Here is a 461,373-nt window from a genome sequence, read left to right on the forward strand (position 1 = left end):
GGGGTCATCGCCGCGAGCCGCGTCGCCGGGGTGATCTCGCGCCGGGTCCAGGTGAAGAGGTGCTGCGCATCGAAGGACGGCGAGCATGTCGCGCACGATGTCGCCCGCGTCGCCTTGCGATGCCGGTACGCGACGTGCCCTGCCGGGCACACGCCCACCCAGGGTGCGAGTTCGGTCGCGGTCTCGCCGTGATGGGTGACGCCCCCCGTGTAGCCGAGGGCCCGGGCCGTCCGCTTCCACGCCGGACCGTGCGCGGCCCGCGCCCCCGCGAGGGCGTGAGCGATCTCGTGGAGGAGCGTCTGGTGGTTGGTCTCGTCGTCGTACCGCGCCGAGAGGTAGCGCGAGACGGTGATGCGCTTGCGGGTGTAGTCGCACGCGCCGGCGCGGCGCTTCGCGTTGTCGAAACCGAAGCTCCACGACGCATCGAGGTGCTGCGCGATGAGGCCCTCCGCTTCGAGGCGGAGGCGCTGGAGGTCAGACATGCCGACCTCCCTGCAGGGGGTGTCGTTCGTTCATGACGAGAACGTTAGAACAGAGGTACGACACTCAGCTCGCGACCTGCGCCCCCGAACGGCGGCGCTCGGCGGCGTCGATCGCGAGGAGCGTCGATTCCAGCTGGTCTTCGGGCGCACCCGCCTCCTGCCGCAGGAACAGCGTGCGCTTGAAGTCGGCGCGTGCGTTCACGAAGTCGCCCATGTCGTAGAAGACCTTGCCGCGGTGCTGCAGGCCGAACGCGGCGATCGCCGACCAGCCCTGTCCCTCGGCCTCTTCGGCGCAGGTCGTGAGCTCCTGCAGAGCCGCGGCGTACGCGCCCCGGAACTGCAGGACGCTCGCGTGCAGCATCCGCGCGCGCAGCAGGTCTTTGCGCGGTCCGCCCATGCGTGCGACCCGCACGGACTCCTCCGACACCGCGAGTGCTTCGTCCAGGTCGCCGGTGACCTTCAGCAGCCACACCCGCTCCAGGAGAGCCGGCAGCGACCGCTGATCGCCGAGCTCGTCGAGTCGCGCACGGCACGCCTGGACGTCGACGATCTCACGGAGGGTCTGCGGGTCGTATCCCTGGATGTAGCTCACCGGCATCCCCCTTCGCGCGCGTGCGGTTCGCCTCACCAGTGTCCCCCGACCTCCCGAGCATCGGCTGAGCGGGGGCGGCGTGCCGCCCAGACGGAATGGGCTCAGCGTTCGATCAGCGCTCGAAGAGGGATGCCGCGGGCTTCGGCGACGCGGTGGCGTCGGCATCCGTGGCCGGCGTCGCTCCGCGCGCGAACTCGTCGAGCTCCGCCCCTTGCGCGACCTTCGCGGGGTGAGGACCGGCCGCCATCAGACGCGGCAGCCACTGGACGGGAAGCGGGGCGGCGGATGCCGCGATGACGAGGTTCCCGAAGCGCCGCCCCTTCAGCGTCTGGACCTCCGCGAGCACGATCGCCTCCGGGAGCACCGCCCGCACCGTGGCGACCTGGCGCCGTGCGAAGGCGAGCCCCGCGCCGTCGGCGACGTTGACGAGGAGCACGCCATCCGGGGCGAGGAGCCCCGCCAGGATGCGGTAGTACTCGACGGTCGTCAGGTGGGCCGGGGTCTGCGCGCCCGCGAAGACGTCCGAGACGACGAGGTCGGCCGCGCCCTGGAGCCCCGGCGGCAGCTTCGCCGCGACCTCGCGGGCGTCGCCGATGCGCACCCGCACCTGCGCGCCTCGGGGGAGCGGCAGTTCGGCGCGGACCAGGTCGATGAGGGGCTGTTCGAGCTCGATCACCTGCTGGCGAGAGCCGGGGCGCGTGTGGGCCACGTAGCGGGGCAGGGTCAGCGCGCCGCCGCCCAGGTGGATCGCGGTGAGCGGCTGCCCCGGCATCCGCAGTCGGTCGATCACCGCCCCCATGCGGGCGACGTACTCGAAGTGGAGGTGCGTCGGGTCGTCGAGGTCGACGTGCGACTGCGGAGTACCGGCGACCTCCAGCTCCCACCCGCCCGCGAACCGGCTCGGTACGACGCGCGCGAGCGAGCCGTCCGACAGGCGCACCTGCGGCGGCTCCTCGACGTGCGCTCGGGCCATGCCCCCACGCTATCGGCCCCTCGCACACCTCGCCCGGCGCTCACGAAACAGGATCGAGACAAAGGTGTAACCGTCGCTCAGCATCTTCACAGGTAGGTTCGTACCCACTCCCCGACGATCGCGCACGGGAGCGCGTCTGCAGTCGGAACCCTCACGGAAGGTGCACAGCAATGCTCTCCACGACCAACAAGCGGGCCCTCGCCGGCGTCGCGGCCCTCGCGATCGGCGGCCTGCTGCTGACCGCCTGCGGCAGCCAGCGCGGCGAGTCGGGCGACACCGCAGCTCCGAGCGACGTCGACTCGACGTTCGTCTTCGGCGCCTCGGGCGACCCATCGAGCCTCGACCCGGCCTTCGCGAGCGACGGCGAATCGTTCCGCGTCTCGCGGCAGATCTTCGAGGGTCTCGTCGGGGTGAAGCCCGGCACGGCCGACCCCGCCCCGCTCCTCGCCGAGTCGTGGGAGGTCTCCGACGACGGCCTCGACTACACCTTCCAGCTGAAGACGGGCGTCACCTTCCACGACGGCACCGACTTCGACGCGGATGCCGTCTGCTTCAACTTCGACCGCCAGAACAACTTCACGGGCGTTGCGCAGTCGGCGAGCCTCTCCTATTACTGGGGCGCCCTGATGCGCGGGTACGCCGACACCGGCACCTCGATCTACGGTGGCTGCGAGGCCGACGGCGCCGACAAGGTCACGATCAGCCTCACCCAGCCCTTCGCGGGCTTCATTCCGGCCCTCTCGCTCCCCGCGTTCGCGATCCAGAGCCCGACGGCGCTCGAGAAGTACAAGGCCGACGAGGTCGGCGGAACCTCCGAGGCGCCGACCCTCAGCGAGTACGCGCAGGGTCACCCGACCGGGACCGGCCCCTTCGCGTTCGACTCGTGGGAGCCGGGCTCCGAGACGACCCTCTCGGCGTACGGCGACTACTGGGGCGAGCAGGGACAGGTCCAGAAGGTCGTCTTCAAGGTCATCGGCGACACGACCGCTCGCCGTCAGGCGCTCGAGTCGGGCTCGATCGACGGCTACGATCTCGTCGCCCCCGCCGACCTCGGCGCGCTCGAGAAGGACTACACGCTCATCAACCGTGACCCGTTCAACGTCCTCTACCTCGCCTTCAACCAGAAGTTCCCGGGGCTCGACGACATCAAGGTCCGCCAAGCGCTGACCCAGGCGATCGATCGCGACGCGCTCATCTCGCAGGTGCTCCCGGAGGGCACCGTCGCGGCGACGCAGTTCATGCCCGACAGCGTCATCGGTTGGAACGCCGATGTCACCGAGTTCCCGTACGACCCGGATGCCGCCAAGAAACTCCTCGCCGAGGCGGGCTACGACGAGTCGAACCCGCTCGAGCTGATGTTCAACTACCCCGTCAACATCTCGCGCCCCTACATGCCGAACCCTGAGCAGATCTTCACCAACCTGCAGAGCCAGCTCGAGGCCGTCGGGGTCAAGATCACGCCCGAGTCGAACGAGTGGGGCGAGTACATCGACCGCATGCAGGGCGGTTCGGACCACGGCATCCACCTGCTCGGATGGACCGGCGACTACAACGACCCCGACAACTTCGTCGGCGTCTTCTTCGGTGCGGCCTCGAACGAGTGGGGGTTCGACAACCCCGAGCTCTTCAGCGCGCTGACCGAGGCCCGCGGCCTCAAGACGGCCGATGAGCAGGAGCCTGCCTACAAGAAGATCAACGAGCAGATCGCCGAGTTCATCCCCGGCGTCCCGCTGGCCCACCCCGTGCCGACGCTCGCGTTCGACAAGCGCGTCACGTCGTACCCGGCCAGTCCCGTGCAGGACGAGGTCTACAACATGATCGAGCTCAGCGAGTAGTCGCTTCCTGAGCAGATCGGCGGATGCCGCGGCGCGCTCCCTCTCGAGAGAATCGTCTTCCGAGTGCCCGCGTCGCGGCATCCGCGCCCCGTCCCCACCCCTGGAGTTCCCCCTCGTGCTACGCACCATCGGTCGGCGCCTGCTGCTGCTGATCCCGACCCTGCTCGGCCTCACGATCCTGCTGTTCTTCTGGGTGCGCGCCCTGCCGGGCGGCCCCGCCGTCGCGCTCCTCGGTGAGAAGGCGACCCCCGAGGAGGTCGCCCGGATCAACGAGCTGTACGGCTTCGACCGGCCCCTCTACGAGCAGTACGTCACCTGGCTGAGCCGGCTCCTGCAGGGAGACTTCGGCAACTCGATCCAGACCGGCCGGCCCGTGCTCGAGGAGTTCGCGCGCCGCTTTCCGGCGACCGTCGAGCTGTCGATCGCGGCGATGATCATCGCCGTCGGCATCGGCGTGCCGCTCGGCTACTGGGCCGCCCGCCGCCACAACACGTGGGGCGACCACACGGCCGTGACCCTGAGCCTCGTCGGCATCACGATCCCGGTGTTCTTCCTCGCGTTCATCCTGAAGTACGTCTTCGCAGTGCAGCTCGGCTGGCTGCCCTCCGATGGGCGACAGAATCCGCGTATCGACGCGACCCACTACACGAACTTCTACGTCCTCGACGGGCTCATGACCGGGGAGTTCGACGCGGCATGGGATGCCATCGTGCACCTCATCCTGCCCGCGATCGCGCTCGGCACGATCCCCCTCGCCATCATCGTGCGCATCACCCGCGCATCGGTCCTCGAGGTGCAGAACGCCGACTACGTCCGCACCGGCATGGCGAAGGGCATCTCGACCGGAACTCTCCGCAACCGCTTCATCATGCGGAACTCGCTCCTCCCCGTCATCACGACGATCGGCCTGCAGACGGGCCTGCTCATCTCGGGCGCCGTCCTCACCGAGACTGTCTTCGCCTTCCCGGGGATCGGCGCGTTCCTCGCGCGGGCGATCTTCACACGCGACTTCCCCGTACTCCAGGGCTTCATCCTCTTCATCGCGGTGCTTTACGCGCTGATCAACCTGCTCGTCGACGTCTCGTACGGCATCATCGACCCGAGAGTGAGGGTCCAGTGACTTCCGCCATCCTTCCCCCCGCCCCCGGCGGGGCGGCCGACGGACAGCCCGGCGCGGGCGTCGATGCCCCCGACCGCGGCACGCTCGCCGCGCAGACCCGCGGCGGATTCTGGCGCGACGTGTTCGCGCGCCTGCGCCGGAGCCCCACCGCCTGGGTCGGCGCGATCATCGTGCTGCTGTTCCTGCTCGTCGCGCTCTTGGCCCCGGTGCTCGCGCCCTACGGGGCGACCGAGCTGCCGGGGCAGCGCTACATCACGCCGACCCACATCCCGGGCCCCGGCGAGCTGCCCCAGTTCCCGCTCGGCCTCGACCGGTTCGGCGGAGACGTGCTGTCGAAGCTGATCTGGGGAGCCCAGGCATCCCTTCTCATCGGTGTCGTCTCGACCGCGCTCGGCCTTCTCGGCGGCATGCTGCTGGGCCTGCTCTGCGGCATGTTCGGCGGCTGGGTGGACAACGTCATCATGCGTTTCGTCGACATCCTGCTCTCGGTGCCGAACCTGCTGCTCGCGGTCTCGATCGCCGCGATCCTCGGACAGTCGCAGCTGGCCGTCATGATCGCGATCGGCGCGTCGCAGGTGCCCGTGTTCGCGCGGCTGCTGCGCGCCTCGATGCTGCAGCAGCGCTCGTCGGACTACGTGCTCTCGGCGCAGACCCTCGGCCTGGGCCGCGGCCGCATCACGATGAGCCACGTGCTGCCGAACTCCGTCGGCCCCGTCATCGTGCAGGGCACCCTCTCGCTCGCGACCGCCGTCATCGACGCGGCCGCGCTGTCGTTCCTCGGTCTCGGCGGCGGGCTGCCCCAGACGGCGGAGTGGGGGCGCATGCTCACCTACGCGCAGGCGGAGCTCGCGATCGCCCCGTGGCTCGCGTTCCTCCCCGGCATCTGCATCTCGGTGACGGCCCTCGGGTTCACGCTGCTGGGCGAGTCCTTGCGTGAGGCGATGGATCCGCGCACCCGCGCACGCTGACCCGGGCGGGGTTCGCGGCGGGCCGCGCCTCAGACGGCGATGTCGAGCTCGTTGCCGGGGATCGAGGCGAGTAACCGCCGCGTGTACGGGTCGCGGGGGTTGGTGAAGATCTCCTCGCTCGAGGCGGCCTCGACGAGGTGCCCGTCCTTCATGACGCACACGTAGTCGCTGATGAGACGGACGACGGCGAGGTCGTGCGAGATGAAGAGGTAGCTCAGGCCGTACTCGCCCTGCAGGTCGCGAAGAAGGGTCAGGATCTGGTCCTGCACGAGCACGTCGAGCGCCGAGACGGGCTCGTCGCACACGATGAGGTCGGGATTGAGGGCCAGCGCGCGGGCGATCGCGACGCGCTGACGCTGCCCGCCGGAGAGTTCTGACGGGTACCGCCGCAGCATCGACTGCGGCAGGGCGACGTCATCGAGGAGCTTCCGCACCCGGGCATCCCGCTCCTTCGCCGATCCACGCCGGTAGAAGTCGAGCGGTTCGGAGATGATGCGATCGATCGTGAACATCGGGTTGAGCGACGAGTAGGGGTCCTGGAAGATCGGCTGCACCTTCTGGCGGAACTCCTTCAGGTCCTTGCCTGAGAGGCTCGCGACGTCCTGACCGTCGAAGGTCATGGTGCCCGATGTCGGCTCGACGACCTTGAGGAGCATCCGGGCCGTCGTCGTCTTGCCCGACCCCGACTCCCCGACGATCGCGACGGTCTCGCCCCGCGGGATCGCGAACGACACCTCCTGCACGGCGGCGAAGTCCTCCTTCTTGCCGCGGATCTTGTAGATCTTCGTCAGGTTCTCGACCTCGACGATGTTGTCGGCGCGGGTCGCTGCCTCAGTGGTGTCAGGCGTGTCGGCAGGAACGTCGACGGATGCCGGGGGTGCCGCATCGACCGACGCCGAGGGCGCCGCGGCATCCGACGTCGCGGTCGTCTCGTCGCCGTCCGCGGCCGGAACGGCGACGGGTCCGGTGGGCTTCGCGTAGACCTCGGGCCGTAGGCGTGCGACGGCGACCGAGGGTGCCGCCTTCACGAGCGCCTGGGTGTAGGGCTGCTGCGGGTCTTCGAGGATCTGGCGGGCGGGCCCCTGCTCGACGATGCGGCCGCGGTGCATGACGATGACGCGCGCGGCGCGCTCCGCGGCGAGGCCGAGGTCGTGGGTGATGAGGAGCACCGACGTTCCGAGCTCTGTCGTCATGCGGTCGAGCTGGTCGAGGATCGTCTTCTGCACCGTGACGTCGAGGGCGCTCGTCGGCTCGTCGGCGATGAGCAGGCGCGGGTTGCAGGCCAGGCCGATCGCGATGAGCGCGCGCTGGCGCATGCCGCCGGAGAACTCGTGCGGGTACTGCTTCGCGCGCTCCGCGGCATCCGGAAGCCCGGCGGCGGCGAGGGTCTCGATCACCTTCTGGTCGACGTCCTTCGAGGTCGCGAGCCCGTGGGCGAGGAGAGTCTCGGCGACCTGCGTGCCGATCTTCGACACCGGGTTGAGGTTCGACATCGGGTCTTGGGGGACGAGCCCGATCTGTGCGCCGCGGACCTTCCGCATGACGCTCTCGGGCGCGCCGACGAGGTCCGCGCCATCGAGGCGGATGCTGCCGCGCACGACCTTGCCGTTGCCGGGCAGCAGGCCGATGACCGCCATCGCGGTGGTGGACTTTCCCGATCCCGACTCGCCGACGATCGCGAGGGTCTCGCCTGCCGCGAGGTCGAAGTCGACGCCCTCGACCGCGTGCACGTCGCCCGCGACGGTGCGGAAGTCGACGGCCATGTCGCGCACCTCGAGGAGCGGGGTGCCGGCCGCGGCCGATCCGGGGGCGCCGGAGCCGGAGGCGGCGGAGCCGGACGCGGCCGATCCGGAGTTCGCGGTGGGGGAGTGGGGCATGCGACCATCCTGCCGTGACGCCTCCCCGCGCGGGGGCCGGCGGCTGGGGTCTTTACCCACTCGTAACGCGCGACGGGCCGCACGCGCAGGTCGGTGATGGCGTGTGGGTGACCAACCGTCGGATCGTTGGGGCTGGTGTCGTCTCGTGGGGCGCAGGCGTCGCCACCTGCCCCACCGATCCGACGCAGGGAACCCCGCCTCTCTCCTCTATCGGCTCGCCGCCTTCGGCGAACGCACCGGTAGCGTGGCCCCATGGATGCCGGGCGCACCGCGATCGATCTCAATGCCGACCTCGGCGAGACCGTCGACGGTGTGCCGACGGCGGATGACGCCGCCCTGTTCCCGCTCATCTCGAGCGCGAACGTCGCCGCAGGCGGGCACGCGGGCGACGAGGCATCCATGCGCGAGGCCGTCGCCCTCGCGGAGCGGTACGGAGTCGCGGTCGGCGCGCACCCGTCCTATCCCGACCGGACGGGATTCGGGCGCGTGCGGCTGTCGCTGCCGGTCGGCGAGCTGCGCGCGAGCGTCGCCGCGCAGCTGCGGGCGCTCGTCGGCGCCGGCGCGGATCTCCGCTACGTCAAGCCCCACGGCGCGCTCTACCACGCCGTGCGCGACGACCCCGCGCAGGCGAAGGCCGTCGCCGCGGCGATCGCCGACGTCTCGGCCGACGTCGGGCGCGCGCTGCCGATCCTCGGCCTCGAGGGTGAGATCACCCACGCCGCCGCCGGCGCGGGTCTGCCCTTCGTCACGGAGGCGTTCCTCGACCGCGGCTACCTCGCGTCGGGGGCGCTCGTGCCGCGGTCCGAGCCAGGCGCTCTTCTCCACGACCCGGACGAGGTCGCGGCACGAGCCGTCCGACTCGTCGCCGAGGGCGTCGTCGAGGCGGTCGACGGCACCCTCGTATCGGTGGATGCCGCCTCGCTCTGCGTCCACGGAGACTCGCCCGGCGCCGTGGCGATGGCCGCGGCCGTCCGCGAGGCGCTTGAGGCGGCGGGCATCGAGGTGCGGGCGCCGTGGTGAGCGAGCCAGGGGTGCGCGCCCGGTCGGCGCAGGGTCGGTGGGCGCCGGGACTTCCGATGCCGGGCGAGGCGGTGCTCAGTCGTCGGACTGATGCGGCGTGCGGTACCTCACCCGTCACACCGGTTCACTTCCGCACCACCGTCCATACGACTCAACAAGTCCATTCGACGCAGCCGCTTCCCACCGCGCGGATCGCGCGATGACCTCCCCGCGCGTGCTGCCGTTCGGTGACCGCGGCCTCCTCGTTGAGGTCGACAACCTCGCCGACGTCCTCGCCCTTCACGCGCGCCTCGCCGCGACGCGCCCCGCCGGCGTCATCGACCTCGTCCCGGCTGCGCGGACGGTCCTCGTCCACGTCGCCCCCGAGCGGGTGAGCCTCGCCGCAGCGCGTGCCTGGATCGAGCACGCCGCCGCCGCGCCGCCGCCCGAGGCCGCCTCCGCCCCGCTCGTCGAGATCCCGATCGTCTACGACGGGCCGGACCTCGACGACCTCGCGCACTCCCTGGGCCTCACGCCCGAAGCGCTCGCCGCCCGGCACGCCGCTGGCACCTGGACGGTCGCGTTCACGGGGTTCGCCCCGGGGTTCGGCTACCTCGTGAGCGAGGCCTGGCCCTACGACGTGCCCCGCCGCGCGACCCCGCGCACGCGGGTCCCGGCGGGCGCGGTCGGGCTCGCCGGCGCGTTCAGCGGCGTGTACCCGCGCGAGACGCCGGGCGGGTGGCAGCTGATCGGCACGACGACCGCACCCCTCTTCGATGCGGATGCCGGGACCGCTCTCCTCGCGCCGGGCGCGCGCGTCCGCTTCGTCCCGGCAACCGCCAGTCCCGCGACACCCGCGTCCGCGCGCCCCACAATCGCGCCCGCGCCCGCCACCCCGAAAACCACAACCCCCACAACCCCCGCCCCCGCGTTCCGGGTCCTCGAGCCGGGCCTGCTCGCGACGCTCCAAGATCAGGGGCGACCTGGCCACGCGTCCGAGGGCATCGCGCCGGCGGGCGCGGCCGATCGCGCCGCCCTCCGCACCGCGAACCGGCTCGTCGGGACCCGCGAAGACGCCGCCGGCGTCGAGGTCACGATGGGCGGCTTCCGCGCCGTCGCAGAGCGGGATCTCTGGGCGGTCGTCACGGGGGCTTGGGGCGACATCGCGCTCGACGGCCGCCCGCTCGACCCCTACGACGTGTTCGCGTGGCCGCGCGGCGCGGAACTGCGCGTCGACTGGTTCCGTGCCGGCGCCCGCGCCTACCTCGTCGTCCGCGGCGGCCTCGCCGCGAACGGGCACCCCGCCCTCGTCGCTGGCTCCCGCGCGACCGACACGCTCGCCGGGCTCGGCCCGGCGCCCCTGCGCACCGGCGACGTGCTCGCCCTCGCCGACCCGCGCCCCACCGCCGCGATCCCCGCCGACGACCTCCGGCCGTGGGCGCCGCCGCCCGACACGATCGACGTCGAGCTCGCCCCCGGCCCGCGCGCGGACTGGTTCACGGATGCCGCGGCCCTCTTCGACACCTCGTGGACGGTCTCACCTCGAGCCGACCGCGTCGGCATCCGCCTCGAGGGAACCCCCCTCGAGCGCGCGCGCACGGATGAGCTTCCGAGCGAGGGCATGCTCCCCGGGGCCATCCAGGTGCCCCCGGACGGGATGCCGGTGATCCTCGGTCCCGACGGCCCCGTCACCGGCGGCTATCCCGTGATCGCCGTGGTGACGGATGCCTTTCGCGATGCCCTCGCGCAGGCGCGCCCCGGGACTCTCCTCCGGTTCCGGCACGCGCGCTGACGCGGGCGGCGGGGTCGAAACGACGGGATGCCGCGCGGTTATACCGCAGCATCCGAAAGTCGTCAAGGATTCCGCTTTACATGGCGCGTCGTGAAGCGTATAGTGGGTAGTTGCGCTCCCTCCCCCCATGCCCTCATATGGTGGTCGGCTTGCGCCTGCAGATCCCGCTTCCCGCATCATGCGGCGGCGCGTGGCAGGCGGCGGGGACGGAGCACTCCACCTGACGACAAGGAAACCAGCCCCTGCCCGGGCTCATGGAGGTACTCCCTTGGCTGCTGCGCGCAACGCAACCAACCCCACCACCACCCCCAAGAACGGCCGAGGCGCATCGCGCCTCTCGTTCGCCAAGATCACCGACACGCTCGAGGTCCCCGACCTTCTCGCGCTGCAGACGGAGTCTTTCGACTGGCTCGTCGCGAACGACGCCTGGAAGGCCCGTGTCGCGCAGGCGAAGGCGGACGGCCGCACCGACGTGCCGGAGATCAGCGGCCTCGAGGAGATCTTCGAGGAGATCTCGCCCATCGAGGATCTCGGCGAGACGATGCAGCTGAGCTTCACGAACCCGTACCTCGAGCCCGAGAAGTACTCGATCGAAGAGTGCAAGGAGCGCGGCAAGACCTACGCCGCCCCCCTCTACGTCGAGGCCGAGTTCATGAACCACCTCACGGGTGAGATCAAGACGCAGACGGTCTTCATGGGCGACTTCCCGCTCCAGACCGACAAGGGCACGTTCATCATCAACGGCACCGAGCGTGTCGTCGTCTCGCAGCTCGTCCGCTCGCCCGGCGTCTACTTCGACAAGACCCCCGACAAGACGTCCGACAAGGACATCGTGTCGGCGCGCGTCATCCCGAGCCGCGGTGCGTGGCTCGAGTTCGAGATCGACAAGCGCGACCAGGTCGGCGTCCGCATCGACCGCAAGCGCAAGCAGTCGGTCACCGTCTTCCTCAAGGCCCTGGGCCTGTCGAGCGAGGACATCCTCAACGAGTTCGCCGGCTACGACTCGATCGCCGACACGCTCTCGAAGGACACGATCCTCACCAAGGAGGACGCGCTCCGCGACATCTACCGTAAGCTCCGTCCGGGCGAGCAGGTCGCCGCCGAGGCCGCCCGCGCGCTCCTCGACAACTTCTACTTCAACCCGAAGCGCTACGACCTCGCGAAGGTCGGCCGCTACAAGATCAATCAGAAGCTCGGGCTCGACAAGTCGCTGAGCGACTCGGTGCTCACCGTCGACGACATCGTCGCGACGATCAAGTACCTCGTCGCCCTGCACCGCGGCGACGAGTCGATCCCCGGTGTCCGCGGCGGTGAGGCGGCCGAGATCCGTCTCGACGTCGACGACATCGACAACTTCGGCAACCGTCGCATCCGCGCCGTCGGCGAGCTCATCCAGAACCAGGTCCGCACGGGTCTGTCGCGCATGGAGCGCGTCGTCCGCGAGCGCATGACCACGCAGGACATCGAGGCCATCACGCCGCAGACCCTGATCAACGTGCGCCCCGTCGTCGCCGCGATCAAGGAGTTCTTCGGAACCTCGCAGCTGTCGCAGTTCATGGATCAGAACAACCCGCTCGCGGGTCTGACCCACAAGCGCCGCCTCTCGGCGCTCGGCCCCGGTGGTCTGTCGCGTGAGCGCGCGGGCGTCGAGGTCCGTGACGTTCACCCCTCGCACTACGGCCGCATGTGCCCGATCGAGACCCCGGAAGGCCCGAACATCGGCCTCATCGGCTCGCTCGCGTCCTTCGCGCGCATCAACGCGTTCGGGTTCATCGAGACCCCGTACCGCCGCGTCGAAGACGGCAAGGTCACCGACAAGATCGACTACCTGACGGCCTCCGAGGAGGTCGACTACATCGTCGCCCAGGCCGGTGCCGAGCTCGATAAGGACGGCAAGTTCGTCCTCGACCGCGTCCTCGCCCGTCGCGGCCAGGGCGGCGAGGTCGACCTGTTCCCCGTCGACGAGATCGGCTACATGGATGTCTCCCCGCGCCAGATGGTGTCGGTGGGTACCTCTCTCATCCCCTTCCTCGAGCACGACGACGCGAACCGCGCCCTCATGGGTGCAAACATGCAGCGTCAGGCGGTGCCGCTGCTGCGCAGCGACTCGCCGTTCGTCGGCACGGGCATGGAGGGCTACGCGGCCATCGACGCCGGTGACGTGGTCACCGCCGACAAGGCGGGCGTCGTCGTTGAGGTCTCAGCCGACGTCGTCACCGTGCAGCTCGACGAAGGCGGCACGAAGGACTACTTCCTCCGCAAGTTCGACCGCTCCAACCAGGGCAACTCCTACAACCAGCGCGTCACCGTCTCGGGGGGCGATCGGGTCGAGGTCGGCGAGGTCATCGCCGACGGCCCCGCCACCGAGAACGGCGAGCTCGCGATCGGCAAGAACCTGCTCGTCGCGTTCATGACGTGGGAGGGTCACAACTTCGAGGACGCCATCATCCTCAGCCAGGACCTCGTCAAGAACGACACGCTCTCCTCGATCCACATCGAGGAGTACGAGGTGGATGCCCGTGACACCAAGCTCGGCAAGGAGGAGATCACCCGTGACCTCCCCAACGTCAGCCCCGACCTCCTGAAGGACCTCGACGAGCGCGGCATCGTCCGCATCGGCGCCGAGGTCCGCCCCGGCGACATCCTCGTCGGCAAGGTCACCCCGAAGGGCGAGACGGAGCTCTCGGCCGAGGAGCGCCTGCTCCGCGCGATCTTCAACGAGAAGAGCCGCGAGGTCCGCGACACGTCGCTGAAGGTCCCCCACGGCGAGCAGGGCACCGTCATCGCGGTCAAGGAGTTCAACGCTGAGGACGGCGACGACGAGCTCGGCTCGGGCGTCAACCGCCGGGTCGTGGTCTACATCGCCCAGAAGCGCAAGATCACCGAGGGCGACAAGCTCGCCGGCCGCCACGGCAACAAGGGCGTCATCGCGAAGATCCTCCCCGTCGAAGACATGCCCTTCCTCGCCGACGGCACGCCCGTCGACGTGGTGCTGAACCCGCTCGGCATCCCCGGCCGCATGAACTTCGGCCAGGTGCTCGAGACCCACCTCGGGTGGATCTCGAAGCAGGGCTGGAAGGTCGAGGGCAACCCGGAGTGGGCCGCGCACCTGCCCGAGGCGGCCCGCGAGGCCGCGCCCGGCACGAAGGTCGCGACTCCGGTGTTCGACGGCGCCTACGAGGCGGAGATCGCGGGTCTTCTCGACTCGACGCTGCCCAACCGCGACGGCGAGCGCCTCATCGACTCGTCGGGCAAGACGCAGCTGTTCGACGGCCGCTCCGGCGAGCCGTTCCCGGCGCCCATCTCGGTCGGCTACATGTACATCCTGAAGCTGCACCACCTCGTGGACGACAAGATCCACGCGCGCTCCACCGGCCCGTACTCGATGATCACCCAGCAGCCGCTCGGTGGTAAGGCGCAGTTCGGCGGTCAGCGCTTCGGTGAGATGGAGGTGTGGGCCCTCGAGGCCTACGGCGCCGCGTACGCGCTGCAGGAGCTCCTCACGATCAAGTCCGACGACATCGTGGGCCGCGTCAAGGTCTACGAGGCGATCGTCAAGGGCGAGAACATCCAGGAGCCCGGCATCCCCGAGTCCTTCAAGGTGCTCATGAAGGAGATGCAGTCGCTCTGCCTGAACGTCGAGGTCCTCTCGGCCGACGGCACGGCGGTCAACCTCCGTGACACCGACGACGAGGCCTTCCGCGCAGCGGAGGAGCTCGGCATCAACATCTCCACGCGGTTCGAGTCGTCGTCCATCGACGAGATCTGACCACTGGTTTCGATACGCCGCTGATGCGGCTACTCAACCACCGATTTTGAGAAGTTTCTGAGACACAGGAGAACCAGTGCTCGAGTCCACCACTTTCGATCAGCTTCGCATCGGCCTCGCGACCGCCGACGACATCCGTCGTTGGTCCTACGGCGAGGTCAAGAAGCCCGAGACCATCAACTACCGCACCCTCAAGCCCGAGAAGGACGGTCTGTTCGGCGAGCAGATCTTCGGCCCCTCGCGCGACTGGGAGTGCGCCTGCGGCAAGTACAAGCGCGTCCGCTTCAAGGGCATCGTCTGCGAGCGCTGCGGCGTCGAGGTCACCAAGTCCTCGGTCCGCCGCGAGCGCATGGGCCACATCGAGCTCGCCGCGCCCGTCACTCACATCTGGTACTTCAAGGGCGTGCCCTCGCGCCTCGGGTACCTGCTCGACATGGCGCCGAAGGACCTCGAGAAGGTCATCTACTTCGCCGCCTACATGGTGATCTCCGTCGACGAGGAGGCGCGTCACCGCGACCTCCCGACGCACGAGGCCAACCTGCGCCTCGAGATCAAGAACCTCGCCGACCGTCGTGACGCCCGCGTCGCGGCGCGCCTGGCGAAGCTGGAGGAGGAGCTCGCCGCCCTGGAGGCGGAGGGCGCCAAGGCCGACCAGAAGAAGAAGGTCAAGGATGCCGCCGAGAAGGAGATGGCATCCATCCGCAAGAACGCGGACGACCAGGTCGCCAAGCTCGAGCGCATGTGGGAGGAGTTCCGGGGCCTCGCCGTCGGTCAGCTCAAGCAGGAGGACGACGTCTTCCACGAGCTGCAGGACCGCTTCGGTCAGTACTTCGAGGCCTACATGGGTGCCGAGTCGATCCAGCGTCGCCTTCAGGCGTTCGACCTGCAGGCCGAGGCCGACAGCCTCCACCTGCAGATCTCCGAGGGCAAGGGCCAGCGCAAGATCCGTGCGATCAAGCGTCTGAAGGTCGTCAACTCGTTCCTGCAGACCGGCATGTCCCCGGCATCCATGGTCCTCGACGTCGTCCCGGTGATCCCGCCGGAGCTGCGCCCGATGGTCCAGCTCGACGGTGGCCGCTTCGCCACGAGCGACCTGAACGACCTGTACCGTCGCGTGATCAACCGCAACAACCGCCTCCGTCGCCTGATCGACCTCGGCGCCCCCGAGATCATCGTCAACAACGAGAAGCGCATGCTGCAGGAGGCCGTCGACGCGCTGTTCGACAACGGCCGCCGTGGTCGCCCGGTCACCGGTACCGGCAACCGTGCGCTCAAGTCGCTGTCCGACATGCTCAAGGGCAAGCAGGGCCGCTTCCGTCAGAACCTGCTCGGAAAGCGCGTCGACTACTCGGGCCGTTCGGTCATCATCGTCGGCCCCCAGCTGAAGCTGCACCAGTGCGGTCTGCCCAAGCAGATGGCCCTCGAGCTCTTCAAGCCGTTCGTGATCAAGCGCCTCATCGACCTCGGTCACGCGCAGAACATCAAGGCGGCCAAGCGTCAGGTCGAGCGCATGCACGCGCAGGTCTGGGACGTGCTCGAGGAGATCATCCGCGAGCGCCCCGTGCTGCTCAACCGTGCGCCCACGCTCCACCGCCTCGGCATCCAGGCGTTCGAGCCGCAGCTCGTCGAGGGCAAGGCCATCCAGCTCCACCCGCTCGTCTGCGCGGCGTTCAACGCCGACTTCGACGGCGACCAGATGGCCGTGCACCTGCCGCTGTCGGTCGAGGCCCAGGCTGAGGCCCGCGTGCTGATGCTCGCGTCGAACAACATCCTGAAGCCGTCCGACGGCCGCCCGGTCACCCTGCCCTCGCAGGACATGATCATCGGCCTGCACCACCTGACCACGGTCAAGGAGGGCGCTGCCGGTGAGGGCCGCGTGTTCGGCTCGGTCGGCGAGGCGATCCTCGCGAAGGACGAGGGCACCCTCGACCTGCAGGCGAAGGTCCGCATCCGCATTCCGGGTCTGACCTTCCTCGAGGGCGAGGCTCCCGAGGGCTACGAGCGCCACGGCCTGGTGGACGCGTCGCTCGGTCAGGCGATCTTCAACGACACGCTCCCCAAGGGGTACCCGTTCGTGCGCGAGCAGGCCGACAAGGGCAAGCTGTCGCAGATCGTCAACAAGCTCGCCGAGGAGTACCCGAAGGTGGAGGTCGCGGCCTCGCTCGACCGCATCAAGGACGCCGGCTTCTACTGGGCGACCCGCTCGGGTGTCACCGTCGCGCTCTCCGATGTCCTCACGCCCCCGAACAAGGGCGAGATCATCGCCGAGTACGAGAAGCGTGCGCAGAAGGTGCAGTCGCAGTTCGAGAAGGGTCTCGTCACCGACGCGGAGCGCCGCCAGGAGCAGATCAAGATCTGGACCGAGGCGACCGACGAGGTGCAGGCGGCCATGAAGGCCAACTTCCCCGCCGACAACACCATCAACCGCATGGTGTCCTCGGGTGCCCGTGGTAACTGGCTGCAGATCCGGAACATCGCCGGCATCCGAGGCCTGGTCAACAACACCAAGGGTGAGATCATGCCGCGTCCGATCATCTCCTCGTACCGCGAGGGGCTGTCGGTGGCGGAGTACTTCACCGCGACGCACGGTGCCCGTAAGGGTCTGGCCGACACGGCCCTCCGCACGGCCGACTCGGGCTACCTGACCCGACGCCTGGTCGACGTCTCGCAGGATGTCATCATCCGCGAGGACGACTGCGGCACGACGAAGGGCCTCGAGTTCACGATCGCCGCTCCCGGCGCGGACGGCACGCTCGTCCGCGACGCGAACGTCGAGAACTCGGTGTTCGCCCGTACGCTCGCCGCCGACGTCGTCTCGCCCTCGGGCGAGGTCGTCGCCTCGGCCGGTGAGGACGTCGGCGACGTGCTGATCGACAAGCTGGTGGATGCCGGTGTCGAGACCATCAAGGTCCGCTCCGTCCTCACCTGCGACTCGGCGGTCGGCGTCTGCGCGCGCTGCTACGGCCGTTCGCTCGCGACCGGCAAGCTCGTCGACATCGGCGAGGCGGTCGGCATCATCGCCGCCCAGTCGATCGGTGAGCCCGGCACGCAGCTGACGATGCGTACGTTCCACACGGGTGGTTCGGCCTCCGCCGACGACATCACCCAGGGTCTGCCGCGCGTCCAGGAGCTGTTCGAGGCGCGTACCCCGAAGGGTGCGTCCCCGATCGCCGAGGCCGACGGTCGCATCACGATCGACGAGACCGACAAGGCCAAGAAGGTCATCCTGACCCCCGACAACGGCGACGAGCCGCACGTCTACCCCGTGCTCAAGCGCGCGACGCTGCTGGTCGAGGACGGCCAGCACGTCACGGTCGGCCAGCCGCTGCAGGTCGGCACGCTCGACCCCAAGGAGGTCATGCGTGTCATGGGTGCCCGCGAGGTGCAGAAGTACCTCGTCGGCGGCGTGCAGGGCGTCTACCGTTCGCAGGGTGTGCCGATCCACGACAAGCACATCGAGGTCATCGTCCGTCAGATGCTCCGTAAGGTCACGGTCGTCGACCACGGCGAGACGGACCTCCTGCCCGGTGAGCTGGTGGACTTCAAGCGCTACCAGCAGATGAACCGCGAGGCCGTCGCGCAGGGCAAGCGCCCCGCGTCCGGTCGCCCGGAGCTCATGGGTATCACGAAGGCGTCGCTTGCGACCGAGTCGTGGCTGTCCGCGGCATCCTTCCAGGAGACGACCCGCGTCCTCACGCAGGCCGCCATGGAGGGCAAGAGCGACCCGCTGGTCGGCCTCAAGGAGAACGTCATCATCGGAAAGCTCATCCCCGCCGGAACCGGACTTGCGAAGTACCGCAACGTCACGGTCGAGGCGACGGAGGAGGCCAAGAGCGAGCGGTACCCCAACCGCATCTTCGCCTCGGACGGCGCCTACAGCGACGCCGACCTGAGCTACGTCGACTTCGACAGCTTCACGACCGACGGGTTCTCGACCGAGTACAACTGAGCCTGACGCGTCGAAAGGGCGGTCCCGCATCCGCGGGGCCGCCCTTTCGCGTCCCCGGCATCCGTTTCGCTCTGCTCGCGAATCACCGCCCGCTTCCCGAGTCACCGCCCGATTCGCGCGCATCCGGCGGTGATTCGCGACAGCGGCGGTGATTCGCGAGCGGGGAGCGGGCGGCCCGGCGCTTAGGGTGGGGAGCATGGCTCGAGTGGGGGGACGGAACGCGTTCATCGCGTGGGTCGTCGGCCTTGGATGCCTCGCCACCGTGGGGGTGCTCGCGTACCTCGCGTTGCCGATGCTCCCGGCATCCATCGCCTGGCTCGGCACGGCCGGACGCGACGACGCGACGACCGCCCCGGCCGCATCCGGCGAGGGGAAGGATGCCGGAGGGCCCCCGACCGAGTGCTCCCAGCTCTACGACGACGCACTGTGGGCGACGCTCCGCACCGCGGACGGCTCGAACCTCACGCCCTCGACGGACCCGCCCGTCACGACCGCGACGGCGCTGGTCACGGCGCTCCAGCCCCAGGTGACCCTCACCTGCACGTGGCACGCCGATGCGGGGACCGTGTCGACGACGTTCGCGAGCGTGCCCCCGGATGCCGGGGCGATCGCCGCCGCGGCGCTCCCCGGCGCCGGCTTCGGCTGCGAGACGACCGAGACGCGGACGACCTGCACCCGCAGCGACGGCGACCTCATCGAGACGATCGAAGCCGGCGGCGGACTGTGGCTGTCGACGAGCGAGTCGGGCTGGCATCCGAGCGAATACGTCGACCGCACGGGGAAGCGCGTCTGGGGCTGACCCGGCGACCCGGCTGACCCGGCGACCCGGCGCCTCGCCGGTGTCAGGAATCGCGCACCGCTTGGCCCGCGTCAGGGCGTTGGCGCGGGCGTCGCTGCCCCGGGGAGCGCGACCGGCCACAGCGCGTCGATGATCGCGTCGGTGTACCCGCGCGGCGCGAGGTTCGAGTACTGCGTGTCGATGATCACGCCGTCGCGGTAGAAGAGCGTCCGGCCGTTCTCGACGGGGAGGTCGGGGTTGTCCCAGGTCTTCTCGCAGCGGATGCCGCCACGCGGCTCGTAGCAGGTGAATCCGTCGCTGGAGAGGCCGTACAGTGCGTCGCGGGCCTCGCGCTCGGGGGAGTAGCCGATCACCGTCGTGAGGCGCGTCGCCGCGGCGCCCGGCTCGCCCCAGACGCACACGCGCGAGCTGTCGGGACGGATGCCGCCGGCCATCCCCTCGGCGTTCAGCGGGACGTCTTCGAGTTGGGCGAGCACGGCGTCGTTGAGGATGTCTCGGCAGCCCTGCGGAAGGTCGTCGGGGAGCGGCGTGGTCGACACCGAAGACCCCATCGGGAACGGCGTCACGCTCGCCGACGGAGTGGGCCGGGCGGATGCCGACGGGGCGGGGCCGGCGGAGGTCGAGCCCTCGGGTGCCGGCGTGCCCGCGCACGCGGCGAGGAGGAGCACCGCGCCGGCGACGGCGATCGCTGAGGTCGGACGGGCGCGAACGGGTCGAGGCATCCCTCCACGATAGGCATCCGCTCGGGGAGCCCCGCGCACTCGCCCGGCGCGCCCTCCACGCCGCCCCGCCCCGCTCTCCCGCGCTCCTCGCTCGGCGAAGCGAGGGTGGAGTGAGGGGTGGAGGGGGGGGGGGGGGAGCGTGCGCGCGAAACGGCGGCACGCCTCCGCGGCGCGGCGCGCACCCCGCGTTACGCTCACTGTGCGAGGCACCTGTCCCGCGTGAGGAGCACACGCCATGAGCGACCCCAAGTACGGCGAGCCGGTCGAAGAGAACACCGCGAACGACGCCCCGACGTCGGCCGACGCGGCGGTGGCGAGCGCCCACGAAGGCCTCGCCGATGCGGAAGCGGCACGGCAGGCAGCTGCGCAGGAGGATGCCGAGGCCCGCGCCGAAGCGGTGGATGACCTCGACGCCGCACGCGCCGACGGCCGGCTCTCCGCGCAGGCGACGTCCGACGAGGTGCCCGTCGTCGCGGCATCCGACACGCCCGCGAAGGACCGCCACCCGCACCTGCCGCACCACGGCGACCGCGCGAAGCACGAGCTCGACGACGCGACGCGCGCCGACGCGACCAAGGTTCCCGCCGCGGGCAGCTCGTACGACGACGACCCGGTCGACGAGGAGTACGTCCCGGGCGCCTATTCGACGTCTGTGACCGAGACGCGCACCGTCACCGAGACGCCCGAGCGCTCCGACGCGGACGACACGCCGACCCAGGCCGTCGCGCCGACCGTCGTCGCGACGCCGCAGCCCATCTTCGTGCAGGCGCCCGAGGCGCCCCGCCCCCGCGGCAACCGCGCCGCCGCCGGCGCGATCGGCCTCATCGCCGCCGTCGCCTTCGGCATCCTCTACCTCGCCGCAGCGCTGGGCCTGCGCGCCCTGAACGGCGAGATCTCCGGTGCGGACATCGGCACCGAGGCGCTCGCGGCGCTCACCACCTGGTGGTTCTGGGTGCCGGTCGTCGTCTTCTACCTCGCGTTCTGGCTGCTCGGAGCGATCATCAACCGCAGCGGCTGGGTGCACTGGGTGTTCTGGGGTCTCCTCGTCGGCGTCGCCGCCTACGGAGGTCACATCCTGGGGCAGCTCTTCCAGGCGCCGTTCTGGCAGCTCACGGCGAGCCAGGGCGAAGACCTCGTCCGCAGCCAGGTGCTCGCCCCGCTCGCGATCGTCGCGTTCGTCCTCGGACGCGAGCTGACGATCTGGTTCGGCAAGTGGGTGGCCGCGCGCGGCAAGCGCATGACCGAGCTCAACGTCGAGGCGCAGCGCGAGTACGAGCGCACGCTCGAGGCGGGCCCGCGCATCCAGCAGGGCTGATGCCCGAGCCGCAGCGCGGCCTGTCGCCGCAGCTCGCGGTCGCCTTCACGACGATCGGGTTCTTCGCGCTGGTCGTCGCCGCGTTCGGCATGCTGAGCCTCCTGACGGATGCCGATGTCCTCGCCGTCCCCGGCCTCGGTCAGGTGCCGGGCGCCGTGGCGGTGGGTGCGGCGACCCTCACGTTCGCGGTCGTGACCTGGGTCGTCGTGCGCCGCCCGCAGCCCACGTACGGCGGCGCCGCGATCGTGCTGGTCGCGACCTTCCTCGCCTACCTCGGGGGTCTGCTGCTCGGCGGGATGGGCGCAGGAGTGGACCCCGCCCGGGCTGCGGCGGCGGTCGGGGGTTTCGCGACCTCCTGGTTCGCGGTGGTCCTGGCATCCGCCGCCTTCATCTCCGCGTGGATCGCCGTGGCACTCGTCCGCACCCGCGCGACGCGCCCCCGCTGGCCGTGGGAGCGCGACGACGACGAGATCTGAGGCCGTGCCCGAGGCCCGCGCCGCCGCGCCTCGAGGTGAAATCCCCCGTCCGTGCACGAAACCCGCGACAATGGATGCCGTGGAGCGGTCGATCGAGACCCAGGTGAGCCAGGCGGTGGATGCCTGGCTGCGCTGGCTGCCCCGGTGGGAGCCAGCGACCCACCGCGGACGCGTCGCACCGTGTCGGCGGTGCCTCGGCTCGCCCGTGCTCTCGGCCGCCGGCCTCGGGTCGGATGTGCCGCACGGCGTGCAGCACGGGCTCTCGACCCGTATCAAGACGATCATCGACCACGCGGTCGCCGAATACACGTCGCGGAACCTGCCGATGCTCCAGGCCGAGCTCGACATGCAGGCCGCCCGCAACCGCGCCCGCAGCTACCGCCCGACCGAGGGGCTCGAGCCCGAGTTCGAGGGCCTGCCGCTCGACCCCGACCCCACCCCGGGCGCGCCGTTCCTGTTCACGATCGGCGGACTCGCCGACGAGGTCGACGCGGCCGTCCCCGCCCTCCCGCCTCTGAGCGAGGAGGCGAAGGCCGCGCTCCGGCAGGAGGTCGGCCTCGCCGACGACTACGCGAACCTCATCGGGCGCGAGGTGTGCACCGTGCTGCTGCACCACCGGCTGCGCATCCAGGCGGCCGTGGGTCAGTACGTCGAGCCGCAGATCACCGCGATGCTCGAGGAGCTCACCCGCTCGCTCGACGCGCCGTTCGACCCGAACGGTGACGCGGGACTCCCCGAACTCTGACCTCGAACCCTGACCCCGGGCTCTGACCTCGGGCTCCCTGCGACCGACGCCGGGCGACGTGTGGTCGGGGGAGGGTGCGCGCCCTTGTTATCATGGCGTGGTTTCCGCACGGGCGGGACGGGGACGACTAAGGGGTGTCATGACGCGCAGGCTGCCGTCCGCGCCGCCCCTGCTCCCCGGACTCGACTACGTCCGCCCGCTCGGATCCGGCGGGTTCGCCGACGTGTTCCTTTATCAGCAGGACATGCCCCGTCGTCAGGTGGCCGTCAAGGTCCTGCCCGCCGACGAGCACGACCCCGACCTGCTGCGTATGTTCAACGCCGAGGCCGACGTCCTCGCACACCTGTCCGCCCACCCCGCGATCGTCACGGTGTACCAGGCGGGCATTTCGGCAGACGGCCGTCCCTACATCGTGATGGAGTACTGCCCGGGGTCGCTCTCGCAGCGGTACCGCATCGAGCGCATGCCCGTCGACGAGGTCATGGCGATCGCGGTGCGGCTCGCCGGCGCGCTCGAGTCGGCCCACCGCGCCGGCCTCATCCACCGTGACATCAAACCGAGCAACATCCTGATCACCAGCTTCGGCTCGGCCGTCCTCGCCGACTTCGGCATCTCCTCGTCGCTCATCCGGTCGACGGATGCCGAGGTGCTCGCCATGTCGATCCCGTGGAGCGCGCCCGAGGTGGTGGCTGAGCAGACCGGCGGCACGATCGCGAGCGAAGTCTGGGGCTTGGGGGCGACGGTGTACTCGCTGCTCGCCGGCCACAGCCCGTTCGAGCGGCGCGAACGCGGTCAGAACACGCGTGAGCTGATGCGTCGGCGCATCGCGAGGGCGACGTTCGTGCCGGTACCCCGCCCCGACGTGCCCGACGCGCTGCAGCAGGTGCTGGCCACAGCGATGGCGCGCGACCCCGATCAGCGCTACCGGTCGGCGGAGGAGTTCGGCAACGCGGTGCGAGCGGTACAGGTGAGCGAACAGATCGCCCCGACGCCGCTCGAGGTCCCCGCGACCGAGTGGGTGCCGGCGCTCGAGGCGATCGACTTCTCCGACGGCTCGGCGCGCGGGCCGGTGCGCTCGCGCGTCGCCGCGGAGGGGCGCCGGTCGGGCGTGCCGTCGGCGGCGACGATGCGCCGTCGCGATGAGGACACCGACGTCACGACACCTCCCGAGCGCGCGCATCGTGTGTGGCCGTGGGTGCTCGTGGGCATCGGAGCGACCGTCGCCGCGCTCGTCGGTGTCGTCGCTCTCTGGGTGGGGCTCACCTGATGCGCCGCTCGACGATCATCGGCGTCGCGGCGACCGCGGCTGTCGCAGCCCTCGTCGCGGGCGTCAGTATCGCCTGGCCGGGGCTCGACGCCCAGCGCACGCCGCCGCGCGATACGACGGCGTGGGTGCTGCAGGCCGACGGGCTGCGGTACGCGCGCGTCAACACCGCGATCGACGAGCTCGACACCGTGCGTGCCGTGAGCAACCCGAGCCGCATCGTGCAGGCATCCACCGGCTCGTACGTGTTCACCGACAGTGACGCGAAGGTCGTCCGGATCGACGAGGCCGTGCCGGTCGACCTCGACGCGGAGAGCCTCCGCACGGCGACCTCCGCGCCCGCGGGCACGGAGGAGGTCGACACGGCGGGCGACTTCGTCGCGTACCGCACCGATGTCGGCGCCGTCTTCGTCGGCACGCTGTCGTCGGGTGCGGTGACGCGGGTGAATCCGGGCGGCGCCGACCGCACGGCATCCGACTCCGACGACGACACGCCGCCCTACACCTCCGATGCGATCGCGGTGACCTCCGACGGCGTGCTCTTCAGCTACTCCGCCGCAGCGCACTCGGTCATCCGCGTCGACATCGCCTCGACCGAGGTCCGGGCGACCGATGCGGTGCGCGGGGACGCAGAGCTCGCGACGCCCGCGCTCACGGCGGCGGGCGAGGACTGGGTGCTCGTCGACACGGCATCCGGCACCTATTGGACCGCAGCGCGCGACGCCGCCTCGGTCGACACGACCGGCGCTGTCGCGCTCTCCCGCGCCGACCCGGACGGAAGCGCCGTCTACCTCGCCGACGAGACCGGCCTCGTGCGGATCCCGACCGGCGACGCGGGACCCGAGCGGGTCTTCGGCGATCGGACCACGTCGCGCGGCACACCGGCGCGACCGGTCGTGCAGGGCGGCACGGTGCACGCCGCGTGGCTGCCGGAGGGCGCCGGCCCCGGGACGCTCTGGGACTCGGCGAACGGCGACGTGCCGCTCGACTACGCCGGCTTGACGCTGCCGAACCAGCGCCGCCCGGTCTTCGTCTCCGCCGGCACCGATCTCGTGCTCAACGACGCGCGCTCGGGGTGGGTCTGGACCGTGCCGGAGGGGCGCCTCGTGCCCTCCAGCCAGAACTGGGATCTCGACGAGCCGATCGAGACCGCCCAGGAGACGAACGCCGAAGAGCCTCCCGCCATCATCGACCCGCGCCCGCCGGTCGCCGTCGACGACGCCTTCGGTGTGCGGCCCGGGGCGCTCGTGTCGCTGCCGGTGCTCCTCAACGACCACGATCCCAACGAGGACGTGCTGGCGATCGACCCCGCCTCGGTGCAGGGGCTCGACCCCGCCTTCGGCACCCTCACCCTGACCGACGACCGTCAGCGCCTCGCCGTGCGCGTCGCCCCCGACGCGTCGGGCACGGCATCCTTCACCTATGCCGTGTCGGACGGCACGGCGGAGGCCGGGCTCATGTCGGAGCCGGCGACGGTGTCGCTGCGCGTCGCCGCCCCCGAGGAGAATTCGGCCCCGGTGTGGTGCGGGGTGGACGGATGCCAGCAGGAGTGGCCCCAGCCCGAGGTCGTCCCGGGTGGCACCGTGACGCTGCCGGTGCTCGGGGACTGGGTCGACCCCGAGGGCGACCCCATCATCCTGCTGTCGGCCGTCGACGAATCCGGCAGCGGACAGGTCGCGGCGACCCCCGAGGGCACGGTCTTCTACCAGCACGCGAACAGCGGCGGGGGCGGCGACCAGATCGCGCCGCTGAGCCTCACGGTCGGCGACGCCCGCGGCGCGACGACGACGAAGGCGCTGCCGGTGCGCGTGCGGGAGGGCGCGCAGCCGCGCGTGCAGTCCTTCTCCGTGGTCGACACGGCCGGCTCGCGCCTCACGATCGACGTCGCTCCGCACGTGACGGGGACCGCCGGGCAGCAGACCCTCACCTCGGCGCGGGTGCTCGACGACGCGGCCGCGACCGCGACGGTCGTCGGCGGGACGACCCAGTTCGACTTCGCCGCGTCGAACCCCGGCACCTACCGGGTCGCGCTCACGGTCTCGGCCGGAGGGCTCGAAGCGACCGGCACGGCGCGCGTCACGCTCCTGCCGTCCGACGCTCCCGCGCAGCTCGCGACCTCGCCCGTCGTCGCGTTCGTCCGCCCGCAGGCCGACGCGACGGTCGACGTCCTCGCCGCGGTCTCGAATCCGACCGGCCGCGTCCTCCTCCTCAGCGACGTCATCGTCCGGGCGGTCCCGGGGTCGTCGCTCACGGCGGATGCCGTCGGCCAGAGCCAGCTGCGCGTGTCCGGGTCGACGGCGACCGGCGAGCCGGGTCTGCTCGGCACGGTCTCGTACCGCGTGAGCGACGGCACGACCGACGCCGGCGCCGAGGTCGTCGGCGAGGCGACCGTGTACCTGCTGCCGCCGCCGCCCGACGCGGCGCCGATCACGGTCGATGACGGCGTCGTCGTGCGCGCCGGCGAGCAGATCGACATCCCGGTGCTCGACAACGACGTGTCGGCCGCGGGCGGGCGCCCCCGCCTCGACCCCGAGTCGATCACGTCGTCGACGCCCGACGCGCTCGCCTTCGCCTCGGGCGAGGTCATCCGCTATCTCGCGCCCACCGAGGCGGGGCAGTACACGATCGAGTACCGCGCCTTCACGACGGGCTCGCCCGCCCTCGGCGACATCGCGACGGTGCACGTGCGGGTCGTCTCCGACGACGAGAACCGCGACCCGCTTCCCGCGCGCCTGTCCGGGCGGGTCGGCAGCGGTCTGTCGACGACCATCCCGTTCGACGGGTTCGGCATGGATCCCGACGGCGACGTCGTGCGCCTCGACAGCATCGTCACCCAGCCCGCGCACGGATCGGCGGCGATCACGCCTGACGGCACCGGCATCGTCTACACGAGCACGGTCGGCACGAGCGGGCAGGACACCTTCACGTACCGGGTGATCGACGCGTTCGGCGCCGCCGGCGAGGGCAGTGTCCGCATCGGCGTGCTGAGCGGGGAGGTGAACCCGAGCCCCATCACCTACACCGACTACGTGCACGTGCAGGCGGGGGAGAAGAGCGTCATCCGCGTGCACCCGCTCGCGAACGACCTCGACCCCACGCAGGGCAAGCTCTCGCTCGTGGCCGTCCGCCCCGACGTGCCCGAACTCACGCTCGACGGCTCGACGAGCGAGGAGTTCGCCCGCCTGAACGGACGCATCCAGTCGGTCACCGACGACACCGTGACGATCGCGGCCGGCACCGACCCGGGCACCATGGCCTTCCTCTACGACGTGCAGTCGTCGTCGGGCAATACCGCCCGGGGCCTGCTCGTCGTGCGCGTCGTGTCGCAGCGGGTGCCCGATTTCCCCGTCGTCGCCGACACCGTCCTCACCGCCGCCGACCGCGACGACCTGGCGACCGGCATCGACGTGCTGAGCGGCAAGGTGCTGTGGTCGGGAGGCGACGCGTCCGACCTCGAGCTCGGCCTGTGGAATCCTGACGGCGACGACGCCCGCGGCGTGAGCGTGTCGGGCGCGAAGGTCCGCGCGACGCCGACCGACGACGCGCGCATCATCCCGTTCTCCGTCACCGGCGAGACCGCCGACGGCCCGATCACGACGTACGCGTTCCTCCGGGTCCCCTCCGCCACCGACGGGTCGTTGGCGCTCCGCTCCGGCATCCCTCCGATCACGGTCGCAGAGAACGAGCAGGCGGATGCCGACGTCGCGACCCTCGTCGCGCTGCCGCGCGGGCGTGCCGTGGAGATCGACCCGGACGGCGTCCGCGCGTCGGGCGCCCGGGAAGCCGCGACGTGCACAGCGACCACGGGCACCGGCATCCGGTACACGGCGGGCGCCGGCGCCCCGTGGTCCGACTCCTGCCTCGTCCCCGCGCGCCTCGTCGGCGGTACGGCGTGGACGGTGCTCACGATTCCCGTCTCGGTGACGCCCACCGATCCGCAGCCGACACTCGCGCCGGCGGCGCTGGAGGTCGCGCCCGGTTCGACGCAGACCCTCGACCTCACCGGGATCACGACCTGGCAGGGGCGCGAGGAGCCGATCACGTACCGCATCGGCGGAACGCCGGGCGGGTTCGTCCTCACGCTTGAGGGCTCGATCCTCACCGTACGCGCCCGCGACGACGCCCCGTCGGGCAGTGTCGAGACCGTCGCGATCGAGGTGACCAGCCACGCGAACGTCGCGCCCGCGCGTCTGACGCTCCGGGTCGGCGCGGCACCCTCCACCCTCCCGCAGGGCGGCCAGGTGACTCAGCAGTGCAGCCAGGCCGGCGGATCGTCGTGCACGATCGAGGTCGTCGGCACGCCCGGCGAGGTCAATCCCCTTCCCGGCACCCCCCTGCAGCTCGTCGCGGTCGCGCCGACGAGCACGTGCGCGGGGGTCTCGTTCGTGGTCTCCTCGCCGACCCGCGTCACCGTCAGCTGGAGCGACGACAGCCCCGGGGCGACGTGCGGCGCCCGTTTCACCGTGCGCGACGCGCAGGGTCGGCAGACCGCCGCGGGCCGTGACGGCTCGGTCACCGTCGACCTGCAGGGCTTCCCGCGGGCGCCGACCTCGGTCGCCCAGTCGGCGTACGCCGACGGCTCGCTGACGCTCCGCGTCGACCCCGGCGCCGCACAGACGTCGTACCCCGCCGTCACCGGCTTCGAGGTGCGCTCGGGCGGCCAGAGCGTCGGCACCTGCACGCCGCAGGGTGTGTGTGCGCCGATTGCGTCCGCGAACGGTGAGCAGCGGCAGTTCGAGGTCGTGGCGGTCAACCCGGTCGGCCCCTCGCGGCAGTCGGTGCGGACGACCGCGTGGGCCTACGATCCGCCGGCCGCCCCGACCGGAGGCACCGCCACCCCGGTGCCGGCAGGCCCCGACGGCGGGGTCGCCTCGATCGTGCTGACGGGGGTGGATGCCGCCGACGCACGCGCCCTGCAGCTGACGAGCCCCGCCGGAGAGTCGGTGACCGTCGCGGTGCCGCTCGGCGAGACGACGATCACGGTGCCCTCCTTCCGGGTCGGCTCGAACGTGACGACTTCCGTCACCGTGACACCCGTCTCGCGCTTCGAGGCGCCGCCGGGGCTTCCGTCGTCGAGCGTGGGTTCCATGACGGTCCTCGCCAACGGCGTCGGGGCGCCGAGTTCGCTCAACCTGCAGCTCACCCCCGTCAATGTCGGCGGCGGCACCGTCGACATCACCGCGATCGGCACGGCTGCCGCCGGGGGCGACAACTCCGAACTCCGGTACGGGATCGTGCCGCAAGGTCAGCCGTGCGTCACATCGCCCGGCGGCGACCGCGCCGTCTTCCGTGGTCTCCCCGACGGGCGGCTGTACACCTTCACGATGTGCGTCGAGTCGCGCGTCGGCGCCACTGTCTTCGCGACCGCCACCACGCAGGCCGAGGTCCGTGCGATCCAGCGCGGCGACGCGCCGAAGAACTACACGTTCATCGTCGGGCGCACGCCCGTCGTCGCCGGCGACCGTGCCGAGTGGCGGATCACCGAGACGCCGACATCGCCCGAACCGGTTCCGAACGACAACACCGTCACCTTCGACGGCCTCCCGAGCGGCCGGTTCGGCGAGGACCCCGGCATCCGGGTGCGCTACGACCACGACTTCGGATGGTGGAGCAGCGCGTGGGGGGCGGTGACCCCGGCATCCGGTCACGCGCCCTATCAGGTGCAGGCGCGCGCCTCGATCACGACGTGCGACGGCGGCAAGCGCATCGGCACGTCGCAGAGCTCCACGGGCAACCTCGCGAAGATCACTTTCGACCCGGCGTCGATCCAGTACTTCGACGCGTCGGGCGCGCAGCTGACCCCCGGCACCGACCCGCTGGTCGCGCCCGCGACCGCGACGCTCGTGAAGGGCACCGCGACCGTCGACTGGTCGGCGCGCTCGTGGCAGCTCGATGGCGCGAGCATCCCCGTGTCCGCGACCTGCACGCCCGTCCCTCCCGCTCCCGACCCCGCCGATCCCCCCGCATCCGAGGACACCCCATGACGATCTCCCCCGACCAGGCGACGTGGTTCGCGCAGACCTTCGCGGCGCTCGCCGACAACGTGGAGCGCGCCGTGCTCGGCAAGCGCCACGTCGTCGACCTCGTGCTGACCGCGATGCTGAGCGAGGGCCACGTACTGCTCGAAGACGTCCCCGGTACCGGCAAGACCTCGCTCGCCCGCGCCGTCGCGCAGTCGGTGCAGGGAACGACGACGCGCATCCAGTTCACGCCCGACCTGCTTCCGGGCGACATCACGGGCATCACGGTGTACGACCAGAAGTCGGGGGAGTTCTCCTTCCACGAAGGCCCCGTCTTCGCGAACATCGTGCTCGCCGACGAGATCAACCGTGCGAGCCCGAAGACGCAGGCGGCCCTGCTGGAGGTCATGGAGGAGGGACACGTCACGATCGACGGGGTAACCCGCTCGGTCGGCAAGCCGTTCCTCGTGCTCGCGACGCAGAACCCCGTCGAGCAGGCCGGCACGTATCGGCTGCCCGAGGCGCAGCTCGACCGGTTCCTCCTCCGCACCTCGCTCGGCTACCCCGACCACGCCGCCACGGTCCGCATCCTCGATCGCGGCGCCACGCCCATCGGCGAGCTCGCGCCGATCATCACGCCCGGGGCGCTCGTCGGCATGTCCGAGCTCGCGGGGGAGGTGTACGTCGATGCGCTGGTCCTCGACTACATCGCGCGCATCGTCGACGCGACCCGGTCGGCCGACGAGGTGCGCCTCGGCGTCAGCATCCGCGGCGCCCTCGCCTTGACCCGCGCGACGCGCACCGCCGCCGCCGCGCAGGGCCGCACCTACGCGACGCCCGACGACGTGAAGCGCCTCGCCGTGCCCGTGCTCGCGCACCGCCTCATCCTCCACCCCGAGGCCGAGTTCGACGGCGTCACCGCCGAGGCCGTCATCGGTCAGGTCCTCCTCGACGTCACGCCGCCCACGCGCCGGGAGGGTGCGTGAGCCCACGCGACCTCAGCCTCACCGAGTCCCGGCTGACCCGCACGTCGGCGGCCTCTCTCACGGGCGAGCGGACCGAGATGACCGCCGCCGTCACCTCGGCGCGCGGCCGCGCCCTCGTCGGTGCGGCGGTCCGGGCCTCGCGGGCATGGACGGCGACCGGCCAGGCCCTCGCGACGGGGTGGCGCTGGCTCCGCCGCACGGTGCGCCCGGCGGGCGTGCTCGCGCTCGTCGCCGCGACGGCGGGCCTCATCGCCGGGTTCGCGTTCGGATGGGTCGAAGCCCTCGTCGCGGGGGTCGCCGCGCTCGTGCTGCTGGTCCTCAGCATCCCGTTCCTGTTCCAGACCCGCACCTACGAGGTCGACCTGTCGCTCGGGCATGAGCGGATCGTCGCCGGCACGGGCGTCCGCGCGACGGTGGCCGTGCGCAACTCGGGCCGTCGGGTCGCGCTTCCGGGGCGCATCGACGTGCCGGTCGGCGCCGGGCTCGTGGAGTTCGGCGTGCCGCTCCTGCGTGCCGGGGCCACATCGGAGGAGCAGCTCGAGCTGCCGCCCCAGCCCCGCGGCATCGTGCGGATCGGCCCTGCCACGACCGTCCGCTCCGACCCCATCGGGCTCCTCCGCCGCGAGCACGCCTTCGACGACGCCCACGACCTGTACGTGCACCCGCGCACCGTGCCCGTGCCGTCCTCGAGCGCGGGCCTCATCCGCGACCTCGACGGCAGCCCGACGACGCGGCTCGTCGACGCGGACATGTCCTTCCACGCGATCCGCGAATACGTGCCCGGCGATTCGCGCCGTCAGGTGCACTGGAAGTCGACCGCGAAGACCGGCCGCCTCATGGTGCGCCAGTACGAGGAGTCGCGCCGCTCGCGCATGGCGGTCGTGCTCGGTCTCGCCGCCGACGAGTTCGCCACGGATGCCGAATTCGAGCTCGCCGTGAGCGCCGCGGCATCCCTGTCCGTCCGTGCCGTACACGACGCGCGCGACCTCGACATCGTCGTGGGTGCCGAGATCCCGCGCGTCGTCCGCGGCCGGCTCCGCGCCATCCGTCACATCCCGACGGCGGCCCCCCGGGCGGTGCTCGACGGGTTCAGCGGCGTCGACCGCCTCGCGAACACGATGGCGTTGGCCGACGTCTGCCGACTCTCCGCCGAAGCCAATGAGGCCCTCTCCATCGCCGTGATGGTCGCCGGGTCTCAGGTCGGCGTCGCGAAGCTCCGTCAGGCGGCGCTCGCCTTCCCCGCCGACGCGGCCACCCTGGCGATCGTCTGCGACGAGCGCGCGCACCCGCGCACCCAGGTGCTCGGAGCGCTCACCGTCGTCACCGTGGGCACCCTCGAGGACCTCGCGGGGCTCCTGCTGCGGGGGGCCTCGTCATGAGGCGGATCGTCGCGGGGTCCCTGTATGTCGGCATCGTCGTCGTGCTCGCCGCGATCGCGGCGTGGCCGATCTACCGCTCCGGTGAGTTCCTCCTGCTGGTCGCGGTGTCCACCGTGCTCGCCGCGGCGATCGCCGCCTTCGTCCGCTGGCGGAACCTGAGCGGGTGGGTCGCGGTCGGTCTCATCGCGCTCGCCGTGCTGGTCGCCGGCGTTCCGCTCGCCGTCCCCGCCCGCACCGCCGACGCGCCCTCGTTCATCCGCGGCCTCGGCGAACTGGGCGCGGGCCTCGTGGTCGGCTGGAAGGACCTGCTGACCGTCGAACTGCCCGTCGGCGCGTACCGCAACCTGCTCGTTCCCGCTCTCGTCGTCTTCCTCGTCGGCACGACGTTCGCTCTCCTCCTGTCGTGGCGCGACGACGCGCTTGCGGTCGCCGCCGTCCCCGTGGGCATCGCGATGACCGGCTTCGGCCTGCTGTTCGGGCGCACCGACGTGAGCGCCCCCCTCCGCCTCGGCCCGATCACGCTGAACGCGCCGGTCGAGACCGCGGTCGGCCTCGGCACGCTCGCGGCGGGCGTGCTGTGGCTCTCGTGGCGCAGTCGCGACGAGCGGGTGCGCGCTCTCCGCCGCGGCGCGGCGGAGAGCGGGGTGCGCCTGCGTCGCGTCGCCGGTGCCGACGCGCGGCGCCTGGGCCTCGGGGCCGCGATGATCGCCGTCGCGACGGCGGCGGCGCTCGTCGTGCCGGCCGCCGCAGCGTCGGCCGACCGCACGGTGCTGCGCGAGGCGACCGGACCGCGCCTGGAGATCTCCCGGGCGGTGAGCCCGCTCGCCGCGTATCGCGCGCTGTTCGCCGACGATACGATCGAGCAGCGCCAGTTCTCCGTCGCCGGATCGCAGCTGCCCGATCGCGTCCGCCTCGCCGTCCTCGACGACTACGACGGCGCCGTGTACCGCACGGGGACGGGTCCCGACTCGTCGAGCTTCGTGCGCCTTCCGTCTGCGCGGAGCGCGGGGGAGGGCGCACGGGTGGAGATGACCGTCGACATCGGCGACCTCTCCGGCATCTGGATGCCGACGGCCGGCGCTCTGTCGGAGGTCCGCTTCTCGGGCTCGCGCGCCGCGGCGCTCGCCGACGGCTTCTACGTCAACGACGCGCTCTCGGCCGCGGTCCAGACCACCCCGTGGGTATCCGGCGACCGCTACCGCGTCGACGGGTCCGAAGCCTCGCCGTCGGCGCTCGGCTCGGCCGTCTCTCCGGGCGACGCGGGCGAGGGCCCGGAGGCCCCCGCGAGCCTGCGCACGTGGATGGAGGCGCACGTCTCGGGGACCGGCGGCTCCGCGCTCGAGGGGCTCGTCACGCTCCTGCGCGAACGCGGGTACCTGAGCCACGCCCTCACCGATGCCGACAGCGAATGGCTCACGGTCACGGGCGTCGAGACCTTCGTGCCGAGCGCCGCCGGTCACTCGCTCGCGCGCATCGATCAGCTCTTCACGGCGCTGCTCGAGCGCGAGCAGGATCCGCGCGCTGCGGCATCCGACAACTACGTCGCCGCCATCGGCGACGACGAGCAGTTCGCCGTCGCCGTCTCGCTGCTCGCGCGCGAGCTCGGGTTCCCCGCGCGCGTGGTGGTCGGGGCGCGCCTCGCCTCCGACGACCCGGCGCTCAGTGTCTGCACGGACGGCGAATGCCGGTCGGCCGATCTGTCCGCATGGGTCGAGGTGCGCAACGCCGACGGCGCGTGGATCCCGGTCGACGTGACTCCACAGCACACGCAGGCGCCGAGCCTGGAGGTCACCGCACAGCCCGACCCCACCATCGGGACCGAGGTCCGCCCCGACACGGTCGACGAGGTGCAGCCGCCCAAGCCCGCGCAGGAGGATGCCGCAGCCAGCCCCGAACGCCCCGACGAGGTCGACCTGGCGTGGCTGTGGACGACGCTGCGCATCGCCGGCATCAGCCTGGGCGCGCTCCTGATCGTCGCCGCGCCCTTCCTCCTCGTCCTCATCGCGAAGGCGGTCCGTCGACGCGGCCGGCGCCGCGCCGATGCCGCGGCCGACCGCATCGCAGGCGGCTGGGAGGAGTACCTCGACGCCGCCGCCGACGCCGGCAGACGCGGCCCCGCGAAGGCCACGCGCACCGAGATCGCGGCGGCGCTCGACGCGCCCGCGGCGGAGACCCTCGCCCGCGACGCCGATGCGGCGGTCTTCTCCACCGAGGTCGTGACCGACGACGACGCAACCCGATTCTGGGAGATCGTCGACGCCGAGCGCGGCGGTTTCGCGAAAACACGCTGGCAGCGCGTGCGCGCGGCCCTATCGTTGAGATCGTTCGTCCCCGAGGGCCGCCGCCGGTCCTCGTCGCACACCGAGAGGGGGCGCCGCGCGCGGACCGCGCCGCGGCACACCGCATGAACCCACCCGTCGACAATTCGCTCGTCGCCCTCCTGGCGCTGCTGTCGGTCGTCATCTCCATCGCGCTGTACGTCTGGGGTGCGCTCGCCTTCGCCGCGATGTTCCGCAAGATGGGTGAGGATGCCTGGAAGGGCTGGGTTCCCGTCCTCAACCTCGCGGTGATCCTCAAGTGGGGCGGATTCAGTCCCTGGCTCGTCCTCCTCAGCTTCCTGCCGATCGCCAACGTCGTCGTATTCGTCCTGATCGTGATCAGCGCGCACCGCATCAACTCGGGCTTCGGGTACGGCACGGGTATGACGGTCGTCGCCGCACTCGCGCTCGTGATCTGGGCCAGCATCCTCGGCTTCGGCCCCGCCCGCTGGCTGGGCGCGCGCCCCGCCGGCGTCGCCCCGGCCACGCCGCGCCCGTCGTCGGGGCGCGGTGCGGGTGCCGCGGGGAACTCGCCGTCTGCGAAGCACCAGGCCGGGAACCCCCCGGCGCGCAAACCCCAGGCCGGGGCGCCGCAGGCGCGGGTGATCTCGCCCGACGGATCCGCACCTGCGTACGGCGCCGGGCCGGCTCCGACCTCCGCCCCTGCCGGTTGGGGTGGAAGCGCAGTGCCGCCTGTCCCGCCCCTGCCCTCGGACGCCCCGGCGGCGGCGGCGCCCGCGTACGCCCCGTTCGCGCCGCCGCCCGCGTCGAACTCGGGATGGACACCTCCGGAGACGTCCCCGCGCACCCCCGCCCCGGGCTCGGCGTCGACGGGCCCCGCGCCGACGGGCTACCCCGCGGCCGGAGCCGCAGCGCCCAGTGCCGCGCCGACGAGTCCTGCGCCGACGATCCCCGCCCCGCCGAGCCGCGCGGCCGCCGCGGCTCCCGCCCCGACGAGTCCCGCCCCGACCACCCCTGCGCCGCCCACCTCCGCTGCGCCGCCCACGTCCGCGGCGCCGCCCACGTCCGCGGCGCCGCCCACGTCTGCCGCAGCGCCCACGTCTGCCGCAGCGCCCACGTCTGCCGCAGCGCCCACCTCCGCTGCGCCCGGGGTGCCGGCGTCGGATTCCGGCGCCGAGGGGACCTTCGTCGACGGCGACTGGCCCTCCGAGGTCGATGACGTGTCGGCGATCTACCCGTCACCCTTCCCGCCGAGCTCCGCGGGTGGCCGCCCGTTCGTCGCCCCGCCCGTCGGTCGCGACCCCGGGCCGATCGCCTTCGTGCCCGGCATCCGCGCCGGCAACGACGCACCGCCCCCGCCCGCTCCCGTCACCCGCGTGCCCGCCTCGCGGACGGTCGACCGCGGCGGTGCCGACGACGTCTCCGGGCGGGTCGTGGCCCCGTTCCCCGGTGAGCAGGGTGCCGCGGCCGAGGACGACGCGGCGCCCTCCTACCCGCTGCGCAGTCGGCGCGCGCAGGTCGAGGACGACGCCGATGGCTTCCCCGAGCTCTCCGGTGAGGTCTCTGCGGTCGCCGGCTCGCCGACGGCGGGGGCTCCGCGCTCGGCCGCCGGCGCCGTGTCGGCCCAGCACCGGCTCGCCGACGAAGACGACCTCACGACCCGCGTCGGTGCGCGCGACGATGCCGACGACGACATCGACGAGACGGTCCTCGCCCGCCGCGCGGTGCGCGCGACGTGGGAACTCGTCCCCGCCACCGGGTCGCCCGTGCCGCTCACGGCATCCGTCGTCATCCTCGGGCGTCGCCCCGCCGGTGACGCCGCCTTCCCGACGGCGCAGCTGGTCGCCGTGCAGGACGATGCGCGCACGGTCTCCAAGACCCACGCGCGCATCGAGCAGCGCGGCGACGCCTGGATCGTGACCGATCTCGGATCGACGAACGGCGTCCTCGTGCGCACCCTCATGGGCGACGAGGTCGAGGTGGAGCCCGGCGGGCAGCTCGACGCGGGGGAGCGGTTCTTCCTCGGCGACGAGGAGTTCCACCTGCGCCGCATCACCCACTGACCCCGCGTCCCCCGTCTCGTCGGCGCGTATCGCTGCAGCGGGTGATTTCGTCGGCGCAGGTCGCTGCCATGGAAGCGGGAAGCGACGATATGCGACGACGGAAACCGCCGATCCTGTGTGCGCATGACGTCGGCATGGCGACTCCATGCCCGGCACGCGACCCCGCGAACCCCGACATCCCGGCGCCGTTTGCCCGGTTCCGTCATACGGCGTAGTATTGGACGGTGTGCGCTCACGCGTGCCTTGCGCTGTGCCCCGGCACGGATACCGAGTGCGACGAGCGACACGAAGGGATCGGTCTGCGAACAGGCCGCCCCCACGGCATATCCACCACACCAAAGCACGACGCGATCGCGGCGCGCCGGTGGATCTGTGGTGAAACCACGACCGCTGTCACCGTGCAGCACCCGGGCCGATCGAGAGAGAAGCCCGGACCGACAAGGAGAGAACGTGCCAACCATTCAGCAGTTGGTTCGCAAGGGTCGCTCGCCCAAGGTCTCGAAGACCAAGGCCCCCGCCCTGAAGTCGAACCCCCAGCAGGCGGGTGTCTGCACCCGCGTGTACACCACCACGCCCAAGAAGCCGAACTCGGCGATGCGCAAGGTCGCCCGTGTGAAGCTCCGCAACGGCACCGAGGTCACCGCCTACATCCCCGGCGAGGGCCACAACCTGCAGGAGCACTCCCTCGTGCTCGTCCGTGGAGGCCGTGTCAAGGACCTCCCCGGTGTCCGTTACAAGATCGTTCGCGGCGCCCTGGACACCCAGGCCGTCAAGAACCGCAAGCAGGCCCGTAGCCGCTACGGCGCCAAGAAGGGCTGAGTGAGATGCCTCGCAAGGGACCCGCACCCCGCCGCGTCGTCGTCAACGACCCGGTCTACGGTGCTCCGATCGTCACCCAGCTGGTGAACAAGATCCTCGTCGACGGCAAGAAGTCCATCGCCGAGGCCATCGTCTACAACGCGCTCAAGGGCGTGGAGGCGAAGAACGGCCAGGATGCCGTCGCGACGCTCAAGAAGGCGCTCGACAACGTCCGCCCCACCCTCGAGGTCAAGAGCCGCCGCGTCGGTGGCTCGACCTACCAGGTTCCGGTCGAGGTCAAGCCGCACCGCGCCAACACGCTCGCGCTGCGCTGGCTCGTCTCTTACGCGAAGGGTCGTCGTGAGAAGACGATGACCGAGCGTCTGCAGAACGAGATCCTCGACGCCTCGAACGGCCTGGGTGCCGCGGTCAAGCGCCGTGAAGACACCCACAAGATGGCCGAGTCGAACCGCGCCTTCGCGCACTACCGCTGGTAATCGTCAGCGTCTCGGTGGCCGGTCGGGTGCTCCCCGACCGGCCACCCCACGACATCCGTCACACCACAAGTAAGGACACCCCGTGGCACAAGAAGTGCTCACCGACCTCAACAAGGTCCGCAACATCGGCATCATGGCGCACATCGATGCCGGCAAGACGACGACGACCGAGCGCATCCTCTTCTACACGGGTGTCAACCACAAGCTCGGTGAGACGCACGACGGTGCGTCGACGACCGACTGGATGGAGCAGGAGAAGGAGCGCGGCATCACGATCACGTCGGCCGCCGTCACCTGCTTCTGGAACAAGCACCAGATCAACATCATCGACACCCCCGGCCACGTGGACTTCACGGTCGAGGTCGAGCGGTCGCTGCGCGTCCTCGACGGCGCCGTGGCCGTCTTCGACGGCAAGGAGGGCGTCGAGCCCCAGTCCGAGACCGTCTGGCGTCAGGCCGACAAGTACGACGTCCCCCGCATCTGCTTCGTCAACAAGATGGACAAGCTGGGCGCCGACTTCTACTTCACCGTCGACACCATCGTGAACCGCCTCGGCGCCAAGCCCCTCGTGCTGCAGCTGCCGATCGGTGCCGAGAACGACTTCATCGGCGTCATCGACCTCGTCGAGATGCGGGCCCTCGTGTGGCCCGGCGACGCCAAGGGTGATGTCACCATGGGCGCCAAGTACGAGGTCCAGGAGATCCCCGAGTACCTGCAGACGCGTGCCGAGGAGTACCGCGAGAAGCTGCTCGAGACGGTCGCCGAGTCTGACGAGGCCCTGCTCGAGAAGTACTTCGGCGGCGAGGAGCTCTCTGTCGCCGAGATCAAGGGCGCCATCCGCAAGCTGACCGTGGCCGGCGAGCTCTACCCCGTGCTCTGCGGTTCGGCATTCAAGAACCGCGGCGTGCAGCCGATGCTCGACGCGGTCGTCGACTACCTCCCGTCGCCCCTCGACGTGCCCGCCATCGAGGCGCACGACCCGAAGGACGAGGAGATCATCATCGAGCGTCACCCCGACGCCAACGACCCGTTCGCGGCGCTCGCATTCAAGGTCGCAGTGCACCCGTTCTTCGGTCGCCTCACCTACATCCGCGTCTACTCGGGTCACCTCGAGTCGGGTGCGCAGGTCATCAACTCGACCAAGGGCAAGAAGGAGCGCATCGGGAAGATCTTCCAGATGCACGCCAACAAGGAGAACCCGGTCGACTCGGTCACCGCGGGCAACATCTACGCCGTCATCGGCCTGAAGGACACCACCACCGGTGACACCCTGGCCGCGGTCGACGCGCCCGTCGTCCTCGAGTCGATGACGTTCCCCGAGCCCGTCATCGAGGTCGCCATCGAGCCGAAGACCAAGGCCGACCAGGAGAAGCTGGGCACGGCGATCCAGAAGCTCGCCGAAGAGGACCCGACCTTCCGCACCGAGCTCAATCCCGAGACCGGCCAGACGGTCATCAAGGGCATGGGCGAGCTGCACCTCGACATCCTCGTCGACCGCATGAAGCGCGAGTTCCGCGTCGAGGCCAACGTCGGCAAGCCGCAGGTGGCGTACCGCGAGACGATCAAGAAGGCCGTCGAGCGTCACGACTACACGCACAAGAAGCAGACCGGTGGTTCGGGTCAGTTCGCCAAGATCCAGTTCGCGCTGGAGCCCCTCGAGGTCACGGCGGACAAGACGTACGAGTTCGAGAACAAGGTCACCGGTGGCCGCATCCCGCGCGAGTACATCGAGCCCACCAACCAGGGCTTCCAGGACGCGATGAACGTGGGCGCGCTCGCCGGCTACCCCATGGTCGGCGTCAAGGCGATCCTGCTCGACGGCGCCAGCCACGATGTCGACTCGTCCGAGATGGCGTTCAAGATCGCGGGTTCGATGGGCTTCAAGGAGGCCGTCCGCAAGGCGAACCCGGTCATCCTCGAGCCGCTCATGGCCGTCGAGGTGCGTACCCCTGAGGAGTACATGGGCGACGTCATCGGCGACCTGAACTCGCGTCGTGGCCAGATCCAGTCGATGGAGGACGGCTCGGGCATCAAGATCGTCCGCGCCCTCGTGCCGCTATCGGAGATGTTCGGCTACATCGGCGACCTGCGCTCGAAGACCTCGGGCCGCGCCGTGTACTCGATGGAGTTCGACTCGTACGCCGAGGTCCCCAAGGCCGTCGCCGACGAGATCGTCCAGAAGAACAAGGGCGAGTGACCCTTCGGATGCCGGGACACCGCGTTCCCGGCATCCGCCCAAACTGAATACAGACCCAGTCGATTAGACTGACACCATCCCCGTAGAAGACCGGTCGCAATCCAGCGCCCGGACCCTCTACACGAATGTCCTGAGGAGGACCCAGTGGCCAAGGCCAAGTTCGAGCGGACCAAGCCGCACGTCAACATCGGAACCATCGGGCACGTCGACCACGGTAAGACGACGCTCACCGCCGCGATCTCGAAGGTGCTCGCCGACAAGTACCCGTCGGCCACCAACGTGCAGCGTGACTTCGCGTCGATCGACTCGGCTCCCGAAGAGCGCCAGCGTGGTATCACGATCAACATCTCGCACGTCGAGTACGAGACGCCGAAGCGCCACTACGCGCACGTCGACGCTCCCGGCCACGCCGACTACATCAAGAACATGATCACCGGTGCCGCCCAGATGGACGGCGCGATCCTCGTGGTCGCCGCGACCGACGGTCCCATGGCGCAGACGCGTGAGCACGTGCTGCTCGCCAAGCAGGTCGGTGTTCCCTACCTGCTCGTCGCGCTGAACAAGAGCGACATGGTCGACGACGAGGAGATCCTGGAGCTCGTCGAGCTCGAGGTGCGCGAGCTCCTCTCCTCGCAGGACTTCGACGGCGACAACGCCCCCGTCGTCCGCGTCTCGGGTCTGAAGGCTCTCGAGGGCGACGAGAAGTGGGTCGAGTCGATCGTCGAGCTCATGGAGGCCGTCGACGAGTCCATCCCCGACCCGGTGCGTGACAAGGACAAGCCGTTCCTCATGCCCATCGAGGACGTCTTCACCATCACCGGTCGTGGCACGGTCGTCACGGGCCGCGCCGAGCGCGGTACCCTCGCGATCAACTCCGAGGTCGAGATCGTCGGCATCCGCCCGACGCAGAAGACCACGGTCACGGGTATCGAGATGTTCCACAAGCAGCTCGACGAGGCCTGGGCCGGCGAGAACTGTGGTCTGCTCCTGCGCGGCACCAAGCGTGACGACGTCGAGCGCGGCCAGGTCGTCGTCAAGCCCGGTTCGGTCACCCCGCACACCGAGTTCGAGGGCACGGCCTACATCCTCTCCAAGGAGGAGGGTGGCCGTCACAACCCGTTCTTCACGAACTACCGCCCGCAGTTCTACTTCCGTACCACCGACGTCACCGGCGTCATCACGCTGCCCGAGGGCACCGAGATGGTCATGCCCGGCGACACCACGGAGATGAAGGTCGACCTCATCCAGCCCATCGCGATGGAAGAGGGCCTCGGCTTCGCCATCCGTGAGGGTGGACGCACGGTCGGTGCCGGTACCGTCACCAAGATCATCAAGTAATCTCGCTTGATCCGAAGGCCCCCGGGGAAACCCGGGGGCCTTCGTCGCTGGCGGGAGAGGGCTGTCGAAGGCCGGGCGCACGAGTGGCACAAGATTCGCTCAAGCTGTCGCGACGCAGCGATATATACGTGAGAATAATCTCATCTGCGCGCCCCCGAAGCGCGCTGATCTATCTCTGCCACGGTCCCCCCGGCCGGTGGCCTCCTGGGGGAGACCATGCCTTCTGTTTCTTCGCGCGCGCGCGTCGCGCTGTCTGCCGCGTGTGTTGCTCTCGCGATGGGTGCTGCGGCTCTGGTGCCGCTTCCTGCTTCGGCCACTGAGTCGCCGGTCGCGCCTTCGCCCGCGGCATCGACAACCGAGTCCACAGCTACGTCTGCCTCCGTGGCACCTGGTGCGGCGGACGTGGCGGCGGCGCCCCTGGTCATGCCGCTCGCCGCCGCGGCCGATGAATCTGCGGCGGGGTGCGGCTACGCGGCCCCGGGAACCGGCGCCTACGCCGAGACGCTCTGCTGGTTGGACTTCTCCGTCGGAGGCGCTCCCCTGACGACTGAGTACCGTTCGACCGGCAACAACACCTACGCGAGCGTGCTGGGCGCCGCCTACGGCAGCGTCACCTCCGCTTCGCAGCTCACGTCCGCGAACGGGAAGCTCTACGGCAACGTCAGCAACTATCCGCTTACCGTCACGCTGTCCGGAGGCTATGAGCTGACAGCGAACCTCTCGATCACCGGGAGTAACGCCGCGGGGCGCGTCGTCAGCGGTCACAGCTTCCCGACCTGGGGCGGCGCCTTCCTCGGCAACGCGGGATTCTATTCGGGCGTCGCCGGCAACCCTGCCTTGTACCAGAGCGGCAATGGCGGCCAGACGACCGTCACCCTCTCGCAGATCACCCTCACGAGCGCCGGCGTCGCAACAAAGGGATACTCGATGGTCGTCGCGGACTCGGAGACGACTGACAGCGGGGAAGAGATCTCGTGGTCGCGTCAGGGCGGTACGAACTTCGCCTGGCTGCCCAACACACCGGGCGCGACGACGCAGGCGGGGACGATGGGCAACGCGTGCCCGGCGGCTTTCACCCCCGCGATCAATGGCACGGCCACGACGGCCTCGTGCGCGGCGAATACGAGCTCGACCAAGACCGGTACGCCCATGCTTCAGGTATCTCCCTCGGCGACGGGGAGCACGCCGTTCAGCATCACGACGACGATGAAGGGGAGCGGCCTGCAGGGAACAGCTTTCGGAATCATCATCGCGCGCGCGCAAGCCACGGTCGCGGTCGCAGATCGCATCGTGGGGACCGACGGGACCACGCCGGACAGCACAGACTTCGGCGTCACGATGACGTCGGCGCCCGCGGTCTGGACCGGTGCAGTATCGACGTCGGCGACGAACGGAGGCGTCCCTCTGCTCGTGCAGGCGGGGGGAACACCGGTGACGTTCGGCACATCCACGTCGTCCGGGGGCCTCTCGGGCTCATACACCGCGGCCTGGCAGTGCTACAAGACGGACCCGAACAGCAGCAGCCGCATCTGGTGGCCGAGCGCGACGACGACGAGCGCCACACCGCCCCCCAGCACGTCGAATGGCTTCTCTCGTGTCTCCGCGGGGCAGTTCCTCCAGTGCACTGTCACGTACACACCGCCCTACATCACACTCGTCAAGACCGTGGTCAACGGATCTACCGGCGCAACCTCAGTGCCGGCCGACTGGACGCTCACCGGCGCGGGGTCATCGTCGGTGGCTGTCGGCACCGGGCAGGGGAAGAAGACACCGGTGGCAGTCGGCGCGTATGCACTGTCCGAGGCCGGTCCGGCGAACCCGTGGGTGCACGGATACGCCTGGACCGGACTCACCTGCACTGCCGACGCCGGCTCGACGAGCGGCTGGTCGCTGACGACCACGGCGGGCACTTCCGCCGGAACGATCAGCGCCGGCAGGCTCACGCTCGCCAAGGGCAACTCCGTGACCTGCACGTACACGAACACCGCATACCCCAAAACGACGCTGACGCTCATCGCGGAGTCGCAAGGTTCAGCGCCCGCCACCTCCTGGACGCTGAGCGCGACAGGTGCCGCCGGCAGCCTGCCTGGCCCCGTCGGCGTCAGCGGCGCGCCGGGAGCGACCGCAATCGCCGTGACCCCCGCGTCCGCATATCAGCTGGCGGCGGGCGCCGGCCCTGCGCAGTACACCCCGTCGACCTGGACGTGCGTGGATCAGAACAACGCATCCATCACGGTGGGGACGGCCGGTGCGGTGACGCTCACGCGCGGAACGCAGGCAACCTGTCGAATCGTCTACTCGACGGCACGGATCACCTTGCTCAAGCACGTCGTCTCGTCGGGACTCACCCCGGGTGACTGGACGATCACCGCGACCCCGCAGAGCTTCCCCGGGCTGACATCCGTCTCCGCCGTCGGCGCCGAAAGCGCTGCGCCTGCCAACACATTCGAAGTGCGGCCGGGACACGTGTACACGCTCGCAGAAGCGTTGACCGACCCGCAGTCCGCGCTCGCCTATCGCCAGCGGTCGCTGCAGCGATACGAGAACGGAACGTGGGTGACGCTGTCGAGCTCTCAGATCACCGCGCCGGCGGCGGGCGCTTCGGCGACCTACCGCTTCGTCAATGACCGCCCTCCGGCGATCACGCTCCCCCTCACGGGAGGAGCGAGCGCAGACGCCTTCACGATCGTCGGGGCAGGGGCGCTCGCGCTCGCGCTCCTCGCCTCGACGTGGGTGTGGCTCCGGCGTCGTCGCGCAGCCTGACCCCCCGTCACATCATCACCCCGCTCACCCGAGCACCCGACCCCCGGAGAGAAGAAGGAAAACCATGCAGAAGACATCACGGCGCGGTACAACGCGTCGAACGATCGTGGCCGTCGCCGCGGCGGCGCTCGCGATGGTGGGCGTCCTCGCCGCCGCGGCGCCCGCCTCGGCCGCTCCCGGCAACATGCCGACTGGCAACGGAACACTCACCATCCACAAGTTCGAGCAGCCCGCGACCTCGGGCGCGGCCAACGACTCGGGGGCGCCCCTGAGCAGCGCGACGACGAGCTCCTGGGTCGCCCTGTCGGGTGTGACATTCACGGTCCAGCGGATCACCTCCGTCGATCTGCAGACGAACGCGGGATGGGATGCCGCGTCAGGATACGCAGCGTCGCCGTCCACGATCCCGGCCGGCAGCCTGGGCGCCGCGTCGAGCGTCACCACGGGCACATCGGGTGCGGTGTCCAGCACGCTCCCGATCGGCGCCTACCTGGTGACGGAGGTCGCGAGCCCCGCCGCGAAGCTCCCCGACGGGAGTCCGGCCCACATCACGATGACCGCGGCCCCGTTCGTGGTCACGGTCCCGATCCCCACCACCGCGGGCACCTGGAACACCGACGTGCACGTGTACCCGAAGAACTCGCTGTCGGCCGTCGCCAAGTCGGTCGCGGCGCCGTCCGGCCTCGGGCTCGGCGCGACGCTGACATGGACCATCGACGTGAAAATCCCGTTCCTCACCGCCGGCGACTCGTTCTCCGACTTCGATGTCACCGACGTGCTCGATGCCAAGCTGCAGTACGTCGCAGGATCGGCGACGGCATCGGTCGCGGGAACCGCCGTGGCCGTCACGGACACGACGTCGGGGCAGAACGTCGCCCTGTCGCCGGCTCTCAGCGCCCTTGCCGCGCACCAGGGCAAGACGATCTCGTTCAGCTTCTCGACGAAGGTCGTCGCCGCGGGCGCTGTCGTGAACCAGGCATCCGCCTTCATCAACGACCCCAACCACACGAACGGGATCACCTCGAACCAGGCGACGACCTATTGGGGGAGCATCCTCATCACCAAGCACACCGAGGGCGATGCGGCCAAGACGCTCGAAGGCGCCGTCTTCGGCGTCTACACCTCGGAGGCCGACGCACTCGCCGACACCAACCGCGTCTCGGTGAACGGCGCGGACGAGTTCCGCACGGGCGCCGATGGAACGGTCCGCATCCCCGGCCTGTTCGTGTCGAACACCCCGGGGCAGACGAAGGTGTACTACGTGCACGAGCTCACCGCGCCCGCCGGCTACGACCTGAACGAGACCGCGTTCGCGGTGACGCTCACGGCGGACGGGCAGGTCGCGACCCCCGTCGCTCAGAGCGTCGCTGACCCGCAGAAGCCGGCGTTCGAGCTCCCGATCACCGGCGGTGATGGAGCGCGCACGCTGCTCTTCCTCGGCGGCGGTCTGCTCCTCGTCGCTCTCGGCGTAGCGATCGTGGCGATGCGTCGCCGGTCGGCTCAGCGCTGACCTCCCGTCCTCGGGTGACGAAGCGGCCCTCGTTTCGTCACCCGAGGCATTCTCCCGAGCCCGTGAGACCGCCCCGATGATGACATCTCCCCCCGCGAGGTCCGACGCTGCCGACCCGACCGCCTCGCGCGACGAGCCGTCCCGCACGGGGTGGCGGGTTTCGTGGCTTGCGGTGCTCGTCGCCGTCATCGCACTGTGCGGCACCGCGACTCTCCTATACCCGACGGTGGCGGCGTGGTTCCACCAGAAGACGCAGTCGGAAGTCATCGAGAGGCTGAGCGCCGAGATCGACCAGGAACCGCCGACCGGGCTCGGTGCGGCACTCGTGCAGGCACGCCGCTACAACGCCTTCCTCGAGGGGGGAGCCGCGTCTCTGGCCGCTTTCTCGAACGTCCCGGAGGGTGAGGGCTCGGCGACGTCCGGACCCGCCTACGAGGACACGCTCCGGGCCGACACGACGGGCCTCATGGCCCGGCTGAAGATCCCCTCCATCGGCGTCGACTTGCCCATTTACCACGGCACGAGCGACGCGACGCTGCTGCGCGGTGTCGGCCACCTCGAGGGGACCGCTCTCCCGGTCGGCGGCGAGGGTACCCACTCCGTCCTCACCGGACATCGCGGATTGGCGGATGCCGAGCTGTTCACACATCTGGACCGGGTTGCGAAGGGCGACACCTTCACCATCGAGGTGTTCGGGGAGGTGCTCACGTACCGGGTCACGGAGATCGAGGTCGTCGAACCCTCCGACACCGAGACGTTGTATCCCGTGCGCGGTGCGGATCTCGTGACGTTGGTGACGTGTACTCCGCTCGGCATCAACAGCCAGCGCATTCTCGTGACGGGGGAGCGGGTGACCCCGACCCCGATCGAGGATGTGCAGGCGGCGGGCGCGCATCCTGACGTCCCGGGATTTCCCTGGTGGGCCGTGATCGGGGCTGCGGTGCTCGCGGCGCTCGCGCTCTACGTCTGGCTGATGGGGCGCGCGCCGCGCCGGTCGCCGCGGGTGCTGCGCAACGCGGGAGAGTAGCCGCGCCCGTATCCGTAGGATGGGGCGCGTGCCCGGCATCCTGATCCATGAGTGGCTTTCACGCCACGGTGGTTCGGAGAATGTGTTCGAGGTCTTGTCGCAGACGTTTCCGGATGCCGAGCGATTCTGCCTGTGGAACGACAGTGACGGTCGGTTTCACGGGGTGCGGGAGACGGTGCTCGCTCGCACGCCGCTACGCCGGAACAAGGCCGCCGCTGTGCCGTTCATGCCGGCGGCGTGGCACCTGTTGCCGCGCAGGGATGCCGATTGGGTGCTCGCCAGCAGTCATCTCTTCGCGCACCAGTCCCTGCACGGCGCGCGAAGATCGACCGTCGAACGCGAGGCCTTCACTGGGATCGGACGGCGAGCAGGAGTACGAGTGCGCACACGAGAGCCACGCGCTCGCCGCTCCCCGCTGAAGGTCCCCTTGCGTCGGGGAGCGCGAGACTGGCCCGAGCGATACGCGAGTTGGCTCGTTTACAGCGACCTCGCCGTCCTCGTCCTGATCTTCGTCGTCTTCCGGCTCGTGGCAATCCCGCTCGAATACACCACCGTCTCGTGGGCGGACGGACCCGACGTGCCGTATTGGGCCGTCATCGTCGCCGTCGATGTTCTGTGGCTGATCGCCCTCAGCATCTTCGATACGCGCGACCGGCACATCGTGGGTAACGGCACGCAGGAGTATGCGCGGATAGCCAACGCCGGCGTCGCGCTATTCGCCGTGCTCGTCTCGGTGGCATTCTTCCTCCGAATCGACGTCTCCCGCGCGCTGCTCATCGGGGTGATCCCGCTCGGCACGCTCGCACTGATCGTGTCGCGATGGGTCTGGCGACAATGGCTCAGAGCGCAGCAGAGCGCGAAAAAGTACGTCTATCGCGCCATCGTGCTGGGCGAGCCCAAGAAGTCCGCGCACATCGTCTCGGCGATCCGACGCGCCTCGGGAACGGGTTTCGACATCGTGGGTGTCGTGACGAACTCGTCACGGTCGGGCGTCGTCGAAGGCGTACCCGTCGTCGGTACCTTCGCGACAGCGATCGCGGCGCTCGACGCCGTCGACGCCGACACCGTCATCCTCGTGGGCGCGGACGAGATCGATCCTGTGGTGATCCGCCGACTGGGAGGGGCGCTCGCGGACCGCGACGCGAACCTCGTCGTCGCCCCGCAGCTGACCGATGTCGCAGGTCCCCGCATCCACACACGACCCGCGGCGGGTCTGCCGCTCGTGCACGTCGAGTATCCGGCGCTGGTGGGCTACCGGCGTTTCATCAAGCGCGTGTTCGACATCGTCGCCGCCTCGCTTCTCATCGTGCTCACGTCGCCGGTCATGGCCGTCGCCGCGATCGCGGTTCGGAGCGACAGCAAGGGGCCGGTGCTGTACCGACAGACGCGGGTCGGCCGCCAGGGAAAGCCCTTCGGCATGCTCAAGTTCCGTTCGATGATCGCCGATGCCGACGATCAGCTGGCCAGCCTGCTCGACCTGCAGGGGATGACGACACGACCTCTGCAGAAGGTCGTGGACGATCCGAGGGTCACCCGCGTGGGTCGCGTGATTCGTAAGCACTCGATCGACGAACTGCCCCAGCTGTTCAACGTCCTGGCGGGCACGATGAGCCTTGTCGGCCCCCGCCCGCAACGAGAAGGCGAGGTCGCGCTGTACGACGACGCGGCGAAGCGCAGGCTTCTGGTCAAGCCGGGTATGAGCGGCCTGTGGCAGGTCAGCGGGCGATCGATGCTCTCCTGGGACGACGCGCTCCGACTCGATCTCTACTACGTGGAGAACTGGTCCTTCATGCAGGATGTCGTGATCCTCTTCCGCACGGTGCGCGCGGTCATGATGCCGGGCCAGGGAGCGCACTGACCATCGCGGGCTCCCGCGATGCACGGGCTCGACGCACCCGACGCAGATCGGCGTGGATCATCGCCGTGCTCTACGGCATCCTTCTGCTCACCGTCGCATTCTGGCCGACACCCGTGGATCGGCCCTTCGAGCGCATCATCGCCAGGATCATCGTCGAGCTCCACGAACGCGGCGTCCCGGCGTTCGTGGGTTACGGCTTGATCGAATTCTCCGCGAACATCGCCTTGTTCGTCCCCGCGGGTCTGATGTTCGGGCTCCTGCTGCCGTTGCGCTGGTGGCCGGTGATGTTCCTTACCGGGCCAGTGCTCTCGCTTGTCGTCGAAATCGCCCAGGCGCTGTTCCTGTCGGCCCGGTACGCGACCGCGTCGGACGTCCTGGCGAACTCCATGGGTGCCGCGCTCGGCGTCGCGATCGCGCTCGCCGCCCGATGGCGCGCTGCGCGACGCCGGGCTCGGTCGAGCGCGGAAAGCGACCCTGGAGTCCGACCTTCCGCTTGACCACAATGAAGACGCGGCCCGCGCTGGTCCGCTCAGACGAAGGGGGAGACCATGGCAGCAGAGAACACCGTCAACACGGGCAAGGATGCCGTCGACGGCGCCGTCGAGAAGACGAAAGAGGCCTACGAGCGGATCACCGAATCCGTCGGGGGAGCGCTGAACTCGGAGCAGGCCGAGCAGATCAGCGACACCATTCTGGACACCGTGACAGGGTTCGCGAAGAAGATCCTCCCTGACTCGGCCGACTCACAGATCGACGAGGTCCGCCGAAAGGTGGACGAGCAGATCGGCACCGAGAAGTAGGCCGAGCGAGGAGTTCGGTATCGTCCGTCAGGACGACGCGAGAGGGGGTGGATGCCGCGGCATCCACCCCCTCCCTGTACGTGCCGCGCTTCGTGCGGGGCGTCGTATCTCGGTGACTTGACGAAACCTGAAAGATCCCTTAGCGTCGGGAATGGTCGTGCTGATGCCGGGGGGTGTCGCCGACTGGACGGGCTGTGGGGGCTCGTTCACTTCGGGGGGACGAGGGCTGTTCCTCCGATCAGTGACAGGTCGTGGGGAACATGGGCACTGCTCGTGACGGTTTTGGGGTTTCTTCGTCGCGAAAGACACAGCGTGCTGTGCGGGCGCGCGCGCGGCGTGATGACCGGCTGGTGCTCCGACACCGCTGGTACGCGGGGGGCATTTCGGCCTTGCTCGCGGGCGCCCTCGTGTTCGCGGGAATGACGCCGGCGATCGCCGACGAGGCGCCGACTCCGGCGCCGAGCGACACGGCGACGTCGCAGGACGAGACGACCCCGGCGCCGGAACCGACGACGCCGGCTGAGCCGACGACGCCGCCCGCGCCGGAGAAGCCGACCGCGCCGGAGACGACACCGCCGTCGCCTGACGTTCCGAGCCCCGCCCCCAGCACGAACGCCGCGACGCCGACGCCGTCGACCTCGCCGACATCGCCCGAAGCGCGGTCGCTCGTCGCCCCGCCGGCGGCACCGCTCGCTGCAGCGACGGCGACGATCAAGATCAACGTGGGTGGTACGCGCACCGCGAACTCCTCCACCGCAATCTCGCCGCTTGCGGGATCGGGCTTCCAGGCGAAGCCGGTCGGCGGAGGGGCGACCCTCACCTGTACGAGCGACGCGGCAGGCGTCTGCACGATTTCGGACGCCGTCGTGGGCACCCGGTACGACATCACGCAGACCGGTGCTCCGGCCGGCTGGTACATGAACGCGAACCTCGACTACGGCGGCTCGGCGTCGGGAACCTCTACTCCGTACTCGTTCCGCACCGCATCCCTTCCCGCAGGTGTGACGACGGTGCCGGGCACGACCATCGGTGGCAGCTACGACGGCGACTCCGACGGAGACCCGTTCCTCAACCCGTGGGCGACGTCGCTGAACAACAACAGCATGCCGAACGTCTGCGGTCTCAACATCGCGATGATCATGGACCGTTCCGGGTCGATGTCGGGCGCGAAGCTCGCCAACCTGAAGTCCGCCGCGAACAACGTGGTCACCTCGCTCATCGGATCGGGGTCGACCCCGGCGACATCGACCAAGATCGCCCTCTACTCCTTCGCCAGTGACGCGACGAAGATCACCGGACTCACGTCCAGCTACTCGGCGCTGACGTCGGGTATCAACTCCCTGTCCGCCAGCGGCGGTACCAACTGGGATCAGGGTCTCTACCAGGCGGTCACCAACCGAGGTTCGGATGCCTACGACCTCGTCGTCGTGCTCACCGACGGAAACCCGACCTACGACCGCAGCGGGAACGGCAACCAGAGCCGCACACGTTTCGACAACATCTCGAACGGCATCTTCTCGGCGAACGCCATCAAGTCGATGGACAACGGACGCGGTGGTAAGACCCGTATCGTCACGATCGGCATCGGGGTCGACGGGGGCGCCGAGAACATCCGTGCGATCTCGGGCACGGCACTGAACTCCGACTATTACCTCGCCAGCTCGAGCAACTTCGGCGACGCGCTGTACGCCACGCTGCTGGCGAACTGTTCGCTGACGGTGACCAAGCAGGTGCAGGGCGCAAACGGCTCCACCACGCCGGCCAGCGGATGGAACATCAAGGCCACCGTCGGAAGCGCCGCGGCGAGCACGAAGGCGACCGACTCCAACGGCAAGGCGATCTTCGGCCCCCTGAGCCCCGGCGCACAGACGTTCACCGTCGTCGAGCAGCAGAAGCCGGGCTTCGCGGTCGTGCCGAGCAACGGGAAGAACCTCGTCTGCACGCAGGGCGGCAACACCCTCACCGTGACGAACACCGGCACGAGCGAGCCGGGAGGCACATTCACCGGAGACATCAGTGCCGGCGGCATCTCGTGCACGATCACGAACACCTCGGTCTCGACACTCACGCTGACCAAGGCCTGGACGGGCGGCTCGCCGGGTGACGCGGTCTCACTCACCGCCACCAACAAGACGAACGGGGCGGCCCTCACCACCGTGGGGACGAGCGTCAACGGCGGCGCGACCACAGCGGCATCCGTGCGCGTGAACCCGGGCGACCAGGTCGAGCTGAAGGAGACGTTCACCACCGGGTCCGCGGCAGACTACAACACCACTCTCGTTTGCAACGGAGCGAGCGTCACCCTCACCGGCGGCGTCGGAACCTTCACGGTGCCGGCGGGGACCGCGGCAGGAACCACACTCACCTGCACGTTCACCAACGTGTCGAACATGGCCAAGCTCACCCTCAAGAAGCAGGTCGTCAGCGCCGGCGGCGCCGTGGACCCGGCCACCGCCTGGACACTCACGGTCGGCGGTGCCGCGGGCTGGGTGTCGACGACCACGGCAATCGGAACCGATGGCACGCTCGCGGCGACCGCGAAGCAGTCTGTGAAGTCGGGCACGCCCTTCACGCTCAACGAGGTCGGTCCGACCGCCGGCTACACGGCAGGCGCGTGGACATGCGACTCGGGAGTGAAGGTCGGGACCGGATCGACGGTGACCCTCGCCGCCGGCGCCGACGTCACCTGCACGATCGTGAACACGCAGAAGCCGGCTAAGCTCACCGTCCTCAAGAAGGGCCTGACCGGAGACACGCTCCTCGACGGCGCCAAGTTCCAGCTCTCCCGCGACACCGGTTCGGGCAATTGGCAGAACATCGGCACCCCGGTGACCGCCGCCGGCGGTTCCTACACCTGGAACGCGCTCGGCTGGGGCACCTACAAGATCGAAGAGGTCCAAGCACCCGACGGATACGACATCTCCACCCCGAACGCGCAGGTCGTGACGATCGGCGCGGCGGAGACGGCGACGACGAAGGTCATCGAGTTCCGGAACCCGCGCTCGGTGGGGTCGCTGCAGATCACGAAGACGATCGGCGGAGCGGGTGGTGTCGCGCCCGGCACGACCTTCTCAGGTACCTACGACTGCGGCGTGGGCTTCGCCGGGCCCTTCGCTGCGCTCTCGCCGACGACCCCTGTGGTGATCTCGGGCATCCCCGTCGGAAGCAGCTGCACCGTCACCGAGAAGGCGCCCGTCGGCGGCCTCGTCGATGACTCCTACGCCTGGGACGTCACGGGTACCGTGAACCCGGCCTCGGTGACGATCGTCAAGAACCAGACCGCGACGCTGAACATCAAGAACACCACCAAGCGTGTGTACGGCTCGCTGGATGTCACGAAGGCCCTGAAGGGGATGCCGACCGGCTTCACCGGCACCGCGACCTTCTCCGGGACCTGGACCTGTGATTACCCGACCGGCACCGCCGACGACACCTCCGGCACCTGGAGCGTCACCTTCGTCGGCCTCGTCCCCGGCACGGTCTCGTACACCGGCCCGCGGACGCAGATCCCGCTCACGTCGACGTGTTCGATCACCGAGAACTCGCCGTCGAACGGTGTCTTCGGTGACCCGTCGTACACGTGGAAGGCGCCCGTCGTCTCGCCGGCGACCGTCAAGGTGACGAGCGACGCGAAGACCGCCTCGTTCACCGTGACCAATGAGGCGCAGCGCGCCTCGCTGACCCTCATCAAGGTCGTGAAGTCGCCCAACGGGGGCACGGCCGTCGCAGCGGACTGGAACCAGCTCCTGCAGGCGAAGCCCGCAGCAGGCGGCGCGGTGCTGTTCGACTCGGGTCAGACGAAGTACGTCGCCCCCAAGGCCTACGCCCTGACGGAGCTCGCCGGCGGCCCGGCGGGTTATGCGCTCACTGGCATCGAGTGCTCGGTGAACGGCGGCACCTATGCGCCGGTGACCTCCGACGTCACGGTGCCCGAGGGCGGCGCCGTCGTCTGCCAGTTCACCAACACCGACACGGCACCGAAGCTCACCCTGGTCAAGAACGTCGACAACAAGGGCGGCGTCGGATCCGCCAACGCGAGCGCGTGGACGCTGTCGGCGACCAGCACGGGAAACCCCTCGGTGACCGGCGTCAGCCTCCCGGCGACCGGCACGACCGCCTCCATCAGCGGCGCGGTCAAGGGGAACGCGGTCTACACCCTCGATGAGACGGGCGGACCCTCGGGCTACACCCCGGGAACATGGGCCTGCTACAAGACCGGCACGAAGCTCCCGTTCGAGATGCAGACCGCCAACACGGTGAAGGCGCTCGTCGGCACCGACATCACGTGTGAGATCACCAACACGGCCATCCCCGCGACCGCGACGGTCGTCAAGAACGTCAAGGCCGGCTGGCCGAAGCAGCAGGCCGACGGCTCCTGGGAGATCGCCTACGACATCGTCGTGACGAACACGTCGGCGACATCGACCTACTTCTACTCGCTGAGCGACAAGCTCTCCTTCGGCGCCGGCATCACGCCGACCGCCGCCGCGTGGACGGGTCCGACCAATGGGACGTTCTCGACGCTGACCGGTAGCCAGGTGCTGAACCCGGCGGGTTCGCTCGCGCCGAACACGAGCACGACCTACACGGTGACAGTCAAGGCCACGGTCTCCGCGACCGCCGCCGACGCGGGCACGAGCGTGTGCACGTCGACGTCGCCGACGCGGGCGTTCCGCAACACGACGACGCTGACCTCCGGTGGCGACTCCACGACGGTGGACGACTGCGCCCAGCCCTGGTTCCCGATGGTCACGAAGACGGCGAGCGCGCCCACGCAGAACGCGGACGGCTCGTGGAACGTCGCCTACACGGTAACGGCCACCAACCCCGGCGCGGGTCCGCTCCAGGTGACGCTGAAGGATGCCTTCCCGGCGGCACCGTCGGGTTGGAGCTACGCTCCGGCCTCGTGGGCGGTCGCGGCGGTCGGGACGGCGCCGGCGCCGGCGGCATCCAGCTTCGCGCCGGGGACAACCGGCACGATCTACACCGGTGCGGTGCCGGCGACCACCTCCTACGCCTACACGGTGAGCGCGACGCTCGTGCCGAGCTCCGCCGCGACGCCCCTCGGCGACTGCGCCGCGGAGGGAGGTCTGCGCAACAAGGCCTCGGTCGTCTCTGGTGAGGTGACCCGTGACGCCACGGCTTGTGTGACGGTCACGACGCCGCCGGTGACGGTGGCGAAGACAGCCGCGGCGACGCAGCAGCTCGCGGACGGCACCTGGCAGATCGACTACACGATCGCAGTGACGAACACGAGCCCGACGGTGGCGACGGTCTACACGCTCACCGATGTGCCGCAGCTGGGTACGGGCTTCACCGTGGTCAGCGGCGCATGGGGTACCGCACCGATCGCGAACACGCCGATCGCCGGCGGTGCGACGCAGAACTACACCTACCGGATCATCGCGTCGTTCGATGCGACCGTGAAGGATCCGCAGCTCACGTGCACCCCGGCCGAGACGGGAGCCTTCTCGAACAAGGCGGTCGTCACCTTCCCGGGCGGTACGGCGAGCGACCTCGGTTGTAGCCAGCCCGGCACGCCGACCGTCACCAAGACGGCGCAGGCGACCACCCAGGTCTCGGCCACGCAGTGGAAGATCTCGTACACGGTGACGGTCGCGAACACCTCCGGAAAGACGCTGGCGTACACGCTTTCGGACACCCCGGCGGCGCTCCCGGCCAACGTCACCGGCGCCGGCTGGACGGCCACGGGCCCGACGATCGCCGGCGGCGGTTCGGGTTCGCTCACCGCAGGCTGGACCGGCGGAACCGGCAGCACGCAACTGGCGACCGGGCTGATCCCGACGGGCGCGACGCACGTGTACACGGTGTCGAACCTCGTCACGGTGGGCGCGAACGCGAACCCCGCCGACCTCGCCTGCTCGCCGACCGCCCCGACGAAGGGCTTCTGGAACAACGCGACCGTCACCAACGGCGTCGGAGGCGACTCCTCCGACGCGTGCACCTCGGTCGTTCCTCCGAAGGTCGGCATCGTCAAGTCCGACGCGACCGTCGCGCAGCTCGCCGACGGCACGTGGGACCTCAGCTACGAGGTCACGGTGACGAACCAGAGCTCGACCGCCGAAGCGGCCTACACGCTCGCCGACACTCCGCAGTTCGACGCCGTCTTCACCCCGGTCGTGGGCCCGACGCCCTGGACGGCGGAGGGGTCGACGACATCCGTCGCGACTGCCGAGGGCACCCTCGCGGCGGGCGCCAGCACGACGTGGACCTACCGCGTGAGTGCCACGGCGGATGCCTCCGACGCGACGCCGAGTGAGCTCGAAGGGGCCCTCCGCTGCACCACCGAGGGGGAGACGCCCGGCGGCGGGTTCTACAACGTCGCCACGGTCACCTTCCCCGGTGGCACCGCCTCCGACGCCGGCTGCGGTGTGCCCGCGACCCCGACGGTGACCAAGACCGCCGCCGCCGCGACCTACAGCGCGGCCGGATGGCAGATCAGCTACACGGTCACGGTCACCAACGGCTCCGGCATCCCGCTCGCCTACACGGCGACGGACGATCCGCCGACGACGCTCCCGACGGGCGTGACGGCCACCGCTTGGGCGGTGAGCGGACCCGCCGATCTGGAGGGCGGTACCGCGACGCTCGACCCCGCGTGGAGCGGCGCAACCGGCGGCGTCTTCGCCACCGGCACCCTTCCCGCCGGCGCGAGCCACGCGTACACGGTGACGGCGACGCTGGCGATCGCGCCGACGACCGATCTCGATCAGCTGACCTGCTCGAGCGAGGGCACGCGGACCGGGATCTGGAACGAGGCATCCGTCACGAACGGACTCGGCAGCACGGATGACGAGGCGTGCACGACGTTCACCTTCTCTCCCGTCTCGGTCGCCAAGAGCACCAGCACGGTGCAGCAGCTCACCGACGGCAACTGGCAGATCGATTACCTCATCACCGTCACCAACGAGGGCACGTCTGCCGCTCCCTACACCCTGACCGAGACCCCGAAGCCCGACGCGAGCTTCGAGATCGTCTCGCAGGAGTGGGTCGGCGGCACGCCTGGCGCCGAGATCGCCCCGGTCGGCACTCCGGTGAACTGGACGTACCGCGTCGTGGTGAAGGCCAAGACGGGCGACGCCTTCAACGAGAAGACGGCGACTGTCTGCACCGAGGCCGAGGATGGCAAGAGCGGTTCGGGCGGCTTCTACAACACGGTCGCCGTGACCTACCTCGGCGGCAGCGACCACGCAGACGCGTGCGGCGTGCCGATCAAGCCGAGCGTCGTCAAGACGGGCGCCGCCGTGCAGGACCCGGCCACCGGCAATTGGACGGTGACCTACACCGTGAAGGTGCAGAACAACGACCCGAAGAAGATCGCTCTCGCCTACACGCTGAGCGACGTCGCCGCGGACCTCCCGGCCGGGGCCACGAAGGTCACCGGCTGGACGATCGCGGACCCGCAGATCACCGGCGGCGGAAGCTCCGACACGGCGGTCGCGAACACGGCATGGGCGGGTTCGCGATCGCTCGGGAGCGGGTTCATCGGCGCCGGCGCGCAGCACACCTACACGGTGAGCGCCACATATGCGCTCGCCGCGACGGCCGACCCGGCAGACCTCGCCTGCCAGGAGGACGGCACCGGCGGGTTCCAGAACGCCGCAACCGTCACGAACGGCATCGGCTCCTCGACGGACGACGCCTGCGTGAGCGTGACGGTTCCGACCGTCACCCTCAGCAAGACGGTGACCTCCACCGCCCTGCAGGCCGACGGGCGCTGGAAGATCACCTACGACGTCGTCGTGACCGGCGACGACGAGCTGACCGCGACCTACTCGCTCAGCGACACCCTGACCTTCGGCGGCGACATCGTCGTCGACACGGCGGCGTCGGGCTGGACCGGTCCGACGACCGGGTCCTTCGGCTCCTCGACCACGGCGCAGTTGGCCACCGACCGGGCGATCGCGAAGAACGCCGTCGACACCTACACGGTGACGGCGTACGCCACGATCGACCAGGCGGCCTTCACCGGCGAGACGCTCACCTGCGACGACGGACGCGTGCCGGAGGCCGGCGGCTTCCTCAACGTCGCCACCGTCACCGCGGCCGGAGAGACGACCTCGGCGCACGACTGCTCCGAGCCGTCCTTCCCGAAGATCGTGAAGCAGGCGCAGAGCGTGGTGCAGGCGGCCGACCCCGACCAGTACGACGTGACCTACCTGCTGACCGTCACGGGAGGATCGACGCCGGGGTACTACGACCTGAGCGACACGCCCGCGTTCGCTCCGGGCCTCACCCTGATCAGCGGCACGGCCACGGCGGTCACTCCGACGCCGGGCGCACCGGTGAGCGTCACGAGCGGCGTGCCGTTCGCGACGGACGTGGCGATCGGTGCGAACGAGGTGCAGACCTGGACGATGACGTGGCGCGTCGAGCGGACGAGCGATTTCGATCCTGCGAACACCGCATGCACCGAAGAGCCCGGTCACGGCCTCTTCAACACGGCCTCGGTCACCTTCGGCAGCGTCGTGCAGGACGACGCGGACTGCGTGCCGCTCCTGCCGCGGTACTACCCGACGGTCGCGAAGACCGTGACGAGCGTCACGCAGGATGCCGGAAGCGGCATCTGGACGATCACGTACGACGTCGTCGCATCCCTCGCGGCGAACGCCGAGAACCAGAAGGCGAAGTACGACCTGACCGACACGCTGGAGTTCGGTGACGGGATCACCGTGACCTCGGCATCCTTCTCCGGCCACAAGTCGGGAACGTTCACCGACGGGAGCGCAACGCTCGCGACGGGGGAGACGATCGCTCCGGCCACGAGCCACACCTACACGGTCACCGTGAAGGCGACGGTCTCGGCGGGGGCGATCGAAGAGGGCACGCTGAGCTGCCTGCGCGGCGAGGGCGGTCCCGAAGCCGGCGGCTTCCTGAACACGGCGCTGCTCACCTCCGGTGGGCGTGAGGCGAAGGCGTTCGATTGCGCCGAGCCGCAGGTGCCGACCGTCGTGAAGTCCGCGGCGACGACCACCGACAACCCCGACGGCTCGCAGCGTGTGAGCTACCTCGTGACGGTGACGGCACCCGCTCCGGTCGACGGCGACCCCGTGTCGAACCTCGGCTACAGCCTGACCGAAGACCCGCAGCCGCTGGCGTCGGGCCTGGAGCGCGTCGGTGACTGGCACGCCGAAGCGGTGAGCCCGTCCGATCTGACGATCGACGAGCCCACGTTCGACGGGACCGGCGAGTGGAAGCTCGTCAGCGGCGCTGAATTCACCGCGGACGAGCGAGAGGCCGGAACCGTCACCCACACCTACCGGGTGTGGGCCGACATCGAGGTCACCGAGCTGCCGAGCGAGTTCGAATCGTGCGGCGAGGGCGACACCGGCATCGCCGTCTGGAACCGTGTGGCGCTGACCATCGGCGACTACACGACCGATGACCGGGCGTGCGGATCGGTCGATTGGGACGAGGTGACGATCGAGAAGGATGCCGATCTCCCGGGCGACCAGACGACCGTCCAGCCGGGCGACACATTCGACTACGTCCTGACCGTGCGCAACAACGGCACGCGCGCCGCGACCGGCGTGCACGTCACCGACTCCGACATCAACGACCGCCTGGAGATCCAGGGGCTGACGGTGTCGGGCGGCGTGACCTGGACCGCACCCGGCTACACGGGCAACGACGTCGATCTCACCATCGCGTCGCTCGCCGTCGGCCAGTCGGTGGAGGTCCGGATCACGGTGGAGTTCCTGCCGGCGCCGACCACGGTGGAAGACATCGTCGGTGATGCCGCGGCGCCCACGCCCGCGGCGCCGATCGACGAGCTCACGAACACGGCCTGCGTCGATTCCGACCAGGACGGCACGCTCGACTGCGACGACAACACGATCACGACGCGCGATATCACCGCGACGGTGTACACGCGCTGCGTGGCCGATGCGCCGCTCCTGGGCTGGACGGTGCAGAAGTCGGCGTCGCTCGCCTCGCTGCCGATCGACTTCCTCTGGACGCCGAACAGCGGCACTCCGACGACGACGCCGGCGGACGTGTCGCTGCAGGCGCCGCCGTCGGTGACGACCTGGACGAACGAGATCCGCTGGCCGGGTTCGGCGTTCACGCCGTCGGGCATCTCGATCGACGACCCGGGATGGCGGCCGCTGCGCGCAGCCGACTACGCGCCCGGCGGAGGGTTCTTCCTGCCGGGGACGTCGACGGTGATGACGCCCGCGCAGCAGGCGGAGTACGTGTTCAACGGGTTGATCCTCGACCCGAGCGAACTCGACTTCGCGTGGCGCGGTGAGTCCACCGTGACGCTGTCGGTCAACCCGGAGCTCCAGTTCGAGGTGGCCTACCCGCCCGCGACGCCCGAGTGCATCGTGCCCCGCCACACCAAGGTGGAGATCGAGAAGACCGCGTCGACGCAGAAGGCGATGCCGGGCGATCCGTTCAGCTACACGATCGACGTCCGCAACGTCAGCGACGACAGCGCCGCCGACGGAGTCGTCGTGACCGACGCGATCCCCGCGACGATCAAGGTGACGAACGTCACCTGGGCCGGCAAGGGCGACGACAGCGTGTTCCCGAACTGGAAGACCTGTGCGGTGACGGGCCAGAGCTCCTCGGGCTACGGAGGCACCCTGACCTGTGAGCTGTTCGGTCCGCTGCAGGTGGCGGGGCGTGACGGTGACACCGCACCGCAGATCACCTTGGCCTCCGAGGTGAGCAAGACCGCACCGACAGGAGCGATCACCAACGTCGCGATCGTCGATTACCACACATTCGGAGACCCGACGGATGCGGGCCGGGACAGCGATGACGCCGTCATCCTCGTCTCGCTCCTGCCGGCGACCGGTGGCACGACGCCCATCTGGATCCTCTGGGGCGCCCTGGCGGCGATCGTGACGGGGACCGGTGCGGTGCTGGTGATCCGTCGCCGCCGACGCGAAGCGGGCACGCTGTAAGGCGCGCCTCAGGCGCGGGAGGGGCGGGGTTCCCCCAAGACCCGCCCCTCCCGCCCCCACGTCCGGGTGCGTGTGCGTTCGATCGCGTGCACAGGGCCTACACCCGCGCGACACGCCCGGGTTTGCGACACGCCCGGGCGACGCGTAGACTAGTCAGGTTCCACATTCCTGCGTGCGCAGATCCGACAAGGTCGCGCGTGGCGGGATCACTGCCAGGGCAGTGCATAGGCCGGCCGGAGTCCGAGAGGATCCGGCGAGAGCCTAGGCCGCGGGCAGCAGAACGACACAATCCGACGTCACCCGGTAACGGGGTCCGTGCGCGTGCGCGCGGGGTCGGGACTGACATCAGAACAGTGGTGCGCCTCGAGAGAGTAGTGCCCGGCGCCACAAGCGCCCCGTGCGTCCAATGCCCGCGAGGTATGACGCGAGAAAGAGAGTGAGCAGACAATGGCGGGACAGAAGATCCGCATTCGCCTGAAGTCGTACGACCACGAGGTCATCGACACGTCGGCACGCAAGATCGTCGACACCGTGACCCGTGCGGGCGCGACCGTCGTCGGCCCCGTGCCGCTTCCGACCGAGAAGAACGTCGTGTGCGTCATCCGGTCGCCCCACAAGTACAAGGACAGCCGCGAGCACTTCGAGATGCGCACCCACAAGCGTCTGATCGACATCATCGACCCGACCCCCAAGGCGGTCGACTCCCTGATGCGTCTCGACCTGCCGGCCGACGTCAACATCGAGATCAAGCTCTGAGGTTCGACATGGCTGACATCAACACCAAGGTTTCCAAGGGCCTGCTCGGCACCAAGCTCGGCATGACCCAGGTCTGGGACGAGAACGGCAAGCTCGTTCCCGTCACCGTCATCGAGGTCGCCCCCAACGTGGTGACCCAGGTTCGCACCCCCGAGCGCGACGGTTACAACGCCGTGCAGATCGGCTACGGCCAGATCGACCCGCGCAAGGTCAACAAGCCCCTCACGGCCCACTTCGAGGCCGCGGGCGTCACCCCTCGCCGCCACCTCACCGAGGTGCGCACGGCGGATGCCTCCGACTACTCACTCGGTCAGGAGCTCACCGTCGACGCCACCTTCGAGGCCGGCCAGCTGGTCGACGTCGTCGGCACCAGCAAGGGCAAGGGCACCGCGGGTGTCATGAAGCGCCACAACTTCAAGGGTGTCTCCGCTTCGCACGGTGCGCACCGCAACCACCGCAAGCCCGGTTCGATCGGCGCCTCGTCGACCCCGAGCCGCGTCTTCAAGGGCATGCGCATGGCCGGCCGTATGGGTGGCGAGCGCGTGACCGTCCTCAACCTCACGGTGCACGCCGTCGACGCCGAGAAGGGTCTGCTGCTCGTCAAGGGCGCCGTCCCCGGCGCGCGCGGCCGCATCGTCTACGTCCGCAACGCAGTGAAGGGTGCCTGATCATGGCTGACTCGACTCTCGCGCTCGACGTCGTGAACTCTGACGGCAAGAAGGCCGGCTCCGTCGAGCTGCCCGCCGCCGTGTTCGACGTCAAGACGAACATCCCCCTCATCCACCAGGTCGTCGTCGCGCAGCTCGCGGCGGCTCGCCAGGGCACCCACTCGACCAAGCGTCGCGGTGAGGTCTCCGGTGCCGGCCGCAAGCCCTTCAAGCAGAAGGGCACGGGTAACGCCCGCCAGGGCTCGATCCGCGCGCCGCACATGACCGGTGGTGGCATCGTCCACGGCCCGAAGCCGCGCGACTACTCGCAGCGCACCCCCAAGAAGATGATCGCCGCCGCGCTCCTCGGAGCGCTCAGCGACCGCGCCCGGGGTGGCCGCCTGCACATCGTCGACTCCTTCGGCATCGAGGGCGCCCCGTCGACGAAGGCCGCCGCGGCGGTCCTCGCGCAGCTCGCGCCCACCAAGAACGTCCTGGTCGTCATCGAGCGCGATGACGAGCTGACGGTCAAGAGCGTCCGCAACCTCGCGTACGTCCACGTCCTGACGTTCGACCAGCTCAACGCCTACGACGTGCTCGTCTCCGACGACATCGTCTTCACCAAGGCCGCCTACGACGCGTTCGTCACGTCGAAGGCCGGCGCGACCGAGGAGGTCTCGGCATGACCACCGCGAACGTCTCCCTGAACAAGGACCCGCGCGACATCATCCTGAAGCCCGTCGTCTCTGAGAAGAGCTACGGCCTGATCGACGAGGGCAAGTACACCTTCCTCGTGGACCCGCGCGCCTCGAAGACCGAGATCAAGCTCGCCATCGAGAAGATCTTCGGCGTCAAGGTCGCCTCGGTCAACACGCTCAACCGCGTCGGCAAGGCCCGTCGCACCCGCTTCGGCACCGGCAAGCGCAAGGACACCAAGCGCGCCATCGTCACGCTGAAGTCGGGCACCATCGACATCTTCACGGCCGTCGGCTGACAGCTGGGATAGAGGACAACACACCATGGCTATTCGCAAGTACAAGCCCACGACCCCGGGTCGCCGCGGTTCGTCGGTGGCCGACTTCGCCGAGATCACCCGGTCGACGCCCGAGAAGTCGCTGCTGCGCCCGCTGTCCAAGACCGGCGGTCGCAACAACCAGGGCCGCATCACGACCCGTCACATCGGTGGTGGCCACAAGCGCCAGTACCGCGTCATCGACTTCCGTCGCAATGACAAGGACGGCGTGAACGCCAAGGTCGCTCACATCGAGTACGACCCCAACCGCACCGCGCGCATCGCGCTCCTGCACTACTTCGACGGCGAGAAGCGCTACATCCTCGCGCCGAACAAGCTCCAGCAGGGCGACATCGTCGAGTCGGGTCCCTCGGCCGACATCAAGCCGGGCAACAACCTGCCGCTGAAGAACATCCCCACCGGTACCGTCATCCACGCCATCGAGCTCCGCCCCGGCGGCGGCGCGAAGATGGCCCGCTCGGCCGGCGCCGCGGTGCGCCTGGTCGCCAAGGACGGCCCGTACGCGCAGCTCCGTCTGCCCTCGGGTGAGATCCGCAACGTCGATGCGCGCTGCCGCGCGACCATCGGCGAGGTCGGCAACGCCGAGCAGTCGAACATCAACTGGGGCAAGGCCGGCCGCAAGCGTTGGAAGGGCGTCCGCCCGACCGTCCGCGGTGTCGCCATGAACCCGGTCGACCACCCGCACGGTGGTGGTGAGGGTAAGACCTCTGGTGGTCGTCACCCCGTCACTCCTTGGGGCCAGGCTGAGGGTCGCACCCGCCACGCCAACAAGGAAAGCGACAAGTACATCGTCCGTCGTCGCAACGCCGGCAAGAAGCGCAAGTAGGAGTAGAGGAAGATGCCTCGCAGCCTGAAGAAGGGCCCCTTCGTCGACGAGCACCTGCTCCGCAAGGTCGCCTCGCAGAACGAAGCCGGTACCAAGAACGTCATCAAGACCTGGTCGCGCCGTTCGATGATCATCCCGGCCATGCTGGGTCACACCATCGCCGTGCACGACGGACGCAAGCACATCCCCGTGTTCGTGTCCGAGACCATGGTCGGCCACAAGCTGGGCGAGTTCGCGCCCACCCGCACCTTCCGCGGCCACGAGAAGGACGACAAGAAGGGCCGCCGCCGCTGACGCGGTGGTGTTCCAGAGAGGACTAGAGGAGGAGAGACATGGTGGATTCCATCGCACGCGTCAAGCACATTCGCGTGACCCCTCAGAAGGCTCGTCGTGTCGTCGCGCTCATCAAGGGCAAGCAGGCTCAGGAGGCTCTTGCCATCCTGAAGTTCGCCCCGCAGAGCGCCAGCGAGCCGATCTACAAGCTCGTCGAGTCGGCGGTCGCCAACGCCCGTGTGAAGGCTGACCGCGACGGCGAGTACCTGGACGAGCAGGACCTGTACGTGCGCAACGCGTACGTCGACGAGGGCACGACGCTCAAGCGTTTCCAGCCCCGCGCCCAGGGCCGCGCGTTCCAGATCAAGAAGCGCACGAGCCACATCACCGTCGAGCTCGCGACCCCCGAGGTCGAGGGCGCTGCGGCATCCGGCACCAAGACCAAGAAGGCGAGCAAGTAATGGGACAGAAGGTCAACCCGTACGGCTTCCGCCTCGGCATCACCACCGACCACGTGTCGCGTTGGTTCTCCGACTCGACGAAGCCCGGACAGCGCTACGCCGACTACGTGGCCGAGGACATCAAGATCCGCAACCTGCTGAAGACGCAGCTCGACCGTGCCGGTGTCTCCAGCATCGAGATCGAGCGCACGCGTGACCGCGTCCGCGTCGACATCCACACCGCCCGCCCGGGCATCGTGATCGGTCGCCGCGGCGCTGAGGCCGAACGCATCCGCGCCGACCTCGAGAAGCTCACCGGCAAGCAGATCCAGCTGAACATCCTCGAGGTGAAGAACCCCGAGGCCGACGCTCAGCTCGTCGCGCAGGGCATCGCCGAGCAGCTCTCCGCACGCGTGGCGTTCCGCCGCGCGATGCGCAAGGGTCTGCAGGGCGCGCAGCGCGCCGGCGCCAAGGGCATCCGCATCCAGGTCTCCGGCCGCCTCGGCGGCGCAGAGATGAGCCGGTCGGAGTTCTACCGCGAAGGCCGTGTGCCCCTGCACACGCTCCGCGCGAACATCGACTACGGCTTCTACGAGGCGAAGACCACCTTCGGCCGCATCGGCGTGAAGGTCTGGATCTACAAGGGCGACCTCACCAACAAGGAGCTCGCGCGCGAGCAGGCCAACGCGCCCAAGCAGTCCCGCGGTCGCGACGACCGTGGCGACCGCCGTCGCGGCCCCCGCAGCGAGGCACCCGTCGCAGAAGGAGCATCGGCATAATGCTTATTCCCCGCAAGGTCAAGTACCGCAAGCAGCACCACCCCGGCCGTTCCGGCCAGGCGACCGGCGGCACGAAGGTCTCCTTCGGCGAGTTCGGCATCCAGGCGCTGACCCCCGCGTACGTGACGAACCGTCAGATCGAATCCGCTCGTATCGCGATGACCCGTCACATCAAGCGTGGTGGAAAGGTCTGGATCAACATCTACCCCGACCGTCCGCTCACGAAGAAGCCGGCCGAAACCCGCATGGGTTCCGGTAAGGGTTCCCCCGAGTGGTGGGTCGCCAACGTCAAGCCCGGCCGCGTCCTCTTCGAGGTCGCCGGTGTCAACGAGGAACTCGCCCGCGAGGCCCTCACCCGGGCAATCCACAAGCTGCCTCTCAAGGCACGCATCATCAAGCGCGAGGAGGGCGACGCGTAATGGCCGTCGGTACCAAGACGCTCGCACCCAGCGAGCTCGACACGTTCGAGGACCAGCGCCTCGTCGAGGAGCTGCGCAAGGCCAAGGAGGAGCTGTTCAACCTGCGCTTCCAGTCGGCCACCGGCCAGCTCGACAGCCACGGCCGCATCCGTGCGGTCAAGCGCGACATCGCGCGGCTCTACACCGTGATCCGTGAGCGCGAGCTCGGCATCCGTGCCACGCCCGCCCCCGTCGAGGTCGCGACCAAGGCGAAGAAGACGAAGGCCAAGAAGGCGGATGCCGCCGACGAGGCTGCGAAGGAAGAGGCCGAGTGATGGCTGAGACCACTGAGAAGAAGGCCCCGGCCAAGAAGCCGGCCGCGAAGAAGGCCCCCGAGGCCGTCGTCGAGGCACCCGTCGAGGCGGGTCACGAGCACTCCGCGCACGACGTGCGCGAAGAGGGCGCCCGTGGCTACCGCAAGTCGCGTCGCGGCTACGTCGTCAGCGACAAGATGGACAAGACCATCGTCGTCGAGGTCGAAGACCGCGTGAAGCACCCCCTCTACGGCAAGGTCATCCGCCGCACCTCGAAGGTGAAGGCCCACGACGAGCAGAACACCGCCGGCATCGGCGACCTGGTCGTCATCGACGAGACCCGTCCGCTCAGCGCCACCAAGCGCTGGCGCCTGGTCGAGATCCTCGAGAAGGCCAAGTAAGGCCTCGGCCTTCTTGGAACCCAAGGAGTAGGAAATGATTCAGACTGAGTCTCGCCTCAAGGTCGCCGACAACACCGGCGCCAAGGAGCTGCTCACGATCCGCGTGCTCGGTGGCTCGAACCGCCGTTACGCCGGTCTCGGCGACATCATCGTCGCGACCGTCAAGGACGCGATCCCCGGCGGCAACGTCAAGAAGGGCGACGTCGTCAAGGCGGTCGTCGTCCGCACCGTCAAGCAGACCCGTCGTCCCGACGGCTCGTACATCAAGTTCGACGAGAACGCCGCCGTCATCCTGAAGAGCGACGGGGAGCCCCGCGGCACCCGCATCTTCGGCCCGGTCGGTCGTGAGCTTCGCGACAAGAAGTTCATGAAGATCGTCTCGCTCGCACCGGAGGTGATCTGACCCTCATGGCCAAGATCAAGAAGGGTGACCTCGTTCAGGTCATCACTGGCAAGAAGCAGGACAAGGGCGGCGACCGCGGCAAGCAGGGCAAGGTTCTCGACGTTCTCGTCGACCAGAACCGCGTCATCGTCGAGGGCGTCAACTACGTCACCAAGCACACCCGCGTGGGCCAGTCCCAGCGCGGAACCAAGACGGGCGGCATCGAGACGATGGAAGCCCCGATCCACATCTCCAACGTCGCCCTCGTCGACCCCTCGAGCAAGAAGCCGACCAAGGTCGGTCACCGCGTCGAGGAGCAGACGAAGGACGGCGTGAAGCGCACCGTCCGCGTGCGCTACGCGAAGAAGAGCGGTAAGGACCTCTGATGAGCACCACCACTGCCGTGGAGGCTGGCAAGATCCAGCCCCGCCTGAAGCAGAAGTACCAGAGCGAGATCAAGAAGGCTCTGCAGGACGAGTTCGGCTACGAGAACGTCATGCAGATCCCCGGCCTCGTCAAGGTCGTCGTCAACACCGGTGTCGGTGAGGCTGCGCGCGACTCCAAGGTGATCGATGGTGCGGTCGACGACCTCACCAAGATCACCGGCCAGAAGCCGGTCGTCACCAAGGCCCGCAAGTCCATCGCGCAGTTCAAGCTGCGCGAGGGTCAGGCCATCGGCGCGCACGTCACCCTTCGCGGTGACCGCGCGTGGGAGTTCCTCGACCGTCTCGTGACGCTCGCCCTTCCCCGCATCCGTGACTTCCGCGGCCTCTCGCCCAAGCAGTTCGACGGCCACGGCAACTACACGTTCGGTCTCCAGGAGCAGTCCGTGTTCCACGAGATCAACCAGGACAAGATCGACCGCGTGCGCGGCTTCGACATCACGATCGTCACCACGGCGAAGACGGATGCCGAGGGCCGTTCGCTCCTGCGCCAGATCGGGTTCCCGTTCCAGGTGGACGAGACCAAGTAAGACCCCATCAAGAAGGTCGGCTGTCGTGTAACGGCATCCGAAACCGCTGAACAAAGGAAACAAGAAATGACGATGACAGACCCGGTCGCAGACATGCTGACCCGTCTGCGCAACGCGAATTCGGCGCACCACGACACCGTGTCGCTGCCGAGCTCGAAGCTCAAGACCAACATCGCCGAGATCCTCAAGCAGGAGGGCTACATCTCCTCCTGGGAGGTCTCGGACGCCCGCGTCGGCCAGACGCTCACCCTGACGCTGAAGTACGGCCCGAACCGCGAGCGGTCGATCGCCGGCATCAAGCGCGTCTCGAAGCCGGGTCTGCGTGTCTACGCGCGCTCGACCGAGATCCCCACCGTCCTCGGTGGCCTCGGCGTCGCGATCCTGTCCACCTCCTCCGGTCTTCTCACCGACCGTCAGGCCGAGCAGAAGGGCGTGGGTGGGGAAGTCCTCGCCTACGTGTGGTGATCTGACATGTCGCGTATCGGACGTCTCCCCATCACCATCCCCTCGGGCGTCACCGTGTCGGTCGACGGCCAGGACGTCGCCGTGAAGGGCCCCAAGGGCGAGCTTGCGCTCACCGTGGCCAAGCCCATCGAGGTGAAGGTCGAAGAGGGCCAGGTGCTCGTCTCCCGTCCCGACGACGAGCGCGAGTCGCGGTCGCTTCACGGCCTGACCCGCACGCTCATCAACAACAACATCATCGGCGTCACCGAGGGCTACACCAAGGGCCTCGAGGTCGTCGGCACCGGCTACCGCGTCGTGCAGAAGGGTGCGGCCGTCGAGTTCGCGCTCGGCTTCTCGCACCCGGTGCTCGTCGAGCCCCCGGCCGGCATCACGCTGACCGTCGAGGGCAACAACAAGGTCACCGTCGCCGGCATCTCGAAGCAGGCCGTCGGTGAGGCTGCGGCCAACATCCGCAAGATCCGCAAGCCCGAGCCGTACAAGGGCAAGGGTGTGCGCTACGCGGGCGAGGTCGTTCGCCGCAAGGCCGGAAAGGCTGGTAAGTAATCATGGCTGTGAAGTCGAAGTCCGACGCGCGTTCGCGCCGTCACGCCCGCCTTCGCAAGAAGATCGTCGGCACCGAGGCGCGTCCGCGCCTGGTCGTCACGCGCTCCGCCCGCCACGTCTTCGTCCAGCTGGTCGACGACGCGAAGGGTCACACCGTGGCCTCCGCCTCGACGCTCGAGAACGACCTGCGCACCTTCGACGGTGACAAGACCGCCAAGGCCCGCAAGGTCGGCGAGCTCGTCGCTGAGCGTGCGAAGGCCGCCGGCGTCTCCGACGTCGTGTTCGACCGCGGTGGCAACCGCTACGCGGGCCGAGTCGCTGCGATCGCCGAAGGCGCTCGCGAGGGAGGTCTGAACCTGTGAGCGACGCAACTACTCAGAATGTGGAGAACGAAGTGACCGCAGAGGCCACTGAGCAGACGGCGCCTGCCGAGCAGCGCGAGCGTGAGCCGCGTCGCGGCGGCCGCGAGCGCAGCCAGACCCGCGGCGACCGGGGTGCCCGTGACGCGGACAAGAGCCAGTTCCTGGAGCGCGTCGTCACGATCAACCGCGTGTCGAAGGTCGTCAAGGGCGGCCGCCGCTTCAGCTTCACGGCGCTCGTCGTCGTGGGCGACGGCAACGGTCTCGTCGGCGTCGGCTACGGCAAGGCGCGTGAGGTCCCCCTCGCCATCTCGAAGGGTGTCGAAGAGGCCAAGCGCAACTTCTTCCGCGTGCCGCGTGCCGGGTCCACCATCCCCCACCCCGTCCAGGGTGAGGCCGCGGCCGGTGTGGTGCTCCTGCGCCCCGCCGCCGCCGGTACCGGTGTTATCGCCGGTGGTCCCGTGCGCGCCGTGCTCGAGTGCGCCGGCATCCACGACGTGCTCTCCAAGTCGCTCGGCTCGTCGAACACGATCAACATCGTGCACGCGACGGTCGAGGCGCTCAAGCAGCTCGAAGAGCCCCGTGCGGTGGCCGCTCGTCGTGGTCTCGACTTCGACCAGGTGGCGCCCGCCCGTCTGATCCGCGCCGAGGCCGAGGCCGTCGCCGCTGCAAAGGGAGGTGCCTGATGGCTGCGCGCCTCAAGGTGACCCAGGTCAAGTCCAAGGTGAGCGAGAAGCAGAACCAGCGTGACACGCTGCGTTCGCTGGGTCTGAAGCGGATCGGCGATTCCGTCGTCCGTCCCGACGACGCGCAGACGCGCGGTTACGTCAAGACCGTCGCCCACCTCGTGAAGGTTGAGGAGATCGACTGATGGCCGAGAAGGCTGAGAAGGCGACCGAAGAGGTCGTCGAGAAGAAGGCGCCCGCCAAGAAGCCGGCTGCCAAGAAATCCGAGACGGCTGCCAAGGCTTCGGCTTCGGCATCCGCCGACAAGGCTGAGAAGGCCGAGAAGGCTCCTGCGAAGAAGCCTGCCGCGAAGAAGGCTCCCGCGAAGAAGGATGCCGAGGCCGCGCGCCCCGGCGTGCTGAAGGTCCACCACCTGCGTCCCGTCCCCGGCGCCAACACCGCGAAGACCCGTGTCGGTCGCGGTGAGGGCTCGAAGGGTAAGACGGCTGGCCGTGGTACCAAGGGAACCAAGGCCCGCTACCAGGTCAAGGTCGGCTTCGAGGGTGGGCAGATGCCCCTCCACATGCGTACGCCGAAGCTGCGCGGGTTCAAGAACCCGTTCCGCGTCGAGTACCAGGTGGTCAACCTCGACAAGCTCGCAGAGCTCTACCCGACCGGTGGCGACGTCACCGTCAGCGACCTCGTCGCCAAGGGTGCGGTCCGCAAGAACGAGAAGGTCAAGGTGCTCGGCACCGGCGACATCTCGGTCAAGCTGACCGTCGACGTCGACAAGGTCTCGGGTTCGGCCGAGCAGAAGATCGTCGCCGCCGGCGGCTCGATCAAGTAAGCAGTCCGCGACAGGGGTCGACCCGGCGTCTCGACGAGCTCGAGAACCGGTGTCGGCCCCTGTTGCCGTACTCTGGTAGACGGTGTGTCTGCTCCGGCCGCCGCACCTGTCAGCCCACTGGAGGAAATCCCCTTGTTCAGCGCCATCGCGCGGGTCTTCCGCACACCGGATCTTCGGCGGAAGATCGGCTTCACCCTGGCCATCATCGCGATCTACCGCTTCGGCGCGCACGTGCCCGCGCCGTTCGTGAGCTACCCGAACGTGCAGGACTGCCTGCGTCAGACCGGATCGGGCAGCGAGGGCCTCCTCTCGCTCGTCAACCTGTTCTCCGGCGGCGCGCTCCTGCAGCTGTCGATCTTCGCGCTGGGCGTCATGCCCTACATCACTGCGACGATCATCGTGCAGCTGTTGCGCGTCGTCATCCCGCACTTCGAGGCCCTGTACAAGGAGGGCCAGGCCGGACAGGCGAAGCTCACGCAGTACACCCGCTACCTCACGATCGCGCTGGCGCTCCTGCAGTCGACTACCCTCGTGACGGTCGCCCGCTCGGGCCAGCTCTTCGGCAACACGGGCATCGCCTCCTGCAACAACCTGCTGACCAACGACGCCTGGTGGGCGCAGCTGCTCACCGTCATCACGCTGACTGCCGGCACCGGCCTCATCATGTGGTTCGCCGAGCTCGTCACCGAGCGCGGCATCGGCAACGGCATGTCCATCCTCATCTTCACCTCCATCGCCGCGACCTTCCCGGCCGCGATGTGGGCGATCGCGCAGGCCCGCAGCTTCGAGGTCTTCCTCCTCGTCATCGCGGTCGGCATCGTCGTCGTCGCCCTCGTCGTCTTCGTCGAGCAGTCGCAGCGACGCATCCCCGTGCAGTACGCCAAGCGCATGGTCGGGCGGCGCACGCTCGGCGGCACCAACACGTACATCCCGATCAAGGTCAACATGGCCGGCGTCGTGCCCGTCATCTTCGCCTCGTCGCTGCTGTACATCCCGGCGCTCATCGCGCAGTTCAACCAGACGCCGGATGCCGACGGCAACATCCCCGGCTGGGTCACGTGGATCAACAACTACCTGACCAAGGGCGACCACCCGCTGTACATGCTCCTGTACTTCCTCCTCATCGTCGGGTTCACCTACTTCTACGTCGCGATCACCTTCAACCCGGTCGAGGTCGCCGACAACATGAAGAAGTACGGCGGGTTCATCCCCGGCATCCGTGCAGGCCGTCCCACGGCGGAGTACCTCGACTACGTGCTCACCCGCATCACCCTGCCGGGCGCGATCTACCTCGGTCTCATCGCGCTCCTGCCCCTCGTGGCGCTCGCGACGGTCGGGGCGAATCAGAACTTCCCGTTCGGCGGTGCGTCGATCCTCATCATCGTCGGTGTGGGTCTCGAGACCGTGAAGCAGATCGACGCGCAACTCCAGCAGCGTCACTACGAAGGGCTCCTGCGATGACCACTCCGCGTCTCCTCATCATCGGCCCGCAGGGCTCGGGCAAGGGCACCCAGGGCGAGCGGATCGCGAAGGCCTACGGCATCCCCGCCGTTTCCACCGGCGACGTCTTCCGCGCGAACGTCAAGGAGGGCACGCCCCTCGGGCTGCAGGTCAAGGCGATCATCGACGCCGGAGACCTCGTGCCCGACGCGCTGACCGGCGAGATCGTGCGCGACCGGCTCGCCCAGGACGACGCGGCCGCTGGGTTCCTGCTCGACGGATACCCGCGCAACATCGGTCAGGTCGGCGACCTCGACGCCTTCCTCGACGAGCGCGACGAGCCGCTCACGGCGGTCGTCGAGCTCTCGGTGCCGCGCGAAGAGTCCATCACCCGCATCGCCAAGCGCGCGAGCGAGCAGGGGCGCGCCGACGACAACGACGAGTCGATCGCGAAGCGCCTGGCGATCTACGAGTCCGAGACCGCGCCGGTCCTCGACGTGTACCGCGAGCGCGGCATCGTCGATGCGATCGACGGCGTCGGCACGCTCGACGAGGTCTTCGAGCGCATCATCGTCGCCCTCACCGCGCGCGGGATCGTTCCGGCCACCTGAGACGCTCCGCCGTGTTCCGTCGTTCGCTCTACAAGACACCTGCGCAGCTGCGCGGCATGCTCGAGCCCGGACGCATCACGGCCGACGCGCTCGCGGCGGTCCGCGCCCTCGTCGCGCCGGGTGTCACGACCGCCGAGCTGGATGCCGCGGCATCCGCCCTCATCACGGGGCGCGGCGCGGAGTCGAACTTCCAGCTCGTGCGCGGCTACCGTCACACGACGTGCATCTCGGTGAACGACGAGGTGGTGCACGGCATCCCCTCCGCGCGTCCGCTCGAACCGGGCGACATCGTCTCGATCGACTGCGGCGCGCAGTACCAGGGCTGGAACGGCGACTCGGCGATCACGATCGTGGTGCCGGATGCCGAGCGCCCTGACCTCGTCGCGGCGCGCACGCGGCTGTCGGAGGTGACGCGCGGCTCGCTCTGGGCCGGCATCGCGGCGCTGGCCTCGGCGTCGCGCGTGGGCGAGATCGGCGACGCTGTGCAGGGCTACATCGAGCGCGCGGGCGCGGCCGACGGGGTAGAGTACGGCATCCTGCGCGACTACGTCGGGCACGGCATCGGACGCAAGATGCACGAGGCTCCGACGGTGTTCAACTACCGCGTCGCCGACCTCGGTGCCGAGGTGCGGCCCGGGCTCTGCCTCGCGATCGAGCCGATGGTGACGTCGGGGTCGGAGGACACGCTCGTCGAGGACGACGACTGGACCGTCACGACCGTCGACGGCTCGGACGGCGCGCACTGGGAACACAGCGTCGCGGTGCACGAGGACGGCATCTGGGTGCTGACGGCGCTCGACGGCGGCGCCGCGGACCTCGCCCCCTTCGGCGTGGTACCCGCGCCCCTCGCGTAGAGCCTCGTGGCTGGGCCCCGGGTGTGCCCCCGCCCGCCGCGGCCCCGTGAGACGGCACGTTTCTGCTGATACGCCACGTCTTACGCGCCGTCTCAACAGGGTGATCCCGTCTCACGCGGTGACCGCGACGCGCGACAGCGCGCGCGGGTGGGAGCGGAGGGTCGCGAGCAGGGCGTGGTTCGGCGCGAAGACGGGGCGGAGTCCGGCTCCGCCGAGCGCGCGGCAGAGTGGATCGACGCGGAAGGCGTCGGCGGGTTCCCAACGACCGAACGGGTGACCGTTCCTGCGGAGCCGGTCCTCGCGTCGCTTCTCGTTCTGCAGGTGCTGGGCGGCGCGGACAGGGTCATCGAGCTCGTACTTGCCCCAACCATCCGCCTCGCACAGCGCGCGGTTGGAGCGGAACCCGAAGTCCGTGCGATCGAGGTGCCCCTCGTAGCGGAACTCGGGTTGCTGGACGGGTTCCTCGTATCCGCACCACTCAATGACCGCGCGGCTCACGCTCTCGGCCGGCGATTCGGCGAGTCCGTTCGCGCGCGCCAGCACCCAGCGCGCGCGGGTGCGGCCACGCCTCGACTGCAACTCGCTCGCGCGTTCGGCGAGGTCGTCGAGGCGCAGCGCGCCTCCCTGAGCGGGCGAGATGACGGCATCCGCCACTGTCAGGCCTTGCGCGGGCGGCAGTAGGCGCGCGAGATCGATCGCCGTGTCGAGTGCGGTCGTCGCGAGCGTGCCGTGGATCGTGGTCACCGTGCGCTCGTCGACACTGGCGTGCACGACGACGTCGCCGAACCGCGTCGTCTTCGTCGCGGACATATCGTAGACGTGGAGGTCACGCGTTTCGCCGAATAGTGGGATGCCGTGGACGACGGCGGCCGACTCGAGGCAGAGCACCGCGTCGGGTCTCGTTCGCAGGAGCGCGTGGACGCGCGTGGCGTATCGCTCCCAGGGAGCGAGAGTGCTCCACCGATGGCGCGATGCGTAGACGCCCCGGCGCACGCGGTGGAGGGTGCGGTCTTCCGCGGGACGGATGCCCGCGAGGGCGGCGTCGGACGACGTGATGAGTGGGACGGGTGCGTCGAGGACGGCGCGGTCGGAGAGGAGCAGCGGCATGGTCGAAGTGTGGGCGTCGCGCGCCCGCTCGTGGAGCGCGAACCCTCGATCTGTGGACGGTTCCCGATACTCGCGCCCTGTGGAGGAGCCGACGCGTGACCCCACCCGGCCTGCACCCGGCCCGTGAGACGGCACTTTCATGGTGACGCGGCGCGCGGCACGTGCCGCGTCGACGAGACGGTGCCGTCTCACGAGTGGGGGCGGGGCGCCGCCGCGACCGGCTCACGGAGAATGCATCGGGGGGAGTGCGCCAAGATAGAGAGGGTGCGGCGGATGCCGCGGCAAGAGAGGCACGGATCATGGCGCAGGCGACGGCGAGTAAGACCAACTGGTTCGCGATCTGGGTGAGTGTGGCCATCGTGGTCATCATCGCCCTCGTGATCGCGCTCGTGGTGTGGATGAACAGCGCCGCGAAGGACCCCGGCACCCCGCCGAGCGGCTCGGGCATCAACCAGGAGACGGGCGCTGTCGTCGTCGGCGACGGCGACCAGACCCTCGACCTCTATCTCGACTTCATGTGCCCGATCTGCAACCAGTTCGAGACGACCTACGGCGAAGAGATCCAGGACCTCGTGAACGACGGCACGATCACCCTCAACATCCACCCGATCGCGATCCTCGACCGCTACTCGCAGGGCACGAACTACTCGACCCGCTCGGCCAACGCGATGTACTGCGTCGTCGAGACCGACCCCGACGCGGCCGTGCCCTTCATGCAGGCGATGTTCACGAATCAGCCCGAAGAGAACTCCCCGGGACTCACCGATGCGCAGATCCTCGACATCGCGAAGGGCGTGGGAGTGACCGGCATCGATTCGTGCGTCGGCGACGGCACCTACTCCAAGTTCGTGGGGGCGATGACGGAGAAGACCCCGATCCAGCCGGGTTCGCAGGGCATCGGCACGCCGACGCTCGCGGTGAACGGCGAGGTCATCGCGAACAACACGATCCCCGCCGTGGGGCAGTTCAAGACGCTCTTCGACTGAGCGAACGGGTCAGCGACCCCTGTCGACCCCGCGCTTCACGGCTGGACTCACCTACACTGGTGCGTGGGGATGGTCAGACCACGGATGCCCCGACCGGGGTGAGCCGGAGGTGAGTGCGCCGGTGACCATCACGGCGGATTCCGCGCAGACGCCGCTGGAAGGTCGCGACGGGCGTGACCTCGGTTCCGATGACCGTGCCGGTCGGCAGCACCTGCGTGGTGTCCGAGGCGACTCCGTCGGCACCGACCGGGGGCGCATGGGGCACGCCGCAGATCTCTCCGGCATCCTTCACCGTGACCGCGGCGGGAACGACGATCGCGGTGACGGTCACCAACACCCTGCGCTCGGAGCTGCCCGCGACGGGCGGGTCGGTGCCGTGGTGGGCGATCGCCCTGGGCGGCGGGCTCGTGCTCGTCGGCGCGGTGTCGTTGATCGTCGCGTCGCGGCGACGCAAGACCGGCGCGTAGCCGTCCTCACCGGCAAACCGACCGCACACGTCGGTTTGCCGGTGAGGGACATATCACGTACACTGAATCTTTGGTGCCTTGCGCCTTCCTTGGCGTGTCGCCGCGAAGCATATCGCAACGGAGACAGCAAGCTCGCACCGAAACCCATCACCCACCGCAGACCGGCCGGTCTGCACAAGCGTCAGCGAGGCTATGGCTAAGAAAGACGGTGTCATCGAAATCGAGGGCGTCGTGTCCGAGGCGCTGCCCAACGCGATGTTCCGCGTCGAGCTCACCAACGGACACAAGGTTCTCGCAACGATCTCCGGAAAGATGCGGCAGAACTACATCCGCATCATCCCCGAGGACCGCGTCGTCGTGGAGCTTTCGCCCTACGACCTCACGCGCGGCCGCATCGTCTACCGCTACCGCTAGACCGGTCGAGAAGTAACGAGCGCCGGAATGCTTCGGCATCCGGCGACTCGAAGACAGCGAATCAGGAAAGTCATGAAGGTCAACCCCTCCGTCAAGCCCATCTGCGACCACTGCAAGGTCATCCGTCGTCACGGTCGCGTCATGGTCATCTGCAAGTCGAACCCGCGTCACAAGCAGCGCCAGGGCTGAATGGATGCCGCGAGCGCGCGGCGTCCCGGACAGCACCTACAACTCAATACACATCAGGCAGATCAGAACCCACGGACGTGGGGGACACCCCGGGTGGAGGCCCGGGCACCGATCCTGCTCCACACCTCCACCTACTCCCAGGAGAAACCGCATGGCACGTCTTGCCGGCGTTGACATCCCGCGCGACAAGCGCGTGGTGATCGCCCTCACGTACATCTACGGCATCGGCCGTACCCGCTCGGTCGAGATCCTTCAGGCCACCGAGATCGACGAGTCGATCCGCGTCAAGGACCTCACCGACGACCAGCTGGTCGCGCTCCGCGACTACATCGAAGGCAACTACAAGGTGGAGGGTGACCTGCGCCGCGAGGTCGCCGCCGATATCCGCCGCAAGGTCGAGATCGGCTCCTACGAGGGTCTGCGTCACCGCCGCGGCCTTCCCGTGCGCGGTCAGCGTACGAAGACCAACGCGCGTACCCGCAAGGGCCCCAAGCGCACCGTCGCCGGCAAGAAGAAGGCGCGCTAAGCGCCGCCCAGGGTTTAGGAGAACACCGCAATGGCACAGGCCAAGACCGCCGCGCGCAAGCCGCGCCGCAAGGAGAAGAAGAACATCGCGCTGGGCCACGCCCACATCAAGTCGACGTTCAACAACACGATCGTCTCGATCACCGACCCCTCGGGCGCCGTCATCAGCTGGGCATCGTCGGGCGGCGTGGGCTTCAAGGGCTCGCGCAAGTCGACCCCGTACGCGGCCGGGATGGCCGCCGAGTCGGCTGCCCGCCAGGCCGCCGAGCACGGCGTCAAGAAGGTCGACGTGTTCGTCAAGGGTCCGGGCTCCGGCCGCGAGACCGCGATCCGCTCGCTGCAGGCCGCCGGCCTCGAGGTCGGTTCGATCAACGACGTGACGCCGCAGGCCCACAACGGTTGCCGTCCGCCCAAGCGTCGCCGCGTCTGACCCTTTCGGGGCCGGGGCGTCGCTCCCGCTGATCTCCACGAACCGGCTCCGCGAGCCGGCACTCGATCACCGAGTGCGGAGAGATCTCCCGGAACGCGCGCCCCGGCATCCCTCGACTTTTACAACTCAAGACCTCATGCAATCGCACGTGTCATATAGCGGGCACGTGACGGAAAGGAACACATAGTGCTCATCGCACAGCGTCCCACTCTGACCGAGGAGAAGATCGGCGAGTTCCGCAGCCGGTTCGTGATCGAGCCGCTCGAGCCCGGCTTCGGTTACACCATCGGCAACGCGCTGCGTCGCAGCCTGCTCTCGTCGATCCCCGGTGCGGCCGTGACCAGCATCCGCATCGACGGCGTGCTGCACGAGTTCAGCACCATCCCCGGTGTGAAGGAGGATGTCACCGAGATCATCCTCAACATCAAGCAGCTCGTGGTCTCGTCGGAGCGCGACGAGCCCATCACGGCGTACCTGCGCAAGACGGGCGCCGGTGAGGTCACCGCCGCCGACATCTCCGCTCCCGCCGGTGTCGAGGTGCACAACCCTGAGCTCGTCATCGCGACGCTCAACGACTCGGCCAAGTTCGAGCTCGAGCTCACGATCGAGCGCGGCCGCGGCTACGTCTCGGCGACGCAGAACCGCAACGAGTACGCCGAGGCCGGACAGATCCCGATCGACTCGATCTACTCGCCCGTCCTGAAGGTCTCGTACCGCGTCGACGCCACCCGTGCCGGTGAGCGCACCGACTTCGACAAGCTCGTGCTGGACGTCGAGGCCAAGCCCTCGATCTCGCCCCGCGACGCCGTCGCGTCGGCCGGCCGCACCCTCACCGAGCTGTTCGGTCTCGCGCGCGAGCTGAACGTCGAGGCCGAGGGCATCGAGATCGGCCCCGCGCCGGTCGCCGAGGTGCTCACCAACGAGCTGTCGATGCCGATCGAGGACCTCGATCTGTCGGTGCGTTCGTACAACTGCCTGAAGCGCGAGGGCATCAACACGGTGTCCGAGCTCGTCGCCCTCTCGGAGACGCAGCTCATGAACATCCGCAACTTCGGTCAGAAGTCGGTCGACGAGGTGCGCGACAAGCTCGTCTCGCTCGGCCTGTCGCTGAAGGACTCGGTCCCCGGGTTCGACGGCGCGCACTTCTACGGCGGCTACGACGACGACACCATCTGATCGACGCCCGATCGATCGCTGACACTTTCCACCTGGAGTAACTGACATGCCCAAGCCCACCAAGGGTCCCCGCCTCGGAGGCGGTCCCGCCCACGAGCGCCTGCTGCTTGCGAACCTCGCCGCGGCCCTCTACACGCACGGCGCCATCACGACGACCGAGACGAAGGCCAAGCGCCTGCGTCCCCTCGCCGAGCGCCTCATCACCTTCGCCAAGCGCGGAGACCTCCACGCCCGTCGCCGGGTGCTGTCGGTCATCGGTGACAAGGAAGTCGTGCACGTCCTGTTCGCCGAGATCGCGCCGCAGCTGGCCGACCGTGAGGGCGGCTACACCCGCATCACGAAGATCGGCAACCGCAAGGGTGACAACGCGCCCATGGCCCGCATCGAGCTGGTCCTCGAGCCCGTGAACCCGAAGCCGAAGTCGGCGAAGAAGTCGGCCGCCGCGGCGCCCGTCGCCGCGGAGCCTGCGGAGGAGGTCGCCGTCGAGGAGACCCCCGCCGAGATCGAGGTCGAAGAGGCCGCCGCGGACGCCGGCGCCGAGTCGCAGGCCGAGGGCGAGGCCGCTGAGGCTGCCGCCGAGGAGGCCGTGGAGGCTCCCGCCGAGAAGTAAGCGCCCACGACGCTGTCACGAGGCCCGCACCCTGCACAGGGGGCGGGCCTCGTTTCGTGCCCGGACCGCTGGCGCGCCCTCGCGATAGTGTGGCTGGGTGAGTGAGCACACCCTGATCGAGCGGATCGACGCACTCCGGAGCGCGACCCCCACGAGTCCGCCCGCGCCTCCCGACATCACCGTGTGGCGGGCGCCGACCGAGGCTGACATCGACGGCATCCACGCGGTCGCGGCCGCGGCGGACGCGGTCGACCACCCCACCTGGATCACCCCGCGCGAGGACATCGCCGACACCTTCGACCTGCCGTTCATCGACCACTCCCGCGACTCGCTCGTGGCGGTGGATGCCGACGGCCGCATCGTCGGGTTCGCCTCCGCGTTCCTGCACCCTTCCCGCGCCGGGCAGCTCACCGTCAACCTCGGTGGGACGGTGCACCCGGACCACCGGCGCCGCGGCATCGGAACCGTGCTGCTCGCGTGGCAGCGCGCTCGCGCTCTGGAACACCTCGCCGCGGTCGTTCCGACGCTCGCGCCGGCGGAGTCGCTCGATCCCCCCGTCCAGGCGTGGACGGCCGACCTCAAGGTCTACGCCGAGGAGTCGAACGCCGATCAGCAGGCGATCGCGGCGCGCGCAGGGTTCCGGCCCGAGCGCTGGTTCACCACGATGGAGCGCGACATGACGCTTCCGGTACCCGAACTCTCCGCTCCTGAATTCGAGGCGCCCGCCGGTGTGAGCGTCGTGCCGTTCACACACGACCGCGACGACGACGCGCGCCTCGCACGCAACGACGCGTTCCGGGACCACTGGGGGAGCCTCCCCTCGCAGCCCGAGACCTGGCAGAAGTTCGTCGGCGGTCCGTTCTTCCGCCCCGACTTGTCCCGCCTCGCGGTGGATGCCGACGGGCAGATCGTCGGGTTCTGCCTGGCATCCGTCAACGAGGACGACTGGGCGGCGCTCGGGGCCAGCAACTCCTACATCGACCTCATCGGCGTCGTGCGGGCGCACCGCCGCCGGGGCATCGCGCCGCTCGTGATCGCGGGGACGCTGCGCGCGATCCGCGACGCGGGGCTCGAGCGCGCCGTGCTCGATGTCGACACGGCGAGCCCGACCGGCGCCAACACCCTGTACGAAGGCCTCGGCTTCCACGCAACATCGCAGGAGGTTGCTCTCGTCGAGCGGGTGTGACGCACGTGCGACCCGTCACCCGGCGGGGGTCAGCCCGCGTCCCGTCAGCCAGCGGATGAGTGCGACCTCGTGCGCCGCCTCGGAGCGCTGGCTCTCGACGGCATCGACCGCGTCCGCGATGGTCGCGGCGTAGACCTCTCCGCCGGCCTCGCCGGGGTGGATCTGGTCGCCCGCGAGCAGGTCGGCGTGAGGGGCGATCGCGCTCGACCAGTCCGCGACGACCGTGCGGGGGTGTGAGGCAGCGAAGCCCGCGAGCTCGGTGTTCACACCCGCGATCCAGTCGCGCGGGGCGAAGGCGTTCACGAGCACGAGCGTGCGGTCGGGGCCGATCGCGTCGCGGATCTGCTGCAGCGCTCCCGGGTCGACCGGTCCGTTCGTGCCGAGCCCCACGACCACGTAGTCGCGCAGCGCGCCGCCGGCGGCGAGGTCGGCGACGATGTCGTCGCCCGCCCACATCGAGCGTGACACGGCTGCATCGATCTGGATGCCGGGAAGCCGGTCGAGCAGCCCGCCGGCGGACGCGAGCATGACCGAGTCGCCGATCGCGGTCACCCGGTCGCCGGTGACGCTCGCGGGGGCCGGGGGCAGCGGTTCGCCGTCGGGGCCGACGGTCGGCGTGGGAGTCGGCACGGCGGTAGGCGCGGGATCCGGTGCGGCGGCATCCGGTGGAACAGGAGTAGGGGCGGCGGACGCCTCGCGGAGCGCGTCGACCCCCGCCTGCACGGATGCCTCGCTGGAGGTGACCTCCGGCGCTGCCGCGACGGCGGCGGTGGTGCCGCCGACGACGAGCGCACCGGCCGCGACGGCCGCGACCGCACCGAACCGTCGCGTGGGCGTCGAGGCGAGCCGGCCGCGAAGGGCCCGCAGCGCGCCGCCGAAGCCGAGTCGGCGCACGGGCTGCTCGATGAACCGGTACGACAGCGCGGACGCCACGAGCGTCACAAGGAGCGCCGCGACGGCGACGCGGACCGGGATCGCAGTGTCGATGAACGCGCCGGTCACGGCGCTCGAAAGGAGCACCACAACGGGCCAATGCCAGAGGTAGATGCCATACGAGCGCTCACCGACCCAGCGGAGCGGAGCGACGTCGAGGGCGCGCCCGAGCGGCGAGCCGAGCGCGCAGGCGATGACGACCGCTGTGAGGGCGGATGCCGCGAGCGGGACCGTCGGGTAGAGCGCCGCTCCTCCCTGCCACGATGCGACGGCGATGAGCGCGAGAAGGGCGACGATGCCGAGTCCGGCGACGAGGGCGGTGCGTGCGCGCGGCGTCGCTCGCGCTCCGGCATCCGACATCTGCCGCTCCGCGCGCGCCTGCCGCGCCGCCCGCTCCTGCCACGCCGCGAGCGCGAAGGCGAGCGCGACGCCGATGAGCAGTCCGAACGCGTGCGCGTCGGTGCCGTAGTAGGCGCGGGTCAGCCCCGCGCCCGCCACGAGCGACGCCCCCCAGAGCGCCGACCCGCCGGCAAGGGCGAGTGCGATCGCGACGCGGGCGACAGGGCGTCGCACGAGGAGAAGCGCGGGCAGCAGGAGGGGCCACAGCACGTAGAACTGCTCTTCGACGGCGAGGGACCAGAGGTTCCGGAAGAGCTCGGGTTCCGCCGCGCTGAAGTACGACGCGCCGCCGGCGATCGACACCCAGTTGTAGGAGAACGTCGCCGCGCCGAAGACTTGGCGGCCGACTCCGACGAGGACGTCGCCGCCGATGAGCCACGCCGCCGTGGCACTGACGGTCACGACCAGCGCGAGAGCGGGGAGGAGGCGGCGTGTGCGCCGTGTCCAGAACCCGCGCAGACCGATGCGCCCCGTCGCCGCGCGCTCGCGCAGCAGGAGCGAGGTGATGAGGAAGCCCGAGATCACGAAGAAGACGTCGACGCCGACGAAGCCGCTGTGCAGGAGCCAGGCGGGGAAGAGGTGGTAGACGACGACGAGGAGCACCGCGACGGCGCGCAGGCCGTCGAAGCCGGCGAAGCGGGGCGTGAGAGAGGAGGGCATGACGAAGAGACCGGGCGAGCGGGAGGGTGTGCGGGAACCATCCAGTCTACGGAAGTGTCGCCGGATGTGGAGTCGGAACGCGCGCCGGCGCGCGGATAGGCTGAGGGCGTGCGCCTGCGTCTCGACCTCGCCTACGACGGCACCGCGTTCCGGGGGTGGGCGCGGCAGCCGGGCCTCCGGACGGTGCAGGGGACGCTCGAGGCGGCGATCGCGCGTGTGCTCGGCGGCGACCCGCAACTCGTCGTCGCGGGGCGGACGGATGCCGGAGTACACGCCGCGGGGCAGGTCGCCCACCTCGACCTCACCGACGCGCAGCACGCGCGTCTCGCGAAGGGACGGAACCCCGCGCCCGAAGCGCTCGCCGCCCGCATCACCGGGGTGCTCGGGCCCTACCCCGACGTCGCCGTGCACCGCACCGCCGAAGCCGCGCCCGGGTTCGATGCGCGCTTCTCCGCCGTGTGGCGGCGCTACTCCTATCGCATCGCGGATCTCGAGACCCCGTACGACCCGCTCGAGCGTGCGCGGACGACGACCGTGAAGGCGCGCCTCGACGTCGCCGCGATGGATGCCGCAGCTCGTTCGCTCATCGGCCTGCACGACTTCGCGGCGTACTGCAAGGCGCGCGAGGAGGCGACGACGATCCGCACGCTGCTCGAATTCGGATGGTCGCGGGGCGCCGACGGCATCCTTCTGGCGAACGTGAAAGCCGACGCCTTCTGCCACAGCATGGTGCGCGCTCTCGTGGGCGCGTGCGCGGCCGTCGGTGAGGGGAAGATGACGGTCGCGGACGTCACGCGCATCCGCGACGGGGGCGTCCGCACGAGCGAGAGCAAGGTGCTCGCGGCGCGCGGGCTGACGCTCACCGAGGTCGGCTACCCGGCCGACGACCTGCTTGCGGCGCGCGCCGACCAGACCCGCGCGCGTCGGTCGCTCGACACCGACTGAACACCTTCTCGACGCCCGGCGAATCCATCGCAAACGTGGTGTCAAGACGGAGCGGATTCGCGGCCCGGCGCCCTATGCTGGCGACACGATGAAGGTCATCTCGTACAACCTCAACAAGCACAAGGCGTTCGGCGAGCTCGAGGAGCTCGTCGAGTCGACGGGCGCCGACATCCTGTGTCTGCAGGAGGCGGTCTCGGGGGAGCTCCCCGGCGACATCGCGGGGCTGCAGCTCGTCGACGCGACGGCGCGGAACCGGCTCGGCCTCGCGGTGTACCTGCGCCGCAATACCTTCACGGCGCTCGAGGTGCGCTCGCTGGCGCTCAAGAAGTCGCTCCACGACCGGGTGCTCAAGCCCGCCGAGGAGCGGATGCTCGCGGTGCGCCTGCGCGATATCGATCACGGGCGCGAGTTCATCGTCGCGAGTTTCCACGCGGCGCCGCTCACCGCGCTCAACTCCTTGCGGCGCAAGCAGATCTCGGCGGCCCTCGGCGAGCTCGCGAGTCTCGGCGACGACCTGCCGATCTTGATGGTGGGGGACTACAACTATCCGGTCTTCAAGGAGAATCTTGGCCAGAAGGTGCGTGAGGCGGGCTACGATCTGAGCCTCAGCGACGCGCGCACCTACACGCGGTACAAGTTCTTCCGCGGGCACTACGACTTCGCGACGAGCGTCGGCTTCGACATCGACACGATCACGACGCTCCCGCAGGGTAAGAGCGATCACCTGCCGATCCTGATCACCGCCGCGCCGAAGGCGGCGTCGCGGGTCTGAGCCGCGGGTCTGAGGGGTGCGCGGCAGACGGCATGGAGTCCAGCCGGGTGTGTCGTCGTGAAGAGGTCAGCCGCGCGAGGAATCCACGGGAAGGATGGCACGGTACCCAACCGCGCGCAACGTCTCGATGTAGCGGGGCTCGGTAGCGCTGTCGCCGAGCTTTCTCCGGAGGTTCGTCATGTGGGTCTCGATCGCTCGCTCGTCCGCTTCTGACACGCGGCCTGCCCGGCCCGGTGGCCGCAGGGCCGCCACGAGATCTGCCTTGCTCCGGACCTCAGGAGCCACCTCGACGAGGATCGCGAGCAGCTCGAACTCGGTGCGTGTGAGCACGACGGGGCGCTGCTCGATGGTGACGCTGTGGGTGGATCGGTTCACGAGCAGGCCAGAGGCGCCGACGAGAGGCGCAGACGTCGCGCTCGCCGCTTCCGACGAGGGTGGCGGATGCGCCTCGGACCGACGACGAAGCGCCGCCACGACTCTCGCCCGCAGTTCGCGGGGGCGGAAGGGCTTGGTGACGACGTCGTCCGCGCCGACGCTGAAACCGAGGATCGCGTCAGCCTCCTCGGTGAGCGCAGTGATGAGCAGAATATAGGTGTCGCTGTGTTCGCGAATGCGCCGTGCCGTTTCGAAACCGTCGATGCCGGGCATATTGACATCGAGTGTCGTGATCGTGGGACGGTGAGTGACGACGGCGTTCACCCCGTCGAGACCGTTGTCCACCGCGACGGCCGTGAATCCGGCGCTGGAGAACACCTGCACGAGCAGATCGCGGACGTCCGGGTCGTCGTCGATGACGACGGCGGTGGGGCCGGCGTTCTCGCTCATCTGGGCTCCTTTTCATGCATGCGAAGCTCATTGTGCCACGCCCGTGCGGGCCGGTCCGCGTGGCTCAACGCCCACTCAAGACCAGCTGTGCCGCCGCCGGGCGAGGATGACGCCACTGGTCTTTCCCGGGCGGGCCGTGGATAGGATGTGGGACTGCGCCCATGTGGCCGACAGTGACACGGAGGTGGGCGGGATGCGCACGCGATGGACACTCATCGGCCTCGGCGCGGTGGCGATCGCCCTGGCACTCAGCGCGTGCGACCCCGCGCCGTGGTCGGGAGGAGCGACGGACGAGCCGAGCCCGTCGTCGACATCGACCGCGATCCCGACGCCGGTCCCCAACGATTTGTCGTCGGGGTCGACGCAGCGCACGCTCACCGCCGGAGCGGTCACGGCGACCGTCGACTATTGGTCGGAGCTGTCGATGGAGAAGTGGACGGCAACGGCTCTGAAACCCGTCAAGCTCTCGCTCGTCACGAGCGTGACCCCGGCCGACGGGCAGAAGGTCTACCTGCAGAAGGCGACGATGACCGCCGTTCCGGCGAACTCTGCGGGCTCGTTCGACCCGCTCGCCCCGCAGGTCGACCAGGCGACGACCGCCCCCGGCTACCTCGTGCTCGACCCCTACAGCTATTCGCAGCAGTTCACGGTCGGCGCGGTGCCTGCGGACGCGACGTTCGTGACGCTGGAATTCACCTACGACTTCCTCGTGCAGACCACGCCGACCTCGACCGAGTACGCCAAGCAAACGGCGACCGACAGCCTCACCGTCGCGATCGCGCGCTGACGCCGCGGGCGCGATACCCGGCTCACGCCACGGCGCGCTCCCACCGGTCGCCGCCCGCCGCGGCAGCACGCTCGGCCGCCGAGCGCGCTGCGTCCAGCAGCGCGTCGAGGTCGTACCCGCACTCGGCGACACCGGCCCAACCGATGGATGCCGAGGTGACGGCCCGCACTGCGTCGTGGGGCTGGGCGACCGTCCGCAGGAGGGTGCGCACGCGTTCGCGGATGACGGTCGAGGGAAGGGCGAGGAGCACCGCGAAGGATGCCTGCCCGAGCCGTCCGATGTCGGCTTCGGTCGGGAAGGTCTCGGCGATATCGTCGCCCAGGCGTCCGACGATCGCGGTGAAGCCGGCGTCGCCCGTCGCGGCCCGCACGTCCGATGCGTCGTCGAGCTGGATGTGCACGAGCGCCCAGGAGCGCTCTCCGGCGCGCTCCGCGCGGCGGAGGCGGTCGGCGGCGACCTCCTGGAACGCGGAGCGGCGCGGCGACGTGCTGTCGTCGCGGGCGAGGAAGAGGAGCGTTACGAGCGCGCACACGACGTACGCGAGCATTCCCACCGAGTTGATCGTGCGCAGGAACAGCAACGACTCTTCGGGGTCGCCGGGGGCGACCAGCCCCGCGGCGACGCTCACGACACCCGCGATGACGACGAGGAGAGAGAAGGCCGCGAGCGGCATCGACGTGCTGCCCGCTCGTTCGGGGCGGCGCAGCAGCTCGACGATCGTCAGTCCGGCGAACACCGCGGTCAGACCGAACCCCAGTCGGAATCCCCAGATGTAGGCCTCGGTGCCGTTCAGCGCCACGAGCGCTCCGGAAGACGCGAAAGCGACGATCAGCGCGAGCCACGACAGCGAGGTCGCGCCGCGCAGTGCCCGCAAGCCCGACCAGATGAGGACCGGGGCGGCCAGAAGCACGCCGGTCGCGACGAGGATCAGGCGCGGGAAGCCCGACGCCGTCGCCACGAGCGTCCCGCCGCAGGCGAGCATCACGACGACGAACGTCAGCGACCAGAGTGCCGTCGCCCTGCTCGGACGGTAGAGGAACCCGAGTCCGATCATGCAGACCATCGCGACGGCGGCGACGATGACCTGGGCGAGCTGGATGTCGATCATGCCGGGCCTTCTCCTTCGTCGAGGGGGATGCGGATCGTCGCCGTCGTCCCCGCGCCCGGGTGACTCGTGAGCTCCAGGGTGCCTCCGTGCTCTTCGACGATCGTGCGCGAGATGCCCATGCCGAGCCCGGTGCCCGGCAACCCCGCGTCGCGCGCCGTCTCGGCGCGGAAGTAGTCGTCGAAGACGTGGGGCAGATCATGTGCGCCGATGCCGATGCCGGTGTCGGTCACGCGGATCACGGCATCCCCACCCACCGCCGCGACGGTCACCTCCACCGATCCGGACCGGGGCGTGTACTTGACGGCGTTGCTGACGAGGTTGTCGAACACCTGCCGCAAGCGGAAGGCGTCCGCGTCGATCGGCGCCTCGGGCCCTTCGCGGAGTTCGAGGGACACATCGCCCGCTGCCGCCGCGGGCAGGAACGATTCGACCGTCGCCGCCATGAGAGCCCGCGCGTCGAGGCGGCGGCGCGGGTCGAGGCCGGCCTCGCGGCCGCCCGCGCGCAGGACCTCCGAGATGAGCCGCTCCATGCGCGTGCCCGCCGCCTCGATGAGCTCGAGACGCTCGCGGCTGCGCGGGGGGAGGTCGTCTTCGAGGAGAAGATCGGTGTATCCGACGATCGCCGTGAGCGGGTTGGCGAGCTCGTGCGTGACCGTCGTGGCGAGAGTGCGGCGGGCGTTCTCCGCCTCGACGGCCTCGGTGATGTCGCGGATGACGAGAAGAGTCGTCTCCGATTCGGCCGGGCCGTGGACGAGCTCGCGAGTGGATGCCGACACGATGTGCCACCGGCCCTCGGCGTCGAACAGCCACAGTCGCTCGTCGGAGAACAGTTCGCCGCGTGCCGCGCGTGCCGCGGGGCGGTCGGCCTCGCGGAGTGCCGTGCCGCCGCGCTCGTCGTACTCCACCGAGGTGGGCGGGCGGGACGTGTCGCGCGGATCGATGCCGTAGAGCGCGAGATACGCCTCGTTGATGCCGAGCAGGCGCCCCTCGCGATCGACGCGGGCGACCGCCGAGTCGAGGCCGTTGAGCATCTGGTTGACCCGCCGCTCCTGCGCGCGCACGCGCTCGAGCGTCGCTTCGAGCCGATCGGCCTGTCGGCGCAGCAGGCGATTGAACGCGCGCGTGCGTCGGGCGCTGTTGTAGATCGTGATCGAGATGAACGTCAGCGAGAGGAGGACGACCAGGAAGCGCAGAGTGCTGGTCTCGTCGGCGGTGTGCGTCAAGGCATCCAGCACGACGACGGTTGCGACGAGGCTGAGGCCGGCCACGACCCACGGCACGCGGAAGTGGCTCGCCAGCCAGGCGAGGGGGAACACCCAGAGGAACCCGAATCTCAGTTCGCTACCCCAGGCGAGCAGGCCGATGGCGAGGATGTCGGCGAGCGGCAGCGTCGCGACCGCGCTGCGCCCCGCGCGGTGCCATGGGAGGACGAGCGTCATCATGGTGAGCGCGAGGATCATCACGATGCCGCCCGCGGTCGGTGCCGACGCGAGCACGGCGGGTGCGAGCAGGAGCACGGCGACCGCCACGACGACGACGACGACGGCGAGGGAGAGTTGCCACAGCCAGATCGAGCGCGTGCGCGCGTCGGCCCGGAAGGACACCTGGCGCACGGGCACGGTGTCGTCGGGGGCCATGGTGTAGAGCCTATCCGGGGGAGATCTTGCGGAAACCTTGCGCTCCTCTCCGACGTTCGGAGGGGGTTCGTTGCGGCGGCCCGGGGAGGGTGGAGGACATGACCCTCCCCGGTAGCGACATCGTGCTGGCATCCGACCATCACTTCCCCGACGACTTCGCGTCGGTGCTCGACGACACGTCGACGCATCGCTCGACGATCGGCTGCGTCATTCCCGCGTACAACGAGGAGGAGTCGATCGCCGGCGTCATCGAGGGTCTTCTGGGCCAGACGCGCGTGCCCGACGTCATCCACGTCGTCGTCAACAACACGACGGATGCCACGGTCAAGATCGCCTCGCGCTACGCCGGCCCTCACGAACTCGAGACCGAACTCGGGCCTCAGTTCACCGAGGTCTTCGTCCACGACATCGGGAACAACCCCGACAAGAAGGTCGGCGCGCTCAACTACGGGTACGCCCTCGTCGAGGGCTATGAGTATCTCCTCGGCGTCGACGGTGACACGGTCGCTGACCCGCGCGCGGTCGAGTACTTGGAGTCGGAGGCGGTCTCGGACACCCGCATAGGCGGGATCTCGGCCGTGTACACGATCGACGACAGGCCGATCAGGGGCGGCATCGCGAAGTTCCTGATCGCCGGGCAGCGCTCGCAGTTCGCGGCGTTCAACATGCAGAACCTGCTGCGCGGGCGGAACATGGCCGTCCTCGGCGGGCAGCTGTCGATCTTCGCGACGAAGGCGCTGCGCGACGTCATGCGCGAGAACCGTCAGTCGACGCCGTGGGTGAAAGACAGCGAGGTCGAGGATTCGCTGCTGTCGCTGCAGATCAAGAGCGCCGGCTACCTGACGAAGATCAACCCGCTCGCCCGCGCCTACGTCGGCGGCATGACGACGCTCCGCGGCCTCGACGCGCAGCAGGTGAAGTGGACCTATGGGGCCATCGAGCTGATGTGGCCGGGCCAGCGCGGCGACACGAAGGGGCAGCCCTTCCACCCGAACCTGCGTCTGCGGTGGCTCGAGAACTTCTCGATGCTGACGAACTTCTTCGTGCGCGTCGCGTTCCTGACGCTCCTCGCCGGGTCGCTGTCGATCGGCGCGTTCGTCTTCTCGGCGTGGTGGCTCCTTCCGCCGGTGGTCGCGGTGCTCCTCAACATCCGCATCGCGATGACGATGAAGGAGCGCGACGGGCGTGACATCGCGTTCGCGGCGCTCGTGGTTCCCGCCGAGTTGTACATGTGGGTGCGCATCAGCCACTTCCTGCGGTCGTGGACGCGGTTCCTCTCGCGCAAGAAGGTCGACAACTGGGCGCTGCAGGCCAAGGCCGAGAGCGGCGGCGGGCTCGGGCACTGGGTGCCGCTGGCCGTCGTGGTCGCGGTCGCGGCCGCGGTGACGGTCGTCTGGTGGATGCTGCCGGTGATGGTGCAGTCGACGATCCTGTGGGTTGGCTGGCCGATCGTCGGGGTGATCACCGTCATCCAGACCCTGTCGATGTTCCTCAAGCTCATCCGTCGCCAGCACGGATACAAGGTCTGACGCTTTCGGGGGGAAGCGTCAGTCCCGGCCGCTCCCGGCGTGGCGTATGCCCCGGGGGCGGCCGGATTCTTCGGGGTGGGTCGGCTGCGGCGCGGGCTCAGGGCCGGCTCGCGAATCACCGCCCGATGCGCGAGTCACCGCTCGATTCGCGCGCATCCGGCGGTGATTCGAGAAAGGGACGGTGATTCGCGAGCCAGCTGGGGGTTCAGCGGCGCGGGAGGATCTGGAAGGTTCGCAGGCGCCGCTCGAGGAGCGGAAGCGTCAGGTGCTCGGTCCCCCACCGCCCGAACTTTCGGTGCGTCGTCCCGCGGATCCAGTCCTCGCGCGTCTTCTCGTTGAGAATCGCCTCCTCGAGGGTGAGCGCGCCGCCGCGGATCTGCGGGTCGAGGTACTTCGAGGTCCCGTCGTATTCGCCCCAGGCATCCACCTCATCGAGTCCGAAGTCGACGAAGTACGGGCGTCCGTCCGGTCCGGCCACGGGCACTTGCAGCTGTGGCGGCGCGAATCCCAACTGGATCAGGAGCATGCGGCTCGCACTCTCGCCCGGGCTCTCGGAGCGGCCGTCGGCGAGATCGAGCACCCAGCGCGCGGTCTTGGCGCCCCGCGATCCGGGCCGGATCTTGCTCGCGATGATCAGCCGAAACTCTTCGGCGAGGGACGCGTTGTAGGTGCGCGTCCGGGGGTTCCACGCGACGGAGCGCAGTGCTGCGTCGGCGGCGGCGAGGCCGGCGACCGGGTCGAGATAACGCAGCAGGTCGGCCACCGTCCGCGCGAGCGAGGTGCAGAGGATGCCGGAGATGCGCACGGTGTCGGCATCCTTCACCCGCCATCGGTGATGGGCGACGTCGGGCGAATCGCGGAGCTGACCGTTGAACGTGGGCGCTGCCAGATGGACATGCGTGGGAGTGTGGCGCCACAGGGGCAACTGGTGGAGAACTGCGGCGGACGTGAGGACGGCGGCGGCGTCGGTGCGGGACCGTTCGGTCGCGGCGAGCACCGCGAGAAGGTGCCGGTCCTCGGCGAAGAGCCGGCTCCAGAATTCGGACGTGACGTAACGGCCGGTGGCGACGCGGACAGCTGAGCCGTCGGCGATGAGGCGATCGAGCGCGCGGGCGCGAACGCCGAGCGTCGCGAGCTGGGCGCGGTCGCGGAGCGCCGCGTAACCTTCGTCGGGTGTCATGGGGACAGGGTGCGCGTTGCGCCGCAGGCGTGGGGCGCGGATCGGGCGATCTGTGCACAGTTCGCACGTCGCGCCGATTGTGGAGGAATCGATGGGATGCGCCTCGGCTCCGCCCCTCTCGCTCGCGAATCACCGCCCAATGCGCCAGTCACCGCTCGATTCGCGCGAATCCGGAGGTGATTCGCGAAAGGAGCGGTGATTCGCGAGCCAGGGGCGGGGCGGGAGCCAGGGGTGGGTGCGGGGCGGGGCGCGTCAGAGCTCGGAGGTGAGGCGGTAGCCGACGCCGCGCACGGTCTCGATGTAGCGGGGGTTCGAGGGGTCGTCGCCGAGCTTGCGGCGGAGGTTGGTCATGTGCGCCTCGATCGCGCGCCTGTCGGCATCCCCCACGAAGTACGTCGTGACGTACGACTCGCCGCGCAGCACGAGCGCGAGGTCGGCCTTGCTGCGCACGCGGCGCTTGGACTCGAGCAGCGCCGCGAGCAGATCGAACTCGGTGCGGGTCAGGTCGAGCTCGCGATCACCGATCCGCGCGATGCGCGAGTCGGGTTCGAGCTCGAGGTCGCGGTGCGTGAGCCAGGTCTCGGGGTCGGATGCCGGCCGCACCGGCCCCGAGATGACCACGAGCTCGTCGGGGCCTCCGGCCTCTAGCGCCTGCGCCGCCGCAGCGGCGATGGCGTTCACCGTTACGGACTCGGGGGAGACGGACCGCGTCGGGAACGACGGCCCGACCTTGTCCTGCTGCGGGATCGCCCCGGTGCCCGTCCCGTACGCGCCGCCCGCGCCGCCACCCGCGCCGCCACCACTGACCCCGCGGGGCCGCCGCAGCATCGCCTCGATGCGGGCGCGCAGCTCGCGCGGGCGGAACGGCTTCGTGACGAAGTCGTCGGCGCCGGCCGAGAGGCCCATGACGACGTCGGCCTCGTCGATCTGGCCGGTGAGCATGATGATGTACGTGTCGCTGCGCGCCCGGATGCGCCGCGCCGCCTCGAACCCGTCGATGCCCGGGAGGTTCAGGTCGAGCGTCGTGATGAGGGGCTGGTAGGTCTCGACGGCGCGGACCCCGTCGATGCCGTTGCCGACCGAGATCGTCGAGAACCCCGCCGCTTCGAGCACGTCGGCGAGCATGTGCCGCACTTCGGGGTCGTCCTCGATGACAACCGCCGTCTTGGCGTTGCCGCTCTCCGTCACGTCGTCTCCCGTCCGCCCGTATGCGCCATGCTACCGACGCGCCTGATGCGTCAGCTCGATGGCGGCGGCGGGCCACCACTCTCCGGCGGCGGGTCCCCCGTTGCAGGGGCCGTCGCTCTCGCCGGGAGGTTTGATCCAGAGGTTCGTGTCGACGACGTCATCGCCGATGGTGCCGGATGCCTGCCCCACCAGCCGTCCGGGTGGGTTGCACCACTCGCCGTTCGATCCGGCGCCGTTCCGCGACGTGTCGATGAAGGCGTGCGCGGGCGCATCGAGGTTGCGGGCAACGGCATGGGCGTAGGAGACCTCGGCATCCGTCGCGTTGAAGTTCGAGACGTTGAGGCTGAACCCGCGGACCCCGCCCAGGCCGACCGCCGTGAGCAGGCGCGCCTGTTCGGCGGCGGGGTGCCAGTTCGAGTGTCCGCCGTCGAGGTAGATCCAGGTGTTCTCGCGCTGTAGCGCGGCGACGGCGGCGCGCAGCTGGGCGACCCGGTCGTCGAGATTGCCGCACTCGGTGGCGAGCGAGAGGCTGTCGGGCTCGAGGATCACGACCGCGCGCACCTCGGATGCCTGGACGAGCGCGCCGGCGATCTCGTCGATCCAGGTGGGATAGTCGGTGGGCGAGAGTCCGCCGGCGGAGTGGTTTCCACAGTCGCGTTCGGGCAGCCCGTAGACGACGAGGGCGAGGGTCGCGTCCTGGGTGCGCGCCTCTCCGGCGAGGGCCGTGACGCGCGCCGCGACGGCGCCGATCGGGTCGCGTTCGGGCGTCAGCCAGTACGCGGTGGGCTGGGCGGCGAGGAAGTCCGCGGCATCCTTCGCCTCGCCCGCGTCCGCGGTCGTGTCGGTGCCGGATGCCTGTGCCGCCGCCTGCGCCGCCGCCGATTCGGCGGCGACCACGAACCGGGTGCCCGGGCCGGGTGGTGTCGGTCCGAGCGCGCCGAACCACCCCGTCGCCGCGCCGACGCCCACCGTCGCCGCCACCGCGACGACGACCACCGCCGCGGTGGCGAAGAGCCAGGCGGCGCGTCGCCTTCGAGCGGGGCGGGTGGTGCGGCGGGTGCGCGTCACGCGAACGACTCTAGTTGCGGTGGTGTTGCGGTGGCGCCGATCGAGTTACGGCCAGAGGCGCACGGCCTCCATTCGCAGGGCGCGACCGGTGGTGCCGATCGTGATGTGCTCGCCGGGAGCGCTCGAGCGGCGTACTCCCTGCCAGCCGACGCTCTGCACGTGGGCTTCGGCCCAGATGGCGGCGCCCGGGCTCCACAGCTCGAGGGCCTCCATGCGGAGGGCGCGACCGGTGGTGCCGAGGGTGATCGATGTGCCGGTGCCGGAGGTGCAGGAGATGCTCATCCATCCGACGGTCTGGACATGGGCGCGTGCGCATATGACCAGATCCGTCCGCTGTGTGAGGGTGAGGGCTTCGAGGCGAAGACCGCGACCGGTGGTGCCGTACCCGTCCATCCATCCGATGCTCTGCACGTGTGCCTTCACCGCGAACGCGTCGGCAGGGTTGGCGGGAGTGGTCGGCGTGGGTGCGGGCTTCGGCGCCCCCGTCGGTGTTGCAACGGGTAGCGCGGTCGGCGTCACCGATGCCGACGCGGTGGATGCCGGCGAGACGCCGAAGGCGTTGGTCGAGGTCACGGTGAATGTGTACGCCGTACCCGGGGTCAGCCCGGCGACCTGGATCGATCGTGCGCTTCCCGAGGCTGTCGCTGTGATGCCGCCCGGGTTCGCCGTGACGGTGAAGCCGGTCAGCGTCTGCGTGCCGGTGTAGGTGAGCGTGCTCCAGCTGACGGTGGCGGATTCCTGCCCGGCGGCGGCCTTCACGCCTTGGGGTGCCGCGGCGGTGCCCGGCGTGCGGGTGTACGCGCCGAAGTTCTGTGTGTAATAGGGGCGACCGGCCGCGCTGCAGCCGATGCCGATGCCGATGTGCGTGTAGGCGGCGTTCAGGATGTTGGCGCGGTGACCGGAGCTGTTCATCCACGCGGTGGTCACGTTCGCGACCGTCTGTCCCGTCGCGACGTTCTCCGCGGCGCGCGACCAGCCGGGCGGGATCTCCGTCGAATAGTTCGGGTTGTGCGACATGGATGCCGCTTTCGCCTGCTTCTGCGACCACTTCGTTGCAACCGCGGACAGGGGAGGATTCTCGGTCAGGGGCGCTACGCCGGCCGCCGTGCGGGCGGCGTTGACGTCGGTGAGAATGCGCGCCTGCGCCTGAGCGAGGGTCAGCGACGTGCAGGAGGAGCCTGCGGGGGCGGCGGCTGCCGCGGACGAACTGATGCCGGACAGCAGCAGGACGCACGCGGTGATCGCCGTCCCGGCGACGCCGAAGCGCCGCCTGAAGCGGGTGGACATGTTGTGATCCTCCGGGGGGAAGGAATTGTGGGTGTGTCCTGATTACCAGGTTTCACACCCGCCACGCCAGACGCAGGCGCCATGTGATGCAGCCGTCTCCCGCCTCAGCCGGACGAGCCGACGTCCTCGCCGGTCAGCGACTCGAGCATCACGACCGCGTCTTCCCAGTAGCGGGCGTAATGGTCGGGGTTGCGATTGATCTGAGTCAGGTGGGCAACGGTGGTCGGCGCCCGTTGGTCGCGGTCGGGAACCCGGGCCGTCATCGCGCGATAGAAAAGGGTCGCCGCGGCGTAGGGGTCGAGCCGCTGGTCGCGGGTGCCCCAGGCATCCTGCTGCTGGAAGAGTCCGATGGATGTCGTGCGGGAGCCGTCGGGATTGGTGACGCCGCTCGTCTCCCAGTCGCCGTAGTCGATATTGCGCAGCGACGACTCGCCCATCGCGGTCATGACGGCGATGGCCTGGTCCCGCGGGGACAGCCCGAGGTCGCGGCCCGCGGCGATGATGAGGGCGGCGTTGGCGCGCTGCTGGTCGTCCCACTTCTCGATCGCGGGCGGGGCGGTGGTCGTTGCTATGTAGGCGTTGACGGCGATGAGTGTGACGGCGAGGATCGGCATGACCGCGATCGCGAGCGCGGCGGCGACGATGCGGCGTCGGCGCTGTCGCTGGCTCGGGCGGTGACGGGTGCGGGTGCGGGTGCCTGCGCGGGTGTGGGAGCGCGCGCGGGCGGAAGTGGATGCCGCGCGCGCCATGGAGGGAGTCTCGCATGGGCGCCTGGGAGTGGGCAGGGGATCGCTACCTCACGCGGGGAGTGTGTGTCGGCGTCGCGCACCGGGCCGTGGGGAGCGTTCTCTGTCGATCCATGTGGTGGGATGAACCACGCCGGCGCGTCGACTCCGGTGCCGCCGATGCGGACGCTCCACCCGTCGTCGTGAACGCGACGGGGCTCTACAGCGGGCGCTCCCACCGTCGCGTTCGGCGAGGGCGAGCTTCTGTGCTCGGTTGAACCCTCGCGACCTGCACAATCCTGATCGCCTCGCCCCGCTCGACCGGTGGCCGCCTGGATGAACACGGCGGGTGTGCGGAAGCCTTCTTCGCGAGCGAGTCTTTGCCGAGTTCGGCGTGCGATTGGCGGGCGATCTCGGCGGCAACAGGGGTGAACGCAGCCTCGACGTGGCGCTTCAGAGCGCCGAACGTGTGATGCACGGCGACGAGCTCGCCGGGCGTGAGCGGTTCGGGCGCATGCTCACCGCCGACATTCGCACGTGCCGCGAGGGCCTCGGCGATGCCGGCGAGTGAGTCGTTGTCCATTCTTCGTGAATAGAACAGAACTGCTACACTAGATGACTGTCCACGTCGATATGCGGGAACAAAAGAGGCAGTCCGGGTCACTTCGTCTGCGAGAGGTCATAGGCGAGAAGAAGCGATTTGACCATCTCATCGACGCCGGCCGCCGAAGAGATCTCCACCACGATCGGGTATCCGGTGGGCTTGTAGCGCACTCTCACCTTCCCCGATGATTCGCGGGCACTCTCGCTGAGCAAGTTGTAGTGGTCGTTCCATCTGCCGGCGGGGGCGGGTTGCGCGTCGGTGGAGATGCGTTGCGGGTCGCGCCGACCGTAGTTGGCGCGGACGTGTTTCGGGTGGTAGCTGAGGCTGGCGATCCGCGGGCGCGCTGCCGGGCCGAGGCTGGCAACGGCCACGGCGTCGTCTGCGGCATAAAGGACGATGTAGCGCAACGCAGGTTGAATCAGCCAGGCCAGCGGCTTGCCTTGCTCCGCGAGAGTCGCTTGCACCGTGGCCACGGTGCGTCGAACGATCTCCCCAACCGTCTTTCCGGCGGCGGTCTCGACCATGGCGTACATCTCATCGAGATCGCAGACGCGCAAAGCGTTCACCGATGACCCTCCTGCTGAACCATGGGCGTCGACGGCGGTCGCTTGCGTGAGGCGGACTGCCTCATTGAGCAATTCGAGGTCGGGTTCGTCCGTGCCTCCGAAGAAGTCTGAGAGCGACGCGAGCAGGCGAGTGACCACCGCCATCTCAGCCGCTTCGATCTCGTTCTGCTCGACGAGTCGTTCGAGTTCGCCGTGGACGGTCGTGTCAGCCTGGCTGAGGAGATTCTTGATCGGGTCGCCTTCGCCACGTCGCGTGGCCGGCGCATAGACGCTGGTCGCGATGAGTTCGTGCACCGCGGGGAATGCCGTTTGGATGCATATCATCGCAACCATCGCCCGTTGGAGCTCGAGCGAGAGCTCGGTGCGTGCCACCAAGCAGAGCAACTCGAAGGAGTTCGACATCCGCTTGATGGCACGCGGGTTAGTCCCAACGGCTGCCCGGACAAGCGAGACCAGGGAATCGGTCTTGTCGAGGTGGAGCTTGAAGTGGGCGGAGAGCATCTGGTGCACGTCATACGACGCGACCGGCATGGCGAAGGGGACTTGGATGATCTTGTCGAAGAACTGGCGCGCCTTGCGGGCCGGCATCTCACCGTATTTTTCGGTCGTACCGCGCACGACGACGTCGAGGTCGATCGCCAGGATGAACACGCAGTTCGGTACCTCGAAGAATAGCTTGAGGCTCTCGAGAATGTCGATCGCGCGACGCGGTTGCACGCGGTCGAGGTTGTCAATGACGATCACCACACGGTCGATTCTCTTGCTCTTGCAGAACTCATCGACGGTGGCGGCGAATTGCTCTCGCATCTTCTTCAGGTGCCCGACGACGTCGGAAGGACGATTTGCCTGGGCTTCGCGATAGGCGGACACTCCCGCTTTCGTCGCCCCCACGGCGGCGTCGGCCGCCGCTGACCATCCGGTGATCGTGCCAAGGAAGAGTGCTCCCTTGGCAACAGCATGTGCTCCGAACGCGACGAATGACTTGAGCAGTGCCTTGCCCTGCTCGGAGTCGCCGGCCAGAGGAACGATGATTTCTCGCGCGAGGGAGAAGATCAGCTCGTCACCGAGGTCGAACTGTGAGTAGAGCCAGGTGTCGAAGGTGATGACTTCGGTGCGCAGCGGCGGCGTTGATGTGCTCACAGACCCAGCGTCCTCGGCGGAACCACCCGCAGTCTCGTCGGGGTGTTCGAGGCGATGCTGGATGAAGTTCAGCGCGGTGGTCTTGCCGCTGCCCCAGTCTCCCTGCACCGCGATCGTCATCGGCGTGTGGCAGTCGCGGACGAAGGTGGCCAAGCCGTCGTAGTAGTGGCTTATGCCGAGTCGATCGAGGTCGCCGATCTCGGATTCGCTGCCCGGCCGTGCGGGGTCGAGGGCGATGTCGGTGTAGCCGATGAGGTTTCTGCCTGTGGTAACGGACGTCACAGGGGAACACTATCGATCAGGAGTTTGGAGCCGAGCAGCGCTACCTGCTTAGCGCGCGTCAGGAGATGATGAACCCCGGCGCCGGGCGTAGGGTGCGGTCAGCGACGCGGTGATGCGCACGGCGTCGACCCAGGCGGTCGCCTTAGCTGGGACAGGGCTGGTCGTCATGGCCGGCGTGCCCTAGGCGAAGAGGATGACGGGTGCCGCCCACGCGGATCCCTTCAGGACGATGCGGCAGCCGATGGGCGTGATGGCCGGCATGGAACTCCCCGAAGCGCGGCGCGCGTCTCGCGCGCGCGTGCGCGTGCGATGACGAGACTCCGGGCGGTCTCGTCGAGCCCGATCATGGGAGGCCGGCGAGCGGCGATGTGGCGCGGATGTCGGAACTCAGCCGATCTCGCATCGATCTTGTGCGGCGTCGACGCCCGCGCCGGCTATGACTGGTCACGGGCGCCCCATCCCGTAGTAGTCCCACCCGCCGTTGCGCCAGGCGGCCGCGTCGAGGCCGTTGCGCCCGTCGACGATGACGCGCCCGGGGGTGAGGGCCGAGGCGTGGTCTGGGCTGAGCTCGCGGCGGTATTCGTCCCACTCGGTGACGAGGACGACGGCATCCGCGTCACGGATAGCTTCGTCTCGAGATGCCTCGTAGGTGAGTTGCGGGTGGAGGCGCCGGGCGTTGTCGATGGCTTCGGGGTCGGTGACGACGACGTTCGCGCCGAGGCCGTGCAGGCGTACGGCGACATCGAGCGCGGGGGAGTCGCGGATGTCGTCGCTGTGCGGTTTGAACGCGGCTCCGAGGACGGCGATCTTCTTCTCGAACACCGATCCGCCGAGGCCTTCGATGACGAGTTGGACGGCGCGGTCGCGGCGGCGGAGGTTGATCTCGTCGACTTCGCGGAGGAACGCGACCGATTCGCCGCGACCGAGTTCCTCGGCGCGGGCCGAGAAAGCGCGGATGTCTTTGGGGAGGCACCCGCCGCCGAAGCCGATGCCGGCGCCGAGGAATCGGCGTCCGATGCGGACGTCGTGTCCGATCGCGTCGGCGAGTTGGGTGACGTCGGCGCCGGTGACTTCGGCGATCTCGGCCATCGCGTTGATGAAGCTGATCTTGGTGGCCAGGAACGCGTTCGCGGCGACCTTGACGAGCTCGGCGGTGGCGAGGTCGGTGACGAGGTACGGGGTGCCCTTCGCCACCGCCGGCGCGTACACCTCGCGGAGGATGTCGGCGGAGGTGTCATCGCCTGGCCCCACCCCGACGACGAGCCGGTCGGGGTCGACCGTGTCCTTCACGGCGAACCCTTCGCGCAGGAACTCCGGGTTCCACACGAGGGTCGCGCCGGTCGCCGCGACTCGGGGCGAAAGCTCGGCGGCGGTCCCCACGGGCACGGTGGACTTCCCCGCGACAACGTCGCCGGGAGACAAGTACGGCAGGAGCCCGCCGACCGCGGCGTTGACATAGGTGAGGTCGGCGGCGTACCCGTCCTTCTGCTGCGGCGTGCCGACACCGACGAAATGCACCTTCGCTCCGGATGCCTGGGACATGTCCGTCGTGAACGTCAGCCGACCAGACGCGAGACCTTCGGCGAGGATCTCGGGCAGGCCCGGCTCGTAGAAAGGGGCCTCGCCCCGCGAGAGCGCGTCGATCTTGCGCGCGTCGACGTCGATGCCGACGACCTCATGCCCGATCGAGGCCATCGCCGCCGCGTGCACAGCACCCAGATACCCGCAACCGATGACCGAGAGCTTCATGGCCGGCTTCCTCCTTCTGCCCAGACGACCGTGAGCGCGACGTCCGCGCACACCGATTCGGTGCTGACCCAAGCCGATCGGCGGTGGGCGGGAAGATCTGCGGAATCCACCGCACGCAGATCGAGCGAGAGGCCCCGTCCGCGCGACTTCACGTAGGCCTCCTTCACTGTCCACAGTCGCGTCAGCCACCGCCTGCGCTCCAACGGACGCATCGACGCCGCACGGGCGAGCTCTCCCGGTGTGCACATGCGGCGCTGCAGCGAGGGACTGTCGAAGACGGCATCCGTCCGTTCGATGTCGATCCCGACCTCGACACCCGACGCGACCGCGACCGCGACGTGCGCTCCGCAGTGCGTGATGGAGACGCTCCGCGACGAGTCCCGCAGCCGCGGTGGCCCGGTCTGGCCCTTGTGCTGGAACCCGTGCCACGCGTCGCCGAGCTCGTTGACGACGATGTCGCGGATCAGGGAGCGACTCTTCAGGTACTGCTCCCGCCGCGCGGCCGACATGTCGCGGCAGGCCGTAATGTCGTCACCGAGCAATTCGTCCGCGTCCTGGACCGACCACGCGCGCCGCCCGGAAAGCGAGCTCTGGCGCACGATGATGTGTCCGGGCACCGTGAGGCCCGTCACTTCGCCGCGAGGTCGGCGATGCCACCGGCGAGCTCACGAATCGTCGGATAGTCCCACACGATGGTCGGATCGACCTCGAGCCCGTACTCGTCTTCGATGTCGCCGCAGAGCGTCAACGCGTAGACGGAGTCAAGGCCGAGCTCGCTGAGCGGGGTGTCCACGGTGAAGGTGTCCGCCGCGACCTTCCCGTAGGCGACGACGCGCGAAGCCAGCCACCTCTCGATGTCCTCTGTGGCGATCGTGGTCATTTCGGGTCCTCCTGTGTCTCGGTTCGGTCGGTGTGAGGCCGGGGGGACGGCGCCGCGGCATCCTGAGCCAGCCGTACCGGATCGACGCCCATCGACGATGACGCGGCGACGCAACGCTCTCCGTGCGCGACCAGTCTGTCGATGATGGCATCGGGCAGCGGGTCGGGAGCGTTCTCCCGTCGGGAGAGTAGGCGCCGGAGGCATCCCTCCACGATCACAGGATCGGCGAGCGGCCCTCCTGTCGACCGGCACGCCGCCCACGTTCCTACGACGGCGCCGGCGGCGAGGCATTGGGTGATCGCGACGGCGATGTCGAAGACTTCGGGCGCCGCGTCGACGGTGAATGCGTCGGGAGGAAGCACCGACGTCAGAGCGCGCTGCGCGTCGAGATGTCGGGCGGCAGCCTCCACGAGAGGCACGAGAGCAGGTGCCTCGATGGAGAGAAGAGCGAGGATGTCGGGATCGGTCAGCGCCGCGCCGAGCGGGTCGGATGACCCGGCACCGAGACCCAGCGCGGCGAAATCGAGCGGTCCGAGTGCCTCGGTGTCGAACAGATCTCGACGCGTCTGCGCCGTCGACGACGACCGTCGCGACCACGCCGCGAGATGCGACACCATCGTCGACAGGCAGGCCATGCTCCCCGCATGTCCGATGGGCACGACCGCGATGTCGCGCAGGATCTTCTCGACGATGCCGAACGGATCCACGCGCGCGTAGAACGTCGAGCCGGCCAGGACCGAGAGGTTCTGCATCGCATCGTTGAGAAGCTGCGGCGTGAGGTACTTCGACGCGGCGGTGAGGAAGAAGCTCTCCCGCGGAGTGAGGTGGAGCCCACGCACCACCGCTCGGCTCAGCGCGTCGGCCGCGAGCGTGTCGGCCAGCGCATCGGCGAACAGCGATCGTGCATGCGGGATGTCGAGCACGCGGCCACCGTAGAGCGTACGCTCGCGTGCGTACCGGATCGATTCGTCCAGCGCCGCCTCGACGGACCCGACGGCGAGCGCCGGAATCACAGCGCGGGTGACTTGGAACGCCTTCAGCGTCGTTTCGAGCGCCGTCCCCTCGGCGCCGATCACGTGCGTGCTCGGGATGGGGAGCGCGTCGAACTGCGCCGCCCCGATCATGCACCCCCGCATCCCCGCCGTACGCACGCGGGCGGCTGTGTCCGCGTGCGGAAGCGATGCCGGCGTCTTGTTCCACATCAGGAGCGAGAACTGACGGGCCGCGGGCCCGTCGATGCGCGTGCGAGCCATGATGACCACCGACTGCGCGCGGTCGACGTTGTTGATCACGGATTTGGTGCCCGACACGGTCCAGCCGCCGGGAGCGGGGATGGCGCGGCACTCATTGTGCAGCAAGTCGTTACCGTGCGATATCTCATGGAACCCCACGGCGATGCGCTCGCCGCGCAACAGCCGCGCCGCCGTCGCCGCCTTCTGATCGTCGCTGCCCGCGACCCACACGGTGACGGCGGCCATCAAGGTGGTGAGACCGTATCCCAGCCCGACGGACGGATCGCGTCGGAAGACGGGTCGTAGGCGCGTGACGAGATCGTCCGTGGCGATCCAGCGTCCGCCCCATCGCGCGGGGGTGAACTCCGCGCCCGCGCCCCAGTCGGTGAGCACGGTCTCGGCGAACGCGTTGAGGCGTCGCGCGTCGTCGTCTTCGAGGATCGACGCGTAATCGAAGGGCCCCGGAACGTGTGGGTCTCCGAGGAGGAGCTCGAGGTCGGGTGTGGTCGCCCCGGGGGTCACGCCGACCACCCCCGCAGGAGGGAGACGACACCCGTCTCGTGCGCGGCGACGGCGGCGTCGAGAAGGGTATCGGTGGCGCCGCGCGAGAGCGGCTGCGCGCCGAGGCGCTGGGCGATCCGCTGGAGCACGCCGGAGAGCCATGCGCCGTCGGCGAAGTGATCCGCGACGACGTCGCGTCGGGCGAGATAGACCGCCATCGCGCACGCCCCGCCGAAGACGACAGCGAGTCGCTCGGCGACCCGGAACGCCCGCGGGTGAGGTTGCCCCTGGCGGGGGAGTGCCGCGGCATCCTCCACCATTGATCGGTAGGCGTCAGCGATCGTCTGCGCCGCCGCCGCCACCTCCGCTCCGCCCCGGCCCGTCACCGCCGCGACGAGCTCCGGCACCGCCCGGAGGAGTGAGGATCCGCGCCGGGTCACCAGCCGAAGCGACTGGGCCGGCAGTCCGCTCGTCCGCCAGGAGAGCGCGAGCGGAGCGAGGAGCGCCGCGAGGTCCGGGGGGTCCGCCGGCCGCAGCTGCCCCGGGAGCTCGTTGATGAGCACGTTGAGGTTGACGATCGAATTGCCGTCGAAGATGCCCACGACCCGGTTGTCGCGCGCCGCCTTCTGGAACGCGCCTGCTCCGGCGAACCCCACGAGCTGCGAGCGTGCCCCGAGGAAGGATGTCAGGTTCCGGAACATCGCGTCGACCGTGTCGGGGGCGAGAAACTTCACGAGGGCACTGACGATCGCCATCTCGTCGGGAGCGCTGTGGATGGTGCGGGCACCGACGAGCATCACGCACTCCGCGATGAGGGTGTCGGCAGCCGCCTCGGCGAGCGTGCGCCGCGCGGCGGGAAGGCCGATGAGGAGGCTGCCGTAGAGGCGGCGCGATCGGGCGAACGACAGCGCGATCGACAGCCCCTGGTCGGCAGCGCCGAGGGACAGCGCGGTCGTGAGCGGCCGCGTGAGCTGCAGGCTCTTCAGGACGAGCTCGAGCCCGTGGCCTTCCTGTCCCACGAGCCGTTCGGGTGCGGTCCTCGTCGCCGAGAAGCGGATGCCGCTGATGTCGGCTCCGCGAATGCCGTGTGTGGCGACCTTCGGCTCGTAGGAGAGCGTCCCGGGATCGACCTCGGCCTTGTCGAGGAAGACGAGAGACAGCGACCGCGGGCCGCCGGCATCGCTCGTGCGGGCCAGCACGGTCACGGCGCGACCCCGCGTCGCGTTGTTGATAGGCCACTTCGTGCCGTCGAGGAGGATCTCACGCGCCTCGACGCGGGCGGTCGTCGACGACTGCGACAGGTCGGACCCGCGTCCCTTCTCGGTCAGACCCCACGAGATGGGCTCTCCGCGCAGCGCGATGTCCGCAGTGGTCTCGGCGATCTCTCCGCCCGCCACCCACGAGCACACCGAGCCGAGGAAGGTCTTGCCGTGGGCGACGGCCGCGGTGACGTCCCGCCCGGCGAGGTGGCGGATCATGAGGACGGGGTCGAGGGTGTCGACGAGCCGGCCCCCGTGCTTCTCCGGGACGTACCATCGCTGCAGCCCCCATGCGTCGATCGCGGCGATCTCTTCGGTCGGGAAGGCGGATGCCTCGTCGAGGTCGATCGCGCGGACGGCATCCACCACACCACCGGCGAGGTCTCGCCGACCGAGGAACGCGTCGAAGGCGCGCGCCGCAGACAGTGGCGCGGTGTCGCGGCGCAGTGCGGGCGCGGCGTCGCGCGTCGCCGTGCCACTCATGCGTCGACCGTTCTCGGCACCTCGATGCCATCGGCATGCAGGACGGGCATGCGGTTCGCGGTCAGCAACGACCGCGTGAGCGAGCGCTGGACCTTGCCGCTCGTCGTTCGTGGGAGCGAGCCCTTCCGAATGAGCACGACGCCCGCGCCAGGCAGCCCGAACTCGTCGCGCACGCGGCGTCGGATCAGCGCGACGATCTCGGCAGCGTCGTCGGTGTCGCCGAGATCCGCTTCCACGACGATCGCCGCCTCTTGCGCGGTGTCGGGCAGTTCGAACGCCGCGGCGACGGCTCCTCGTGGGAACGCCGACGCGGCGAGTTGCTCGAGGTCCTGCGGGTAGATGTTGCGACCACGGATGATGATCAGATCCTTGAGTCGACCGGTGATCACAACCTCACCGTCGATCATCGTGCCGAGATCGCCCGTGCGGAAGAACGGGCGGTCGTCGCCCATCATCGTCGCTCCAAACTCTTCGAGCGTCGCGTCCGGGCGGTTCCAGTAGCCCTGCGCGACGCTGGCGCCGCGCACCCAGATCTCGCCGACCGCACCGATGCCGACCGGCACGCGCCGATCGGGATCGACCATCACGATCTCGGTGTCTCGTGCCGGCGCGCCGCAGAGGACGAGATCGACCGGCCTCTCCTCCTCGGTGGGAGGGCGCACCTCGCCGAGTTCGAGGCCGACGGCGGAGACGGTGACCGCAGTCGGCGGCGTGGCGGATCGGTGAGCGCTCACGAGGAGCGTGGTCTCGGCCATGCCGAAAGCGGGCACAAACGCTTCGCCTCTGAAACCTGCCGCGGAGAAGCGTTCGGTGAACTGGTCGAGCGTCGTGATCCGTACGGGCTCGGCGCCCGTGATCACCGTTTCGAGCGCGGAGAGATCGAGGTCGGTGATCTGTTCATCCGTCGCGAGCCGGGTACACAGAGCGAACGCGAAATCCGGGCCGACCGTATGCGTCGCGCGGTTGCGGCTCAACAGCGTCAACCACAGCAGAGGGCGCCGCAGGAACTGCGAGGGCGATGTCAGGATCAATTGCGCGCCGTGGTAGAGCGGCTGCAGGATCAGGCCGATGAGTCCCATGTCGTGGTAGTGCGGCAACCAGCCCACGCAGACGCTCGTGGCCGACATCTGCGAGACGTCGTGCATCGCGAGTTGGTTGGCGAGCAGGTTACCGTACGAGATCATCACGCCCTTGGGTGATCCCGTCGACCCTGACGTGTACTGGAGGATCGCGAGGTCGCTCTCGGCCCTCTCCGGCGGCTCCCACGCGTCGGGGTCACCGTCGGCGGGCCCGTCGACGATGATCAAGGGGATGCCCAGGGGGCCGCCGTCGTCCTCGACGCCGAGCGCGCGGAGCGCGCCGGCGTTGGCGAGGACCGCCGACGCCCCGCTGTCGTGGATGATCGCATCGAGACGAGTGAGCGCCGCCTCGGGACTGCGGGTCGCGGTGATCGGTGTGGGGGCCGCCGTGACACCGGCGTAGAGGCATGCGACGAGGGCGCGGATGAAAGGCAACCCGGGTTCGAAGGCGAGCACGGCGATGTCGCCGGGGCGAAGGCCCTCCGCGCGCCACGCCGCGGCTCGTGCGCGAGCGTCGGCGTCGAGGTCTGAGTACGAGAGTTGCTCGGCATCATCGGGCGACGTGTGGAACGTCACGCCCCGCCCCGCTGCCGATGCTGCAGCCCCGCGTAGCCGGGCGATGATCGCCGGCCCCTTGTCTGTGCTCACTGCCGTCCCCCTTCGCGGCACCGAATTCCCGGGCGGCGCAGCCACCCAAGCGGAAGTGCGTCCCCTTCGCCTTCCGTGGAATCAGGGTGGCGGATGCAGACGTCCAACCTGTTACGCGGGCGTAAACTCTGCCGCACTCGCGTGAGTTGGCCGGATCGGCGTAATAGCCTGCCCGAGAGGCAGCGGGGATACGGGTTGCCGGGGGTGTCGGGAATCGGGGGCTCGTGCACGTACTGGATGTCTTCATCGGTTTGCAGCGAGCGCGAGACTCTGTCTTTAGCAGGCTCGCCGCTTCGGCCTTCCACAGCTTCGGAGGGGGCTCGCGCATCCTGCTACCCACCCGCATCGCCGGCGCGGAGAAGATCGCGGTGGGCGAGAACGTGCTGATCGCCGCGGGCAGTTGGCTCATGGTTCCCTCTCGTGAATCGCCCGGACCGGTACTCGTGATCCACGATCGAGTGCGGATGCGCGGAACCTCGATCTCCGCCGTCCACAGCGTCGTGATCGAGGAAGCGGTGGGAATCGCGTCCGGGGTGTACATCTCCGATCACTCTCATTCCTTCTCGCGCACCGACGTCCCGATCCGCGATCAGGGGATGACGGCGCCGCGCGCGGTGCGCATCGGACGGGGCAGCTGGATCGGGCAGAACGCGGTCATTCTCCCGGGTGTGACGATCGGAGAGCAGTCGGTCATCGGGGCGAACTCGGTCGTCGCCGGTGACGTTCCCCCGCGCTCGGTCGCCGTGGGCGCTCCAGCCAGGGTCGTGCGAGAGCTGCCGGTCTCGTGAGCGCGGCGGACTCGCGTGCGGGCGATCGCACGGTCGCGCCCCCGACGCCGGGCGACGCCGACGACGTTGTCTTCACGTTCTCGTTCGAGACATACACCGATGCCGTACGTCGCGGGATGATGCGTCCTCCGGATCGCATCGCCGCCAGTCTCATAGCGAGCCCTCAGGTGCGGCGGTTGCTCATCGCCAACCCCTTTCGATGGGCGCCGCGCGTGATGGCCGGCCCGCTTCTCGATCGCGACGCCCGCTTTCCGTCGCTGACGGACCGCTGGCTCCTGTCGCCGATGCGACTGCGCCGTGTCGACCGTCCGGAGGTCGCGGCCGTCGAGTGCGACTACGCCGCGTACGACGGCGCCCTCGCCCGCGCGGTGGCGCGGCGTGGGCTGCGTGACCCGCTGGTGCTCACGACGAATCCTCTCGTGGCGGGGTACGCCGCGCTCGACTGGGCGCGAAGCGCGACCTATTTCGCGCGCGATGACTGGCTGAGCTCGCCTGGACGCGAAGAGTATTGGGATGCGTTCCGTGTGGCGTATGCGCGCATCGCAGTCTCGGGTCGTGCGGTCACCGCCGTGTCGCAGCAGATCATCGATCGCATCGCTCCGACGGGACCGCACGAGGTCGTGCCGAACGGTGTCGAGCCTGCAGAATGGTCAGGCGCACGGCCCGAGGCGCCGCGGTGGTTTGCGGACATCCCCGGTCCGCGCGCGGTCTACGTCGGCACGCTCGATTCGCGACTGGATGTTCCCGGAATCGTGGCCCTGGCGCGAGCGCGGCCGCAGTTGCAGATCGTCTTGCTCGGCCCCCTGCCGGATCGCTCGTATGTGGCGGATGCCGCGGCGCTCGCGAACGTGCACGTGCACCTGAGCGTCGGGCGCGCCGAGCTGGTCGCGACGCTCCGCAACGCGGAGCTCTGCCTGGTCGCGCATCGGCGGACGCCGCTGACGGAGGCTATGAGCCCCCTGAAGCTGTACGAGTACCTGGCGGCGGGGTGCCCGGTGCTATCGATCGATCTGCCTCCGGTGCGCGGGATCGACGATCGTGTCTATCTCGTCGACTCGGTGGCCGACTTCGTCGATGTCATCGACGAAGCACTCGAGCGCGGTCGAGCGACTGAGGACGAGCGGATGAGATTCGTCGATCAGAACTCCTGGGCCGCGCGGCACGAGACGATCTTCGCCATCGCTCGGCGCGCGGCGTAGTCGGCGTCTGCGGCGTCCGAGACACTGCCCTTCCCGCGCGTCCGAGTGGCTGTTCGGCCGCAGTGTTAACGGAGTGTCACGCGGCGCCGAAACTTGTGTAACGAACGTCTTGAAGGGGTGGAGCGAGCTCGCCGGAGCGGGCATGCTTGGACCCCAAGCACCACGCGATCTGTTAGTGATCGTGGAGCGAGCAGCTGGCTCTACGCGAGAGTGTCGGAGGCGTCCGGGGGGACGCTGAGAAGGCCTGGGGGGGCCGATGGCCGCGGAATCGACTATTGCAGCACCTGTTCGTTCGCTTGCCCTGCCGGCGGCGACGCTCACTCCGATCATCTCGGCGGGTGCCGAGATCGCGAGACAGCCGCGTCGCCTCGGCTGGCGGCGGCGCCTCGTCATCGGTCTCGTGGCGACGGACCTGGCCACCGTCGTGCTGGCCGTCGCGCTGGCCCAATTCTTGAGATTCGGCGAACCGGGAGGGTCGCGCACCGACCTCGCGTACCTTCTCCTCGGCGGCGGTGTTGTCCTTATCTGGATGGTCGCGCTGTCGGCGTTCCGCACCCGCGTGCATCGCAACATCGGCACTGGCATGGTCGAGTATCAACGGGTGCTGCAGGCGACGTTCGGTACTTTCGGTGTTCTTGCGATCGTCGCGTTCCTGCTGCAGGTCGACATCGCGCGCGGCTATCTCGCAGTGGCGCTGCCGGTGGGTCTCGTGATGCTCGTGGTCTCACGCGGCGTCTGGCGCACCTGCCTCCATTCGCTGCGTCGTCGTGGTCGGTGCATGACGGGGACGGTCATTGTGGGCTCGGAAGAGGACGTCCTTCGGGTCGTTCGCGACCTGCGGCGGAACTATCGGGTGGGGTACCGCGCGATCGCGGTGAGCATGCCCTCGCTTCCTCTGTCGAGCCCCGATCGCGGATCGGCCCCCGTCGATGGCTACGACCTCGCGTTCATCGAGCTCGCCAAGGTAGCGGAGGTCTCCAAGCGCAGTCGAGCGCGCGCGGTGATGGTGGCGGGCAGCCTGCCGGGTGGCAACGAGGCGATCCGGCGTCTGGGCTGGGAGTTCGAGAACTCCAATGTGGAGCTGATCCTGATGTCGCGTCTCACGGACGTCGCCGGCCCCCGCATTCATATGCGACCGATCAACGGGCTGCCAATGGTGCATGTCGATCTGCCGCGGTACTCGGGCACGGCGCACATCGCCAAGCGCGCGTTCGATGTTGCGCTCGGCACACTCGCCCTGGTGATCCTGTCGCCGCTCCTCATCGCGATCGCGGTCGCGATCCGCGCGAGTGACGGCGGGCCGGTGATCTTCCGTCAGGGGCGGGTCGGCGCGAACGGTTCGCGATTCGAGATGCTGAAGTTCCGGTCGATGGTGGTGGATGCCGAGGCGCGCCTGGCGGCGCTCCGCGACGCCGATCAGGGCAACGGCGTGCTGTTCAAGATGGCCGATGACCCGAGGATCACGCGTGCAGGGCGGTTCCTCCGCAAGTACTCGCTCGACGAGCTGCCGCAGTTGTGGAATGTCGTCCGCGGTGACATGAGCCTCGTCGGTCCGCGACCTCCGCTGCCGAGCGAGGTGGAGCAGTACGAGTCCCACGTCAGTCGGCGCTTGCTCACACGGCCCGGGGTCACGGGGCTCTGGCAGGTGAGCGGCCGCTCGAATCTGACGTGGGAGGAGAGCGTCAAGATCGACCTCTACTACGTCGAGAACTGGTCCCTCTCGGGCGACATCGTGATCCTCGCCAAGACAGTGCGGGCCGTCGTGAAGGGCGACGGAGCGTATTGAGGAACGCGCGCCGGGGGTGCGTACGTGCAGCACACGGATGGGGGCGGACATGACAGGTCTGATCGTGCAGGAGTGGATCGAACGGTCGGGTGGGGCTGAGCAGGTCCTCGACGCCCTGCGCATCGCGTTGCCCGACTCTCGGTTGTTCGCGCTGTGGTGCGACGACGATGAAAGGTTCGCCCCCGACACGGTGGCGGAGTCGTGGATGGCGAGGACGACGCTGCGTCGTCACAAAGCGCTCGCGTTGCCGCTCATGTCGTCGACCTGGAAGCGGGCGCGGGTGGATTTCGAGCCGGACTGGGTGCTCACGAGCACGTATGTCTTCGCCCACCACTGCCGATTCGGCGCCGTGGACGGCTCCACGCCCAAGTTCTCGTATGTGCACACGCCGGCCCGCTACCTGTGGGAGCCGTCGTTGGACGGTCGCGGAGCGGGGGCGCTGATGTCGGCCCCGCGTTCGGTGCTGCGCGCGGTCGACCGCGCAGCGGCGCGCGACGCGGGCGATCTCGCGGCGAACAGCGAGTTCGTCCGCCGGCGGATCATCCGCGCCTGGGAGCGGGACGCGCGGGTGATCTACCCTCCCGTGGATGCCGCGGGGATCGTCGAGGGCGGCGAGTGGCGCGACAGGCTCACGGAGCAGGAGCAGGACATTCTGGAGTCGTTGCCCGAGCGCGGCTTCCTCATGGCGGCCTCTCGTCTCGTGCCCTACAAGAGGCACGACGCGGTGATCGGAATGGGACGACGCATCGGTGTACCGGTCGTGCTGGCGGGCACCGGCCCCGAAGCGGCCAGGCTCCAGGCCCTCGCCGCGGAGTCGACGGTCCCGGTGCACATGCTCGGGTTCGTCTCGGATGCGATGATGCGAGCACTCTTCCAACGGGCGCTGGTGTTCGTGTTCCCTCCCGTGGAGGACTTCGGGATCATCCCGGTCGAGGCGATGGCGGCAGGATGCCCCGTGATCGTCAACCGGATCGGCGGCGCGGCCGAGTCGGTGCTCGACGGCGTGACGGGCTTCCACGTCGACATCGACGACCCTGTCGCTGTGGCGTCGGCGGTGGATCGTGCGGGGTCGCTCGATGCGGGCGACGCGCGTCGTCGGGCGCTCAGCTTCGATACGGCACGTTTCCTCGAGGACGTGAGTCGATGGATCCTCGGACCGGCTGAAGCGGGCCGGGCGGCCGCTGCTCAGGCCGGCGCGACGCTCACGTCGTCCGCCCGCGACGAGTCGCCGAAGATCGCGGCGCGGGCGGCGGGGTAGCCCGGTGCCCAGTCGCGGCGACCTCGCCAGACCGCGCCCCAGGGTCGGTGCCCCCGCAGCGTAGCCATCTCCAACGCCGCGCGTGCGGCGACACCGGTGTGCAGAAGTGCTCGCCCGACGGCGGCGCGGCGCGGCGACCAGGTCTTGTTGAGGTAGGTCACCTTGCCCGCCATGACCATCGCCCCCTTGGTCGTGCTCGTGGACGATCCGCCGACGGTGTGGACGATCGTCGCCGGCGGGTACACGATGCAGGTCATGCCATGGGCGCGCGCGCGCATGCTGAGTTCGGCATCCTCTCCGTAGAGGAAGAAGTCTTCGTCCATTCCGCCGATGGCCCGGAAATCGTTCAGGGCCATGAGAAGAAGGCATCCCGTGATGATCGGCACTTCGCGGATCGTGTCGCGTGGCCAGGTCCCGAGGGACTCCGGGTCGAAGAGGCGCGATTGCCGGAACAGTGTCGACAGCAGCAGGGCGAACGCGGTCAGCGACCACAGGCTCGGCGCGCCCCAGCACGATGACGGCTCGACGCCGCCGTCGGGCCGCACGGTGCGGCCTCCGAAGACCCCATACTGCGGGTTGGCGCGTGCGAAGCGCACGAGGGCGGGAAGGCTCCCCTCGAGCATGGTCGTGTCGGGATTGAGCAGCAGCACATAGTCGCCTCGCGCCCGCTCCACGCCGACGTTGACCGCTCGGGCGAACCCGAGATTCTCGCCCGCGTCGACGATGTCGATGACAGAGGGGTCGGGGAGTGTGCTGCGCAGATCCTCGAGACCTTCGACCGACCCGTCTTCGCTGCCGTTGTCGACGACGATGATCTGCGCTGACACGTCGCCCCGCTCGCGCAGGACCGACTTCACGGCGTCGACGGTCTGGTCGCGCGTGTTGTAGTTCACCATCACGATGCTGACATCGGTCGACATGGTCGGTGCGCGCTCCTTCAGAGAGTGACGGCGGCGAGGTCGGTGCTGCGCACGGCGCGGTGCCGGCGGGCGAGTTCGAGCGTCTCGCGCGAAAGTTCCTCGGGGTCGCAGACGATCGCGAGGCCGCGTTCGGCGAGGAAGTCGGCGAGGTCCCGCTGATGCGCATCGACGTGTTCGCCGTGCTCAACGGATCGAGGAGAGAGGATGGGGATCTTCCCGGCCTGCAGCGCAGCGAGTGCTGTTCCGGTGCCGGCGTGGCCGATGACGACGTCGGCGGCCACGAGCGCGTCGGCCAGGTCTGCGGACGGCACCGACTTCACGGTCTCGAACAGGAGGCCGGTCGGGTCGGTCGAGCCGATCTGCCACAGCACGTCGGCGTCTGAGGGAATGGCGGCCGCGGCGGCGTCGACCAGACGGCGGAACCCGAAGTCGCCGTTCCCGCCGACGGTCACGACGACGCGACAGATCTCACTGTCGGCGGCGGGTGCGTCTTCGGCGCGGAATCCGTCGAAGACCGACAGTGCATACGCCCAGCGGTCGTTCACGGCGTGCGGGTACTGCACGAACCGCCGCACCCACGGCACGCGCTCCATGATCTTGCCGGTCGTGGAGATGCCCGTCACGCGCGTCGCGCTCTCGATGTAGGTGAACGGGATGCGCCGGGGGGATGCCGGCAGCAGCGCGGACAGGGCGATCTGGGCACCGGTGCTGATGACGGCATGGATGTCGTGATCGCGGAGGATCCTAGAGGCGACGTGGGTGTCACGAAGCACGCCGGCATAGTCCCGCGGTGGTCGCGTGGGCACGTGGTAGACCCGTTCTCCGTCGAGAAGCGATCGGCTCTGCGCCGTGTCGTTGGTCAACCAGACGACGTCGTCGTCGACGATGCGCCCGGAGAGCATCTTCAATTGCGTGAGGTGGCCTCCGGAGATCGCCACGAGCAGAGTGGTCATGGTGCTGCCTCCTCGAGTGCGGTCCAGGCCATCTGAGCGATCGCCTTCTGACCGAGCGCGGACGGGTGGAAGTAGTCCACGGACGAGATCTCGTCGCGTTCGAACGGGTACGTGTAGAGCGCCCCGCCGTCGGTCGTGCACGAGAGCTCCGAAGTGCACACGTCGGCGATGACGCTGTTGAGCTCCTGATTGCGCATCGTCACGGCCGCGCGACGCTCCTCGGCGGCGGGGCTCATGTCGTTGGCATCGCCGAGGAGGTTGCGGCACGAGGGGCTCGAGTTCCACACGTCGCGCGCCTTCGGATCTTCGTGGCCGATCTCCCACAGCCGATGCAGGTCGGGGATGGAGAGCGCGAGGATCCGTGCATCGGGTGCGCCGTCGTGCACCCGGGCCACCAGCTCGCTGTACTCCGCACGGAATGTGTCGACCGGCGTCATCGAGTCGAGATCACCCTTGCACACGTCGTTGCCGCCGAGGAGCACGAGCACGAGGTCGGGCTGGGACCCGATGACTTCATCGACGCGGACGTCGAGCGCGTCTGCGACCGTCCCGCCGTCTTTGGCACGGTTGTTGACCTTCGGAGCGTCGCCGGTCACGGAGGCGACGCGCAGCGCGACGGAGGCGACCGACGGGTCGTCGCCCGACGCCCAAGACGCCGCGCCGCAGCGGCCCACCTCGCCGCAGGCGTTTACCCCGAGCGAGACGGAGTCGCCGAGCACGCCGATCACGTCGATGTCGTCGGCGCCGGCGCTCGGCATGCCCGACAGGTCGACGGAGGAGCGCGGCGCCGGTGCGGACGTGCACCCGCCGAGCGCTGCGGCGAGCACGATCGCGGTGGCGATCGTGACTCGCGGCGACGTGCGGAGGGTCATGCCGTTACCCGTGACGTCTCGTCGCGGTTCCACGCCTGGCGGTCCCCGCGTGCCATCGTGCGGGCGGCGATGATGTTCGGCGCCGTCCAGGTCACGCAGTAGACGAGGAAGGCCGGCCAAAGCCAGGGACGAGCGCCCACACGAAGCAGCAGTGACCCGCGACCCGCAGCGCGCGCGGGTGGTGCGGTGTGAAGCTCGGCGGCAAGCTCGCGGTTGCCGCGCGCGATGCGGACGGAACGGCGCAGGTGAGCGCGGATGCTTCTCGCGCTGCGGACGGTGAAGGCGTGGTCTTCGAGGGTCAGGCGTTCATCGGGAGAGAAGAGCTGCTGCACGAAGCGGTCATCGGCGATGACATCCGGCCAGTGCCCGAAGCGGGCGCGACCGTCCTGCGAGAGCGCGTAGACACCCGACCCGATGTGTCCCCGCAGCCGGTAGTCGGTGAGCTCCCACACCCGATAGTGCTGGCGCACAGCCCACGATGCCCGGCTCGTGTCGACGATCAGTCGCGGTGAGGCGACATCGACGCCGTCGCCGAGCAGCGCATCGCACAGCGCGAGCAGAGTGTCGACGTCGATCGACACATCGGCGTCGAGGTAGACGCGGGGAAACGCGACGGCGGTCGCGTCCCCGGCTTCGAGAGCGGCGATCTTCGATGCGGTCTCGATCTCCACGACCGTGACCCCGTTGTGCTGACGCGCCCGCGAAGCGGTGTCGTCACGGCATCCGTTCGCCACGACGACGACCTCGAGAAGTGCGCTGCGGACGTCGCCGGAGAGCACGTCGAGAAGGCGGTCGATGACGGCCCCCTCATCGTGTGCGGGGATGACGACCGATCCGCGGAGGGTCATGACGCTCCCGCTGTCGTCGGCGCCACGGTCGCCGTAGCTTCAACCGTGCGCGTGCTGGCCGTACGCCGGGGCGTCTCCGTGAGCACCCACCCGCCGACCGCGAGCAGCATCATGTGCATGAGGAACGACTGGAAGAAGCCGAACGCGTCGAAGAAGAACAGCGAGGCCGAATAGCCGGCGATCGCGACGGCGACCGCGACCGCGAGCATCGCGTGGCGCCGCTCGGCCGCGCGGCGGAGGGCGAAGAAGAGCAGCATGACGACCGGCGCCAGCATGAACACCGCGAACCCGGCGACTCCCAGTGCGCCGGCCTCCATCAGGACGCCGAGCACTTGGTTGTCGAGGATGAACGAGTTCGCATCGTCGCCGGTGACGATGCGACTGCCGAACCCCAGGCCGAAGAACGGATTCTGGGCGACTTCCGCCATGGCGGGTTCGAGGTCGGCGAGTCGGCCAGCGCCGCGCATGCCTGCCGAGGTGTACTGCGAGGCCACGAGCTCGTCGACGTTCAGGAACGACAAGAGCATCGAGTCGAGCTGCGCCGGCACGACCGCGCCTGCGAGGACGAGCAGGGGCACCGCCGCAACGAGAGAGGTGAGAGCGACGCGCGGGACGAAGATGAGCCCGAGCAGGAACATCACGCCGAGAACGACGACGGCGGTGCGTGAGATGGCTGCCACGATTCCGCCGAAGACGAGGATCGTGCCGACGGTGTAGACGATGCGCCGATTCATCGGGTTGCGCGGGTAGAGCGCGTATTTGGCGAGGTAGATCAGGATCGGGATGAACATGCACAGCAGCACCGCGAGGGCGATGGGATGCTGCGCCGAACCGTAGGCACGGTTGACGCCGGCCCGCGTCGCCTCGCCCCCGTCGCGCAGCATCATGAGCGGCAGGAACTCCGACAGACGCCAGAACACGTTCACCCGTGTCACGCGCTCGATGACGGCGAAGAACGCGACGATCATCGCGCACCACGACAGGAGCGTGAGGAAGGTGATCGTCGTGCGCTCGGAGGTGAGCAGTTGGCGCACCGTGAACCACACGCTCACGAGCGTGCCGAGCTGGACGAAGGCGGAAAGCGACGTGGTGGCGAGACCCGCCTCGACCAGTCGTGTCCCGTTCGCGATGAACGAAACGACCAGCGTCGCGACGAAGATGCCGAGGGGCCACCCGAAGGCCACCGGCCTCCAACGGCGCCGCGGGTTGACGAGGAAAGCGCCGGCCAGGCAGATGATCGCGATGAAGATCATGACGCGGTAGGGCTCGAGCGCGAAGCCGATGTTGATCGGCAACGCGTAGCGCCGCGCCGGGATGAACATGATGCTGACCGCGAGCAGGAAGAGGAGAGCGGGCCAGGTGAAGAGGATGCGGCGGCTGAGGAACACCGCCGAGAGCCCCAGGAGCAGTGCACCCGGAATGAGCGGAGGCAGGAAGATGACCGCGACGAGGACGAGGGCGGCGAGGAGGAGAGCGGCGGCGATGATCCAGCCGCGTCGTGGCGGCGCGGGTTGTCCGCCGTTCTTCGTCGTCGCGCGCTCGTCCCGACGCGGGACGGTGGCGTCGATGGTCATGTCCGTGGCCTGGTCGGCTCGACCGGGGCTTCAGTTCTCGTCGTGGGTACCGGCGGTGACGAGTTCTCCGCGCTCGCGCCGCGTCGACCGGGTGCGCTCGCCACCGGGCTCTTCGTCGGTCGCGGCGTCGTCCGTCGGTACGTCCTCGACGGCGTCGATCGACGTGCCGGTGGTGTCGGTTTCGCCTGCCGCACCGGCGGTGTCGTCGGCAGCCCGTCGCTTGCGGGCGCCCGAACGGATCCCCGCGACGACGAATGCCAGGACGACGAAGGCGAGGAAGACGCCGAAAAAGGTCACGACGACCGGGATGGCGGGGTTCGAGCCGTCGCCTTCGACCGCCTTGCCCTCGGCGAGCGGCTCGACCGAGGTTCGCTGGTTCTCCGCGATCTGCTGCGAGTCCTGTTGCTCGACGAGGTAGGACTGGAACGCGGTCGCGGCGGCGCGAGAGATCTCCTCCGCGCGTTCGGGCGTTGCGGCGATGCCGACGGCCTCGAGCACCGGGAGCTCGTAACGACCCGGGAACCGCTCGTCACCGGCGGGCTGCGTGGTCCGGCGGAGCGCGGTGATCGACTCGGTGTCCTCGTCGAGAGGCCCGACGGACGCCTCGACCTCGCTGCGGATCTCGTCGCCGGTGATCATGTAGGCGTAGAGCAGTGCCGACTGGGCGAGGTCGGCGTTCACCGGTGGTGTGCCGCCTTCGGGGACGGTCTCCGCCTGGGTCTCCGATTGATACATCGACTGGGTCGGACTGGTGACGAGCATCGTCGTCGCGGCCGAGTAGGTCTTCGCAGTGCGAGAGACCACCTGCCCGTCTTGGATCTGGAAGCCGGCGAAGAACGCAGCCGCCGCGGCGACGACGGCGCCGAAGAGGAGCAGCCACTTGTAGGCCCAGAGAGTCTGAAGGTACTTCGGTGTTTCCATGGTGCAGTTCCCCTTGCTGCTCGATCCGCGATGAATCACGCGGACTCTGCCCACACACCGTCGGGCGGATGAACGGCGCTCCATCCCCCGATGAAGAACCGTCTGAACATCGTCGCGTCGCAGTATTAACGGCGCATCCTTCGAATGTTGCGCTCGTGTAAAGAGTCGGCGACATTCGCGGCATCCGGTTGTGTCGTCTCACGCGCGACCCGCACAGTGGTGACCAGAGTCAACAGGGAGCAGCCCATGACCGTCATTCCTTCTGGGGAGGGGGGTGAGAGTCTGACTATCGCGTACAGCTTCCCGCACGTCTTGGGGGCACCCGGCATCGGGTGGACGGCGTGGAACCAGATCACGGAGCTCATCGCCGGCGGGCACCGCGTGCACGTCATCGCGGCGAGCACGGCGCGCCCCGTCCCGGGGGCGGCGTCGGTGACGACGACGCTCACCGTGCGCGGTCGCCGCATTCCTCATCGTGTCTTCGGTCGAGATCGTGCGCTCGCTCTGCACGACGCGCGTACCGCGCGGTGGCTCACGCGTCGCGCCGTGCGCGAGTCCGTCGATGTCGTCCACGCGTGGCCGCTCGCCGCCGAGCGGACGTTCGCGGCGGCGCACCGTGCCGGGCTGGCCGCCGTGCGCGAAGTGCCCAACACGCATACGGCCCACGCGTACGATGTTGTGGCTCGCGAGTACGCCGCGCTCGGGATGGAGATGCCCGAAAGCGACAGTCACACGGCGAACGGCCGTCGGCTGCGCCGGGAAGAGCGCGAGTGGGCGAGCGCGACCGGGCTACTCGTGCCGTCCGAAGCCGTCGCCGACACGTTCCGTGCGCGGGGGTTCGACGATGCCCGGCTGCTGCGCCACCGCTACGGGTCAAATGCCGCACCGCACCGGCGGGAAGATGCGGAGCGACCTTTCACCGTCGTCTTCCTGGGTCGCGTCCAGCCGCGCAAGGGACTTCATCACGCGCTGCGGGCCTGGCAGGCGTCATCGGCCAGTAGGCACGGGCGCCTGCTCGTCTACGGGCGCATGGATGGGCGCTACCGTGACGCACTGGGGTCGCTTCTCGATCTGCCGGGGGTCGAGGTGCGCGGAAGCACCGACGACTCGATGCAGGTTCTCGCCGAGGCCGACGCGTTGGTGCTGCCCTCAGTGGAAGAGGGTAGTGCGCTCGTGACCTACGAGGCACAGGTCGCCGGGTGCATCCCACTGGTGTCGACCGCCGCGGGCGCGGTCATCAGCGAGGGTCGTACCGGTTTGTCACACGAGGCGGGCGACGTCGCCACGCTCACCGCGCACCTCGACCTCCTCGCGGGCGACCCGGCTTTGCGTGCTCGAATGCGGGCGGCTGTGCTGGATGCCGCGAGCGAGCTCACCTGGGCGGCCGCCGCGCGCGAACTCGTCCACGCGTACCGGCTCGCGATCGCCCGTTCGGGTGCGGCGGCGGCTCGGTGTGAGGATGGGCCGTGATCCGCGGTGAGGACGTGACATTGATCGTCTGCACGCGCGAGAGGCCTGAGATGCTGCGCGATGCGCTCGCCTCGTTCTTGGAGCATTCTCCCGAAGGGCTGGAGATTCTGGTCGTCGATTCTGCATCGACGACGTCGAAGACGCTGGAGGTCGCCGACGAGGCGGGTGTCCGGGCGGTGCGCACCGACATCAAGGGCCTCTCGATCGCTCGCAACGTCGGGCTCGCGACGGCTCGCCGGCCGATCGTGGTCTACAGCGACGATGATTGTCGTGCGCTCCCGGGCTGGCTCGATGCGGCCCTGGCGCACTTCGACGACGAGCGGGTCGCCGCGGTGACGGGTGCCATGCTCCACGAGGCGTCGGACACCGCAGCGCGACAGGTGCGTTCGCCCAAGCGCTACACGAAAACCCTCGAGGGGCTCGACGCCGGTCACGGAGCGGTCATGGCGTTTCGTCGCGATGTGGTCGAGGGGCTCGGCGGCTTCGATCCGGTGATGGGGGCGGGACGATACCTGGCCGGGGCGGAGGACCTTGACATCTTCTGCCGCATTCTCGACGACGGAAGGGCGATCGTCTACGACGCCGAGTTCGCGATCGACCATGCCCACACGCGTGAAGACGACGCGTACACGGTCCTGCACCGCGGTTACGGCCTGGGGCTGGGAGCGTTGGCCGACAAGTGGCTGCGACTTCGGCCCACGGTGGGTCTGATGATGTCGGCCGTCATCGTGAAGCGGACCGTCGTACGGGCGGTGCGCAACCGGAGCAACGTGCGTCGTCGCGACGCCGACCTCGCTCTGCTGGGGGGTTTCTGGTCGGGACTCTTCGCCACTGCGGGAATGCGCCGCGCAGGGCGGGTCTTCGTCGACGCTCGGCCGCCGCAGCCCATCACGCTCGACTCGCCCCCGCCTTCCGCCGAGATCGTGGACGATCCCATCAGGGGAGGTCTCGCGGCGTCGGCGAAGGCGGAGCTGATCAGCTCGCTCGACGAGAAGTACCTCGTCAACGACGTGGTCTTCGCAGCGATGTGCGCTGCGGGGACGATGATCGTCGACGGGGCGTCGCTGCGCGGTGCGGACGGCGGGCTGGATCGAACAGCGATCCGTCGTCTGTTCGAGGGCGCGAGCTGGTTCGCGCCCGCGCTCCGTCAGCGGCTCGTGTCGACGCCGCTGGGGGTGACGACGCCGGCGTGGGTGCCGGTGTCACATCTCGACATGAGCCGTCATGTGCGTTTCGCGGACGGCATCGTCGCCGACGATCCCGAACTGGTCGATGCGCTGACGGGACGTTCCTCGCCTCCCCTCGACCGTTCGCGACCGCTCTGGGACGCGGAGTTCGTGGAGCTCGACTCGGGGCGTGTCGCGATCGTCTTCCGGTACCACCACGTCGTCGGCGATGCGTTGTTCGGCTTGCGGATCGGCGACGTGCTCGCCGGCCCCACTCCCCTGGGGGAGCCGCTGGTTCCCGGGCCCGAGGAGCTCCGCGTGCTGGGAGTGCCGCCGCGCGGAGGCATCCATGTGCTGTGGCTCGCCTTCGCGTCGTGGCGGGCGCTGCACCCCTCGCTCCCGGAGATGGGGGCGGCGTACTGGCGGAAGTCCTTCCGCATGCGGCTCCGGCGGTGGGCGGGACGCGCGATCCGGCCGGTGAAGAACGCCCGTATCCGTCGATCCGACGCGGTCGCGCGTGCGATGACGGGGCGCTCGTCGCAGTATGCGGTGGTCGACTTCGCCGCCGCGACAAAACGCGCGTTCCGCCTCGGTGGCACGGTGAACGATCTCACCGTCGCGGCGACACTGCACGGGGTGGCGGCGCAGCGCGTCGGGCCGACGACGGTGTCGCTGCTCGTGCCGATCTCGCGACGGCGAGCCGGCGACACGACGACCCGCAACGACATCAGCGTCGTCAAGGTCACGGTCCCCGCCGACGCTTCGCTGGAAGAAATGGTGCCGCTCGTGAGGGTGCAGGTGCAGGAGGCGGTGGATGCCGGGGGGTCGATCGTGGTGGGCGAGGCGGATTGGGTCGGATACGCGACGTACGTGACGTGGGGGCGCGATCAGCGCTTCGTCGGCACAGCCTCCGTCGAAACAGTGACGGGATGGCCCGCGGGTGACCCGAAGGATGAGGTCGCGGTGCTTGCGTGCTCGTATCGCCGAGACCTCGTGGTGAGCGTGACGGTGGGCGAGGGTCTGGATCGGCGCCTGCTGATGTCGTCGATCGTCGACGCGTTCGCGGGGCAGCCGATTCTGAGGGATGCCTGATGGGCGCTGTCGGTGTGCTCCGGAGCATCCTCGATCCGAGGACCGTGCTGCACGGCATCCGGCTGGCGCACTTCTCGTTCTATTCGTTTGTGGGACAGGTTCCGCGGCTGACACGGGGTGCGAACGTCTCGATGGCGCCGAACGTGTCGTTCCGCAATGCGGATCGCATCAGTATCGGCGCGGGCACGCATATCGGCGAGTTCAGCGTGATCTGGGCGGGCAACTCCACCGGTCGAGTGATCATCGGCGACCACTGCCTGTTCGCGCCGCATGTGACGCTGACGGCGTCGAACTACGGCATCGTCCGGTCGGCAACGCCGATCATGGATCAGCCGAAGGTCGAGCGCGACATCGTTATCGGTGACGGGGCATGGCTGGGGGCGAATGTTGTCGTGCTGGCGGGAGTGACCGTGGGCGAGGGGGCGGTGATCGCCGCGGGGGCGGTGGTCACGAAGGACGTACCGGCGTTCGCGATCGCGGGCGGTGTGCCTGCGCGGGTGATCGGGGAGAGACCCGAGCAGTAGTCATGCGGTGTGCGCGGGGGCGCGCAACGCGGAAGTGTCCGTCGGGGGTCGACGGCGAAGTACACCATCTCTGAGGGGACGTTTATGGGTGTGAAGGTTCGGCGACGTCAGATCGCCGGTATGGTCGCGTGCACTGCGGTGGTCGCGATGTTTTTGGGGGCAGGTGCCGCGTCGGCGGCCACGCAACCGCAGCAGCTGATCGCTCCGGTGCGCACGGTGGAGGCTGACCTTCCTCCCTCGTCGGTGCTGCAAGCGGGGGCATGGGGCGGGCCCGCCGTCGCGATCATCGACTCGGGCGTGAGCCTGCACGATGATCTCAACGTCGCCGGTCAGGTCAACTGCACCGCGTCGGGCGACGGGCAGGATCCGAACGGCCACGGCACGGCGGTCGCCGGGCAGATGGCCGCGATCAACGACGACAACGGGATCGTGGGCATCGCGCCCGGGGCGCCGATCTACTCGATCCGCGTGTTCGACGCCAAGCTCAACGGCAGCGTCTCGAACATCTCGTGCGCGTTGCAGTGGGTGCTCGACAATCACGCCCGGTACGACATCAAGGTCGTGAACATGAGCATGCAGTACGAGCAGGCCGATGACGGCAACTGCGGCATCTCCAACAACGACGTGGTGCACCAAAAGATCTGCGCGATCGTCGCGCGGGGCGTGACGGTCGTCGCGGCCGCGGGCAACTCGCGCACCGACATGGCCGGCTTCGCGCCGGGAACATACGACGAGGTGCTGTCGGCGACGAACTTCGCCGACTTCGACGGTGCTCCCGGCGGGCGCGGGTCGCCGACATGCTCGGAGTCGGGGATGCCTGCGGACGACAGCTACAACCCGCGCAGTAACTACGCGGTCTCCGCGGCCGACATCGCCCACACGGTGGCGGCGCCAGGCACCTGTCCGGTCACGACGAAGAAGGGCAATCGCTATGGTCTGGTGGCTTCGGGCACGAGCCTGTCGGCGGCGGTGACGAGCGGAGTCGTGTTGCAGTGCTACCGGGTGGGAACGTGCGCGGGCAAGACGCCGGCGGAGGTGATCGCGATCATCCGCGATCAGGCCGAGTCGGCGGCGCAGTTGCGTGGCAAGACGTTTGCTGGTGACCCGACGCGGCCCGTCGCAGGACGGTTCTATGGCTACGGGGTGTCGACGGTACCCACGACTCCAACTCCCACGCCCACGCCGACTCTCACGCCCACGCCGACTCCGACTCCGACTCTCACGCCGACGCCGTTACCCACCCCGGACACCGTGCCGCCGTCGGTCTCCTTCGTGAACCTCGTCGACGGTCAGAAGGTCTCGGGAAGCATGGTCGTGCGGGTGGTCGCGACCGACGACGTCGGAGTGAAGGGTGTGACGCTGTGGTCGGGAACGGCGAAGCTCGCGACGATGAAGCTCTCGGGCTCCGAGTGGACGGCGACGCTCAACTCGCGCTCGTTCGCCAACGGCGTCTATCCGATCGAGGCTCGGGCGACGGACGCGGCCGGTAACACCGGTCGCAGCACGATCGTGAACGTGACGGTCGCCAACTGAGTCAGTCGACGTCGCTGCCGACGCGGGGCCCGGGGACGATCTCCGGGCCCTTCGTCGGTGGTTTGCGCATCTGACGCACGAAGCCGAAGATCGTCTGGAAGTCGCGGCGGTAGGCGGGGATGAGCAGCAGCGGCAGGATCGTGGCCGCGCCGGCGGCGCCGCCGATGAGCAACTCGAGGATGTCGGGCAGTCCGCTCCAGAACCGGGTCGCGGCAAAGGCGGCCCCGAACGCGAGGAGCGCGAAGACGAACGGTCGCAACACCGGGTAGATGATGTCGCTCGGGCGCACGAACGTGCCCCGGATGGCGAACGCGAAACCGGGGATCAGCAGTAGTGCCGAGAGCACGCCGTAGACGAGCGCAAGGCCGTAGATGCCGTTCCACTGGACGCCGATGAAGAAGCCGACCACGACGAGCGGGCGGGCGACGAGGTCGTAGACGAGCTGCTGGTGCGACCGGCCCATGGTGATGAACAGCCAGCCACGGACCTTCCCGATTCCCTGGGCGATACCCGCGATCGACAGGATGCTGAAGATCACGGCGGCCTGGTCCCACCCCTTGCCGAGGAGGAGGGCGAACAGCGGCTGAGCGACGGTCGCGAGGATCGCGTAGGTGGGGAGAGTCAGGTATCCGATGACTAGGAGTGCGCCGCGGATGTATCGGCGGTACCGATCTGCGTCGTCTTGCAGTTTACTCAGCACCGGCAGGGCGACACGGCCGATGGGTCCGTTGAGTTGCTGAAGCGGCATGAGGAACATCGCATAGGCGCGGGAGTACTGACCCAGGGTGGCGGCGCCGAGCTGCTGGCCGACGATGACGGTGTCCGCGTTGCGCTCGATGTAATTGAGGAGTTCGGCGCCGAAGATGCTCCCGCCCCGCCCGACGAGGGGCAGGACCTCGCGGTCGATGCGGGGCCACCCCGGCCGGGGGTGTACAGCGGCCCAGAGCATGACGAATCGGACGACGAGGCCGGTGCCGACCATCGCGATGAGCGCCCAGTATCCCCAACCGAGCAGGCCCGCGACGATCGCGACGACGACGCTGACCACCATCGATACGACATCGACGCGGGCGAGGAGACCGAAGCGGAGCTCTCGTGTCGCGCGGGCCTGGAGGGGCATGGTGAGACCGTTGACGATGAGGCTCGGCGCGATGACGAGGGTGATCAGCACGAGGCGGGGTTCGTCGTACATCGCCGCGATGAGCGGGGCGCAGGCGGCGAGGATGCCGCCGAGGGCGATGCCGAGCGCCAAGGCCAGCCAGAACAGACTCCGCCAGGCGCGTTCGCTGATCTCACGCGCTTGGATGATCGCCCCGGTGAGGCCGAAGTCGCGGACGAGATCGAGGATGCCGGAGATCGCGGTGACCATCGCCACGAGGCCGAAGTCATCGGGGGTGAGCAGGCGCCCGAGCAGCATGATCGCCGCCATCTGAATGATGGTCTTCGACCACATGCCGCCCATAGTGACGGCGATGCCCCGCGAGGCGCGGTGCGCGAGGCTGGGAGGTGAAGTCTGGTGTTCCGTGGTCACGTCATTTCCAGATCGCGGCGAGGTACGCATCCGTGGGTGTGGGCGTGAGCCGGTCGAACTCCGCCGCCGCCCAACGCGACATTGCGGGATCATAGATCCACCCGTCGCCGGTGGTCGTGTTCCGTTCGAGCGCCCCAGAGCTCGACACGCGGGTGTTCGTGACTTGTCCCCATTCTGAGCGGTAGAGCGAGCCGAACAGGTACGAGTCGGTCGCGAAGAGCTGGCCCGGCTCACCGACGCCGTTGATCGCCTGGTCCATCGTCGGTGTCTGAGCGCCGTCGGGAACGGGGTAGCGGGCACGGATCGCGGTGGCCTGCGAGGTGATGATGCTGTGGTCGATGGTGAGGAAGGGCGTGCCGGTGTTCGGGTCGTCGTCGCGTGCGCCGCCGATCTGGAGGGCGCAGTTGAGGGATCCGAAGAACGTGGTGTCGCGGATGGTGAGCCCGCGGTACCAGCCGGTGCCGTACATCTGGAGGGTGTCGACGTGGTCGGTCGCGCCGTCGGGCCGGAAGACGGGGGCGGAGTAGCACCCCTCCCAGATGCAGTCGATGATGGTGCTTCCTCGGCCTGCCGCATAGCCGAGGGGATCAGAGATGTCGGCTTTGGCGTCGGACATGACGATCTCATAGGCACCGCACTCGCGCACCTCGGATTCGTAGGACGCGGCCATGCGCAGGCCCTTGGCCATCTTGGATTGTGCCCAGGCTGTGCGCGAGCAGTTGGTGAGGAGGATGTCGTCGCCGTCGATGCGCGCGAAGGTGACGCCTGTGACGTCGCGCAGGCGTGCCGGTCCGTCGATGGTCACCGTTCCCCAGCCGTCGCGAGGGGAGACGAGGATGTTGCGTGTCGCGTTCGTCGGCCCGACCTTTTCCAGGACGGCGGGCGAGCCCGACGACGAGCCGCGGCCAGAGAGCGTTCCGGGCTTGATCCGGATGTGCACGCCGGAATCGGCTTGCGCCGCGTTGACGGCGGCGATTGCGCGCTGAATCTGGGTCCAATCGCAGGCGACGTCAACGGTACGCACCGAGCGATCGCCGATCCAGCGCGTGTGTGCGGGCCAGTGCGTGCCGTTGGGCCCGTAGGACGCGACGCGCGCCCTCGTCGTCGATGCCGCGGTGCCCGTCGAGACTGGGGCTGGGGTTCGTGGCTCGGTGGTCGGCGGCGGGGCGCCCCTGGTTGGGGTGGGGGAACAGAACGTGAGGATGCTGGCGGGTGCGACCACGGCGGCGAGGGAAAGGAAATTGCGACGAGTGGTGACCGCGGAGGTGATGCGTTTGTCGGTCATGGCTGCTCCCTTCGGGGCCTGCCCTTTCAGGATGCCGCGCACGAGTGGCTCTCATGCCCTTTTCCGGCTGAATGCAACACACTGTTCACAGGGTGGCAATAACCGGCCGCAGGGCGGCGTCAGCCGGAAATCGCGGCGTGGCGCGTCGCAAACCTCTTCGGAGATCGCGGCGATGTCGCGTCGCTCCTCGTTTCTTGACGCGGCCGGTGTCTGATTCGGGATAGTGTGAAGATATCGCGCTACCCGAGCGTGATGTCCGAGCGTCGTCCCCGATCACCCCCCTGGTCACCCGGCGCTCGATGACCCCCGGTCGTGTCCCCACACGCCGGCTCGGTGCCCGCCGACCCCCCGCGTGCGGGCACCTGCCGAGGGGCCGAACCCGATTCGGCCCCTCGGTCTTCTTCCTCCGCCGCGACGCTGCGGACGGTGGCGCGGATGCCGGACGGTTTGGCCGAGGCATCCGACTGCGGTAGGCTTGCTCTTTGGTGTGCGGCTCTGCTGATCCGGCACCACGAACGTGAGCCCTCCACTGGCGTGTTCGCGTGATATCGATACACCGCCGACGGCGGCACTCGATCACCGATACCGCGAACCACCCCGGAGTGGGATTCACGAACCTCTCCGTTCGATTCAAGAAAGCAGCACTACTGTGACGCGCACCTACACCCCCAAGGCCGGTGAAGTGACCCGTGAGTGGGTCGTCATCGACGCGACCGACGTCGTCCTCGGACGCCTCGCCTCGCACGCCGCCCGCATCCTCCGCGGCAAGAACAAGCCCACCTTCGCGAACCACATCGACACCGGTGACTTCGTGATCGTCATCAACGCCGAGAAGGTGGCCCTCACGGGCCAGAAGCTCCAGAAGAAGATGGCCTACCGCCACTCGGGCTACCCGGGCGGCCTCACGGCGACCTCCTACGCCGAGCTCCTCGAGAAGAACCCGGTCCGCGCCGTCGAGAAGGCGATCCGCGGCATGCTCCCCAAGAACAGCCTGGGTCGCCAGCAGCTGTCGAAGCTGAAGGTCTACGTCGGTGCCGAGCACCCGCACGCTGCCCAGCAGCCCACCCCCTACACCTTCGACCAGGTCGCCCAGTAAGCGCCGCCGACCACAAGGAAACGAACATGGCTGACCCCATCGACCAGGCTCCCGAGTCCTACACCACCGAGAGCGCGCCCGTCGAAGCCGCCGCGACGCCCCGCGCCGTGCTGTCCGTCCCCGGCTCCGCCGTCGGTCGCCGTAAGCAGGCCATCGCCCGCGTGCGTCTCGTCCCCGGCACCGGCACCATCACCGTCAACGGTCGTGAGTTCGAGGACTACTTCCCGAACAAGCTGCACCAGCAGCTCATCACCGACCCCTTCACCCTCCTCGAGCTCACCGGCGCGTACGACGTGATCGTCCGCATCTCCGGCGGTGGCCCCTCGGGCCAGGCCGGCGCGCTGCGCCTCGGCATCGCCCGTGCGCTCAACGAGATCGACGCCGAGAACAACCGCCCGGCGCTCAAGAAGGCCGGCTTCCTCTCGCGTGACGCGCGCGTCATCGAGCGCAAGAAGGCCGGTCTCAAGAAGGCCCGCAAGGCTCCGCAGTACTCGAAGCGCTAAAGCTTCATGGCGCTGTTCGGAACGGACGGTGTGCGGGGCCTCGCAAACGGCCCCCTCACCGCCGATCTGGCGCTCTCCCTGGCCCAGGCGACTGCCGTCGTCCTGGGCCAGGGGCGTATCGCCGAAGCACGCAAAGCCGCCGGCAAGCGGCTCACCGCCGTCGTTGCGCGCGATCCGCGTGTCTCGGGCGAGTTCCTCACCGCCGCCGTCGCGGCAGGTCTGGCATCCTCCGGCGTCGACGTGATGGATGCCGGTGTCATTCCCACGCCCGCTGCGGCGTTCCTGATCTCCGACATCGACGCCGACTTCGGCGTCATGATCTCGGCATCCCACAACCCCGCCCCCGACAACGGCATCAAGATCTTCGCGCGCGGCGGGGTGAAGCTGCCCGACGTCGTCGAGGAGCGCATCGAAGCGGCCCTCGCCTGGCCGAAGCTGCAGCCGACCGGCGCCGAGGTGGGACGCATCCGCCGGTTCTCGGATGCCGAAGACCGCTACGCGATCCACCTGCTCGCCTCCCTCCCGCATCGCCTCGACGGCCTGCACGTCGTGCTCGACTGTGCCCACGGTGCCGCGTCGGGCGTCTCCCCGCAGACGTTCAGCGATGCGGGCGCCAAGGTCACGGTCATCGGGGCCGATCCCGACGGCATCAACATCAACGACGGCGTGGGCTCGACCCACCTCGACAAGCTCGCCGCGGAGGTCGTGCGCACCGGTGCCGACGTCGGCATCGCGCACGACGGCGACGCCGATCGCTGCCTCGCGGTCGACGCGAACGGCGCCGTCGTTGACGGTGACCAGATCATGGCGATCCTCGCGGTCGCGATGAAGGAGCGCGGAGCGCTCCGCAGCGACACGCTGGTCGCGACCGTGATGAGCAACCTGGGGCTGCACCGCGCGATGGCCGCGCAGGGCATCGCGATCGAGACGACGTCGGTCGGCGACCGCTACGTGCTGGAGCGCATGAACGAGGGCCGGTTCTCGCTCGGCGGCGAGCAGAGCGGCCACGTGATCATGAGCGAGTTCGCGACCACGGGTGACGGTGTGCTCACGGGCCTGCACCTGGTCGCCGAGATGGCCCGCACCGGCAAGACGCTCGCCGAACTGGCATCCGTCATGACCGTCTTCCCGCAGGTGCTCGTCAACGTCCGCGGTGTGGAACGCTCGCGCGCCGGCGACCCCGACGTGGTCGCGGCCGTGGAGGTGGCCTCCGCCGCGCTGGGCGACACCGGGCGCGTGCTGCTGCGCCCCTCGGGCACCGAGCAGATGGTGCGCGTCATGGTCGAGGCCGAATCGTCCGAGACCGCCGAGCGCATCGCCGGCGAACTCGCCGACGTCGTGCGCGGCTGACCGCGGGAGGGGCTGCGCGGCGGGGGGCGGTTGCGCGACCTGCGGCGCGGCTTCCGCTCGCGAATCACCGCCGCTTTCGCGAATCACCGGTGGTTGCGCGCTAATCCGGCGGTGACTCGCGCATCGAGCGGTGATTCGCGAGCCTGAGGGCGGGCGGCGGCGGCGCGAGCGGGTCAGGCGGGTTCGGACCAGCTCAGCGACTCGATGTAGCGCAGCAGCACGCCTTCGCGCAGCGCCCAGGGGCTCACCTCGAGCTCGTCGATGTCGAGCGCCGTCATCGCGGTGTGCAAGACGACGGCGGCCGCGACGATCTGGAAGGTTCGGTCCGCCGTGATGCCCGGCAGTTCCTGACGGGCGGATGCCGGAAGGCGCGCGAGCCGGGGAATCCACGAGCCGAGCGCGGCGCGGGGGAGGAGCATCCGCTCGCTTCCCGACCACCCGGGCACGGGGTACCCCGCGAGTTTCGCGAGCGACCGGATCGCCTTCGACGATCCGACGACATGGTTCGGTCGCGGTTGATCGGCCATGAGGGCGACGACGGGAGCCAGGGTCGCGCGCGCATGCTCGCGGAGCACCTCTACGGCATCCTCGCCCGGCGGATCGTCCGGCAGGAACTCGATCGTGGTGCGTCCCGCCCCGAGCGGCACGGATGCCGCGACGTCGGGCAGCTCGTCGGAACCCGCCGCGATCTCGAGCGACCCGCCGCCGATGTCGAAGAGGAGGATCTGCCCCGCCGACCAGCCGAACCAGCGCCGGACCGCGAGGAACGTGAATCGCGCCTCCGTCTCGCCGCCGAGCACCTGGAGGTCCTGGCCGAGGGCTTCCTCGATGCGGGCGATGACCTCGGGCCCGTTCGTCGCCTCGCGGACGGCGCTCGTCGCCGTCGCGAGGAGCTCGACGACGTTCTCGGACTGGGCGACCTCGCGCGCTTCGCGCACGGCATCCACGAGCGCGCGGATGCCGGCCTCGCTGATCGCCCCATCGGGCTCGAGGTAGCGCATGAGGCGCAGCACGGTGCGCTGGCTCGTCGTCGCGAGCGGGCGACCGCCCGGGTGGACATCGGCGACGAGCAGGTGCACGGTGTTGGAACCGATGTCGAGGACCCCGAGGCGCATGGAGCCAGGCTATCTAGCGGCCTCGGCATCCATGCGCGCGCTTCTCCCTGCTGCTCCCTCCTCTCATCCGTCCGGCTCGCGAATCACCGCCGCTTTCGCGAATCACCACCGGATGCACGCGAATCCACCGGTGACTCGCGATTCTGACGGTGATTCGCGGGCCAGAGGCGGGCCAGGGGCGAGTCAGGGGTGCGGGGGAGAGGGCGGGGCGGGAGACGGATAGACTCGGCGCGATGTCCACCGATGAACAGGCCGAGCCGGCAACCGACATCGCCTCGCTGTACCGCGAGGTCGATCGCGCGGAGTGGGCCGCCCTCGCCCCGGGTGTGCCGAACCCGCTCACCGAGACCGAGGTCGTGCAGCTGCGCGGCATCGGAGACCGCCTCGACCTCACCGAGGTGCGCGAGGTCTACGTGCCGCTCAGCCGGCTGCTGTCGGCGTACGCCGAGAACACGAAGCGGCTCGGCGCCGAGGTCTCGGCGTTCCTGCGCGAACCCGACACGACCACGCCGTTCGTCGTCGGCGTCGCGGGATCGGTCGCCGTCGGCAAGTCGACGGTCGCGCGCCTGCTACGCGAGCTCATGAGCCGCTGGCCGGGCACGCCCCGCGTCGAACTCGTCACGACCGACGGCTTCCTCTACCCGAACGCCGAACTCGAGCGCCGCGGCCTCATGGGGCGCAAGGGCTTCCCCGAGTCGTACGACCGTCGCGCGCTCGTCCGCTTCCTCACCGACGTCAAGTCCGGTGCCGACGAGGTGCGCGCCCCGTTCTACTCGCACGTGCGCTACGACATCGTCCCCGACGCGCACGTCACCGTCCGCCGCCCCGACGTCGTCATCGTCGAGGGCCTCAACGTGCTCTCCCCGCCCCCCACACCCAACGACCTCGCGGTGAGCGACTTCTTCGACTTCTCGATATACGTGGATGCCGATGAGAACGACATCCAGCAGTGGTTCGTCTCGCGCTTCCTCGCCCTCCGCGAAGGCGCGTTCACCAACCCGAGCTCGTTCTTCAACGTGTTCGCGTCGCTCTCCGACGACGAGGCGATCGCAATGGCGACGGGAATCTGGAACGAGATCAACCTCCCGAACCTCCGCGAGAACGTCGAGCCGACCAAGCATCGCGCCACCCTCGTGCTGAAGAAGGCCGCCGACCACGCGGTGGAGACGGTGCTCCTGCGGAAGCTCTGACCGGTGCGCGCGCGGTTTGTCAGGATGCCGCGCAAATCCGCGACATTACCCTTGAGCACATGTGTGGAATCGTCGGATACGTGGGCCCGCGTGACAGCCAGGCCATCCTCCTCTCGGGGCTCGCCCGGCTCGAGTACCGGGGCTACGACTCCGCCGGCATCGCGGTGATCGACGCCGAGGGCGACCTCGACATGCGCAAGCGCGCCGGCAAGCTCCAGGTGCTGCGCGACGATCTGTCGGCCCACCCGATGCCCGACGGCACCACGGGCATCGGCCACACCCGCTGGGCGACGCACGGCGGACCGACGGATGCCAACGCGCACCCGCACCTCGCCGACGAAGACAAGCTCGCCGTCATCCACAACGGCATCATCGAGAACTTCGCCGAGCTCAAGGCCGAGCTCCTCTCCCTCGGCTACACCTTCCGCTCCGAGACCGACACCGAGGTCGCCGCCGTCCTCCTGGGGCACGAGTACCAGGCATCCCGCGATCTCGTCGCGGCCTTCCGCTCGGTCGTGTCGCGCCTCGAGGGGGCCTTCACGCTCCTCGCGATGCACCAGGACGAGCCGGGTCTCGTCGTGGGCGCGCGCCGCAACTCGCCCCTCGTGATCGGGCTCGGCGAGGGCGAGAACTTCCTCGGATCCGACGTCGCGGCCTTCGTCGAGCACACCCGCAGCGCCCTCGCGATCGGGCAGGACGAGATCGTCGCGATCACCCCCGCCGGTGTCACGGTCACCGACTTCGCCGGCGCCCCGGTCGAGGTCGAGCCTTTCGAGGTCGTGTGGGACGCGTCGGCGGCCGAGAAGGGCGGCTGGTCGTCGTTCATGGCGAAGGAGGTCTCCGAAGAGCCCGAGGCCGTCGCCAACACGATCCGCGGCCGGGTGCAGGACGGCCAGGTCGTGATCCCGGAGCTCGACGGATTCGACGACCTGCTCACCGGCATCCGCCGCATCATCGTCATCGCCTGCGGAACCGCCGCCTACGCCGGGCAGACCGGCGCGTACGCGATCGAGCAGTGGACCCGCGTGCCGGTGTCGGTCGAGCTCGCGCACGAGTTCCGCTACCGCGACCCCGTGCTCGATGACGGCACGCTCGTCGTGTCGATCTCGCAGTCCGGCGAGACGATGGACACGCTCATGGCGGTCAAGTACGCGCGCGAGCGGGGCGCGAAGACGCTGTCGATCTGCAACACGCAGGGCGCGACGATCCCCCGCGAATCGGATGCCGTCATCTACACGCACGCCGGCCCCGAGGTCGCCGTCGCCTCGACGAAGGCGTTCGTCGCGCAGATCACGGCGCTCTACCTGCTGGCGCTGCACGTCGGGCGTGTCCGCGGGGTGCTGGATGCCGTGGAGGCGGCCGACCACGTCCGTGAGCTCGAGGCGGTGCCGGCGAAGATCCAGCGGATCCTCGATGAGGAGCAGACCCACATCGAGCAGTTCTCGCGGTGGATGGCCGACACCCAGTCGGTGCTCTTCCTCGGACGTCACGTCGGGTATCCGATCGCGCTCGAGGGGGCGCTGAAGCTCAAGGAGATCTCCTACATCCACGCCGAGGGCTTCGCCGCCGGCGAGCTCAAGCACGGCCCGATCGCGCTCATCGAGCCGGGGCAACCGGTGTTCGTGCTCGTGCCCTCGCCGCGCGCGTCGGCCGAGCTGCACAAGAAGGTCGTCTCGAACATCCAGGAGATCCGCGCGCGCGGCGCCCGCGTCATCGCCGTCGCCGAAGAGGGGGATGCCGCGGTCATGCCGTTCGCCGACGAGCTGCTGCGCATCCCGCTCGCCGGCCCCTTCTTCGAGCCGCTGCTCGCCGTCGTGCCGCTGCACATCTTCGCGATGGGCCTCGCGACGGCGAAGGGCCTCGACGTCGACCAGCCCCGCAACCTCGCGAAGTCCGTCACGGTCGAGTGATCGCGCGAGGCCGGGCCTTGACCACATAAGTCGTGGCTTATATAGTCTCGTTATGCATGAGTTCGAGGTCCTGGCGGATGCCGTGAGGCGCAAGCTCCTCGCGGTGCTCGCGGTCGGCGAGCAGCCCGCGGGAACGCTCGTCGACATCGCGCGGAGCGAGTTCGGGATCTCGCAGCCCGCGGTGTCGCAGCATCTGCGCGTGCTGCGCGACAACGGGTTCGCGACCGCCCGCGCCGAGGGCGCGCGCCGCGTCTACGCGCTCGACCCGGCGGGGCTCGACGCCGCCGAGGCGGAGCTCTCGCGGTTGCGCGACCCGCTCGGCCAGCGCCTCGACGCTCTGCACACCGAGATCGCGCGCGGCCGGCGGGCGGCGCGCACGGGCGAAACGGCGACCACCGAGGAGGCATCATGAACGCGACCATCGAGAAGTCCGGCGACCGCTACCGGCTCGTCTACGACGAGGTCTACGCCACCGACGCGGACGACCTCTGGCAGGCGATCACCGATCGCGCGCGGCTCGCGCGCTGGATGGCCGACTATTCCGGCGACCTCCGCCTCGGCGGGTCGTGGGAGGTCGCGAGCGACGACGATCCGGGCACGTCATGGGGCCGTGGCACGGTGACGGCCTGCGACGCGCCGCGCTCTTTCACGACGACCTGGCACGCGACCGGCGAGGACGAGACCGAACTCGTCGTGCGCCTCGAACCGGCCGAGGGCGGCACGCGGCTCGTGCTCGAACACTCCGGCATCCAGTCGATCTTCTACGGTGCCGGCTGGCAGACGTACCTCGAGCGACTCGCCGACGACCTCGCCGGCCGCGCCGTCGGGGGAGAGGATGCCTGGCAGGCGCGCTTCACCGAGCTGTCCCCCGCCTGGTCCGAGCGCTTCACCGCACTCTGACCCACCGCCCCTCCCGCTCTCTTTCTCTGCCTGCCCGCCCGCCCCCCGCTCTGGCCGCGAGAGTGCATCTCCGCCTCGACACTGCGGTCAGTGGCCGCTGTCTCGCCCCGCAGATGCAGTCTCGCGGTCGAGGATGGGTGGGGCCGAGGAGGGGGGGGCACGGGGGTGGGGTGGGTAGGCTGGCGGAGGCGGACGAGGAGCTCGATCAAGAGGGGGATGCCGTGATCATCGGAATCGGCGTCGACCTCGTCGACATCCCGCGTTTCGAGCGCGCGCTCGCGCGCACCCCGCGCCTCGCCGAGCGGCTGTTCGCCCCCGCCGAGCGCACTTTCAAACCCCACTCGCTCGCCGCACGCTACGCCGCGAAAGAGGCGCTCATCAAGGCGCTCGGCGGCTCGGACGGCGTCCACTGGACCGACATCGAAGTCGCCTCCGAGCCGAGCGGGCGCCCCGTCTTCGCGCTGAGCGGCGAGACCGCGGCAACCGTCGACGGGCGCGGCATACGGGCGTTACACCTCTCGCTCAGTCACGACGCGGGACTTGCGACGGCGTACGTCGTCGCGGAAGGGCCAGCGGGTGCGGCGGCCGCGGGCGAAGGGCCCGGCAGCGGCGCCGCGGCCGCAGGCGAAGGGCCCGGCGGCGCCGCGGGCGCAGGCGAAGGGCCCGGCGGCGCCGCGACGGAAGGGGCCACCGCCGCAGGCGAGCGGCCGGCGGGAGCCGCCACGTGAGCCGGATGCCGGAGGGCGTCCTCCGCGAAGCCGCCATCGACACCTCGGCCATCACCGCGAACGTGCGGCAACTTCGCCGACTCACCGACTCCGAGATCATCGCCGTCGTCAAGGCCGAGGGCTACGGCCACGGCGCCGTGCGCTCCGCCGCGGCGGCGCTCGCGGGAGGCGCGTCCCGCGTCGGGGTCGCCGACATCGCCGAAGCCCTCCACCTGCGCCGCGGCGGCATCGACGCGCCGATCCTCGCGTGGCTGCACGCGCCCGGCGCCTCGTTCGCCGAGGCGGCGGCGCAGCGGCTCGAGCTCGGCATCTCGAGCTTCGACCAGCTGCAGGCTGCGGCATCCGTCGCCGCGCCGGGGCGCCCCGTCGTCGTACACCTGAAGGTCGATACGGGGCTCGGACGCAACGGCATCGCGCCCGCCGACTACGGCATCGTGTTCGCCGAGGCCGCGCGGCTCGAGCGCATCGGCAAGATCGAGGTCGTCGGCCTCTTCAGCCACCTCTCCAACACGAGCGCCGACGACGACCGCGTCGCGCTCTCGCGCTTCACCGTCGCGACGGCGGCCGCCGCGGCGCAGGGCCTCGCCCCGCGGGTGCGCCACATCGCGGCATCCCACGCCGCCCTCTCCCTCCCCGAGTCGCGCCTCGGCTGCGTGCGCCTGGGCATCTCGATCTACGGGCTCTCACCGTTCCAGGACCGCACGTCGGCCGACATGGGCCTGCGCCCCGCGATGACCCTGCACGCGCCCGTCGCGGCCGTCCGACGCGTGCCGGCGGGGCAGGGCGTGTCGTACGGCTACACGCATCGGACGGCTGCCGAATCGACACTCGCGCTCATCCCGATCGGCTACGCCGACGGGGTTCCGCGGAACGCGTCGGGCGCCGGCGCCGTTCGCATCGGCGCGCGCACCTACCCGGTCGCGGGGCGCATCGCGATGGACCAGTTCGTCCTCGACGTCGGCGATGACCCGGTGTCTGTCGGCGACGAGGCGGTGCTCTTCGGCGACCCGACGATCGGCGACCCGCCGGTGGAGGCGTGGGCGGACGCCGCCGGCACCATCAACTACGAGATCGTCACGCGCATCGGCCCGCGCGTGCCGCGGCGGGAGGTGCGCGGATGAGTGACCTTCTCCGGGCGGTGCGTTCGGTTCGCAGGACATTCAGGTCGGCTGCGGCCGCCGACCCGCGGAATTCTAGGGCGCGCCGTGGTCGGCTGTGCGATTTCTCCTGCGAACCGAACGGCGCGCGGCGGTGAGCGGCCTCGACGCCTTTCTCGGCGACCGCGAGATCACGTCGCCCGCCGAGATGGAAGCCCTCGGTCGCCAGTTCGGCGAGGCGCTGCGGGCGGGCGACCTGGTCGTCCTGACGGGGGCGCTCGGCGCCGGCAAGACGACGCTGACGCGGGGGATCGCCGAGGCGCTCGACGTCCGCGGCCGCATCCAGAGCCCGACGTTCGTCATCGCCCGCACCCACCCGTCGCTCGGCGACGGGCCGGCCCTCGTGCACGTGGATGCCTACCGCCTCGGCACCGACGGCGAGCTCGACGACCTCGACATCGACTTCGCCCACTCGATCGTCGTCGCCGAGTGGGCGGCGCCGTTCGCCGCCGCCGTCGCCGACCACTGGTGGGAAGTCGAGATCGACAGAGAGTGGAACGGCCGCGGCGTCGACAGCGCCTGCGGCACGTTCGGACACGGCGAAGATCTCGACGCCGAGACGCCGCGGCTCGTGCGGGTGAGCCGCCGTCCCTGAGGCGCCGACCCTGAGCCGCCGACCCTGAGCCGCCGTCCCTGAGCCGCCGTCCCTGAGCCGCCGTCCCTGAGGCGCCGACCCGAAACGCCCCACGTTCCGAGGGTCGCGCCGGCCCACGGCATCCGCCGACGTGACAGGCTGGAGACATGACGGTTCCGCAGATCACTCTCAACGACGGCCACACCATCCCGCAGCTCGGCTACGGCGTCTTCAAGGTCGACCCCGAGGAGACCGAGCGTCTCGTCTCGCTCGCCCTCGAGACCGGCTACCGGCACATCGACACCGCCGCGGTCTACGGCAACGAGGAGGGCGTGGGCCGCGCGATCGCGTCGAGCGGCATCCCGCGCGACGAGCTCTTCATCACGACGAAGCTCTGGAACAGCGAGCAGGGATCCGCGCGTGCGCGCGCCGCCATCGAGACGAGCCTCGAGAAGCTCGGCCTCGACCGCGTCGACCTGTACCTCATCCACTGGCCGCGCCCCGACCTCGACCTCTACGTCGAGACCTGGCGGCAGCTCGAGACCTTCCGCGACGAGGGCCTCGCGACCTCCATCGGCGTCTCCAACTTCCACCGCCCGCACCTCGAGCGGCTTCTCGCCGAGACCGAGACGGTCCCCGCGGTCGACCAGGTCGAGCTCCACCCCGCGTTCGCGCAAACGGAGCTCCGCACGTATCTCGATGACCACGGCATCCGCACCGAGGCGTGGGGTCCGCTCGGTCAGGGAAAGTACGACCTCTTCGGCGAGCCGGCGGTCTCAGACGCCGCGGCGGCGCACGGCGTCACGCCCGCGCAGGTCGTGATCCGCTGGCACCTCGACCACGGCACGATCCTCTTCCCGAAGTCGTCGACGCCCGAGCGCATCGCGCAGAACTTCGACGTCTTCGGCTTCGACCTCACCGCCGACGAGGTCGCCGCGATCGACGCGCTCGACCGCGGCCAGCGCGTGGGCTCCGACCCCGACACCGCGACCTTCTGACGCGCGGGGCAGGGCGTCGGCCGAGGGCGCGTGTATGACCGCGTGCCCGGCCGGCGCCCGCCCAGCCCGCACCCGGAACGGCCCGGTACCCTGGAGGGTGTGATCCTCGGCATCGACACCTCGCTCGGCACGGCCGTCGCCGTCGTCGAGAGCGACGGGGTCGTGCGGGCCGAGGCATCCAGCGACAACCCTCTCGCCCACGCCGAGGTCATCGGTACGCTCCTGCAGAACGTGCTGGCGGATGCCGCGCACGGCGCGATCGGGCAGACGGGCGCCCCCGAGCCCGTGAGGTTGACACATGTCGCTTCCGGCATGGGTCCCGGACCGTTCACCGGACTGCGGGTCGGCATCGCCGCGGCGCGCGCCTTCGCCCTCGGGCGCGGGCTTCCCGTCGTCGCGGTGCCGAGCCACGACGCGGCGGCGCTCGCCGTCTTCCTCGGGGAGGCGCTCGCCGACCCGTTCGCCGACGTGCCTCGCTTCGCGATCGTGACCGATGCGCGCCGCCGCGAGTTCGCCTACTCGGTCTACGACGGCATCGACGACGACGGCATCCCGGTGCGTGTGGCCGGCCCCGCTCTGACGCCGCGTGACACGATCGACGACGTCCTCGAAGGGCTGGGCGCGGCGCGCCGCGACACCCACGCGATCTCCGCCGCGATGCTCGCCACCCTCGCCGGCCGCGCCGTCGCCGCCGGCCGTGTCCTGTCCGGGTCCGAGCCGCTCTACCTCCGCGCGCCCGACGTGACGCTCCCGGGCGCCGGCAAGCGGGTGAGCGCATGAGCACGCTCCGCTCCGCCACCGCCGCCGACCTCGACGCCATCATGGCGATCGAGCGGGCGTCGTTCGCGTCGGATGCCTGGAGCGACGCCGTGATGGCCGCCGAGCTCGCCTCGCCGCACAACCACTACCTCGTCGCCGAGCGTGCCGGGCGCATCGAAGGCTACGCCGGCCTGCGCGCCCCGGCAGGAGCGAACGACGGCGACATCCAGACCATCGCGCTGGCGGCATCCGCGCGCGGCCGCGGCACGGGACGCGCGATCCTCGAGGCGCTGATCGAACTGGCATCCGTGCGGGGGGTCCGGAACGTCTTCCTCGACGTCCGCGACGACAACACGGTCGCGCAGCGGCTGTACGCGTCGGAGGGATTCCGCGAGATCGGCCGCCGCGCCAACTACTACCCCTCCGACGGTGTCGATGCGATCGTCATGCAGCTCGACGTGCGCGCGTGGTCCGCCGCGCGCGCCGTCGACCCGGCCGATGCGGGGGCGTGCACATGAGCGGAACGGGCAGGGCGATCATGCGCGAAAAGCAGGGCGGACCGCGCATGGGGTCGCCCGTGGGACGTGTAACGGCCGTTTCGCCCTGCTTTTGTGACGTGTTCGTCAGTTGTGACGTGTGCGTCGAGAGAGGCCCGTCATGATGGACGCCGAACCCCTCGTCCTCGGGATCGAGACGAGCTGCGACGAGACCGGCATCGGGATCGTCCGCGGCCGGACGCTCCTGTCGAACACGATCGCAAGCTCGATGGACGAGCACGCGCGCTACGGCGGCGTCGTCCCCGAGGTCGCCGCCCGCGCGCACCTCGAGGCGCTGCAGCCCGCGATCGGGGCCGCCGTCGCCGAGGCCGGCATCACCCTCGACGACCTCGACGCCGTCGCCGTGACGAGCGGACCGGGCCTCGCCGGAGCCCTCATGGTCGGCGTCGGCGCCGCGAAGGCGCTCGCCGTCAGCCTCGGCAAGCCGCTCTACGCCGTCAACCACCTCGTCGGCCACATCGCCGCCGACATCCTCACCGGCGACGAGGTCGAGTACCCGACGATCGCACTGCTCGTGAGCGGTGGGCACACGTCGCTGCTGCTCGTGCGCGACCTCGTCTCCGACGTCGAACTGCTCGGCGAGACCCTCGACGACGCCGCCGGCGAGGCCTTCGACAAGATCGCCCGCATCCTCGGGCTCCCCTACCCCGGCGGCCCCGAGATCGACCGCGCCGCGGCGACCGGCGACCCGAACGCGATCCGCTTCCCGCGTGGCCTCTCCCGCGCCTCCGACATGGCCGAGCACCGGTACGACTTCTCGTTCTCGGGGCTCAAGACCGCCGTCGCGCGCTGGGTCGAGCAAGCCGCGGAGACCGGCGCGCCGGTCGACACCGCCGATGTCGCGGCGTCGTTCCGCGAGGCCGTCGTCGACGTGCTCGTCACGAAGGCGCTGGATGCCTGCGACCGCTACGGCATCCCGCGGCTGCTCCTCGGCGGCGGCGTCATCGCGAACCGGCGCCTGCGCGAGGTCGCCCTCGAGCGCGCCGCGGCCGCGGGCGTCGCGGTGCGGATCCCGCCGCTCAGCCTCTGCACCGACAACGGCGCCATGATCGCCGCGCTCGCCGCGCAACTCATCGCGAGCGGGCATCGCCCGTCGACACTCGAGTTCGGCGCCGACTCGACGCTCCCCGTGACCGAGATCCAGGTCGCCGAAGCGGACGACGACGCAGCGGGGCCCGCGCTCGCCGACGCACGTCTCGCCGGACGGATGCCGTGACCGACCCGACCGGCCGCGCGCCGGCATCCGGAGAGCCGGCATCGGAGGCGGGTGCCACGCCCTCCGACACCCCGTCGACGGACGCGCCGTCGCCGGATGTCGTGAACGCGGCGTCCTCCACCCTCCCCGGCGAGCACCGCGGCGGATTCCAGCGCGAGCTCACCGAGCCGGTGCCGATCACCGCGACGAGCCACCTCGAACCCGAGCCCGACGTCCGGTGGGCGCCCGTTCCCGAGGTGCTGCCCCACAGCGCCGGGTGGGCGCTGACCTTCGGCATCCTGGGCCTGATCGTGTCGTTCCTCGTCGGGTGGGGGTTCCTCATCGGGCTCGTGGGCGCCGGGCTCGCGGTCGCCGCGCTGCGGCGGCCGTGGGAGTCGCGCCCCGTCGCAATCTGGGCCCTGTGCCTGAGCCTTCTGTCGGTGATCTACAGCGCCGGATGGCTGAGGTGGGCCTCGACGCAGGGCCCGCTCTTCGGCTGACGCGCGCCGGCGCGGGATCCGCCCTCTGCGGGTGCGGCCGTGACATAACTCAGGCAGATCGGTCGATCTGAGCCCCGGACGCTCGCCGGTGTGCCGTTCTGCCTGAGTTGTGCGATGCGGGCGACGGCAAGCGGCCGGGGCTCGACGCCCCGTGCGCGCGCCCGGGCCCCAGCCGCGGCCGCGCCGCGCCCCGCCGCGCCTGCGCCCCGCGGCCGAGTCAGACCCGATCGGTGAGGAGCGTCAGCCGCGCGGCACCGACCCGCGTGATGATGAGGGTCGCCGAGGCGTCGCCGCGCAGCTTCAGCCGCGTGCGCAGGGTGGCGGGGTCGACGTCGACGCCGCGCTTCTTGATCTCGAGCGTCCCGATCCCGCGCTCGCGCAACGCGCGCCCGAGCGCTTTGACGTCGTTCGGCAGGCTCTCGCGCACCCGGAAGCTCTGCACGAAGGGCGCGAACTCGCCCGTCGCCGCGGCGTCGGACGTGAGGTACGCGATCTTCGGGTCGAGCATGCCGGCGTTGAGCCCGCGGGCGACCTCGCCGATGAGGCGCGCGCGGATGACGGCACCTTCGGGCTCGTGCACGTACGCGCCGAGGTCGCGGACCGCAGCGTCGTCGGCGTCGCCGGATGCCGTGAGCTCGGCCGCCGACACGCCGCGCACGACGAGCGCGCTGCGCCGGACGCCGGGGCGTGCGAGCGGGCCCGTCCAGACGACGAGTTCGATCGTCGAACCGTCCACCGAGATCCACTGCGCCTCGACGGGATGGGAGTCGGAGCCCGCGGGAAGCAGGCTGCGGTCGAAGGCCGGCCCGAGCTTGATGCCCGCCGGCATCCGCTCAGCCAGTCCGAACACCCAGTCGAGGCTCGGCGTCCAGGCATCCGCGCCGACGCGGGTGGTCTCGGTGTGGCCGGCCGTGCGGCGCGCGGGATCGAGCCAGACCGCGTCGATGCCGTCGAGGTCGACCTCTTCGGCGCGCGTGTGGCGCACGGTTGCGCCGAACGGGGCGAGGTTGTACGCGGCGATCGCCGCGGTGATCTCGTCGGCGTCGACCGCGAGCACGTCGAGACCGATCCCCGCGAAGGCGAGGGAGTCGCCGCCGATTCCCGAGCCCAGGTCGGCGACGCGCGTCACCCCGGCGTCGCGGAACCGGCCCGCGTGGCGGGCGCCGATCTCGAGCCGCGTCGCCTGCTCGAGCCCGGCCCGGGTGAACAGCATCCGGTCGGCGAAGGGTCCGAACTTCGCGCGGGCGCGGGTGCGGAGCCGCGCCTGCCCGACCGCTGCGGACACGAGATCGGGTGCGAGGCCTGCCGCGCGCAGCCGCGACACCGCCGCCGCGACATCGTCCGTCGAGTCGAGCGGGCCGAGCTCATCGACCAGGCGCAGTCCCTCGGGGGTGAGCAGGGCGGTGAGCTCGGCGAGGTCCATCCGCCCAGCCTAGGCGCGGGTGCGCTCCGCGCCGCGAGGGAGCTTCGCCTGTCGTACGTCGCGAGCGGGCAGCGGACGCCGCGCACCCGGATCGTGTCACGTCGCGACGCGTCGCCACTCCGCATGGCTGGCACTCGCGTTGCACGAGTGCCAGCCGCGCTCTAGACTTGCCATTAGCACTCCGCCCCTGCGGGTGCTAATCAGTCTTTTCCGTGACCACGGCAGTACGCCGCACCAGAAAGAGGTGAACCGTGTCGGTTTCCATCAAGCCGCTCGAGGACCGCATCGTCATCAAGCAGGTCGAGGCCGAGCAGAAGACCGCCAGCGGTCTCGTCATCCCCGACACCGCCAAGGAGAAGCCGCAGGAGGGTGAAGTCATCGCCGTCGGCCCCGGCCGCGTCGACGACAACGGCAACCGCGTGCCGCTCGACGTCGCCGTCGGCGACCGCGTCCTCTACTCGAAGTACGGCGGCACCGAGGTCAAGTTCGGCGCCGACGAGTACCTCGTGCTCTCGGCTCGCGACGTCCTGGCGGTCGTCGTCCGCTGACGTCCCGTCTCAGAAGGCCCCCGGCTCGTTCCGGGGGCTTTCTGCATTCCCCGGCATCCTTCACCCTTCCCCCGTTCGGCGGGGAGGAGGTGCGAGAAAGGGGAGGTGGCAGGAACTGCGCGCACGTCGGCAGGATGCCGCGGACTCGACGCGCCGGACGGTGTCAGGAGCGTCCTAGGGTTGGACCCATGACACCCGAGGAGTCGGCCCGCGAAGAGACGCTGGGCGGCGTGTACGCGTTCGCCGCGTACTTCCTCTGGGGCTTCATGCCTCTCTACTTCATCCTGCTGGCCCCGACCGGCCCCTGGGAGGTCGTCGCCTGGCGCATCCTGTTCTCGCTGATCTTCTGCGCGCTCCTGCTCACCGTCACGCGCACCTGGCGAAAGCTCGTCGCGATCCTCCGCGACAAGCGGCTCGTGTTCTGGACGATCATCGCCGGCCTGCTGATCTACGTGAACTGGCAGGTGTTCCTCATCGGCATCCTCACCGGCCACGTCATCGAGGGGAGCCTCGGGTACTTCATCAACCCGATCGTGACGGTGCTGCTCGGAGTGCTCGTCCTCGGTGAGCGCCTGCGCCGCGCGCAGTGGGTCGCCATGGCGATCGCGGCGGTCGCCATCATCGTCATCATCGTCGCGTACGGCGCGTTCCCCTGGATCGCCCTCACCCTCGCGGCATCCTTCGGCACATACGGGCTCGTGAAGAAGCAGATCGGCCCGCGGGTGGATGCCATCAGCGGACTCACCCTCGAATCCCTCTGGCTCGCGCCCATCGCGATCGGCCAGCTCGTGGTCGTCGCAGAGACGTCTGGAATCACCTTCGGGAACGCCGGCGCCGGACACGCCGTGCTCCTCACCCTCGCCGGCGCGGTCACCGCGATCCCGCTGCTGCTGTTCGCCGCGGGCGCCCGGCGCGCTCCGCTGACGGTGATCGGGATGCTGCAGTTCGTCGCCCCGATCATGCAGTTCCTCACCGGGTGGTGGCTGCTCGGCGAGCCGATGCCGCTCGAGCGGTGGATCGGCTTCGGCCTCGTGTGGGTCGCGCTCGTGATCCTGACGATCGACTCGCTCCGGCACTCGCGCCGTGGCCGGGGGACGCGCCAGCCCGCCCAGATCGTCTGACCTCCGCGCCGGCGCGCACCCCTCACCGTCGCGCTCGTTATCGCACCGTGATCGTCCTGTTTCACACCGTTAACGCATCGCAACATTGGCGAGATCACCCTCGGGCTAGGTTTGACCCACTGGGGAGGCGCCCGTAGTCCCCCCGTGTTCACTCACAGCAAGGAGCAACATGAGCGTCTTCACGCGTTCAGGTGCTGGCAAGCTCGTCGGCGCGATCGCCGTCACCGCCGCCAGCGCCCTCCTCCTCGCCGGCTGCGCCGGCGGCGGAGGTTCGGCCGAACCCTCCGAGAGCAGCGCTCCCGCAGAGGACCTGACCCTCAAGATCGGCAGCGTGCTGCCCCAGACCGGCAGCCTGGCCTTCCTCGGCCCGCCCGAAGAGGCCGGCGTCCTGCTCGCCGTCAACGAGGTCAACGAGGCCGCCAAGGGTGGACTCACGATCGACTTCACGCCCGGCGACTCGGGCGACGCCGACAACAAGGCCTTCGAGACGACGGTTCCGAAGCTGCAGAACGCGGGCGTCTCCGCGATGATCGGTGCCGCCGCCTCCGGCGTCACCAAGCTCTTCCTCGACTCCAACGTCGCGGCGGGCATCATCACGTTCTCACCGGCCAACACGTCGCCCGACTTCACCGACTGGGACGACGACGGCCTCTACTGGCGCACGGCCCCGAGTGACCTGCTCCAGGGTGAGGTGCTCGGCAACCTGATCGCCGAGGACGGCCACAAGAACATCGGCATCATCTACCAGAACGACGCCTACGGCACGGGCCTGTTCGGCGTGGTCAAGGAGGTCTTCGAGAGCTCCGGCGGAAAGGTCGTCGCCGAGGCGTCCTACAACGACGGCGACAGCTCGTTCGACGCCCAGGTCGCCACGATCGCGGCGGCCCAGCCCGACGCCGTCGTCCTGATCACCTTCGACCAGTTCGCCACCATCGCGCCGCTGCTGGTGAACGCGGGTCAGTCGGCGGAGAACTTCTACCTCGTCGACGGAAACCTCAAGCAGTGGGGCACCGACGTGTCCGTCTCGCTCGAGGGCGCGAAGGGCACGACGCCCGGACCGGTGCTCGAGGACGACTTCAAGGACCGCCTCAACGCGGCGTGGACCGCGGACGGCAACACCGAGCTCGAGGACTACTCGTACTCGGCCGAGTCGTACGACGCGGTCATCCTGCTCGCGCTGGCGTCGCTCACCGCCGGCTCGACCGAAGGCCCCGAGATCGCCAGCAAGCTGCAGGAAGTCTCCGGCGGCTCGGGCGAGGGTGAGAAGTGCACCTCGTACGCCGAGTGCGCCGACATCATCCTCGGCGGCGGCGTGGCCGACTACGACGGCTACTCCGGCCCGATCACGTTCGACGAGAACGGCGACCCGACCGAGGCGTCGATCGGTATCTTCCAGTACGGTGCCGACAACACGCACACCCGCATCGAGACCCGCTGACGCGCGTCTTGTGCACGAAGGGCCCCGGAGAGATCCGGGGCCCTTCCCCTTTGCCCGCTCGCGCCTGCCGCGCACGCCCGACACGCAGAATCGTCCCGCGCGCGCTTTCCGCTCGCGCCGCACACGCAGAACCGGACACGCAGAACCGGACACGCAGAAGGGGGGATGCCTCGGCATCCCCCCTTCTGTCTTCCCGTCAGGACGTCGTCGTGTCGGGGTCGAGCTCTTCCTTGCCCATGTCCTGGATGCCGATGTCCTCGGCGCCCAGGGTGCCCAGGTACAGGCCGATGACCTGCGGGTCGTTGAGCAGCTCGCGGCCGGTGCCCTCGTAGGCGTCGCGGCCCTGGTCGAGGACGTAGCCGCGGTCGCAGATCTGCAGGCAGCGGCGCGCGTTCTGCTCGACCATGATGGTCGTCACGCCCGCCTTGTTGATGTCGGAGACGCGGATGAACGCGTCGTCCTGGCGGACGGGGGACAGGCCGGCGGAGGGCTCGTCGAGAAGCAGCACCGACGGGTCCATCATGAGCGCGCGGCTCATCGCGACCATCTGGCGCTCGCCGCCCGAGAGCGACCCCGCGCGCTGCTTGAGGCGCTTGCCGAGCTCCGCGAAGATCCCGGTGACGAACTCCAGCCGCTCGGCGTAGATCTTGGGGTTCTGGTAGAGCCCCATCTGCAGGTTCTCCTCGATCGACAGCGACGGGAACACGTTGTTGGTCTGCGGGACGAACGCGACGCCGCGGTGCACGAGCTTGTCGGCCTTGAGGCCCACGATCGACTCGCCGCCCAGCGTGATGTCGCCCCCGCGCACCTTGACGAGGCCGAAGATCGACTTGAGCAGCGTCGACTTGCCCGCGCCGTTCGGACCGATGATCCCGATCAGCTCGCCCTTGCGGGCGACGAGGTTCGCACCGTTGATGATGTTGATGCCGGGCAGGTACCCCGCCGTGAGGTCCCTGACCTCGACGACGATGTCGTCGGAGGTCGCGGTCTCCGCCGGCATCCCTGCGCTCTGCGCGACGCTCATTTGTTCTCCTCCTCGGCCTCGGCGACGCCGGCGGCCTCTTCCTCGCGGATGTCCTCGAGCAGCTCCTGCGCCGACTCGTCGAGCTCGCCCGGAACGCGGCCGGTCACGACGCCGAGGTCGACGTCCTGGTGGGTGCCGAGGTAGGCGTCGATGACCGCCTGGTCCTCCATGACGGTGTCGGGCGGCCCTTCGGCGACGACCTTGCCCTCGGCCATGACGACGACCCAGTCGGCGATGTGGCGCACCATGTGCATGTCGTGCTCGACGAACAGGACCGTCACGCCGAGGTCCTTGAGGTCGAGGATGTGGTCGAGCAGCGACTGCGTGAGGGCCGGGTTGACGCCGGCCATCGGCTCGTCGAGCATGACGAGGTTGGGGTCGCTCATGAGCGCGCGGGCCATCTCGAGGAGCTTCCGCTGCCCGCCCGAGAGCGAGGCGGCGAAGTCGGATGCCTTGCTGTCGAGCTTGAACCTCTTCAGCAGGCCGTGCGCCTTCTCCTCGTTCTCCTTCTCCTGGCCGCGCCAGATCGTCGGGAAGAACGCGGGCCAGAACTTCTCGCCCTTCTGCTTCGGGGCGCCCAGCTTCATGTTCTCGAGCACGGTCAGAAGCGACAGCGCCTTCGTCAGCTGGAACGTGCGCACCTGACCCATCCGCGCCACTTTGAAGGCGGGGATGCCGGCGAGGTTCTTGCCGTCGTACGACCACGACCCGGAGTTCGGCTTGTCGAACCCGCAGAGCAGGTTGAACAGCGTCGTCTTGCCGGCGCCGTTCGGGCCGATGAGCGCCGTGATGGCGTTCCGCGGGATCTCGAGGTGCTCGACGTCGACGGCGGTGAGGCCGCCGAAGCGCCGCGTGACGCCGTCGATGACCATGATCGGGTCGGTCTTGGCGACACCCGGGGCGGCGGGACCCTTCGCGAGTCCCGTCGCCTTGGGGCGCTTCACCGAGCCGGTGACGGGGGCGGGCTCAGCGGCCGCCGCGCTCTGCTCACTTGACAAAGGTCATCTCCCTCTTGTCGCCGAGAATGCCCTGCGGGCGGTAGATCACGAGGAGCATGAGCGACACGCCCACGAGGATGTAGCGCAGGGTTCCGGCCTGGATGTCGGTCATCGGCAGCCATCCCGCCCTCGCCATCTCCGGGAGGAGGTTGCCGAGAAGGGCCATCACCATCCAGAAGATCACCGAGCCGAGGGTCGGCCCGAGGATGGTCGAGGCGCCGCCGAGGAGCAGGATCGTCCAGAGGAAGAACGTCAGCGCCGTCGTGTAGCTCGAGGGGATCACCGCCGAGGGCAGCACGTAGACGATGCCGCCGAGGGCGCCGATGACACCACCGAGGATGAGCGCCTGCATCTTGTAGGCGAAGACGTTCTTGCCGAGCGAGCGCACGGCATCCTCGTCTTCACGGATGCCCTTCAGCACGCGGCCCCAGGGGCTCCGCATGAGCGCCCACACGACGAAGATCGACACCGCGAGCAGGATCAGGCCGAACACGACGACCCACAGCTGCTGCGCCGTGAACTGCCACGGGCCCCAGCCGTACCGCTCGCCGCGCGGGAGCACGGGGAACGGGTTCGCCGACTGGAAGTCGCCGTTGTAGTTGCCGAGGCCGTCGGCCGAGTTCGTCCATCTGTCGAAGACCTGCGTGGTGAACAGCAGTCGCACGATCTCGGCCGCCGCGATCGTCACGATCGCGAGGTAGTCGGCCCGCAGACGCAGGGTCGGAATGCCGAGGATGAAGGCGAAGATCGCCGCCAGCACGAGGCCGACCATCATCGCCAGCCACCACGGGAGGCCGAACGTGAGGATCGAGATCGCGTAGCCGTAGGCACCGAGGGCCATGAAGCCCGCCATGCCGAAGTTGAGCAGGCCCGCGTAGCCGAAGTGCACGGCGAGGCCGGTGGCCGCCAGCGCATAGGCGATGGTGACCGGGCTCAGCAGGTAGCTGAGCGTGTTCGAGAGGATGGCGCCCCAATCCATGGCGGTCACCCGAGCCTTTCTTTACGACCGAGCAGACCTTGAGGTCTGATCAGGAGGATCAGGATCAGCACGACGAGCGCTCCCGCGTACTTGAGGTCCGAGGGGATCCACAGCGTGGAGGTCTCGACGACGATGCCGACGATGAGCGAGCCGAGCAGCGCCCCGAACGCCGTGCCGAGGCCGCCGAGCGTGATCGCCGCGAAGATCAGCAGCAGCATCTGGGTGCCCATGTCCCACCGGACGCCCGGGCGGAAGTACGCCCACAGGATGCCGGAGACCGCCGCCAGCACGCCGGCGAGGACCCAGACGATCCGGATGACGCGGTCGACGTTGATGCCCGACGCCGACGCGAGCTGCGGGTTGTCGGAGATCGCCCGCGTCGCCTTGCCGATCCGGGTGCGCAGGAGGAAGAACGCGACCGCGAGGATGATGACGATGCTCACGCCCATGCTGATCAGGTCGATGTACGAGAGCTGGATCGGGCCGATCTGGATCGGGGCGGGGCTCGCGCCGGGCAACTGGTAGGTCTTGCCGCCGATGAAGAACTGGTAGGTGTAGCGCAACGCGAGCGAGAGTCCGATGCTGACGATCATTAGCTGGACGACCCCCAACCCCCGCCTTCGCAGAGGGCGCCACAGCGCGGCATCCATCACGAGTCCGAGCACACCGCCCGCGCCGATCGCGATGATGATCGCCGCCCACAGCGGGAGCATCCACGCCGACGTCGCGACGAGGGTGACGAGCGCCCCCCACGTCACCATCTCGCCGTGCGCGAAGTTCGACAGGCCGGTCGTGCCGTAGATGAGCGCCGCGCCCATCGCCGCGAGGGCGAGCAGGAGTCCGAAGTTCAGGCCGTTGACGAGGCGCACCGCGAGCTGGTCGGCGAACGACTGCGTCACGCGTTCGCCTTCGCCGAGGAAGAGGTTCACGATCTTCGTCTTGGTGAGACCGAACTCCACCTCGAACGACCCGGTCGTGCCCTGCACGGGCTGCAGGCCCTCGGGCAGCTGCGCCGGGTCGACGATGACGCCGTCGGGGAGGGTGTCCTCGTCGATCGTCAGCGTGTACGTGTCCTTGTCGGGCACGTAAAGGCGCCACTTGCCTTCGGTGTCGGTGACGGTCTCGGCATCGAAGCCGCCGCCCTCGACGGAGACGGTCACATCGGCGACCGGCTTGTCGTCGAAGGTGATCACGCCGCCGAAGTAGTAGTCGGTGGGCTCCTGGTCGCCGCCGGGGGTGTCGGGTGCGGCCGCGGGAACGGCGGGGGCCTCCGGGGCGGCGGGTTCTGCGGCGGACGCGGCCCCCGGACTGCTCAGCAGCAGCGTGGCGGCGGCGAGGAACGCCGCCAGGGCCAGCACGATCCACCTCAGTGGAGTCCGCGCAGTGACGGTCGTGGGTCTCAAGAGATCCTCCAGTCCGGCGCACCGGTCGGGTGATGCGGTCGGGGATGCGGGTCGCATCGGCATTGATCAACGACGGTACGAGCGTAATGTGTCGGGCGTGTTTCCGCCTTCCGGTCGGATGTTTCCGGCGGGTCGGAACGGCGGCTTCGGCATCCTGACACGCGTGCGCACGCGTGAGGGAATGTTCTCTCGCGCGCGCGACTTAGAATTGAGTACCGGTTCTCGATGCCGGTTTCGTCGCGGCACAGCCGGGCCGCGGTGCCCGGATCACGGTAGGCAGGGAGAGCACGTGGAGCACAACGACCCGTTCGGATTCGTCGGACTGACCTATGACGACGTGCTGCTGCTGCCGGGCCACACCGACGTCATCCCGTCGGAGGCCGACACCTCTTCCCGGGTCACGCGCCGCATCACCGTCGCGACGCCGCTCCTGTCTGCCGCGATGGACACCGTCAGCGAAGCGCGCATGGCGATCGCCATGGCGCGCGAGGGCGGTCTCGGCATCCTGCACCGGAACCTCTCCATCGCAGACCAGGCCGCCATGGTCGACCAGGTCAAGCGCAGCGAGTCGGGCATGATCACCGACCCGATCACCACGACCCCCGACGCGACGATCGAAGATGTCAACGCGCTCTGCGCCCAATACCGCATCTCGGGGCTGCCCGTCGTCGACGACGAGGGGCGCCTGCTCGGCATCATCACCAACCGCGACATGCGCTTCGTCTCGGGCTTCGAGCGCCAGACAACCAAGGTCCGCGACGTCATGACCTCCGAGGGGCTCGTGACCGGCAAGGTCGGCATCGCCGCCGGCGAGGTCATTTCGCTGTTCGCCCGCCACCGCGTCGAGAAGCTGCCGCTCATCGACGACGACGGCAAGCTTGCGGGCCTCATCACCATCAAGGACTTCGACAAGAGCGAGAAGTACCCCCTCGCCACCAAGGACGAGCACGGGCGCCTGCGCGTGGGAGCTGCGATCGGCTTCTTCGGCGACGCGTGGGAGCGCGCCGAGGCCCTCCGCGACGCGGGCGTCGACGTCATCGTCGTCGACACGGCCAACGGGCAGTCGCAGGGCGTCATCGACATGGTGCGGCGCCTCAAGGCCGACGAGTCGTTCGCCCACATCGACGTCATCGGCGGCAACGTCGCCACCCGCGAGGGCGCGCAGGCGCTCGTCGATGCGGGCGTGGATGCCGTCAAGGTCGGCGTCGGCCCGGGCTCCATCTGCACGACGCGCATCGTCGCGGGCGTGGGTGTGCCGCAGATCACGGCGATCTGGGAGGCGTACCAGGCCGCGCGCGAGGCCGGCATCCCGGTCATCGCCGACGGCGGCCTGCAGTACTCGGGCGACATCGCGAAGGCCCTCGTCGCGGGCGCCGACACGGTCATGCTCGGCTCGCTCCTCGCCGGCACCGACGAGTCGCCGGGCGAGATCGTCTTCCAGGGCGGCAAGCAGTTTAAGCTCTACCGCGGCATGGGGTCGCTCGGTGCCATGCAGACGCGCGGCAAGAAGACGTCGTACTCGAAGGACCGCTACTTCCAGGCCGACATCCCCTCCGACGACAAGCTGATTCCCGAAGGCATCGAGGGCCAGGTCGCGTACCGCGGCCCCGTCTCGGCCGTCGCCTACCAGCTCGTCGGGGGCCTGCGTCAGTCGATGTTCTACGTCGGCGCACGCACGATCGACGAGCTCAAGGCGCGCGGCAAGTTCGTCCGCATCACGGCGGCGGGCCTCAAGGAGTCGCACCCCCACGACGTCCAGATCGTCGTCGAGGCGCCCAACTACAAGAAGTAGGCCGCCGCGCTACAAGACGCAGGCCGCCGCGCGGCGCGTGGGTTGCGGCATCCTGCCCACGTGGTCCGCAGAAAGTCACGTGCTCCGCAGGCGGAACCGGTTGCGGATGCGGAGTACGCGACGATCTGCGGAGTTCATCCGCTCCTCCCCAGCGGCTGATCTGCGCGATCCATCCACATGTCGCCCGATCGACGGCATCCAGCGCGTGCAGAGGGGCGAGGATGCCTGGCATGCCACCTTCGCTCGCCGACCGGATTCTGGGCGTCGCGCTGCACCGCGACCAGTTGCACGCCGAGGGGTACACCGACCGCCAGCTCCGCGCACTCGTCCGCGCGGGCGAGGTCGACGTGCTGCGACGCTCGTGGTTCGTCTCGCGCGCGGCCGATGACGCGGTGCGCGAGGCCGCGCGGCTCGGCGGGCGCCTGACGTGCACGAGCCTCGCCCGTCGCCGCGGGTGGTGGATGCCAGAGGGAATCGGTGACGAGCCGCACCTGCACTTCGTGCCGGGGAGCACCGGTCCGCGCCCCCGAGACACGTGGCCCGGCGTCGCGCACTGGACGCAGCCGCTCGTCCCGCTCGGCCGCTCGCTCGTCGCCGGCGTGGAAGATGCGCTCGCGCACATCGCCCTCTGCCAGAGCCCGGATGCCGCGCTGGCGCTGTGGGAATCGGCATCCCGCGTGGAGAAACTCTCGCCCGAGGCGCTGCGAGGGGTGCGCTGGGCGTCTCGGGCCGCGCGTGACCTCGCCGGGCGGGTGAACGGCCTCGCCGACTCGGGGCTCGAAGTGCTCGTCTGCGCGCCGCTCCGACGCCTCGGCGTGCAGGTGCGGCAGCAGGTCGTGCTCGCCGGAAAACCCGTCGATGTGCTCGTCGGGCGTTGGCTCGTCATCCAGATCGACGGGTGGGCGCACCACTCGAGCTCGGCTCAGAGATCGAAGGACATCGCGCACGATGCCGAGCTGCGACTTCGGGGCTACACCGTTCTGCGGTTCTCGTACGCACAGGTGGTCTACCACCGGGATGCCGTGGAGCGCACGATCCGCCGGGCGCTCGCCGCCGGGCTGCACACGAACTCCGCAGTATGACGCGTACTCCGCAGGCGGGACCGGTTGCGGGTGCGGAGTACATGACGATCTGCGGAGTACGTGCGCCGAAGCCCGCGCCCGAAGCCCGCACCGCAGCGCGGGTAGGCTGGAGGGCGTGAGCATGGAGATCGAGCTCGGCCGCGCCAAGCGCGCCCGCCGCGCGTATGCGTTCGACGACATCGCGGTCGTGCCCTCGCGGCGCACCCGCAACCCCGAAGATGTATCGACGGCCTGGTCGATCGACGCCTACGGCTTCGACATCCCGGTGCTCGGCGCCCCCATGGACTCGGTCATGTCGCCGCGCACGGCGATCATGCTCGGGCAGCTCGGCGGCCTCGGGGTCCTCGACCTCGAGGGCGTCTGGACGCGCTACGACGACCCCGAGCCCCTCCTCGCCGAGATCGCCGCGATGCCCGCGGCCGAAGCCACCCGCCGCATGCAGGAGCTCTACGCCGAGCCGATCAAGCCCGAGCTCGTCCGCGACCGCCTCGCCGAGATCCGCGCGGGGGGCGTCACGGTCGCCGGGGCCCTCACCCCGCAGCGCACGCAGGAGCTCTACGAGACGGTCGTCGCGGCCGGCGTCGACCTCTTCGTCATCCGCGGCACGACGGTCTCGGCCGAGCATGTGTCGTCGGATGCCGAGCCGCTCAACCTCAAGAAGTTCATCTACGACCTCGACGTCCCCGTCATCGTCGGCGGCGCCTCGACCTACACGGCGGCGCTCCACCTCATGCGCACGGGCGCGGCGGGCGTCCTCGTCGGCTTCGGCGGGGGAGCGGCCTCCACGACCCGCGCGGTGCTCGGTGTCCACGCGCCGATGGCGACCGCCGTCGCCGACGTCGCCGGCGCGCGCCGCGACTACCTCGACGAATCGGGCGGCCGCTACGTCCACGTCATCGCCGACGGCGGCGTGGGCACGTCCGGCGACATCGTCAAGGCGCTCGCCATGGGTGCGGATGCCGTCATGCTCGGCGTCGCGCTCGCGCGCTCGACCGACGCGCCCGGCCACAGCTACCACTGGGGTCCGGAGTCGCACCACGCGAAACTACCGCGGGGCAAGCGCGTCGCCGTGGAACAGGTCGGCACGATGGAGCAGGTCCTGTACGGGCCGGCCCCTGTCGCCGACGGCACCACCAACCTCATCGGCGCGCTGAAGAAGTCGATGGCCACGACCGGATACTCGGACCTCAAGGAGTTCCAGCGCGTCGAGGTCGTCGTCGCGCCGTACTCCACGAAGTGATGACGTCAGACCCCCAGGCATCCCCTCGCACGCCCGAGCCCGGCGCCCGCACGTCCGCGCCCGAGCCGCCGGAGGTGTTCCCGCCGACGCTGCGCGAAGTGATGCTCCGGCCCTGGTGGATCGGGATGCTCTTGTTCGCCCTCGTCGTCGCCGGCGTCTTCGCCTGGCTCGGCCAGTGGCAGCTGGGCCGCGCGATCGACACGAATCCGCCGCCCCCCGGCATCACCGAGGACGTGCGCCCCATCGCCGACGTCGTCGCCCCGGGGACGTACCTGCCCGAGCCGCTCGTCGGGCAGAAGGTCGACGTCGCCGGCACGTTCGTCGCCGGTGACTTCCTCGTGGTCTCCTCGCGCTTCAACGGCGGCGACGAGGGTTACTGGGTCACGGGCCAGCTGCGGGTGGACCCGGCCACGCCCGCCGGCGAGGAGGGGCAGATCCCCGACCCGACCTCGCTCGCCGTCGCGATCGGGTGGACGCCGACCCGCGCCGTCGCGGAAGCCGCGGCATCCTCCCTCAACAGCGACCCCGGAAGCGATGATCTTGCCGCCGTCGAGCTCACCGGCCGGCTCATCTCCGACGAGGGCCCGGCGCTGCCTCCGAAGGGCGCGCCGGCGACCGAGATGACCCGCATGTCACCGGCTGCCCTCTTGAGCTGGTGGCACGACACCGACGGGCTCAACGTGTATCGGCCCTACCTGGTGGCGGACGGCGGCGACACGCTGCGGGACGGCCTCGTGCCGATCGATTCGCCGGCGCCCGAAGAGGGCTCGAACGTCAACTGGCTCAACGTCTTCTACGCCGTCGAGTGGGCGATCTTCGCCGGCTTCGCCTTCTACATGTGGTACCGCCTGGCGAGGGATGCCTGGGAGAAGGAGCTCGAGGAGCTCGAGGAGCGGGGTCCGGCGGCCTGACCTCGCCCGGCGACTAGACTGGAGGCCATGCCCCAGCCCAAGCTCGCCACCTTCCCGGCGATCCGCGGCGCGCTGCGCTTCTACCAGATCGCCTCGGTCATCACGGGCGTCATGCTCCTGCTCCTGTGCGCCGAGATGATCATCAAGTACGCCTTCGGCTACGAGCTGTTCCTCGGCGGCTCCGGCGGATTCCTGTGGTTCGCCCCCGTCGTCGAAACCGCGACCGGGCACGAGTCGACCGGCGACGGGGTGAACCTGTCCCTCGGCATCCTCATCGCGCACGGCTGGTTCTACGTCGTCTACCTCTTCGCGTGCTTCCGCGTGTGGAGCCTCATGCGCTGGGGCTTCGGCCGCTTCATCATGCTCGCCCTCGGCGGCATCGTCCCGCTCCTGTCGTTCTTCATGGAGGCCCGCGTCGCCCGCGACGTGAAGGCGTACCTCGCGAAGCGCGAGGCCGACGAGGCGTCCGCGGCGGCATCCGCATCCACAACTCCCGCCCACCCCGCCACCCCCGCCACGGAAGGCAGCCGTTGACCACCCAGACCGAGACCGATCAGCGTCCCGTCCTCGTCGTCGACTTCGGCGCACAGTATGCGCAACTGATCGCGCGGCGCGTGCGCGAGGCCGGCGTCTACAGCGAGATCGTCCCGCACACCGCGACCGCCGACGAGGTCGCCGCGAAGAACCCCGTCGCGCTGATCCTCTCCGGCGGACCGTCCTCGGTCTACGAGGACGGCGCGCCGAGCCTCGACCCCGGCATCCTGCAGCTCGGAGTGCCGACGCTCGGCATCTGCTACGGGTTCCAGGTCATGGCCCAGCAGCTCGGCGGCACGGTCGCGAACACGGGCCTGCGCGAGTACGGCGCGACGGATGCCGTCGTCGCAGGCTCCGGGGGCGTGCTCCTCGCCGGGCAGCCGCAGGACCAGAACGTCTGGATGAGCCACGGCGACCAGGTCTCGGCCCCACCCGAGGGCTTCGAGGTCCTCGCCTCGACCGCCGCGACCCCCGTCGCCGCCTTCGGCAGCGCCGAGAGGTGCTTCTACGGCGTGCAGTGGCACCCCGAGGTGAAGCACTCCGACTACGGCCAGGCCGTCATCGAGAACTTCCTGCACAAGGCGGCGGGCCTTCCCGCCGACTGGAACAGCGGCAACGTCATCGCCGAGCAGGTCGCGCGCATCCGCGAGCAGGTCGGTTCGGGGCGCGTGCTCTCGGCCCTGTCGGGCGGCGTCGACTCCGCCGTCTCGACGGCGCTCGTGCACGAGGCCGTCGGCGACCAGCTCGTCGCGGTGTTCGTCGACCACGGGCTCCTCCGCAAGGGCGAGCGCGAGCAGGTCGAGAACGACTACGTCGCCTCGACGGGCGTCCGACTCATCACGGTCGACGCACGCGAGACGTTCCTGAACGCGCTCGCGGGCGTCAGCGACCCCGAGCAGAAGCGCAAGATCATCGGCCGCGAGTTCATCCGCGCGTTCGAGAAGGTGCAGGCGGACCTCGTCGCCGAGGCCGCCGCCGAGGGCGAGCCGATCCGCTTCCTCGTGCAGGGGACGCTCTACCCCGATGTCGTCGAGTCGGGCGGCGGCACCGGCACCGCGAACATCAAGAGCCACCACAATGTCGGCGGGCTTCCCGAAGACCTCCAGTTCGAGCTCGTCGAGCCGCTCCGCACCCTCTTCAAGGACGAGGTCCGCGCGATCGGTCGCGAGCTCGGGCTACCTGAAGAGATCGTCTCCCGTCAACCCTTTCCGGGCCCCGGCCTCGGCATCCGGATCGTGGGTGAGGTCACCGCTGACCGCCTCGCGATTCTGCAGGATGCCGACGCCATCGCCCGCGAGGAGCTGACCAAGGCCGGCCTCGACGGCGAGATCTGGCAGTGCCCCGTCGTGCTCCTCGCCGACGTGCGCTCGGTGGGCGTGCAGGGCGACGGCCGCACCTACGGGCATCCGATCGTCCTGCGTCCCGTCTCCAGCGAAGATGCGATGACCGCCGACTGGACGCGCCTGCCCTACGACGTGCTCTCGAAGATCTCGAACCGCATCACCAACGAGGTCCGCGACGTGAACCGGGTCGTGCTCGATGTCACCTCCAAGCCCCCGGGGACCATCGAGTGGGAGTGATCTGACCGGATGCCGGGGCCGCGCGCCCCAGCATCCGTCGTTTCCCCCTGTGACTACCCCCCGTGACTCAGCGCGCGATGCGCAGCGTCACGATCTCGAACGGGCGCAGCGCCAGATCGAGGTACGAGAGAGCGTCGTCTACGCCGCTGACCGCGCGGCGCTCCGTCTCCCGTTCGAGCAGATCGGTCTCGACGACGCCGCTGGCCTCGAAGTCGAGCGTGAGTCGGCCCGCGGTGCGCGCGCCGAGGGCTTCGTAGAGCCGCACCACGACGTCGCCGCTGCCGTCCTCGGCGAGTTTGACCGCCTCGACCACGATGCCCTCGCTGTCGACGCGCAGCAGGGGGGCGAGCTCCTCCGCGCCGCCGACGACGGTCCGTTCGGGAAGGTTGATCCGGTATCCCTCAGCGACCGCCGTCCCGACGTCCGCGCCGACGACGAACCCGACGCGCAGGCGGTGACGGCCCTCGTCCTGCGTGGGATCGGGGAAGAGTGCCGACCGGATGAGTGAGAGTCGCACGGTGCTCACCGTGCCCCGGCCGTCCGCGCGCGCGGCGCGGGTGATGTCGTGGCCATAGGTCGAATCGTTGACCACCGCGACGCCGAAGCCCGGCTCGGCGACCCGCACCCAGCGGTGCGCGACCGTCTCGAAGCGGGCGGCATCCCACGAGGTGTTGGTATGGGTGGGGCGCTCGATGTGACCGAACTGGATCTCGGAGGTCGCGGTGTCGGTGTGCACGTCGATCGGGAAGGCGAACTTGAGGAGCTTCTGCGTCTCGTGCCAGTCGATGTCGAGATCGAACGCGACGACGCGCGCGTCGGCGCCGAGGGAGATGCGTTCGGTGAGGTGCGACGACCCGAACGTCCGCTCGACGACGATGGTGTCGTCCTCGACGCGCACCGATGAGGCGTCGACCAGATCGGCGACGTTCTCGCGGTAGTGCACGTCGATGTCCCAGGCATCCCACTGCGTGGGCGTGTCGCGGTGCAGCTGCAGGAGACCCGCAACACTCCCGGGCGCGACGGCCTCGCGTCCCGTGGCCACCTCGACGGCGGAGGTCACCAGCCCGCGACCGTCGACATGCACGCGCAGGATGCCGTTGTCGAGCGTCCACCCGTCGCCGTCCTGCACCGGCGCGGCGAGCGCCGGTGCATCCGTCTTCGCTGACCCGCCGCCGAGGGCCGGCACGCCGCCGCGCGCGTGGGGGGCGGCGTTGACCGTGATGGTCGTCGTCCCCTCGCCGGCGAGGCCGGCGAGGCTCGTCGCGATGATGTCCTCGAGCTCGCGCGCGACGGCCGCGTAATTGCGCTCCGCATCGTGATAGACCCAGGCGATCGACGAGCCGGGCAGGATGTCGTGGAACTGCTGGAGCAGTACGGTCTCCCACGCGCGCCGCAAGCGCTCGGCAGGATAGGTCGCACCCGTGCGCACCGTGGCGGTGGTCGCCCACAGCTCCGCTTCGCGCAGAAGGTGCTCGCTGCGCCGGTTGCCCTGCTTGGTGGCCAGTTGGCTCGTGTAGGTGCCGCGATGGAACTCCAGGTACAGCTCTCCGGTCCAGACCTCGGGGTGCGGGTACTCGGCCTCGGCTGTCTCGAAGAATGCGCGCGGGGTGCTGTGCACGACCTTCGGCGAACCCTCGAGAGAATGGGTGCGCGTGATCGCCTGCGCCATTTCCCGCGTCGGGCCGCCACCTCCGTCGCCGTAGCCGTAGGGGAGGAGCGAGACGTTGGCGCGACCCTTGTCGGCGAAGTTGTGCTCGGCGTGGGCGAGCTCCTTCGCCGAGACGACGGAGTTGTAGGTGTCGACCGGGGGGAAGTGCGTGAACAGGCGGGTGCCGTCGATGCCCTCCCACTGGAAGGTGTGGTGCGGCATGCGATTGGTTTCGTTCCACGAGGTCTTCTGCGTGAGGAACCACCGCGCTCCCGCAGCGGCCGCGATCTGCGGCAGCGCCCCCGTGTAGCCGAACGAGTCGGGAAGCCACACCTCCGGGGTGTCGATGCCGAACTCGCAGAGGAAGAAGCTCTTGCCCGCCACGAACTGTCGGGCGAGCGCCTCACCCCCGGGCATGTTGGTGTCGGATTCGACCCACATGCTCCCGACCGGCACGAAGCGGCCCTCGGCGACGCGCTCGGCGATCCGCGCGAACAGGTCGGGGTAGACCTCTTTGATCCAGGCGTACTGCTGGGCGGAGGATGCCGCGAAGACGACGTCGGGATCTTCGTCCATGAGCGAGAGGACGTTCGAGAAGGTGCGAGCGACCTTCCGTACCGTCTCGCGCACCGGCCACAGCCAGGCCGAGTCGATGTGGGCGTGACCGACCGCGTGGAGGGTGTGTGCGCTTCCGACGGCGGGCCGGGCGAGGAGGGGAGCGAGGATCTCGCGGCCGCGCGCGGCCGTGCCGGCCACGTCGTCGGGATCGACGGCGTCGATCATCCGCTCGAGGCCGACGAGGATCTCGGCGCGACGGGGCGACTGCGGGTCGATCTGGTCGGCGAGTCCTCGCAGCGCGCGCACGTCGGCGAGGAGGGCGGCGACCTCGAGGTCGCGCAGGCGGAGGTCGACGTGGCGCAGGCGGTAGATCGGCCCGGGCCCCGCGGTCGCCTTGTCGCCGAGCGACGTCGGCGCGAAGCTGAACAAGCTCCCGACGTCGGGGTTCGACGCCGCCTCGAGGTAGACGTCGACGGTGCCTTCGGCGGCGACCGCCTCGCTGACCGCGGTGTTCAGCGGTGCGACGCCGCGTACGGGGTGCCCCTCGGCATCCCACACCATTCCCTCGCACTGGAACCCGGGCTGCCCGCTCGTGAAGCCGAGATCGACGACCATCTCCGCCCGCGTCGTCGGAGGGAGGGCACCCTCGCGGCGCCACTCCTCGGGGACGGCGCCCCGCACGCGGAACCATGTCGTGCCCCACGGCCGGCCCCACGCGTCCCCGGCCGAGATCGGCGCGTAGACGCCCGCGGCGGCCTCCGCGAACGGAACCGGCTCGTCGGGGGCCTCCCAGAACTCGAGATCGAGGGGGACAGCGGCGCGATAGACGGCGGGAGTGAGCCGCTCGCGCACGAAACGGTCGATGCGAAGCGCGGCGAGAGAGGAGCGGTCGTGCATGGTGGAGCCTTTCGGGGGAGAGTCAGCCCTTGACCGATCCGGCGAGTGCGAACGCACCGCCGGACAGGCGCTGGACGACGACGTAGAGGACGATCATGGGGGTCGCATAGAGCACGGATTACGCGGCGAGCTGTCCGTAGGCGATGGCCCCGCACTGTCCGAAGAAGTTGAAGATCGACACGGCGGCCGGGAACTTCGACGAGGTGAACAAGAGGACGAAGGGGACGAAGAAGTTCCCCCATGCGGTGGTGAACACGAAGATGAACACGACGCCGATGCCCGGGCGCATGAGGGGCAGGACCACTCTCGTCAGCGCCTGCATCGAGGACGCGCCGTCGACCCAGGCTGCCTCTTCGAGGGAAACCGGTACCGAGTCCATGAAGTTCTTCAGCATCCAGATGGCCATCGGCAGCGACGTCGCCGCCATGAAGAGGACGACCCCCCACACCGAGTCGAGGAGTTCCATGGACACGAACAGGGCGTAGACCGGCACCATCATCGCAGTGATGGGCAGGCCCGTCCCGAAGAGGATCGCGTACATGAACGACTTCTGGAACCGCAGTCGGTAGCGCGAGAGCGGGTAAGCGGCGAGGACGCCCACGATGACGGTGATCGCCGCGGTCCCGAACGAGATCAGGATCGAGTTCAGCAGAGGCTGCCAGGTCAGCTCCCACGTCATGACCTTCGTGTAGTTGTCGACCGTCCACGTCTCGGGCAGCTTCATCGACGTCGTCGCATTCGGATCGAAGGAGGCGAACACGATCCACAGGAGCGGCACGAGGAAGGTCAGACCGATCGCCGCGAGGATGAGCGACGAGAGAAGGGCCTGCGTCCGCTTGCGCGGCGAGGCGACGCTGATCGGCTTCGGCGACGCGGCGCGACGCGTCGTGACGGCTTCGGTCTGGGTGGCGGTCATCTCAGTCCACCTCCGGCTTCAAGAGCTTGATGTACGCGATGGAGAACACCGCGCCGATGAGCAGCGTCACGACGGCGATCGCGGTGCCGTATCCGACCTGTGCGAACTTGAAGGCCTCTTGGTAGGCGAGCACGGGGAGTGTGGAGGATTGGATGCCGGGGCCTCCGCCGGTCATCACCCAGATCAGGGTGAACACGCCGAGGGTCTGCAGGGTCGTCAGCAGCAGGTTCGTCGAGATCGAGCGCCGGATGAACGGGAGCGTGACTCGGATGAAGCGCTGCCACGCGTTCGCTCCGTCGATCTCCGCGGCTTCGGTGAGGTCAGGGGGAACCTCGGCCAGCGCGGCGTTGTAGACCATCATCGAGAAGGCGGTGCCGCGCCAGATGTTGGCGAGGATGACCGACAGCATGGGCAGGTAGTACAGCCACGCCGTCCCTTCCAGGCCGATCCACCCCAGCATGACGTTGAGTGTGCCGTCCTTCGAGAAGAACGCGTACAGCGCGAATGCGGCGACGATCTCGGGGAGCACCCAGGCGAGAACGACGAGGCCGCCGACGAGGGAGCGGAGCGGCTTCACCGCGGAGCGCAGGAGAACGGCCAGCAGCATTCCGAGGAGGTTCTGGCCGATCACGGCGGATGCTAGGACGAACACGACCGTCAGCCACAGCGACATCCAGAAGTCCGGTGAGGACAACAGCGCCGCGTAGTTGTCGAGGCCGATGAACTGGGGGTTCGCGGCGCGGGGTCCGGTGAGGGCCCGGTCGGTGAGCGAGCCGTAGAGCGCGTAGATGATCGGGCCCGCCATGAAGGCGAGCAGGAGCACGATCGCGGGAAGGAGCGGGAGGACGCGAGAGAGGGTGCGGCTGCCACGGCGTGGCCGGGAGGAGTGCTCCCGGCCACGCGTGACCGTGCCGCGCGGGGCGACGGCGGTCATGGGTGGATCAGCCCGCCTGCGTGTTCTCCTCGCCGACGATGCCGACGAGCGCCTGGTCGTACTGCGCCTGGGCATCCTTCGGCGAAGCCTGGCCGGTGAAGACCGACTCGGTGGCCACGGGGATGTTCGACGAGATCTGCGAGTAGTCCGGCGTCGCGGGACGGAAATGCGTGTACTGCACGAGCGAGGAGAAGAACTCGAACGACGGGTTGAAGTCGAGGTACTCCTGGTTCGAGGCGACGTCGGAGCGGACCGCGATCTGGCCGGCCTCCTGGTGGTACATGAGGGCGTTCTCGGGCGTCAGTGCCTGCGCGATGAAGTCGAACGCCGTCTGCGGGTCGGACGCGTTCGCGCCGAGCGCCAGCGTCCAGCCGCCCGACATCGACGTGAATCCGTCACCGCTGCCGTCCTGCGTGGGCATGGCGGCGAGACCCATCGTGTCCTCCCACTCGGGCCACGCGTTGTCGCCCGAGATCCAGTTGCTGGGCAGCCACGAGCCGTCGAGAGCGATCGCGATCTTGCCCTGCGGCAGCAGTTCGTTGCTGACCTTCGAGCCCCAGGCGGCATCGAGCGCGTCGGCCGGGTCGGGGCCGAGGCCCTCGTCGGCGAGCGTCTGATAGAACGACAGTGCGTCGAGGAATCCCGTCGATCCGGTCACCCACTTGTTGCTCGAGGTGTCCATCAACTCATCGCCGGTGCCGTAGAGGAGCATCTCGAAGCCCTGCATCGACGTCGCCTCCCCGAGCGCCTTCGACGCGTAGACGTTGAGCGGGATGACGTCGGGGTTGCTCTGCTTGATCGTGCGCGCCGCCTCGAGGACGTCGTCCCAGCTCTTCGGCGCCCAGTCGGCGGGAAGCCCGGCGGCGGTGAACAGATCCTTGTTGTAGTACAGCCCGCGTGTGTCGGTGCCCAGGGAGACGCCGTACGTCTTGCCGTCGTCGCCGAGGCCGGCCTGTTTGGCGCCGTCGTCGTACAGGTCCCAGCCGTCCCACTTCGCGACGTAGTCGTCGATCGGCTGCAGGTAGCCTGCCGCGGCGTCCGAGCGGATCTGGAAGATGTCTTCGTAGATCACGTCCGGTGCGGTGTCGGGCGACCCGTTCATCAGCGCGAGCTTCGTGAAGTACTGGTCCTGCTCCGCCTCGATCGGGACCAGCTCGATGGTGGTGCCCGAGTTCGCCGCCTCGAACTCCTTCTTCTCCGGTCAATCCGATCGCCAGAGCGGAGATGCCCACCACCCCGAGTGTCGTCATCGATCTCTTCATGCCTAGCTCCTTTGCTGTGACTGTGCGCGGTGCGCCGCACCGACTCTTTTTCTAAAGCAAATGGATTAAAAGGTCAAGATGTTGGCGGGTCACAACGTGACAACGATCGGCGCCGCTCAGCGCGGGTCGATCATGAGGTCGGTGGGACGGGCCGTGAACGCGCTGTCGAGGATCAGGCACGCGGCCCCGAGAGAGGTGACGTCGGTGCCGAGCGCGCTCTCGAACAATGCGATCGGGCGCGTCGTCGTCGACGCGGAGTTCTCCCTCAGCGCTCGCTCGAGCGGCGCCGCGACAGCGGGCGCGATGCGCGCCCACATCGGGCCGCCGATGACCACCGCGTCGGCATCGAGCAGATTGTTGACCAGGACGATCGCGCGCGCGATGGATGCGGCGGTGCGCTCGAACAACGCCGCCGCCGCCGTATCGCCGCGACGTGCGCGCTCGGCGAGCAGACCCAGTCGAAGGCGCAGCTCGGAGGGGGCCGGCAGATCGGCGACCGCGATCCCCTCGCTCTCGGCGACGAGACGCTCGGGTGCGACGGCCACGCCGAGGCATCCGTGTTGTCCGCAGGCGCACCGGGGGCCGTCCGCTTCGACCACGAGGTGCGCGATGTCGCCCGCGTTCCCGGTGCGCCCGTGCACCGGGGTGCCGTCGACCGCGAGTCCCGCTCCGACGCCCGCGCCGTAGTAGAAGTACAGGGCCTCGTTGAGCTGCTGTTCGGCATCCGTCCACAGCTCGCCGACCATCGCCGCGACGACGTCCTTCTCCACCACGACGGCGAGGCCCGTCGCCGCGGCGACGTCGTCGCGCAGCGCGACACCGTGCCAGGCGGGAAGAAGCGGCGGTTCGAGGATCGCGCCGCGCCGCGCGTCGATCGGGCCGGGGACGGCGACGCCGACCCCGAGGATGAGGTCGCGGCGGACCAGGGCGGCATCGAGCAGCGCGTTGATGCGCTCCGCGAGGCCCGCGACCAGTGTCGCGGCGTCGAGGCCCGTCTGCGGGGGATGCTCCCGGTGGGCGACGACCGTCCCGCTGAGGTCGAGGAGCACGATCGTGTCGACGGCGGGGTCGAGGTGGACGCCGACGGCGTATCGCGCCTGAGGGCGCAGCAGCAGCGGGATGCGGGGCTTGCCCTTGCCGGCGATGATCGGCGCGCCCTCGTAGATCAGGCCCTCGGAGACGAGCTTACGTGCGACGTTGCTGAGGGTCTGCGCCGACAGTCCGGTGCGCTCGGCGAGCTCGCTGCGGCTGAGGCCGTCCGGAGATCGGCGAATCAGGTCGAGGACCAGGGTCTGGTTGTATGTGCCGACGGCAGGCAGGTTGGAACCGCGTCTCATGGTGATCCGACCGTACCCCCAACCCGCGCCCGCGCAACGCGAAGGCCCGCCCGGCGTGAGCCGGACGGGCCTTCCTGCGAGACGCGCGAGGCGTCAGTTGTCTCCGCGCAAAATGGCGATGAGGCGGAGCATCTCGACGTAGAGCCAGACGACCGTGACCATGAGGCCGAAGGCGCCGAGCCAGCCGTAGACGCGCGGGGCGCCGTTGCGGGCACCCTGCTGGATGGAGTCGAAGTCCATCACGAGCGAGTACGCCGCGAGCAGCACCACGAAGATGCCGATGATGACGCCGAGCGGGATGCCCGCGACCTTCACCGAGTACATGCCGAACGGGCCGGCGCTGCCGGCGGGGAAGGCGCCCATCCACATCATGATGACGTTGACCAGCGAGAAGACGAGATAGCCGACCATCGCGATCATCCAGATTTTGGTCATGCGCTTCGTGGCGCGCAGCTTGCCGCTCGCGAACAGCGCGAGGGTGACGCCGACGACCGAGAGGGTCGCGAGGGTCGCCTGGACGACGATGCCGGGCCAGATGAAGTCGAAGAACGCCGAGATGCCGCCGACGAAGAGGCCCTCGAAGGCCGCGTAGGCGAAGATCAGGCCGGGGCGGATCTTCTTGCGGGCTGTGAAGGTCACGATCATGGCGAGGACGAAACCGCCGAGCGCGCCGATGATCCACGGGGCCATCGTCGGGACGGGGTAGTCGGCCGTCACGGTCGACATGGTCCAGATCCAGCCGACGACGGCGGTGACGACGAGGATGCCGAAGAGGGCGAGCGTCTTCAGGACGGTGTCTTCGACGGTCATGCGGCCGGTGTCGACCGAGCCGGCGGTCGGGGCGGCGTAGGCGCCCTCGAGCTGCGCCTGCATGGCGGCGTCGACGGTCTGGCCCGAAGCGACGCCGAACTGGGTCTGCGCAGCCGGCGGGGTCAGCCCGGGCCGCTGTTCTTGGAACGCGGGGTTGCTGAAAGCGGGGTTGCTGTTCGAGGCCATTGTGGTCTCTCTCCAATGCGAGGGGTGCCGCGGGCGGGATCCTGCGGATTTCCAGCGTATCGGACGGGCGAAGTCTGCGGCAGGGTGAGCGCTGTGCGTCCGCTGTGAAAAGGTGATGCGACCCGACTCAACTTTGCGGTCGCGGCGGCCGACCTCGCTACCCTGGACGCATGCCGCGTCGTCGTCCGCTCGTGATCGGTCACCGCGGCGCGCCGGGATACCGCCCCGAGCACACCCGCTCCTCGTACGACCTCGCGCTGGCGCTCGGCGTGGATGCCGTCGAGCCCGACGTCGTGTTCACGTCCGACGGCGTCCTCGTCGTGCGCCACGAGAACGAGATCGGGTCGACGACCGACGTCGAAGGCCACCCGGAGTTCGCCGAGCGTCGAACGACCAAGACGATCGACGGCGCGGAGCTCACCGGCTGGTTCACCGAGGACTTCACGTGGGCGGAGCTCCAGACCCTGCGCTGCCGCGAGCGCCTGCCGAAGCTCCGCCCGGCGAGCGCGAGCTTCGACGGCGAGCAGCCGCCGCTCCGGCTCGTGGACGTCCTCGACATCGTGCGCCAGGCATCCCTCGATCAGGGCCGGGAGATCGGCGTCGTCCTCGAGATCAAGCACGCGACCTACTTCTCGCTCCTCGGCTACGACGTCGCGGCGGTGATCGCCGCGACCCTCCGGAGCGCCGGCTGGGCCGACGGGTCGCTGCCGCTGTTCATCGAGGCGTTCGAGTCGACCGTCCTCGCCGATGTGCGCGCCCACGGCATCCGGGGCACATACATCTACCTGCTCGAGGCGGCCGGGAAGCCCTACGACCTCGTCGCCGCGCGCGGTCACACCGCCCCCACGTATCGCGAGCAGGCTGCGCCCGCCGGACTCGACGCCCTCGCCGGGCGGGTCGACGGGATCAGCGTCGACAAGCGGATGATCCTCGACCCCGACCGCCTCGGACGCACCGCGGGGCCGTCGCGCATCGTCGCCGACGCGCACGCGCGGGGCCTACGTGTCTTCACCTGGACGTGCCGCCCCGAGAACAACTTCCTCATCGGACAGTTCCGGCGTGGGCGCGACAAGGCGGCATTCGGCGCCTACGAGGGGGAGTGGCAGGTGATCGCGGATGCCGGGGTCGACGGGGTCTTCGTCGACCACCCCGACCTCGGGCTCGAGTTCTTCCGCTGACGCGCGCTGCGCGCCGCGCGCCCTCGCGCGTTCTCCGGAGATCGCGCGTTCTGCGGACGTTTCGGCGCCGGAATCTCCGAAGAACGCCCGATCTCCGAAGAACCGCGACCCCCGCCGCATAGGGTGAGCACCATGGATTCCCCCGGCATCGTCGCCTCGGGTGTGCGCCGCTCCTTCGGTGCCGTGCACGCCGTCCGCGACGTCACCCTCACCGCCCGCGCCGGCGCCGTCACCGGCCTCGTCGGCCCGAACGGCTCGGGCAAGACGACGCTGCTGCTCATGCTCGCTTCCCTCCTCGCCCCGGATGCCGGAACGATCCGCATCGGCGGCATCGACCCGCTCGAGAACGCCGCCGGGGTCCGCCGCATCATCGGATGGATGCCGGATTCCCTCGGCGCCTGGCCCTCGCTCACCGCCCGCGAGACCCTCGTCATGACCGGGCGGCTTTACGACCTCGATGCCGACGCCGCCGCCCGCGGCGCCGAGCGCCTCATCGACGAGCTGGGGCTCCGTGCCCTCGCCGACACCCCGGCGAAGGTCTTCTCGCGCGGCCAGAAGCAGCGCTTGGGCCTCGCCCGCGCCCTCGTCCACGACCCGCGCGTCCTGCTCCTCGACGAGCCGGCGTCGGGGCTCGACCCGCAAGCGCGGGTAGAACTGCGCATGCTGTTGCGCCGCCTCGCCGCCGAGGGCCGGACGATCCTCCTCTCGAGCCACATCCTCTCCGAACTCGACGAGGTGGTGGACGAGGCCGTCTTCCTCGTCGACGGGGCCACGGTGGGCGCAGACCGGGTCGCCGCGGCGGCGACGCGGCGCCGCACCTGGCGCATCCGCCTCGCCGACCGCGACCCGCGCAGCGCCGTCGTCCCCGTGGCTCAGGTGCTGGGGCTCGACGCCGCGCTCATCCCGATCGACCGCCGCGATCTGCTCGTGTCCTTCGGTTCCGACGCCGACGCCGCCGCGGCCCTCGCGGCGCTGGTGGGGGCCGGGCTTCCGATTGCGGAGTACGCCGCGACGACGGGCATGCTCGAACACACCTTCCTCGATCTCGAAGGGGGTCGCTCGTGAACCTCTCCCGCCTCTGGGCGATCACCCGTCTCGAACTCCTCCAGCGCGTGCGCACGGTGTCGTGGTACGTGCTGCTCGGCGTGTTCGCGTTCCTGCTCGTCGGGGTCACGGCGCTCGCCTTCATCGTCTTCGGCGGGTGGGGTCCGGGCGGGCCGGGGGTCTACTCGATCGTCGTCTGCTTCACGCTGCTTCTCGTGCTGCTCGTCTCGCCGACGCTCAGCGGCAACAGCATCAACGGCGACCGCGATGCGTCGACGCTCGCGGCGCTGCAGGTGAGCCTCGCCACCACCGGCGAGATCCTCTGGGGCAAGTTCCTCGCCGCCTGGATCACGGGACTCGCGTTCGTCGTCGTGGCGACGCCCTTCCTCGTCGTCGCCACGCTCACGGGAGGGGTGAACCCCCTCGTGGTGGTCGTCTCGCTCGCGATCCTCGTGGCGGAGATCGCGGTCGTCTCGGCGATCGGCGTCGCACTGTCCGGCATCCTCGCCCGCCCGCTCTTCTCGGTCGCGGTCACCTACCTCGTCGTCGCGGCACTCACGTTCGGCAGCTCCATCGCGTTCGGTCTCGTCGGTGCGTCGATCACGAGCGAGGGGGTGTCGAAGTCGCGGTCCGTCGCCTACAACTCCGACGGCACGATGACGTGCCGTGACGGGTCCGACGAGTGCTGGGGCGACGCGGAGAACATGGTCTGCGAGGACTGGGAGACGACCACCTATCGCGTGCCGCGGTTCGATCGCGTCTGGTGGATGCTCTCGACCAACCCGTTCGTCATCCTCGCCGACGCCTCGCCGACCACCTTCGACGACCGCGGAAACCCCGACGATCTGTTCGGGTGGATCAAAGCGGGGGTGCGCAGCGCGCAGATCACGCCCCCGCTCGAGATGACGTACGACGACTGCGACCCCGCCGGGTACGGCGGCTACGAACCCGGACCGACCCCCGAAGAGGTCATCGCGCAGACCGTGCCGAGCTGGTTCGTCGGGCTCGCCGTGCAGATCGCGATCGCCGGTCTCCTCCTCTGGTGGGCGTGGGCGCGCACGCGCACACCGGCGCGGACGCTCCCGCCCGGCACGCGCATCGCCTGACGGCAGCAGGATGAGCGCAGGCGGATGCCGGAGATTTTCCGGCATCCGCGCGATGCGCGTGAGGATCCTCTCATGCAAGGGCGTCCGCTCTTCCCGGATCCAGCACGAATGCATAGCCTCCTTTCAGCCGTGCCTGACCCGGGCGTCGGCGTGCCCCCCTGCACGAAAGGTGGTTCCCTGTTGCATCGACGAATCCTGGCGGTGGTCGGCGCGGTCGCGCTCACCCTGCCCGCAACGGCCGCGATCGCGGCCACGCCGGAAGACGATCCGTCGTCGCGTTTCGCGCCCGCGCCCAGTGACGGCGCGATCGATTCGGGCTTCACTCCGGCCGCGATCGGCGCCGACGGACGCGTCACGGTCATCGTCGAGCTCGAGGGCGACCCCGTCGCCGTCGTCGAGGCCCAGACCGACGGCGACCTGAGCGCCGCCCAGCGCGACGAGATCAAGTCGGAGCTCGAGAAGGCCCAGGAGCCCGTCGTCTCCGAGCTCGAGAGCAAGGGCGGCGAGGTGCAGACGCAGATGCAGTCGGCCTACAACGGTGTCCAGGCATCCGTTCCCGCCGACCAGCTCGACGCCGTCGCGAGCCTCCCCGGCGTCGTCGCGATCCACCCGACCCGCACATATTCCATCGACAACGCGGTCTCGGTGCCCTTCCTCGGGGTCCCCCAGGTCTGGCAGAACACCGGCTACGCCGGCCAGAACGTCAAGGTCGCGATCATCGACACGGGCATCGACTACACCCACGCCACCTTCGGCGGCCCGGGCACGACCGAGGCGTTCGAAGCCGCCGCGGCTTCGTCCGACCAGCCGGCCGATCCGGCGCTGTTCGGACCCGACTCGCCGCGCGTGAAGGGCGGGTGGGACTTCGTCGGCGACGACTACAACGCCGACTCGTCGAGCGCCACCTACCAGCCCATCCCGAAGCCCGACAGCAACCCCCTCGACTGCCAGGGCCACGGCTCGCACGTCGCGGGCACGACCGGTGGTTCCGGCGTGCTGCCCGACGGCACCACCTACCCCGGTCCGTACGACGCCTCGACGCCCGACACGCAGTTCCGCATCGGCCCCGGCGTCGCGCCGCAGGTCGACCTGTACGCGCTGCGCGTGTTCGGCTGCGGCGGCTCGACCGACCAGACCGTCCCCGCGATCGACTGGGCCGTGGAGAACGGCATGGACGTCATCAACATGTCGCTCGGCTCGTCGTTCGGCCGCGGTGACGACCCGAGCGCCGTCGCCTCCGCCAACGCGGTGGGCGCGGGCGTCGTCGTCGTCGCGTCGGCCGGCAACTCCGGCGGCAACCCCTACATCACCGGCTCGCCGGGAAGCGGCGACGGCGTGATCTCGGTCTCGGCCGTCGACAGCACCGAGTCGTTCCCGGGTGCGACCGTCACCGTCGGCGGCACCGCCGTCGAGGCGATCAACGCCAACGGCGCCGACCTCTCGTCGGTCGGCGAGCTCTCGGTCGTCCGCCTCACCGGCGCGAACGCGCTGGGCTGCTCGACCGAGGCGTTCACGGCCGCGGGCATCGTCCCGGGCGGCAACCAGCTCGCCGTCGTCTCGCGCGGCACGTGCGCCCGCGTGGCGAAGGCCGTCTTCGGTGAGAAGGCGGGCGCTGCGGCAGTGCTCATGGTGAACTCCACCGACGACCTGCCCCCGTACGAGGGCCAGATCACCGAGAACCCCGACACCGGCGAGCAGTTCGTCGGCACGATCCCGTTCCTCGGGGTGCGTTCGTCGTCGGGTCCGGCGTTCACGACCGGTGCGACCGCCACGATCGCGGGCGGCACCATCGTCAACCCGTCGTTCCGCGGCTACGCGTCGTTCACCTCGAAGGGTCCCCGTTCGGGTGACAGCGCGATCAGCCCCGACGTGGCCGCCCCCGGCGTGTCCATCTCGTCGGCCGCGGTCGGTACGGGCGCGGGTGCCGCGATCCTCTCGGGCACCTCGATGGCCGCCCCGCACGTCGCGGGTGTCGCGGCGCTCTCGGTCCAGGCGCACCCCGCCTGGAACGCGGCGCAGGTGTCGGCATCCATCGTCTCCACGGCAGACCCGGAGAACGTCGCCGGGCAGAACCTCGTCCGCGGGGGCGTCGGCCTCGTCGACACCGCGCAGGCGGTCGCGACGACGGTCACGGCGACCGGGGACGCGTTCCGCATCGAGAGCGGCTGGGCGCGCGAGTCGGCGCTGAGCTTCGGCTTCCAGGAGTCGCCGCTCGGGTTCGGCGGGATCAAGACGGTCACGCTCCGCAACGACGGCACGAGCGCGGTGACCTACAAGGTCTCGACCGCCGCGACCGCCGAGTCGCTGCCCGCACGCGTCGGCCTCTCGTCGAAGTCGATCACGGTGCGCCCGGGCGGTACGGCCAAGCTGCTGCTGACCGTCACCGCAGCGGCGAAGGATGTGCCGAGCTCGCTCGGCGACGACCAGTTCGCGTTCCACGAGATCTCGGGCGACATCGTCCTGACCTCGCCGGACTCGACGCTGCGCGTGCCGTACCTGCTGGTGCCCCGCTCGAACAGCACCGTGTCGACCTCGACGTCGACGCTGTTCACGAAGAAGCAGCAGGTCGCCGACGCGACGAAGAAGATCTCGTTGTGGAACGTGTTCGGTGCGCTGCCCGCCGCCGCGGACGTCTACACGTGGGGCCTTTCGGACGACAAGGACGCCACGAAGGAGCTCCCCGACACGGGCTACGACGTGCGCGCCGCGGGCGTGCAGTCGTTCCCGGCCGGCGGCGACACCCTCATGGTGTTCGCGGTCAACACGCACAAGCGCTGGTCGAACGCAGCGGCCAACGAGTACGACATCATCCTCGACACCGACGGTGACGGCGAAGCCGATTGGGTCGTCCTGTCGGCCGACTCCGGCGGCGTGCGCTCGGGCAGCGTCGACGGCACCTCCGAGGTGTTCCTCTCGAACGTCAAGACGGGTGCGCTCTACGCGAGCGGATTCCTCGCGCAGGCGCCGACCGACTCGAGCACGATCCTGCTGCCCGTGTACGCGAGCGACCTCGGCATCGCCGGATCGTTCAACTACACGGTGCAGACCTTCGGGTCGAGCGGCGGATCGGATGCCGTCGACGGCTGGGCCACCTACGACCCGACCGCCCCGGCGATCGGCAACGGCCAGTACGTCGAGGTCCCCAAGCGCGGCAGCGCGTCGGTCGAGGTGCCCGTCAACGCGGCGCAGGTCGCGGCGCAGAAGCCCCTCGGCTCGATGGTCGTCGTCTACGACAACCCGTCGGGTGCCGGTGAGGCGTTGCTGGTCAAGCTGAAGTAAGACCGACGACGGAGGGGCGGGTGCGCGCGAGCGTCCCGCCCCTTCGCCGTTCCCCCGCCGATCGTCGACCGAGCGGAGCGCGTCGAAACGTGGTGAAGTTCGGCGAGGCGGTCAGCGCTCGCAGAGGACGAGCGCGTCGCCGGAGCCGAAACGGTAGTCGTAGGTCTTGTCGCCCGCGGTCACGATGACGCGCATGCCGTCGACCTGCGCCTGCGTGTACGACTGGCCGGGGCTCGCGCAGCCGAGGGATCCGTCGGCGAAGGTGACCGCCTCGGCCGAGACCAGCTGCGGGGCATCGGTCACCCCGCGGGACTCGAGGTCGGCGACGAGGGCATCCCACCTTGCCGCGGGGACCTCGACGGCGGCGCCCGTGGGCCCGACCGGGCCGGGTGTCGTCGTCTGGAAGGGCGGGCGCGACGACGACCCCGTGGGGGCCGCGGCGCCGCCGTTCGTCTCTCCCGAGGAGCAGGCCGAGAGCGTCAGGGCGAGCGCCGCGCCGGCGATCACGAAGGCGAACGGCGTACGGACGGCGTGGGCGCTCATGGCTCCTCCTCGACGGGCTCGGTTGCCGCCAGGGTAGGCCGAGATCCTGCGAAAGCGCGGGGAGTCAGTCCCAGTCGAGGTAGTCCTCGATGAACCACGACGTCTCACCCGGGTGGGTCGCGGGGAAGAGGTGACCGGCGCCGTCGACGGTGCGGACGCTCGCGATCGTCGGGGCGGATGCCAGGAGGCGTGCGCTCTCGGCGATGGCCGCGTCGTCGTCGTCGGTGCCGTGGATGATGAGCACCGGGATGTCGTCTGCGAGCGCGATGTCGGCCGGCTCGGGCGCCAGCAGCAGCACGCCGTCGACACGGTCGTGGTTCGCGCCGGGAAGGGCCCGGGCGACCGTGGCGCCGAAGCCGTGGCCGCCGATCCAGGCGTGGTCGAGGCCCACGGCATCCATCACGTCCACGACCGTGCGGGCGAGGTCGCCGGCGTCGGCCGCGGCATCGAGCGGGGCGAGGCGCACGACGCGGAAGTCCTCTTCGACGAGGATCGAGGCGAGCGTGCCGAGCGATCCGATGTCCTCGCCGGTCTCGGGGATGAGCACCAGCGCCGGGCCCTCGCCTTCGTCGATGTAGCCGATGGCGCGCCCGTCGGGCTCGAAGGTCTGGATGGCGGGGGTGGTCATGGCGTCCAGTCTCCCAAAGCGCGCCGGGGCCGGGCAAACCCAGAAACGGCCGATCGACGGACGTTGGCGAGTGTCACGGCTCCCGGCGGTCGTCGCGCGGCGGAAGGGTGAGCGGGTCGCCCGGGTTCGGGTCACCGAGCTGAGAGGTGGTGCCCGTCTCGTGCGGCGGCGGCGTGGCGGGGCGGCGTCCGAGCTGCAGGTCGGAGTACTCGTCGGATGCCGCGAGATCGGCATCCTGCGGGGGACGGGTGTGCGAGGAGCTGCGACGGCGAAGCGCGATCAGCGCCACGCCCATGACGACGACGAACGTCACCGGCCACACGAGCCACCCGGGCAGGATGTCGCCCAGGAACGACGCCACGACCCACCCGGCGCCGGCCGCGACGAGGTACACGAGCGCCACCCGTCCGCCGCGCCGCAGTCCGTCCATGCACTCAGGCTAACCCGCGTGCGCGGAATCGGAGATGCGTCACGGATTCGGAGGCCCGGGCGGCAGGCATCCGAATCCGGCGCGCATCTCCGAATCTGCGACGGCCGCGGCGGGAGCCTGGCACAGGTCCCGGCGGCCAGGGTCGCGTCAGGACGCGGTGGCCGCGGTGGCCGCCTCGCGAGGGAGCACTTCGCGCAACAGGTCGTCGATCGTGACGACCCCGACGAGGCGGTCGCCGTCGACGACGACGGCCAGCTGCACCCGGGCGCGCCGGATGCGGGCGAGCGCCTCGTACGCCGGCAGGTCGAGCGTGACGCGCACCGGCACGCGCGCCGCCGCGCGGGCGGGCGCGTCGGCGTCGAGCGTGAGCGTGTCGCGCACGTGCACGACGGCGCAGTCGGCGCCGCTGCCGAGCAGGATCCGCAGGTGGCCCGAGGATGCCGCGACCGCCTGCACCTCGCCGACGGACGCGCCCTCGGGCACCGACGTCGGCGTGCGATCCGTCTGCACGATGTCGCCGACCGTGCGGGTTCCGAGCGAGATCGCCTGGGCGATGGGTGCGGAGTACTGCTCCTCGAGCGTCCCGGCAGCCCGCGAGTGCGCGACGAGCTGGCGGATCGTGTCGATGTCCTGGCCGCCGGCCGCGGCCTTGTCGACGGGCTCGACGCCCGACGCCTTGACGAGGCGGTTGGCGATGCGGTTGATCCACAGCAGGAACGGGCGCAGCGGCCACGTGAGCGCCCGTGCCGTGATGCTCGTCGCCTTCGCAGCCGTCTCGGGGTGGGCGATCGCCCACGACTTCGGGGCCATCTCCCCGATGACGAGGTGGAGGAAGGTCACGACGATCAGCGCGAACGCGAACGCGAGGATGTCGGCGAGCACGTAGGGGAGCCCCCACTGCTCGAGGACGGGGGAGAGCGCGTAGTCGATCGCGGGCTTCGTGATCGCGCCGAGGAGGAACGTGCACGCCGTGATCCCGAGCTGGGCGAAGGCGAGCATCACGGTCAGCTCGTTGACGCCGCGCAGCGCGGATCGGGCCGAGGCGCTGCGATCGGCCTCCGCCTCCAGGCGGTGGCGGCGCGCGGCGAGGAGAGAGAACTCCACGATCACGAAGAACGCACTCGCGACGATCAGGCCCACGGTGGCGAGGGTGACGGCCCACCAGCTCATCGCGCCGTCTCCTCTCGTCCGCCGAGCGCGGCGTCGGAATCGGCGCTCGCGGTGTCGGGGTCGCCCGGCTCGTCGGCATCCGTGTCGTGCTCGCGCAGTCGCACCTCGAGCTGCGCCGGCACGTGACGCTCGACGGCGGTCACCGTGACCACGAGCCAACGGTCGATGTGGATGCCCTGCACCGTCTCCGACGGCTTCGCGGGCAGGTCGATGCGCACCTCGCTGCCGGCGGGTGCGAGGTCGCCGTACGTGCTGATGACGAGCCCCGCGATCGTCTCGGAGTCTTCACGATCGTCGTCGGCGAGGTCGTGCCCGACGAGGCGTTCGACCTCATCGAGGTGCAGGTCTCCGGGCACGCGCCAGCGATCGGCGCCGAGGGCCACCGTCTCGACGACGTCGAGGTCGTGTTCGTCGGAGAGTTCGCCGATGACCTCCTCGGTCATGTCCTCGACCGTCAGGATGCCGTCGAAGTTCCCGTACTCGTCGACGACGCAGGCGAGCTCGTTGCGGGTCTGGCGCATGCGTTCGAGGGCGACCGGCAGGAGCATCGTGGTGGGGATGACGACGGCATCCCGCATGACGGTCGTGACGGATGCCTCGTCGGCATGCGCGCCGCGGAGGAGGTCGATGAGCTCGACGACGCCGACCGGCTCGTCCTCGTCGCCGATCACGGGATAACGGGTGTGACCGGTCGCCATCATCGCGCGGACCTCGGCGATCGTGGTGTCGGGGGTGATCGAGTCGATGCGCGAGCGCGGGACCATCGCGTGCTCGACGTCGCGCTGCGGGAAGTCCAGGATGCGGTCGATGACCATCGAGAGTTCGCCCGGGAGATCTCCGCTCGCGCGGGACTCCTCGACGATCGCCTCGAGATCCTGCGCCGTGGCGCTCTCGTCGACGTCTTCGAGCGGTTCGATGCGCAGGAGCCGCAGCAGAGCGTTCGCGGCGACGTCGAAGACCGAGATCAGCCAGCCGAAGAGCATGAGGTAGATGCGCGTCGGCACCGCCAGGGCCCGTGCGAGCGGCTCCGGGTTGGCGAGGGCGAGGTTCTTCGGGTACAGCTCGCCGAAGATCATCGTGACCACGGTGGCCAGCAGAAGCGCCCCGATCGTGCCGATGAGGATCGACACGCCCGGCGCGATGCCGACGCCGCCGAGCAGCGTGCCGATCGAGGCGCCGATGAGGGGCTCGGCGACGTATCCGATGAGAAGGCCGGTCACGGTGATCCCGAGCTGCGCGCCCGACAGCAGGAACGACGTGCGCTGTGTGATCGCGAGGACGCGCTTCGCCTGCGCGTCGCCCTTCTCGGCGAGTGCGGCCAGGCGGGAGCGGTCGACCGAGATGTACGCGAACTCCTGCGCGACGAAGAAGCCGCAGGCCGCGATGATCGCGAGCGTCACGAGGATGCCGACGAGCAGCGTCAGCGTCGCTTCGAGCATTCGATATCACCCCCTCGGTTGCCGTGTTCGCGGCGGTAGAGGGGGTTGGAAGATCGACCCTCCTGGTCAGGGGAGGAAGAACGGCGGCTCACGGGGTATCTCTCGTGGGTCGGAATCGGGTGAAGGACAAGTCTACGGGCGGAAAAGGTGGGGAAGGACTGAGGATCTCCGAAGTGCGGCGGCTCACCCCCGGGGCGATTCCTCCACGGCGGCGGCGGTCTCGGCATCCGCCGGGCCCACCTTCGCGCGGTCGCCGCGCGTCTTCACGAGGCTCGCGACGGTGGCGACGGCGATCGTCACCCCGATGAACAGGAGCGAGAACCAGATCGGGATCTCGGGCGCCCAGAGCATCGGCTCGCCGCCGTTGATGAAGGGGAGCTCGTTGACGTGCATCGCGTGGAGGACGAGCTTCACGCCGATGAAGGCGAGGATGACAGCGAGGCCCTGCGCCAGGTAGACGAGGCGCTCGAGGAGGCCGCCGATGAGGAAGTAGAGCTGACGGAGGCCCATGAGCGCGAACGCGTTCGCGGTGAAGACGATGTACGGCTCGTTGGTGAGGCCGTAGATCGCCGGGATCGAGTCCACCGCGAAGACGAGGTCGACGAACCCGATCGCGATGATGACGAGGAGCATCGGCGTCACGTAGCGGCGGCCGTTCTTGACGACGGTGAGGCGGTCGCCGTCGTACTCGTCGCTCACCGGCAGCACGCGCCGCACGAGCCGCATGAATTTCCCGTCGACGGGATTCGAGTCGCCGTGCGCGAACGCCTGGCGATAGGCGAGGAACAGCAGCAGGGCGCCGAAGATGTAGAACACCCCCGAGAAGTTGGAGATGAGGGCTGCGCCGGCGGCGATGAAGATTCCACGCAGGACGAGCGCGATGATGATGCCGATCATCAGCACCTTTTGCTGGTAGATCTTCGGCACCGCGAAGCTCGTCATGATGATGAGGAAGACGAACAGGTTGTCGATCGACAGCGCCTTCTCGGTGAGGTAGCCGGCGAAGTACTCGCCGCCGTACGTCCAGCCCGACACCATGCCGATGCCGACGCCGAACAGCAGGGCGAGCCCGATGTAAAACGCCGACCAGCGGGCCGATTCGCCGATCGTCGGCTCGTGGGGCTTGCGGACGTGCGCGAAGAATTCGTACACGAAGAACAGGATCGTGACGATGATCGTGATGATCCACACGAGGGGCGTGATGTTCACAGCTGAAGCTCCCGGGCTAGGCGTTGACAGTGATCGATGGTGCAGGTGCGGTGGCGCACGTGCGGTGTGTCAGCGTCCAGGTCTCTTCCATCCTCTGCGACCTTCGTCGATCGAGGACCGGGCGCCCGGTGCGCGATGTCGCGCACGTAATGACGAGCTGCCCGTGCCGGAATACTCCCCGTGGAACTTGGCGAGCCTAGCGGGGGTTTGTTACGGGTTCCTGAGAATGCGCTGGTGCGGGCGGTGGGGTATGGGGTAGGTCCCGCCCGTCGGCGAGACGATTGCTGCGTCTCGCCTAGCGTGGACGCGTGCCGAGTCCTCGCGTCTCCGTCGTCCCCGCCTCCTACGTCTACCTGCTGCGGGGTGATCGCGTGCTTCTGCAGCGGCGGCAGAACACGGGCTATATGGACGGCATGTGGGTCGCGGGGGCCGCCGGTCACATCGAGTGGGGCGAGACCGCCGTCGCGGCGGCGCGTCGCGAGGCGAAGGAGGAACTCGGGATCGACCTCGTCGCGTCGAGCCTTCGGGTCGCGACCGTCATGCAGCGCACCGATGGTTCGCCCGATCCGAACGAGCAGCGCGTCGACTGGTTCTTCACGGCGACCGCGTGGACGGGCGATCCCGCCATCATGGAGCCGGCCAAGTGTGCAGAGATCGCCTGGTTCGCCCTCGATGGTCTGCCCAGCGGCATCCCCGACTACGAGCGGTTCGTGCTCGACGGGCTCGCGTCGGGCGGGCCCGAACCACTGACCAGCTACGGCTTCTGACGAGGGCGGTTCGCTCGGTGAGCGCGCCGAGGGATCGATCGCAAGGGAAGGGCCGCCGCTGTGTGGACGCGACGGCGGGAGTCGAACCCGCAACGCAACCGGTTATGAGCCGGTGCCCGGGACCGCCCGGATCGCCGCGATGTGTGTCCTTCGAACCTAGGCGAGCATCTGCCCGATATCGACCCCGGTGACCGATTCTTGCACTCGGTGTCGAAACATGACGGGGATCGGGCGGGCGATATGAGACGGCCGAGCGCAGATCGGGCGTTCAGGTCGGCGGGATACGGTGGAAGCATCCCTAGTTCTGAAGAGGTGTTTGTCATGCGCTCACGAAGCACAGCAGTCCTGTCCCTCACCGCCATCGCGGTGCTCGCCCTCGCCGGCTGCGCCACGCAGCCCGCGTCCGACGGTGCCGGCACGGCCGAGCCGTCGCCGACCGCTTCGGTCGCCGAGTCGTCCTACGCATCGCCCGCCGTCGCCGGCGAGCGCACCGGTGTCGACGGCACCGACCTGCAGCTGTGGAGCTCGGTCGCCCCCGACGAGGGCGCCGTCGGCACCCTCGGCGACCCCGACGCCGGCAACCAGTGGGTCACCGTGAACGTCGCCCAGTGGACGGCCGCCGCCGACCAGACCGACGTCGACGTCGCGCCGGTGCTGCGCTCCACCGCCGACGAGTCGTTCACCGGCACCGCCGTCTCGCCCCGCGCCGTCGACGTGCCGATGACGGCCGACAAGCTCTACACCTTCGCGTGGAGCTTCCAGGTGCCCGAGAACCTCGTCGACGCGACCTCGCTCGTCCTCTGCACGAGCGCCGACGCCGACGCGGCCTGCACGTCGATCGACAAGTGAGCTGACCCCCGGTACAGCCCGCACACAGCACGAAAGGCCCACACCTCTCCGGAGGTGCGGGCCTTTCGCGGTGCGCGGAGGTCAGAGCGTGCGGTCGAAGGCGCTGTCGCGGGTCGAGACGATGTCCTTGCCGAGGGGCATGAGGGAGATCGGGATCATCTTGAAGTCGGCGATCGCCATCGGGATGCCGATGATCGTGACACACAGCGCGATGCCGCTCAGGAGGTGTCCGAGCGCGAGCCACCAGCCGGCGAAGATCACCCAGATCACGTTGCCGAGGAACGACCCTACGCCCGCCGTGGGCTTCGAGACGATCGTCCGCCCGAAGGGCCAGATGACGTAGCCCGCCGTCCGGAACGACGCGATCGCCCACGGGATCGTGATGATCGGGATGCACAGCAGCACCCCTGCGAGCACGTAACCCAGGAACAGCCAGAACCCGGCGAAGATCACCCAGATGATGTTGAGCAGCGTGCGCATGGCCCCATTCTGGCGGGTCGGGGCTGAACGGATGCCGGGGACCTGCGGTGCCGGGTCGGTTTCGCCGTCGAACTCGGGGTCGGTTTCGTCGAGGTGCGGTACCAGTTGTCGGATCCGTGGGGCTGGTGTTGTCTCCTGAGGCGCGGGAGATGACACCAGCTCCACCGATCCGACGACCGGTGCGCTACTTCCGGCCGGCGACGGCGCGCTGCGCGCGGCGCAGCAGCCCGACGAGTCCCGTGACGAGGATCAGCGCGCCGAGGGTGAGGACGCCGAGGCCGATCGCCGTCGCCGGCGACAGAGCCGCGATCCACGCGACGAGATCGTCGATCCGCGCTTCGCCCGAGGCGAGCCACACCCCGCCGATCGCCATCGCCGCGAGCACCAGCCCCCAGACGATCCCCGCCCAGCGCGTGCGGGCGCGGAGCGCGGGACGGCCGTCGGAGGGCGTGGTCGCGCCGGATGCCGCGGTGTCTGACGCCTCGGCATCCTCAACGCGCCCGTCGGTCACGTCGTCGAAGCTCTCGAGAATCTCGGTCGTCTGGTCGTCGCTCATTCGGACTCCTCGGGGGTCTCGGCGCCTGTGTCGGTCAGTCGGGGCACGATGATCTGGACGTAGCCGGACTCCTGATCGATCGCGAGCGTCTGTTCGGTGACGATCATGTCCTTCGGATCGGCGAGCCGGATGCCCTCGTCGCTCAGACGGGTGGACGGTGCCGGATCGGATGCGTAGGTGCCCTCATAGCGCACGCGCCCATCGGGCAGCGTCGTGGCCGTCGCGCTGAACGCTTCGACGAGGTCGACCGGTTCGTACTGCGTGTCGGAGTCGCGGTCCACCTGAAAACCGCCGGCGGGCACCGTGAGGTCGAGGTGCAGCGTGACGCCCGGCTCGAACCAGACGTAGGTGAAGCCCCCACGCTTCTCGATGTGGATCGGGCGGTCGGGTTCGCCGTTGTTCCGCAGGGACACGGTCACGTCACCCCACGGCTGGACGAAGGGCGCGGATGCCGGCCACCGTTGCGCACCCGGGGCGTTCGAGACGCCGTACGAGGTGAGGTGCAACTCTCGAGCCGCCGGCACCGCGACCCCCGCCGCGCCGCCGAGAAGAAAGAGCACGGTCGTGAACGCGAGGAATCCGCTGCGCCACCGCACGGCGCCCGCGATCACCATGCCGAGGGCGGTGACGAGAGCCGCGACGAACAGCCCTCGTGCGACCGAGAGCTCCGACGCCCCGGCGAGTCCGACGATCGCACCCAGCACGATCGCGACCCCGACGACGGCGGCGACGTACGCGAACGGGGTCCGCGGCTTGGTCGCTCGGCGGACGCGGCGACGCTCGTCGGCATCCGCCGTGAAGGCGGCGCCCCGCTCCTGGCGCTCGCGCCGCGCCTGCTCGCGGGCGAGGCGCGCGGCATCCTGCTGCTGGCGGCGCCAGGCGTCGTCCTGCATCTTCCACGCGGCGTGCTGCTCGCGCCAGGCGGCGTACTCGTCGACGGGTGCGGCGGGGGTGACGGGTTCGGCGGGGGTGGTGGGTTCGGTGGATGGGGCGCCGGATTCGGTGGATGGGGGGTCGAGGGAGGAGGGGGAGGCCGCGAAGCCGGCGGCATCCCCCTCCTCGTCCGCACGCGGGGCATCCGGACCCGAACCGGATGCCGCGGCGGACGCGTCCGGGGCCCTGTCCGGATCGAGAGGCGCGGCAGAAGCCGTGCGCTCATCCGGATCGGCCGCCGGGGTCTGGGGGGTGGACCGCGGGCGCGGGGAGCGCGCGGCGCTGGCGATGACGAAGACGAGAAGGCCGGCGACGAGCAGTGCCACCGTGAACACGATGGACAGCGCGATGATGGTGGGGTCCGACACGTACGCGGCGGGCAGGACGATCGCGGCGCCGACGGGCGCCGGCACGAGGCCGAGCACGGCGCACGCGATGATCCCGCCCATCGCCGGCGTCCACTGCCCGCGGATCGCGTCGCGCAGCGGGATCCGCCCGTCGAGGTCGGGGAGCACCGCCCACGCGATCGCATAGACGAGCAGCATCGGGAATCCGAAGAGCTGCACGACCACGAAGATGCCGCGGACGATCAGCGGGTCGATCCGCAGGCGTGCGGCAACGCCTGCCGCGACCCCGCCGATCCACCCGTCGCCGCGCACGATGCCGAGTCCGGACGTCCACGAGAAGAAGCGATCCCCTCGTGAGGGACGCGGGCCGGCGGGCGGCGCGCCGGAGGAGTCCGCGGGGGATGCCGAAGGTGTCGGCGGCGGGCCGGGATCGAGCACGGGGGTCGTCATGCATCGATCCTCGCCGCGCGACGGCGGCGGTCGCCATGGGGTGAACCCCTGATCCGACCCTGATCTTCGCGTTCTGGCATCCCCTCGCGTGCGCCGGTGTGATGGGATGGCCGCATGTCCACGACGACCCCGGCGACTGCGTCTCCGGCTGCGCCCGCGGCCCCGGTCGTGTCGCCCGCCGACCCGGCCGCGCCCGCGGCCCCGGTCGCGTCGCCGCGGCCCGCGCGCCCGGCCCGACCTCCGCGTCCGGCGCGCCCCGCGCGCGCCGTGGCCGAGCGCCTCCCACTCCTGCGCCCCCGTGAGTGCGCCGTGTCGGGCGTCTCGGAAGGGCTCGCGCGGCACCTCGATGCTCCGGTGTGGGCGGTGCGGTGGCTGTTCGTCGTCCTGTCGGTGCTCGGCGGTGCCGGCATCCTCCTCTATCTCTGGTGCTGGGCGTTCATCCCCTGGGAACCGCCCGCCGAGTCGGGCCCGAGCGCGCCCACACGGAGCGTCCCGGTCGCCTGGATCCTCCTGACCGTCGCGACGGTCGCGCTCGTCGTCGTCATGTTCGGACTGGCCGAGTACCGCGCGTGGGGGTGGGCGCCGCTCGCGCGGCTGCGCGTCGTCGGAGGCTTCGCGCTCACCGTCGGCGCCGCGACCGCCGCGGGACTCTGGGCCGGGTTCATCGACCGCACCGACCCCGCCCGCGGGCCGCGCCACGCGTTCGTCACGCGCGTTGTCGCCATCGCCCTGCTCGTCATCGTGCTCCTCGTCGCTGTCGGCGAGGGCGGGACGACCCTCGATGTCCTCGTGAGCGCGCTCGTGCCCTTCTTCGCGATCCTGCTCGTGCTTTCGCCCGCGTTCGTGCAGCGCTGGCGGGAGCTGTCGGGTGAGCGCGTCGCGCGGATCCGCGAGGAGCAGCGCGCCGAAATGGCCGCGCACCTTCACGACTCGGTGCTGCAGACCCTCGCCCTCATCCAGAACCGCGCCGGCGCGTCGAGCGAGGCCGCGCGCCTCGCCCGCGCGCAGGAGCGCGAGCTGCGAGCCTGGCTCTACGACGGTGACCAGCCCGCCGACAGCGATCTGCCGACCGACCTCCGCGACTACGCGGGCGCGCTCGAACTCGACTACCCCGTGCGCATCGACGTCGTGTCGGCGGGGGCGTCGACCGAGCGCGCCAGCGGTGAAGTCGCCGCCGCCGCGCGCGAGGCGATGCTCAACGCCGCCCGCCACGCGGGAGGAGAGGTCTCCGTCTACATCGAGGGCGGGGCGGGTGTCGACGTCTACATCCGAGACCGGGGTGCGGGCTTCGAGATGGATGCCGTCCCCGACGATCGCCTCGGCATCCGGCAGTCGATCATCGGACGCATGCGGCGCGTCGGCGGCACGGCGTCGGTCCGCTCGACGGATGCCGGCACTGAAGTTCATCTGCATTTCGAGCGCCGCGAGGGGGGTGCGGACCGTGGCTGAGCCGATCCGCGTCGTGATCGTCGACGATCACTCGATCTTCCGGTCGGGACTGCGCAGCGACCTCGACGACTCGATCGCCGTCGCGGGCGAGGCATCCGATGTCCCCTCCGCGATCCCCGTGATCGCGCGGGAGCGGCCCGAGGTGGTGCTCCTCGACGTGCACCTGCCGGGCGGGTCGGGCGCCGATGCGACCGGCGGCGAGGAGGTCATCCGCGGGTCGGCCAGCGTGCCGACGCGGTTTCTCGCGCTGAGCGTGTCCGATGCCGCCGAGGACGTCGTCCGCGTCATCCGCGCCGGCGCCCGCGGGTACATCACGAAGGGGTCGTCGGGGATCGAGGTGAGCGACGCGGTGCACGCCGTCGCCGGCGGGGATGCCGTGTTCTCGCCACGCCTGGCCGGCTTCGTGCTCGACGCCTTCGGCGCCGTCGCGGGCGAGACGGCGGCCGCCCCGGACGAACTGGACCGGCTGTCGGCGCGCGAGCAGGAGGTCATGCGCCTCATCGCGCGCGGCTACTCCTACAAAGAGGTCGCCGCGGAGCTGTACATCTCGATCAAGACCGTCGAGACGCACGTGTCGGCGGTGCTGCGCAAGCTGCAGCTCTCGTCGCGGCACGAGCTGACGGCCTGGGCCAGCGAGCGGCGGCTGCTGTAGGGCTCGGGCGGGCGGAAGGCCGGTGTCGGGGCCCCGACCTAGACTTGAGGGGACATGCCTGACCCCATCAAACCTGTGATCGTCGGCGGCCCCGGCGCCGCCTCCGCCGTGCGCGCGACCCCCGGATCGGCCGGGTCCGCGCGCGCCGACGACGACCTCCTCGCCGGGCTCAACGAGCCCCAGCGCGAGGCCGTCACCTACCGTGGCCCCGCCCTCCTCATCGTCGCGGGCGCCGGCTCCGGCAAGACGAGCGTGCTGACGCGCCGCATCGCGTCGCTCCTGCGCTCGCGCGAGGCGTGGCCGAGCCAGATCCTCGCGATCACGTTCACCAACAAGGCCGCCGGCGAGATGCGCGAGCGGGTCCACCAGCTCATCGGCGACGTCGCCCAGGGCATGTGGATCTCGACGTTCCACTCCGCCTGCGTGCGCATCCTCCGCCGCGAGGCCGACCAGTTCGGCTTCACCAAGAACTTCACGATCTACGACTCGGGCGACTCGCGCGCCCTGATCAAGCGCCTCGTCAAGGAACACGAAGCCGATGCGTTCGGCCTCACCCCTGCCGCCGTTCAGGGCCGCATCTCCAAGCTCAAGAACGAGCTGGCGGATGCCGAATCGTTCGCGCGGACGGCGAACCTGAGCGACCCCGCCGAGCGCGTCTTCGCGGAGATCTTCGCCGACTACCAGCGCGCGCTGCAGCGGGCGAACGCCTTCGACTTCGACGATCTCATCGGGCAGACCGTCTACCTCTTCCGCGCGTTCCCGCACGTCGCCGACGTCTACCGGCGCCGCTTCCGGCACATCCTCGTCGACGAGTACCAGGACACGAACCATGCCCAGTACGCGCTCATCCACGAGCTCACGCGTCCCCCCGGTTCCGACGCTTCCGGAACCGCGCACGAGGGCGGCATGATGATCTTCGACGCGCCCTCCGATGCGGCGGGCGAGCCCGGGGCATCCCTCACGGTCGTCGGCGACTCCGACCAGTCGATCTACGCGTTCCGCGGCGCCGACATCCGCAACATCACCGAGTTCGAGCGCGACTACCCGGGGGCGAAGGTCGTCCTGCTCGAGCAGAACTACCGCTCGACGCAGAACATCCTCACCGCGGCGAACGCCGTCATCAGCAACAACTTCGACCGCAAGGACAAGAAGCTCTGGACCGACGTCGGCGCGGGAGATGCGATCGTCGGCTTCACCGGGTACTCGCAGCACGATGAGGCCCAGTTCGTCGCCGATGAGATCGAGCGGCTGCACCGCGGCGGCATGCCGTACGGCGAGATGGCGGTGTTCTACCGCACCAACTCGCAGTCCCGCGCGCTGGAGGAGATCTTCATCCGCTCGGCCGTGCCTTACAAGATCATGGGCGGCACGAAGTTCTACGAGCGGGCCGAGATCAAGGATGCCCTCGCGTACCTCATCGCGGTCGCGAACCCGGCCGACGAGCTGAGCGTCCGCCGCATCCTCAACAAGCCGCGCCGCGGCATCGGCGACGTCACCGAGACGGCGATCGCGCGCTACGCGACCGAAGAGGGCATCACGTTCCGCGACGCGCTCGCCAACCCCTCGGCGCTGGGCGTCGGGCCGAAGATCCAGCGGGCCATCGCACAGCTCGACGCGGTGCTCGCCGAGGCATCCGAGATCATGCTCCCGGTCTCGGGCGAGGTCGCGCCGTCGTCGTCGGTGACCGAGGGGCTGAACGTCCTGCTGAACAAGTCGGGCTACCTCGATGCGCTCCGCCGCTCACGCGACCCTCAGGACGAAGCGCGCGTCGAGAACCTCGACGAGCTCGTCGCGGTCACCCGCGAGTTCGCCCGCAACAACCCCGAGGGGACGATCCTCGACTTCCTGACGGAGGTCGCCCTCGTGTCGGATGCCGATGACCTCGACGACGCCACGGGGTCGGTCTCGCTCATGACGATGCACACGGCGAAGGGGCTCGAGTACGACGCCGTCTTCGTCACGGGCGTCGAAGAAGACCTGATCCCGCACAGGATCTCGGCAGGCGAGCCAGGCGGCCCGCAGGAGGAACGGCGCCTCTTCTACGTCGCGCTCACCCGTGCCCGCAAGAGGCTGCACCTGTCGCTCGCGATGACGCGCGCCCAGTTCGGTGAGGTCTCGGCGGCGATGCCGAGTCGGTTCCTGCAGGAGATCCCGCACGAGCTCATCGACTGGCGTCAGTCGCCGGGGGATGTGAACTCGCGCGGCGGCACCCAGTCGCGCGCGCTCAACGCGCGCCGGGGCGGATCGGGCTCCGGCGGCTTCGGCGGCGGGTCGCGCTACGGCGACGACCTCGTGCCGCTCCCCAGGCGCGAGAACCCGGCGGGCGACGTGACGAAGTTCGCGAACCGCATCCCCGCGAAGGTGCGCGACAACGGCGACCTCGAGCTCGCTCCGGGCGATCGCATCCGGCACGACGACTTCGGCGAGGGCCGCGTCGACATGGTCACGGGCGAGGGGGCGAAGCGCATCGCGCACGTGCGGTTCGACTCCGCTGGCCCCAAGAAGCTTCTCATCAAGATCGCGCCGATCGCGAAGCTGTAGCGCTGGTGGGGTGTGCGTGGCTCCCGGCGACGCCGCGCCCGCCACCGGCCCGGGATACCCTCGAGGCATGGCATTGTTCTCGCGTCGCGGCAAGAGCGACGACTCCCCGTCCGAACCCGACGCGGAGCTGACAGCGCCGGACACGTCCGCCGACGATGTGGGTACGGCGGCGCCCGACGCCGAGCCCGTGCCCCACGTGGGCATCTCGGTGAGCACGTTCGGCAAGGCCCCGGAGAAGCCGGCGCCGCCGCGCCCGCCGCGTCCCGAGGCCACGGCGCCGGCAGCGACCCAGACGATCCCGGGGGTCGTCGACAACGTCCTCGTGCAGCGTGCGCTCGCCGCTCTCTCCGAGACCCCGCAGGCCGCTGAGGTCATGAACGTCATGCGGCAGGCGCTCGTCGGACAGCTGTACGTGCGCGCCCAGGGTGACGCGCAGGCGCTCCTCGCCGAGGGCAAGGGCCTGAACCTTGCGATCACGACGTTCGGCGACAAGCGGTTCCTTCTCGCGTTCAGCGGCGGCGGGCCGCTCCAGGCGAGCGCGCTCGAAGAAGGCTCGGAGGCCGCGTCGGCCGTGGGCCAGTTGGCATACAACCTCCTGCGCACCGCGGTCGATTCGGGATACGACGGCATCTACCTCGACCACACGAACCCCGGCGCACGCCTCGTGCTGCCGATCGAGCTGATCCGGAAGTCCCTCGAAGAGGGCGCTCCGCCTCCGTTCGCGCTGAAGACCCTCCTCGCCGGTGAGCGGACGGATGCCGCGGAGCGCGCGATCGTCGACGTGCTCACCCGCGAGACCGTGTGGGTCGCCGGCAACCTCGACCCCGAGTCGGGACAGATCGGGCTGGCGGAAGCACGCGGCGAGGGCGGGCGGCGCATCGAGGTGTACTCGCATCCGCTCGAGGTCATCGCAATGGGACGCGGCGACCGGCCGTTGCCGCTCACGCCGCAGCAGCTCGCCAAGACCCTCGCCGCCGAGCCCACGGTGACCGGGATCGTCCTCGACGCCGCGGGGCCCTGGGCCGAACTCGACCGTGAGGCGCTCGCTCCGCTCATCGCCCTCGCGGACTGAGACGGCGAGCGGCGGCAAGGAGCGGTTGCGGAGTTTCGACCCGCGGCGGCGCCGCTCGAGAGGCGACCGGGATGAGGCGCCCGGGGTGAGGACCCGGGGTGTCGCGGGAGGCGCGGCGCGCCTAGGGTCGGACCATGGCATCCGAGCGCATCACGGTGACCGTACCCGGCCCGGAGGGCGACCGCGAGGTGTCGCTGTCGAGCCCGAATCGGGTCATCTGGCCCGAGGTGGGCATCACGAAGCGCGAGCTCGCCGAGTACGTCATCGCCGTCTCCGACCCGTTCCTGCGCGCGAACGGCCACCGTCCGGTGTCGCTCGAGCGCTACCCCGACACCGTCGACGGCGAGAGCTTCTTCTCGAAGAACCCGCCGCGCGGCGCGCCCGACTACGTCCACGAGGTCATGTGCACGTACAACAGTGGGCGCCGCCACCCGCAGGTCGTCCTCGATGAGGCCGCCGCGATCGTGTGGGCCGTGCAGATGAACACCGTCGTCTTCCACCCGTGGGCATCGCTCGCGACGAACACCGACAACCCGGTCGAGCTGCGCATCGACCTCGACCCGCAGCCGGGCACGGACTTCTCCGATGCGGCATCCGTCGCCCCCGCCCTCCGCGAGGTGCTGCGCGAGGCGGGGCTCGAGGCGTGGATCAAGACGAGCGGGAACCGCGGCATCCACGTGTTCTGCCCGATCGAGCCGACGCACGAGTTCCTCGACGTCCGCCACGCGGTGATCGCGGCGGGGCGCGAGCTGGAACGGCGGATGCCCGACAAGGTGACGACCGCCTGGTGGAAGGAGGAGCGCGGCGAGCGCGTCTTCGTCGACTTCAACCAGGCCAACCGCGACCGCACGATGGCCGGCGCCTACAGTCCGCGCGCGCTGCCCCAGGCGACGGTCGCGACCCCGATCACGTGGGACGAGCTCGCGACGGGGGTGGATCCGGCATCCTTCACCGTCCGCACCGTACCGGCTCGTCTCGCCGACACCGGCGACCCGTGGGAGCAGTTCGCCGACGCGCCGGGCCGCATCGACATGCTGCTCGAGTGGTGGCAGCGCGACCTCGACGCGGGGCTCGGCGAATTGCCGTTCCCGCCCGAGTTCCCCAAGATGCCGGGAGAGCCCCCGCGCGTGCAGCCGAGCCGGGCGAAGAAGACCGAGTGACGGGGGTCCCGCGCGGCGTCAGCTCTGGCGGGTGAGCGACTCGGGTTCTCGGCCCTCGATCATCGCCTGTTCATCCTCGGGATGCTTTGGCCGCGCCCACCGCGCCGGCGTGTTCGGGCCGTCCCACACCTGCACGATGCCCCACGCGACCGCCGTCAGCGGCACCGCGAGCACCGCGCCGACGATCCCGCCGAGGAAGGTTCCCGCGGTCAGGACGATCAGTACGACGAACGGGTGCAGCTTCATCGACCGGCCCATGAGCACCGGCTGCAGGAAGTTCCCCTCGAGCTGGTTCACGAGCACGACGACACCGACGACGAGCAGGGCGTTGACCCAGCCGTTCGCGACGAGGGCGACGAGCGCCGCGAGGATGCCGGCGAGCGTCGCGCCCACGAACGGGATGAACGCCAGCAGGAACGTCAGCACCGCCAGTGGGATCGCGAGCGGCACCTGCAGGATGAGCAGACCGATGAGGATGCCGATGGCGTCGACCGCCGCGACCGCCGCCGTGCCGCGCACATACGAGCCGAGCGTGGTCACGGTCTTGTCGCCGACCCGCATCGCGCGGTCGTAGCTCTTGCCCTCGAAGGGGCGCAGGAGGAAGGCCCACATCTGCGGGGCATCCTTCAGGAAGAAGAAGAGGATCACGACCATGAGGATGAAGCTCGTGATGAACGTCGCGACCGCGCTGACTCCCGCGATCGCCCCCGAGCCGAACTGCGCGCTCGTGAGGAAGTCGGTGATCGAGCCCATCCACTCGTCGATCTGCGCCTGGTCGAAGCTGATGGGAAGCGTCGAGAACCACTCCGTCAGATCCTGGAACCCCGCCTGCGCCTGCGAGTACAGGTCGTCCCACTGGTTGCGGACCGCATTGACGATGAGCCAGCCGATGCCCGTGAGCAGCAGCACGATCGCGAGGAGCGTCAGGATCGTCGCGGCGAGGGCCGGCACCCCCTTGCGGCGCAGCCAGCGCATGACCGGCGCGAAGGCGGATGCCAGGATCATGGCGAGCAGCAAGGGGATGACGACGACCGTCAGCTGGCTGATGCCCCAGAGCACGGCGGCGATGAGCGCCACCGCGATGAGGATCTGCATGGCGCGGATGGCGAAGGTGCCTAGGGCGTCGGCCCAGAGGGTCCAGGGCTTGCCCGCGGTGCTCGCGCTCACGCGCACGGGGGTGCCGGAGTCGGACACGCGGACGGTGGCGGGTTCGGAGGATCGGAACAGTCCCATGCCACGACGGTAAGGGACGCGCGCCGTCGACGCGAAGCCTTGACAGGCGGCCGATGATCAGGGTCGGGGTTCGGGTCGCGTCGCGGTCACGGGCGCGACCACTCGCGTTCGGTGAGGATGCGGGCGACGGTCAGCCCGATCGCGAGGGCGACGACGACGAAGACGGCGGTGAATCCGTTCTGGATCGCGGCGAGCGTGTCGCCGGCGATGACACCCGTGATCGCCCGGTACGCCGCCGCGCCCGGCACCATGATGAGGACCGCGGGCACCGTGAGGGTGACGCGCGCCGCGCGGAGGCGGTCGCCGAACAGGAACGCGCCGAAGCCCACCGCGAGCGCCGCGATCGCCGCCGCGAGTGGCGCCGTCATCCCGCCGTCGATGAATGCCAGCCGCGCGACGTTCGCCACCGACCCGAGCGCCGCGGTGGTGAAGGCGATCGCGGGCGGGGTGTCGAAGAGCACGGCGAACCCGAGCACGCCGACGAAGCCGGCGAGCAGGCGCACGACCGACAGCACCGGCTCCGCGAAGAGCGGATCGGCGGTCTGGGTCACCGTCGCCTGGAAGATCGAGCCGATGCCCCACACCGCCGTTCCTGTCGCGAGCAGCACGAGCGTTGCGTAGACGACACGGGAGATGCCGGCGTTGAGGTCGAGGCGGGCGAGGTCGAGGGCGCCCGTGACGAGGGGGAAGCCGGGGACGAGGTAGAGAACGGCGCCCGTGAGCGCGGCGTCGTGCTGTCCGCCCGGTACGCCGAGAAGGGCGAGCAGCGCCGCGACACCGAGGTAGACGAGCAGCGCGGTGACGGCGGAGACGAACACGGTCAGGAACTCGTTGGTGCGAAGGCGCGCGATGCGCATCCGCACGAACTGCCCGATCGCGGCGGCGATGAGCACCGCAATGAACTCCTGCCACCCGCCGTTGTTCAAGAGGGCGAACGCCGCGCAGGCGAGGCCCGCGCCCAAGACCCGGACGACCTCGGGGTAACGGCGAGGGCGTGACTCGACGGCATCCAATCGCTGCTGCAGCGTGGCGGGAGAGGTGCCGGGCTGCAGCTCGCCGGTCAGGCGCTTGAGTGCCGTAAGGCGTTCCGCATCGACCCCGGGCCGGCGGATCTCGGCGACGCGCGTGCGGAACATCTGCCCGCGGCTCATCGTGGCGACGAGGTCGTTCATGCCGACGCGGGTGTGCAGCGTCTCGATGCCGACGGCGTGCGCGGCGCGCTCCATGCTGTCGCGCACCCGCGCCGACGACGCACCCGCGCCGAGCATGAGTGCGCCGAGGCGCATGACCGCGTCGGTGCGCGCGATGAACTGCACCGGCTCGAGGCGCAGTTCCTGGGTGAGCGAGAGGTCGCCGTCGAGGTCTGCTCCGGATGCCTGGTCGCCGGGGACGCCGCGGGCGGCATCGTCCTCGGGTGGGGGCGGCTCGGCGGACGGAGACATGCTCCGATCCTGGCATCGGCCGCGGGCGCCCGCACCCCCGACGGGCCGGGTCTTTATTCACGGCGCGCGCCGGGGTGTCGCCGCGCATCGCGCCGGTAGTTTCGGAGCCATGAAGGAGTCGGCCCGGCTCCCTCGGAGATCGGGCCCCCTTTCGCAGATCGGGCCCGCATGGCCGGCCGCCGGAGTCCGGCGCCGATGCGGGCTCGATCCGCGTGTGCGGGTGGGGAGACGCGGCTGGATGCGTTCGTCTCGCGTTCGTCTCGCAGGAGATCCGGCGCCCAACGCCCGACCGCAACGATTCGACGCCCCATCCCGCGTCGATCGTCCTGCGAACCGAACGCCGCAGCGCCGGGACGTCAGTCGAGGACGTCGGCCAGGTCGTAGGCGGCGACCTGCTCGAGCTGGTCGTAGGTGCACGAGCGCGGGTCGCGGTCGGGGCGCCACCGCTCGAACTGCACCGTGTGGCGGAATCTCCGCCCCTCGAGCTGGTCGTAGCGCACCTCGAGCACCCGTTCGGGGCGGAGGCGGACGAACGACGTGTCCTTGTCGGCCGCGGTGAACCGCGAGCGCTCGCCGTCGCCGCGCACGGCCGCGCCGTCGGCATCGGTCTCGACGAGGGGCGCCAGCTCGTCGACGAGCTCGCGCCGGCGCGCGTCGGTGAACGCCGAGACGCCGCCGGCCTGGTGCAGCGCGCCGTCGTCGTCGTACAGGCCGACGAGGAGTGACCCGACGCCGGCCCCGCTCTTGTGCACGCGGTATCCGAGCGTGACGACGTCGGCGGTGCGCGCGTGCTTGATCTTCATCATCGTGCGCCTGCCGGGGGTGTACGGGAGCGCGAGCGGCTTCGCGACGACGCCGTCGAGTCCGGCGCCCTCGAACTGCGCGAGCCACTGCGTCGCGAGGGCGGGGTCGGTGGTCGTCCGTGTGAGGTGGATCGGGTCGGGGATGCCGCGGAGCAGATCCTCGAGCTCCGCGCGCCGCGCGGCGAACGGTTCGCCCTGCAGGTCGCGGTCGCCACGCGCGAGCAGGTCGAAGGCGACGAAGCGGGCGGGCGTCTCGGCGCTGAGCAGGGCGACGCGGGATGCCGCGGGGTGGATCCGCTGCGACAGCGCCTCCCACGAGAGACGCAGTGACGCATCGCCGCCGCCCGCATCGGCCGTCTCGCTCGCATCGGCGGCCGGCAGCGCCACGACGATCTCGCCGTCGATGAGGCACGGCTCGGCGAGGAGCGCGCGGAAGGCATCCACGAGTTCGGGGAAGTAGCGGGTGAGCGGCTTCGCGCCGCGCGAGCCGATCTCCACGCCGTCGGCGCCCGTGCCGTCCCACGCGACGATCGCGCGGAACCCGTCCCATTTGGGCTCGAACGACAGTCCGCCGGGCGTCTTGGCGGGGTCGGGGATGGCGGGCACGGCCTTGGCGAGCATGGGAGCGGGGATGTCATACACGCCGCCATCCTCGCGTGCCACCGCCGCGGACGCGAGGGGTGCGGTCCGCGCACAGGATGCCTCGGCCCCGGTGTCGCCGGATCCTCCCAGCCCTCTGAGACTCAGTTTCATCTACACTGGACCGGAGTTTCATCCCATCGCGCGCATCGCGCCCCACCGAGGAGTCCGTCATGGCCGCCGCCTCCGAGTACGTCCCACCCGTCGCGGACTACGCCTTCCTGTACCACGAGGCTTTCGGCCTCGACATCGTCGCGCGCGCGACCGGCGGCGCACTGACCGCCGACGACGCGACCGACGTGATCGAGGGCGCCGGCGAGTTCGCGGCATCCGTCCTCGCGCCGCTCGAGACGGTCGGCGACACCGTGGGCGCGCAGTTCGTCGACGGCCAGGTGCACCTGCCCGACGGGTTCGCTGAGGCGTATCAGGCGTTCATCGAGGCGGGCTGGGTCAGCGCCGAGGCGCCCGAATCGGCCGGCGGCGACGGCCTGCCGGGCTCCGTGCGCGCGGGGCTCGGCGAGATCTGGAACGCCTCGAATGCGGCGTTCGCCCTCTGCTGGCTGCTGAGCGCGGGGCAGATCCACGCGCTGGATGCCGCCGCGTCCGAAGAGATCCGCGAGATCTACCTCACGAAGCTCGTCTCGGGCGAGTGGACCGGCACCATGAACCTCACCGAGCCGCAGGCCGGCACCGACCTCGGCGCGATCCGCACGATCGCCACCCCCCGTGGCGAAGGAGCGGGTGACGGCTCGTGGTCGATCAAGGGCCAGAAGATCTTCATCACGTGGGGCGACCACGATGTGGCCGAGAACATCGTCCACCTCGTGCTGGCGCGCACGCCCGACGCCCCCGAGGGCGCGAAGGGCCTCTCGCTGTTCGTCGTGCCGAAGTACCTCGTGAACGCCGACGGCTCGCTCGGCGACCGCAACGGCGTCGAGACCGTCGCGATCGAGCACAAGCTCGGCATCCACGGCTCGCCCACCTGCGTCCTCGCGTATGAGGACGCGACCGGCTACCTCGTCGGCGAGGTCGGCGGCGGGCTGGCGGGCATGTTCGTCATGATGAACTCCGCGCGCATGGGCATGGGCTTCCAGGCGACCGGCATCGCCGATCGCGCGTACCAGCAGGCGCGGGCATATGCCGCAGATCGCATGCAGGGCCGCGTGCTCGATCGGGATGCCTCGGCGCCAATCGCCGAGCACCCCGACGTCCGGCGTCTGCTGCTGTCGATGGCGAGCGAGATCTACGCGATGCGCGCCCTCGGCGTGTATGTCGGCGACCTCTTCGACCAGGCCGAAGGAACGGAGGATGCCGCGACGCTCGCACTCGCCGAGTTCTTCGTGCCGATCCTCAAGGGCTGGGCCACGGAGGATGCGATCGAGCTCACCAGCGAGGCGATCCAGGTGCACGGTGGCATGGGCTTCATCGAGGAGACCGGCGCCGCGCAGCACTACCGCGACGCCCGCATCATGACGATCTACGAAGGCACGACGGCGATCCAGTCGAACGACCTCATCGGACGGAAGGTCATCCGCAACCAGGGCGCGACCGCCGAAGCGCTGTTCGCGCGGATCGACGCCACGGTCGCGGACCTCCGCGCCGTCGCGGGCGATGCGGCATCCGACGTCGCGGTGCGAACGGCCGAGCGCACCGCCGACCGGCTCGAGCGCGCCGTCGCCGCAGCGCGTCGCGCGACCGCCGACCTGCTCGGGTTCGCCGGGTCGCTCCGCGACGCGCATGCCGTGAGCGTGCCGTACCTCATGCTCCTCGGAACGCTCTCGGGCGGGTGGATGCACGGCCTCGCCGTCGTCGCCGTCGCGAAGCACGACGCGGCGACCGACGAGGATGTTGCACGCCTGCGCACCGCGGACTTCTACGGCGCGCACCACCTGCCGCGCGTGCACGCCCTCGCCGAGACGGTGGCCTCGGGCGAAACCGTCTGACGCTCGCACTCCCGCGCCGGCGCCCGCCCCTGGCTCGCGAATCACCGCCGCTTTCACGAATCACCACCCGATTCGCGCGAAAGCGGCGGTGATTCGCGCATCGGGCGGTGATTCGCGAGCCGGGCGGGCGGGACGGAGAGGGGCGCGTGCGGGGCGGAGGCGCGCTGTGCTAGCGTCATACCGACTGGACGGTATGAGATGACCGAGACGCTCGAGGAGGAGCAGAAATGACGGATGCCACGGCACGCTTCACCGACACCGTGACCATCATCACGGGCGCAAGCCGCGGGATCGGCTTTGGAATCGCGCAGCGCCTCGTCGCCGAGGGCGGACGCGTCGTGCTCACCGGCCGCAAGAGCGAGGCGCTGGATGCCGCCGTCGCCGAGCTCGGCACCCTCGCCGACGGCACCCCCGCCGCCAGCGGCGTCGCCGGCGCCGCCGACGACCCGCACCACCGCGCCGCCGTATACGCCCACGTCGCCGAGACCTACGGACGCCTCGACCACCTCGTCAACAACGCCGGCATCAACCCCGCCTACGGTCCGCTCGCGGGCGTCGACCTGGGTGCCGCGCGCAAGATCCTCGAGGTCAACGTGCTCGCGACGCTCGAGTGGACGCGCGACGCGCTCGCGGCCGGGCTCAGCCGCTCGGTCGTGAACGTCGCCTCCGTCGCGGGCCTCGGAGCGAGCCCCGGGATCGGGATGTACGGGGCATCCAAGGGCGCCCTCATCAACCTCACGGCGCAGCTCGCGTACGAGCTCGCCCCCGCGATCCGCGTCAACGCCGTCGCCCCCGCCGTCGTGAAGACCCAGTTCGCCCGCGCGCTCTACGAGGGGCACGAGACCGAGACCGCCGCCGCCTACCCGCTGAACCGCCTCGGCACGCCGCAGGACATCGCCGGGCCCGTCGCCTTCCTCCTGTCAGAGGATGCCGCGTGGATCACCGGCCAGACCCTGTCGATCGACGGCGGCGCGGGCATCAAGCCCCTCATGTGACGCCCGCGTCGAGCGGCAGAGCACGGACCGAGAAGAGAGGCGCCCGGTGAAGGATTCCCACGTCGCCGACGACATCACCCGCGCGGCCGTCGAGCTGTTCGCGACCCAGGGCTACGTCACGACGAGCGTGCAGCAGATCGTCGAGGCGGCCGGCGTCACCAAGGGCGCGATGTACCACTACTTCGCGTCGAAGGACGACCTGCTCTTCGGCATCTACGACGAGCTCCTGACACTGCAGAAGCAGCACCTCGACGAGATCGTCGCGCGCGGCGAGGCATCCGGCGCGGGTGTCGACGAGATCCTCCGCGCCGTGTGCGTCGACGTGATCGAGACGTCGATCGACCACCTCCGTGAGGCGGCCGTGTTCTTCCGCAGCGCGCACCTGCTCTCCGCTGACCGGCGTGACGAGGTCACGCGCCGCCGCCGCGCCTACCACGACGCGTTCGCCGCGCTCCTCGAGCGTGGGCAGGTTGAGGGCCGCTACCGCACCGACATCCCGGTGGCGCTGCTCGTGGCGCACTTCTTCAGCGACGTCCACTACCTGTCGCAGTGGTACTCGCCGACCGGGCCCGAGAGCCGCGACCTCGTCGCCGCCCAGCTGACCGACCTGTACCTCACGAGCCTGCATCCCGCGGACGCGGGCGCCTGACCGACCCGCACCACCCCACCCGCACCACCCCACCACCCGTCCAGGAGGCGACGATGCCCGAGCACGAATCCACCGTTCCCGAGACGATGCGCGCCTGGCGGGTGACGACGCTCGGCGAACCCGCTGATGCGCTCTCGCTCGACGACGTCCCGGTCCCCGCGCCCGCCTCCGGGGAGGTGCTCGTGCGGGTGCGCGCCGTCGCGGCCAACTTCCCCGACGTCCTCCTCGCGCGCGGCGAGTACCAGGTGAAGCCCGAGTTGCCCTTCATCCCCGGCATCGAGTGCGTGGGCGACGTCGTCGCGCTCGGAGAGGGCGCGGATGCCGGGTCCTTCCGCATCGGCGACCGGGTGCTCGCCTCGAAGATCGGGGTGCTCGCCGAGTACGCGGCCGTGCCGGCATCCGACGTCCATCCCGCGCCCGCAACGCTTCCGGATGCCGCGGCCGCCGGCCTCTTCGTCGCGTACCAGACCGCGTGGTTCGGCCTGCACCGCCGGGCGGCGCTGCAGCCGGGGGAGTGGCTGCTCGTCCACGCCGCGGCGGGCGGTGTCGGCGCCGCCGCCGTGCAGCTCGGCGTCGCCGCCGGAGCTCGCGTGATCGGCGTCGTCGGCTCCGAGGCGAAAGCCGAGGTCGCCCGCGCCGCGGGAGCCGAGGTCGTGCTCATCCGGGGCGTCGACGACATCGCGCAGGGCGTCAAGGCCGCGACCGGCGGGCACGGCGCCGACGTCGTGTTCGATCCCGTGGGGGGCGACGCCTTCGCGGCATCCACCAAGTGCATCGCCTTCGAGGGACGCATCGTCATCGTCGGTTTCGCGAGCGGCACGATCCCCCAGCTGCCCGCGGGGCACGTGCTGGTCAAGAACTACTCGCTGCTCGGTCTGCACTGGGGCCTCTATACGCAGGTCGCACCGCACCTCGTCGCCGAGGCGCACCGCGAGATCACCCGCCTCGCCGACGACGGCGCGATCTCGCCCGTCGTCGACCACGTCGTCCCGTTCGGCGAGGCGCCCGCGGCCCTCACCGACCTCGCCGGCGGCCAGACGGTCGGACGCGTCGTCATCGAGGTCGCCGCGTGAGCGCGACGATCGACCTCGGCGGACGCGTCTGCATCGTCACCGGCGGCGGCCGCGGCCTCGGTGCCGCCTACGCCCGCGCGCTGCACGCCGCGGGCGCGCGGGTGATGATTGCCGACATCCTCGACGACGAGGGTGCGGCGCTCGCCGCCGAGCTCGACAGTGCGGCCCGCGACGGTGCGGGCGATGCCGATGCGACAGCGCGGTACCACCACCTCGACGTCCGCGACGAAGACCAGTGGGCGACCGTCATCGCCGACACGGTCGCCGCGTTCGGGGCGGTCGACGTCCTCGTCAACAACGCCGGGATCGTCAACGCTGCCCCCGTCGAGCACCTCACGACCGCGAAGTGGGATGCCGTCATCGCCGTCAACCTCACGGGCGTCTTCTTCGGGTGTCGCGCGGTCGTGCCGCAGATGAAGGCGCAGTTCGCCGCCACCGGCACGGGCGGATCGATCATCAACATCTCGTCGGTCGAGGGCATGCGCGGCAGCCCCGGCCTACACGGCTACACGGCGTCGAAGTTCGGCGTGCGCGGGCTCTCGCAGTCGATGGCGGTGGAGCTCGGGCCCTCCGGCATCCGCGTCAACTCGGTGCATCCGGGGTTCATTCGCTCGGACATGTCGGCCCGCATCGACCCCGCGCGCCTCGACATCCCGCTCGGCCGACCCGGCGAGCCCGGCGATGTCGCCGGGACGATCGTCTTCCTCGCGTCGGATGCCTCGGCCTTCACGACCGGCGCCGAGTTCGTCGTCGACGGCGGCATGATCACCGGCATCCCGCACAAGTAACGCCGTTTCGACGCCTGGCTGTGCGCGCGCTCGGAGTACGGCTATGCGCGCGCAACCCCCGGTCGTTGAGCGAGCGCAGCGAGCCGAAGAGCCGGCGCCGCGTCAGCGCGCGCGCAGCTGCGCACGGCCGAGGCTCGACAGGTGCACCTCGTCGGGGCCGTCGGCAAGCCGGAGCGAACGGATGCCGGCGTACATCTCGGCGAGCGGGGTGTCGCCCGAGACGCCCGCGCCGCCGTACAGCTGGATGGCGCGGTCGACGATCTGCTGCACGCCCCGCGGAACGGCGATCTTGATCGCCTGGATCTCGGTCATCGCCTTCTTGTTGCCGACGGTGTCCATGAGCCACGCGGTCTTCAGGACGAGCAGGCGCAGCGCCTCGAGCGTGATGCGCGACTCGGCGATCCACTCGCGGACGACGCCCTGGTCGGCCAGCGCCCGCCCGAACGCGTGACGCTCGCGCGCCCGCTCACTCATCAGCTGGAGAGCGCGCTCGCCCGTGCCGATCGCCCGCATGCAGTGGTGGATACGGCCGGGGCCCAGGCGCGCCTGCGCGATCGCGAACCCGTCGCCCTCGCCGGCGATGAGGTTCGAGGCCGGCACGCGCACGTCGCGGAAGACGACCTCGGCGTGCCCGCCGTGGTCGCGGTCGTCGTAGCCGAACACCGTCAGGGGACGCACGACCTCGACGCCGGGGGTGTCACGGGGAACGAGGATCATCGACTGCTGACGGTGGCGGTCGGCATCCGGATCGGTCTTGCCCATGACGATGAAGATCGCGGCATCCGGGTTCATCGCGCCGGTCGACCACCACTTGCGTCCGTTGATGACGTAGTGGTCGCCGTCGCGCACGATGCGGGTGTCGATGTTGGTCGCGTCGGACGAGGCGACGTCGGGCTCGGTCATGCAGAACGCGGAGCGGATCTCGGCGTTCAGTAGGGGCGTCAGCCACTGCTCCTTCTGCTCGGGGGTGCCGAAGTCGTTCAGGACCTCCATGTTGCCCGTGTCGGGCGCGGCGCAGTTGAACGCGGGGGGAGCCAGGCGCGTCGACCAGCCGGTGATCTCGGCGATCGGCGCGTACTGCAGGTTCGTGAGACCCGCGCCCCCGTTCTCACCGTGCCCGGCCGGGAGGAACAGGTTCCAGAGGCCCTCGGCGCGCGCGCGATCCTGCAGTTCGCGGACGATCGGGCGCACGGTCCACTCGTTCGGCGTCGCGGCGAGCTGCTCTTCGAGGATCGGCTCGGCGGGGAGCACGCGCTCGTCGACGAAGCGGCGAGCACGGGTGATGAGCGCCTCGGTCTCAGTATCGAAGGAGAAGTCCATCAGCGGGCCTCGCTCTCGGTGGGGGTGTCGGAGTCCGTGTCGGAAGGGGCTGCGGATGCCTCGGCATCCAGCGCCGTGAGGCCCGCCCGCGCGAGCGGTGCGACAAGCCCGCCCATCTGGTCGAAGCCCTCGCCGACCGTGCCGCCCTGCTGGTAGCGGTAGTGGATGCCCTCGAGGATCACCGCGAGCTTGTACGCGGCGAACGCGCGGTACCAGTGCAGCTCGGGCACGGGGATGCCGGCGCGCTCCGCGTACGCGGCGATCATCTCGTTGAGGGTGGGGTACCCGGCCGCGGCGTCGACCGCGCTCGGCACGGCGGTCGCGAGCGCGCCGGGGAGGTGCCCGATCTCCCAGTACATCGCGAACATGCCGACGTCCACGAGCGGGTCGCCGAGGGTCGCCATCTCCCAGTCGAGGATCGCCGAGACGTGCGCCTCGTCGCCCTCACCGGTGACGAGAGCGTTGTCGAGGCGGAAGTCGCCGTGGACGATGCCCGTCCGGGTCGTCTCGGGGACATCCGCCTCGAGCGCGGCCTGCAGGCGGTCGAGCTCGGGAGTCTCGCGCGAGCGCGAGGCATCCAGCTGCCGCCGCCACGTCGCGAGCTGGCGGGTGAGGAACCCGTCGGGCTTGCCGAAGTCGGCGAGGCCGACGGTCTCGGGATCGACCGAGTGCAGTGCGGCCAGGTCGCCGGCGAGCTCGAGGCTGAGCGCGCGGAGAGCGTCGGGGGTGAAGCCCGCGTTGTGCGTCGGGCGGGCGAGGACGCGGCCCGGGGCGCGCTCCATGACGAAGAAGACGGTGCCGGTGACCTGCTTCGCCTCGGTGTCGTCGACGACGTCGACCGCGACCGGCACAGGTACCGCGCTGCCTGCGAGCGCCGAGATGACCCGGTGCTCGCGGCGCATGTCGTGGGCGCTCGAGAGCACGTGGCCGAGCGGCGGGCGGCGGACGATGAGCGGCCGCGCCGCCCCGTCGATGCCGTACGTCAGGTTGCTGCGCCCGCCCGCGATGACCGTCGCGGTGAGGTGCTGACCGGGGACGACGAGGTCGGGGTGTGCGTCGACGAGCCAAGCTTCGAGGCCTGCGACGTCGAGGCCGGGGACCTCGGCCGTCGGCGCGGAGCGAGCGGTGGCGGATGCTGGGCTCGCGGAGTTCGGCGTGGCGGATGCCGGTGCAGGTGTGGTGTCGGCGGTCATCGGTGACCCTCTCCGGCGCCGTCCACGACGCCTCGCTCGCCAGCATACCGGACGGTCGGTTTGTTGTGGGAGGGTCGCTTCTGGATTGTCGGCGCGAATCGCTTCCACCCGCCCGGATGAGCGCGATCTGCGCCGACAATCTCTCCGATGAGCGCGATCTGCGCCGACGAACCGCGTCAGGCCTTCGGACCCCCGGCGACGTAGAGCACCTGGCCCGAGGTGAACCCCGACTCCTCGGCGCAGAAGAAGGATGCCGCGGCCGCGATGTCCTCGGGGGTGCCCGCCCGCCCGACGGGGATCTCCTTGGCCGCCGCGACCAGGAACTCGTCGAAGGTCATCCCGATCCGCTCCGCCGTCGCGCGCGTCATGTCGGTCGCGATGAACCCCGGCGCGATGGCATTCGCGGTGATGCCGTAGCGCCCCAGCTCGATCGCGAGCGTCTTGGTGAAGCCCTGCATGCCGGCCTTCGCGGCGGCGTAGTTCGCCTGCCCGCGGTTGCCGAGCGCCGAGGTCGAGGAGAGGTTCACGATGCGGCCGAATCCGGCATCCACCATGTGCTTCTGCACCGCGCGGCTCATGAGGAATGCGCCGCGCAGGTGCACGCCCAGGACCGCGTCCCAGTCGTCGTCGGTCATCTTGAAGAGGAGGTTGTCGCGCAGGATGCCGGCGTTGTTCACGAGGATCGTGGGCGCACCGAGTCGCTCGACGACCTCGGCCACGGCGGCCTCGACCGACGCAGAGTCGGAGACGTCCGCGCCGACGGCGATGGCCTGCCCGCCCGCGGCGGTGATCGCGTCGACGGTGTCGGCGCACGCCGCGGCGTCGAGGTCGAGGACGGCGACGGCATTGCCGTCGGAGGCGAGGCGACGCGCGATGGCGGCGCCGATGCCGCGGGCGGCGCCGGTGACGAGGGCGACACGGGTCATGAGGGGTCCTTTCGCGAGACGACGACACCAGCCCGGCGAGATCACGCCGTCGGGATGCCGGGGCCAGCCTACCGACCGAGCGGTATGTGCGCGCGGCCGTGCTGTCGCGCCGCCTGGACCCGTTGACCGACCGGCCGGGGCGCACGGGTAGGCTCGCGCCATGACCCCGGACAGCGACGTCACGGCCGCCTCGGACCACCCGACGCCCGACGTGGACGCGGCCGCCCACGGCACCGCGGACGAGCGCTTCGCGCCGCTCCGCGACCTCCTCGCGGCCTCCCTCGCGACCGGGGACGACCTGGGCGCGTCTCTCTGCGTGATCGAGGACGGGCGCATCGTCGCCGACCTCTGGGGAGGCTGGGCCGACGCCGCCCGCACCCGCCCGTGGCAGGCCGACACCCTCACGAACGTCTGGTCGATCTCGAAGACGGCATCCTCCCTCGCCCTCCTCGTCCTCGTCGACCGCGGCGAGGTGGACCTCGACGCGCCGGTCGCGCGCTACTGGCCGGCGTTCGGCGCCGCGGGCAAGGAGAGCATGCGGGTGCGCGACGTGCTGCAGCACCGCACGGGGGTCTCGGGCTGGGAGCAGCCCGTCACGACCGCCGACATCCTCGATGTGGATGCCGCGGCCGACCGCCTCGCCGCGCAGGCGCCGTGGTGGCCGCCGGGAACGCGCTGCGGCTACCAGGTCATCGACTACGGCCACCTCGTCCACGGAATCGTCCGGGCGGTCACCGGCCAGTCGCTCGGCGAGGTCTTCGCCGCGGAGATCGCGCGCCCGCTCGGCGCGGACTTCTGGCTCGGGCTCCCTGCGACCGAGGATCACCGCGTGAGCGACGTCGTGCCGCCGGGGCGGGGCGGCGCCGCGATCGAGCGTGACACGATCGCGTTCCGCTCGTTCACGAGTCCGGTCGTCCGTGCGACCGACGCGCTCACGCGGGAGTGGCGCGCGGCGGGGATCGGCGGCGCGGGCGGGCAGGGCAACGCGCGGTCCGTCGCGCTGAGCAACGCCGTGATCGCCGGTCGTGGCGAGGTGGGTGACGTGCGAATCCTCCGCCCGGAGACGGTCGACCTCGTCTTCGAGGACAGCGTTGCCGGGCCCGACCTCGTCCTGGGCGCACCGCTGCGGTGGGGCCTCGGGTGGGGGCTGCGCGATGCGCCATCCAGCCCCTATCTGCCCGAGGGACGCGTCGCCTACTGGGCCGGATGGGGCGGCTCGATCGTCGCCGCCGACGCCGATCGGGGTGTCACGGTCGCCTACGTCATGAACCGGATGGAGGCGGCGGTCCTCCCGGGCGAGCGCTCGATCCGCTACGTGCGCGCGGCGTTCGACGCGCTCTGAGCCCGGGCCGCGCCCGAGTCCCCGCGGAACCGCGCCCGAGTCCCCGCGCGGACCCGCGAGCGACCTGCGCGCTACAGCTCGTCGCGTAGCCGCCGGGCCATCTCGGCGATCGGCATGCGGCGCGGGAACGTCGCGATGACGACGTCGTCGGGGCGCGCGTCCTCCGCGTCGGGGTGCACGCCGAAGCGGTGCATGAGGCGGTCGTAGGCATCCGTCAGCACGTGCTCAGGCACATCCGCGCCGCGCAGCAGCCGCCGCAGGACGTGGTTGTGGACCGCGGTGACGGCCGCCGAGAAGGCGACCGCGTCGATCGGGTCGAGACCCGGAAGCGCCTCGCGCAGGTAATCGTCGAAGAGTCGCTCGTACTGGAAGACCGTGACGATCTCGCGCTCACGCAGCGCCGGCACCTGCCGGACGACGGCGTAGCGCCGCCGGGCGAGCTCGGGGTCGGCCGCGAAGTGGCGGAACACCTCGACGGATGCCGCGGATGCCGCCGCCCACGGGTTCTCCTGCGGATCGCGCCGCGCCTCGGCGAGGAACTCCCGTAGTTGCGCGAGCAGCACGTCGTGGTCGCTGAAGACGACGTCGTCCTTTCCCCCGAACTGCCGGAAGAACGTCGAGCGCGAGACCCCTGCGGCCTGGGCGATCTGCTCCACGGAGGTCGCCTCGAAGCCCTGCGCGACGAAGAGGTCGAGCGCGGCGGCGACGACGGTGTTGCGGGCGGAGGCGGGAGCGGCATCGGTCATAACGGGCCAAGCCTAGCCACCACGTGCGCCGCGCACCCGCTCAACGCGCACGGTCGGGGCACCCGGACGAGCGTATTAGGCTGGGGGATTGGCCGATCCCTCGACATCCTCTCGGCGACGAGATGACCTCGGGATGCTCTTCGGCACACCGACACCACAGACGCCCAGCGGAGGATTGCGCGTGGATCTCTACGAATACCAGGCACGTGACCTGTTCGAGAAGTACGAGGTGCCGGTTCTCCCCGGCATCATCGCCGACACCCCTGAGGAGGCGAAGGCGGCGGCCGAGAAGCTCGGCGGTGTCGTCGTCGTGAAGGCTCAGGTCAAGACGGGAGGCCGCGGCAAGGCCGGCGGCGTGAAGGTCGCGAAGACCCCCGACGATGCCTACGAGGCCGCGAAGGCGATCCTCGGGCTCGACATCAAGGGTCACGTCGTGAAGCGGGTCATGGTCGCGGCGGGCGCGCAGATCGAGAAGGAGTTCTACTTCTCGGTGCTGCTGGACCGCGCGAACCGCTCCTACCTCTCCCTCTGCTCCGTCGAGGGCGGCATGGAGATCGAGGAGCTCGCGGTCGAGCGCCCCGAAGCCCTCGCGAAGATCGAGGTGAACCCCCTGACGGGCATCGACGCCGAGAAGGCGCTCGAGATCGCCAAGGCCGGCGGCTTCGACGACGAACTCGCCCCGAAGGTGGCCGACGTCTTCGTGAAGCTCTACGACGTCTACACCGGCGAGGGCGCGACCCTCGTCGAGGTGAACCCCCTGATCCAGGATGCCTCGGGCAACATCATCGCCCTCGACGGCAAGGTGACCCTCGACGACAACGCCACCGAGGTGCGCCACCCCGAGCACGAGCTGCTCGAGGACAAGGATGCGGCCGACCCGCTCGAGGCGAAGGCCAAGGCATCCGGTCTCAACTACGTCAAGCTGGACGGCCAGGTGGGCATCATCGGCAACGGTGCGGGCCTGGTGATGTCGACGCTCGACGTCGTCGCCTACGCGGGTGAGCACCACGGCGGCGTCAAGCCCGCCAACTTCCTCGACATCGGCGGCGGTGCCTCGGCGACCGTCATGGCGGCGGGTCTCGACGTGATCCTCGGCGACGAGCAGGTCAAGTCGGTCTTCGTGAACGTCTTCGGCGGCATCACCTCGTGCGTCGCCGTCGCGGAGGGCATCGTCAAGGCGCTCGAGATCCTCGGCGACACGGCGACCAAGCCGCTCGTCGTGCGCCTCGACGGCAACCAGGTCGAAGAGGGTCGCGCGATCCTCGCGGCCGCGAACCACCCGCTCGTGACCCTCGCCGCAGGCATGGACGAGGGCGCCGACAAGGCCGCCGAGCTGGCCGCGGCCTGACCCCTCGACGAGAACAGGACTGAGAAGAATGTCTATCTACCTCAACAAGGACTCCAAGGTCATCGTCCAGGGCATCACCGGCGGCGAGGGCACGAAGCACACCGCCCTCATGCTGAAGGCGGGCACGAACGTCGTCGGCGGCGTCAACGCGCGCAAGGCCGGCACGACCGTGTCGCACGTGGATGCCGACGGCAACCCGATCGAGCTGCCCGTCTTCGGCTCGGTGGCCGAGGCCATCGAGGCGACCGGCGCGGACGTGTCGATCGCGTTCGTTCCGCCCGCGTTCACGAAGGACGCGATGGTCGAGGCCATCGACACCGAGATCCCCCTCCTCGTCGTGATCACCGAGGGCGTGCCCGTCGGCGACACCGCCGAGGCCTGGGCGTACGCGACCTCGAAGGGCAACAAGACCCGCATCATCGGGCCGAACTGCCCCGGAATCATCACGCCCGGCGAGGCGCTCGTGGGCATCACGCCGGCGAACATCACGGGCAAGGGGCCGATCGGCCTCGTCTCGAAGTCGGGCACGCTGACCTACCAGATGATGTTCGAGCTGCGCGACCTCGGCTTCTCGACCGCCATCGGCATCGGCGGCGACCCCATCATCGGCACGACCCACATCGACGCGCTCGAAGCGTTCGAGGCCGACCCCGAGACGAAGGCGATCGTCATGATCGGCGAAATCGGCGGCGACGCCGAAGAGCGCGCGGCCGACTACATCAAGGCGAACGTGACGAAGCCGGTCGTCGGCTACGTCGCCGGCTTCACCGCCCCCGAAGGCAAGACGATGGGCCACGCCGGCGCCATCGTCTCGGGCTCGGCGGGCACCGCGCAGGCCAAGAAGGAGGCCCTCGAGGCCGCCGGCGTCAAGGTCGGCAAGACGCCGTCCGAGACCGCGGCCCTCATGCGCGAGATCATCGCGGCGCTCTGACGCCGTCGCGCCGGCTCTGACACGCCGAGCGAGAGTCGAGGGGGCGGATGCCGAGGCATCCGCCCCCTCTTTCGCGCCCGCGCGCTGCGCCCTCTCTGCCCCGCGCTGACGCCCCGCCCCCGCTCGCCAATCACCGTCCCTTGCGCGAATCACCGTCGAATACGCGCGAATCGGGTGGTGATTCGCGAATCGGGCGGTGATTCGCGAGCGAGCGAGCGAGCGGCGGAGAGGGCGGCGTCAGGCGCCCAGCGCCGCCTCGATCGGGCCGCGGGCGAAGTAGATCACGAAGCCGCCCGCGACGATCCACAGCAGGGGACTGATCGACTTGGCGCGGCCGGAGAAGGCGTTCAGCAGTACCCAGCTGATGAAACCCGCGCCGATACCGTTGGCGATCGAGTACGTCATCGGCATGACGGTGACGGTGAGGAACACCGGCAGCAGCACGCGGAAGTCCTTCAGATCGATGTTGTTGATCTGCGCCATCATCATCGCTCCCACGATCACGAGCGCCGCCGCGGCGACCTCGGTGGGAACGATCGAGGTCAGCGGCGTGAAGAACATCGCCAGCAGGAACACGAGTCCGGTGACGACATTCGCAAGACCCGTGCGCGCACCCTCGCCGATGCCGGTCCCCGACTCGATGAACACCGTGTTCGACGAGGACGAGGAGAGGCCGCCCGCGATCGCGCCCACGCCCTCGACGACGAGCGCCGACTTGATGCGCGGGAAGTCGCCCTTCTCGTCCGCGAGTCCCGCCTCCTTGGCAAGCCCGGTCATCGTGCCCATCGCGTCGAAGAAGTTCGAGAAGACGAGGGTGAAGACGAGCATCACGAGAGTGACGAGGCCCACGCGCTCGAGGTCGAACGAGAAGTCGACGGCTCCGAGGAGACTGAGGTCCGGGATGCTCACGGGCGACCCGGTGAGCGCGGGGATCGTGAGACCCCAGCCTCCGGGGTTGTCGACCGCCGAACCCAGGTGCCAGATCGCCTCGGCGATGACGGCGAGCACCGTCCCCGTGACGAGGCCGATGAGCATGCCGCCCTTGACCTTCCGGGCGACGAGGATGCCGGTGACGAACAGCGTCACGAGGAAGAGCAGCGTCGGGACGGTCGCGACCGAACCGCCGATGCCCAGCCCGACCGGCGGCGAGTTCTCGCCCGTCGTCGTCACGAAGCCCGAGTTCACGAATCCGATGAACGCGATGAACAGGCCGATGCCGACGGTGATCGCGAGCTTCAGCTGCACCGGCACGGCGTCGAAGATCATCTTCCGCAGGCCCGTCGCGGCCAGGAGCACGATGATGACGCCGTTGATGACGACGAGGGCCATCGCCTCGGGCCAGGTGACCTCGCCGATGACGCTGAAGGCGAGGAACGCGTTGATGCCGAGGCCCGCGGCGAACCCGAACGGCAGGCGCGTGATGAGGCCGAACAGGATCGTCATGACACCGGCGGTGAGGGCGGTGACCGCGCCGACGGCGCCGAACGACAACGCGTTGCCGGCGACGTCCTCCTTGCCCGACAGGATGATCGGGTTGAGGACGACGATGTAGGCCATCGTCACGAACGTGACGAGGCCGCCGCGCACTTCGGCGCCGACGGTCGACCCGCGCTTGCTGATCTCGAAGAACTCGAAGAAGCGGTCGAGTGCTCCCGAGGGAGACGAATCGCTGGGGCGGGTTGCCGTGCGGCGGGGTGCTGACATGAAATCCTCCAGGAAGACGGTAGTCGATGGCGAGGCCGCTCCGTCTCGTGCCGCGCGCCCGCACGCCCCGAGCGTCGGCGCTGGGTAGGGTCGAAGCCGCATGAATCGCCTTCTCGTCGCCCTCCTCGCCGCTTTCGACGCCCTGATCGCGGCGGCCGTCGGCGTGGCCGCGGTGCTCGCCCCCCTCACCGTCTTCTGGGTGGTCGGCCTCGGCGGTGCGGACTGGGGGACGCTCTGGCCGACGTCGGTGCGCATCTGGCAGCTCGGAAACCTCGTGCCGCTCCAGATCACGCTGCCGCCCGAGTATCTGACGGCGACAGGCATCCCCACGGATGCCGGTCAGTTCTGGCTCTCCCTCGCACCCCTCGCCTTCGCGGGCGGAGTCGCGATCTTCGCGGCGCGATCGGGGGCGCGTGCGGCGCGGGCCGGGGCATGGATCCTGGGGGTCGCGTCGGGCACCCTCGTCACGGCGGTCATCGCCTGGCTCCTGTGGCGCTCGTCGGCGAACCCCGTCGCGGCGGTCTACGGCTGGCAGGCGCTGCTGCTGCCGACGGCGGTGTTCGCGCTCCCCGCACTCGGGGGAGCGGTCGTCGGGGCGTGGCGCCACGGCGACGACGGTCCGGTCGATGCGCTGCGCCTGCGCCTCACGCGTGACACGGACTGGGCGTCCGTCCCCGAGGCGGCCGCCCGCGGCCTCGGCGTCGCGGTGGCGGGATTCGTCGGCGTCGGAGCTCTCCTCGTCGCCATCGCGACGCTCGCCCGCGGCGGCCAGGTCGTCGCCCTGTTCGAGTCGGCGCATGTCGACGCGCTGGGCGCCACGATGGTCGAGCTCGGTCAGCTCGCCTATCTTCCGACGCTCGTCGTCTGGGGCGGGGCCTTCGCCGCCGGCCCCGGATTCGCCCTCGGGACGGGGACCACGGTCTCGCCGGTGGGCACCGACATCGGTGTGCTCCCCGGCATCCCGCTGCTCGGCATCATCCCCGAGACGGTGTCGTCGTGGATGCTCCTGTCGGTGCTCCTGATCGTCGCGGTCGGCTTCATCGCGGGCGCGACGGCGCGTGTTCGGCAGGGGGCGGATGCCGGGACCCCGGCGCCGCGACTGGCCGTGCTCGGGATCATCGTCATCGGTGGCGGTGCGGGAGCGGCGCTTCTCGCGGCTCTCGCGTCGGGGTCGATCGGTCCCGGGCGACTCGCCGAGGTCGGCCCGGCGCCCGGCGCCGTGGCGCTCGCCGTCGGCGTGGAACTCGCCGTCGGCGCCGCGATCGCCCTTTTCAGCCCCGTGCACCGCTCCCACCCGTACGCAGCCGCGCACCCCGACGCGTACGCCGACCCGCGAGACGGCACTTTCCTGCCGACACGCGACGTGTCGCGTGTCGTCTCGGGGGAAACGTTCCGTCTCGCGGACCTCGACGCGGGGGAAAGCGCAGCGGATGCCGAGGAGACGCAGCCCCTCGATGTCGGCGCCGCCGCCCGCGAGCCCGGCGAGGCCCACGAACCCGCCCCCGACGCCGCCGCGAAACCCGACGCCGATCGCCCCGACGAGGGCGCCGCACCCGCGCCCTCGGGCGACGAGACGCCTCGGTAGACTGGGCGCGTGCTCACGGTCGCCGTCCTCATCTCGGGCACGGGCTCGAACCTGCGTGCGCTGCTCGAGGCCGCTGCCTCGCCCGACTTCCCGGCGCGCGTCGTCGTCGTCGGGGCCGATCGCGAGGCCGACGGGTTCGTGCACGCGGAGGACTTCGGCATCCCCACCGTGCTCGTCCCTTTCCGCGAGTTCGAAACGCGTGAGCAGTGGGGCGACGAACTGCGCCGCCAGATCGACGTGTGGACGCCGGACCTCGTCGTCCTGAGCGGTCTCATGCGGTTGCTCCCGCAGGGTGTGGTGGATGCCTGGGCCCCCGCCCTCATCAACACCCATCCGGCGTACCTTCCCGAATTCCCGGGCGCGCACGGCGTCCGCGACGCGCTCGCTGCCGGCGTCGCTGAGACGGGCGCGAGCGTCATCGTCGTCGACGGCGGCGTCGACTCGGGCCCGATCCTCGCGCAGGAGCGCGTGGCGGTCCTCCCCGGCGACACCGAGGCGACGCTCCACGAGCGCATCAAGCCGGTCGAGCGGCGGCTTCTGATCGACGTCGTCCGCGGCATCGCGACCGGCGAGATCGACCTCGACGCCGTCGCCGCCACCCCCTAAACCTGCCCTTTCCCGACACCAGCCCGACACCAGACCCGACACCAGGAGTTCCCGCATGGCCGGTCCGTCCATCGATCCCGCCCTCTACCGTCACCGCGACCTCGTGCCGATCCGGCGCGCGCTCATCTCGGTGAGCGACAAGACCGACCTGCTGCCGCTCGCGCAGGCGCTCGCCGGTGCGGGCGTCGAGCTCGTGTCGACCGGCGGGTCGGCGGCGCTGCTGCGCGACGCGGGTCTCGAGGTGAAGGACGTCGCCGAGATCACCGGCTTCCCCGAATCGCTCGGCGGGCGCGTGAAGACCCTGCACCCGAGCGTGCACGCGGGCCTGCTCGCCGACCTGCGCCTCGAAGACCACGAGACGCAGCTGGCGGAGCTCGGCATCCTGCCCTTCGAGCTCGTCGTCGTGAACCTCTACCCCTTCGTCGAGACGGTGTCCTCCGGCGCGTCGGGCGACGCTGTCGTCGAGCAGATCGACATCGGCGGCCCCGCGATGGTGCGCGCGTCGGCGAAGAACTTCGCGAACGTCGCGATCGCCGTCTCGCCCGAGTCCTACCCCGCGATCATCGAGGCGCTGGGCGAGGGTGGCACGACGCTCGCGCACCGCCGCGACCTCGCCGCGCGCGCCTTCGCGCACACCGCCGCGTACGACCGTGCCGTCGCGACGTGGTTCGCCGAAGAGAGCCTGGCCGACCCGGACGACCTGCCGCTTCATCTCACGATCAAGGCCGAGCGCCTCGCGACGCTCCGCTACGGCGAGAACTCGCACCAGCGCGCCGCGATCTACACGCGCGTGGGTGGCCACGGCATCGCGCAGGCGACGCAGCTGCAGGGCAAGGAGATGAGCTACAACAACTACGTCGACGCCGACGCGGCCCTCCGTGCCGCGTTCGACATGGTCAAGCCCGCCGTCGCGATCATCAAGCACGCGAACCCGTGCGGCATCGCCGTCGCTGCCCCCACCGCCCTCGACCCGATCGCGTCGGCCCACCTGCGCGCCCACGAGTGCGACCCGGTCTCCGCCTTCGGCGGCGTGATCGCCGCGAACCGCACGGTCACCCTCAAGATGGCCGAGAACCTCCGCGACATCTTCACCGAGGTCATCGTCGCGCCGGGCTTCGAGCCCGAGGCTCTGGAGGTCTTCCGGCTGAAGAAGAACCTGCGCATCCTGCAGCTGCCCGAGGACTGGCAGCAGGAGCAGCTCGACGTGCGCCTCGTCTCGGGAGGCCTCCTGCTGCAGGATGCCGACCGCTTCCCCGCAGAGGTCGAGTCGCTCGTCGACGGCTGGCAGCTCGTCACGGGCGAGATGCCGGATGCCTCCGAGAAGGGCAACCTCGCCTTCGCGTGGAAGGCCTGCCGCGCCGTCAAGTCGAACGCGATCGTCCTCGCGACCGACTCCGCGACGGTCGGCATCGGCATGGGCCAGGTCAACCGGGTCGACTCCTGCCGCCTCGCGGTCGAGCGCGCCGGTGATCGTGCCGCCGGGTCGGTCGCCGCGTCGGACGCGTTCTTCCCGTTCGCCGACGGCCCCCAGGTGCTGATCGACGCCGGCATCCGCACCATTATCCAGCCGGGAGGATCGGTGCGTGACCAGGAGGTCATCGACGCCGCGAACGCCGCGGGCGTCACGATGTTCTTCACCGGCGAGCGCCACTTCTTCCACTGATCGCGCTTCGCGCGCCGCTCCGCGCCCCGGCGTGGCGTCCTGCTCGCGAATCACCACCGGATCCGCGAGTCACCGCCCGGTTCGCGCGCATCGAGCGGTGATTCGCGCAGGGGGCGGTGATTCGCGAACTCCGCGGTGACCTGTGGATCGTCGCGACGCAGAGGCTGATGGTCGTCTAGGGTCGCCGGGGGAGGTTGCTCGCGTGGGGATGATGCTGCCGAATGAGCTGATCTGGGTGATGGAGAAGCTCGGGTTCGAATGGCCGGATATCGATGAGGATGAGCTGCGCCGCGGTGCGCGCATCATCGCGACCTTCAGTGGCGAGCTCGACGGGCTGCGTATTCCGACGGGCAATGAAGCGGGCGCGAACGATCACTGGATCCCTGGTGGGTACCTTCCCACCGGCATCCGTGAGGCGGTGATCGATGTGCCGTCGACTGCCACAGGCGTCGGGGGCAATCTCGACGGCGACTATAACCCAGGGATGTGGCCCGGGACAGCACAATCGGTCGAGCTGTGATAGGGCCTGCCGAGCGCTCTGCAACCCACCTCGCTGCGCACGGGGGCCGTTGTCTCGTTCGACGGTGACACACTCGTGACGACAGGGGCGGCGATCGTCGAGGCGATCGAGCGCAAGTTCCGCGAAGGAGGACACGGTACCCCGAGGTGAGCGGACGTCTGATCGATGGGGTGCCGCTACTGGTTCGCGACCAGGTGTGGATCGGGCGAGTGATCTCGCGCAGGGCGTGGGGGCCGAGTGTTCCTACGGACACGGACAGCCGATCGGTCTCGACCTGGTTCAGGACCGCCCATATAGTCGCGAACTCGCAGCCACTGACGCTCGTTCGGCGTTGTGGTGGGAGATTTGCGGTCGCGCGTTGGTTGTCGTGAGGTACCGCGATGTGGGTGAACTACCTTCCGAACGGGCAGCGATACAGGTCGTGCCGACGGGGTGGGTATCGATGCGGCGTCCGACGCCTGCGAAAAAGGTTCCGCGACTCGACCTCGCGTGGTCGTGGTCCGACGTGGTCGCGCTCGCCGGTCCCGTCGTCATCCCGTAGCCTTGCTCCTGACTCACCGGCCCTGCCTGCGCCGGCCGGAACTTCACGGGAGACAGTGACGATGACGCAGACGCCTGAGGACCTCGCCGAGACCCTCACGCCGCACGTGTACGGCGCGACCGGGTTGGGGGTGCTCGCCCTCACCGCTCCCGGTGACGCGCACCCGCGCGTCGAGTACGCCGGCGGCGACCTGTTCGTCGGGCTCGACGACTCCGCGACGGGGCGTGCGGTCACGGAAGGCGACGCGAAGGCGTGGTCGCGACCGTTCCGCGAGGTCGCCGCCGACGCGATCCGCCGGGCGGGTGCCCTTCCGGCTGTGGCGGGCGGCGCGCTCGCGATCGACGACGAGACCGTCGCGGCCTCCGTGCTCATTTACCCGTCCCGGCTGAGCGAGGTCGACCTCGCCGGGCCGCCGGTGCTGTTCGCGCTCGCGCGGGATGCCGTGTTCGTGATCGGCGCCGACGACGAGGATGCCGTCGCGCACGTCCTCGACCGGGCCGAGGCCCTCTACGAGGGCGGGGGGCCGCTCATCAGCGCGCACCCGCTGGTGCTCACCCCCGAAGGATGGGCGCCGTTCGCCTGGCGCGAGGCCCTCCCGGAGCTCGCCCCGCGGTTCGAGCGCGTACTTCGCCTTTACAACGTGCGTGCCTACGAGGCGCAGGCGCCCGCGCTGCAGCGCCCCGACCTGCACGTCGCCGACCCGAAGATCCAGATGACGGACGCCGGGGTGACGGTGACGATCGCGGCGTGGCCGAAGGGCACCGCGACGCTCCTGCCCGTCGTCGACAACGTCATCGTCGCCGACCCCGCCGGCACCCTGAGCGTCGCGACGTTCGATCAGTTCCTCGACGCGGGCGGCGACGCGATCGTCCGCACCGGGCTCTCGCCGCTGCGCTACTTCGTGCCCGGCGCAGCGCCCCGCGGCGCCCAGGCGTGATCGGGGCGATGGTCGCGGCATGATCTGGGAAGTCGCATGATCTGGGAAGTCGATGAGAAGACCGACGCGCTCGAAGGCGTCGACGCGCAGGGCAGGCCCGATCCTGCCTACGCGGCGGGGCTGGGCCTCGTGCGCGCCCCGTTCGGACGCCGCTCTCTCGCCTTCGTCTGCGACCTCGCGATCTGGGCCGTCCTGCAGGTGCCGCTGTGGGTGGGCGCGGGGCCGCTGCTGGCCAAGCTCGCCGACGGGTCGATCTCCCTCTACGGACTCGTGAACCACCCCCGGTTCGTGCTCGCGGTCGTGCTGTCGGCGATCTCGGTCGCGCTCCTGCTCGTGTACGCGATCGCCCAGTGGATCCTCCACGGCAGGAAGGGCCTCACGATCGGGAAGGCGTTGACCGGCATCCGAACGATTAACGCGCGCTCGCTCGAGCGGCCGGGCGTCTGGTGGGTGCTCTGGCGGTTCGTGATCGTCGGGGCCTCCGGCATCCTGCCGGTCGCGGGGCCGGCTCTCGTGCTCTCGTCGTCGACGTTCGATCTCGAGCGGCGGGGCCGCGGCTGGCACGATCACGCGGCGCGCACCTGGCTCGTCGACATCCGCTCGGGTCTGAACCCCTACGACGAGAAGCGCATGCGCATCGCGCGCAAGACCGTGAAGGCCGAGCCCGTGCCGGAGCGGTCGTCGCTCCCGTCGCTCGCGACGGCAGCGGATGCCGACGGCTCCCTCCAGTACCGCCCCGGGACCCGCATCAGCGCGGGTGTCCTCGGTGTGGCGCGCCCCCAGGAGCCGCGCACGGCGCCCTCGGCGCCTGCAGGTCCGGCGCCCGCGGCTCCCGGGCCCGACCGCGCCTCGCTCGCCACTCCCGCGGGCGGGCAGCCCGAGCCGATGGCGCCTGCTCCCGCGCCGGTCGCTGCACCATCCGCGCCTGTCCCCGCGTCCGTCCCGGCGGTGCCCGCGCCGGAGGGGCCTCCCGCACCCGCCGCCTCCGCCGAGGCACCCGTCTTCGCGCTGCGTCTCGACTCGGGAGAGACGCTCGCCGTCGTCGAGGCGCTGCTGCTGGGGCGCGATCCCGATGCCGCGCGGGTTCCGGGCACACGCGCCGTCGCGGTGCCCGACACGACCCGTTCGCTGTCGAAGACGCACTTCTCGGTGCGCCCGGCCTCGGGCGGGATCGAGGTCGTCGACCGGCACTCCACGAACGGCAGCGTGCTCGTCCGGGCAGGGGCCGAGTACCCGCTCCCCGCCGACACGCCCGTCATCGCCGCCCCGGGCGACCGAATCCTCCTCGGAGACCGCTGGATGGACGTGGTGCCGGCGTGAGCGCGGTGCGCGCGATGTCGGAGACGATGCGCAGAATGGATGCCGGAGGACTGCCGTGCGACTGAAACTCACCCTGCACCGACACGAAGGCGACCCCGTCGACATCGTCGTGACGACCGATTCGACGGCGACCGCGGGCGATGTCGCGCGCCGTATCGCCGAGTCGGACCCCACGCGGACGATCGTGTCGGCGGAAGGCATCCCGCTCACCCTCGCGGTCGCGCCGCCGACGGGCGCGCGCATGGTGACGCTCCATCCCGACATCGCGATCGGTGAGGCCCCGATCGGATCGGGTTTCGCGGTATCGGTCGTCGATGACGGGGCCCGCTACCTCGACGCCGATCCGCGCGAGGTCGTCGGTGTGCTGCGCGCGACGGCGGGCCCGCTGGCCGGCGCCGAGTTCCCGCTCACCGTCGGCCACATGTCGGTGGGGCGGGATGCCGGCAACGACATCGTCCTCACCGATCCGATGGTCTCCAAGCGGCACGCGCGCCTCGAGATCGGGGCGTACGTCGAGGTCGTCGACCTCAACTCCGCCAACGGCGTGCTCGTCGACGGCGTGCAGATGCAGCGCGTGCGCATCGAGGAGGGCGCGCCGTTCGTCATCGGCGGCACGACCCTGGTCGTCTTCCTGACGCGGTCGTGGGACGGCACGGCCACGGAAGACCCGGTCATCGAGCGCGGCGGCGGACTGATGTTCAACCGCAGCCCGCGCGTCGAGGTGCGCTACCCGGGTACGGCGTTCAAGGCTCCGCGCCTTCCCACCGAGAAGGTCGGCAAGGTGTTCCCCTGGCCGATCCTCATCGCTCCGATCCTCATGGGGGCGGCGCTGTTCGCGCTCAACGGCAACCCCCGCTCACTCCTGCTGATCGTCATGACGCCGCTCATGGCCGCCTTCAACCTCGTCAACCAGTCGCTGCAGAGCAAGAAGAGCACGAACCACGAGTTCCTCCTCTTCGAGAGGCAGTTCGAGCAGCTCGAAGAAGACCTCTACCGCGGCAAACCCGAAGAGGAGCAGGCGCGCGGCGCCGAAGCGCCGGCCGTCGCGGAGGTGTTCGACGAGGCGATGCGCCTCGGCCCGATGCTGTGGACGCGCCGTCCCGAGCATTGGAACTTCCTCGGCCTCCGGCTCGGCACGTGCCGTCTACCCGCACGCAACACGATCGCCGACGCCGAGAGCCCCGACGGTCTGCCGGAGTACATCGAACGCGTCGACCGCCTGCGCGAACGGTACGCGTTCGTCGACGACGTTCCGGTGTTCGACACACTGTCGGCCGCCGGGTCGATCGGCATCTCGGGCCCGCGCGCCGTCGCCGCGGACGCGATGCGCGGCGTCGCGGTGCAGCTGTTCGGCCTCCATGCGCCGAACGACGTCGTGGCGGTCGCGTTCACCGACGCGTCGTGGACGTCGGAGCTCGACTGGCTGAAATGGATGCCGCACACCTCCAGCGAACGGAGCCCGTTCCGCGGTCTCGCCCTCGCCGACTCGGCGCCCACGAGCGCCGCACTGCTGAACGCTCTCGAGGAGTACGTCGCCCGAGGCGGCGGCGGGGGCGAACCTCGCGGGCCGTTCAAGGACGACTGGAACCCGCTGCTGTACGGCACGGACGTCGCGCGCGCGTCGGATGACCGGGGGAAGACCCCGCCCGTTTCGGTGGTCGTCTTCGTGACGGGCGACGCACCCGTCGACCGCGGACGCCTCACCGACGTCCTCGAGCGCGGCGCCGACCACGGCGTGCACGCCGTCTTCGTCTCGCCCACCGTCGAGTCGCTGCCGGCCGTCTGCCGGAGCTACATCGCGCTCGACGCCGACCTCGCCGACGCGCGCGTCGGTCTCGTCCGCAGCGGTGAGCTGTTCGAGCACGTCCACGTGGAAGGCGTCTCGAATGCCTACATGCAGATGTTCGCGCGCCGCCTCTCGCCGGTCGTCGACGCGAGCACCGTCGTCCACGACGCCTCCGACATCCCCGCCTCGGTCGGATTCCTCCAGCTCGTCGACCCGGCGATCGCCGAGGACCCCGGCGTCGTCATCGAACGGTGGCGACAGAACAACACGATCGTCGACCGGTCGCAGGCGCCCCGCCCGCGGCTGAAGAAGGCCGGAACCCTCCGCGCCATCATCGGCCAGGGCGCGAGCGACGCGATGGCGCTCGACCTGCGCACCCACGGGCCGCACGCCCTCGTCGGCGGCACGACCGGTGCGGGCAAGTCGGAGTTCCTGCAGACGTGGGTGCTCGGCATGGCCGCGGCGCACAGCCCCGACCGCGTCACGTTCCTCTTCGTCGACTACAAGGGCGGCTCGGCCTTCGCCGACTGCGTCGACCTGCCGCACTGCGTCGGCCTCGTCACCGACCTGAGCCCGCACCTCGTGCGGCGTGCGCTCACGAGCCTGCGCGCCGAGCTGCAGCACCGAGAGCACCTGCTCAACCGCAAGAAGGCCAAGGACCTCCTCGAGCTCGAGAAGCGTCAGGACCCCGAATGCCCGCCCTCGCTCGTCCTCGTGATCGACGAGTTCGCGGCTCTCGCGTCGGAGATGCCCGAGTTCGTCGACGGCGTCGTCGACATCGCCCAGCGCGGGCGCTCCCTCGGCATCCACCTCATCATGGCGACCCAGCGCCCGGCGGGCGTCATCAAGGACAACCTGCGCGCCAACACGAACCTGCGCATCGCCCTGCGCATGGCCGACGAGTCCGACTCGCGCGACGTCGTCGACGACGAGATCGCGGCGAGCTTCCCGCCGAACGTGCCGGGCCGCGCGATCGCCAAGACCGGGCCTGGCCGCCTCGTGCCCTTCCAGTCGGCCTACTCGGGCGGCTGGACCACGCAGGACGACGAGCCCGTCGCCGAGGTGCGCATCGCCGAGCTGCGCTTCGGCGCCGCCGCCGAATGGGAGTCGGACCGTCCCGCCGACTCCGACGCGCACGCCGAGGACCTCGGCCCGAACGACCAGAAGCGGATCGTCTCGACGCTCGTGCGCGCGAGCGACCAGGCGCGTCTGCCGCGCCCGCGGCGCCCGTGGCTCGACGAGCTGTCGCCTCTCATCGACCTCGCCGACCTGCCCAACGAGGGCGACACGCGCATCCCGATGGCGCTCATCGACGTGCCCGAGTCGCAGCAGCAGGAAGCGGCGGTGTTCGTCCCCGACCGCGACGGCTCGCTCGTCATCTACGGCACCTCGGGCTCGGGCAAGTCGACGATGCTCAAGACCATCGGCACGGCCGCGGGCATGCGTCCCGACCTCGGCCGTGTGAACGTCTACTGCCTCGACTTCGCGACGGGCGCCCTCGGCGCGCTCTCCGTACTCCCGCACGTCGGGTCGGTCGTCGACGGCGGCGACGTCGAACGCATCCAGCGGCTGCTGCGCACCCTCGACGCGGAGATGGACCGTCGCGCGGCGGCGTTCTCGGCTGCGAGCGCCGCGTCGATCCAGGAATACCGCGAGATCGCCGACCCTCATCTGCCGCGCATCATCGTCCTGATCGACAACTACCCCGAGTTCAAGAAGGACTGGGAGGTCGCGCCCGGCCGCGGGCCGTTCTACCGCACGTTCATGCGGATCCTCGGCGAGGGTCGCACCCTCGGCATCCACACCGTCCTCACCGCCGACCGCGGCAACGCCGTGCCGAGCGCGGTCGCCGCCAACATCTCGCGCAAGGTCGTGCTCCGCATGGGTGACCCGTCGCAGTACATGCTGCTCGGCGTGCCGCGTGACGTGCTCGACGAGCAGTCGGCCCCGGGCCGCGCCGTCGTCGACGGGCACGAGGCACAGATCGCGGTGCTCGGCGGCACGTCGAACGTCGTCGACCAGACCAAGGCGCTCGGCGACCTTGCCGATCGCCTGCGGCGCGAAGGCGTGCGGGACCTCCCCGAGATCGGTGCGCTGCCGACGACGGTCACCGCCCGGGAGATGCCCGCGAGCGTCGAGGGGATGCCCGTCTTCGGCGTCTCCGACGACACTCTCGCGCCGCACGGATTCGAACCCGTCGGGTCGTTCGTGATCTCGGGTCCCGCGGCATCCGGCCGCACCAATGCCCTCAAGGCGCTCGTCTCGTCCGTCGAGCGGTTCGATCCCGACGTGCGGCTGTACCACTTCGGCAGTCGGCGCTCGGAGCTCAAGGACTTCCGCCCGTGGGTGCGTAGCGCCACCAAACCCGACGACGAGAAGGAGCTTGCGACCGAGCTCGCCGAGCTCGTCGTGAGTGAACAGTACGGCGGGCGCATCATGATCGTCGTCGAAGACATGACGCACCTCTCCGACGGCCCCGCCGACCGCCCCATGCGCTCACTCCTGCAGGCGATGAACGACAGCGAGCACATCCTCGTCGGCGAGGCCGAGATCTCGCGGGCCAGCGGCAGCATCGGCGTGCTGGGCGAGTGGAAGGCGGGTAGGCAGGGCATCGTGCTCAAGCCCGACACCTACGACGGCGAGGCGGTGTTCAAGACGCCCTTCGGCCGCGTCAAGCGCTCCGATTTCCCCGTCGGCCGCGGCATCTTCGTGCAGGGCGGCCGGATGGTCACGATGCAGGTGCCCCTCGTCACCGACGATGCGCCCGTCGGAGCAGCGGCGTCCGCGTCTTCCGCCGGGGCGTCGACGCGCGCCGCAGCGCGGGCCGCGACGGCTGCGGCCGACGTTCCCGTGCCGTAGTCGACGGGGCCGATGCTGACCAACCCGGTCACGCCGCCGGGGAAACGGCGCGAGGTGGAGCGAGGAGACGACGACCGCGTGTCACCCGGTGACGCGCTGCGGGAGGTGGATCTCGACTGAGTGGATCGCGCCCCCGATCTGTGGATGAGCGAACCTGTGGATAGCTGGTGTCGAAGTGGCCCGGAATTGGTTAGCCTCGGTGACGGTGGGTTGTTCGGCCCGCCGCAGACGACACGCTGGGAGGCGGGTTCATGGCACACGATTTCGGTGCAACGTACAGCGAGATGGAGAGCGCGGCACAGCGGCTGCGCGACGGTCGTCAGACCGTCACCGACACGCTGAAGGAGCTGCAGGGCATCATCGATGACCTCGTGCAGGACGGCTTCAAGACCGAGAACGCTTCGGAGGCCTACTCCACGGCGTACTCGGAGCTCACCACGTCGCTGGACGACGCGGCCGAGGCCGTCAACGACATGGCGCAGGCCCTCGACCGTATGGCGGACCGCATCCGCGACACCGACGCGGAGCTCGCCGGCGGCTGAACCGGCTCGACCGGCTCTCCACAGCGGGCCGCGCGGTGGTCTCACGACCGCCCGCGGCCCGCTGTGCGTGTCGGAGATGTACCCCGCTGGTGACCTAGGATCGGGGAGACGAACGGAGTGAAGGCAATGGCACCCTCGCAGACCTATTGGTACAACCTCACGTCGCAGACCGTCGTACGCGACGACGAGCGTCCCTCGGAGGACTGCATCGGACCGTTCGCGACGGCGCAGGAGGCCGAGGAGTCTCCCGCCGTCCTCGTCGAGTACGCCCGGGCGTGGCTCGACAGCGAAGAGAGCGAGCCCTACCGGGCGATGGCGGCAGAGGCCGACGACGCGGCCGACTACAGCTGACGATGAGGGCACCGGGCCGCCTTGCCGCGGCATCCGTCGCTCTCGCGATCGCGGCGACGCTCGGCGCCTGCGCCCCGGCACTGCCCGACACCGTCGACGCCGGAACAGAGGTCGTCGTCGGGTGGGCGGCGGAGCTCACCTCCCTCAACCCCGTCGCCGCCCCCACGCCCGGAAACCTCGACATCGCCGCCGTGACGCGTGACGGCTTCGGCGACATCGTCGACGGAGAGTTCGTCGCCGACCCGGCGTTCGGCAAGGTCTCGATGATCGACGGCGGTGCGTTCACCGTGCGGTACGACCTCGCCGAACCGGCCTGGTCGGACGGCATCCCGCTCGACGGCGCCGACCTGATGCTCGGCTGGGCCGCCGCGGCCGGGCTCTTGGACGACTCCGCGAGCGGCGAGCCCGCGCCCCCCGGCACCGAGCCCCCTCTGGCCACACCCACCCCGAAGCTCGACGAGTTCGCCCGCGCGATCGAGGTGGCCTTCCCGGCGCCGACGATCTCATGGCAGAGCGCGGTGCGTGCGGACGTCCCCGCGCACGTCGTCGGACGCATCGCCTTCGGGATCGACGACCCGATGGAGGCGAAGCAGGCCGTGATCGGCGCCATCCAGGAGCGCGACGAGCGCGCCCTCGGCGAGATCGCCGAGGCGTGGCGCGATGGCTTCGCCCTCGACGAGGATTTCGCGCTGAGCGAGGGCGAGGCGTCGCCCGAGACGTTCGTCTCGAGCGGTCCGTACCGCGTCGCGGCCGTCGCGCGCGCGGCCGACGGGCAGAGCGTGACCCTCGTGCCGAACGGCGCCTACCGCGGCGCGCCCTCGCCGCAGGTCGCCCGTGTCGAACTCGTCCCCCCGGGCGACGCGCCCCTCGGCGAGATCGGCGAACGCCTCGACATCGCGACCGTCGCACCCGTGGTCGAGAATCGCGCTCCGGTGCGCGAGCTCGAGCGTCGCGACACGGGCGTGCAGACCACCCACGACGGCACCGTGTGGACCGTGCTGCTGCGTCCCGCCGGCGTGTTCGGCGGTGCGCCGGCGCGCTCGGCGTTCCTGCGGAGCATTCCGGCATCCGACCTCATCGATCGGGGCGCCGGGGAGTGGTCCTCGGCCTACACGAAGACCACCGCGCTGACCGCCGCGCCCGGGTCGCGCGCCTTCGACATCGTCAGCGAGGATTCCGGCTTCGCGTCGACCCTCGGCGCGGCCGCCGACGACGGAGCCCTCGAGCGCGAGGCGGCGGGGGTCGCCGCGGGGACGGCCGTGTGCGTGCTCTACGACCGCACCAGCGCCTTCGCCGCCGGAGCCTTCAGCGCCCTTCGAGACGCCGTCGGCGAAGAGGGCTGGTCGGCCACCGACTGCGGGAGCGACGACCTGAACGGCGCGCTGGCGGGCGGGGCGTGGGATGCCGTCATCACCCGGGTCGAGGTCCCCGACTCGGTCGCCGGACTGAAGGCGCTGTGGGGGATCGGCACCACGTCGGCGGTGACGGCGCAGGTCGTCGGCCCGCTCGCCGCCGGCCAGGAGGCCATCGACCGCGACGCGCTCCTTGCCGAGCTCGATCGCACGGTCGATGTCTATCAGGCGCGGGAGCTGCGTGCGCAGATCGAGGCGACGCTCGTGCGCTCCGCGATCGCGAAGCCGCTCGCCGCGAACCCGCGTGTCACCGTCGTCGATAAGGACGTGACGGGCGTCACGGTGCGAAACGGCCCCCGCGCGCCGTTGCTGTCGGGCGCGGCGCAGTGGAAGGTCGAGCCCTGAGTCGCGTGCCGCGCGCTGCGCGGCCCGATCGGGAGTTTTCCACATCCTCACTCTCAGACCCTCCCTGCCTTCAGCAGGGGCGTTAGCCTCGAGAAGACCGCGGTCCACGCGCGAGCGCGGGGGAGAGGAACCGGACGATGAGCGACGTCGACATCGACCGCGCCGCACTCCAGGGCGCAGCGCTGACGGTCAGCACCGCGACGATGAGCTACCACGGCAGTGCGGTGTCGGCATGGGTCGCCGAGACCGGCGTCGGCAACCCCTGCGGACGCACGTCGCTGCGCGTCATGCTCGAAAACGCGATCGGCGCGATCCGTATGGACGCGCGCACACACGCCGTGTCGGCTCTCGAGGTTCAGCAGCGCCTCGTCGACATCGTGCAGGCGTTCGACGATCTCGATGTCGCCCTCGGCGCAGGCTGGGACCGCGCGGGATGGGATCGCTCGCCGTGACCCTGATCTCGCCGACCCGAGGACTGTCGCTGGTTCGCATCGAATACGACGACGGCGACCTCGGGCGCGTGCACGACAGGCTCGGCCAGATGGCCGAGTACGGCACTCAGCTCTCCGAGGTGCTCGCCAACATCCACGCCGGGCTGGAAGGCCGTGGCGAGTCGATCCGCGCGGTCAAGGGAGACGCGGGGGAGCTGGAGGCCGGCATCCGCCGTGCGATCGCCGCAGCCGAAGCCGTCGCCGACGTGGTCCGCGCGTACCACGACACGGCGACGACGCACGCGCGGGCGGCGAATGCCCTGGTCGACGACATCCAAACCGCCGACCTTCGCACGACCGCGACGCGGGCCGACCGCGACCGGATCGACGAGATCCTCTCTCAGGTGCAGCCCGAAGAACGATCGCTGGCGGCGGTCTACGAAGACCTGCGCGACGAGTACGACCGGGAGCTGGCCGAATCGAGCGACGCCCTCGCCGCGCTGTGGGAGCAATGGGAGGCGGCGTACAGCCGGTGGGATGCCGGCTACGACGAGGCCGTCGCGGCCCTCGCGCACGTCGACGGGTCGGCGGTCACCCCCGCCGCTCGGCGTGCCATCGACGCCCTCGCGCAGGCGGATACACCCGAGCAGGTTGCGGCAGCGTGGGCGTCGCTCACCGAGGCCGAGCGGGCGGCCCTCGTCGCCGAGCGCCCGAGCTTCGTCGGCAATCTCGACGGCATCCCGTACGACGTCCGCTTCGCGGCCAATCGCGATGTCTACACGCAGACGGTCGCCGCCGGCCCCTACGGCGAGCCGCTCGACGCGCAGCTAGAACAGCTGGGACGGGAAATCGATCGGCACGGCGGCGAGCTGCTGTTCTTTCGGCCGTTCGAGCAGCCGCAGGCGACGGCGGCGGTCGCGTACGGCGTCGCGCGGGATGCGTACGGCGTCGCCTCGGACCCGTTCGACGGAGTGACGAACGTGAACACCCTCGTCGGTGGGATGTTCTCCGGTCTCGACGATCTCAGCGCATGGGGCGAGAGCGCCCGCGACCTCAACGATTACGCCAACGCCTACGGCGACCCCGGCACGTCGTCGATGACGATCGCCTGGTACGGCTACGACTCGCCGTCGATCGGGACCGAGCCGTTCATGGGAAGTGCGCACGAGGGAGCGGCTCGGCTGACGGAGACCCTGCGGGGTCTGCACGCCGTGAGCACCGGGAATCTCACGACGACGGTGATCGGACACTCCTACGGCAGCACGACGGCCTTTCTCGCGGTCGGGTCGGCAGGCTCCTCTCTCGGGGTCGATCGACTGATCGCGGTCGGGTCGGCGGGCATCACCACGGAGGTGGACGGCCAACAGCTGGACTTCTCCGGCACCGATGTCTTCACCTCACGCGCGACGTGGGACGTCGTCGCCCGCGTCGGACAGTGGACGTCGATCGGCCACGCCAGCGATCCGGCGGATATTCCGGGAGCAGTCACCTTCGAGAGCGACGGCGGCCGGGCACCGTCGCTGGGCGGGGGGACGGAAGAGGTCGCCGGGACGCCCGGCCACGCGGCACACGACGGCGGCAACAGCTTCTTCGGCTGGTGGGAGAAGGGCAACGGCTACCTCTCGGTCGGCTCCGAGTCCTTCCGGAACATCGCCTCCATCGTGGCGACCGGCGAGGCGCTGCGATGAGCGTGGGGCGGGCGAAGCGGACACCCCGTGCGCGACGATGGGTGCTGATGGCAGGGGCGGTGGTCGGAATGACCATCGCGATGACAGGATGCGAAGGGCAGACGGTGGCACCGACAGGCGATGAACTCTATGCGCAGGCGCGGGAGCTCTACTTCTCCTACCGGGAGGTGACCAACGGCGTGCTCGAGCGCATCGACCCCGGGCCGTGGGAGGTCGGCAGCTCGTACGGGATGGAGCCCTCCGCGGCGGGGTGCGGTGACGGGTGGAAGTTCGCGCTCTCCCGGTCGACGACGGTGGACCCCGCCGACCAGCCCGCGATGCGGGAGGCGGTGACGGACTACCTGACCTCGGCGGGCTACGACGTGGAGGGCCAGGATGTCGGTGCCGACGGCGCGGTAGCCCGCGAAGTCGTCGTGGAGAAGCAGGACCCCTTCTCGTCGCTGCGTGTGACATTCGCGACGAGCGGTAACGTCCTCGTCACCGCGACGACGCGCTGCATGCCCGGCGACATCGGAGAGCTCGACGAGCGGCTGTTCGGTGACGCCGTCCTCGCGGAAGGCTACCTCCCGCGGACGGAGTCGCCGTCCGACCCGCTCTTCTTCGGCATCACGCCGGGCGAGCCGGGCTTCCTGCCGACGCCGACGCCGACGCCGACGCCGTAGCCGTCGTCGCAGCCTACGCCGTCGTCACTGCGCGGGCGGCGTCGGCATCGGTTCCGAGTCGCGCCGCCGTCGCGTCCGATTCCCGCGAGCGACAGTGCCCGGAGCATGTCAGGCTGGAGGCATGACCACGGCATCCCTGACCTTCGACCAGCGTTACCGTGCGATCGATGCGCGCGACGCGCGCTTCGACGGGCAGTTCGTCACCGCGGTGCGCTCGACGGGCATCTACTGCCGGCCCAGCTGCCCGGCCCGGACGCCCAAGCCCGCGAACGTCACGTTCTACCCGACGAGCGCGGCGGCGCACGAAGCCGGCTACCGCGCCTGCAAACGCTGCCTCCCCGAAGCGGCGCCCGGCTCGCCGGAATGGAACCTCCGCGGCGATGTCGCGGGCCGCGCGATGCGCCTCATCGCCGACGGTGTCATCGAGCGCGAGGGCGTGCCGGGGCTCGCGGCCCGCCTCGGATACTCGTCGCGACACCTCACGCGCCTGCTGACGGCGGAGCTCGGGGCGGGTCCTCTCGCCCTCGCCCGCGCGCAGCGCGCCCACACGGCGCGGATGCTCCTCGTCTCCACCGACTTACCGGCATCCGACGTCGCCTTCTCCGCCGGCTTCGCGAGCGTGCGGCAGTTCAACGAGACCGTGCGCGAGGTGTTCGGGATGCCTCCGCTCGCCCTCCGCGCGCGGCGGCCCGGCGGGGGAGTCCGGAACGGCCGTGTCTCCGCGCCGGCTGCCGCCCGTACCGACGACGCGCCCGCCGCGGCGACCGGGGCGATCGACCTCGTGCTCCCGGTGCGCGAGCCGTTCGACAGCGCGGGCCTGTTCGCCTGGATGCAGGCGCGCGCGGTGCGCGGCGCCGAGGTCGCCACCCCGACCTCCTTCGCCCGTACGCTACGTCTGCCAGGTGGGCCGGCCTGGTTCGAGCTCAGCGTCGCAGGCCCCGGTCGTGTGCGCCTGCGCGCCCGGCTCACTCACCTCCGCGACCTGCCGGTGCTCGTCGCCCGCGCGCGAAGGCTCTTCGACCTCGACGCAGACCCGCTCGCCGTCGACGCGGCCCTCGCCGCGCACCCCGAACTCGCTCCGCTCGTCGCGCGCGTTCCCGGCATCCGGGTTCCCGGAACGGCCGATCCGCACGAGATGCTCATCCGCGCGATGGTCGGGCAGCAGATCACTGTCACCGCCGCGACGACCGCGCTGTCGACGCTCACCGACGCGCTCGGCGAGCGGGTCGAGGGCTTGGGTGACGGGCACGACCGGCTCTTCCCGACGATGGCCGCGATCGCCGAGCGCGGACACGAGGTCCTGCGCGGGCCGGCGGCTCGCATCCGCGCGATCACCGGGGCTGCCGCCGCGCTCGCGGACGGGTCGCTCGTCCTCACGAGCGGCGACGATGCGGCCACCCAGCGCGCGGCGCTGCTCGCGATGCCGGGGATCGGCCCCTGGACGGCCGACTACGTCGGCATGCGCGTGCTCGGAAGCCCCGACATCACCCTCCCCGGCGACGTGGCCGTGCGCGCGGGCGCGGCGGCGTCCGGCATCCCGTCCGACGCGCGCGGCTACGAGGCGTGGGCCGCACGCACCGCGCCGTGGCGCACCTACCTGACGGCGCATCTGTGGCGGGCGGTGCCGCCGCGCCGTCCCGCCGCCGGCGCCGTGGCGGGCTCCGGGGCGAGCTCGGTGCCGGAACGCATCGGGTCGAGTCGTATGGCCGAAGGTACCTGCGCGGTCTCATGCGCCACTCCCGATCACCTTCGCACCACGGACCATACGACTCAGCCACACCCCGCCCCGAAGGAGCTCCGATGACCGCCACGATCCAGACCCTCGACACGCCCGACGGACCCTTCACCCTGCTCGTCGACGACGCGCAGCGCGTCCTCGCGAGCGGCTGGACCGCCGACCCCGCCGCGATCCTCGGGCGTCTCCGCACCCCGCCCGCCGCGGTCGTCGACGGCGAGACGGATGCCGCAGCCGCCGTCGCCGCGTACTACGCGGGCGATCTCGGCGCGATCGACGAGGTCGAGGTCCACCAGAGCGGCACCGAGCTGCAGCACGCCGGGTGGGCGGCGCTCCGCCGCATCGCGCCCGGCCGGCCGCTTACCTACGCCGAGTTCGCCGTCGCTCTCGGCAGCCCGCAGGCCGTGCGCGCTGCGGCATCCGTCTGCGCCCGCAACGCCGCGGCCCTGTTCGTCCCCTGCCACCGCGTCCTACGGACGGGCGGAGCACTCGGCGGCTTCGCGTGGGGCGTCGAGGTGAAGCAGGCGCTGCTCGATCGCGAGCGCGAGCGCGCGAGCGGCGGCGAGAGCGAGAGCGCGGGCGAGCGCGAGCGCGCCGACGCCCGCACAGGAGCCACACTTGGTTTCTGATCCTCCGTTGAGCTTGCGTTCAGGCAATCCTCAGGGATACTCTGGAGGGCTGTCGCCCGCGACCCGGTCGGCAGTCCCCGCCAACCGAACCCTGGAGGAAGCCATGTACACGGCCATCGTCGCAGCGAAGCCCGTCGCCTTCCGTCCGTTCGGGGCGGGGGAATTCCGGGGATAACGGCTTCGCGTTCCTCATCGGCGGCATAGTCCCGTCGCACGCAGCGTTCTCTTCTTCGGACCCTTTCCGGGCACTCTTTCCGTCCCTCGCGCCCCCGGCGCGCGCCTGTCTCGCCGAGGCGCCCCTTCGGCATCCGCACCACCACCCCACGAGGATCATGACTTCCGCCACCGAGAGGCTTTCGCCGCCCCGAGAGTCCACGCCCCGACTCTCCACACCCCGGGCTCTCGCCCGCCTCTACCCCTTCGCCAAACCGGTGCTCGGTCGGCTCACACTCGGCGCCGTCAGCGCGCTCGTGGCGAGCCTGCTCGCCCTCTCGATCCCGCTCGTGCTCGAGAACCTCGTGCAGGGACCCATCGCCGACCGCGACCCCGCCGGGCTCGCCTGGGGCGCGGGCCTGATCCTGCTCCTCGGCCTGCTCGAAGCGGTGATGGTGTGGCTGCGGCGCTGGTTCGTGCTCGGCCCCTCCACCGCCGTCGAGTACCGCATGCGCACCGAGTTCTACGAGCGCCTGCAGCGCCTGCCGGTCGCCTTCCACGACCGCTGGCAGTCGGGTCAGCTCCTCAGCCGCATGATGCAGGACATCAGCATGTTGCGGCGGTGGCTCGCGTTCGGCGTGGTGCTGCTGGTCGTCAACGTCCTCACGATCCTCGTCGGCCTGGTTCTCCTGTTCCGCTGGCACTGGGCGCTGGGGCTCACGTTCCTGATCCTCAGCGCGCCGCTCTGGTACGCGGGGTACCGGTTCGAGAAGACGTACGGCGCGCTCGCGCGGCAGAGCCAGGATCAGGCGGGCGACCTCGCCACCTCCGTCGAGGAGTCGGTGCACGGCATCCGCGTCCTCAAGGCGTTCGGCCGTGGCAAGCACGCCCTCGTGAAGTTCGCGCGCCAGGCGGAGAGCCTGCGCGAGACGGAGATCAGCAAGGCGCGCGCGGTCGGGTGGATCTGGTTCTGGCTCGTGCTGCTGCCCGACCTCGCGTTCGCGCTGTGCCTCGGCGTCGGCATCGCGTTGACGCAGGCGGGGCAGTTGCGGGTCTCCGAGCTCGTCGCGTTCTTCGCGATGGCGACGGTGCTGCGCTGGCCGATGGAGTCGATCGGCTTCCTCTTCTCGTTCCTGCTCGACGCGCGGACGGCCACCGACCGCATCTTCGACGTGTTCGACGAGGTGAACACCATCACCGACCCCGCCGCGCCGCAGAGCGTTCCCGCCGTCCGCGGCGCGCTCCGGTTCGAGGGCGTGCATTTCCGGTATCAGGATGCCTCGGAGTCCGAGCGCGACCTGCTCGACGGCATCGACCTCGAGTTGCAGCCCGGCGAGACGATGGCTCTGGTCGGTCTCACCGGTTCGGGCAAGACGACCTTGACGACCCTCCCCGCGCGCCTGTACGACGTCACCGCGGGCCGCGTCACGATCGACGGCGTCGACGTTCGCGACCTGACCCTGCACGAGCTGCGCACCCACGTCGGCATGGCGTTCGAGGACGCGACGCTGTTCTCGCAGACGGTGGCCGAGAACGTCCTCCTCGGGCGCGAGGACCTTCCCGCCGGGAGCCCGGAAGCCGACGCGGTCCTCCGCGAGGCGCTCGCGGTCGCGCAGGCGGGGTTCGTCGACGACCTGCCGAACGGTGTCGACACCGTCATCGGTGAGGAGGGTCTGTCGCTCTCGGGCGGCCAGCGCCAGCGCCTGGCGCTCGCCCGCGCCGTCGCCGCCCGCCCCGCCGTGCTCGTCCTCGACGACCCGCTGTCGGCCCTCGACGTCGACACCGAGGCGCTCGTCGAAGACGCGCTCCGCGTGGTCATGGCCGACACCACGACCCTCGTGATCGCGCACCGGCCCTCGACCGTCATGCTCGCCGACCGGGTCGCGTTGCTCGAGTCCGGACGCATCACGGCGGTCGGAACCCACAGTGAGCTGCTCCGCGAGAGCGACCACTACCGCCACGTCATCTCGAGCCTCGAGGACGAAGACGCCCGCACCCGGGCTCAGGAGGTGAACCTGTGACCACGGCATCCGTCGCCGGCACCGCCGGTGAAGACCGCTCCGACTACACGAAGGAGGAGTCGCGCGCGATCCGTCAGCGCTCGCTCCGCCTTCTCGGCTCGCTCGCCTCGCCCGTCCGCTGGCAGCTCGTGCTCGCCGGTGCGGTGCTCGTCGTCTCGACGGCGCTGCGCGTCGCGGGCCCCGCACTGATCGCCCTCGGCATCAACCAGGCGCTCCCGCAGGTCATCCGCTACGGCAACTGGATGCCGACGATCATGGTCGTCGCGGTGTACCTGCTCGCCGGCGTGGGCGGTGCCGCGCTCATCGGCTGGTACGCCGTCGTCGCCGCGCGGCTCACCCAGGCGATCATGCTCGACCTCCGCAAGCGCATCTTCGTGCACACGCAGCGGCTGAGTCTCGAGTTCCACGAGTCGTACACGTCGGGACGCATCATCTCGCGGCAGACGAGCGACCTCGACTCGATCCGCGAACTCCTCGACGGTGGGCTCAACGAGCTCGTCTCCGGCATCCTGTACGGCGGATTCACGCTCATCGCGCTGCTTCTGCTCGATTGGCAGTCGGGTGTGATCCTCGCCGCGGCGGGCATCCCGCTCTTCTTTCTGATGCGCTGGTTCTACCGTCGCTCGCAGCGCGCGTACCGCGAGTCGCGTGTGGTGAGCGCGAAGGTGATCGTCAAATTCGTCGAGACGATGACCGGCATCCGCGCCGTCAAGGCGTTCCGCAAGGAGAAGCGCAACGACGAGGAGTTCGGCGACCTGTCGGGCCAGTACCGCGACGTGAACATGCGGACGTTGAAGCTGTTCGGCACGTTCGAGCCCGGCATGATGGCGGTCTCAGCCTTCGCCGTGGCGGGTGTCCTCCTGTGGGGAGGCATCCGCGTCTCCGACGGCGTCCTCGAAGTCGGCACCCTGCTGGCCGCGGTGCTGTACGTCCGGAACTTCTTCTCGCCGCTGCAGGAGGTCGCGTTCTTCCTGAACTCCTACCAGTCGGCCACTGCCGCGCTCGAGAAGGTGTCGGGCGTGCTCGACGAGCAGCCGACCGTCCCCGACCCCGAGTGTCCCGTCGACCTCTGGGAGTCGCGCGGGCACATCGAGTTCCGCGACGTCACCTTCGGCTACGGCGATGACCGGACGATTCTGCCCGACTTCTCGCTCGACATTCCGGCCGGGCAGACCGTCGCGCTCGTGGGCACGACGGGCGCCGGCAAGTCGACGCTTGCGAAGCTCGTCTCGCGCTTCTACGACCCGACGCGCGGTCAGGTGACGCTCGACGGCGTGGACCTGCGGGCGCTCCACCCGAAGGATCTCCGCCGTGCGATCGTCATGGTCACGCAGGAGGCGTACCTGTTCAGCGGGACCGTCGCCGACAACATCGCGCTCGGCAAGCCCGACGCGACGCTCGATGAGATCAAGGCGGCGGCGCGCGCGGTGGGGGCGGATGCCTTCATCGAGCGCCTGCCCGACGGCTACGGCACCGACGTCAACAAGCGCGGCGGGCGCGTGTCGGCGGGGCAGCGTCAGCTGATCTCGTTCGCGCGGGCGTTCCTCGCGAACCCGGCGGTGCTGATCCTCGACGAGGCGACCGCGTCGCTCGACATCCCGAGCGAGCGCCAGATCCAGGATGCGCTGCAGACGCTGCTCGCCGATCGGACCGCGATCATCATCGCGCACCGCCTGTCGACGGTCGCGATCGCCGACCGGGTGCTCGTGATGGAGCACGGCGAGATCATCGAGGACGACACCCCCGCGGCCCTCATCGCCGGCACCGGCAAGTTCGCGCAGCTGCACAGCGCCTGGCAGGCCTCGCTCGTCTGACCCGCTTCCCCTCTCCCCCTCGCCCCGACGTCGCGGATTCGGAGATGCGTCGCAGATTCGGATGCCTGAGCCTGAGGCATCCGAATCCGACGCGGATCTCCGAATCCGCAATCTGGACGACGGCGCTGCGCGCGCGTGTGGGGGAGCAGTGAGTGCCGGCGCCACGGCAATGCGCCGCGCGCCGGGGCGCTCAGCGCGCGAGGTGTGCGCCCTGAGCGATCGCGCGGGCGAGCGCGCGTTCCACCTCGGGCCAGCGGTAGATGACTTCCGTGTATGAGAAGCGCAGCACCGTGTACCCGAGTGCGATGAGCGCGCGGTCGTGCGCGAGGTCGCGCGTGCGGTCGGCGGACGACGAATGGAACGCGAAGCCGTCGAGCTGCACGACCAGTCGCTCACCGATCAACGCGTCGACGTCATGGCCGGCGAGCCGAACCTGCTGTCGAAGGGGCAATCCCCAGGGTCGCATGCGGACGACGAAGATCGTCTCGATGCCCGATCCAGACTGTCCGGAGAGCACTGCGCACACCTCACGCGCGGCGGGGGACCGCCACCGGACGCGGCTCAGTTCGTCGATCCGTAAGCCGTGTATCCGCACCGCCGACTCCCACAGCACGACTGCCTGCTCGCGCGGCAGGCAGTCGGCGACGTGTTGCAGGGTGTCGGCGATCGATTCGACGAGGTCGTAGCGGCTCACGGCGACGAGCGGCCGGGTCCAGTGCGTGACCACAGGTGGCCGTCGGTGATCCGTCCGCGGCGCCTGCGCTCGCGGATGCACGTGCAGATGGAGATCGGTGGGCGCGTCGCGCGGCATCCACCACCCGCGGTGCCGCGCGGCCGAGACGCACGCCAGCCGCGCCGTTGAGTCTGCCGCGGCGACCAGTGCGGGTGGCGCGGACGTGGTGGCGACCCAGTACCGCCGCACGCGCTGCACGACGCCGCCGGCGATCGCCGCGCGCAGCCGGAGCGGGTGCACTCCGGCATCCAGCACCCGCTGTCGATGAGCGATGCCGCCGTGGGAAGAGACGAGGGCCGCGATATCCATGCCCGAGATCCTGCCCGCCTGCACAGCGCGATGAGGCACCGGGCACGCGATCGGTGGACAGATCACCCGATCGCGCACCTGGGGAGGAGTCGATGGTGGGCGTCGGGGGACCCGTCGGTGTTCGTGGATTCGGAGATTCGTCGCGGAGTCGGATGCCTCGGACTCAGCCATCCGAATCAGACGCGATTCTCCGAATCTGCGATGGGGTCGCGCGCAGGGAGAGCGGTCGCGTGGAGGGCGACGGGACCTCGAAGGGGGAGCGCGGATCGAGGCCCCGCCGCGTCTGCGGCGAGGGGATGGTACTGCGGGTGCGGGCGAACGACGCGGGTGGTGCAGCTGCTGCGGGCGACGCGGGTGGTGCAGGTGTTGCGGGCGACGCGGTTGCCGCGGGTGAACCGGGCGAGTGACGCGGGTGGGGCAGATGTTGCGGGTGATCGAATCGGGTGGGAGGGCGGGTGGGTGTGGCGGATGCTGCGCGGATGCCGGGGCCTAGAGGCGGATCTCGGCGACGACCTCGCCGTACTCGGTCTCGTCGACAGGCACGAATCCGACCCGGGTGAAGAATACCTCGGGCCCGCCGTCGCCCGCCTCGTAGATGACGTCGACCCGGTCGAGGCCGCGCGTGCGAGCCTCTTCGAGCAGCCCCTCGACGGCGAAGCGCCCGACGCCGCGGCCCTGGTCGTCGGCGTCGACGTTGATGCGCCACAGTACCGAGCGGAAGTACTCGCGCGGCGCCTCGGGGTCGAAGTTCGCGCTCACGAAGCCCACGACCTCGTCACCGTCGAGAACGACGCGCTGCCACGCGGTCGCCGGATTGACGACGGCGCCCGCGACCGCGTAGCTGGTCGGGGCGAGGAACTGCTCCTGTCCGGGCTTCAGTGACATCGTGTTTACCTGGACGATCGTCGTGGCGGACAATTCGACAAGTCGCAGTTCGGCCATGCGCTCAGAGTATCCCGTAACCCGCCCCGGGTGGCACCTCGGTGACGGCGGAGCCGTCGACCTCGAACGCCCGGCGACGCCCGTCTGGGGCCGTCATGGCCACGGTGCCGATCCGCTGCGTGTCGCCTCGCCCGGCGATGACCCGCGACGGCGCGGTGATCGCGATCGCCTCCCCGTCGTCGGGGTGCTCGTCGCGCGTGATGCCGAAGGCCTCGGCGGCGGCGTCGTCGGCGCTCACGCCGTCGTGCAGCAGCCAGAATCCGTCACTGAATCTCATCGGTCACTCCTCATGGTCGATGGATGCCGACCGCTCACGTGCCGGTCTGCACCAGCGCGAGGCGGGAGTAGAGTCCTCCGGCGGCGATCAGCTCGGCGTGCGTGCCCGTCTCGACGATGCGCCCGTGTTCGACGACGACGATGAGGTCGGCTCCGCGCACGGTCGACAGGCGGTGCGCGACGATGAAGGTCGTGCGACCGCGGCGCGCCCGGTCGAGCGCCTCGGTGACGCGCGCCTCGGATTCGGCGTCGAGCGCGCTCGTCGCCTCGTCGAGCACGAGGATGCGCGGATCGCGGATGAGGGCGCGTGCGATCGCGAGCCGCTGCCGCTGGCCCCCCGACAGGCGCGAGCCGCGCTCGCCGACGATCGTGTCGAGGCCGTCGTCGGAGCCGGAGACGATGTCGAGGGCGTTCGCCTCGGCGAGCGCGGCGAACACGTCGACATCGGTGACGTCGGCCTTGCCGTAGGCGACGTTCTCGCGCACGGATCCGGCGAGCAGTACCGTCTCCTGCGGCACGATCGAGACGAATCGGCGCATCGACCGCAGGTCGACCGTCGTCAGGTCGCGTCCGTCGATGCGGACGGTGCCCGACGTCGGGCGCACGAACCCGAGGATCGTGTTGAGGATCGTCGACTTTCCCGAGCCGGACGGTCCGACGAAGGCGACGGTGCGGCCCGCGGGGATGTCGAGGTCGACCCCGTCGAGCGCGGCCTGGTCATCGCCGGGGTAGCGCACGATGACGTCCTCCAGCTGCACGTCGCCGCGCAGCTGGGTGATCTCGGTCTTGCCGCGGCTGTCTTCCACGTCGAGCTCTTCGGCGACGTCGGCGATCGAGCGCATGGCATCCATGCCGCGGGTGAAGATCGGCGTGGCGTTCATGATCATGACGATCGCGTTGGTCAGCACGCCGAAATACGTGCTGAGCAGCACCACCTGGCCCGGCGTGATGGGGACGATGCCGCTGACCGCGAGGGCGGCCGAGCCGACGAGGCACAGCAGTCCGAGGATCTGATACGAGATCCACGACAGCGCGCCGAATCGGCCGTTGAGCACGTCGAGGTCGCGCCCGGCGCGGCGCACCGAGTCGGCGCGTTCGGCGACGCGCGCCGTCGCGACGTCCTCGAGGCCGTGGCCGCGGGTGATCGGCATGAGGGCGGCCATTTCGCTCACGCGCGCCGACAGCTGCTCCACCTCGCGCCGGAAGTCCTCATTGCGGGTGGCGGCGCGCCGGCGGATGTAGACGATGAGGGATGCCGCGATCGGGATCGCGATCGCGAACACCCCTACGAACAGCGGCACCGTGAGAGCCGTGATGAGGACGGCGCCCACGAGCGTCGACAGCGCTGAGACGACCGTGGGGAACACCTGCGCGAGCATGAGCTCGAGATTCTCGACATCGCGGACGATCTTCGTCTGCACGATCGAGGCGCTCTGGCGGTTGTGGAAGCCGAGCGAGAGACGCTGCAGGCGCGCGGCGAGGCCCGTGCGGACGGTGTAGGCGAGCGTGCGGTTCGCCGAGCTCGTGAGACGCACCACGACCATGTTGAAGGGGTAGTTCAGCGCGAGCACGGCGACGGCGACGAGCGCCCACCCGCCGATGTTCTCGACGGGTCCGCCGGCGACGACGATGTCGATGATCGCGGCCGTCACGGGCGGCAGCACCCAGACCGCGCTGTCCTTGATGACGAACGCCAGGACGGCGAGGGAGAGTCCGAACCGATGCGGGCGCAGCAGGCGCAGGAGCGAGCGCAGCGGCCGTGCGCGCCGCACCGACGCGGTGAGGCTCGACTCGGGATCGACGAGCGTGATGCGACCCGTGTGCGGCGCGGTCACGATCGCCCGCCGGGGACGGACGCGGCCTCGTCCGCGCGCGCGATGCGCGTCGAGTGCTCGTGCCAGACGGGGTGGCTCGCGCACCAGCCGAAGTGGCCGCCGCTGTGGGAGCGGATGCCGCGGCGGTCGGTCGGGATGATCTCGGGATGGGCGCGGTGCAGCCATGTCGGCGGCGCGGCGGTCGGCGTCGCGAGGTCGATGCCGATTCCGGCATCCGTCAGCTCTGCGATCACCCGGTCGAACCAGCCCCAGTCCCACACGCCGTCGTCGACCTCGAGCAGGCTCCACGCGAAGACGCCGAGGGTCACGGTGTTCACCCGCGCCTCACGCATGAGGGCGACACCCTCCGCCCACACCGATTCGTCCCACTGTTCGGGGTGGTCGTCGCCGCCGAACAGCAGCCGTGCGGGGGCGCTCACACGCCGCTCACGCCGTGCCCGCCCGCTGCACGGCGGAGGTGAGCGGATGTCCGGCGTCCAGCTCTGCGAGGGCGACGACTCCGTCGATCCCCGCGCCGAGCGCCGTCACCAGCTCGAGGTCGGTGCGCCCGGCGAACGCGTCGGCGAAAGCCGCGCGCAGCGCGGTGGAGCGGAACACGCCCCCGATCGCGCATACGGCGAAGATCTCGTCGTCCTCCCGCACACGGGCGATCGCCGTCGTCACGCTCGCTGCCAGCTCGCCGGCGGCGCGGGAGGTGATCTGGAGCGCGACGGCGTCGCCGGCCTCGGCGGCCCGCGCGACGTCCGCGGCGAAGGACGCCACGACGCGCACGCGCTCCTCGTCGCCCTGCAGCGCCATGTACGCCTGCTCCAGATCCGGCCACGTCGCGCGGACGACATCGGTGAGCGCCGTCGCCGGCCCGCGGCCGTCGTAGGCGCGCATGACGGCGTCCAGCGCTTCGCGCCCGATCCAGTACCCGCTGCCGGCGTCGCCCATGATGTACCCCCAGCCGTCGACGCGCGAAACGGCGCTCGGACCGACTGCGAGGGTCACGACGCCGGTGCCGGCCGCGACGACGGCGCCGTGCCGGTCGCCGAGCGCGCCGAGGAACGAGGTCGTCGAGTCGTGCGCGAGCGTCGCTTCGCGGATGCCGGTGTCGGCGATCAGCGACAGCAGTGCGGCGGGGTCGGCGTCGCGATCGGTGAGACCGGAGATCCCCGCCGCGAGCAGCTCGGGCTGCGCGCGGGTCTGCGCGAGCGATGAGCGCACGACATCGGCGAGCTGGGGGAGCAGCGCCTCGTGGGTGTTGATGCCGCGGAACACGAGCTCGTCGCGGCCCTCGGGCGTCTGCAGACGCACCTTCATGCCGGTCTGACCCGCGTCGATCGCGAGGATGCTGCGGTCGGTCACGATTCCTCCTCGATCGATCCGCCGTTCAGGCGGGTGTAGGTCTCACGGAGGAACGATCCCGCCGGCTTGCCGTACGGGCAGTAGTCGTCGTTCCCCGCGGCATCCGCCGCGTCGTACAGACGCGCCGGCCAGTCCCAGAGGAACCAGCCGCCGACCCAGGGCCGCCGTGCGCACGCGGCGAACATATCGCGGTACCAGTCGAGCTGCGCCTGCCCCGACGGCTCACCCGGCAGGCTCCAGTCGTTCGGGATCGCGGGCGACCCCTCGCGCGACGGGCATCCCGCCTCGAGGAAGACGAACGGCTTGTCGAACGCGCGCACGACCGTCTCGATGCGGTCGAGCTGCGCGTCCCAGCCGCCGAGCGGGTAGTAGCCGCTCGACGAGATGACGTCGACGGCGTCCCACCACGTGACGTGGTCTTCTTGATACTTGTCGCAGTTGTACGTGATCAGGCCGGAGTACACCTCGCGCACGTCGGCGATGAGAGCCCGCCAGTGCGCCTCCTGCCCGTCGGCGCGCACCATCTCGCAGCCGATGCACAGCATCTCGCAGCGCTCCGCCTCGGCGAGGCGCGCCGCGTGGAGGATGAACGCGCGGTACGACGCGAACCACTGCGTCCAGGTCGGCTCACCGGGCACGTCCCAGTCGAAGAAGCCGATGTGGGCGCGCCATGTGCCATCGGCGACGTTCACGACGGGCTTCAGGCACACCTTCATGCCGAGCTCCTTCGCCTCGCGGATGGCCCACACGATCTCGTCGTCGGTCACGGTCGGCGCAGCATCGTACGGGATGTCGGTCGACAGCGGCGTCGCCTGCAGGGCGGCGTACGAGAGCGCCGTCCAGGTGACGGCCTGCTCCGCCATCGCGCGCATCGACGATGCCGCGTCGGACGTCGCCCACGTCCCGCGCACGCCGGTCCAGCCCCACGTCATCCCGCAGACGGGCGCGTCGAGCAGGGGCGGCGCGGAGCCCGCGGCCGTCATGGCGTCACCAGCTGGCCGGCGCTGCGGAGCACGCGCGGGTCGCGCAGCGCATCGGCATCCAGGGTGCCATCGTGGCGCACGAGGATGTCGGCCGCCTCCCCGGGCAGCAGGGTCAGCAGGGCCTCGACCGCGTGCGCCGTCGGGTGCACCTTGTCGACGAGCAGCGTGAGGTCGCGTGTGAGGGCGCGTGCGCGCACGGTGACGACCGTGCCGCCCTCCACCGCCCGGGTCGTGAGCTCGATGTCCTGCGCCGGGAGTGCGGAGTCTCGCGGCTCGGCGAAGAACCAGAAGCCGCGGATGCCGGTCGCCTCGGCGACGAGCAGCTCGCTCGCCGCGTCGGCCGGGGTCGCGATGCCGGGGTCGATCGGGACGACGAGCGTGCCGCGCGGGGGCACCGAGACCGGGACGGTGATGCTCGCGAGGGCGCGCCCGCCGTAGGAGAGGCGGCGCACGTCGAGGTGCCCCGTCCACTCGTCGCCGGTGTCGTTGCCGAGCGCGACCGCGAGCCCGCCGACACCGGCGACCTGGCGCGGCTGGATGGTTGCGACGCGCGGCGCGAAGGCGTTGCGCAGCGCGTGGAAAAGCGGCTTGGCGCGCTCGGCGCCGTCGATCGCGGCCCACGAGGTGACCGGCCAGCAGTCGTTGAGCTGCCAGACGATCGCACCCATCGTGTGCGGCGCCCACGACCGGAAGTGATCCAGGGCGGCGCCGACGGCGTTCGCCTGGTTGAGCTGCATGGCCCAGTGCCACGTCTCCATGTCCGCCGGCAGACGGTAGTGGGGGAGGAGGCCGTTCGTGAGCTTCGTGTTGCCCTCCGCGGCCTTCTGGTGCACGACCATTCCGCGCGATTCGGGCGTGAGCGGGTCGTCGTCGAGCGAGTCGGTGAGCGTCGTCCACGTCGGCGGTCCCTGCCATCCGAACTCGGCGACGAAGCGCGGGGTGTGCTCGCGGTAGGTCGTCCAGTCCTTGTCGTTCCACTGCCGCCACAGGTGCACCGTGCCCGAACCGTGATCGAGGGGGTGCGGCCCGGTGAGGCTGCCGCTGGGCGCCTCGCGCGTCTGGGTCGGGTCCCATCCCATGCCCGAGCTGAACGGGCTGCCCGGAACGTATGGCACGTGCGGCGCGAGCTCCGCGATGATCTGCGGGAAGAGCTCGAAGTAGTAGTGCGCCCCCCAGCTCGCTCCGTCGAGCCGGCGCTGCCAGCCCCAGTCGGCGAAGCCCTCGAGGCACTCGTTGTTGCCGGTGAGCAGCACGAGGGAGGGGTGCGAGGCGATGCGGGCGACGTTCTCGCGCGCCTCGGCCTCGATCTCCGAACGCAGCGGCTCCTCTTCGGGGTAGGCGGCACACGCGAAGAGGAAGTCCTGCCAGGTGAGCAGGCCGAGCTCGTCGGCGAGGTCGTAGAAGTCGTCCGACTCGTACAGACCGCCGCCCCACACCCGGATGAGGTTGAGGTTCGCATCCAACGCCTGGCGGAACCGCCGCTCGATGCGGGCGCGGTCCACCCGCACGGGGAGGGCGTCGTCGGGAATCCAGTTGACTCCCTTGACGAAGACCCGCTGACCGTTGACGACGAGCGTGAAGGCGTTGCCGGCGGCATCCGCCGACTGGTCCCACTCCACCGTGCGGAACCCGACCGTGCGATGGGTCGCAGCCAGCACGCCGTCCCCGTCGGTGTCACCCGTCAGTCGCACGTCGACGACGTAGCGGGGCTGCGCACCATAGCCGACGGGCCACCACCGCTGCGCCTCTTCGAGCGCGACGCGTACGCGTGCGCGGTCGCCGTCGACGACGGCGTCGGCGCTGGGCACGGCGTCTGCCAGCACGCCGGGGCCGTTCACGGTGGCGATGAGCGACAACGGGGCGGATGCCGCGGCATCCTGCGCTCCGTCGCGCTCGACGACGATCTCGACATCGACGAATCCGGCGTCGCCGTCGGGCGTCGCGGTGACGCGTACCTCGGCGAGGCGGGCACCCGACCACGATTCCAGGCGCACGGGCTTCCACGGTCCGCTCGTGAAGGTGGCGACACCCCAGTCCCAGCCGAAGTTGCACGCCGACTTGCGGATCGCCTCGTACGGCAGCGGGTAGGGCCGCGGGCGCACGCCGAGCTCGAGGCTCTGCGTGTTCGCGTACGGGATCGGGGCGCGGAAAGCGATCTCGAGGGAGTTCTCGCCCTCGACCAGCAGCGCCGCGACGTCGAAGCGGTACGAGCGGTGCTGGTTCGCCGTCTCGCCCAGGGGCGCGCCGTTGAGACGGATCGCGGCGACCGTGTCGAGGCCTTCGAACACGAGATCGTGGCGAAGGTTTCCGTCGGGTGACCACATGAAGGTCGTCTCGTAGGTCCAGTCGATGAGACCGACCCACGCGACCGCGGCCTCGTTGACGCCGTGGAACGGGTCGGGGATGAGGCCCTGGGCGATCAGGTCGACGTGCACCGTCCCCGGCACGGTTGCCGGGATCGTCGTATCGGCGACTTCGGCAGGCGCGGGGCCGGAGGCGGCGCGCAGGGTCCAGCCGTCGTGAAGCGTGCGGGAGGAGAGGCGGGTCATTTGACGGCTCCGGAGGTGAGGCCCTTGTAGATCCAGCGCTGCAGCAGCAGGAAGGCGATGAGGGTCGGGATGATGACGAGGATCGTGCCGGCGGCGATCACTTCCCACTGGGCGCCGAAAGGCCCCTTGAAGCGGAACAGCGACGTCGAGATCAGGCCTTGGGACGGCAGATAGAGGAACGGGGTGTAGAACTCGTTGTAGATCGCGATGCCCTTGATGATAACGACGGTCGCGATCGCGGGGCGCAGCAGCGGCAGCACGATGCGCCAGTAGATCGTCCACCGGTTCGCGCCGTCGATCATCGCCGCCTCGTCGAGCGAGATCGGGATGCCCTGCATGAACTGGATGAACAGGTAGATGGCGATGATGTCGGTGCCCATGAACAGCAGGATCAGGGCGGCCTTGGTGTCGTACAGTCCCATGCCGTTGATGAGCTGGAACGTGGCGACCTGGCTGGTCACACCCGGGATGAGGGTCGCCAGGAGGAACAGCCCCATCACGAGCTTCTTGCAGCGGAACGCGAACCGGTCGAGAGCGTACGCGGCCATCGTGCCGAGGAAGATCGTGCCCACAAGTGAGACGGCGAGCACGACGGCGGTGTTCACGAACCCCTCGAGCATCTTGCCGCTCGTGAACGCCGTCACGAAGTTGTCGAAGTTGAGCCAGTCCGACGGCGGATCGAACGGCCCGCTCTGGGCGTATTCCGACTTCGTCTTCAGGCTCGCGAACAGCAGTACCGACAGCGGCAGCAGCGTGACGAGGGCGGCAAGGATGAGGCTTACGTACTTTGCCGTCGTGGCGCTCAGCGCACCGACCGCGAGCGGAGGCTCCGGCCGGGGATGATGCGCCGCTCGGGCGCGGATGTCGCGGTCATGTCAGGTCGACTTTCTCGTCGGGGAAGACCTGGCGCTGGATCCACGTGACGACGAGGACGATCGCCAGCAGTACCACCGCCATCGCGGAGGCGAGGCCCACCTGCCGGAAGCTGAACGCGGTCTGCAGGGTCTGGATCACGAACGTCGCCGAACCGTTGGCGCCGCCGGTCATGATGAAGGGCACTTCGAACACCGAGAGGCTGCCGGCGATCGCGAGGATGAACGAGAGCCCGATGATGCGCCGGATGCCGGGGAAGATGATCGCCCAGAACTGCTGCCACTTGTTGGCGCCGTCGAGATCCGCTGCTTCGTACAGCTCGTGCGGGATCGACTGGATCGCGCCGAGGAAGAGCACGAAGTTGAGGCCTGTGTATCGCCAGACCGACGTTCCAGCGAGCGACCAGTTGACGATGTCGGGGTTGCCCAGCCATTGCGGCGGGTCGGCGACGCCGAACCACGCCAGGACGGTGTCGAGCGTCCCCCCGGGCTGGAAGAGGTAGAGGAAGACGAACCCGACTGCGACGCCGTTGATGAGGTAGGGAAAGAAGAGGATGCCGCGGAAGAGGTTGCTGAACCGCGTGGAGAAGCTCAGGATCGCGGCGAAGTACAGGGCGATCGCCATCTGCACGAACGAGGCGACGAAGTAGTACAGGCTCACCCAGAAGACGCTGAAGATGCGCGGATCGGTGAAGACCTGGATGTAGTTGTCGAGCCCGACGATGTTCTTCGTCAGGTCGATGCCGTCCCAGTCGGTGATGCTGTAGTAGAAGAGGTTCACCGCGGGCCAGTAGGTGAACAGCAGAAGCAGCGCGACGGCGCCGGCGAGGAAGAGCCAGGGCGTCAGCTTCTGCAGGAACGTGCGTCTCGCCGTCCCGCGTGCGCCGCCGTCCCCGCCGGGCGCGCGGCCGGAGCCGCGCACCCGACGAGACCGAGCGGGTGCAGACAGGACCGCAGGGGCATCCGCGGGTGCGGAGCCGGGTGCTGCGATCGCCATCGTGTGTCCTTCCGTGTCAGCCGGCGAGCTTTTCGACCGAGGCGCCCCAGCGCTCGTTCAGCTCGGCGAAGTAGCTGTCCTTGTCGCCGTCGGCAGCGCCACGGGCGATGTCGATGAGCTTCTGGCGGTAGATCGGTCCGTAGAGGTCGACCTGCGAGTCGTCGGCGATCTCGTTGATGAGACCCTCCTTGCCGGCGGGAGCGGGGTTGATCTCCATGAGCTCGACGCCTGCGTCGGTGAAGCCGGCGAGGTTCGGCGGCAGCTCCTTGTCGATGAGCGGCGAGATCATGCCCTGCGCCTCGGTGTAGCCCGAGTCAGCGACGACCCACTGGATCCAGGCCCACGCGGCGGCCTTCGCCTTCGAGTGCTTGCTCACGGCGAGGTTGTAGTCGCCGCCGATGACCGCGTACTGCGTGCCGTCGACGTTCGCGGGGAAGGTCATGTAGCCGATGTCGTCGGCGGATGCCCCATTGTCCTCTGCCGCGGTCTGCATCTGCGAGATCGCCCACGACCCGAGCGTCATCGCCGCGATCTTGCCGGTGCCGAGGTCGACCTTGGACTGCTCCCAGTTGGTCGTCAACGGGTCGGGCTCGGTGAGGCCCGCCGCGACGGAGTCGTAGAGCAGCGAGTCGATCGCGTAGACATCGGTGCCCTCGGTCCAGGGCGCCTTGTCCTCGGCCATCGTGATCGGCGCATCCGGGCCGTGGGTCACGACGCCGAGGTTGCCGAAGCTCTGCGTGAGCGGCCAGCCGTCCTTGTAGTTCGTGTAGAGCGGGATTGCGTCGGTGTTGTCCTTCACCTTCTGCAGCGCGTCGAGCCACTCGTCCTCGGTCGTCGGGAGCTCGGTGACGCCGGCCTCTTCGAAGACCTTCTTGTTGTACACGACGCCGTTGGCGTTGCCGCCCCAGGCGATGCCGTACTGGGTGCCGTCGTAGCTCGCCGCGGGCAGGAAGCGGTACGTGCCCTCGAAGCTCGAGGTGTCCCCGAGCGGCTCGAGGAACTGGTCGTACTGGTCGGGCTTGATCGCGGGGATGCCGATGACGTCGCCGTAGTTCGTCGTCGACATGCGGGTGAGCATCTCGCCGACGTAGTCGGTGATGCCCTCGAACGTGACGTTCACGTCGGGATACTTCTTGTTGAACTCGTCGGCGTACTTCTGGAACGTGCCGTCCTCGACGAGATCGGTGCGCCACGTGACGACCTTGATGTCGCCCTTGATCTCGCCGTCGATCGTGTTGGAGGCGTCCATGCCCTCGCCACCGCCCCCTGAGCAGCCGCTCAGTGCGATGCCCGCGACGGCGAACGCCGCTGTAGGAACCGCTCAGAGATGTCCCCCGTGCGGTTGCAACTGAAGCGATCGCACGGGGAAATGTCCACGGAGATGGTCGCCGAGCACAGGTGGACTTGTCCGATTCAGTCGTCGTTCGGGCGGACCAGCGTGCCCTGGTGATAGCGGATCACCGGAGCAATGCCACTGACGTCCCACAATGATGCGTGCCTGCTACTGCCGTCTCTCCCGGTGATGCGGTACGTCACCAAGATCAACGAAGGCGAGACCTCGTTGAACAGCCACTCATCGGTCTCTGGTTCGATGCGCGACGTCTCGGCCTCAAGGGCGGCGATCGTTGCATTCATCGTCCAACGTCGGCCCGAACGTCCGATCTCAACGAAATCGGGATGCAGGAGCTCGCGCACTCGATTCGGGTCATGTCGGACCTCGCTATCGAGGAGTGCCAGTTCCGCCGATTTGACCGCATCGAACCGGTCGCCCGTCTCCCACACAGCTATCGCACCATCCGCGCGTCGGTGATCAACGGGGCATGAGGGTCGACCTGTTCGACGCCGTCGAAACGGAACCCGTTGCGGAGGTAGAAGGCCGTCGCGCGTGGATTCTCTTTGGCCACCCACAGCATCGCCGGACCATCCCCCAGCGCGTCGTCCAGCAGCGCTTGGCCGATCCCAGTCCCGTACTGCGCAGCCAGAACGTAGATCGCGTAGAGGAGACGTTCACGCGGCGCCTCTTCGCCATTGACACCCTCATCCGGACCTACCCAAGCGAATCCGACGATCTCGCCATCGGCCTCAGCTACTCGAACGAGCATGTCGTCACGCGGGTGCGTCAGAACGTGCTGCCACATCCGGTGACGACCCGCGACGTACTGCTCGGAGAAATAGTCCTCCGGTAGCAGGTGTGTGTACGCCTCCTTCCACGTCGCGACGTGAAGATCGGCGATCGCCAGCGCCTCGTCCGAGCGCGGCTCCCTGATCGAAAATGCCATCCGCCCATGCTGTCAGAACTCGCGACGTTCGACCGAAATGTCCAGATGGACACATCGTGGACATTTCGCCTGCGAAATGGACAACTCCAACCGGAACCTACAGCCGCGATGGCCACGAGTCTTTTGCGTGCCATGTCTTTCTCCTTGTCAGGTTCACCCTTGAAACCGCTCACGCGCCGAGCCTCCTCCTTCGAGGCGGCGCGCGCGGCCCACAGTAGCCACACATTCCGCGCCTCCACAAGGCGCTGATGTCAACGCTGTCTTGCCATGTCTGCACCGCGATGCGGAAACTGAAATAGCCGCTGATCGGGTATAAAAAGAAGGCACTCGAGCTTGATTGCACCCCTCATGTCCGAAGAATGTCTATCGTCGTCATTTCCCGTATGGACTGATAATCTGATGCCGACAGGAGGACCGATGACGGTTCAGCAACGTGCGACGCTCGACGATGTCGCCCGGCTCGCGGGAGTGAGCTCCAAGACGGTGTCGCGCGTGTTCACTCAGCGCGAGCTCGTCGCGCCGCAGACGGTGGACCGCGTGCTCTCGGCGGCCAAGCGCCTGAGATTCCGGCCCAACACGCTGGCGCAGGGGCTCCGGCGCGGCGGCGGCACGAAGACCGTCGGGTTCATCATCGGTGAGCTGAGCAACCCGTTCTACTACAAGGTGGCGGCGGGCATCGAGAAGGAGCTCGGCGCCCACGGCTTCAGCCTCGTCGTCGCGACGACCGACGACACCGAAGAGGGCGAGGGGCGGGTCGCCGACGCGCTGCTCGCGCAGCGTGTGGGCGCCTTGATCCTCATCCCGGTGAGCGAGGATCAGTCGTATCTCGAGGGCGAGCGCCAGCTCGGTACGCCGATCATCGCGATCGACCGCCCCGCGCGGAACCTCGCGGCCGACTCCATCGTGCTCGACAACCGCGCCGCCGTCCTCGAGGCGACGCGCCGGCTGACGCGCATCGGGCACCGGCGCGTCGCGTACATCTGCAACCCGGCATCCGTCTACACGCAGGTCGAACGGCTGACGGGATACCGCCAGGCGATGGCGGAGGCGGGCGTCGCCGACACGGCGCCGTGGGAGATGCTGCGCGACGATCTGGCCCTCGACCCCGCGAGCCTCGTGCGCGAACTGATGTCTGTCCCCGAACCGCCGACCGCGATCGTCGCGGGGAACAACCGGATGACCATCGGGGCGCTGCGCGTGCTGCGCGAGATCGTCGACGACGGCCGGACGGCGCTGATCGGTTTCGACGACTTCGACACCGGCGATGTGCTCGGCGTGTCGGTCATCTCGTACGACCCCCTCGAGCTGGGGCGACGCGCGGCCGAACTCGCCATTGCGCGCATCGCCGATCCCTCCGGCTTCACCCAGCAGATCACCCTGCCCACGTGGATCATCGAACGCGGCACGGGCGAGCGTCGCCCCCCGCAGGAGGACACTGCATGACGGCCGACCACATCCATCTCGAAGCGCACGGCACGGCGCTCGTCCTCGAAACGCGCACGCACGGGTTGCCTGCCGTGCTGCACTGGGGTGCGCCGCTCGGACCCGTCTCGCCCGAGGACCTGCGGGCGCTGAGCGAGGCCCTGAGCCGCCAGTCGCCCGCGGGCTCTCTCGACGCGGCGTGGCAGGTGCCGATCGTGCCGGCCGAGGCGGACGGCTGGTCGGGCCGCCCGGGTGCGCAGGTGCGTACCGCGGCGGGACTCCTGTTCCCCCGCTGGGCCGTCACGTCGGTGGATGCCGACGCCGACCGTGTCGTGGTCGCCGCGCGCGACGGCGCCCTGGGTCTCTCGCTGCGCTGGGAGGCGGCCATCGAGACGGGGGGCGTCGTCTGGGTCGATGTCGCGCTGCGCAACGACGGCACGGGCCCGGTCGAGGTCGACTGGCTCGAGCCCGCCCTTCCGGTGCCGACGTCGACGACGCACCTGACGACGTTCGACGGACGCTGGACGCGCGAGAAGCGACCGGTCACGAGCCTGATCCCGGCGGGGTCCACGGTGCGGCAGTCACGACGAGGGCGCCCCGGCCACGACGCGCCGACCGTCGGCATCCTCTCCGTCGACGAGCCGCGCTGGGGCCGCGGCGAGAGCTGGGGTGTGCACGCCGCGTGGTCCTCCGACACGACGTACCGCACCGACCGCGTCACCGACGCCGTGACTCTCCTCGGTGCCGGTGAGCTGCTGCGGCCCGGTGAGCTGGTGCTCGCCCCCGGCGAGGAGTACGCCGCGCCGCGCACCGCATTCGTCTGGACGGATGCCGGGCTCGACGGCTTCGCCGCCCGCGTGCACACCTGGATGCGGTCGCGACCGCAGCACCCGCGGACGGAGCGTCCGCTGACCCTCAACACCTGGGAGGCGGTGTACTTCGACCACGATCAGGCGCGCCTGGTCGCGCTGGCGGAGCTCGCGGCATCCGTCGGGTTCGAGCGGTTCGTGCTCGACGACGGGTGGTTCGCGGGGCGCCGCGACGACACGACGAGTCTCGGCGACTGGGTCGTCGACCGAGACGTGTGGCCGGAGGGGCTCGAGCCGCTCGCCGCCCGCGTGCACGAACTCGGTATGGAGTTCGGGCTGTGGTTCGAGCCCGAGATGATCAGCCTCGACTCCGATGTCGCCCGCGCGCACCCGGACTGGCTGCTGCACGACCCGTCGTATCTGGCGCACGATCCCGCGCTGTCGTGGCGCTCGCAGTATGTGCTCGACCTCGCCGATCCCGGCGCGTACGCGCACGTGCGCGACCAGATCACGGCGCTCGTCGGTGCGCTCGGCGTCGACTTCATCAAATGGGACCACAACCGCGATCTCGTCGACGCCGTCCACGGCGGCCGGCCCGGCGGTCATGCGCAGATGCTCGCCGTCTACCGGCTCATCGCCGAGCTCAAGGCCGCGCACCCGGGGCTCGAGATCGAGTCGTGCTCGAGCGGTGGAGCGCGTACCGACCTCGGCATCCTGAGCGTGACTGATCGCGTGTGGGCGAGCGATTCCAACGACCCCGTCGAGCGACAGGACATCCAGCTGTGGACGGGCCTGCTGCTGCCGCCCGAGCTCGTCGGCGCACACGTCGGCCCAGAGCATTCGCACAGCTCCGGCCGGACGACCGACCTGTCCTACCGCATGGCGACGAGCCTGCTCGGCTCGGCGGGGTTCGAGACCGACATCGCCGTGCTCTCCGACGAAGAGCTCGCCGTCGTCGCGCGGTTCGCGCAGCTGTACCGCGAACTGCGGCACGTGACTCACTGGGGGCGCGTCTCGCATCCCGATCTGCGGGACCCCGCATGGCGGGTGACGCAGTTCACGACCGACGCGGCGGACGAGGCGGTCGTCGTCGCCGCGACGGTGCGCAGCCTCGAGGACGCGCGCCCGGAGCGGCTGCGCCTGGCCGGCCTCGACCCCGCGCGGCGCTACCGCGTGCGAGTGCGGGGTGAGATCGGCGCCCCGCGCAGCGCCTCGTGGATCACCCCCGCGTGGATATCGGCGGGCGAGGTGACGCTGACCGGCGCTCTCCTGACCGAGGTCGGCCTGCAACTGCCCGCCCTGTGGCCCGCGCAGGCGATCGTGCTGCATGTGACGGCTTGCATGTGACGGCGGCTGCCGAGGGGTGAGCCGCCCGCTCGGCGAGAGCCGACTGGCGACCTCACGGGGCGCCGCGCGTCAGACGCGCGCGGCGAGGAAGGCGGCCTGTGCCCGCCACTGGTGGGCCTGTCCGCCTTCGTGCTGGTTGTGCGGGTAGATCTCGATGTGCTTGTCAGCGCCCCGGTAGTGGTTGAAGGCCGCGTACACGGTCGACGGCGGGCATACCGGATCCATCAGGCCGACCGAGAAGAGGGTCGCGGCATCCGCGCGCTTCGCGAAGTTCGCGCCGTCGAAATACGAGAGTGTCTCGAAGACGCGATCTTCGGCGCCGCGGTGCACCGCGAGGTACTGCACGACCTCTTGGTAGGGGAACGCGTCGGTGAGGCCGACCGCGCGCTCGAAGTGGCACAGGAACGGCACGTCGGGCATCGCGGCGACGAGGCCCTCGGCCAGGCCCGCCGCCGCCAGCGTGATGCCGCCGCCCTGGCTGCCGCCGACGACCGAGACCCGCGCCGCGTCGACGACGTCGAGTGAGCGCATCGCGTCGATCGCCCGGACGGCGTCGGTGAACACGCGCCGATAGTAGTAGTCCTCGGGGCTGTCGATGCCGCGTGTCATGAAGCCGGGGACGGCTGGGCCCGACCCGTGCGGATCAGGGGTATCGCCGCCGTTGCCCCACACCGAGCCCTGTCCGCGCGTGTCCATGAACAGGTGCGCATAGCCGGATGCCGCCCAGCCCAGTCGCTCGAAGGGCAGGCTGCGCCCGCCGCCGTAGCCGTTGTACTCGACGACGGCAGGCAGCGGTGTGCCGGCATCCATCGCCCCCGTCGGGAGCAGGAGCCACGCCTTGATGGGGTCGCCCGCGAAGCCCGGGAACGTCACGTCGTACGCGTCGAGCTGGGTGAGCGGCGTCTCGATGGGCGTGACGACGACCTCACCGCCCGCGGCCCGGGCGTCGGCGATCGTCGCGCGCCAGAAGTCATCGAAATCCGCGGGCTCACGGACGTCGGGAAGATAGGTCTGCAGGTCGGCGAGGGGGAGGTCGAAACGCGGCACGACGCCAGGCTATCGCTCCCGCGCACGGTGCCCGAGCGCCACAGAATCGGAAGATCGCGACGGATTCGGGCGCGGTGGCCGCAGGCATCCGAATCTGTCGCGAATCTCCGAATCGGCGCCGCCCGCGTGCGAATCCGCGCCGTCCCGGCGCACGCGCAGTTATCTCGATATCAAGATACTTTTCCGGGTGCGATAGGGTGGAGGACGATCCCGACGTGCCCGCGCTCTGCGCGAACGAGCTCGCGCGAAGCGGTGCGGCGCTGGTCGCCCAGCTCATCGTCGCGATCGCCCGCGAGACGCTCCGAAGGAAGATCACCCGTGCCCGACTCCACCATCATCTACACGCACACCGACGAAGCCCCGGCCCTCGCCACCGCTTCGTTCCTGCCGATCGTCCAGGCCTTCGCCGGCCAGGCGGGCGTCGACATCGACACCCGCGACATCTCCCTCGCCGCCCGCATCCTCGCGGCGTTTCCGCAGCGCCTGACCCCCGAGCAGCAGGTGGGCGACGCCCTCGCCGAGCTCGGCGGACTGGCGACCCTCCCCGCCGCGAACATCATCAAGCTGCCGAACATCTCGGCATCCATCCCCCAGCTGAAGGCCGCGATCGCGGAGCTGCAGGGCCAGGGCTACGACATCCCCGACTATCCGGACGACCCGGCGACCGTCGAGCAGAAGGACATCCGCGCGCGCTATGACCGCATCAAGGGCTCCGCCGTGAACCCTGTGCTGCGGGAGGGCAACAGCGACCGCCGTGCACCGCTGTCGGTCAAGAACTACGCGCGCAAGCACCCGCACACCAACAAGCCGTTCGCGCCGGGATCGAAGACCCGCGTCGCGACGATGTCGACGCACGACTTCCGCAGCAACGAGAAGAGCTGGATCGCCGCGCACGACGACGTGCTGAGCGTCCGCCACACCGCCACCGACGGCACCGTCACGGTGCTGAAGCAGGGACTCAAGGTCCTTCCGCGCGAGGTCGTCGACGCGACGTTCCTCTCCGCCAAGGCGCTGGATGCCTTCCTCGCCGACACCCTCGCTCAGGCGAAGGCCGAGGATGTCCTCTACTCGGTGCACCTCAAGGCCACGATGATGAAGGTCAGCGACCCGATCATCTTCGGCCATGTCGTGCGCGCCTTCTTCGCCGACGTCTTCGACACGTACGGCGCCGAACTCGCCGAGGCGGGCCTCAACGGCAACAACGGCCTCGGCTCGATCCTCGCGGGGCTCGGTGACCTCGCCGACGGCGAGGCGATCTCGGCACGCATCGCGCAGGACCTCGAGGCCGGCCCGCGTCTCAGCTACGTCAACAGCGACAAGGGCATCACGAACCTGCACGTGCCGTCGGACGTGATCGTGGATGCCTCCATGCCCGCCCTCATCCGCAACGGCGGCAAGCTCTGGGGCGTCGACGGCGGCGAGGACGACACGATCGCGGTCATCCCCGACTCCTCCTACGCCGGCGTCTACCAGGCGGTCATCGATGACGTCATCGCGAACGGTCCGCTCGACCCGGCCACGATCGGCACCGTGCCGAACGTCGGCCTCATGGCCCAGGCGGCCGAGGAGTACGGCAGCCACGACAAGACCTTCGAGATCCCTGCCGACGGCGTCGTCGAGGTGCTCGACGCCGACGGTGTCGTGCTCATCGAGCACGTCGTCGAGAAGGGCGACATCTGGCGCGCCACCCAGACCAAGCACCTGCCGATCATGGACTGGGTGCGCCTCGCCGTCTCGCGCGCCCGCGCGACCGGTGCCCCGGCGGTCTTCTGGCTCGACGTCAACCGCGCGCACGACGCGCAGCTGATCGGCAAGGTGCACCAGGCGCTTGCGACGCTCGAAACGAGCGACATCACGATCGTGATCCTCCCGCCCGCCGAGGCGACGAAGTACTCTCTCGCGCGTCTGCGCAAGGGCGAGGACACGATCTCGGTCACCGGCAACGTGCTGCGCGACTACCTCACCGACCTGTTCCCGATCCTCGAGGTGGGCACATCGGCGAAGATGCTCTCGATCGTCCCGCTCCTCGCGGGTGGGGGCCTCTTCGAGACCGGAGCCGGCGGCTCGGCTCCCAAGCACGTGCAGCAGCTGCTCGAAGAGGACTACCTGCGCTGGGACTCGCTGGGCGAGTTCTTCGCCCTCGCCGCGTCGTTCGAGCACCTCGCCGACTACACCGGCAACGCGAAGGCGAAGGTGTTGGCCGACACGCTGGATGCCGCGACCGGAACGTTCCTCGAAGAGGACCGCTCGCCGGGCCGCAAGCTCGGCACGGTCGACAACCGCGGCAGCCACTTCTACCTCGCGCTCTACTGGGCGCAGGAGCTCGCGAACCAGACGGTCGACCCCGAGCTCGCCGCCGCATTCGCCCCGATCGCGGAGAAGCTCGCGGCCGACGAGGAGACCATCGTCGCCGAGCTCGCCGCCGTCCAGGGTGAGCCCGTCGACATCGGCGGGTACTACCACCCCGACGCCGAGAAGGTCGCCGCCGTCATGCGCCCGTCCGCGACCCTCAACGCGGTGATCGACGCGCTGTAATCCTCTGACGCTCTGACGCTCTGACGCGAGAGGGGCCGGATGCCGAGGCATCCGGCCCCTTCTCCGTTGCGACGGGTGGTCTCGATACACCGCGGCTGCGCCGCGGCACTCGACCGGCGAAGGCGTGGCGCGCGACGCCCCTGGTTCCCGCGAGACCGCGCGTTCTCGACGAGACCCGGCGATGAAACACGCGGTCTCGTCGAGAAAACAGGGTCTCGGGGCCGGCGGACGGCGCGCCGCGCGCGGGCGCGCCGCGGCACTCGACCGGCGAGTGGTTGCGCGACCTATCGGTGATCGAGTGCGTCCGCGCCGCGGGCGGGTATCGAGATCACGCGCCCCGGGTCAGGTGTGGATCCACACGTCGACGCCGTTCGGCGCCCAGTCGTAGATCTGCTTCGCACGCGAGTTCGGCATGCCGACGCATCCGTGGCTCTGCTTGGTACCCCATTTGTTGTGCCAGTACACCCCGTGGAACGCCTGGTTCCCGTTGAAGTACATGATCCACTGGATGTTCTCGACGCGGTAATCCCAGTAGCCGCTGCCGTCCTCGCCGGCGCCGCTCGACATCGTCTGCACGTCGTGGTGCGAGTTGATGCGGTAGCGGCCCGTGATGGTCGGGGAGTACTGCCCGGGCGAGTCCTTGCCGCTCGAGATCAACCACGAGTCGACGACGTTGCCGTTCTCCTTGAGGTACAGGCGCTGCTCGCTGAGGTTCACCTCGAGCAGGCGCTCGAGCTTCGTCGTGACGGCGGGGGTGACCTCCACGGGCAGGGCGTACGCGCCGTTGCCGGACGCGAGCTGCGCCGCATAGTCCTGCGCGACGTTCGAGGTGTCGCCCAGCACGCGCCCGTCGTGCCCCGGAATCGTCGTCCGCAGCACGTCCCCGCTGGAGTTCGTGATCACGGTGCCGTTGGCGGGCGCCTGGTCGACGAGCGGCTGCAGGGTGTCGACGAGAGGCTGGATCTTCGCGGCATCCGCCGTCACGGCGAACGTGCCCGAGTCGTCGGGGGCGATCGTGAGCCAGCTCGCCGCGGTCGCGGCGTCGACAGGGACCGTGCGCTCGTCGCCGACGTAGAAGCCCGCGTTGCCGAGCATGGCGTTCGCTTGATCGGCGGCGGCCTGGGCGTTCTCGGTGGTCGCGGGAGAGGCGACGACCGTGGCGGTGGGGTCGATCGTGACCGAGGTCTCGCCGGCGACGAACGCGTCGTGCAACTGCTTCTCCACGGAGGCGACGTCGATGCCCGAGCCGTCGACGGCGGGCGTCACGACGAAGGACGCGCCGTCGAAGGCGACCGATGCCGGCGTCGGTTCGGTCCAGGCATCCGGCAGCGCCGCGCGCAGCGCCTCGGTGGTCTTCTGCGTGTCGATGGTGACGGGGGCGTCGATGGCCTCACCGTTCCACTGGGTGACGTTCCACAGCGGGCGCTCGGCGAACGCCGTGTCGGCGAGCGCTTTCGCGTCGACGCTCGCGCCGAGGTCGGCGCCGGTCAGCTCCGGCCCGCCGTCGCCGAGGATGAGCGTCGTCTCGGCGAGGCGCTGGTCGATGGCGTCGGTCGCAGCGCCGGCGGTCTGCCAGCCGACCGGGACGCCGGCGACGGCGGTTCCCGGGGCGATGAGGACGAGCGAGGCGACGACGGCACCGGCCGCGATGACGGCGACGGGGGCGGCGATCCACAGCCAGAGACGCTTCTTCTTCCGCGCGGGCTCGGCAGGCGCCCACTGCAGCGGGGCGTCGGATGCCGAGGCGTCGATCACCGCGGTCGTGCTGTCGTCGGTCGGCCGCTCGTCCGACGAATCGTCGGCCTTCGGCGTTGTCGCCAGATCGGTCACTGCGGCACCCCCCGGTTCGGCGCGGATGGTCTGAACCACAGCGCGTCCGCACACTCGCGCTGTTCTATGTTACGCGAACGCGGCGCGAGGGGCCGATCCGGGAAATCCAGGGCCGGTCGCCGTGCTCACCGGCGTGCTCCAAGGCGTGCTCACGCGCCGCGATCACAACACGCGCCGTGCTCACGAGGCGTGTGCGCGAGGCGCTCACGACGCGCCGCAGAGCTCGCCGAGCGCCGTCAGCGAAGACCCGATCGTCCCCGTCGCCTCCTGCAGGCGGGGGAGGGCGCCGAGGTCGCCGCCCGCGATCGCCTGCAGCGCGGCGGCCGCATCGGAGAAGCCCGTCTGCAGGCGCGGCAGCTCGGCGCCGACGTCGGCGTTGGCGACGCCTGCGACCGCCTCGCCGATCGTGCCGGCGACCTCGGTCATCGCGGTGGCGGAGGCGGCCGGATCCGTCGCGTCGAGCTGCTGCAGCCCCGCTGCCGCAGACGCCACGGCCTCGCGGACCACGTCGCACGCCGCCGCGACACTCTGCGTCGACGCGGTCGGCGAAGGCACGGTCGCGTCGGCGGTCGCGCCACAGCCGGAGAACAGGAAAGCGGCGACGACGGCGATTCCGACGGTGATCAGGCGGATGCCGGAGTGCATGGTGATCCTCCACAGAAACGATCGCGTGAATGTAACCGTTTTGTAAACTGCCCTACCAAATTGGGCGTCGGGCTTGCGAAAATTATGTTCGTAAGGTCTACTAACAAACATGTCAGGTGTGGATACGCAGCGCAGCTTCCCGGAGGCGGCGCCTCACGCGGGCCGATCGTTCGGCTCCGGCCGCACCCTGCGCCACGCGGCGAAGGTGCTCCCCGAGCACGCCCGCGCGCACAATCGGTCGCTCGTGCTGCAGACCCTCTTCCACCAGGGTGCCATGAGTCGTGCCGATCTCTCGCGCGAAACGGGTCTCACTCGCGTCACGATCTCCGACCTGGTGGCCGAGCTCATCGACGACGGCTACGTCGCCGAGCGGGGCCTCCGCGAGGTCACCGGTCCGGGAAAGCCCGCCATCCTGGTCGACCTGGACCGCGAGGGGCACCGCATCGTCGGTCTCGACCTCTCGCGCGCCGACCGGTTCCTCGGGGCCGTCCTGACCCTCGACGGCGAGATCGTCGTCCGCCACGAAGTCGACGTGCCGGCCGATCCGGCCGACATCGTGGCCGCTGTCATCGCGCTCACCCGCGATCTCGTCGCCGACGCGCACGCCCCCGTCCTCGGCGTCGGCGTCGGCACCCCCGGCATCGTCGACGACCGCGGCACAGTCCTCACCGCCCCGAACCTCGGGTGGACCGACATCGACCTCGAAGGCATCCTGCGGGCGGAGGTCTCCCTCCCGATCCTCGTCGCGAACGACGCGAACGCCGCGGTCCTCGCCGAGTACACGTTCGGCGGAGCACGCGACGACGTCATGCTCGTGCGCGTCGGTCGCGGTGTCGGCTCGGGCCTGCTGTCGGGCGGCCAGCCCATGCGCGGCGCGCGCTACGCCGCGGGCGAGATCGGCCACGTCACGGTCGGCACCGATGGGGGCCCCGTGTGCGTCTGCGGCAAGGTCGGATGCCTCGAGGCCTGGCTCTCGGGTCCGTCGTTGCGCCGCGCTCTCGCCGAAGAGGGCGCCGATCGCGAGAGCGTGCTGCGCGACGCGGGCGACCGCCTCGGCATCGCGCTCGCGCCGATCGTCGGTGCTCTCGACCTCTCCGAGATCGTGCTGTCGGGCCCCGAGGACCTGCTCTCCGGCATCCTCGCCGATGCCGCCGTGTCGACCCTGCGCGCGCGGACGCTCGCCGCGTTCCACGACGGCGTGCAGATGCGCATGACCGAGCAGGGCGAGGACATCGTCCTGCGGGGAGCGGCCGTCATGGTCCTCTCCGGTCAACTCGGGGTCTCCTGACCGCCACACACCCCCCGGTAGGGTCACCCGGCCCGGAACGCCAGAAAACACCGGGAATCACCAAGAAAAAGGAAGACACCATGAACAAGAAGCTCGGAGCCCTCGCGCTCCTCGGCGCTTCGGCTGTCGTTCTCGCCGGCTGCGCCGGGGGAGGGACCGATTCCTCCACGGACTCGGCCACGGCCGGATTCGACCCGGAGGCCGCCAAGGGCCAGAACATCACCCTGTGGCTGATGGGCAGCGACACCCCGACGAGCTGCGCACGTACCTGAAGGATGAGTACAAGAAGGCGACCGGCGGCACCCTCAAGATCGAGGAGCAGAGCTGGGGCGATGCTCTCACGAAGCTCACCGCGCAGCTGCCCGACTCGAAGAACACCCCCGACGTCACCGAGATCGGCAACACCTGGTCGCCGACCTTCACGACGGCCGGCTCGTTCGCCGACCTGAGCGGCGTCTACAAGGACCTGGGCGGCGAAGACCTGCTCCAGTCCTTCGTCGAGGTCGGCGAGGTCGACGGCAAGCAGTACGCCCTGCCGTACTACTTCGGTTCGCGCTATGTCACCTACCGCAAGGACATCTGGGGCGCGGCCGGCCTCGAGCAGCCCAAGACCCTCGACGAGTTCAACGAGTCGGTCGCGAAGCTGAAGACCCCCGATCAGTCGGGCTTCTACATCGGCGGCCAGTACTGGCGCAACGGCATCTCCTGGATCTTCGCCAACGGCGGAGAGCTCGCCAAGAAGGACGGCGACACCTGGAAGTCGACCCTGAGCGACCCGAAGACGATCGTGGGTCTCGAGCAGTTCCAGACGCTGTTCCAGGATGCCTCGAACGCCCCCGTCACCGAGAGCGACTCCACCCCGTGGGTCAACATCAACAACGACAAGTCGGGCGCCGCCCCCACGGCCGCCACGATCATCGCACCCGGCTGGGCGCACTGGTCGATCGGTGACTTCGTCGAGGAGTAGACGGGCGACGACGGCAAGGCCGTCGAGGTCCGCGAGTGGAACGACGACACGTTCGGCGTCTTCCCGCTGCCCGGCAACGACGGCAAGCCCGCCCCGGTGTTCGCCGGTGGCTCCAACATCGCGATCTCGGCCAAGAGCACCAAGCAGGCCGGCGCGAAGGAGCTCCTGCGCATCATCTTCTCCGACGAGTACCAGCAGATGCTCGGCAAGAACGGTCTGGGACCTGCGAACACGACCCAGGTCGACTCGCTCGGTGACGACATCTTCGCCAAGGCGCTCATCGACTCGGCCCTGAACTCGAAGCTCACCCCCGCCGCTCCCGGCTGGGCGGCTGTCGAGGGCCAGAAGATCCTCGACGAGTTCTTCGGCAAGGTCGCCGGCGGCGGCGACATCGAGTCGCTCGCCAAGGAGTACGACGCCAAGATCGACGCCATCATCAACGGCTGATCCCCCCTCAGTAACACCCGCCGGGCCGGGGCGCACGCCCCGGCCCGGCACCCCTCAACTCGCTCCCCACCCGAAGGAGGTGCATCATGGCGACCGCTACTGCGACACCCACCAGGCGGAACCAGGCACCCACGAGCGAAGACACCCGGAATCGTCGTAACGACGCCCGCAAGCGCTCTTTCGCCCCTTACGCACTGCTCATCCCCGCCGTGCTGATCCTGCTGTTCGGCATGGGTACCCCGTGATCTGGCAGTTCTACATCTCGTTCCACAAGTACGGAGCCCTCCAGCAGCTCGGCGGCCAGGCGCCCCAGTTCGTGTGGCTCGACAACTTCATCGCCGTCTCCACGAGCGCCGAGTTCTGGGGCGTGGCGATCCGCTCGATCCTCTTCTGCGTCATCACGGCCGCCGTCACCGTCGTGATCGGCATCCTTCTCGCGATCCTCATGAAGAAGGTCGCCACCGGTGCCCGGCTGACCCTGCAGATCGCCCTGCTGCTGGCGTGGGCCATGCCCGTCGTCGCGGCCATGACCGTGTGGATCTGGCTCTTCGACCGCCGCCGCGGCGTCGGGAACTACCTGCTCGACAAGATTCCGGGCGTCGACATGGATCAGTACAACTGGATCGGTGGCGCCCCGGTGGTCTTCTTCGCCGTCGCCTCGATCATCGTCATCTGGATGTCGGTGCCGTTCGTCGCCTTCTCGGTGTACGCCGGCCTGACCCAAGTCTCCGACGAGGTCATCGAGGCCACCGAGCTCGACGGCGCCGGGGGCGCACAGCGTCTGCGCTACATCTACCTGCCGATGCTCAAGCCGGTCATCTCGATCGTGCTCCTGCTGAACCTCATCTGGGACCTGCGCGTCTTCACGCAGATCACGATGCTGCAGGATGCCGGACCGAAGTCGACCGACTACGACCTGCTCGGCACCTACATCTACAAGATGGGCGTCGGCGGCCTGAACTTCGGACAGGGCGCCGCCATGGCCATCTTCGTGCTCGCGCTCACGATCGCGATCTCGTGGTTCTACGTGCGCAGCCTGCTCAAGGAGGATGAGGCGTGATGAGCGTCACCGCTCTGCCCGATAAAGCCGTCACCGACGTCGAGAAGACGATCGTCTCCGACCACAAGCGCCGCGTGCGCGTTCGCCCCTCGAACGTGTTCTTCAACGTGCTCGCGATCGTCCTGGGCATCATCTGGGTCTTCCCGGTGTACTGGATGGTCAACTCGTCGATGCTCTCGCCCTCGACGCTCGAGTCCGCGACGCCGACGTTCATCCCGTTCGGCGGATCGTTCCAGAACTTCATGTCGGTCATCACTCCCAGCTTCTGGTCGGCGCTCGCGATGAGCGTCACGGTGACCCTGATCGCGGTGTTCTTCTGCCTCCTGTTCGCCTTCCTCGCCTCGATCGCGATCAGCCGTTTCCGCTTCCGGGGACGCAAGACGTTCATCCTGGCGGTCCTGCTCATCCAGATGCTCCCCGCCGAGGGCCTGTTCATCGCGCAGTACAAGATGATGAGCGAACTGGGCCTGCTCTCCAATGCGCTGGGCCTGAGCCTCCTCTACATCGCAGCGGTCGTGCCGTTCACGGTGTGGATGCTCCGCGGGTTCGTCGCCGGCATCCCCGCCGAGCTCGAAGAGGCCGCGATGGTCGACGGCCTCAGCCGCACGCAGGCGTTCATGCGCATCACGCTGCCGTTGCTCGCCCCGGGCCTCGTCGCGTCGGGCGTGTACGCGTTCCTGCAGTGCTGGAACGAGTTCACCGTCGCGCTCGTCATCATGAGCGCCGACACCCAGACGCTGCCCCTGTGGCTGCGCGGGTTCGTCCAGGCCAGCCAGACCCGTGCGATCGACTGGGGGCAGGTGATGGCGGCATCCACGATCGTGGCCATTCCCGTCATCATCTTCTTCCTCATCGTTCAGGGCCGTATGACCAGCGGACTGGTGTCGGGCGCGGTGAAGGGCTGATGCGGCTGGGGTTCGATGTCGGAGGCACCAAGACCGACGCCGTCGTGGTCGCCCCGGGCGGCGAGATCGTCGCCCGGATACGCCGCCCCACCGGCTGGGGGCCGGGGGTGGTCGTCTCGACGATTCTCGACCTCGTCGCGGAGCTCACCGACACGGTGGGCATCGCCTCCTCCGACGTCGAATCGATCGGGATCGGTATGCCGGGGCAGGTCGCTCCCGGCAGCGCGGTGATCACCCACGCCGTCAACCTCGGGGTCGACGAGCTCGACTTGGGGGCCGCGATCGGCGCGGTCCTGGGGGTGCCGGTGCGCGCCGAGAACGACGTCAAGGCTGCGGCCGTCGGCGCCTACGCGCTGCACGGGAACGATCCCGGTTCGGCCGGCACGATGGCCTATCTGAACCTCGGCACGGGCATCGCGGCGGGGTTCGTGAAGGACGGGAAGCTGTGGCGCGGTGCGCGCGGCACCGCGGGGGAAGTCGGCCACATCTCGGTCGACCCCCACGGCCCGCTCTGCAAGTGCGGCCAGCACGGGTGCATCGAGGCCTTCTGCGGCGGCGGCGCGATCGCCGAGCGGTGGGGCCGTGAGGCGCTCCTACCGGTGCTCGACATGTTCGACGCGGCGGATGCCGGTGATAGCGAAGCCCTCGCCCTGCGCGGTGGCCTGGCGTACGGCGTCGCGTCGGCGATCCGCGTGATCATCCTCTCGGGAGGCGTGGAGTCGGTCGTGCTGGGGGGCGGTGTGACCGCCCTCGGCGACCGTATGCTGAGCCTCGTGATCGACGACCTGAACGCGAGTGCGGCGGCATCCCCTTTCATGCGCTCACTGCAGCTCGCCGAGCGGGTCTCGCTGCTGCCGCCGGGTTCGCCTGCGGCCGCCCTCGGCGCTGCGCTCGTCGGCGCCACCACCACCGAGCAGGAGGCAGTCGTCCATGGCTGAGATCGTCATCGTCCCCTCGGCCGCCGATGGGGGAGCCCTCGTCGCCGACGAGATCGTGAAACTCATCACCGAGCGCCCGGATGCCGTGCTGGGACTGGCGACCGGCTCGACGCCGCTGCCCGTATACGAGGCGCTGCGCCCTCGTGTCGAGGGCATCGACGTGTCGCACGTGCGCGGCTTCGCGCTCGACGAATACGTCGGCATCGACCCCAACCATCCGGAGAGCTACCGCTCCGTCATCACCCGCGAGGTGGTCGAGCCGCTGGGCCTCAACCCCGACCTCATCCACACGCCCAACGGCGACGTTGCGACGATCGAGCACGCCGGCGACGACTACGAGCGCGCGATCGCCGAGGCCGGAGGCATCGACCTGCAGCTGCTGGGAATCGGGACCTCGGGCCACATCGGATTCAACGAGCCCGGGTCGTCGTTCGCGTCGCGCACGCGCGTGAAGACCCTGATCGAGCAGACCCGCATCGACAACGCGCGCTTCTTCGACTCGATCGACGAGGTGCCGATGCACTGCATCACGCAGGGCCTCGGGACGATCCTCGACGCCCGGCACCTCGTGCTTCTCGCCTTCGGCGAGAACAAGGCCGCCGCCGTCGCTGGAGCGGTCGAGGGCCCGGTGTCGTCGTCGCTCCCCGGGTCGGCGATCCAGCTGCACCCGCACGTGACCGTCGTCGTCGACGAGGCCGCCGCATCTCAGCTCGAGCACGCCGACTATTACCGCTACGCCTACGCCAACAAGCCCGCCTGGCAGGGCCTCTGACCCCCGCGCCGCCGCGCCCCCACGCGCCCTGCCGTTTCGGAGGGCGAGGGCGCGCGCGGGCGCGGCGCGGCGGGGTGCGGAGGGTCAGGGGGCGAAGACCTTGCCGGGGTTCAGGATGCCGGTGGGGTCGAAGACCCGGGTGATGTCGCGCTGCAGGCGCCACTGATCGTCGCCGAGCTCGTCGGCGAGCCAGCGGCGCTTGAGGACGCCGACGCCGTGCTCGCCGGTGAGGGTTCCGCCGAGGCGGAGCGCCGCGCGGAACAGCTCGTCGGCCGCACGCCACACGACGTCGGGCACTTCGTCTCCCGTGAAGACGAAGTTGGGGTGCAGGTTGCCGTCGCCCGCGTGACACACGGTCGGGATCGTGAGGTCGAACTCCCGCTCGATGCGCGCGATCTCGTCGAACATCGCCGGCAGGGCGCTGCGCGGCACGGAGACGTCTTCGATGAGGGTCGTCCCGAGCGTCTCCATCGCGGGGTGCATCGACCGGCGCACGCGCCACAGGAGGTCGGCCTCGGCGTCGTCCGCAGCGAGGCGCACGTCGCCGCCCGCCTCCGCGAGGACGACGGCGATCGCCGCCGCCTCTTCCTCGGCGGCCGGGCCGTCGGTCTGGACCGTGAGCTGGGTCGCGCCCGCGGGCGGCGCGGGCAGGTCGAGCAGGGCGTGGACGGCGGCGAGGCACGCGGCATCCATCAGCTCCATGATCGCGGGCTGCACGCCCGACGCGGTCACGGCCGCGGCGCCTTCGGCAGCGGCGCGCACATCGGCGAAGGATGCCGTGAGCGTCCGCGTCCCGCCCGGCACGAGGCGCCGGAGCCTGAGGGTCGCGCCGACGACCACGCCGAGCGTCCCCTCCGAGCCGATGACGAGCGACGTGAGGTCGAGACCGGTGACGCCCTTCACGCTCCGATGACCGAGACGCAGCAGTCGCCCGTCGGCGAGGACGAGGTCGACGCCGAGCACCGCGTCGCGCACGACGCCGTACTTGGCGCACAGGAGCCCTCCCGCGCCGGTGGCGATGTTGCCCCCGACGGTCGAGATCTCGCGGCTCGCCGGGTCGGGCGCCCACCACAGGCCGTGCTCGGCGAGGGCGCGGTTCAGATCCGCGTTGAGGATGCCGGGTTCCACCACGGCGAGGAGGTCGTCGGGACGCACCTCGAGGATGCGGTCCATGCCGCGTACCGAGAGGACGATCTCGCCGGCGCCGGCGTTCGCACCGCCGGCGAGCCCGGTGCCCGCGCCGCGCGTGACGACGGGGGTCGCGGTGGCGTGTGCGATGCGGAGGGTCTCCTGGACGTCGGCGATCGACGCTGCGTGCACGATCGCGAGGGGCACGCCGTCGGCGGCGTGACCGGATTTGTCGGCGCGGGCGTCGTCGAGGTGCGCGGGGGAGGTGTCGACACGCTCGCCGAGGGCGCTGCGCAGCTGCGCGACGACGTCGACCGCGGACGCGCTCATGCGAGGCGGCGTCGGCCCGCGATCAGTCCGACGGTGACCGCGACGACGGCGAAGGCGAGACCGATCCAGGGGCTGCCGCTGGTCCACCACACGATCGTCACGGAGGCGTAGACGAGCAGCTCCACGAGCGCCCGGACGAACGGGTGGACGCTCAGGACGGCGCGCGGTGAGACGAACAGTGCCCACACGAGGATCGCGATGCCGGGAGCGGCGACGCCGACGACGATGTTCCACGGGAACGGCCACGCCGTGAACCCCCAGACGGCGAGCGTGCCGACGGCGAACAGCTCGCAGAGAAACGCGATGACGTCGATCGCGTCGAGGGCGGGGCGGGTTCCGGCGGGGCGCTCGCCGCTCGGCTGCGCCGGCTGTTCGGGCGCGGTCGGACGGACGTGCGGGAGGTCGGACATGCCTCCAGTTTACGGCGCGGGCCGTGCCGTCATCGCTCCGGTGCCGCCGCCGATGCCGTCACCGGTGCGGGAGCCGATGCGGTCGCGGCGACGTATGCGACGGTGAACCGCCTCCACGGCCACAGCCCGTGTTCCGCCGAGAGGATGCCGTGGCCGTCGGCATCCAGGGGCGTGCGCGCGACCTCGACACCGCCCGTGAGAAGGGCGACGGATGCCCCGGGCTCACCCGTCACGACGACGGTCGTGACGAAAGCGAGACGCGCGGCGTCCCACTCGGTCGACGAGGACGCGATCGTCGGCGCGCCGGCGGGCACGGTAGGGGTCGGTTCGGGAGTGGGGGTCGGTTCGGGAGTGGGGGTGGGTTCGGGAGTGGGGGTGGGATCCGGCGTCGCGCTGGGCGTCGGATCCGGAGTGGGCGTAGGGGCCGGCGTCGGGTCCGGGTCCGGAGTCGGGGTCGGCTCCGGAGGCGCGGCCGACGGCTCCGGCTCTGGCGCGGGGGCGGGGGCGGACGCGGGCCCCTCCGCCGGGTCGGGTGCGGAAAGAGCCGGGCGCGGCGTGGACGGACGGGCGGGGACTTCCGTCGGTGCGGCCATCGGGAGATCGGAGGGCGACGGACTCGCGGGGGCGGGCGCTGCCGCGTCGGGGGCGGTCTCGACGGCGTCCGCCTCCTCGGGCGCGGCGACGTCGCCGCCGGATTCGGCGGCCGTGGTGGGTGCGGGTGGGGCGAACAGCTGGGGCCCGACGATCGCGGCGGCGACGGCCGCGCCGGCGACGAGCACGCCGGCCGCGACGAGCCCGGCGACCCCGGCGAGGCCGCCGAACACGCCACCGCCGGTCGCACCCGCAACGCCCGCCGCGCCTGCGCCACCTGCCGCGCCCGCTGACCCGCCGCCGCCCGCGCCCGCCGTGCCCGACGACCCACCGGCCCCGGACCCACCGGCCCCGGATCCACCCGCCCCGGCACCAGCCGACCCGCCCGTCACCCCGACGAGCGTTGCCGACCCGCCGGCGTCCCCGGCGACCACGGCGCCCGGCATCCCGGGTGCCGCGCCCGCCGCGAGCGCGACGATCGGCGCTCCGCCGCCCTGCAGCGTCGCGAGGTAGGCCGTGGCGCCGCCGGCCCCGATGGTGAGGGGCAGGATCACCAGGGCGAGCCGGCGCGAGACTTCTTTGGCCTCGGCGGCGACGATGGCGCACCGGGCGCAGTCGGCGAGGTGCGCCTCGACCTTGCCGAGATCACGGCGTCCGAGGTTCCCGCGTGCGTACGCCCCGAGCCGCTCTACCGTCCACTGGCAGTCCGATCCCTCGGGGAGTGACCTCAGGTGCGCCTGGATCCACGCCTCCCGCAGCCCCTCGCGCGCGCGGAAGGCGAGCTGCGCGACGGCGGCCGCCTTCATCCCGAGCAGCGGCGCGACCTCGGCGGGCTTCATCTGCTCGATCTCGGTGTACCAGAGGACCTCCTGCCAGCGCGTCGGAAGGCTCCGGAACGCGTGCGCGGTGAGGCTCCGGTCGAGCGCCTCGTCGGTCGCGTGCGCTTCGGCATCCGGATCGGGCACCGACTCGAGCTCGTCGATCGCCGTCTCACGCCGTGCGCGGCCCCACGCGGCGGCGGTGTTGCGGATGCTCGTGAAGAGGTACGCCCGGAACGATCCCGTCGGGCCCCCGCCGCGCTGGATCGCCCGATAGATCCGCGCGTACGCCTCCTGCACGAGGTCGTCGGCATCGAACGTCGAGGTGATGGATGCCGCGACGGTGATGCCCGACCGAGAGTGGCGGCGCCACAGCTCTCCGAACGCGTCGGCGTCTCCCGAGCGTGCGCGCAGCACGAGGTCGGCGTCACCGGGCTCGGTGGCCGCGTCGCGCTCGTCATCCATGCGGGGTCCTCATTGGGAAGGGGTCGTCTCGTCAGAGAGACGCGCCTCGGCCGCATTCATGACGCGGCTTCTCCCATTGTCCCCGACGGGTCGGCGGAGCCGCACCCGACGCCTGTCGGAGAGCCCGCGCAAGAAACACGCAGAAAGTTCGAGAAGTCGCGTGATGATTCGGCGCGACGCGCATCTCATGGGCAGACCGGTCGTGCGGCCGCGCTCCTGGGGGGAGCGGGGCCGCCGGCGGTCGGGACGGAGCGATCCGCACATCGCCCCGGAACCGCGGGAGATCTCGGGGGAGGACTCCTGCGGCACCGGGAAGGGGACGGAGCGGGGCGGCCGCGCTGGGGGGAGCGCCGGCCGCCCCGCTCGCACCGCCGCGCGAGACGCACCCGCCGTGCGAGACGCACCCGCCGTGCGAGTCGAGCGCGCGGCCGAGCCGCGCCGCGCGAGGCGATGCCTCAGACGCGCTCGCCGTCGATCCAGACCCCGACGACGCGGAGGCCGTCGTCGAGCAGCACCGCGTCAGCGGCGGCGCCGGCGCGGAGTGAACCGAAACTCCCGTCGACGCCGATCGCCCGCGCCGGAACGCTCGTGAGGGCGGCGACGGCGGGGCCGAGCGGCAGCCCGCCCGCGACCACGAGGCGCAGGGCCGCGTCCTGCGTCAGGGTCGATCCCGCGATCGCGCCGTTCGAGACGAGGCGTGCCGTGCCGTCCACGACGTCCACCGCGAGCCCGCCCAGTTCGTACGCGCCGTCGGGGGCTCCGGCGGCGGCCATCGCATCGGTGATGAGCGCGATGCGGCCGGGTGCGCCCGCGAAGGCGAGGTTCATGACGTCGGAGTGCACGTGCACGCCGTCGGCGATGAGCTCGAGGGTCACGCGCTCGTCGCGCATCGCCGCGAGGATCGGGCCCGGCGCGCGGTGATGGATGCCGGGCATCGCGTTGAACGCGTGGGTCAGGATCGTCGCCCCGGCGTCGAAGGCCGCGATCGCCTGCTCCTCCGTCGCGTCGGTGTGTCCGACGGCGACGGCGACGCCGGCCTCGACGAACTGCGACGTCGCCTCCAGCCCCCCGGGGAGCTCCGGCGCCAGCGTCACCTGGCGGACGGTGCCGCGTCCGGCATCGACGAGACGTGCGACCGCCTCGGCATCCGGCGCCCGCAGCAGGCTCTCGGTGTGCGCCCCCTTGTGCCCGACGTCGAGGAACGGGCCCTCCAGGTGCGAGCCGAGGATGGTGGCGTCGCGCTCGGCGAGGTCGGCGACGAGCGCGGTCCGCGCCGCGAGGTCGTCGATCGACGCCGTCACGAGCGACAGGACGGCCCGCGTCGTGCCGTGCACGCGGTGCACGGCACGCGCCGTGGCGATCGCCTCGAGGCCGTCGTCGTACGAGGCGCCTCCGCCGCCGTGGCCGTGGATGTCGATGAATCCGGGCGTGAGGTGGGCGCCCTGCCCGTCGATCGCGTCGCCGGAGGGGAGCGTGCGCCACTCGTCGCCCGTGCCCGTGCGGAGGACGACCCCGTCGGCGAAGGCGACCCAGGCATCCGGGGTCACGCGTCCGTCGTCGACGAGGCGGACGGAGTGGATGACGGTGGTCACGCCTGCGCGCCCTCGCTCTCGGTCGGGCCGTCGGCCTCGGTGTCGGTCGCGGTCCCGCTCGCGGGATCGCTGGCACCATTCTGGTCCGCGTCGCCGGTGGCCGTCCAGGAGATGTCCGCGAGCGGCGTGAAGCCGATGCCCTGGCGGGTCCACAGCGGGGCGAGCGCTCCGAGGCGCGCCGCGAACGAGTCCCACGTGCGCAGGTCGCTCTCGCCGACCGCGGGTGACCACGCGGCCTCGGCGGCCGACGCGGCGCGGGGGAAGGCGAGCGCGTCGATGTCGGCGAGGGTGCGGGCGGTCTCCGACCACAGGGGCGCCTCGACGCCGAGGATCTGGTCGTCGGCGATGCCGTCGATGATCGTCGCCGGGTCCCACTCGTACGAGCGGCGGATGCTCGTCACGCCGTTCGCCCAGGTGAGGCCGAGGGGCGCGTCGGCGTCGAACTTCATGTCCAGGTAGATGGCATCGGCGGGGGAGAGGATCACCTGCGAGCCGAGCGCCACGAACCCGCGCGCCTTGTCGTCCATGCCGCCTTCCGGGGTCACGTAGCCCCAGTACTGACCGACGGTCGTGGGCGCGATGCCCGCCGACGAGCCGGCCTCGTGCCACGCGATCGGGGTCTTGCCGAGGCTTGCGGCGAGGGCCGTCACACGGTCGACGAACGCGGCGTAGTCCTCGTCGGAGGTGCCGAGCGCCTCGTCGCCGCCGATGTGGAGGTACGGCCCGGGGGTGAGCGCGGCGACCTCGCCGAGCACGTCGGCGAGGAAGGCCCACGTCGCCTCGTCGTGGATCTTCAGCGACGAGAATCCGACCGCCATGCCGTCGTAGGGTGTGCCGTTGACCGGCAGCTCGCCGCCGTAGTCGCGGACGATCGTGCGGATGTGGTCGCTCAGCACCGGCTCTTCGGACAGCTCGGGGTACGCGAGCGAGACGGCGTGCGTGTGTCCGGGCAGGTCGATCTCGGGGACCACCGTCATGTGGTGCGCCGCCGCGTACGCGATGATCTCGCGGTAGTCGTCCTGCGTGAAGAACCCGCCGGCGTCGCCGCCGACGGCGGTGGCGGATGCCTTCTCGGTGAGCAGCGGCCGCACGCGCGACTCGAGGCGCCAGCCCTGGTCGTCGGTCAGGTGCAGGTGCAGGACGTTGAACTTCAGGCTCGAGGCGCGATCGATGTACGCCTTCACGGTGTCGACGTCGTGGAAGTGGCGGGCGACGTCGAGCATGACGCCGCGGTAAGCGAAGCGCGGGGCGTCGTCGATGACGACGGCGGGGACGATCCAGTCCGCGTCGGCGGCATCACGCGCCGGCGCGATCAGCTGCGCGAGGGTCTGGATGCCGTAGAACAGGCCCGCGGCATCGGCGCCGGTGATGTCAACGCCCGACTCGGACGCCTCGAGCCGGTACGACTCGGCCGCACCGCCCGCGACATCGGGGTCGACCGCGACGGTGATGGTGCCGGGTGCCGGAGCGTCGGCATCCGGCGTGTCAGTATCCGGGGCGCCGCCGAGCGTCAGACCGGTGCGGGTCTCGACGACGGTGCGGACCTCCGCGACGCCTTCCGCGTCGCCGAGGACACGCGTGTCGGCGCGCAGGATGAAGGGCGCGGCGTCGGCCGGCTGGATCGATGCGGGTGCGGGGACGACGGGGAGGACAGACGGACGGGCCACGATGCTCCAATCTCCGGACCGCCGGCCGCGGGCGGGCGACCGGTCGGGGACGCGCACATCGGCATCCGCTCTCATTCTGTCCGAATCGATTCGACGTGTAAAGACGATTAACAAAATGCCGTCCGATGATCTGCGGATCCGCTTCTGCGTCAGCCCGCGCGTCGGATATGCTCGAACCGTCGCGACTGGCGTTGAGGTGGGGAACCACCGGGGAGCGACCACATGGCACACGACCGTACGCCTGGGTCGGCCGTGGTTTCCGCTCGGTGATCGAGTGCCCGCGCCTGCGGGTGTCCGAGATCCGCGCCGGCACCCACCCACCGAGAACAGCAGGAGTCGCCATGACCGACCCGTCCTTCAACGCCCCGCTCGCCGAGGTCGACCCCGAGATCGCCCAGGTGCTCGAGCGCGAGCTCGACCGCCAGCGCTCGTACCTCGAGATGATCGCCTCCGAGAACTTCGTCCCCGTCTCGGTCCTGCAGTCGCAGGGCTCGGTGCTGACCAACAAGTACGCCGAGGGCTACCCGGGGCGCCGCTACTACGGCGGCTGCGAAGAGGTCGACGTCGCCGAAGAGCTCGCGATCGCCCGCGCCAAGTCGCTGTTCGGTGCCGAGTTCGCGAACGTCCAGCCGCACTCGGGCGCCTCCGCCAACGCCGCCGTCCTCCACGCGATCGCCCGCCCCGGCGACACGCTGCTCGGTCTGTCGCTCGACCAGGGCGGCCACCTCACGCACGGCATGAAGATCAACTTCTCCGGCCGGCTCTACAACATCGTCGCGTACGGCGTCGACCCGGAGACCTCGATCATCGACATGGACGAGGTCGAGCGCCTCGCCGTCGAGCACTCGCCGAAGGTCATCATCGCCGGCTGGTCGGCCTACCCCCGCCAGCTCGACTTCGCACGCTTCCGCGAGATCGCCGACAAGGTCGGGGCGCTCCTCTGGGTCGACATGGCGCACTTCGCCGGTCTCGTCGCCGCGGGCCTGCACCCGTCGCCCGTGCCCTACGCCGATGTCGTGTCCTCGACGGTGCACAAGACGATCGGCGGACCGCGCTCGGGCTTCATCCTGACCAACGACCCCGACGTCGCCAAGAAGATCAACACCGCGGTCTTCCCCGGGCAGCAGGGCGGTCCCCTCATGCACGTGATCGCCGCGAAGGCGACGGCGTTCAAGCTCGCCGCGACCCCCGCGTTCCGCGAGCGCCAGGAGCGCACCGTGCGCGGCGCCGCGATCCTCGCCGAGCGCCTCACCCAGCCCGATGTCGCGGCGGCGGGCATCGCCGTCCGCTCGGGCGGTACCGACGTGCACCTCGTGCTCGTCGACCTCCGCGACGCCGAGATCGACGGCAAGCAGGCCGAAGACCTCCTCCACGAGATCCACATCACGGTCAACCGCAACGCCGTCCCGAACGACCCGCGCCCCCCGATGGTCACCTCGGGCCTGCGCATCGGCACCCCCGCGCTCGCGACGCGCGGCTTCGGCGACGCCGAGTTCACGGAGGTCGCCGACATCATCGCCCTGGCGCTGCAGCACGGGGCGAACGGGCACGAGGCGGACCTTCCCGCGCTCCGCACGCGCGTGGCATCCCTCACCGCGGCCTTCCCGCTGTACCCGGGTCTCCAGCAGTGACCGCGCAGAAGCTCGACGGCGTCGCGACGGCATCCGCCATCAAGGCCGAACTGAAGGATCGGGTCGCCGCGCTCGCCGCCCGCGGCATCACGCCGGGGCTCGGGACGCTCTTGGTCGGCGACGACCCGGCATCCCGCTCGTATGTCACGGGCAAGCACCGCGACTGCGCGGAGGTCGGCGTCGCGTCGATCTCGGTGGAGCTCCCTGCGACGGCCACGCAGGATGAGATCGCCGACGCGGTCCGGCAGTTGAACGCCGACCCGGCCGTCACCGGGTTCATCGTGCAGCTGCCGCTGCCGGCGGGTATCGACGAGAACGCGATCCTCGAGCTCGTCGACCCGGCGAAGGATGCCGACGGCCTGCACCCCACGAACCTCGGGCGCCTCGTGCTCGGCGTCGACCCGGCGACCGCCGTGCCCGCGCCCCTGCCGTGCACACCCGCGGGGATCATCGAGCTGCTCACACGCCACGGCGTCGAGATCGCGGGGAAGCACGTCACCGTGATTGGCCGCGGCATCACGGTCGGCCGCCCCCTGGGCCTCCTGCTCACACGCAAGGGCACCGATGCCACGGTCACCCTCACCCATTCGCGCACGCGGGACCTTGCCGCGGAGGTCCGCCGCGCGGACATCGTCGTCGCCGCCGTCGGGCAGCCCCACCTCGTGCAGGCCGACTGGGTGAAGCCCGGCGCCGCCGTGCTCGACGTGGGCGTCACCCGCGTCGGGACGACTGAGTCGGGCAAGGCGAAGCTCGCGGGCGATGTCGACCCGGCCGTCGCCGAGGTCGCCGGCTGGCTCTCGCCGAACCCCGGCGGCGTCGGCCCCATGACCCGCGCGATGCTCGTCGCGAACGTCGTCGAGACCGCCGAGCGCCTCGCAGGCTGACCCGGCCGCAGGACTTTGTCGGCGCAGATCGCTCCTTCGGGCGCGGATGCCGACGACATGCGCCGACGATTCTCGCGGTGACGACGATGTGCGCCGACGAAACCCGGGCGGGGGCTCCCGCCGGGTCAGCCGGTGACGCGCGCCAGGAATTCCTTCGTGCGGGGATGCCGGGGCGCGCCGAACACCTCGGTGGGCGGACCGTCTTCGACGATGACGCCGTCGTCGAGGAAGACGACCCGGTCGGCGACGTCGCGCGCGAAGGCCATCTCATGCGTCGCCATGAGAATCGTCGCACCGTCATCGGCGAGCGACCGGACCAGTTCGAGCACCTCGCCGACGAGCTCGGGGTCGAGCGCCGAGGTGATCTCGTCGAGGAGGAGGACCTCGGGGTCGTTCGCGATCGCGCGGACGATCGCGGCGCGCTGCTGCTGTCCGCCCGACAAGCGATCGGGGTGCACCGCGGCGAAGTCGGCGAGTCCGACCCGGTCGAGGAGGTGCAGGGCGCGCGCCTCGGCATCCTTTTTCGGCACGCCGTGCACGACGCGCGAGGCGAGCGTCACGTTGCCGAGCACCGTGAGGTGCGGGAAGAGGTTGTAGCTCTGGAAGACCGCGCCGAGCCGTGCCCGCACCTGGTTGCCGTCGACGCGCGGATCGGAGATGTCGAGGTCACCGAGGAAGATCTGTCCGTCGTCGATCGGCTCGAGAAGGCCGAGGCAGCGCAGGAGCGTCGACTTCCCCGAACCCGATGCCCCGATGAGGGCGACCACCTCGTGGCGGTGGAGGGTGAGCGAGACGCCCCGGAGGACCGTGCGGTCGCCGAACGACTTCCAGACATCGTCCGCCCGCAGCGCCGGCGTCTGCGGCGCCGCGGCTTCGTCGGGCGCGAAGGATGCCTCGGTCACAGGATCGCCCCGCTCTGCTCGCGCTCGCGCAGTCGCGCGGTGTACCAGTCGGTGAGGCGGATCGTCGGGATCGCGAGGAGCACGAACAGAAGTCCCGCGACGACGTAGGGGGTGAAGTTGTAGCTCAGCGCGGTGGCGGAGCGGGCGGCGGCGATCGCGTCGATCGCGCCGAGGATGGAGATGAGGCCGACGTCCTTCTGCATCGAGATGAAGTCGTTCATGAGCGGCGGCGTCACCTTGCGGAGCGCCTGCGGCAGCACGACGCGGCCGAGGGTCTGCGTGTAGCCGAGGCCGAGCGCCCGCGCGGCGAGACGCTGGGAGGGGTGGACGGCGTCGATGCCGGCGCGGATCACCTCGGCGACGTAGGCCGAGTAGGTGAGGGTCACCGCCGTCACGCCGAGGACGACGACGTCGACCCGGACGTTGAGGATCGTCGGCACGCCGAACCCGATCAGGTAAAGGACGATGATGAACGGCAGTCCGCGGAACAGGTCGGTGTACGCGGCGGCGAGGACGCGCACAGGGAGGAACACGGGGCCGCGGAGGGTCCGCGCCGCCGCGATGAGAAGCGCCACGATCGCGACCGTGACGACCGACCACGCGAGCACCTGCAGGTTGATGAGGAACCCGTCCCACACCTTCGGGAGCGCCGCGAGCGCCGTCGCCGGGTCGAAGAAGGTCTCCTGCACCTTCGCCCAGCCGGGCGTGCTCAGGACCGTGACCCAGACGATGCCGGCGAAGGCGAGCGTCGAGGCGATCGCGACGAGCACCGAGCGCTGCTCGCGCCCGCGGCGGTACGCCCGGCGCTCTTGTTCGAGAGCGCTGGGTGGACGCGCCGCGGGTGCGCTGTCGGTGGTCACTGGAGGAGGCTACCCGAGCAGGTCACTGCAGCTGCGGGACGCCCTCGGTGAGCACCGAGAGCCAGGTCTCCTCGAGCTCGGCCAGGGTGCCGTTCTCGCGGAGGGTGTCGACCGCCTTGCTGACGCGGTCGGTGAGCGGCGAGTCCTTCTGGAGCAGGATGCCCCACTGGTCGGGGACGCCGGCGGCGGGCAGTTCGCCGACCATGTACGCGTTCTCGATGTAGAAGTTCGCGGCCAGGTACGCGGTCGGGGTGTCGAGGACGAGTCCGTCGATCTGGCCGGCCTCGAGCGCGGCGCGCGCGTCTTCGTTCGACGCGAAGAGTCCCGGCTGCTGCGTCGGCGCGATCGCCTTCTCGATCGTCGTCGCGCTCGTCGAGCCGGTCATCGCGCCGAGCTTCAGGTCCTTCAGGCCCGCGATGTCGGTCACGCCGTCGGCCGCGCCGCCCTTGATCGCGACGACCGTCTGGCTCGCCTCGAAGTACGGGCTCGAGAAGTCGACGGCCTTCTTGCGCTCGTCGGTGATCGTGTACTGCTGGATGTTGAGGTCGAAGTTCTTCGGTCCCGGCGCGATCGCCGATTCGAACGAGGTGCGCACCCAGACGACGTCCTCCTTCGCGAAGCCGAGGAGGTCGGCCACGGCGTACGCGACGGCCGCCTCGTAGCCCTCCCCCGACTCGGGGTCGTCGTTGTAGACGTACGGCTCGTACGCCGTCTCGCCCGTGGCGAAGGTGAGCTTGCCCGGGGTGACGAAGTCGGCGCCCGGGTCGGCGGAGGCTGAGTCGTCCGGCGCGCTCGTTCCGCCGGCACACCCGGCGATCAGCAGGACGGCGGCGGCCGCGGCGGCGGCGAGGGCGGTGCGCAGGGAGCGACGGGGCATGGCTGATCCTTCGGTGTGGGATGCGCGGACAGTCGCGCCGGGTGCACGGGCGGGTTCCGTGCGGGCGGATGCCGCGGCATTCCATCTTTCCGGGTGAACGGTGCGGTCAGGCGCGCGGGGGTCGGTTTGTTACGCGGTCGTCACCTGCGCACCGGCGCGGATCTTCCCGGTTCAGGACCCGAGGTCGTCGAGCATCTTGCGCTGCTCGGGCGTGAGGCCGTCATCCGGCGTCACCGTCGGAGCGGCCTCCGCGGGCTGCTCTGCGGATGCGGCGCCGCGGCCGCGGATGCCCGCCTCGGCCTTGTCGTAGTGCAGGCTCGCCTGCGCCTCGATGCGATCATCGATCCTCGCGTACACGAACCAGCCGATCGCGAGGATCACCGGGGGCAGCACGTAGGCCCAGAACCAGCTGCCCCGCGCATTGACGCCGGTCAGCACCAGCGTGATCACCCAGATGATCGCCGCGACGAGCAGCACGATCCCGCCCTGCACGAGCGCCTCGCCGGCGCGCGTGCGCTCGCTCGCCGATTTCGCCGCCGACCGGGCGAAGAGCCGCTGCAGCACCGGCTTCACGAAGAGCTCGGCGAGGGTCAGGATCACCGCCGCCCACAGCACCGCCCACCCGACGTGGGCGGGAGTGAGCAGCCCGATGACGAGCAGCACGATCACGTTGAACACGTACAGCGACGCGAAACGCACGATCCAGGCCTTCATGGCTCCAGCGTGGCACGTCTGGGCGCCGAGGGCGAGACGTGCGGCCGAGGAATCCTCCGCTCGGGGTGAGGTGCGAGCGCCGCAGCGCTCAGCGCAACTCGACGAGCTGCGTCACGTCGTCGTAGACCAGGTCGTCGACGACCGCGGTGACCTCGAGTGCGTCGAGGTCGGCCCGGCCGCTCAGCACCGTCAGGAAGGCGGTGTCGGCGGCATCCCGCCCCGTCGCGATCCTCACGAGACTCTGCCGCGGGGCGAGGGCCGTCGCGTCGACCACGCGCCACGCGCCCTCGATCCAGGCCTCGGCGACGGCGTGGAACTCCATCGGGTCGAGGCCCGGCGCGTAGACCGCGGCCACGCGGGCCGGTACGCCCTCGGCGCGCAGAAGTGCTGCGGTCAGGTGCGCGTAGTCGCGGCAGACGCCCTGACGGCCGAGCAGAGTCTGCACCGCGCCGTCGGTCGGGCCCGACGAGCCGGGCACGTAGGTGAGCTGCGTCCCGACCCACGACGAGACGGCGGCGAGAAGATCGGCGCCGGGGGCGATACCCGTGAACTCCGCGGCGGCGGTCGGGGCGAGCACGTCGGACTCGACGTAGCGGCTCGGCAGGCTCGAGACGAAGAGGTCGTACTCCTCACCGGGCGACGCGTCGCCGAGCCCGCTCAGGTGGGCCGTGTAGTCGATGACGAGCGCGCCCGGCTGCGCTTTCAGGCGGTGGAACCGGGTGCCGCTGTGGTCGGTGAACTCGGTCGCGGTGACGGGGGCGCCGTCGAGCGTCGCGGTGAAGGTCTCCCGTGCCGGCGCGTACTGGCGCGCGACCGCGATCGCGAGGACGAGGTCGGCGGGTTCGGTGACGGTGAGTTCGAGGTGACTGCGGACGTCGCGTTCCATACGTCCAGCGTGACAGGTCGCGCAGCCGGATGTCGACGCTGGCGCACGGGGCACGCGGCCGCTATTGTGCGGGCCCTGCCGTCTCAGTCGTCCTGGTCGATGCCGCGCACCCGCACCTCCTCGAGGTCGAGGTGACGTTCGATGCGCCGCACGACGAGGTCGTCGATCGTCCCCTCGCGGCGCATCCGCAGCAGCACCTCGCGCTCGCGGTCAAGGATCGCGAGCTTCAGGCGCGAGGCCTCCTCGTAGCGGCGCAACGGCGAGCGCTGGGTGAGGTCGATGTCGTCGCTCTCGGCGATCATCTGCAGCGCCGGGACGCCGCCCGGAGGCGACGGTGATCCAGACGGGGACGGCACCGGGTCAGGTACGGCGAACACGGGGCCGGATGCCTCGAAGGAGGTCGCCGGGGGAGCGACCGGCGCCGCGGCATCCGCTGCCTCGTCCACGTGCTGCCGGGCGTACGCACGGGCGTTCGCGAGCTCGAGTCGCTCGTAGCCCTCGCGCCGCGCGCGGTCGCGCACCTCGTCGCTGACGCCGTGCTCGACGGCCAGGTCGTCGAGGGCCGCCAGCGCGGCGCCCGAGATGGTGCGCTGCGCGAGCTCGTACTCGTCTTCGGCCGACGCGTCGGCGGGCAGGCGCGCCCACCGCAGCGCGACCTGCAGGAGCGGGCCCTGCACGAGAAGGCTCAGGAGGATCACGCCCGCCGTGACGAACACGATCGCGTCGCGTCCGGAGAGATCGCCGGCCCCCGTGACGGTCGCGGGCACCGAGAGGGCGATCGCGAGCGACACGGCGCCGCGGAAGCCCGCGAGCGTGTTGACGACCCGTGCCCGGTGACGGCCGAACAGCGGCGCGCCGGGCGGTCGGCTGAAGGGTGCGAAGACGAGCTGGAACAGGTAACGCACCACCAGCAGCACCGCCCACGCCGCGACCGTGACGGCGAGGAGGAGGCCGACGAGCCGGCCCGGGATGTCGTGGATGACGTACTGCACCTCGAGGCCGATGAGGACGAACAGCGCCCCGTTCAGCAGATAGACGCCGAACGGCCACGCCACCGACGACTGCCGGCGTGAGGCGGCCGTGGTGATGCGCGGGAGCATCCAGGCGATGATGAGTCCCGCGAAGACCACCGCGAGAACGCCCGAGGCGTGCAGGAACTCGGCGACGAGGAACGCGGTGAACGGGATGAGCAGGAGCGTCACATTGATGACGATCGTGCGGTGCGCACGGCGGAGGAACGCGGCCGCGACCGCGGCGACCGCGATACCGGCCGCGGCGCCCCCGAGGTAGGAGAGGAGGACCGTGCCCGTGATCGACCACGGCGTGACGGTCTCACCGAGAGCGACGGAGAGGGCGATCGCGTACAACACCAGCGCGGTGCCGTCGTTCGTGAGGCTCTCGGCCTTGAGCTTCATGAACATCTTCTCGGGGAGCAGTCGTCCGAGCGCCGCGACGGCGGTCGCGTCGGGCGGGGCGACCGCGGCACCGAGAAGCAGAGCGGTGGACCACGGCATCCCGAACAACGTCGCGATCCACGCGACCGCGACGGCGGAGGCGACCACGAGCAGCGTGCTCATCGGGACGATGTACCGCAGCGACCGGCGGATCGCGCGGATCGAGGTGGTGAGGCTCTCCCAGAACAGCATGACGGGGAGGAACAGCAGCAGCACGGTCTCCGGCGGCAGCTGGATCTCGCGGAGCGCGGGGACGAAGCCGAGGAGCAGCCCGATGACGACGAGCACGACGGGCGTCGCGACGCGCAGGCGCGGGGCGAGCGCCGTGCCGACGAGCACGGCAAGGCCGAGCAGCACGGTGACTTCGAGGCCTTCCACGGCATCCTCCTTCGCGGTCGCCCCCGGTCGCCTCGCGGCGGTCCGGCGAGACCGGGGACGGGACCAGTGTGCGCTTCCTTCTCAGCGCGGCGCCAGGTTCGGGCATTCCCGGGTCCGGCATGCCCCGTGTCGGACGTCCGCGCCAGGATGGGGCCATGGACCTCGAAGCGCTCCGCGCCGAGCGGCTGCGCGCGCACCGGCTGAGCGCGCCGGCCGCGTCGGTCGTCGAGGCGGCGCGGCACATGACCGCCACGCAGGCGCAGGAGTTCTGGGGTGGGCGGTGGGCGCTCGCGGTGCGCGCCGAGGGGGATCCGACGCTCGCCGAGGTGGATGCCGCGTTCGATCGTGGCGCCCTCGTGCGGTCGTGGACGCAGCGCGGCACCGTGCACATCATCGAGTCCCGCGACCTGGAGTGGATGCTGTCGGTGACGAGCGACCGGCAGAACCGTCACGCGGCCGGCATGCACCGCTCACTCGCGCTCGACGACGATCACCTCGCTCGGGCCGAGGGCGTGGCACGTGCGGCGCTCGCCGGAGGCAACCGGCTCACGCGGGCGGAGTTCGCGGACATCCTCGCGGCGGCGGGGATCGACCCGTCCGGGATGCGCGGCAACCACGTGCTGACCGCGCTGTGCCGGCGCGCGGTGTGCGTGTTTGGCCCGGTCGTGCCCCGAGAGGGCGCGCCCACGCGAGAACAGTACGTCGTCGCGACGGAGGAGTGGATCACGGATGCCGTCCGCCCACCCGACCCGCTCGCGGAGTTCTTCGTCCGGTATCTCCGCGGGCACGGCCCGGCGCGTCTCGAGGACTTCCGTTGGTGGGCGGGGGTGCCGCTGGGGCTCGCGCGGGACACGCGCGCGGGCGCGGGCGATCGGGTCGAAGAGATCGAGGAGGGGCTCTTCGTCGAGTCGGGCGGGGTGTCCTCGGGGCCCGTGGAGCCGGGTTCGGCACTGACCGGAGTGCTCGCGCTCGGCCCGTTCGACGAGTACTACCTCTCCTACGCCGACCGCACCGTGCCGGCGTCGCCCGACGTGGTGCGGTTCGTGGGCCGAGCGCGAACGGGGCCGTGAAGCCCGTGCTCGTCGTGCACGGCGAGATCGTCGGCACGTGGGCGCACTCGCTCGCCGTCGGGCGACACCATCTCGACCCGGTGGCACAGCCGCTTCCGGGGGCGGATGCCTCCACCGGTGCCGGCTTCGGTGCGGCGGACGAGGCATCCGTCACCGCCGCCCTCGCGCGGTTCGCAGGCTTCCTCCGCGGTTGAGACCTGCCGCGGCCGACGGGCGCTCAGACGAAGAGGCCGGCGCCGATGTACGAGCCCGCTTCGGCGCCCGGCGGCACCGCCCAGACGCCCGAACCGACGTGGCGCACGTACTCGGCCATGAGGTCGGTCGACAGCGCCTTCTGCAACCGTACGAACTGATCGGGCGAGCGCTGGTACGACAGGAAGAAGAGCCCCGCGTCGAGCCGTCCGAGGTTCGTGTTGCCGTCGACGTAGTTGTAGCCGCGGCGGAGGATGCGGGTGCCGTCGTTGAAGTCGGGGTGGGCGAGGCGCACGTGACTGCGTGCGTCGATGGCGGGGGATGCCGTCGCGCTCGCCGCCGTGAAGTCGGGCGCGGTCTGCTCGGTGCCGCCGGAGAGGGGTGCGCCCTCGCCCTTGTCGCGGCCGATCGTGCGGTCCTGCTCGGAGAGGCGCAGCCGGTCCCACGTCTCGATGATCATCGCGATCTTCCGGGCGACGAGGTACGAGCCGCCCGCCATCCAGGCGGGCTCGTCGGCGTCCGCCACCCAGACGTGGTCAGTCAGCGCGGCGGTGTCGTCGGCGAGGATGTTCGCCGTGCCGTCCTTGTACCCGAAGAGGTTCCGCGGGGTCGCCTGATCGGCGGTCGTCTTCGACGTCTTACCGAAGCCGAGCTGCGACCACCGCAGACGCGCGCGGCCGAAGGCGATGCGACTCAGGTTCCGCACGGCGTGGACGGCCACCTGCGGGTCGTCGGCGCACGCCTGCACGAACAGGTCGCCTCCCGAGCTCAGCGGGTCGAGGTCGTCGCCGAGGAACGCCGGCAGAGTCTGCAGCGCGGTGGGGCGCCGGGAGGCGATGCCGTAGCGGTCCTCCCCGGCATCCGTCTGGAACAGGGTCGGCCCGAATCCGATCGTGATCGTCAGTCCGTTTGCGGGCAGGTCGAGCGCCTCGCCGGTGTCGTCCGGCGGCGCGTCGGGTGACCCGCCGACCGCACCCGTCGCACTGACCTCGAGCCCCCGCGACATGCGCGCGGCGGCATACGTCCAGTCCTGGAGGAGCTCGACGAGGTCGTCGCTGCTCGTGCGCGCCATCATGTCGAACGCGGCGAAGTGGAGATGGTCTTGCACCGGGGTGGTGATGCCGGCCTGATGAGTACCGAAGAAGGCATACGCCCGCGCGCCGGTGGCCGCCTCGCGCGACCGCCCGACCGCGACGCCCGCGGCCGTCCCCGCGCCCGCTCCGACCGCGAGGCCCGCCGCGCCGATCCCCGCGGCGAGTCCCAACAGCCCGCGGCGGCTCAGTCCGCCCGCGGGCTGGGGGTCGCGCTCGCCCTGCAGGTCCGCCATCCGTCGTCCTTCGCTTCTCCGTGTCGCCGCTCGACGGTCACGCGTCCAGGATGGTCGACGTGAGCTTCGACAGCGGCTCGGCGAGGGCGTTGATCAGGTCGGTGAACTCGCGCTTGTCGGCGTCGGTGAGCTCGCGGTAGTTCACGAATCCGTCCGTGAGCGAGCCGTGCTTCGCGAGGGATGCCTCGAGATCGTTGTAGCCCTGGGTGATCTCGTCGACGAGCGCCTCGCCGTCCTCGCCGGTCGAGGCGGCGAAGTCCTCGACGAGCGAGAAGGCCATCTTCGAGCCTTCGACGTTCGCGGCGAAATCCCAGAGGTCGGTGCCCGACCACCAGTCCTCCTCGCCCGAGATCTTGCCCGTCGCGACCTCGTCGAGAAGCGCGATCGCGCCGTTGGAGATGCCCGCGACGCCCTGTGCGTCCAGCGCGCTCTGGAAATCGTCGGAGTGCACGTAGTCGTTCAGCTCGCCGACGTCGGCGATCAGCTGGTCGCCGTACGAGGCGCGCTCCTGGGTCGTCGACGGCTGCCAGTCCTGCCACGCCGGGGTGACGCCGTCGGCGTTCAGCGCGTCCTGCGCGGGCACCCAGAGGTCCTTCTCGATGCGGTGGAAGCCGGTCCAATCGAGGCCTTCGGCGACGGCATCCACTTCGCGGTAGTCGATGCGGGGATCGAGGTCTCCGAGCGACTCGGCGACGGGCTCGATCCGCTCGTAGAACGCGCGGGTGGTGGGGTAGAGGCTCCGCGCCTTCTCGTCGTCGCCCGCCTCGTACGCCGCGACGAACTCGTCGACGGCGGGCACGAGCTGCTCGACCTGGTCTTTGACGAACGCGGCGTACAGGTCGACGGCCTTCTGCTTCTGCTCGGCGTCGTCGCCCGTCGCGGCGACCGTGTCACCGCTGACCGTGAACGCGGCGCGCCCCACGCCCTCGCCGACCATGCCGGGCTTGCAGAGCGTGAAGTAGTTGCCGGGCTGCGCGACGACGGTGAGGGTGCGCGAGGCGCCGGGAGCGATGTTCTCGACCTCGCCGACGATCCGCAGGCCGTCGTCCGCGAGCAGGTAGAACTCAGTGACGTCGGAGCTCGCGTTGGTGACGTCGAACGACAGTGTGCCGCTCGTCGCGGCGTTCGCCGAGACCGTGCACGCCGAGTCGGTCGACTCGACCGAGAGCGCGTCCGAGGCGGCCACGTCGGCCTTCGCGACGCACCCGGCGAGCGCGACGGCGGCGAGCGCGGCCGTCGCCGCGGCGGCGAGGGGGCGGGGACGGATCATCATGCTCCTTGGCGTTCGGGTGAAGAAGAAGGTTCGGGTGAAGAAGAAGGTTCGGGTGAAGAAGAGGGTGCGGGTGACGCGGACGCGACGCCTGCGCCCACGGCATCCGTCGCCGCGCTCTGCGTTCCCGCCGTGCTGTGCGTCCGAACTGGGCGCCGGCGCAGCCCGCGGACGAAGAACGTGCCGACGATCGCCATGTAGAGGACCCACGCGATCACCTGCAGCCACGACATCTTCGGCATGAAGCCGACGGTCGCCTGCAGGATCGTGGCGAGCCATGACCCGGGTGCGATCGCCCCGGAGAGGTCGAACGCCCACCCGAACGGGAACGCCGCCCACCCGACGGCGACGGCGCCCGTGACGGGGTCGATGGGTGCGGCCGCGGTGAACGGCCCGGGCAGCGCGCCGGCTTCCTGCAGGTCGTGGATCGCGTACGCGAGGACGCCTGCCGCGACCACGACGAGGAAGCCGCCCGTCCACGCGAAGAACGTGCGCAGGTCGATGCGGACCATGCCGCGGGCGAGGAGCCATCCCAGCACGACGGCGACGGCGAGACCCAGCAGGGCGCCCAGGAGCGCGGCCGGGGCGTCGCCGAACGACTGCACCATCGACCACAGCAACAGCGTCGTCTCGATGCCCTCGCGCGCCACCGAGATGAAGCCGATCGCGACGATCGCCCAGGCCCCGCCGTTCGACAGAGCGCGATCGATGCCGCCCTCGAGCGTGCGCTTCATGGTGCGCGCGGTCTTCTGCATCCAGAAGATCATCCACGTGACCATCGCGACCGTCAGGAGTGACAGCAGGCCGCCGAGGAGCTCCTGTGCCTGAGAGGTCAGGGCGTACGCACCGAACGTGAGGATCGCTCCGATGCCGAGCGCGAGGGCGATCGCGAGACCGACGCCCATCCACAGACGCGGCAGCACGTCGCGGCGCCCGACGCGGGTCAGGTAGGCCACGAGGATGCCGACGACGAGGGCGGCTTCGAGGCCTTCGCGAAGGCCGATGAGGAAGGTGGCGAACACAGGCGTCGATTCGATCAGACTGAGGTAAGGCGACCCTTACCAGCGGATCGACAGTACACCCGGGTCGCCGGGCGCTCAAATCGGCGCGGCGCCCCCGATCAGCCCCCGATCAGCTGTTCACGTGCGCGGCCGCTCGTCCTCCGACGCCCGGCGGGGGGATCGTTTCTTCAGCCGTTCGCGTGGCGGTCGAGGAACGTGTAGACCTCGCCGTCGTCGACGCCGGGGAACGCGCCGCGCGGCAGCGGCGAGAACATCTGCATGTGCACGCGGGCGCTCGGCCACGCCTTTCCGTCCCAGCGTGCCGTCAGATCGGCATCCGGCCTGCGGCAGCACGACTCGTCGGGGCAGGTCGACGTGGCGCGCTTGTGCGTCTCGCGCCCCCGGAAGAAGCGCGCATCGTCGAACGGCACCCCCACCGTGATCGAGAACTCGCCGTCTCCGGTCTTGCCGGTCTGGCTCGAACACCAGAACGTGCCCGCCGGGGTGTCGGTGTACTGGTAGTGCTCGACGGTGCGGTTCTGCTCGCCGAAGGCCGAGCGCGCGGCGAACTTGCGGCACACGATCTGGCCTTCGACCGAACCGGTGACGTCCATCGGCAGCGGCAGGTCGTCGTTCTCGTAGACGCGGTTGATGGCGCCCGCGCCGTCGACGCGGAGGAAGTGCAGACGGATGCCGAGGTGCTCGGTCAGCAGGTTCGTCATGCGCATCGCGGCGGCTTCGTGGGTGACGCCGAACGCGTCGCGGAAGTCTTCGACGGCGAGGTCGCGCTCCTTCTTCGCCTGGGCGAGGAAGGAGACGGCGGCCGTTTCGGGGAGCAGACAGCACGCGGCGAAGTAGTTGATCTCGAGGCGCTGCTCGAGGAAGTCGGCGTAGTCGGTGGGCGGCGTGTGCCCGAGCAGGCGGTGCGCCATCGCCTGCAGCGCCATCGATCGCAGGCCGTGGCCGCCGGGGATCGAGGCCGGCGGCAGGTAGATGCGGCCGTTCTCCAGGTCGGTGACCGACCTCGCCGAGTGGGGCAGATCATCGACGTAGAGCAGCTCGAAGCCGAGACGTTCCGCCATGATGCTGACCGTCCGGTGGGTGAGGGCGCCGCCGGTATGCCCCGCGGCCTTGAGCTGGCGTTCGGCGAGCTGTTCGATCTCGGGCAGATAGTTGTTCTTCTCCTGCATGCGCAGGCGCAGCTCGGTGTTGGCGCGGCGGGCCTCTTCGGGCGTGGCGATGGCTTCGCGCTCGCGCCGGTGCAGCTCGCGGTGCAGCCCCAGCACCGCCTCGATCGTCTCGTCGGAGGTGGTCTTGGTCACGCGCACGGCAGGGATGCCGAGCCGTCGGAACACCGGGGAGGTCTGCGCGCGCTCGAGATCGAGTTCGAGGGCGGCGCGTCGGTTGGGCGGCTCGGGGGAGAGGAGGTCGGTGACGTCGGTGCCGGTCGCGTGCGCGATCGCCTGGAGGAGGGAGAGCTTGGGCTCGCGCTTGCCGTTCTCGATGAGGCTGAGCTGGCTGCCGGCGACCCCGACGATCGCGCCGAGCTCGTCGAGCGTGTACCCGCGTTCGACGCGGTGATGGCGGATGCGGTGGCCGAGGGTCGAGAGTTCGAGGGCGGAGGCGGGCATTCCTTGATGATAGCGAAAGAATCACGTTTCTTGCTGCGCATTCGGGCGGAAAGGGCGCCGGAAAACCCCGCAGAGTGGAACCCGAACCCGCCGCACTCCACCGTCACACACTCCACCGTCACCCACTCCACCGTCAAAGGAGCCGACATGGCCATCGCCGACATCTTCACCCGCCCCACCGCGACCGGCGTCGCTGCCGCGACGTCCGCCCCGGCCGCGGCGTACCGCGCCTTCGGCGCACGGCCGTCGCTCGAGGGCGAGGGGCTCGCCGAACTGTACGCGTGGGTCGACGAGATGACCGCGCTCATGAAGCCCGACCGCGTGCACTGGGTCGACGGCTCGCGCGCCGAGAACGAGGCGCTGCTGCGCGAGCAGGTCGAAGAGGGCAAGCTCATCAAGCTCAACCCCGAGTGGCGCCCCGGCTCCTACCTCGCCCGCTCGCACCCGAGCGACGTCGCGCGTACCGAGGCGCGCACCTTCATCGCCTCGGAGCGCGAAGAGGACGCCGGTCCCACCAACAACTGGGTGAACCCGGCGGAGATGCGCGCAACGCTGCAGCCCCTGTTCGACGGCGCGATGCGCGGACGCACGATGTACGTCGTGCCGTTCTCGATGGGCGCCGTCGGCGGGCCGCTCTCGCACATCGGCGTGCAGGTCACCGACTCGGCGTACGCCGTCACCTCCATCGGCATCATGACCCGCGTCGGCACCGAGGTGCTCGAGCAGATCGCCGCCGGCAAGCCGTGGGTGAAGACCGTGCACACCGTCGGCGCGCCGCTGCAGTCCGGTGAGAAGGATGCCGCGTGGCCCTGCAACGACGAGAAGTACATCGTCCACTACCCCGAGACCCTCGAGGTGTGGTCGTACGGCTCGGGTTACGGCGGCAACGCGATCCTCGCGAAGAAGTGCTTCGCTCTGCGCATCGCCTCGGTCATCGGCCGCGACGAGGGGTGGCTCGCCGAGCACATGCTCCTCATCCGCGTCATCTCCCCCGAGGGCAAGGCGTACCACCTCGCGGCGGCGTTCCCGTCGGCGTGCGGCAAGACGAACCTCGCGATGCTTCGTCCGACGATCCCTGGCTGGCGCGTCGAGACCCTCGGCGACGACATCGCGTGGCTGCGCCCGGGCGAGGACGGTCGCCTCTGGGCGATCAACCCCGAGGCCGGCTTCTTCGGCGTCGCGCCCGGCACCGGCGAGTCGACCAACGTCACCGCGGTCGAGACGCTGTGGGGCAACACGATCTTCACGAACGTCGCGCTCCGCCCCGACGGCGACGTCTGGTGGGAGGGTCTGACCGACGACATCCCCGCCGAGCTCACCGACTGGGAGGGGAACCCGTGGACTCCGGCATCCGGTCGCCCCGCGGCGCACCCCAACTCGCGCTTCACCGTGAGCGCCGGGCAGTGCCCGCAGATCGCCGCGGACTGGGACGCGCCCCAGGGTGTTCCGCTCGACGGCATCCTCTTCGGCGGACGCCGCGCGACCAACGTGCCGCTCGTGGTCGAGGCGACCGACTGGACGCACGGCGTCTTCCTCGGCTCGAACATCTCGTCCGAGCGCACGGCCGCCGCCGAGGGCACCGTCGGGGAGCTCCGCCGCGACCCCTTCGCGATGCTCCCCTTCTGCGGCTACAACATGGCCGACTACTTCGGCCATTGGCTGAAGGTCGGGCAGAAGCTGCGCTTCGACCGCGCGCCGCGCGTCTTCCAGGTCAACTGGTTCCGCAAGGGTGAGGGCGGCAAGTTCCTCTGGCCCGGCTTCGGCGACAACTCGCGCGTGATCGACTGGATCATCCGTCGCATCGAGGGCAAGGTCCCGGCCGTCGACAGCCCCATCGGGCGTCTGCCGGAAACGAGCGACCTGAACCTCGACGGCATCGACGTGCCGCAGGAAGACCTCGACGCGCTGTTCGAGATCGACCCCGCGCTCTGGTTGCAGGAGGCCGATCTCACCGAGGAGTTCTACCGCACGTTCGACGGCAAGGTGCCCGCGGCCCTCTACGCCGAACTCGCGGCGCTCCGCTACCGGCTGAAGGTCGCCCAGCAGGCCTGAGCCGCCGCGGCGCCGTCCCTGACGGCGAGACACCGGCTTTGCACCGAGACACCGGTGCAAAGCCGGTGTCTCGGTGCATACGCGGTGTCTCGCGGCCAGACCGGCCCAGACGTGGCCAGTCGCGGCGGCGCTCAGACGAGCAGCTGGTGCCGGGCGAGGTCGCGGTAGAGCGGCACGGTCTCGACGAGTTCGGCGTGCGTCCCCTGCCCGACGACCTCGCCGTGGTCGAGGACGACGATCAGGTCGCTGTCGACGACGGTCGAGAGCCGGTGGGCGATGACGACGAGTGTGCGCCCCGCCGCGACGGCGTCGATCGCTTCGCGCATCCGCTGCTCGTTGAGCCCGTCGAGCGACGACGTCGATTCGTCGAGGAGCAGGATCGGGGGCGCGGCGAGCAGGGCCCGCGCGATCGCGAGACGCTGACGCTCGCCGCCCGAGAGCATCACGCCCGCCTCGCCGACGGGGGCGTCGAGGCCGAACGGCGAGCGTTCCAGGACTTCGCCGAGGTTGACGGCGCGGAGCACCCGCTCGCAGGCGGCGTCGGATGCCTCGGGCGAAGAGAGCCGCAGGTTGTCGCCGATCGTGCCGGCGAGGGTCGGGGCGTCCTGCTCGACGTACCCGAGCTGGGCGCGCAGGCGCGCGCGGTCGATCCTGCGGACGTCCGTCCCGTCGAGGAGCACGGCTCCGGCATCCGGGTCGTAGAACCGCTCCACGAGCGCGAGGGTCGTCGACTTGCCCGCGCCGGACGGGCCGACGATCGCGACGCGCGCGCCGCGCGGCACGGCGAACGAGACACCGCGGAGCACTTCGCCCTCGGCATCCGTCACATCGAGCGCGTCCGCGTGCACGTCGGCGAGCGTCTTCTGCACCTCTTCGGCGGCGGTGCGGCGAGCGGCGACCACGGCCGCGGGGTAGCGGAAGTGGACGTCGCGGAACTCGATCGCGTTCGGGTTCCGCGACGCGAGGAGGTCGTCGACCGTCTGGATCGGGCCGGTGAGGTCCTCGGCGGGCAGCGCCTGGCGGGCGTCGTCGACACGGGCGGCGATCTCGGCGTCGCGGGCGGTCTCGGTCGGCAGGTCGAGCACCTCCTGGATGCGTCCCAGCGCGCCGAGCGCCTGGTTGACGGAGGTGATCGCGCCGAAGAACGACCCGAGCGGCTGGATGAGGAAGAAGAGGAACATCACGAACGTCACGAGCTGCGCGATCGTGATCGCCCCCGAGGCGACCCGGAACCCGCCGACGCCGAGGACGACGAGCAGCGACAGCTGCAGCGCGATCCCCGCGATCGGGACGATGAGGGCGGATGCCTTCGCCACCTGCACGCCGGCGTCGTACGCGCCCCGCGCCGTCCGTGCGATGTCGGTCTCTTCGCGGGCGGTGGCTCCCGACGCACGGATCGTGCGGATCGACCCGATCGCGCGCTCGACGCCGGAGGCGAGCTCGCCGACCTTCTCCTGCTGTGCGGCGGTCGCGCGGCGGATGCGCGCGCTGAGAGCGCCGACCAGGGCGACCGACGCGCCCACGACGACGAGGATGAGCAGGAGGAGGACCGGGTCTATCACGAGCATCGCGATGATCGCGCCGACGAAGATGAGCGCGTTGCCGATCGAGTCGGCGAGGCCCTGCGTCAGCACGGCGTAGAGGAGCGTCGTGTCGGTGCCGACGCGCGAGACGAGGTCGCCTGTGCGGCGCGCGTCGTACTCCTGAACGGGCAGGCGGAGCAGTTGCGCGATGAGGCGGCGACGGCTCGAATAGACGACCGCCGTGCCTGTGCGCTGCAGCAGGAAGTGTTGGACACCGCTGATGATCGACCCGGCGATGACGAGGGCGACGAGCACCCAGATGAGCGTTCCGAGGGTTCCGCCGGACTGCACCCGCTCGATCACCTGACCGACGACGACCGGCTGGGCGAGGGTGGCCGCGGCGGCGAAGACGCTGAGGATCGCGACGGCGACCAGCACGCCCTTGTGCTCGAAGACGAACGGGAGGAGTTGGCGGAGGCTCGCGCGCGGACCGCCGTCCTTCCGGGAGCGCGGGCGGCGGGAGCGGGTGGGGCTGGAGGACATGTGACCTTCCGGGGCGTCAGCCTCGGTGATCGAGTGCCGCGGCGAGGCTGCGGCGTGTCGAGATCATCGGGTTCGGGAACGGGATCCTTCTATCTTGGTCCCGTTTTCATGTGCAGTCCCTGATCACGCCCCCCTTCCGCTCCTACCCCTTCCCGCCGCGCCGCGCGCCGCGCCCCGCCGCGCCGCGCGCCGGCCCCGCGGCGCCGCCTCGCCCCGGCCCCGCCGCGCCCCCTCGCCCCGGCCCCCGCGCCCCCTTTCCCGCGAGACCGCCCTTTCTCGACGAGACCCGCGTTCGTATCGGCGGGTCTCGTCGAGAACACGCGGTCTCGCGGAGGGTCGGCGGCGGAGAGGCGGAGGCGGTCTCGCGGAGAGGCGGCGGGAGGCGGAGGGGGGAGCGGAGGGCCGGAGGGCGAGGCGCGGAGGGGAGGGGGAGTGGGAGGGGCGGGGCGGGTCAGGCGTCGAGTTCGTGGGACCAGGGGAGGTCGGCGCCGGCGCGGCTCACCGTGATCGCGGCGGCGGCGACGGCGCGGGCGCCGATCGCGGCGAGGTCTTGACGGGTCAGCGGCACCCGTGCCCGGATGACGGGTTCGGCCAGCAGCGAGGCCATGAAGGTGTCGCCCGCCCCGATCGTGTCGACGACGTCGACTCGCGGCGCCGGCACCGTTGCTCGGTCGCGCGCCGTCGCGAGCACGGCTCCCTCGCCCCCGAGGGTGACGGCGACGAGCTCCGGTCCGAGGGCGAGGATCACGTCGGTGACCTCGGCCACGGAGAGGCCGGGGTACAGATACGCGGCGTCTTCATCGCTGAGCTTCACGACCCACGCGCGGCGCGCGATCGCCTCGAAGGTCGCCCGGGCGTCATCGGCGGGACCCACGAGGTCGGGCCGGATATTGGGGTCGAACGTGACGACGGCATCCGGATGCGCGCGCAGGATCGTCTGCACGCTGTCAGCGCCGGGAGCGAGGAATGCGGCGAGCGACCCGGTGTGCACGACGGCGGGATGCTCGTCGAGGGCATCGTCGAGGAGCGCCCAGTCGATGTCGAACGCGTACGTGGCGGCGCCTGTCTCGTCGAGCGTCGCGCGCGCGGTCGAGGTCGCGCCGGGGCGGAAGGATGCCGGAAGCACGCGCACACCCGATCCCGCCAGATGCGCGGCGATGATGTCGCCGCGCTCGTCGTGCCCGAGGCTCGTGAGGAGCGCGACCGGAATGCCGCGGCGCCCGAGCCCGAGCGCGATGTTGGCGGGCCCGCCGCCTGGTGTCTCTACGACGCCGCTCGGCCCTTCGGTGATGTCCATCAGGGCCTCGCCGATCACCAGCACCGTGCTCGCAGCGTTCTCGGGCATGGGATTCCTCTCGTCACCACCATCCTGCCCGTCCCCGGGCCGCGAGGCGTGCGCGTCGGCGGTCGCCGCTACGGTGGAACGGTGCCAGAACCCGTGATCCGCGCCCGAAGCCTCGTCAAGACGTACAAGAGCAAGGGCAAGCCCGACTTCGTCGCCGTCGACGGCCTCGATTTCGACGTCGCACCGGGGGAGTCGTTCGGCCTGCTCGGGCCGAATGGCGCGGGCAAGTCGACGACCATGAAAATGATCGGTGCAGTCTCGACCCGCACGGCCGGCGAGCTGTCGATCCTCGGCCTCGACCCCGATGCGTACGGCCCGGAGATCCGCTCGCGCCTGGGCGTCGTGCCGCAGCAGGACAACCTCGACGGCGAGCTCAACGCGCGCGAGAACCTCTACATCTACGGGCGCTACTTCGGTCTGCCCGGCAAGGTGTGCTCCGAGAAGGCCGACGAGCTCCTTGCGTTCGCGCAGCTCGAAGACAAGGCGAAGAACAAGGTCGACCAGCTCTCCGGCGGCATGAAGCGGCGCCTCACGATCGCGCGCGGCCTCATCAACGACCCGCGCATCCTGCTCCTCGACGAGCCGACGACCGGCCTCGACCCCCAGGCGCGGCACGTCCTGTGGGACCGCCTGTTCCGTCTCAAAGAGCGCGGCACGACCCTCGTCCTCACGACCCACTACATGGACGAGGCCGAGCAGCTCTGCGATCGCCTCATCGTCGTCGACAAGGGCCGCATCATGGCTGAGGGAACTCCGGCATCCCTCATCCGCGAGCACTCCAGCCGTGAGGTGCTCGAGCTCCGCTTCGGCTCCGACAAGAATGCGGCCGTCGCCGCGGAGGTCGAGGGGTTCGCCGACCGCGTCGAGGTGCTCCCCGACCGCATCCTCCTGTACACGTCCGACGGCGAGGCGTCGCTGCAGCGCGTGACGGATGCCGGGATGCAGCCCCTCACGAGCCTCGTGCGGCGCTCCTCGCTCGAAGACGTGTTCCTGCGTCTCACGGGAAGGTCGCTGATCGAATGACCTCGCCCGCCACCGCCGCGCACCCGACCCTCGACGAGCTCCGCGCCGAGGCGACGGAATGGGCGCGCAAGCCCCGCCGCTTCGGCACCTGGTACGTCACCGAGCACATGGTGCGCGCGATGCGCGCGTACGGGTGGACGATCATCGTCGGCGCCGTCGGGCAGCCGATCCTCTACCTCCTCGGTCTCGCCGTCGGTCTCGCGGCGCTCATCACCGTGCCGATCGTCGACCACGGGCAGGAGGTCACCTACCTCATGTTCGTGGCGCCGGCGCTCCTCGCGACCGCGACGATCTCGGTGGCGAGCGAGGAGATGACCTACCCCGTCATGGCCGGGTTCAAGTGGCGGCGGTACTTCTACGGGTTCAACGCGTCGCCGCTGTCGAGCCCGCAGATCGCGAACGGCGTGATCATCGCGGCCTCCGCGCGCATGGTGGTCGCCTCGGCCGCGTACTACCTCATCGTGTGGCTGCTGCCCTTCGGCGCCGTGCCCCACCCCGAGACGGGCTGGCTCGCGATCTTCGCGGGCGTGTTCGCGGGGCTCGCCTTCGGCATCCCGCTCATGGCCTACGCCGCGTCCATCCAGGACGACAAGGGGCAGTTCGCGCTCGTGCAGCGCTTCATCTTCATGCCGATGTTCCTCTTCTCCGGCACCTTCTACCCGCTCGACACCCTCCCGGTGTGGCTGCAGTGGATCGGCTGGATCTCGCCGCTCTGGCACGGCGCCGAACTCGGACGCCTCGCGACCTACCATTCGGCGATCGCGCCGGGGATGGTCGCCGTCCACGTCGGCTACCTGCTGCTGCTGTGCGTCGCGGGGTACATCTGGGCGCGGCGGAACTTCGTCGAAAGGCTCGCGAAATGACCGCGGTCGCCGGCGACGCGACGGCCACCGCCCGCCGCGGCGGGGTGCGGGCGCTGTGGGCTGGGAACCCCGGCGCCGTCGTGCAGCGCGGACTCATCGCCGCGCGCTCCTCGAGCTGGGCGGTCGTGCTGTCGGGCTTCTTCGAGCCGGTGTTCTATCTGGCTTCGATGGGCATCGGGCTCGGCGCGCTCGTCGGCGACGTGCAGACGGCGCAGGGCGTCGACGTCTCCTACGCCGCGTTCATCGCCCCCGCGCTGCTCGCGGTCTCGGCCATGAACGGCGCGATCTACGACTCGACGTGGAACGTCTTCTTCAAGCTCAACTACGGCAAGCTCTACGAGGGCATGCTCGCGACCTCGCTCGGGCCGCTCGATGTCGCCCTCGGCGAGATCCTCTACGCGCTCTTGCGCGGCCTCGCCTACGCGACCGGCTTCATGATCATCATGCAGATTCTCGGGCTCAACCTCGCGCCGACCGCGATCCTGGCGCTGCCGGCGGTCGTCCTCATCGCCTTCGGGTTCGCGAGCCTCGGCATGGCGGTCACGAGCTATATGAAGACGTTCCAGCAGATGGATTGGATCAACTTCGTCCTCCTGCCGATGTTCCTCTTCTCGGCGACGTTCTACCCGATCACCGTGTACCCCGAGTGGGTGCAGCACATCGTCATGGCGCTGCCGCTGTGGCACGGGGTCGAACTCATCCGGGGTCTCACGACCGGTATCCTGAGCGTCGGCATGCTGTGGCACGTGCTGTACTACGTCGTGATGATCGCGGTCGGCCTGGTGTTCACGACCAAGCGGCTGCGCGCCCTGTTCCTCGACTGATATGTAGGGCTTTCTGTCAAGTGGGCAGGGTGAAGCGCCGCCGGGCCGGCTGCTCGGCGGCGCTTCTTCGTCCGCGGCATTGTCGAGCCCGTCTCGTCGTGCTGCGCGCAACCAGCGGTCGTGGTCTCGGCTCCAGGTGTTGGTTCCGGCATAGACGATCCCTCGGCGCAGCAGCAGCTTCGACAGACGATGCCGGGCCGCCATCAGCTCGACCCGGGCATCATCACGCGCCCGCACCAGATCCCGGGCCGACTCCTCCGATTCGGTCGGCACCCGGACTGCGACCAGCTCGTCCATCTTCAACAGCCGGGCCAGCAACACCGCGTCACGCGCGTCGGTCTTGACCCGATCCCCGGCAGGTCGGATGATCTTCGACGGCGCCGCGACCGTCACCGCCACCCCGGCCGCGTCGAGCTTCCGAGCAAGCCCGAACCCCGTCGGCCCGGCCTCATACGCGGCATGCACCGGCCCCAGCCGGGCCGCGACCTGCGCCACCCACGCCACGACCTCCATCGTCGCCGCGGGCAATCGTGCCTCGATCACCTCACCCGTCGACGAGTCGATCGCCGCCGCCCGCACGCTCCGCGCGTGCACATCCAAACCAATCGCCGTACGCTCGTTGAACACCAGGGCCTCCGCTGCATGTCGGCATCCCGAGCCACTCACGGGATGATCCACGAATCTGCACCGTGAGGCCCTGGGCCTACAAGACCATCAGAACCCCACCCTCATAGGGTCTGAGCGCGCAGCCGCTGGCGCGCTCAGGCGTCGACCGAGTGGCGTGCCCCGACCTGGAACTCGTCGCTCATCGCGAACATGTCCCTCACCGTGATGGGGCGTCGACCGGTGAGTGCACGGAAGTCGTCGGTGTGCACCGCCATCTTGTCCTCGCGGATCGCCTGGCCGAAGGTGACCATGCCCTCCGAGGAGAACGGCGCCGACGAGCCCTCCTGGAAGTCGCCGTCGGTGGTGCGGGGAACGCCCATCGCGTCGAAGACCGCGTAGTTCTCCTCGTCGGTGATCGCACGGTAGGTCAGTGCGCCGCCGGTGACCTCGTTGCCGATCGCTGCGAAGTCGGCCATCGTGAGCGATTCGGCGCCGTTGACATTGACGACCTCGGTGTGCAGGAACCGATTGGCCAGAGCGTACGCCGCGGCCGCCGCGCAGTCGCGCCGAGAGATGAACGACATGCGGCCGTCGCCGGCGTTGTTGGCCATCTCCCCCTGGGGGAGGGAGGTGAAGTACGCCGTGATCATCGCCTCGGCGTACTGCGAGTTGCGCAGGAACACGTAGTCGATGCCGGATGCCTGGACGTACGCCTCCGTCCACGCGTGGTCGATCTTCTCGATGCTGGGGTTCGTCGGGTCTGTCGCGTTCACGAGCGAGGTGTACACGATCTGCGAGACGCCGGCCGCGATGCACGCGTCGACGGCGTTCTTGTGGGCGGCGCGGCGCTTGGGGCCGACGAAGGGCATGGAGATGACCAGCACCTTCTCCGCGCCTTCGAAGGCGGCGGCGAGCCCGTCGGGATCGTTGAAGTTGGTGATCGCCGTCTCGACTCCGGCCTCGCGATAGCGTGCCGTGCCCTCGGCGGTGGGCGCGGTCACGCGCACGCGCTCGACGGGGACCAGATCGAGGAGGGTGTCCGCAGCGATGGCGCCGAAGTTTCCATCGACGCCGCAGACGACGAGCTTGCGCATGAGTGCACCTGTGCTTTGTGGGGTTCTCTTTATAGGATTTTGCGTGGAGACCTATGGTCTGACCACATTATCCTGCGTTGCCCGGGCGAACTCAAGAGGTGATGCGAAACGGCGGATGCCGCGGAGCCCAAGCCCCGCGGCATCCGCCGTGTCCGTCTGGCGTCAGAGCGACCCGGTCGCACCGACGCCGATGTTGGTGTCGTAGTCGGTGTCCTTGGTCTCCTTCGAAAGCCACAGGGCGACGAAGGTCAGGACGGCCGAGCCGCTCAGGTACACGCCCACGAGCCACGGCGATCCGCCGGCCGCGGCCCACAGCGCCGTCGCGACGATCGGGGCGAGCGCCGCACCGAGGATCGACGACACGTTGTAGGAGATCGCCGAGCCGGTGTAGCGGACGTTCGTCGGGAAGAGCTCCGGCAGGAGCGCGCCCATCGGTCCGAACGTCGACCCCATGAGCATGAAGCCGAACACGAGGAAGGCCTGCACGAGCGCGCCCGTGAACTTCGGGTCGAGCTGCGGCTGCAGGAACACCGTGAACATCAGACCGAACACGCCGATGCCGCCCGTCACCCACAACAGCAGGCGACGGCGGCCGATCGTGTCGGCGACCGGCCCGGAGAGCAGCGTGAAGATGCCGAAGAAGACGACACCGATGATCTGCATGATGACGAAGTCGGTGTACCCGAACCCGAGACCCGGCACGTAGGTCGAGGGGTCGAAGGCCGTGCCGGCCGACTCCGCCGCCGCTGCTGCACCCTCGGTCGTGGGCTTCGTGCCGTACGCGAGGGTGAAGCTCGTCATCAGGTAGAAGAGCACGTAGGTCGCCAGCATGATGAAGGTGCCGAGGATCAGCTCCTTCCAGTGGTGGCGGATGACGACGCCGAGGGGGAACTTGCGGATCGCGCCGGTCTTCTCCGCCTTGTCGAACGACGACGACTCCACGAGCTTGAGGCGCACCCACAGGCCGATGATGACCATGACGGCCGAGAACAGGAACGGCACGCGCCATCCCCAGGCGAGGAAGGCCTCGGAGCGCTGGGCGGGGCCGTCGGGGTGCGGGAGCGCGAAGTAGATCACGAGGAAGACCGTGTTCGCGATGATGAAGCCGATCGGGGCGCCCAGCTGCGGGAACGTGCCGTACCAGGCGCGCTTGCCCTTCGGGGCGTTCTCGGTCGCGACCAGCGCCGCACCCGACCACTCGCCGCCGAGCGCGAAGCCCTGGCACAGACGGAGGACGAGAAGGAGCAGCGCCGCCCACCATCCGATGTTCTGGTAGGTGGGCAGGCATCCGATGAGGAACGTCGCGATACCCATGGTGAGGAGCGATCCGACGAGCGTCGCCTTGCGGCCGAACCGGTCGCCGAAGTGGCCGAAGATGATCGCGCCGATGGGACGGGCGACCATGGCCGCGCCGAAGACGCCGAAGGACGCCAGAAGGGCGGTCGTCTCGTTGCCGGTCGGGAAGAAGAGGAACGGGAAGACGAGGACGGCGGCCGTCGCGTAGACGTAGAAGTCGTAGAACTCGATCGTCGTGCCGACGAGGCTCGCGGTGATGACCCGCGAGCGCGGGTTCGTGGGGGCGGCGGGGGCCGCCGACGCGCCGGAGGCGTCGGCCGGGGCGTAGGGGGAAGAAGACATGCGGGAAGGGACCTGTCAGAAGAAAGCAGAAGGTCCTTGTGGGACGCACCGGTGGCGGCGTCCGTGGCAGGGGTGGTGCGGCGGGCGCGCGACGATGGGGGCACCGTGGGCGCCGGCAGGGTCGCGGCGTCCGAGATACGATCCTACGCCCGCCGAAACGGCACGGGCACCGCGGGCCAGAGGCCGGCGGTGCCCGTGCGCGTGTGGGCGGTGAGGCTCAGCGCCAGAGGACGGCGAGTGCGGCGTTCAGGAAGGTGAGGATGCCGACGGCCCAGAACATGCCTGCGGGAACCGAGCCGGTCTTCCGCTGGCGGGCCGTGCCGATGCCGAGGAGCGCGCCGATGATCAACAGGATGACGAGCTTCACGCCGAGCTTCGTGTAGTTGAGGTCGTACGAGATGCCCCACGGCGCGGCGAGGGCGAGGCCGGCGACGGCGGCGATCACCATTCCCGACGTCATCAGGCGTGTGAACCGGCGCTGCCCGAAAGCCTCGACGACCCACGCGCCGAAGAGGATTGCGAAACCGGTCAGGTGGACGAGGACGACGACGTGCCGCAGGATCTCCATACCCCCAGCCTACCTGAAGGCGTCGGACGCCGGTCGGTGAGTGACGAGCGCGACGAGGAGGCGAAACACTCCTGCCTCACGCGCGCAGATGCCTCAGGCGCGCAGCTCCCGCAGCAGCAGCGCGGTGCGCAGGGCCGCCTCCGCGGCCTCGGCGCCCTTGTCCTCCTTCGACCCCGGCAGGCCTGCCCGGTCGAGGCCCTGCTGCTCGTCGTCGAGGGTCAGCACCCCGAAGCCGACGGGCTTGCCGGCATCCAGCGCCACGCGGGTGAGTCCGTCGGTCGCCGCCGACGAGACGAATTCGAAGTGCGGCGTTCCGCCGCGGATGATGACGCCGAGCGCGACGACGGCATCGGCCCCGGCATCGAGGGCGGCCTTCGCGGCGACCGGGAGCTCGAACGAGCCGGGCACACGGACGAGCGACCACGACGCGCCGGACGCGTCGAGCGTGCGCTGCGCCCCGGCGATCAGCCCATCGGTGATGACGTCGTGCCACTGGCCCGCGACGACGACGACGCGCAGGCCCGCGGCATCCACGGGTGCGGTCCGGGGTGCTCCGTGCCCGCTCATGCGTTCTCCTCCGTGCCCCGCGCGCCGACGTGCGCCGACCCCTGTGCGAGGGCTTGTTCGAGCTCGTCGGCGCCGATAATGTGGCCCATCCGGTCGCGCTTGGTCTCCAGGTACTGGTGGTTGTTGGGGCCGACGCCGACCAGCAGCGGCACCTGCTCGACGATGTCGAGGCCGAGCGCGCGCAGCTGGTTCACCTTGTCGGAGTTGTTCGTGAGCAGACGCACCCGCTCGACGCCGAGGTCGGCGAGGATGCCGGCGGCCGCCGCGTAGTCGCGGGCGTCGGCGGGAAGCCCGAGCGCGAGGTTCGCGTCGACCGTGTCGAGACCGCGCTCTTGCAGGCTGTAGGCCCGGAGCTTGTTGATGAGACCGATGCCGCGACCCTCGTGCCCCCGCATGTAGACGACGACGCCGCCATCCCGCTGGATCGCGTCGAGCGCGGCATCGAGCTGCGGCCCGCACTCGCACTTGAGCGAGCCGAACGCCTCACCGGTCAGGCACTCGGAGTGCACGCGGACGAGCGGTGCGTCTTCAGTGAGATCGCCCGACACGACGGCGAGGTGATCGGTGCCGGTCAGGCGATCCTTGTAGGCGAGGAAACGGAACGGCCCGTGCGTCGTCGGCACCTGTGCCTCGGCGCGAAGGCTCACCCGGCGGCGCGGGGCGTGCGGCTCCGACGCCGCCTCGGGGGCGATGCCCTCGAGGTGCGCGATGATCTGCTCGATGGTGATGACCGGGATGCCTTCGCGCTCGCCCATTTCCAGCAGGCCCGGCAGACGCATCATCGAGCCGTCTTCGGCGACGACCTCGCCGATCGCGGCGACGGGCTGAAGGCCCGCGAGCTTCATGAGCTCGACGCCCGCCTCGGTGTGGCCCGCGCGCTCGCGGACACCGCCGTCGACGGCGCGCAACGGCAGCACGTGACCGGGCCGGATGACGGAGGAAGGGGTGGATGCCGGGTCGGCGAGCACGTTGAGCGTGTGCGCGCGGTCAGCGGCGCTGATGCCGGTGGACACGCGATCGGCGGCATCCACACTCACGGTGTACGCCGTTCCGCGGGAGTCCTCGTTGACCGCGACCATGGGCGGCAGATCGAGCCGATCGGCCCACTCGGCGGGCATGGGGGCGCACAGGAACCCGCTCGACCAGCGGATCGTCCAGGCGAGCCACTCAGGGGTGGCGAGCTCGGCCGACAGGATGATGTCGCCCTCGTTCTCGCGGTTCTCATCGTCGGCGACGATGACGGGGCGCCCCGCGCGGAGCGCGTCGAGGGCGTCGGGGATGGGGGAAAGGCTCATCGTGAGCCTCCTTCGGTGTCGTTCGGTGCCGAGGTGGTCGGCGGTGTGCCGGTCGGCGGTGTGCTGAAGGCGAGGAGGCGCCGCACGTGCCGCGCCAGGATGTCGGTCTCGAGGTTGACCCGGTCGCCGGGGGTGCGGAGGCCGAGCGTCGTGACGGCGAGCGTCTCGGGGATGAGGGAGACCTCGAACCAGGGGTCGGAGGCGCCCGCCGGCGAGATGGCGCTGACGGTGAGCGAGACGCCGTCGACGGTGATCGACCCCTTGTCGACGACGAGGGGGGCGAGGTCGCGGGGGAGCGAGACGCGCACGACCTGCCACTGCGCCCCGGGGCGCACCTCGAGGACGGTGCCGGTGCCGTCGACGTGGCCCTGGACGATGTGGCCGCCGAGCCGCGTGTGCGCCGCGAGGGCGCGCTCGAGGTTCACGGCGAGGCCGGGGGCGACGCCCGCGAGGCTCGTGACGTCGAGCGTCTGACGCATGACGTCGGCGGTGAACCAGTCCTCGCCCTGGTCGACGACGGTGAGGCAGACGCCGCTGACGGCGATCGAGTCGCCCTGCGCGGCATCCGACACGGCCAGCGGCCCGCGGACGGTCAGCCGCACGCCGTCGCCGGCGGGCTCGACCGCGGTGACCTCGCCGCGCTCTTCGATGATTCCGGTGAACATGTCAGTCCTTTCCCTGCGCTGGTCGAGTGGCCGCGCGCAGCGCGGGTGTATCGAGACCACGCGCGACGATCAACAGGTCATCCCCCAACCGCTCGACGCTCGCGACCTCGAGCCGCAGCTTCCCGTCGATCGAGCGCACACCGAGGTCTCCGAGGGCGAGGCGGTCGCCGCCGAGGAGTGTCGGCGCGATGTAGGCGAGCACCTCGTCGACGAGCCCCGCGCGTACGAACGACGAGGCGAGCGTCGGCCCGCCCTCGACGAACACGCGCTGCACGCCGAGCTCACGGAGTCGGTCCAGGAGGTCGGCGAGGTCGTCGCCCTCGTCCTGCATGAGGGGGAGGGGATGCCGGCGCACCTGCGCCTCCTGCGGCACGGCGCGCGTGCCGACGACCACCGGCCGCGGCTGGTGGTCGTACAGCGAGCCGTCCTCCCGGCGTGCGGTGAGCGCCGGGTCGTCGGCGAGGAGCGTGCCCGACCCGACGATGATCGCGTCGGCATCCGCCCGGCGGCGGTGCACGTCGGCGCGGGCGGCGGGTCCGGTGATCCACTGGCTGGTGCCGTCGGATGCCGCGGCGCGTCCGTCGAGCGACTGCGCCCACTTCAGGGTCACGTGCGGGCGGCCGAGGCGCTGGACGGTGAGCCACGAGTCGAGGAGCGCGGCGGCCTCGTCGGCGCGGACTCCCGGCACGACGGCGACGCCGGCGTCGCGGAGGTGCTCCGCGCCGCCGCCGGAGAGGCGGCCCGGGTCGTCGATCGCGTACAGGACGCGCGCGACGCCCGCGTCGATGAGCGCCTGGGCGCACGGGCCCGTGCGGCCGGTGTGGTTGCACGGCTCGAGGGTGACGACCGCGGTCGCGCCGCGCGCCGCATCCGGCCCCGGCTCCGCCGCGAGACGCGTGAGCGCGTCGACCTCGGCGTGCGGTGTCCCCGCGCCGCGGTGCCAGCCCTCCGCGAGGGTCTTGCCGTCCGCCGCCAGCAGCACGGCGCCGACCTGCGGGTTCAGACCGCGCGGCCCGCGGCGGGCGAGCTCGAGGGCGCGGAGCATCGCGGCATCCACGATCTCGCTCTCGCGCGGCGCGCCGGCCATCGGTCGTCCCTCTCCAGTCCATCGAACGGACGGGTCCCGGGGCGCGGCTCGCGCGGCGAAGCCGTGAACGGCGTCGCCCGTGCTGCCTCCCATCCGGACTCGCGACTCTCGTCGCATCACCGTCGGTCCCGGAATTCCACCGGATCAACCCGCGGAATCCTCTCGGATGCCGTGGGCTCGCGGACTGTCACCGCCGGTTCGGATTCTCACCGACCCCGGAGCACGTTCTGTTGCTCTGATCCTACCAACGCCCCGGACGCCGTTTCATTCCGTGACGTGCGCTCCGGCCGACCGGATCGGCGGCGCACGCCCTGCCGATCCGGCATAGCCTGGAAGAGGAGGAGCGACATCATGGGTGACAGGACGACGACCGGGCACGACCTCACCGACGCGGAGGAGGCGCGCGCGACTCTCCGCGCCCGCCCGTACGCGGACGTCCTCATCATCGGCGGCGGCATCAACGGCATCGCGACCTTCCGAGATCTGGCGCTCCAGGGCGTCGACGTGGCCCTCGTCGAGCGCGACGACTTCGTCAGCGGCGCGTCTGCGGCATCCAGCCACATGATCCACGGCGGCATCCGCTACCTCGAGAACGGCGAGTTCCGGCTCGTCCACGAAGCGGTCACCGAGCGCAACGCCCTGCTGAAGACCGCGCCGCACATCGTGCGGCCGCTGCAGACGACGATCCCGATCTTCTCGACGTTCTCCGGCATCCTCACCGCTCCGCTGCGCTTCGTCTTCCACGGCGCAGGAAAGCCCCGCGAGCGGGGCGCCGCGCTCATCAAGATCGGTCTCGTCATCTACGACTCGTTCTCGCGCGGCGGCGGTCTGTTCGGGCGCGCCTCCGTGCCGCGCCACGCGTTCCACGGTCGGCGGCGCTCCCTCGAGCAGCTGCCGGAGCTGAACCCGCGCGTGAAGTACACGGCGACGTACTGGGATGCCTCGCTCCGTGACCCGGAGCGGCTCGCCGCCGACGTCCTCCGCGACGGGCTGCGCGACGGCCGGGCGCCGGGAGAGGACCGCGCCGCCGACACCGCTCGCGCCGTGAACTACACCGCCGCCGTCGCGAGCGATGACGGGCGGATCGTCCTCCGCGACGAGTCCGGTGAGTACCCCTTCGCGGCGTCGGTCGTCGTCAACGCGTCGGGGCCGTGGACCGACCTCACGAACGACGCGCTCGGCGAGCCGACGCAGTTCATGGGCGGCACGAAGGGGTCGCACATCGTGCTCGACCACCCCGAGCTGCTCGCCGCGACCGGCGGGCGGGAGCTCTTCTTCGAGCACTCCGACGGTCGTATCGTGCTCATCTACCCGCTCAAGGGTCGGGTTCTCGTCGGCACGACGGACCTCGAGCACGACATGCGTGAGCCCGCGGTGTGCACGGATGCCGAGGTCGATTACTTCTTCGACCTCATCGGCCACGTCTTCCCCGGCATCCCCGTCGAGCGCCCGCAGATCGTCTACCGCTTCGCGGGCGTGCGGCCTCTGCCGGGCCACGGCGGCGAGGCCCCCGGGTTCGTGTCGCGCGACTACCGCATCGAGGCGCAGAAGCTCCCCGGCCCCGATGCGCCGACGGTCCTGAGTCTCGTGGGCGGAAAGTGGACGACGTTCCGGGCGTCGGCCGAACACCTCGCTGACCGGGTCCTCGAACAGCTCGCGCGCCCGCGCCTGCGCTCGACGCGCGGGCTCCCGATCGGTGGTGGGGCCGGCTACCCCGTCAGCGAACGTGCGCGCCGCCAGTGGCTCGCGCCGTATGCGTCGACGGTCGGGCTCGGCCGAGCGGCGCAGCTGCTCGAGCGCTACGGCACGCTCGCGGTCGGTACGATCGACGCGATCGTCGCGGCCGGCGCGGACGACCGGCCGCTCGAGACGCTGCCGGACTACAGCACCGCCGAGCTCCGTCACCTCGCCGCCACCGAGCGCGTCGACCACCTCGACGATCTCCTGCTGCGCCGCACCGCCATCGCCTTCACCGGTGGCGCCTCGGCCGCCGCGATCGCCGAGGTCGCCGACGTCGTCGCGCCGACGCTCGAGTGGGATGCCGCGCGTCGCGACGACGAGATCGCCCGCGCGACCCGTGAGGTGCATGCCGCCGACCCGGGGGTGGCCGACGCGCTCGGTGCTTCCTCCCATGCTGCGTCCACCGATGCCGCTTCCACCGATGCCGCTTCCGATCCGCGGAGCGCGGCGCGATAGCGTGATCTGGCGCGCTGCGGCATCCGTCGCCCGCGCCGCGCCGTGGGACGGACGCGACGCGGACGCCGCCGCCGGAACCGAACGCCTGACATCCCCGCCGCCCGACAGACTCGAGGAGGAGCCGACATGCCAGACCATGTGATCGCGGTGGACCAGGGGACGACTTCGACCCGGGCGATCGTGTTCGACGCATCCGCGCAGATCGTGGCGAGCGCTCAACGCGAGCACGAGCAGATCTTCCCCCGCGCCGGCCGGGTGGAGCACGACCCCGTCGAGATCTGGACCAACACCGAGTGGGTCATGGCGCGGGCGCTCGCCGAGGCGCGGCTCACGCGCGACGACGTCGCCGCCGTCGGGGTCACGAACCAGCGCGAGACCGTGATCGTCTGGGACCGGCGCACCGGGCAGCCGGTCCACAACGCCATCGTCTGGCAGGACACCCGCACGCAGCCGCGGATCGACCGGCTCATCCGCGCACGCGGCGTGCAGGCGTTCGCCGAGATCACCGGCCTGCCGCTCGCCACCTACTTCTCCGCGTCGAAGATCGCGTGGATCCTCGAACACGTCGACGGCGCGCGCGCCGCCGCCGAGGCCGGCGACCTGCTCTTCGGAACGCCCGACACGTGGGTCGTATGGAATCTCACCGGCGGGCCGGACGGCGGCATCCACGTCACCGACGTCACCAACGCGTCGCGCACGCTCCTCATGGACCTGCGGACCCTCGAGTGGTCGGATGAGATGCTCGACGTCTGGGGCATCCCGCGGGCGATGCTCCCCGAGATCAGATCGTCGTCCGAGGTCTTCGGCGAGATTCGGCAGCCGACGGAGCTCGCCGGAGCCCCGATCGCCGGCATCCTCGGCGACCAGCAGGCGGCGACGTTCGGCCAGGCCGCGTTCCACGCCGGAGAGTCGAAGAACACCTACGGCACGGGGAACTTCCTCCTCGTGAGCACCGGGACCGACGTGGTGCGGTCGAAGGCCGGACTCATTTCGACCGTCGCCTACCAGCTCGAGGGCGAGCCGGCGCACTACGCCCTCGAAGGGTCGATCGCCGTCACCGGATCGCTCGTGCAGTGGCTGCGCGACAACCTCGGGATCATCCGCACGTCCGAAGAGGTCGAAGAGCTCGCCTCGTCCGTCGCCGACAACGGCGGGGCCTACTTCGTGCCCGCCTTCTCCGGCCTGTTCGCGCCGTACTGGCGGCCCGACGCGCGCGGCACGCTCGTGGGGCTCACGCGCTACGTCACGAAGGCGCACATCGCGCGCGCGGCGCTGGAGGCGACCGCATTCCAGACCCGCGACGTCATCGAGGCCGTCGTCTCCGACGCGGGGCGCGAGCTCACCGAGCTGCGCGTCGACGGCGGCATGACCCGCGACCGGCTGCTCATGCAGTTCCAGGCCGACATCCTCGGCATCCCGGTCGTGCGGCCGAAGATCGTCGAGACCACCGCTCTCGGCGCCGCGTATGCCGCGGGGCTCGCGGTCGGCGTCTGGTCCTCACTCGACGAGCTGCGCGACTACTGGCAGGAAGACGTCCGCTTCGAGCCGCAGATGGATGCCGACCAGCGCGTCCGCCGCTACCGCCAGTGGAAGAAGGCGGTGCGGAAGTCGATCGACTGGGTCGACGAAGACGCGCGCATCCTCATGGGCACGACCGACTGACAGGCGTCGCACCGGCGCGGCGTGATCACCGGCGCGGCACGCTCACTTCAGCAGGCGCGAGAGGCGGCGGTCGGCGACAAGCTTGCCGCCGGTTTGGCACGTCGGACAGTATTCGAGGCTGTTGTCGGCGAAGAAGACGCTCCGCACCTCGTCGCCGCAGACCGGGCACGCCTCGCCGCGCCGCCCGTGCACCGCCATGCCGCGCCGCTTGGCGTCCTTCAGATCGGCGGGCGGCTTGCCGGATGCCTGCGTCACGGCATCCGTCAGCGTCGTGCGCATCGCGTCGTACAGGCGCGCGACGTCCGCGTCGTCGAGGTTCGCGGCGAGGGCGTAGGGTGACATCTTCGCGGCGTGGAGGATCTCGTCGGAGTACGCGTTCCCGACTCCCGCGATGATCGACTGGTCGCGGAGGACCCCCTTGATCTGCGTGCGGCGACCCGCGAGGAGGCCCGCGAAGACCTCGAGCGTGAACGTGTCGTCGAGAGGGTCGGGGCCGAGCCGCGCGACCCCGGGAACCTCCGCGGGGTCGCGCACGACATAGACCGCGAGCGACTTCTTGGTGCCGGCCTCGGTGAGGTCGAACCCCGAGCCGTCGTCGAACCCGACGCGCAGGGCGATCGGGGTCTTCCCGGGGCGGATCACGGTCGCGGGGAGCTGCTCGTACCAGCGCAGCCATCCGGCCTTCGCGAGGTGGAAGACGAGGTGCGTGCCGGCATCCGTCTCGAGGTCCACGAACTTGCCGTGCCGGCGCGCGGCGGTGACCGTCGTGCCCTTCAGGGCGTCGATCGGCGGATCGTAGGTCTTCAGCGCCGAGAAGCTCGCCATCGTCGCCTTCGTGATCTCCAGGCCCGTCGCGCGGGCGGCGAGGAAGTCCACGAGCCCCTGGACCTCGGGCATCTCCGGCATCCGAGTCTCCTGTCGTCCCCGCCCTTGTCGTCCCTGCCATCGTGCCACGTGTCGAGGACACGCGGGCCGGCCGCGCGTTCTCGTCCGGAGCGCGCGCGGGCCCGGTCAGTTCGGGATGATCGACCAGGGCTGCGGCGTGCGGTCGTCGGTGCGCAGGAGCCCCGCCACCCAGCCGTCGACGCGACCCTCCTTGCCGGCGAGGCCCGCGCGGAGGAGCCCCTCGTAGCGGAAGCCGAGGGTGCGCGCGGCGCGCGCCGAGGCGGTGTTACCGACGACGGCGCGCCACTCGATCCGAGTGAGGCCGGCCCCTTCGGGAGAGAAGCCCCAGTCGATCACGGCGCGTGCGGCTTCCGTCACGACGCCGCGCCCGCGCGACCAGGGCGAGACCCAGTAGCCGATCTCTCCCGCGCTGTGGCCGTCGAGGCGGTAGAGCCCGATCGTGCCCGCGAGGACATCGCCCTCGCGGATCGCCCACGTCAGGTGGACGCCCTCGGTCCACTGCTGCGCGACGCGCGGGACGAACTCCTCGGCGTGGCGCCGCTCGTACGGTGCCGGGACGCTTGTGTACCGCTGCGTGTCGGGGTCCTGGCATGCGTCGAAGATCGCGTCGATGTCCGACTCACCGGGCAGGGAAAGTTCGAGTCGCTCCGTCGCGAGGATCACCGGTTCCACCCTCCCGACCCTAGCGCCGCCCGGCATCCGCCTCCTGCTCCGTGACGTCAGTGGCCGTGCCCGTGCCGTGGGCCTCTGTGACACACCTGTGACACAACTCAGGCAGAACGACATCTTCGACTCGGTGACGCCCCGAATCCGCGCATTCTGCCTGAGTTGTGATCCGGTTACCGACTCCTCCACAACCAGCCAGTTTGCGAATCGCTCCCCAGATCCCGCTCTGGGCGCCCGCCGCCGACAACCGCTCAGTCAGGGTGGCGGCATGGATACCTCGCCTCACACCGCGTCGCAGGTCCTGCGCCGAGTCGACCTGCATGCCCTGGGGATGCGGGCGCACGAGATTCGGCGCGCCGTGGCGGCGGGTGAACTCGTCCGCGTGCGCAGGGATCGCTACATGGTGGGCGGAGGCGGCCCCGTCGAACGCGCCGTGCGGGTGGGTGGACGCCTCGCGTGCGTTTCCGTGCTCGCTCTGGCCGGAGTCTTCGTTCTCGATCCCCGCCGCGTGCACGTTCACCTCGCCCGTTCCGCGTCACGCCTGCGCTCACCCCACGATGCGGCGCGTAGCCTCGCCTCGGCTGACAGAGCGGGCCTGTGCCTGCATTGGTCGCCCTTGCGCGAGCCGCCCGAGGGACTCGCGGCAGTCGGGCTTCATGACGCGCTCCGGCAAGCCGTTCGATGTCAGGAGCCGCGCGCCGCCGTTGCCACCGTCGACAGCGTTCTGCACGCCGGTCTGATGACCTGGGACGAGGTGCGGGACGTATTCAGCGGTCTTCCGCGCCGCTACCGCACAATCCTCCGCCTCGCTGACCCCACCGCGGAAGCGGGGAGCGAGACGTTCATGCGGCTGATCCTCCGTCAGCTCGGCCTGCGCTACGAGACCCAAGTCGTCATCTCCGGCGTCGGGCGCGTCGACTTCCTCGTTGAGGGGTGGTTGATCATCGAATGTGACAGCAAGGCGCACCACGAGGGGTGGGAGAAGCAGCGGCGCGACCGCAAACGCGACCTCGCCGCGGCGCAGCTCGGTCTTGTGACGTTCCGTCCCTTGGCCGAGGACCTCTTCTTCGCAGGCGGTGATGTAGCGGCCGCCGTCCGCGGAATCGTAGCCGCGCACCGCCGTTGCCGGTGGCGTCGGTCAGTCGGTCAGTCGGTCAGTCGGTCAGTCGGTCAGTCGGTCAGTCGGTCAGTCGGTCAGTCGGTCAGTCGGTCAGTCGGTCAGGGTCGCGCGCGACACAACTCAGGCAGAACTGCTCCGAGCCGCCTGCAGGCGGTCGTGTGGCCCGGTTCTGCCTGAGTTGTGTTCGCCCGAGAGTTGCCGGCGCCGGAGCCGAAGCCGGAGCGCTCGCGCTCGCCGGCACCGGGCCCCGCGCCGGCGTCAGCGGCGGCGGAGCAGGCCGACCTTGTTGTAGACGTCGGCGAGGGTCGCGTTCGCGACCTCGGCGGCACGGTCGGCGTTGGATGCCAGGACGCGGTCGAGCTCGGCGGGGTCGGCCAGCAGGTCGAGGGCGCGCTGGCGCACGGGACCGAACTCCTCGACGATCACCTCGGCCAGGCCCTTCTTGAAGTCGCCGTAGCCGCGGCCCGCGTACTCGTCCTCGATCGAGGGGATCTGACGTCCGGAGAGGGCCGCGTAGATCGTGAGCAGGTTCGAGACGCCGGGCTTCGCCTCGCGGTCGAAGCGCACCGAGCCCTCCGAGTCGGTGACGGCCCGCATGACCTTCTTCGCCGACACCGAAGGGTCATCGAGCAGCCACAGCACACCGGCATCCGACTCGGCCGACTTCGACATCTTCGCGGTCGGGTTCTGCAGGTCGTAGATCTTCGCCGTCTCCTTCTGGATGACCGGGATCGGCACCGTGAAGGTCTGGCCGTAGCGTGAGTTGAACCGCTCGGCGAGGTCGCGCGTCAGCTCGACGTGCTGCTTCTGGTCGTCGCCGACCGGCACGATGTCGGTCTGGTACAGCAGGATGTCGGCGGCCATGAGGACCGGATAGGTGAACAGGCCCACGTTCGTCTGATCGGAGCCGTAGCGCGCCGACTTGTCCTTGAACTGCGTCATCCGTCCGGCCTCGCCGAACCCGGTGATCGTCGAGAGCACCCACGCGAGCTCGGTGTGCGCCGGCACGTGCGACTGCACGTACAGGGTCGAGCGCGACGGCTCGATGCCCGCCGCGATGTACTGCGCGGCGGTGCGCCGGGTCTTCTCGCGGAGCTCCGCCGGGTCGTTCGGCTGCGTGAGGGCGTGCAGGTCGACGACCGAGAAGAACGCTTCGTACGCGTCCTGCAGGTCCCGCCACTGCAGAAGCGCGCCGATGTAGTTGCCGACCTGGAGGGAGTCGGCGGAGGGCTGCATTCCGGAATAGAGGCGGGGTCTGGTCATCCCTCCATCCTACGGAGCGCGACGAGCCCACCCGGCCCGGACGAATTCGGTTTGTCACGGCGCGAAGGCGCGACAAGCCGTAAGGCCCGGCGTACCGTAAGGATTGCGGCAACGTATGCCGCAGACCGGACGTCGAGATGAACGAGTCATCCGCACCTGTCACCGCCACCGCGGCGACCGCCGCCACGCACACCACGACGGCGACTCCGACGGCGGTCGTGCGCCCGGCGTACTTCGTCTCCGATTCCACCGGCATCACCGCGGAGACCCTCGGCAGCGCGCTCCTCGCGAACTTCCCCGACCTGGCGTTCTCGCATCGCACCGTGCCCTTCGTCGCCTCGCCCGAGCAGCTCGACGCCCTCATCGCCGACATCGCGCGAGAGGATGCCGCATCGCCCCGCCCCCTCGTCTTCGCGACGATCCGCGACGCGCAGCTCCGCGCCCGCCTGGAGACGGCGCCGGTGACGGTCATCGACCTGCTGGGCGGGCATCTCCACGAGGTCGAGGTCGCCCTCGGTGCCACGGCCTCCGACCGGCCGAGCGGGTTCCACGCCCTCGGAGACCTCGACGCCTACCACGCACGGATGCGGGCGGTGGAGTTCGCGATCGAGCACGACGACGGGGCGAGCCTTCGGGCTTTGGATGCCGCGGAGGTGATCATCATCGCGCCGAGCCGCTGCGGCAAGACGCCGACGACGATGTATCTCGCGCTCCAGCACGGCGTGCTCGTCGCGAACTACCCGCTCACCGACGACGACTTCCCGACCGAGACGCTGCCGCGCCCGATCGCGCCGTACGCCGATCGGTGCTTCGGTCTCACGACGACGCCGCTCCGGCTCAGCCAGGTGCGCGGCGAGCGTCGTCCCACGTCGCGCTACGCGTCGCTCGCGCAGTGCGCGATGGAGATCCGCCGTGCCGAGGAGCTGTACCGGCGCTGCGGCATCCCTTTCTTGAATTCCTCGTCCAAGAGTGTCGAGGAGATGTCGGCCGTCATCCTGCAGGCGTTCCGCCTGCGCCGCTGACGACCCCGATGAACAGAGGTGATCACGATGAGCAACATCCTGTGGTTCGACGAGATCCGCATGGCGGATCTGCCGCAGGTGGGAGGGAAGAACGCGTCGCTCGGTGAGATGGTGGGAGCGCTGTCGGATGCCGGAGTGCGCGTGCCGGGCGGCTTCGCCACGACCGCCGACGCGTACCGCGCGTTCCTCGCGACGGACGGGCTGGACGCCCGCATCGCCGCGGCGGTGGGCGCGATCGACGTGACGGATGTGTCCGAACTCGCCCGGGTGGGCGCCGAGGTGCGCGGCTGGATCCGCGAGCAGCCGTTCCCGGAGGATCTCGACCGCGACATCCGCGCGGCGTACGCGCGGCTGATCGAGAACGATCCCGATCCCGAGAAGGTCACCTGGGCGGTGCGCTCGAGTGCGACGGCCGAAGACCTGCCGGATGCCTCGTTCGCGGGCCAGCAGGAGACGTTCCTCAACATCGGCGGGGTCGACAACATCGTCGACGCGGTGCACCAGGTGTACGCGTCGCTCTACAACGACCGCGCGATCGCGTACCGCGTGCACAACGGCTTCGACCACTTCGACGTCGCCCTCTCGGCCGGCGTGCAGCGGATGGTGCGCAGCGACGTGGGGGCGTCGGGCGTGATGTTCACGGTCGACACCGAGTCGGGGTTCGATCGCGCCGTCTTCGTCACGAGCGCGTACGGCCTGGGGGAGGCGGTCGTTCAGGGCGCGGTCAACCCCGACGAGTTCTACGTCTTCAAGCCGGCGCTCCGCGCCGGGCGCCCCGCGATCTTGAAGCGTCAGCTGGGTGAGAAGGCGGTCGCGATGCGCTACACCGACGGTGTGTCGGTGGGCGGCTCGACGGCGTTCGTCGACGTGCCCGACGCGGAGCGCCGCGTCTTCAGCCTCACCGACGCGCAGGTGGAGGAGCTCGCCCGGCACGCCCTCGTCATCGAGGACCACTACGGCCGCCCGATGGACATCGAGTGGGGACTCGACGGCGTCGACGGAGAGCTCTACATCCTGCAGGCGCGCCCCGAGACGGTGGTCTCGCGCGACGACGGCGCCGTGATGGAGCGCTACGTCCTGAGGGAGCACGGCGACGTGCTCATCACGGGGCGGGCGATCGGGCAGCGGATCGGTGTGGGGCCGGTGCGCGTGCTCGACTCCATCGCGCACATGGACCGCTTCCGCGCCGGTGACGTCCTGGTCGCCGACATGACCGACCCCGACTGGGAGCCGATCATGAAGATGGCCTCGGCGATCGTCACCGACCGGGGCGGGCGGACGTGCCACGCCGCGATCATCGCGCGCGAGCTCGGCATCCCCGCCGTCGTCGGCACCGGGTACGCGACACGTGCGCTGACCGACGGCGCAACGGTGACCGTCTCGTGCGCGGAGGGCGACGACGGCGCGGTGTACGACGGCGCGCTCGCCTTCGAGGTGGAGGAGACGCATCTGGATGCCATGCCGGAGGTCCCCGTCAAGATCATGATGAACGTGGGCACACCCGACCAGGCGTTCAGCTTCTCGAAGCTCCCGAACAGGGGCGTGGGCCTTGCCCGGCTGGAGTTCATCATCAACCGCCAGATCGGCATCCACCCGCGGGCGCTCCTCGAGCGCGATGCCCTCACGGGTGACCTGCGCCGACGCATCGACGAGGCGACGGCCGCCTACGCGGGGCCGCGCGAGTTCTTCGTGCAGCGCGTCGCGGAGGGCGTTTCGACGATCGCGGCGGCGTTCTGGCCCGAGCCGGTCATCGTGCGCCTGTCCGACTTCAAGTCGAACGAGTACGCGAGCCTTCTCGGCGGTGACCGCTACGAGCCTCACGAGGAGAACCCGATGATCGGCTGGCGCGGGGCGTCGCGATACGTCTCGCCGAGCTTCGGAGAGTGTTTCGCGATGGAGTGCGAGGCGATGCGGTACGTCCGGGACGACATGGGCCTCACGAACGTCGAGATCATGATCCCCTTCGTCCGGACCGTCGCCGAGGGGCAGGGGGTCGTCGACCTCCTCGCGCAGCACGGGCTCCGGCGCGGCGAGAACGGGCTGAAGGTCATCATGATGTGCGAGATCCCCTCGAATGCTCTGCTCGCCGACGAGTTCCTCGACGTGTTCGACGGCTTCTCGATCGGGTCGAACGACATGACGCAGCTGGTGCTCGGGCTCGACCGCGACTCGTCGCTCGTCTCGGCGATCTTCGACGAACGCGACCCCGCGGTGCTGAAGGTCCTGTCGATGGCGATCGCGGCGTGCCGCGAGCGCGGCAAGTACATCGGCATCTGCGGACAGGGTCCGTCGGACCACCCCGACCTCGCGCAGTGGCTCGTCGATCAGGGCATCGAATCGATCTCGCTGAACCCCGACACGGTCGTCGAGACGTGGATGCGGATCGGCGGGCGGCGCGGAGCGCTCGTCAGCTGATCACGTCGCCGCGGGCTGGGTGGGGGGCTCAGCCCGCGGGCAGCGCGTAGTCGGCGACGACCGGAGCGTGGTCGCTCCAGCGGGTGTCCCACGAGGGCGCGCGCACGACCCGGTAGTCGACGACGCGCGCGGCGAGCGTCGGGGTCGCGAGGTGGTAGTCGATGCGCCAGCCGGTGTCGGTGTCGAACGCCTTGCCTCGGTTCGACCACCACGTGTAAGGGCCGTCGACCTCGCCGGCCCACGTGCGCCCGACGTCCACCCACCCGAGACCTGCACCGCTCGAGCCGTCGACGCCGGTCACCTCTGCACCGGCGGGCCCGGTGAATCGGTCGAAGTACGCGCGCTCGCGCGGGAGGAAGCCGGCCTTTGTGACGTTGCCCTTCCAGTTGCGGATGTCGAGCGTACGGTGCCCGACGTTGAGGTCGCCCGTGATGACCGCGAGGTCGCCGAGCTGCGGCATCCGCTGCTCCATCGCATCGAGGAACGCGTACTTCGCGTCCTGCTTGGGCGTGCCGTCCTCGCCGGTGAAGACGTAGGCGGAGACGACCGTCACGGTCTCGCCGCCGACGGAGATGTCGGCTTCGACCCAGCGTCCCTCCGAGTCCAACTCGTCGTCGCCGAGTTCGACGCGCCAGATGTCGAGGGGTTCGCGCGCCGCGATCGCGACGCCCGCGCGTCCCTTGGCGAGCGCCTCGTCGTTGACCACGTGCCAGCCCGGAAGCGCGGCGGCGAGATCGGATGCCTCGGCGCGCACCTCTTGCAGGGTGAGGACGTCGACGTCGGCGGTATCGAGCCAGGCGCTCATGCCCTTCCGGACGGCGGCGCGGATGCCGTTGACGTTGACCGAGGCGATGCGGAGGTGGGAGGAGGAGTGGGGCACCGCAAAAGCCTAACGACCCGCTCCGACACCGGCAGATCCCAGGGCGCGCCGCGTGCGCTCACTCGATGAGCGACACCTGCCGCTTCGCGTCGGCGGGGGCGTTCGCTTCCACCTCGTCGAGCTCGTTCTGCGCGTCGCGCACCGCCCGGCGGGTGCCGAGGCGGCGGTACCAGGGCGCGGCGTCGTACGCCTCGTGCGCGGTGCGCAGCCGAACCTGCGCCGCGAGCAGCAGTGCGGCGTGCTCCGCGCGTAGACGGTCCTCGTCGCTGAGATGCGCGAGGGGTTCGTCCTCGTCCTCGGCGGCGACGGCGATCCACGACGCGGCGACGAGGATGATGATGCCGATCACCCGGAACCACAGCAGGAGACCGATGAAGATCGCGAAGGTCGCCAGCAGCGGGTTCGACGGGGTGTAGCGCAGGAGCCATCCCGCGCCGAGCTGGAGGATCGTCAGCGCGATACCGCCGAACACGGCGCCGGGGAAGATCCGGCGCCAGCTGAGGGACGTGCCCGTCAGGAACCGGAAGAGCAGGGCGAGCGCGCCGGTGAAGAGCGCGACGGTGACGAGGATCGAGGCGGCGCCGACGCCCAGCCGATACCACCCGGATGCCGTGCTCCAGCCGAACAGCTCGAACAGCCAACCGAGTGCCCACGTGCCCGCCGTACTGACCGCAGACCCGAGCAGCAGCGCGATGCCGAACAGGATCGCGGCGACGAGGTCTCGCGCCTTCAGGAGCACGTAGGAGCGGTCGTCGAACGGGAGGCCGAAGATGTCGCGGACGGCTCGACGGGTGAACGTGACGAAGCCGATCGAGGTCCAGGCCGCGGTGAGGAGGGCGATGATGCCGGTGATCGCCAGCACGCCGGTGGACCCGGTCGCGATCTCGGTGACCTGTTCGGTCGTGAAGACGCCGCCCTGGCCCTCCGGGCGGATGAGGCCCGGAAGGTAGACGTCGATCACGTCGATGAGGGCTTCCACTGCGGCGGGACTGCCGCCGAGCCAGAGGCCCACGCCGGCGAAGGCGACGTAGATGACGGCGAAGAACGAGAACAACGCCTGATAGCTGACGCCGGCGGCGAGCAGGAACCCGTTGTGCTGCAGGAAGTGCCGCCAGACCCGCACCGGGAAGAGCGCGAGCGTCTTGCGGGTGATCTTGGTCGCCGCGCTGATCGGGGCATCCCATCGCTCGCGCAACGCGTTCTGCGTCATCTCCCACCGCTCGCGCAGCGATTCCTCTTCGGCGCGCGCCGAATCGGCCGCAGCGCGGGCGGAGGCGTGGGGCTCGCTCACGTCGTCAGGATATCGAGGGGCGCGTGAAACGCACCCGGATGCCGATGCGTCAGTGCCGCAGGATCGCCTGCTTGACCTCGGCGATCGCCTTCGTGACCTCGATGCCGCGGGGGCACGCCTCGGTGCAGTTGAAGGTCGTGCGGCAGCGCCACACGCCCTCCTTGTCGTTGAGGATGTCGAGGCGCACATCACCCGCGTCGTCGCGCGAGTCGAAGATGAAGCGGTGCGCGTTGACGATCGCGGCCGGGCCGAAGTACTGCCCGTCGGTCCAGAACACGGGGCACGACGACGTGCACGCGGCGCACAGGATGCACTTGGTGGTGTCGTCGAAGATCTCGCGGTCGGCGATCGACTGGATGCGCTCCTTGCCGGGCTCGGGCTTCGAGTTCGCGATGAGGAACGGCTGCACTTCGCGGTAGGACGCGAAGAACGGCTCCATGTCGACGATGAGGTCCTTCTCGAGCGGAAGACCCTTGATCGCCTCGACATAGATCGGCTGCGAGATGTCGAGATCCTTGATGAGGGTCTTGCACGCGAGCCGGTTGCGCCCGTTGATGCGCATCGCGTCGGAGCCGCAGATGCCGTGGGCGCAGGAGCGGCGGAAGCTCAGCGACCCGTCGACCTCCCACTTGATCTTGTGGAGGGCGTCGAGCACGCGGTCGGTCGGGTAGAGCTCGACGTCGTAATCGACCCAGCGCGGCTCGGCATCCGTCTCCGGGTCGAACCGGCGGACGATGAACGTGACGAGGTACGACTGGATGGGAGCCTCTTCGCCCGCGACGGCGGCGCCCTGCTCGGCGCCCTGCTCCACGATGGCGGTCGACATCAGTACTTCCTCTCCATCGGCGGGTAGTTCAATTCGCCCTCGGCGTTCTTCGTGAACACGACGGGCTTCCAGTCGAGGCGGATGTGGTCCTCGGGGTCGGGGGAGTGCGGGTCGCCCGTGAGGTAGGCCATCGTGTGCTGCATGTAGGTGGCGTCGTCGCGGTCGGGGAAGTCCTCGCGCATGTGGCCGCCGCGGCTCTCCTTGCGGTTGCGGGCGGCGTACGCGACGATCTCGGCGAGGTCGAGGAGGAACCCGAGCTCGACGGCTTCGAGCAGGTCGGTGTTGAACCGCTTGCCCTTGTCGTCGACGTGCACGTTCTTGTAGCGCTCGCGCAGGTCGTGGATGGTGCCCATGACGTTCGTCAGGGTCTCTTCGGTGCGGAAGACCTGGGCGTTGGCGTCCATCTCCTCCTGGAGCGTCTTGCGAAGGACGGCGATGCGCTCGGAGCCCTGGTTGTTGCGCAGGCCCTCGATCATCTCGCGGACCTCCTTCGCCGGGTCCTCGGGCAGCGGCACGAAGTCGGCCGTCTGGACGTACTCGACGGCGTTCCGACCCGAGCGCTTGCCGAACACGTTGATGTCGAGCAGCGAGTTCGTGCCGAGGCGGTTGGCGCCGTGCACCGAGACGCACGCGCACTCGCCCGCCGCGTAGAGGCCCGGGACGACGGTGTCGTTGTCCTGCAGGACCTCGCCGTTGTTGTTGGTGGGGATGCCGCCCATCGCGTAGTGCGCGGTCGGCATGACCGGCACGGGCTCGGTGACCGGGTCGACACCCAGGTAGGTGCGGGCGAACTCGGTGATGTCGGGGAGCTTCGTCTCGAGCACTTCGGCGCCCAGGTGCGTGCAGTCGAGGTAGACGTAGTCCTTGTGGGGGCCGGCGCCGCGGCCTTCGAGGACCTCCTTGACCATGCAGCGGGCGACGATGTCGCGGGGCGCGAGGTCTTTGATGGTCGGCGCGTAGCGCTCCATGAAGCGCTCGCCCGAGGCGTTGCGGAGGATGGCGCCCTCACCGCGGGCACCCTCGGTGAGGAGGATGCCGAGTCCGGCGAGGCCGGTCGGGTGGAACTGGAAGAACTCGATGTCCTCGAGCGGCAGGCCCTTGCGCCAGACGATCCCCACGCCGTCGCCGGTGAGGGTGTGGGCGTTCGAGGTCGTCTTGTAGATCTTGCCGAAGCCGCCGGTCGCGAAGATGACCGCCTTGGAGTGGAAGACGTGCAGGTCGCCCGTGGCGAGCTCGTACGCGACGACGCCGGCGACCTGGGTCTTGCCGTCGGCATCCTTCACCGTGATGAGGTCGAGGGCGTAGTACTCGTTGAAGAAGTTGATGCCGAGCTTCACGCAGTTCTGGAACAGCGTCTGCAGGATCATGTGGCCCGTGCGGTCGGCCGCGTAGCACGCGCGGCGGACCGGGGTCTTGCCGTGGTCGGCGGTGTGGCCGCCGAAGCGGCGCTGGTCGATCTTGCCCTCGGGGGTGCGGTTGAAGGGCAGCCCCATGTTCTCGAGGTCGATGACGGCGTCGATCGCCTCTTTGGCGAGGATCTCCGCGGCGTCCTGGTCGACGAGGTAGTCGCCGCCCTTGACGGTGTCGAAGGTGTGCCACTCCCACGAGTCCTCTTCGACGTTGGCGAGCGCCGCCGCCATGCCGCCCTGCGCCGCGCCGGTGTGCGAACGCGTCGGGTAGAGCTTGGTGATGACGGCCGTCCGGGCACCGGGGCCCGCCTCGATCGCCGCGCGCATGCCCGCGCCGCCGGCGCCGACGATGACGATGTCGAACTCGTGGTAGTAGACGCCGTCCTTCAGGACGGCCTCGGGATGCTGGGTGCTCACGTAAGGATGCCTTGTCTTGTTCTGCGTCTGCTGCGGTGTCTACCGGGGGGAGCGGCTCAGGCGCCCTAGAGCGCCGCGCACTTCTCGATCAGCCACTCGGTGGTGGAGTTCTCGACGCCCAGGCACGGGTCGAAGGTGAAGACGACGAGCGTGCCGAGGAGGATGAGGAAGCCGGCCGCGATCCACAGGGCCCACACGAGCACCTTGCGGGTCTTCTCGCCGGTGACGTAGTCGTTGACGATCGTGCGCATGCCGTTGGCGCCGTGGATGAGGGCGAGCCACAGCATCAGCACGTCCCACCACTGCCAGAAGGGGTTGGCGAACTTGCCGGCCACGAACGCGAAGTCGAGGCCGTCGATGCCTTCGCCGAGCATCAGGTTCACGAACAGGTGACCGAAGATGAGGACGACCAGCAGCACGCCCGAGACGCGCATGTAGATCCAGCCCCACTTCTCGAGGTTGGCGCCCTTCTTGCGGGCCGGGGTCTGCGGCGAGCGCGGGGCCGCGATCGTGTCAGCGGACATCAGTGACCTCCTCCGATGTTCGACAGGACGATCGGGATGTGCCGTGCGGCGAAGCCGCCGACGGTGACGACCCACAGGCCCAGGACGCCCCACCAGAGCTGCTTCTGGTGGCGCGTGGCCCACGGCCAGAGGTCCACCGCGATGATCCGCAGGCCGTTGAAGGCGTGGTAGACGATCGCGGCGACGAGGACGACCTCGCCGAAGCCCATGATCGGGTTCTTGTACGTGCCGATGACCGCGTCGTATGCCTCGGGGGAGAGGCGGATGAGCGCCGTGTCGAGCACGTGCACGAGCAGGAAGAAGAAGATGGCGACGCCGGTGATGCGGTGCAGGACCCACGACCACATGCCCTCGTTGCCGCGGTACAGCGTGCCGCGCGGGGTCTTGGACGTGGTCTGGGCTACCGACGGTGTGACGCGTGCTGGTGCAGACACGGTCGTCCTCCCTTGGGTGTGATCGCGAGTGTGATCGGACACCTCGTCACGGCGGGGGCCGACCTCGGCCTCGGGTCGGTGATTGTCTCGTTGACCCTCTCGTCGCACACGGGCGCTCCACCATCCTACGTCCGGGCCCGACGGCGAGCGACGAAGGCCACCCTAAGTTGTCTCGGTATCGAGAGAAACGCAGGAATCCGGGTTCTTGCCGTCCGCCGATTAGGGTGTGTCCCATGGTCCAGCGCATCGACGACTTCTACGCCGTGATTCCGGCAGGAGGTGTTGGGAGCCGGCTCTGGCCGCTCTCGCGGGCGGACGCGCCGAAGTTCCTGCACGATCTCACCGGCTCGGGGCACTCGCTCCTGCGCGACACGTGGGACCGGCTCGAAGCGCTGACCGGGCCCGACCGCATCGCCGTCGTCACCGGCCGCGCGCACCGCGCGGCGGTGGAGGACCAGCTCCCCGGCATCCCCGACCACAACGTCATCCTCGAGTCCGAGCCGCGCGACTCGGCCGCGGCCATCGGCCTGGCCGCCGCGATCTTGCACCACCGCGACCCCGACGTCATCATCGGATCGTTCGCCGCCGACCACGTCATCCGCGTGCTCCCCGTCTTCCACTGGGCGGTGGAGCAGGCGGTCGCCGTGGCCCGCGAGGGGTACATCTGCACGATCGGCATCACCCCGACCGAGCCCTCGGTCGGCTTCGGCTACATCAAGAAGGCCGACATGCTCGCGGTCGACGGAGCGCCGGAGGGCGCCCTCGTCGAGCGCTTCGTCGAGAAGCCCGATCTCGACACCGCCAAGGAGTACCTGCAGTCGCGCGACTACCTGTGGAACGCGGGCATGTTCATCTCGCGCGCCGACGTGCTGCTCGCCGAGCTCGCCGAGAACAACCCCGACCTGCACGCGGGGCTCGTCGAGCTGGCCGAGGCGTGGGACGATCGCGACCTGCGCGGCCCTGCCGTCGACCGCATCTGGCCGAATCTGGAGAAGATCGCGATCGACTACGCCGTCGCCGAGCCCGCCGCCGCCAAGGGGCGCTTGGCCGTCGTGCCCGGGCACTTCGACTGGGACGACGTGGGCGACTTCGCGAGCCTCGCGAAGCTCAACTCCGGCGGACGCAAGAACGATCTGGCGATTCTCGGGGAGAACGCGCGGATCCTCTCCGACGCCGCCAGCGGCATCGTCGTGAGCCACACGACGCGCGTCATCAGCCTCATCGGCGTGAAGGACATCGTCGTCGTCGACACCCCGGACGCGCTGCTGGTCACCACGAGCGAGCACGCGCAGCGCGTGAAGGGCGTGGTGGATGCCTTGAAGCTGAGCGGCCGCGGAGAGGTGCTCTGACCCCTCGCCGTCGTCCCGTGTATCGGGATCATTGCGTCTTTGTAACCATTCGCTCCCACCGGGTGGCCCGGCGTGCAAATCGCCCGACACAGTAGGTAACTTCGACTCGTGCGCCCGCGAAATCCGCGGGCATATCAATGTGGAGGCTGCATTGACCATCTCGACCACCAAGAAGCTCGCCGGCATCACAGCTGCCGCGGGGCTCATCATCGCTCTGGCGGGCTGCGGCTCCGCTCCCGAGACCTCCCCGACCGGATCCGGCGAAGCCGGCAGCGCCGTCGACGGCTTCAAGCCGTGCATGGTCTCCGACGAGGGCGGCTTCGACGACAAGTCGTTCAACCAGCTCGGCTTCGAGGGTCTCGAGAAGGCCGCGAAGGAACTGAACGTCGACTTCGTCAAGGTGCAGTCCGACTCCGAGTCCGACTACGCGCCGAACCTGCAGTCGCTCGTCGACCAGAACTGCACCCTGATCATCTCGGTCGGCTTCGCGCTCGCCGCCGCCACCGGTGAGTCGGCGGCCGCCAACCCCGACATCGAGTACCTGTCGATCGACGACATCGTCGACCAGGACTTCGACGGCGAGACCGACGAGCCGAACATCAAGCCCATCATCTTCGACACCGCGCAGGCCGCGTTCCTCGCCGGCTACGCGTCGGCGTCGTACTCGACCGCGAAGAAGGTCGGCACCTTCGGCGGTCAGAACTTCCCGACCGTCTCGATCTTCATGGACGGCTTCAAGCAGGGCGTCGACTACTGGAACTCCGAGAAGAGCGACAACGTCGAGGTCATCGGCTGGGACGGCACCGACGGTGTGTTCACGGGCGGCTTCGCGGCCAACCAGGACGCGATCAACGCGGCCCAGGGCATCGTCGACCAGGGCGTCGACGTGCTGCTGCCCGTCGGCGGCCCGATCTACCAGTCGGCCGCGTCGGTCATCCGCGACTCGGGTCGCGACATCGCGCTGATCGGTGTGGACGCCGACGTGTTCGAGACGGACCCGTCGGTGGCCGACCTGCTCCTCACCTCGATCCGCAAGCTCATCGACGTCGGCGTGTACGACGCCGTCGTCGCGGCCGGCAAGGGTGACTTCGACGCCACGCCGTTCATCGGCACGCTCGAGAACGAGGGCGTGGGCCTGGCCCCGTTCCACGACTTCGAGGACAAGGTGTCGCCGGACCTCCAGAGCGAGCTCGACACGATCAAGGCCGGCATCATCGACGGCTCGATCACGGTCAAGTCCTACCTCGCGGAGTAATCCCCTCGCGGTGATTCCCGCTCCGGGCGGGGAGGCTGGTTCCGCCGGCCTCCCCGCCCTCCTTATGCCCCACCGGCCCGGGTGCGCCCCGAGCGCGCCCCTCATTAGGATCGAATCCATGAAGCTCGAGCTCCGCGGCATCACGAAGCGGTTCGGCTCCCTCGTCGCCAACGACCACATCGACCTCGTCGTCGAGCCGGGGGAGATCCACTGCCTCCTCGGCGAGAACGGCGCCGGCAAGTCGACCCTGATGAACGTGCTCTACGGCCTCTACACCGCCGACGAGGGCACCATCCTCCTCGACGACCACGTGCAGGCGTTCCGTGGGCCGGGCGACGCGATGCGCGCCGGCATCGGCATGGTCCATCAGCACTTCATGCTGATCCCCGTCTTCACCGTCGCCGAGAACGTCATGCTCGGGCACGAGCCGACCAAGGCCGGCGGCATGCTCGACCTCCAGACGGCGCGCGAGCGCGTGCGGGAGATCTCGGCGCGCTTCGGATTCGACATCGACCCCGACGCCGTCGTCGAAGACCTTCCCGTCGGCGTCCAGCAGCGGATCGAGATCGTCAAGGCGCTCTCGCGCGACGCGAAGGTGCTCGTCTTCGACGAGCCGACCGCGGTGCTCACGCCCCAGGAGACCGACGAGCTGATGGAGATCATGCGTCAGCTGAAGGCATCCGGCACGTCCATCGTCTTCATCACCCACAAGCTGCGCGAGGTGCGCGAGGTCGCCGACCGCATCACCGTCATCCGTCTCGGCCGCGTCGTCGGCGAGGCGAGCCCGACCTCCTCGAACGCGGAGCTGGCCTCGATGATGGTCGGCCGCGCCGTCGAGCTGACCGTCCACAAGAACCCGCCCACCCTGGGCGACGAGGCGCTCGTCGTCGACGGGCTCAGCGTCATCGACCCGCGCGGACAGATCCTCGTCAACGACGTGACCTTCTCGGTGCGCGCCGGCGAGGTGCTCGCGATCGCGGGCGTGCAGGGCAACGGCCAGACCGAGCTCACCGAGGCGCTCATGGGCATGCAGCCGCTCGTCCGCGGATCGGTCACCCTCGGCGGCGAAGAGCTCGTCGGACGGAGCATCCGGCACGTCCTCGACGAAGGCGTCGGGTTCGTCCCCGAGGACCGGAAGGTCGACGGTCTCGTCGGAGAGTTCACGATCGCCGAGAACCTCATGCTCGACCGCGCGAACGGGGCGCCGTTCGTCAAGGCCGGCACCGTGCAACGCAAAGTGCTCGACGAGTTCGCGGCCGAGAAGTACAAGGAGTTCGACGTGCGTGCGCCCTCGATCGACACGCCGGTCGGCCGCCTCTCCGGCGGCAACCAGCAGAAGGTCGTCCTCGCGCGCGAGTTGAGCCGCGACCTCAGCCTCTTCGTCGCCGCACAGCCGACGCGCGGCGTTGACGTCGGCTCGATCGAGTTCATCCACAAGCGCATCATCGAGACGCGTGATTCCGGCATCCCCGTCATCGTCGTCTCGACCGAGCTCGACGAGGTCACGGCGCTGGCCGACCGGATCATGGTGATGTACCGCGGTCGGATCGTCGGGATCGTCCCGGGCGACACGCCGCGCGAGCAGCTCGGACTCATGATGGCGGGCGAGAGCCCCGACACGGAAGGGGCGGCCGCGTGAGTCTCCCGCAAGCACAGGGCCCGGGTGGTTCCCGCGTCACGATCGCCGACGAGGCGCCGGCCCCCGGCAAGTGGCACCTCACCTTCATGCGGATCACCCAGGGCAACTGGCTGATCTCGATCCTCGCGCTCGTCCTCGCCCTGCTGGTCGGCGGCATCCTCATCGCAGCGACCGACGCCGATGTCCAGGCCGCCGCGGGCTACTTCTTCTCGCGACCCGGTGACACCTTCGCCGCGATCGGCAACGCGGTCGGCGGCGCCTACGCCGCGCTGTTCCGCGGCGCGATCTACAACGTGAACGCGCCCGACTTCGCCCGCGGCATCCGCCCCTTCACCGAGACGCTCACCTTCGCGACGCCGCTGATCGCGGCCGGTCTCGGCGTGGCCCTCGCGTTCCGCATCGGCATGTTCAACATCGGTGGTCGCGGGCAGATGCTCATGGCCTCGGCCGGCGCCGGCTGGATCGCGTTCAGCCTCGACCTCCCGTTCCCGCTGCACATGGCGCTCGCCGTCCTCGTCGGCATGCTCTGCGGAGCGCTGTGGGCGGGAATCGCGGGCGTCCTGAAGGCCCGCACCGGCGCGCACGAGGTGATCGTCACGATCATGCTCAACTACGTCGCGTTCTACCTGATCTCGTGGATGCTCCGCACCCCCGGACTCCTGCAGGCACCGGGCTCGAGCAACCCCAAGTCGCCCGCCATGAAGGAGACCGCGGTCTTCCCCGAGCTCCTCGGCCCGAGCTACAACCTGCACTTCGGGTTCATCCTCGTCATCCTCGCGACGATCGTCGTGTGGTGGATCCTCAGTCGCTCCTCTCTCGGGTTCAAGTTCCGCGCCGTCGGCGAGAACCCCAACGCCGCGCGCGTCGCCGGCATCGACGTGAAGAACATGTACGTGTACGGCATGCTCATCGCCGGTGCCCTCGCCGGTCTCGCGGGCGTCAACCAGGTGCTCGGCACGATCACGACCGGCTTCACCGCCGGCATCGATGCGGGCATCGGGTTCGACGCGATCACGGTCGCGCTCCTCGGTCGCTCGACGCCGTGGGGGACCTTCGCCGCCGGCATCCTGTTCGGGGCGTTCAAAGCCGGCGGCTTCTCGATGCAGGCCAGCGAGCAGGTGCCGATCGAGATCGTCACCGTCGTGCAGTCGCTCATCGTCCTGTTCATCGCGGCCCCGCCGCTCGTCCGCACGATCTTCTTCCTCCCCTCGCCCGAGCGCGACGCGCGCAAGCGCGAGAAGGCCCGGGAAAAAGAGCTGAAGAAGCGCGCGGATGCCGACGCCACCCCATCGGAGGTGACCGCGTGAGCCTCACCGGAGACGCCGTCGTCACGACCCCGCCGAGCGCCCTCGCGCCCGAGACCACCGTCATCCGCAGCTGGAAGACGCCGATCGCGCTCGCGGTGTTCACGGTGCTCTTCGGCATCCTGCTGCTCGCCGCGCCTCGCTCGGGAATGACGACCTTCCAGGTGTCCACCGCCGCCGACGCCTTGCAGCTGCCGAGCATCTCGGCACCCGTCGCGGCGACCGCGTGGGCATGCCTCATCGTCTGCGTCCTGCTCGCCGCGGCATCCGCCTACTTCGTCCATGCGTTCGGCCGGTCGCCGTTGTGGGTCGTCGTCGTGTTCATCGTCGTGCTCGTCATCGGCTTCCTCACGTGGGCCGCGGCCGGGGGCACGATCCCCGTCGCCGGCCTTCTCGCGGGAGCGCTGGGCCTCGCCATTCCGCTCATCTACGGCGCCCTCGCGGGCGTCATCGGGGAGCGCGCGGGTGTCGTCAACATCGCGATCGAGGGTCAGCTGCTCGCGGGCGCCTTCACCGCCGCGCTCGTCGCCTCGGTGACCCGACAGCCGATCGCGGGCCTGCTCGCGGCCGCCATCGCGGGAATGCTCGTCGCGTTCGTCCTCGCGGCCTTCGCCATCAAGTACTACGTCGACCAGGTGATCGTCGGTGTCGTGCTGAACGTCCTGGTGGCCGGCCTCACGAGCTTCCTGTTCTCGCAGGTCCTCCAGCCGAACGCCGGAACCCTCAACAATCCGCCGCGGTTCGAGCGCCTGCCGATCCCGGTCCTGAGCGAGATCCCGGTGATCGGCCCGGTGCTCTTCCGTCAGACGATCCTCGTCTACCTCATGTACATCGCGGTCGCGCTGGTCTGGTTCGGGATGTTCAAGACGCGCTGGGGCCTGCGCCTGCGCGCCGTCGGCGAGCACCCGCAGGCGGCCGACACCGTCGGCATCAAAGTCAACGCGACGCGGTTCTGGAACGTGCTGCTCGCGGGCGCCATCGCCGGCGTCGGCGGCACCGTCTTCACGATCGGCAACGGCATCGCCTTCAACAAGGAGATGACCGCGGGTGCGGGCTTCATCGCTCTCGCCGCCGTGATCTTCGGCCAGTGGGACCCGATCAAGGCGACCCTCGCGGCGTTGCTGTTCGGGTTCGCGTCGAGCCTGCAGAACACCCTCAGCGTCATCGGCTCGCCCGTCCCGAGCGAGTTCATGCTGATGCTGCCGTACCTCGTGACGATCTTCGTGGTCGCGGGGGTCGTCGGAAAATCCCGGGCACCCGCCGCTGACGGCGTGCCGTACATCAAGGAGTGATGACCGTGGACATCGACTGGGACGAGCTGCGTCTCGCCGCCACCGAAGCCATGACCCGCGCGTACGCGCCGTATTCGCGCTACCGCGTCGGTGCCGCAGCGCTCGTCAGCGACGGCCGGATCGTCTCCGGCTGCAACGTCGAGAACGCTTCGTACGGCGTGGGCCTGTGCGCGGAGTGCGCGCTCGTCGGCGACCTGCACATGTCCGGCGGCGGCGAGCTCGTCGCGTTCGTGTGCGTCAACGGCCAGGGCGAGACGATCATGCCGTGCGGCCGCTGCCGCCAGCTGCTGTACGAGTTCGCGCTCCCGGGCATGCTGCTCGAGACGGTATCCGGCATCCGCACGATCGATGAAGTGCTGCCGGATGCCTTCGGCCCCCGCGACCTGGAGGCGGCCCGATGAGCGCCTCCGCGCCCGGCGGGGCGGTCGAGCCGTTCGACGCCGTCGACGTCATCCGCATCAAGCGCGACGGCGGTCAGGTGCCCGATGACGCCCTCCGGTGGATGATCGACGCGTACACGCGCGAGTACGTCGCCGACTCGCAGATGGCGGCCTTCGCGATGTCGGTGCTGCTCAACGGCATGACCCGCGACGAGATCCGCGTCATGACCGACGCGATGATCGCCTCGGGCGAGCGGATGAGCTTCGCGGGCCTCGGCAAGCCGACCGTCGACAAGCACTCCACCGGCGGCGTCGGCGACAAGATCACCCTGCCGCTCGCCCCGCTCGTGGCCTCGTTCGGCCCCGCCGTGCCGCAGCTGTCGGGCCGCGGGCTCGGGCACACCGGCGGCACGCTCGACAAGCTCGAGTCGATCCGAGGATGGCGCGCTGCGCTCTCGAACGACGAGATCTTCGGGCAGCTGCAGGACGTCGGCGCGGTCATCTGCGCCGCCGGCACGGGTCTCGCGCCCGCCGACAAGCGGCTCTACGCGCTGCGCGACGTCACCGGCACCGTCGAAGCCATCCCGCTGATCGCCTCGAGCATCATGTCCAAGAAGATCGCCGAAGGCACCGACGCGCTCGTGCTCGACGTGAAGTTCGGTTCGGGCGCGTTCATGAAGGACGTCGACCGGGCGCGTGAGCTCGCCGAGGCGATGGTCGCCCTCGGCACCGATTCGGGCGTCGCGACCACCGCACTCCTGACGAACATGGACACCCCGCTCGGTCTCACGATCGGCAACGCGAACGAGGTGCGCGAGTCGGTCGAGGTGCTCGCCGGCGGCGGACCGGCCGACGTCGTCGAGCTGACCGTCGCCCTCGCCCGCGAGATGCTCACGCTCGCCGGGCAGCCGGATGCCGACGTCGAAGCGGCGCTGAAGGACGGGCGCGCCATGGACACCTGGCGCGCCATGATCCGCGCGCAGGACGGCGACCCCGACGCGCCCCTGCCGACGCCGCGCGAGACGCACGTCGTCACCGCGCCCGCCTCGGGCGTGGTGGGCGCCATGGAGGCGCTGCCGTTCGGCGTCGCCGCGTGGCGCCTCGGTGCCGGACGCGCCCGCGCGCAGGACCCGGTCGTTCACGCCGCAGGCATCGACCTGCACGTGAAGCCCGGCGATAAGGTCACGGCCGGTCAGCCGCTGTTCACCTTGCTCGCCGATGATGAGAAGCGCTTCGCGCGCGCGCTCGACGCCCTCGAGGGAGCGTGGTCGATCGGTGCGGAAGCTCCGGCATCCGCCCCGCTCGTCCTCGAGCGCATCACGGCGTAACCTCCTCACTTTCTGCACCGGCTCTCTCCACCGGCTCTCTCCACCGGCTCTCTCCACCGAAGGACACGTCATGGCGATCGATCAGCACGGCGACGCGAAGCTCGAAGGCGTCTCGATCCGCTCGCTTCCGAAGGTGTCGCTGCACGACCATCTCGACGGAGCGGTGCGTCCGCAGACGATCCTCGAGATCGCCGACGAGATCGGCCTCGAGGTGCCGGCCGACACCGTCGACGACCTCACGGATTGGTTCGAGGACCAGAGCGATTCGGGGTCGCTCGTCGAGTACCTGAAGACGTTCGACCTCACGACCGCCGTCATGCAGACCGCCGACGGGCTCCGCCGCGTCGCGAAGGAGTTCGTCGAGGATCTCGCCGCCGACGGCGTGATCTACGGCGAGGTGCGCTGGGCACCCGAGCAGCACGTCGCCGGTGGCCTGTCGCTCGAAGAAGCCGTCGACGCCGTGCAGGAGGGCATCGAAGAGGGGGAGGATGCCGTCGACCGCGCGGGCCGCGACATCCGCGTCGGCCAGCTCATCACCGCGATGCGGCAGACCGACCGGTCGCTCGAGATCGCCGAACTCGCCGTCGCCTTCCGCGGGCGCGGCGCCGTCGGCTTCGACATCGCGGGGCCCGAGGACGGGTTCCCGCCGTCGAACCACCGGCCAGCGTTCGACTACCTGGCATCCCACTTCTTCCCCGTCACCGTCCACGCCGGCGAGGCGGCCGGGCTCGACTCGATCCGCTCCGCGCTCCTCGACGGGCGCGCGCTGCGGCTCGGGCACGGCGTGCGTGTCGCCGAGGACCTCGAGGTCGTGCAGCAGAAGGGCGACGAGGTGCTCGTCACCTTCGGCGACCTGGCGCGGTGGGTCCGCGACCGCGAGATCCCGCTCGAACTGTCGCCGTCGTCGAACCTGCAGACCGGCGCGATCGCGCGCTGGGGTACCGCGCTCGAGGACCACCCGTTCGACCTGCTGTACCAGCTGGGGTTCGCCGTCACCGTGAACGTCGACAACCGCACGATGAGCCGCACCTCGCTCACCCGCGAGCTGGCGCTGCTGGCGGAGACCTTCGACTACCGCCTCGAAGATCTCGAGGCCTTCCAGCTGAACGCCGCCGCCGGCGCCTTCCTCTCGGTCGAGGAGCGCGAGGAGCTCATCGAACTCATCGGCGAGGGCTTCGGCGGCTGACCCCCGCGCCGCGCGCTGCGCCGCACTCTGCGCCTTCGCTGCGCCCTCGCGCCTCGCTCGCGAATCACCATACGATTCTCGAATCACCGCGCTCTTCGCGCGAATCCGGAGGTGATTCGCGAATCCAGCGGTGATTCGCGAGCCAGCGGCGGCTCAGGGGGCTCAGGGAGCGGCGTCAGCGCGGGAGGGTGGATGCCAGCGCGCGCACGCGGTCGACGATGACGGCCTCGACCTCGGCGTCGCTCGCCGTCGGTGTGCCGTCGCCGGCCTGAACTCCGTAATCGCCGAAGGAGGCGTGCGAGGCGCCCGGGATCTCCACCATCTCGGCGTCGGCGGGGAGCTCGTCGCGCGCGTCGGCGATCTTCTCCTGCGTCGACAGTCCGTCTTCGCTGCCGGAGAGGCTCAGGACCGGCAGACCTGAGTCGGACAGATCCGTCGCGCAGTACGAGCCGAACAGGACGAGCGCCTCCGCATCGGCGGCGAGCTGGCACGCGCGCACGCCGCCGAGCGAGTGGCCGCCGACCATCCACGCGTCGACGTCGGGCGCGAGGTCCGTGAGGCTCGTCAGGGGGCGCAGGTCGAAGAATGCGAGGTTCAGCCAGGGCTTGGTGATCACGACGGTGAGGCCGTCGTCCGTGACCAGGCCCGACATCTTCGAGGCGTAGGCCCACGGGTCCACCTTCGCGCCCGGAATGAACACGAGACCCACGTCGCCTGCGCCGGATGCCGGGGCGAGCACGATGCCGCCATCCGTGTCGGTGATCGCGATCCGGTCATCGGCGCGGACGGCGGCGAGCGGCTCGGTCTCCGCCGCCATGACGCCGGCCTGGCTCCACACCACCGTCCCGACGATCGCGACGAGCAGCACCGCGCCGACGATGCCGAGCGTCCACCGGAGTGCGCGACCTGCGCGCGTGCGTTTCGGGGCCACGTCGGAAGTCTAGGCGGGGGACGTGTCGGCGCGTCCCCCGCCCTTCACCCCGCCCAACAGCTCCAGTACCTCCTCCGGCGTGGCCGCACCTCGCAGACGTGCCGCGCCGTCGTCGTCGGCGAAGACGAGCGAGATCTGCGACAGGATCTCGAGGTGTTCGTCGCCCCGACCGGCAATGCCGACGACGAAGTTGACGGGGTCGCCGTCCCAGTCGACGCCGCCGTCGTAGCGGGCGAACGAGACGGCGGAGGAGAGGATGGCATCCTTCGTCTCGTTCGTCCCGTGCGGGATCGCCAGGCCGTTGCCCATGTACGTCGACACGAGCGCCTCGCGCGCCTGCATCGACGCGAGGTAGTCGGCCGTGACCGCCCCCGCACCTTCGAGCAGAGCCGCCGCCTCGCGGAGCGCCTCGTCCTTCGTGGCGCGTCCCGGATGCAGGCGGATCCGGTCCGCGGTGAGGACGCTCATCCTTCGCTCCGGCAGCGAATCGCGCATCCGCCCCGTGACGCCGTCACGCCGTCACTCCGTCACGCCGTCACCGGGGCGGCGGCCTCCTGTGCGGCGGCGCGGGCGGATGCCGCGTCGTCCGCGCCGAGGGCGGCGGAGGCGATCCGCCGCGCATCGTCGAGGTCGTACTGCAGGAGGGACGCCCGGACGTCGGCCAGCGCCGTCGGCGCCATCGACAGGGTCGTCGCGCCGAGTCCCACGAGGACGACGGCGAGCAGCGGGTCGGCCGCCGCCTCACCGCAGATCCCGACCGGCTTGCTGTTGGCCTTGCCGCCCGCGGCGGTCATCTCGATGAGGTGCAGCACGGCCGGGTGCCACGGGTCCTGGTACGACGCGACCGAGCCGAGCAGGCGGTCGGCGGCGAGCGTGTACTGCGTGAGGTCGTTCGTCCCGATCGAGGCGAAGTCGGCGATCTCGAGGATGCGCGCGGCCTGGATCGCCGACGACGGCACTTCGACCATGACACCGGCCGTCTTGATGCCGTACTCCTTCGCCAGCGTCACGAAGTACTCGGTCTCCTCGACCGTCGACACCATCGGCGCCATCACCCAGAGGTCGGCGTCGGTCGCTGCGTCGGCCTCGGCGAGTGCCGTCAGCTGCTCGCGGAGAATGTCCTCGCTCGCGCGTAGCGCGCGGAGTCCGCGCAGGCCGAGGGCGGGGTTGTCTTCGTGCGCGTCGTTGAGGAACGCGAGGGGCTTGTCGGCCCCGGCATCGAGCGCACGCACCACGACCTTCTTGCCGGGGAACGCTTCGAGCAGCTGCGTGTACGACGTGGTCTGCTCCGCGACGGTCGGCGCCTGCGAGGAGGACAGGAACAGGAACTCGGTGCGGAACAGGCCCACGCCCTCGGCGCCGAGCGCGACGGCTTCGGCGGCACCCTCGGGCTTGCCGAGGTTCGCGAGCAGGGGCACGGCGGTGCCGTCTTTCAGGGCGCCCGGTGTGAGCGGGGCGGATGCCGCAGCCGCGCGCGCGTCGGCCCGGTGCTGGGCCTGGCGGAGCTCGTCGTCGGTCGGAGACGTCGTGACGACGCCCTTAGCGGCATCCACGATGACCGTCTCGCCGTCCGTGAGGTCTTTCGCCGCGGCAGCGCCGACGACCGCGACGATCGACTTCTCCCGCGCGAGGATCGCGGTGTGCGAGGTGGGGCCGCCGTCGGTCGTGACGAGCGCGAGCACCTTGTCGAGGTCGAGGAGGGCCGTGTCGGCGGGGGCGAGATCCTTCGCGACGAGCACGAAGGGGTGACCCGGGTCGGGGACGCCCGGGGCGGGCAGGCCGCGGAGATTCGCGATGACGCGCTGCGCGACGTCGTCGAGGTCGGCGGCGCGCTCGCCGAGGTAGCCGCCCATGGCGGCCAGCTGGTCGCGGAAGCTCGCGAACGCGTCGTACACGGCGAACTCGGCGGTCTTCCCGGCGTTCACGCGGGTGGCGACCTCACTCTCCAGGGTGGGGTCCTCGACCATCATCGCCTGGGCCTCGAGCACCTCCTGGGCCATCCCGCCGGCCTTCTCGCCGCGCTCGCCGAGCTCGCGCGCGACGTCGGCGACCGCGGAGCGCACGCGCGCCAGCTCGTCGTCGGGCGTGCGGGTGCTCGCGGTGTCCTCGGGGGCGGGCGACGGCGCCGCCATGCGGGCGACGGGGCCTTGCGCCACACCCAGGCCGATTCCCACTCCGCGCAGTTCAGTCATGTTCGTGCTCTCCTTCGATGCAGTGCTTCGTGATGTCGGGGGCGGCGGATCCGGCGCGTCCGTCAGTTCTCATCGTGGTCGGTCGTGAGCAGTTCGACCAACTCGTCGAGGACGTCGTCTGCCTTCTCGCCCTCGGCGGTGAGCGTGACGTAGTCGCCCTTCTCGGCGCCGAGCGAGATCACGCTGAGGATGCTCGCGGCGTTGACGGGCTCGCCCGAACCCTTCGAGATGGTGACAGGGATGCCGGACTCCTTCGCGGCGGCCGCGAACATCTTCGCGGGTCGGGCGTGGAGGCCGTTCGACGAACCGATGCGGACCGTGCGGCTGACCTGGCTCATGGGGTGTTCCTCTCGACGACGGGGGAGGGCGGGGGTGCGGTGCGCTCCGACGTCTCGGCGCTGGGGCACGTGTTCGGGCAGGCATCTGTCGCGATGGGGGACTCGACGGCCGGCGACTTGGCGGCGGGGGACTCGGCGGCAGGCGACTCGGCGGCACGGGACTCGGCGGCGGGGAGCGCCGCGTCCACGAGCGCGAGGGTGTGCGTGCCGTCGACGTCCGTGAAGACGTCGGGGGTCAGGTGCACGACGGTCACGGCGCGCGCGGCGGCGGCACGCTCGATGCGGGCGATGTCGTCCTGCAGGTGGGGCCCGACGAGGACGACATCGGCGGCGTCGAGGTCGATCGGCAGGGACTTCACGGTGCCCGCAGTGGCGCTAATCGGCCGCCCGGCGGCCTGTGCGGCGTGGCGCAGGCGCTGCGCGACGAACGTGCTCGACGCTCCTGCACCGCACACCACGAGGATTCTCACCGAACAGCCTCCCTCACGCCCATTCTGGTGAACCGACTGCCGGGGGACAACCACGGTGTCCCGGGAATACCCGCTCGCGTGGCCCGTGGACCGTCGTCGGCTCACCGCGCGGCGAGGCGCGCGACGAGTCCGAGACGCACGGCGGGCCACTCGTGCGGAAGGATCGAGTAGCTGACCGTGTCGCGGAGAGACCCGTCGGGGCCGAGGCGGTGATTGCGCAGGATGCCGTCGAGCTTCGCGCCGAGCCGCTCGATCGCGGCGCGCGACTGCCGGTTGTGGAAGTGGGTCCGAAACTCCACCGCGATCGCGTCACACCCCTCGAACGCGTGGCCGAGGAGCAGCAGCTTGGCGGCGGTGTTGACCGACGTCCTTTGGACGACGGGTGAGAGCCACGTGTAGCCGATCTCGACGTGCCGGTTCGGCTGGTCGATGTTGCAGTAGGTCGTCATCCCGACGGCGCGGCCGTTCGCGATCACCGCGAACGGGTTCAGCCGCCCGGCATCCCGCTCAGCGAGCCGCCACGCGATCTCCTCGAGCACGGACTCCGGGACGGAGGTGTACCAGGCGTACTCCAAGCCCTCGCGGGCGGTCTCGAGGTCGCCAGCGTGCGCCGGGCTCAGCGGCTCGAGGCGGACGTGGGCGTTCTCGAGGGTCACGGGATCGGTGAGCAGCACGCGCCCCAGCCTAGAGGCGAGGCCGCCCCGCGCCTGTCAGCACGGGACGCTTCGCCCGTCAGGCCTGCGCGGCGGCGAGGAGGTCGCGCGCACCGGCGTCGAGGCGGGCGAGGCGCTCCGCCGCGTCGGAGGCCGAGTCGCCGCGGACGTCGAGGTACACCTTGAGCTTCGGCTCGGTGCCGCTCGGGCGCACGATGACGCGGGAAGCGTCGGCGAGCCACAGGCGCAGCACGTCGCTCGGCGGGACGTCACCGGCATCCGAGGGGGCATCGGCGACGGCCAGCAGGTCGTCGATCCGCTCGACCGCCACGCCGCCGACCTCGGCGGGGGGAGCTGAGCGGAGCGCCGCCATGATCCGCCCGATGAGCGAGACGTCGTCGACGCGCAACGACACCTGCCCCGACTGGAAGTAGCCGAACGTCGCGGCGAACCGGTCGAGCAGGTCGGCGAGCGTTTCGCCGTGCTCGCGGGCCTCGGCGATCATGCCGAGCATCGCGACGGCGGCACTGATCCCGTCCTTGTCGCGCACCGTCTCGGGATTGACGAGGTAGCCGAGGGCCTCCTCGAACCCGAAGAGGATGCCGGGGGCGCGCGAGATCCATTTGAAGCCCGTCAGCGTCGCGTGGAAGTCCAGGTCGTAGTGCTCGGCGACGGTCTGCAGCCCGGGCGAGGAGACCAGCGAGCATGCGAGCGATGCGCCCGCGGCGGCGCCCTGCGAGGGCGCAGATGCCCGCGCCCGCTTCGCCGCGCGCCAGCCGAGCAGGAGCCCCGTCTCGTTGCCGGTGAGCCGGCGCCACCCCTCGGGCGACGACGCGTCGGGGATCGCGACCGCGAGCCGGTCGGCGTCGGGATCGTTGGCGAGGATGAACTCCGCCGCGGCATCCCGCGCCGTGGCGAAGGACAGGTCCATCGCGCCCGGCTCCTCGGGGTTCGGGAACGCGACCGTCGGGAACCGTCCGTCGGGTGCGATCTGGGCCTCGACGACGACCGGGAGCGGGTACCCCGCGAGCTGGAGGATCGACGTCAGTGTCTCGTAGCCGACGCCGTGCATCGCCGTGTAGACCCAGTTCATGCCCGCGGCGCCGGCGGGGGCCGGAGCGACGGTGGCGGTCGCGGCGACGTACGCCTCGACGACCGCCTCGTCGGCGAGCTCGTATGCCCCGCGCGGCATGTCCCCGACGACCGTCGTCTTCGCGACCCGCTCGATGTGCGCCGCGATCTCGGCGTCGGCAGGCGACACGATCTGCGAGCCGTGGTCGGCCCCGCCGAGGTACACCTTGTACCCGTTGTCGTCGGGCGGATTGTGGGATGCCGTGACCATGACGCCGGCGGCCGCCCCCAGGTGCCGCACCGCGAACGCGAGCACGGGCGTCGGCAGCAGCCGCGGCAGGAGCACCGCGCGCAGGCCCGCACCGGCGAAGATCTCGGCGGAGTCCTCGGCGAACACGTCGGAGTTCCGCCGCCCGTCGTAGCCGATCACGACGAGAGGCGTCTCGCCCGGCTCGGCCTTCTCCCGCAGGTACGCCGCGAAACCCGCGGCCGCCTGCGAGACGAGCACCCGGTTCATCCGGTTGCTTCCGGCGCCCAGGCGTCCGCGCAGGCCCGCGGTACCGAACTCCAGCCGCGTGCCGAAACGGTCGGCCAGGTCGGCGGATGCCGCGGCATCCCCGCCCTCCGCGGCGGTGATGAGCGACGCAAGCTCCGCCCTCGTCACCTCGTCGGGGTCCTGGGCGAGCCAGGCGCGGGCGGTCGCCAGGGCCGCCGGGTCGACCCGGTCCACAGACGCGCTCACAGCTGCCCGATCACGCGAGCGAGGAGGTCGGAGATGACGGGCTCGGCCGCCTGGCCGGCCTCGATCACCTCCGCGTGGCTGAGCGGGGTCGTCTGGATGCCGGCGGCCATGTTCGTGATGAGTGAGAACCCGAGGATCTCCATGCCCCCCTGACGCGCCGCGATCGCCTCGAGCGCGGTCGACATGCCGACGATGTGGCCGCCGATGGTCTTCGCCATGCGCACCTCGGCGGGTGTCTCGTACTGGGGCCCCCGGAACTGGCAGTACACGCCCTCGTCGAGCGTCGGGTCGACGCGACGTGCGACGTCACGCAGACGCGTCGAGTAGAGGTCGGTGAGGTCGATGAACGTCGCGCCCTCGAGCGGCGAGTCGCCCGTGAGGTTGATGTGGTCGCTGATGAGGACGGGCGTGCCGGGCTTCCAGGTCGCCTTGATGCCGCCCGCACCGTTCGTCAGCACCATCGTCTTCGCGCCGGTCGCGGCGGCGGTCCGCACGCTGTGGACGACGCGGCGCACCCCGTGGCCCTCGTAGTAGTGCGTGCGCGCGCCGATGACGAGCACGTGCCGTCCCTTCGGCGTCACGATCGAACGCAGCGACCCGACGTGGCCCTCGAGGGCGGGCTTGCTGAAACCGGTGACCTCCGTCGCGGGGACGGTCGCGACGGTCTCGCCGACGAGTTCGGCGGCCTTGCCCCAGCCGCTACCGAGCGTGAGGGCGATGTCGTGTCGCTCGACACCCGTGAGCCGCGCGATGTCGGATGCCGCCTGCGCGGCGACCTCGAACGGGTCGGCGGCGGGGTCGTCGAGAGGGTTGCTGTACGTGGACATGCCACCACTCTAGGAACTGGTGCGGTCATCCGGCCAGCGGGCGCCTGAGAGAATGGGAGCCATGTCCGCGAGCTTCGTCCACTCCCAGTCCGTCGCGGTGGTCGGCGGCGGCCCCGGCGGTTACGAGGCGGCCCTCGCGGCCGCGCAGCTCGGCGCAGAGGTCACGCTCGTCGAGCGTGCGGGCGTGGGAGGAGCTGCGGTCATCACCGACGTCGTCCCCTCGAAGAGCCTCATCGCCACGGCCGATGCGGCGATCGCGATCTCCGAGGCATCCGATCTGGGCGTCGAATTCTTCGCGAAGGGCGAGAGCGGCCGACCGCTGAAACCGCAGGTCGCGATCAACCTCGCCGCCGTCAACAAGCGACTGCTCTCCCTCGCGCGCCAGCAGTCCGACGATATGCGCGGGCAGCTGGTGGATGCCGGAGTCCGCATCGTCTCGGGCCACGGCCGCCTCGACGGCCCGCACGCGATCGTCGTGGCGACCGGCCCCGGCGGCACCGACTTCGACCGGATCGAGGCCGACACCCTCGTCGTCGCGGTGGGCGCGTCGCCGCGCGAGCTTCCGAGCGCGAAGCCCGACGGCGAGCGGATCCTCACGTGGACGCAGCTCTACGATATGAAGTCGCTCCCCGAGCACCTCATCGTCGTCGGATCGGGCGTCACCGGCGCGGAGTTCGCGTCGGCGTACATGAACCTCGGCGCGAAGGTGACGCTCATCTCCTCGCGCGACCACGTGCTGCCCGGCGAGGACCGTGACGCGGCGACCGTGCTCGAGAAGGTCTTCACCCGCGGCGGCATGACGGTGCTCTCGAAGTCGCGCGCCGAGAAGGTGGAGCGCACCGACGACGGCGTCGAGGTCACCCTGTCGGACGGTCGGACGATCTGGGGGAGCCACTGCCTCTTGGCCGTCGGCTCGATCCCCAACACCGCCGACATCGGCTTGGAGGATGCCGGAGTCGAGCTCACCGAATCGGGGCACATCCGGGTCAACCGCGTCGCCCGCACGTCGGTGCCGAACATCTACGCCGCCGGCGACTGCACGACGTTCGTACCCCTGGCATCCGTCGCGTCGATGCAGGGCCGGACGGCGATCTTCCACGCCCTCGGTGACATCGTCATCCCGCTGGAGCGACGCCGGATCACGGCGAACATCTTCACGGCACCCGAGATCGCGACGGTGGGCCGGCAGGAGAAGGATCTCGAGACGGGCGCGATTGCAGGCGACGTGTACAAACTGCCGCTCGCCGCGAACGCGCGCGCGAAGATGCTCGGCATCACCGACGGGTTCGTGAAGATCATCGCGCGCGAAGGGTCGGGCACGGTGATCGGCGGCGTCATCGTCGCGCCGCGCGCATCGGAGCTCATCTACCCCATCGCGATCGCCGTCGAGCGGCGCCTCACGGTCGACCAGCTCTCGCGCGTCTTCGCGGTGTTCCCCTCGCTCACGGGGTCGATCACCGACGCGACCCGCGCGATGCACCAGGTCAACCGCGACGACGACTTCTTCGGCTGACCGGCACGTTTCGACTCGCTGCGCTCGCTCAACGGCCGGGAGGTTGCGCACCCCTTCGTTGATCCCGTCCCGCGGGCCTCAGCGCTGCAAGAGCGCGACCCACTCGCCGCGCCCGTCGGGCGACGTGGCACGTGCGGTGAACGTGTCGAGTTCGCGCACCGCGGTCGGGATCGCAATGGGCGTGCGCGGGTCGCCGCCGTGGCAGACGATCTCCTGCGTCGAGGTGACGGTGTCGCCGCCGGCCACGTACTCGAGGGTGAAGCTGGCCCGGTCGGTGCCGATGCAGCGCAGCTCCACGGCGCGGTACGTCACCCCGCCGCCGAGGTTCAGCGTCGACGTCGTGTCCGAGCCGGCGGCACCGAAGGCGCCGCCGATTCCGGCATCACCGGCATCCTCCAGGAGCGACGTCGACCAGGCATCCCATGTCGCCTGTTCCTCTGCCGCGGTCGGCCCGGGTGTGCACGCCGCGAGGCTAGCCGCGCCGAACGCGACGAGGAGCAGTGCGGCGGCCAGGCGGCGGGAGCGGGACATCGCCCCAGGATAGACCGGCGCGGAGCGGGGGACCGGCACGACGTGGGTCAGGAGATCGTGAGCAGCTGGTGGCCGGCCGAAACGGTCGCACCCGGGGTCGCGTCGATCGCGCCGATCACGCCGTCCTTGTGCGCCTGCAGCGGCTGCTCCATCTTCATCGCCTCGAGGACGACGACGAGGTCGCCCTTGACGACCTGCTGGCCGTCCTCGACGGCGAGCTTCACGATCGTCGCCTGCATCGGGGCCTTGACCGCGTCGCCGGATGCCGCAGCGCTCACACTCGGCGCGTGCGAACGGCGTGCCGGGGGTGCGACCACGGGCCGGCCGATCTTGTTCGGCGCGACCGCGATGCGATCGGGCAGGCTCACCTCGAGGCGCTTGCCGGAGACTTCGACGACGACAGTGTGGCGGGGCTCGGCCTCTTCGGGTTCTTCGAGCTCGCCGTCCCACGGCGGGATGTCGTTGTCGAACTCCGTCTCGATCCACCTCGTGAAGACGCCGAAGTGGCCGTCCTCCGCGGTGAAGGCGGGGTCGCGGACGACCTTGCGGTGGAAGGGGAGCACCGTCGGCATGCCGGCGACCTCGAACTCGTCGAGGGCACGGCGGGCACGCTCGAGGGCTTCGGTGCGGTCGCGGCCGGTGACGATGAGCTTGCCGAGGAGGGAGTCGAACGCGCCCGAGACGCTGTCGCCCGCGGTGACGCCCGAGTCGAGGCGGATGCCGGGGCCGCCGAACGTCTTGAACTGGTGGATGCGCCCGGGCTGCGGCAGGAAGTTCCGCCCCGGGTCCTCGCCGTTGATGCGGAACTCGATCGAGTGTCCGACCGGCTCAGGGTCGACATCGTCGAGCAGGCCGCCCTCGGCGATGCGGAACTGCTCGCGCACGAGATCGAGGCCGGTGACCTCTTCGGAAACGGGGTGCTCGACCTGCAGGCGCGTGTTGACCTCGAGGAAGGAGATCGTGCCGTCGGCGCCGATGAGGAACTCACACGTTCCCGCCCCGACGTAGCCGACCTCCTTCAGGATCGCCTTCGACGCGTCGTAGAGCGTCCGCGTCTGCTCCTGCGTCAGGAACGGCGCCGGTGCCTCTTCGACGAGCTTCTGGTGGCGGCGCTGCAGCGAGCAATCGCGGGTCGAGACCACGACGACGGTGCCTTCGGCATCCGCCAAGCATTGGGTCTCGACGTGGCGCGGCTTGTCGAGGTACTTCTCCACGAAGCACTCGCCGCGACCGAAGGCGGCGACCGCCTCGCGCGTGGCCGACTCGAAGAGCTCGGCGACCTCATCGACCTCGCGGGCGACCTTGAGGCCGCGGCCGCCACCGCCGTACGCCGCTTTGATCGCGATGGGCAGACCGTGCGCGCGCGCGAAGGCGACGACCTCGTCGGCGGTCTCGACGGGACCGGGGGTGCCCGGGGCGAGCGGAGCGCCCACCTTCTCTGCCACATGGCGGGCGGTCACCTTATCGCCGAGCGCCTCGATGGCCTCGGGGGAGGGGCCGATCCAGATGAGGCCGGCGGCCTGCACGGCGCGGGCGAAATCGGCGTTCTCGGCGAGGAAGCCGTAGCCGGGGTGCACCGCGTCGGTGCCGGAGCGGCGGGCGACGGAGAGGATCTTCTCGATGGAGAGGTACGTCTCGGCGCTCGTCGTGCCATCGAGCGCGTACGCCTCGTCGGCGAGCTTCGCGTGCATCGCGTCGCGGTCCTGGTCGGCGTAGACGGCGACCGAGGCCTTCCCCGCATCGCGGGCGGCGCGGATGATGCGGACGGCGATCTCACCGCGGTTCGCGACGAGCACTTTGGTGATGCGTGCGCGCACGGGCGCGGCGTCCACAGCGTGGTCCAGAGAAGGCATGGATGTCAGCCTACCCACGCAGACGGGGTCAGCTTTGGATCACTCGCACAAGATCATCGCGAAATCGTGGGCGGCACCCTACGAAGCCGCGCTCACGCCGAGGTGCCGGTCCAGAGGTCCGTCCACGTGATCTCGAGCTCACGGCAGAGGTGCCGGAGGGTCGACAGCGACATGCCGACGACCGTCGACGGGTCGCCCTCGACGCGCTCGATGAACGCTCCGGCGAGGCTGTCGATCGTGAAGGCGCCGGCGACCTGCAGCGGTTCGCCGCTGGAGACGTAGGCGGCGATCTCGGCATCCGTCACATCGGCGGCGAAGGTGACCGCCGCCTCCGCGACGGCGTGGGCCTCGCGCGGGGGCTGTCCGGGGGTGAGACGGAAGACGCTGTGACCCGAATGCAGGATGCCGGTGCGCCCCCGCATCTGATGCCAGCGCGCCGTGGCGACCTCGGGTTCGTACGGCTTGCCGAGGATCTCGCCGTCGAGCTCGAACATCGAATCGCCCCCGACGACGATGCCGTCGAACTCGGGGTCGTCCGCGGCGACGGAAGCCGCGACGTCGGCGGCCTTCCGGCGGGCGAGCAGCAGGACGTGCTCGTCGGGGGTGAGCGCGCGCCGCTCGTGTGCTTCGACCGCGGCGATCACCGCCTCCTCGTCGACCTGCGGTGCGCGCGTCTCGGGCTCGATGCCCGCCTGACGCAGGAGCATCAGTCGGGCGGGGGAGGTCGATGCCAGACACACGCGCATTCCCCCACCGTATCGCCGCCGCGGGAGAGGGCGGGGTGTGGAAACATCGAAGGATGCAGGACGGCGACACCCTCGAGCTCGACATCACCGACGTGGCCCATGGCGGGGTGTTCGTCGCGCGACACGAGGGGCGCGTCGTCTTCGTGGAGGGCGCGATCCCCGGAGAGCGCGTGCGCGTCGAACTGACCGACACCTCGAAGAGCTCGTTCTGGCGCGGTGACGTGGTGGATGTGACGGATGCCTCGTCGCACCGGCGCCCGCACGTCTGGCGCGCGGCCGACGTCAGCGTTCCACCGGCCGAACGCCCCGGTGGCGCCGACTTCGGGCACATCGACCTCGCGCATCAGCGCGCGCTCAAGACGCGCGTGCTCGACGGCGCCCTCACCCGCTTCGCGGGTATCGACGATCCCACAACCACGATGACCGCAGCAGGTGGCGCCGACGCAGACGAGGCATCCGAGGGCCTCCGGTGGCGCACGCGCGTCAGCCTGCACGTCGACGACGAGGGGCGTATCGGGCCGTTCGCTGCCCGCAGCCACCGCGTCATCGAGACCCCCGACCTGCCCCTCGCGACCGCCGAGATCGAGGAGGTCGCCCGCTCGCTCGACGGCTTCGCCCCGGGGCGCATCGACCTCGTGCAGCCCGCCGACGGCAGCGTTCGGACCATCGTCCGCCCCGCTCCTGCGCCCCGCACGTCCGGGGAATCGTCGCGCGGCGCGGGCCGGGCGGGCCAGCGGAACGGGCGCGGCCGTCGCCCCGCACCGCGCGCGCAACGCCCCACACGCGCCCCCGAAGACCCGACGGCCCGCGAAGTCGTCACCGAGATCGTCGCAGGGTCCTCCGGCGAGCGGCGCTTCCTGGTCGACGCGGGCGGGTTCTGGCAGGTGCACCGCCTCGCGGCATCCACGCTCACCGAGGCGGTTCGCGCCGCGCTCGACACCGCAGGCGGGGTCGACCCGGCCGCGCAGCACCTCGACCTCTACGGCGGCGTGGGACTCTTCGCCGCCGCCCTCGCCGAGGCGGGCGGCTCCTCCACGCGCGTGACGAGCGTCGAAGCCGACGCCCGAGCGACCGAGCACGCCGGCGAGAACCTCGCCGAGTGGGTCGGAGCGCGCGCCGAGACCGAGCGCACCGACCGCTACCTCGCGCGCCTGCTCGCGCAGGCGGGTTCTGCCGAGCGGGAGCGTCTCGCGCGCGGGGTCGTGCTGCTCGATCCGCCGCGCGCCGGCGCCGGGCGCGCGGTCGTCGAACAGGTCGCCGAGTTGGCACCGGCATCCGTGGTCTACGTCGCCTGCGACCCCGTCGCGCTCGCGCGCGACCTCGGCACCTTCCGCGCGCGGGGCTACGAGCCGCTGCGGATCGACGCGTTCGACCTCTTCCCGCACTCGCATCACGTCGAGGCTGTCGCGACGCTCGCGCGCGCCGCTGGCTAGGCTCATCGCATGACCCGCGTCGCAGTCATCGACGATCACGAGTCCGTCCGGCTCGGACTCGAAGCGGCGTGCGCCCGTGCGGGCACGAAGGAGGTCGTCTTCTCGGGGAGCACGGTGCGCGAGTACCTCGCGTGGCGCCAGGCGACCGCCGCGGCACCCGCCGACATCGTCGTGCTCGACCTCACCCTCGGCGACGGCACCACCGTCACCGAGAACGTCTCTGCCGTGGTCGCCGACGGCTCGCCCGTCCTCATCCACAGCGTCGCCGATCGCCCTGCCGCCGTCCGCGAGGCGCTCGCCGCGGGAGCCGCCGGCGTCATCAGCAAGGCCTCGCGGACCGACGACGTGCTCGCCGCGATCCGCACGATCGCGCACGGCGAGGCTCTCGAGAACCTCGAATGGGCCAGCGCCGTCGACGGCGACCGCGCCTTCGCCGACGCGCAGCTGGCCACGCGCGAGCGGGAGGTGCTGCGCCTGTACGCCGCGGGATTGCCGCTGAAGTCGGTCGCCGAGCGCCTGGGCATCGCCTACTCGACGGCCAAGGAGAACATCACGCGCATCCGGGTGAAGTACACCGAGGTCGGGCGGCCCGCCCCGACGAAGATCGAGCTGCGCCTGCGTGCCATCGAAGACGGGCTGGTCGCCGGCGATACGGCCGCCGGCGGCCGCTGAGGCGATGTCGGTCACGGCCGGATCCGTCGCGCCGGCAGCGCCGCGCGCCGACCCACCCGGCCCGGAGAGATTCACCGAGGCGCGCGTCGAACGGATCATCCGCCTCGTCGTCGCCCTCGGGTGCGCCGTGCTCGGCGCGCAGTCGTTCCTCAACGCGATCGGCTCCACGCAGGAGGATGCCGCGTGGCACATCGCCTTGATGGTCGGAACGTTCGCGCCGCTCGCACTCATGATCCTCGCGCTTGTCACCGGCGTGTGGGCGCGTGCGGCCAGCGGGGCGTGCGCCGTCGCGCTGCTCGTCGTGTTCGCGTGCTGGCCGCTCGCCACACGAGGCATCGCGTCGTCGCCGCACGAGCAGCCCTGGATCTGGTACCTCATCAACGTGGCGTGCGCGGCCGCCGTGGTGGCCTTCTCGCTGCCCGTCCAGATCGCCTGGGCGACGATCGCGCCCCTCACCTACGCGGTCGTCCGACTGGCGCAGGTGGGGACGGCCGACGAGGAGATGATCTCCGTCGTGCTGGATGCCGTCTTCGCGATGATCCTCGCAGGCCTCATCATCGCGCTGGCATGGCTCCTGCGTTCGATGGGGAGGAGCGTCGACCAAGCACGGGGCGCCGCCGTGGAGTCGTACGCGGCGGCCGCCGCCGCGGATGCCGCCGAGTCCGAACGCATCGCCGTCGCGGCGCTCATGCACGACAGCGTCCTGGCAGCGCTCATCGCCGCTGAACGCGCCACGACGCCGCGCGAGGAGGCGCTCGCGGTCGCGATGGCGCGCGAGGCGCTCACCCGCCTCGCGAACGCCGAACAAGACGCGCGCGAGGGCTCCGACGAGACGGTACCCGCGGCATCCCTCGCCGGAGACATCGAGCGCGCCGCGGCGGAGGCGGGGCTCGAGCTGCAGGTCGCCTCGCACGTCTCGGACGACGCGCCGCCCGTGCCCGGGCGCGTCGCCCGGGCCGTCGTGCTCGCGGCATCGCAGGCGCTGGCGAACGCCGCGCAGCATGCCACCGGCCGCGGCGTGACGGTGACATTGGCGGCCGATGCGCGCGCCCTCGCCGTTCGTGTCGCCGATGCCGGAACGGGGTTCGTCCCCGCCGAGGTCGCGCACGACCGTCTCGGCATCCGCGGATCGATCGTCGCCCGCATGGCAGCGGCCGGCGGACGGGGCCGCGTGCAGACCGGCCGGACGGGCACGACGGTCCTCCTCGACTGGGAGTATCCGTCGTGAGGTCGGCTGTCTCGGGGGTGCGGGGCGCACTGACCCTCCTCTCCGTCGCTTTCACCGCCTACCTCGCGGTGGGCGCCCTGGTGTGGACGGTCGCTCCCGCGCATCCGTTCCTGCAGATCGGCGCCGTCGCGCTCTACCTCGTCACGACCTGGCTCTGCATCCTCTGGCGTCCTTCAGCGCGCACGCACGACGATGCGGGCGCCGACGGAGTGAGCCCGATGGTGCAGGGTCTGCTCAATGTGCGATCGCGGCTGCCCGTCTGGGTCGCGACACTCGCCGTCGCCGCGGCGGTGATCGTTCCGAACGCGAGCTGGCTGGCTGCGCGTCCGGAGGCGCGGCTGACCGACTACGCCACTTGGGGTCTGGGCGCCGTCGGGGCTCTCATGGCGATCGTGATCGTGCGCCGGCGCCCGTGGGCGGCGTGGACGGGCGTCGCGCTGGCGGCAGTGTCGGCAGCGTTCTGGATCGGCGGGCCGTCCGCGCTCGCGTTGGGAGTCGTGGGCGCCGTCCTGTGGGTGGGGGCGGCGCAGCTGATCGGCGTGCTCCTCGCGCGTGCGGCGCGCGACACCTCCCAGCTCACACGCTTGCAGCGGGATGCTTCGGAATGGCTGGCCGCGCAGGAGGGTATGCGCCGCGAGCGCCGGGTGCTCGTCCAGCGCGCACTCGCCGTCGCGGGACCCGTCCTCGCCCACACGATCGAGGTGGGCGGCCGACTCGACGACACGGAGCGGAACCTGGCGCGGATCGCGGAGGCGACGCTTCGCGACGAGCTGCGCGGCGCAGCGCTCCTCGATGACGACGTGCGCTCGGCGCTCGCGCGTGCGCGTGCGGGCGGCGCCACGGCATCCGTTCTCGATGAGGACGGTCTCGACGGACTGTCCGCGGCCGAGCGCGCCGCCGTGCGCGCCGAGCTCGCAACGATCGTCGGTCGGGCGAGGTCGGAGCGGCTGTACATCCGCACCTCTCGTCATCCGCAGATCGCGGTGACCGTCGTCGGTCGCTCCACGGCGCCGGACGGCGAGGAGACGGTCGACCTCTGGCATGAGATCGCGCGGGGGGGCGTGGCGGGCACCGAGGGCGCAGACCGAGGGGAAACGGCCTCGTCAGGCCCTGGCGATTAAGGGGGCGAGGGGCGGCGAAGCCGCCCGCCCCTCGCCATGCGAGCCGGTTACCCGAAAACCTGCTCGCGAGGGTGCGGCGCGCAAGAAACGCGTTGCACCGAACGCGAATGCGTTCCAGCTCTTTCAGTGTGCCCGCCCGCAAGAGCTTTGTCTGTAGGTATTTCGGGGGACAAGAAAACAGTTCTCCGACCGACCGGGGTGTGCCGCGTCGACGTCGTCAGCCCCCGAAGCGGCCCCAGCCGATCTCGCGGCGGAGCGGTTCGCGCATCGCGCGCGCCGACACGCGCCACGCCGACGGGTGCGGCTCCGGTTCGGCGATGGCCGCGGCCGCCTCGTGCTCGTAAGCCTCGGTCACGACAGCGACGACAGCGGCGAGCTCCTCCGCCGTCGGCGACCCGCGGCGGATCTCGACGTGGAGGTCTCGCTCGTCGCGTTCGGGGGAGCCGGACGCCGCGTCGGCGCCGACGTCCGCGGCATCCGTCGCCGCCGCGTTCTGCGCGCTCACAGCGGGATGTTCCCGTGCTTCTTCGGGGGCAGGCTCGCGCGCTTGCCGCGCAGCGAGCGCAGCGCCTTGGCGACCGCCACGCGGGTCTGCGCGGGCTCGATGATGCCGTCGAGCTCGCCGCGCTCGGCGGCGAGGAAGGGTGAGGCGACGTTGTAGGTGTACTCGCTCGCGAGGCGGGCGCGGACGGCGGCGACGTCCTCTCCGGCGGCCTCCGCCTTCTTCAGCTCGCCGCGGTACAGGATGTTGACGGCGCCCTGGCCGCCCATGACGGCGATCTCGGCCGTCGGCCAGGCGAGGTTGATGTCGGCGCCGAGCTGCTTGGAGCCCATGACGATGTACGCGCCGCCGTACGCCTTCCGCAGGATGACGGTGACCAGCGGCACCGTCGCCTCGGCGTACGCGTAGAGGAGCTTCGCGCCGCGGCGGATGACGCCCGTCCATTCCTGGTCGGTGCCGGGAAGGTAGCCGGGGACGTCGACGAGGGTGACGATCGGGATCGAGAACGCATCGCAGAACCGCACGAACCGGCTCGACTTCTCTCCCGCCTCGATGTTCAGGGTGCCGGCCATCTGCGACGGCTGGTTCGCGATGATGCCGACCGTCCGCCCCTCGATCCGGCCGAGGCCGATCACGATGTTCGGGGCGAACAGAGGCTGCACCTCGAGGAAGTCGCCCGCGTCCACGATGGTGCGGATCACGGTGTGGATGTCGTAGGGCTGATTCGGAGAGTCGGGGATCACCGCGTTGAGCGTGCGATCGGCATCCGTCGTCTCCCACTCGAAGGCGTTCTCGTAGACCGGGATCTCCGACATGTTGTTGTCGGGGAGGAAGCCGATCATCGTGCGCACGTAGTCGAGCGCGTCGTCCTCGTCCTCGGCGAGGTAGTGCGCGACGCCGGAGCGGGTGTTGTGCGTGTAAGCGCCGCCGAGCTCCTCCATGCCGACGTCTTCGCCGGTGACCGTCTTGATGACGTCGGGACCGGTCACGAACATCTGGCTCGTCTTGTCGACCATGACGACGAAGTCGGTGAGCGCGGGGGAGTAGACGGCGCCGCCGGCGGCGGGACCCATGATGATCGAGATCTGCGGGATGACGCCCGAGGCGGCCGTGTTGAGGCGGAAGATCTCGCCGTACTTGCCGAGCGCGACGACGCCCTCCTGGATACGCGCGCCGCCCGAATCGAGGATGCCGATGATCGGCATGCCGCCGCGGAGCGCGAACTCCATGACCTTGATGATCTTCTCGCCCGCGACCTCGCCGAGCGAGCCGCCGAAGGTGGTGAAGTCCTGGGCATAGACGGCGACCGTGCGTCCGTGGATCGTGCCGACGCCCGTGACGACCGAGTCGCCGTAGGGGCGGGAGCGGTCCATGCCGAAGGCGCTCGTGCGGTGGCGGACGTACTCGTCGAGTTCGACGAACGAGCCCGGGTCGACGAGCGCCTCGATGCGCTCGCGGGCCGTCATCTTGCCCTTGGCGTGCTGCTTCTCGCGGGCGGTGCTCTCCGCATCGACGACCGCCTCCTGGTAGCGGGCGCGGAGGTCGGCGATCTTGCCGGCGGTCGTGGAGAGGTCACTCGGGTCGGTCACGCGTTCCACCCTAGCGACCGCGATGCGCGGATCGTTGGGGGAGTGCGACAACGGCATCCGTGTTTCGCTGTTGCCGTTCGCTATTCGGATGCTTGGGCGGAGGGCGCGGTGGGCGCTTCCGAGCGCTTCCGGGCGCTTCGAACGCCCGTGGAGTACCAGTCGTCGGATCGGTGGTGCTGTAGTGAACGGATGTGAAGGATGAGGCATCCATCCGTCGATCGCTCCGACGACGGGACCTCTATCCACGCGATTCGGGCTCCTCGAGACCGGGCCGCGCCCTCGGGGATGCCCTCCTGCGGGCGCCGTCCGAGGCCTAGAGTGGCGCTATGCCGATCCCGAACGAGGGTTACCCCCTGGCCGCCGCCGTCACGCCCCGCCTGCAGGTGATCGGGTCGGTCGACTCGACCAACGCCAAGCTGCTGCACGACGCCGCGCGCGACCCCGAAGGCCACCCGCACCTTTCGACGCTTCTCACGCGCGATCAGCGCGCCGGCCGCGGACGGCGCGACCGCTCGTGGGTGACGCCGCCCGATTCGGCGCTCGCCGTCTCCGTCCTGCTTGAGGTCGGTGCCGTCGCCCTCGAGAACCGCGGCTGGATTCCGCTCATCGCGGGAGCTGCGATGGCGGATGCCGTGGGTGCACAGCTCTCGGATGTCTCGCTCAAGTGGCCCAATGACGTCTTGGTGGGGGTGGGGCCCCAGGCGCGGAAGATCAGCGGCATCCTCGTCGAAGTCCTCCCGTCCGACCCGCGCACGGTCGTCGTCGGCGCGGGTGTCAACACGACGATGGAGACGATCGACCTGCCGGTGCCGACCGCAACCTCTTTCGCCGACCAGGGCGCCGTCGCCGATGAGGATCGCCTGCTCGCCGACTACCTCACGGCGCTGCGCGACGGCATCGCCGACCTCGCGGTCGGGGGTGGCGCCGTCGTCGCGCCGCGGGTGAGCGAGCGGTGCCGCACGATCGGCTCAGAGGTCGAGGTGACGCTTCCCGACGGCGTGGTGCTGCACGGCCGGGCCGTTCGGCTGGATGACACCGGCCGCCTCGTCGTCGGAACGAACGGTGTCGAGACCGTGGTGGCCGCGGGCGACGTCGTGCACGTACGGTAGTCCGCCCGCACTCCGGCCATCGGTGCTCCGCTTCCTCAGGCCATCGGCGCCCGCTCCCTCCGGCGAAACGCCGGAAACCGGCCGGTTGCCCGGCCGAACGCACCCGCGTCGGCACAATGAGAGGGTGACCCAGCCGACCGCGTACACCGGGCGCCCCGCGACACCCGCTCCGGGTGCTGTCGTGCCCGAGCGGCGGATCGCGCGGGTGCGCGGGCACGCGCGCCGACTGTTCTGGTCGGCGCTCGTCGTCATCGCGGTCGCCGGCGGGGTGGGCTACTTCACCGGCAATCTGCCGGCCCAGTTCAGCGCATGGGCGGAGGACTGGATGCTGTGGGCGACGGCGGGCGCCCTCATCCTGCTCTTCGCGATCGTGCCGTATCTTCGGTGGCTCTCGCGCACCTACACGGTGACGACGCGGCGCGTGATCGCCCGGTCGGGGGTCTTCGGACGCCACCGCTTCGAGCTCAGCCATGCCCGCGGCTACACGATCGGCGAACGCCGCGGCCCGATCCAGCGCCTGTGGGGCACCGGGACGCTGACTCTGTCGAACGGCGTCGACGAGCCGCTGCGCATGGTCGACATCCCGTCCGTCCGGCTCATGCACGAGGTGCTCGCCGACCAGGTCGAGGTCAACCAGATCCTCGCGCACCGCGACTCGCACGCGATCCCGATCATCGATCCCGGCCCGCCCCCTCCGCTGCCCGGCCGGTAGCGGGCGCCACGGCGTCCGGGCGCCCCCGCCCCCGCGCCCGCCTCGGCGGCGCCCGCCCCAGCGTCCGCGCGCCGCCCCGCCCACCCCGCGAGACCGCGTGTTCTCGACGAGACCCGCCGTCGGAAGCGCGGGTCTCGTCGAGAACGCACGGTCTCGGGGAAGTGCCGGCGCGCGCGGCGCGGGAGGCAGGCGTGCGCGACGCGGGAAGCTCCGGTCCGTGCGAGGGGAGCGCGGTGAGCGCTCAGGTGCCCGCCGGACCTGAAAGGATGGACGCGTCGAAAGGGACGCGTCATGGCACTCACACTCGGAATCGTCGGGGGCGGGCAACTCGCCCGCATGATGATCGCGCCGGCCGTCGAACTCGGGATCGACGTGCGCGTGCTCGCGGAGGAGCCGGGCATGTCGGCATCCCTCGCCGCGACCGCGACCGGCGATTACCGCGACCTGGAGACCGTCCGCGTCTTCGCGGAGGGCGTCGACGTCGTCACGTTCGACCACGAGCACGTACCGCAGGAGGTGCTCCGTGCGCTCGTCGACGGCGGCGTCGCCGTGCACCCCGGTCCCGATGCGCTTCAGTTCGCGCAGGACAAGCTCCGCATGCGCGCCCGGCTCGCGGAGCTCGGCATCCCCCAGCCGGAGTGGGCCGAAGTGGCGGATGCCGCACAGCTGCAGACCTTCCTGGACAGCAACGGCGGCCGGGTCGTCGTGAAGACGCCGCGCGGCGGGTACGACGGCAAGGGCGTCCGCGTCGTTTCGTCGCCGGACGAGGTCGCCGACTGGTTCGGCGACGGTCCGCTCCTCGCGGAGGAGCTCGTCGACTTCTCGCGGGAACTCGCCCAGCAGGTTGCGCGCCGACCCTCCGGCGAGCTCGTCACGTATCCCGTCGTCGAGACGGTGCAGCGGGGCGGCGTCTGCGCCGAGGTGATCGCCCCCGCCCCGCACGGCGCCGCACGCCTCCCCGAGGTCGCCGCGGAAATCGGCACGACCATCGCCGAGGGCCTCGGAGTCACCGGCATGCTCGCCGTCGAGCTCTTCGAAACCACCGACGAACGACTCCTCGTCAACGAGCTCGCGATGCGCCCGCACAACAGCGGTCACTGGAGCCAGGACGGCGCGATCACCTCGCAGTTCGAGCAGCACGTGCGCGCCGTGCTCGACCTGCCCCTCGGCGACGCCGTTCCGCGGCAGCCGTGGGCGGTCATGGTCAACATCCTCGGCGGGCCGGCGACCGACACCTTGGAGAGCCGCCTTCCCGCGGCGCTCGATGCGCACCCGGCCGTCAAGGTCCACACGTACGGCAAGGCGCCGCGCCCCGGGCGCAAGGTGGGCCACGTGAATGCGACGGGCGAAGAGTTGGATGCCGTCGTCTACGACGCCCGCGCCGCAGCGGCGTTCTTCGCGGACTGACGGCGTTTCGACTCGCTGCGTTCGCGAGGCGACCGGGGCTGCGTTCGCGGGGAGGCCGGGTCTGCGTGGCGTTCCGGGATTCTTCCAGGGTGTCGCCCTAGCCTGGTGCGGTGACTTCGGCTCTCCACTCCTCGGCATCCCCTCTCGTCGGTGTCGTCATGGGCTCCGATTCGGACTGGCGGGTCATGAGCGACGCCTCGCAGGTGTTGAGCGAGTTCGGCATCCCGCATGAGGTCGAGGTGGTTTCGGCGCATCGGACCCCCGACAAGCTCATCCGCTACGGGCGCGAGGCTCGCGCGCGGGGCCTGCGCGCGATCGTGGCGGGCGCAGGGGGTGCGGCGCACCTCCCCGGCATGCTGGCGTCGGTCACGGCGCTGCCGGTGATCGGCGTGCCCGTGCAGCTGGCGACGCTCGACGGGCTCGATTCGCTGCTCAGCATCGTGCAGATGCCCGCCGGCATCCCCGTGGCGACCGTATCGATCAACGGCGCGAAGAACGCCGGGCTCCTCGCCGCGCGGATCCTCGGCGCGTCCGATGACCGGCTCGGCGACCGGGTCGAGCAGTACGCGCGCCTTCTCGAAGAGCAGGTCGAGGAGAAGAACCGGCGCCTGAAGGACTCGCTGTGAGCGTCGCCTCGCCGCCGCGGCCGTCGTCGCCGGGAGCGTCCCGTCCCGCCTCCGGTGCGAGCCAGCGAGCGCAGCAGAAGGCGGATGCCGTCGTGCTCGGCGACCAGCCGATCCGGCGCCCCGACACGCGCTCGCCGAAGGTGATGACCCGGCGCGCGTGGTGGCTCGTGGTCTTGAACTTCCTCCTCCCGGGGTCGGCGCAGAGCCTCGCGGGAAACCGGCGCCTCGGACGCGTCGGCCTCACGGCGACGATCGTCATGTGGGTGCTCGTCCTGGTCGCCGTCGCGATGGCGCTGCTCTGGCCGACGATGCTCGGGACGCTCGCGTCGAACGGCTTCGTCCTCCTCCTCGTGCAGATCGTGCTGCTCGCCTACGCGGTGCTGTGGGTCGTCCTGACCGTCGACACCCTGCGGCTCGTGCGGCTCGTGCGTGCGCGCCCCGGCGCGCGACCCGCGATCGCGGCGCTCGCGATCGTCGGCGTCGTCCTCGGCAGTGGTGGGGCCGTGTATGCCGCGCAGCAGCTCATCGCGCCCGCGCGCGAGCTGATCGCCTCGATCTTCACCAACAACGCGCCGCCGGTCCCGCCGTCGAACGGGTACTACAACATCCTGCTGCTTGGGGCAGATTCGGGGCTCGGCCGCGACTCGATGCGCTTCGACAGCATCTCGGTCGTGTCGGTGAACGCCGACACCGGGGCCGTGCACATCACCGGCATCCCGCGTGATCTTGCCCATGCGCCGTTCTCGGAGGGGCCGATGAGCGAGCTCTACCCGAACGGTTTCGAGGGGCATCCCTCGTCGACCTGCGGATGGGGCCCGGGCATCAACCAGCTGATGAACGCTGTGGAGATCTGCCAGCCCGATGGGGGTAAGGACATCTATCCCGATGCCGCGGCGCAGAGCTCCACGCCCGCGATCGAGGCCACGAAGTCGGCCGCGGAGGGGATTCTCGGGGTCGAGATCCCGTATTACGTCTTCGTCGACATGAAGGGCTTCGCCGACATCGTCGATGCGCTCGGCGGTGTCGACATCACCGTGCAGGAGCGGCTGCCCAAGGGCGGCGGGCCCTCGTACGAAGGCGAGCCGGCGGAGGACTGGGCGATCGGGTGGATCGAGGCCGGTCCGCAGCACATGGATGGGGACACCGCCCAGTGGTACGCGCGCTCGCGCTACACCACGAGCGACTGGGATCGCATGCGCCGTCAGCGCGAGTTGCAGCAGGCGATCCTCGCGCAGGCGAATCCCGCGAATGTCCTAACGCGGTTCCAGGAGGTCGCGAAGGCGGGGGAGGACCTCGTGCAGACCGACATTCCGGCCGGCGCCCTCGGCTACTTCGTCGAGCTCGCCGCCAAGGCGAAGGAGCAGCCCGTCCAGACGCTCGAGCTGACCCCCGACGGTGCCGGGATCTCCACGGAGAAGCCGACCGCCGAGCAATACGCGCACGTGCGCGAGCTCATCCAGCAGGCGCTGTACCCCCCGTCGCCGAGTCCGACCCCCGCCCCGTGACAGCCCTGTTGCGGGTCGTGCTCGACCAAGTGGTGGCGCCGACCGCGTCGGATCTCACGACCGCGTCGCGCGAACTCGGGCGCGCGCTCGTGCGCACGGCGCCCGCCGGCTGCGCCGTCGAGGCGATCGTCCCCGCCGTGCCCGATGCCGCCGGGACGCTCGAGGGAGCAGTCCCCGGGCTCGCGTCTCTGTCGCGGGCGTCGCTCGGGCGTCGCGAGCTCGCCGCCGCGTGGCAGCTGGGGGTCGCGCCGGGGATCGGCGGCGGGATGATCCATTCGCCGACGCTTATGGCGCCGCTCGTGCGGCACGACCGCGTCAACGACAACGACCAGACCGTCGTCACAATCTGGGATCTGGATGCCTGGGAGCGCGGCGCCGAGCTGCACCGCGGTGCCGTCACCTGGCAGAAGGCGATGCTGAAGCGCGCCGCGCGCTTCGCCGACGCCGTGGTCGTGCCGACGCATGCCATGGCAGCGCGCGTCTCCGAACTTGGGGCCTTCGGCGACCGGGTACGGGTGATCGCCGGCGCCGCCCCCGCCGGATTCGCGGTGCCGACCGATGAGATCGGGCGTCGGCGCGCGCTCGGAGTGCCGGAAGGGTTCGTGCTCGCATCAGGTTCATCGTCGCCGTCGGCGCGGGTGGGGGACGCCTTCGGCGCTGTGGTCGCCGCGGGTCTGGACGTCGCCGTCGTGGTGATCGACGTTCCGGAGGGCGATGCGGATGCCGTCACCGCGCTCGCCTCGGCATCCGGCCTCTCGAGCGACCGCGTGGTCGCGCTCGGCGCTCTCGACGACGCGGACCGCGGGGCGCTGCTGGGCGGCGCGGTCGCGTTCGTCGCGCCGTCGCGTCTGTCCGCCTTCCCGTGGCGGCTCGTCGAGGCGCTTGCGGTGGGCCTGCCGGTGGTGGCCGTCGACACGCCCGTCCACCGCGAAGTGGTCTGGGACGGGGGAGCGCTCGTGGAGGCGGACCCCTCGGACGCCGGGTCTTCGACGTCTTCCGCGGCTGCGGCGCTTGGTGCCGCGCTCGCCGAGGTGCTCGGGTCCACGGCATCCGTCGAGCGGTACGGCGTACTCGCCGCGGACCGCGGAAGGGCGTTCTCGTGGTTCGGCGCCGCGGAGCGGGTGTGGATGCTGCACGCCGATCTCTAGGGCGCGGCTTCGGTGCGCCACATTGATGATGAGAAAGTGGTAACAATCATTGACTTCCGTCACAATGTTCACATGAGTACCCGAAACTCGACGTTGGTCGCACGCCGCGCTCGCTCCGGAGCCGCCGCGATCCTCGCGTCTCTGGCGCTCATCGCGTCCCTGTTCGTCGCGGCGCCTGCCGTTGCTGCGGAGCCGGTCTCCGCGTCCGCGCCGGCGGCTGCCGCTGCGCTGGATGCCGCCGCGTCTGCGCCCGACGTGTCCGCCGGCATCGTGAAGGCAGCGCCCGTCGTCGGCTTCGATCCGGAGAACATCATCTCGGATGCGCTGTTCTACGACGGCGCGGCGATGACAGCAGCCGAAATCCAGAGCTTTCTCGACAGCAAGATCGGGCGATGCGAGAATGGCAAGTGCCTCAACGTGATCAACGCGAGCATCTCCGACAAGGCGGAGTGGGTATCGCAGACGACCGGTCAACTCGTGTGCTCCGCCATCAAGGGCGGCACCATGAAGGTTTCGGAGCTCATCTACCGCATGCAGACCGCGTGCGGGATCTCGGCGAAGGTCATCCTCGTCACGCTCCAGAAGGAGCAGGGCCTCGTCACCAGCACCGCACCGAGTGACTGGAATCTTCAGGCCGCGATGGGTGCCTCCTGTCCGGACACCGCACCGTGCGACCCCTCCTTCAAGGGCGTCGGCCCGCAGATCTTCAAGGGCACGCAGCAGCTCAAGACCTACAAGGCGACACGGTTCGCACGACAGCCGGGCGTGCACTTCATCGGGTGGAGCCCGAACTCCGCGTGCGGCGGCACCAATCTCAACATCCGCAACTACGCGACCGCCGCGCTCTACAACTACACGCCGTATCAGCCGAACAAAGCCGCGCTCAACGCCGGCTACGGCATCGGCGACGGCTGCTCGAGCTACGGCAACCGCAACTTCTACAACTACTACACGCAGTGGTTCGGGTCGACGCAGGGCGCCGACACATCGCATTCTCCCTTCGGCGGATACAACCTCGTGGTGAGCCGCGGGCAGGTCACAGTTCAGGGGTGGGCGATCGATCCCGACGCCCCGACCCAGTCGCTAAGTGTCGTCGTGAGGGTGAACGGAGAGGCCAACTGGGCTTCCTTCACCGCCGACGCGTATCGACCCGATGTGGCGAAGGCCTACCCTGGAGTCGGCGACCGGCATGGAATGGACTCGACGTTCGAGGTGCGCGGAGGAGACACAACGGTCTGCGTCGCCGTGAAGAACGCAGGCATCGGTTCAGACGCGGACTTCGGATGCACACCCGTATTTGTGGAGTCCGCGTCGCCGCACGGCGGAACGACGATTCGCGCTGTCCCGGGGGGAATCCACATCGAAGGGTGGACAGTCGACACTGACACCCGCGATCCGCTCGCCGTCCACGTGTATATCGACGGCGTCGGCTCCGCCTACAAGGCGAACGCATACCGTCCCGATGTCGGAGCAGTCTTCAAGGACTCGGGAGACAACCACGGCATCGATCTCTCGATCCCGACGACTTTGGGTGCTCATCAGGTGTGCGTCTACGGCATCAATGTCGGCCTCGGCTTCAATATGCTGCTCGGAGAATGCACGACGGTCCGAGTGACGACGAGTGCTGACCCCGTCGGCGCCGTCGACTCGATCTCGGCTGTGCCCGGAGGACTCCGCGTGAAGGGATGGGTCACTGACCCCAACGCCACGGGCCCGATGACGGTTCACGCATGGATGGGGAGTTCGGCGACGGCGATCCGTGCACAGACCATTCGCACCGATGCCAGGGTCGCCTCTGGTTCGACCGCCTATGGCTTCGACGCTGTCATCCCGTCGCGAACTGGATCGCAGCAGGTCTGCCTCTACGGCATCAACGTGGGATGGGGGGGAAACGTCCTCCTCGGTTGCGGCGCGAGCACCGTGCTCGCCGGCGACCCCTTCGGCGGAATGGACGTTGCAATCGTTGACGGCGATGCGGTTCTGCGGGGCTGGTCGATCGATCCTGACACGACGGATTCGATCCCCGTGCACGTCTACGTGGACGGCGCGTCCCGAGCGGTCACTGCGGACGCGTCCCGGCCGGATGTCGGGCGGGTTTATCCGGGTTATGGGAACTCTCATGGGATCGACGCGAAGCTGAACCTCTCGGCGGGGCGACACAGTGTCTGCGCATACGGGATCAACTCCGCTGGCGGCGGTGGGAACGCGCTCTTGGGTTGCCAGGACATTGTGGTGCCGAATCGTTCGCCCTTCGGAGGAACCGATGCCACCGTCGTCGCCGGGGGTGTGCAGCTCCGCGGGTGGACCATCGACCCTGACACGACGGGCGCGATAGCTGTGCACGTATACGCGGACGGCGTCGCCGTAGCCGTGTTGACGGCGAACGCATCCAGGCCCGACGTCGCGGGCGCGTATCCGGGATTCGGTGCCCAACACGGATTGGACGCGTTCATCCCGCTGTCTAAGGGGGCTCATCAAGTGTGCAGCTACGGCATCAACGTCGGCCGAGGATCGAACTCGCTGCTGGCGTGCCAATCCGTGGTCGTGGTCTGATAGAAGCCGCGCCGCTGTGTACGTGCCCACCGACCGAAGCCGGTAACTGATTCTCGACTCGTGAGGCTCCGGTCGCCCGTCACTCTGTGTGCTCGCGGAGCACTGTCAGATACTGCTCGAGAGTGGAATCAGCCGGTGCCACGTGCCACCCGGTCGCCAGCAACTTCGTCGGATCAAGCACGCTGTTGCGCGGTCGGGGCGCCACCGGCGCGGTCGCGCTGGCGAAGTAGACCTCGGTCGACACTCCGGTGATCCGCGCCGGATCATGCCCCGTCAGTCGGAAGACATCGCGGGCGATGTCCGCCCAGGACTGCGGATCGCCGCCTCCGGTCAGGTTATACACGCCGAACGGTGCACCGGTATCGACGAGGTGGCGGATTCCGCGGGCGATGTCGTCGGTGAAGGTGAGACGGCCGACCTGGTCATCGACGACCTTCGGGTCGATGCCGCGCTCGGCAAGGGATGCCATCGTCCGCACGAAGTTGGCGCCGTCGCCGATGACCCAGCTGGTGCGGATGACGAAATGGCGGGGCACCGTCTGCACGATCGCGTCACCCGCAGCCTTCGTCTGGCCGTAAACGCCGAGCGGACACACCGGGTCGCCTTCGCGGTACGGGCCGTCGAGAGTGCCGTCGAAGACGTAGTCGCTCGACACGTGTACGAGCGTGATCCCGTTCTCCGAAGCGACGCGGGCGAGCGCCGTGACTCCGCTGACGTTCGCCGCCCACGCGTCCTTCCGACCCTCGGACGTCTCAGCGAGATCGACCTTCGTGTACGCGGCGGCGTTGATGATCAGGCCGTAGTCACGCCAGCGACGGGCGGTCGCGAAGTCGGGAGATGCAAGGTCGAGCGCGACGCGGTCGGCGTACTCGACGTGGGGAGCGTCGCCGTACTGGTCGCGCAGCGCACGTCCGAGTTGCCCGTTCGCGCCGAGCACGAGCGTCTTCTTCGGCGGGATCGGTGTGACCTCGGCAAGGCGCGGGTGGTTCTTGTCCTTGTCGCTGATCTCGACCTCATCGAGTGGGATCGGCCACGCGATCGCGGCCGTCTCGTCGGCGAGGTTGAGGAACGAGTAGGCGGCATCCGGCGACCAGTGGTCGTTGACGAGGTAGGTGTACGCGGTGTCTGTGTCGAGGGTCTGGTACGAGTTCCCGACTCCGCGGGGCACAAAGATCGCCTTCGACGGGTCGAGCTCCGTTGTGAACACCGCTCCGAAGGTGGGTCCCTCACGCAGGTCGACCCACGCGCCGAAGATGCGCCCCGTCGCGACCGAGACCCACTTGTCCCACGGTTCGGCGTGGATTCCCCGTGTGGTGCCGACCGCGTCGTTGAACGAGATGTTGTTCTGCACCGGGCCGAAGTCGGGCAAGCCCAGCGACGTCATCTTGTCGCGCTGCCAGTTTTCCTTGAACCAGCCGCGCGCATCGCCGTGAACGGGCAGGTCGAAGACGACGAGACCGGGGATGGCAGTCTCGGTGACGGTGAGGTGCTTGCCGTACTCGGTCACGCGGATCACTGTCCCTTCGACGCGTAGAACGCCTCGACGCCGTCCTTCGCGGGCGCCCACCACGCCTCGTTCTCGCGATACCAGTCGATCGTCGCGGCGACGCCCGCTTCGAAATCGCGGTACTGCGGCGTCCAACCGAGCTCCGTGCGCAGCTTCGTCGAGTCGATCGCGTACCGCAGGTCGTGACCGGCGCGGTCGGTGACGTGGTCGTAGGCATCCGCCGGCTGACCCATCAGTGTGAGGATCAGTTCGACGACGGTCTTGTTGTCCTTCTCGCCGTCGGCGCCGACGAGGTAGGTCTCGCCGATCTCGCCCTTCTCGAGGATCGTGAGGACGGCGGAAGAGTGGTCATCGGCGTGGATCCAGTCGCGGACGTTGTCACCGGCACCGTAGAGCTTGGGCCGGATGCCGCGGATCACGTTCGTGATCTGGCGGGGGATGAACTTCTCGACGTGCTGATACGGCCCGTAGTTATTGGAGCAGTTGGAGATCGTCGCCTGAACGCCGAACGAGCGCACCCAGGCGCGGACGAGCAGGTCCGACCCGGCCTTCGTGCTGCTGTACGGGGACGACGGGTTATAGGGGGTGTTCTCGGTGAAGCGTTCCGGATCGTCGAGTTCGAGGTCGCCGTAGACCTCGTCGGTCGAGATGTGGTGCAGGCGCGTGCCGTGCTTCCGCGCGGCCTCGAGCAACGTGTAGGTGCCGACGATGTTGGTGTCGAGGAACGGACGCGGGTCGTTGAGCGAGTTGTCATTATGCGACTCGGCGGCGTAGTGCACGACGGCATCCGTGTCGGCGAAGAGGGAATCGACCAGCGCGGCGTCCGCGATGTCGCCCTGGACGAAGCTCACGCGGTCAGCGGGGAGCCCCTCGAGCGACGCGAGGTTGCCGGCGTAGGTGAGCTTGTCGAGGACGGTCACGTGGTCGTCGGTGTGAGCGACGACGTGGTGGACGAAGTTGGAACCGATGAAGCCGGCGCCGCCGGTGACGAGGAGCTTGCGCATCCGTCCAGACTATCGGGGCGTTCTGTGGTCTCGAAGTTGGATCGGATCACTCTCGATGAGAGACTTGCAGGATGCGCGGCATCATCCTTGCCGGGGGCACGGGCTCTCGATTGCACCCGATCACCCTCGGCATCTCCAAGCAGTTGGTCCCGGTGTACGACAAGCCGATGATCTACTACCCCCTGTCGACTCTGATCCTGGCCGGCATCCGGGACATCCTGATCATCACCACGCCGCAGGATTCGGAGCAGTTCCAGCGGCTGCTCGGTGACGGCTCCCGGTTCGGTGTGTCTATCACGTACAAAACTCAGCCATCGCCTGACGGGCTCGCTCAGGCGTTCATTCTGGGCGAGGAGCACATCGGTTCGGACAGTGTGGCACTCGTCCTCGGTGACAACATCTTCTACGGCCCGGGTATGGGTACCCGTCTGAGGCAGTATCGGGAGCTCACGGGCGGCGTGGTCTTCGGCTATCGAGTCGACGATCCTTCCGCCTACGGCGTCGTGGAATTCGATGAGTCGGGGCGTGTCGTTTCCCTCGAGGAGAAGCCGGAAGAGCCCAAGAGCCACTATGCGGTCCCCGGTCTGTACTTCTATGACAACGACGTCGTCGAGATCGCGAAGAACCTGAAGCCTTCGCCACGCGGGGAGCTCGAGATCACTGACGTCAACAAGAAGTACCTCGAGCGCGGCGCCCTTCAGGTCGAACTCCTTCCGCGGGGAACAGCCTGGCTCGATACGGGCACGTTCGATTCGCTTGCCGAGGCGACGGAGTTCGTACGGACGGTGCAGAAGCGCCAGGGACTTTCGATCGGCGCTCCCGAGGAAGTCGCGTGGCGGCTGGGATATCTCAGCGATGCGGAACTGCTCGAACGCGCGGAGCCGTTGCGTAAGAGCGGCTACGGTGAGTACCTGCGCAAGCTCGTAGAGGTGGCCGGCCAGTGATCTCTCCCACGCCGTGAATGCCCTCGACCAGGATACCCCCGCTCGTTTCCGCGTGCGCCGGCGCTTCGCGGCCGACATCATCGTCCTGCCGATAGCAGCGGCCTTCATCGCGTTCTTCATCGTCATGATTCCCCAAGGGTGGGGGATGGACGAGCAGTCTCATGTGGCGCGTGCCTACCAGGTCTCGGAGGGCACCCTCGCTCCGTACGTGCGCGCGGACGGGCGCACTCTCGGCGCGCAGGTACCGCAGTCGATCGTCGATCTTCAAATGGACGGGCACCGCGCCTCGAACGACGTCGATCGCGGTGCACCTCAATGGTCTCGCGCCGACTTCGAGAATGCCGGGGACATCGCGCGCCTCGCGAGCGCGCCGCTGCGACCGGAGTCGACCGTCGACTTCGACATCTCCAACGCGGCGGCATCGAGCGCCGTCGCCTACGCGCCGGCCGCCGTCGGGATGGCCGTCGGACGCGCAGCAGGGCTCGACACGGGCGGCGTGCTGCTGGCGGCACGAATCTCCAATGCGCTCTTCTCCATGGCGCTCACGTGGATCGCTGTCCGGATTCTTCGCGGCTTCCGTGCGGCCTGGCTGTCATTCGTTGTCGTCCTCTTCCCCTCCGCGATCGTTCAAGCGTCGTATGTGACTGCGGACACCTACACGAACGCTGTCGCGATCCTCGTCGTATCGGCGGCCGTCCGACTCTGCCTGGATCGTGATCCGTCCGCGAGGGCGCTCCTCGTGGCGGGCGTCGCAGGGCTCGGCCTGGCATTCGCGAAGCCCTCCTACGCTGTCTTCCTTGCACTCGTGCTCGTGATTCCCGGGCCGCGCCTTCTTCCAGAGCGATGGCGCTCCCGTTCGATGAGAGACGATGTGCGTCGGGCGCGCGCGATTCGATGGGGTTATCTTGCGATTGCGGCGGTGCTGACTGCGGTGATCCTCGTCGCAACCTCGTCTGCGGCGTCGGCCATCAGCGCGATGTACGGCCGAGGCGCCGTGCCGGCCGAGCAACTGAAGTGGGTGCTGGCACATCCGCTGGACGCCGCCATGGTCGTAGGACGTTCCTTCGTCAGGTACGGCGACGACTGGGTGCGCAACCTTTTCGGCAGTATCGGGTACAACGGCATTAATCTGCCCGAGATCGCCGCCGTCGTCCTGGTCGCGGTGATCGTCGTGGCAGCGCTCAACGCGGAACCTCTTCGGCGAGGTCGTGGCGTCTGGTTCGCGATCGTCGGCGCGGGCGGGGTCCTCGTATCGATGCTCGCGTTGTACCTGTCGTTCACTCCCGTCGGCGGAGCCGCCGTGGAGGGAGTGCAGGGTCGCTACTTCGCTCCGATGGTGCTCCCGGTGCTCGTGGGTATGCGATCGCTGCTCCCGATGCGAGCGGAGATGTCGGCCCGCGCGTCGGCAGTCGTCTTTCCCGTCGGCTCCGTATTCGTGCTCGCCGCGCTGGCGGCAGCGTGGATCCTGGCGCTGTACTGAACAACCACAGGGGTCGGAGCGGTCGGTCACCGCTCCACGTCGTAGACGAAGTAGTTGATGCCGCCCCAGGTGAAGCTGTCACGCTGAGTGAGACACGGACCGTCCAACGGAGACGCTGAGACCGCGTGTGTGAATGATTCGATGCGCTCCGCCACCACGCAAGGCGATGTCTGGACGATTATCGTGTCGGCGACAGGCTGCGCGAAGGTGATGTCATCGTTGTCGGTCCACTCGAACATGATGTGCAGACCGCCACGATTCCACAACTGCTCGTACGCACCCTCCGGGTCGAGCTTGCGCCACTCGTCGACATCGGGTCCGATCTGCTGCCGGGCGCTGAGGGACGGAGTGCCGGTGGCCATCATCAGTGAGTCGACGTCCTGCGAGGGTGATGCCCACACCGTGCCGTCGGACATGCTCTCCGCGCCCCAGGCCATGAACTTCTGTGCCGTCGTGCTAGCGCGCAGATCGCCCAGGCCGAAGAGGATCGGTTGTGCGGTGGCCGTGAGCGAGAGCGCGGCCACGCCCGCGAGCACCAGCGGCCAGCGGTGTTGGGAGAACGCCACGAGGGCGTAGACGACGGCGCCGGTTCCGAGCGCGCAGGCCCAGATATACCACGTTGTCAGTCCCGGCATCGTCGTCTCCTGGAGGGAGGAGCCGCCATACCCCGACAGGAATGCGGCGGCGGACGCGGCGACGACGGCCACCGCCTGGCGGCGAGGGGGACGCCATTGGCTCATGAACAGACAGAACGCGATGATCGCGATGTATCCGACGCCGAGCATCGCCCGGGTGTTCGGCACACGGTTGACGATCGGTATGTGACTGCCGAGCGACCCCCAGCTCATCGTGCCCCAGCTCAGCCAGAAGAGGCCGAGGGCGACGATGGGGATCAGAGCTGTCGCAAGCACGCGTGATCCGCGCCACCGCTGCGTCGCAAACAGCAACACGAGAACCACGAGCAGCACGGTGAACGCGGTTGCGGCCTCGCTCTGGTTCAGGGGGGTGTCGCGACCGAGTGCCTCCATCTTTCCGAGGTTCGTCGCGCCGAAGACCATCCCCGGGCTCGTGGCGCCGCCTGTGCTCTGGCGGTCGCCGGGGTAGACCGTGCCGAGGCCGGCCATGACCGCCGAGCGATTCTCCCAGAAGATCAGCGCAGTCCAGCCCAGCCCCGAAACGCCGACTGCGCCGAGCGCGAGCACACGCTCGCGCCACGGCGCTGCGCGAGCGAGGATCACCGCGGCGGTCGCGACGACGATGGGGATGCCGACCACGATCGCCAAGGGCTGGTAATACGTGGGAAGGCGCGCGAGGAGGATGCCGCAGGCGAGCACGGCGACGATGCCGCGGCCCCACTGACGTCTTCCGAGAGCCGTTGCTCCGTAGATTCCGAGCGCGCACCCTGCAGCCACGAATCCGAGCGTGTTCACCGGTCTCCCGGACCACCACGCGCTACCCGGAGCAACCATGATGAGCACGCCGGCGAGATATCCCCAGCGCGCGCCCGCCCCGACCTGGCGGAACCAGATCGGGAGCCCGATGAAAAGCAGGAGCGCGGGGAGCCACCACTTGGCCGCGAAGAGCATCTCTTGAGGCAGGATCGTCCCCAACGACAGCATCGAGCCGTCGAAGAACACCACGCTCGACACGGGACCCGCCGGCAGTTGCGCGAAAAAGTCGTTGGAGACGCTGAGCGGGGTCGGATCCTCGGCGCCGCCACGGGCGAGTTGCCCGAGCCAGATCGGTGATTCCGTGCCCCATTCGTCCGATCGGATGCCCTGAGATCCGCCGATCTGCAACCCCAGGGGAGAAGCCGGGTCTTCACGAAGTGAAGAGATTCCGATGTTCGACGTCGTGACACCGAGAAGGACGAGGATGAGGTAGACGAGGACCGGTGCGATGAAGATGGTTCGCCGGCGAGCCCATGCCGAGAATCGGGTCAGCGCGCCTCGGGTCGCGTCGAGCGCGGCGGGGGCTGCCGTCGTGCTCGTCATGGAATCGTAGGCGTCGGCGCGCTGTACTGCAGGTAGTTCAGTCGACTCAGTTCTCGGCGCGCTTTGAGCACACCGTCGAGAATCAGGCCGATGACCCACGCCAGGAATGCGACGATGACGATCCCGACGGCGAGGACTGCGGTCGGCAGTCGCGGGACCAGGCCGGTCTCGACGAAGTCGACGATGACCGGTATACCGATGATGATGCCGATGATCGCGAGCAGTGCCCCTGCGATGCCGTAGAACATCACGGGGCGCTCGTGACGGATGAGACCGATGATCAGCGACAGAATGCGGAAACCGTCGTGGTAGGTCCGCAGCTTGCTCTCACTGCCGACGGGCCGGTCTTTGAACCCGACGGGAACTTCGATCTGCGGAACGCGCAAGCTCATCGCGTGGACCGTCAATTCTGTTTCGATCTCGAACTCTCGCGACAGAGCAGGGAAGCTCTTGACGAATCTCCGCGAGAACACGCGATAGCCGCTCAGCATGTCGCTGACGCTCGAGCCGAACACGCCGCTGACAAACCAGTTGAAACCGCGGTTGCCGAGCTCGTGCCCGGGGCGGTAGGCACCCGCCTCGGTCTCGCGGCGCACTCCGAGGACGTGATCGTAGGGGCCGTCCAACAGTGCATTGATCATCTGCGGCAGATCTGCAGCGGCGTAGGTGTCGTCGCCGTCGATCAGGACGTAGACATCTGCATCCACGTCGGCGAATGCGCGCCGGACGACGTTCCCCTTGCCCTTGACGTACTCGTGCCGCACGGTGGCGCCGGCCGCCCTCGCCACTTCCGCTGTGCGGTCGCTACTGGCGTTGTCATAGACATAGATCGTCATGCCGGGAACGGCCGCGCGCAGGTCGTCGACAACCTTACCGATGGCGAGTTCCTCGTTGTAGCACGGGACGATCGCGGCGATGCGCAACTCGGGCGTTTCAGGCAACACAAATCTCCTCGGAAGGCACGCGCTAAGGACCCTCGGAGGCCCGCGCGGCGGCATCCAAGTTATCATGGGAGCAACCTACGGCCCGTGCGAGTGAGATGGAGTGGCGTGGCAGATCGTTCCGGGCCCGGTGGGTTCCTTCGGAAGAGCGGTGCATTCCTGGTCGTCGGCGGCGTTGCCTTCATCGTTGACGCGCTGACCTACAACCTTCTCGTCTTCGGATTCACCGGTCGTGGCCCCCTGTACGACCTTCCGGTCGTTGCCAAGATCATTGCGATCGTCGTGGCGACGGTCGTCACCTACGTCGGCAATCGATACTGGACATTCGGCACGCGGACGATCGAGCAACGCGCTTCGCGCTACGTGATCTTCATCCTGCTGAACGTGATCGCGATGGCCATCCAGGTGGGATGCCTCGCGTTCTCCCGGCACGTTCTGGGCTTGGAGGGTGTCGTGGCGGACAACATCGCCGGCACGATCGTCGGTCAAGCGCTCGCGACTATCTTCCGATTCTTCACTTACGATCGCTGGGTCTTTCCCGACGACAAGGCCACGGCGCAGCGAGTGGCTGTGGAAACCGGTTGACACCACAGGGAAGCCACAGGCTCTGTCCTTAGCGTCAATGAGCAGTCCCACAGTCTCACGAGGAGGAGCCGAACTTCTATGAACCCGCACAGCTCGATCGCGGAAGAAGGCACGAACGGGGTTCCGGAGGGCACGAGCCGTCTCGTCATCTACGCACTCGCCAGCGAGGGAGCGGCGCTCGACGGTTCGGTGCGCCGCGCTCTTTCCGCACTGCGAGCACACGCAACACGCCTGGTCGTGGTCGTTGCCACGTCGCTCCGCGCCTCGGATCGGCAAGAGTTGGTGGATCTCGCGGACCGGGTCGTGGTAGGCCCCGCCGAGAAGTTCGAACCCTCGTTCTACGCGGTCGCACTAGCCCACAGCTCTGCGAACGCGTGGGACGAGATCCTGCTGACGGGCGACTCGTGGTTCGGCCCGGTGGACGACTTCGCGCCCCTGTTCTCGCGGATGAGCGGGGGAAGCGCAGACTTCTGGCAGCTTGCTGAGAGCCGCCAGGGCTTGGTGCGCGACTTCCCGGACCAAGGCTTCCCCCGTCGATCCTGGCCGTGGACGTGGACTGTTGTCCGGCGAAGTGCCATCGAGCACGCCGCGTGGGCCGAGTACTGGCGGCACCCCCGTGATTCGTTTCCGGTCGACGGCGGGGAGGAGGAGCTCCGTGCTCACTTGGAGGCCGCAGGTCTCGTGGGCGATCATGCTTACTTGAAAGCGGACTTCCCGGATGGGCATCCCACCGTCTTCGCCGCCGATCGCCTCCTCGACGCAGGCTGCCCGATCGCCAGCCGGGTGCCGTTCTCGCTCTACCCGCCGTTCCTTCAGCAGCACGCGGTGATCGGGCGGGACACCGTTCGCGCCCTGCACGCGCATGGCTATCCCCTCGAGGTCGTGTGGCCGACGCTTGCGCGTACCGTGCCGGCGAAGGCGTTGAACGCCAACGCGGGAATGCTCGAGGTGATTCCGCGTCGTTCGCCGGCGCTCGAGGTGCGACTCCGTATCGCCGTCGTCGCCTATGTCTCCGATGTCTCGCTCGCCGACGAGCTGCTCCGCTACGTGGAGAACGTGCCCGAGGGGTTCGACCTCTACGTGACGACGACGGATGGCATCAAAGCCTCGAGGCTGCGCGCGATGCTCGACGACAGGCCGACGCTCGGGGCCAAGATGATAGACATCCGTGTCACTCCGACGGGCGGCGGCGGAGACATGGGCGACTTCTTCGTCGGCTGTCGCGACGTCATCGCGAGCGACGAGTACGACCTGATCGTCAAAGCGCACGTGCGGCGCAAGCGCGCGAAGACGGCGAAGGTGCGCCGTTACTTCCGCCGTTATCAATGGGACAACGTGCTCGGCTCGCCCTCTCACGTTTCCGGCATCCTCGCGCTGTTCGCCAAGGAGCCGGGGCTGGGCATGGTGTTCCCCCCGATGATCCATATCGGCTACCAGACGATGGGGAGGGGCTGGGCGCGTTACCGCGATCGCGCGCTCGCTTTGCTGAAGCGTCTCGATGTGCGAGTTCCTGTGGATCGGATCACCCCGCTGGCGCCCTACGGCGCGACGTGGATCGCCCGGCCGGCGGCATTGCGTCGCGTCGCCTCCCTCCCGTGGACATACTCTGAGTACAAGTCGTTCCCCGACCTCGGTCGAGTTCAGGAGCGCGTTCTGGTCCCCGCAGCGGCGGCGGACGGATTCCACGTGCGGACGGTACTCACTCCCGATCATGCGGCGATAAGTCACACCGCGCTCGAGTTCAAAGCCGATCAGTTGATGTCCACCACGACGGGGTACCCGGTCGACCAGATCACGCTCTTGCACCGAGCCGGCGCGACGGGGCGTGGCGGCCCGGTCGGGCTGTCGCGGATGTATCTCCGCATCAACCACCCTCGCGTAGCCAGGATCACGCTGCCGGTAATGGCGGTCGCCGAGCGATGGTTCCTCCGAGTGCGGGACCTCCGACACCGCAGTGCGGCTCGCAGGGTCGGGCGAACATCCGGGAAGGACGCCTGAAATGAAGACGACCGAACTCATCGTCACAGAGCCCCGCCCCGCCTCCGCGTTCCCCCCAGGGGGCAAGCGCCTCTTGATCTACGTCGTGTACGACCGCCGCGGCGATGTCGAGGACTACATCCCGTACGCGCTGACGAGCCTCAGGGAGTATTGTGACCGCGTCTTCGTCGTGGTCAACGGGACGTTGACCGAACAGGGGCGTGCCGCGCTGGCGGAAGTCGCCGACGATGTCCTAGAGCGCGAGAACCGCGGCTTCGACATCTGGGGGTACAAGGACGGCCTGGATGCCGTCGGGGCGAAGATCGCAGAGTACGACGAGGTGATCCTCGCCAATGACACCTGGTACGGCCCCGTCCGCTCTTTCGGGCCGGTCTTCGACCAGATGGACGGACAGCCCTTGCATTTCTGGGGCATGACCGACCATCCTCGTGTCGAGCCGAATCCCTTCACCGGGACCGGCTACCTGGCCTACCATCTGCAGTCCTACTGGCTGGCGGTGCGGCGCGATCTGTTCCTCTCCCACGAGTGGACGTCCTACTGGCGTGACCTTCCGGAGCTCGCCGGGTACAACGACGCCGTGGTCGTCCATGAGGCGACGTTCACGGAAAAGCTCTCCACCGACGGTTTCGTCGGCGAAGTCGCGTTCCCCGGCCTCACCGACCGCATCGAGAACCACGCGGTTCTGTACGCCGAGGAGCTGATCGAGCAGGGGTGCCCCACGCTCAAGCGCCGCGCGTTCTTCCAATGGCCGCCGTACCTCGACCATCTGGGTGTCGTGGGCAAGTGGGCGTTGGATGCCGCGGAACGCGCCGGGTTCCCCATGCGGCTCATCTACTCGGATCTCGCGAGGAATGTCGAGCCGCATACGCTGAATGCGGATGCCGCGTTGCTCGATGTCCTGCCTGTCGACAGCAATGATCTCGATCCCGACGGCCCGCTGCGCATCGTCGCGATCGCGCACATCTTCTATGAGGAGATGGCGGAGGAGATGCTGGATCGGCTCGACTACCTTCCCGGGAGCTACGACCTCGTCGTCACCACCACCGACGATGAGAAGGCCGCACACATCCGCAATGTGATCGCCGCGCGTCACGCACGAGGGAAGTCGGAGGTGCGCATCGTCGGGTCCAACAACGGCCGCGATCAGAGTGCTTTCCTCATCGACTGCCGCGACGTGCTCACCGAGGGGCGCTATGACCTTGTCGTCAAGATCCACTCGAAGCGGACGCTGCAGGACGCGGCGAACGCAGGCCGACACTTCCAACGTCATCAGTTCGACAACCTGCTGCCTTCGCCGGACTACGTCGCGAATGCGGTCGCCCTGTTTCAGAAGGAACCGTGGCTGGGCCTCGCGTACCCGCCGATGGTGCACATCGGGTACGGGACGATCGGCCACGCTTGGTGGGACAATCGGGCCGCCTTCCTCGCTATGGCGGAGAAGCTCGACGTGCGGGTCCCCGTCGATGAGACCTCACCTCTTGCGCCCTTCGGGTCTATGTACTTCGCGCGTCCCGACGCGTTGATGCGGCTGGCGGAGCAGGAGTGGAGCTACGACGACTTCGGTGGGGCCGAGGCGTATCGCGACGGAGGGCTGGCTCATGTCCTCGAGCGGATGCCCTCTTATGTCGCGGGCGAGGCGGGCTACACGACGCGCACGATCGCGACCGCGGACTATTTCGCGACGAGCTATACGGCGCTCGACTACAACCTGGACCAGTTCTCCAGCACGATGCCCGACACGACGATGCACCAGATCCAGTTCCTGCGAAGACTCGGGCCGATGGGCCGCGGGACCGCCGAGGACTTCGCTCTCATCCTCGCGCGGATGAGACGGCCTGACTGGGAGCCGAAGATCAGGCGAGTGGCTGACCGTGCCCGCGCCGCGCGACGCCGCTTGCGTAGACGTGGCTGACCACGAGAACTCGCCCGGGTCGGCGGTCGTTCCTCGCGTCTCGGTGATCGTCCCCGTGTACAACGCGGTCTCGTTCCTCGAGGCGACGGTGGCGTCGATCCTCGACCAGACCTACTCCCGGCTCGAGGTGCTGCTCGTCGACGACGGCTCGACCGACGGCTCCGGCGAGCTCTGCGATCGTCTCGGCAGGATGGATGACCGGATTCGCATCATCCATCAGGGCAATTCAGGTATCGGTGCGGCGCAGAATGCTGGACTCGACGCTGCGACCGGGGATCTCATCACCTTTTGCGACAACGACGATCTCATGCTGCCGTCACTCATCGCGCGCCTCGTCGAGGTTCTCGTGGACTCGGGTGCCGACATGAGCTGTTGTCGGTGGGCGAATGTCGGTGCCAGTGTGGCCGCGGAGGAGCGCCGTCGTCGGAGTGACGATCCGCCCGGTGAGGTTGTCGTGTTCGGCGAGCCCGCCCGTCACTACCAGGAGGTCTTCAGCCTCGCGCATCGGCGGCTGAGTCGTCGCGAGCTGCAGTACTTCAGTGAGGCGAACTGGGGAAAGCTGTACCGCGCAGCGTTGTGGGACGGCGTCCGGTTCCCCGTCGGTGTCTATGCCCAAGACGTTGCCGTCGCGATGGACCTGTACCTCCGCATGGAGACGGTCGCATCGTGCTCGGACGTGCTGTACCTGTGGATTCAGCATCCGCAGAGCGTGTCGCATGGCTCACGCCGCACCTCGTACTTCCACGACATCGTCGTTGCGCACGCGCACGTGTTCGACCTCGCGCTGGAAGCGGGGATCACGCCGGCGCGAGCCTATGGCGGGATGATGACGCTCGATGCGGAGCGGCGGAGCATTCGCGACGATGACGACCGCGCTCTCTACCTCGATGATGAGCAACAGGTCGCCGCTCGGGTCGCGCGCCTCACACCAGCCCAACGCCTGCGTTGCCGGCTGCTTCATCTCATGCGTCGACTCGAGGTCCGGATTTACCGCCTGACGGTGCACCGCCGCCGTTGACTGGGCCGTGGTGCCGTGCGTCGCCACGGCTAGACTGAGTGACTGGCGTCACCCACGGAACGAGAGCACTGCAAACCATGGATCTTCTCATCGTCGGCTCTGGTTTCTTCGGTCTCACGGTCGCGGAGCGGGCTGCTGCGGCGGGTCGTAAGGTGACGGTCATCGACCGCCGTCATCACATCGGCGGCAACGCGTACAGCGAGGACGAGCCGACCACGGGGATCGAGGTGCACCGTTATGGGGCGCACCTGTTCCACACGTCGAATGCGACGGTGTGGGAGTACGTGAACCGGTTCACGAAGTTCACGGACTACGTCCACCGTGTGTACACGAACCACAAGAACGTGGTGTTCCCGTTGCCGATCAATCTCGGCACGATCAATCAGTTCTTCCAGGCCGCGTACACCCCTGACGAGGCGCGTGCGCTGATTCATGAGCAGGCGGGGGAGTTCGATGCGAAGTCTGCGCAGAACCTGGAGGAGCGGGGGATCGGTCTGATCGGGCGCCCGTTGTATGAGGCGTTCATCCGGGACTACACGGCCAAGCAGTGGCAGACCGATCCGAAGGATCTGCCGGCGGAGATCATCAGCCGTCTCCCGGTGCGGTACACGTACGACAATCGGTACTTCAACGACACGTGGGAGGGGCTCCCGACCGACGGGTACACGGCGTGGCTGGAGCGGATGGCCGACCACCCGAACATCGACGTGAAGCTCGGCACCGACTACTTCGACGACACCCAGCCCTTCAATAAGGCCGCGACTGTCGGGCAGGTCCCCGTGGTCTACACCGGCCCGGTGGACCGGTACTTCGACTATGCGGAGGGTGAGCTGTCGTGGCGGACCCTCGACTTCGAGGAGGAGGTCCTGGAGGTGGGGGACTTCCAGGGGACGAGCGTGATGAACTACGCGGATGCCGGGGTGCCGTACACCCGCATCCACGAGTTCAAGCATTTCCATCCTGAACGCGCCGACCGGTATCCGAAGGATCGGACCGTGATCATGCGGGAGTTCTCCCGGTTCGCGACCCGGGAGGATGAGCCGTACTACCCGGTGAACACCCCCGACGATCGTGCGGGCCTGCTCGCGTACCGGGAGCTCGCGAAGGGGGAACGGGACGTGCACTTCGGGGGACGCCTGGGCACCTACCAGTACCTCGACATGCACATGGCCATCGGGTCGGCACTGTCGATGTGGAACAATCAGCTCGCGTGAGAGCGGGAAGCTGAACGCACGACGGTCTCTCATCGGGCGCTCGGTATAATCGTGACTTCGTGATGAGCGAGAGACAGTGAGCAGTGCGTGAACGAAAGTGCCGTCGTCCGATTCGATCGACTGGCCGGTGAATCCCTCCAGTCCGTGACGCCGAGTCGTGAAGGGATCGGCGGGTTCTTTCGCACCTTCGGTGACATCTGGAACCATCGTCAGCTGCTCGGGCTTCTCGTTCGGCGAGACGTCAAGGCGCGCTACAAGGACAGCGTTCTGGGCATGCTGTGGACGCTCATCAACCCCCTGGTCCAGCTCGGCGTGTACTTCCTCGTCATGGGCCAGATTCTCGGGGCGGCCCGCGGCATCCCGGACTTCGCGATCTACATCTTCTCTGGTCTCACCATCTACGGGCTCTTCTCCGAGACTCTCTCGGGGGCGACCGGGTCGATCGTGGCCAACTCGGGGCTTGTCAAGAAGGTGTACGTGCCGCGCGAGGTGTTCCCCCTCGCTGCGACCGGATCGGCGCTTTTCACCTTCTTCGTTCAGCTGCTCGTGCTGATCCTCGCCAGTCTCCTGCTCGGCACGGCGGCGCTCTCATGGTCATTGCTGTACTTCTTCCCCGCGGTGGCACTCGTCCTCGTGTACGGGGTCGCCTTCGGGCTGCTCCTGTCGGCGCTCAATGTCTATCTGCGTGACGTGCAGTACCTGACGCAGGTGCTTCTGATGCTCGCGCTGTGGGCGTCGCCCATCGTCTACGCGTGGACGATGGTGAGCGATGTGGTCGTGAGATACGGCCTTCCCAGCTGGCTGCTCGAGGTGTACACGGCCAGCCCGTTGACGCTCGCCGTCCTCGGTTTCCATCGCGCTTTCTGGACCGCGGGAACACCCGCCGACTATCCGCCGGACCTGCTCCTCCGCATGGGTATCGCGTTCGCGGTGGGGTTGATCCTCCTCGTCATCTGCCAACGCGTCTTCGCTCGACTGCAGGGCAACTTCGCTCAGGAGCTATGACATGTCAGAAACCACAACTGTGGAAGTGCCCGACGTCGTCGTCATCGACGAGGTCTCCAAGACTTTCACGCTCCGCAAGGACAATTCGCTCAAAGAACGCATCGTCACGTTGGGGCGCCGCGGACGGCAGCATCGCGAGGAGTTCCAGTCGCTGAAGGACGTCTCGTTCTCGATCCCCGCAGGTTCTTCGATCGCCCTGATGGGGCCGAACGGATCGGGGAAGAGCACCCTCTTGAAGGTCATCGGCGGGATCATCGAACCGTCCTCCGGGCAGGTCCTACGCCGTGGCCGGCTCGCCGCGCTCCTCGAGTTGGGGGCAGGCTTCCACCCCGATCTCTCCGGGCGAGACAACGTCTACCTCAATGCCGCGATTCTCGGGCTCACCAAGGAGGAGACCGACGAGCGGTTCGACAGCATCGTCGCCTTCTCTGAGATCGGCGACTTCATCGACACGCAGGTGAAGTTCTACTCATCCGGGATGTACGTCCGCCTCGCATTCGCTGTCGCAGTCCACACCGATCCCGACATCCTTCTGGTCGATGAAGTGCTCGCCGTCGGCGACGAAGCGTTCCAGCGCAAGTGCATGGACAAGATCCGCGAGTTCCAGCGGGAGGGTCGCACGATCGTGCTTGTGTCGCACTCGGCGGGCCAGGTGATGGACATCTGCGACCATGCTGTGGTGCTCAGCCACGGCGAGGTCGCTTACATCGGAGAGGCCGCAGAAGCGACGAAGGTCCATCGCGAAATCCTTGAAGGTAAGCGTCAGGCCAACGCCACCCTCGCGCCTGTGCCGGAGGTGGCGAAGGCCTCCCGGGTCAAGGGCATCAGAGTCACTGACGTGTCGGGGGCGCCCAAAGCGGAAGTCACCCCCGGAGAGGACATCGTGGTGCAGATCGACATCGAGCACGACCAGCCACATGAGATCTGGTACACGACTTTCAGCATCGACACGCCCACGGGGCAGCAAGTGTTCGGAACCGGTGCGCATCGACTCGGAACGGCCCATGACGCGGTTGTGGCAGGACCAGTGACCGTGGAGTATGTCATCCCAAGCGTCAGCTTCGCTGGCGGTCAGTACTTCGTGAACGCCGACGTTTCCGACCAGGATCGCACCAGGCTCGACGTCCTGTGGCAGGGCGCTCACTTCTATGTACCCATTGAGGACCGCCAAACGGGTACCGTCCACGCGGAAGCGCGTCTTGTCAAGGGTGCGCGGTAATGGCGGCGAGGCTGCAGGCAGACGGTGGAAGGACTGACGCGTGACCCTGGTCATGACCGTGCTGGTGCGTGACGAGGCAGACATCATCGTCCCCATGATCGAGTACCATCTCGCGGCGGGCGTCGACCGAATCATCGTCACCGACAACGGATCGATCGACGGCACCCGACAGATCCTTGCGCGCTATGCGGCGGATGAGCGCGTCGTCGTCGAGGACGACCCTGTTCAAGACAAGAATCAATCCAAGAAAGTCACTCGAATGGCGCGCCGTGCAGCGACAGAGTTCGGTGCGGACTGGGTGATTAACGCCGACGCAGACGAGTTCTTCGTTCCGCTCGATCGTTCGATGAATCTTCGAGAGGTCTTTGCTCGAATGCCGGTCGAGATAGTTTCTGCGGTCATTCCGGTCATCGACATGACTGGTGAACCGACTGTCGACGGAGCGGGTATCGAAGCCCTCGTCTTTCGTGATGAGCGGGTCGAGGAGGGTCTCTATCAAAGGTCGGGGTTGCACGCCCACGCGACGCACGACGCGATTCACGTGGGGTCCGCCGACGTCACTGTCGCGCAAGGCAATCACCATGTGAGCCTAGCCAGTCAGGGTCCGGTGCCCCCAGAGCTGAGTATCGAGAGCCTGCACTTTCCGTGGCGCTCTTACCGTCAGTTCGAGAAGAAAGTGGTGAACGCAGGCCGCGCATACGAGGCAAGCCCTCACCTCCGCCCAAGCCCTCGACACCACGGGATGCGTGATTACCGCCTTTGGCGTGCTGGCGTGCTGGAAGCTGCGTACATATTTCGGCACCCGCCGGCGTCAGAGCTCGGTGCGGCTGAGTTACTCAAGGACGAATGGCTGCATGAACGTCTTCTCAGCATCGCGCGGACGGGGGCGGCGACATGTCCTGACCTCCTCGATCGAGCGTTGGCGCGAGTGGGCGCTAGGTACGATGCCGCCTCGCTCGAACACTCCCGGGATATCATGCAGCCTGTCCTCGCAATCGATGAGGAAAGGACCGCCTTGGCCGTACGAGCAGCAGCGAGCGCCCAAGCGGAGACGGCGGTACGCTCGCAGCTCGAGGTTGCTCAGCGGCGTATCGCTGAGCTCGAGCAGGAGACGGTCGAGCTAGCGGACGAGTTGACGCGGGTCAGCGCCGAGTTGACGCGCATTGAGGAGCACCCGGCCTTTCGCGTTTCCAGAGCGACCCTGCGTTGGGCGCGATCAATGAGCCCCGCGAACATCATCGGTCACGTCCGGCGCAAATGATCGAAACCGACCCGCCTGCAGTAGCATTCCGAAACGCGAAGCACTACCTCCGAACTCGCCTTCGTGCTCGAACAGCCCGCATGGCGGCACTTGTCAGCACCTCCGCCCGTGCGTCGAACGAATGATCCGCGCGCACACGCTCGACGATGGCCTCCCGCTCCTCAACGGATGGCCAGGCGTCGTCGTCCGACAGAAGTCGGCGGAGGTCCTCAACGCTCCCGTATGTTCTCACGAGACCGCCGAAGATCTCGTCGGCGCCCGGCACTTGGTCCGAAATCACGCGGGCGCCGACCGCCGTCGCGTCGAACAGGCGATTCGAAATGAATCCGTGATCCCGCATGTCGGACCAATGGTCGTTCAGCACGATTCGTGATCCGCGATACGCGCCGGGAACCGACTCGAAGTCCAGATGGTCAGCGCGGACGAAGGAAGGGTCGATGAAGTCGTCCCAGTCGTGGCCGTACACGCCGAGGCGAGCGCCCGCCGCGATAGCGTCACGCACGACCGGTCGCTCGACCCGTCGTGACGTTCCGACGAAGACCACGTCCTCGGAAATGTCGTCCCTTTCGGGTTCTCGTGTGAAACGCCGCGTGGACACCGCTTGGAGCAACGGCGTCACCTCGATCCCTTCGATCCCGCGCCATGTGTTGCTCGCGACGAATACCTGATCCCAGCCGCGTGTCGCCTCGCTGTCACCGACGCCATCCGGATGGCTGATGATCCAGAGGAAGTTCACTGCGCCCGGCACCGGGCCGATGTCATGAAGTCCACGTAGCACCAACACGACATCATCTTCTTCGGCGGCGCTGGGCTCGGCTCCGAAGAAGACGACTCGCGCCGCCTGACCCTGGCCCCGTAGTGCGTCGGCGAGGTCCTCGGCGAACGCGGTGTCGCCCCATCGTGCAGCGGTCTCATCGTCAGGCGCGCTGATCTTGATCGCCCAGTTCAACTGCCGTCGGCGATAGCGAGATTCGCGCGCCAGACGCCGTCTGATGCGCGCTGTAGTGCTGCGGAATCGATCTCTATGCAGCGAGAGACGTGAGCGCGCGGCGGAGAGAGCGTCCTGCATGTAGACGATGGTATCGATGGGATGGACGGACAGTTCCATCACCGCCCACATAGACTCGAACCCGTGACCACCGCCGTCGTCGGCGCCCCCGGATCCCCTCGGCGCTATCTCCACTCGCTGTGGTTGCTGTCGGCACGCGACCTCAAGGTGCGGTACTCGACGAGCGCGCTCGGATACCTGTGGTCGGTGCTCGATCCGCTGGTGATGAGCCTGATCTACTGGTTCGTCTTCACACAGGTCTTCAACCGCGGAGACATCGGAGGCTCGCCCTACATCGTCTTCCTCATCGTCGGCCTCCTGCCGTGGGTATGGTTCAACACATCGGTGTCAGACTTCACAAAGGCGTTTCGGAAAGATGCCAAGCTCGTCCGCTCGACGGCGATCCCGCGCTCGATCTGGGTGAATCGCATCGTACTGAGCAAGGGCACCGAGTTCCTCTTCTCGATCCCGGTGCTCCTCCTCTTCGCGATCTTCGCGCGCCCGCAGGTGCAGTGGAACCCGATGATCCTGCTGTTCCCGCTCGGGATGATCCTGCAGACGATCCTCCTCGTCGGCCTGGGCCTCCTCGTGGCGCCGCTGTGCGCCCTGTGGGGCGACCTCGAGCGCACCACACGGCTCATCCTCCGTGCCCTCTTCTACGCCTCGCCGATCATCTACGGCATCTCCGACCTGCCTGCACCGTTCGATCAGCTCGCGCTCTTCAACCCGCTGTCCGGCATCCTCGTGCTCTACCGGTCTGGGATGTTCCCCGAGCAGTGGAACCCGCTCGCCGTCGTCATCGCGACCGTGATGTCGCTGGCGTTCCTCGGCCTCGGCATCCTGGTGTTCCGCCGGCTCGAGCCTGCCGTCCTGAAGGAACTGTGATGGCAGACGACATCGCTATCAGCGTGCGCGACCTCGGTGTGCTCTTCCGCCGCAACCGCCGCGGCCGCCGCAACATCAAGGACCTCTTCGGCGGAGCCGCACGTCGCGCCCGCCCGAACGAGTTCTGGGCCCTCCGGCACGTCTCGTTCGACGTCACGCAGGGCGAGGCCATCGGCGTGGTCGGGCGAAACGGGCAGGGAAAGTCGACCCTGCTGAAACTCGTCGCGGGGGTGCTTCTCCCCGACGAGGGCGAGGTCGTCATCAACGGGGGAGTGGCGCCGCTCATCGAGATCACCGGAGGTTTCGTCAACGACCTCACGGTGCGCGAGAACGTCCGCCTCACCGCGGGACTGCACGGGATGCCGAAGGCCGAGATCGCTCGCCGCTTCGACGACATCATCGGCTTCGCGGAACTCGAGGACTTCGTCGACACCCCGTACAAGCACCTCTCCAGCGGCATGAAGGTGCGCCTGGCGTTCTCCGTCGTCTCGCAGCTCGAGGAGCCGATCCTCCTCGTCGACGAGGTGCTGGCGGTGGGTGACAAGGCGTTCCGCGAGAAGTGCTACCGTCGCATCGACGAGCTGCTCGCCGAGGGGCGCACACTCTTCTTCGTCAGCCACAACGAGAAGGACCTACGCCGCTTCTGCACCCGAGGGCTCTACCTCGACAAGGGTGCGCTCAAGCTCGACGGTTCGATCGGGGACGTGCTCGACGCGTACAACGCGGATTACGCCCCGCGCTGAGCGCAGGCGGCTCAGCGGGTCAGGGGCGTCCCATGCCGTAGTAGTCCCAGCCGGCGTTGCGCCAGGCGGTGGCGTCGAGGCCGTTGCGTCCGTCGATGATGACGCGTCCGTCGGTGAGGGTGGAGGCGTGGTCGGGGGTGAGGTCGCGGCGGTACTCGTCCCATTCGGTGACGAGGATGATGGCATCCGCGCCGCGGATGGTGTCGTCGCGGGACGGGTTGTAGGTCAGTTGCGGGTGGACGCGGCGGGCGTTGTCGATGGCTTCGGGGTCGGTGACGACGACGTTCGCGCCGAGCCCGTGCAGGCGTACGGCGACGTCGAGGGCGGGGGAGTCGCGGATGTCGTCGCTGTAGGGCTTGAACGCGGCGCCGAGGACGGCGATCTTCTTTTCGAACACCGATCCGTCGAGTCCGTCGACGACGAGTTGGATGGCGCGGTCGCGGCGGCGGAGGTTGATCTCGTCGACTTCGCGCAGGAACGCGACCGATTCGCCGCGGCCGAGCTCTTCGGCGCGGGCGGAGAAGGCACGGATGTCTTTGGGGAGGCATCCTCCGCCGAAGCCGATCCCGGCGCCGAGGAAGCGCCGTCCGATGCGGACGTCGTGCCCGATCGCGTCGGCGAGCTGGGTGACGTCGGCTCCGGTGACTTCGGCGATCTCGGCCATCGCGTTGATGAAGCTGATTTTGGTGGCCAGGAACGCGTTCGCGGCGACTTTGACGAGCTCGGCGGTGGCGAGGTCGGTGACGAGGAAGGGGGTGCCCTTCGCGACCGCCGGGGCATACACCTCCCGCAGGACATCGGCGGAGGTGTCATCGCCTGGCGCCACTCCGACGACGAGCCGGTCGGGGTCGATCGTGTCCTTCACGGCGAACCCTTCCCGCAGGAATTCCGGGTTCCAGGCGAGCGCCGCGCCGGTCGCCGCGACGCGGGGCGACAGCTCGGCGGCGGTCCCCACGGGGACGGTGGACTTCCCCGCGACGACGTCGCCGGGAGACAAGTACGGCAGGAGCCCGTCGACGGCGGCGTTGACATAGGTGAGGTCTGCGGCGTACCCGTCCTTCTGTTGCGGCGTGCCGACACCGATGAAGTGCACCTTCGCTCCGGATGCCTGGGACATATCCGTCGTGAACGACAAGCGGCCCGTCGCGAGCCCCGCCGTGAGGATCTCGGGCAGGCCAGGCTCATAGAACGGCGCGTCACCACGCGAGAGCGCACTGATCTTGCGCGCGTCGACATCGATGCCGACGACCTCGTGCCCAATCGACGCCATCGCCGCAGCGTGCACGGCGCCCAGATACCCGCAACCGATGACCGAGAGCCTCATCGGCGGCCTCAGCCCTGAACGAGGGCCGGCATCGGCTCCCAGTCGCGGTCGCGTGCGATGGCGCGCCCGTCGCGGAGCCCGCGGAACAGGTGCGACGTGCCGGAGAGCTTCCGCTCGACGAACGCGAGACGGATGAGCTCCTTGCCGAAGGTCAGCGCCGTGCCCAGGCCGAACGCAGCGGGGTGGTAGACGCCGAGCGCGCGGTAGTACTGCTTGATGAGCGCGCGGTTGCGCATGATGTAGTAGCGGTAGGCATCCGATGAGGCATTCATGTGCCGGATGCCCATGTCCCACTGCTTGATCTCGCGCGTGCGGCGCAGGACGAACTCGTTGACGATGACCGAGGTGGTCACGCGCGACGCGAGCCAGCCGTAGGTCTGGTCATCCCAGTAGATGAAGAACCGGGGGTCGGGCAGACCGATCTGTCCGACGATGTCGCGGTGGATGAACATGCCCTCGAAGCATCCCGAGTTCATCTCCTTGTACCCCGACGCGTCGAAGCCGGAAGGAGCGAAGGGAATGGGGATGCCGAGCGGCTCCGCGATGCGGTACTGCCAGTAGAACTCGCTGCCGTCGAAGTCGTAGCGGCGCCCCTGGATCGACTTGAACCGCGGTGCCCACGCGCCCATCTTCGCGAGCCCGTCGGGCATGACCTCGACGTCGTCGTCCATGACCCAGATCCAGGTGGATCCGAGCTCGTAGGCGATGCGCATACCCTCGCTGAACCCGCCGGAGCCGCCGGTGTTCGTATCGAGACGCTGGTAGACGAGCGTCGTACCGATGCGCTCTCGGTACGACTCGACGACCTCGGTGGTGTCGTCGGTCGAGGCGTTGTCGACGATGACGAGATGCCCGGGCTTCGGGTCCATGGCGACGATCGAATCGAGCAGTCGGGTGAGGAGCGCCGACCGGTTGAAGGTCACGACGGCGATCGTCGCGGTGGCGGGATCGAACGGTGGGGCACCCTGCGGAGTCTCCGCGGACGACGAGTCTTCCGGCGTCGATTCCGGGGAAGAGCTCCGAGCGGAGTGCGGCGAAGAGGAGAGCGTCATGACCTGCCGATTCTACCCCGGGCTACCTCTCAGGCAGTGTCGGAACCGTCCCCGTCGGCGTTGCGGCGCCCAAACGCTCGCGCCATCCGCGCGACTGTCCGGCGCGGACGGCGCACAGGACGAGGAGCATCCACCCGAGCCCGAAGAGCGCCAGCGACTCGAACATGCTGGTGACCGCGAGGGCGACGAGCATGAGCGGCGTCCACGCGTACACGATCGAGCGGCGCTCGCTGGCATCCACCCACGAGCGGACCAGCGCGATGCCACCCATCGCGCACAGCAGCAGCACGCCGACCCACCCGAGCTGCAGATGGATGTCGACGTACGCGTTGAGCGCCGTCGTGTGCTGCTGGTCGAGGAGGTCGTTGATGCGCGCGAACGGGATCTCGTTGACGTCCCACGGCCCGAACCATCCCCACCCCTGCACGGGCTGACGCGCCGCGAAGTACGCGGAGAGGGTCCAGAGGTTCGTTCGCATGCGGAGATCGTCGGCCGCCCCCAGCAGGTCGATGATCCGTTCCCGCTGCACGTAGGCGGCAACCGCGACGACCACCACGACCCCTGCCAGGACGGCCTGGGTGAGGGGCCGACGCGCAGCCGGAGCGGCTCGGACGATGGCGAGGATGCCGGTTGCCGCCCCCACCGTGATCAACAAGATCAGCACGGTGGGGGAGGCCGACAGCAGCGCGAGTCCCGTCGCGAGGGACAGCGAGTAGACCGAGAGCCCCGGTCGCAGGGAGTGCGCTCCCCGCTCGACGGCGAACGTGATGAGAGCGACGACGGCGACGAACCCGAGCACATTGCGCGTGCCGAAGATCCCCTGGATCGGCCCGAAGGACGCGAGATTGCCCTGGATGCCGAGGAAGCGGAACGGGACGTCGAAGATGACGCCGCTCAGCACCTCGAGGATGAGCGACAGGGTGAGCGCCACCCGCAGGACATCGCCGAGCGCCCGAACGGTCTGGAGCGTGTCGCGGACATGCCCGATCGTGACGGCGAGGAGCGCGACGGCGGCCATCCCGAGCCACCGGGCGAAGCTCCCGAGCGGGTCGGTGCTCCAGAAGACGCTCGCGAACGCCCACAGGACGAGGAGGGTCAGCGTCGTCGGCACGAGCCGCAGAAGCGAGATCTCGGCGCGCCGTACCCAGAGGATCGCGACGGCGACCACGCACAGTCCGGCGACGATCGTGCGCGCGACGACGACGCCGGAGACGGCGACGACGAAGTGCGCCCCCACGAGCATCGCGAACGCGGCGACGGTGAAGGCTCGCGCGAAATCGGCAGACGCGAGAAGCCGAGCGGCCGCGGACGGAGCGGAGGCCGGGCCCGCGGCATCCTGCGTCATCGTCCGCGCTCGGCGACGGCGCCGCCCTGCTCGCCGGTGAGCCGCTGCTCGCTGGGCCCGCGCCCGATCAGCGGCGCCTGCTTGATCTTGAACGCGAGCATGACGAGGAAGAACCAGCCCCACCCCAGCAGCGGTCCCGACTCGGCGAGGCCCTGTACGAGCAGGATCGCGCCGACGAGAGTCGGGACGAGGGTGAGGGGAGAGTAGGGCCGCGTCGCGACGAGATCCCAGCGCGGGCGGTCGACCGCGAAGAACCATGACCGCCAGACGAACGCGAGCATGGCGAGAAAGAGGAGGACGAGGCCGACGACCCCCAGCTGGAGGAAGGCATCCAGCCACATGTTGTGTGCCTGCATGACGGTCTGGCCGTGGTCGACGATCCACCCGTCGAAGTGCGGATCGCTCGGCACCCATGGCGTCGAGAATCCCCATCCGATCACGGGATGCTCGACGGCCTTCTGCCAGACCTTCTCCCAGATGCCTTCGCGGCCGGTCAGGTCGGCCGAGCGGCCGAGCGCCGAGAACAGCGCATCGCGCCAGAGCCACAGCGCGGCGAGTCCGCCGACGGCGACGACGGCGTACGCAAGGTAGTACCGCGATCTCTCGCCGGGGTGACGGGTGCGGCGCATGAGCAGCACCGTGACGAGCACGACGGTGACGCCGGCCGCCGCGAGGGTGGCCGTCGCGGACCCTGCCCGCACGAAGAGGAACGCCGCGAGAGCGAACCAGGCGACGAGGAGCGCCCGGCGCGGCGCGCGCGACGCGAACCGTACGGCGAAGACGACCATGGCCAGCAGCGCCACGTAGGCGAGGGCGTTGGAGTTGCCGAAGATCCCCTGGATGCGTCCGCCGTCGAACAGGTTGTCGCGACTCCACATCTCGATCGGGTCGGTGCCCTTCTCGGGACGCGTGAACCCCGGCATGACGGGGCCTCCCCAGATGAGCGACGCCCACAGCTCGAAGAGGATCGACAGGCCCAGGATCCACTTGAGCGCCGACGCGATCGCGCGGATGAGCTCACGCCAGGTGAGCACCGACCCGACGAACATCGCCTGCACGGTCGTGGACAGAAGAAGGAGAAGCGTCAGCGCCGTCGCCTCGCGGTACGCCGACCAGATGAGGGAGAGCACCGCCCACGCGACGTAGAGCAGCGCGAACCACGGCAGGCGCCGCCACTGCACGGCCGGGCGGAGCGAGAGCCACAGGACGATCGAGACCAGACCCGAACCGGCGGCGACGATGCCCGAGCCGAGCGTTCCGATCGCGAGCAGCCACGCCGTCCCGGCGACCGAACCTGCGATGACGAAGATGCACCAGCCACGCAGGAGCAGGTGCCCCGTCGTCTCCCGCACCGGCGCCGACGGCGGCGCCTGGACGGGATGGTTGGTGTACACGGCCATGATCCCCTCAGGCTACCGCCCGCGGGTGTGTGATCCCCGGTGTCGCGCGGTCGCGGGCGGATGGGCTCGGCCTAGGCTGATCGCGTGCTGATCCCGATCTCCAATGCGCCCCGCCCCTACTCGTGGGGGCACACCGATTTCATCGCTGATCTCGAGGGCCGCACGCCCACGGGGGACCCCGAGGCGGAGATCTGGTACGGCGACCACCCCGGCGACCCGTCGCGGGTCACCGGGACCGACGAGCGGTTGGATGCCGCGCTCGCCCGCGCCGGGGAGCGCCCGCTGCCCTTCCTGCTGAAGCTCCTCGCGGCGGGATCGTCGTTGTCGATCCAGGCACACCCGACGAAGGCCGAGGCGGTGGCGGGCTTCGCGCGCGAAGAGGCGGCCGGCGTCCCGCGCGACGCGTCCGACCGGCTCTACCGTGACGACAACCACAAGCCCGAGATCATCGTCGCCCTGAGCGACGAGTTCCGCGCGCTCGTCGGCATCCGTCCCGTGGCGGAGACTCGGCGCCTGCTCGCGGCGCTCGGCGGCACGCCCGCGCTCGCGCGTCTCGACGCGCTCCTTGCGGACGACGACGCCGAGCGGGGCGTGCGAGCGGCGCTCGCGTGGGCGCTGAACGACGCCACTGGCGACGATGTCGCCGAGTTGACGGCGGCGCTGGATGCCGCCGGAGGGGCGGATGCCGCCGCCGTAGGGGCGGATGCCGCGTTCGCCGACGAGATCACGGTGCTGCGGGCCGCGGCATCCGACTTCCCGGGCGATGCGGGGCTTTTCGTCGCGCTCCTCATGAACCTCGTGACGCTGACGCGCGGCGAGGCGCTGTTCGCTCCGGCGGGGGTGCTGCACGCCTACCAGTCCGGGCTCGGCGTCGAGCTGATGGCCGCGAGCGACAACGTGCTCCGCGGTGGTCTCACGCCCAAGCACGTCGACGTGCCGGAGCTGCTGCGCATCGTGGACGCGACGCCCGGCCGCGCGCCCGTCGTCGAGCCCGTGGTCTCGGGAGATCACGCGGTGACCTACGACCCGGGCGTCGAGGACTTCGTGCTGACGCGGGTGGAGCTGACGGGGTCGCCCGTGTCCGCGGACCTGCGCGGCCCCGCGATCATCCTCGCGACGCGCGGCGAGATCGCCGTCGCGGAGCGGGAGCCGGGACGCGACGCCGTGGTGCTCGCGCCGGGGCAGGCCGTGTATGTCGGTGGGGGAGCGACCGGCGTGGAGATGTCAGGGACAGGCGAAGCGTTCCTCGCGCAGGCCGGACTGGGCTGAAGCACCTTCCTCGATGGGCGCGACACGCCGGGCGTGGCGCGGGTGAAGGTTCAATCACGCCCTGAGGGTTTACGATCTGCGACTTGACCTCTGGGAATGACAGCGGTGTAATTATCTCCAACACGCGGCACCGCGTGCGGGGAACCAGTGGGGAGAGCGATATGACGGGTTACCGTTCCGGAGTTCCCGAGAACTGGTTCGTCGATCCGGTGAATCTCGGGGTTCCCGGCGTCCGGCGTCCATCGACCGGCGACGAGGATACCGCCCTCGCCTGGCAGGCCGACGCGCTGTGCGCACAGACCGACCCCGAGGCGTTCTTCCCCGAGAAGGGCGGATCGACGCGCGATGCGAAGCGCATCTGCACGACGTGCGACGTCCGCACCGAATGCCTCGAGTACGCGCTGCAGAACGACGAGCGCTTCGGCATCTGGGGCGGCCTCAGCGAGCGCGAGCGCCGCAAGCTCAAGCGCCGCGCCTGACCTCGATACGCCGCGTCTCGATACACCGCGTCTGGATACACCGCGTCTGGATACACCGCGGCGACGCCGCGGCACTCGATCAGCATTGGGTCGGGAGGGTGCGATGTGGGCGCGGCGGCGCGGCATGCGGCCGTGGCGGGAAGGCGTGCTTAGGCTGACGGGGTCATGCCCGCCCGAGTTCACGCGCTGCTGGTCGTGCGCCCCGATGCGCGCGAGGCTGCCGACATCCGCCTGCAACGGACGCTCACCGCGCTCCGCGCGCAGACGCGACCCGTCGACACACTGACGATCGTCCTCTGCGACGCCGACAACCGGGTGCAGGAGGTCGCCCGCGCCTCTCACGCCGAAGGCGTCATCAGCGCCGACCGCGGCACCAGCTTCGCCCGCGCCCTCGCGCTGGGGTCCCACCGACTCGACGGCGACGCCGTCTGGGTGCTCACGCACGACACGGTTCCCGCACCCGACGCGCTCGCGCGCCTCGCGGGCGCGCTCGAAGCGGCGCCCTCGGTCGCGTTCGCGGCGCCCAAGCTCGTCCGTTCCGACGAGCGCGACCGGATCGTCTCGCTCGGCGTTTCGATGACGCGGTTCGGCCGCACCGTCGGCCTGTTCGACGGCGAGCACGATCAGGGGCAACACGACGGCGGGGAGGACGTGCTCGGCTCGGACGTCCGCGGCATCCTCGTCCGATCGGATGCCTGGCGGCAGCTCGGCGGCGTCGACCCCGCCCTCGCCGGTGCCGACGAGGGACTCGACCTCGGCATCCGCGCGCGCCTGCGCGGCGGACGGATCGTGCTCGTGCCGGCGGCTGTCGTGGCCGTGTCGGCGCGCGAGGTCGCTCCTCTTCGCACCGCGTACGCGCAGCGCACCGCGCAGCTGCACCGCCGCCTCGCGTACGCCCCGCCGTTCGCCGTGCCGCTCCACGCGCTGAGCCTGCTTCCGCTCGCGCTCCTGCGGACACTGGGCGCCCTTATCGGCAAGCAGCCGTCGCGGATCCTCCCCGAGTGGGGAGCGGCGACCACCGCGCTCGTCCGGCCCGGTGCGGTCGCGCGGGCGCGCCGCGGCATCCGCACCGATCGTGTCGCGTCGTGGTCGCAGATCGCGCCGCTGCGCGTCACCTCGCGCGAGCTTCGCCACCGGCTCGACGACGACCTGCCCGCAGGCACCGGACGGGGCGAGCTGCACTTCTTCAGCGGCGGGGGCGCGTGGGTGGTCCTCGCGGCGCTCGTCGTGTCGGTGATCTCCTTCTTCTCGCTGCTCGCCTGGCCCGTCCTCGGCGGCGGCGCCCTCGCCCCTTTGCGCGCGGGGCTCTCGGGCCTCTGGGCCGATGCGGCGTTCGGTCTGCGGCCACTCGGCTGGCAGACGAGCGGACCGGCCGACCCCTTCAGCGCGGTCGTCGCCCTGCTCGGCTCGCTCGCCCCGGCGACCCCCTCGCGCGTCCTCGTGATCCTCTGGGTGCTGGCATTGCCGCTTGCCGCGCTCGGCGGCTGGTTCGCGGCGACCCGATTCAGCGATCGAGCGATCGTCCGCGTCGTCGTCGCTGTCGGATGGGCGCTCGCACCGAGCCTCCTCGACGCCCTCATCGGTGGTCGTCCCACGGTCGTCATTGCCCACCTCGTCCTGCCGTGGCTCGTCTGGACCGGCGCCGTCGCGCACCGTTCGTGGAGTGCCGCAGGCGTGGCGTCGATCCTCGCGGTCGTGGTCGTGGCTTGTGCTCCCTCGCTCGCACCGGCGCTCGCCGTCGTGTGGGTCGTGGGGCTGCTGCTCGTCCTGTCGGCCGGGCGTGCGCGGGGGCTGTCGCGCATCATCTGGCTGCTCGTGCCGACCGTCGTGATCTTCGCGCCGCTCATCTGGGAGCGCGTGCGCGCGGGCGATCCGTGGGCGCTGCTCGCCGACCCGGGCGTCCCGCTCGGCGACCCGGGCGGAACGGGAATGGCGCGCCGGATGCTCCTGGCGCTCGGCTTCCCGACAGGAGACGGATGGGATGCCTTCCTCCCGGCATCCGTCGCGGCATGGACCCCCCTGCTCGTCGCGCCCGTCCTCCTGCTCGCGCTCGCGGCGCTCGTCGTCGCGCGGCCGCTGCCGGCTCTCGTGCTCTCGGTCGCGGGGCTCACGGGCGTCGCGACGGCGGTAGGGGCGATCGGCGCACAGCTGTCGACGTCGGGGCCCGAGGTCATCACCGTGTGGCCGGGCGCAGCGCTCAGCCTCTTCTGGATCGCCGCCCTGTGCGCCGCCGCGCTCGCCATCGACGCGCTCCCCGGGGGCCTGCGCCGCGGCGCGCGTGTCGCCGCCCCCGTCTCGGCCGTCGTCATGATCGCCCTCGCCGTGAGTGCCGTGCCGAGCCTGACCGCACCGCTGCGCGGCACCGCGACCATTACGGAGGGCACCACGAGCACCCTGCCCGCGTACGTCGAGGCAGAGGGACGCGGGGGCCTTTCGACGGCCACCTTCGTCCTCGCGCCGACCGCGCCGGGCTCCGTCATCGCCGATGTCGTGTGGGGCGCGACCTCCTCGCTCGGCGGGCAGACGACCCTGCGGTCCGCGCGCCCGGAGGCGGACGCAGCCGACCAGGAGACCGCCGACCTCGCTGCGCGCTTGGTCGCCGACCCCGACGGTCCGGCCGTCGCCGACCTCGCCGCCCACGGCGTGGCCTACGTCCTGCTCGCGGAGGGCGCGGACACCGACGCCGCGCGCGCGGTGCGGCTCGAGGCGGCGACGAGCCTCGATCAGCGTGCCGACCTCGAGATCGTCGGCGACACCGCCAAGGGTCGGCTGTGGCGCGTCACGGGCGACGTGACGCCCCGCGCGAGCGCAGACGGTGCGGATGCCTGGCGCATCGCGCTCGTCCAGATCGGCGTCGTGCTCGCCGCGCTCCTCCTCGCGATCCCGACCCGCCGCTCCCTGGAAGAGGCGCGCCGACGTCCGCGTGTCGTCGGGCGTCCTCGGGTGCGCCGGCGGACCCTCGTCGTCGCGGCAGGGCCGGGTGCCGATGCCGGCTCGGCGCACGCGACGGTCGGGCCCGAGACCGGAACCGACACCGGAGTCGGCCCCGACGCGGGGGCGGACGCCGACCCCGGGGCGGACACCGACCCCGGGTCGGACGCCGCCTCCGACGGGGGTGAGGACCGATGACCCCCTCCGTCGCGCGCACGGCGCGCTGGGCGGTCGGCGGCCTCGCCGCCGCGACCGCCGCAGCGGCCGTCGTCGCGCTCACCGTCGTCGGTCTTCCCGGCGTCCCCCGCGAGTCGATCTCCGTGCTCGCGCAGCCGCCCGCCACCCCCGCCGTCGCCGCGTGCGCCGGTCCGCTGCTCGCAACGGGCAGGGACCCGGGCCGTGCCGCCGCCCTCGAGGATGCCGCGGCGCCCGCCGTCGTCGCCGCGAGCGCCGACGGATCGGCTCCCGCCGAGCGGCGGCTGACCGCGCCCGACGTCACGAACGGCGCGGGGGCCGACGTCCGCGTCGCGACACCCGACGGCGACGAACCGAACGACGTCGCCGCCGCGTCCTCGGCGCGAGCCGCGGACGCCGACCTCGCCGGATTCGCGGCCTCCGCCTGCAGCCGGCCCGCGATGGAATCGTGGCTCGTGACCGGGGCCGCGACGACCGGAGCCTCCGACCTCGTCGTCCTGTCCAACCCCGGCGATGTCCCCGCACTCGTCACCCTGACCCTCTTCGGAGCGACCGGCGAGACCGCCCCCGCCGCCGGCGCCGACATCGTCGTGGCGGCGGGGACGCAGCGCGTCATCCCGCTCGCGGCGCTTGCCCTCGGCGAGGAGAACCCCGTCGTCCGCGTAACGGCCGCGCAGACCCCCGTCGCCGCCTCCCTGCAGTCGAGCCTCACCCGCGTGCTCGATCCCGGAGGCGTCGACCAGAGCGCCGCCGTCGGCGCGCCCTCCGACGAGATCGTGATTCCCGGAGTCGCTGTCACGCTGCCGCCCGGCGAGTCCGGCAGCAGCGAGGTCTCGACGACGCTGCGACTGCTGGCCCCGGCATCCGACGGCACGGCGACCGTCACCGTGACGAAGGACGGCGCGTCCGACGGCGCGTCGCAGGACGTGCCGCTGACCGCCGGCATCCCGTTGCAGCTCGACCTGCCGGGGCTCGCTGTCGGCACGCACACCGTCACGATCCGCGCGACCACCCCGGTCACGGGCGCCGTGTGGAGCGTGACCGGGTTCGGCGCCGGGAGCGACTTCGCCTGGTACACCCCCGCACCGCGCCTCACGGCGGAGACGCTCGCCGCCGTCGCCGACGGACCCGGGGCGACGCTCACCCTCGCGGCATCCGGCGATGCCGACCAGACCGTGACGGTGCTCGCCCCCGGCGGAACGAGCCGCGACGTGACAGTGCCGGCGGGTCGGAGCGCGAGCGTCGCGGTCGACGCGGGGTCGGTGCTCCGCCTCGTGCCGAACGGCGACGGGGTGTTCGCGGCGATCTCGTATGCCGGGACCGGAGCCCTCGCGGGCTACCCGGTGCCGGCGGGCGACGCCGCGGCATCCGCCATCGAGGTCTACCCGCGCTGAATCCGGCCGCCGGATGGAGCGGTCATAACGTGCGGGCGATCAGTACGAGCGGTAGCGGTCGGGGCCGAGGTCCCACGGGTCGCGGTCGAGATATTCGGCCGCCGCGCGGAAGACGCACCCCTCGATCGCCATCCGCCGGTGCAGATCGTCGTCGCGGTGCAGTTCGCCGAGCCGCTCGATCGGCAGGCGGTAGAGGGTGATGCGCTTGCGGTCGACGTCGATGCTCCAGCGGGGGATGCCGTCGTCATCGGATGCCGGGGGCATCCAGCCGACCTCGAAGCGCACCTCGCGCAGCTCCGGCCAGGCGCTCCGCAGGAACTCGGCGGCCGTGCCGACGGCGAAGTCGAACCTCTCCTCGCGCGACTCGAGGGGCAGGAGCGGCGGGCGTACGACGGGGCTCCGGCCCTCGCGCCCGTGCCGGCCGTGCCGGGCGGGGCGCCGCGCCGGTCGGCTCGAGGGGCGCCGCCTGATCATGGCTCAAGTCTAGGTCTCCGCGGTTCTGGGTCCTCCTGGTTCTCGGTTCTCGGTTCTCGGTTCGCGGTTCGCTGTGGTGTCGAGGTCGCCGTTCGGGCGCCGCTTCTCTGTTCGGGCGCCTCTGTTCGGGCGCCACTTTCCTGAGCGCCCACAACCTCCGGCGCCAGTCTCGTGTTCGGGCGCCAGAAAACTGTGGCGCCCGAACGGGAAAGTAGCGCCGGTACACCCGAGCCGCGCACCCGGAGCCCTCACCCGCCGCAGCACCGGCCGCGGCGCCATCGCCGCCGTCCCGACCACCCACCGTCCCGACCACCCGCCGCCGCGACGGCGCGGCATCCGAGGACCCGACGAGCGGCGGCGTAGCGTGGAGCGCGATGCGAACCAGACTGTGCTCCAAGGTGGGCTGTGCCCGCGAAGCGGTGACGACGCTCACCTTCGACTACGGCGACCAGATGGCGGCCGTCGGCCCGCTGGGCCCCGGCGGCGACCCGCACGCGCACGACCTGTGCGCGATCCACACCGACCGGCTCTCGGTGCCGAAGGGCTGGCTCGTCGTGCGCCACGAGACTCTCCGGGTCTGAGGACGTTCTCGGCGCGGCGTCGTCCGGTTCGCAGGAGACTCCGTCGATCGGGGGCTCCCGGGGACCGGGGAGCCGCCTCGACGCGCGATCGTCCTGCGAACCGAACGCCGACCCCCGGCGCCGGGACCGAGTTCTTTTGAGGTGATCAAAAGTAGGCGGTAGGGTGGATGCCGTGACCGCGCCCACCTCGCCCTCCGTCGCCGCCGCCCCGGCCGCTTCCGCGGCCGACGCGCTCCGTGCCGCCGGACTGCGTGTCACCGAGCCGCGGACGGCCGTCTACGACGCGCTTCGCGCGCTCCCGCACGCGAGCGCGGACGCCGTGCACGCGGCGATCGCGGGCGATCTCCCGCGCACGAGCCTGCAGTCGGTCTACAACGCGCTCGGTGACTTCGAGGGCGCGGGCCTCGTCCGCCGCATCGAGCCGGCCGGTCAGCCCATGCGGTTCGAGCTGCGCACCGGCGACAATCACCACCACCTCGTCTGCACGTCGTGCGGCGCCGTCGAAGACGTCGACTGTGCCGTGGGGGAGGCCCCCTGCCTCCACCCGTCCGACGTCCGCGGCTTCACCGTCGCGGTCGCCGAAGTCACGTACTGGGGCCTCTGCCCCAACTGCGCGGCCGAAGCGGCCGACGCAGACGCGGCCTGACACGCGCGTCCCACCTCACACCCGAAGCCCGACCCACACCCGAACCCCGATCCGACCCGGAGGAAGGAACACCATGACCGAGAACGACCCGAGCGCCGCCGGCATCGGAGAGGACGTCACCGACATCGACCAGTCGGTCACCGTCACCGACACCGCAGAGGCCGAGGCCGAGCAGGCCGCGACCTGCCCCGTCATCCACGCGCAGCCGCACCCCACCTCGGGCTCGGCCAACCGCGTGTGGTGGCCGAACCAGCTGAACCTCAAGATCCTCGCGAAGAACCCCGAGGCTCGGAACCCCCTCGCCCCCGACTTCGACTACGCGGCCGCCTTCGAGGCGCTCGACCTCGCGGCTGTCAAGAAAGACATCGCCGAGACCCTCACCACAAGCCAGGACTGGTGGCCCGCCGACTTCGGCAACTACGGCCCTCTCATGATCCGCATGGCGTGGCACTCCGCGGGCACCTACCGCGTGACCGACGGCCGCGGCGGCGGTGGCGCGGGCCAGCAGCGCTTCGCCCCGCTGAACTCCTGGCCCGACAACGTCGGCCTCGACAAGGCGCGCCGCATCCTCTGGCCGATCAAGAAGAAGTACGGTCAGTCGATCTCGTGGGCCGACCTCATGATCCTCGCCGGTAACGTCGCGCTCGAGACGATGGGCTTCGAGACCTTCGGCTTCGCCGGGGGCCGTCAGGATGTCTGGGAGCCGGACGACGACGTGTACTGGGGCCCCGAGACCACGTGGCTCGGCGACGAGCGCTACAAGGGCGACCGCGAGCTCGACCGCCCGCTCGCCGCCGTGCAGATGGGCCTCATCTACGTGAACCCCGAGGGTCCGGCCGGTCACCCCGACCCGCTCGCGTCGGCGCGCGACATCCGTGAGACGTTCGGCCGCATGGCTATGAACGACGAGGAGACGGTCGCGCTCATCGCCGGCGGTCACACCTTCGGCAAGACACACGGTGCCGCACCCGACTCGAACCTCGAGGACAACCCCGAGGCCGCAGGCCTGGAGATGCAGGGCCTCGGCTGGAAGAACAACAACGGCTCCGGCAAGGGCGACGACCAGATCACCTCGGGGCTCGAGGTCACCTGGACCTACCACCCGACCCGCTGGGACAACGAGTTCTTCCACATCCTCTACGCCTACGAGTGGGAGCTCTTCCAGAGCCCCGCCGGCGCCCACCAGTGGCGTCCGACGGGTGGTCAGGGTGCCGACATGGTGCCGCTCGCCCACTCCGACGGCCGCCGCGAGCCGCGCATGCTCACGAGCGACCTGGCGCTGCGGATGGACCCCGAGTACGACAAGATCTCGCGGAAGTTCAAGGACGACCCGAAGGCCTTCGCCGACGCGTTCGCGCGCGCGTGGTTCAAGCTGACCCACCGCGACATGGGCCCGGTGGCCCGCTACCTCGGCTCCGAGGTGCCCTCCGAGACGCTCCTCTGGCAGGACCCCGTGCCCGCCCCCGAGGGAGACCTCATCGACGCCGCGGGCGTCGCCGAGGCGAAGAAGCGCATCCTCGACTCCGGCCTCACCGTCGCCGAGCTCGTCTCGACGACGTGGGCGGCGGCATCCTCGTTCCGCGGCAGCGACAAGCGCGGCGGCGTCAACGGCGCCCGCATCCGTCTCGCTCCGCAGAAGGACTGGGAGGTCAACAACCCCGCCCAGCTCCACAAGGTCCTCGGGGTTCTGGGCGGCATCAAGGCCGACCTCGACGCCGCGGGCACGCCCGTCTCGCTCGCCGACCTCATCGTCATCGCGGGCAACGCGGGCGTCGAGAAGGCGGCGGCGGATGCCGGCGTGACGATCGAGGTCCCGTTCCGCGCGGGCCGCACGGATGCCTCGCAGGAGCAGACCGACGTCGAGTCGTTCGGCTACCTCGAGCCCATCGCCGACGGCTTCCGCAACTACCAGGGCCCCCTCGCGGAGATGCCGGCGGAGTACCACCTCATCGACAAGGCGAACCTGCTGACCCTCACCGCCCCCGAGATGACGGTGCTCGTCGGAGGCCTCCGTGTCCTCGGCGCGAACTGGGACGGCTCGCCCTACGGCGTGTTCACCGACCGGCCGGGTGTGCTCACGAATGACTTCTTCGTGAACCTCCTCGACCTCGGCACGACGTGGAAGCCCCTCGACCCGGGCTCGCACGCCTTCGCCGGGGCGAAGGACGGCTCGGGAGAGAAGGTCGGCGTCGGCACCCGCGTCGACCTCCTGTTCGGCTCGAACTCGGAACTGCGCGCGCTCGCCGAGGTCTACGCCTCGGACGACGCGGCGGAGAAGTTCGTCCGCGACTTCGTGGATGCCTGGACGAAGGTCACCGAGCTGGACCGCTTCGACCTGCACCGCTGAGTCGAAACGCGCAGTTACGACGTCGACGCGGAAGGCCCGCCCCTCTCGGGGCGGGCCTTCCGTCGTTGGGATCGCCTCAGGAGCGGGTGCGGTCGAACAGCGCCCGATGTGCGAACCCGGCGATGAGTCCGCCGACGATCGGGAACACGATGAACACCCAGAGTTGACCGAGCGCCCCCGTGCCGCCGTAGATCGCCGCGGCGATCGAGCGGGCCGGGTTCACCGACGTGTTGTCGACAGGGATCGAAATGAGGTGGATGAGGGTCAGGGTGAGGCCGATCACGAGGCCCGCCATCGTCGCGTTGCCGCGGGTGACGTGCGTGACGCCGAGGATGACGAGGACGAAGACCCCGGTGAGGACGATCTCGATCGTGATCGCCGACCCGAGCCCGAATCCACCGGGGGAGCGGTCGCCGAACCCGTTGCTCGCGAAGCCGCCGTCCTGCGCCTTCTGCAGCCACCCGTCCGGGCCGAACAACCCGATGAGCACGATGATGCTCGTCGCGATCGCGCCTCCGACGATCTGCGCGATGATGTAGCCGATCGTGTCCTTCCACGGGAACCGTCCCGCGGCGGCGAGGCCGAGGGTGATCGCGGGGTTGAAATGGCCACCGGAGAGGGGGCCCCACGCGTAGGCGCCCGCGACGACGGTGAGGCCGAAGGCGAGCGCGACGCCGACGTAGCCGACACCCACGGGGAAGCCGTTGTCGGCGAGCCCGTTGTTGGCGGCGAGGAGGGCTGTTCCGACGCCGCCGAAGACCAGCAGGAAAGTACCGGATGCCTCGGCGACGAGCTTCATCGACGTCGTCGGCGCATCCGCCGCGCTCGACGGCGTGGGCGTGTGGGAGAGTTCGGTCGGATCGATGGGGCGGTCGGGACGGGGGTCGGTGCTCACGGTGGTGTCCTTTCGGCGGTCGGCCGGATCGAATCGTGCCTTGCTCGTGATTGTGCACCCTCCGGCGTCCGGAGGACAGGGCTGCGACGGCACGTTGCGTGCGACGATCACGCGCGATGCGCTCGGCGCGTCCCCAGGCGCGTCCGATACTGTAAACGTGCGCCGTCCCGTCAGCGCCCGGCATCCCGCCGAATCGAAGGACTACATCGCCCCCATGACTTCTCGCATCCTGGTTGTCGACGACGACACTGCGCTCGCGGAGATGATCGGCATCGTGCTGCGCACCGAGGGCTTCGAGCCGGTGTTCTGCGCCGACGGCGCCGTCGCGGTCGACGTGTGGCGCACGGAGCGGCCCGATCTCGTCCTTCTCGACCTCATGCTCCCCGGCATGGACGGCATCGAGATCTGCACGCGCATCCGCGCCGAGTCGGGCGTGCCGATCATCATGCTCACGGCCCGCACCGACACCGCCGACGTGGTGCGCGGGCTCGAGTCCGGTGCCGACGACTACATCGTCAAGCCGTTCAACCCGAAGGAGCTCGTCGCGCGCATCCGCACGCGCCTGCGTCCCGCAGCCGCTGCCGAGACGGAGACGCTCCGCGTCGGCGACGTCGTCGTCGACGTCGCCGCGCACGAGGTGCGCCGCGGAGAGGAGGCGATCGCGCTGACGCCGCTCGAGTTCGAGCTGTTGGTCGCGCTGGCGTCGAAGCCGCAGCAGGTGTTCTCGCGCGAGATGCTCCTCGAGCAGGTATGGGGCTACCACTACAAGGCGGATACCCGCCTCGTGAACGTCCACGTACAGCGCCTGCGCGCCAAGATCGAGATCGATCCGGACAACCCCCGCATCGTCACCACCGTCCGCGGTGTCGGCTACCGCGCCGGCGCGGTGGTGTGACCGCCTCATCATGACGGCGACCGTGACCGTCCCGGCGTCGCGCGGCTGGCAGGGGTGGCGTGACTGGCGGTCGTGGCCGGCGCGGTTCGGCACTTCGTGGCGGCGTTCCCTGCGGTTTCGCACCCTCACCCTGACGCTCGGACTCACGGCCCTGGCGATCCTCGGGGCCTTCGTCACCATGGCCCTCGCGATCCAGAACGACCTCTTCGAGTCGCGCGTGAACCAGGTGCAGGCCGCCGTGGCCCGAGCGACGGCGTCGGCACAGGATGCGCTCGATTCGGCGCAGGTCGACGGCGACCCGGTCGCCCTCGACGCCCTCATGGAGTCGGCGATCACGTCGACCACGCGCCAGGCGGGCACGGACATGGTCGCGGCATTCCGCGTCTCCGACGCTCCCTCGGCCATCGCCCCGCAGGACTTCAGCCTCAACGGACTCACCGCGAACATGCTCAGCGACGGGCTGCGCGAGCGCGTGCGCGGAGACGCGGAGCAGCGCTGGTGGCAGTCGATCGGGCTGCCGGGCGCCGACGGCCAGGTCGTCCCGGGTGTCGTCGTGGGGCAGCAGTTGATCTTCCCGGGCGTCGGAGCGTACGAGTTCTACTTCGCGTACGACCTGGCCTCCGAGGCGCAGACCCTCCGCTTCGTGCAGGTGACGCTGTGGCTCGTCGGCGCAGGGCTCGTGCTTCTCATCGGCATCATCTCCTGGCTCGTGCTGCGCTCCGTGACGGCGCCGATCGCCGCTGCGGCCGAGACGAGTGCCAAGCTCGCCGCAGGCGATCTCGGGGTGCGTCTGGGGGTGCACGGCGAGGACGAGTTCGCGACGCTCGGCCGCTCCTTCAACGCCATGGCCGACTCGATCGAGGCCCAGATCAAGGAACTCGCCGAACTCTCACTCGTGCAGCAGCGCTTCGTCTCCGATGTCTCGCACGAGCTGCGGACGCCGCTCACGACGATCCGCCTCGCGAGCGACATGCTCAACGACCAGCGCGACACCTTCGACGCCACCACCGCGCGCGCCGCGGAACTGCTGCACGCGCAGGTCCAGCGATTCGAGGTGCTCCTCACGGATCTTCTCGAGATCAGCCGCTACGACGCGGGGTCGGTACAGCTCGAGAACGAGCCCACGAGCCTCGCGCACCTCGCCGAGGACGTCATCTCGTCGATGAGTCAGCTCGCCGAGCAGCACGGCACCGACGTGCGGCTCGTCGCCCCCGGGGGATATTCCCCCGTCGACATGGATCCGCGGCGGGTGCGGCGGATCGTGCGGAACCTGCTCGGCAACGCGATCGAGCACGGCGAGGGGCGCCCGATCGTCGTGACCGTCGACAGCGACCAGAATGCGGTGGCGCTGGGTGTCCGCGATTTCGGCCTCGGCATGACCGCCGCCGATGCGGAGCGCGTGTTCGACCGTTTCTGGCGCGCAGACCCCTCGCGCAAGCGCACGATCGGCGGCACCGGTCTCGGGCTCTCGATCGCCCTCGGCGATGCGCGCCTGCACGGAGGCGCCCTCGCTGTCTGGTCCGAACCGGGGCGCGGGACGAACTTCGTCCTCACCCTGCCGCGGCGAGATCAGCCGATCGGGACGTCCACCCCGATCCCCGTCGATCCCGGCGACGACGGGGCGTCGCTGAACGACCTCGGTCTGACGCAGCCGATCACGATCGCCCCGGCATCCCTGCCCGCCGACGAGGAGGCCCGCTCATGACGGCCCGTCGCAGGATCGCGCAGGCGATCGCCGCCGTCGCTCTCGTCCTCGCCCTCGCCGCGTGCGGCAGCCTCCCGACCAGCGGGCCGGTCAACGCCGGCGAGCCGATCGCGGATGACGAGACCCAGAGCAACCCCGTCTTCATCCCGCGGGGCCCCGCGAAGGATGCCACGCCGCAGCAGATCGTCGAGGGCTTCATCGCCGCGGGGTCGGGGCCGCAGGGCGACTGGGAGACGGCGCGGCTCTTCCTGGACGATGGCGTCGAGTGGAACCCGCGCGAGAGCGTCACGGTCTACAGTCCCGGCGATCGCGAGATCGAGCAGACCGGCGACACCACCTTCACGCTCTCGGTCACACCGGCAGCGACCGTCGACGACACGGGCGAGCTCTCGCCCCTCGGCGGCAGCGGGCCGATCCCGCTCCGCTACACGCTCGCGCAGAACGACGACGGGCAGTGGCGCATCACCGAGGCGCCGCCGGGGATCGTCCTCGACAGCACGCGCTTCGTCGCGGTGTTCTCGAGCTACGCCCTGCAGTTCTTCGATCCGACCTGGACGTACCTCGTGCCCGACGAACGCTGGTTCCCGCGTGAGTACGCGCGCACCCGCATCGTCGAGGCGCTCGTCAACGGCGGCCCCTCGACATGGTTGCGGGGGTCAGTGGCAAGCGCTTTCACCGACGGCGCGCGCCTGGCGAACAGATCTGTCCCGATCTCCTCGAGCGTCGCCTCCGTCTCGCTCCAGGACGGCGCGCGCTCGCTCGACGCGACGGTGCTCGATCGCATGCAGACCCAGCTCGAGGCCTCGCTCAAGGAGGCGGGCGTCCTCGGTGTCGAGATGGTCGTCGGGGAGCAGCTGCTTCCCGCGACCGCCGTCACGGTGCGCCTGACCCGCGTCGACCCGAACCCGCTCGCGGTGACCGAGCAGGGGTTCGGATTCGTGTCGGGATCGACGGTGGACGAGATCCCCGGGCTCTCCGACGCGGTCGTCCAGATCGACGCGACCGACATCGAAGTCGACGCCGACCGCTCGATCGCCGCCGTCCGTGACCACGCCGGCGCCGTCTGGGCGGCCGAGAGCGACGGGACGCGCACGCTCATCGACAATCGGCCCGGCCTCGTGGCGCCCTCGGTCGACCCCTTCGGGTACATCTGGACGGTGCCGGAGTCCTCGCCCGGTGCGGTGATCGCCCACGCGGCGGACGGCACCGAGGCGCCCATCGCCGACGCCTGGACGGGCACCGTCCAGATCCTCGCCCAGCGCGTCTCGCGCGACGGCACGCGCGTCGCGGCGATCGTCCGCGACGGCGAGGGATACGCCCTGTGGGTCGCAGGGATCGTCCGAGACAGGACCACCAACGCCCCGACGGGGCTCGGCGAGCGGAGAGTGCTCGCGATCCTCTCCGAGCCGACGGCGGTGCTGACGTGGACGGATGCCTCGACGCTCGCGCTCCTCATCAGCGAAGACGACGAACCATGGCTCTACACGCAGCAGATCGGCGGATTCGCGAAGCTGCAGCGGGCGCCCGCCGGAGTGACCATGGCTGCGGGCGGTTCGCAGTCCGGCGGCATCCGCGTGAGCGATGCGGAGGGCGTGCTGTACACGCAGCGCGGGACGGCGAACTGGCAGCAGCTGGCCACAGGCATCCTGGTGCTCGCGGTGCAACAGGGCCTGCCGCGCTGACGTCTCCTCCACAGGAGGCGGATCGGCGGACTTCTCCACCGATCGCGCTCTCCGCGTCACGGCGGGCGGTGCGCGGCGCCACACTGGTCGGATGCCTGCCCTCCCCGCCCGCGTGAGCACGGCGTTCTCGGGCGCCCTCGCGCTCGTCTTCCCCGTCTGGTGCGTCGGGTGCGACCTGCCCGACGTGGCGCTGTGCGCTGCGTGTCGCGACGCGCTCGCGCCCCGGACTCTCCGGCGCCGTCTCGATGGGCTGAGCGTGCACTCCGGCTTGGCCTTCGAGGGCGTGGCGGCGCGGGCGCTGCGCGCCGCCAAGGAGGAAGGGCGCACGCGCCTTCTCTCCGCGCTGGCCCCGGCGCTCACGACGGCCGTCGACGCGGCGCTACGCAGTGTCGGCGGTGGCGGGGCCCCCGTGATGCTCGTCCCGGTGCCGACCTCGGCTGCCGCGATGCGTCGCCGCGGCTATCGGGTGGTCGAGATCCTCGCCGCCCGCGCCGCCCTCCCCACCCGCCGCCTGCTCACGGTGGGAGGCTCCACCGCCGACCAGCGCACGCTCGGTCGCCGCGAGCGGGCCGAGAACGTCTCCGGCCGTATGCACGCCCGAGGCGCAGAGGGCCGTCGCGTGATCCTCCTCGATGACGTCGTCACCACCGGTGCGACCCTTCGCGAGGCCACCCGCGCGCTCGTCGCGGCCGGAGCGCAGGTCGTCGGTGCGGCCACCGTCGCCTCGACGCCGCGTCGCGGATCGGGGTCCTTTCTCACGGCATCCGACGCGTGACATGCGACCCGCACCCCGATAGCGTTGGAGAGACCAAGGCGAACTCAGGTTCTCCCTTGACCGGGAGAACCGGAACAAGGAGGTCAAGGATGGAAACCAACATCGTCGGCGTGGGTGTGAGCATTTCGGATCGCTTCCGCACCGTGGTCGAAGAGAAGTCCGTCCGCATCGAGAACCTCGCCCCCCGCGCGCAGCGGCTCGATGTCAAGGTCACGCACCGGGCGTATCACAACGGCTCCCGCGAAGAAGAGACCGTCGAGCTGACGCTCACCGGAAAAGGCCCCGTCGTCCGCGCTGAAGCGACCGACGGCGACAAGTTCGTCGCCCTCGACCTCGCCGTGGACAAGCTCGCCGAGCAGGTCCGTCGCGCGAAGGAGAAGCGCGTCGATGCGCGGAACCACCCGCGCGGAGCGAAGCTCGACAAGGAGAGCGGCGCCCTTTCGGGCATCGACGTGCAGCCGGCGTCGGCCGACGTGCTGCGGGCCGTCGCGACGGGGGAGATCCCCGTCATCGGGGAAGACGGCGACGAGGACTACACGCCCGTCGTCATCCGCACGAAGAACTTCGACGCGGAATGGATGACCGTCGAAGAGGCCGTCGACCGCATGGAGCTGGTCGGCCACGACTTCTTCCTCTTCATCGACGCGCGCTCCGACCACCCGAGCGTCGTCTACCGTCGCAAGGGCTGGGACTACGGCGTGATCTCCCTCACCGCGAGCGCGCCCCCGAGCGCCGAGCTCGCGTCCTGACGCGCGGGCTCTGATCTTCGTCGCGGATTCTCTTCGTCGCGGATTCGGAGATCGTGCACAGAATCGGATGCCTCGCGCTGAGGCATCCGATTCTGTTCGTCTGATCCGAATCCGCGCGCCGCGTCGGGGGTGAGCGCGTCGACAGGCTTAGTCGAAGATGCCGTCGAGGATCGAGCCGATGACCAGCCCGCCCAGGATGCCGTTGACCATGCCGCCGCCGTTTCCACCGCGGCGGCCGCCGCCCATTCCGCCCCACCCGTCGTCATCGGGGCGTGAGGAGTCGATGTCGCGCTGCGCGAGCTGCAGCGCCTCGGAGGCGAGCTGACCGCAGCGGCGCGCGCTCAGGAGCGCGGCCTCTCGGTCGTCCTCGGGGATCGGGGTCGGGAGGTTCGCGAGGTCCAGGCGCAGACGCTCCGCCTCAGCGAGTCGCGTGCGTGCGTCGGCGCCGATCCAGCCGCGGTGACCCGAGATGACGCTGCGCGCGACCCCGAGCTGCCGGTCGGCGTCGTCGATCGCGTGACGCACGTGCGACTCGGGGGGCACGGGGCGCGCGGCGCGTTCGCGGGCCTTGTCGACCGCGGCGTCGAGCGCCGCGTTCGCGGCCCGAAGGCGCGTCAGCTCGGCGAACGGGTCGGGCTTCGCGCCCGCCGGCGTGAGGGAGAGGAGCTCCTTCTCGAGCTCCGTCATCGCGGCGGCCACCGCGGGCACGTCGCGCAGATCGCGGGCGGCCGCGATGTCGTCCCGCGAATCGTCGACGATCGCATCGAGGGTCGTCTCGGCGCGCAGCGCCTCGACCTCGAAGGCGTCCACGGCATCCAGCAGCGTCGTCGCACGGCGGCTCGCCTCGATCGCCGTCTCGAGTGCGAGGTTCGCCTGCTCCCGCTGACCGGTCTCACGACGCGCGGTGGAGATGTCGGCGCCGTGGAGGGCGAACTCGAGCAGGTGCCCGGCTTCGCGGGCGTTCCCGGCGACCTTCCGCAGGGCCTCTGCCGAATAGCGGTCCGAGAGCCGTGCGAGCGCCGCCTCGGCGCGGGGGATGCGCGCTTCGTCGCGGGCGACGTCGCGGCGGATGCCGTCGATGATCTCGGGTGCCCGGCGCGCCCGAGCGACTGGCTCGGCGAGGGCTTCCAGGCGATCGTCCAGCAGGGCTTCGGCCCAGTCGCACAGCTGCACGATGCGCGCGTTGCGCGTGCGCGCCTCTTCGGGGGTGTCGGGGATCTCGTCGTGGTTGAGCTGATTCAGGTGGAACGCCTCACCGAGATGGGTGCGCACCGCTGCGAGCGCGTCGCGAAGGTCCTTGGTCGCGTCGCGCCCGAGCTCGAGCTCGGCGAACATGAGTTCATCGGCGGTGAGACGCAGCCGCTCGTCGGCGGCCACCAGGGCGGCGTCGGCGCGGCGGCCGAGCTCGGCATCCTGCGCAGCGAGCTCTGCGCGCTCTTTCTTGCGTGTGCCCCAGAATCCGGCCATGGTCCGATCCTAGGCGGCGCGATCGCGTCGGGGGCGGGTGCGGGCGCGAGACGGATGCGCCTCGCAGGAAACACAGGTCACAGACGGGTAACATGACGAGGTGTGCTGTGCCCGCCGCGCGCAGCCCCGATCGACAGCCCCGATCGACCGCCCCTGATCGAAGGTCGCGTCGACCGCATCCGACAGATGGAGATCCTCCGTGGCCAACCCTCTCGAGAAACTGCTCCGCGCCGGTGAAGGACGCATCCTCCGCAGGCTTCAGCAGGTCGCGAAGGCCGTGAACGCCCTCGAAGAGGACTACGCGCAGCTCACCGACGAAGAGCTGCGCGGCGAGACCGCAGAGCTCCGCGCCCGCTACGAGGCGGGGGAGTCGCTCGACAAGCTCATGCCCGAGGCGTTCGCCGCCGTCCGCGAGGCCGCGAAGCGCACGCTCGGGCAGCGCCCCTACGACGTGCAGATCATGGGCGGTGCGGCCCTGCACCTCGGCAACATCGCCGAGATGAAGACCGGTGAGGGCAAGACGCTCACCGCGACCTTCGCCGCGTACCTCAACGCGATCGCCGGCAAGGGCGTCCACGTCATCACGGTCAACGACTTCCTCGCCTCCTACCAGTCCGAGCTCATGGGCCGCGTCTACCGCGCGCTCGGCATGACGACCGGGACGATCATCGCGGGCCAGCCCCCCGAGGTCCGCCGTGAACAGTACGACGCCGACATCACCTACGGCACGAACAACGAGTTCGGCTTCGACTACCTGCGCGACAATATGGCGTGGCAGAAGCAGGACCTCGTCCAGCGCGGCCACTTCTTCGCGATCGTCGACGAGGTCGACTCGATCCTCATCGACGAGGCGCGGACACCCCTCATCATCTCCGGCCCCTCCTCGGGCGAGGCGAACCGCTGGTTCGTCGAGTTCGCGCGCATCGCCAAGACGCTCGAGGCGGGCGTCGACTACGAGGTCGACGAGAAGAAGCGCACGATCGGCGTGCTCGAGCCCGGCATCGAGAAGGTCGAGGACTACCTCGGCATCGACAACCTCTACGAGTCGGCGAACACCCCGCTCATCTCCTTCCTCAACAACTCGATCAAGGCGCTCGCCCTCTTCAAGCGCGACACCGACTACGTCGTGATGAACGACGAGGTCATGATCGTCGACGAGCACACCGGCCGCATCCTGGTCGGCCGACGCTACAACGAAGGCATCCACCAGGCCATCGAGGCCAAGGAGGGCGTGCCCGTCAAGGCCGAGAACCAGACGCTTGCGACCGTCACGCTGCAGAACTATTTCCGCCTCTACGAGAAGCTCTCCGGCATGACCGGTACCGCCGAGACCGAGGCGGCCGAGTTCATGTCGACCTACAAGCTCGGCGTCGTCCCCATCCCGACCAACAAGCCGATGATCCGTAAGGACCAGGCCGACCTCGTCTACAAGAACGAGCAGGCGAAGTTCGCGCAGGTCGTCGAGGACATCGCGCGTCGCCACGAAGACGGCCAGCCCGTCCTCGTCGGCACCGTCTCGGTCGAGAAGAGCGAGTACCTCTCGCGCCTGCTCGCGAAGAAGGGCATCAAGCACGAGGTCCTGAACGCGAAGAACCACGCCCGCGAAGCCGAGATCGTCGCCCGCGCCGGGCGTCTGGGCGCCGTCACCGTCGCGACCAACATGGCCGGCCGCGGCACCGACATCATGCTCGGCGGCAACGCCGAGTTCCTCGCCGTGCAGGAGATGAAGTCGCGCGGACTCGACCCCGTCGAGACGCCCGAGGAGTACGAACAGGCGTGGGACGAGGTGTACACCCACATGCGCGACACCGTCGCCGAAGAGGCGACGAAGGTCGTCGAGGCGGGCGGCCTGTACGTGCTCGGCACCGAACGCCACGAGTCGCGCCGCATCGACAACCAGCTGCGCGGACGCTCGGGCCGTCAGGGCGACCCAGGTGAGAGCCGCTTCTACCTGTCGCTCACCGACGACCTCATGCGCCTGTTCCAGTCGGGCGCCGCGGAGGCGATCCTCGCGCGCGCGAACTTCCCCGACGACGTCGCGATCGAATCCGGCATGGTCTCGCGCGCCATCAAGAGCGCACAGAGCCAGGTCGAGGCGCGGAACGCCGAGATCCGCAAGAACGTCCTCAAGTACGACGACGTCCTCAACCGTCAGCGCGAGGCGATCTACGCCGACCGCCGTCAGATGCTCGAGGGCGACGACCTCTCCGGCCGCGTCGAGCACTTCATCGAAGATGCGATCTCCGCCGTCATCGACGACCACACCGGGGCCGGCCACACCGAGAGCTGGGACTTCGATGCACTGTGGACGGAGCTGAAGACGCTCTACCCCGTCAGCGTAACGATCGACGAGGTCGTCGCCGAGAGCGGCAGCAAGGGCCGGGTCACCTCTGACGTCATCAAGCGCGAGATCCTCTCCGACGCGAAGATCGCCTACGCGAAGCGCGAAGAGACGCTCGGGTCGGCGGCGACGCGCGAGCTCGAACGCCGCGTCGTGCTGCAGGTGCTCGACCGCCGCTGGCGCGACCACCTCTACGAGATGGACTACCTCAAGGACGGCATCGGCCTGCGGGCGATGGCCCAGCGCGACCCGCTGATCGAGTACCAGCGCGAGGGCTACGCCATGTTCCAGGCGATGATGAGCCAGATCAAGGAGGAGTCGGTCGGCTTCCTCTACAACCTCGACGTCGAAGTGCGCCAGCAGGGCGACGGGCAGGTCGAGGCGAAGGGTCTGCAGGGCCCGACGGTCGACGCCCAGAAGCTGCAGTACACCGCGGCCGGCGAGGGCGGCGAGGTCGAGGTGCGCAACGAGCGCGGTCAGGTGCAGCAGGCGGCGACGACCAAGGCACGCCAGCAGACGCGGCCTGCGGCATCCGCGCCGAGTGCTCCGGCGGCTCCCACCGCACCCGCTGCGCGCGGCGCGTTCGGGCAGCGGACGGATGCCTCATCCGCCGCACCCGCTCCGCAGAACCGCGCCCAGCGCCGCGCCGCCGACAAGAAGAAGTGACGGGCCACGGGTCGTCGATTGGCCCGCAGGCGGCGGCGATATCCTGATGCGATGAGCCCCCGCATCCTGGATCAATCGTCGAAGCTGAAGGACGTCCTCTACGAGATCCGCGGGGCAGCACTGGTCGAGGCCGACCGTCTCGAGGCCGACGGCCACCGGATCTTGAAGCTCAACACGGGGAACCCCGCCGTCTTCGGATTCGAGGCCCCGTACCAGATCGTCCGCGACATGATCGAGGCCGTTCCCACGTCGCACGGCTACAGCGACAGCCGCGGCATCATGTCCGCGCGGCGCGCCATCGTCTCGCGCTACGAAGAGGTGCCGGGCTTCCCCCGGTTCGACCCGGACGACGTCTACCTCGGCAACGGCGTCTCCGAGCTCATCACCATGACGATGCAGTCGCTCGTCGACACGGGAGATGAGGTGCTCATCCCCGCGCCCGACTACCCGCTGTGGACCGCGATGACGAGCCTCGCCGGCGGCACGCCGGTGCACTACCTCTGCGACCCGGAGGACGGCTGGCAGCCCTCCCTCGACGACATCCGCGCGAAGATCACCGACCGCACGAAGGCGATCGTCGTGATCAACCCGAATAACCCGACCGGCGCGGTCTACTCGCGCGAGGTGCTCGAGGGCATCGTCCAGATCGCGCGGGAGCACCAGCTGCTCCTCCTCTCCGACGAGATCTACGACCGGATCCTCTACGACGAGGCCGAGCACATCTCGCTCGCGACGCTCGCCCCCGACCTCCTGTGCCTCACCTTCAACGGCCTGTCGAAGACGTACCGCGTCGCGGGCTACCGCTCGGGATGGATGGTGATCACCGGAGACAAGCGCCGCGCCGAGGGGTTCCTGCAAGGCATCCAACTGCTCGCCTCCACACGTCTGTGCCCCAACGTGCCCGGGCAGCACGCCGTGCAGGCGGCGCTCTCGGGGGTGCAGTCGATCGACGCGCTCATCGCGCCCACGGGGCGGCTGCACGAGCAGCGGGATGCCGCGTGGGAAGGTCTCACGGCGATCCCGGGCGTCACGTGCCACAAGCCGGCCGGTGCGCTGTACGCGTTCCCCCGGCTCGATCCGGAGGTGTACGAGATCCGCGACGACGCGAAGCTCGTGTACGACTTCCTCGTGGCGGAGCACGTCCTGCTCGTGCAGGGGACCGGCTTCAACTGGGCGACGCCCGACCACCTGCGGGTCGTGACGCTGCCCGAGGCCCGGGTACTCAGTGAGGCGATCGAGCGCCTCGGCAACTTCCTGGCGTCATACCGGCAGTAGCGGCACGCGCCCGCGCGGGGCCGCAGCGGTCCGATAGCGCGGTCCTACAGCGCGGTCCTACAGTGCGGCGACGGACGTGGCGCGCCAGCGCCCGTCCCAGCCCTCGAGCCGGACGGCGACGGCGCGCGTCCGGGCGGGGCCGGCGGTGATGACGACACCTTCGATGACCCCGTCGGCGGGGGAGGAGGCGTGCGTCGAGACGATCCGGTAGGCGGGGCGGGCCGGCGTGACGTTGCGTGCGCTGCGGGCGCGGGCCGAGAGGTTCGCACGGGTGACGAGGGCGCGGAAGGCGTCTTCGCCGAGCCAGCGGGCGAGTTGGTCGGGCTCGCGCACACCGGCGAGGACCTCGAGCACGCCGATGGTGAGGTTGGCGAGCAGCGGCTCGGGGTCGGGCAGGTCCTGCGTTGCGGTGCGCTGCGGGGCGAAGTACTCGGCGACTTCGAGCGCCGAGCCGACGCGGGCCCTGCGGCGCGCGGCTCCGGGGGGCGGGGGAACCATGATGACCTCCTCGGACCTCATGCGGAAAGTGAATCTGACCTGGGATCGAGTAGAACACGGTGCCTCACGGGGTGGGATGAGAATGTCCTCACCTGTGGACAGACCCCTCGCGGCGCCGCGTCCGTCGCTTACGCTCACGGGGTGCGTTGGGATCGGTTCTTCGAAGACCTGGAAGGTCAGCTCGACTCCGAATGGGAGGCCGAGCGCGCCGCCCTGGACACCGAAGCCGAGCGGCTGCGACTGTCGCGCGTCCCGCTGCGCGATCGCCTCATCGCCCTCGAGCGCGACTCCCGAGAGGTCACGGCGCACCTGAGCGACGCGACGAGCGTGCAGGGGCGGATCGGCCGTGTCGGCGCGGATTGGTTCGCCGTCGTCTCGGGCGACGACGCCGCCGGTGCGGCGATCGTGCCGCTCTGGGCGGTGGTGGGCGTCGGCACCTCGCCCGACGCCGTGCTCGCGAGTGTGCGTGACGCCGACGCGGGTCCCGCACTCGGCCAGCGGATGGGGTTCGGTTTCGTGCTCCGCGACCTCGTGCGCCGCCGCGTCGCGGTGTCGGTGCACACGGCCGCGGCACGCACCCTCACCGGCACGATCGACCGCGCCGGCGCGGACCACCTCGACCTCGCGCTGCACGAGCCCGGCACCCCGCGGCGCGCCGGGAACGTCACCGGCTACCGGATCGTCCCGTTCGCCGCCGTCATCGCGGTGCGGCTCGCCTCGGCATCCGACCTCGCCTGACCGCACTGCTCCCGCTCTCCCCGACGTTCTCCTTGACCGCGAGACTGCATCTGCGCCTCGAAACTGCGGCCACGGACCGATGTCTCGACCCGCAGATGCAGTCTCGCGGGACAGAGGAGGGGAGAGGAGAGTGGAGAGGGGGGAGGGGGTCAGTCGCCGCCGCGGACGGGCCCGCGACCCCAGAGCTCGGGAAAGCTCGCCGCGTTCGACTCGCGCCACAGCGCCATCCGCCGGGCCTCTTCGGCCTGGTCGTCGAGGTATCCTTCGACGCTCGCCGCCTCGATGCGCCAACGTCCGGGGGAGCCGACCTTCATGCCGCGCAGGCGCCCGTCGATGATCAGCGCGACGACCTCGTCGACGGGGAGCTGGAGCATCTCCGCGACTTCGGCGGGCGTGAACAGGCGCTGTCCCGCGTCGGGTTCTTCGGGCATGAAGCAATTATGGTCCGCCGCGAACTTAATTCGACCGTCGCGTGCGACCTGTGGATAACATCTGCGACGCCGACGCTCCCCGGGTCACGATGAGGGACATGAGCGATCATTCCACCGCCCGCCCGCGTCCCCGCGCGTTCTGGGCCGACATCAGGTTCCTGCTCGGCATCGTGCTCGTCGTCGTCTCGGTGGTGGGCGTGTGGCTCGTCGTCTCGGCGGCTCGACAGACGGCACCGGTGTTCGCGGCGGCCCGCACGATCGTGCCGGGAGACGCCGTCGATGCGGACGACCTTCGGGTCGTCGAGGTGGCGCTCGGTCAGCTGCAGGATGCCTACGCCTCTCCTGCGACGCTCGAGCCCGGCGCCGTGGCGACGCGCACGATCCCCGCCGGCGAGCTCGTCGCGAAGGATGCCGTGGGAGACGCGGCGGCCGTGCAGACGACGCACGTCGTCGTGCGCACTTCGACGGCGCTCCCCGCGGCGGTGACGCCGGGGTCGACCGTCGAGGTGTGGTCGGCACCTCTGCTCGACCGCGGTCGGTACGACACGCCGCGGATCCTCGTCGCGTCGGCCACCGTCGTATCGGTCTCCGACGACGAGTCGATGATGGGGTCGAGCGGTCCCGCCGTCGAGCTCGTCATCGAGCGTGCCGACGTCGCCGAGACGCTCGCGGCGATCTCGGACGGATCGAGCATGTCGATCGTCCCGACGGCGGGGGAGAAGCCGTGACCGGCGGCGACGGGCGAGCCCGAGCGGGTGGATCGCGCCCGGCCGTCATCGTCGCCGTCGACGGGACGAGCGGGGCCGAGCTCGCCAGAGACCTCGATGACGCGGGTGCGGATGTGCGGCTCGTCGTCGCGGCCGACGCGCCGAGCGACGCCGTCGTCGACGCGATGCGCGGTCGGGAGTCGGCCGAACTCCTCGGTGAGCTCGCACGGGCCGACGTCCTCGTGGTGACGGCCGACCGCCGCACGCTCACCGCTCAGCTCGTCGAGGCATGCGACCGCTTCGGCGTGCGCGTTGCGGCGCTGTGCGCCGAGGCATCCGCCCGCCGACTCGCGGCGATGTTCGGTGTCGACGCATACGACCCCGAGGTGGCGCCGGCCGAGATCCTGACCGGCTCGACGGCCCCGACGGAGGAGCCCGAGGGCGCCCAGCGCGGGCGCGTCATCGCGGTGTGGGGCGCGGCCGGTGCGCCGGGCCGCACGACGCTCGCGATCGAACTCGCCTGCGAGCTCTCCCGCGACGGACGCCGCGTCGCGCTGGCGGATGCCGACGCGCACGCGCCGTCGCTCGCGATGGCGACGGGGCTCGCCGACGAAGGACCCGGCTTCGCGGCGGCCTGCCGGCAGGCCGAACGCGGCGCACTCACTCCCGCCGAACTCTCCCGGATCTCCGCTCCGCTCGCGCAGATCGACGTGCTCACCGGTATCAACCGGCCGGGGCGGTGGCCCGAGCTCGCGCACGACCGTGTCGCCGCGGCGCTCGAGCACTGCCGAGGCTGGGCAGACGACACCGTCGTCGACGTGGCGGCATCCCTCGAGCGCGACGAGGAGATCGTGAGCGACCTCGACGGTCCGCGGCGCAACGCCGCCACCCTCGCGGCGCTGTCCTCGGCCGACCTCGTCGTCGCGGTCGTCTCGGCGGATCCCGTCGGCGTCGCCCGCTTCGTGCGCGCGTATGCCGACCTCCGGAGCGTCATCGGCGTGACGCCCGTGCGCATCGTGGTCAACAAGCTCCGCACCGCGACGCTCGGTCTCGACGCGAAGGGGCAGGTGCGCCGCACGCTCGAGCGGTTCGCGGGCGCCGGCGACGTGTGGTTCGTCCCGTGGGACCCGAAGGCCGCCGACGCGGCGACCCTCGCAGCTCAGCCGATCGCGCACGTCTCGCCGCGCTCGCATCTCGCCGGGGCCGTGCGCCGTTTCGTCGGAGAGGCGATCGAACCGCCGGCGCCTGCGGCACGGACGCGCAAGGAGCGTACCGGCGCCTCGGCGCAGCCGTTCCCGCGCCGCCGGGCACGCACGGCGTGAGCGACGAGGCGCGGGCGCGCCCAATAGGCTGAGGGCGTGTCCACGCTCAGCGAACTCGTCTACGCACAGGGTCTGTCTTCGGAGGCCGACGTCGAGTGGCTGCATCGCCTCGCGGGCGACGGGCAGCTTCTCGCCGACCTCGCCTTCGCCGACATCGTCATCTGGGTGCCGACAGCCGACGACTCTTTCATCGCCGTGGCCCACACGCGGCCCTCGGGCGCCGCGACGCTGTTCTACCGCGACATCGTCGGCGACCGGATGCGCCCGCAGTGGCGTACGCAGGTGCGGGATGCCTTCCAGCGTGCGACGATCGTCGACTCCGCCTCTCCCGATTGGTTCGAGGAGACGCCGACGCGCGTCCGCGCCGTGCCCATCGTGCGCGAGCGCGGAACCGCCGACCGCCCGCCGAGCGTCATCGGCGTGCTGACCCGGCACACGAACCTCGGGGAGGCGCGCACGCCGTCGCGCCAGCAGATCACCTTCAACGACTGCGCCGACGACCTGTTCGGCATGGTCGCCTCGGCCGATTTCCCCGACCTTGCCGCGCCCACCTCGCCGCGCCGGGGCGCGCCGCGCGCCTCCGACGGTCTCATCCGCATCGACGTCGACGGCATCACGACCTTCGCGAGCCCGAACGCGCTCTCGGCGTTCAACCGTCTGGGGTTCGATGACGAGCTCGAGGGCGAGTCGCTGCTCGAGGTGGCCACCGGCATCCTCCCCAAGGGTCGCGACTTCGACGAGTCGCTGCCGATCGTCATGGCCGGGCGCGCGCCGTGGCGCGCCGACATCGAGGCGCGCGGCGTGACGGTGTCGCTGCGGACCATCCCCCTGAAGGACAACGGGCATCGCATCGGCGCGATCGTCCTCTGCCGCGACGTCACCGAGATCCGCCACCAAGAGCAGGAGCTCATCACCAAGGACGCGACGATCCGCGAGATCCACCACCGCGTCAAGAACAACCTCCAGACGGTCGCCTCGCTCCTGCGCATCCAGTCCCGCCGCACGCATTCCGACGAGGCGAGGGACGCCTTGACCCACGCGATGCGCCGGGTGTCGGCGATCGCGGTCGTGCACGACACGCTGTCGGAGGGCCTCGCTCAGAACGTCGACTTCGACGACGTGTTCGACCGGGTGCTGAAGCTCGTCGCCGAGGTCGCCGCGTCGCCCAACACGCGCGCACGCACGGTCAAGACGGGGACCTTCGGCACGCTGCCGAGCGAGTACGCGACGCCGCTCGCGCTCGCGCTCACCGAGCTTGTGACGAACGCGGTCGAGCACGGGCTCGCCGATCAGGAGGGCGAGGTCGAGATCATCGCGGAGCGGACGCCCGAGCGACTCGGGGTCAAGGTGCGCGACACCGGCGTGGGACTGCCCGAGGGACAGGTCGGCCGGGGGCTCGGCACGCAGATCGTGCGGACGCTCATCCAGGGGGAGCTCAGCGGCACGATCGACTGGCACACGCTGACGGGATCGGGCACCGAGGTGACGATCGAGATCCCGATGCGGTACCTGGACCGCTGAATCAGCTCGCGCGGCGGGCGCGGGCGGCGCGGCGCTTGAGCGCGCGGCGCTCGTCCTCGGAGAGGCCGCCCCACACGCCCGAGTCCTGACCGGTCTCGAGGGCATACTGCAGGCAGACTTCGGTGACCGTGCACCGTGCGCAGACGGCCTTGGCCTTCTCGATCTGCTCGACGGCAGGACCGGTGTTGCCGACCGGGAAGAACAGCTCGGGGTCGACCGTGAGGCAGGCGGACTTGTCGCGCCAATCCATAGTGGGGTGCTCCTTGATACGGGAATCGTGAAGTGAGATGAGGGAACGGACTCGGGTGTCCGATACCCTGGTGGGTGTGCGAGCCGGGCTCGCCCCACTTCGCTGTGGGAGCACACTGATTGCTCTATCGTCCCACGCATATTCGGATGAATCAAGAGTGAACGGGTCGTTTCCGCGGGCCGTTGCTGAGTATCCGCTCCACGGTTGGGGGCCCGCCACAACCCGCCCCCGCAGAATTCAGGAGAACGTGGCCCATGTCGACAAGCGTCCCCGACCGCATCGCCGCCGCCCTCTTGGCGATCGAGGGACTGGCGCTGCTGTGGGTGACCGGACGTGAACTCGTCGCCCTGGTCTCGGGTGACTCGACTGACACGGGGAGCTCGATCGCGCTCATGGTGCTCACGGTCGTCGGCGTCGTGGCGGTGATCGCCTTCGCGATCGCCGTGCTGCGCGGTCAGTCGTGGGGGCGGTCGGGTGGGATCGTGACCCAGCTGCTCATCCTCGCGGTCGCCATCGGGGCCCTGACGGGGCCGGCGCCCTCGCCGGGGTTCGCGCTCGCGCTGGCAGTGCCGGCGCTCGTCGCGCTCGTGGCCCTGTTCGCGGGCGTGCGACGCGCGGGGGCGGCCCGGCACGGCGCACCGGGCGACGAGGCGTGAGCGTTCAGTCGACGCCGAGCAGCTTCCGCAGCCGCGCGACGTGCCCCGTCGCCTTGACGTTGTACAGGGCCTGGGCGATCGTGCCCGAGGCATCCACCACGAACGTCGAGCGGATGACCCCTTCGACCTTCTTGCCGTAGTTCATCTTCTCGCCCCACGCGCCGTACGCCTCGTGGACGGCGTGGTCGGGGTCGCTCAGGAGGTCGTAGGTGAGGCCGTCGCGCTCGCGGAACTGCCGCAGCTTCGCCGGCTCGTCGCGGGAGATCCCGAGCACCGTGTAGCCGGCGGCCTGGAGCGGGGCGAGGCTGTCGCGGAAGTCGCACGCCTCGGTCGTGCACCCCGGCGTCATCGCGGCCGGGTAGAAGAACAGGATGACGTGCCGGCCCGCGTAGTCGCTGAGGGAGACCTCCTTCTCATCCTGGTCGACGAGGGTGAAGGCGGGTGCGGGCGAACCGATCTCGAGCTGCGTCATCCCCTCAGCCTACGAGCAGCGCGGGCGCGCGGGGGTCAGGCGAAGGTGGCGAGCAGGCGCTGCAGCGAGTCGAGGCGGGCGGCGCCGCGCTCGCCCAGGCGGCCCTCGTCGACGGCCTCGATGATCGCGCAGTCGGGGGCGTCGGGGAGGTGCGTGCACCCGCGCGGGCAGTCCTCGGCGACGACCGCGAGGTCGCTGAACGCCTTGAGGATGTTCTGCGGGTCGACGTGGCCGAGCCCGAACGAGCGGACCCCGGGGGTGTCGATCACCCACCCCTTGCCGGCGTCGCTCTCGTAGCGCAGCGACACCGTGGAGCTCGATGTGTGACGCCCGCGCCCCGTGACCTCGTTGACGTGGCCGGTCGCGCGGTCCGCCGAGGGAACCAGCGCGTTGACCAGCGTGGACTTGCCGACGCCCGAGTGCCCGACGAACACCGTCGAGTGCCCGACCAGGTGCCGCCCGATCTCCTCGACCGGCATGTCGCCCGTGCCGCTCAGGAACACCGTCAGGTCGTCGACGCCCTCGAAATGGGTGAGGAACTCGGTCGGATCGGCGAGGTCGGTCTTCGTCACTACGAGAAGAGGGTGGATGCCGGCATCCAGCGCGGCGATGAGATAACGGTCGACGAGGCGGGGGCGCGGCTCGGGGTCGGCGGCCGCGACGACGATCAGCATCTGGTCGGCGTTCGCGACGATGATCCGCTCGACCTGGTCGGTGTCGTCGGCGCTGCGGCGCAGGAGCGACGTGCGCTCCTCGATGCCCACGATGCGGGCGAGCGTGCCCTCGTCGCCCGACGAGTCACCGACGACCCGGGCCCGGTCTCCCGTGACGATCGGTTGCTTGCGCAGCTCACGCGCCCGGGTCGCGAGCGCGGTGTGCTCGTTCGGTCCGTCCTCGTCGATCAGCACCGTGTAGCGGCCGCGGTCGACGCCGAGGACGCGGGCGATCTCGGCATCCGCGTGCGCGGGACGGCGTTTGGTGCGCGGGCGGTTCGCCTTGGGGTTCGGCCGCACGCGCACGTCCGACTCGTCGAACTCCGGTTCGTCGTCGTCGACGTCGTCGAGCCAGCTCATGTCAGCGCCGGCTCACGATACCGCCGCGGTCGCGACGAGTTCGCTCCACAGCTCCGGGAACTCGGGGAGCGTCTTCGCGGTGGTGCCGATGTCGTCGATCTCCACGCCCGGGACGCGCAGACCGATGAGGGCGCCGGCCGTCGCGATGCGGTGGTCGTGGTGCGCCCGCCAGAGCCCCCCGCGCAGGGGCGCGGGAGTGATGCGGATGCCGTCGGGCAGCTCATCGGCCACGCCGCCGAGCGCCCGGAGGTTTTGCACGAGCGCGTCGATGCGGTCTGTCTCGTGTCCGCGGATGTGCCCGATGCCGTGCAGCGTCGTGGGGGCGTCGGCGAACGCGGCGAGGGCGAACAGCGTCGGGGTGAGCTCGCTCGCGGCCGACAGATCGAGATCGACACCCGCGACCCGGCCGGTGCCCGTGATCGTCAGGGCGCCGCCGCGCCGCGATCCGCGCGCCCCGAGCAGAGACAGGATCTCGGGCAGGAGTGCTCCGGGCTGCGTCGAGGTTGCGGGCCACCCGGGGATCGTCACCGATCCGCCCGTGAGCAGGGCCGCCCCGAGGAACGGCGCGGCGTTCGACAGGTCGGGCTCGATCGAGGCATCCCGCCCGCGAGGAACGCCCGCCGGGACGACCCATTCGTTCGGCGTCGGGTGCTCGACGGCGATGCCGCGCCGCGCGAGTGTTTCGACCGTCATGTCGATGTGCGGCAGCGAGGGCAGGCGCGCGCCCGAATGCACGAGGTGCAGACCCACGTCGAAGCGAGGCGCGGCGAGCAGGAGCCCCGAGACGAACTGGCTCGATGCGCTCGCGTCGATCGTCACCTCGCCGCCGCGGATGTGTCCGCGCCCGCGCACGGTGAACGGCAGCGACCAGTTGCCGCCGTCGTCGATGTCGGCGCCGATCGTGCGCAGGGCCTTGATCATCTCGCCCATTGGGCGATGCAGGGCGCTCTCGTGCGCGGTGATCGTGACATCGCCCTCGGCGAGCCCCGCGAGAGGCGCGATGAAGCGCATGACGGTGCCCGCCTGGCCGCAGTCGATCGTGACACCGCCGCGAATGGATGCCGGGGGAGTGATGCGGAGGTCGGGGCCGAATCGCCCGGTCTCGGGAAGCTCCTCGATCTCTACGCCGAGCGCCGTGAGCGCCTCGATCATGCGCGCCGAGTCGTCGGAGTGCAGCGGTGCCGAGAGCGTCGACGGCGAGTCGGCCAGGGCCGCGAGGACGAGCTTGCGGTTCGTCAAGGACTTCGACCCGGGCACGGCGATCGTGGCCTGCACGGGTTCGTCGATGTGGGGCGCGGTCCACATCGATGCAGAAGCGGGCTGGCGCTGGGAATACCCGGTCGTGGTCATCGAGTTCTACCCTAACGAACCCGTCCGACGCTCTCGAATGGAAGGAGACCCCGTTGACAGCGATGCTCTCACCCGTTCGGGTCGACCTCGCCGACGTAGACTGGGCCGCGATGGAAGAGCAGGCGGCCGCAGAACCGCAGACCACCGCAGGCACCGATCAGACCGATCCGGCCGCGCCGGACGACGCGAGCGCCCAGTTCCAGGAGCAGGCGCTGCCGTTCATGGATCAGCTCTACGCCGCCGCGATGCGGATGACGCGCAACCCCGCCGACGCCGCGGACCTCGTGCAGGAGACGTTCGTGAAGGCCTTCGCCTCGTGGGCGTCGTTCACGCAGGGCACGAACCTCAAGGCATGGCTCTACCGGATCCTCACGAACACGTACATCAACACGTATCGGAAGAAGCAGCGCGAGCCGTACCAGGGCACGATCGACGAGCTCGAGGACTGGCAGCTGGGCGGCGCCGAGTCGACCACCGCGACGAGCAGCCGCTCGGCCGAAGCGGAAGCGATCGACCACATGCCCGCGTCCGTCGTCAAGGATGCGCTGCAGTCGATTCCCGAGGACTTCCGCCTCGCGGTCTACCTCGCCGACGTCGAAGGGTTCGCGTATCAGGAGATCGCGGACATCATGAAAACCCCCATCGGCACGGTCATGAGCCGCCTGCACCGAGGCAGACGGCTGTTGCGTGACCTGCTGGCCGATTATGCGCGCGAGCGTGGCATCGACGTGCCCGCAGTCGCGGTGGAGAGCACCGCGACGACCAGCGCGAAGAGCAAGAAATGAGCGAGACGATGAGCGACTGCGGCTGCGACAAAGCCCGGAAGGACCTGGAGGAATACCTCCGCAACGAGGTGTGCCGGACCGAGCACTCCGACATCACGGAGCATCTCGAGCACTGCCAGTCCTGCCGTGACGAGGCGCTCGTGGCGACGACGCTGACCGCCGTCGTCGCCCGCGCCTGCAAAGAGACGGCCCCCGAGGAGCTGCGCGACCAGGTGCTCGCGCGGCTGCGTGCGGAGCAGGCCTCCCACCACTGACCGCGCCGCCGGCGGCGCGAGCTCTCCCGCAGACGAGCGCGCGGTCCGCGCCGGGCGCAGAGCAATCCCATAGCCGACTCCCGGGCGACCCATCGCCTCGGAGCTCTAGCATCGGATCCGGTGACCTCGACCGATTCCGCCTCCGACGCTGCGACGGGCACGCAGAAACCGCACCACTCCGGCATCCCCGTGGTCGCGGTGATCCTGCGCAGGGTCTCGGCCGTGCCGCGCGGCTACCTTCGCCGGCATCCGGTCGCGACGAGCTTCGGCGCCGTCGCTCTGCTGGCGTTCGTCGCGACGGCGACGGTGGTGCCGACGGAGTTCTTCGGCATCGGACCCCAGGCGCTGCTGCAGAGCGGACGCTGGTGGACCCCGCTCACCGCGCTGCTCGTTCCCGCCTCGCTCGTTCAGGCGCTCATCGTCGTCGCGCTGTCGCTGACGCTGCTCGCTCGGACGGAGACCGTGCTCGGTCGACGGCGGACGCTCATCGCCCTGTTCGGCATCGGAGTGCCGGCGGTCGTCCTGAGCGTCCTGGCGCAGGCAGCGCTGTGGACCATCGCCAGCTGCGGCCGTTCGAGGGGGCGGAGGTGCTCGTCCTCGACCCCGCGATCGCGATCGCCGGGGCGGTGATGTTCGCGTCGGCGGCCGCCGGACCGCTGTGGCGGCGGCGTGTGCGGCTCATCGGCATCAGCACCCTCGCGATGCTCGCGCTCTACACCGGTGACGCGGACGCGTGGTATCGCCTCGTGGCCGCGCTCATCGGACTCGCCGCGGGCAGCCTGTTGCTGCGACGCGGCCGGGTGCATGCCTGGCATCGCAGCTCCATCGCCGAGACGCGGTCCCTGGTCGCCGTGCTCGTGGCGGTCGCCGCGGTGGGGCCGTTCTCCGCGCTGTTGTCGGATGGAGGTCACGGCATCCTCTCGCGCGTCTCCGACATGTTCACGCAGGTCGATCAGCGCCTCGCCGAGGCCTGCGCGCGCGACTCCTTCCCCGCATGCGACCATGTGACCGCCGCGGTCGTGACGCACGGGGCGGGTCCCGCGCTGCTCGCCCTGTTGCCGCTTGCACTGCTGGCGGTCGCCGCGTGGGGGTTGCGGGCCGGGCGCCGGGCCGCATGGGTGCTCGCGCTGATCGTCGGCGCGGCGCTCATCGCCCAGGCGATCGTCGGGATCCTGCTCGGCGAGGGCGCCGGCGAGTACGCGGGCGACGCACTCGATGTCACCGCGACGATCCTCGCCGATCTCGTGGTTCCGATCGTCATGATGATCGTGCTGCTGCGAACGAGGCGCGCGTTCGACATCGTCGCCGACGGACGCGTCGCGCGACGCGCAGCCGTCATCGCGGTCGTGGCCGTGGTCGCCGCGATGATCGCGTACATCGCATCGGCGATGGTGTTCCGCGCCGACTTCGTCTCGACCTCGACCTGACCCGCGGTCGTCGCGGAATCGATCCGGCGGCTGCTGCCGCAGGGTCTTCTCAGTGCCAGCGCCGAACCCCAGTACCCGCACCGCGGCGCGATGCTCGTGATGTACCAGTGGGTCGGCGTCGCGTTCTGGGTCGGGGTGATCGCGCTGCTGCTGCGCGTGTTCCGTTCGCGCCGCACGCTGCCCGATAGCGACGGGGAGCTGTACCGGCACCTTCTGCGTCGCGGTGGCGGCACCCTCTCGTGGATGGGCACGTGGGAGGGAAACCGGTACTGGTACAGCGCCGACGAACGCGCGGGCATCGCCTACCGCGTGGTCGGCGATGTCGCACTCGCCGTCGGCGGACCGGTCGGCGAGCGCGACGGCGCCGGCTCCGCGATCGGCGGCTTCGCAGCCCTCTGCGCGCAGCACGGGTGGACGGTGGCCTTCTACAGCGTTGAGGACGACCTGCTGCCCGAGTTCGCGCGTCGCGGATGGGACCACCTGTCTGTCGCCGAAGAGACTATCATCGACCTCGCCGACTTCGACCTTTCCGGCAGCGCGCGCCAGAAGGTGCGCCAGCCCGTGACGCGCGCCGAGCGCGAGGGCCTGCGCGCCGTGTGGACGACGTGGGACGAGCTGTCCCTCGGGCTCGCGACGCAGGTCCGCGAGATCAGCGAGGCCTGGGTGGCCGATCGGGCGCTTCCCGAGATGCGCTTCACGCTCGGGTCGATCGACGAAGCGCGCGACGGCGAGGTGCGCCTCATGCTCGCCGTCGATGCGGCGGGCCGCGTGCAGGGCGTGACGAGCTGGATGCCGTCGTGGCGCGACGGTGTGCTCATCGGGCGCACCCTGGATTTCATGCGGCGACGCGCCGACGGGCCGAACGGTGTCATGGAGTTCCTCATCGCCAAAGCCGCGTTCGCGTGCGCCGCGGAGGGACTCGCGTTCGTCAGCCTCTCCGGTGCGCCTCTCGCCACCCGCGAGCTCGATCGGGAGGTGCCCGCGAGGGCGGTGGATGCCGTGCTGTCGTGGCTGGCGGCGGTGCTCGAACCCGCCTACGGATTCGCCTCGCTGTTCCGCTTCAAAGCGAAGTTCCACCCGCGCTATGCCGGTCTGCACCTCGCCATCACGGCACACCTCAACGTGACGTCGGATCACGCACGCTGGCTGATCGGCGGATACTCCAATGGAGGATCGTGCGCCCTCACCTATGCCGCCGATCACCCCGACGTCTGGGGCGGGGTGATCGACATCTCGGGCAACGAGTACCCCGGCTCCGAGCATGTGGACGAGACGGTCCGCGATGTGTTCGGCGGCGACCGCGCGGCCTTCGAGGCCAGCCTGCCCGCGGCGGTGATGGCACGGAACGCCGGCGACTACGCGGGCCACATCGCCGTCTTCACCCGGGGTTCGGAGGATACGACGTTCGGGCCCGGGCAGCAGCGCAATGCGGCGGCCGCGCGAGCTGCGGGCTTCACCGTCTCCGAGACGGTCATCGCCGGAGCGGGTCACGTCGGCGCGGCGCTCGCCGACGGGCTGACGGCGGCCGTCGCCGCCGTGGGGCCGGCGCTCGGTCTCGCACCGCCGGGGTGAGGACGCGCGCAGAACGAGCGAAGAGGGGGATGCCGCGGCATCCCCCTCTTCGCTCGTTGATCGCCGGGCGGCGTCAGACCGCGAGCGCCTCCTCGACGATGGCGGCCTGCTCGCGGGCGTGGACCTTCGGCGACCCGGTCGCGGTGGACGCGGCCGCGTCACGCGAGATGCGGCGGATCGTCCGGCCCTTCAGGTGCTTGACGACCTCGAGCGCGATGAACGGCCAGGCCCCCTGGTTCTCGGGCTCGTCCTGCACCCACACGAGTTCCGCGTTGGGGTACCGGTCGAGCACGGCGTTCAGTTCGTCGACGGGCGCCGGGTAGAGCTGCTCGAGACGCACGAGCGCGACCTTGTCGTTCGGCTTCTTGTCGAGCTCGGCCTTGAGATCCCAGTGGATCTTGCCCGAGTGCAGCAGCACGCGGGTGACCGTACCGGCATCGATGCCGCGCTCGTCGTCGAGGACCGGCTCGAAGCGTCCCGTCGTGAAGTCCTCGACGGGGCTCGTCGCGCCGCGCAGGCGGAGCATCGCCTTCGGGGTGAAGACGATGAGCGGGTGACGCGGGCGAGCGTAGGCCTGGCGGCGCAGCAGGTGGAAGTGGGATGCCGGGGTCGACGGACGCGCGACGGTCATGTTGTCCTGCGCGCACATCTGCAGGTAGCGCTCGATGCGCGCCGACGAGTGGTCGGGTCCCTGGCCCTCGTAGCCGTGCGGCAGGAGCAAAACGACGCCGGACTGCTGGCCCCACTTCTGGTCGGCGGCCGAGATGTACTCGTCAACGACCGACTGCGCGCCGTTGGCGAAGTCGCCGAACTGGGCCTCCCAGAGGGTCAGTGTGTCGGCGCGTTCGACCGAGTAGCCGTATTCGAACGCCATCGCGGCGTACTCGCTGAGCAGCGAGTCGTACGCGTAGAAGCGCCCCTGGTTCTCGGAGAGGTTCGCCAGCGGCAACCACTCCTGGCCGTTCGCGCGGTCGTGGAGCACCGAGTGGCGCTGGACGAATGTGCCGCGGCGCGCGTCCTGACCGGCCAGGCGCACGTTGGTGCCTTCCATGAGGAGCGAGCCGAACGCGAGGAGTTCACCGAAGGCCCAGTCGATCGAGCCGTTCCGGCTCATGTCGAGGCGCTTCTCGAGCAGCTGCTGCAGCTTGTTGTGCACCGTGAAGCCCTCGGGCTTGTTCACGAACGCGTCGCCGATGTGATGCACCACCTCGGTGCTGACGCCGGTCGTCTCCGGCTCGCCGACCGCGGCCTCGAGCTCACCGGTCGCGGGCGACACGATGCCGGTCGTGCCGGTCTCGGCGGCGTGGGTCTCGGCGAAGGCGATCTCGAGGCGGTTCTGGAAGTCCTGCTTGGCCTTCTGGTACTCCTCCTCGGTGATGTCGCCGCGACCGACGAGCGACTCGGTGTAGAGCCGGCGCACCGAGCGCTTCGCCTCAATGAGGTTCGTCATGAGAGGCTGCGTCATCGACGGGTCGTCGCCCTCGTTGTGACCGCGGCGGCGGTAGCAGACGAGGTCGATCACGACGTCGCGCTTGAACTGCTGGCGGTACGCGACCGCGAGCTCGGCGACACGGACGACGGCCTCGGGGTCGTCGCCGTTCACGTGGAAGATCGGCGCCTGGATGGTCTTCGCGACATCCGTCGCGTACACCGACGAGCGACCGTCCTGGGGGAGGGTCGTGAAGCCGACCTGGTTGTTGACGACGACGTGCACGGTGCCGCCGGTGCGGTAGCCGCGCAGCTGCGACATCTGCAGCGTCTCGACGACGACACCCTGGCCCGCGAAGGCCGCGTCGCCGTGGACGAGGATCGGCAGCCACGAGAACGAGCCGATGGGCTTCCGGTCCTGCTTGGCGCGGACGATGCCCTCGAGGACGCCGTCGACGGTCTCCAGGTGCGACGGGTTCGCCGCGAGGTAGACGGGCAGCTCCTCCCCGGCATCCGACACGAACGTGCCCTCCGTGCCGAGGTGGTACTTGACGTCGCCCGAGCCCGACTTCGACCCGATCGCGACGGAGCCCTCGAACTCGCGGAAGATCTGGCTGTAGGTCTTGCCGGCGATGTTCGTGAGGACGTTCAGGCGGCCGCGGTGGGCCATGCCGATCGCGGTGCCGTCGAGCTTCGCCGCGGCCGCGCCCTGCAGGATCTCGTCGAGCAGCGGGATCAGCGACTCGCCGCCCTCGAGCGAGAAGCGCTTCTGGCCGACGTACTTGGTCTGCAGGAACGTCTCGAAGGCTTCGGCCTGGTTCAGCTTGTCGAGGATGCGCAGCTGCTCGTCGTGGCTCGGCTTCTGGTACTTGACCTCGACGTTGTCCTGGAACCACTTGCGCTGGGCCGGGTCCTGGATGTGCATGTACTCGACGCCGATCGTGCGGCAGTACGAGTCGCGCAGGACCCCCAGGATCTCGCGGAGCTTCATCGTGCGCTTGCCGCCGAAGCCGCCGGTCACGAAGTCGCGGTCGAGGTCCCAGAAGGTCAGGCCGTGGTTCTCGATCTCGAGGTCGGGGTGCGTGCGCTGCACGTACTCGAGCGGGTCGATGTCGGCCATGAGGTGGCCGCGCACGCGGAACGAGTTGATGAGCTCCTGCACACGGGCGGTCTTGTCGACGCGCTCGGCGACGTCGACGTTGATGTCGCCCGCCCAGTGGATGGGGGCGTAGGGGATGCGCAGGGCGGCGAAGATGTCTTCGTAGAAGCCGCGCTGGCCGATGAGCAGCTCGTGGACGATCTTCAGGAACTCGCCCGAGCCGGCACCCTGGATGACGCGGTGGTCGAACGTGCTCGTGAGGGTGATCGTCTTGCCGATGCCGAGCTCGACGAGCGTCTTCTCGCTGGAGCCCTGGAACTCGGCCGGGTACTCGAGGGCGCCGGCGCCGACGATGCAGCCCTGGCCCTTCATGAGGCGCGGCACCGAGTGCACGGTGCCGATACCGCCGGGGTTGGTCAGCGAGATCGTCGTGCCCTGGAAGTCGGCGGCGGTCAGCTTGTTGCCGCGGGCGCGAACGACGAGGTCTTCGTACGCGGAGAGGTACTCGCCGAAGGTCAGCGACTCGGCCTGCTTGATGGAAGGCACCATGAGGGCGCGCGTGCCGTCGGGCTTCGGGAGGTCGATCGCGATGCCGAGGTTGATGTGCGCGGGCGCGACGACCGAGGGCTTGCCGTCGATCTCGGCGTAGGCGACGTTCTGGCTCGGGAAGACCTTGAGCGCCTGGATGAGCGCCCACCCGATCAGGTGCGTGAAGCTGACCTTGCCGCCGCGCGTGCGCGACATGTGGTTGTTGATCACGATCCGGTTGTCGATCATGAGCTTCGCCGGGACGGTCCGGACGCTCGTCGCCGTCGGGACGGTCAGCGACTCGTCCATGTTCGCGGCGAGGGTCTTCGGCATGCCGCGCAGCGGCGTCACGACGTCTTCGCGAGCTGCGGGCGCCGCGGCGCGATCGGCGACGGGAGCCTGCGCGGGCACGGGCTGCGGCGAGGCGGGGCGGGTCGTCGTCCGGGCGACCGGCTGAGCGCCGACGACGGGGATCGGCGCCGTCATCGGGCGCGGCTCGGCCGTCGCCGCGGGCGAGGCGGCCGGCGCGGGAGCGGTCGTCGTCTTGCCCGGGGCGGGGGATGCCGGAGCTGCAGCTTCCTGAGCCGTCGCGCCCGCCGTCGTCGCGTCGGGCTTCGCCGCGGTGTCGGGTTTCGCCGCGGTGTCGGGCTTCGCCGCGGCGACGGGCTTCGCCGCGGCATCCTGCTGCGACTTCTCATACGCTTCGAGCACCGGCCACCAGGCCTGGTCCACTGCGTTGCGGTCCTTCGCGAACTGGTCGTACATCTCGGCGACGAGCCACTCGTTGGCTCCGAAATCGCCGTCTGTCGAAGTTCCCACACCGGTCACCTGGCTGGACACGGTTGACGCCTGCTTTCATCGATGAAGTTCACTCGGCGTGCAGCTCGGAGACCGTCACGCACACATCCATCAAGGGTATCCCAGGTTTCGAGTCGGTACCGTGGATCCCATGCACTTCTCCGGCGCCCAGCCCACCGTCGATCTCACGTATTCGGACGTCTTCCTCGTCCCCCGCCGCTCGGGCATCACCAGCCGTCTGGACGTCGACCTGTCGCCGGGCGACGGCACGACCGCCACCATCCCCCTCGTCGCCTCGAACATGAACTCCGTCACCGGGCCGCGGCTCGCGGCCACGCTCGCGCGCCGCGGCGGCCTGGGCGTCCTCCCGCAGGACATGCCGCTGCAGGACATCGACGCCGCGATCCGGTGGGTGAAGGACCAGCCCGTGCCGTGGGACACGCCGATCGTGCTGCCCGCATCGGCCACCGTCGCGGACGCTGCCGCGCTCCTCCCTGCCGCGGACGGGCACGGGATCGTCGTCGTGGCGGAGCTCGCCGAGCGCGTGCACGTCGACGACATCCTCGGCGTCGTCCCCGCCGCGCGCCTCGGCACGGCACTGCCCGACGCCCGCCTGGGCGACCTCGCCCGCGGGCGCACCGCGTCGATCGACGCCGACGACGTGGAGGATGCCCGGCACGCGTTCGACCTCATCGTCGCCGCCGAGGCCGACATCGTGTGCGTCCTCCACCACGGCTACCTCGTCGGGACGCTGTCGGAGCGCACGGCCTTGCGGTCGACGCTCTACCGTCCCGCGGTGGATGCCGATGGACGGCTCATCGTCGCGGCCGCCGTGGGCATCAACGGCGATGTCGCCGCGAAGGCGCGCGCCCTCGCCGACGCGGGCGTCGACGTGCTCGTCGTCGACACCGCGCACGGCCACCAGGAGGGCATGCTCCGCGCCCTCCACACGGTCGCGGGGCTCGGCCTCGGCATCCCGATCGCGGCGGGCAACATCGTCACCGCCGAAGGCGCGCGCGACCTCGTCTCGGCCGGGGCCTCGATCCTGAAAGTCGGCGTCGGTCCGGGCGCGATGTGCACGACCCGCATGATGACCGCCGTCGGGCGCCCCCAGTTCTCCGCCGTCCTCGAGACGGCGCAGGCCGCCGCCGAGCTCGGCGCGCACGTCTGGGCGGACGGCGGGGTCCGCTACCCCCGCGACGTCGCGCTCGCCCTCGCCGCCGGCGCCGCCTCGGTCATGATCGGTTCGTGGTTCGCCGGCACGATCGAGGCGCCCGGACAGCTGCAGGTCGATGAGGCCGGGCGGGTGTTCAAGGAGTCGTGGGGGATGGCATCCACGAAGGCCGTGCACGGCCGCTTCGGCCGCCTCGACCCCTACGAGCGCGCCCGCAAGGAGCTGTTCGCCGAGGGCATCTCGTCGTCGAAGATCTACCTCGACCCGCTGCGGCCGTCGGTGGAGGACCTGCTCGACATGATCACGTCGGGCGTGCGGTCGTCGTTCACCTACGCCGGCGCATCGACTGTCGCCGAGTTCCACGAGCGCGCGACGGTCGGCCTCCAGTCCGCGGCCGGCTACGAGGAGGGCAAGGCGCTGCCCGTCAGCTGGTAGCCGCCGCGGGGCGCTGGTCTCGGGTGTGCTGACGTCGGCATCCCCTCGCGCGGAGTTTGGGCGCCACCTTCCTGCTGCTGGTCTCGTTCGGGCGCCATCTTCCTGCTGCTGGTTTCGTTCGGGCGCCACTTTCCTGCTGCTGGTTTCGTTCGGGCGCCACTTTCTTGCTGCTGGTTTCGTTCGGGCGCCACCTTCCTGTTCGGGCGCCAGAAAACTGTGGCGCCCGAACAGGAGAGTGGCGCCGACGCGTGCCAGGGCCTCCACCTCATCGACCTCTCCACATGCGGGAAGATCGACGATCTGTCCACGGACTCCGTGATCGCAGCTCCGCGGTGTGCGCTGGCCATCGACGATGTGTGGATGCCTCGACTTCCCGAACCTCGGATCGACACGTTCCGCCGACGCGAGCGCGACGGCGCGCCGGTCAATGACCGGCGACTCGCGCGGGCGCTCGACGCGGGCGAGTTCGTGCGCATCGCGCCCGGATCTTTCGCCCGGGCATTCGACTGGCGCACGCTGACCCCGATCGAGCAGCATCACCTCCGCGTCATCGAGGCCGCCGACCGCGCCCAGGGGGAACTCATCGTGATGGGTGCGGCCGCCGCCGCAGTGCATGGGATCGACCGGATCGGCCCCTGGCCGCGCACGATCGACATCGCGGTCCCGCGGCGCGGCGGTGGTCGCTCGACCGGGCTGATGCGCCGAAGGGGCTTTTCCGACTTGGATCTCGAGACGGTCGCGTGGCGGAATCATCGGATCACGACGCCGGCGCAGACGGCGATCGATGTGGCGCGTGAGTGCGGTTATGCGCGCGGCGTCGTCGCGATGGATCAGGCGCTCTGGCAGCGTCGACCCGGGGGAGCGCTCACGACCATCGACGATCTGACTCGGGTGCTCACGGAGGGGATTCGCCGGCGGGGTCAGGAGCAGGCCGAGCGCGCGCTCTGCTTCGCGAGCGCCCTCGCGGACTCGGTTCGCGAGAGTCAGAGTCGCGTGCTCCTCGACCAGCTCGGCTTCCCCGCGCCGAGCTTGCAGCAGCGATTCCTCCTGCCGGGATCGCGCGTGGTCTTCAGCGACTTCTGGTGGGAGGAGTTCGCGCACGTCGGTGAGTTCGACGGCGTCGGTAAGTACTTCGATCCGGCGCTGCTGCACGGCCGGACGCCGGAAGAGGCGATGCTCGAGGAGAAGGATCGTGCCGATCAGCTGCGTCGGCACGTGCGCGCCCTGTCGCGATGGCGGACGCCGGCGCTGCGTGACGTGCGTGAGCTGTACGACATCCTCTGCGGCGACGGGCTACCGTCACGGCTGCCGCGACCTCCCGCGGGGTTGCAGATCGGCCCGGCCGCATGGTGACACGGATGCCGCTATCGGACGCGTCGCGGAGAGCGTCGTGCCGGTTCGGCGCTGTTCGGGCGCCAGAGATCTGTTCGGGCGCCACAGATCTGCAGCGCCCGAACAGGGAAGTGGCGCCGGGACGGCGAGAGGACAGGGAAGTGGCGCCGGGGCGGCGAGAGGGCAGGGAAGTGGCGCCGGAAAGAGTCGGAGGACAGGGAAGTGGCGCCGGGACGGCGGGAGGACAGGGAAGTGGCGCCGGGACGGCGAGAGGACAGGGAAGTGGCGCCGGAAAGAGTCGGAGGGCGGGATACGGGTCGGGTGGCGGCGAGCGCGGCGCCGCGAAGGGCGAGCACGTGCGGGGCCGGATGCCGGAGATCGCGCCCGCCCCGGCGGGGGCGGGGTGCCGTACACTCGACTGCAAATGGACGACCCTCCTAGTTGCCGACGTTCGCTCCACCGCACGGGCCTGACACTCATCGGGACACTCGTCCCGACGTCCGCCCGCACATCCGCCGCCCGCGCCGCCGGCTCGCGCGTTCCCCGCGCCGCCGCCTCGCGCGTTCCCCGCGCCGTCGCCTCGCGCACCGAGGGTGAGGCCTGATGGATTACGTCATGCTCGGTGTCGGCCTCCTGCTGACGATCGGCACAGGCCTCTTCGTCGCGAGCGAGTTCGCCCTGGTCAACCTCGACCGCGCCGACCTCGAAGCCCGGCAGGCCGCCGGCGAGTCGCGCCTGTCGCTCACGATCAGCGCGCTGAAGATCACCTCGACGCACTTATCGAGCGCGCAGCTCGGCATCACCCTGACGACGCTCCTCACCGGTTACACGATGGAGCCGGCGCTCACGAACCTCATCAGCCCGCTCTTCCAGGCGTGGGGACTGCCGAGCGGCGCGGCGCGCCCCGTCGCGACCGTCATCGCGATCGCGATCGCGACGATCTTCTCGATGATCCTCGGCGAGCTCGTCCCGAAGAACTTCGCCCTCGCGATCCCGCGTCAGACGGCGAAGCTCGTCATGCCGTTTCAGGTCGGGTTCACCACGCTGTTCCGGCCCGCCGTCTCGCTCCTCAACGGCAGCGCCAACGCGATCCTCCGCGGCATGGGCATCGAGCCCAAGGAGGAGCTCTCCGGTGCCCGCACCGCCGACGAGCTCTCGAGCCTCGTGCGCCGTTCCGCCAGCGCCGGCGTGCTCGAGCAGGACACGGCATCCCTCCTCAACCGCACCCTCACCTTCGCGCGCCTGACGACCGCCGATGTGATGACGCCGCGACCGAGCATCCACGCGGTCGCCGCGGGCGACAGCGTCGAAGACCTGATCCAGCTCGCCCGCCGGACGGGCCACAGCCGATTCCCGGTGTACGGCGACTCGATGGACGACATCACGGGCATCGCGCACCTCAAGCAGGCCGTGAGCGTCCCCCGCGACCGCCGTCGCGAGGTGCCTGCCGCCGCGATCTCCGAAGAGCCGCTGCGGGTTCCCGAGGCGGTGCACTTGGATGCCGTCATGGCCGAGCTCCGCGCCCGGGGGTACCAGATGGCGATCGTCGTCGACGAGTACGGCGGCACGGCGGGCGTCGTGACGCTGGAAGACCTCGTCGAGGAGATCGTCGGCGAGGTGCTCGACGAGCACGACCGCAGCCGCGCCGGGGTCGTCCGCATCGCCGACTCGGTCGTCTTCCCCGGTGAGCTCCGCCCCGACGAGCTCCTCGACCGCACCGGCATCCGCGTGCCCGAGGGCGACGTCTACGACACCGTCGGCGGCTTCATCATGGCAACGCTCGAGCGCATCCCCGTCGCGGGCGACGTCGTCGAGATCGAGGACGGCGTCCTCGAGGTGCAGCGGATGGACGGGCGCCGTGTGGACCGCGTGAGGTTCACGCCGCACCCGGTTCCGGAGGGCGCTGCCGAGCTGAAGGGGGGTGAGCGGTGATGAACGATTGGGCGGGAATCGCGTGGCTCGTCGTCCTGCTGCTGTTCAACGGCTTCTTCGTCGCGTCGGAGTTCGCGGTCATCTCCGCGCGCCGCTCGCAGATCGAGCCGCTCGCCGAGCGCGGGTCGAAGCGTGCGAAGACCGCGCTCTACGCGATGGAGCACGCGACGCTCATGCTCGCGACGTGTCAGCTCGGCATCACGATCTGCTCGCTGCTGATCCTGAACGTCTCCGAGCCGGCGATCCACCACCTGCTCGAGGGGCCCCTCGGCCTCACCGGCTGGAGCGAGGCGGTCATCGGTGGCGTCGCGTTCGGCATCGCGCTGGTGCTCGTCTCGTACCTGCACGTCGTCTTCGGTGAGATGGTGCCGAAGAACCTCGCCTTCAGCCTCCCCGACCGGGCGGTGCTCTTCCTCGCGACGCCGCTCGTGTGGGTCTCGAAGCTCTTCTACCCGATCATCGTCGCCCTCAACTGGACAGCGAACCACATCGTGCGCCTGTTCGGCGTCGAGCCGAAGAACGAGGCATCCTCCACCTTCACGCTCGACGAGGTCGCGACGATCGTCAACCAGTCGCGTATCGAAGGGGTGCTCGACGACGCGTCGGGTGCCGTGACGGCGGCGGTCGAGTTCACCGACAAGAAGGCGCGCGACACCGCCGTGCCGCTGTCGGAGCTCGTCACGCTGCCGGAAGTGACGACGCCCGACGAAATCGAGCGGGCCGTCGCGAAGCACGGTTTCTCGCGGTACGTGATCGTGGATGCCGAGGGCGCGCCCATCGGGTACGTCCACCTCAAGGACGTGCTGCGCGCCGCCGAGGGCCCCGAGGGCGAGGAGGACGTCGCGCGCCCGATCAAGGCGAAGCGCATCCACCACATGGTGTCGGTGTCGGAGAACACCGACCTCGAAGACGCCCTCGCCCTCATGCGGCGCTCCAGCCGTCACCTGGCGCAGGTGCGGGATGCCGAAGGCACGACGACGGGGGTGCTGTTCCTCGAGGACATCATCGAGGAACTCGTCGGCGAGGTGCACGACGCCACCCGGCGCGGCTACTGACGCGCCACCCGCGCCAGCGCCGCCTCGCGGGGAGGGAGTGCGGCCCGGGGCGCGCGCGTGGGGGTCAGTGGGATGGTGCGCGCATCGCGCGCTCGTACTGCGGGGGCCACGGGGCCGCGGCGGGGTCGCCGAGCTCGCCCGCGGCGCGGAGGGCGAAATGCGGGTCGCGCAGCCACTCCCGCCCGGCGAGGATGACGTCGGCGTCGCCCGCCTGGAGGATCTCCTCGGCCTGCGGCCCCGACGTGATCTCGCCGACCGCGCCCACGGCGACCCCCGCATCGGCGCGCACGGACGCCGCGAGCGGCACCTGATACCCCGGGCCGGGGACGATCCGCTGGTGGGCGACGAGTCCGCCGCTCGAGATGTCGAAGAACACGGCGCCGCGCTCGGCCGCCCAGCGGGCGACGGTCGCGGTCTGTGCGGCATCCCACCCGCCCTCGGCCCAGTCGGTCGCCGAGAACCGGACCGTCACGGCGGTCTCGGGTGCGGCCTCGCGGACGGCGTCGACGACGCGCAGCAGCAGGCGCGCGCGGTTCTCGAGCGACCCGCCGTAGGCGTCGGTGCGCCGGTTCGACAACGGCGAGAGGAACTGGTGCAGCAGGTAGCCGTGGGCGGCGTGGATCTCGAGCAGCTGGAATCCGGCGGAGACGGCGCGGGCGGCGGCGTCCGCGAACGCGACGACGACCGCGTCGATCCCGGCGTCGTCGAGGGCGGTCGGCGCGTCGAACCCGTCGTAGGCGATCGCCGACGGCGCGACCGTCTGCCAGCCGCCTTCCGCGATCGGCACGGAGCCGCGCCGGCCGGAGAACGGCGACCACGTCGAAGCCTTTCGCCCGGCGTGCGCGAGTTGGACGCCGGCGACAGCGCCCCGGGCGCGGATGGCGGCGGCGATCGGGGCCCAGGCGTCCCGCTGTGCGTCGTTCCACAGCCCGACGTCCTCGGGGGAGATGCGGCCCTCGGGAAGGACGGCGGTCGCCTCGGCGATGACGACACCGGCCCCGCCCGACGCGAACTGGGCGAGGTGCACGTGGTGCCAGTCGTTCGGCATGCCGCCCTCGGCGGAGTATTGGCACATGGGCGCGACCCAGAGGCGGTTGCGGATCGAGAGGCCGCCGAGGTCGATCGGCGAGAACAGCAGGCTCATGCGGAGACTCCAGAGGGGGAGGACAGCGGGCGCGGTGCGCGCGGACTAGGGTGACGCCATGACCGAGCAGTGGACGACGCAGGACGCCGCACGCACTCTTCGGAGGCCAACCGCCTCCGACGACAAGTATTCCCGAGGCGTGCTCGGCGTCCGGACCGGCTCCGACCGTTACCCCGGGGCCGCCGTGCTCGGCGTCGAGGCCGCGCATCGCACGGGCGTCGGCATGGTCCGCTACGTCGGGCCGGAGCGGGCGACCGCGTTCGTCCTGTCACGCCGTCCGGAGACGGTCGCCGCGGATGGACGCGTGCAGGCGTGGCTGATCGGCTCGGGGACGGATGCCGCGGAGCGCAGCGCCGACGAGACCGCGGCGCTGCGCGCACTGTTCGCCGGAGAGGTGCCCGTCGTCGTCGACGCCGGAGCGCTCGACCTCGTGCCCGGTCGCTCCGGGACCGCGCCGGTCGTCGTGACCCCGCACGCGAGCGAGCACGCGCGCCTCCGCGAGGCGGCGGGGCTCGACGCCTCGGCCGCGGACCGTGCGGAGGCCGCCGCCGACACGGCCGCAGCCCTCGGTGTCGCCGTGCTCCTGAAGGGCGCCGAGACGATCGTGGCGACGCCTTCGAGGGCGATCCGCCGCGTCGAATCGCCCACCGCGTGGCTCGCGACGGCGGGCACGGGGGACGTGCTCGGCGGCATCCTCGGGGCGCTCGTCGCGGCGGCGCAGCCGAAGGATGCCGAGGCGCTCGCCCCCCTCGCCGCGACGGCCGCCCTCGTCCACGGCCACGCGGGCGCCGCCGCCTCGGCCGCCCGCGACGGCGGCCCGATCACCGCGCTCGACGTCGCGGAGGCCGCGGCATCCGTCATCGGCCGGATCCTCGCGCAGGCGGACGGCGCGCACTGACACGCGGCCCCGCCCGGCTGCGCCCGCTCCCTAGGATGGGACGGTGTCGAGACGGGCGGTGCTGTGGATCGCGTTCGCGGTCGTGCACGTCGCGGTCGCGGGACTCGGGTTCCTTCTGCCGAATGAACCGATGGGCGACGTCTACCGGGTCTACGAGCCGTGGTCGCAGCAGGCGCTCGAGGGCGGCGGCATCGTCGGGATCACCGAGGCGTGGGTGTACCCGCAGCTCGCGCTCGTCCCGATGGTCCTCGCGCACGGCTTCGCCCCGATCGCGGGATACACCGTCGGGTGGGCGATCCTCGTCACGCTGATGGATGCCGTAGCCTTCGGCATCCTCGTGGGCCGCGCCCGGTCCACCGGGCGGGTGAGCGCCGCATGGTTCTGGCTCGCGTTCATCGCCCTGGTCGGGCCCGTCGGCCTGTACCGACTGGACGGCTTCACGGTGCCGCTCGCGATCATCGCGTGCCTGTGGCTGGTCGGACGCCCGTGGATGGCGTCGATGCTCCTCGCGGCGGCGACCTGGATCAAGGTGTGGCCGGCCGCGCTCCTGGTCGCCGCGGTGATCGCCGTGCGCCGGCGTGCCGCGATCATCGGGGGAGTCCTCATCGTCAGCGTCTTCATCGTGCTCGCCGTCGTGGCCGCTGGAGGAGGCGCCTACCTCTTCGGCTTCGTGACCGAGCAGACCTCGCGGGGCCTGCAGGTCGAGGCGCCGGTCGCGACGCCGTGGCTGTGGGGCGCGCTGCTTCAGGTACCCGGCTTCGAGGTGCAGTACTCGCTCGACCTGCTCACCTTCCAGGTCGAGGGCCCCGCGGTCGACCAGGCGATCGCGGTCATGACGCCGCTTCTCGTCGTGGTGATGCTGGGCGTCGCGGCGGTCGGCGCGGTCAAGGCGTGGCAGGGGGCCGGATTCGCGGCGCTCTTCCCGGTGCTCTCCCTCGCGCTCGTCCTCGGCTTCATCGTCTGCAACAAGGTTGGCTCGCCGCAGTACCTCGTGTGGCTCGTGCCCTCACTCGTCGTCGGGCTCGTCGTCCGCCGCGCGACCTGGTCGGCGCCCGCGACGGTCGCCCTCGGCGCGGCGCTGCTCACCCAGTTCGTCTACCCGCTGCTCTACGGCGGCATCCTGCACCCCGAACCCGTCGCCGTCACGATCCTCACGGTCCGGAACCTCGTGCTCATCGCCCTCTTCGCCTGGATGGTCGTCCGCCTCGTGCGCCTGCCGGTGCCGGCGCGGCGGCGAGCGGACGTGACGGCGACCGCCTGAGACCCGACCCCGCCCCACCAGCCCCACCCACCCCGCCGATCCCGCGTAATCCTGGAGGTCCCCATGCTCATCGCCTTCTCCGTCGCCCCGTCCGGAGCTCCCGCCGGCAGCGGCGCTGCCGCTTCCGAGAACCCGGATGCCTCGGTCCACGACGCCGTCGCCGCGGCGGTCGCCGTCGTCCGCGCCTCCGGCCTGCCGCACCGCACGACCTCGATGTTCACGGAGGTCGAAGGTCCCGATTGGGACACCGTGATGGATGTCGTCAAGCGCGCGACCGAGGCCGTCATGCCGTACGGCTCTCGAGTGTCGCTCGTGTTGAAGGCCGACATCCGCCCGGGCTACAGCGGCGAGATCGACGGCAAGGTCGAGCGGCTCGAACGGGCCGTCGATGCGGCAATGGCCCGGCGCGACGGCCGCCCCGACGTCTGAGCGGCGGTCAGTCCTCGAGCAGGCGCCGCAGGTGCGCGGTCACGGCATCGGTCTCGATGAGGAATCCGTCGTGACCGAAGTCGCTCGAGATGACGACGAGCTCGTCGTCCTGTGTCGTGCGGATGCCGCGGAAGATGCGCTCCTGTCCCTCGACCGGGAACAGACGGTCGCTGTCGATGCCGAGGACGAGCGTTCGCGCCGTGACGCGGGCCAAGGCATCCTCCACACCGCCGCGATCGCGCCCGACGTCGTGGGAGTTCATCGCTTCCACGAGCGTGAGGTAGCTGTTCGCGTCGAACCGGCGCGTGAACTTGTTGCCGTGGAAGTCGAGGTAGCTCTCGACGGCGAAGCGACCTCCTCCGCCCAGGGGGCTGACGTCCGACTGCCAGGAGCGCTGGAAGCGGAGGTTCAGCTCGACGGGGCTGCGGTAGTTCAGGAGCGCCATGCGCCGCGCGAGCGCGAGCCCCCGGTGGGGGCCGTCGCCGTCGGCGGCGTCGTAGTACTCGCCCCCCGCGAAGCGCGGATCGATGCGGATCGCTTCGAGCTGCACGGAGTTGAGCGCGACCTGGTCGGCGGTGGTCGTCGGCGGCGCAGCGAGGACCGCGAGGCGCTCGACGCGCTCGGGGTAGGTGACGCCCCACTCGAGCGCCTGCATCCCGCCCATCGATCCGCCGACGACGGCGGCCCATCTGTCGATGCCGAGGGTGTCGGCGAGCGAGGCCTGGGCGGCGATCTGGTCGCGGATGGTCAGGTAGGGAAAGCGCAGCCCCCACTCGCGCCCGTCGGGGCCGATCGAGGCGGGGCCGGTCGACCCCTGGCATCCGCCCAGCATGTTCGGGGCGACGACGAACCAGCGGTCGGTGTCGATGGCCGCTCCCGGCCCCACGATGCCGTCCCACCAGCCGTCGGTCGGATGCCCCGGGCCCGCCTCCCCGCGCACGTGGCTGTCGCCCGTCAGGGCGTGGAGGACGAGCACCGCGTTGTCGCCGGCCGCGTTGAGCTCGCCCCACGACTCGTACGCGAGTCGCGCGAACGGCAGGCTCTCGCCGTTCTCGGTGCGGAAGGCGCCGAGCAGCGCGAACCTCCGGTCGCCGGCGGGGTCTCCGTCGCGCCACGCGCCGGTCGCCGGCGGGCGGGCGCGCAGCAGCCGCGCATCGGCCTCGGAGATCGGGGCCGAGGGCACCGTGTCTTCCGAGGCCTGCCAGTCCATGGCATCCATTCTCGCCGCTGCCGGCGCGGTCGGTCGGCGTGTTACGCCCCGAAAGCAGGCTGGATCGGTCGGAGCCGCGCTCTCCGGCGACGCACGGCGCAGTTCACCCTGCTTTCGGAACGCGGCGCCGGAAACAGACGTGCTCCGGCACCGCCGCAGGGCCGGCGCCGGAGCACGCAGAGACGACGGCCGTCAGGCGCGGGCGGCCTCGGAGACCCGGCGCGCGGCGGCGAGGGCCTGGTCGAGGTCGACCTTCAGGTCCTCGACGTTCTCGAGCCCGACCGAGAGACGCACGAGGCCGGGCGTGACGCCGGTCGTCAGCTGCTGCTCGGGGGTGAGCTGGGAGTGGGTCGTGGATGCCGGGTGGATCACGAGCGAGCGCACGTCGCCGATGTTGGCCAGGTGGCTGAACAGCGTCAGGGAGTTGACGAACTCGCGGCCCGCCTCGACGCCGCCCTTCAGCTCGAACGACAGCACCGCGCCGACTCCCTTCGGGGCGTAGCGGTTGGCGGCGGCGTACCAGGGCGAGGTCGGCAGGCCCGAGTAGTTGACCGAGGCGATGTCGGCGTGGTTCTCCAGCCACTCGGCGATCTCCTGCGCGTTCTGCACGTGACGCTCGATGCGCAGCGACAGGGTCTCGATGCCCTGGATCAGCAGCCACGCGCTCTGCGGCGAGATGGCGGCGCCGAGGTCACGGAGCAGCTGCACGCGCGCCTTGATGATGTAGGCGAGCGGGTCGCCGACGGCCTGCGTGTAGACCGCGCCGTGGTACGACGGGTCGGGCGTCGTGAGACCCGGGAACCGGTCGGCGTGCTCGGTCCAGGGGAACGTGCCACCGTCGACGATGACGCCGCCGATGACTGTGCCGTGGCCGCCGAGGAACTTGGTCGCCGAGTGCACGACGATGTCGGCGCCGTGCTCGAACGGGCGGATGAGGTAGGGCGTCGCGATCGTGTTGTCGACGATGAGGGGGACACCGGCCTCGTGCGCGACGTCGGCGACGGCACGGATGTCGAGCACGTTGATCTTGGGGTTGCCGATCGTCTCGGCGAAGAAGAGCTTCGTGTTCGGGCGCACCGCGCTCCGCCACTCTTCGGCGTCGTCCTGGTTCTCGACGAAGGTGACCTCGATGCCGAGCTTCGCGAGCGTGTACTTGAAGAGGTTGTAGGTGCCGCCGTAGATCGACGACGACGAGACGATGTGGTCGCCGGCCTGCGCGATGTTGAGGACGGCGAAGGTCTCGGCCGCCTGCCCCGAGGCGACGAGGAGCGCGCCGGTGCCCCCCTCGAGCGCCGCGACGCGCTGCTCGACGACATCCTGCGTCGGGTTCTGGATGCGGGTGTAGATGTTGCCGAACTCGGCGAGCGCGAAGAGGTTCGCGGCGTGGTCGGCGTTGTCGAAGACGTACGACGTCGTCTGGTAGATCGGCGTCGCGCGGGCCTTGGTGACCGGATCGGGCGCGGCACCGGCGTGGATCTGGGTGGTCTCGAAGCGCCAGTTCTCGGGTGCGGACATGATCGGACTCCTGCGATTGGTCGGATGGACCGAGCGGATGCCTCGGCCACATCGACAGTACGATCCGCCGCCCTTGTCAACAACGGACGGGAAATGTGACGTCACAATCCCCGGCGTGATCCGAGCGCCGAGCACCCCGGTAGCGTGGAGGCATGACGACGCGACGTGCTGTGGTGACCGGGGCGAGTTCGGGAATCGGGGAGGCGACGGTCCGCGCGCTCCGTGCGAGCGGATGGGACGTCGTCGGCGTCGCCCGGCGCGCCGACCGCCTCGATGCTCTGGATGCCGAAGTGGGTTCGGCATCCTTCGCCGCCGACCTCAGCCAGGAGGCCGACGTCGCCGCGCTCGCCGCGCACCTCGCCGAATCCGGTCCGGTCCACGCGCTCGTGCACGTGGCCGGCGGCGCCCGGGGCACCGAGCGCATCGAGGACGGCAACCCCGACGACTGGCGCTGGATGTTCGAGGCCAACGTGCTCTCGGCGCAGCTGCTCACGAAGGCGCTGCTGCCGCTCCTGCGGGCCTCGATCGGCGAGGGCGGACACGCGGACACGCTGTACGTCACGTCGACCGCGGCGCAGAACGCGTATGCCGGCGGCGCCGGCTACAACGCCGCGAAGGCGGGCGAGTCGATGCTCGTCCACGCGCTGCGTCTCGAGCTGAACGGCGAGCCGATCCGCGTGACGGAGATCGCGCCGGGCATGGTCTACACGCCGGAGTTCACCCTCAACCGGCTGCGCGGCGACCAGGTCGGCGCCGAGAAGGTCTACGACGGTGTCGAGCAGCCCCTCGTCGCGACCGACGTCGCCGACGTCATCGCCTACGCGCTGAACGCGCCCGGCCACGTCAACCTCGACCTCGTGACGATGCGACCGGTCGCGCAGTCGGCGCAGTTCCTGCTCGCCCGCGGGCCGCTCCGTCCGCGCGGCTGAGCGCGGGGTCGCCGACCGGCGTCAGGCAGGCGGCGCGTCGGCGAAGGCGACCTTCGGCACGAAGAAGAGCAGCACCGCGGCGAGGAACCCGCCGGCCGCGCAGATCGCCCACACGGTGAGGTATCCGCCGAGGGATGCCGCGGTCTGGCTCGCCACGGTGCCCGCGCCCGCCGCGAGCACGACACCGAACACCGCCGACGAGAATGTGCCGCCGATGGTCTTCGTCGTGTTGGTCAGCGCCGAGGCGATGCCCGTCTGCCCGGGAGGCGCTGCTGCAGCCGCCGCCGCGGGCATCGCGCCGACGAGCGCGCCGCAGCCGAGGCCCGCGATCGAGAGGTTCAGCAGCACCTGCCAGAGCTCGAGGTGGAACGGGAGGAACAGGGCGTACCCGATGCCGACGAGCAGCGCGGCGCCGATCAGCACGATCCGCGGGCTCAGGCGGCGCGAGGTGACCGCGAAGATGATCGCGCCGACGATGAGCGACACGAGGTACACGCCGATGATGTTCGAGCGCTCCGTGGCATCCAAGCCCAGCCCGTACCCGAGCGACCGGTCGGTGCCCGCGTAGGTCGACAGCGGCACCTGCGCGCCGAGCAGGCTGATGCCGACGAGGAAGGCGGTGGCCTGCACGGGCCACATCTCGGGGCGCGCGAGGACGCGCAGGTCGACCGCCGGGTCGTCCTGCCGCAGCTCGTACCAGGCGAACCACGCGAAGACGACGAGCCCCGCGAGGACGAGCGCGACGACCCAGAGCCACGCGCCCGCGGCGAGGTGGAACTCGCCGATCATCCGCATCCAGGCGAGGCCTCCCGTGACGAGCAGCAGCCCCCACGCGAGGATGACGAAGCCCCACGTGTCGAGCTTGCGTCCCGGTTCGGGCTTCGATTCGGGCACCCACAGCCAGATGACGACGGCGACCAGCGTCGTCGCGATCGCGGGGACGATGAGGGTCAGGGTGAGGTCCTCGCCGCTCGCGCGGAAGATGCGACCGGCCGACAGCGCGCCGATGATGGCGCCCGCCTGGAGGCCGACGACGAGCAGTCCCGCGGCGCGGCGGGTCGTCGACACGCCGCGTTCCTGGCGGCGGCCGCGCTCGAAGATGAGCGCGATCTCCAGCGGCAGCCACACGACGTAGAAGCCCTGCAGGGCCCACGCGATGAGGAAGGTCCAGAACGATCCGGCGAACGCGATCCACCAAGTCGCCCCGGCGGTGAGGATCGCGGAGACGAGCAACACCTTCTTGTGCCCGTACATGTCGCCGAGCTTCGCCATGATCGGTACCACGATCGCCGAGAGGAGCAGCTGTGCCGCCTCGAACCAGTTGGCGTCGGAGTCGTGGACGCCCAGATGCACCACGATGTCGCTGAAGAGCGGCGTGTAGTAGCCCTGGATGATGCCGCTGACGATCTCGACGACGATGAACACACCGATGAGGCTCGCGGTGACGCCGACGGCGGAGGTGCGGATCGCGTCCGTGGCGGAACGCAGTGTCGAGGTTCGTGGCACGGCGTTCAGCATAGGGCCGCTCCGGCGTCGCCGTGTTACGGCTTCGCGTCGCCGCGATGTCGGGGTGCTGGGGTGCTGGGGTGTCGCGATGTCGCAGTGTCGCGGTGTCGGGGTGTCGTGGTGTCGCGGTGTCGCGGTGTCGCGGTGTCGGCGTCGCGCCCCGCGACGCGCTGAGCGTCGTCGGTGGGAGCGTCTACATTGGAATCGTGACCGACACCGACGACGCCCCCGCCCGCGAGATCCTGACCTGGGACGCCTTCGGCGAGGCGACCCGCGACCTCTCCCGCGCCATCGTCGCCGACGGGTTCGCCCCCGACGTGGTCGTCGCGATCGCCCGCGGAGGACTCCTCCCGGCCGGCGCCGTCGCGTACGGGCTTGGCGTCAAGAGCTGCGGAGCCCTGAACGTCGAGTTCTACACCGGGATCGGCACGGTGCTCGACGCTCCCGAGATCCTCCCGCCCGACCTCGACCTCGGCTACCTCCCCGGCAAGCGGGTGCTCCTCGTCGACGACGTCGCCGACTCGGGCCGCACGCTCGCCCTCGCCGTCCGCATGCTCGAGGGCGTCGGCGCCGACGTCCGCTCGGTCTGCATCTACACGAAGCCCGGCTCGGTCGCGATGCCGGACTACGCGTGGCGCGAGACCGACCGGTGGATCGACTTCCCCTGGTCGGCGCGGGGCAGCGTCATCGAGGAGGACACCGGCGGCGAGGCATCCGCCTGATGCCGATGACGCTCGATGAGCTGGCGGAGGCCGGGCTCATGGATGCCGGATGGGCGCGCGCCCTCGCGCCCGTCGCGCCGGACATCGCCGCGCTCGGCGAGCGACTGCGCGCCGAGGCATCCGCCGGGCGCGGCTATCTGCCCGCCGGTGACAACGTGCTCCGCGCCTTCGCGCGGCCTCTCGACGAGGTGCGCGTGCTGATCGTCGGGCAGGACCCGTACCCGACGCCGGGCCACCCGATCGGGCTCTCGTTCGCGGTCGAGCGCCACGTACGGCCGCTGCCCCGGAGCCTCGGCAACATCTACACCGAGCTCGAGAGCGACCTCGGCATCCCGCCGGCGACGCACGGCGACCTGTCGGCGTGGAGCGATCAGGGCGTCATGCTGCTCAACCGCGTCCTTACCGTGGCGCCGGGCGCGGCCGCGTCGCACCGCGGCTGGGGCTGGGAGAAGGTCACCGAGCATGCGATCCGCACGCTCGTCGCACGCGAAGCGCCGCTCGTCGCGATCCTGTGGGGGAGGGATGCCGCGAACCTCCGGCCCCTCCTCGGCGACACTCCGGTGATCGCGTCGGCGCACCCGTCGCCGCTGTCGGCGAGCCGCGGCTTCTTCGGATCGCGGCCGTTCTCGCGGGCGAACGAGCTGCTCGTCGCGCAGGGCGCGGAACCGGTCGACTGGCGTGTGGACGCGGGCGCGTCTGCGTAGGCTGTCGGCATGCTGCAGGAGGAGCCGTGCTAGAGGAGGAGTACGAGAAGACGCGGCGGCGTCTGCCCGCGCATCTGCGTCGGGTAGAGCGCGAGCGCCCGTTCTCGTACGAGATCCGCCCCGTGCGCGAGAGCGACATCCCCGACATCCGCGAGATCTACAACTACTACGTGACGAACTCGGTCGTCACGTTCGACGAGAAGAAGTGGACGCTCGCCCAGTGGCGCGAGAAGGTCGCGTTCCTCGAGCGGCTGGGTATGCCGTTCCTCGTCGCCCAGTCGCCGTCGGGGCAGGTCCTCGGGTACGCGCTCGTGCAGCCGATGTCGTCGAAGTCGGCGTACCGCTACAGCGTCGAGAACTCGATCTACCTCGGCCACGCGGCAACCGGCAAGGGGCTCGGACGGGCGCTGCTCGACGCGCTGATCGCCGCGTCGGAGGAGGCGGGGATCCACCAGATGGTCGCCGTCATCAGCGACAAGGGCGCCGAGTCGTCGGTCGCGTTGCACGAGAAGCTCGGCTTCGTCGAGGTCGGGCGGATGGGCCGGGTCGGGTTCAAGTTCGGCCGCTGGCTGGGGACGATCTACCTGCAGAAGCAGCTGAAGCCCAAGAAGCGCAAGCGCCGGCTGTTCGGTCGCGGTGGGGACGCCGACGGGGACTAACGCGCGACGGCACCCGATCAGCGGGCGGGTGAGGCTGATCAGCGCGGGGACGGGGTCGAGGCGTCGCGCACGGCGTCGATGAGGGTGCGCCAGGGGCCGGATGCCTCGGACTCCGCCAGCTCGGCGTGGTGCTCGGCCTTCGGCATCCGCGCCGACACGCTGTAGGCGAACCGGTCGGCGCCGGTCGTGGCGTGCGGAGCCGCAACGCACGCGTCCCAGGGACATGCGTCGACGAGTGCGATCCACGGGTCGGCGTCGGCGTCGGCGGCTTCGACGCCCCAGCGCCGGCGCATGCCCGCGATTCCGCCCGTGCGGACGACGGTCACCGCGACCGTGCGCTCCGTGTCGGCGGGCGCGTCCTGATCGTCCGAGTCAGCGTTCAGCTCAGGGTCGTGTTCCACCGATGCTCACACCGACGGCGCCCCAGGCGGTGCGGACGGCGGCGACCTCCTCCGAGTCCTCACCGTACTCCGCCGCGGCCGTCGCCGCTGTCGCGGCGGCGAAGGTCTCGAAATCGGCGGTGCGCGGCAGAGCGCCGCGCGTCACGGTCAGGTACCAGATGCGGCCCGCCCGCTCCCAGGCGTATCCGCCGAGCGCGGAGGCGACCAGGTGGAACGCCTTGTTGGGGATGCCGGAGTTGATGTGCACGCCGCCGTTGTCCTGCGTCGTCTCGACGTAGTCGCGGATGTGCGCGGGCTGCGGGTCGCGCCCGAGCACGTCGTCGTCGTAGGCGGTGCCCGGCGCCTTCATCGATCGCAGAGCGGTGCCCTGCACGGCATCCGTGAAGATACCCGCGCCGATCAGCCACGAGGCTTCCGTCACGGGCTGGCGGCGCGCGCGCTGCTCGGTCAGCGCACCGAACACGTCGGCGACCGACTCGTTGAGCGCACCGGACTGACCCTGGTAGGTGAGGCCGCCGCCGTGCTCGATGACGCCGTGGCCGAGTTCGTGCGCGATGACGCTGAGTGACCCCGTGAAGCCGCGGAACACCTCGCCGTCCCCGTCGCCGAACACCATGCGCTCGCCGTTCCAGAACGCGTTGTCGTAGCGGTCGCCGTAGTGAACCGTTGCGGCGAGCGTGCCGCCGACGCCGTCGATCGACGCCCGGTCGAACGCGTCCCAGAAGAACGCGAACGTCTCACCGAGACCGTCGAACGCCTCGTCGACCGACGCGTCGCCCGTCGCGGGATCGCCCTCCCCGCGGACGCGCACCCCGGGGAGCGTCTCCCGGTTCTGCGCATCGGAGATGACGCGGTCGGGGTCGGGGGAACCCTCGAAGACAAGCGCGTCGCCTTCGACCGAGAAGTCGAGGTTCGCGGGCACGCGGTGATAGACGCGCGGGGTCGCGAGCGTCGCCCGGGCCGCCTCGGCGGCGACGGCGAGGTGCGGGGCCTCGGCATCGGCGAGCCGCGCGAGGAGGTACGGAGGGATGATCGCGTGCATGCCGACACGCTACCGGGCGCCTCCGACATCCCACGCGTCTTCGCCGACGGTGGCCGGTCGCGAGGTCTCCGCCGACGGGCGCGCCCGGTCGTCGGATCCGTGGGGCTGGTGTCACCTCCGCGGCCTCACCAGGCGACACCCGCCCCAGCGATCCGACGGATGGTCACGCTCCGGACACGCGTCGACGCGCTGCGCGCGCCGGCTCGGCCAGCGCCACCTCGCGAGACCGCCGGCTCTCGACGAGACCCGGTGTCGCGGACGCGGGTCTCGTCGAGAAGACGCGGTCTCGCGGGAGAGGCGCCGGGATGCCAGACCGCCCGCGACGAGAGGGGGCGAGGCGGCCTCGGGTCAGGTCTGCGAGGGGCCGATCACGGGGATCGAGGCCAGGAGGCGCCGCGTGTAGGCGACCTGCGGGGCGAGGAGCACCTTCTCGGTCGGGCCCTCTTCGACGATCCGGCCGTCCTTCATGACGATGACCTCATCGCACAGGCTCTGCACCACGCCGATGTCGTGCGACACCATGACGAGCGAGAACCCCTCGGTGCGGCGGAGGTCGCGCAGCAGCTCGAGGACCTGGGCGCGCACCGTGACATCGAGCGCCGACAGCGGCTCATCGCCCACCAGCAGGCGCGGACGGTGCACGATCGCCCGCGCGAGCGCGATGCGCTGCCGCTGTCCGCCCGAGAACTCGTGCGGAAAGCGCGCCGCCATGTCGGCCTCCAGGCCGACGCTCTCGAGGACCTCGCGCACCCGCGCGCGGCGGTCGCCGTCGATCCCGAGCGCCCACAGCGGCTCGCCGACGATCCGGCCGACGCTCATACGGGGGTCGAGCGACGCGTAGGGGTCTTGGAAGACGATGCCGGTCTCGCGGCGCAGCCAGTGCAGAGACCGTGCGCCGGCTCCGGCATCCACCGCCCTGCCGTCGAACTCGACCGTGCCGGACGTGGGCGAGTCGAGCCCCAGCAGGATCCGGACGAGCGTCGACTTCCCCGACCCCGACTCGCCGATGATCCCGACCGCCGACCCCTCGCGGACGTCGACGTCGGCATCGTCGAGGGCGGTCGGCCACTGTGCGCGCTCGAAGAGCCTCCTGCCGCGCTGGCGGTACCTCTTGGTGAGCGCCCGGCCGCGCAGGAGCGTCGTCACGAGATGCCTCCCGGCTTCCAGACGGTGGCGGTCGCATCGCGCAGGAGCCCCTGTGTGATGGGCGACTCGGGAGAGGTCAGCAGGGTGGTGAGGGGGCCGCGCTCGACGACGCGGCCGTCCTCGAGGACGACGGCGTGGGTCGCGACCTGCGAGAGCACCGCGAGGTCGTGCGTGATGAAGACGAGCGACATCCCGTCGCGGTCGACGAGACCGTTCAGCAGCTCGAGGATCTCGGCCTGGATCGTGACGTCGAGGGCCGTCGTCGCCTCATCGGCGATCAGCAGACGCGGGCGGCACGCGAGCGCCATGGCGATCGCGACGCGCTGACGCTGCCCTCCGGAGAGCTGGTGCGGGTAGCGGCGCACGATCTCGGCGGGTTCGGGCAGGCGCACGCGGTCGGCCTCGGCGATGGCACGAAGGGATGCCTCCTTCCGCGACACCCCCTCGTGGATGCGGATCGACTCGCCGATCTGCCGGCCGACGGTGCGGATCGGGTTCAGGGCCGTCCGCGGCTCCTGGAACACGATGCCGATCTCGTCGCCCCGGAGTTTCGCGAGCTCGCGATCGGGCAGACCGATGAGTTCGCGCCCATCCCAGCGGATGCTCCCCGACGCCGTCGCCGCCTCCGGAAGGAGCCCCAGGATCGCGAGCGCCGTCAGCGACTTGCCCGACCCCGACTCGCCGATGAGGCCGACGCGCGCGCCGTCGGGCACCGAGAACGAGACGCCGTCGACGACGCGCCGGCCGTCGATCTCGACGACGAGGTCCTGCACTTCGAGACTCACGCGCTCACCCCGTTCATGCGACCCACCCGATTCATGCGACCACGACCGGTTGGTGGGTGCGCGCGGACCGGCGCCGCTGCGAGAGCGTGGGGTCGGTCGCCTCGCGCAGGCCGTCGCCGAGGAGATTGAGCCCCAGCACGGTGATCGTGATCGCGAGTCCCGGCCAGATGACGGTCAGCGGATGGACGGAGATGTAGGTCTGCAGGTCGCGCAGGAGCAGCCCCCAGCTCGGTTCGGTGGGGGGAGCGCCGAAGCCGAGGTAGCTGAGGCCGGCCTCGGCGAGGACGGCCACGGCCATGCCCCACGACAGCTGCACGATGAACACGGGCGCGACGTTCGGGAGCAGGTGCCGCCACAGGTTCTGGAACGGTGTGAGCCCCGACGCGCGCCCCGCGAGGACGAAGTCGCTGTGCAGCACGCGGCGGAGTTCCGGCCGGGTGACGCGCGCGATGTTGACGCCGAAGCCGATCCCCACCGCGACGATCACGACCCAGAGCGATCCGCCCCACACCGACGAGAGCATCATCGCGATCAGCAGCACGGGGAAGGCGATGAGGATGTCGACGAGCACGGCGATGCTCTCCCGCACCCATCGGGTGGTCAGCGATCCGAGCGCGGCGAGGAGGAGCCCGAGGAGCGTCGCGACGACGCCCGCCCCGAGCGCGACCCACACGGTCGTGCGCGCCCCCGCCATGAGGAGGCTGAGGATGTCGCGCCCCGACCCGTCGGTTCCGAGCAGGTGCGGGATGCCGGGGGAGTCCCACCGGTTCGCGACGTCGACCTTCTGCGGGTTGAACGGCGTCCAGAAGCGCGCGACGAGGGCGGTGAGGGCGATCACCGTGACGACGATGATCCCGAAGCGCCCCGTCGGGAGCGCCCAGAGGCGTGAGAGCCAGGAGGGCCTCTTCAGCCGACCGGAACGGTTCATTCCGCCTCCCGCTGTCTCGGGTCGATGAGGCGGTGCACGAGGTCGACGACGAACCCGATGATGAGGACGAAGCCGGTGAGGACGAGGAGCTCGCCCTGGACCTTGGGGAGGTCGCGGTTGCCGACATCGGTGACGAGCATGCGGCCGATGCCGGGAAGACTGAACAGCTGCTCGATGATGACCGCGCCCACGATGATGCCGGCGACCTGCAGGCCCAGCACCGTGATGATCGAGAGCCCGACGGTGGGCAGCCCGTGGCGGATGAGCGCCTGGTTGCGGGTGAGGCCCTTGGCGGCGGCCGTGCGGACGAAGTCCTGCCCGCCCGCCTGCAGGGTCGCCGAGCGGACGAAGCGCATGAGCATCGCGCCCTCGACGACGCCGATCGTGATGGCCGGCAGCAGCAGCGAGCGGAAGGCGAGGCCCGGCTCGCTCCATCCGCCACGGGGGAACCCCTGCGCGGGGAACCAGCCGAGCCACACGGCGAAGACGAGGACGAGCATCATCCCGGCCCAGACGACGGGCACCGCGGCGATCGCCTGCGCTCCGATGTTGAGGGCCGTGCCGTCGGCGTGCCCGCGGCGCATCGCTGAGACGACGCCGAAGGGGAGCGCGATCAGCAGCGCGATCACCATCGACATGAGTCCGAGCGGGATCGTCACCTGCCCCTTCTGGACGAGCTCGCCGACCACCGGCGCCCCGGTGAGCAGCGACGAACCGAAATCGCCGCGGAAGATGCCGGCGATCCATGCGCCGTACTGCACCGGAAGCGGCTGGTCGAGGCCCAGCCGGTCACGGATGGCGGCGACCTGCTCGGGGGTCGAGTTCACCCCGGCGATGATCTGCGCGACATCGCCGGGGAGAACGCGGAGGGTGAGGAAGATCAGCGCACTGGCGACGAAGAGGCCCAGCAGCAGCAGGGCCCCTCGCGTCAGTGCGTAGCGGATCACTCCGTGCTCGGCGTCTAGCCCTGGCTCTTGGCCAGCTCGGCGAGGTTCATGCGCTCGTTCGTGTTCACCGTCGGGAACCCGGAGACGCCCGATCCGATCGCGACGACGGATGCCCCGTTGTAGAGCCAGTCGGCGGCCTGGTCCTCGGCGACGATCTTCGCCGCCTGCTTCAGGTCGTCGGCGGCGGTGTCCGCGTCGGTCGCGGCGACGGACTGCGCGTAGAGCTCCTGCACCTTCGGGTTGTCGTAGGTGAAGTAGTAGTCGGGGTTCGCCCAGTTCTCGAAGTCGCGTGCCTCGGTGTGCAGCACGAAGCTCAGCTCGTAGTCCTTGTTCACGTAGACGTCGTTGATCCAGGTCGGGAACTCGACCGGGTTGACCTTCAGCGTGATGCCCACGTCGTCGAGGTTCGAGACGAGGATCTGCGACACCGTCGTGCCGTAGAACGCGGGGATCGTGAGGGTCAGGGTGAGATCCTCGGCGCCGGCCTCGGCGAGGAGCTTCTTCGCGGCATCCGGGTCGAAGGGCGCCGTCTTCTCGAGGTCTTCGTAGCCCGGGTCGAGCTCGGGGATGGGGCCGTACTGGGTCTGGCCGGCGCCGAGGGCCTCGACGATCGACTCCTTGTCGATCGCCTGGCGGATCGCCTGGCGCACCCGCTTGTCGGCGAGGGGTCCGCTCGTCGAGTTCATCGCGAGCGTGCCCTTGTCGGTCGACTTTCCGAGCACGACCGTGAAGTCTCCGTTCGCCTCGATCTGGTCGGTGAGCGTCGCGTCGAATCCGGTGACGACGTCGAGCTCGTTCGCGAGCGCGCCGTTGAGGGCCGCCTGCGTGTCGGGGATGTAGTCGAGGACGACCTCGGCGACCTTGGCCTTCTCGCCCCAATAGGCGTCGTTGCGCTTCAGGGTGATCGAGTCGCCCTGCTTCCAGTCCTCGAGGACGAAAGGACCGGTGCCGTTCGCCTCCGTCTTGCGGTCGATCGCGTCGCCCTCCTTGAGGACGAGACCCGCGCGGCCGGTCAGGTTCCACAGGAGGGTGGAGTCGGGGGCGGAGAGTGTCAGGACGACGTTCTGCCCGTCGGCGACGATCGAGCTGACGTTCGCCAGTCGCGCGGAGTCGCGGTAGCTCGCGTTGTCCTTCACCTGCTGCAGTGACCAGACGACATCGGCGGGAGTGAGCTCCGTACCATCGTGAAAGCTCACGCCTTCGCGGACGGTGAAGGTGTACGTGAGCCCGTCGGCTGAGACCTCGTGGCTCGAGGCGAGCGTGTCGACGATCTCCTGATCGGGAGTGCGCGAGACGAGACCTTGATAGACGTTGTCGACGAGAAGCTGGTCGAGTGCGGCGCCAGCCGTCTCGCGGATGTCGAGGTTGCTGGGTTCGAGCACGAGCCGCACCGCAACGGAGGCGTTCGGGTCGGGCGTTCCGGTATCGGTGGAGGAGGGGGACGGCGACGTCCCGCCGGTGCAGGCGCTGAGCAGCAGGGCGCCGGCCGCGAGGATCGCGGCGGCAACAGTCGTGCGGCGGAGCATGGAGGGGTTCCTTTCGCAGCGGCGCGCGGGGAGGAGGGAAGGGTGCTGTGGGAGCGCGCCCGTGGATTCGGTGCGTAGGACAGCCTAGGCGTGCGCGGCCCATGCGGGTGCACGGTGACGGTCATCCGCCGTCATGCACCGACGGTGGGGCTGTGGGTTCAGTCGTCCGCGACGTCCCCGACGAGGGCGGCGAGGGCGAACGGGAGCTCCTCCTGCACGTTGTGCCCGGCCGGGACGACCGCGATCGTCGCCTCCGGAACGCGGGCGCGGAAGTCGTCGGCATCCTTCGCCGTCACGAACCCGCGCTCGCCGCGCACGAGCGTGATCGGCGCCGTCACGGCCGCCAGATCCTCCCAGCCGGATGCCGCGAGCACACCCCGCAACGCCCGCTGATGCGCCTGGGCGGCGCCCGCGGCATCGGCATCCGCTGCGAGCGCGTTCGCGAGGTGCGCGAAGTGGTGCTTCCATTCGACGCGGCCGTCCTCGCGCACGCGCGAGTTGAGGAAGACCCCGCGGGCGGCGGACTCGCGCGAGCCGCCGAGCCCGAACGACACCGCGCGGTCGGTCAGCTCGTCGCGGCTCGCCCAGTCGGTGGGGCCGGCGAAGAACGCGGCGATCTGACGTGCGTCGCCGTCGGGATCGATGCCGGGGGTGATGTCGACGACGACGAGCTGCCGCACGAGCTCGGGGTGCGTGGCGGCGAGGGATGCCGCGGTCAGGCCGCCGAGCGACTGCCCGACGAGCACCTGCGGGGCATCCGTCCACTCCGCAAGGGCGCGGGCGACGTCCGGCGCGAGGGTCGCGGCGGTGTAGGAGCCGTCGGCGCGCCACGACGAGTCGCCGTGGCCCGGGAGGTCGACGGAGAGGGCGGGGCGTCCGAGCGCGAGGATCGTCGTGTCCCACGTGTGGGCGTTCAGGCCCGCGCCGTGGAGGAACGTGACCTCGGGGGAGGGGAAGGCGCCCGTCGCGGCGTCACCGTACTGGAGGGCGCTCACGGTGCGCCCGTCGGCCAGGGGGAAGCTCAGGCGGCGCACGGGCGGCACCGGTGCATCGATCGCGGCAGCCTGGGCGGGCAGGAAGGAGAACTCGTCCATCCCGCCATTGTGCGGCATTCGCCATCTGCCCGTGGGCGCGGTGGCCGCAATAGGCTGAGGGGATGAGCGAACGTCGTGTGCACCTCTCCCGATCGGCCCGGCCAGCCTACGACGCGCTGGAGGCCTTCTCGCAGACCGCCGGCGCGCTCGCCGCCGAAGCCGGCATCGACAACCGGATGAAGGAGATCGCGCTCATCCACTCGTCGCAGCTCAACGGCTGCGCCTACTGCGTGCGCATCCACGTCGACCGCGGCGTTGCGGCAGGACTCACCGCCGACGAGATCGCCCAGATCGCCACGTGGCGTGAGTCGGGCGTCTTCACGGCGCGCGAGCGCGCGGCGCTGGAGCTCGCCGAGAGCTACGTCTTCATCCATGAAGAGGGCATCCCCGACGACGTGTACGACCGCGTCGGAGGCATCCTGAGCGAGCAGGAGTACGTGGCGCTCAGCTGGACGCTCGTGGCGATCAACGCCTTCAACCGCATCACCATCGCGGGCAAGTATCCCGTGCCGCCGCGCAAGACCGACCACGCGGCGCACGCTCCGGCGTGAGCGACGCGGACGCCCGTCGGATCGCGGGCGCGCTGAACTTCCGCGACGTGGGCGTGCTGCCCGCGGCCGGCGGCGCGACGCGGCCCGGGGTGCTCTTCCGGTCGGGCAACCTCGCCCGCCTCGACGAGAACGACCGCGGCGCGCTGCGGGCCCTCGGCATCCGCCGCATCGTCGACCTGCGCGCCGACGACGAGGTCGCGTTCGAACCCAGCCTCCTCGACGGGCTCGACGTCGAGACCGTGCGGGCTCCGCTCTTCCTCGGCTCGACGGCATCCTTCTTCGCCGAGGATGTGCCGCTGCGTGAGATGTACCGCCTGCTCGTCGACACCGCGTCGGAGCGGATCGTCGAGGTCGTCCGCGCCGTCATCGGCGCGCAGCCGGTGCTCGTGCACTGCACGGTCGGCAAGGACCGCACGGGCGTGACGGTCGCACTCATGCTCGCGGCGGTCGGGGTGGACCGGGATGCCATCGTCGCCGACTACGCCCGCACCGAGACGCTCCTGCCCGCCGGTCGGAACGAACGCGTCGTCGCGTACCTCCGCAGTCGTCACCCCGAAGCGCAGCACATCGAGGAGCTCGCGACGCTCTCGCCCGCTCCCGTCATGCACGCCTTCCTCGACGACGTGACGGAGCGCTTCGGCTCGGCGGCCGGCTACCTGCGCGCGCACGGTGTCACCGAGGAGGAGCTCGTGCTGTTGCGCGCGGCGCTCATCGCTCCGAACGGCGATGCCGGCGGCGGCGGTGGGAACGCATCGAGTAGGTAAGGCTCGCCTAAACAGGGTCTATAGTGGAGGAATCATGTCCTCCTTGATCGAGTCCTCCGCCGGCGCCGCCGCGACGGCGACCCGCGCCGCGCACGACGCGTCAGCGTGCAAGGCGTCGCGTCACGCGCGCGTGCAGCAGCTCATCACGGCCGACGAGACCTCGCTCATCGAACTCGAGACGCTCGTCGCGACCCTGCCGATCTGCTCGACGGGACGTGTGTTCATCGAGGTGCCGGATGCCTCGTGGATCTTCGATCTCGCCGTTCCCGCCCGCATGATCGTGACGTGGCTCGACCGCTCGTCGCGCACCGGCGCGCCGGGCACGGGACGCGGCTGCGCGCCCGGTCAGGCGCTCGCCCGCGCCGTCACCGCGTGGGCCGACGAGATGCTGTGCGATGCCGACGCGCTGTGCGCGGAGAACTCCCGCGTGTGCGCCGGAGGTACGCGCATCCACCTGCTCGGCGGATTCCTCGGCACCGCCGACATCTTCGACCACCTCGTCGACGCGCTCGGCATCGACGCGTCGGTGGTCGCGACGCCGGAGCGGTTCGGCCTCACCGCCGCGCGCTGAGCCCGTGACCCGCTGAGGCGGCGGCGCGCTGAGCCCGTGACCCGCTGAGTCGACTGCCCGGTTCTCCGGTCAGCTCCCGCGCGGCACGTAGTTGCCGTCTTCGAGCCCGGCCATGATCTCGAACCGGTTGCGCAGCGGGTTGCGACCGGCGAGCAGGTACAGCACCGGCATGAGGAACCCGTACCTCCGCCACTGCCGGGCGTGCACCGCCTCGTGCCGCAGCACCGCGTCGGTCACGCGCGCGTCGCCGGTGAGGTAGCACCCGCCGACGCACACGCCGCCGCGACCGAACGTCCACCCCGGCATGCCGGTGAACACGTGGAGGCCCTCGCGGTGCTGGACCGGGCCCGTCGACCACAGACCGCCCCAGATCCAGCCGATCGCCGTGCCCCACCAGTACCCGACCCGGCTGATCGGCGAGTCGAGGAGAACCGGCGGGATCAGCCGGTCGAGCTTCTCGCCGCGAGCCACGGCGCGCTCGGCGCGGGCGCGCCAGCCTGGGGGCGGGGTCGCGATCACGCGAGCGCCCCGACGATCCGGAGGATCGTGCCGAGGTCGTCGACGGCGGCGGCCGGGGATGCCGGGGCGAAGCCCGACAGCGACCCACCGACGAGCGGCACCTCGGCGCGCAGGGCCCGCACCGCGGCCACCAGCTCATCGAGCGACAGGCCGAAGGGGACGGGCATGCCGAGGCCCGCCAGGACGGCGGGGTCGAGGACGTCGAGATCGACGTGGACGTAGACGGCATCCGCACCCGTGGCGGCGACGGCGGCCGCCAGCGCGCCGGGGTCGGCCAGATCGGTGACGGGAAGATGCGTGATCCCGAGGTCGGTCGCGGCGTCACGCTCGCCGTCGTCGAACTCCCGTGCCCCGACCAGGATGATGCGCTCGGCGGGCACCGCGCCGCTCCCCGGGAACGTGCCGGCCTCCGCCACGGCGCGCAGCGCCATCCCGCCGAACGCGCCCGAGGGCGAGCTGTCTGCGGTGTGCAGGTCGCCGTGCGCGTCGCACCACACGACCGCGAGGCGTTCGTGCCGTGCGGCGGCAGCGGCGATCGCCGGAACCGCGACGCCGCAGTCGCCGCCGATGACGAGCGCGGACTCCGCGGCATCGCCCTCATCGAGCGCGGCGCCGATCGCCGCGCTGACACGTTCGAGGGTGCTGAAGCGGCGGATGCCGGTGTCGAGCGCCTCTCCCGCCTCGGCGGGGACCTCGACCCGCACCGTGGAGGAGCGCGGCAGGTCCCCGGCGATCGCCTCGGCCCCGTCGATCAGCTGCATCGCGCGCGCGGACGGCGACCCCTGCCACTGCGGAACGACGACGAACCGCGTCATCCGGTCATCCTTTCCCGCGCGCTTGCGCGTGCTCCCGCACCGCGAAACCGCCCATATGTCACGTTCCCGTGCCGGGAAGCGTGCATATGAGCGGTCTCGCGGATGGATTACTGCTCGATCGCCGCGGTGGACGTGCCGCCGGTCTTCAGAGCGGCCAGGCGCGCCTCGACCTCGGTGAGCTCGCCCACGTCCTCCAGCTGGTTGAACTGCTCGTCGAGCGACGACGCCGCGATCTCCGCCTTGCCGGCGGCCAGGGCCTCCTGGCGACGGACCTTGTCCTCGAAGCGGCCGAGCTCGCTCGTCGGGTCGAGGACGTCGATCGACTTGACGGCGTCGTGGACCTTGTTCTGGGCCTCGGCGGACTTCGAGCGGGCGAGGAGCTCGGAGCGCTTCGACTTCAGCTGCTCGAGCTTCAGCTTCATGCCGTTGAGGCCGTCCTTGAGCTTGTCGACGACCTCGGTCTGCGCCGCGATGGTCGGCTCGATCGCCTTGGCCTCGTTCTCCTCGCTGATCTGACGCTGCAGGGCGATCTTGGCGAGGTTGTCGAACTTGTCGGCGTCGGTCGTGTTGCCCGTGCCGCGCAGCTCGTCGGCTTTGCGGCTGGCCGCGAGGGCCTTGCCGCCCCACTCGGACGCCGCGCGCACGTCTTCTTCGTGGTCGCGCTCGAGCAGGCGCAGGTTGCCGATCGTCTCGGCGATGGCCGACTCGGCGTCGGCGATTGAGTTGGTGTAATCGCGCACCAGCTGGTCGAGCATCTTCTGCGGGTCTTCGGCCGAGTCGAGGAGGGCGTTGATGTTCGCCTTCATCAGGGTGGAGATGCGGCCGAAGATGGACTGCTTTGCCATCGGATTTCCTTTCTTACGGAACATGGTGTCGAGATCTGGTCGGGGTCCGGGTCGGGTTCGAGGGGGTGGAACGAGCGGATGCCGGGGTCAGAAGCGTCCTCCGCCGCGGCGACTGCGGGTGCCGCCGCCGCCGAAGCTGCCGGGGCCGAGACCGCCGCCGCCCCCGCGGCTGTAGCCGCCGCCTCCGTATCCTCCGCCGCGGTTACCGCCGCCGTTCAGGAGCGAGTTGATGACGATGCCGCCGAGGACGGCGCCCATCATGTTGCCGCCCCCGCCGCCTCCGCCGCCGAACATGCCGCCGCCGGAGAAGGCGCCGACATCGTTCTGGGCGGACTGGATCGCCTGTGCGGCGAGATCGTTCGCGCGCTGGGCGTAGCCGAGGGCCTGCACCGGGTCGGTCTGCTGCAGTTGACGCGCCTGCACGAGCGAGGCGCCCGCTTCAGCGAGACGCGTGCGGGCCTCGGCGCCGATCGCGCCGCGACGCGACGTGATGAAGTCCTCGGCGGCCGACACCTGCCCCTGCGCCTGCGTCATCAGTGCGGCGAGCTGCTGGGAGGCCCGCTGCTGCTTCGCCTGCGCGTCGCGGACGCCCGCGAGCATCGTGTCGATCTGCTTGTTCGCCGCGTCGAGCCCCTCGAGGGCGTACAGCGGTCGCTTCTGGGTGCCGGCGAGCAGCCCCTTCGCCGCCTCGACCTGCTGCCGCGTCGAGGCGATCACCGGCGCGAGGCGCCCGTCGGGGTCGGGCATGGCGCTCGCGGCGGCGAGGTCCTGCTCGACGTCGGCGATGAGGGCCGCGGCATCCGTCTCGCCCTTCGCGAGGTCGGTGCCGAGCTTTCCGACCGCCTTCTGCAGGAGGTCGGCCTGGGCGACGGCATCCTCCGCCGCGCGGATGCTGACGGCGGCGGCCGCATTGTCGCCCTCGGCGATCTCCTGCTGCGCCATGCGCAGGCGCTCGTCGGCGAAGGTCAGCCGCTCGGTGGCCTGGGCGGGGTTGTCGACGATCGTCGCGAGGGCAGCCGGGGCGTAGGCCTGCTGCAGGGTCGCGAGGGCGGCCTCGGCCTGCTCCGGCGCACCCGTGAGGCCGCCGCGCAACGCCTGCACGCGCGCGAGCGCCTCGGGGGCGTTCTGCTCGAGACTGCGCAGCTCGTCGAAGTCCTTCGCCTTCTCATCGAGCTCGCCGTTGGCGTGGGTGCACAGGTCGACGATCTGCGCGTTCCACGCGCGGGTCTGCTCCTCGGTGTCGGGCGTCTCGTCGTCGAGCTGCTGCTTCAGCGAGAACGCCTGGTCGAGGTCGGTCCGGGCGTGCGCGAGCGCCTCGGCGAAGGCGGCCGTCGCCTCGTCGCCGAACTGCGCGCGGGCGAAGTCGAGCTCCTGCGCGCTCGTCTTGATGGCGTCGTCGGTCGCGACGAGGGCCGAGGCGGCACGCTTCGCGAGCTCGGCGGTCGACACGCCCGCGAGCGGATCGACGGGTCCGCCGGGTGCGGCGACCTGCCCCGTCTTCTTGCGCCGCGAGCGCACGACGATCCAGATGACGAGGGCCGCGAGCGCCACGAGGACGACGACCAGCAGGATGCCGAACACACCCGACCCGCCGCCGGAGCCGCCCGTACCGCCCGACCCGCCGCGCGCGGCGTCGGCGAGGCCGGCGGCGGCGGCCGTTGCGGCACCGGCCCAGTCGTTCGCCTCCAGCGCGGGGCCGATGCGCTGCTGCTCGATCGCGGTCAGCTGGTCTTCACCGACGGGGCCCTCGGAGTACCCCGAGAGGTAGAACGTCCGTCCGTCCGTCGCGATCGCGAGGAGATACTGGTTCGGGCCGAGTCCGTTGCGATCGGCGGTGTCGTTCGCCCACTGCTCGGGGTCGGTCGGGTTCGTGAACTCGGGAACGTAGACGACCCACAGATCGACGTTCGACGACGAGGCGGAGCGGAGCTCGGCATCCACGTCGCGTTCTTCGGAGGCCGACAGGACGCCGGACTCGTCGAGCACGCGCGTGCTGCCGAGCGAGAGGGGATCGGTCGCGACGGCGGCTGCGGCGCCGCCGAAGACGATCGCCACGGCTGCCGTGAGGGCCAGCACCAGACGCGCGCGCACAGACATCCCCTCCGGACCGGAATCGCTCCGGCTCTCGCCCCGATCCTATTGCGGGCGCCGCGAGCGGCGGTAGGGCGGATGCCGGGGTTCGGCCATCAGCGAACGCGAAGCATCGCCGTCCGCGCCGCCGGCCGCGCGGTGTCGGGGAGTGCGGGCGTTGCGCGCCGGCGTCGACGGCGGCTGCGGGTAACGTGACCGACTCGGAGGAAGCATGCATCACGACCCGACCGACCGCTACGGCGGCGACGTCCTCGCGGCGGGCTGGCGGAACGTCGGCCGCCCCGTCGTCACCAAGACCCCCGCGGAGCCGGGACTCGTCGTCGAGGTCGCCGGCGACGGCTTCTGCGGCGCCGTCACCCGCGTGCAGTCGGGGACGGTCGAGCTCGAAGACCGCGTCGGCAAGCGGCGCCTCTTCCCGCTCGGCGGTGGGTTCCTGATCGACGGCGCCCCCGTCGAGCTGGTGGTGGCCGCCACGGCATCCGCCGGGCGCGCGCGCACCGCCTCAGGGTCGTTCGCGGCCCCGGAGGCGCGTGCCCGGGTCGCCCGCGCGTCGCGCATTCTCGTCGAAGGTCGGCACGATGCCGAGCTCGTCGAGAAGGTGTGGGGCGACGACCTGCGCCACGAGGGGGTCGTCGTCGAGTACCTGCAGGGCGTCGACCTGCTCGACCAGGCGCTCGCCGCCGACCCACCGAGTCGCGAGCGGCGGTACGGCGTGCTCGTCGACCACCTCGTCCCCGGGTCGAAGGAGTCGCGCATCGCCGAGGCCGTCGCCCGCGGACCGCACGGCGCGCACGTGCGGATCGTCGGCCACCCGCACATCGACGTCTGGCAGTGCGTGCGGCCGGAGGTCCTCGGCATCCGTGCCTGGCCGGACGTGCCGCGCGGCATCGAGTGGAAAGTCGGCGTCAGCCGGGCGCTCGGCTGGCCGGCGCGCGATCAGGCGGACCTCGGACGTACGTGGCAGCGGATCCTCGGCGCCGTGAGGAGCTACCGCGACCTCGACCCCGCCCTCCTCGGCCGCGTCGAGGAGCTCATCGACTTCGTCACCGAGTAGTCAGCGAGTTGTGAACCGCCGGTAGCCTGGGAGGATGCCGGATGCCACGCCCGACGCCGCCCCCGACGCCACTTCCGGTACGGCGGACAGCGCGCCCCGCTACCGCGACAAGCCGGTCTCGTTCGTGCGCCGCAGCGGCCGGATGAGCGACGCGCAGGAGCGCGCCTGGAGCGAGCTCGCTCCGTTCTACGTCGTCGACGTCGAGCGCGGGGCCGCCGCGACGAGCATCCACCCCGACTCGACCGCCGATCCGGTGGTGCTCTTCGGGCGCGAGGCGCCCCTCGTCGTGGAGATCGGCTCCGGGCAGGGCCACGCGATCGTGCACGCCGCGTCGACGACCCCGGACACAGACTTCCTCGCCGTCGAGGTGTTCCGGGCGGGGCTCGCCCGCACGATGCTCGACGCCGACCGCGCGGGCGCGCGGAACCTCCGCCTCGTGGAGGCGAACGCCCCGGAAGTGCTCGAACACCTCCTTCCCGAGGGGAGCGTCGACGAGCTGTGGGTCTTCTTCCCCGACCCCTGGCACAAGGCGAAGCACACCAAGCGCCGCCTCATCGCCCCGGCCTTCCCGCCCCTCGCCGCCCGCGTCCTCCGCGACGGGGGCGTCCTCCGCCTCGCGACCGACTGGGAGGAGTACGCCCTCCAGATGCGCGAGGTGATGGCGGATGCCGCCGACTTCGCGCCGGCCTTCGAGGGCGACTGGGCCCCGCGGTTCGACCGGCGCACCATGACGGCCTTCGAGCGGAAGGGCATCGCGAAAGGCCGCGACATCCGCGACCTCGCCTATCGGCGCCTGCCGAGATCATGACGGCGCACGCCGGCGGCGCGGCGCACGCCGAGGCATCCGTCCGCCCCCTCCTCAGCTCGGACATCGTGCCGGCGCTGCTGGTCTGCCTCGCCGCACCCGCGCTGTTCGTCGCGCTGATCCCGTGGCTCGGATGGCTCCTGCTCGCCGCCGGCGTCGGCCTCGCGGCGATCGTCGAGCGCGGGGGCGTCTTCGACCGGCTCAGGGACGCGGCATCCGCGCCCTCGCTCACGCGCGACCTGTCGCTCATCGCGATCGGCATGCTGATCGTCAGCGCGATCTCGCTCGAGGCGAAGCTCGACACGGCGTCGATGATCCGGTTCACGATCGCCCTCGGCGGTGCCGTCGTCGTGCCGTACGCCCTGTCGCGATGGGTCTACCGCGACCGGGCGATCCGGTTCCCGTGGCGCGGGGGAGGGCGTTGGAGCGTGTGGCAGTGGGGGTGGCTCGTCGCGGTGCTTCTGCTCGCGTGGCTGATCCTGCCGTTCTACTTCATCTCGTCGGGCGTCTACCAGAACTGGCCCGTCGTCGACACGCCCGACCTCATCGCACGGCTCTTCGTGGGTGTCGGCGCCGTCGGCATCTGGGACGAGCTGTTCTTCATCTGCACCGTCTTCGCGCTCTTGCGTCGGCACGTCGCCGACCTGACGGCGAACCTCCTGCAGACGATCGTGTTCGTGTCGTTCCTCTGGGAGCTCGGCTACCGCGCCTGGGGTCCGGTGCTCACCATCCCGTTCGCGCTCCTGCAGGGCTTCATCTTCCTGAAGACCCGCTCGCTCGCATACGTGGTGACGGTGCACCTGCTCTTCGACGCCGTCGTCTTCGCCGTGCTCGTGCATGCCCACAACCCCGGGATGCTCGACGGGATCTTCCTCCTGACGCCCTGAGCGGGCAACGTGATCGGGCGTTGCCCAGGATGCCGCGATACGCTCGATCACGGACCTCGACAGGGTCCCCGGACGAGGGTTCAGTACCCGGTGAGCGACAAGACTGGCCGAAAGGTCACGCCATGTCGTGGGTCGTTCTCGTCCTCTCCGGTCTCCTCGAAGCCGTCTGGGCCACCGCGCTCGGCAAGTCGGAGGGCTTCACGAAGCTCGGGCCGTCGATCGTCTTCGCCGTCGCCCTCATCGCCAGCATGGGCGGACTCGCCTGGGCGATGCGCGACATCTCGACCGGCACCGCCTACGCCGTGTGGGTCGGCATCGGCGCATCGCTCACCGTCGCGTGGGCGATGATCTCGGGCGCCGAACCCTTCTCGATCGTGAAGACGCTCCTGATCCTCGGCCTCCTCGGCTGCATCGTGGGCCTCAAGCTCGTCGGCGACCACTGACGCGCCGCGGTCGCGGCGGCGAGAGGCCATTCGGCGCACGGGACGAGCACCGGAAGAGCACAAGCCGGAAATGCCGGATGCCCGACCCACGAGGGGCCGGGCATCCGGTGGGCGCCGTCGGGTCGGCGCCGTCAGGTCAGCGGCGGATCACTGTTTCGCCCACGGACCCCACTGCGAGGCGCCGGGGGTGTCGCCTTGCGTCCACCACTTGGCGGCGTAGGTGGCGCCGCCGTAGGTGACCTTGTCGCCCGCGACGTAGGCCCGAGCGGAGTTCCACGCGGGGGCGGTGCCGGGGTTCGTCCCCGGGTCTATGCCGCCGCCCGTGCAGCTGCCGGTGGCGAGCCACACGCCGCCCGATGCCGGGTTGTCGCCCTTCGTCCACCACTGCGCCTTGTAGACGGTGCCCTGGTAGCTGACCGTGTTGCCTCCGGTGTAGACGGTGTCGGCGCTCCACGCGGCCACCGAGCACGTGCCCGGGGTCGGGGTCGGGGTCGGGGTCGGGGTGGCCGTCGGGGTCGCCGTCGGAGTCGGCGTCGGCGTCGCGGTCGGGGTGGGTGTCGGTGTCGGGGTGGGTGTCGCCGTCGGAGTCGGCGTCGGGTTGACCGGGTCGGTCGACGGGCCGGTCTTCGCGGCGCGGAACTCGTCCGCAAGGGTGCCGATCAGCTCGTTGTTCCGGTCGCCCGAGAGCTCCCACCACATGCCGCCGCCGAGACCCTTGTCGACGATGTACTTCGCCTTCTGCTTCGTCGTCTGGGCGTTGTCGTACGACCACCACTGGTTGCCGTCATAGCGCCACGCGGCGCCGATCGAGGCGTCGTAGTTGTCGACGCCACGGGTCTTGAGCTTGTCGTAGTCCTCGTTGCCCGCCTCCCACGTGCCCGGGGCGGCACCGGTGGCGGCGCTCCACGGCGTCGTGGTCTTCACGCCCTGCCAGCCGCGACCGTACGCCGCGAGACCGATGCCGAGCTGCGACGGCTTGATGCCCGTCTTCAGGTATTCCCCCACGGCCTTGTCGACGCTGAACTGCTTGTTCGCGGGACGCGTGTCCTTCGGGTCGTCGTAGCGGTTGCCCTGGTGGCCGGTGAGTGCGGGGTCCCACGCGCCGTGCAGGTCGTAGCCCTGGACGTTGCCGAAGTCGAGGTCCTGGAAGATCGCGGGGTCATTCCAGCCGCCCGCCGCGATGTCCGCCGGGTTCGCGGGCAGGAACGCGCTCAGCTGATACGCCTTGCCCGACGTCTTCGAGTAGGCATCCAGCTGCGTGCGGAACTCCTTGATGAGCGCCTTGAAGTTGGCCTTGTCGCCCACCGGGTCGACGAAGTTGCCCTCGAGCCCGCTCGTCGTGCCGGGCCACTCCCAGTCGAGGTCGAAGCCGTCGAAGACGCCGGCGGCCGAACCGGGGCCGCCGCGTCCGTCGATGACGGGGAGGTTGCCCTTGATGAACATGTCGATGCAGCTGGAGACGAACTTCTTGCGCGACGCGTCGGTGGCGGCGGCCTTCGAGAAGTTCTTCGACCAGGTCCACCCGCCGATCGACATCATGACCTTGAGGTTCGGGTGCTTGGCCTTGAGCTGCTTGATCTGGTTGAACGAGCCGGCGAGCGGCTGGTCCCACGTGTCGGCGGTGCCCGAGACAGAGGTCGCCGCGGAGTAGCCCATGCCGTAGTCGGCCCACGCGTCGCCGGCGCCGTCGGAGCCGTTCGGGCCGGTGCCCTGCGCCTTGTTGGCCTCGAAGCACGTGAGGCTCTGGTGGTGGATGTTGGCGAACGAGTAGTTGATGTGCGTGAGGTCGGCGGCGGCGCCCGAGCGGTCGAGCTGGCGCAGCGTGAAGTCGCGTCCGTAGACGCCCCACTGGGCGAAGTAGCCGACGTTGCGGTAGCCGTTGATGCCGGGCGCAGGGTCCGCGGCGGCTGCCGACGCCGTCGCGACGCCGACGAGCCCGCCGACGGCGAGCGCCGTCGTGGCCACCGCGGCGGCGAGGCGATGGAGGCCGCGTCGCGGCCGGGGGTGTGTGGACATCTCGATCCTTCTGGATTCGACCACACCGACGGCTCGTCGAGGCCGGGAAGGGGCAGTCCGGCGTCGGCGGGGGCGATCGCCTCGTCGGCGGCGAGGGCCAGGAGCGTGCCCGCCTCGGTCATCCGGCCGCCGAGGTAGGCGACGATCGCCCGGTCGACGAGCAGTCCCGCGCGCAGCGGACGCGACTGCGGGGTCGGGTGCGCGGCATCGAGCGCGATCGTCGTCTCGAGGGGGACGCCGTCGGTCACGGCGTCCAGGCGCCGTGCGAGGGCGACGGCGAGCCCCCCGAAGACGAGTCCCACCGGCACCGTCGCGGCGGCATCGGCGAGTTCGGCACGCGCCCGGGCGAGCTGGCCCTCCCAGAACAGGACGAGCGCGATCGCGACGCGGCGGTGGGCTTCGAGCAGCGGTGCGGTGCGGGGCTGGTCGAGCGTCGTCGGTGTCGGTCCGACGGTGCCCAGCGTCGTCCCCACCGTGCCGTGCAGCATGCCGAGCGCCGCGTCGGCGCGGTCCGCGCGGGCGTGCTGGAGCGCCGTCGCGATCCGCGACAGGTGCGAGGCGGTCCACGATCCTTCGGCCCGCTCGGCGGCGGGCGCGTCCACCGCCTCCGGGGGCACACCGAACACGAGGCACCACCGGCGAGCCTCGGCGAGAGGCGCCGGCTCCTCGCCGAGCGCGTCGGCGGTGGCGGCCGGGTCGGCGTACGACGCGAGGCGTTCGGCCACGGAGAGCATCGCCGCCGCGTCGGCGACGTGCCCGCGCTCGGCGTGCAGCTGCGCCGCGGCGCACACGGCCTCCAGCAGACCCGGATCGGGTGCGGTGCGCGGCGCGTCGTCGCTCATGAGCGGTGCGATGAGGCGGGCGATGTCGGCATCCGGCACGCTTCCGTCGCGCAGCGCCACGGCCCACACGTACGCGGGGAGGGCGGCGGCGGCCACCTCGCCCCCCGCGGCCACGGGAGCGTGCAGCCACGCGGTCGCATCCTCGACAAGGCCTGCCGCGACGGCCGCGCGGCCCGCCAGCACGTGGGCGCGCAGGCGCGTGTCGCCGGGAGCGTGGCTCGCCGCCTCGCGCGCGACCGCGTGCGCCCACTCCGCTGCGCCCGACTGGAGCGCGTGTGCGGCGAGGGAGAGGAGTGCCGGGGTCAGCGCCGCGTCGCCCTCGAGCGTGCTGAGCGAGGTGTGCCACGTCGCGAGCCCGTCATCGCCGGCGGCCCGGTAGGCCGCCCCGAGCCGTGCATGCACGTCGGTGCGCTCGCCGAGGCTCGCGGCGCTGTGCAGGTACGCCCGCACGCGCGGGTCGAGGAACGACAGGCGACCCGCCGCGAAGGTGAGCAACGGCGGGGTGGGGGAGGCCAAGGCATCCGCCAACGTCGTCTCGGCGGCGGCGAGGGCGACGTCGACGCGTCCATCGACGCTGACGGCCGCGGTCAGCAGCAGCCGGCGATCACGCTCGTCGAGCGCTGCGACCGTGTCGCCGACGGCGTCGCGCACGGCGCGGACGGCGGGGAGCGGGTCGGGCAGTGCCGACAGGCCCGCGCGCTGGGCGGGGGAGAGCAGCGCCGCGACCTGCGCGATGGCCGCCTGATCGCCGCAGAGGGCGGCGTGCAGGCGGGATGCGACGTGGGGCGCTACGCGGTCTCCGTTGCGCTGGAGCAGTCGGAGCACTGCGTCGATATCGCGGGCGTCGACGTCACGGGCATCGAAATAGCGGGCGTCGAACTCGTGGGCCCGGGGAGAACTCGTCTCCGTCACCTACCGCACCTCCTCGAAGTCCCCATCGGCCCCAGTGCCGGTTATGTTACCAACCCTTACAAAGTCAGGGAACCACCTGAGTGTTGCGTCTGTGTGTCGGCGCGGACGCAGTTCGGTGACGACTGGGATCCGCCCCGGGCGACGACTGGGATCCGCCCCGGGCGATGTCGCGGATTCGGACATGGTGCGCGGATTCGGATGCCTGGGCCTGCGGCATCCGAATCTGTCGCGGATCTCCGAATCCGCGACGACGTGTGCGGGGTGTCGACGAGGCGTGTGGGCGGGTCAGAGTCCGGCGAGGAGCGCGGGGCCGAAGACCACGGCGGCGGCGAGTGGGACGACGAGCAGCGCCAGGGCGGCGAGGCCGATCGCGACGATCACGCCGGCCACCGACAGTACGGCGGCCCCGCCCGTCGACACGCGGTCGCGCAGTGGCGTCCGGCGTCGTCTCGATGCGGGGAGGGAGATGCTCGCGGTGACCATGCTTCGACGCTACGAAGAGGGGATGCCGCGGCACATCGCCCCCGCGGTGGATGCGCGTCCGCCGGAAGGATGATCCTCGCGCGTCACGCCCACCCGGCCGAAGACGCGCTGCGCGCGCGGGAGAACGGCGTTCGGTCTTGCTTGTGCCCCCGACAGGAATCGAACCTGCGACCTTTGGTACCGGAAACCAACGCTCTATCCCCTGAGCTACGGAGGCGTACCGATCGAGGTTATCACCCGGCGCTGTTACCCCGTGACGGCGGCGACCGCCGCCGCGAGCCGCTCGGCGAGGTAGCGGTGGCCTTCCGTGGAAGGGTGGTTCCGCGCCAGGTCGCTCGTGTCGATGACGGAGAGATAGTTCTCGGGCGTGATCCAGTTCTCCTCGATGGGAGACACGTACCACCAGCCGCGATCGGCGGCGGCGGCGCGCAGGTCGCGGTCGATCCGCGCCGTCGCACGCTCGACGGGGAGCACCTGGGGCGCAGGGCCGAGGATGACGAACTGCGCGCGCGGGTAGGTGGCGGCCAAGGCATCCCACGCGGCATCCACGGCGGCGCGGTATCCGGTCGCCGGCAGGCGCCGATCATTGATCGACCCCTGCACGATGATCAGGTCGGGATCGATCGCCGGATCGAGGGCGGCGATGCGGTCGCCGAAGTCGGGGCCGTCGAGCCCGGGTTTGACGTAGCCCGAGCCGCGCACGCCGTTGACCACGGTGGTCCAGCCCGCGATGTCCGCCACGATGTACGCGTAGCCGAGGGTGGGATCGGATGCCGCGGAACCGTACGTCCACGAGTCGCCGAAGATCAGCACGGTGGGGTGGTCGGGAAGGTCGAGCTTCGCCGGCTGCGAGGGGACGACGGCCCCGCCCTCACCCGCGGCGACGATCGCCTCGGGGGTCGCCCAGGGGCGCCAGATCGAGATGCTCACGACCGCAGCGACGGCCACGGCGAGCAGCGGAAGAACCCATGCGCGACGCCGCCTCGGGGACGGTCGGACGGCACGCATGCGTCGAGGGTAAGTCACGCCGGGCCAGATCGCGAAGAGCGGGTGTGGACAACCGTCACGAGGCATCCCTTCGGGCATGCGAGGATACTTCGGTGCAACGCATCGTGACCGCCGAACTCGACCTGGATCTGGGGTCCTCCGTCGACCTCATCTTCCAGATCGCGGCGGCCCAGCCGGCGCCCGTCGTGCGCGAGGAGCTGACCTTCACGCAGGGCGATCGCGTGTACACGCCGAACGAGATCGTCGACCAGTCGGGGAGCCGCCTGCACACCCTCCGCGGAGAGGGCGGCCCGCTCGCGGTGCGCTACGAAGCGGTCATCGACGGGCACGTCGCGCAGCGCTCGACGAGCGATCTCGAGGCCATCACCTACCTGCGCCCGAGCCGCTACTGCCAGTCCGACGAGGTGTTCTCGCAGGCACGGCGCCAGTTCCGCGGGCTGCAGGGCGTCGAGCTCATCACCGCGGTCAGCGAGTTCGTCGCGACGAGCACGACCTACACTCCCGGTCTCAGCCAGGGTACCGACTCGGCCGTGACGACCCTCATGACCGGGCAGGGAGTGTGCCGCGACTACGCGCACGTCGTCATCGCCCTGCTGCGCGCCATGGACATGCCGGCGCGCTACGCCGCGTGCTTCGCGCCGGGTCTTCGCCCGATGGACTTCCACGCCGTCGCCGAGGCGTACCTCGACGGGTCGTGGTACGTCATCGACGCGACGCGTCTGGCGAACCGCCGCTCGCTCGTCCGCATCGCGACGGGCCGTGACGCGGCCGACTGCGCGTTCCTCAGCTACCACGGCGGCCACGTGGGCCTGAAGCGCATGCACGTCGACGCGATCGTCGTACCCGACTCGGCATCCGATGTGGCGGTGCAGGGTGTGGCGCTGCAGGATGTGGCGATGCAGGATGCCGTCGCCGCGGCATCCGATCCCGCGCACGACGACCTGGCCGACCTCGTCCAGCTCGCGTGACGTCGTCGCGGACCACTATTGTCGAGTCCGATTGCTGAGGAGGCTTCGCTGTGGGCATGATGCTGCCGAACGAGCTCGTGTGGGTGATGGAGAAGCTCGGATTCGAGTGGCCCGACATCGATGAGGACGAAGTCTCGAAGGGCGCCGCGCTCGTTCGCACCTTCGGGTCCGACCTCGAGAGCGTCATCCAGTCGGTCGACCGGCAGATGAACGGCCAGTTCGGCGAGGCGATGCGCGGCAAGACGGGGCCTGCGACGGTCGCCGCGTGGAACGCGAACCGGTCGATGAACCTGCAGCAGCTCGTCGACATCCTGCCTCCTGCCGCGGCCGCGATGGACATCGGCGCGGGAGCGATCACGGCGCTGAAGGTCAAGGTGATCGTCGATGTCACGTCGACCCTCGTCGCGCTCGTCGCGATGCTCACGAACCCGGTCACCGCGCTCGGAGCGGGTCCGATGCTGCTGCTCAAGAAGAAGCTGCTGAACGCCGCCGTCGACATCGCGGTCGAACAGCTCATCGGTCAGCTCGCACCGATGGCGATCGAGCCGCTCGCCGAGCAGCTGCCCGCCGTGCTCGACGCGATCCTCGACGCGCCGCTCGTCGAGGGCGCGGTCGGCGACACCGACGAGTTCTACGCCGACCTCGCCGCGCTCGAAGACGCGCAGGCCACGATGAAACTCCACAGCACCGACATCCAGACGCTGACGTCGACGTTCTTCGCCGAGTTCTCGGCACTCGATTTCGGAGGGGATGCCTGATGAGCGCCATCAAGCCGATCTTCCGCGAGCTCAAGGATGCCGCCCTGAAGGGCTTCGGCGCCCTCAAGCACAAGCTGCACCAGTTCGCCGACGCGCTCGACGGCCACGCCGACGACGTGATCCGGCGGGTTCGGGGTCAAGACCACCTCGACGCGCCCGGGAGCTCGCGAGGTGTGTCGGCGGGTGAGACGGACGAGCTCGTGCCCCGACCCGAGTGCCTCGACGGCGCGGGCAATATCGACTGGAGTCAGGCCCCCGGAAACGGATTCCGCCTGGACGCCGACGGCAACCCGATCACACGCGATCACGTGCCGGATGCGGGCGACCGATTCGATCGGTATGGCGATGAGCGGGGGCGCTATGTGTCACCCGTACCGGAGGACGGACCGTTCTCGTTCGACAGTCGATCGCTGCCCTACCAGGAGAATCCGAACGCGTATCACCAATACGAGTGGTCGCATTCTCCTTCAGACGTGCAGGCTGTCTACAGCGGCCTTGACGACGTGACCCGCGCCTCCGTCGACGCAGACCTCGCCAAGTACGGACTCGAGGTCGGCGATCTCGCGCATGTCACCCGCGGCGAGGCCGCGCCGATCCCCGCCTGGGGCACCGCAGGCGGCGCAACACAGGATCTGCTGCCTGCGAGTGTCGCCCTGCTGAAGGATATGGGCATGATCGTGGAGGTCCGATGAACGTCGATGAACTGATGCAGGTGGTCCGGAACGAGCGGCTTGATGCGCCCGTGCTCTACGGGGCGGGGCAGCCTGGCCTCGACGATGTCGTCGTCCGAAGCGACGACGGCCGCTGGCGCGTGTACCTCTCCGACGAGCGGGGCGAGCCCTTCGCTGCAACTCTCAGAGAGTTCGCGAATGAATCCGACGCGCTCCAATACGCATTGCAGAAGCTGCGTCAGGTCTCGGCCGCGCGCGTCGCAAAGGCGGCACTCCGCGCGAAGCAAGCCGCCGACGGGAATACGGCGACGTAGACGTCTGCGGTCAGCCCCCGCGAGGGTTCCGACAGAGTGACCGCGCGCGACTCTCCCACTGATGAACTGCTGAGTGGAGCCGTGATCGCGCACCTGGGAAAGGGAAGGTCCGCCTTTCCGGTGAGTGACGACGAGGCCGTCCTTCGACTGGCCGGCGATCACGGGGCGGACGTGCTGCAACGGGTCAGCGAGCTCGAGGACGAGATGATGGCCGTGGGGATCGATTGGGATCAGTTCAGCCTCACCGAAGGCGGCGATCAGGCGAGGAGCGTCCTCGCGGACCGGCATCCGGAACTCTCACCCGCCGCGCTCGATGCGTTGCGGTGGATGTTCACATACAACTGGCGCTGATATCGCCGGCCGCAGCGGCCCGATAACCTGACACGATGCTCAGCAATCCGCAGGTCGTCGAGGCCTCTTCCGACGCACGGCCTGCGAGCGCCGTCGTGTCGTGGCTCTATCGCGACGGACTGTGGCGCGTATCGATCGTCTCTCCGGCATTCGGGCGGTTCGAGGCCTCGGCGGATGACGCGTTCGAGGCGCTCTGCCGCGTGCGCGAGGAACTCGATGCGGGCGGCTGGCGCGTGGGTGTCGCCGGCGCACAGTCGAACGTCTGGCCGAGCGGTATGGCTCGTGACCAGGGCGGCGGGCTCACGGCGTACCGGATGACCGAGGACGGTGTCGTCGGTGTCGTGGACACGTTCGCGCCGGTCGATCCCGCCACGACGGTGCCGGTCGCCGAGCAGCGGCGGGAGGCGGACCGGCTGCTCGCCGCAATCGCTCGCCGAGGGGCGACGGGCGCAGGGGAGCCGTGATCGGCGACATCGATCTCAGCGAGGCGATCATCGTGTCCCTCCGGAACTATCCGGGGCGCAACGAGATCGAGTTCCGGACCTCCGTGAGCCCGCCCTGAGGAATCTCGGGAACGACGTCACGTATCTCGTCCGCTGAGCGGTCGCTCCAGGGGGCGGTGAGGGCGACGCGGGGGTGAGGCGGACCAGTCGTATGGGCCGTGGGGCGGTGTTGCCTCGTGAGCAACGGGAGACGACACCAGCCCCACCGGTCATACGACGGAACCGCACTCGCGGCTCATCGCTCGCGCCGCGGGGCCTCACCGCAGAGGAGCGCGGGTCCCTGCGCCCGTAGACTTGACGGGTTATGAATCCTGACGCCCTCTCCGAAGCCCTGCTCGCCGTCATCGCGCCGCTCGCCGAGGCGCGACGCGAGGGCTCGAGCGCGCATCTGACCTCCGCCGACCTGCCGTTGGAGCGTCCGCGCAACCGCGACCACGGCGACTGGGCGTCGAACGCGGCGCTCAAGCTCGGCAAGGCCGTCGGGGCGAACCCGCGCGAGTTCGCGCAGGAGATTGCTGACGCCCTCGCCCAGACCCCGGGCATCGCGTCGGTCGAGGTCGCCGGCCCCGGCTTCATCAACATCCGACTGGATGCCGCCGCCGCCGGCGCCCTCGCGAAGACGATCGTCGAGGCGGGCGCGGCCTACGGTACGAACGACTCCCAGCGTGGCCAGTCGATCAACCTCGAGTTCGTCAGCGCCAACCCGACGGGTCCGATGCACATCGGGCACACGCGCTGGGCGGCCCTCGGAGACGCGATCGCGCGCCTGCTTCTCGCGAGCGGGGCGACCCTGGTCCGCGAGTTCTACATCAACGACGCGGGCGCCCAGATGGACCGGTTCGGCCGGTCGGTGCTCGCCTCGATCAAGGGTGAGCCGACGCCCGAGGACGGCTACCCCGGCTCGTACATCGACGACCTCGCGCGTCGCGTGCAGGCGGAGCTGCCCGGCATCCTCGACCTCCCTCTCGACGAGCAGGAGGTGCAGGCACGCGACCGCGCCTATGCACTGCAGCTCGCCGACCTGCAGGAGTCGCTCGTCAAGTTCAACGTCCACTTCGACGTCTTCTTCAGTGAGCGCGAACTGCACGCGAAGGGCGCTGACGGCGAGCCGAGCCTCGTCGACGAAGCGGTCGACCGCTTGCGGGCGCAGGGTTACGTCTTCGAGGACGAGAACGCCGTGTGGGTGCGCACGACCGCGTTCGGCGACGACAAGGATCGCGTGATCCGCCGCTCGAACGGCGAGTACACGTACTTCGCCGCCGACGCCGCGTATTA

At 70.1% G+C, this 461,373-nt stretch carries 396 protein-coding genes, 2 tRNA genes, 5 pseudogenes and 3 riboswitches (1 of these 406 only partly in view); of the genes and pseudogenes, 241 read left to right on the forward strand and 162 right to left on the reverse strand.

Annotated elements, in window-relative coordinates; all coding sequences use genetic code 11:
- The 3 genes from ACRVYW_RS03460 to ACRVYW_RS03470 form a co-directional block, all read right to left on the reverse strand.
- A partial coding sequence (locus ACRVYW_RS03460; RefSeq protein WP_431801768.1) for a SprT-like domain-containing protein occupies positions 1-482 on the reverse strand: 482 nt, incomplete at its 3' end.
- A gap of 64 nt (positions 483-546) precedes the next feature.
- Positions 547-1,074, reverse strand: coding sequence for a hypothetical protein (locus tag ACRVYW_RS03465; RefSeq protein WP_431801770.1), 528 nt, complete (start codon positions 1,072-1,074; stop codon positions 547-549).
- 112 nt (positions 1,075-1,186) lie between these two features.
- A complete protein-coding gene (locus tag ACRVYW_RS03470) occupies positions 1,187-2,047 on the reverse strand; it encodes a spermidine synthase (RefSeq protein WP_431801772.1) in 861 nt (286 codons plus the stop codon).
- A gap of 170 nt (positions 2,048-2,217) precedes the next feature.
- On the opposite strand from ACRVYW_RS03470, the gene ACRVYW_RS03475 reads away from it, so the two are divergent.
- The 3 genes from ACRVYW_RS03475 (at position 2,218) to ACRVYW_RS03485 (ending at position 5,970) form a co-directional block, all read left to right on the forward strand.
- Complete coding sequence (locus tag ACRVYW_RS03475; protein ID WP_431801774.1) at positions 2,218-3,882, forward strand: ABC transporter substrate-binding protein; 1,665 nt, start codon at positions 2,218-2,220, stop codon at positions 3,880-3,882.
- Positions 3,883-3,997: 115 nt separating this feature from the next.
- Positions 3,998-5,002, forward strand: coding sequence for an ABC transporter permease (locus ACRVYW_RS03480; protein ID WP_431801776.1), 1,005 nt, complete (start codon positions 3,998-4,000; stop codon positions 5,000-5,002).
- On the forward strand, positions 4,999-5,970 hold the full coding sequence (locus ACRVYW_RS03485; protein WP_431801777.1) for an ABC transporter permease: 972 nt from the start codon (positions 4,999-5,001) through the stop codon (positions 5,968-5,970). Before ACRVYW_RS03480 ends, ACRVYW_RS03485 begins: the two co-directional genes overlap by 4 nt.
- A 29-nt stretch (positions 5,971-5,999) precedes the next feature.
- Here ACRVYW_RS03485 and ACRVYW_RS03490 read toward each other — a convergent pair whose 3' ends face one another.
- Positions 6,000-7,733: a dipeptide ABC transporter ATP-binding protein gene (locus tag ACRVYW_RS03490; protein ID WP_431802574.1), complete on the reverse strand. Its 1,734-nt coding sequence runs from the start codon at positions 7,731-7,733 to the stop codon at positions 6,000-6,002.
- A 366-nt stretch (positions 7,734-8,099) separates the two neighbouring features.
- On the opposite strand from ACRVYW_RS03490, the gene ACRVYW_RS03495 reads away from it, so the two are divergent.
- The 5 genes from ACRVYW_RS03495 (at position 8,100) to ACRVYW_RS03515 (ending at position 19,155) form a co-directional block, all read left to right on the forward strand.
- On the forward strand, positions 8,100-8,867 hold the full coding sequence (locus ACRVYW_RS03495; protein WP_431801779.1) for a LamB/YcsF family protein: 768 nt from the start codon (positions 8,100-8,102) through the stop codon (positions 8,865-8,867).
- A gap of 199 nt (positions 8,868-9,066) precedes the next feature.
- Complete coding sequence (locus tag ACRVYW_RS03500) at positions 9,067-10,638, forward strand: carboxyltransferase domain-containing protein (protein ID WP_431801781.1); 1,572 nt, start codon at positions 9,067-9,069, stop codon at positions 10,636-10,638.
- Positions 10,639-10,906: 268 nt separating this feature from the next.
- Positions 10,907-14,407, forward strand: coding sequence for a DNA-directed RNA polymerase subunit beta (locus ACRVYW_RS03505; RefSeq protein WP_431801783.1), 3,501 nt, complete (start codon positions 10,907-10,909; stop codon positions 14,405-14,407).
- A gap of 76 nt (positions 14,408-14,483) precedes the next feature.
- A complete protein-coding gene (gene rpoC / locus ACRVYW_RS03510) occupies positions 14,484-18,356 on the forward strand; it encodes a DNA-directed RNA polymerase subunit beta' (RefSeq protein ID WP_431801785.1) in 3,873 nt (1,290 codons plus the stop codon).
- 196 nt (positions 18,357-18,552) lie between these two features.
- Positions 18,553-19,155, forward strand: a complete 603-nt coding sequence (locus ACRVYW_RS03515; protein ID WP_431801787.1) for a hypothetical protein — start codon at positions 18,553-18,555, stop codon at positions 19,153-19,155.
- 71 nt (positions 19,156-19,226) lie between these two features.
- Here ACRVYW_RS03515 and ACRVYW_RS03520 read toward each other — a convergent pair whose 3' ends face one another.
- Positions 19,227-19,877, reverse strand: a complete 651-nt coding sequence (locus ACRVYW_RS03520) for a hypothetical protein (RefSeq protein ID WP_431801789.1) — start codon at positions 19,875-19,877, stop codon at positions 19,227-19,229.
- Positions 19,878-20,112: 235 nt separating this feature from the next.
- Here ACRVYW_RS03520 and ACRVYW_RS03525 point away from each other — a divergent pair, with 235 nt between their 5' ends.
- From ACRVYW_RS03525 to map, 43 genes are all read left to right on the forward strand, one after another.
- Positions 20,113-21,192: an ABC transporter gene (locus ACRVYW_RS03525; RefSeq protein WP_431801791.1), complete on the forward strand. Its 1,080-nt coding sequence runs from the start codon at positions 20,113-20,115 to the stop codon at positions 21,190-21,192.
- Positions 21,192-21,668 (forward strand): hypothetical protein, encoded by a 477-nt coding sequence (locus tag ACRVYW_RS03530; protein ID WP_431801793.1) that lies wholly within the window; start codon positions 21,192-21,194, stop codon positions 21,666-21,668. Before ACRVYW_RS03525 ends, ACRVYW_RS03530 begins: the two co-directional genes overlap by 1 nt.
- A gap of 79 nt (positions 21,669-21,747) precedes the next feature.
- On the forward strand, positions 21,748-22,413 hold the full coding sequence (locus ACRVYW_RS03535) for a spermidine/putrescine ABC transporter substrate-binding protein (protein WP_431801794.1): 666 nt from the start codon (positions 21,748-21,750) through the stop codon (positions 22,411-22,413).
- Between the two features lie 139 nt (positions 22,414-22,552).
- The gene (locus ACRVYW_RS03540) at positions 22,553-23,680 is read left to right on the forward strand and encodes a serine/threonine-protein kinase (RefSeq protein ID WP_431801796.1); all 1,128 of its coding nucleotides are present in this window, start codon (positions 22,553-22,555) and stop codon (positions 23,678-23,680) included.
- The gene (locus ACRVYW_RS03545; RefSeq protein ID WP_431801798.1) at positions 23,680-29,661 is read left to right on the forward strand and encodes an Ig-like domain-containing protein; all 5,982 of its coding nucleotides are present in this window, start codon (positions 23,680-23,682) and stop codon (positions 29,659-29,661) included. Before ACRVYW_RS03540 ends, ACRVYW_RS03545 begins: the two co-directional genes overlap by 1 nt.
- Positions 29,658-30,623, forward strand: a complete 966-nt coding sequence (locus ACRVYW_RS03550; protein WP_431801800.1) for an AAA family ATPase — start codon at positions 29,658-29,660, stop codon at positions 30,621-30,623. The genes ACRVYW_RS03545 and ACRVYW_RS03550 overlap by 4 nt, the downstream gene beginning before the upstream one ends.
- Positions 30,620-32,002, forward strand: a complete 1,383-nt coding sequence (locus tag ACRVYW_RS03555) for a DUF58 domain-containing protein (RefSeq protein WP_431801802.1) — start codon at positions 30,620-30,622, stop codon at positions 32,000-32,002. The genes ACRVYW_RS03550 and ACRVYW_RS03555 overlap by 4 nt, the downstream gene beginning before the upstream one ends.
- On the forward strand, positions 31,999-34,410 hold the full coding sequence (locus ACRVYW_RS03560) for a transglutaminase domain-containing protein (protein ID WP_431801804.1): 2,412 nt from the start codon (positions 31,999-32,001) through the stop codon (positions 34,408-34,410). Before ACRVYW_RS03555 ends, ACRVYW_RS03560 begins: the two co-directional genes overlap by 4 nt.
- The gene (locus tag ACRVYW_RS03565) at positions 34,407-36,344 is read left to right on the forward strand and encodes a DUF5684 domain-containing protein (RefSeq protein WP_431801806.1); all 1,938 of its coding nucleotides are present in this window, start codon (positions 34,407-34,409) and stop codon (positions 36,342-36,344) included. The genes ACRVYW_RS03560 and ACRVYW_RS03565 overlap by 4 nt, the downstream gene beginning before the upstream one ends.
- A 450-nt stretch (positions 36,345-36,794) precedes the next feature.
- A complete protein-coding gene (gene rpsL / locus ACRVYW_RS03570) occupies positions 36,795-37,163 on the forward strand; it encodes a 30S ribosomal protein S12 (protein WP_013584051.1) in 369 nt (122 codons plus the stop codon).
- A gap of 5 nt (positions 37,164-37,168) precedes the next feature.
- Positions 37,169-37,639, forward strand: a complete 471-nt coding sequence (gene rpsG / locus ACRVYW_RS03575; RefSeq protein ID WP_018187368.1) for a 30S ribosomal protein S7 — start codon at positions 37,169-37,171, stop codon at positions 37,637-37,639.
- Between the two features lie 82 nt (positions 37,640-37,721).
- Positions 37,722-39,836 (forward strand): elongation factor G, encoded by a 2,115-nt coding sequence (fusA, locus tag ACRVYW_RS03580; protein WP_431801808.1) that lies wholly within the window; start codon positions 37,722-37,724, stop codon positions 39,834-39,836.
- Positions 39,837-39,980: 144 nt separating this feature from the next.
- Positions 39,981-41,174: an elongation factor Tu gene (gene tuf / locus ACRVYW_RS03585; RefSeq protein WP_431801810.1), complete on the forward strand. Its 1,194-nt coding sequence runs from the start codon at positions 39,981-39,983 to the stop codon at positions 41,172-41,174.
- A 381-nt stretch (positions 41,175-41,555) separates the two neighbouring features.
- Positions 41,556-43,937 carry an LPXTG cell wall anchor domain-containing protein gene (locus ACRVYW_RS03590; RefSeq protein ID WP_431801812.1) on the forward strand — a complete coding sequence of 794 codons (2,382 nt, stop codon included), beginning with the start codon at positions 41,556-41,558 and terminating at the stop codon, positions 43,935-43,937.
- A 64-nt stretch (positions 43,938-44,001) separates the two neighbouring features.
- Positions 44,002-45,447: a SpaH/EbpB family LPXTG-anchored major pilin gene (locus ACRVYW_RS03595; RefSeq protein WP_431801814.1), complete on the forward strand. Its 1,446-nt coding sequence runs from the start codon at positions 44,002-44,004 to the stop codon at positions 45,445-45,447.
- 76 nt (positions 45,448-45,523) lie between these two features.
- Positions 45,524-46,474: a class C sortase gene (locus tag ACRVYW_RS03600; RefSeq protein WP_431801815.1), complete on the forward strand. Its 951-nt coding sequence runs from the start codon at positions 45,524-45,526 to the stop codon at positions 46,472-46,474.
- Positions 46,475-46,901: 427 nt separating this feature from the next.
- A complete protein-coding gene (locus ACRVYW_RS03605) occupies positions 46,902-48,332 on the forward strand; it encodes a sugar transferase (protein WP_431801817.1) in 1,431 nt (476 codons plus the stop codon).
- A 65-nt stretch (positions 48,333-48,397) separates the two neighbouring features.
- Positions 48,398-48,829 (forward strand): VanZ family protein, encoded by a 432-nt coding sequence (locus tag ACRVYW_RS03610; protein ID WP_431801819.1) that lies wholly within the window; start codon positions 48,398-48,400, stop codon positions 48,827-48,829.
- A 51-nt stretch (positions 48,830-48,880) separates the two neighbouring features.
- On the forward strand, positions 48,881-49,132 hold the full coding sequence (locus ACRVYW_RS03615) for a hypothetical protein (protein WP_431801820.1): 252 nt from the start codon (positions 48,881-48,883) through the stop codon (positions 49,130-49,132).
- A 350-nt stretch (positions 49,133-49,482) separates the two neighbouring features.
- Entirely contained in the window at positions 49,483-60,063 is a 10,581-nt protein-coding gene (locus ACRVYW_RS03620) for a SpaA isopeptide-forming pilin-related protein (protein ID WP_431801822.1), read from the forward strand.
- Between the two features lie 447 nt (positions 60,064-60,510).
- Complete coding sequence (gene rpsJ / locus ACRVYW_RS03625; RefSeq protein WP_005050520.1) at positions 60,511-60,819, forward strand: 30S ribosomal protein S10; 309 nt, start codon at positions 60,511-60,513, stop codon at positions 60,817-60,819.
- A gap of 8 nt (positions 60,820-60,827) precedes the next feature.
- Positions 60,828-61,487, forward strand: coding sequence for a 50S ribosomal protein L3 (rplC, locus tag ACRVYW_RS03630; protein WP_431801828.1), 660 nt, complete (start codon positions 60,828-60,830; stop codon positions 61,485-61,487).
- A gap of 2 nt (positions 61,488-61,489) precedes the next feature.
- On the forward strand, positions 61,490-62,152 hold the full coding sequence (gene rplD, locus ACRVYW_RS03635) for a 50S ribosomal protein L4 (protein WP_431801830.1): 663 nt from the start codon (positions 61,490-61,492) through the stop codon (positions 62,150-62,152).
- Positions 62,149-62,460, forward strand: coding sequence for a 50S ribosomal protein L23 (gene rplW, locus ACRVYW_RS03640; RefSeq protein WP_431801832.1), 312 nt, complete (start codon positions 62,149-62,151; stop codon positions 62,458-62,460). The genes rplD and rplW overlap by 4 nt, the downstream gene beginning before the upstream one ends.
- 25 nt (positions 62,461-62,485) lie before the next feature.
- Entirely contained in the window at positions 62,486-63,325 is an 840-nt protein-coding gene (rplB, locus tag ACRVYW_RS03645; RefSeq protein ID WP_431801834.1) for a 50S ribosomal protein L2, read from the forward strand.
- A gap of 12 nt (positions 63,326-63,337) precedes the next feature.
- A complete protein-coding gene (gene rpsS / locus ACRVYW_RS03650) occupies positions 63,338-63,619 on the forward strand; it encodes a 30S ribosomal protein S19 (protein WP_288784074.1) in 282 nt (93 codons plus the stop codon).
- A 38-nt stretch (positions 63,620-63,657) separates the two neighbouring features.
- Positions 63,658-64,059: a 50S ribosomal protein L22 gene (gene rplV, locus ACRVYW_RS03655; protein WP_431801836.1), complete on the forward strand. Its 402-nt coding sequence runs from the start codon at positions 63,658-63,660 to the stop codon at positions 64,057-64,059.
- The gene (rpsC, locus tag ACRVYW_RS03660) at positions 64,059-64,817 is read left to right on the forward strand and encodes a 30S ribosomal protein S3 (protein ID WP_431801838.1); all 759 of its coding nucleotides are present in this window, start codon (positions 64,059-64,061) and stop codon (positions 64,815-64,817) included. The genes rplV and rpsC overlap by 1 nt, the downstream gene beginning before the upstream one ends.
- A complete protein-coding gene (rplP, locus tag ACRVYW_RS03665; protein WP_018171451.1) occupies positions 64,817-65,236 on the forward strand; it encodes a 50S ribosomal protein L16 in 420 nt (139 codons plus the stop codon). Before rpsC ends, rplP begins: the two co-directional genes overlap by 1 nt.
- Positions 65,236-65,550 (forward strand): 50S ribosomal protein L29, encoded by a 315-nt coding sequence (gene rpmC / locus ACRVYW_RS03670; protein WP_431801841.1) that lies wholly within the window; start codon positions 65,236-65,238, stop codon positions 65,548-65,550. Before rplP ends, rpmC begins: the two co-directional genes overlap by 1 nt.
- Positions 65,550-65,930 (forward strand): 30S ribosomal protein S17, encoded by a 381-nt coding sequence (gene rpsQ / locus ACRVYW_RS03675; RefSeq protein WP_431801842.1) that lies wholly within the window; start codon positions 65,550-65,552, stop codon positions 65,928-65,930. Before rpmC ends, rpsQ begins: the two co-directional genes overlap by 1 nt.
- Before the next feature lie 34 nt (positions 65,931-65,964).
- The gene (gene rplN / locus ACRVYW_RS03680; RefSeq protein WP_431801844.1) at positions 65,965-66,333 is read left to right on the forward strand and encodes a 50S ribosomal protein L14; all 369 of its coding nucleotides are present in this window, start codon (positions 65,965-65,967) and stop codon (positions 66,331-66,333) included.
- A gap of 5 nt (positions 66,334-66,338) precedes the next feature.
- A complete protein-coding gene (gene rplX, locus ACRVYW_RS03685) occupies positions 66,339-66,698 on the forward strand; it encodes a 50S ribosomal protein L24 (protein WP_431801846.1) in 360 nt (119 codons plus the stop codon).
- Positions 66,698-67,285 carry a 50S ribosomal protein L5 gene (gene rplE, locus ACRVYW_RS03690; RefSeq protein WP_431801848.1) on the forward strand — a complete coding sequence of 196 codons (588 nt, stop codon included), beginning with the start codon at positions 66,698-66,700 and terminating at the stop codon, positions 67,283-67,285. Before rplX ends, rplE begins: the two co-directional genes overlap by 1 nt.
- 66 nt (positions 67,286-67,351) lie before the next feature.
- Complete coding sequence (rpsH, locus tag ACRVYW_RS03695; protein ID WP_292855999.1) at positions 67,352-67,750, forward strand: 30S ribosomal protein S8; 399 nt, start codon at positions 67,352-67,354, stop codon at positions 67,748-67,750.
- A 6-nt stretch (positions 67,751-67,756) separates the two neighbouring features.
- Positions 67,757-68,293 (forward strand): 50S ribosomal protein L6, encoded by a 537-nt coding sequence (gene rplF, locus ACRVYW_RS03700; protein ID WP_431801850.1) that lies wholly within the window; start codon positions 67,757-67,759, stop codon positions 68,291-68,293.
- A gap of 2 nt (positions 68,294-68,295) precedes the next feature.
- Positions 68,296-68,655 carry a 50S ribosomal protein L18 gene (gene rplR / locus ACRVYW_RS03705; protein ID WP_431801852.1) on the forward strand — a complete coding sequence of 120 codons (360 nt, stop codon included), beginning with the start codon at positions 68,296-68,298 and terminating at the stop codon, positions 68,653-68,655.
- Between the two features lie 32 nt (positions 68,656-68,687).
- Complete coding sequence (gene rpsE / locus ACRVYW_RS03710; RefSeq protein ID WP_431801854.1) at positions 68,688-69,338, forward strand: 30S ribosomal protein S5; 651 nt, start codon at positions 68,688-68,690, stop codon at positions 69,336-69,338.
- Positions 69,338-69,523, forward strand: coding sequence for a 50S ribosomal protein L30 (gene rpmD, locus ACRVYW_RS03715; protein ID WP_023954062.1), 186 nt, complete (start codon positions 69,338-69,340; stop codon positions 69,521-69,523). The genes rpsE and rpmD overlap by 1 nt, the downstream gene beginning before the upstream one ends.
- On the forward strand, positions 69,523-70,164 hold the full coding sequence (gene rplO, locus ACRVYW_RS03720; protein ID WP_431801856.1) for a 50S ribosomal protein L15: 642 nt from the start codon (positions 69,523-69,525) through the stop codon (positions 70,162-70,164). The genes rpmD and rplO overlap by 1 nt, the downstream gene beginning before the upstream one ends.
- Positions 70,165-70,296: 132 nt before the next feature.
- On the forward strand, positions 70,297-71,625 hold the full coding sequence (gene secY / locus ACRVYW_RS03725) for a preprotein translocase subunit SecY (protein ID WP_431801858.1): 1,329 nt from the start codon (positions 70,297-70,299) through the stop codon (positions 71,623-71,625).
- Positions 71,622-72,215, forward strand: a complete 594-nt coding sequence (locus tag ACRVYW_RS03730; protein ID WP_431801860.1) for an adenylate kinase — start codon at positions 71,622-71,624, stop codon at positions 72,213-72,215. The genes secY and ACRVYW_RS03730 overlap by 4 nt, the downstream gene beginning before the upstream one ends.
- A 56-nt stretch (positions 72,216-72,271) precedes the next feature.
- A complete protein-coding gene (map, locus tag ACRVYW_RS03735; RefSeq protein WP_431802576.1) occupies positions 72,272-73,069 on the forward strand; it encodes a type I methionyl aminopeptidase in 798 nt (265 codons plus the stop codon).
- A 111-nt stretch (positions 73,070-73,180) separates the two neighbouring features.
- On the opposite strand, the gene ACRVYW_RS03740 is transcribed toward map, so the two are convergent.
- Positions 73,181-74,176 (reverse strand): hypothetical protein, encoded by a 996-nt coding sequence (locus ACRVYW_RS03740; RefSeq protein WP_431801862.1) that lies wholly within the window; start codon positions 74,174-74,176, stop codon positions 73,181-73,183.
- A 299-nt stretch (positions 74,177-74,475) separates the two neighbouring features.
- Here ACRVYW_RS03740 and ACRVYW_RS03745 point away from each other — a divergent pair, with 299 nt between their 5' ends.
- From ACRVYW_RS03745 to ACRVYW_RS03790, 10 genes and pseudogenes are all read left to right on the forward strand, one after another.
- On the forward strand, positions 74,476-75,162 hold the full coding sequence (locus ACRVYW_RS03745; RefSeq protein WP_431801864.1) for a DsbA family protein: 687 nt from the start codon (positions 74,476-74,478) through the stop codon (positions 75,160-75,162).
- A gap of 188 nt (positions 75,163-75,350) precedes the next feature.
- A pseudogene (locus tag ACRVYW_RS03750) lies at positions 75,351-75,440 on the forward strand (hypothetical protein); the annotation flags it as partial.
- Positions 75,441-75,482: 42 nt separating this feature from the next.
- On the forward strand, positions 75,483-75,629 hold the full coding sequence (locus ACRVYW_RS03755; RefSeq protein WP_431802578.1) for an LPXTG cell wall anchor domain-containing protein: 147 nt from the start codon (positions 75,483-75,485) through the stop codon (positions 75,627-75,629).
- A 192-nt stretch (positions 75,630-75,821) separates the two neighbouring features.
- Entirely contained in the window at positions 75,822-76,043 is a 222-nt protein-coding gene (gene infA, locus ACRVYW_RS03760; RefSeq protein WP_005050493.1) for a translation initiation factor IF-1, read from the forward strand.
- Between the two features lie 72 nt (positions 76,044-76,115).
- Positions 76,116-76,232 (forward strand): 50S ribosomal protein L36, encoded by a 117-nt coding sequence (gene rpmJ, locus ACRVYW_RS03765; RefSeq protein WP_005050492.1) that lies wholly within the window; start codon positions 76,116-76,118, stop codon positions 76,230-76,232.
- 151 nt (positions 76,233-76,383) lie between these two features.
- Positions 76,384-76,758: a 30S ribosomal protein S13 gene (rpsM, locus tag ACRVYW_RS03770; RefSeq protein WP_431801866.1), complete on the forward strand. Its 375-nt coding sequence runs from the start codon at positions 76,384-76,386 to the stop codon at positions 76,756-76,758.
- 30 nt (positions 76,759-76,788) lie between these two features.
- Positions 76,789-77,187, forward strand: coding sequence for a 30S ribosomal protein S11 (gene rpsK, locus ACRVYW_RS03775; RefSeq protein WP_215486809.1), 399 nt, complete (start codon positions 76,789-76,791; stop codon positions 77,185-77,187).
- 186 nt (positions 77,188-77,373) lie between these two features.
- Positions 77,374-78,363, forward strand: coding sequence for a DNA-directed RNA polymerase subunit alpha (locus ACRVYW_RS03780; protein WP_431801869.1), 990 nt, complete (start codon positions 77,374-77,376; stop codon positions 78,361-78,363).
- Between the two features lie 46 nt (positions 78,364-78,409).
- The gene (rplQ, locus tag ACRVYW_RS03785; RefSeq protein WP_431801872.1) at positions 78,410-78,973 is read left to right on the forward strand and encodes a 50S ribosomal protein L17; all 564 of its coding nucleotides are present in this window, start codon (positions 78,410-78,412) and stop codon (positions 78,971-78,973) included.
- 97 nt (positions 78,974-79,070) lie between these two features.
- A complete protein-coding gene (locus ACRVYW_RS03790; protein WP_431801874.1) occupies positions 79,071-80,159 on the forward strand; it encodes a GNAT family N-acetyltransferase in 1,089 nt (362 codons plus the stop codon).
- A gap of 15 nt (positions 80,160-80,174) precedes the next feature.
- Here the strand turns inward: ACRVYW_RS03790 and ACRVYW_RS03795 are convergent, their stop codons facing one another.
- A complete protein-coding gene (locus ACRVYW_RS03795) occupies positions 80,175-82,151 on the reverse strand; it encodes an acyltransferase family protein (RefSeq protein ID WP_431801876.1) in 1,977 nt (658 codons plus the stop codon).
- 108 nt (positions 82,152-82,259) lie between these two features.
- On the opposite strand from ACRVYW_RS03795, the gene truA reads away from it, so the two are divergent.
- Positions 82,260-83,096: a tRNA pseudouridine(38-40) synthase TruA gene (gene truA / locus ACRVYW_RS03800; RefSeq protein WP_431801878.1), complete on the forward strand. Its 837-nt coding sequence runs from the start codon at positions 82,260-82,262 to the stop codon at positions 83,094-83,096.
- Positions 83,097-83,184: 88 nt separating this feature from the next.
- Positions 83,185-83,868: an endonuclease/exonuclease/phosphatase family protein gene (locus ACRVYW_RS03805; protein ID WP_431801880.1), complete on the forward strand. Its 684-nt coding sequence runs from the start codon at positions 83,185-83,187 to the stop codon at positions 83,866-83,868.
- A gap of 66 nt (positions 83,869-83,934) precedes the next feature.
- On the opposite strand, the gene ACRVYW_RS03810 is transcribed toward ACRVYW_RS03805, so the two are convergent.
- Positions 83,935-84,693 carry a response regulator transcription factor gene (locus tag ACRVYW_RS03810; protein WP_431801882.1) on the reverse strand — a complete coding sequence of 253 codons (759 nt, stop codon included), beginning with the start codon at positions 84,691-84,693 and terminating at the stop codon, positions 83,935-83,937.
- 193 nt (positions 84,694-84,886) lie between these two features.
- Here ACRVYW_RS03810 and ACRVYW_RS03815 point away from each other — a divergent pair, with 193 nt between their 5' ends.
- Positions 84,887-85,480: a hypothetical protein gene (locus ACRVYW_RS03815; protein ID WP_431801884.1), complete on the forward strand. Its 594-nt coding sequence runs from the start codon at positions 84,887-84,889 to the stop codon at positions 85,478-85,480.
- A gap of 22 nt (positions 85,481-85,502) precedes the next feature.
- Here ACRVYW_RS03815 and ACRVYW_RS03820 read toward each other — a convergent pair whose 3' ends face one another.
- Both ACRVYW_RS03820 and ACRVYW_RS03825 read right to left on the reverse strand, forming a co-directional pair.
- Entirely contained in the window at positions 85,503-86,588 is a 1,086-nt protein-coding gene (locus ACRVYW_RS03820; protein ID WP_431801888.1) for a diguanylate cyclase domain-containing protein, read from the reverse strand.
- On the reverse strand, positions 86,585-88,225 hold the full coding sequence (locus tag ACRVYW_RS03825) for a sensor histidine kinase (RefSeq protein ID WP_431801890.1): 1,641 nt from the start codon (positions 88,223-88,225) through the stop codon (positions 86,585-86,587). Before ACRVYW_RS03825 ends, ACRVYW_RS03820 begins: the two co-directional genes overlap by 4 nt.
- 98 nt (positions 88,226-88,323) lie before the next feature.
- Here ACRVYW_RS03825 and ACRVYW_RS03830 point away from each other — a divergent pair, with 98 nt between their 5' ends.
- Positions 88,324-89,754 (forward strand): glycosyltransferase family 2 protein, encoded by a 1,431-nt coding sequence (locus tag ACRVYW_RS03830; protein WP_431801892.1) that lies wholly within the window; start codon positions 88,324-88,326, stop codon positions 89,752-89,754.
- 205 nt (positions 89,755-89,959) lie between these two features.
- Here the strand turns inward: ACRVYW_RS03830 and ACRVYW_RS03835 are convergent, their stop codons facing one another.
- The 5 genes from ACRVYW_RS03835 to ACRVYW_RS03855 all read right to left on the reverse strand — a co-directional run bounded on the left by ACRVYW_RS03835 (position 89,960) and on the right by ACRVYW_RS03855 (position 95,226).
- Positions 89,960-90,934, reverse strand: a complete 975-nt coding sequence (locus ACRVYW_RS03835) for a hypothetical protein (protein WP_431801894.1) — start codon at positions 90,932-90,934, stop codon at positions 89,960-89,962.
- 252 nt (positions 90,935-91,186) lie between these two features.
- Positions 91,187-92,059, reverse strand: coding sequence for a response regulator (locus ACRVYW_RS03840; protein ID WP_431802580.1), 873 nt, complete (start codon positions 92,057-92,059; stop codon positions 91,187-91,189).
- 93 nt (positions 92,060-92,152) lie between these two features.
- Entirely contained in the window at positions 92,153-93,190 is a 1,038-nt protein-coding gene (locus tag ACRVYW_RS03845; protein WP_431801896.1) for a glycoside hydrolase family 6 protein, read from the reverse strand.
- Between the two features lie 45 nt (positions 93,191-93,235).
- Complete coding sequence (locus ACRVYW_RS03850; protein WP_431801898.1) at positions 93,236-94,477, reverse strand: CAP domain-containing protein; 1,242 nt, start codon at positions 94,475-94,477, stop codon at positions 93,236-93,238.
- A 104-nt stretch (positions 94,478-94,581) separates the two neighbouring features.
- Positions 94,582-95,226 (reverse strand): peptidase M23, encoded by a 645-nt coding sequence (locus ACRVYW_RS03855; RefSeq protein ID WP_431801900.1) that lies wholly within the window; start codon positions 95,224-95,226, stop codon positions 94,582-94,584.
- Positions 95,227-95,647: 421 nt separating this feature from the next.
- Here ACRVYW_RS03855 and ACRVYW_RS03860 point away from each other — a divergent pair, with 421 nt between their 5' ends.
- Positions 95,648-95,773 carry a hypothetical protein gene (locus ACRVYW_RS03860; RefSeq protein ID WP_431801902.1) on the forward strand — a complete coding sequence of 42 codons (126 nt, stop codon included), beginning with the start codon at positions 95,648-95,650 and terminating at the stop codon, positions 95,771-95,773.
- Between the two features lie 89 nt (positions 95,774-95,862).
- Here the strand turns inward: ACRVYW_RS03860 and ACRVYW_RS03865 are convergent, their stop codons facing one another.
- From ACRVYW_RS03865 to ACRVYW_RS03895, 7 genes are all read right to left on the reverse strand, one after another.
- Positions 95,863-97,794, reverse strand: a complete 1,932-nt coding sequence (locus ACRVYW_RS03865; protein ID WP_431801904.1) for a KAP family P-loop NTPase fold protein — start codon at positions 97,792-97,794, stop codon at positions 95,863-95,865.
- Positions 97,795-98,238: 444 nt separating this feature from the next.
- Positions 98,239-99,543, reverse strand: coding sequence for a UDP-glucose dehydrogenase family protein (locus ACRVYW_RS03870; RefSeq protein WP_431801906.1), 1,305 nt, complete (start codon positions 99,541-99,543; stop codon positions 98,239-98,241).
- Positions 99,540-100,160: a 4'-phosphopantetheinyl transferase family protein gene (locus ACRVYW_RS03875; protein ID WP_431801907.1), complete on the reverse strand. Its 621-nt coding sequence runs from the start codon at positions 100,158-100,160 to the stop codon at positions 99,540-99,542. The genes ACRVYW_RS03870 and ACRVYW_RS03875 overlap by 4 nt, the downstream gene beginning before the upstream one ends.
- Positions 100,161-100,171: 11 nt before the next feature.
- A complete protein-coding gene (locus tag ACRVYW_RS03880; protein ID WP_431801909.1) occupies positions 100,172-100,423 on the reverse strand; it encodes an acyl carrier protein in 252 nt (83 codons plus the stop codon).
- On the reverse strand, positions 100,420-102,186 hold the full coding sequence (locus tag ACRVYW_RS03885; protein ID WP_431801911.1) for an acyl-CoA dehydrogenase: 1,767 nt from the start codon (positions 102,184-102,186) through the stop codon (positions 100,420-100,422). Before ACRVYW_RS03885 ends, ACRVYW_RS03880 begins: the two co-directional genes overlap by 4 nt.
- Positions 102,174-103,898: an acyl-CoA dehydrogenase family protein gene (locus ACRVYW_RS03890; protein WP_431801913.1), complete on the reverse strand. Its 1,725-nt coding sequence runs from the start codon at positions 103,896-103,898 to the stop codon at positions 102,174-102,176. Before ACRVYW_RS03890 ends, ACRVYW_RS03885 begins: the two co-directional genes overlap by 13 nt.
- The gene (locus ACRVYW_RS03895) at positions 103,895-105,625 is read right to left on the reverse strand and encodes a fatty acyl-AMP ligase (RefSeq protein WP_431801915.1); all 1,731 of its coding nucleotides are present in this window, start codon (positions 105,623-105,625) and stop codon (positions 103,895-103,897) included. The genes ACRVYW_RS03890 and ACRVYW_RS03895 overlap by 4 nt, the downstream gene beginning before the upstream one ends.
- Before the next feature lie 368 nt (positions 105,626-105,993).
- Between ACRVYW_RS03895 and ACRVYW_RS03900 the strand changes: the two genes are divergently transcribed.
- The 4 genes from ACRVYW_RS03900 (at position 105,994) to ACRVYW_RS03915 (ending at position 110,656) form a co-directional block, all read left to right on the forward strand.
- A complete protein-coding gene (locus tag ACRVYW_RS03900; protein ID WP_431801917.1) occupies positions 105,994-106,413 on the forward strand; it encodes an acyltransferase in 420 nt (139 codons plus the stop codon).
- Positions 106,414-106,628: 215 nt separating this feature from the next.
- The gene (locus ACRVYW_RS03905; protein ID WP_431802582.1) at positions 106,629-107,612 is read left to right on the forward strand and encodes a glycosyltransferase family protein; all 984 of its coding nucleotides are present in this window, start codon (positions 106,629-106,631) and stop codon (positions 107,610-107,612) included.
- Between the two features lie 256 nt (positions 107,613-107,868).
- Positions 107,869-109,398: a sugar transferase gene (locus ACRVYW_RS03910; RefSeq protein ID WP_431801919.1), complete on the forward strand. Its 1,530-nt coding sequence runs from the start codon at positions 107,869-107,871 to the stop codon at positions 109,396-109,398.
- A gap of 49 nt (positions 109,399-109,447) precedes the next feature.
- On the forward strand, positions 109,448-110,656 hold the full coding sequence (locus ACRVYW_RS03915; protein ID WP_431801920.1) for a glycosyltransferase: 1,209 nt from the start codon (positions 109,448-109,450) through the stop codon (positions 110,654-110,656).
- Here ACRVYW_RS03915 and ACRVYW_RS03920 read toward each other — a convergent pair.
- The 6 genes from ACRVYW_RS03920 to ACRVYW_RS03945 are packed head-to-tail and all read right to left on the reverse strand — an operon-like array spanning position 110,584 to position 116,744.
- Positions 110,584-111,576 carry a glycosyltransferase family 2 protein gene (locus tag ACRVYW_RS03920; protein WP_431801922.1) on the reverse strand — a complete coding sequence of 331 codons (993 nt, stop codon included), beginning with the start codon at positions 111,574-111,576 and terminating at the stop codon, positions 110,584-110,586. The two genes, ACRVYW_RS03915 and ACRVYW_RS03920, sit on opposite strands and share 73 nt — an antisense overlap.
- A 17-nt stretch (positions 111,577-111,593) precedes the next feature.
- A complete protein-coding gene (locus ACRVYW_RS03925) occupies positions 111,594-112,529 on the reverse strand; it encodes a glycosyltransferase (protein WP_431801924.1) in 936 nt (311 codons plus the stop codon).
- Positions 112,526-113,401 (reverse strand): SGNH/GDSL hydrolase family protein, encoded by an 876-nt coding sequence (locus tag ACRVYW_RS03930; RefSeq protein ID WP_431801926.1) that lies wholly within the window; start codon positions 113,399-113,401, stop codon positions 112,526-112,528. Before ACRVYW_RS03930 ends, ACRVYW_RS03925 begins: the two co-directional genes overlap by 4 nt.
- Positions 113,398-114,249, reverse strand: a complete 852-nt coding sequence (locus ACRVYW_RS03935; protein WP_431801928.1) for a glycosyltransferase — start codon at positions 114,247-114,249, stop codon at positions 113,398-113,400. The genes ACRVYW_RS03930 and ACRVYW_RS03935 overlap by 4 nt, the downstream gene beginning before the upstream one ends.
- Positions 114,246-115,823 (reverse strand): O-antigen ligase family protein, encoded by a 1,578-nt coding sequence (locus tag ACRVYW_RS03940; RefSeq protein ID WP_431801930.1) that lies wholly within the window; start codon positions 115,821-115,823, stop codon positions 114,246-114,248. The genes ACRVYW_RS03935 and ACRVYW_RS03940 overlap by 4 nt, the downstream gene beginning before the upstream one ends.
- A gap of 30 nt (positions 115,824-115,853) precedes the next feature.
- On the reverse strand, positions 115,854-116,744 hold the full coding sequence (locus ACRVYW_RS03945) for a hypothetical protein (RefSeq protein WP_431801932.1): 891 nt from the start codon (positions 116,742-116,744) through the stop codon (positions 115,854-115,856).
- Positions 116,745-116,990: 246 nt separating this feature from the next.
- Between ACRVYW_RS03945 and ACRVYW_RS03950 the strand changes: the two genes are divergently transcribed.
- From ACRVYW_RS03950 to ACRVYW_RS03965, 4 genes are all read left to right on the forward strand, one after another.
- Positions 116,991-118,214: a glycosyltransferase family 4 protein gene (locus tag ACRVYW_RS03950; RefSeq protein WP_431801933.1), complete on the forward strand. Its 1,224-nt coding sequence runs from the start codon at positions 116,991-116,993 to the stop codon at positions 118,212-118,214.
- Positions 118,211-120,472: a glycosyltransferase gene (locus ACRVYW_RS03955; protein ID WP_431801935.1), complete on the forward strand. Its 2,262-nt coding sequence runs from the start codon at positions 118,211-118,213 to the stop codon at positions 120,470-120,472. The genes ACRVYW_RS03950 and ACRVYW_RS03955 overlap by 4 nt, the downstream gene beginning before the upstream one ends.
- The gene (locus tag ACRVYW_RS03960; protein WP_431801937.1) at positions 120,472-120,996 is read left to right on the forward strand and encodes an acyltransferase; all 525 of its coding nucleotides are present in this window, start codon (positions 120,472-120,474) and stop codon (positions 120,994-120,996) included. Before ACRVYW_RS03955 ends, ACRVYW_RS03960 begins: the two co-directional genes overlap by 1 nt.
- 84 nt (positions 120,997-121,080) lie before the next feature.
- A complete protein-coding gene (locus ACRVYW_RS03965) occupies positions 121,081-122,529 on the forward strand; it encodes a S8 family serine peptidase (RefSeq protein WP_431801939.1) in 1,449 nt (482 codons plus the stop codon).
- 1 nt (position 122,530) lies between these two features.
- Here ACRVYW_RS03965 and ACRVYW_RS03970 read toward each other — a convergent pair whose 3' ends face one another.
- Together ACRVYW_RS03970 and ACRVYW_RS03975 are read right to left on the reverse strand one after the other, a co-directional pair.
- Entirely contained in the window at positions 122,531-124,153 is a 1,623-nt protein-coding gene (locus ACRVYW_RS03970) for a lipopolysaccharide biosynthesis protein (protein ID WP_431801941.1), read from the reverse strand.
- Positions 124,062-125,345 carry a hypothetical protein gene (locus ACRVYW_RS03975; RefSeq protein ID WP_431801943.1) on the reverse strand — a complete coding sequence of 428 codons (1,284 nt, stop codon included), beginning with the start codon at positions 125,343-125,345 and terminating at the stop codon, positions 124,062-124,064. Before ACRVYW_RS03975 ends, ACRVYW_RS03970 begins: the two co-directional genes overlap by 92 nt.
- Before the next feature lie 649 nt (positions 125,346-125,994).
- Here ACRVYW_RS03975 and rplM point away from each other — a divergent pair.
- Genes rplM through glmM form a run of 3 tightly spaced genes read left to right on the forward strand, consistent with a single transcriptional unit; the run spans position 125,995 to position 128,294 of the window.
- Positions 125,995-126,441 carry a 50S ribosomal protein L13 gene (gene rplM, locus ACRVYW_RS03980; protein ID WP_431801945.1) on the forward strand — a complete coding sequence of 149 codons (447 nt, stop codon included), beginning with the start codon at positions 125,995-125,997 and terminating at the stop codon, positions 126,439-126,441.
- Between the two features lie 26 nt (positions 126,442-126,467).
- The gene (rpsI, locus tag ACRVYW_RS03985; protein ID WP_431801947.1) at positions 126,468-126,944 is read left to right on the forward strand and encodes a 30S ribosomal protein S9; all 477 of its coding nucleotides are present in this window, start codon (positions 126,468-126,470) and stop codon (positions 126,942-126,944) included.
- Positions 126,945-126,950: 6 nt separating this feature from the next.
- Positions 126,951-128,294: a phosphoglucosamine mutase gene (gene glmM, locus ACRVYW_RS03990; RefSeq protein ID WP_431801949.1), complete on the forward strand. Its 1,344-nt coding sequence runs from the start codon at positions 126,951-126,953 to the stop codon at positions 128,292-128,294.
- Between the two features lie 173 nt (positions 128,295-128,467).
- Here glmM and ACRVYW_RS03995 read toward each other — a convergent pair whose 3' ends face one another.
- Entirely contained in the window at positions 128,468-129,409 is a 942-nt protein-coding gene (locus tag ACRVYW_RS03995; protein ID WP_431801951.1) for a Ppx/GppA phosphatase family protein, read from the reverse strand.
- Between the two features lie 233 nt (positions 129,410-129,642).
- Here ACRVYW_RS03995 and coaA point away from each other — a divergent pair, with 233 nt between their 5' ends.
- From coaA to ACRVYW_RS04055, 12 genes and pseudogenes are all read left to right on the forward strand, one after another.
- Positions 129,643-130,599, forward strand: coding sequence for a type I pantothenate kinase (gene coaA / locus ACRVYW_RS04000; RefSeq protein ID WP_431801953.1), 957 nt, complete (start codon positions 129,643-129,645; stop codon positions 130,597-130,599).
- 59 nt (positions 130,600-130,658) lie between these two features.
- Entirely contained in the window at positions 130,659-132,509 is a 1,851-nt protein-coding gene (glmS, locus tag ACRVYW_RS04005; protein ID WP_431801954.1) for a glutamine--fructose-6-phosphate transaminase (isomerizing), read from the forward strand.
- Positions 132,510-132,561: 52 nt separating this feature from the next.
- The gene (locus ACRVYW_RS04010) at positions 132,562-132,921 is read left to right on the forward strand and encodes an ArsR/SmtB family transcription factor (RefSeq protein WP_431801956.1); all 360 of its coding nucleotides are present in this window, start codon (positions 132,562-132,564) and stop codon (positions 132,919-132,921) included.
- Positions 132,918-133,409, forward strand: coding sequence for an SRPBCC domain-containing protein (locus ACRVYW_RS04015; protein ID WP_431801958.1), 492 nt, complete (start codon positions 132,918-132,920; stop codon positions 133,407-133,409). Before ACRVYW_RS04010 ends, ACRVYW_RS04015 begins: the two co-directional genes overlap by 4 nt.
- Before the next feature lie 221 nt (positions 133,410-133,630).
- Positions 133,631-133,984, forward strand: a pseudogene (locus ACRVYW_RS04020) (holo-ACP synthase); the annotation flags it as partial.
- A 158-nt stretch (positions 133,985-134,142) separates the two neighbouring features.
- Positions 134,143-135,258: an alanine racemase gene (alr, locus tag ACRVYW_RS04025; protein ID WP_431802584.1), complete on the forward strand. Its 1,116-nt coding sequence runs from the start codon at positions 134,143-134,145 to the stop codon at positions 135,256-135,258.
- Between the two features lie 130 nt (positions 135,259-135,388).
- A complete protein-coding gene (gene tsaE, locus ACRVYW_RS04030) occupies positions 135,389-135,889 on the forward strand; it encodes a tRNA (adenosine(37)-N6)-threonylcarbamoyltransferase complex ATPase subunit type 1 TsaE (protein ID WP_431801960.1) in 501 nt (166 codons plus the stop codon).
- A 146-nt stretch (positions 135,890-136,035) separates the two neighbouring features.
- The gene (locus ACRVYW_RS04035; protein WP_431801962.1) at positions 136,036-136,866 is read left to right on the forward strand and encodes an aldo/keto reductase; all 831 of its coding nucleotides are present in this window, start codon (positions 136,036-136,038) and stop codon (positions 136,864-136,866) included.
- 99 nt (positions 136,867-136,965) lie between these two features.
- Positions 136,966-137,646, forward strand: coding sequence for a tRNA (adenosine(37)-N6)-threonylcarbamoyltransferase complex dimerization subunit type 1 TsaB (gene tsaB, locus ACRVYW_RS04040; protein ID WP_431801964.1), 681 nt, complete (start codon positions 136,966-136,968; stop codon positions 137,644-137,646).
- A complete protein-coding gene (rimI, locus tag ACRVYW_RS04045; RefSeq protein WP_431801966.1) occupies positions 137,643-138,143 on the forward strand; it encodes a ribosomal protein S18-alanine N-acetyltransferase in 501 nt (166 codons plus the stop codon). Before tsaB ends, rimI begins: the two co-directional genes overlap by 4 nt.
- Before the next feature lie 139 nt (positions 138,144-138,282).
- Positions 138,283-139,398, forward strand: coding sequence for a tRNA (adenosine(37)-N6)-threonylcarbamoyltransferase complex transferase subunit TsaD (gene tsaD / locus ACRVYW_RS04050; RefSeq protein ID WP_431801967.1), 1,116 nt, complete (start codon positions 138,283-138,285; stop codon positions 139,396-139,398).
- Positions 139,395-139,877 (forward strand): hypothetical protein, encoded by a 483-nt coding sequence (locus tag ACRVYW_RS04055; protein ID WP_431801969.1) that lies wholly within the window; start codon positions 139,395-139,397, stop codon positions 139,875-139,877. The genes tsaD and ACRVYW_RS04055 overlap by 4 nt, the downstream gene beginning before the upstream one ends.
- 217 nt (positions 139,878-140,094) lie before the next feature.
- Here ACRVYW_RS04055 and ACRVYW_RS04060 read toward each other — a convergent pair whose 3' ends face one another.
- Complete coding sequence (locus ACRVYW_RS04060) at positions 140,095-141,300, reverse strand: THUMP-like domain-containing protein (protein WP_431801971.1); 1,206 nt, start codon at positions 141,298-141,300, stop codon at positions 140,095-140,097.
- A gap of 251 nt (positions 141,301-141,551) precedes the next feature.
- Here ACRVYW_RS04060 and groES point away from each other — a divergent pair, with 251 nt between their 5' ends.
- From groES to ACRVYW_RS04075, 3 genes are all read left to right on the forward strand, one after another.
- Complete coding sequence (gene groES / locus ACRVYW_RS04065) at positions 141,552-141,848, forward strand: co-chaperone GroES (protein ID WP_431801972.1); 297 nt, start codon at positions 141,552-141,554, stop codon at positions 141,846-141,848.
- 188 nt (positions 141,849-142,036) lie between these two features.
- On the forward strand, positions 142,037-142,969 hold the full coding sequence (gene rarD, locus ACRVYW_RS04070) for an EamA family transporter RarD (RefSeq protein WP_431801974.1): 933 nt from the start codon (positions 142,037-142,039) through the stop codon (positions 142,967-142,969).
- Positions 142,970-143,138: 169 nt separating this feature from the next.
- The gene (locus ACRVYW_RS04075) at positions 143,139-144,407 is read left to right on the forward strand and encodes an ABC transporter substrate-binding protein (protein ID WP_431801976.1); all 1,269 of its coding nucleotides are present in this window, start codon (positions 143,139-143,141) and stop codon (positions 144,405-144,407) included.
- A gap of 196 nt (positions 144,408-144,603) precedes the next feature.
- Here the strand turns inward: ACRVYW_RS04075 and ACRVYW_RS04080 are convergent, their stop codons facing one another.
- The 4 genes from ACRVYW_RS04080 to ACRVYW_RS04095 form a co-directional block, all read right to left on the reverse strand.
- Positions 144,604-145,407, reverse strand: a complete 804-nt coding sequence (locus ACRVYW_RS04080) for an ABC transporter ATP-binding protein (protein WP_431802586.1) — start codon at positions 145,405-145,407, stop codon at positions 144,604-144,606.
- A 20-nt stretch (positions 145,408-145,427) separates the two neighbouring features.
- On the reverse strand, positions 145,428-146,303 hold the full coding sequence (locus tag ACRVYW_RS04085; RefSeq protein ID WP_431802588.1) for an ABC transporter ATP-binding protein: 876 nt from the start codon (positions 146,301-146,303) through the stop codon (positions 145,428-145,430).
- A gap of 115 nt (positions 146,304-146,418) precedes the next feature.
- Positions 146,419-147,408, reverse strand: coding sequence for a branched-chain amino acid ABC transporter permease (locus ACRVYW_RS04090; RefSeq protein WP_431802590.1), 990 nt, complete (start codon positions 147,406-147,408; stop codon positions 146,419-146,421).
- A gap of 5 nt (positions 147,409-147,413) precedes the next feature.
- Positions 147,414-148,811 (reverse strand): ABC transporter permease subunit, encoded by a 1,398-nt coding sequence (locus ACRVYW_RS04095; RefSeq protein WP_431801978.1) that lies wholly within the window; start codon positions 148,809-148,811, stop codon positions 147,414-147,416.
- Positions 148,812-149,100: 289 nt separating this feature from the next.
- Here ACRVYW_RS04095 and guaB point away from each other — a divergent pair, with 289 nt between their 5' ends.
- From guaB to guaA, 6 genes are all read left to right on the forward strand, one after another.
- On the forward strand, positions 149,101-150,603 hold the full coding sequence (guaB, locus tag ACRVYW_RS04100) for an IMP dehydrogenase (RefSeq protein ID WP_431801979.1): 1,503 nt from the start codon (positions 149,101-149,103) through the stop codon (positions 150,601-150,603).
- Between the two features lie 230 nt (positions 150,604-150,833).
- Complete coding sequence (locus ACRVYW_RS04105) at positions 150,834-151,685, forward strand: endonuclease domain-containing protein (RefSeq protein WP_431801980.1); 852 nt, start codon at positions 150,834-150,836, stop codon at positions 151,683-151,685.
- A gap of 121 nt (positions 151,686-151,806) precedes the next feature.
- Positions 151,807-152,925 carry a GuaB3 family IMP dehydrogenase-related protein gene (locus ACRVYW_RS04110; protein WP_431802592.1) on the forward strand — a complete coding sequence of 373 codons (1,119 nt, stop codon included), beginning with the start codon at positions 151,807-151,809 and terminating at the stop codon, positions 152,923-152,925.
- A gap of 101 nt (positions 152,926-153,026) precedes the next feature.
- Positions 153,027-153,836 carry an SURF1 family protein gene (locus tag ACRVYW_RS04115; RefSeq protein ID WP_431802594.1) on the forward strand — a complete coding sequence of 270 codons (810 nt, stop codon included), beginning with the start codon at positions 153,027-153,029 and terminating at the stop codon, positions 153,834-153,836.
- 27 nt (positions 153,837-153,863) lie between these two features.
- Positions 153,864-154,370 (forward strand): DUF3817 domain-containing protein, encoded by a 507-nt coding sequence (locus ACRVYW_RS04120; protein WP_431801982.1) that lies wholly within the window; start codon positions 153,864-153,866, stop codon positions 154,368-154,370.
- Positions 154,367-155,950 carry a glutamine-hydrolyzing GMP synthase gene (gene guaA / locus ACRVYW_RS04125; protein ID WP_431801984.1) on the forward strand — a complete coding sequence of 528 codons (1,584 nt, stop codon included), beginning with the start codon at positions 154,367-154,369 and terminating at the stop codon, positions 155,948-155,950. The genes ACRVYW_RS04120 and guaA overlap by 4 nt, the downstream gene beginning before the upstream one ends.
- Positions 155,951-156,017: 67 nt before the next feature.
- Here the strand turns inward: guaA and ACRVYW_RS04130 are convergent, their stop codons facing one another.
- From ACRVYW_RS04130 to ACRVYW_RS04155, 6 genes and pseudogenes are all read right to left on the reverse strand, one after another.
- Positions 156,018-159,053 (reverse strand): alpha-mannosidase, encoded by a 3,036-nt coding sequence (locus ACRVYW_RS04130; protein WP_431801985.1) that lies wholly within the window; start codon positions 159,051-159,053, stop codon positions 156,018-156,020.
- A 22-nt stretch (positions 159,054-159,075) separates the two neighbouring features.
- Positions 159,076-159,969: pseudogene (locus tag ACRVYW_RS04135) on the reverse strand (carbohydrate ABC transporter permease).
- Between the two features lies 1 nt (position 159,970).
- Complete coding sequence (locus ACRVYW_RS04140) at positions 159,971-160,903, reverse strand: carbohydrate ABC transporter permease (protein ID WP_431801987.1); 933 nt, start codon at positions 160,901-160,903, stop codon at positions 159,971-159,973.
- A gap of 7 nt (positions 160,904-160,910) precedes the next feature.
- Positions 160,911-162,062 (reverse strand): extracellular solute-binding protein, encoded by a 1,152-nt coding sequence (locus tag ACRVYW_RS04145; RefSeq protein ID WP_431802596.1) that lies wholly within the window; start codon positions 162,060-162,062, stop codon positions 160,911-160,913.
- Between the two features lie 219 nt (positions 162,063-162,281).
- Positions 162,282-163,502 carry an ROK family transcriptional regulator gene (locus ACRVYW_RS04150; protein ID WP_431801988.1) on the reverse strand — a complete coding sequence of 407 codons (1,221 nt, stop codon included), beginning with the start codon at positions 163,500-163,502 and terminating at the stop codon, positions 162,282-162,284.
- A 93-nt stretch (positions 163,503-163,595) separates the two neighbouring features.
- Positions 163,596-164,498 (reverse strand): Bax inhibitor-1/YccA family protein, encoded by a 903-nt coding sequence (locus ACRVYW_RS04155; RefSeq protein ID WP_431801989.1) that lies wholly within the window; start codon positions 164,496-164,498, stop codon positions 163,596-163,598.
- 170 nt (positions 164,499-164,668) lie between these two features.
- Between ACRVYW_RS04155 and ACRVYW_RS04160 the strand changes: the two genes are divergently transcribed.
- The 4 genes from ACRVYW_RS04160 (at position 164,669) to ACRVYW_RS04175 (ending at position 171,105) form a co-directional block, all read left to right on the forward strand.
- On the forward strand, positions 164,669-165,676 hold the full coding sequence (locus tag ACRVYW_RS04160) for a glycerophosphodiester phosphodiesterase family protein (protein WP_431801990.1): 1,008 nt from the start codon (positions 164,669-164,671) through the stop codon (positions 165,674-165,676).
- 132 nt (positions 165,677-165,808) lie between these two features.
- Positions 165,809-166,741: an ABC transporter ATP-binding protein gene (locus ACRVYW_RS04165; protein ID WP_431801991.1), complete on the forward strand. Its 933-nt coding sequence runs from the start codon at positions 165,809-165,811 to the stop codon at positions 166,739-166,741.
- Positions 166,738-167,826 carry an ABC transporter permease gene (locus ACRVYW_RS04170; protein WP_431801993.1) on the forward strand — a complete coding sequence of 363 codons (1,089 nt, stop codon included), beginning with the start codon at positions 166,738-166,740 and terminating at the stop codon, positions 167,824-167,826. The genes ACRVYW_RS04165 and ACRVYW_RS04170 overlap by 4 nt, the downstream gene beginning before the upstream one ends.
- A gap of 180 nt (positions 167,827-168,006) precedes the next feature.
- Positions 168,007-171,105, forward strand: a complete 3,099-nt coding sequence (locus ACRVYW_RS04175) for a S8 family serine peptidase (RefSeq protein ID WP_431801994.1) — start codon at positions 168,007-168,009, stop codon at positions 171,103-171,105.
- 111 nt (positions 171,106-171,216) lie between these two features.
- Here the strand turns inward: ACRVYW_RS04175 and ACRVYW_RS04180 are convergent, their stop codons facing one another.
- The 6 genes from ACRVYW_RS04180 to ACRVYW_RS04205 all read right to left on the reverse strand — a co-directional run bounded on the left by ACRVYW_RS04180 (position 171,217) and on the right by ACRVYW_RS04205 (position 176,524).
- Positions 171,217-171,648 (reverse strand): hypothetical protein, encoded by a 432-nt coding sequence (locus ACRVYW_RS04180; protein WP_431801996.1) that lies wholly within the window; start codon positions 171,646-171,648, stop codon positions 171,217-171,219.
- A gap of 64 nt (positions 171,649-171,712) precedes the next feature.
- A complete protein-coding gene (locus ACRVYW_RS04185) occupies positions 171,713-172,276 on the reverse strand; it encodes an alpha/beta fold hydrolase (RefSeq protein WP_431801998.1) in 564 nt (187 codons plus the stop codon).
- A 73-nt stretch (positions 172,277-172,349) separates the two neighbouring features.
- Positions 172,350-172,706 (reverse strand): hypothetical protein, encoded by a 357-nt coding sequence (locus tag ACRVYW_RS04190; protein WP_431802000.1) that lies wholly within the window; start codon positions 172,704-172,706, stop codon positions 172,350-172,352.
- 147 nt (positions 172,707-172,853) lie between these two features.
- Positions 172,854-173,876, reverse strand: a complete 1,023-nt coding sequence (locus ACRVYW_RS04195; RefSeq protein ID WP_431802002.1) for a CNNM domain-containing protein — start codon at positions 173,874-173,876, stop codon at positions 172,854-172,856.
- Positions 173,873-175,315, reverse strand: coding sequence for a hemolysin family protein (locus ACRVYW_RS04200; RefSeq protein ID WP_431802004.1), 1,443 nt, complete (start codon positions 175,313-175,315; stop codon positions 173,873-173,875). The genes ACRVYW_RS04195 and ACRVYW_RS04200 overlap by 4 nt, the downstream gene beginning before the upstream one ends.
- 183 nt (positions 175,316-175,498) lie before the next feature.
- On the reverse strand, positions 175,499-176,524 hold the full coding sequence (locus tag ACRVYW_RS04205; protein ID WP_431802005.1) for a TerC family protein: 1,026 nt from the start codon (positions 176,522-176,524) through the stop codon (positions 175,499-175,501).
- A gap of 308 nt (positions 176,525-176,832) precedes the next feature.
- On the opposite strand from ACRVYW_RS04205, the gene ACRVYW_RS04210 reads away from it, so the two are divergent.
- Entirely contained in the window at positions 176,833-177,291 is a 459-nt protein-coding gene (locus tag ACRVYW_RS04210) for an NUDIX hydrolase (RefSeq protein ID WP_431802006.1), read from the forward strand.
- Between the two features lie 63 nt (positions 177,292-177,354).
- On the opposite strand, the gene ACRVYW_RS04215 is transcribed toward ACRVYW_RS04210, so the two are convergent.
- Positions 177,355-177,430, reverse strand: a tRNA-Met gene (locus tag ACRVYW_RS04215).
- A 182-nt stretch (positions 177,431-177,612) separates the two neighbouring features.
- Between ACRVYW_RS04215 and ACRVYW_RS04220 the strand changes: the two genes are divergently transcribed.
- Entirely contained in the window at positions 177,613-178,140 is a 528-nt protein-coding gene (locus ACRVYW_RS04220) for a hypothetical protein (protein ID WP_431802008.1), read from the forward strand.
- Between the two features lie 81 nt (positions 178,141-178,221).
- Here the strand turns inward: ACRVYW_RS04220 and ACRVYW_RS04225 are convergent, their stop codons facing one another.
- The 3 genes from ACRVYW_RS04225 to ACRVYW_RS04235 all read right to left on the reverse strand — a co-directional run bounded on the left by ACRVYW_RS04225 (position 178,222) and on the right by ACRVYW_RS04235 (position 180,906).
- Entirely contained in the window at positions 178,222-178,620 is a 399-nt protein-coding gene (locus ACRVYW_RS04225) for a YccF domain-containing protein (RefSeq protein WP_431802010.1), read from the reverse strand.
- A gap of 184 nt (positions 178,621-178,804) precedes the next feature.
- Positions 178,805-179,176: a hypothetical protein gene (locus ACRVYW_RS04230; protein ID WP_431802011.1), complete on the reverse strand. Its 372-nt coding sequence runs from the start codon at positions 179,174-179,176 to the stop codon at positions 178,805-178,807.
- Positions 179,173-180,906 carry a PspC domain-containing protein gene (locus ACRVYW_RS04235; RefSeq protein ID WP_431802013.1) on the reverse strand — a complete coding sequence of 578 codons (1,734 nt, stop codon included), beginning with the start codon at positions 180,904-180,906 and terminating at the stop codon, positions 179,173-179,175. Before ACRVYW_RS04235 ends, ACRVYW_RS04230 begins: the two co-directional genes overlap by 4 nt.
- 114 nt (positions 180,907-181,020) lie before the next feature.
- Between ACRVYW_RS04235 and ACRVYW_RS04240 the strand changes: the two genes are divergently transcribed.
- The 5 genes from ACRVYW_RS04240 to ligD all read left to right on the forward strand — a co-directional run bounded on the left by ACRVYW_RS04240 (position 181,021) and on the right by ligD (position 187,780).
- A complete protein-coding gene (locus ACRVYW_RS04240; RefSeq protein ID WP_431802015.1) occupies positions 181,021-182,355 on the forward strand; it encodes an ATP-binding protein in 1,335 nt (444 codons plus the stop codon).
- A complete protein-coding gene (locus tag ACRVYW_RS04245; RefSeq protein ID WP_431802017.1) occupies positions 182,348-183,007 on the forward strand; it encodes a LuxR C-terminal-related transcriptional regulator in 660 nt (219 codons plus the stop codon). Before ACRVYW_RS04240 ends, ACRVYW_RS04245 begins: the two co-directional genes overlap by 8 nt.
- A 54-nt stretch (positions 183,008-183,061) precedes the next feature.
- On the forward strand, positions 183,062-185,548 hold the full coding sequence (locus ACRVYW_RS04250) for an ATP-dependent helicase (RefSeq protein ID WP_431802019.1): 2,487 nt from the start codon (positions 183,062-183,064) through the stop codon (positions 185,546-185,548).
- A gap of 67 nt (positions 185,549-185,615) precedes the next feature.
- The gene (locus tag ACRVYW_RS04255; RefSeq protein WP_431802020.1) at positions 185,616-186,620 is read left to right on the forward strand and encodes an SseB family protein; all 1,005 of its coding nucleotides are present in this window, start codon (positions 185,616-185,618) and stop codon (positions 186,618-186,620) included.
- Between the two features lie 134 nt (positions 186,621-186,754).
- Positions 186,755-187,780 carry a non-homologous end-joining DNA ligase gene (gene ligD / locus ACRVYW_RS04260; protein ID WP_431802022.1) on the forward strand — a complete coding sequence of 342 codons (1,026 nt, stop codon included), beginning with the start codon at positions 186,755-186,757 and terminating at the stop codon, positions 187,778-187,780.
- Positions 187,781-187,798: 18 nt separating this feature from the next.
- Here ligD and ACRVYW_RS04265 read toward each other — a convergent pair whose 3' ends face one another.
- The 3 genes from ACRVYW_RS04265 to ACRVYW_RS04275 form a co-directional block, all read right to left on the reverse strand.
- Entirely contained in the window at positions 187,799-189,013 is a 1,215-nt protein-coding gene (locus tag ACRVYW_RS04265; protein WP_431802024.1) for an AI-2E family transporter, read from the reverse strand.
- An 86-nt stretch (positions 189,014-189,099) separates the two neighbouring features.
- Positions 189,100-190,455 carry a threonine/serine ThrE exporter family protein gene (locus ACRVYW_RS04270; protein WP_431802026.1) on the reverse strand — a complete coding sequence of 452 codons (1,356 nt, stop codon included), beginning with the start codon at positions 190,453-190,455 and terminating at the stop codon, positions 189,100-189,102.
- A gap of 356 nt (positions 190,456-190,811) precedes the next feature.
- Entirely contained in the window at positions 190,812-191,879 is a 1,068-nt protein-coding gene (locus tag ACRVYW_RS04275) for an ATP-dependent DNA ligase (RefSeq protein ID WP_431802598.1), read from the reverse strand.
- A gap of 191 nt (positions 191,880-192,070) precedes the next feature.
- Here ACRVYW_RS04275 and ACRVYW_RS04280 point away from each other — a divergent pair, with 191 nt between their 5' ends.
- The 5 genes from ACRVYW_RS04280 (at position 192,071) to ACRVYW_RS04300 (ending at position 197,345) form a co-directional block, all read left to right on the forward strand.
- A complete protein-coding gene (locus ACRVYW_RS04280; RefSeq protein WP_431802027.1) occupies positions 192,071-193,840 on the forward strand; it encodes an acyl-CoA dehydrogenase in 1,770 nt (589 codons plus the stop codon).
- A 227-nt stretch (positions 193,841-194,067) separates the two neighbouring features.
- Positions 194,068-194,835 carry an SDR family oxidoreductase gene (locus tag ACRVYW_RS04285; RefSeq protein WP_431802029.1) on the forward strand — a complete coding sequence of 256 codons (768 nt, stop codon included), beginning with the start codon at positions 194,068-194,070 and terminating at the stop codon, positions 194,833-194,835.
- A gap of 46 nt (positions 194,836-194,881) precedes the next feature.
- Positions 194,882-195,484, forward strand: a complete 603-nt coding sequence (locus ACRVYW_RS04290; RefSeq protein WP_431802031.1) for a TetR/AcrR family transcriptional regulator — start codon at positions 194,882-194,884, stop codon at positions 195,482-195,484.
- Positions 195,485-195,537: 53 nt separating this feature from the next.
- A complete protein-coding gene (locus tag ACRVYW_RS04295) occupies positions 195,538-196,557 on the forward strand; it encodes an NADPH:quinone oxidoreductase family protein (RefSeq protein WP_431802033.1) in 1,020 nt (339 codons plus the stop codon).
- Positions 196,554-197,345: a glucose 1-dehydrogenase gene (locus ACRVYW_RS04300; RefSeq protein WP_431802035.1), complete on the forward strand. Its 792-nt coding sequence runs from the start codon at positions 196,554-196,556 to the stop codon at positions 197,343-197,345. The genes ACRVYW_RS04295 and ACRVYW_RS04300 overlap by 4 nt, the downstream gene beginning before the upstream one ends.
- Positions 197,346-197,447: 102 nt before the next feature.
- Here ACRVYW_RS04300 and ACRVYW_RS04305 read toward each other — a convergent pair whose 3' ends face one another.
- From ACRVYW_RS04305 to fabG, 3 genes are all read right to left on the reverse strand, one after another.
- On the reverse strand, positions 197,448-198,665 hold the full coding sequence (locus ACRVYW_RS04305) for an acyl-CoA dehydrogenase family protein (protein WP_431802037.1): 1,218 nt from the start codon (positions 198,663-198,665) through the stop codon (positions 197,448-197,450).
- Positions 198,665-199,858: a phosphotransferase family protein gene (locus ACRVYW_RS04310; RefSeq protein ID WP_431802039.1), complete on the reverse strand. Its 1,194-nt coding sequence runs from the start codon at positions 199,856-199,858 to the stop codon at positions 198,665-198,667. Before ACRVYW_RS04310 ends, ACRVYW_RS04305 begins: the two co-directional genes overlap by 1 nt.
- A 176-nt stretch (positions 199,859-200,034) precedes the next feature.
- On the reverse strand, positions 200,035-200,784 hold the full coding sequence (gene fabG, locus ACRVYW_RS04315) for a 3-oxoacyl-ACP reductase FabG (protein WP_431802041.1): 750 nt from the start codon (positions 200,782-200,784) through the stop codon (positions 200,035-200,037).
- Positions 200,785-200,944: 160 nt separating this feature from the next.
- On the opposite strand from fabG, the gene ACRVYW_RS04320 reads away from it, so the two are divergent.
- Positions 200,945-202,126 carry a serine hydrolase domain-containing protein gene (locus ACRVYW_RS04320; protein WP_431802042.1) on the forward strand — a complete coding sequence of 394 codons (1,182 nt, stop codon included), beginning with the start codon at positions 200,945-200,947 and terminating at the stop codon, positions 202,124-202,126.
- Positions 202,127-202,197: 71 nt separating this feature from the next.
- Here ACRVYW_RS04320 and ACRVYW_RS04325 read toward each other — a convergent pair whose 3' ends face one another.
- A complete protein-coding gene (locus ACRVYW_RS04325) occupies positions 202,198-202,872 on the reverse strand; it encodes a TetR/AcrR family transcriptional regulator (protein WP_431802044.1) in 675 nt (224 codons plus the stop codon).
- Between the two features lie 181 nt (positions 202,873-203,053).
- On the opposite strand from ACRVYW_RS04325, the gene sucC reads away from it, so the two are divergent.
- Together sucC and sucD are read left to right on the forward strand one after the other, a co-directional pair.
- Positions 203,054-204,220 carry an ADP-forming succinate--CoA ligase subunit beta gene (sucC, locus tag ACRVYW_RS04330; protein WP_431802046.1) on the forward strand — a complete coding sequence of 389 codons (1,167 nt, stop codon included), beginning with the start codon at positions 203,054-203,056 and terminating at the stop codon, positions 204,218-204,220.
- Between the two features lie 28 nt (positions 204,221-204,248).
- Positions 204,249-205,151 carry a succinate--CoA ligase subunit alpha gene (sucD, locus tag ACRVYW_RS04335; RefSeq protein ID WP_431802048.1) on the forward strand — a complete coding sequence of 301 codons (903 nt, stop codon included), beginning with the start codon at positions 204,249-204,251 and terminating at the stop codon, positions 205,149-205,151.
- A gap of 237 nt (positions 205,152-205,388) precedes the next feature.
- Here sucD and ACRVYW_RS04340 read toward each other — a convergent pair whose 3' ends face one another.
- Positions 205,389-206,855 carry an NCS2 family permease gene (locus ACRVYW_RS04340; protein ID WP_431802050.1) on the reverse strand — a complete coding sequence of 489 codons (1,467 nt, stop codon included), beginning with the start codon at positions 206,853-206,855 and terminating at the stop codon, positions 205,389-205,391.
- 100 nt (positions 206,856-206,955) lie between these two features.
- On the opposite strand from ACRVYW_RS04340, the gene ACRVYW_RS04345 reads away from it, so the two are divergent.
- The 17 genes from ACRVYW_RS04345 (at position 206,956) to ACRVYW_RS04425 (ending at position 230,455) form a co-directional block, all read left to right on the forward strand.
- Positions 206,956-208,440, forward strand: coding sequence for a cell division protein PerM (locus tag ACRVYW_RS04345; protein WP_431802052.1), 1,485 nt, complete (start codon positions 206,956-206,958; stop codon positions 208,438-208,440).
- 9 nt (positions 208,441-208,449) lie between these two features.
- Entirely contained in the window at positions 208,450-209,046 is a 597-nt protein-coding gene (gene purN, locus ACRVYW_RS04350) for a phosphoribosylglycinamide formyltransferase (RefSeq protein ID WP_431802053.1), read from the forward strand.
- A gap of 55 nt (positions 209,047-209,101) precedes the next feature.
- Positions 209,102-210,709: a bifunctional phosphoribosylaminoimidazolecarboxamide formyltransferase/IMP cyclohydrolase gene (gene purH / locus ACRVYW_RS04355; RefSeq protein ID WP_431802055.1), complete on the forward strand. Its 1,608-nt coding sequence runs from the start codon at positions 209,102-209,104 to the stop codon at positions 210,707-210,709.
- Positions 210,710-210,911: 202 nt separating this feature from the next.
- On the forward strand, positions 210,912-211,229 hold the full coding sequence (locus ACRVYW_RS04360) for a hypothetical protein (RefSeq protein ID WP_431802057.1): 318 nt from the start codon (positions 210,912-210,914) through the stop codon (positions 211,227-211,229).
- 602 nt (positions 211,230-211,831) lie between these two features.
- Complete coding sequence (locus ACRVYW_RS04365) at positions 211,832-212,707, forward strand: hypothetical protein (RefSeq protein WP_431802058.1); 876 nt, start codon at positions 211,832-211,834, stop codon at positions 212,705-212,707.
- A gap of 36 nt (positions 212,708-212,743) precedes the next feature.
- Positions 212,744-214,027, forward strand: coding sequence for an RDD family protein (locus ACRVYW_RS04370; protein ID WP_431802060.1), 1,284 nt, complete (start codon positions 212,744-212,746; stop codon positions 214,025-214,027).
- Positions 214,028-214,082: 55 nt separating this feature from the next.
- Entirely contained in the window at positions 214,083-218,672 is a 4,590-nt protein-coding gene (locus tag ACRVYW_RS04375; protein WP_431802062.1) for an FtsK/SpoIIIE domain-containing protein, read from the forward strand.
- A 251-nt stretch (positions 218,673-218,923) separates the two neighbouring features.
- Positions 218,924-219,214, forward strand: coding sequence for a WXG100 family type VII secretion target (locus ACRVYW_RS04380; RefSeq protein WP_231370862.1), 291 nt, complete (start codon positions 218,924-218,926; stop codon positions 219,212-219,214).
- A gap of 126 nt (positions 219,215-219,340) precedes the next feature.
- Positions 219,341-219,565, forward strand: a complete 225-nt coding sequence (locus ACRVYW_RS04385; protein WP_431802064.1) for a hypothetical protein — start codon at positions 219,341-219,343, stop codon at positions 219,563-219,565.
- Between the two features lie 2 nt (positions 219,566-219,567).
- A complete protein-coding gene (locus ACRVYW_RS04390; RefSeq protein WP_431802066.1) occupies positions 219,568-221,322 on the forward strand; it encodes an ABC transporter substrate-binding protein in 1,755 nt (584 codons plus the stop codon).
- A gap of 137 nt (positions 221,323-221,459) precedes the next feature.
- Positions 221,460-221,774 carry a hypothetical protein gene (locus tag ACRVYW_RS04395; protein WP_431802068.1) on the forward strand — a complete coding sequence of 105 codons (315 nt, stop codon included), beginning with the start codon at positions 221,460-221,462 and terminating at the stop codon, positions 221,772-221,774.
- A complete protein-coding gene (locus ACRVYW_RS04400; RefSeq protein WP_431802070.1) occupies positions 221,771-223,441 on the forward strand; it encodes an alpha/beta hydrolase in 1,671 nt (556 codons plus the stop codon). Before ACRVYW_RS04395 ends, ACRVYW_RS04400 begins: the two co-directional genes overlap by 4 nt.
- A gap of 104 nt (positions 223,442-223,545) precedes the next feature.
- Positions 223,546-224,103 carry a hypothetical protein gene (locus tag ACRVYW_RS04405; RefSeq protein WP_431802072.1) on the forward strand — a complete coding sequence of 186 codons (558 nt, stop codon included), beginning with the start codon at positions 223,546-223,548 and terminating at the stop codon, positions 224,101-224,103.
- A 121-nt stretch (positions 224,104-224,224) separates the two neighbouring features.
- The gene (locus ACRVYW_RS04410; RefSeq protein ID WP_431802074.1) at positions 224,225-225,907 is read left to right on the forward strand and encodes an AlkA N-terminal domain-containing protein; all 1,683 of its coding nucleotides are present in this window, start codon (positions 224,225-224,227) and stop codon (positions 225,905-225,907) included.
- On the forward strand, positions 225,904-226,467 hold the full coding sequence (locus tag ACRVYW_RS04415; RefSeq protein WP_431802075.1) for a methylated-DNA--[protein]-cysteine S-methyltransferase: 564 nt from the start codon (positions 225,904-225,906) through the stop codon (positions 226,465-226,467). The genes ACRVYW_RS04410 and ACRVYW_RS04415 overlap by 4 nt, the downstream gene beginning before the upstream one ends.
- A gap of 332 nt (positions 226,468-226,799) precedes the next feature.
- Positions 226,800-228,641 carry an ABC transporter ATP-binding protein gene (locus ACRVYW_RS04420; RefSeq protein ID WP_431802077.1) on the forward strand — a complete coding sequence of 614 codons (1,842 nt, stop codon included), beginning with the start codon at positions 226,800-226,802 and terminating at the stop codon, positions 228,639-228,641.
- Positions 228,638-230,455: an ABC transporter ATP-binding protein gene (locus ACRVYW_RS04425; RefSeq protein ID WP_431802079.1), complete on the forward strand. Its 1,818-nt coding sequence runs from the start codon at positions 228,638-228,640 to the stop codon at positions 230,453-230,455. The genes ACRVYW_RS04420 and ACRVYW_RS04425 overlap by 4 nt, the downstream gene beginning before the upstream one ends.
- Positions 230,456-230,645: 190 nt before the next feature.
- On the opposite strand, the gene ACRVYW_RS04430 is transcribed toward ACRVYW_RS04425, so the two are convergent.
- The 13 genes and pseudogenes from ACRVYW_RS04430 to ACRVYW_RS04490 all read right to left on the reverse strand — a co-directional run bounded on the left by ACRVYW_RS04430 (position 230,646) and on the right by ACRVYW_RS04490 (position 243,580).
- The gene (locus ACRVYW_RS04430; protein WP_431802080.1) at positions 230,646-231,497 is read right to left on the reverse strand and encodes an endonuclease domain-containing protein; all 852 of its coding nucleotides are present in this window, start codon (positions 231,495-231,497) and stop codon (positions 230,646-230,648) included.
- Between the two features lie 489 nt (positions 231,498-231,986).
- The gene (locus tag ACRVYW_RS04435) at positions 231,987-232,439 is read right to left on the reverse strand and encodes a GNAT family N-acetyltransferase (protein WP_431802082.1); all 453 of its coding nucleotides are present in this window, start codon (positions 232,437-232,439) and stop codon (positions 231,987-231,989) included.
- Positions 232,440-232,443: 4 nt separating this feature from the next.
- Positions 232,444-232,716, reverse strand: coding sequence for a hypothetical protein (locus tag ACRVYW_RS04440; protein ID WP_431802084.1), 273 nt, complete (start codon positions 232,714-232,716; stop codon positions 232,444-232,446).
- Between the two features lie 34 nt (positions 232,717-232,750).
- Positions 232,751-234,550 (reverse strand): ABC transporter ATP-binding protein, encoded by a 1,800-nt coding sequence (locus ACRVYW_RS04445; protein WP_431802086.1) that lies wholly within the window; start codon positions 234,548-234,550, stop codon positions 232,751-232,753.
- A complete protein-coding gene (locus ACRVYW_RS04450) occupies positions 234,547-234,969 on the reverse strand; it encodes a beta-galactosidase (protein ID WP_431802088.1) in 423 nt (140 codons plus the stop codon). The genes ACRVYW_RS04445 and ACRVYW_RS04450 overlap by 4 nt, the downstream gene beginning before the upstream one ends.
- Positions 234,970-234,976: 7 nt before the next feature.
- Positions 234,977-235,900: an N-acetylglucosamine kinase gene (locus ACRVYW_RS04455; RefSeq protein WP_431802090.1), complete on the reverse strand. Its 924-nt coding sequence runs from the start codon at positions 235,898-235,900 to the stop codon at positions 234,977-234,979.
- Positions 235,897-236,883 carry a glycoside hydrolase family 113 gene (locus ACRVYW_RS04460; RefSeq protein ID WP_431802092.1) on the reverse strand — a complete coding sequence of 329 codons (987 nt, stop codon included), beginning with the start codon at positions 236,881-236,883 and terminating at the stop codon, positions 235,897-235,899. Before ACRVYW_RS04460 ends, ACRVYW_RS04455 begins: the two co-directional genes overlap by 4 nt.
- Positions 236,880-239,432, reverse strand: a complete 2,553-nt coding sequence (locus ACRVYW_RS04465) for a glycoside hydrolase family 2 protein (protein WP_431802094.1) — start codon at positions 239,430-239,432, stop codon at positions 236,880-236,882. Before ACRVYW_RS04465 ends, ACRVYW_RS04460 begins: the two co-directional genes overlap by 4 nt.
- A pseudogene (locus ACRVYW_RS04470) lies at positions 239,429-240,306 on the reverse strand (carbohydrate ABC transporter permease). Before ACRVYW_RS04470 ends, ACRVYW_RS04465 begins: the two are co-directional and overlap by 4 nt.
- Positions 240,303-241,301, reverse strand: a complete 999-nt coding sequence (locus ACRVYW_RS04475) for a carbohydrate ABC transporter permease (RefSeq protein WP_431802096.1) — start codon at positions 241,299-241,301, stop codon at positions 240,303-240,305. The pseudogene ACRVYW_RS04470 and the gene ACRVYW_RS04475 overlap by 4 nt, the downstream one beginning before the upstream one ends.
- Positions 241,302-241,317: 16 nt before the next feature.
- The gene (locus ACRVYW_RS04480; RefSeq protein WP_431802097.1) at positions 241,318-242,550 is read right to left on the reverse strand and encodes an ABC transporter substrate-binding protein; all 1,233 of its coding nucleotides are present in this window, start codon (positions 242,548-242,550) and stop codon (positions 241,318-241,320) included.
- Between the two features lie 164 nt (positions 242,551-242,714).
- On the reverse strand, positions 242,715-243,083 hold the full coding sequence (locus tag ACRVYW_RS04485; protein ID WP_431802099.1) for a DUF4440 domain-containing protein: 369 nt from the start codon (positions 243,081-243,083) through the stop codon (positions 242,715-242,717).
- Positions 243,084-243,085: 2 nt separating this feature from the next.
- Positions 243,086-243,580 carry an N-acetyltransferase family protein gene (locus ACRVYW_RS04490; protein ID WP_431802100.1) on the reverse strand — a complete coding sequence of 165 codons (495 nt, stop codon included), beginning with the start codon at positions 243,578-243,580 and terminating at the stop codon, positions 243,086-243,088.
- 417 nt (positions 243,581-243,997) lie between these two features.
- Between ACRVYW_RS04490 and ACRVYW_RS04495 the strand changes: the two genes are divergently transcribed.
- Both ACRVYW_RS04495 and ACRVYW_RS04500 read left to right on the forward strand, forming a co-directional pair.
- Complete coding sequence (locus ACRVYW_RS04495; protein WP_431802102.1) at positions 243,998-245,023, forward strand: LacI family DNA-binding transcriptional regulator; 1,026 nt, start codon at positions 243,998-244,000, stop codon at positions 245,021-245,023.
- On the forward strand, positions 245,020-247,158 hold the full coding sequence (locus tag ACRVYW_RS04500) for an alpha-galactosidase (RefSeq protein WP_431802103.1): 2,139 nt from the start codon (positions 245,020-245,022) through the stop codon (positions 247,156-247,158). The genes ACRVYW_RS04495 and ACRVYW_RS04500 overlap by 4 nt, the downstream gene beginning before the upstream one ends.
- Before the next feature lie 69 nt (positions 247,159-247,227).
- Here ACRVYW_RS04500 and ACRVYW_RS04505 read toward each other — a convergent pair whose 3' ends face one another.
- Positions 247,228-248,205 carry an acetylxylan esterase gene (locus ACRVYW_RS04505; protein ID WP_431802105.1) on the reverse strand — a complete coding sequence of 326 codons (978 nt, stop codon included), beginning with the start codon at positions 248,203-248,205 and terminating at the stop codon, positions 247,228-247,230.
- A gap of 318 nt (positions 248,206-248,523) precedes the next feature.
- Here ACRVYW_RS04505 and ACRVYW_RS04510 point away from each other — a divergent pair, with 318 nt between their 5' ends.
- Positions 248,524-250,740 carry an NADP-dependent isocitrate dehydrogenase gene (locus ACRVYW_RS04510; protein ID WP_431802107.1) on the forward strand — a complete coding sequence of 739 codons (2,217 nt, stop codon included), beginning with the start codon at positions 248,524-248,526 and terminating at the stop codon, positions 250,738-250,740.
- A 342-nt stretch (positions 250,741-251,082) separates the two neighbouring features.
- Here ACRVYW_RS04510 and ACRVYW_RS04515 read toward each other — a convergent pair whose 3' ends face one another.
- Positions 251,083-252,570 (reverse strand): L,D-transpeptidase family protein, encoded by a 1,488-nt coding sequence (locus tag ACRVYW_RS04515; protein WP_431802109.1) that lies wholly within the window; start codon positions 252,568-252,570, stop codon positions 251,083-251,085.
- A 204-nt stretch (positions 252,571-252,774) separates the two neighbouring features.
- Positions 252,775-253,215 (reverse strand): hypothetical protein, encoded by a 441-nt coding sequence (locus ACRVYW_RS04520; RefSeq protein WP_431802111.1) that lies wholly within the window; start codon positions 253,213-253,215, stop codon positions 252,775-252,777.
- A gap of 109 nt (positions 253,216-253,324) precedes the next feature.
- Between ACRVYW_RS04520 and ACRVYW_RS04525 the strand changes: the two genes are divergently transcribed.
- From ACRVYW_RS04525 to nagB, 9 genes are all read left to right on the forward strand, one after another.
- Positions 253,325-254,503 carry an ROK family transcriptional regulator gene (locus ACRVYW_RS04525; protein ID WP_431802113.1) on the forward strand — a complete coding sequence of 393 codons (1,179 nt, stop codon included), beginning with the start codon at positions 253,325-253,327 and terminating at the stop codon, positions 254,501-254,503.
- Between the two features lie 80 nt (positions 254,504-254,583).
- On the forward strand, positions 254,584-254,775 hold the full coding sequence (locus ACRVYW_RS04530; RefSeq protein WP_431802115.1) for a hypothetical protein: 192 nt from the start codon (positions 254,584-254,586) through the stop codon (positions 254,773-254,775).
- On the forward strand, positions 254,730-255,470 hold the full coding sequence (locus ACRVYW_RS04535; protein ID WP_431802116.1) for an extracellular solute-binding protein: 741 nt from the start codon (positions 254,730-254,732) through the stop codon (positions 255,468-255,470). Before ACRVYW_RS04530 ends, ACRVYW_RS04535 begins: the two co-directional genes overlap by 46 nt.
- Positions 255,471-255,566: 96 nt before the next feature.
- A complete protein-coding gene (locus ACRVYW_RS04540; RefSeq protein ID WP_431802118.1) occupies positions 255,567-255,917 on the forward strand; it encodes a hypothetical protein in 351 nt (116 codons plus the stop codon).
- Between the two features lie 86 nt (positions 255,918-256,003).
- A complete protein-coding gene (locus ACRVYW_RS04545) occupies positions 256,004-256,162 on the forward strand; it encodes a hypothetical protein (protein ID WP_431802120.1) in 159 nt (52 codons plus the stop codon).
- Positions 256,159-256,977: a carbohydrate ABC transporter permease gene (locus tag ACRVYW_RS04550; protein WP_431802121.1), complete on the forward strand. Its 819-nt coding sequence runs from the start codon at positions 256,159-256,161 to the stop codon at positions 256,975-256,977. Before ACRVYW_RS04545 ends, ACRVYW_RS04550 begins: the two co-directional genes overlap by 4 nt.
- Positions 256,977-257,882: a carbohydrate ABC transporter permease gene (locus ACRVYW_RS04555; protein WP_431802123.1), complete on the forward strand. Its 906-nt coding sequence runs from the start codon at positions 256,977-256,979 to the stop codon at positions 257,880-257,882. Before ACRVYW_RS04550 ends, ACRVYW_RS04555 begins: the two co-directional genes overlap by 1 nt.
- Positions 257,882-258,820, forward strand: a complete 939-nt coding sequence (locus tag ACRVYW_RS04560) for an ROK family protein (protein ID WP_431802125.1) — start codon at positions 257,882-257,884, stop codon at positions 258,818-258,820. The genes ACRVYW_RS04555 and ACRVYW_RS04560 overlap by 1 nt, the downstream gene beginning before the upstream one ends.
- Positions 258,813-259,592 (forward strand): glucosamine-6-phosphate deaminase, encoded by a 780-nt coding sequence (nagB, locus tag ACRVYW_RS04565; protein ID WP_431802127.1) that lies wholly within the window; start codon positions 258,813-258,815, stop codon positions 259,590-259,592. Before ACRVYW_RS04560 ends, nagB begins: the two co-directional genes overlap by 8 nt.
- An 84-nt stretch (positions 259,593-259,676) precedes the next feature.
- Here nagB and ACRVYW_RS04570 read toward each other — a convergent pair whose 3' ends face one another.
- The 5 genes from ACRVYW_RS04570 to ACRVYW_RS04590 form a co-directional block, all read right to left on the reverse strand.
- Complete coding sequence (locus tag ACRVYW_RS04570; RefSeq protein ID WP_431802129.1) at positions 259,677-261,050, reverse strand: FAD-binding oxidoreductase; 1,374 nt, start codon at positions 261,048-261,050, stop codon at positions 259,677-259,679.
- Positions 261,047-261,460 carry a YrdB family protein gene (locus ACRVYW_RS04575; protein WP_431802131.1) on the reverse strand — a complete coding sequence of 138 codons (414 nt, stop codon included), beginning with the start codon at positions 261,458-261,460 and terminating at the stop codon, positions 261,047-261,049. The genes ACRVYW_RS04570 and ACRVYW_RS04575 overlap by 4 nt, the downstream gene beginning before the upstream one ends.
- A 29-nt stretch (positions 261,461-261,489) precedes the next feature.
- The gene (locus tag ACRVYW_RS04580) at positions 261,490-263,334 is read right to left on the reverse strand and encodes a sigma-70 family RNA polymerase sigma factor (RefSeq protein WP_431802133.1); all 1,845 of its coding nucleotides are present in this window, start codon (positions 263,332-263,334) and stop codon (positions 261,490-261,492) included.
- 455 nt (positions 263,335-263,789) lie between these two features.
- The gene (gene nagA, locus ACRVYW_RS04585; RefSeq protein WP_431802135.1) at positions 263,790-264,926 is read right to left on the reverse strand and encodes an N-acetylglucosamine-6-phosphate deacetylase; all 1,137 of its coding nucleotides are present in this window, start codon (positions 264,924-264,926) and stop codon (positions 263,790-263,792) included.
- Positions 264,923-266,593: a family 20 glycosylhydrolase gene (locus tag ACRVYW_RS04590; RefSeq protein ID WP_431802137.1), complete on the reverse strand. Its 1,671-nt coding sequence runs from the start codon at positions 266,591-266,593 to the stop codon at positions 264,923-264,925. Before ACRVYW_RS04590 ends, nagA begins: the two co-directional genes overlap by 4 nt.
- 171 nt (positions 266,594-266,764) lie before the next feature.
- A riboswitch (ZMP/ZTP riboswitch) is annotated at positions 266,765-266,847 on the forward strand.
- A gap of 87 nt (positions 266,848-266,934) precedes the next feature.
- On the opposite strand from ACRVYW_RS04590, the gene glyA reads away from it, so the two are divergent.
- Entirely contained in the window at positions 266,935-268,224 is a 1,290-nt protein-coding gene (gene glyA, locus ACRVYW_RS04595; protein ID WP_431802138.1) for a serine hydroxymethyltransferase, read from the forward strand.
- Positions 268,221-269,108 (forward strand): bifunctional methylenetetrahydrofolate dehydrogenase/methenyltetrahydrofolate cyclohydrolase, encoded by an 888-nt coding sequence (locus tag ACRVYW_RS04600; RefSeq protein WP_431802140.1) that lies wholly within the window; start codon positions 268,221-268,223, stop codon positions 269,106-269,108. The genes glyA and ACRVYW_RS04600 overlap by 4 nt, the downstream gene beginning before the upstream one ends.
- Positions 269,109-269,233: 125 nt before the next feature.
- Here the strand turns inward: ACRVYW_RS04600 and ACRVYW_RS04605 are convergent, their stop codons facing one another.
- The 6 genes from ACRVYW_RS04605 to ACRVYW_RS04630 all read right to left on the reverse strand — a co-directional run bounded on the left by ACRVYW_RS04605 (position 269,234) and on the right by ACRVYW_RS04630 (position 275,179).
- Positions 269,234-269,956, reverse strand: coding sequence for an amino acid ABC transporter ATP-binding protein (locus ACRVYW_RS04605; RefSeq protein WP_431802600.1), 723 nt, complete (start codon positions 269,954-269,956; stop codon positions 269,234-269,236).
- A gap of 50 nt (positions 269,957-270,006) precedes the next feature.
- Positions 270,007-270,870 (reverse strand): amino acid ABC transporter permease, encoded by an 864-nt coding sequence (locus tag ACRVYW_RS04610; RefSeq protein WP_431802142.1) that lies wholly within the window; start codon positions 270,868-270,870, stop codon positions 270,007-270,009.
- A gap of 22 nt (positions 270,871-270,892) precedes the next feature.
- The gene (locus ACRVYW_RS04615; RefSeq protein WP_431802144.1) at positions 270,893-271,747 is read right to left on the reverse strand and encodes a transporter substrate-binding domain-containing protein; all 855 of its coding nucleotides are present in this window, start codon (positions 271,745-271,747) and stop codon (positions 270,893-270,895) included.
- Between the two features lie 171 nt (positions 271,748-271,918).
- Positions 271,919-272,461, reverse strand: a complete 543-nt coding sequence (locus ACRVYW_RS04620) for an SND2/TMEM208 family protein (protein ID WP_431802146.1) — start codon at positions 272,459-272,461, stop codon at positions 271,919-271,921.
- Between the two features lie 88 nt (positions 272,462-272,549).
- Complete coding sequence (locus ACRVYW_RS04625) at positions 272,550-273,347, reverse strand: transglutaminase-like domain-containing protein (RefSeq protein WP_431802148.1); 798 nt, start codon at positions 273,345-273,347, stop codon at positions 272,550-272,552.
- Between the two features lie 83 nt (positions 273,348-273,430).
- Positions 273,431-275,179, reverse strand: a complete 1,749-nt coding sequence (locus ACRVYW_RS04630) for a Na+/H+ antiporter (protein ID WP_431802149.1) — start codon at positions 275,177-275,179, stop codon at positions 273,431-273,433.
- Positions 275,180-275,334: 155 nt separating this feature from the next.
- On the opposite strand from ACRVYW_RS04630, the gene ACRVYW_RS04635 reads away from it, so the two are divergent.
- A complete protein-coding gene (locus ACRVYW_RS04635) occupies positions 275,335-276,249 on the forward strand; it encodes a DNA glycosylase AlkZ-like family protein (protein ID WP_431802151.1) in 915 nt (304 codons plus the stop codon).
- A complete protein-coding gene (locus ACRVYW_RS04640) occupies positions 276,246-276,443 on the forward strand; it encodes a hypothetical protein (RefSeq protein WP_431802153.1) in 198 nt (65 codons plus the stop codon). Before ACRVYW_RS04635 ends, ACRVYW_RS04640 begins: the two co-directional genes overlap by 4 nt.
- A gap of 23 nt (positions 276,444-276,466) precedes the next feature.
- Here the strand turns inward: ACRVYW_RS04640 and efeB are convergent, their stop codons facing one another.
- The 4 genes from efeB to ACRVYW_RS04660 form a co-directional block, all read right to left on the reverse strand.
- Positions 276,467-277,768 carry an iron uptake transporter deferrochelatase/peroxidase subunit gene (gene efeB, locus ACRVYW_RS04645; RefSeq protein WP_431802155.1) on the reverse strand — a complete coding sequence of 434 codons (1,302 nt, stop codon included), beginning with the start codon at positions 277,766-277,768 and terminating at the stop codon, positions 276,467-276,469.
- A gap of 37 nt (positions 277,769-277,805) precedes the next feature.
- A complete protein-coding gene (gene efeO, locus ACRVYW_RS04650; RefSeq protein WP_431802157.1) occupies positions 277,806-279,038 on the reverse strand; it encodes an iron uptake system protein EfeO in 1,233 nt (410 codons plus the stop codon).
- A complete protein-coding gene (gene efeU, locus ACRVYW_RS04655) occupies positions 279,038-280,060 on the reverse strand; it encodes an iron uptake transporter permease EfeU (RefSeq protein WP_431802159.1) in 1,023 nt (340 codons plus the stop codon). Before efeU ends, efeO begins: the two co-directional genes overlap by 1 nt.
- Positions 280,061-280,227: 167 nt before the next feature.
- Positions 280,228-281,670, reverse strand: a complete 1,443-nt coding sequence (locus tag ACRVYW_RS04660; RefSeq protein WP_431802161.1) for a helix-turn-helix domain-containing protein — start codon at positions 281,668-281,670, stop codon at positions 280,228-280,230.
- A gap of 147 nt (positions 281,671-281,817) precedes the next feature.
- Between ACRVYW_RS04660 and ACRVYW_RS04665 the strand changes: the two genes are divergently transcribed.
- Positions 281,818-283,722 carry a phosphoenolpyruvate carboxykinase (GTP) gene (locus tag ACRVYW_RS04665; RefSeq protein ID WP_431802163.1) on the forward strand — a complete coding sequence of 635 codons (1,905 nt, stop codon included), beginning with the start codon at positions 281,818-281,820 and terminating at the stop codon, positions 283,720-283,722.
- Between the two features lie 131 nt (positions 283,723-283,853).
- Here the strand turns inward: ACRVYW_RS04665 and ACRVYW_RS04670 are convergent, their stop codons facing one another.
- Positions 283,854-285,788, reverse strand: a complete 1,935-nt coding sequence (locus ACRVYW_RS04670; RefSeq protein ID WP_431802165.1) for an ABC transporter ATP-binding protein — start codon at positions 285,786-285,788, stop codon at positions 283,854-283,856.
- 451 nt (positions 285,789-286,239) lie between these two features.
- Positions 286,240-287,133, reverse strand: coding sequence for a PfkB family carbohydrate kinase (locus ACRVYW_RS04675; RefSeq protein WP_431802167.1), 894 nt, complete (start codon positions 287,131-287,133; stop codon positions 286,240-286,242).
- 81 nt (positions 287,134-287,214) lie between these two features.
- On the opposite strand from ACRVYW_RS04675, the gene ACRVYW_RS04680 reads away from it, so the two are divergent.
- The 3 genes from ACRVYW_RS04680 to ACRVYW_RS04690 are packed head-to-tail and all read left to right on the forward strand — an operon-like array spanning position 287,215 to position 289,843.
- A complete protein-coding gene (locus ACRVYW_RS04680) occupies positions 287,215-288,156 on the forward strand; it encodes an ABC transporter ATP-binding protein (protein ID WP_431802169.1) in 942 nt (313 codons plus the stop codon).
- Complete coding sequence (locus tag ACRVYW_RS04685; RefSeq protein ID WP_431802171.1) at positions 288,153-289,019, forward strand: ABC transporter permease; 867 nt, start codon at positions 288,153-288,155, stop codon at positions 289,017-289,019. The genes ACRVYW_RS04680 and ACRVYW_RS04685 overlap by 4 nt, the downstream gene beginning before the upstream one ends.
- Entirely contained in the window at positions 289,016-289,843 is an 828-nt protein-coding gene (locus ACRVYW_RS04690) for an ABC transporter permease (RefSeq protein ID WP_431802173.1), read from the forward strand. Before ACRVYW_RS04685 ends, ACRVYW_RS04690 begins: the two co-directional genes overlap by 4 nt.
- Positions 289,844-290,023: 180 nt before the next feature.
- Here ACRVYW_RS04690 and ACRVYW_RS04695 read toward each other — a convergent pair.
- From ACRVYW_RS04695 to ribD, 8 genes and pseudogenes are all read right to left on the reverse strand, one after another.
- A pseudogene (locus tag ACRVYW_RS04695) lies at positions 290,024-290,521 on the reverse strand (IS110 family transposase); the annotation flags it as partial.
- Between the two features lie 83 nt (positions 290,522-290,604).
- Positions 290,605-291,543, reverse strand: a complete 939-nt coding sequence (locus ACRVYW_RS04700) for an NAD(P)H-binding protein (RefSeq protein ID WP_431802175.1) — start codon at positions 291,541-291,543, stop codon at positions 290,605-290,607.
- A 162-nt stretch (positions 291,544-291,705) separates the two neighbouring features.
- Positions 291,706-293,181, reverse strand: a complete 1,476-nt coding sequence (locus ACRVYW_RS04705) for an MFS transporter (protein ID WP_431802177.1) — start codon at positions 293,179-293,181, stop codon at positions 291,706-291,708.
- Positions 293,182-293,398: 217 nt separating this feature from the next.
- Positions 293,399-293,749, reverse strand: a complete 351-nt coding sequence (locus ACRVYW_RS04710) for a Fe-S protein (RefSeq protein WP_431802179.1) — start codon at positions 293,747-293,749, stop codon at positions 293,399-293,401.
- 93 nt (positions 293,750-293,842) lie between these two features.
- Positions 293,843-294,316: a 6,7-dimethyl-8-ribityllumazine synthase gene (gene ribH / locus ACRVYW_RS04715; RefSeq protein WP_431802181.1), complete on the reverse strand. Its 474-nt coding sequence runs from the start codon at positions 294,314-294,316 to the stop codon at positions 293,843-293,845.
- Positions 294,313-295,611 (reverse strand): GTP cyclohydrolase II, encoded by a 1,299-nt coding sequence (gene ribA / locus ACRVYW_RS04720; RefSeq protein WP_431802183.1) that lies wholly within the window; start codon positions 295,609-295,611, stop codon positions 294,313-294,315. The genes ribH and ribA overlap by 4 nt, the downstream gene beginning before the upstream one ends.
- Entirely contained in the window at positions 295,608-296,276 is a 669-nt protein-coding gene (locus tag ACRVYW_RS04725; protein ID WP_431802184.1) for a riboflavin synthase, read from the reverse strand. The genes ribA and ACRVYW_RS04725 overlap by 4 nt, the downstream gene beginning before the upstream one ends.
- A gap of 1 nt (position 296,277) precedes the next feature.
- Positions 296,278-297,363, reverse strand: a complete 1,086-nt coding sequence (gene ribD / locus ACRVYW_RS04730; protein ID WP_431802186.1) for a bifunctional diaminohydroxyphosphoribosylaminopyrimidine deaminase/5-amino-6-(5-phosphoribosylamino)uracil reductase RibD — start codon at positions 297,361-297,363, stop codon at positions 296,278-296,280.
- 76 nt (positions 297,364-297,439) lie between these two features.
- Positions 297,440-297,590, reverse strand: a riboswitch (FMN riboswitch).
- 124 nt (positions 297,591-297,714) lie between these two features.
- Here ribD and ACRVYW_RS04735 point away from each other — a divergent pair.
- A complete protein-coding gene (locus tag ACRVYW_RS04735; RefSeq protein WP_431802188.1) occupies positions 297,715-299,559 on the forward strand; it encodes a glycerol-3-phosphate dehydrogenase/oxidase in 1,845 nt (614 codons plus the stop codon).
- Positions 299,560-299,685: 126 nt separating this feature from the next.
- On the forward strand, positions 299,686-301,221 hold the full coding sequence (glpK, locus tag ACRVYW_RS04740) for a glycerol kinase GlpK (RefSeq protein WP_431802190.1): 1,536 nt from the start codon (positions 299,686-299,688) through the stop codon (positions 301,219-301,221).
- Positions 301,222-301,263: 42 nt separating this feature from the next.
- Here glpK and ACRVYW_RS04745 read toward each other — a convergent pair whose 3' ends face one another.
- Positions 301,264-302,127: an Fpg/Nei family DNA glycosylase gene (locus ACRVYW_RS04745; protein ID WP_431802192.1), complete on the reverse strand. Its 864-nt coding sequence runs from the start codon at positions 302,125-302,127 to the stop codon at positions 301,264-301,266.
- Positions 302,128-302,232: 105 nt separating this feature from the next.
- A complete protein-coding gene (locus ACRVYW_RS04750) occupies positions 302,233-302,799 on the reverse strand; it encodes a GNAT family N-acetyltransferase (RefSeq protein WP_431802194.1) in 567 nt (188 codons plus the stop codon).
- A 262-nt stretch (positions 302,800-303,061) separates the two neighbouring features.
- On the opposite strand from ACRVYW_RS04750, the gene ACRVYW_RS04755 reads away from it, so the two are divergent.
- Positions 303,062-304,090: a hypothetical protein gene (locus ACRVYW_RS04755; RefSeq protein WP_431802196.1), complete on the forward strand. Its 1,029-nt coding sequence runs from the start codon at positions 303,062-303,064 to the stop codon at positions 304,088-304,090.
- Positions 304,091-304,171: 81 nt separating this feature from the next.
- On the opposite strand, the gene trpS is transcribed toward ACRVYW_RS04755, so the two are convergent.
- On the reverse strand, positions 304,172-305,176 hold the full coding sequence (gene trpS / locus ACRVYW_RS04760) for a tryptophan--tRNA ligase (protein ID WP_431802198.1): 1,005 nt from the start codon (positions 305,174-305,176) through the stop codon (positions 304,172-304,174).
- A gap of 137 nt (positions 305,177-305,313) precedes the next feature.
- Here trpS and ACRVYW_RS04765 point away from each other — a divergent pair, with 137 nt between their 5' ends.
- Positions 305,314-306,198 (forward strand): pyruvate, water dikinase regulatory protein, encoded by an 885-nt coding sequence (locus ACRVYW_RS04765; RefSeq protein WP_431802200.1) that lies wholly within the window; start codon positions 305,314-305,316, stop codon positions 306,196-306,198.
- A gap of 27 nt (positions 306,199-306,225) precedes the next feature.
- A complete protein-coding gene (ppsA, locus tag ACRVYW_RS04770; RefSeq protein ID WP_431802202.1) occupies positions 306,226-308,613 on the forward strand; it encodes a phosphoenolpyruvate synthase in 2,388 nt (795 codons plus the stop codon).
- 28 nt (positions 308,614-308,641) lie between these two features.
- Here the strand turns inward: ppsA and ACRVYW_RS04775 are convergent, their stop codons facing one another.
- The 6 genes from ACRVYW_RS04775 to sdhC all read right to left on the reverse strand — a co-directional run bounded on the left by ACRVYW_RS04775 (position 308,642) and on the right by sdhC (position 314,394).
- Complete coding sequence (locus tag ACRVYW_RS04775) at positions 308,642-309,493, reverse strand: exodeoxyribonuclease III (protein ID WP_431802204.1); 852 nt, start codon at positions 309,491-309,493, stop codon at positions 308,642-308,644.
- 58 nt (positions 309,494-309,551) lie between these two features.
- Entirely contained in the window at positions 309,552-310,784 is a 1,233-nt protein-coding gene (locus ACRVYW_RS04780; protein ID WP_431802206.1) for a YihY/virulence factor BrkB family protein, read from the reverse strand.
- 49 nt (positions 310,785-310,833) lie between these two features.
- Positions 310,834-311,610: a succinate dehydrogenase iron-sulfur subunit gene (locus tag ACRVYW_RS04785; RefSeq protein ID WP_431802208.1), complete on the reverse strand. Its 777-nt coding sequence runs from the start codon at positions 311,608-311,610 to the stop codon at positions 310,834-310,836.
- Positions 311,610-313,436, reverse strand: a complete 1,827-nt coding sequence (gene sdhA, locus ACRVYW_RS04790; protein WP_431802210.1) for a succinate dehydrogenase flavoprotein subunit — start codon at positions 313,434-313,436, stop codon at positions 311,610-311,612. The genes ACRVYW_RS04785 and sdhA overlap by 1 nt, the downstream gene beginning before the upstream one ends.
- 65 nt (positions 313,437-313,501) lie before the next feature.
- Positions 313,502-313,960 (reverse strand): succinate dehydrogenase hydrophobic membrane anchor subunit, encoded by a 459-nt coding sequence (locus tag ACRVYW_RS04795; RefSeq protein ID WP_431802212.1) that lies wholly within the window; start codon positions 313,958-313,960, stop codon positions 313,502-313,504.
- Positions 313,960-314,394: a succinate dehydrogenase, cytochrome b556 subunit gene (gene sdhC, locus ACRVYW_RS04800; protein ID WP_431802214.1), complete on the reverse strand. Its 435-nt coding sequence runs from the start codon at positions 314,392-314,394 to the stop codon at positions 313,960-313,962. The genes ACRVYW_RS04795 and sdhC overlap by 1 nt, the downstream gene beginning before the upstream one ends.
- A gap of 233 nt (positions 314,395-314,627) precedes the next feature.
- Here sdhC and ACRVYW_RS04805 point away from each other — a divergent pair, with 233 nt between their 5' ends.
- The 8 genes from ACRVYW_RS04805 to ACRVYW_RS04840 all read left to right on the forward strand — a co-directional run bounded on the left by ACRVYW_RS04805 (position 314,628) and on the right by ACRVYW_RS04840 (position 324,127).
- A complete protein-coding gene (locus ACRVYW_RS04805) occupies positions 314,628-315,743 on the forward strand; it encodes a mannose-1-phosphate guanylyltransferase (RefSeq protein WP_431802216.1) in 1,116 nt (371 codons plus the stop codon).
- Between the two features lie 151 nt (positions 315,744-315,894).
- Positions 315,895-316,998 (forward strand): BMP family lipoprotein, encoded by a 1,104-nt coding sequence (locus ACRVYW_RS04810; RefSeq protein WP_431802218.1) that lies wholly within the window; start codon positions 315,895-315,897, stop codon positions 316,996-316,998.
- Between the two features lie 118 nt (positions 316,999-317,116).
- The gene (locus ACRVYW_RS04815; protein WP_431802220.1) at positions 317,117-318,637 is read left to right on the forward strand and encodes an ABC transporter ATP-binding protein; all 1,521 of its coding nucleotides are present in this window, start codon (positions 317,117-317,119) and stop codon (positions 318,635-318,637) included.
- Positions 318,634-319,944, forward strand: coding sequence for an ABC transporter permease (locus ACRVYW_RS04820; RefSeq protein WP_431802222.1), 1,311 nt, complete (start codon positions 318,634-318,636; stop codon positions 319,942-319,944). The genes ACRVYW_RS04815 and ACRVYW_RS04820 overlap by 4 nt, the downstream gene beginning before the upstream one ends.
- Entirely contained in the window at positions 319,941-321,233 is a 1,293-nt protein-coding gene (locus ACRVYW_RS04825) for an ABC transporter permease (protein WP_431802224.1), read from the forward strand. Before ACRVYW_RS04820 ends, ACRVYW_RS04825 begins: the two co-directional genes overlap by 4 nt.
- Positions 321,233-321,634 (forward strand): cytidine deaminase, encoded by a 402-nt coding sequence (locus tag ACRVYW_RS04830; protein WP_431802226.1) that lies wholly within the window; start codon positions 321,233-321,235, stop codon positions 321,632-321,634. Before ACRVYW_RS04825 ends, ACRVYW_RS04830 begins: the two co-directional genes overlap by 1 nt.
- Positions 321,631-322,941 carry a thymidine phosphorylase gene (locus ACRVYW_RS04835; protein WP_431802228.1) on the forward strand — a complete coding sequence of 437 codons (1,311 nt, stop codon included), beginning with the start codon at positions 321,631-321,633 and terminating at the stop codon, positions 322,939-322,941. Before ACRVYW_RS04830 ends, ACRVYW_RS04835 begins: the two co-directional genes overlap by 4 nt.
- A gap of 70 nt (positions 322,942-323,011) precedes the next feature.
- Entirely contained in the window at positions 323,012-324,127 is a 1,116-nt protein-coding gene (locus tag ACRVYW_RS04840; RefSeq protein ID WP_431802230.1) for an adenosine deaminase, read from the forward strand.
- Between the two features lie 175 nt (positions 324,128-324,302).
- Here the strand turns inward: ACRVYW_RS04840 and ACRVYW_RS04845 are convergent, their stop codons facing one another.
- From ACRVYW_RS04845 to ACRVYW_RS04880, 8 genes are all read right to left on the reverse strand, one after another.
- Complete coding sequence (locus ACRVYW_RS04845) at positions 324,303-325,058, reverse strand: alpha/beta hydrolase (protein ID WP_431802232.1); 756 nt, start codon at positions 325,056-325,058, stop codon at positions 324,303-324,305.
- Between the two features lie 9 nt (positions 325,059-325,067).
- A complete protein-coding gene (locus ACRVYW_RS04850; protein WP_431802234.1) occupies positions 325,068-325,526 on the reverse strand; it encodes a PTS sugar transporter subunit IIA in 459 nt (152 codons plus the stop codon).
- A 59-nt stretch (positions 325,527-325,585) separates the two neighbouring features.
- The gene (ptsP, locus tag ACRVYW_RS04855; protein WP_431802236.1) at positions 325,586-327,250 is read right to left on the reverse strand and encodes a phosphoenolpyruvate--protein phosphotransferase; all 1,665 of its coding nucleotides are present in this window, start codon (positions 327,248-327,250) and stop codon (positions 325,586-325,588) included.
- 62 nt (positions 327,251-327,312) lie between these two features.
- Positions 327,313-327,588: an HPr family phosphocarrier protein gene (locus tag ACRVYW_RS04860; protein WP_431802238.1), complete on the reverse strand. Its 276-nt coding sequence runs from the start codon at positions 327,586-327,588 to the stop codon at positions 327,313-327,315.
- On the reverse strand, positions 327,585-328,058 hold the full coding sequence (locus tag ACRVYW_RS04865; RefSeq protein WP_431802240.1) for a PTS sugar transporter subunit IIB: 474 nt from the start codon (positions 328,056-328,058) through the stop codon (positions 327,585-327,587). Before ACRVYW_RS04865 ends, ACRVYW_RS04860 begins: the two co-directional genes overlap by 4 nt.
- Positions 328,059-328,159: 101 nt before the next feature.
- Entirely contained in the window at positions 328,160-328,732 is a 573-nt protein-coding gene (locus tag ACRVYW_RS04870; protein WP_431802242.1) for a GNAT family N-acetyltransferase, read from the reverse strand.
- A 58-nt stretch (positions 328,733-328,790) separates the two neighbouring features.
- Positions 328,791-330,524 carry a phospho-sugar mutase gene (locus ACRVYW_RS04875; RefSeq protein WP_431802244.1) on the reverse strand — a complete coding sequence of 578 codons (1,734 nt, stop codon included), beginning with the start codon at positions 330,522-330,524 and terminating at the stop codon, positions 328,791-328,793.
- On the reverse strand, positions 330,521-331,351 hold the full coding sequence (locus ACRVYW_RS04880) for a purine-nucleoside phosphorylase (protein WP_431802246.1): 831 nt from the start codon (positions 331,349-331,351) through the stop codon (positions 330,521-330,523). The genes ACRVYW_RS04875 and ACRVYW_RS04880 overlap by 4 nt, the downstream gene beginning before the upstream one ends.
- Positions 331,352-331,412: 61 nt before the next feature.
- On the opposite strand from ACRVYW_RS04880, the gene ACRVYW_RS04885 reads away from it, so the two are divergent.
- Positions 331,413-332,864 carry an NAD(P)H-quinone dehydrogenase gene (locus ACRVYW_RS04885; protein WP_431802248.1) on the forward strand — a complete coding sequence of 484 codons (1,452 nt, stop codon included), beginning with the start codon at positions 331,413-331,415 and terminating at the stop codon, positions 332,862-332,864.
- A 78-nt stretch (positions 332,865-332,942) separates the two neighbouring features.
- Here ACRVYW_RS04885 and ACRVYW_RS04890 read toward each other — a convergent pair whose 3' ends face one another.
- The 3 genes from ACRVYW_RS04890 to ACRVYW_RS04900 all read right to left on the reverse strand — a co-directional run bounded on the left by ACRVYW_RS04890 (position 332,943) and on the right by ACRVYW_RS04900 (position 335,994).
- On the reverse strand, positions 332,943-333,395 hold the full coding sequence (locus ACRVYW_RS04890) for a hypothetical protein (RefSeq protein ID WP_431802250.1): 453 nt from the start codon (positions 333,393-333,395) through the stop codon (positions 332,943-332,945).
- Between the two features lie 47 nt (positions 333,396-333,442).
- Positions 333,443-335,248, reverse strand: coding sequence for an acetyl/propionyl/methylcrotonyl-CoA carboxylase subunit alpha (locus ACRVYW_RS04895; protein ID WP_431802252.1), 1,806 nt, complete (start codon positions 335,246-335,248; stop codon positions 333,443-333,445).
- 92 nt (positions 335,249-335,340) lie between these two features.
- Complete coding sequence (locus ACRVYW_RS04900; protein ID WP_431802254.1) at positions 335,341-335,994, reverse strand: Maf family protein; 654 nt, start codon at positions 335,992-335,994, stop codon at positions 335,341-335,343.
- Between the two features lie 53 nt (positions 335,995-336,047).
- Here ACRVYW_RS04900 and ACRVYW_RS04905 point away from each other — a divergent pair, with 53 nt between their 5' ends.
- The 4 genes from ACRVYW_RS04905 to ACRVYW_RS04920 are packed head-to-tail and all read left to right on the forward strand — an operon-like array spanning position 336,048 to position 340,448.
- Positions 336,048-337,427, forward strand: coding sequence for a class I SAM-dependent RNA methyltransferase (locus ACRVYW_RS04905; protein WP_431802256.1), 1,380 nt, complete (start codon positions 336,048-336,050; stop codon positions 337,425-337,427).
- Between the two features lie 9 nt (positions 337,428-337,436).
- Complete coding sequence (locus ACRVYW_RS04910; protein WP_431802258.1) at positions 337,437-338,099, forward strand: response regulator; 663 nt, start codon at positions 337,437-337,439, stop codon at positions 338,097-338,099.
- 4 nt (positions 338,100-338,103) lie between these two features.
- Positions 338,104-339,327, forward strand: a complete 1,224-nt coding sequence (locus ACRVYW_RS04915; protein ID WP_431802260.1) for an ATP-binding protein — start codon at positions 338,104-338,106, stop codon at positions 339,325-339,327.
- Positions 339,324-340,448, forward strand: a complete 1,125-nt coding sequence (locus tag ACRVYW_RS04920; RefSeq protein ID WP_431802262.1) for a hypothetical protein — start codon at positions 339,324-339,326, stop codon at positions 340,446-340,448. The genes ACRVYW_RS04915 and ACRVYW_RS04920 overlap by 4 nt, the downstream gene beginning before the upstream one ends.
- A gap of 217 nt (positions 340,449-340,665) precedes the next feature.
- Here ACRVYW_RS04920 and ACRVYW_RS04925 read toward each other — a convergent pair whose 3' ends face one another.
- Entirely contained in the window at positions 340,666-340,953 is a 288-nt protein-coding gene (locus ACRVYW_RS04925; RefSeq protein ID WP_431802264.1) for an acyl-CoA carboxylase epsilon subunit, read from the reverse strand.
- The gene (locus ACRVYW_RS04930) at positions 340,950-342,539 is read right to left on the reverse strand and encodes an acyl-CoA carboxylase subunit beta (RefSeq protein WP_431802266.1); all 1,590 of its coding nucleotides are present in this window, start codon (positions 342,537-342,539) and stop codon (positions 340,950-340,952) included. The genes ACRVYW_RS04925 and ACRVYW_RS04930 overlap by 4 nt, the downstream gene beginning before the upstream one ends.
- 326 nt (positions 342,540-342,865) lie before the next feature.
- On the opposite strand from ACRVYW_RS04930, the gene ACRVYW_RS04935 reads away from it, so the two are divergent.
- The 7 genes from ACRVYW_RS04935 to ACRVYW_RS04965 all read left to right on the forward strand — a co-directional run bounded on the left by ACRVYW_RS04935 (position 342,866) and on the right by ACRVYW_RS04965 (position 351,599).
- On the forward strand, positions 342,866-343,648 hold the full coding sequence (locus ACRVYW_RS04935) for a biotin--[acetyl-CoA-carboxylase] ligase (RefSeq protein WP_431802268.1): 783 nt from the start codon (positions 342,866-342,868) through the stop codon (positions 343,646-343,648).
- A 124-nt stretch (positions 343,649-343,772) separates the two neighbouring features.
- Complete coding sequence (locus tag ACRVYW_RS04940) at positions 343,773-344,360, forward strand: PH domain-containing protein (protein WP_431802270.1); 588 nt, start codon at positions 343,773-343,775, stop codon at positions 344,358-344,360.
- Positions 344,361-344,651: 291 nt separating this feature from the next.
- Complete coding sequence (locus tag ACRVYW_RS04945) at positions 344,652-345,767, forward strand: 5-(carboxyamino)imidazole ribonucleotide synthase (RefSeq protein ID WP_431802272.1); 1,116 nt, start codon at positions 344,652-344,654, stop codon at positions 345,765-345,767.
- Between the two features lie 158 nt (positions 345,768-345,925).
- Positions 345,926-346,393, forward strand: a complete 468-nt coding sequence (gene purE / locus ACRVYW_RS04950; protein WP_431802602.1) for a 5-(carboxyamino)imidazole ribonucleotide mutase — start codon at positions 345,926-345,928, stop codon at positions 346,391-346,393.
- Entirely contained in the window at positions 346,390-347,898 is a 1,509-nt protein-coding gene (locus ACRVYW_RS04955) for an LCP family protein (protein WP_431802274.1), read from the forward strand. Before purE ends, ACRVYW_RS04955 begins: the two co-directional genes overlap by 4 nt.
- On the forward strand, positions 347,895-349,046 hold the full coding sequence (locus tag ACRVYW_RS04960; protein ID WP_431802276.1) for a glycosyltransferase: 1,152 nt from the start codon (positions 347,895-347,897) through the stop codon (positions 349,044-349,046). The genes ACRVYW_RS04955 and ACRVYW_RS04960 overlap by 4 nt, the downstream gene beginning before the upstream one ends.
- A gap of 12 nt (positions 349,047-349,058) precedes the next feature.
- Complete coding sequence (locus ACRVYW_RS04965) at positions 349,059-351,599, forward strand: hypothetical protein (RefSeq protein ID WP_431802278.1); 2,541 nt, start codon at positions 349,059-349,061, stop codon at positions 351,597-351,599.
- A 79-nt stretch (positions 351,600-351,678) separates the two neighbouring features.
- On the opposite strand, the gene ACRVYW_RS04970 is transcribed toward ACRVYW_RS04965, so the two are convergent.
- Positions 351,679-353,112 (reverse strand): sugar nucleotide-binding protein, encoded by a 1,434-nt coding sequence (locus ACRVYW_RS04970; protein ID WP_431802604.1) that lies wholly within the window; start codon positions 353,110-353,112, stop codon positions 351,679-351,681.
- Positions 353,112-354,110, reverse strand: a complete 999-nt coding sequence (gene rfbB / locus ACRVYW_RS04975; protein ID WP_431802280.1) for a dTDP-glucose 4,6-dehydratase — start codon at positions 354,108-354,110, stop codon at positions 353,112-353,114. The genes ACRVYW_RS04970 and rfbB overlap by 1 nt, the downstream gene beginning before the upstream one ends.
- Before the next feature lie 71 nt (positions 354,111-354,181).
- Here rfbB and rfbA point away from each other — a divergent pair, with 71 nt between their 5' ends.
- Together rfbA and ACRVYW_RS04985 are read left to right on the forward strand one after the other, a co-directional pair.
- Entirely contained in the window at positions 354,182-355,054 is an 873-nt protein-coding gene (gene rfbA / locus ACRVYW_RS04980) for a glucose-1-phosphate thymidylyltransferase RfbA (protein ID WP_431802282.1), read from the forward strand.
- A gap of 52 nt (positions 355,055-355,106) precedes the next feature.
- On the forward strand, positions 355,107-356,534 hold the full coding sequence (locus tag ACRVYW_RS04985) for a DUF2142 domain-containing protein (RefSeq protein WP_431802284.1): 1,428 nt from the start codon (positions 355,107-355,109) through the stop codon (positions 356,532-356,534).
- A 26-nt stretch (positions 356,535-356,560) separates the two neighbouring features.
- On the opposite strand, the gene ACRVYW_RS04990 is transcribed toward ACRVYW_RS04985, so the two are convergent.
- A complete protein-coding gene (locus ACRVYW_RS04990) occupies positions 356,561-358,528 on the reverse strand; it encodes a DUF7657 domain-containing protein (RefSeq protein WP_431802286.1) in 1,968 nt (655 codons plus the stop codon).
- Positions 358,525-359,451 carry a glycosyltransferase gene (locus tag ACRVYW_RS04995; RefSeq protein WP_431802288.1) on the reverse strand — a complete coding sequence of 309 codons (927 nt, stop codon included), beginning with the start codon at positions 359,449-359,451 and terminating at the stop codon, positions 358,525-358,527. The genes ACRVYW_RS04990 and ACRVYW_RS04995 overlap by 4 nt, the downstream gene beginning before the upstream one ends.
- 126 nt (positions 359,452-359,577) lie before the next feature.
- On the opposite strand from ACRVYW_RS04995, the gene ACRVYW_RS05000 reads away from it, so the two are divergent.
- The 8 genes from ACRVYW_RS05000 to ACRVYW_RS05035 all read left to right on the forward strand — a co-directional run bounded on the left by ACRVYW_RS05000 (position 359,578) and on the right by ACRVYW_RS05035 (position 369,681).
- On the forward strand, positions 359,578-360,054 hold the full coding sequence (locus ACRVYW_RS05000; protein ID WP_431802290.1) for a GtrA family protein: 477 nt from the start codon (positions 359,578-359,580) through the stop codon (positions 360,052-360,054).
- A 78-nt stretch (positions 360,055-360,132) separates the two neighbouring features.
- A complete protein-coding gene (locus ACRVYW_RS05005) occupies positions 360,133-362,052 on the forward strand; it encodes a rhamnan synthesis F family protein (RefSeq protein WP_431802292.1) in 1,920 nt (639 codons plus the stop codon).
- 1 nt (position 362,053) lies between these two features.
- Positions 362,054-363,964, forward strand: coding sequence for a rhamnan synthesis F family protein (locus ACRVYW_RS05010; RefSeq protein ID WP_431802294.1), 1,911 nt, complete (start codon positions 362,054-362,056; stop codon positions 363,962-363,964).
- On the forward strand, positions 363,924-364,982 hold the full coding sequence (locus ACRVYW_RS05015; RefSeq protein WP_431802296.1) for a glycosyltransferase family 2 protein: 1,059 nt from the start codon (positions 363,924-363,926) through the stop codon (positions 364,980-364,982). Before ACRVYW_RS05010 ends, ACRVYW_RS05015 begins: the two co-directional genes overlap by 41 nt.
- A 77-nt stretch (positions 364,983-365,059) precedes the next feature.
- Positions 365,060-366,196 carry a UDP-galactopyranose mutase gene (glf, locus tag ACRVYW_RS05020; RefSeq protein WP_431802298.1) on the forward strand — a complete coding sequence of 379 codons (1,137 nt, stop codon included), beginning with the start codon at positions 365,060-365,062 and terminating at the stop codon, positions 366,194-366,196.
- Between the two features lie 144 nt (positions 366,197-366,340).
- Positions 366,341-367,201 (forward strand): ABC transporter permease, encoded by an 861-nt coding sequence (locus ACRVYW_RS05025; RefSeq protein WP_431802300.1) that lies wholly within the window; start codon positions 366,341-366,343, stop codon positions 367,199-367,201.
- A gap of 1 nt (position 367,202) precedes the next feature.
- Positions 367,203-368,420: an ABC transporter ATP-binding protein gene (locus ACRVYW_RS05030; protein WP_431802302.1), complete on the forward strand. Its 1,218-nt coding sequence runs from the start codon at positions 367,203-367,205 to the stop codon at positions 368,418-368,420.
- A 40-nt stretch (positions 368,421-368,460) separates the two neighbouring features.
- Positions 368,461-369,681: a glycosyltransferase family 2 protein gene (locus tag ACRVYW_RS05035; protein ID WP_431802304.1), complete on the forward strand. Its 1,221-nt coding sequence runs from the start codon at positions 368,461-368,463 to the stop codon at positions 369,679-369,681.
- A gap of 43 nt (positions 369,682-369,724) precedes the next feature.
- Here the strand turns inward: ACRVYW_RS05035 and ACRVYW_RS05040 are convergent, their stop codons facing one another.
- Positions 369,725-370,789 (reverse strand): glycosyltransferase family protein, encoded by a 1,065-nt coding sequence (locus ACRVYW_RS05040; protein WP_431802306.1) that lies wholly within the window; start codon positions 370,787-370,789, stop codon positions 369,725-369,727.
- 24 nt (positions 370,790-370,813) lie between these two features.
- On the opposite strand from ACRVYW_RS05040, the gene ACRVYW_RS05045 reads away from it, so the two are divergent.
- Complete coding sequence (locus ACRVYW_RS05045) at positions 370,814-371,614, forward strand: ABC transporter permease (RefSeq protein ID WP_431802308.1); 801 nt, start codon at positions 370,814-370,816, stop codon at positions 371,612-371,614.
- Entirely contained in the window at positions 371,614-372,357 is a 744-nt protein-coding gene (locus ACRVYW_RS05050) for an ABC transporter ATP-binding protein (RefSeq protein ID WP_431802310.1), read from the forward strand. Before ACRVYW_RS05045 ends, ACRVYW_RS05050 begins: the two co-directional genes overlap by 1 nt.
- A 19-nt stretch (positions 372,358-372,376) precedes the next feature.
- Here the strand turns inward: ACRVYW_RS05050 and ACRVYW_RS05055 are convergent, their stop codons facing one another.
- The 4 genes from ACRVYW_RS05055 to ACRVYW_RS05070 are packed head-to-tail and all read right to left on the reverse strand — an operon-like array spanning position 372,377 to position 377,478.
- Entirely contained in the window at positions 372,377-373,681 is a 1,305-nt protein-coding gene (locus tag ACRVYW_RS05055; RefSeq protein ID WP_431802312.1) for a UDP-glucose dehydrogenase family protein, read from the reverse strand.
- A gap of 8 nt (positions 373,682-373,689) precedes the next feature.
- Positions 373,690-374,733 (reverse strand): glycosyltransferase, encoded by a 1,044-nt coding sequence (locus ACRVYW_RS05060; RefSeq protein WP_431802315.1) that lies wholly within the window; start codon positions 374,731-374,733, stop codon positions 373,690-373,692.
- Positions 374,734-374,755: 22 nt separating this feature from the next.
- On the reverse strand, positions 374,756-376,078 hold the full coding sequence (locus tag ACRVYW_RS05065) for an O-antigen ligase family protein (protein ID WP_431802316.1): 1,323 nt from the start codon (positions 376,076-376,078) through the stop codon (positions 374,756-374,758).
- The gene (locus tag ACRVYW_RS05070; RefSeq protein WP_431802318.1) at positions 376,075-377,478 is read right to left on the reverse strand and encodes an O-antigen ligase family protein; all 1,404 of its coding nucleotides are present in this window, start codon (positions 377,476-377,478) and stop codon (positions 376,075-376,077) included. Before ACRVYW_RS05070 ends, ACRVYW_RS05065 begins: the two co-directional genes overlap by 4 nt.
- An 84-nt stretch (positions 377,479-377,562) precedes the next feature.
- Between ACRVYW_RS05070 and manA the strand changes: the two genes are divergently transcribed.
- The 4 genes from manA to ACRVYW_RS05090 all read left to right on the forward strand — a co-directional run bounded on the left by manA (position 377,563) and on the right by ACRVYW_RS05090 (position 383,746).
- Positions 377,563-378,747 (forward strand): mannose-6-phosphate isomerase, class I, encoded by a 1,185-nt coding sequence (gene manA / locus ACRVYW_RS05075; RefSeq protein WP_431802320.1) that lies wholly within the window; start codon positions 377,563-377,565, stop codon positions 378,745-378,747.
- A 161-nt stretch (positions 378,748-378,908) separates the two neighbouring features.
- Positions 378,909-379,226, forward strand: coding sequence for a WhiB family transcriptional regulator (locus ACRVYW_RS05080; protein ID WP_431802322.1), 318 nt, complete (start codon positions 378,909-378,911; stop codon positions 379,224-379,226).
- Between the two features lie 165 nt (positions 379,227-379,391).
- Positions 379,392-382,355: a glycosyltransferase gene (locus ACRVYW_RS05085; protein WP_431802324.1), complete on the forward strand. Its 2,964-nt coding sequence runs from the start codon at positions 379,392-379,394 to the stop codon at positions 382,353-382,355.
- Positions 382,352-383,746 (forward strand): DUF5719 family protein, encoded by a 1,395-nt coding sequence (locus ACRVYW_RS05090; protein WP_431802326.1) that lies wholly within the window; start codon positions 382,352-382,354, stop codon positions 383,744-383,746. Before ACRVYW_RS05085 ends, ACRVYW_RS05090 begins: the two co-directional genes overlap by 4 nt.
- A gap of 39 nt (positions 383,747-383,785) precedes the next feature.
- Here ACRVYW_RS05090 and ACRVYW_RS05095 read toward each other — a convergent pair whose 3' ends face one another.
- Positions 383,786-384,220: a metallopeptidase family protein gene (locus ACRVYW_RS05095; RefSeq protein ID WP_431802328.1), complete on the reverse strand. Its 435-nt coding sequence runs from the start codon at positions 384,218-384,220 to the stop codon at positions 383,786-383,788.
- 374 nt (positions 384,221-384,594) lie between these two features.
- Between ACRVYW_RS05095 and ACRVYW_RS05100 the strand changes: the two genes are divergently transcribed.
- The 3 genes from ACRVYW_RS05100 to katG all read left to right on the forward strand — a co-directional run bounded on the left by ACRVYW_RS05100 (position 384,595) and on the right by katG (position 387,794).
- A complete protein-coding gene (locus tag ACRVYW_RS05100; protein ID WP_431802330.1) occupies positions 384,595-384,801 on the forward strand; it encodes a DUF3499 family protein in 207 nt (68 codons plus the stop codon).
- 172 nt (positions 384,802-384,973) lie between these two features.
- Positions 384,974-385,447, forward strand: coding sequence for a Fur family transcriptional regulator (locus ACRVYW_RS05105; protein ID WP_431802332.1), 474 nt, complete (start codon positions 384,974-384,976; stop codon positions 385,445-385,447).
- Positions 385,448-385,520: 73 nt separating this feature from the next.
- The gene (katG, locus tag ACRVYW_RS05110; RefSeq protein WP_431802334.1) at positions 385,521-387,794 is read left to right on the forward strand and encodes a catalase/peroxidase HPI; all 2,274 of its coding nucleotides are present in this window, start codon (positions 385,521-385,523) and stop codon (positions 387,792-387,794) included.
- A gap of 76 nt (positions 387,795-387,870) precedes the next feature.
- Here the strand turns inward: katG and aqpZ are convergent, their stop codons facing one another.
- A complete protein-coding gene (aqpZ, locus tag ACRVYW_RS05115) occupies positions 387,871-388,593 on the reverse strand; it encodes an aquaporin Z (protein WP_431802606.1) in 723 nt (240 codons plus the stop codon).
- Between the two features lie 310 nt (positions 388,594-388,903).
- Between aqpZ and mtrA the strand changes: the two genes are divergently transcribed.
- From mtrA to hpf, 5 genes are all read left to right on the forward strand, one after another.
- Positions 388,904-389,584, forward strand: a complete 681-nt coding sequence (gene mtrA, locus ACRVYW_RS05120) for an MtrAB system response regulator MtrA (RefSeq protein ID WP_431802608.1) — start codon at positions 388,904-388,906, stop codon at positions 389,582-389,584.
- 10 nt (positions 389,585-389,594) lie between these two features.
- A complete protein-coding gene (mtrB, locus tag ACRVYW_RS05125; protein WP_431802336.1) occupies positions 389,595-391,289 on the forward strand; it encodes an MtrAB system histidine kinase MtrB in 1,695 nt (564 codons plus the stop codon).
- Complete coding sequence (locus ACRVYW_RS05130; RefSeq protein ID WP_431802338.1) at positions 391,286-392,971, forward strand: LpqB family beta-propeller domain-containing protein; 1,686 nt, start codon at positions 391,286-391,288, stop codon at positions 392,969-392,971. The genes mtrB and ACRVYW_RS05130 overlap by 4 nt, the downstream gene beginning before the upstream one ends.
- Before the next feature lie 91 nt (positions 392,972-393,062).
- Positions 393,063-393,746 (forward strand): ComF family protein, encoded by a 684-nt coding sequence (locus tag ACRVYW_RS05135; protein ID WP_431802340.1) that lies wholly within the window; start codon positions 393,063-393,065, stop codon positions 393,744-393,746.
- Between the two features lie 89 nt (positions 393,747-393,835).
- Positions 393,836-394,495 (forward strand): ribosome hibernation-promoting factor, HPF/YfiA family, encoded by a 660-nt coding sequence (hpf, locus tag ACRVYW_RS05140; RefSeq protein WP_431802342.1) that lies wholly within the window; start codon positions 393,836-393,838, stop codon positions 394,493-394,495.
- A gap of 147 nt (positions 394,496-394,642) precedes the next feature.
- On the opposite strand, the gene ACRVYW_RS05145 is transcribed toward hpf, so the two are convergent.
- On the reverse strand, positions 394,643-395,962 hold the full coding sequence (locus ACRVYW_RS05145) for a hypothetical protein (RefSeq protein WP_431802344.1): 1,320 nt from the start codon (positions 395,960-395,962) through the stop codon (positions 394,643-394,645).
- A 199-nt stretch (positions 395,963-396,161) separates the two neighbouring features.
- Here ACRVYW_RS05145 and secA point away from each other — a divergent pair, with 199 nt between their 5' ends.
- Both secA and ACRVYW_RS05155 read left to right on the forward strand, forming a co-directional pair.
- Positions 396,162-398,969: a preprotein translocase subunit SecA gene (secA, locus tag ACRVYW_RS05150; RefSeq protein WP_431802346.1), complete on the forward strand. Its 2,808-nt coding sequence runs from the start codon at positions 396,162-396,164 to the stop codon at positions 398,967-398,969.
- A gap of 51 nt (positions 398,970-399,020) precedes the next feature.
- The gene (locus ACRVYW_RS05155; protein WP_431802348.1) at positions 399,021-400,244 is read left to right on the forward strand and encodes a pyridoxal phosphate-dependent aminotransferase; all 1,224 of its coding nucleotides are present in this window, start codon (positions 399,021-399,023) and stop codon (positions 400,242-400,244) included.
- 57 nt (positions 400,245-400,301) lie between these two features.
- On the opposite strand, the gene ACRVYW_RS05160 is transcribed toward ACRVYW_RS05155, so the two are convergent.
- The gene (locus tag ACRVYW_RS05160) at positions 400,302-400,763 is read right to left on the reverse strand and encodes an Rv3235 family protein (RefSeq protein WP_431802350.1); all 462 of its coding nucleotides are present in this window, start codon (positions 400,761-400,763) and stop codon (positions 400,302-400,304) included.
- 120 nt (positions 400,764-400,883) lie between these two features.
- Between ACRVYW_RS05160 and ACRVYW_RS05165 the strand changes: the two genes are divergently transcribed.
- A complete protein-coding gene (locus ACRVYW_RS05165; RefSeq protein ID WP_431802352.1) occupies positions 400,884-401,480 on the forward strand; it encodes a hypothetical protein in 597 nt (198 codons plus the stop codon).
- A 149-nt stretch (positions 401,481-401,629) separates the two neighbouring features.
- On the opposite strand, the gene ACRVYW_RS05170 is transcribed toward ACRVYW_RS05165, so the two are convergent.
- Positions 401,630-401,911, reverse strand: a complete 282-nt coding sequence (locus tag ACRVYW_RS05170) for a helix-turn-helix domain-containing protein (protein WP_431802354.1) — start codon at positions 401,909-401,911, stop codon at positions 401,630-401,632.
- 98 nt (positions 401,912-402,009) lie between these two features.
- Between ACRVYW_RS05170 and ACRVYW_RS05175 the strand changes: the two genes are divergently transcribed.
- Genes ACRVYW_RS05175 through ACRVYW_RS05185 form a run of 3 tightly spaced genes read left to right on the forward strand, consistent with a single transcriptional unit; the run spans position 402,010 to position 405,461 of the window.
- Positions 402,010-402,639 carry an SAF domain-containing protein gene (locus tag ACRVYW_RS05175; protein WP_431802356.1) on the forward strand — a complete coding sequence of 210 codons (630 nt, stop codon included), beginning with the start codon at positions 402,010-402,012 and terminating at the stop codon, positions 402,637-402,639.
- Positions 402,636-403,940, forward strand: a complete 1,305-nt coding sequence (locus ACRVYW_RS05180) for an AAA family ATPase (RefSeq protein ID WP_431802358.1) — start codon at positions 402,636-402,638, stop codon at positions 403,938-403,940. The genes ACRVYW_RS05175 and ACRVYW_RS05180 overlap by 4 nt, the downstream gene beginning before the upstream one ends.
- Before the next feature lie 36 nt (positions 403,941-403,976).
- Positions 403,977-405,461 (forward strand): sensor histidine kinase, encoded by a 1,485-nt coding sequence (locus ACRVYW_RS05185; RefSeq protein ID WP_431802360.1) that lies wholly within the window; start codon positions 403,977-403,979, stop codon positions 405,459-405,461.
- 1 nt (position 405,462) lies between these two features.
- Here the strand turns inward: ACRVYW_RS05185 and ACRVYW_RS05190 are convergent, their stop codons facing one another.
- The gene (locus ACRVYW_RS05190; protein WP_196324119.1) at positions 405,463-405,711 is read right to left on the reverse strand and encodes a WhiB family transcriptional regulator; all 249 of its coding nucleotides are present in this window, start codon (positions 405,709-405,711) and stop codon (positions 405,463-405,465) included.
- Positions 405,712-405,965: 254 nt separating this feature from the next.
- Here ACRVYW_RS05190 and ACRVYW_RS05195 point away from each other — a divergent pair, with 254 nt between their 5' ends.
- Complete coding sequence (locus ACRVYW_RS05195) at positions 405,966-406,367, forward strand: histidine kinase (RefSeq protein ID WP_431802363.1); 402 nt, start codon at positions 405,966-405,968, stop codon at positions 406,365-406,367.
- A 4-nt stretch (positions 406,368-406,371) separates the two neighbouring features.
- On the opposite strand, the gene bcp is transcribed toward ACRVYW_RS05195, so the two are convergent.
- Genes bcp through aroA form a run of 3 tightly spaced genes read right to left on the reverse strand, consistent with a single transcriptional unit; the run spans position 406,372 to position 409,262 of the window.
- Positions 406,372-406,839 (reverse strand): thioredoxin-dependent thiol peroxidase, encoded by a 468-nt coding sequence (gene bcp / locus ACRVYW_RS05200; protein WP_431802365.1) that lies wholly within the window; start codon positions 406,837-406,839, stop codon positions 406,372-406,374.
- Positions 406,840-406,874: 35 nt separating this feature from the next.
- Complete coding sequence (rsgA, locus tag ACRVYW_RS05205) at positions 406,875-407,912, reverse strand: ribosome small subunit-dependent GTPase A (protein WP_431802367.1); 1,038 nt, start codon at positions 407,910-407,912, stop codon at positions 406,875-406,877.
- 12 nt (positions 407,913-407,924) lie between these two features.
- Complete coding sequence (gene aroA / locus ACRVYW_RS05210; protein ID WP_431802368.1) at positions 407,925-409,262, reverse strand: 3-phosphoshikimate 1-carboxyvinyltransferase; 1,338 nt, start codon at positions 409,260-409,262, stop codon at positions 407,925-407,927.
- A gap of 62 nt (positions 409,263-409,324) precedes the next feature.
- Between aroA and ACRVYW_RS05215 the strand changes: the two genes are divergently transcribed.
- The 5 genes from ACRVYW_RS05215 (at position 409,325) to ACRVYW_RS05235 (ending at position 413,300) form a co-directional block, all read left to right on the forward strand.
- Positions 409,325-410,047 (forward strand): sigma-70 family RNA polymerase sigma factor, encoded by a 723-nt coding sequence (locus tag ACRVYW_RS05215; RefSeq protein WP_431802610.1) that lies wholly within the window; start codon positions 409,325-409,327, stop codon positions 410,045-410,047.
- 8 nt (positions 410,048-410,055) lie between these two features.
- Positions 410,056-410,301 (forward strand): alpha-ketoglutarate decarboxylase, encoded by a 246-nt coding sequence (locus ACRVYW_RS05220; protein WP_431802612.1) that lies wholly within the window; start codon positions 410,056-410,058, stop codon positions 410,299-410,301.
- 120 nt (positions 410,302-410,421) lie between these two features.
- Positions 410,422-410,931, forward strand: a complete 510-nt coding sequence (locus ACRVYW_RS05225; protein ID WP_431802370.1) for a hypothetical protein — start codon at positions 410,422-410,424, stop codon at positions 410,929-410,931.
- The gene (locus tag ACRVYW_RS05230; protein WP_431802371.1) at positions 410,889-411,728 is read left to right on the forward strand and encodes a hypothetical protein; all 840 of its coding nucleotides are present in this window, start codon (positions 410,889-410,891) and stop codon (positions 411,726-411,728) included. Before ACRVYW_RS05225 ends, ACRVYW_RS05230 begins: the two co-directional genes overlap by 43 nt.
- 90 nt (positions 411,729-411,818) lie before the next feature.
- The gene (locus ACRVYW_RS05235) at positions 411,819-413,300 is read left to right on the forward strand and encodes a phosphatidylglycerol lysyltransferase domain-containing protein (RefSeq protein ID WP_431802373.1); all 1,482 of its coding nucleotides are present in this window, start codon (positions 411,819-411,821) and stop codon (positions 413,298-413,300) included.
- A gap of 73 nt (positions 413,301-413,373) precedes the next feature.
- On the opposite strand, the gene ACRVYW_RS05240 is transcribed toward ACRVYW_RS05235, so the two are convergent.
- Positions 413,374-417,195: a multifunctional oxoglutarate decarboxylase/oxoglutarate dehydrogenase thiamine pyrophosphate-binding subunit/dihydrolipoyllysine-residue succinyltransferase subunit gene (locus ACRVYW_RS05240; RefSeq protein ID WP_431802375.1), complete on the reverse strand. Its 3,822-nt coding sequence runs from the start codon at positions 417,193-417,195 to the stop codon at positions 413,374-413,376.
- Positions 417,196-417,304: 109 nt separating this feature from the next.
- Here ACRVYW_RS05240 and ACRVYW_RS05245 point away from each other — a divergent pair, with 109 nt between their 5' ends.
- The 5 genes from ACRVYW_RS05245 to ACRVYW_RS05265 all read left to right on the forward strand — a co-directional run bounded on the left by ACRVYW_RS05245 (position 417,305) and on the right by ACRVYW_RS05265 (position 423,081).
- Positions 417,305-418,762 carry a GuaB1 family IMP dehydrogenase-related protein gene (locus tag ACRVYW_RS05245; protein WP_431802614.1) on the forward strand — a complete coding sequence of 486 codons (1,458 nt, stop codon included), beginning with the start codon at positions 417,305-417,307 and terminating at the stop codon, positions 418,760-418,762.
- Between the two features lie 360 nt (positions 418,763-419,122).
- A complete protein-coding gene (locus ACRVYW_RS05250; protein ID WP_431802377.1) occupies positions 419,123-420,115 on the forward strand; it encodes a hypothetical protein in 993 nt (330 codons plus the stop codon).
- A 403-nt stretch (positions 420,116-420,518) separates the two neighbouring features.
- Positions 420,519-420,698, forward strand: coding sequence for a hypothetical protein (locus ACRVYW_RS05255; RefSeq protein ID WP_431802379.1), 180 nt, complete (start codon positions 420,519-420,521; stop codon positions 420,696-420,698).
- Entirely contained in the window at positions 420,698-422,026 is a 1,329-nt protein-coding gene (locus tag ACRVYW_RS05260) for a hemolysin family protein (RefSeq protein WP_431802381.1), read from the forward strand. The genes ACRVYW_RS05255 and ACRVYW_RS05260 overlap by 1 nt, the downstream gene beginning before the upstream one ends.
- Positions 422,026-423,081 (forward strand): hemolysin family protein, encoded by a 1,056-nt coding sequence (locus ACRVYW_RS05265; protein ID WP_431802383.1) that lies wholly within the window; start codon positions 422,026-422,028, stop codon positions 423,079-423,081. Before ACRVYW_RS05260 ends, ACRVYW_RS05265 begins: the two co-directional genes overlap by 1 nt.
- A gap of 64 nt (positions 423,082-423,145) precedes the next feature.
- Here ACRVYW_RS05265 and ACRVYW_RS05270 read toward each other — a convergent pair whose 3' ends face one another.
- Positions 423,146-424,225, reverse strand: a complete 1,080-nt coding sequence (locus ACRVYW_RS05270) for an NADH:flavin oxidoreductase/NADH oxidase (protein WP_431802385.1) — start codon at positions 424,223-424,225, stop codon at positions 423,146-423,148.
- 58 nt (positions 424,226-424,283) lie between these two features.
- On the opposite strand from ACRVYW_RS05270, the gene ACRVYW_RS05275 reads away from it, so the two are divergent.
- The 3 genes from ACRVYW_RS05275 to ACRVYW_RS05285 all read left to right on the forward strand — a co-directional run bounded on the left by ACRVYW_RS05275 (position 424,284) and on the right by ACRVYW_RS05285 (position 426,813).
- Positions 424,284-425,123: an ADP-dependent NAD(P)H-hydrate dehydratase gene (locus tag ACRVYW_RS05275; RefSeq protein WP_431802387.1), complete on the forward strand. Its 840-nt coding sequence runs from the start codon at positions 424,284-424,286 to the stop codon at positions 425,121-425,123.
- A gap of 43 nt (positions 425,124-425,166) precedes the next feature.
- Positions 425,167-426,384: a hypothetical protein gene (locus tag ACRVYW_RS05280; RefSeq protein ID WP_431802389.1), complete on the forward strand. Its 1,218-nt coding sequence runs from the start codon at positions 425,167-425,169 to the stop codon at positions 426,382-426,384.
- A 63-nt stretch (positions 426,385-426,447) separates the two neighbouring features.
- Entirely contained in the window at positions 426,448-426,813 is a 366-nt protein-coding gene (locus tag ACRVYW_RS05285; RefSeq protein WP_431802391.1) for a thiamine-binding protein, read from the forward strand.
- Positions 426,814-426,820: 7 nt separating this feature from the next.
- Here the strand turns inward: ACRVYW_RS05285 and metX are convergent, their stop codons facing one another.
- Positions 426,821-428,023 (reverse strand): homoserine O-acetyltransferase MetX, encoded by a 1,203-nt coding sequence (metX, locus tag ACRVYW_RS05290; RefSeq protein WP_431802393.1) that lies wholly within the window; start codon positions 428,021-428,023, stop codon positions 426,821-426,823.
- A gap of 192 nt (positions 428,024-428,215) precedes the next feature.
- Positions 428,216-429,538: a bifunctional o-acetylhomoserine/o-acetylserine sulfhydrylase gene (locus ACRVYW_RS05295; RefSeq protein ID WP_431802395.1), complete on the reverse strand. Its 1,323-nt coding sequence runs from the start codon at positions 429,536-429,538 to the stop codon at positions 428,216-428,218.
- 152 nt (positions 429,539-429,690) lie between these two features.
- On the opposite strand from ACRVYW_RS05295, the gene ACRVYW_RS05300 reads away from it, so the two are divergent.
- Entirely contained in the window at positions 429,691-430,467 is a 777-nt protein-coding gene (locus ACRVYW_RS05300; protein WP_431802397.1) for an SDR family oxidoreductase, read from the forward strand.
- 21 nt (positions 430,468-430,488) lie between these two features.
- Here ACRVYW_RS05300 and ACRVYW_RS05305 read toward each other — a convergent pair whose 3' ends face one another.
- Positions 430,489-431,985 (reverse strand): MFS transporter, encoded by a 1,497-nt coding sequence (locus ACRVYW_RS05305; protein ID WP_431802399.1) that lies wholly within the window; start codon positions 431,983-431,985, stop codon positions 430,489-430,491.
- A gap of 194 nt (positions 431,986-432,179) precedes the next feature.
- Here ACRVYW_RS05305 and ACRVYW_RS05310 point away from each other — a divergent pair, with 194 nt between their 5' ends.
- Genes ACRVYW_RS05310 through ACRVYW_RS05320 form a run of 3 tightly spaced genes read left to right on the forward strand, consistent with a single transcriptional unit; the run spans position 432,180 to position 434,058 of the window.
- The gene (locus ACRVYW_RS05310; protein WP_431802401.1) at positions 432,180-432,695 is read left to right on the forward strand and encodes a phosphoribosyltransferase; all 516 of its coding nucleotides are present in this window, start codon (positions 432,180-432,182) and stop codon (positions 432,693-432,695) included.
- Positions 432,695-433,399: a uracil-DNA glycosylase gene (locus ACRVYW_RS05315; RefSeq protein ID WP_431802403.1), complete on the forward strand. Its 705-nt coding sequence runs from the start codon at positions 432,695-432,697 to the stop codon at positions 433,397-433,399. The genes ACRVYW_RS05310 and ACRVYW_RS05315 overlap by 1 nt, the downstream gene beginning before the upstream one ends.
- A 26-nt stretch (positions 433,400-433,425) precedes the next feature.
- On the forward strand, positions 433,426-434,058 hold the full coding sequence (locus ACRVYW_RS05320; RefSeq protein WP_431802405.1) for an N-acetyltransferase family protein: 633 nt from the start codon (positions 433,426-433,428) through the stop codon (positions 434,056-434,058).
- A gap of 38 nt (positions 434,059-434,096) precedes the next feature.
- Here the strand turns inward: ACRVYW_RS05320 and ACRVYW_RS05325 are convergent, their stop codons facing one another.
- The 8 genes from ACRVYW_RS05325 to ACRVYW_RS05360 form a co-directional block, all read right to left on the reverse strand.
- On the reverse strand, positions 434,097-434,459 hold the full coding sequence (locus ACRVYW_RS05325; RefSeq protein ID WP_431802406.1) for a protealysin inhibitor emfourin: 363 nt from the start codon (positions 434,457-434,459) through the stop codon (positions 434,097-434,099).
- On the reverse strand, positions 434,443-435,501 hold the full coding sequence (locus ACRVYW_RS05330; protein ID WP_431802408.1) for a M4 family metallopeptidase: 1,059 nt from the start codon (positions 435,499-435,501) through the stop codon (positions 434,443-434,445). The genes ACRVYW_RS05325 and ACRVYW_RS05330 overlap by 17 nt, the downstream gene beginning before the upstream one ends.
- A gap of 348 nt (positions 435,502-435,849) precedes the next feature.
- Positions 435,850-436,647 carry an ABC transporter ATP-binding protein gene (locus tag ACRVYW_RS05335; RefSeq protein ID WP_431802410.1) on the reverse strand — a complete coding sequence of 266 codons (798 nt, stop codon included), beginning with the start codon at positions 436,645-436,647 and terminating at the stop codon, positions 435,850-435,852.
- Positions 436,644-437,432, reverse strand: coding sequence for an ATP-binding cassette domain-containing protein (locus ACRVYW_RS05340; RefSeq protein WP_431802412.1), 789 nt, complete (start codon positions 437,430-437,432; stop codon positions 436,644-436,646). The genes ACRVYW_RS05335 and ACRVYW_RS05340 overlap by 4 nt, the downstream gene beginning before the upstream one ends.
- Positions 437,433-437,463: 31 nt before the next feature.
- Positions 437,464-438,360 (reverse strand): ABC transporter permease, encoded by an 897-nt coding sequence (locus tag ACRVYW_RS05345; RefSeq protein ID WP_431802414.1) that lies wholly within the window; start codon positions 438,358-438,360, stop codon positions 437,464-437,466.
- Positions 438,357-439,307 (reverse strand): ABC transporter permease, encoded by a 951-nt coding sequence (locus ACRVYW_RS05350; protein WP_431802416.1) that lies wholly within the window; start codon positions 439,305-439,307, stop codon positions 438,357-438,359. The genes ACRVYW_RS05345 and ACRVYW_RS05350 overlap by 4 nt, the downstream gene beginning before the upstream one ends.
- Positions 439,308-439,321: 14 nt before the next feature.
- On the reverse strand, positions 439,322-440,833 hold the full coding sequence (locus tag ACRVYW_RS05355; protein WP_431802418.1) for an ABC transporter substrate-binding protein: 1,512 nt from the start codon (positions 440,831-440,833) through the stop codon (positions 439,322-439,324).
- A gap of 158 nt (positions 440,834-440,991) precedes the next feature.
- On the reverse strand, positions 440,992-441,927 hold the full coding sequence (locus ACRVYW_RS05360) for an alpha/beta fold hydrolase (protein ID WP_431802420.1): 936 nt from the start codon (positions 441,925-441,927) through the stop codon (positions 440,992-440,994).
- A 62-nt stretch (positions 441,928-441,989) separates the two neighbouring features.
- Here ACRVYW_RS05360 and ACRVYW_RS05365 point away from each other — a divergent pair, with 62 nt between their 5' ends.
- Genes ACRVYW_RS05365 through ACRVYW_RS05375 form a run of 3 tightly spaced genes read left to right on the forward strand, consistent with a single transcriptional unit; the run spans position 441,990 to position 443,813 of the window.
- Positions 441,990-442,478, forward strand: coding sequence for a carboxymuconolactone decarboxylase family protein (locus ACRVYW_RS05365; RefSeq protein ID WP_431802422.1), 489 nt, complete (start codon positions 441,990-441,992; stop codon positions 442,476-442,478).
- Entirely contained in the window at positions 442,475-443,242 is a 768-nt protein-coding gene (locus ACRVYW_RS05370) for a tyrosine-protein phosphatase (protein ID WP_431802424.1), read from the forward strand. The genes ACRVYW_RS05365 and ACRVYW_RS05370 overlap by 4 nt, the downstream gene beginning before the upstream one ends.
- A 34-nt stretch (positions 443,243-443,276) precedes the next feature.
- Entirely contained in the window at positions 443,277-443,813 is a 537-nt protein-coding gene (locus ACRVYW_RS05375; RefSeq protein WP_431802426.1) for an SIP domain-containing protein, read from the forward strand.
- Positions 443,814-443,882: 69 nt separating this feature from the next.
- Here ACRVYW_RS05375 and ACRVYW_RS05380 read toward each other — a convergent pair whose 3' ends face one another.
- The 4 genes from ACRVYW_RS05380 to ACRVYW_RS05395 all read right to left on the reverse strand — a co-directional run bounded on the left by ACRVYW_RS05380 (position 443,883) and on the right by ACRVYW_RS05395 (position 448,083).
- The gene (locus tag ACRVYW_RS05380) at positions 443,883-444,332 is read right to left on the reverse strand and encodes a Fe-S oxidoreductase (protein WP_431802428.1); all 450 of its coding nucleotides are present in this window, start codon (positions 444,330-444,332) and stop codon (positions 443,883-443,885) included.
- Complete coding sequence (locus ACRVYW_RS05385; protein WP_431802430.1) at positions 444,329-445,147, reverse strand: arginase family protein; 819 nt, start codon at positions 445,145-445,147, stop codon at positions 444,329-444,331. The genes ACRVYW_RS05380 and ACRVYW_RS05385 overlap by 4 nt, the downstream gene beginning before the upstream one ends.
- 107 nt (positions 445,148-445,254) lie before the next feature.
- Positions 445,255-445,992, reverse strand: a complete 738-nt coding sequence (locus ACRVYW_RS05390) for a PspA/IM30 family protein (protein ID WP_431802432.1) — start codon at positions 445,990-445,992, stop codon at positions 445,255-445,257.
- 87 nt (positions 445,993-446,079) lie between these two features.
- A complete protein-coding gene (locus ACRVYW_RS05395) occupies positions 446,080-448,083 on the reverse strand; it encodes a TPM domain-containing protein (RefSeq protein WP_431802434.1) in 2,004 nt (667 codons plus the stop codon).
- Positions 448,084-448,294: 211 nt separating this feature from the next.
- Between ACRVYW_RS05395 and ACRVYW_RS05400 the strand changes: the two genes are divergently transcribed.
- The 4 genes from ACRVYW_RS05400 (at position 448,295) to ACRVYW_RS05415 (ending at position 451,272) form a co-directional block, all read left to right on the forward strand.
- Positions 448,295-449,137, forward strand: coding sequence for a DUF3097 family protein (locus ACRVYW_RS05400; RefSeq protein ID WP_431802436.1), 843 nt, complete (start codon positions 448,295-448,297; stop codon positions 449,135-449,137).
- Between the two features lie 34 nt (positions 449,138-449,171).
- A complete protein-coding gene (gene trmB, locus ACRVYW_RS05405; RefSeq protein ID WP_431802438.1) occupies positions 449,172-449,945 on the forward strand; it encodes a tRNA (guanosine(46)-N7)-methyltransferase TrmB in 774 nt (257 codons plus the stop codon).
- On the forward strand, positions 449,942-450,829 hold the full coding sequence (locus tag ACRVYW_RS05410) for a CPBP family intramembrane glutamic endopeptidase (protein ID WP_431802440.1): 888 nt from the start codon (positions 449,942-449,944) through the stop codon (positions 450,827-450,829). The genes trmB and ACRVYW_RS05410 overlap by 4 nt, the downstream gene beginning before the upstream one ends.
- A 47-nt stretch (positions 450,830-450,876) precedes the next feature.
- Positions 450,877-450,941, forward strand: a riboswitch (guanidine-III (ykkC-III) riboswitch).
- A gap of 10 nt (positions 450,942-450,951) precedes the next feature.
- Entirely contained in the window at positions 450,952-451,272 is a 321-nt protein-coding gene (locus tag ACRVYW_RS05415) for a DMT family transporter (RefSeq protein WP_431802442.1), read from the forward strand.
- A 147-nt stretch (positions 451,273-451,419) separates the two neighbouring features.
- On the opposite strand, the gene ACRVYW_RS05420 is transcribed toward ACRVYW_RS05415, so the two are convergent.
- The 4 genes from ACRVYW_RS05420 to ACRVYW_RS05435 all read right to left on the reverse strand — a co-directional run bounded on the left by ACRVYW_RS05420 (position 451,420) and on the right by ACRVYW_RS05435 (position 456,533).
- Positions 451,420-453,288 carry a glycosyl hydrolase family 18 protein gene (locus ACRVYW_RS05420; RefSeq protein ID WP_431802443.1) on the reverse strand — a complete coding sequence of 623 codons (1,869 nt, stop codon included), beginning with the start codon at positions 453,286-453,288 and terminating at the stop codon, positions 451,420-451,422.
- A gap of 2,039 nt (positions 453,289-455,327) precedes the next feature.
- A complete protein-coding gene (locus tag ACRVYW_RS05425) occupies positions 455,328-455,525 on the reverse strand; it encodes a hypothetical protein (protein ID WP_431802445.1) in 198 nt (65 codons plus the stop codon).
- Positions 455,526-455,669: 144 nt separating this feature from the next.
- Positions 455,670-455,742: transfer RNA gene (locus tag ACRVYW_RS05430), tRNA-Arg, on the reverse strand.
- A 29-nt stretch (positions 455,743-455,771) separates the two neighbouring features.
- A complete protein-coding gene (locus tag ACRVYW_RS05435; RefSeq protein ID WP_431802447.1) occupies positions 455,772-456,533 on the reverse strand; it encodes an SGNH/GDSL hydrolase family protein in 762 nt (253 codons plus the stop codon).
- Positions 456,534-456,625: 92 nt separating this feature from the next.
- On the opposite strand from ACRVYW_RS05435, the gene ACRVYW_RS05440 reads away from it, so the two are divergent.
- From ACRVYW_RS05440 to argS, 7 genes are all read left to right on the forward strand, one after another.
- The gene (locus ACRVYW_RS05440) at positions 456,626-457,501 is read left to right on the forward strand and encodes a transglutaminase-like domain-containing protein (RefSeq protein ID WP_431802449.1); all 876 of its coding nucleotides are present in this window, start codon (positions 456,626-456,628) and stop codon (positions 457,499-457,501) included.
- Positions 457,502-457,557: 56 nt separating this feature from the next.
- Positions 457,558-458,259, forward strand: coding sequence for a hypothetical protein (locus ACRVYW_RS05445; protein WP_431802452.1), 702 nt, complete (start codon positions 457,558-457,560; stop codon positions 458,257-458,259).
- On the forward strand, positions 458,259-458,951 hold the full coding sequence (locus ACRVYW_RS05450) for a glycohydrolase toxin TNT-related protein (protein ID WP_431802454.1): 693 nt from the start codon (positions 458,259-458,261) through the stop codon (positions 458,949-458,951). Before ACRVYW_RS05445 ends, ACRVYW_RS05450 begins: the two co-directional genes overlap by 1 nt.
- Entirely contained in the window at positions 458,948-459,244 is a 297-nt protein-coding gene (locus ACRVYW_RS05455) for a hypothetical protein (protein WP_431802456.1), read from the forward strand. Before ACRVYW_RS05450 ends, ACRVYW_RS05455 begins: the two co-directional genes overlap by 4 nt.
- 36 nt (positions 459,245-459,280) lie before the next feature.
- On the forward strand, positions 459,281-459,595 hold the full coding sequence (locus ACRVYW_RS05460; protein ID WP_431802458.1) for a hypothetical protein: 315 nt from the start codon (positions 459,281-459,283) through the stop codon (positions 459,593-459,595).
- A gap of 35 nt (positions 459,596-459,630) precedes the next feature.
- The gene (locus ACRVYW_RS05465; RefSeq protein WP_431802460.1) at positions 459,631-460,059 is read left to right on the forward strand and encodes a hypothetical protein; all 429 of its coding nucleotides are present in this window, start codon (positions 459,631-459,633) and stop codon (positions 460,057-460,059) included.
- Positions 460,060-460,402: 343 nt separating this feature from the next.
- Positions 460,403-461,373, forward strand: partial view of an arginine--tRNA ligase gene (gene argS, locus ACRVYW_RS05470; RefSeq protein ID WP_431802462.1) — the 5' portion only. Its footprint extends 697 nt past the window's final position; 971 of the gene's 1,668 nt are visible here — the first part of the coding sequence; it begins with the start codon at positions 460,403-460,405; the stop codon falls past the right edge of the window.

Source organism: Microbacterium sp. bgisy203 (assembly GCF_965345155.1).
GTDB lineage: Bacteria > Actinomycetota > Actinomycetes > Actinomycetales > Microbacteriaceae > Microbacterium.

Excerpts from the sequence above, each read along its gene's own strand:
- katG (WP_431802334.1), top strand. The coding sequence starts at position 385,521 with ATGACCGAGAACGACCCGAGCGCCGCCGGCATCGGAGAGGACGTCACC.
- ACRVYW_RS03915 (WP_431801920.1), top strand. The coding sequence starts at position 109,448 with ATGACAGGTCTGATCGTGCAGGAGTGGATCGAACGGTCGGGTGGGGCT.
- ACRVYW_RS03530 (WP_431801793.1), top strand. The coding sequence starts at position 21,192 with ATGCCCGAGCCGCAGCGCGGCCTGTCGCCGCAGCTCGCGGTCGCCTTC.
- trpS (WP_431802198.1), bottom strand. The coding sequence starts at position 305,176 with ATGACCAGACCCCGCCTCTATTCCGGAATGCAGCCCTCCGCCGACTCC.
- ACRVYW_RS04270 (WP_431802026.1), bottom strand. The coding sequence starts at position 190,455 with ATGTCTCCGTCCGCCGAGCCGCCCCCACCCGAGGACGATGCCGCCCGC.
- ACRVYW_RS04670 (WP_431802165.1), bottom strand. The coding sequence starts at position 285,788 with ATGTCCTCCAGCCCCACCCGCTCCCGCCGCCCGCGCTCCCGGAAGGAC.
- ACRVYW_RS04390 (WP_431802066.1), top strand. The coding sequence starts at position 219,568 with ATGAGGGCACCGGGCCGCCTTGCCGCGGCATCCGTCGCTCTCGCGATC.
- ACRVYW_RS04520 (WP_431802111.1), bottom strand. The coding sequence starts at position 253,215 with ATGCACTCCGGCATCCGCCTGATCACCGTCGGAATCGCCGTCGTCGCC.
- ACRVYW_RS04725 (WP_431802184.1), bottom strand. The coding sequence starts at position 296,276 with ATGTTCACCGGAATCATCGAAGAGCGCGGCGAGGTCACCGCGGTCGAG.
- ACRVYW_RS03525 (WP_431801791.1), top strand. The coding sequence starts at position 20,113 with ATGAGCGACCCCAAGTACGGCGAGCCGGTCGAAGAGAACACCGCGAAC.
- ACRVYW_RS04285 (WP_431802029.1), top strand. The coding sequence starts at position 194,068 with ATGACGGATGCCACGGCACGCTTCACCGACACCGTGACCATCATCACG.
- ACRVYW_RS03935 (WP_431801928.1), bottom strand. The coding sequence starts at position 114,249 with ATGACCCTCCGCGGATCGGTCGTCATCCCCGCACACGATGAGGGGGCC.
- ACRVYW_RS05215 (WP_431802610.1), top strand. The coding sequence starts at position 409,325 with ATGCTCTCACCCGTTCGGGTCGACCTCGCCGACGTAGACTGGGCCGCG.
- ACRVYW_RS03830 (WP_431801892.1), top strand. The coding sequence starts at position 88,324 with ATGACCCTCCCCGGTAGCGACATCGTGCTGGCATCCGACCATCACTTC.
- ACRVYW_RS04475 (WP_431802096.1), bottom strand. The coding sequence starts at position 241,301 with ATGGCGATCGCAGCACCCGGCTCCGCACCCGCGGATGCCCCTGCGGTC.
- ACRVYW_RS04165 (WP_431801991.1), top strand. The coding sequence starts at position 165,809 with ATGGATTCCCCCGGCATCGTCGCCTCGGGTGTGCGCCGCTCCTTCGGT.
- nagB (WP_431802127.1), top strand. The coding sequence starts at position 258,813 with ATGGCTGAGATCGTCATCGTCCCCTCGGCCGCCGATGGGGGAGCCCTC.
- ACRVYW_RS04835 (WP_431802228.1), top strand. The coding sequence starts at position 321,631 with ATGAGCGCCTCCGCGCCCGGCGGGGCGGTCGAGCCGTTCGACGCCGTC.
- ACRVYW_RS04530 (WP_431802115.1), top strand. The coding sequence starts at position 254,584 with ATGAACAAGAAGCTCGGAGCCCTCGCGCTCCTCGGCGCTTCGGCTGTC.
- rimI (WP_431801966.1), top strand. The coding sequence starts at position 137,643 with ATGAGCACGCTCCGCTCCGCCACCGCCGCCGACCTCGACGCCATCATG.
- ACRVYW_RS05355 (WP_431802418.1), bottom strand. The coding sequence starts at position 440,833 with ATGCTCCGCCGCACGACTGTTGCCGCCGCGATCCTCGCGGCCGGCGCC.
- ACRVYW_RS05175 (WP_431802356.1), top strand. The coding sequence starts at position 402,010 with ATGAGCGATCATTCCACCGCCCGCCCGCGTCCCCGCGCGTTCTGGGCC.
- ACRVYW_RS04700 (WP_431802175.1), bottom strand. The coding sequence starts at position 291,543 with ATGCGCAAGCTCGTCGTCTGCGGCGTCGATGGAAACTTCGGCGCCATC.
- ACRVYW_RS03495 (WP_431801779.1), top strand. The coding sequence starts at position 8,100 with ATGGATGCCGGGCGCACCGCGATCGATCTCAATGCCGACCTCGGCGAG.
- ACRVYW_RS05390 (WP_431802432.1), bottom strand. The coding sequence starts at position 445,992 with ATGGCAAAGCAGTCCATCTTCGGCCGCATCTCCACCCTGATGAAGGCG.
- ACRVYW_RS04275 (WP_431802598.1), bottom strand. The coding sequence starts at position 191,879 with ATGCTCGCCAAGGCCGTGCCCGCCATCCCCGACCCCGCCAAGACGCCC.
- ACRVYW_RS04615 (WP_431802144.1), bottom strand. The coding sequence starts at position 271,747 with ATGCCCCGTCGCTCCCTGCGCACCGCCCTCGCCGCCGCCGCGGCCGCC.
- ACRVYW_RS04840 (WP_431802230.1), top strand. The coding sequence starts at position 323,012 with ATGGCGATCGATCAGCACGGCGACGCGAAGCTCGAAGGCGTCTCGATC.
- ACRVYW_RS05435 (WP_431802447.1), bottom strand. The coding sequence starts at position 456,533 with ATGCGTGCCGTCCGACCGTCCCCGAGGCGGCGTCGCGCATGGGTTCTT.
- ACRVYW_RS04265 (WP_431802024.1), bottom strand. The coding sequence starts at position 189,013 with ATGGGACTGTTCCGATCCTCCGAACCCGCCACCGTCCGCGTGTCCGAC.
- ACRVYW_RS04105 (WP_431801980.1), top strand. The coding sequence starts at position 150,834 with ATGCCACCTTCGCTCGCCGACCGGATTCTGGGCGTCGCGCTGCACCGC.
- ACRVYW_RS04345 (WP_431802052.1), top strand. The coding sequence starts at position 206,956 with ATGAATCGCCTTCTCGTCGCCCTCCTCGCCGCTTTCGACGCCCTGATC.
- rplR (WP_431801852.1), top strand. The coding sequence starts at position 68,296 with ATGGCTGTGAAGTCGAAGTCCGACGCGCGTTCGCGCCGTCACGCCCGC.
- rpmJ (WP_005050492.1), top strand. The coding sequence starts at position 76,116 with ATGAAGGTCAACCCCTCCGTCAAGCCCATCTGCGACCACTGCAAGGTC.
- ACRVYW_RS04415 (WP_431802075.1), top strand. The coding sequence starts at position 225,904 with ATGACCGCCACGATCCAGACCCTCGACACGCCCGACGGACCCTTCACC.
- ACRVYW_RS05410 (WP_431802440.1), top strand. The coding sequence starts at position 449,942 with ATGACGGCGCACGCCGGCGGCGCGGCGCACGCCGAGGCATCCGTCCGC.
- tsaD (WP_431801967.1), top strand. The coding sequence starts at position 138,283 with ATGATGGACGCCGAACCCCTCGTCCTCGGGATCGAGACGAGCTGCGAC.
- ACRVYW_RS04990 (WP_431802286.1), bottom strand. The coding sequence starts at position 358,528 with ATGACGAGCACGACGGCAGCCCCCGCCGCGCTCGACGCGACCCGAGGC.
- rpsM (WP_431801866.1), top strand. The coding sequence starts at position 76,384 with ATGGCACGTCTTGCCGGCGTTGACATCCCGCGCGACAAGCGCGTGGTG.
- glf (WP_431802298.1), top strand. The coding sequence starts at position 365,060 with ATGGATCTTCTCATCGTCGGCTCTGGTTTCTTCGGTCTCACGGTCGCG.
- rplC (WP_431801828.1), top strand. The coding sequence starts at position 60,828 with ATGGCTGACATCAACACCAAGGTTTCCAAGGGCCTGCTCGGCACCAAG.
- ACRVYW_RS03740 (WP_431801862.1), bottom strand. The coding sequence starts at position 74,176 with ATGCCGCTGCTCCTCTCCGACCGCGCCGTCCTCGACGCACCCGTCCCA.
- ACRVYW_RS03960 (WP_431801937.1), top strand. The coding sequence starts at position 120,472 with ATGGGCGCTGTCGGTGTGCTCCGGAGCATCCTCGATCCGAGGACCGTG.
- ACRVYW_RS04575 (WP_431802131.1), bottom strand. The coding sequence starts at position 261,460 with ATGTCCGACCTCCCGCACGTCCGTCCGACCGCGCCCGAACAGCCGGCG.
- ribA (WP_431802183.1), bottom strand. The coding sequence starts at position 295,611 with ATGAGCCTTTCCCCCATCCCCGACGCCCTCGACGCGCTCCGCGCGGGG.
- ACRVYW_RS04060 (WP_431801971.1), bottom strand. The coding sequence starts at position 141,300 with ATGGACCTCGCCGAGCTCACCGCCCTGCTCACCCCCGAGGGACTGCGC.
- ACRVYW_RS04500 (WP_431802103.1), top strand. The coding sequence starts at position 245,020 with ATGACGGCCGACCACATCCATCTCGAAGCGCACGGCACGGCGCTCGTC.
- ACRVYW_RS05415 (WP_431802442.1), top strand. The coding sequence starts at position 450,952 with ATGTCGTGGGTCGTTCTCGTCCTCTCCGGTCTCCTCGAAGCCGTCTGG.
- ACRVYW_RS03940 (WP_431801930.1), bottom strand. The coding sequence starts at position 115,823 with ATGACCATCGACGCCACCGTCCCGCGTCGGGACGAGCGCGCGACGACG.
- ACRVYW_RS04150 (WP_431801988.1), bottom strand. The coding sequence starts at position 163,502 with ATGAGACGCGGTTCCAACCTGCCTGCCGTCGGCACATACAACCAGACC.
- ACRVYW_RS04365 (WP_431802058.1), top strand. The coding sequence starts at position 211,832 with ATGACGCAGACGCCTGAGGACCTCGCCGAGACCCTCACGCCGCACGTG.
- ACRVYW_RS04945 (WP_431802272.1), top strand. The coding sequence starts at position 344,652 with ATGGCACTCACACTCGGAATCGTCGGGGGCGGGCAACTCGCCCGCATG.
- ACRVYW_RS05245 (WP_431802614.1), top strand. The coding sequence starts at position 417,305 with ATGCACTTCTCCGGCGCCCAGCCCACCGTCGATCTCACGTATTCGGAC.
- ACRVYW_RS04280 (WP_431802027.1), top strand. The coding sequence starts at position 192,071 with ATGGCCGCCGCCTCCGAGTACGTCCCACCCGTCGCGGACTACGCCTTC.
- ACRVYW_RS04180 (WP_431801996.1), bottom strand. The coding sequence starts at position 171,648 with ATGAGCGCCCACGCCGTCCGTACGCCGTTCGCCTTCGTGATCGCCGGC.
- ACRVYW_RS03795 (WP_431801876.1), bottom strand. The coding sequence starts at position 82,151 with ATGCCCTCCTCTCTCACGCCCCGCTTCGCCGGCTTCGACGGCCTGCGC.
- ACRVYW_RS03815 (WP_431801884.1), top strand. The coding sequence starts at position 84,887 with ATGCGCACGCGATGGACACTCATCGGCCTCGGCGCGGTGGCGATCGCC.
- ACRVYW_RS05285 (WP_431802391.1), top strand. The coding sequence starts at position 426,448 with ATGCTCATCGCCTTCTCCGTCGCCCCGTCCGGAGCTCCCGCCGGCAGC.
- ACRVYW_RS04910 (WP_431802258.1), top strand. The coding sequence starts at position 337,437 with ATGACCCGCGTCGCAGTCATCGACGATCACGAGTCCGTCCGGCTCGGA.
- ACRVYW_RS04225 (WP_431802010.1), bottom strand. The coding sequence starts at position 178,620 with ATGCGCACGCTGCTCAACATCATCTGGGTGATCTTCGCCGGGTTCTGG.
- ACRVYW_RS05060 (WP_431802315.1), bottom strand. The coding sequence starts at position 374,733 with ATGACGCTCTCCTCTTCGCCGCACTCCGCTCGGAGCTCTTCCCCGGAA.
- ACRVYW_RS04310 (WP_431802039.1), bottom strand. The coding sequence starts at position 199,858 with ATGACCGCCGACACCACACCTGCACCGGCATCCGCCACGCCGAACTCC.
- ACRVYW_RS03820 (WP_431801888.1), bottom strand. The coding sequence starts at position 86,588 with ATGATCGACATCCAGCTCGCCCAGGTCATCGTCGCCGCCGTCGCGATG.
- ACRVYW_RS03945 (WP_431801932.1), bottom strand. The coding sequence starts at position 116,744 with ATGGAAACACCGAAGTACCTTCAGACTCTCTGGGCCTACAAGTGGCTG.
- ACRVYW_RS03905 (WP_431802582.1), top strand. The coding sequence starts at position 106,629 with ATGGCCGGCCCGCTTCTCGATCGCGACGCCCGCTTTCCGTCGCTGACG.
- ACRVYW_RS05170 (WP_431802354.1), bottom strand. The coding sequence starts at position 401,911 with ATGCCCGAAGAACCCGACGCGGGACAGCGCCTGTTCACGCCCGCCGAA.
- ACRVYW_RS04625 (WP_431802148.1), bottom strand. The coding sequence starts at position 273,347 with ATGGAACGCGACGTCCGCAGTCACCTCGAACTCACCGTCACCGAACCC.
- ACRVYW_RS04155 (WP_431801989.1), bottom strand. The coding sequence starts at position 164,498 with ATGGCCTCGAACAGCAACCCCGCTTTCAGCAACCCCGCGTTCCAAGAA.
- ACRVYW_RS03490 (WP_431802574.1), bottom strand. The coding sequence starts at position 7,733 with ATGGCCGTCGACTTCCGCACCGTCGCGGGCGACGTGCACGCGGTCGAG.
- ACRVYW_RS05135 (WP_431802340.1), top strand. The coding sequence starts at position 393,063 with ATGCCTGCCCTCCCCGCCCGCGTGAGCACGGCGTTCTCGGGCGCCCTC.
- ACRVYW_RS04220 (WP_431802008.1), top strand. The coding sequence starts at position 177,613 with ATGCGCTCACGAAGCACAGCAGTCCTGTCCCTCACCGCCATCGCGGTG.
- ACRVYW_RS04705 (WP_431802177.1), bottom strand. The coding sequence starts at position 293,181 with ATGTCTTCTTCCCCCTACGCCCCGGCCGACGCCTCCGGCGCGTCGGCG.
- ACRVYW_RS05155 (WP_431802348.1), top strand. The coding sequence starts at position 399,021 with ATGAGCCCCCGCATCCTGGATCAATCGTCGAAGCTGAAGGACGTCCTC.
- rplN (WP_431801844.1), top strand. The coding sequence starts at position 65,965 with ATGATTCAGACTGAGTCTCGCCTCAAGGTCGCCGACAACACCGGCGCC.
- ACRVYW_RS04015 (WP_431801958.1), top strand. The coding sequence starts at position 132,918 with ATGAACGCGACCATCGAGAAGTCCGGCGACCGCTACCGGCTCGTCTAC.
- rplD (WP_431801830.1), top strand. The coding sequence starts at position 61,490 with ATGGCTGACTCGACTCTCGCGCTCGACGTCGTGAACTCTGACGGCAAG.
- ACRVYW_RS03870 (WP_431801906.1), bottom strand. The coding sequence starts at position 99,543 with ATGAAGCTCTCGGTCATCGGTTGCGGGTATCTGGGTGCTGTGCACGCG.
- ACRVYW_RS04380 (WP_231370862.1), top strand. The coding sequence starts at position 218,924 with ATGGCACACGATTTCGGTGCAACGTACAGCGAGATGGAGAGCGCGGCA.
- rplW (WP_431801832.1), top strand. The coding sequence starts at position 62,149 with ATGACCACCGCGAACGTCTCCCTGAACAAGGACCCGCGCGACATCATC.
- ACRVYW_RS03730 (WP_431801860.1), top strand. The coding sequence starts at position 71,622 with ATGACCACTCCGCGTCTCCTCATCATCGGCCCGCAGGGCTCGGGCAAG.
- rpsC (WP_431801838.1), top strand. The coding sequence starts at position 64,059 with ATGGGACAGAAGGTCAACCCGTACGGCTTCCGCCTCGGCATCACCACC.
- ACRVYW_RS04240 (WP_431802015.1), top strand. The coding sequence starts at position 181,021 with ATGTCCACGACGACCCCGGCGACTGCGTCTCCGGCTGCGCCCGCGGCC.
- ACRVYW_RS04885 (WP_431802248.1), top strand. The coding sequence starts at position 331,413 with ATGTCCGCGAGCTTCGTCCACTCCCAGTCCGTCGCGGTGGTCGGCGGC.
- trmB (WP_431802438.1), top strand. The coding sequence starts at position 449,172 with ATGCCGGATGCCACGCCCGACGCCGCCCCCGACGCCACTTCCGGTACG.
- ACRVYW_RS05095 (WP_431802328.1), bottom strand. The coding sequence starts at position 384,220 with ATGATCAGGCGGCGCCCCTCGAGCCGACCGGCGCGGCGCCCCGCCCGG.
- ACRVYW_RS05330 (WP_431802408.1), bottom strand. The coding sequence starts at position 435,501 with ATGCACGCGATCATCCCTCCGTACCTCCTCGCGCGGCTCGCCGATGCC.
- ACRVYW_RS04140 (WP_431801987.1), bottom strand. The coding sequence starts at position 160,903 with ATGACCGCCGTCGCCCCGCGCGGCACGGTCACGCGTGGCCGGGAGCAC.
- ACRVYW_RS04765 (WP_431802200.1), top strand. The coding sequence starts at position 305,314 with ATGAACGAGTCATCCGCACCTGTCACCGCCACCGCGGCGACCGCCGCC.
- ACRVYW_RS04130 (WP_431801985.1), bottom strand. The coding sequence starts at position 159,053 with ATGCACGACCGCTCCTCTCTCGCCGCGCTTCGCATCGACCGTTTCGTG.
- glyA (WP_431802138.1), top strand. The coding sequence starts at position 266,935 with ATGACCGACCCGTCCTTCAACGCCCCGCTCGCCGAGGTCGACCCCGAG.
- ACRVYW_RS04090 (WP_431802590.1), bottom strand. The coding sequence starts at position 147,408 with ATGGATTGGGGCGCCATCCTCTCGAACACGCTCAGCTACCTGCTGAGC.
- ACRVYW_RS04420 (WP_431802077.1), top strand. The coding sequence starts at position 226,800 with ATGACTTCCGCCACCGAGAGGCTTTCGCCGCCCCGAGAGTCCACGCCC.
- ACRVYW_RS04690 (WP_431802173.1), top strand. The coding sequence starts at position 289,016 with ATGACCGCGGTCGCCGGCGACGCGACGGCCACCGCCCGCCGCGGCGGG.
- ACRVYW_RS03950 (WP_431801933.1), top strand. The coding sequence starts at position 116,991 with ATGACCGTCATTCCTTCTGGGGAGGGGGGTGAGAGTCTGACTATCGCG.
- ACRVYW_RS04195 (WP_431802002.1), bottom strand. The coding sequence starts at position 173,876 with ATGAGCTGGTGGGCCGTCACCCTCGCCACCGTGGGCCTGATCGTCGCG.
- ACRVYW_RS04185 (WP_431801998.1), bottom strand. The coding sequence starts at position 172,276 with ATGACCACCCCCGCCATCCAGACCTTCGAGCCCGACGGGCGCGCCATC.
- ACRVYW_RS05270 (WP_431802385.1), bottom strand. The coding sequence starts at position 424,225 with ATGAGCCTGCTGTTCTCGCCGATCGACCTCGGCGGCCTCTCGATCCGC.
- ACRVYW_RS04675 (WP_431802167.1), bottom strand. The coding sequence starts at position 287,133 with ATGCCCGAGAACGCTGCGAGCACGGTGCTGGTGATCGGCGAGGCCCTG.
- ACRVYW_RS03520 (WP_431801789.1), bottom strand. The coding sequence starts at position 19,877 with ATGCCTCGACCCGTTCGCGCCCGTCCGACCTCAGCGATCGCCGTCGCC.
- ACRVYW_RS05455 (WP_431802456.1), top strand. The coding sequence starts at position 458,948 with ATGAACGTCGATGAACTGATGCAGGTGGTCCGGAACGAGCGGCTTGAT.
- ACRVYW_RS04200 (WP_431802004.1), bottom strand. The coding sequence starts at position 175,315 with ATGCTCGAAGCGACGCTGACGCTGCTCGTCGGCATCCTCGTGACGCTC.
- ACRVYW_RS05400 (WP_431802436.1), top strand. The coding sequence starts at position 448,295 with ATGCATCACGACCCGACCGACCGCTACGGCGGCGACGTCCTCGCGGCG.
- rpmD (WP_023954062.1), top strand. The coding sequence starts at position 69,338 with ATGGCTGCGCGCCTCAAGGTGACCCAGGTCAAGTCCAAGGTGAGCGAG.
- ACRVYW_RS05145 (WP_431802344.1), bottom strand. The coding sequence starts at position 395,962 with ATGGCCGGATTCTGGGGCACACGCAAGAAAGAGCGCGCAGAGCTCGCT.
- ACRVYW_RS05445 (WP_431802452.1), top strand. The coding sequence starts at position 457,558 with ATGATGCTGCCGAACGAGCTCGTGTGGGTGATGGAGAAGCTCGGATTC.
- ACRVYW_RS04710 (WP_431802179.1), bottom strand. The coding sequence starts at position 293,749 with ATGGAGATCCTGCGGCACGTCGTCGTCCTCGTCCACCTGACCGGTTTC.
- ACRVYW_RS05065 (WP_431802316.1), bottom strand. The coding sequence starts at position 376,078 with ATGACGCAGGATGCCGCGGGCCCGGCCTCCGCTCCGTCCGCGGCCGCT.
- ACRVYW_RS04235 (WP_431802013.1), bottom strand. The coding sequence starts at position 180,906 with ATGACGACCCCCGTGCTCGATCCCGGCCCGCCGCCGACACCTTCGGCA.
- ACRVYW_RS03565 (WP_431801806.1), top strand. The coding sequence starts at position 34,407 with ATGAACCCACCCGTCGACAATTCGCTCGTCGCCCTCCTGGCGCTGCTG.
- ACRVYW_RS05260 (WP_431802381.1), top strand. The coding sequence starts at position 420,698 with ATGGATTACGTCATGCTCGGTGTCGGCCTCCTGCTGACGATCGGCACA.
- ACRVYW_RS05220 (WP_431802612.1), top strand. The coding sequence starts at position 410,056 with ATGAGCGACTGCGGCTGCGACAAAGCCCGGAAGGACCTGGAGGAATAC.
- ACRVYW_RS04410 (WP_431802074.1), top strand. The coding sequence starts at position 224,225 with ATGACCACGGCATCCCTGACCTTCGACCAGCGTTACCGTGCGATCGAT.
- ACRVYW_RS04035 (WP_431801962.1), top strand. The coding sequence starts at position 136,036 with ATGACGGTTCCGCAGATCACTCTCAACGACGGCCACACCATCCCGCAG.
- ribH (WP_431802181.1), bottom strand. The coding sequence starts at position 294,316 with ATGAGCGGGCACGGAGCACCCCGGACCGCACCCGTGGATGCCGCGGGC.
- ACRVYW_RS04525 (WP_431802113.1), top strand. The coding sequence starts at position 253,325 with ATGTCAGGTGTGGATACGCAGCGCAGCTTCCCGGAGGCGGCGCCTCAC.
- rplQ (WP_431801872.1), top strand. The coding sequence starts at position 78,410 with ATGCCCAAGCCCACCAAGGGTCCCCGCCTCGGAGGCGGTCCCGCCCAC.
- ACRVYW_RS04850 (WP_431802234.1), bottom strand. The coding sequence starts at position 325,526 with ATGAGCGTCCTCACCGCGGACCGGATCCGCCTGCATCCGGGACGCGCC.
- ACRVYW_RS05360 (WP_431802420.1), bottom strand. The coding sequence starts at position 441,927 with ATGGACGAGTTCTCCTTCCTGCCCGCCCAGGCTGCCGCGATCGATGCA.
- ACRVYW_RS05375 (WP_431802426.1), top strand. The coding sequence starts at position 443,277 with ATGTCCTCCTTGATCGAGTCCTCCGCCGGCGCCGCCGCGACGGCGACC.
- ppsA (WP_431802202.1), top strand. The coding sequence starts at position 306,226 with ATGAGCAACATCCTGTGGTTCGACGAGATCCGCATGGCGGATCTGCCG.
- ACRVYW_RS04385 (WP_431802064.1), top strand. The coding sequence starts at position 219,341 with ATGGCACCCTCGCAGACCTATTGGTACAACCTCACGTCGCAGACCGTC.
- rplV (WP_431801836.1), top strand. The coding sequence starts at position 63,658 with ATGGTGGATTCCATCGCACGCGTCAAGCACATTCGCGTGACCCCTCAG.
- rplO (WP_431801856.1), top strand. The coding sequence starts at position 69,523 with ATGGCCGAGAAGGCTGAGAAGGCGACCGAAGAGGTCGTCGAGAAGAAG.
- ACRVYW_RS03835 (WP_431801894.1), bottom strand. The coding sequence starts at position 90,934 with ATGACACCCGACGAAGGTTACGCGGCGCTCCGCGACCGCGCCCAGCTC.
- ACRVYW_RS04880 (WP_431802246.1), bottom strand. The coding sequence starts at position 331,351 with ATGTCCACGTACAGCAACCCTCTCGACGACCCCGCCGCCGACCCGTTC.
- map (WP_431802576.1), top strand. The coding sequence starts at position 72,272 with ATGCTCGAGCCCGGACGCATCACGGCCGACGCGCTCGCGGCGGTCCGC.
- ACRVYW_RS05070 (WP_431802318.1), bottom strand. The coding sequence starts at position 377,478 with ATGGCCGTGTACACCAACCATCCCGTCCAGGCGCCGCCGTCGGCGCCG.
- ACRVYW_RS05085 (WP_431802324.1), top strand. The coding sequence starts at position 379,392 with ATGCCCGCCCGAGTTCACGCGCTGCTGGTCGTGCGCCCCGATGCGCGC.
- ACRVYW_RS03600 (WP_431801815.1), top strand. The coding sequence starts at position 45,524 with ATGATGACATCTCCCCCCGCGAGGTCCGACGCTGCCGACCCGACCGCC.
- ACRVYW_RS05080 (WP_431802322.1), top strand. The coding sequence starts at position 378,909 with ATGACGGGTTACCGTTCCGGAGTTCCCGAGAACTGGTTCGTCGATCCG.
- ACRVYW_RS04665 (WP_431802163.1), top strand. The coding sequence starts at position 281,818 with ATGGCCATCGCCGACATCTTCACCCGCCCCACCGCGACCGGCGTCGCT.
- ribD (WP_431802186.1), bottom strand. The coding sequence starts at position 297,363 with ATGGCCGGCGCGCCGCGCGAGAGCGAGATCGTGGATGCCGCGATGCTC.
- ACRVYW_RS03515 (WP_431801787.1), top strand. The coding sequence starts at position 18,553 with ATGGCTCGAGTGGGGGGACGGAACGCGTTCATCGCGTGGGTCGTCGGC.
- glmS (WP_431801954.1), top strand. The coding sequence starts at position 130,659 with ATGTGTGGAATCGTCGGATACGTGGGCCCGCGTGACAGCCAGGCCATC.
- rplE (WP_431801848.1), top strand. The coding sequence starts at position 66,698 with ATGAGCACCACCACTGCCGTGGAGGCTGGCAAGATCCAGCCCCGCCTG.
- ACRVYW_RS04295 (WP_431802033.1), top strand. The coding sequence starts at position 195,538 with ATGCCCGAGCACGAATCCACCGTTCCCGAGACGATGCGCGCCTGGCGG.
- ACRVYW_RS05235 (WP_431802373.1), top strand. The coding sequence starts at position 411,819 with ATGCTCGTGATGTACCAGTGGGTCGGCGTCGCGTTCTGGGTCGGGGTG.
- infA (WP_005050493.1), top strand. The coding sequence starts at position 75,822 with ATGGCTAAGAAAGACGGTGTCATCGAAATCGAGGGCGTCGTGTCCGAG.
- ACRVYW_RS04010 (WP_431801956.1), top strand. The coding sequence starts at position 132,562 with ATGCATGAGTTCGAGGTCCTGGCGGATGCCGTGAGGCGCAAGCTCCTC.
- ACRVYW_RS03975 (WP_431801943.1), bottom strand. The coding sequence starts at position 125,345 with ATGACCGACAAACGCATCACCTCCGCGGTCACCACTCGTCGCAATTTC.
- bcp (WP_431802365.1), bottom strand. The coding sequence starts at position 406,839 with ATGACGCAGCTCGAGATCGGTTCGCCCGCACCCGCCTTCACCCTCGTC.
- rpsK (WP_215486809.1), top strand. The coding sequence starts at position 76,789 with ATGGCACAGGCCAAGACCGCCGCGCGCAAGCCGCGCCGCAAGGAGAAG.
- rpsI (WP_431801947.1), top strand. The coding sequence starts at position 126,468 with ATGGCTGACCCCATCGACCAGGCTCCCGAGTCCTACACCACCGAGAGC.
- ACRVYW_RS05090 (WP_431802326.1), top strand. The coding sequence starts at position 382,352 with ATGACCCCCTCCGTCGCGCGCACGGCGCGCTGGGCGGTCGGCGGCCTC.
- ACRVYW_RS04545 (WP_431802120.1), top strand. The coding sequence starts at position 256,004 with ATGGCGACCGCTACTGCGACACCCACCAGGCGGAACCAGGCACCCACG.
- aqpZ (WP_431802606.1), bottom strand. The coding sequence starts at position 388,593 with ATGAAGCTCGTCGCCGAGGCATCCGGTACTTTCCTGCTGGTCTTCGGC.
- ACRVYW_RS04900 (WP_431802254.1), bottom strand. The coding sequence starts at position 335,994 with ATGCGCGTGTGTCTGGCATCGACCTCCCCCGCCCGACTGATGCTCCTG.
- metX (WP_431802393.1), bottom strand. The coding sequence starts at position 428,023 with ATGGACTGGCAGGCCTCGGAAGACACGGTGCCCTCGGCCCCGATCTCC.
- ACRVYW_RS04815 (WP_431802220.1), top strand. The coding sequence starts at position 317,117 with ATGAAGCTCGAGCTCCGCGGCATCACGAAGCGGTTCGGCTCCCTCGTC.
- ACRVYW_RS05300 (WP_431802397.1), top strand. The coding sequence starts at position 429,691 with ATGACGACGCGACGTGCTGTGGTGACCGGGGCGAGTTCGGGAATCGGG.
- ACRVYW_RS03920 (WP_431801922.1), bottom strand. The coding sequence starts at position 111,576 with ATGTCGACCGATGTCAGCATCGTGATGGTGAACTACAACACGCGCGAC.
- ACRVYW_RS05450 (WP_431802454.1), top strand. The coding sequence starts at position 458,259 with ATGAGCGCCATCAAGCCGATCTTCCGCGAGCTCAAGGATGCCGCCCTG.
- ACRVYW_RS03965 (WP_431801939.1), top strand. The coding sequence starts at position 121,081 with ATGGGTGTGAAGGTTCGGCGACGTCAGATCGCCGGTATGGTCGCGTGC.
- ACRVYW_RS04805 (WP_431802216.1), top strand. The coding sequence starts at position 314,628 with ATGGTCCAGCGCATCGACGACTTCTACGCCGTGATTCCGGCAGGAGGT.
- mtrB (WP_431802336.1), top strand. The coding sequence starts at position 389,595 with ATGACGGCGACCGTGACCGTCCCGGCGTCGCGCGGCTGGCAGGGGTGG.
- ACRVYW_RS03550 (WP_431801800.1), top strand. The coding sequence starts at position 29,658 with ATGACGATCTCCCCCGACCAGGCGACGTGGTTCGCGCAGACCTTCGCG.
- rpsQ (WP_431801842.1), top strand. The coding sequence starts at position 65,550 with ATGGCTGAGACCACTGAGAAGAAGGCCCCGGCCAAGAAGCCGGCCGCG.
- ACRVYW_RS04905 (WP_431802256.1), top strand. The coding sequence starts at position 336,048 with ATGCAGGACGGCGACACCCTCGAGCTCGACATCACCGACGTGGCCCAT.
- alr (WP_431802584.1), top strand. The coding sequence starts at position 134,143 with ATGCCGGAGGGCGTCCTCCGCGAAGCCGCCATCGACACCTCGGCCATC.
- glmM (WP_431801949.1), top strand. The coding sequence starts at position 126,951 with ATGGCGCTGTTCGGAACGGACGGTGTGCGGGGCCTCGCAAACGGCCCC.
- ACRVYW_RS05385 (WP_431802430.1), bottom strand. The coding sequence starts at position 445,147 with ATGACGCGGTTCGTCGTCGTTCCGCAGTGGCAGGGGTCGCCGTCCGCG.
- ACRVYW_RS05195 (WP_431802363.1), top strand. The coding sequence starts at position 405,966 with ATGTCGACAAGCGTCCCCGACCGCATCGCCGCCGCCCTCTTGGCGATC.
- ACRVYW_RS04495 (WP_431802102.1), top strand. The coding sequence starts at position 243,998 with ATGACGGTTCAGCAACGTGCGACGCTCGACGATGTCGCCCGGCTCGCG.
- ACRVYW_RS04075 (WP_431801976.1), top strand. The coding sequence starts at position 143,139 with ATGAGCGTCTTCACGCGTTCAGGTGCTGGCAAGCTCGTCGGCGCGATC.
- ACRVYW_RS04795 (WP_431802212.1), bottom strand. The coding sequence starts at position 313,960 with ATGTCCGCTGACACGATCGCGGCCCCGCGCTCGCCGCAGACCCCGGCC.
- hpf (WP_431802342.1), top strand. The coding sequence starts at position 393,836 with ATGGAAACCAACATCGTCGGCGTGGGTGTGAGCATTTCGGATCGCTTC.
- ACRVYW_RS04635 (WP_431802151.1), top strand. The coding sequence starts at position 275,335 with ATGGACCTCGAAGCGCTCCGCGCCGAGCGGCTGCGCGCGCACCGGCTG.
- ACRVYW_RS04250 (WP_431802019.1), top strand. The coding sequence starts at position 183,062 with ATGCCTGACCCCATCAAACCTGTGATCGTCGGCGGCCCCGGCGCCGCC.
- rarD (WP_431801974.1), top strand. The coding sequence starts at position 142,037 with ATGACACCCGAGGAGTCGGCCCGCGAAGAGACGCTGGGCGGCGTGTAC.
- rpsG (WP_018187368.1), top strand. The coding sequence starts at position 37,169 with ATGCCTCGCAAGGGACCCGCACCCCGCCGCGTCGTCGTCAACGACCCG.
- ACRVYW_RS05255 (WP_431802379.1), top strand. The coding sequence starts at position 420,519 with ATGGACGACCCTCCTAGTTGCCGACGTTCGCTCCACCGCACGGGCCTG.
- coaA (WP_431801953.1), top strand. The coding sequence starts at position 129,643 with ATGTCCACCGATGAACAGGCCGAGCCGGCAACCGACATCGCCTCGCTG.
- ACRVYW_RS03840 (WP_431802580.1), bottom strand. The coding sequence starts at position 92,059 with ATGCTCGCCGACGTGCTCGAAGCGGCGGGGTTCTCGACGATCTCGGTC.
- ACRVYW_RS03560 (WP_431801804.1), top strand. The coding sequence starts at position 31,999 with ATGAGGCGGATCGTCGCGGGGTCCCTGTATGTCGGCATCGTCGTCGTG.
- ACRVYW_RS03970 (WP_431801941.1), bottom strand. The coding sequence starts at position 124,153 with ATGATCCCGCAATGTCGCGTTGGGCGGCGGCGGAGTTCGACCGGCTCA.
- ACRVYW_RS05010 (WP_431802294.1), top strand. The coding sequence starts at position 362,054 with ATGAAGACGACCGAACTCATCGTCACAGAGCCCCGCCCCGCCTCCGCG.
- ACRVYW_RS05365 (WP_431802422.1), top strand. The coding sequence starts at position 441,990 with ATGAGCGAACGTCGTGTGCACCTCTCCCGATCGGCCCGGCCAGCCTAC.
- ACRVYW_RS04395 (WP_431802068.1), top strand. The coding sequence starts at position 221,460 with ATGAGCGACGTCGACATCGACCGCGCCGCACTCCAGGGCGCAGCGCTG.
- ACRVYW_RS04255 (WP_431802020.1), top strand. The coding sequence starts at position 185,616 with ATGGCATTGTTCTCGCGTCGCGGCAAGAGCGACGACTCCCCGTCCGAA.
- ACRVYW_RS04305 (WP_431802037.1), bottom strand. The coding sequence starts at position 198,665 with ATGGACTTCTCCTTCGATACTGAGACCGAGGCGCTCATCACCCGTGCT.
- rplB (WP_431801834.1), top strand. The coding sequence starts at position 62,486 with ATGGCTATTCGCAAGTACAAGCCCACGACCCCGGGTCGCCGCGGTTCG.
- ACRVYW_RS05465 (WP_431802460.1), top strand. The coding sequence starts at position 459,631 with ATGCTCAGCAATCCGCAGGTCGTCGAGGCCTCTTCCGACGCACGGCCT.
- ACRVYW_RS04120 (WP_431801982.1), top strand. The coding sequence starts at position 153,864 with ATGCCCCAGCCCAAGCTCGCCACCTTCCCGGCGATCCGCGGCGCGCTG.
- ACRVYW_RS04570 (WP_431802129.1), bottom strand. The coding sequence starts at position 261,050 with ATGAGCGCGTCCGCGGTCGACGTCGTCGCGCAGCTGCGCAGCGCCCTC.
- rplP (WP_018171451.1), top strand. The coding sequence starts at position 64,817 with ATGCTTATTCCCCGCAAGGTCAAGTACCGCAAGCAGCACCACCCCGGC.
- ACRVYW_RS04460 (WP_431802092.1), bottom strand. The coding sequence starts at position 236,883 with ATGACGGCCGCGGGCTCCGCGCCGCCCCTGCTCGACGCGCCCGTCTGC.
- ACRVYW_RS04190 (WP_431802000.1), bottom strand. The coding sequence starts at position 172,706 with ATGGACGGACTGCGGCGCGGCGGACGGGTGGCGCTCGTGTACCTCGTC.
- ACRVYW_RS03995 (WP_431801951.1), bottom strand. The coding sequence starts at position 129,409 with ATGCGCCTCGGGGTCCTCGACATCGGTTCCAACACCGTGCACCTGCTC.
- ACRVYW_RS04660 (WP_431802161.1), bottom strand. The coding sequence starts at position 281,670 with ATGCCCGCCTCCGCCCTCGAACTCTCGACCCTCGGCCACCGCATCCGC.
- ACRVYW_RS04115 (WP_431802594.1), top strand. The coding sequence starts at position 153,027 with ATGCTCCGGCCCTGGTGGATCGGGATGCTCTTGTTCGCCCTCGTCGTC.
- ACRVYW_RS04935 (WP_431802268.1), top strand. The coding sequence starts at position 342,866 with ATGCCGATCCCGAACGAGGGTTACCCCCTGGCCGCCGCCGTCACGCCC.
- ACRVYW_RS04490 (WP_431802100.1), bottom strand. The coding sequence starts at position 243,580 with ATGGCATTTTCGATCAGGGAGCCGCGCTCGGACGAGGCGCTGGCGATC.
- efeB (WP_431802155.1), bottom strand. The coding sequence starts at position 277,768 with ATGGCGGACCTGCAGGGCGAGCGCGACCCCCAGCCCGCGGGCGGACTG.
- ACRVYW_RS05100 (WP_431802330.1), top strand. The coding sequence starts at position 384,595 with ATGCGAACCAGACTGTGCTCCAAGGTGGGCTGTGCCCGCGAAGCGGTG.
- ACRVYW_RS05190 (WP_196324119.1), bottom strand. The coding sequence starts at position 405,711 with ATGGATTGGCGCGACAAGTCCGCCTGCCTCACGGTCGACCCCGAGCTG.
- glpK (WP_431802190.1), top strand. The coding sequence starts at position 299,686 with ATGCCAGACCATGTGATCGCGGTGGACCAGGGGACGACTTCGACCCGG.
- ACRVYW_RS03615 (WP_431801820.1), top strand. The coding sequence starts at position 48,881 with ATGGCAGCAGAGAACACCGTCAACACGGGCAAGGATGCCGTCGACGGC.
- ACRVYW_RS03545 (WP_431801798.1), top strand. The coding sequence starts at position 23,680 with ATGCGCCGCTCGACGATCATCGGCGTCGCGGCGACCGCGGCTGTCGCA.
- ACRVYW_RS05040 (WP_431802306.1), bottom strand. The coding sequence starts at position 370,789 with ATGGAACTGTCCGTCCATCCCATCGATACCATCGTCTACATGCAGGAC.
- ACRVYW_RS05315 (WP_431802403.1), top strand. The coding sequence starts at position 432,695 with ATGCCGATGACGCTCGATGAGCTGGCGGAGGCCGGGCTCATGGATGCC.
- purH (WP_431802055.1), top strand. The coding sequence starts at position 209,102 with ATGGCCGGTCCGTCCATCGATCCCGCCCTCTACCGTCACCGCGACCTC.
- ACRVYW_RS04480 (WP_431802097.1), bottom strand. The coding sequence starts at position 242,550 with ATGGACGCCTCCAACACGATCGACGGCGAGATCAAGGGCGACATCAAG.
- rpsS (WP_288784074.1), top strand. The coding sequence starts at position 63,338 with ATGCCTCGCAGCCTGAAGAAGGGCCCCTTCGTCGACGAGCACCTGCTC.
- rpmC (WP_431801841.1), top strand. The coding sequence starts at position 65,236 with ATGGCCGTCGGTACCAAGACGCTCGCACCCAGCGAGCTCGACACGTTC.
- ACRVYW_RS04685 (WP_431802171.1), top strand. The coding sequence starts at position 288,153 with ATGACCTCGCCCGCCACCGCCGCGCACCCGACCCTCGACGAGCTCCGC.
- ACRVYW_RS04160 (WP_431801990.1), top strand. The coding sequence starts at position 164,669 with ATGCCGCGTCGTCGTCCGCTCGTGATCGGTCACCGCGGCGCGCCGGGA.
- ACRVYW_RS04430 (WP_431802080.1), bottom strand. The coding sequence starts at position 231,497 with ATGGATATCGCGGCCCTCGTCTCTTCCCACGGCGGCATCGCTCATCGA.
- ACRVYW_RS04435 (WP_431802082.1), bottom strand. The coding sequence starts at position 232,439 with ATGGCCGAACTGCGACTTGTCGAATTGTCCGCCACGACGATCGTCCAG.
- ACRVYW_RS05265 (WP_431802383.1), top strand. The coding sequence starts at position 422,026 with ATGAACGATTGGGCGGGAATCGCGTGGCTCGTCGTCCTGCTGCTGTTC.
- ACRVYW_RS03825 (WP_431801890.1), bottom strand. The coding sequence starts at position 88,225 with ATGGCCCCCGACGACACCGTGCCCGTGCGCCAGGTGTCCTTCCGGGCC.
- rfbB (WP_431802280.1), bottom strand. The coding sequence starts at position 354,110 with ATGCGCAAGCTCCTCGTCACCGGCGGCGCCGGCTTCATCGGTTCCAAC.
- ACRVYW_RS04890 (WP_431802250.1), bottom strand. The coding sequence starts at position 333,395 with ATGTCCCGCTCCCGCCGCCTGGCCGCCGCACTGCTCCTCGTCGCGTTC.
- ACRVYW_RS04325 (WP_431802044.1), bottom strand. The coding sequence starts at position 202,872 with ATGACCGATGCCGCTCCCGCCTCCGCCCGCAACACCGTCGTCGCCGCC.
- ACRVYW_RS04320 (WP_431802042.1), top strand. The coding sequence starts at position 200,945 with ATGACCCCGGACAGCGACGTCACGGCCGCCTCGGACCACCCGACGCCC.
- ACRVYW_RS03850 (WP_431801898.1), bottom strand. The coding sequence starts at position 94,477 with ATGTCCACCCGCTTCAGGCGGCGCTTCGGCGTCGCCGGGACGGCGATC.
- ACRVYW_RS04085 (WP_431802588.1), bottom strand. The coding sequence starts at position 146,303 with ATGGTCATCGACGGCGTCACGCGGCGCTTCGGCGGCCTCACCGCCGTC.
- fabG (WP_431802041.1), bottom strand. The coding sequence starts at position 200,784 with ATGACCCGTGTCGCCCTCGTCACCGGCGCCGCCCGCGGCATCGGCGCC.
- ACRVYW_RS03500 (WP_431801781.1), top strand. The coding sequence starts at position 9,067 with ATGACCTCCCCGCGCGTGCTGCCGTTCGGTGACCGCGGCCTCCTCGTT.
- purE (WP_431802602.1), top strand. The coding sequence starts at position 345,926 with ATGGGCTCCGATTCGGACTGGCGGGTCATGAGCGACGCCTCGCAGGTG.
- ACRVYW_RS03595 (WP_431801814.1), top strand. The coding sequence starts at position 44,002 with ATGCAGAAGACATCACGGCGCGGTACAACGCGTCGAACGATCGTGGCC.
- rplF (WP_431801850.1), top strand. The coding sequence starts at position 67,757 with ATGTCGCGTATCGGACGTCTCCCCATCACCATCCCCTCGGGCGTCACC.
- ACRVYW_RS04080 (WP_431802586.1), bottom strand. The coding sequence starts at position 145,407 with ATGCCGGCGGAGACCGCGACCTCCGACGACATCGTCGTCGAGGTCAGG.
- ACRVYW_RS04465 (WP_431802094.1), bottom strand. The coding sequence starts at position 239,432 with ATGACCCGCCTCTCCTCCCGCACGCTTCACGACGGCTGGACCCTGCGC.
- ACRVYW_RS05160 (WP_431802350.1), bottom strand. The coding sequence starts at position 400,763 with ATGAGGTCCGAGGAGGTCATCATGGTTCCCCCGCCCCCCGGAGCCGCG.
- ACRVYW_RS04555 (WP_431802123.1), top strand. The coding sequence starts at position 256,977 with ATGAGCGTCACCGCTCTGCCCGATAAAGCCGTCACCGACGTCGAGAAG.
- ACRVYW_RS05005 (WP_431802292.1), top strand. The coding sequence starts at position 360,133 with ATGAACCCGCACAGCTCGATCGCGGAAGAAGGCACGAACGGGGTTCCG.
- rfbA (WP_431802282.1), top strand. The coding sequence starts at position 354,182 with ATGCGCGGCATCATCCTTGCCGGGGGCACGGGCTCTCGATTGCACCCG.
- ACRVYW_RS03855 (WP_431801900.1), bottom strand. The coding sequence starts at position 95,226 with ATGGCGCGCGCGGCATCCACTTCCGCCCGCGCGCGCTCCCACACCCGC.
- ACRVYW_RS04755 (WP_431802196.1), top strand. The coding sequence starts at position 303,062 with ATGGATACCTCGCCTCACACCGCGTCGCAGGTCCTGCGCCGAGTCGAC.
- ACRVYW_RS04580 (WP_431802133.1), bottom strand. The coding sequence starts at position 263,334 with ATGGATGACGAGCGCGACGCGGCCACCGAGCCCGGTGACGCCGACCTC.
- ACRVYW_RS03890 (WP_431801913.1), bottom strand. The coding sequence starts at position 103,898 with ATGAGTGGCACGGCGACGCGCGACGCCGCGCCCGCACTGCGCCGCGAC.
- ACRVYW_RS05425 (WP_431802445.1), bottom strand. The coding sequence starts at position 455,525 with ATGGTCACCGCGAGCATCTCCCTCCCCGCATCGAGACGACGCCGGACG.
- ACRVYW_RS04915 (WP_431802260.1), top strand. The coding sequence starts at position 338,104 with ATGTCGGTCACGGCCGGATCCGTCGCGCCGGCAGCGCCGCGCGCCGAC.
- rpsJ (WP_005050520.1), top strand. The coding sequence starts at position 60,511 with ATGGCGGGACAGAAGATCCGCATTCGCCTGAAGTCGTACGACCACGAG.
- mtrA (WP_431802608.1), top strand. The coding sequence starts at position 388,904 with ATGACTTCTCGCATCCTGGTTGTCGACGACGACACTGCGCTCGCGGAG.
- ACRVYW_RS04440 (WP_431802084.1), bottom strand. The coding sequence starts at position 232,716 with ATGAGATTCAGTGACGGATTCTGGCTGCTGCACGACGGCGTGAGCGCC.
- ACRVYW_RS05275 (WP_431802387.1), top strand. The coding sequence starts at position 424,284 with ATGACCGAGCAGTGGACGACGCAGGACGCCGCACGCACTCTTCGGAGG.
- ACRVYW_RS04830 (WP_431802226.1), top strand. The coding sequence starts at position 321,233 with ATGACCGTGGACATCGACTGGGACGAGCTGCGTCTCGCCGCCACCGAA.
- ACRVYW_RS03930 (WP_431801926.1), bottom strand. The coding sequence starts at position 113,401 with ATGACCCTCCGCACGTCGCCGCGAGTCACGATCGCCACCGCGATCGTG.
- ACRVYW_RS05130 (WP_431802338.1), top strand. The coding sequence starts at position 391,286 with ATGACGGCCCGTCGCAGGATCGCGCAGGCGATCGCCGCCGTCGCTCTC.
- ACRVYW_RS04560 (WP_431802125.1), top strand. The coding sequence starts at position 257,882 with ATGCGGCTGGGGTTCGATGTCGGAGGCACCAAGACCGACGCCGTCGTG.
- ACRVYW_RS05250 (WP_431802377.1), top strand. The coding sequence starts at position 419,123 with ATGCCTCGACTTCCCGAACCTCGGATCGACACGTTCCGCCGACGCGAG.
- ACRVYW_RS05055 (WP_431802312.1), bottom strand. The coding sequence starts at position 373,681 with ATGAGGCTCTCGGTCATCGGTTGCGGGTATCTGGGCGCCGTGCACGCT.
- ACRVYW_RS03745 (WP_431801864.1), top strand. The coding sequence starts at position 74,476 with ATGGCGCAGGCGACGGCGAGTAAGACCAACTGGTTCGCGATCTGGGTG.
- aroA (WP_431802368.1), bottom strand. The coding sequence starts at position 409,262 with ATGACCACGACCGGGTATTCCCAGCGCCAGCCCGCTTCTGCATCGATG.
- rplX (WP_431801846.1), top strand. The coding sequence starts at position 66,339 with ATGGCCAAGATCAAGAAGGGTGACCTCGTTCAGGTCATCACTGGCAAG.
- ACRVYW_RS04785 (WP_431802208.1), bottom strand. The coding sequence starts at position 311,610 with ATGTCGACCGCCATCGTGGAGCAGGGCGCCGAGCAGGGCGCCGCCGTC.
- ligD (WP_431802022.1), top strand. The coding sequence starts at position 186,755 with ATGGCATCCGAGCGCATCACGGTGACCGTACCCGGCCCGGAGGGCGAC.
- ACRVYW_RS04620 (WP_431802146.1), bottom strand. The coding sequence starts at position 272,461 with ATGAAGGCCTGGATCGTGCGTTTCGCGTCGCTGTACGTGTTCAACGTG.
- ACRVYW_RS04860 (WP_431802238.1), bottom strand. The coding sequence starts at position 327,588 with ATGAGCCAGGTCAGCCGCACGGTCCGCATCGGTTCGTCGAACGGCCTC.
- ACRVYW_RS04110 (WP_431802592.1), top strand. The coding sequence starts at position 151,807 with ATGGAGATCGAGCTCGGCCGCGCCAAGCGCGCCCGCCGCGCGTATGCG.
- ACRVYW_RS04370 (WP_431802060.1), top strand. The coding sequence starts at position 212,744 with ATGATCTGGGAAGTCGATGAGAAGACCGACGCGCTCGAAGGCGTCGAC.
- sucD (WP_431802048.1), top strand. The coding sequence starts at position 204,249 with ATGTCTATCTACCTCAACAAGGACTCCAAGGTCATCGTCCAGGGCATC.
- ACRVYW_RS05295 (WP_431802395.1), bottom strand. The coding sequence starts at position 429,538 with ATGTCCGCACCCGAGAACTGGCGCTTCGAGACCACCCAGATCCACGCC.
- ACRVYW_RS03805 (WP_431801880.1), top strand. The coding sequence starts at position 83,185 with ATGAAGGTCATCTCGTACAACCTCAACAAGCACAAGGCGTTCGGCGAG.
- ACRVYW_RS03880 (WP_431801909.1), bottom strand. The coding sequence starts at position 100,423 with ATGACCACGATCGCCACAGAGGACATCGAGAGGTGGCTGGCTTCGCGC.
- ACRVYW_RS03810 (WP_431801882.1), bottom strand. The coding sequence starts at position 84,693 with ATGAGCGAGAACGCCGGCCCCACCGCCGTCGTCATCGACGACGACCCG.
- efeO (WP_431802157.1), bottom strand. The coding sequence starts at position 279,038 with ATGATCCGTCCCCGCCCCCTCGCCGCCGCGGCGACGGCCGCGCTCGCC.
- rsgA (WP_431802367.1), bottom strand. The coding sequence starts at position 407,912 with ATGAGCTGGCTCGACGACGTCGACGACGACGAACCGGAGTTCGACGAG.
- ACRVYW_RS04340 (WP_431802050.1), bottom strand. The coding sequence starts at position 206,855 with ATGTCAGCACCCCGCCGCACGGCAACCCGCCCCAGCGATTCGTCTCCC.
- ACRVYW_RS05050 (WP_431802310.1), top strand. The coding sequence starts at position 371,614 with ATGGCAGACGACATCGCTATCAGCGTGCGCGACCTCGGTGTGCTCTTC.
- ACRVYW_RS05345 (WP_431802414.1), bottom strand. The coding sequence starts at position 438,360 with ATGAACCGTTCCGGTCGGCTGAAGAGGCCCTCCTGGCTCTCACGCCTC.
- ACRVYW_RS05305 (WP_431802399.1), bottom strand. The coding sequence starts at position 431,985 with ATGCTGAACGCCGTGCCACGAACCTCGACACTGCGTTCCGCCACGGAC.
- ACRVYW_RS05420 (WP_431802443.1), bottom strand. The coding sequence starts at position 453,288 with ATGTCCACACACCCCCGGCCGCGACGCGGCCTCCATCGCCTCGCCGCC.
- ACRVYW_RS03910 (WP_431801919.1), top strand. The coding sequence starts at position 107,869 with ATGGCCGCGGAATCGACTATTGCAGCACCTGTTCGTTCGCTTGCCCTG.
- ACRVYW_RS04230 (WP_431802011.1), bottom strand. The coding sequence starts at position 179,176 with ATGAGCGACGACCAGACGACCGAGATTCTCGAGAGCTTCGACGACGTG.
- ACRVYW_RS03470 (WP_431801772.1), bottom strand. The coding sequence starts at position 2,047 with ATGGCCCGAGCGCACGTCGAGGAGCCGCCGCAGGTGCGCCTGTCGGAC.
- ACRVYW_RS03540 (WP_431801796.1), top strand. The coding sequence starts at position 22,553 with ATGACGCGCAGGCTGCCGTCCGCGCCGCCCCTGCTCCCCGGACTCGAC.
- ptsP (WP_431802236.1), bottom strand. The coding sequence starts at position 327,250 with ATGACTGAACTGCGCGGAGTGGGAATCGGCCTGGGTGTGGCGCAAGGC.
- ACRVYW_RS04735 (WP_431802188.1), top strand. The coding sequence starts at position 297,715 with ATGGGTGACAGGACGACGACCGGGCACGACCTCACCGACGCGGAGGAG.
- ACRVYW_RS05030 (WP_431802302.1), top strand. The coding sequence starts at position 367,203 with ATGTCAGAAACCACAACTGTGGAAGTGCCCGACGTCGTCGTCATCGAC.
- ACRVYW_RS03475 (WP_431801774.1), top strand. The coding sequence starts at position 2,218 with ATGCTCTCCACGACCAACAAGCGGGCCCTCGCCGGCGTCGCGGCCCTC.
- rpsH (WP_292855999.1), top strand. The coding sequence starts at position 67,352 with ATGACGATGACAGACCCGGTCGCAGACATGCTGACCCGTCTGCGCAAC.
- ACRVYW_RS04895 (WP_431802252.1), bottom strand. The coding sequence starts at position 335,248 with ATGCCTTCTCTGGACCACGCTGTGGACGCCGCGCCCGTGCGCGCACGC.
- ACRVYW_RS04745 (WP_431802192.1), bottom strand. The coding sequence starts at position 302,127 with ATGCCGGAGATGCCCGAGGTCCAGGGGCTCGTGGACTTCCTCGCCGCC.
- ACRVYW_RS03925 (WP_431801924.1), bottom strand. The coding sequence starts at position 112,529 with ATGACCACTCTGCTCGTGGCGATCTCCGGAGGCCACCTCACGCAATTG.